Consider the following 461,373-nt stretch of genomic DNA (forward strand, 5'->3'; position numbering starts at 1 on the left):
ATGCGGCTGCTAAGTTGACGGATTCGGAGCTTTGCAGCATAAGTATTATTTCTGAAGGGAAAGTTTTTGTTATTGCTTCCAGTGATGCATCACCTAATCAGGTTTATCAGCAGAATCCTCACTATCTCTCAGACAATAAGACTCCAGTGTATGAATCAGGAAGCACTGACTTTAAATTTCATAGAAGTTATTCTATTCCGTATTCTGATGACAATTTTATTGCTCATCTTAATTTATTTGACAGGGAAAATAAAAATTTTGATAAAGCAGGGAAGGAGACCGTCAGGAAGATTTTAAACCAGGCATCAGATTCGTTTGCAGGAAAAGAAAAAGAACAGCATTTACGTAATTATGATGTACTTTTTGAGACATCAAGTGATTTAATCTGCATTTTGTCTTTAGAAGGTAAATTCATAACACTAAATCCTTCCTTTTCGAAATTGTTGGGATCGAATAATGAGCAGTCTTTGAGTAAAAGTTTTACCGAATTTGTTCATCCCGATGACAGACAAAGTACCTTAGAGGTCATTGAAGATTTAGCATTGGGTAAAACCTTATCTAATTTCACCAACAGATACATCATGAAATCCGGAGAAGTGAAATGGATCCAATGGACGTTTGTTCCTCAACCTGAATCCGGAGTAGTTTATACCATTGGAAGAGATATTACAGAATTTACCACCAGAAAAAAATTACTCAGAAGAAGCGAAGAAAAGTATCGCGGTCTTTTTGAAAAGAATCAGGGAATACTAAGCATTCATGACCTCGATGGAAATTTTCTGGACGTCAATGACGCGGGTTTAAAAGCGTCTGGTTTTTCAAGAGAGGAATTGCTGAGCCTTAATCTGTATGATCTCATCATTCCGGACAAGCATGAAAATGTTAAAATGTACCTTCAGGAAATCAGAACTTCAAATCATGCAGCAGGCGAAATGACCATTCTTAAAAAAAATGGGAAAAAAGCAGTTTGGCATTTTATGAGTGTAAGAGACGAAGATGCAGACGGTAATCTACAGGTAATGGCTAATGCAGTGGACATTACCGAACGAAAAAAAATGGAGAACGAGATCCTGGAAGCGAAGGAGCTTGCAGAAAAAGCTTATGCGCTAAAATCGGAGTTCGTGGCCAACATGAGTCATGAGATCAGAACCCCTTTAAATGGTATTATCGGATTTACCGAACTCCTTATGGAAACCAGCCTTGACGAGACACAGAGGCAGTATTTGGATATTATCAACCAATCCGGTGTGTCACTGTACAGCATCATCAATGATATCCTGGATTTCTCAAAATTAGAGAAACAAAAACTTGAGCTGAATCTGGATAAAGTAGAGATCGAGGAATTGATTTCGGAAGCCTTTAACATTGTATCGTACAACAACAGCAAAAAACAGCTGGAAATGCTGATTGATATTGACGATGCCATTCCTACATACATCTGGACTGATGCCATGCGGCTAAAACAGGTTTTTGTAAATCTTTTGAGCAATTCTTTAAAATTTACCGAAAGAGGAGAGATTGTTTTGTATGCTAGGGTATTGGATGATTTAGAAGAAGGAAAAAAAATAATTCGATTCGGAGTCCGCGATACAGGAATTGGAATTAACAGGGAAAAGCAGGCTGAAATTTTTGAAGCATTTTCCCAGGAAGATGGCAGTATCAGCAAGAGGTATGGGGGCACCGGTCTTGGACTTACCATTTCGAATCAAATCTTAGCATTGCTCAACAGTATTTTACAGGTCGATAGTGAACAGGGAAGGGGTAGTGATTTTTACTTTGACATGCAGTCTGAAACGCAGGAGGAAGAATTTGATCTAAGTCTGAGCGGTATTAAAAAAGTACTGATCGTAGATGATAACGAAAACAACAGGAAAATCCTGAAAAGGATGCTGGAACGAAAAAATATCGAAGTGACGGAATGCGACAGCGGCTTAAAAGCGTTGCTTCTGATTATAGAAAGGTCTGATTACGATGTGATTATTATGGATTATCACATGCCGGTTATGGATGGTCTTGAAACCATCAGAAAAATGAAAAGTATGATTCCGGGCAGTTCTGATGTTGCGCCATACATCGTTTTGTACAGTTCTTCTGACGACAATGAGCTGCAGGATGCATGTGACGAACTGGAAATTGAAAATCGTTTGATAAAACCGATTCGTATGAAGAAGATGTATCAGATTTTATCTGCTCTAAAAACCTCTGAGAAGAAAGGCATTAAAAAAGCAGAAAATAAGGTGACTGAAGTAAATACACAGGAAATAAAAATTTTGATTGCTGAGGATAATGCTGTTAATTTGCTTCTTACTAAAACTTATTTGAAGGATCTTCTACCTCAGGCCTTGATCATTGAAGCAAAAGATGGAGCCGAGGCAGTTGAACAATACAAAAAACAAAGTCCAGGTCTTATTTTAATGGACATACAAATGCCGCAGCTTAATGGTATTGAAGCTACAAAGCAAATAAGATCTTTGGAAAAAAACATTGAAATTCCTATTATTGCATTAACAGCTGGCAGCCTTCCCGGAGAAAAGGAAAAATGTTTGCAAGGCGGAATGTCGGACTTTCTAACTAAGCCCTTGTTAAAACAAACCCTGTCAGATATGATGCGGAAATGGTTAGGTAACGAAATAGATAAAAAGTAAATCCTATATTTAGCTTTTTTAAAAATACTGAAGTGAAAAATTTACCATTATAATTTACTTTATGGATGATCTTATAAAGGAATTAAAGATAAAAATAGAAAAGCTTGAAAACGAAATCTATTTTAAGAACGGACTGATATCGATATTGTCTCATGACTCAAAAGAATTATTTGGGAATTTTCTATGGCTTGTAGAATCCCTGGAGCAAAAAATCGTTAGTGAGCAGGATTTTTATAAGCTCTTACCACAGGTGAAGAGTGATGCCCGCAAGAATCTGCAGACTGTTCAGGACAGTACTGCCTGGTTAAAAACTCAGTACGGAAACTTTAAAATTAAACCTGAGAAAATCTTGGTGACAGATCTTTTTCATCATCTGGAAGAGCAATATGCTGCTAAACTAAGAGAGAAAAGCATCAAATTTTATTTTAAAGGAGATCACAATTCATTTATTATAAGCGATCGCTTACTACTGGAATATATTCTGGATAAAATTTTCAACAATGCATTAAAATACTCATCAACTGGTCAGGATATTTATTTGAGGCAGGTTTCAGAGGGAGATCAGACCAAACTTTCAGTAGTTGATTCCGGAATCGGAATAAATGAAAAATATTTAGCGACGATTTACAGCTACGACAATCCCATATTTCAAGGTACTGCCGGAGAAAAAGGTGCCGGATTAAGTTTGAAGATTGTAAAAAATTTCATATTCTTGCTGCAGGGAAATATTGACATACAGTCATCTGAAAATAAAGGAACTACAGTCTCCCTTTTTTTACCTAATTTTATTGCATGAAGGATGTAAAACTAAATGCCCGCATTGTTGTGGCAGATGATCATGGTATTGTCCGGATGGGTTTGATTCAAACAATAAAACGTCTCAGATCTGATGCTGTGATCTCAGAAGTGGAAGATTACAGATCGCTTTACAAAGTAATTCAGAAAGAAGAGTTGGATCTGGCGATCATGGATGTTAATATGCCTAACGGTACTGTTCAGGAAGCGATAGATTACATCAAAATTCATCAGCCTCAGCTGAAAATCCTTTTATTTTCTTCACAGGATGAAGAAGTGTATGCAATGCGGTATCTAAAAATGGGGGCTGGCGGTTATTTAAGCAAGCAAAGTTCCACTGAAATAATCGAGTCTGCTTTAATTGCGATGCTCACGAAGGGCCGATATGTCAGTGACAACGTAAAAGATGCGATGTTTGCAGAATCATTAACCGGCTCGGGAAAAAATTCTCCTTTCGAAACGCTTTCAGACCGCGAACTGCAAATTGCGACGAAGCTTGCAGAAGGAATTACCCTTAAAGAAATTGCCAATCAATTTAATCTCCACTCATCTACAATCAGTACATATAAAAACAGATTGTTTGACAAGCTTAAAATACGATCTATACCTGAACTGGTAGAAATTCTTAGATTGTATAAGCAGTAATATTTAATGCTGCCCCTTTTATCAATATCGAAAATCGTATGATCTTTTGAAGTAAAACATAACTCTCTGCTGTAGAATACGGATGTTTTTTGTTTCCTACTTTTGGTTTTTTTCGTGATGTGCTGACCGTACTTTGAAGATTTATGATCATAAATTTCTATAAGAGTTCAAATAATTGTATGCATATTTCTTGGTGACTGACTGTGCTATTCAAATTTATCTTTCACAACGGTTTTCAACTACAATAAGGTTATCGGATTTTCCACAACAAATATTCTTGTGTCCCTTTGGGAAAAATCTTTGTATATCAGCATAAAATCAAAATTTTCACTTGCTTAAGCACATTTAATTTTTGATCTTAAATACATTTTATTCTTATCATTTTATTAACCAAATTTTACATTTTCAATTACCGAAGTTACCCCAACTTAAAATCTGTATGATTTTGTACAGAACGTAATAAATCCCGCTCTTGGAATGATGATTTATGTAAATAAAGCCGGCGCAAAAAGACTTGCAGTATTTAACTGTACAAGATGGAGCTTCTGGAAAGCAACACTGTAATTTATGGCTCTGGGATTATGTAAAAAGTCTGAGAGAAAATTAATTCCGTATAAAGATTTAAAAATAGAAACGTTGCTTATACAATTATGGCAGCGTTTTTTTGTGGGTTACGACACTGTAATTTTTACTGTTTACCTTCAGAAGGTTAAATCTCTGCTGTAATAGTAGTGGTCGCGGATAAACCCACAACATTTCTATTAACCAGTGAAATTTTTGGGGGTTTGTCTTCTATCACTTTCATTTGATAAATTTAGCATATTTATTTCTTTCAAGTTCTATCCAGACGGGTGCATGGTCGCTGCTTTTTGTCCAGCCTCTGACTTCTTTGTCAACACCGCCATTGATCAGGCTGGATTTTAAGTACGGACTTAGTAAAATGTGATCCAGTCTGATACCTGCGTTTCTGTCATATGCTTTATATAGATAATCCCAGAAGGTATATATTTTTTCATCAGGGAATAAAGTTCGGATTGAATCTGTCCATCCGTTTTTTAGGAGCTGATTGTATGCTCTTCTGACTTCCGGCTGAAACAATGCGTCATCTTTCCATTTTTCAGGCTTATGAACATCATTTTCTGTTGGAATAATATTAAAGTCGCCTACCAATATGGCTGGAAGATCCATATCAATAAATTGTTTGGATCTTTTTTTCAGTCGCTTGATCCAATCCATTTTGTACTCAAACTTTGGTCCCGGAAATGGGTTTCCATTAGGCAGATACAGGCAGCAGATCACGATCTGATCTATGATTACTTCCAGATAGCGGCTTTGAATATCATTTGCATTGCCGGGCAGAGTGCTCTGAACTTCCGTCATTTCATAACCTTTAGACAAAATAGCTACGCCATTCCACTGTTTTTGGCCGTTCCATATAGCCTGATAGCCTGCCCGATTGATTTCAGCAATCGGAAACTTATCCTGCGTTGCCTTCAATTCCTGAAGACAGACAATATCAGGTTTTGAGCTCTCCAACCATTTGATAAGTACTGGTAAACGGCCATTAATACCATTCACATTATATGTTGCTATCTTCATGATTATATGTTTTAAATAAAAATCAAACTGCAATAGGATATCTAATTCAGAACGAGGGATACAAATTTTACATAATTTTTTAAATCTTCAAGAAAACAGTCAGCAGAATTTCTGAGGACTGTTTTGATTTTCTCTTATGTCTTAGAATATGTTATCAACCAAATCCCTTATAAAAAATTAAAAATATAAAACTCTCTGCCGTAACAAAGTGTAAATATTAGAATACGATCATTCTAAAAAGAACTTGTACAATGTAAAATTTATTTTAATAGGAAAGAGCCCGGTACAATACCGAACTCGTTTCTTAAATAATATTAATTTTGTCTAAACTTCTGGATGTAGTCTAAAATTTTTTATTTTACGAAGGAAAATTTTAAGCTTCAGTTTCACCTAAAAGAGATTCTCCGTCAAATTCGGAACCAATAATCTCATCTTTATTGAGCCAATATTCAGAAGTAATAAAAGAGAAAGTATTATTTCCTTCATCATTTAATTTCCACAGAATATCTTCTGCCTGCTCAAATCTTGTTTCTGTGGTCATCTTTTCTTCAAATAATCTCTTGATGATATTGCTGTCAGAAAGTCCTCTGTTGAATGATTTCAACACAATTTCCTTTGTAATTTCTCCCTTAAAATCATCCGGTTTTTCGATTTCAAAATTAACCAAAGTAGCTTTGCAGTTCAAAAATGTTCCGTTGTAAGCCTTATACAAAAGTTGATTAATAGAAAACAGATCACAGTGCAGTTCTATTTCCGGATATTCTTCGCAGACTTTGTCAATCAGCATATCGTGAGAAATCTGTGCAATCTGCCCTTCATTTAAACTTTCTGATAATTTATATGTTAAGATAGTTGCTGCTGCTTCGTTCGGCTCAAAATCTGTGATTGCCATGAAAAGCATTTCTCTCAGATTTTCCGGTTTAATTGTATTTGCATCGGGAAAATTGAACAGTTCAAGGAGCTTAATGTAATCTTCATTACTCCAGTAATTTTCAATTTCTTCGATGGTTTTTGCGCTGTTTACTTTAATGTGGAATTTCATTATGATATTTTATGTATTTTTGTTTAAGTTGTGAGATATGTGGTAGATAAAATTCTGATTTCTAAAGGATTGTCTTTGTTGATTTTATGTTTAAAAATTTAAAAGTCGTTTGAAATCATTATAGCAGCACAAATCACAGACCAACCTTAAGACTGATTTTAGACTGACCCCAAAAAATTAGAGACTTTTAGGGATCTTTATTTAATGAAGCATCAAAATGTAGTTTAGTATTTAAGTTGAAATGCCTGTATAGAATTACGAAAAATAATCTTCCGACCAAATCTGTTGCACATGAATAGCATCATGAAAACAAAAACGGTAACAAAATTGAGTTAAAGACTTTTACAGGAAAACAGAACTTAATTTTTTTTATATCAATGATTGGATGCATATTTGGGTAGTCATGAAATTTGTACCCAGGACCGGAATCGAACCGGTACTCCATAAAAAAAACCTTTCTCAAGATGAAACAGGTTTTGCGATCCGGACGGGACTCGAACCCGCGACCTCCGCCGTGACAGGGCGGCATTCTAACCAGCTGAACTACCGGATCAATTTTCTTTTAAAGTGAAAAATTGTAAAAACTTTCAGCGATCCGGACGGGACTTTGATCATTTCAACCGATCATCTATTAATAAGATTTTCAGTCACTTGAATGATTATTACCCCTAATTCGTCCCTTAAAATTTATGTAATTTTATAACGTTTTATAGATAACACAAATTTATAAAATTTTTAGATATTATGACGAGAAATTAAAAAAAAATGGGCAATATTTCAAACTAAAAAGAAATAAACGAGTATATTACTAGATGGAAAAAATATTTATAATATTAATATGTATTTTTAGGGTAAAATCTTTCAGGCTAAATAATATTTTATGATAAAAGCTGAATCAGTTTCTAAACATTTTGGCGGAAAGCCAGCCGTTGATCATATTTCCTTTCAGGCAAATGATAAGGAAATTCTGGTGCTTTTAGGAACCAGCGGATGCGGGAAAACGACAACCCTGAAAATGATTAACCGCCTGATAGAAGCCGATTCCGGAAATATTTTGATTGACGGAAAAAATATCCGTGACCAAAAAGCAGAAGATCTGAGGATGGGAATTGGATTTGTGATGCAGAATTCCGGATTATTTCCTCATTATACCGTTAAAGAAAATATTGCAACGGTTCCAAATCTTTTGAAATGGGATAAAAAGAAAACCGAAAGCCGGACTAACGAACTTTTAGCCAAATTAAATCTTTCACCCGATATTCTTTCCCGTTTTCCTCATGAACTAAGTGGCGGCCAGCAGCAGCGGGTAGGAATCGCCAGAGCATTAATAGCTGATTCTCCGATTTTACTGATGGATGAACCTTTCGGAGCTCTCGATAATATTACGAAAGCCGATATTCACTCAGAATTTAAATCTTTGGAAGAACTGAAAAATAAAACAATTATTCTTGTCACCCACGATGTTCAGGAGGCTTTTGAACTCGGTCACAGGATCTGTCTTATGGATAAGGGTAAAATCATTCAAACCGGAACGCCCAAAGAAATGATTTATTACCCAAAAAATGATTTCGTGAAAGACTTTTTCGCAGCAAACCGACTGTTACTGGAGTATAAAGTCACGGTTTTAAAAGATTTATTTCCTGTGCTTTCGGATTTTAATACGGATTTTTCTGAAGATTCAAATGTCTGGAATATTTTGCAGAATCTAAGTTCCGACAGACAAAATACTGCTGCCTACGAAAAAATCACGAAGGCATTCAACGATTACCGAAAACTGCAGACCGTATGAAGCAGCTAAGTCTTTGGCAGTTTGTTTCAGAACAGCACGAAAAATTACTCACCCAAATCACACAGCATTTGGGACTTACATTTTTGTCGCTGCTTTTGGCAGTTATTGTCGGTTTGCCACTGGGAATTCTGATCGCCCGGAAAAGAAAATTATCTGGCTCAGTTTTAGGCGTTGCAGGAATTCTGCAGACTATTCCGAGTATTGCGCTGTTGGGATTTATGATACCGGCATTTGGAATCGGTGCCACTCCGGCCATTGTTGCCCTGTTGATTTACGCACTTTTACCGATTATCAGAAATACTTATACTGGAATTACAGGTGTAAATCCGTCAGTTATAGAAGCAGCAAAAGCAATGGGAATGAACCGGAAACAACTGCTTTTCAAAGTAGAATTGCCTTTGGCTATGCCCGTCATTATTGCCGGAATCAGAACTGCGGCCGTCATCAACGTTGGCGTTGCAACTTTAGCGTCATTTGTTGCAGCAGGCGGTTTGGGTGAATTTATTTTTGGTGGAATTTCCTTAAACAATACCAACATGATTCTCGCCGGCGCAATTCCGGCGGCACTTTTAGCTGTTTTGCTGGATAAAACAATTGCTGTTTTTCAAAAAATAAAATATCAGGATCTTCGAAAATTCCGGTATGTTTTTCCTCTGCTGTTGATGATTATTGGTGCCTGTTACTGGTTTAGTACTAAAACTGATACTGCGCTGAAAGCTGGTTTTACACCCGAGTTTATGGGAAGACAGGATGGTGATCTCGGTTTGCGTTCCGTTTATGGTCTGAATGTAAGTCCAAAAGTTGTGAATGATGCGGTGATGTACAAAGCGGTTTATGAAGGTGAGCTCGATTTAATCAGCGGCTATTCAACTGATGGAAGAATCAAGGCTTTTGATTTGGTTGTTTTGGAAGATGACAGGAAGATATTTCCACCTTATTTTGCTGCGCCTGTTATTAAAAAAGAGACTTTAAGCAAATTCCCTGATCTTGAAAAAACACTGGATTTACTTGCCGGAAAATTTAATGATTCAGTCATGACAGATTTAAATTACCGCTCAGATCATCTCAACCAGACACCTGAAAAAATTGCAAGGGATTTTTTAATTAAAAATAATTTGTTCAAAGATCCACAAAACGGAAATAGGGGAACGGTAAGAATTGGCTCCAAGATTTTTGGCGAACAGTATATTCTCACAGAAATTTACAGGATGCTGATCGAAGGCTACACGAGCTACAAAGTGGAGACAAAAACAGGATTGGGCGGAACGAAAATCTGCTTTGATGCTCTGATGAACGACGCCATCGATTTTTATCCGGAATATACAGGAACCGGACTTTTGGTTTTACTGAAAACTGATGAAAAAACACTTTCTGCCGTTACCAAAAGTGCAGAAGATACATACGATTATGTCAATTCAGAATTTCAGAAACAGTACGGAATTCGATGGCTGAAGCCGCTTGGATTTAATAATTCCTATGCCTTGATGATGCGTAAAAAACAGGCAGATGAACTGAAAATAAAAAGCATTTCTGACCTTAAAAATTATCTTGATTCAAAATAAGGAATTTTAATTTTTCTGTTCAAAATACATTAAAAATACTCTATTTTCATAGAATATTAAATTTAGTTTGCCACAAAAATAACTGTACTGAGGGGACACGAAATTAATAGTTCCTTAATTTTCATTAATCTAAAAGGCAGGAGGATAGGTTTTCTGGTTGTATTTGAGATCTAATTGTTTTAATATTTGCTTTCTTTCTTCAGTCAGTTCCGGGATTTTTAAAAATTCTCCTTGAGCTACCGGCTGACCAATCTCCTTAAATAAATTTTCTAACCCTGCAGGAACCACAGTACAAAGCAGCCTTGCAAATGTGTCTGACTTATTCTTAAAGCAATGAATTGCACCTCCCAAAGGGAGGAATATTGATTAGAAATTTTAAAAAAAATTAAAAAGAACTGATTTAAATTTACTAGATCTCAAATCCCAATTAAAATTTCTAATGTTTAAAGGTCTTTTTAGATCTAATTTTAAACCCAAAAGATCATGCATTCCAAACGCTGTTAAAACATTTCTGTATTGGGAGGCAACAGCCTCGTTTGCTGCTTCAACGATATGGCCAGTAGACTGATCAACAATGGTTCTTAAAGGTCTTTGTCCCTGAGGCGTATTGATGAGTTTCACCACTGCATCGACGACATCCTGCGGATTTGGTTTTCCCTTTTCAAAAATTTCACCAAGAGCAGTGAACATTTTATCAGGAAGGTCTGCGATCGCTTTATAATCATCACTTACAGACGGATCAGCACCCACAGCGAGTTTTTGTGACATCTCAGTAGGAAAAGCTCCCGGCTGAATAATCGCAACATCTACTCCCGATGACCGCAGTTCATAATGCAAACCTTCACTTAAACCTTCCAGAGCAAATTTTGAAGAGGCATAAACTGTCGAAAGAGGAGCTGAAAATCTGCCCCAGCCACTTGAAACATTGATGATCAAACCTTCCGACTGTTTGCGCATAAAAGGCAATGCTAATTTCATTAATCTCCACGGAGCAACCGTATTTACATTCAGCATGTACTGCAGATCAGCTGGAGTAGCAGTTTCAGCTACGCCAAACATAGAATTCCTGCATTGTTGACCAGCACATCAATTGTACCTTCTGCAGCTATAATTTTGTTGAATGCAGTCTTCACACTTTGCTCATCAGTTAATGAAACATCCAGAACGGTGATATTTTCCATCTCTTCCAAAGTCTTTGCTTTCTCAGCATTCTTCCCACTGATATCTCTCATTGTGGCGTATACTTTATGTCCCAATGCGGCTACGCTCTGCGCTGTAAGCCATCCGAATCCACTGTTTGTTCCTGTGATGAGAACTACTTTTCTGTCCATTTTTATTATATTTAAATTAATGATACAAATTTCGGATACTGCTGAATGATAACGTTTACCAAATGGTAAAAAGCGATTTTACCGGATGTTTTTTCTGATTCTGCTCAGCGACTGTTGTGTAATTCCGAGATAGGAAGCGACGTAAGAAAGCGGAATTCTGTTTACCAGAGCCGGAAATTTCTCAATAAATGAAAGGTAACGGGTAGTGGCATCTTCTGAAACCAACGGACTTTTTCTTTCGATCGTTTTCAGGAGACAGTTTTTCAGGATCAGATTGGTAATTGCATGCCAACCGACGATAGTGTTTCCGATCTCGCCCCAGTCTTTCTTTGAAAAAACAAGGAGCCTACAGTCTGCAACGGCTTCGATATAATTGTGTTAGATACGATTGGTGGCGAAAATATTAACAGATCTCTACCTTTGATTAAAAAAGGAGTAATTATAATCAAGATCCCAACCGGGTTGACTAATGATGTATCAGAAAGAAGCACTGAATTTGGAGTTTCAGGGAAAATATTTACCTTTAAATCAAATGGAGAAGATATGGCGGTAATAGCGAAATTATTGAAGAACTCAAATCTAAAATCACACATCTCAAAAGTTTTTGCATTTGAAGAGAAATGAATAACGCACACAATCAAATTAAAAGCGGTCGGACGGTAGGTAAGGTTATTGTTTCGTTTTAAGTAGAGAAAATAATTTTAATTAAAATTACGTTGTTTTGTAAAATCTAATCATCAATAGGGCTAAATAATTTTTGTTTTTAAAATAGATAGAAACTTATTCTATAAGTTAAATTTTGATAGATGATCTAAAGATACTTAAGTTACCTATTGAAAAAATTTACATTAAATACAGTCTCAAAAAACGATCAGATCAGGCATTAATTTCTTAAATTTGACGAATAATTCTTATTTGAAGCCAGATTAAAAACTGTTACAATATAACAAGTAATTCAGAAATATTCAGTGATATCAGTTAAATGACTTTCTGAACTCAATCGGTGAAAGATTAGTTTTAGATTTAAATAATTTACTGAATGACTGTGGATAGTCGAATCCCAGATGATAGGCGATTTCTGTGGCTGTGAGATTCGTGTTCAAAAGAATATTTTTAGCTCTCTGTATTATTTTTTCGTGAATATAAAATTGGGTAGTTTGTCCTGTTGTAACTCTGAGCAGATCGCTTAAATAGTTTGCAGAGACATTTAGTTTTGACGACACATAGGCAACAGTAGGCAGCCCCTGCGTTTGTGGAAGATCCTCTGCAAAATACTGATCCAGTAATTTTTCCAGTTTGACCAGCAAATCGTTGTTTGTCAGTTTTCTGGTAATGAACTGTCGGTTGTAGTAACGGTTAACATAATTGAGAAGCAGTTCAATGTGTGAGACAATTACATCCTGACTGAAATTATCGATAGACGACATATATTCGTTATGAATACTTCTCATAATACCTGCAATCATCATTTCTTCATCTTCTGATAAGTGCAGTGCCTCATTCATTTCGTATTTTAAAAATCCATATTCCAGAATTTTAGAAGCTAAGGGATAAGTCTGTAAAAAATCCGGATGGAAAAGTAGCCACCAACCTTTTGGCTTATTACTTCCTGTATCTTCGACAGAAATTAACTGTCCCGGACTGCAGAAAATCATGACGCCATTATCAAAGTCATAAAACTGTTGTCCGTATCTCATCTTTCCCCCGAAATTTTTTTTGATAAAAATAGAGTAGAATTCATTGACAAAACTACCGGGTACAGCTTGATTTGAATGATTTAACGTACTCAGATCGATAACGCTGACCAAAGGATGTTTGGGAGATGGTATTTCCAGAATGCGATGTACCTGACTGACAGAATTCACATGTTGTGGAGCATTTTTACCTTTCATAAATTGAAATTGAAGAAAAGGAGACAGAAAATTCCGTCTCCCAAAATTAATAATTTTTTATTGATCAATACTTTCCATTCCATGCTCATCGTATCGTGCACCGGTGTCTGCTCCCGGAGGAATGATCTCTTCCAGTCTTTTTATTTCTGAATCACTCAAATGAATGTCGGCCGAAGCATAATTTTTTTCCAGATTCGTTCTCCTGGACGTTCCCGGAATAGGAATAATCCCTTTGGAGATTACCCACGCCAATGCGATTTGGGCAGTTGTCACTTCCTTTTCAGATGCCAACTTTCCTATTTCCTTAACCAGTTCAATATTTTTTTGCAAATATTCTCCCTGAAAACGGGGAATATTTAATCTCCAGTCCCCTTCTGACAGATCTTCTGCACTTTTAATATCACCGGTAAGAAATCCCCGTCCCAATGGTGAATACGATACGAAACCGATACCCATCTCATTGATGGCTTTCAAGATTCCGGCGTTCTCAACTGATCTTTCAAACAGCGAAAATTCACTTTGCAGCGCAGATATCGGATGTACAGCATGAGCTTTTTTAATAGTGTTGACTGAAACTTCTGAAAGTCCCAAATATTTCACCTTACCTTCCTGTACCAGATCTGCCATTGCGCCAACTGTTTCTTCAACTGGAACATTAGGATCCAGTCTGTGAAGATAGTACAGATCAATGCAGTCTGTTTTTAAATTTTTCAGAGAGCGTTCAGCAGCTTTTTTTACATATTGCGGAGTTGCATTGATACCCCACGTTAATTCACCCTTGTCATTAATTTCATGTCCGACCTTTGTGGCAATAACATATTCATCCCGCTTGCCGTGAATTGCTTTGGCAATAAAACGTTCATTTTCCCAAGGCCCATACTGATCTGCAGTGTCCAGAAAATTACCTCCTAATTCTAATGAGCGCTCGATGGTTAATAAAGCTTCTTTTTCGTCTGCTGTTTTATAAACGTCATGGCCGGCAAATTTTGTCATGCCCATGCATCCTAAGCCTATCTGTGAAACCTCCAGACCTTGTGATCCTAATTTTACTTTTTTCATAATACATAAATTTTGATATTACAAAGTTCATCAATACAATATGCACAGTAGTGTTCTAATCTCTTGACTTTGTGTTCTAATATGTTCACCGAAGATTACTTTTGATTTACATGTGAGGCGGTTTTTTGTTTAAAAGTGCACATTCTATGATGGTACTGATTCTTTTGATTCTCGTTTCAGGAAGTTTTGCCATGACCATCCAAAGTAAAATGTTTTTTTTATTGGTTTTACTCAGTGCGCTGTAAAATTCAAAAGCCTTAGGCTCTTTTTCGAAAGCTATTTGTAAATCCGTTGGAATAACTAACGCTTCAACATCATCAAGCAGATTCCATGATCCGTTTTTTTTGCCTTCTGTACAGATTCTAATCCTTTCGAAGTCATCCTGTTTTCCAGTATTAGTTTTTCGATCTTATCTTTATTAATTTTAGACCACGTACCATTTGATTTTCTTTTACTGAAATAGTGATGAGATTTCTGATCATCTATTTTAATTTTCTTGCTGTCAATCCAGCCAAAACATAAAGCTTCATCTACGGCATCACTCCATGAAATACTTGGAATATTACAACCTTTCTTATAAAAGACAACCCAAACAGAATGCTTCATACTACTGTTCTCAAACAGCCATTTTCTCCAGTCATTAAGCGTTTCCGGATAATAGATGTCGATTTGTGAATTCATTATTTATTTCATTAAAACCAATATAAAGCTGACAAGAATGATGCTTAACAAAAAATAACCGCCACTTATTAAACTGTATAGAAATGGTTTTGGGATATTGGGATTGATGGCAATATTGGTCGTGTTTGTCACTAAATAACCAATTCCGACAATCAAAGCGAACTCCAAAGCAGTCCATAAGCTGGTTATGTTCAGAGCATATATTAAAATTGCGCTGGTTAAAATGTATATTATACAGCAGACAGCAGGGCCAATGATATACACAGATTTTTTCGGCAGCTCCTCGTTGTCTTTCCCCAAAGCGGCTTTGTAAGCTTTGACGAACAGAAGTTGATACCATACATATCCTAGCATAAAGAATACGAAAAACGCCACCAGAATTGCAAGCCAGTTGACATTTGAAAGTTGATTTAAGATCATAATTGAGTATTTAAATTAAGTTTTATTGATTAGTTTAGATAATTTAAAGCAAAAAATTACTGTTTTATCAAATGAAGAAGTGTAATTTCTGATGTTGTTCCCAACCTGAAAGGTGGCCCCCAATAACCCGTTCCCGAATTGGTGTATACCCACATTCTATCACATTTTTTCAAACCTTTTGCGAAAGGTTGACTTAGGTTTATAAAAATATTCCAGGGAAAAAACTGTCCTGCGTGAGTGTGCCCGGATAATTGAAGGTCAAAGTGTGTTGAAGCTACTTTCGCAATATTGGGTTGGTGTGCAAGCAATATCTTAAAATCAACCTCATAATTTCCCGCCAATGCTTTTTGAATGTCAGGTCCTGAACTGGGTTTTAACTCTTTCGCAGCAGGATCTATAATTCCGGCAATGAGAATAGATTTTCCTTTAAAATTTACTGTTGTATTTTCATTCAATAAAACTTTGATACCGATGCTTTTAAAATAGGAAATCCAAAGGTCGCTGTCCCGTAAGTACTCATGATTTCCTGTAACATAATAAACCTGAAATCTTTCGGTTATCCTTGACAATGACTGCAGGTTGTGCTGATATTTTTCAAAACTGCCATCTGCTATGTCTCCTGTGAGAACAACGATGTCTGCGTTTAAATTGAGAGCTTTTTCGACAACACGATCAACATATTGCTTGTCAATTCCTGCTCCTGCGTGAAGATCACTGATCTGTAATATTGAGAAATTATGAAGTTCATCTGGAAGAGCTTTTACAGGTACCTGGATATCAACCAACTCGGGACCTTTACTTGCACGTAAAAAACCGATGAATAAAAGGAATGGAGAAAATAATATCAAAAAATACGTTCCATAGTTTGAAAAAGCAAAATCTGACCAGGATGGTTTAAAATAAGAAATAGGAAGGAACAGCAGATCTCTGATAAGTATAAAAGTAATTAATAAACTGAGCATTCCCATATCAATATGGACGATGAATCTGACGATTCTGTCAATCTTTTCAGGTAAAACATCATACCAGACGAGCGGATATAATAAAATCAGACCAATACTGGTCCCGGAATGATCCACGAATAATTACCGATACCGGTTATTCTGTATCCTAAAAAAATTAGTAAGATGATGCAGATTGAAATTGCTGTTACTAAAAACCAGTTCATAATCGTTGTTTGATATAAATGCAAATATCATATAACGCTGATGATCATTTGTATGCTAATCTCTTTTTTTTGTGTTCAGATTATATGATGCGAAATCTGATTTTAAGGCTTTAAAATGAAGTTCTAGATATGTTTTTCGATAATTTCTTCCGGGATTTGAAAAAGAATTACCTTATCTGTTTGTCGCCATTTATAAGTGTAATTTTCAGCAAACCATGCAATAAAACCTTATGTTGTAAGAGGATGTTATTCCCTTCCTTGCACAATTTTTCAACATCTATAAAAGATCAATGATTAATTGTAATAATTTTTTGCTGGAATAAAATTCAGAGTTGTAAAATATGTTTTTGGAGAGAATATATGAATCAAAAAACCATTATCATAATAGAAAGATTCCGAGCATTTGTGCTCGGAATCTCTGTATGATTTAAGTACTAAATAAATCTACCAAATAAAAAATATTATAATATCATTCCACCATCCATAAGGATCTCTGTACCTGTCATAAAACTGGAAATATTATTATCCGATAAATAGACCACAGCTTTGGCAACATCTTTTGCAGTTCCCATTTTCTTCAGAGGAATTGCATTAATCATCCAGTCATTTAATCCTTCCAGGGTTTTTGCGTCCAATCCGGCTTTAGTCATAATCTCTGTCTTGGTTGGTCCTGGACTTACAATGTTCACGCGGATTTTTCTTGGTGCCAATTCCGCAGCCGCAGTTTTTGCAATCGAGTTCAAAGCCGCTTTACTTGCCTGATAAACCGAACCGTTGGCTTTGTAAGTTGTAGCAACATTTGAAGACAGAAAAACAACTGATGCGCCATCGCTTAAGATAGGAATAAATTTACTCAATGTAAAATAAGCACCTCTGAAATTGATGTCCATCACATTGTCAAAATTCTTAGAACTCATATTTTCAATCGAATCTAAAGTTCCTGTAATTCCTGCATTGATAAACAAAATATCAACCTTTCCGAATTGACTTTCCATTTCACTTTTCAACGAATCTATGTCTTCTAATTTTCCTTGGTCCGTTACAAAAGGAATAGCTCCTAATTCCTCTGCTGCTTTTTCGATTGCTTCCTTTCTTCTACCCGTGATGATGACTTTAGCACCTTCCGCAATTAATTCTTTTGCAGTGGCATACCCAATTCCACTGTTCCCGCCTGTTACAATGGCTACTTTGTTATTGAATTTATTCATTTATTTAAAATTTTTGACAAAGTTATTTCAAATTGATATACTTTTGTAACCAGTATCACAGAGTATATCAGTATCATTCGTTATATCATTTAACTTGCAGTTATGGAAAGAGACCAAACCGAAGAATTAAGAGCATTGCAGGACACCCTATATTTCATTGGAGGAAAATGGAGAATTCCTGTCATCAATTCGCTATGCAACGGCAACAGACGTTTCCGAGAAATCGAAAGAAGCATCCTGGGAATTACCACAAGAATGCTTTCTAAAGAACTAAAAGATATGGAGCTGAACAAGCTTGTAAAACGCACAGTTTATCCTGAAACACCTGTTTTAATCGAATATGAGCCGACCGAATATTGCAAAACTTTCGGAAATATTATCGGTGAAATGATAAATTGGGGAAGAGAACACAGAAAAGTGATTATTCTTGATAAAACATCATAGAGTAATTACACATAAAAATTTTTTATAAATATTAGTTGTAAGAATATATTCTATAAAGATTTTTTAATATTTTAAATATTTACAAAACAATAATCACAAATACGATCAAGTGAAAAAGAATGTATAAGATTTTTTATTTCAATGACTTTAGAAGAATCTCAAAAAACGATATAAAATCAATCAATTTTTCACTAATAAACATTTATCACAACATTATATCCCAAAAAAAGCCATTCTATCCCAGAAATTTCAAACCTTAACAATCAGTTTTCATATTTGTAATATAAAATCGCAGTAAACGGAAATGCAACCAGAGAGTAGGCAAAAAAACTTTTTATTTGCCGAAGTCATCATTTCCCTTGCTTTTAGGCTTTATCCGAGACGTTAATTAGAAATCACTAAATCCAAAAAAAAGATAATTCAGCGAAAATACACAGTATTAATATTACGGCAGATAGCCATCAAATTTTTGGTAATTTGAAAACTATTTTGTGGCACATATAAATTAATTATGGGCAAGTTTTGACAAGATAATGGACACGGACAAGCACGAGAAATTTCTTTAAATTAATCGCATGACACCTATACATGCCGACTTGACTTTAAAACAAAATTTAGAAAAACTTAAAAAATAACTATGAAAGAAGTAATAACTATCTCGGCTTTAATGGCTGCTTTGATTGTTTCATCCTGCGGTTCAGGCGAAAATAAAAACGCAGAAACAGCACAACAGACAGTAACTACAACTACTTTTACACCTGGACTATACCTAACTCTACAGAAGAATCTTTTCATGAAAGTTTCGCTGAAGTTGCCCCTAGTCGCAGACCATACATTTCTTAGTTACGTTATAAAAATAGGTATATCTGGCATCTCAACATTGCATCGCCAAATACTGATGAGGATAATATTACGATGTGGCAAGGCTCTATTTCGGACATTCAAGGGATAAAGAAGGTCAGAAGCAAAATTTTGATTAAGATGATATCTCCTTTGGTCTTTCTTATAGATTCCCCCTGATAAAACAAAAGCTGGAAGGAAAAAATAAGATTCTTCCGTAAGCTACATTGCCATGACCACTCGCCTGACAGCTCACCATTCACGGACAATGGCTTCGTTCAAACCTATTTCTCTGAAGATTTATTATTCGACTCGTTTTGCATGTTTTTCATTTTATGAACTGGACTGAAAAAACAAATGCTTAAATGAAATCTATCAGTAGTTAAGTACTCAAATCCATATCATTCCAACTCACTCCGTTTGAAAGCATCCACGTTAAAGCATGTCCCCGTTCATGTATTACTCCGCCGTTTGCAATGGGATCAAAATTTTCAGGAACTGTTTTCCTGCCCATTTGTGCGCTTCTGACAGCATTGTGTATGCAGTAAAACAGATCTTCTTTCTTTCTCAGCTTTTCTTCCGAAATTACATCTCTTTTTTTAATCCAGTCTTCTATATTTTCGTCCAGTGGGCAGGCGTGGTCATTCAGGATTTCCTGCATCTGCACTCCGGTCATCATTTCTCCTGTAAAGTCGGGTTCTTTATAACCAAAGTACCATGCAAGCGGCCATGCGTTTTCAAATTTCCAGCCAATCAGGTTTCTTGCTTCCTCGTCATTTCTGGGTGATTCCAGAATCAGTTTTTCATCCTCAGCGATGTAATCTTCAAGCTGGTTTCGCTCTGCAAAATCCAGAATTTCTTCATCAGGAAGATTTTCCGGCGGTACCATTATCCAAAGCACAATAGCTTTGATAGCATGAAGCCGTTTCGCGATTTCAATGGCAGGACGGATTTGCGTTTCAAGCTCTGTTGGAAGGGAATTGGCAGGTTTAAAACCTGCATAAAGGCAAACTGAAAGATTTTGAAGTCTTATTGCTGTCATCCTCGGTTATTTTCCTGTAAGAGTCGATCAGATTTTCAATCTCAAAACTTTTTTCCTCTTTATGATTTTCAGTATTGCCTAATAATTTTTAAAAAAAGCTCATCATTTCAATTTTTTCTCATAGAGTATATATTCAAATATAAAAATTTTATCCCTTTCACGTGATACTATTTCAGTCGCGTGTATTAATTTTACGTAATTTGCTGACTATATCTCTTTTGGTAGTGATAAATATTTTGGTAAATATTGTTGAATTTTATCATTTTCCACTGTATAAACCTGCTATAACGCATTTTAAAAGCACTAAAAGTAATTTCGGAAATATTTTTTGATAAATTTTAAAATTAAGGTCTGAATTTTGTATTTTTAGTACAGAAATCAGTATGTATGAAAAAATTATTCAGTTCAAAATCTTTAATTTATTTTTTAATTTTCAGTATCGTTTTATATTCATGTAAAGAAGAAAAACCCGACGTTTCAGACCCTAAAGACCAGAAAACTATTTCTAAAGAGATAGCAGAAGTTGCTAAAGATCCAGATTCTGTAGTAGTAAAACCTGTAAAGGAGTCGGTGTCGCCGATGATTCAGGAAAATGGTTTTTACAGTGGAATTATTTTTCCAAAAGACAAAAAACTCAGAGACTCACTTTACGCCGATTTTGAAAAGAAATACAGCGCAAAAGACAGATATACCATTTTAGCCCTGAACAGACTGGATTCCAAATTCAAAAGAAGCGCAGATACTCTGGTCATTCCTGCAACAATTGATTCTACCTTGATGGCTTATTCTCCATTTCCGTTGCAGCTTGATGTGCTGTCCAACGTGAAAAAGTTTGTTATATTTTCTTATCCAATTCAGGCTTACGGAGTTTATTCAAACGGAAATCTTGTGAAATGGGGACCGACAAGTATGGGAAAAAAAGCTGCTCAGACAACGAGAGGATTGACTTTTGCCAACTGGAAGAAAAAGCTCGCCATTTCTACGGTGGACAGCGAGTGGAAACTTCCGTATAATTTCAATATTCACAATTCCGGTGGCATCGGATGGCATCAGTACGAGCTTCCGGGCTATCCAGCATCTCACTCATGTTTAAGATTGCTCATGAAAGATGCTCAGTGGCTGTATTCGTATGCTGACACATGGATTTTAAATCCTGGAGGCGCTACAACCAAAGCTAAAGGTACACCTGTAATGGTTTATGGCGATTACAAATGGGGCGGACAAAAACCGTGGAGAAAACTTTTATCTGATCCCAACGGAAACAATATTTCAGTTCAACAGATGGAAGCTTTGCTGAGTCCTCATGTCGAAAAAATGGTGAAAGAACAGACCAACAGGGAAAAAGTTGCAGATTCTATATCGCAGTCAAAAGCAATGGAAGCTCAGAAAATTCAGGAATCAGGAGAAATTGGCAGCTGATCTTTGTCTTCAAAAGGAAGTGTAGATTCTTCGGCGAATTTTCTGAGTTTCAGCATTTCTTCCTTTCCCTTAAACTGTCCAAATCTTGCAGCCGCATAGGTTAGACCAATAAAAAATAACATAACAAAAGATAAAGTGAGTGCCCACGGGTACTCATTTGTTTTTATCTGCTGCTCTACATAGTACATCGTAAAAAAAGTCATCCAGAAAATTGAAAACAGGAAGTACAGAAACATAAAAAAAGTCCAGACCGCTGAGCTTGGTCCGAAAACGCCTCTCACTACAGTGTTGTCATCTTCAGCTTCAATACGGAGTGCAAGTTGGGGTTTCCAGTAGTTGTCGTCTTCAGTTTTTACGCAGATGGTAGCTACTTCTTTGTTTACGTTTCCCTCAAATTCTTGCGCATGGGAAGCCAGATATTCTTTAAGATTAACCGCATAATCTTCTTTGGAAAGAAGTGTGAACATCTTAAATCTGGGCCTGTTTCTTATTCTGTCTAAAGTAGTTTCTTCTGTATTCATATTATTCCTGATAAGGTATTGGATCTTCTAAAATAAATTTAATTTTCATCGGTTTAAACTTTCTTTCAATTTCCATTTCAATAGTTTTGCCATCCTCAGATTTCATGAGATCTACAATTTTCTGCATCGTCATGTCAGAAGTTTTTTTTCCGTTTATTTTTATTAAAAGATCATCTTTCTGAAGGCCGGCAAGAGCTCCGGGAGAATCTTTTCTTACTCCTGCGATTGAAAAAATCGGTTTTAAAACAAATTTATACTGTAAAGCGTTGTTGATGACTTCGGTACCCTGAAGATTAGTGTTTTTCTTAGTTTCAATGTGCATCAAATCCTGTTCCCATTGCATTCCATCCTGTTTAAAATCGATGCCGCTCATGTTGAAATGAAAAGGATCGTCAAAATTCCGGTTTTTCTTCAGATACAGTTTTTCATTTTTATAATCGAATGCCACCGTAAACCTGCGGAGAATTTCACTTCCAATTGATCCCTTTCTGTCTTTAACCAAATTTAAATTCTGAATTGAATACTCGTCAGGCATTGCAATCAGAGGCTTTTCAAATTTAAATTTACCCAAATATAAATTGTGAATACGGCTTCGCTTTCCAAAAATATCTCCGTTGAAACCCCGTCCAAGATAATCTTCAATATTCGGACGGTTATAAACGAAATCTTTGATCAGTTTGGGAAAAAGCCAGATGGCATCCGTATTTCCAAGATCTAAAAGGAGTTTTGAATCTTTAGGATCATTTGTCATTTCCACATTTGCTATAATATAAGGTTTGTATTTTTCAATGGTAATCGGGAACTCCTCAAATTTTCTGACTTTCGACTGAAAGCTTTTATCGTCCGGAAAAAGCGTCATTTTTTTAGATTCATAATCAATAATTACCTGAAGGTTTTTAAAAAACTGATATCCTATAATGCCGTTTACGGGAATTCCGATGTGGGAAGAAATATTAAATTCAGGATCTGAAATAATATAGAATGCAAAGTCTTTGTTGGTTAAATTTTTACCAATTTTAGCAACATTTCCTTCTGACTTGAAACCGTCAATACTTCCACTGGTTCCCAGACCTGTAAATGTTGTCTTTTCGAGGTTGCTCAGTTGGATATCTTTGTTTTCAAGACTGAAAATTGTAGTTTCATTGACACCTGAATCCACAAAAAAGGTAAGTTCGACGCCATTTACTTCAATCGGAATAAAAATCAGATTGTTAATCAGCTGAAAAGGAATCACCACTTTTTTGGGTTCACTCATCTCAAAAGCATTTTGAGCATTAGAAAAAATGCCCATCAGTAAAAAGAGTAAAATCCAGATCGGTTTCATCAAATGAATTTAGTAAATAAATCACTCAATGTCATAAAAAAACATCTTCAGGATATGAAAATGTTTTTAATTGTATGTATTGTGTTGTCTGTGAGTTATTTAGCGTAAAAATCCATCAGGTCAATGTAGTTTTTCTGGTTTACACCGTGACCATTCATATATTCTCTGAAAGAAAAATAACAGCTGAGGTCATACAGAAGATCTGCCGCTTTTCGTCCCCATTCCAGAGGAATTATGGCATCGTCGGTACCGTGAGAAATAAAAAATCTCAGGTTTTCGAGTTTCTTTTTCTCTTTTACAATATCTGTGAGCAGCTTTTCTTCAGGATAAGTGCTCATTAAAGCAACTTTATTAAATAATTCAGGATGTCTGAGTGCCAGAGCGTAGGCAAGGATTCCACCCTGACTGAAACCGCAGAGATGTGTTTTGCTGTCTGTCAAACCATAATGATTTATGATTGACATTATATTCTGTATCAGCACTTTAACCATTTCATTGGCCTGATCAATATCGATGAAGTTTTCAGGATTGTTAAAGTTGATGTCAAACCATGAAAATCCTTCATATTCTGTGCTTCGCGGAGCTCTGAAACTTATTAAAATCCAGTCTTTCGGAAGATCTTCTCTGAAGCTGAAAAGATCCTGCTCATTGCTTCCGTAACCATGCAGCATGAATAGGATCGGAGTAAAGGAGGTGATCTGTTCGGGTTCTCTTACGATGTAATCTAAATTCATAAAGCAAATATAATCAAATATTCATTTTTAAATGATTTCTGGTGATAGGGTGGAAGGAATTTATGATGTACTTTAATTTTGATGAATTGACATTATTTGAATAGCATTCTTAGAAAATTTTCATAAAAGTTATTTTTATATTGATAAAAATCCTATATTTGAATCATTAAAAATTTATCTGGAGAAATGAAGCATTTTTACACATCAAAAAGTTTACTTAAATTTTCTTTTTTATTCTTATTTGTTTTATCTGTATTTTCTTTAACAACATCTTGTAAAAATGATGATGATGACGAGGAATTTACTGATCACCTGGTACAGTTTCAGGTAAGAGGAGTAAAAGGAGGTGCACCTGCGGGAACAGAAAAAGTAGTAATCAAAACTATAGTTACACAGGTTGGAACGGTTCAGGATACGAAGTTTGATCCGGTACAGCCAGGAGTTCTTAACTGGGCAAGCGAAGAGTTTTTTGTAAACTCAAGCCAGGCACAGTTGAATCTTGACGCCAACGCAATTTTGCCAAACGGTGATTCTGAACTTATTGTTACCATTTTGGTAGATGGCGATGTTGCTGTTACAAAGAAAGTAGTGGGGTCTGGAAGCCAAAGTGTTTCTGTAGATTTCAGCTTTTTAGAATTGTAATTTGAAAGTTTAAAAACTTTAAAGCATAAAAAAACCGCCTGCTGGCGGTTTTTTCGTTTTCATTTAAATTGCTTTTACAATAAAGTAATTTTTCTTTCCTTTTTGCAGTAGGAGAAATTTACCGTCAATCAGATCATTTTCTGATGCGGAATACTGGTCATCAACCTTCTGTTTGTTTACTGAGATCGAATTTCCTTTCAACTCTCTCGCTGCTTCACTTTTAGATTTAAGAAATCCTGATTTTTCTGTTAGGAGTTCAATAATATTAATTCCTAAAACATCTGTTTTTGGAACATCTTTCTGAGGAACACCATCAAAGATTTCCAGGAAAATTTCCTCATCTAAACTTATCAAATCTTCAGCGGTAGATCTTCCGAATAGAATTTCGGAAGCTTTCACAGCTTTTTCAAATTCTTCTCTCCCATGGACCCAAACTGTAACTTCCTCTGCCAGTTTTTTCTGTAGCTTTCTTTCGTGTGGAGCTGTTTTGTGCTCTTCAATTAAAGCATCAATTTCTTCTTTTGGTAGGAAAGTATAGAATTTAATGAACCTTTCAGCATCGGTATCGGTAGCATTTAACCAAAACTGATAGAATTTGTAAGGAGAAGTTTTCTTCTTGTCCAGCCAGTAATTTTCGCCACTTTCAGATTTTCCAAACTTGGAGCCGTCTGCTTTTGTAATTAAAGGAACGGTCAGCGCAAATGCAGTTCCCTGCGCTTTTCTACGGATCAGTTCAGTTCCGGTGGTGATATTTCCCCATTGGTCAGAACCGCCCATCTGAAGTTTCACGTTATTATTCTGGTACAAATGCACGAAGTCGTAACCCTGAATGAGTTGGTATGTAAATTCTGTAAAACTCATTCCGTCTGCACCAGCTTCACCGGAAAATCTTTTCTTCACGGAATCTTTCGCCATCATGTAATTCACAGTTATATTTTTCCCCACATTTTTTGCGAAATCCAGGAAAGAAATATTTTTCATCCAGTCATAATTGTTAACCAATTCTGCTTTGTTCGCTTCCCTTCCTTCAAAATTTAGGAATCTTGAAAGCTGATTTTTCAGACATTCAACATAGTGGAGAAGGGTTTCTTCATCCAGAAGATTTCTTTCGGCAGATTTTCCTGACGGATCACCGATCATTCCTGTAGCGCCTCCTACCAAAGCAATTGGCTTGTGACCGTGTTGCTGGAAGTGAGCCAAAATTTTAATCTGAATCAAACTTCCGATATGCAAAGAATCTGCGGTAGGATCAAAACCGATATAGGCAGTCGTCATTTCCTTATCAAGTTGCTCATCCGTTCCCGGCATCATGTCTGCAAAAAGACCACGCCATTTCAGTTCTTCAATAAAAGAGTTCATTATTTTTCAGTTTAAAATTAAGTCGCAAAGATAAGAAATTTGAGTGAGTTGATTGGTGCGGGTTTTGGGGTTCGGGTTTCGAGTTGCGGGATTCGGGATTCGGGATTCGGGATTCAGGTTTCGGGTTTCGGGTTTTGCGATTCGTGGTTTAGGATCATGAATTAGTAATTTGAGATTTTTGTTTGGAGTGGTCGTTCGATATAGAAGAATTTGACCAACAGGTTTTTAAATATCAGCAGTGAGTAAAGACTTTTGACAAATTAAATCTCTATTTCTCTATTTAAAATCCGTAACCTCCATCTAATATCTCGGATCCCGTATCCCGCATCGCATATTCCGCATCTCACATCCCGCATCCGGAAACCCGTATCTCGCACCCGTTTGTTTTTTAATCAAAATCAATTATATTTGTTAGTAATGAACGACGAACAATTATTTCTGCTCATTTCCAAAGCCAATGATAAGGATCAGAAGGCTCAGACAAGGCTCATCAACATTTTCTGGGTTGATGTTTTTTCTTTTGTGATGAAAAAAGTAAGGGATGAAAACGACGCCGATGAAATCACAGTTAATGTATTCTCTAAGGTTTTGTCTAAACTGGATATGTATGATCCTCATTTTCAGTTTAAAACATGGATTCTGACAATTGCTCAAAATACCATCATCGATTTCTGGCGCAAAAAATCCCGCGAAAATCAGGATCCTACGGAGAATCTGGATGAGGTAAAAAATCAGTTTGCAAAATCTCCGGAAGAACTGATGATTTCTGATGAAGAGCAGAAAAAAATTATAAAAACAATAGAATCTCTCGACAAAAATTATCAGGATATTTTAAGACTAAGATTTTTTGAAGAGAAAAGCATCAAAGAAATTGCCGAAGAGCTTGGAATTTCGGTTGCCAATACCAAAGTCCGTGTAATGCGGGCTAAAAAAGTTTTGGCGGAGTTGCTTAAAAATAATGATTTCGAAGAGTAAATTATTTTTTTAAAATGAATTTAGTACATAAAAAATCTGAAATTTCAGAACTAGGTTTTACTGTGATTGAAAAGGTTTTTTCAGATTCCGAAATTGAAAAAATCAGTCAGGTGATCCAGGACATCGACACTTCAAAAGAAACGTTCAGAAAGTCGGAAGATCTTTTTGCCATACGTCAGTTTTTAAAGGAAATTCCTGGAGTAAGAGATTTGATTTTCAATGAAAATTTAAAGACTATCATTAAAGAAATTTTTGGAGAAAATTATTTTGCCGTTAAAAGCATTTACTTTGATAAACCCGAAAAATCAAACTGGTACGTTGCGTATCATCAGGATTTAACCATCTCTGTTGATAAAAAAGTTGAACTGGAAAACTTCGGACCGTGGACAACGAAACAGAATCAGTTTGCGGTACAGCCCCCTTTAGATATTCTTAAAAATATTTTCACCGTAAGAATTCACTTAGATGACACTGACGAAAATAATGGCGCTCTAAAAATCGTTCCAAAATCCCATGCAAAAGGAATCTACAGACCGGAAACCATTGACTGGAATGTGGAAACCGAAAATATCTGCAACGTTGTAACAGGTGGTGTGATGATTATGAAACCTCTGCTTCTTCACGGATCTAACCGAACGACGAATGGAAAGAAGAGGAGAGTGATTCATATTGAGTTTTCTGATAGGGAATTGCCGGAGGAATTGAATTGGTCGGAGAGGATGAATTGATAGTGCATAAAAATGATAAAAAGAAACTGGCTTTTGATTCCAATGCTGATTCTTGGATTTTATTATAATATGTGGAGAATCCAAAATGCCGATACAGAAATGGTGTTTCAGGAATTTTTCTATGCATTTCTGCTCTTATTATTTCTAATTTTTCTTGGTTTTGCTGTTAATAAAGATTTTAAAAAATATCACATTTCAAAATCATTGAAGAGTTTTATTCCTTCCACAATCGGATTTTTGATCTTAATTTCTTTTGCAGTGAATGCTTTTGTTCTTAGTTTGAGAGATCATTCCTGCGTTATAATGCATGCCGGATATGATGGAGATTTTAATGGTGCATGGTTTGAATTCAGGGAAGATGGAACATATAAATTTGTTGATCACGCCGGAATCGGAGCTGATATTACAAGAGGAAATTATGAAATAAAAGACTCAATTATAACTATTGACAGATGCAAAATTGGAAATGTAATTGTTTCGAATACTTTACTGTTTCGAGAGGAGAATTATGGAGATTCTAAATTTAAAGTTTTATATCAGATTAATAAAAATCATATCATTATAAATACCAATATTAAATTTTTAGTTAAGATGATTTACAAGATTGAAACTATGTGAAAGCATAATAAAAAAACCTCTTCCAAATCGAAAGAGGTTTCATTATTTTAAATTTAAATCGCACATTTCTATTTCACAGAAATCTCATCCACAAAAATATATGCATCACCACCTGCACCCTGATGCCATGCAGGAAGTTTTCCGAAGTGATACGCTTTTACTTTCAGATAACGTGCTTCAGTTGGAAGAACGTCTGTTGCAAAATCTTTCACCTGAACGGTTTCATCCTTCGCATCAATGTTATTTTCCAGCGTTTTCAGAAGAATAAAAGTTTTTCCATCCATTGAAGCGTAATATTCTACTTTTTTCGGCATTAAAATCCATGCACGGCTGTCCTGTAAGTAAGTTGAGGAAATATGATTCATCTGCTGAGGAGATTTAAAATCAATAATTGCTTCCACAGTTTGTCCCTGATAGCCTTGCCATTCGCCTTTGCGCCAGTTCACATCACCGTTGATTCCGTCGATGATTGCCAGTTTTCCACCTGCTGTGTACTGCGGATTCACGTTTGCATTAACCGTTACATCCCAATGATTTGGTCTTTTGTTGAAATTTGCAATTGTAATTCCGCTTTTTTCGCCGTTTCTCTCCGAGTAAGCTGACACCTTTGTTGTCTTATTGATAGTAAGCGGACCTTTGTAAGCTTTAAAAGATTTCTTTGCATTTTTGTCATCTTCATCCAAAGTCATATAATATACTTTGTCTTTTTCATCAACTGCTGTGATTTCTACCTTTGAAGTAACATCGAATAGTCGGTCTGCAGAAATGACTGGTGATGCTGTCTGTTCTTTGTATTTTAATTCTTTAGCCGCTTTTACATTTTCAAAACTTAAATGTTTAAGCTCACTTTTTGGAGTGTTTTTGGTGATGATTTTTGTTGTTCCATCTTCTAAATGAAGTTTAATTTCATCAAAATACGGTGTCACAGTTTCCCATTCAGCTTTTCCGGGAGTTACAGAATAAATTCCCATCGAGCCTAAAATGTACCATGCACTCATTTGTCCGCAATCTTCGTTTCCAATCAAACCATCCGGAGCATTTTTATAAAAATTATCTAAAATATATTTAATTTTTTCTTCTGTTTTCTGAGGCTTATCAACGAAATTATAAAGATAAGCGATGTGGTGACTCGGCTCATTTCCCTGAGCGTATTGTCCCATCAAACCTGTGATATCAACCTGTTCTCTACCTGTTGTTTTGTCGGGAGCTGAAAATATTGCATCAATAAACTGTTCAAATTTCTCCTTTCCTCCATGCGCCTGAATCAATCCCGGAATATCCTGCGGAACAAAGTAAGAATAATGCCACGAATTTCCTTCGGTATAGTTGTTATTCACTTCTCTTGGATCAAACGGTTCGTACCAGTTTCCGTTCTTTCTTGCCTGCATAAAACCGTTTTTAGGATTGTAAAGGTTTTTCCAGTTTTGTGAACGCTTCATGAAGTACGCATAATCTTCCTTTTTATTTAAAATTTTTGCCATTTGAGCGATACACCAGTCGTCGTAAGCATATTCCAATGTTTTTGAAACACTTTCATGCTCATCATCAATGCTGATGTAATTCTTATTTTTGTAAGCATCAAGTCCGAAAATATCAAGCATTGCAGAGTTTTTTGAAGCTTCGAAAGCCTTTTCGTAGTCAAAACCAGTAATTCCTTTTGCCATGGCGTCTGCAATTACAGAAACTCCGTGATAACCGATCATGCATTCTGTTTCATTCGAAGACAGTTCCCACACAGGCAGTTTTCCGCCCTGTTCACGCTGTTTGATGAAAGTATTGACGAAATCTGCGGTTCTTTTTCTGTCGATCAAAGTCATCAAAGGATGTGCCCCTCTGAAAGTGTCCCATAGTGAGAAAACCGAGTAGAAGCTGAAATCTTTAGCATAATAAAACTTATTGTCTCTGCCTCGGTATTTTCCGTCGACATCCATATTGATATTCGGCTGTGTGAAAACATGATACATTGCTGTGTAGAAGATTGTCAGCTTATTTTTATCATCAGATTTTACTTCAATTTTTGCCAACTCTTTGTTCCATTCTGCTTCAGCTTCTTTTTTTACAGCATCAAAATCATCCGACTTGCCTTCTGATAAAAAGTTTTTAGCAGCACCATCGTAATCTGTTGGTGAAAGGGCCACTTTTATATTAATTTTTTCACCTTTTTTTACGTTAGTGCTAAACGCTAAAGCAAGCTGAGTACCAGAGTAAAGATTGCTTTCCTGAGATCCGTTGGCAAGGCTTTTTGAAATTTTCATCGGTTTTGAAAACTCAATTCTGGCGTATACAAACTGATTCGTTGCCCAGGCTTCACTTCTTCTAAAAATTTCGATGGTTTTAGCATCAATAATTCTTATTTCGCCCTGTAAAAGTTTGTCGCGGTGGTTTAAATCTAAAACAATGTTTGCCGCTCCTGCTTTATTAAATTTATATTCGTGATAACCCACTCTTTTTGTCGTAGTTAAGCGAACATCAATATCGTGTTTGTCTAATTTAACCGAATAAAATCCGGCAGTTGCTTTTTCATTTTTATGAGAAAATTTGGATGAATATTCTTTAGAGCTGAAACTGGCTTTCCCCATAGTTGGCATCAGCATAATATCTCCATAATCTGAAACTCCGGTTCCGTTCAAATGCGTATGAGAAAATCCATAAATCACAGAATCGGAATAATGATATCCGCTGCAGCCATCCCAACTTCCGTCAATTCTGGTGTCGGGAGAAAGCTGAACCATCCCGAAAGGTACGGTGGCACCCGGAAAAGTATGCCCGTGACCGCCCGTTCCGATGAAGGGATTGACGTATTGAGAATAGTTTTGTGCGGAGATTTGGGCTATAAAAAATCCCAAAAGTACAGTTATAGTTTTTTTCATTTTAATAGAATAGATCTGGTTTGAAAATTACACAAAAGTAGTGGTTTGTGCCAAAATAAATTTATTTAAATTTGAGTAAACTAATAACCTTAAAAACTTACTGTCATGGATCTTAAACTCCTGGAGATTGCTATAAGTCTCATTTTCATTTATCTGCTGTTAAGCATTTTTGCAATGGTCATTATGGAAATCATTTCTACGTTGTGGCGTATGCGTGGTGAACTTTTGAAAGACAGTATTAAAAAATTGCTGTTTACAATGGATAAAAATAGTAGCGGAATAGAAAATTTTTACCAACAGCCCATTATCAAATTTCTCGGAGATAATGCTACAAGCTGGATCTGGCTTGATAAACTCTTTAATTTAGACCAGAAAAAAATGCCTAGTTATATGAAAGCTGAGGATTTTTATGATAATCTTCTAAGCTATCTCAATAAAAATCAGTTTTCAGATGATCTTAAAAATATTGAAGATACTATCGGGAAAAACCAGTTTTTATCGGATGATGCCAAAAAGCATTTGCAGTTTTTAATACATAAATCAAACGGAGAAATTACACTTTTTAAAGCCAGCATCGAGCGTTGGTTTAATGAAACCATGGAGAGAGCAAACAGTTGGTATTCCCGTCAAGTACAGTATTTTCTTCTTTTGATTGGTTTTGTTTTAGCCGTTTTTGTTAACGGAGATACCATTGCTATTTTCAAAAAACTTGATCAGGATCCAAAACTTCGTTCAGAAATTGTACAGAGGGCGGAGCAATATGTCAGGGATAATAAAACCGTTCCGCCAGGTGGTGTTTCAGCAGAAAACATGAATGAAATCAACGAGAAAGTTCATAGCGAATATATTAAATTGATGAGCGAATCACAGGATATACTTAACTGGAAGGTGAATGAGTTTGAAGACCTCAATAATCTGGAGAAAGTTCTCAAGATTTTAGGCTTTTTAATTACGGCTACCGCCATTAGTTTGGGCTCTAATTTTTGGTTTGATATGCTGAAGAAGGTGATCAATATCCGTACTCTTGGAAAACCAACACAACCAACACAAAAATAAAATCTAAGCCATGAATTTAATTACTATACTTGTGTTTATTACTGCGTTTGTTGTGGTAATGTTAATTATCATTAAAATTTGGGAGGCTAAATTTTTTAAACCTAAACAAATTCAGATTTCTCTTTATAAAGATGAGTTGGATGAGATGATGACTAAGCCTGAGAGAAAGATAAAAAGCATCTATTATTTTATCCCGAGAAAAAGTGTAGAATGGTTTAATCTTCCTGGCCTTCTCAATACTTTCAAAAGAGTGTCACTTTCTACAGATACACTTTCTATCATTGACAAAAGAGAGGTTCAGGACAGTTTCGGAAAAGATTTTAGTGAAGTTCCCTTTCAAAGGCAGTCAGAAAATAAATCAAATGGTGAAAAAGCATTTTGGTTTGATTTTACAGCAGATACCGGAGACAGTTTCGATTCTACAATGAATGTTTTTTATCCTCTCACTCGTGATAGAATTTCTTACCAATACGGAAAAGATTTTATAGAGCTTGACAGGGCAGATATGTTGGTGCTTGGTGGAGATTTGGTTTACCCCGACGCAACAGAATCTAATTATATCGATAGATTTAAAGGACCAATACGGTTATTATTTCCTGGAGAAAATAAGAATCTGAGAGAAGAAGGAGAGCGTTTTGCAAAAAATAATACTTTACTCGTTGCTACTCCTGGTAATCACGATTGGTATGACGGTTTGAATGCTTTTTTCAGAATGATGTGCCAGCAGAAAAAGATAGGATATTATCAGACTATTCAGCAGAGAAGCTATTTTGCATATAAACTTACCGACAAGGTTCATATTTTAGGTATTGATAATCAGCTCATGGGAGATGTAGATATTCCTCAGCTGGAATATTTCGTAACCTACGTAGCAGAATTGTCACAAAAGTTAAAAAAAGCTAAAAGTAAACTTAAGCAGTATTTTATTCTTTTAATTGCTGAACCCAACTGGTATGGCTATGTTGCAGAAGATCGTGGCAAAAGAAGACAACGAATGGACAGCCTGGAATATTTTATAATGGAAATAAAAAAAACTGCCAAATATTCTCATGTATTAAAAGAAAATCCCGATTTTCAAATCGAATTTAAAATGATTTTGTGCGGAGACATACATCATTACGCCCACTATGAATTTTTTCCTGAAAGCGATGAAGAAAAAATAGATATTCAACATTTGGTAACCTCCGGCGGCGGCGGTGCCTTTGGACATTTTACTGATTTTCTCGAGAATAAGATAAAAATTCCTGATTTTACCACACGATTTGGAGACTTCGTTAATTATAAATTAAAAAAAACCTATCCAAGTGTAGAAAATTCTAAAAAATTAAACCATTACAATTTACTTTTCCCATTTTATAATATTTGGTTTACGGTAATGCTTATTGTTATTGCATTTATCAGCAGCTATATTTACGTTCACAATGATGGCTTTTTCCTTCGCAGCCTTGCTTTGCTTATAATACCTGTAATTGTTACATTTATTGTGTATAAAGTGGCCTCGCCGGAACGCTCACGAAAAGAGCTTTGGACAGATATTTTTTTGTACATCGTTATGTTTTTGTCCTCACTTTGCCTGCAGTTTTTGATCATGAGAGATTTATACGACAGCATGACGATACGGGATTTTAGAATTGGAACTTTTTTATGTAATATAAATGAATTTTTATTCAATCATTTCAAGATAGATGAAATCAAAGCTAATGAGTTTTTTAATTTTAATGAAAAAAGAACTGTAGTGTTTTTTTGTTTAGGAATTTTACAGTCGTTTTTCTTTGGGTTTTACCTCTGGTTCAGTTATCGGTTTTTTGGAAAACACGTTACGGAAGCATCCAGCAGCAAAGTACAAAAGGATAAAAGAAATTTTTTAAAGTTTAAAATTACAGATTCGCAAATTACCGTTTACAGCATCGGAATTGAAAAGTGCTATCCGTGGAAATCACTTTTGAAAGGAAAAAAAGCAGTGGATTTACAGAAAGAAATTTACAAATCGCAGGAAAATCCGGATGCTTTTCTCAAAGAGAAATTCGGAGATATGTATGATAAAAGTGACTATAAAATCATTGACGAATTTAGCATTGATTTAAATTAAAGAAAATTTTAAATATTTTCATTTTAAAAAATTGAAAAATAACCTCACAAAAGAATTTATCTATCACCACGTTTATTGATTCTAAATAGCTAAAATTTCCGTAAATTTGTGCTCAATTTATATTTTTATGTTGACTAAAGAAAAAGTTCAGGATTTCCTTAAAGAAATAGAAGTAGATGACTTGGTAACAAACTTTCAGGTAATGGGCAGCGATGTGTACATCGATATGACCGCTCATTCACCGGCAATGCACGAAAAAAAGAAGCTTGAGGCAGCAATGAAACAGGCTTTTGCAAGTGAATTTGGAGAAGAAATTAATTTAAAACTTAAAATAGTTTCTCCTGAGCCAAGTGAAGTTCAGCTAAGTCAGATCAAAGGAAAACAGATCCCTGGAATTCAAAATATTATTGCCATCGCATCCGGAAAAGGAGGTGTTGGTAAGTCTACAGTCGCTGCGAATCTTGCGGTAACTTTAGCGAAAATGGGTTTTAAAGTTGGAATTTTAGATGCCGATATTTACGGACCGTCTGTTCCTACAATGTTTGATACAGAAGGGCAGAAGCCTATTTCTGTTGACGTGAACGGAAAAAGCTTAATGAAACCAATCGAAAATTACGGTGTGAAAATGCTCTCCATCGGATATTTTTCAGGAGCCAATCAGGCAGTAGTCTGGAGAGGTCCAATGGCTTCAAAAGCGTTGAACCAAATGATCAGAGATGCAGCCTGGGGAGAACTTGATTTCTTACTGATCGACCTTCCTCCGGGAACTGGAGATATCCATTTATCTATCATTCAGGAAGTTCCGGTAACGGGAGCGGTGATCGTAAGTACGCCTCAACACGTTGCTTTGGCGGATGTGAGAAAAGGAATTGCCATGTTCAATATGGAAAGTATCAACATTCCGGTTCTTGGACTCATAGAAAATATGGCTTATTTTACGCCGGAAGAATTACCTGACAATAAATATTATATCTTTGGAAATCAGGGAGCGCAATATCTGGCAGATGATTTAAATATTCCTGTGTTGGGAGAAATTCCGTTGATTCAGAGCATCAGAGAAGCTGGAGATGTGGGAAGACCTGCAGCGCTTCAGGAAAATTCAAAAATTGCAGAAATTTATACAGAAACTGCAAGAAAAATGGTAGAGAGCTTAGTAGAAAGAAACAAATTTCTACCGCCTACAGAAGCCGTGAAAATCACGACAATGGCAGGTTGCTCACCCAAAAAATAAATAATGATTTCAAATTAAATTTTGAAAAACCAAATTCGAATATGGAGACAAATATAGCACACGAACAAACTGTAACCAAGGTAATGGAAGCTCTTGAAAGCATTCGTCCGTTTTTGAACAAAGACGGTGGCGATATAGAGCTTTTGGATGTGAAAGATAATACCGTTTTTGTAAAACTTCTGGGAAACTGTTCAGGTTGCTCTCTTAATTTCTCAACTTTGAAATTAGGGGTAGAAAATACCATCAAGCAACACGCTCCCGAAATTGAAAAGGTAGTGAATGTAGAATAAAAAATACAACAATATATTTTTTAAAGACAGACTTTTTGGGTCTGTCTTTTTTTGTTGTAAAACGTTTGATGCGAAACCTTGACAAGGTTAATCTGCAAGGTGATGGTAATCTTGACAAGGTTTATATTGAATGATAGCTGTAAATTTCAATAGGAACGGGCTTTAGCCCGTTTTCCAATTGCACATTTAAATGGCTTTAGCCAAAATTTATTTTTTAGAACTAATGTATGACTCAATCTCAACAAGGCTTTCATGGAATTTTTCCAAACGGTGATTGTCATCCACTTCAATTAATTTTACATTATTTAAATCTTTTTCAAAAAGCCAGTTCTGACCTAAAACCGAATCTTTTTTAGTAGCAATTATCAGAGCATTTTCAGGATTATTAAATTTCTGCAATTGTGGAATCAATGTTTCGGGAAATTCAAAATCAGCAACTCGTTCGTCAATATTCAGAAGCGGACTGCTTAAAATCAAAATTGAATTTTTACCTTTCTTCAATCTTCTTTCACGAAGTTGATAAGCGAAATTTGCTCCGGTAGAATCTCCTACTAAGATTGGATTATCAATATTTTCCAATTTCAATTCGGCTTCATCGAGAAGTTCGGAAATGTTGCTGTCGTTTTTCCACTCAACAAAATCGTAATTGAATTGGTCTTTAAAATGATCTTTTAAATTGATAAATTTTCTGGAGTGCTGGTCTGAACCGAGGCCGTGGATGTAGAGGAGGGTGGGTTTCACGATACGTTATAGATTTTATTGAATTTAAATTTAAAAATACAAATTTTCAGATAGAAAAGATGCTCAATTGTATTTAAAAAACACATAAGATAGTTTTATTCTGACTCCGAAAACCTAGTCAGAGTTTTTCTTTTATGCTTAATTTTCACGTGCTTAATTTTTTGGTTTTTCTCACCTGGTTTTCCAAGATTTATCTCAATAGTAAATTATCCTGACAAGTTTTTTCGGGTAACAAAAAGTGCAGTGTTTAATTTTTTTTAATAGAATTTTGCTTTTTAACGAGCATAGAGCGATCATATAGCGATGATATACCGATCATAGAGACGTAATAGGATTAAAATCTTTTAAATTTAAGAACTGTTTAACTTTTTCTGAGAGCTGAAATTTTTTTAAGATTACCTCGACAAGATTGATTAGCAACGAATCTTAATCAAACAAAAAAGCCCCGGAAAATTCCAGGGCTTCAACAAAATCAAATATGAAATTTTACTTCACAATTACTCTTTTTACTTCACCTTCTGAAGTTTTTATTAAATAAACTCCGGTATTGAGTTTTGAGGTGTCGATGGTTAAGGCAGATTTTTCTTTTCCAAGAAGTTTCCCGCTCATATCGTAGAGTTCATAACCCTGAGCTCTGTTGAAATACAGAGTATTTCCTTTGTTCACAGGATTCGGGAAAATATTGAAAGTTGCTTTTTCAGTTTTTACTTCACCTGTTGATAATGTTGGTGAAAGGGCAACTTCGTACATCGATAATGTCCCACTGATCTCGTTGGCAACGATGACGTAGGCTTTTCCATTGGTCATATTTGCGGCAGGAATGAAAGTGATTCCTTCCGGACCGTTGTCGCCACCAAATGCAGATGTGGATCTTGAATGTTTGTAATCAACAAATGTTACATTGTTCGCATCTGTCACGTTGTAGACCATCACGCCTCCGGTTCTTTCCAGAGTGATGAATGCGAAAGTCTGTCCGTTGATGTTTCCCAAAGTAACGCCTTCCGGTTCAGGACCTTTTGCACGGCTTCGGGTTTTTGCTCCGTTGGCTTCGTTGTCGGCATTGAAAATCAATGGATGGTAGGCTGCGGTGTGTCTTTCAAACTGATCTCCACTGTCGAAAACGATTTGTTTTGTATCTGCGTTAAAAATGGAGAATGATCTCGCTCCCAAAGCATGGATTTCTTCGAAATCGGTGTCTCCATCGGTGTTTCCATTCACATTCGTTACTCTGAATCTTCCTAAATTATGCGAAGCTTTTAGAATCGAAGCATTCGGGAACAGGTTTGAATCTAAGGTATATCCATTTGCTCCAACGGTTGTTCTTTCGCTGAATCCTCCCAGATCTTTTTCGTCACCTTCGTTGGCGGTCACCAGATAATTGGTGTTTCCAATTTTGTATGAAGCCATTGCATCCGGATTATAATATGCTTTTACAGGCCAGTTGGCGATTAAAACTTCACCGTTATTGTCTGAAGCATCGAAACCATTTCCCGGAAGACTCATGTCTTTTTTACCTAATCCCCAAATTCCGGTTAACGCTTTTGTTGTTAAATTAACTTCGATAACCGCATTATTTTCCTGACATGAAACCCATGCTTTCTGGCTGTCCGGACTGATCGCGATATATTCAGGTTCAAGATCCTGAGCCAAAGTGCTGGTCGATTTTGCTTTTCTTCCTCCGGTCGCAGCTAAAGTAGCTTCCTGTCCATTAAACTGAGTGAATCCAAGTGTTGTTACACTCGTCTGCGTCAAAGCCTGGATTCCTGCTACCGTTAAAACAGGTACATCGATAATAGTTATTGAACCTTCCGGATCTACCGTGTAGGCATCGTTCGGTTCGCCTTCGTTGGCGGTCATTACTTTAGTTCCGTCTGGGGTGAAAGTAATCATATCCGGAAGAACGCCCACTTCAAGTTGTTTCAGGAAAACACCGTTGATATCGAAAAACACCACTTTACCGTTCCCCTGAGGATTTGTACCGTTGGGAGAAGCGACTGCAATGATTCCGTTCTTTACAGCAATGCTTGTGATTCCACCGTACGGCAACATATTGACAGTCTGGATAACCGTTGGGGTAGTAGGATTTGAGAAATTTATGATGTCAAAAACGTCTGTTAAAGAACTGATGGTAAAAAGTCTTTGTGTGGCAGCATCATGAACTACAATTTCTGTTGAACTTGTGCTGTTTCCTGAAGGATCAAAACTACCGATGTAATTTAATGAAATTTGATTGGAAGGAACCGGTGCCGCTTTATCGTTATCAATAATATAAATGGTAGCATTTGCGTCGCCTGTGATTGTTGTACCAACCGGATTTTCAAGTCCAACTACAAAATATTCAGCTTGCTGTTCTTCCAAAGTATCGTCGGTAATCGGAATATTAACGGTAACGCTTGTCGTGGAAGGTGTAATATTGATGGTCTGATTAGCCAATGTATAATCACTGCTGCTTGCAGTGTTGAAAGAGGCAGGTTTTACCACTAAATTGACGGTTGCGTTTGAAGGATTGTTAACGTTGATTTTAAAAGCTAACGTTCCCGCATTTTCATTGACTTTAATTAAGTTTTTCTCCAATGCAATGCTCGTTCCTGCCGTAGTAAAAGTACTTGAAGTCGCTGCTGTTACCGCATTGTCGCTAGTATCTTCAACCAGATTTGGTTTTAAAGCTAAATAGTAAGCCTGATTTGGAATCAAACCTGCGGTTGGGATAACCGTAATCGCATTGTTCGCAAAAGTTGTAGTGAAAGGAACTAGAGTTCCGGTTGCGTTGTTCAATCTTAATTCAATCAAACTCTGAGCATTGGCGGCAGTAATCGGAGAATTGTCGATTAATCTTACATTTTCGTTGAATGTAATTGTAGGGTTTGCCGTTGTTGAAGCATTGTTCACGTTGTTTGCCGGCAAATAGGCAACGTTTGGTGGAGTAGTGTCGACAACTCCGGCCGGAGTTGCGTCTACAGTGAAATTGTCAAACCTGTTGTTTCCAACAGCACCTCCTGCACCTTGTGCGAATTCTACTTTCAGTTTGAAATTAGGATTATTTGAAACTCCCGCAACTGCAGAAAAATCAAATGTAATCAACTGTGGATTGGCATCCTGTGAAGTGACCGTCTGATAAGGTACAAAAGTAGTTCCGTCTAAAGAGTAAAACCAGTTCTGATTTCCTGCTCCCGATCCCGAACGTCTCGTTGTAAATTTAACAACAACATTATTGTAACCTGTCGTAGGCAAAAGAAACTGTACATTTCCGTTAATCGGATAATTATATCTTAAATGTGTTCCGGAAGCGTCTCCGTTTCTGGCGTTTAAATTCTCAATATTGAAATTTTGGTTGACACCATTTGCGAAATCAATAAAAGTATCTGTGCTTCCTGTTCCTGTGGAAACTGCTGTGATGGAGCCATTCAGAAGTGATGTAGTGGGAGTGGTGATTGCTGCAACGGATGTACTGTTATTAAAATTCCAGTAATGAACCAAAGTGCTCTGTCCCGAAACTGAACCGTAAAATAATGCGGCAATAGGCAGTAAACCTCTCAAAAGATATTTGTTCTTCATTTTTACAATTTATTATTTGTGCAAAAATGAACGTTATAGGTTGTGAGGGTTTTACGGGAAGGTTATGAAATGGTTAAGATTTTGGTTTTATTGGTAGAAATTTTTTAAGAAATTGTTAATTCTTTACAAGATGTATTATTTAATTAAAAAAAATTAATTGGTACTAAAGAAAGATTCTATTGTCTTTATGTTTTGTAGCTTTTACGGTGTCAATACATTTTTTGAATTCTGTATTCTTATAGAGAATTTTTAACAATTCAACTTTAAAATTAAAAATATCTTTGTCGGAAGCGCTCAGTTTACTTTCTTCATTAACTAAGTATGAAATTGATGTATGTGATTTTTGTTTATTATGCTTCTTTACAACTACTATCTCATGAAAATCTGGCATAGTAATAATCTTTGAATCACTAATGTATCTTTCACCTCCTAAGGTATCAATATATTTTTCAAAAAATAATTTAGAAATTGTATTGGTCTCCTTTCGTGATAAAATGATGGTATCTGCGAAGTCTGAAAAAAGGGTATTGAATTTTCCTGATTTAAGATTGTATTCAAAATTATCATCCGAAAAATTGAGTTCGTAATCGTTAAAATGATTTGGATCGTACTTTCTTACATTACTTTTTTTACAGGTAACCATTAAAAAGCATAAAATTAAAAATGTATATCGCATATTTAGATTTAACAATGCTAGAAAATTTGATAACTAATAGGATGCTATCTTTCCCCCGAAACCCTCTCATAAATATTATGAATCAACCCATCCGCGACAGAAATTTTCGGAACAAAAATCTTGTTGATATCTGCCCAGTGCATTACAAAATTGTAGATTTTAAGGGCGTGAACCAAAACATCCGCTCTGTCTTGTCTGAAGCCGTATTTGGTCATTCTTTCTTCAACCGTTAGATCGTTGAATTCTTTGTAAGCCTTCTTCAGGTAAGCGATGGACATGGGTTTGCCGTCTTTGGTTTTGCTCATCGAGAACACTTTGTTGATGTTTCCGCCGGAACCGATGGCTACAATCTGTTTTTTGCTGCTGATGTTGGCCTTGATTTCCTCTTTCATTTCCTTCCAGTTGTCGTCTGTTACAAGGTTATTGAGAAGTCGGATGGTTCCGATGTTGAAAGATTTTTCATAGACCATTTTGTCATTTTCGTAGAATGTTAATTCGGTAGAACCACCGCCAACGTCTACATAAAGATAGGCGAAGTCTTTGTCGAGACCTTCTGCAACGTGGTTTTCGTACACCAAAGTTGCTTCTTCGTCACCGGAAATAATTTCAATGGAAAGATCAGCGTAATTTTTTACTTTTTCAATAATTTCCTTTCCGTTTTCAGCATCACGCATCGCACTAGTGGCACAGGCTCTGTAATGTTCAACTTTATAGACTTTCATCAGATCACTGAAAATTTTCATAGAATCCAGGACCATTTTTTCACGCTCGTCACCAATTTTCCCAAGGGTAAATACATCCATTCCCAATCGCAGAGGAATTCGCAGGAGATTTAATTTAATAAATTCCGGTTTTCCGTTTTGAATTTTCACCTCGTTGATTAAAAGTCGGGCTGCATTACTTCCTATGTCTATCGCTGCAATGATCATGTTGTTGATTGTGTATTTTATTGAATTTCAGTTATTTAAATTAAAATCAAATTTGTTTTAAAATCCGAATTTACAAAAATTAATTCTTAATGGCTGACTTGACGCATTTAAAATCAATTTCAACCATGTTTTCCAAAATTAAGTTTAATTAAAAATAAAGGCTTCGACAGGCTCAGCCTGACACCGTATAACTTAGCGACGTCACGCTGAACCTGTCGACGCGTTGTGATAATAGTACTGGTGTAGATAAATTTTTCCGGTCATTTTTCCACCCTTTAGGGTTGGGGAAAAGAAAAATGCTCTGAAAATTTGGCTTACAATTTTTCTTAAAAATTATATATGCTTCTACGGCGCAGCTTAATGATTTTCTCTTGTAAATCTAAAAATCGAAAGCCTATTTGTCCTTAAAAATTTAATAATCTTAATCTTTCAAAATTACTTTCCACCCGTTTTTGCTTTCAGATATTTGTAGGTTTCAATCTGTGAACGGCATTCTTTTTCACCGTTACTGATGTATTCGTTGCTTAATTTTTTATCTAAAATTCTTGCTTTTACATTATCGCTCAGCTGAATGTCAAGTATATCTTTCAGTTCTTTCTTGAGGTTTTTGTCTGTGATTTTTGCGGCAGCTTCAATTCGGTAATCCAGGTTTCGGTTCATCCAGTCGGCAGAAGAAATGTAAATGTCCTCAGCGCCTTTGTTGTAGAAATACATCACTCTGGCGTGTTCCAGATATTCGTCTACGATGCTGATGGCTTTTATTTTTTCTTTAAAATCCTTCTGATTAATGGCACAGTAAATTCCACGTACAATGATTTTAATAACCACTCCGGCTGCTGCTGCCTCGTACAGTTTGGTGATCAAGGCACGGTCACTTACTGAATTGGCTTTAATGATCATCTGCGCTTTTCTTCCTGCTTTTGCTTCTTCAATTTCTTTATCGATATGATGTACAATTTTTTCACGCATAAACTGCGGACAAACCATCAGATTTTTGCAGGTTTTCAGTACAGAAAGATAATCGTCTTTAGGTTTCTTCAATACTGTGAAGACTTTGTTGATATCTGCCATAATGCCTCTGTCAGAAGTCATAATCAAATGGTCCCCATAGATTCTGGCTGTTTTTTCATTGAAATTTCCAGTGCTGACAAATCCGTATTGTAATGTTTTATTATGAACACGTTTTTTAATAATACAAAGTTTAGCATGAACTTTTTTATCAGGAATTCCTATTAAAACAGTGATTCCTTCCGGCTCAAACATTTCTTTCCATTTTAAATTGGATTCTTCATCAAATCTTGCCTGAAGCTCGAGCATTACCGTCACTTCTTTGCCGTTTCTCGCAGCATAAATTAAAGCATTGCTAATTTTTGAGTTGCTCGCCAATCGGTAAGCTGTAATTTGAATAGATTTCACATCAGGATCCATCGCAGCCTCACGCAAAAGGTCGATTACGGGCGTATATGTGTGGTATGGGAAACTCAAAAGAACATCGTGTTTCAGAATAACATCCGTCACTCTTTCGCCATGCTCAAAAGCCTGGTGCGTAAATGAAGTCCGCTCAACCGGCTTTTTATAATATTCAAAAACATCAGGAAAATCCATAAAATGTTTAAAATTATGAATCTTTCCTCCAGGAATGATGCTGTCTTTTTTGCTTAAATTTAATTTCCGGATGAGCAATTCGAGCATCGCTTTATCCATATCTTTATCGAAAACAAAACGTGTCGGCTTACCTTTCCGTCTGTTTTTCAGGCCTTTTTCTATTTTTTCGGCAAAATTGGTTTTGATGTCGTTATCAATATCCATTTCTGCATCTTTGGTCACTTTAAAAGAGTTGGCAGAAAACTCATCATATCCAAAGTAAGAGAATATATGTGGAAGATTGAATGTGATGACATCTTCTAAAAGCATGACATTTTTTTCCTCTAAATCTTCCGTTGGCAGAAGCACAAACCTTCCCACAAAACGCGATGGAATTTCAATAATTGCATAATTGCTGCGGTAGTTCCAGTCTTTTTTTCTCATGGCAACACCAAGATACAAACTCTTGTCTCTAAGATAAGGCATCGGCGTGTTTTCATGCAGAAGAATCGGAATCACATTGGATTCCACCACTTCATCAAAATACTGTCTCACAAAATTCTTCTGGATGGCAGTCAGATTTTTTGAAGTTTTAATGAAAACCTTCTGTTCTGCCATTTCAACCTGAATTTTTTTCCAGGTCCTGTCGAAATCTGCCTGTTGGGTAATCACAATCTCATTTATTCTCTGAAGAATTTTTGACGGGGGCTGATAAAATGATTCGGCAATCACTTTTTCCTTGAAATCCATCGCACGTTTCAGTCCGGCAACGCGCACTCTGAAAAACTCATCAAGATTGTTTGAGAAAATCCCTAAAAAACGAATTCTGAGGTGCAGAGGCACGTTTTCGTCCATTGCTTCCTGTAAAACTCTTTCGTTAAATGCTAACCATGTAACATCTCTGGGATTAAAATGTAAAGACATATTTGTGTATAAAATTTCTCAAAAATACTAATAAAACCAGTCTTTTTTTTGATTCTTAAGTTAATTCTTAATTAAATTTTTAGTTGAAGAAAAATGAATCTATGGGTGGAAGTTTTTTATATTTTTTTTGTTGGTTCAGACATGAGGATAGATAAGTTTTTTTTGTATTGTGTTTTAGGGAGACAATGGCATTTCAGTGAGCTGAGAATACGAAGTTTTTTGATTAACTCTTTGTGGAATCGACAGTAAGCAAGCTTTAAAAAAAGAGGCTTCGACAGGCTCAGCCTGACACGTGATAAATGCTTATCTCGATTTATATATTATTTTGATCTACAAACGATAAGAATTAGCGCTGTCACGCTGAGCCCGTCGAAGCGTTTTCGCCAGGCAAAAATTAAGTTTAAATCCAAAAAATTCAGCAGTAATAAAATTTTAGTTTAGATATTATCGAAACTTTAAAGATTTAATAATAAAGTGAAATATCTTGTCTTTCTTGTGCTAAGAAAACAGTTTCATCACTGTCATTTTAAGTCAAATCTATTTAAAAATTGTCTGAATTTAAATTTAAAAAATCCAAAACTGTCAATTTGTCATAAAAATTCCCATGGTACAGATATTGAGAAAGTGAGAGTGTTATTACAATTTTAAAAATTAGAAAAAATATAAATATTATGAGTAAAATAATCGGAATCGATTTAGGTACAACAAACTCTTGTGTTGCCGTAATGGAAGGTAAAGACGCTGTTGTAATCCCTAACGCAGAAGGTAAAAGAACAACGCCATCTATCGTGGCTTTCACAGAAGATGGAGAAAGAAAAGTAGGTGATCCTGCTAAAAGACAGGCGGTAACCAACCCGAAGAAAACTGTTTATTCTATCAAAAGATTTATCGGTACACACTTTAAGGAAGATGCGAAAGAGATTTCAAGAGTTCCTTATGAAGTCGTTGCTGGACCAAACGATACTGTAAAAGTAAAAATCGACGACAGAGAATATACACCACAGGAAATTTCTGCAATGACACTTCAGAAAATGAAGAAAACTGCTGAAGATTACTTAGGTCAGGAAGTAACAAGAGCGGTAATTACTGTTCCTGCTTACTTTAACGATGCTCAGAGACAGGCTACAAAAGAAGCTGGTGAAATCGCCGGTCTTACAGTAGAAAGAATTATCAACGAGCCTACAGCAGCAGCTTTGGCTTACGGTATGGATAAAGCTCACAAAGATCAGAAGATCGCAGTGTACGACTTAGGTGGTGGTACTTTCGATATCTCAATCCTTGATTTGGGAGACGGTGTTTTTGAAGTATTGTCTACAAACGGTGATACGCACTTAGGAGGTGATGACTTTGATGATGTAATTATCAACTGGATGGCTGATGAGTTTAAATCTGAAGAGGGTGTAGATCTTAAAGGTGATGCAATCGCTTTACAAAGATTAAAAGAAGCTGCTGAAAAAGCAAAAATTGAATTGTCAGCTTCTGCTCAAACTGAAATCAATCTTCCTTATATTACAGCTACAGCTACAGGTCCTAAGCACTTGGTGAAGACTTTAACTAAAGCTAAATTCGAGCAGTTATCTGCAGATTTGGTAAGAAGATCTATGGAGCCTGTTGCCAAAGCATTGAAAGATGCAGGTTTATCTACTTCAGATATCGACGAAGTAATTTTGGTAGGTGGTTCTACAAGAATCCCGATCATTCAGGAAGAAGTTGAGAAATTCTTCGGTAAAAAACCATCAAAAGGAGTTAACCCGGATGAGGTTGTTGCAATCGGAGCGGCTATTCAGGGTGGAGTTTTAACCGGAGACGTGACAGACGTACTTTTATTAGACGTTACGCCACTTTCTTTAGGTATTGAAACTATGGGTTCTGTATTTACTAAATTGATTGATGCAAATACAACAATCCCTACCAAGAAATCTGAAGTATTCTCTACAGCTTCTGACAACCAGCCGGCTGTAAGCATCAGAGTAGGACAGGGTGAAAGACCAATGTTTAACGACAACAAAGAAATCGGTAGATTTGATTTAACAGATATTCCACCGGCACAGAGAGGAGTTCCTCAGATTGAAGTAACTTTCGATATTGATGCGAATGGTATCCTTAGCGTTTCTGCTAAAGATAAAGGAACAGGAAAAGAGCAGTCTATTAAAATTCAGGCTTCTTCAGGTCTTTCTGACGAGGAAATCGAAAGAATGAAGAGAGAAGCTCAGGAAAACTCTGCAGAAGATGCAAAAAGAAAAGAAGAAGTTGAAATCTTCAACAAAGCTGACGGATTGATCTTCCAGACTGAAAAGCAACTGAAAGAATTCGGTGAGAAATTATCTGCTGACAAAAAAGCAGCTATCGAAACTGCTCACGCAGAATTGAAAACTGCTTACGAAGCTAAAAACGGAGAAGAAGTAAAAGCTAAAACAGAAGCTTTGGATGCAGCATGGATGGCCGCTTCAGAAGAAATGTATGCTCAAGGTCAGGGTGCTGACGCAGGAGCACAACAGACTCAAAATAATGCAGGTGGATCAGAAGATGTACAGGATGCAGATTTTGAAGAAGTGAAATAAGACTTTAATTGTCAACAATATTTAAATATGAATCCTCAGGTGAAAACCTGGGGATTTTTTTTGTTTACTAATGAAGCATTTCAATGTAAATTATTTTGATTGATCATATTAAATATTTGTTAACTCTGTTAATAATGAGTTAATTAGAAATGTTTCACGTCGTTGAGATCTGGGCAGGTAACCGCAGGATAGCTGAAATTTATGATAAGTATACATTTAGAAAGTTAGAATATGAGAAATATCATGTATTTGGATTCCAAATCATTTCTTGGTTTTAATTTCAATGAAAACTAAAAAGTAAATAATTAATAATCCACCAGACAGAGAATGAAGAAATCAATCGTAGCTTTAGGTATTTTATTTGGTACCACAGGTATTATCTTCGCACAGGAAAAAGACAGCATTTCCAACAACAAAACGAAAGATATTGAGGAAGTTGTTGTAATTGCTTACGGTTCGCAAAAGAAGGGAGAAGTGACCGGTGCCGTAGGAAAAGTGAATGCAGCAAGTTTTAAAGACAGACCAATCGCAAGAGTAGATCAGGCTTTGACTGGTCAGATTGCAGGGGTTAAAACCCGTTCCACTACAGGAAAGCCGGGCGAGCCATTAGAAGTGAGAGTGCGTGGTACTGCATCAATTTCAGCAAATAATTCCCCGGTTTATGTTGTTGACGGAATAGTGGTAGACGATATCGCAAACATTTCACCAGATGATGTGCAATCGATTGACGTGCTTAAGGATGCCGCTTCTACAGCGATGTACGGATCCAGAGGTTCTAATGGTGTGGTGATTGTGACAACGAAAAGAGGAACATCAGGCAAACCATCATTTAGCTTTTCTCAGTATTACGGCGTTCAGACAATTGAGAAAAAACTGGATATCATGACGAGCTCAGAATGGATTGATTTTGCTACAGAAGCCATTAACAAAAGATGGGTAGCTTTGGCTCCCGGAAATTTGGCTTCAGACAGTTATGCGAAAAGAGCACAGTATTTTAATCTTGCGAATGCTACAGATTATAATCTTGCCAATATTAATTTCATGATTGATCCTCGTTGGGGAACTAATCAAGTTGCCAATATCGATTGGCAGGATGCATTTTATCGCCCGGCTGCTATTCAAAATTACCAGCTTGCCGTGAGAGGTGGTGGTAAAGGAGTAAAGTATGCAATCTCTGGGGCATATTTCGATCAGGAAGGTCTGGCAATCAATACAGGATTTAACAGATTTAATTTAAGTGCAGCAGTAGACGTTAACCTTACAGATAAACTGAAAGCAGGAATTTCCTTACGTCCAAGTTATTCTAAGAGTTATGGAGCTACAGTTGACGGAAAAGATAACAATGCCCACAAAATGCTGTCGATGGTTCCTGTAGCAGAGGTGAACGCTGGTCTTTATACCAACTTCTGGAAAAATTTACGATACAGATGGGCTGGTTCTACACAAAGTCCAATTGGCCTGATGGAAAATACAACCAATGATACCAATGAATTCAGATTGCTTTCCAGTTTGTATGTTTCTTATGATATTTTGAAAGGTTTAAATTTTAAATTATCAGGAGGTGCAACCAACAATTTTAACATCAATACCGGCTACAACCCAACTTTTGATTTAATCACCAACATACCGGGACAGGTGAGTACGGCAAGCCGCAGAACCATAAACTACAACAGGTATTTGGGAGAAGCTTTATTAAGCTACAAAAAATCTTTCGGAAGTCATGAACTTGATGCTATCGCAGGTTACAGTGCCGAAAATTACAGAACGACATCTCAGTACAACCGGAACAGAGGGTTTCCTAATGACGATCTGAAAACTTTTAACTTCACTCAGTCGGGATCTGTTTTGAATTCTGAATACACAGCTTCAGAGTGGATGTTGGTTTCTATGTTTGGCCGTGTAAACTATAATTACAAAGGTAAATATATGGCTTCGGCAAGTATTCGTAGAGACGGATCTTCAAGATTTGGGTGGAATAATCTTTGGGGAACTTTTGCCGCATTTGGTGGAGGCTGGAAAATCGACAAGGAAGAATTTCTACAAAATCAAAACTGGTTGAGCAACCTTAAATTAAGATACAGCTGGGGTGAGAACGGAAATAATTCCATCGGGGAGTACAGAGCTTTCGGAACACTTGCCGGAGGAAATTATTCTTTTGGAGGAGCGTTATCGAATGGTTTAATTCCAAATACAATCGAAAACCCTGATCTTACGTGGGAAAAAACCAGGTCATCAGATTTTGGTTTTGAATTGGGTTTATTTAAAAGAATTGATTTTACAGCAGATTATTACATCAAAAATACCAACGATCTTCTCTTGCAGGAGCCCATTCCTTCAGTTACAGGATATACAACAATGTGGAGAAATGTGGGTTCTGTACGAAATACAGGTTTAGAATTAGATTTGAATACAAAAAATTTAGTAGGAGCTTTCACGTGGAACACCTCTGCAAACATTGCTTTTAATAATAATAAAGTAACAAAACTTGGCAATAACAATAAGCCCATTCCATCGGGTTATGACAATCTTACCAATATTATTCAGGTAGGTGAGGAGTTGAATTCTTTCTATTTATATGAAGCCATCGGAGTGCTTTCAACTGCAGATATCAACAATGCAAGTGTTGCCAAAACTGTCGGAGCCATTGCGGGAGATGTTAAATATAAGGATGCAAATGGCGACGGGAAAATTGATGAGAAAGACCGTCATATCATTGGTGGACCTACTCCTGATTACTATTGGGGTCTTACCAATACTTTCTCCTATAAGAATTTCGATCTTTCAGTATTTTTTCAGGGACAGAAAGGTGGATATAGCTACGCTCTGTTAGGCCGTGCAATTGACCGCACAAGTATGGGGACAACAAATAACGTAATGGGCAACTGGGCAAACCGCTGGCGTTCAGATGAAAACCCAGGAGACGGAAAAACGCCTAGATTGGATGGTACAACGGGAGGACTTTTAGATACAAGATGGCTTTATGATGCTACTTATATTCAGCTTAAAAATGTTACTTTAGGATATAATTTTGATCAGGATCTGGTAAGTAAACTGAAAATTTCCAATCTTAGACTTTATGTCAGTTTAGAAAACGTATGGAGAAAAGATCATTACTACGGTGGTTACAATCCGGAATCTGTGCAGTCAGACGGAACAGATTACGGTGCATATCCTAATGCAAAAGTCTATATGATGGGCATAAACTTTAACTTCTAAATTTTTTTAAAATGAAAACAATCAATATTAAAAATAAATCTCTTTTACCTTTAAATTTCAACACTTTAGGTAAAGCCTTACTTTTTGGAGCATTAACGTTTGGAACTGTCAGCTGTGAAAAAGACCTGATGCTTGAGCCCGAAAACAACATTACTCAAACTTCTTTTTATACTACAGAATTACAAATCCAGCAGGCTGTCTCCGGAGTATATTCTGCGATGATCAACTCTTCTTCAAGAGGTGGTTTTGACGTTAATTATTATCTTTTAGCTTCCGAAGTCCGTTCCAATAATTTCAATGCTATTTCGCAAAACGGAAACAGAGATTATTTCGCCATCAACCGTTTTCAGGATACTTCTTCTACCGAAGAAATGGCTATTCTTTGGGATGATGCTTATCAGCTCGTGACTTATGCCAACAATATTTTAGCAAGAATAGATGCTGTTCCTTTTGCTGATCCTACAATAAAAGAACAGTACCGTTCGGAAGTTAAATTTTTAAGAGCTTACGCTTATTTTGAATTGATGCGGGCCTTCGGAAAAGTACCTTTGATAGATAAACCTGTAACCCCGAATGAAGCAGCTGCAATACCAAGAACCGATCTTGCAACTTTGTACAATTTTATCACTTCAGAAATTGAAGCATCTGTTGCAGGTTTGAAAAATACCTACGACGCAAAAAATAAAGGAAGAATTACCAAATCCGCAGCTCATGCGATGTTAGGTAGAATTTACCTTACCGGAAACGGATATCCTTTAAACAACAGCTCTTACCTTACCAAAGCTAAAGATCATCTGTTTGCAGTGATTCAGGCTGAGGGTCAGTTTGTAACTTTCGCACCTACTTATGCAGAACTTTTCAAAAGTGTTAACGACAACAAATACCATCTTTTCGAAATTCAGCACATCAGCGGAGGTCTGTCTCAGGGTAGCTATCTGCCAAGTTTTGTTTCGCCAAATTTTGGAGTTAACGATCCTTTATACAACGCGCAAAGCAGTCTTTACAGTTCAGCAGAACTGGGCGTTTCAACATCGCTACTCAATTCTTATGAAACTGGTGATTTAAGAAAAAATATCACAACAAAAACTTCTTTCATTGCACAGAACGGTCAGACCGATAATGCCAATTATTTTATTAAATTCCGTGAGCCAGGAATCACAATCAGTGGTCGTTACGACTGGCCAATCAATTTTCCAATCATCAGATATGCTGATGTGATTTTGATGTATGCTGAGGTTCTCAATAATCAGGGAAGTACAAGTACTGCAGTTCCTTATCTGAACAGAATTCGTCAGAGAGCAGGCCTTGCTGCACTTCCTACATCAATAAGTGCAGCAGATTTTACTACTGCATTGAGAAGAGAAAGAAGATCCGAATTTGCCGGAGAAGGTGTTTACTGGCACGATTTGGTAAGATGGAATACCGGAGTGAGTGTGATTAATGCTGCGGCTGCTGCAAACAACTATAATTTTACGATCACTACCAATGATTATCTGTATCAGATCCCACTTAATCAGGTTCAGATTGCAGGATACGATCAGAATCCTTAAAATATTTTTTCATACTTAAATTGATGATCCCTTCGTTTTTTAGCGAGGGGATTTTCTATAAATTGATTTCAATTAGAACAAATGATAATATTTATTAAAATCAAAATTTTTAAATTGTAGAATCAAAACCAATCAAAAAAGAGTAAAATGAAAAAAACAAGCGCTATAACTTTAGGAATATTAACCCTTCTTATTTTTTCATGTCAGGAAAAGAGCTTTCAGAACAAAGAAAATCAATTAGCCGAAAAACAGGAAATGCTGTTTCCAAAAGGCGAAAAAGTTCCCAATGATAAATTCACAGGAACTGTTTATCAGTCGATTCTTAGCGATGAAGGAACCCGTGTGAGCAATGTTACTTTTGAACCGAACGGACGTACCAACTGGCACAATCATCCCGGCGGGCAAACGCTTTTAGTAACTGATGGAGTTGGCTATCATCAGGAAGAAGGAAAACCTGTACAAAAAATTAAAAAAGGTGACATCATTAAAATTGGAAAAAACGTGAAACACTGGCACGGAGGAACCGACGTGGAATCAATGACACACATTGCAGTAAGTATCGATCACGAAAAAAATCCGTCGCAGTGGTTTGAAGCCGTGAGTGATGAAGAATTTAAAAATGAAATTTCGAAAAAATAAAGATTTGAAAGTGGTGTAAAACAAAAAAAGATAAGGATCACCGGAAAGATTCTTTTCAAGGACAGCGGGCTTCTCAGAGGCCTGCCAAGATAACTGGAAGTCACCATCCTTTAGATAAAATCTTTTAATGATCCATATCTGTTTTATAGTTTTTATCAACTCAGAGTTTCATAAAAACTTCCGTTATTTTTTGTTGTGACTTTTTTCTGTTGAGTTGAAATTATACTAAATATAATCTCTTTAAAAGTCTGCTGATAGATCTGTATTCTATTGAGTTTTTTTGTGTTTTTAATTTAATTCGAAACAAAAGATCTTTTCAGGTAATCTTATCATATTTAGGATTACATTTTAAATAAACGGACTGGCCTACTTCATGCAAACAAAGTCACAAGATATATAACCAGAAATAAAATTGATTCACTCATTTAACAATTAATATGGTTATTATTTATTATCACAGAAACCTGAACAATTTTTGATTCAAACAAACGTTTCAATAGTTGTATATCTAACTGTTTTTAATTTCTAAAATTATAGCAATTCAGAAATGCCTGAATTAATTTTATGCTAAATTAAAAAGAGTGGTATAACAGTGCAATGTTGTGCAGGTAGGAATATTATATTCTCACGAACGAATTTTTAAATCTTTTACCAATATCTTATTTAAGTAATTGAAAATTAGATTATTAAATGTGGAGTGTTTTTCTGCTATTTTTTTGTGTAACTATTAATTTTAGCTGTAAAAAACAGTATTTTTGTTGAATATTTTTTTGAGAATAAACAATGCTAAGAAAAGTTTTAGGTCTATTTATCTTTTTTTTATTTACTCTATTTCATTCGCAGGCATATTATGCTGAGATCAGAAATAAGTATTGGGAGTTTGAGGAGAATGACGAAAAGGCTTTTACCTATGTTAATATTTACATTAAATCTGCAAAAAAAGAGAAAAATTACAAGGAACTTTTTCAAGCGTATAATGACGCAATAAGATATTCTCCCAATCGAAAATTACAGTATGCAGACAGCTCCGTTACTGCAGCTCATCTCTCGAAAGATCCTGACATCATTGGTAATGCATATCTGGCAAAGGGAAGTGTTTACTATTTTACACACCGAAAATTTAAACCTGCTCTCCACGAATATTTAAAGGCCTATAAATACCTGGAAAATTCTGACGACCAATTTTTAAAAGAAAGAAACTTATATTATATTGGAACTGTGAAAAGCTACCTCGGTTATTACAGTGAGGCAGCAGAAATTTTCAGGAAAAGTATTGCATTTTTTAAACCTAATACAAAGGGAAATATTCATCCAAACCTGATTTTTAATAACAGAAAAGGGTATTTAAATGCCCTTCACCAACTCATCGTTTGCGAGCAGGCAACAGGAGATTACAAAAATGCGGTGCTTCATACAGTGCAGGGCTTAAAAGAAACACCTGCAACCAACGATTTTGAGCAGGAGCGAAGCTATTTTTATAAGACAAAGGGTATCAATGAAATTCATCAGAAGAATTACGACGGGGCCATTAGCGATTTTAATAAATCAATTACGGGTTTAAAGAAAGTGAATGATTTTTCGTGGATTTCTGCAATCAATTATTATTCGGGATTGAGTTATCAGAATAAAGGTGATTTTAAACAGGCGGTAGCAAAATACAAGGCTGTGGATTCCATTTTTGCTAAACATCAGTTTATATTCCCTCAGACAAGAAAAAATTATGAGGAGTTGATTGACTATTATAAAAAGCAAAATGACCCACAACAGGAACTTTTTTATACCAAGCAATTGCTGAAGGTAGACAGCGTCCTCACCAATGATTTTAAATATCTCGCCAATCGCATCCACAGAGAATATGATACCAAAGAGTTGCTTCAGGCTCAGGCGAAACTTGAAAATAAAAATAGTTTCAGCGAAAAGTTGGTTATTATCTTATCAATAACATTATTGATTTTAGGTGGACTGGTATTTTATTGGTTTAAAACGAAAAAAGATCTTCAGAAAAAATACAATCATATTTTAAGTGAACTTGATTCTGTAAGACCGGAGGTTATTCAGGCGGAAGAAAAAAATATTGAAAAAGTTTCAAAATTAGATGCGGCGGTTATTAAAAATTTAAAAGAAAAATTCAAAGAATTTGAAAAGAGCAAAAGATTTCTTGAAAAAGGTCTTACAGCGGGAAGATTAGCCGCAGAATTTGAAACCAACGCAACCTATTTTTCTCAGTTTGTGAGTGAATTTAAAGACAGTAATTTCAATACCTATCTTAATAATCTCAGGATAAAATATGCAGTAGACCAGATTTATAACCATAAGGAGTGGCGTAAATACTCGGTTGAAGATATCGCTTTGGCTTGTGGCTTCAGCAACAGACAGAGTTTCTCAAATTTCTTTTACGAACAAAACGGAATGAGACCCGCAGAGTTTCTCAAAAAACGAAATGAAGAAGTTCAGGCTGAAAGAAAGATTGGTTGAGAATAAAAATCGGTATTTTTTTTGAAAGGAGAGATTTGGTCGGATTTTATTTTTCGATGACAAACGCCTTTAGTTCTGCCATTTTACCATCTTCAAACTTCCAGACATCACAGTAATCGTAATCTTTCCACTGATCATTTTCCCAAAGGCTGATTTTGCCCGTTACTGCGACATGATCTCCATCAGCGATTATCAGTTGCACATCAAATTTTGGAGGTTTTACATAGGCATCAGCGATGTACTTTCGAACTTCCTCTTTTCCGGTAAGCGTTTGATCTCCGAAAAAATTCTATTTTGTATTCTCGCTGAGATACGATAAAAATTCTTCATGATTTCCTTCTGAAATTGCTTTGTTGGCATTTTCTAATACTGTTTTATGATCCATAATAATCTTTTAATATTTCTACAAAAAAATCAAGCCACTCTACTGTGTTATTTTAAGATTAAATTAAAATTTACAAAAGGAATGTGATTTTTTTTTATTAATTTTTTTTAAAAATTGAACATCTCAATATTTTATGATTTAAAACGGATGTTTTTATACTTTTACGAGATAATTTTTTAAATGAATTCCATGAAATTTGTACTGCTTTTTCTTTCGTTATTTTTAGTCAGCTGCAAAAATAAAGCTGAAGATATTCCTAAAATCCCGAAAGGTACAATCAATCAAAACTGGGTGTACAATAATGAAATGCTGAAATTTAAAATGCAGTTGCCACGAAACTGGAACTTTGTAGACAACAGTCAGGGAGCGTCGGCATTCATACCTATGAAAGAGAATATGACTCACAGTATTTTTAAAAATGAAGACATTACAATTAACGAAAATTTCAATTTTGCAGACGAGGCTTCTATCGTACAGCTGTTTGTAATTTCAAAAAATACGCAGGATGAAATTAGGAATGGTAACAGAAAAGGTGATTTAGGTTTTGTTGTCGTTTCATCAGAAAACGGTAATGCTGAGGATGATGTAGAGGATGCTCAGAAAGAAATTCTCAGTCAGTTGAAAGACAATCCTGAAGCATTAAAACTTAACGAAAAAAATCTTAAAACGAGTGGAAATTTGTCTTTTGGTAAGAATGATAAAATTCCATATTTTCATTTCACAGTTGGCGATTATAATGGTAATGCTACGGGAAACAGAATATATGCATTCAAAAATTACGGTACTTATAATTTACTTATTTTAATAACTTACTTTTCTGAAAATGAATTGATTGAGATTAAATCATTGCTAGAGACAATTGAGAATTAAATGACTTTAAGGTCTGAATTATTCAAATTAATTTAAAGAAAATTCAATACTTGTGGATAACTTTTTGTCTCATTTTTTAGATTAAAAATTTAAATTTATCGCATCTTTTTAAGTTCAATTATTTTAATCAAAAAATTATTTCAATCCACAAATGAAAAACCTCTTCAGGCTGGCTTCTGTTGCCGTCGCCTTATTTTTCACATCATGCCAGTCATCAGCTCAACAGAAAGATGAATATTCGGCAAAAATCGACAGTTTAGTAAAAATCACAAACCCCAGATCATTCAACGGCGTTGTCTACATTCAGCAAAACGGAAAACAAAAATATTCCAAAGCATTTGGTTTTTCCAATTTTAATAAAAAGACACCATTGAAAATCTCAGATCATTTTTCAACGATGTCGATTGCCAAGCAAATTACTGCGACTTTGATTTTGCAGGAAGTTGAAAATGGAACAATCGATTTAAAAGTTCCAATTCGTACATATTTACCCGATTTTCAATATTCATGGGCAGACAGCGTTACTGTTCATCAGTTATTAAATCACACCAGCGGTTTGTACAGTGATGCTTTAAAACCAGATCTGAAGTTTCGATCGGGAACAGAATTTAGTTATTCAAATATTGGCTATTCCGTTGCAGGATTGGTTTTGGAAAAACAAAGCGGTAAAAAATTCGAGGATTTGGTAACTGCATTATTCAAAAAATGCAAAATGAGTAACAGTTTTTATCCCAATGAAACCAACAGCAAATTTTTGATAAAAGGTCACACGATCAGAAAAGACGGGACTTTCAGGCTCAATGAAAAATCGGAATTTGGCACGGATTATTATTTTGGAAGCCATCTCATCGTCACTGCTCCCGATTTGGCAAAATGGAACGAAGCGCTTCACAACGGAAAATTACTGAAACCTGCGACTTATAAAATGATGACCAATTATTCCATTACCAATACTCATCAGGTTTTCAGCGAAAACCCTATTGGTTACGGTTATGGTTTAAGAATTAATGACAAAGCACAAATCAATGAAATAGGACACACCGGTTTTCATCCGAGTGAAGGTTTTACAGCACTGAATTTATATTATCCGAAGACCAAAACCAGCGTCATCATTATGGAAAATGTAGGCAATGAGAATTTTGATATTGCATATTATTTTGAGCAGGAAGTGAGAAAGATTGTACAGGAAAGTGTGCTTTTAAAATAATAATCTGTTCTAAAAATTAACAAATAATGAAAGATCTCCTTCAATATTTTCTGACCTTTTTTACAGGTCTAATTTTATTTTCCTGCACCTCGCAGAAAATGAAGTACGGCACAAAAACCGAAATTCAAGACAAAGCAGATTCTGCAAAGTCTTTGTCTAAAATCAAACATATTAAAAGTCTCGATTTTTCAGAGTTCATAGAAGGAAAATTTGAAAATGAAAAAATTGCCGTGAATTACCGTCTTTTAAAACCAAAAAAAATCGAACAAACTCAAAAATATCCCTTGGTTTTGGTGTTCCATGGTTCGGGAGCGATTGGTGTAAATAACACTGCCCAGATGGGAGTTTTGGCGAAAATGTGGTTGCTTCCGGAGAATAGAGAAAAGTATCCGGTTTATGTTTTATCGCCTCAGTTTCCTGAACGGTCATCAAACTATCATTTAGATCAGGATAGGAATGTACTGGCTTCAGAGTCTGGCGAATATCTAAATTTGGTTTTAAATTCACTAGACTTTTTCATTGAAAAAGAAAATATTGACAAAAACAGAGTTTACGTCATGGGTTTTTCGATGGGCGGTTCTACAACTTCCAATGCAATAACCAATCGACCAGATTTATTTGCAGCAGCGGTTAATATTTCTGGAGTTTCGCAGTTTAATAAAATAAATGAGCTTAAAAATCTCCCAATTTGGATGGTTCACGGAAGTTTGGATACAGAAAATTCTATAAAAAGTAATCTTAAATTTTTTGGAGAATTAAAAAACAATGGGAATATTTTATTTTGGGAATTTAAAGACAAATACCACAATAATATTTTGTCTGCAGAACTGGTTGATGAAATTCCAAAATGGTTGATGAAAAAGCATAAAAGCATTAGAAATTAAATATAAAAAATACACAACAACAACAAATGAATTTAGATTTTAAAGAAAATTATATCCTCGAAAATGACTGGGTAAGATTACAGCCTATAGTTGCTTCGGATTTTGATCATCTGCTGGAATTTTCAGAAAACGAACAGGAAATCTGGGAATACAATTCCGGAGGTGCCAACGGAAAAGAAAATCTTGAAAAATACATTGCCAATGCCATTTCTCACAGAGAAAATGAAAAGGAATACGCTTTTATTGTCTTCGATAAAAGAAGTCAAAAATATGTTGGAAGCACAAGATTTTATGGAATTTTTTCTGAAAATAATACCATCGAGATCGGCTATACATGGTATGGTAAACAGTATCAGGGAAGTGGGATCAACAAAAACTGTAAATTTCTCCTGCTTGAATTTGCCTTTGAAAAACTAAATATGTTGCGTGTAGCATTTGCCGCCAACAGCAAAAATAAAAGAAGTCTGAATGCCATGAAGGGCATCGGTTGCGTTGTAGAAGGCGTTTTGAGAAACTGCAGTACAGACGCAAACGGAAACCGTATCGACGTCACGCGACTGAGTATTCTGAAAAATGAATGGGAAGAAAGCGTGAAAGAAAATCTTCAAAAGTCAATCTGATTACTAATTCAAAAGCTTTGCGGGCTTCTGTAAGTTCACGGCTTTGTGAGACTCAAAAACAATAGATTTTTTTTAAAAAAACTCTGTGGACTTTTTGTTAAGATAATCATTCAATTTAAAAACATTTAATCGAAAAAACTCAGAATATTTGAAAGCATTATCATTATTACTCGCAATTTTTCTCTGCTCAAATTTGTGTGGGCAAAATACTTTCGTTTTTCTTGGCTCATTTAATTGGGAAAAAGAAAAAGAAGGGCTATTTGTATACGAATTAGACACTGTCAAAGGAAATTTATCAAAAGTTACGGCTGTTAAGAACGTCAAAAATCCTTCTTTTCTGACGCTTTCTGCCGATGGAAAATACGTTTTTGCGTGTACTGACAGCAAAACCGAAAATGGTGGAAGTGTGAGCAGTTTTAAATTTAACCCAAAAAATAAATCTCTGAGTTTCATCAACAGTCAAAAAAGTGGTGGTGAAAATCCAGTTTACCTGACTGCTCATAACAATGGAAAATGGCTTGTGAATGGGAATTATACAGAAGGAAGTGTTTCTGTTTATCCGGTTTCGGAAGATGGAAAAATTCAGCCATTCGTTCAGAATTTTCAGTTTTCTGAAGGGAGTGTAATTAAGAAAAGACAGGATCGTGCTCATATTCATTCTACAGTATTTTCGCCGGATTTCAATTATATTTTTCTGCCCGATTTGGGAGCTGATAAAATCAGATGTTATCAGTTTAATAAAGAGAAAGACGAGCCGCTGGAAAGTTGTCAGCAACCTTTTATTAAAACCGTTGCGGGAAGCGGACCAAGGCATTTCGCATTTCATCCCAACGGAAATTTTGCTTACGTCATCGAAGAAATGGGAGGAGCGGTAAGTACTTTTCAATATAAAGATGGAGAATTGAAAAATATTCAGAGAATTTTTACGCATTCAGAAAAGCTTAAAGCAGATTTTGAAAGCTCAGACATTCATATTTCTCCCGACGGGAAATTTTTGTATGCTTCAAACCGTGGAGCTGAAAATAATATTGCCATTTTTGCTGTTGAAAATGACGGAACTTTAAAAACAGTAGGTTATCATTCGACAAAAGGAAAGCATCCACGGGTTTTTGGAATGGATGAAACCGGAAAATTTGTTATTGTTGCCAATACAGGAACAGGAAGGGTTGTGGTTTTCAGAAGAAATTCAGAAACCGGAATGCTAAAAAAAGTGGGCAGAAAAATTAAGATAGAAAACGTTTCTGCAGTGCAGATAAGAAAATATTAAAATAATATAGACAAATTGACAACGGCAAGCTTGTCTCAATAAAATAAAATCCCGAAACATACTGCTTCGGGATTTTTTCGTGATATGAATAGTTGATTTAGTGTTTTTTGAATAATATTTCATCCATTTTTGTCTGCTTTACATAAATTTTCTGAAAATTTACGGGCATAAATTGATATAAAATATTCCATTGGTGGAGGTCTGTTTGTTTTTTGAAACTTCTGAACGACCTTACAAAAAGGTTCTCAATGATTTGCTGTACGGTATTTGTCCCGTTTCGGTAGATCCAGTCCATCATTTTGATGTTGTGATTTACGATATTGATTTTTGATTCCTGCAAAAGGCTTTTAAGATGATTTACAGTTGCCTGAATTACTCCGGCGAAGTTATCCTGTGCAGAAAGCTGCACGATCTCGTTTTGTATCGTAGGGTAAAATACTTTTAAATGTTCGATTGCTGCATTTTCATTAATGGTTTTTAACTCCATATTCTTCATAACTAAAATATTTTTAGACATTCTCACTTTATCCAAAACTATACCAATTCCTACTTGTGACAAATATGTTTTTTTAAAAATTTTAAAATGATATTTTCATATTGTATTTTCTTCAAGTTGTTTATTGATGGTAGTCACGGATTGTTTAGTTTTCACTTTTTAATGATTTATATAGTGAATTTTGTTGTTTTTAAATGAATCTTTGTGATTGGTTTTTGTTTTTATGTAATGAAATTATAGAATTATGTAATGAAAATTACTTATGCTTACTACTCATAAGTTTTAATTAAAGTAAAATGATATTTTGTCTTATTTAATTTCAGATTAAATATATTTGCAGTCCATAAAAAATCATTGATGTTTACAAAAATTGTTGTCCACAGAGTCGGAAATAAAATTAACGGAGAATCGCTTCTGCTTTCACAGGAAGAGCTGCAATTGGATGAAGGAACGGTAGAAATGCTGGAAAATTATTTCTTAGGTTCATTCAAGACTGAAGAAACTTATCAGTTTTACAGCGACACTTATTTAGTTAATAATCCTGTTTACAGTGCGGTTTCAGAGATTTTTGAAGATAAAGATAAATTTCTTTGGGAAGCAGAAAACATTGCAAAACATCTTTTTGAAGCAGCAGAAAACCCAAGAGTTCAGGGTGGAGAATTATTCATTGTTTTCTTTGAAGATGAAAAAGAAGGCGACGAAAAAGTACACAAAATCGGAATTTTTAAAACCGAAAAAAGAGACTCTTTCCTGAAAATATTTCCTAAAAATGAAACTTTTGAACTTGAAAAAGATCAGGGAATCAGTCTTTCCAAAATTGATAAAGCAGCGCTGATTTACAATAATGGAAAAGAAAACGGATATGTTCTTTCTGTTGTCGACAACAATAAAAACGGCGATATGTATTACTGGTTTGAAGATTTTCTAAAGGTAAAACAGCGCGACGACGAATATTTCCATACACAGGAGGCGTTGATGGTTTACAAAGATTACATCACAAAACAGCTTCCACAGGAATTTGAGGTTTCAAAGGCAGATCAGGCAGATTTTCTGAATCAGTCCATCAACTTTTTTAAAGAAAAGGAAGAATTTAAACTGGATGATTTTGCAGCTGAAGTTCTGAAAGATGAGCACGTAATTGAAAGTTTTAATAATTTTAAAACCGATTATGAGCAGGAAATGCAGATCAACATTGCAGAAGAATTCCCGATCAGTGAAGCTGCTGTGAAAAAAACGCAGAGACATTTTAAAAGCATCATAAAATTAGATAAAAATTTCCATATCTATATTCATGGCGACCGAAAAATGCTGGAACAGGGTCAGGACGAAAAGGGAAAATTTTATATGTTGTATTTTGATAAAGAAGTGTAGAAAACCTCTCAATTTATATTCGTTTTAAAATGAGTAATTCGTGAAGATTTTTATTTAAAATTGTGAATACTCATTCATAATTTTTTATCATTTGAAATTCGTAATTATTCATAAAATTATATTAGCAAATTTTAATTTATATTAAAATTGTGATATTTTTTGAAAATCGAATCTCAATCATAATCTAAACCAATCATTTATAAGTATATTTGATACTTTAATAATTGCTATGAATTTCGTAGAATGTCACGAAGAGCCCATTCACATACCTGGGCATGTACAAAGTTTTGGATACCTTATTGGCGTTAGTTCAGTATCTGAGACGATTAATTTCTGCAGTGAAAATATCTGTGAAATTTTCAATATTTCCAATGCGGAAGCACTTTTAGGTAAAAAAATTTCAGATTTCCCTGTCATTCACAATCTGCTTTCTGAGTCTGATATATACAGATCTGCAAATGAGTATACAAAAAGGGAAAATGAAACTTACTTCGATAAAATTGAAATAGATCAAAAGAAATACCATTTTTCACTTTTTAGAAATGGTATTAATATTTTTTTGGAATTTGAAGAGGTTGTTGAAAATCCTCACAAGAGAATTACCAATAAGTATGATAACTTTTACATTATAGACAACGATCAGGGAATTTGGGATCAGTTGCTGACTACGGTTTCCAATATCATCAATTATGACCGGATGATGGTTTATAAATTTATGGATGACGGTTCCGGTAAAGTGATTTCAGAAATCAATAATGGCGTTTTGGAAAGTTATGCCGGTTTGCATTATCCCGAGCACGACATCCCAAGGCAGGCAAGAGAACTCTACCTGAAAAAAAGAAAAAGAATTTTCAGCAACGCTTATGCGGAGCCTGTGGCTATCATCAGCAAAATCGATACACCGATCAATCTGACGTATGCCAGCGCAAGAGCAATGTCGCCTATTCATGGGCAGTATGTGAAGAATTCAGGTGCATCTTCGAGCTTCAGTATTTCTATTATTATTGATGATAAACTTTGGGGTTTAGTGACTTGCCAAAATAAGGAAGCTAAGCATGTAGATCTCGAAGATCGTGTGCAGGCTGGGATATTTACTGTTTTGGCATCCAATGCATTTTCATCTTTTAAATCTAAAAAAGATCTGGAATACCGTCTTGATCTCGATATAAAATTATCTTTTCTAAAATCTGAATTTTTAAAATACAATACACTTTTCGAAAGTCTGGCTTCCAACAGGAGAGAACTTAGAAATCTGCCTAAGGCTGATGGTTTTGTGGTCATTTCAGAGGCAGATAAAATTACTGATGGAGTAGTTCCGCCGTATGAAACGATTCAGAAAATTGTTGATTGGGCGTACGATAATACCTCAGAAAGTATTTTTATCAGCAGTAGTTTTTTAAAGGATTACGGAGATGAATTAGGACTTGACAATAGAGCTGCAGGAATTATTATTTACTTTGTTGAAAGAAGTAAAAATGAAATTTTAATATGGTTCAGAAAGGAATTTGACGAACACATCGACTGGGCAGGAAATCCTGAAAAGAAAATAGAAGTTTTATCCATAAACGGAATCGACAGAAAGACAGTTTCACCACGAACCTCATTCCAGGTTTTTACAGAAAACATCAAAGGAAGCTCTAAAAGATGGAGCTCAAAAAGTGATATTGCAGTAAAGTCGATTAGGGATTTGATCTTAGGTACATCTCATAAGCAGTATGTGATGATCAAAAAACTAAATGATCAGCTTAAAAAAGTAAATGAGGAGCTGGACAGTTTCTCATACACGATTTCGCACGATTTGGGTACACCACTTACCGTGATGAAACTGAATGCCCAGATGCTGCTCAAAAGCCTGGTAAATGCCGACGAAAGAGACAGGAAGAAGATTCAGTCTATCATCGGTGAAATCGATAATATGGCAGAAATGATGCAGAATGTTCTACAGCTCAGCCGTGCAAAACACAGTGAAATCCTCCTGGAGAAAATTGAAACCGAAAGTACCATCGAAAAAATCACGGAAAATGCCAAGATGACTTACAATACTCCTCACAGCACAGTTGTTATAAAGCAATGCCCTGAGGTTTTAGCAGATCGCACGATGCTTCATCAGGTGTTTTTGAACATTATAAATAACGCTATAAAATATTCTTCAGGTAATGAAAAGCCTTTCATTGAAATTGAAGGTTCAGACAACGGAGACTATATCATATATCGTATTAAAGACAATGGAATTGGCATTCCGGAGACCGAAAAACATAAAATGTTTAAGATTTTCAACAGGATGGACAATGCCAAAAAATTCAAAGGAAATGGAGTAGGTCTGTCTATTGTTCACAGAATTATGAACAGATTGGGTGGTAATGTGGATTATGAAAGCAACAATGATGGTACTTGTTTTATTTTAACGTTTCAAAAACCTAAATTTGCAGAAATATAAATCTTTTAGCAAATTTAAAAATGGTTTCAGAATACCTTAAAAAAAATACAGCAGATCTTCATGATGCTGCCGAAAAATTATTCAGTTCAGATAAAATTTTCAACAAAACTTTTACTTTTGATGATTACAAGAAAATCATCAGAAATAATTATTTAATGCTTTTAAATTCTGAAAATCAAATAATTGAAAGTTTGTCGACTGATTTTTCAGATAAACTTCAGCTGGACCAGCGTAAAAAATTATCTGTTATCGAAAAGGATTTATCAAGTCTTTCTCTTCAAAATGAAAAGCCGGAACAGGTTGTTGAAATTTCCAACCAAAATGAAGCTCTGGGAATGCTTTACGTTATCGAAGGGTCAACTTTAGGTGGAAACGTGATTGCTAAACAGCTTTCAAAAACGGAAGGTTTCGAAGATGTTACTTTCAATTTCTTCGGATGTTACAAAGAGAATACTGGTGCTATGTGGAAGAATTTCAAGGAAGTTTTAGATACAGAAGTGAAGGAAGAAAGCTATGATGAAGTGCTTGCAGGAGCCAAAAAGCTGTATACGCTTCTATTAAACATTAATTAATTTTTTTTAAATTATAATTAAAATTCCCGAAAGATTGCTCAATTTTTCGGGAATTTGTACATTTGGGAAGCAAAAATTTAAACTGATAAAATAAATAATAAATAATTTAATTATGAAAGTAACCGTAGTAGGTGCAGGTGCTGTAGGAGCAAGTTGTGCAGAATACATCGCAATGAAAGACTTCTGTTCAGAGGTAGTTTTAGTAGATATTAAAGAAGGTTTTGCTGAAGGAAAAGCAATGGACTTGATGCAGACCGCATCTTTAAACGGATTTGATACAAAAATTACTGGTACAACAGGAGATTACAGCAAAACAGCAGGTTCTCATGTTGCAGTTATCACTTCCGGTATTCCAAGAAAACCGGGAATGACTAGAGAAGAATTAATCGGTATCAACGCGGGAATCGTAAAAGAAGTTACTGAAAATTTAGTAAAGAATTCTCCTGAGGTCATCATTATTGTGGTTTCTAACCCAATGGATACAATGGCTTATTTGGTGCACAAAACTTCTGGTCTTCCTAAGCACAAAATCATCGGTATGGGTGGTGCTTTGGATTCTGCAAGATTCAAGTACAGATTGGCAGAAGCTCTAGAAGCTCCAATCTCAGACGTAGACGGTATGGTAATCGCTGCTCACAGTGATACAGGGATGCTTCCATTATTAAGCAAAGCAACTAGAAACGGAGTTCCTGTAACTGAGTTTTTGGATGATGCAAAACAAAAATATGTAATCGAGGAAACTAAAGTTGGTGGAGCTACATTGACTAAATTATTAGGAACTTCAGCTTGGTATGCGCCAGGTGCAGCAGTATCTGTAATGGTTCAGGCAATCGCTTGCGACCAAAAGAAAATGATTCCCTGTTCATTAATGCTAGACGGAGAATATGGCGAAAGCGATATCTGCTTAGGTGTTCCAGCAATCATCGGGAAAAACGGTGTTGAAAGCATCGTGAAGATTTCTTTAACTGAAGAAGAAAAAGCTAAGTTTGCCGAAGCTGCACAGGCTGTAAGAGAAGTAAACGGAGATTTGAAATTCTAATAGGAATTGCAAATTAATATACAATCTGCATATCAAAAAGGTGTGCAGATTTTTTTTCTTTATACGGAGAATATTTACTATATTTATTAAGAATAAGTAATTGTATTTTCCCTATGTACGATGTTACCGATCAGCTTAAGAAAACAGGTTTTAGTATTAATACTGTAAAACGGATTGTTGAACGAAATAATGGCAGTCTGGATATCAATACCCAAGAATATTTTTGTATTCTCGTAGCCATGGATGATTTTGAAATCAACATTCAGGGAAGGTTATTTTCAGTAAAAGACGGTAGTATGCTGTTTGCCGGACCTCATAAGGAAGTTTCTTTAAGCAATATAGAGGGAAAAGAAATTTATAATATTGCATTTTCTGCAGCATTTTATGAACAAAGTTCTATTGATTCTTTATTTCTAAATTCTACACTTTTTTTCAATTACGAATCAGATGTTTTTATAGTTCCGATAAGTCCGAGTAAAGAAATTATACGGAAATTTATTATTGACAGACTCGGAAAATTTTTAGATAAAAGTGAGACGCTCTATATTTCGGCTGCTCACCACACTGTTAAAGCTTTAATTTTAGATGCAATGCTGTTTGCAGATGATCATCAGATTGAGATCACGGATAATCTTGATTATGTGTCTTGCGTCAACAGGTTTCGGGTTCTTTTGCAGAAAGATTTTAAAGAACATAAAATAGTTTCCTACTACGCACAGGCGCTCAATGTAACCTCCAGAAAGCTGACAGAAATGACAGAATTTGTAACGGGAAAAACAGCAAAACAGATTATCACAGAAAAAGTGATCGCAGAATGTTACAGATTATTGAAGTACAGTGGATTTACCATTTCAGAGATTTCTTTCAGACTTGGTTTTTCCAATGAAGGAAATTTTACTCATTTTATAAAGAAGCATACCGGAAAAAATCCTAGTGAGATAAAGGCTATGAGCGATTCTACTTCAATGGTTCAGCTTTTACAGTAAATTTAGTAATCTACATTTAACTCAACTTTTGTGTTATTGTGAAATTTGTTTTATAATAACATTTTTTCTTCAAGATATTTTTGCTTATTTAGTATTTACCATTGGTTTTAAATTTACATAATAATTTATAATTAAGTGATTTGACTAATCTGTTAACGAAAAATTAACATATTATGATTGTTTTTTTTTCCACTTGTATTGATTCCTGTTTTGCGAATTATTTTCAGTCTATTTCATTGATTCGTTGTTTAAATGATTCCTTTTTTTTAATGTACTTTAATATTTTTTACTACTATTTTCATTTAGGATAAAAATGTATTTTGAAGACTTAGAATTGCAACAAAAAAAATTACAATTAATTTATCTTTTTTTACAAAGCCTTATGATTATAGTCACAGTACATTTGCAGTCGACAAAAACACACTCTTTTGATGAAATAATTCTTATTGTTATATAAAATACAATAGAAACAATCTGTCTTTAGAAACATCAGAATTCTTTTCTTCAATTTTTAAAATCGATTTTTTGTTTGATATTTTTTAAACTGAACTTTTTTGGTTTCCTTAACACAAAACCAGACTGCGCAGGTAGCAATAGGTATTTCAATGAATGATACACTTTAAAAAAAAAAAAAAGAAAAAAATGTCACACTACCTTCAAAAAAATTCTGCGTCAAGCAATTCCTGCTGATTCATATTGTAATCACCAGCACCCAAACACTAAGCTATTAAATTTCGATATTGATCCTACACCTGCTTCGGCTTGTTGTATGGCAATTCAGTGATTTTATTTTAAATATTATGTAATTTTTTCTGTTCAGAAAATTTTGCACTAATGTCTATATGACAAAATCCTGATTTTTAACCCCTAAAATGACAGTACTAAAAAGTACTGTTACAGAAAATCTATGCTTATGAACAAACTAAATTTATTACTCTATCTATTTGTACTGATGGTTTCTGGCGCAAATTTTAATGCCCAGACTGTCTTTTTCGAAGACTTCGGAACCGCAACCACCAGACAGACCTCACCTTATATGCCATCGGGAAGTTTTTCTTTTGGCGCGCCTTACAATGCAACTACCAACACCAGTTATGATGTCTACATGATCAATAATAATCGTTATGCTGTGGTTGCTCCAGGTTATATAAAATCCCAGATCAGACCTAATGTAAATGAGTACTATTTCTGGACGGCAGCTTATAATGCTACAGGTGTTGATGCTTTGGGTTTAACACCACAAACTACTGTCGTAAAAGATATGTCTGGTACTACTACTGGTGCTGTAATGGTGGTAAATGCAGGGACTACTCTCAACAGCTTTTATGAAAGAAATGCGACTGTAGAATTGGGACAGACTTACAAAGTTTCATTTTATGCTTATTTGGTAAACAGCCCAATGAGCATCAGCCTTGATGTAAAAGATGTTGTGACCGGAAATGTTTTGGGAACCGTAAATTCAAATTATGTGAACACTCCAAATACAGGTAGCAACTGGGGAAACGCTTATGAACTTTACTTCAAAATGCCTGCAACATCTTCAACATGCGTAGGAAATCAAATTAAAATTTCTTTGAGAAACAATCTTGCCCAAGATGCTAACAATGATTATTACATAGATAATATTTTGCTGGAAAAAGTTTCTAACACGCCCAATAATACTACTACAATAAGCTGTCCGTCAAATTACACTTTGGATTCTGATGGCGACGGTATCGCAGATATTTGTGATCTTGATGATGATAATGACGGAATTTTGGATATTAACGAAAACAGCTGTGTGCTAAATGGTCAGACAGTAAGAATTGGCTATATTCCCAACGCCAGAGATACTGACAGTGATAACGGATATACTTTTGATGGGCAATGGATGAATGACTCTGGCGCTCAAAAGTTAACAAATACTGCCAATTTTGGTACAAACGGAACGGTAAAGGCAAATATTACTTTAGTTCCCATGACAGGTACAATCACAAAGGCTTCTATTATCAGCATGAATCTGAATGCTATTTTTCTTGGTGGCGTAGATAATTCTACAAATTCTTATCTTTCAAATGCTGAGCTTGATGCTATAAAAGATTGGTCAGATGATGCACTTCAAAATTTTGTAGTCGTTACACAAATTCAGGCTAAAGCATGGGGAGCAACCATCACACAGGGAAATGTAAACCCAGATACGCCGACTTCTTACGGAAGTGCATCGCCGATATTTACGGGACCTTTCGGAACAATTACTTCATTTAATCAGGCCGGGACTTATCAGGCTTATTTTAACAGCATCAATTCAGTCTGTTCGCCACAGCCTCTCGCCACAGATGCCAGTAACAGAGCGGTAATGTATATAGACGGGCTTTACAATGATTTAATTATTGCAGATGTCGATATTCTTACAAAATTAGGAAATGCCAATGTTACCACTGGTGGAAACATCACTTCAAATGGAGACCGACTTTTTGCCAACATCTGGGCATTTGTAGTACAACAGTCATTTTGTGGAGATCTGGATTCTGATAATGATGGAATTCCAAACAGATTAGATTTAAATTCTGATAATGATGCTTGCTTTGATGCCATTGAAGGAGATGAGAACGTGATTTACGCTCAGGTGAATTCAACTGGAAGAATTATAGGTTCTGTAGATGCCAACGGAATTCCGGTAATCGTGAATTCTGGTGGCGCTGCTGATATTGGTGGTGATGCCGGACAGGGTATTGGCGTATCTCAAGACAAAAATATTGATGGATGTGGATGCTATAAAAACTCAGTTGTAACAGGGCAGGGACTACCCACAAACTCAGGAATTACTTCTCTGCAAAGAGCAGGAGCTACAAACGGAAACTGGCCAATGGTAAGAAAAGGTGCGTGGACTGTAATGGAATCTAAAACCAAAGGTTTCGTACCCAACAGATTGACAAACCAGCAGATTGCAAATATCCCGACGGCAGATCTTATTGAAGGAATGATGGTTTATAATGTCAACCTGGATTGTCTTCAAATCAACACAGACGGAACTGCAAATGGCTGGAAATGTTTCAAAGATCAAACCTGTCCGGATCTTTATTAAAATAATTTTAATACAAAATAAAAAATAACTGTACACAGAATTACACGTACAAGGAATCTAGACACACAGACATACATTCAAGAAAAAAAAGAAAAAAAAAGAAAAAAATGAGAATTTTATTAACGTTCAGTATTTTACTGATCACACTCTACGCACATGCACAAGTAGCAATTGGTAAAGCAAGTGTTTCAAACAATTCAGTATCTCTGGAGTTTGGAAATAACCAAAACAGAGGCGTCATTTTACCATGGGTAACCAACGTCAACAGTATGACAAACGCAGTAAACGGCACAATAGCATACGATCTTGCTTCATTAAAAGTAAAGGTAAAATACAACACAGGCTGGAAAGATCTTACAATAGATGCAACAGGTAAAACTACAGATCCGGTAAGTGGTGTAAACGGAATCACGATACAAAACACGGCATCAGAAGCTGACGGAGCAAAAGTGAGCATCGGTACACCAACATCTACTCCTGGAATTCTGGTTTTGGAAGACAACAACAAAGCAATGGTTCTGCCAAAAGTTGCCAGTCCGGAAAGAAATATTGTTAACCCTTCGCCGGGGATGATGGTTTATGATACTACCACAAAGTCTTTAGCTATTTTCAACGGAACGGTTTGGTCGTTCTGGAAGGCATAAGATTTTTAAATATGCAAAAAGGGCTGTCAAAATGTATTTGGCAGCCTTTTTTCGAATAGTGATTTTCTTTAAAAGACATTGTATGTTTTACTTCACAGCAGTCGCTTCCATTTCCACTTTCAGCGTTTCAAACAATGTTTTAACTTCGATTACGGTGCTTGCCTGCTGAATTCCGTGTTTTGTAATCCAGCTTTGCCAAATATCAAAGTTTTCAAAAAATGCAGGATGATCTGTTGTGAAAACATTTAACCTCACAATGTTTTTCAGTTCAAAATCTGCTTTTAAAATAACCTTTTCAAGATTTTCCAGAGTTTTGGTGATTTGCGTTCGCATGTCGGCATCGCTCGTCATTCCATTTTCGTCGATTGCTGTTTGTCCTGAAACGTAAAGCGTGCTCTGAACATTTTTGACTTCCACAGCCTGTGCATAATTTCTGTCGTTCTGCCATGTCCACGGGTTGATGATTCTTTTTTCCATTTTGAAAGATTTAAAATTAATTATGGAACAAAGTTCGGAAGAGTACCAAAATGAATACTGTGACTTACATCACTATTTTAAACCAGATTCTGAATACAGTCTGCTCAATGTTTCTCTTGAGACACCGAGATAAGCAGCTAAAGCGGTTTTAGGTAAACGCTGGATAAGAATAGGGTAGTATTTCAGAAACTGTTCGTATCTCTCTTTTGCACTCATCGTCATCAGAGAAAGTATTCTTCTTTGGTTTGAAATATGCCCACCAATGGCTTTTTTCAGGAAAAATTCAGTCATTTTTGGGATTTCTGTCAACAACCGTTGATAATTATCAAATGAAAGTTTCAAAACTAAAGTATCTTCCAGACACTGTAGCGACTGAGTCGCTTTAGTCTGAGTATAAAAAGCAGCGTAGTCGCTTTCCCACCAGTCTTCCATGGAAAACGAGATGATGTGTTCTTTAGCTTCAGTATCAGTATAAAAAAGCTTCAGAAGACCTGAAATAATGAAATACACATGATCAACCTGATCATTTTCACTGATGATCATTTCACGTTTTTTGAAATGCTGTTTTTTGAAAAATGAACATGCTTTTTCCAGTTCTGCGTCTGAGAGATCGACTGTCTTTTGGATGTGTTTTTTAAGAATATCTGTCATTTTTTAGCCTTGAAAATCACCACAGTCATGCTCTTCAAATTTTTCAATCAAATTTTGCGGAGTATAGAATTCTGAGAATCTTTTATTTTTTAATTTAGGTTTTTGGCCTTCAATTTTCAGCTGGTAAACAGGTTCATTTTCAACTTTGGTAAAGATAAAAGTAGTTTCAGAAGTTTTGATTTTTAAAACATCGCCCTTTTTTTCGTAATCGAAATCTTTGAATCTGTGGAAATCATTTTCATCACATAGACTTACCAAATCAAAATTCTTTTTATTTAGTTTAAAAATTGCAAGATCGCAGGCGTAACAGTTTCCGCTGAATTCAATCCCGTATTTTTTATAAACGTCTGTAGTTTTTGAGTTCTTTAGCTCAATGGGCGCAAGGTTGCTGTATTCGGCAAGACTGATTTCATGAATTGGATTATTCAATGTTGCAGGTACTGAATTTTTATTCAAATCATCTGCTTGCGTCGGTGGCTCCTTATAATCTGATTTACAGGAAAATAAGATGAACGACAATGTTAGAAGATATACTGAAGCGCTTTTCATAGTCATTAAAGTTAATGATTAAAAATCATCTGCCACCAATTCCATATTCACCATTGCTCCCGCAACACTTCCGGTCATCACCGCATTAGAAACCGAACGCATCATTGCAGAGTTATCTCCACAGACAAGCAGTCCGGATACATTGGTTTTCTGAAACATATCTGTTTTAATATGCCCCATTTCTGTGAATTCACAACCTAAATCTTTTGGAATTTCAGAATGCTGTCTGAATGGAAAAGCTCCATAAACTGCTTCAAAATCGATTTCATTTCCGTCTTCAAAAACCAGGCTTTTTACATATCCATTTTCATTTTTTAATTCCGAAATTTCAGTTTCGATGATCTCAATTTGATTATTTTTAAGTTTTTCTAACTGTTCGTGCGTGAACTGGGCTTTTCCTCTAGTAAGAATTCTAACCTCCTCCGTTAAGTTTTTTACCAGAGAAGAGATGTGAAAGGCTTTGTCTCCATTGGCAATAATAGCTGTTTTCCTGCCTCTGTATTCATAACCATGGCAATATGGGCAGTGAATCAGTGATATTCCCCAGGATTCTTTGAAACCTTTAATGTCCGGTACTTCATCAATAATTCCGGTAGCAACTATCAGTTTTTTTGAATTAAAGTTTTGACCATTTTCTGCCGTAATTTCAAATCCAAAATCAGTCTTTTGAGCTGAAATAGCTTTTCCATTATAGAACTGCACTGTTTCATATTCCTGAACCTGACTTTTCGCTAATGTTGAAATTTCTTTCGGTGTTTTTCCATCCTGAGTCAGGAAATTTTGAGAATGTGGAGTCTGTTCATTACACGGTTTGCCACTGTCGATCACCAAAACGTTTCGGAGCGAACGACCCAATGCCATTGCTGCAGAAAGTCCGGCATAGCTTCCGCCAATGATAATCACGTCGAATAAATCAGGCTGTTTCATATTTAATAATTATAATTTCTTGCCAAAGTTAGAATAATTATTTATTATTGCAACATAATCGCATTAATAAAGATGAAAAGAAGAAGTACACCCAGCAAAGAAGCCATTCTGAATGTGTTGACAGATTCAAAAAAGGCAATGAGTCAGGATGCTATACTGAAAAAAGTTTCTCTAGATATGGACAGAGCTACAGTTTACCGTGTACTGAACCGGTTTTGCGAAGACGGAATTCTCCACAGAATTGTTGCCGAAGACGGAAAACAGTATTTTGCGGTCTGTATTAAATGTGAAAAAAAGAAGCTGTTAGACCATCATTTTCATTTCAGATGCACAAAATGTGATACAATAGAATGTTTGCCAGTTGCTGTGCAGTTTTCTCTGGAAAAAGGGTATTGTGTTGAAAGTGTTAATTGTGTACTGACGGGAGTTTGTAAAGATTGTGCGTGAAGTTTACTCCAAAATGCTACCTGATTTGCTCAGAGATAAAAACACCTTTTTGATTCATTTCTAAACTGTTTTCCGGCTCAGTATACCAATCGACAAATTTTTTATATTCTGCATTATTTGCGGTTTGCCATGCATCAAATCCCTGCTCATCACCAATTTGAAAGAGATAGTGATTGTAAGCATTAAAGATCTTGTTATCTTCCATCTTTTTTTGATATTCAATCAGAACGTTCGGATAGTTTTTAATATCTCGTACATAATATTCTTTAAGAAATCTCTCTCTGATTTTAGCAAAAGATGCAAGATTAAAGCTATCGTGACCTATGACTGACAGAACTAGATTTTTCTCAAAAATCATGCAGTAAGGTAGCTTCTTGTTATCCAATTCAGATACGTCTACTTGTACTGATTTGCATAGAGCTACCTGTATTTCATTGCTGTTTGTAAATTTTATAGCTGCTTTATATGTATCAAAAAGCATTTTACTAATTTCTCTAGTACGCTCTGTTGTTCTCTCGAGATTTACAAAGATTTCACCATAAATAAGTCCTTTCATTGTGTTTTGAGAATTCATAAAAAGTCTTCCTGCTCTGTAGTAATTTGACGGATAATTCGGCTCCACACGCATTCCATTTTCATAAGATGCGATTGCCTCATCGTATTTTTTTTCAAACTCAAAAACAACACCGCGCTCCAGATAGAGTCTTCCGGCATTCGGAAATTTTTTTAAACCTTCATCATAAGTAGCAATGGCCTTCTCCGGTTTTTCAAGGTAATCATAATTGTTTCCCAGCAGCTGATAGTAATCGGCGCGGAGGTTTTCGTAATTTTTGATTTTAAGGAGTTGATCTATTGCCTTGTCGTATTGTTTATTATAGGTGTAAGCTAACGCAATTTCATATGGATAGGTATATTCTTTTGAGTCAATTTTCTCGCATTCTCTAAGCATGACTATGGCTTCATCATATTTTTGTTCATCAATCAGTTTTACAGCATCATAAACTTTTTCACATTTAAAGGTTTTCTTTTGAGCATGGATGTGACCGAAACTGAAAATCAGAATGCAGTAGATAAGTTCTTTTTTCATGGAAGTAAATAGATTTAGTTTTAAGTAAATATCTAAATTATTCTTTGAACTTTTAATATTTTACTTGAATTTATTCATAATATTTTTTCTTTCAACTGAGGGATTTTTAAATGAAAGAAGGCAATTTAAACATCATGTAAAATTTTCAGCAATGATCATATTGAATTTTCATTAAAAAAATTCATCGGAATTTCACATACCAAAACTTTCAAAACACTTAAATTTGTCAACGTTAAAAAAAGTTATTTAATGTTTAGGAAAATTTCAATTGCTGCAGTTACTCTCATTTCTTTAATGACGGTAAATGCACAGAAAAATAAGAAGTCTCAGTTAGAAAAACCGAAATTAGTAGTCGGTCTGGTGATTGATCAAATGAGGTGGGATTATCTGTGCCGTTTTTATGATAAGTACGGAGAAGATGGTTTTAAAAGAATGCTGAATAAAGGTTTTTCGTTCAATAATGTGATGATTCCTTATGTTCCGACGGTTACTGCGATTGGACATACCACCATTTACACAGGTTCTGTACCTTCAATTCACGGTATTGCCGGAAATGACTGGACAGACAAAGCAACCGGAAAAAATGTTTACTGTACAGCAGATAATGAAGTAAAAGGTGTGGGAACTAATGATAAAATCGGTGGTCATTCCCCGAAAAATCTCTGGAGTACTACGATTACCGATCAGCTCAGAATTGCCAGCAATTTTCAGTCAAAAGTGGTTGGTGTTTCTTTAAAGGACAGAGCTTCCATTCTGCCCGCTGGTCATAATCCTACCGGTGCTTTCTGGTTTGATGAAACCAACGGAAACTTTGTGACAAGTTCTTATTATATGAACAGTTTGCCTGACTGGGTAAATAAATTTAACGATCAGAAATTGGCTGAAAAACTGGTTGCCAACGGATGGAATACGCTGTTGCCAATCAGCGAATACACAGAAAGTACGAGAGATGATGTTCCCTGGGAAAAGCCTGTTGGAACAGCCAAATCTCCAACTTTCCCTTACAACAATCTTGCAGCAGATTATGCTGTAAACAAAGGCGTTTTAAGAACGACACCTTTCGGAAATACCTACACTTTGAAGTTTGCTGAAGCAGCCATCGACGGCTATCAGCTGGGTGCAGATCAGATCACAGATTTTCTTGCCATCAACGTGGCTTCCACTGATTATGTTGGTCATGCTTACGGACCGAACGCGATTGAAGTGGAAGATACGTACCTGAGACTTGATATCGAACTGGCAAATTTCTTTAAAATGCTTGATCAAAAAGTAGGGAAGGGCGAATATCTTGTTTTCCTTTCGGCAGACCACGGTGGCGCTCACGCAGAAGGTTACATGAAAGAAAATAAAATGCTGACCGGCTTTTTTGATGACGGTATGGAAAAAAACTTAGGTGCCGAACTGGAAACCAAATATGCAGCCAGCAAACTTATTTTAGGAATCGATAATTATCAGATTTATCTTGATCATCAGTTGATCAAAGATAAGAAACTGGATGAAGCTGCCATTAAAAAAAGCATCATCGAAAATTTAAACAAAGATCCCCGTGTTTTGTATGCGGTTGATCTGAAAGATGTTGCCAACGCACCGATTCCTGAGCCTATTAAAACAAGAGTGATTAATGGTTACAACTGGCAGCGAAGCGGTGATATTCAGATTGTTTCCCACGACGGAATGCTTCCTAATTATGCTAAAAAAGGAACCACACACAGTGTCTGGAATTCTTACGATGCTCATATTCCTCTAATTTTTATGGGTTGGAAAGTTCCCCACGGAGAGAGCAATGCTTCACATTTTATGACGGATATTGCCCCGACCATTGCACAGTTTTTAAGAATTGAAAACCCAAGTGGAAATGTCGGACAACCATTAACGGAAGTTTTAGGAAAATAGTAAAATTTGTAATCAAAAATTATCCCCGCAAAATCAGTTTTGCGGGGTTTTTTTATGTTCTTGCCAAACCTTCAAGGTTTTCAAAACCTTGAAGGTTTAAGTTCTAACAAAATTTATGAATATTATTCTGCAGTTGCATTTTCAGCGTCAGAATCATTTTCATCATCGTCATATTGCTCCAGATAATACGCAAAGGAAAAATCTTCCACTTCATCTTCAGCGTCTTCTAAAGTCGTCAAAAGATCTTCAAAAATCTCAAGTTGATCGACGCTCATATTGACAAATTCTAAGTGGAGAGGAAGTTTCAGTTCGCCGGAAATAACATCCGAAAGTGCATCCAGATTATCCCCGAAATGTGCAGGAAGTTCTAGCTTTTCTTTAAGCTGAGCATAAAAATCTTCGTAATCTCCAAGATCTGCGAAGTCGATGTATATTGTGTTCATAGTTTAATTTAAATTTAATTGCAAATGTATGGGTTTATCAATTTAATTGAACTTCCAGTTTTTAGTTTTAAGAAAATCCCTGCATTTATTGCAGAAATCAGTTTCCTCATCGGTTGGATTTTTTCCTTCTGCGTCTCTCATAAAGCAGGATTTTTCAGGACAGTGTTTCAGACCCTGTGTATGCCCGATTTCATGGATTGCCACTTTGAAAACTGTTCGTTTTTATTGTCTTTATTTAATCTGAAATTTGATGCCACACAGGATTTCCCCGGTTGATAACCTAATCCCATAACTCCAAAATCTTTCACAGATCCCTTCGTTGTGCTGATATCTTTTATCGTTAAGCCGATTTTTACGAATCCTTTTTCTGTGTTTTGGCTTAAGCTTTTAATGATCGAATCTGCTCTGTACCGATTTCTTTCTTTATAATAGGCTTCCTTCGGTAGATCGATGGGTTCAAGAACTATTACGTGCGGATAAATCTTTGTAATCTGAGTAGTAACAAATTTTGTCGTTTCCGAATTCATATCTTTAAAAGGCTGAACCAAAATAACTGCCTCTCTATTATTTTCAATTAGATTTGCCTTTTTGTCGCTGCATGAAAAGATTAGTAAAAATAATAATCCTGGCAGCAACCAATTATTTCTCCTCAAAACTTTTGTAATGATCTTTCGTTAAATAAACTTCACCGTTTTTAGTGAAAACAATCCGGTCACCGTTTCTGTTTCCGCAGTTGTAATTCACGTCGGCCTCAAAATATTTTTCACCTTTAGGAAGTTTTCCTTCACGGTTTCCAAAGTGATCTCCGCCAATGGCTTTTCCCGGCAGAACGTCACAGAGATTTCCCTTCGACGGATTCCAACCCTGTTTCTTTGCTTCGTTTTTAGTTAAATAATAATCTGGAAGCTGATGATTTTTTTTGACAAAATCAATCACCGTGTTTTCAGCTGTTAATTGATCAATTGTAAGTATGTTTTCAACTTTTCCAGCTGAATTTGGTCCAGCATTTTCAGTTTGAACCGTAACTTTCTTCTCTGCGATAAATGTATTGTAAATGTACATCGCAGACATCCCGAAAAGAAGTCCCATGCAGGCAAAAAGTACCGAGCGTATTTTGGAATTCATAGTTTATAAGTCAATAGTTAATCTAACTTCGCTAATCAATGGTCAAGTAATAGTCCGAATTGCAAAAATTCACAACTGACCATTCACTTGCATAGCAAAATTCACTTTTACATTCTCCATTCTTCCGGAATATCACACACCGGAATCGGGTTGATTTTATGCTGGGCAGCTCGGTTCATTCTGCTGAAAATCTTGAAGACTTCAAGATCCCTTCCGCTGTAGTCAGCCTCCGTTTTCGTTCCCCATTCTTTCTGAATTTTTTCCAGTTCGGGATAAGTTGCACCAATCTGCATTTCGTCGGTTCTTTCAGCATCCCAAAGTCCGTCTGTAGGAATAGCTTCCTGAATGTTTTTTACTAAATTTAAAGCTTTTGCCAATGCATAAACTTCAGTTTTATAAAGGTCAGCGATAGGAGAGATATCGACCCCGCCGTCGCCATATTTTGTATAAAAACCGATTCCGAAATCTTCAACTTTATTTCCTGTTCCGCACACCAAAAGTCCGTTGATTTGACCATAATAATATAAAGTCAGCATTCTCAAACGGGATCTTGTGTTGGCAAAAGCCAGTTTTTCGTTTGGAAATTCATCATCATGCACATCAAAAGTTTTGTACAGTTCCTCAAACGCAGGCGTAAGATTCACAGACATCGCTTCCACATTGGGGAATTTAGATTTTAAATCATTCATGTGTTCCCAGGCACGGTTTACCTGATCTTCTTTCTGACGGATCGGCATTTCGATCAACAGAGTCTTTAAGCCGGTCATTGCCGCCAAAGTAGAAACCACTCCGGAATCTACACCTCCGGAAACTCCCAAAACATAACCTTTTACTCCTGATTTTTCGGCATAATCTTTTAGCCACTGTACAATATGATCAATTACTTGCTGTGTCTGCATATTTATTTTTTAATATTTAAAATTCTCTTTTTTAAGTTCATACCAGAAGCACTGGTCGCCTTCATCGGTGAACGTTTCTTTTTCTTCAAAACCCATCTTTCTCAAGACGTGATTTGAAGCGTCATTTTCAACATCGGCGTATGCAAAAATGGTATTGAGTTTCATTTCATTGAAACCAAAATTCAAAACTGCGATCGAAGTTTCCGTGGCATAACCTTTTCCCCAGTAGTCAGGGGTGAAACGGTAGCCAAGATCGTGAATATTCTGATGATTATTGATTTCTTTAATCAGTTTTAAGCCGCTCCAGCCGACCAGTTTTCCGTCTTCTTTTCTGATGACTGCCCAGCGGCCGATTCCGTTTTCTGTATATTGTTTTCGGATGCTTTCGATCATTTCTGCACTTTGGCTGATGTCGGTAAGAGGTTTTATCCCCACATATTTTACCACTTCAGGATTGCTGTCCATTGCAAAAAACGCTTCGGCATCTTCAGAAATTATTTCTCTGAGGATAAGTCTTTCGGTCTCAATGAATATTTTTGCCATTAATTTTACTTATTTTTGTAAACTTAAATTTCATGTAAAAATAATGAAGATTTTTAGAATTGCGGCAGTTTCATGCCTTTTAGTTTTAGCTTTAAATTCATGTAAAAAAGAACAGGAAGCACAATGGAAGGTAGAAATCACCAAGCCTGCTGAGAAAGTTTCCATGACAGATATTTCAAAGGAATTTTTTGATCCTAAAGTTTCTCTCGAGCAGTTTCAGGCAAAATTCCCTTGGTTTCAGGGAAGTGTTCCCAATGAAGATTTTATTAAAAGAAGAACTGATCCTCAGGAAATTAAACTGTATCAGGAAGCCGCTTCAAAAATCGATCAGGCAAAACTGGAGAAAGATTTTAATGACCTTTTTTCACACATCAAATATTATTTTCCTGAATTTAAAACTCCAAATGTTTTTTTGTTTTCATCTTCACTGCAGATGATTCAGGATCCGATTTTATATGATGAAAAGACTAATTTTCTTTTTATAGACATCACAGGATTTATGGGTTTTAAAAATCCCAATTACAAAGGACTGGAGCTGTATTTTCAAAAATCAATGAACCCGGACAATATCGTTCCGAAAGTTTCAAGAATTTTTGCCGAAAAGATTGTTCCTTTTTCAACTGATCATCAGAAATTTGTCGATTTGATGCTGTACAGCGGAAAAGTGATGATGCTGCAGGATGCTTTCATGCCCGAAACACCGGATTATCTGAAAATGGATTACACGAAAGAGCAGTACGACTGGGCAAAAAACAATGAAGCCAATGTCTACAATTATTTTGTGGAAAGTAATCTTATTTTTGGCGACGATCACCGTTTGGTGGAAAGGTTTATCAACCCAGGACCGTTCTCAAAATTTTATACAGAAATCGACAACGAATCTTCTCCGATGATCGGAGTTTTCACAGGATGGCAAATCTGCAAATCCTATTTCAGCAAAAATTCGGAAACAAAACTTACGGATTTTATTAAAAAAGATGCCACCCAGATTTTTAACGAAGCGGGTTATAAGCCGAAGTTTGAGGAGTAGGGAAGATGGAAGCGGGAGCGGGAAGAACGGAGATGGAAAGGATAATTTAAATTGAAAAATAAATATTAGAAAAATAGAGAAATGAGAAAGACTCAGATTACAATAGATGTTGAGCTGGATGAAAACCACGTCCCTGAAAACATCACATGGAACGCTGAAGATGGCGGAATACAGAAACAGGATACAAAGGCTTTTATGATTTCTGTATGGGATGAAAAAGCAAAAGAAGCTTTAAGAATTGACCTGTGGACAAAAGAAATGCCTGTAGACCAGATGAAAATGTTTATGCACCAGATTTTTGTTTCTATGGGAAGCACGTACCAGAGAGCGACCGGCGAAGATGATGTTGCAGAATGGATCGAGCAGATGGCAGAAGAATTTGCAATCAAATCAGCGATAAAAATGTAAAATCTATTTGAAAATGGGATAATGAGATAATTTGAAAATTATACATAATGCTGACATTTTCAAATTCTCAAATTTTCAAATTCTTAAATTATAAAAAAATGAATTTCAATACAAAAGTTATACACGGAGGACAACACCACGAATCTGCAACGGGTTCTGTGAATGTTCCTGTTTTTTTAACATCCACTTTCGCACAGAAAAGTCCGGGAGTGCATTCAGGATACGAGTATTCAAGAGCGGCAAATCCTACAAGACAGGCTTTGGAAGACTCTTTGGCAAGCATTGAAAACGGAGCGAGAGGTTTGGCTTTCGGTTCAGGATTAGCTGCTATCGACTGTGTTTTAAAATTATTAAATCCTGGCGACGAAGTTGTTGCTGTGGACGATTTATACGGTGGGACTTACAGAATGTTCACCAGACTTTTTGAAAAGTATCAGTTGAAATTTACTTTCGTGAATTTTGATGATGCTTCAAAAATCGCAGATGTAATTACGGATAAAACCAAATTAATCTGGGTGGAAACTCCAACCAACCCATTGATGAAACTGGTTGACATCAAAGCAGTGGTGGAAATTGCAAAAGGAAAAGATATTCTGGTAGCAGTTGACAATACATTCGCAACACCATATCTTCAAAGACCAATCGATTTGGGAGCTGACATCGTAATGCACTCAGCGACAAAATATTTGGGTGGCCACTCCGATGTAATCGCAGGAGCTCTGATCGCTAAAGATGCTGAACTGGGAGAAAAACTTCACTTCATTCAGTTTGCAAGCGGTGGAATTTTGGGCCCTCACGATTCTTATTTGGTTTTAAGAGGAATTAAAACACTGGCATTAAGAGTTCAAAGACATTCAGAAAACGGAATGGCGGTAGCTAAATATCTGGAATCTCATCCGGCAGTTGCGCAGGTAATTTACCCAGGATTGGAATCTCATCCTCAATACGAGCTGGCAAAAGCTCAGATGAAAGATTTCGGAGGAATGGTTTCTTTTACATTCAAATCAGGGAAAAAAGAAGATGCTATCAGATTTTTAGAGAAAGTTAGAGTCTTCACTTTAGCTGAATCTTTAGGTGGAGTAGAATCTTTGGCCAACCATCCGGCATTGATGACTCACGCTTCCATTCCTGCAGAAAAACGTGCAGAGTTGGGAATTACCGACGACCTGGTTCGTTTGAGTGTGGGGATCGAAGATGCAGAAGATTTGATTGCAGATCTTGAGAAAGCATTTTCTTAAAATAATAAATTACAAGCATCCGTTTTTACAGCGGATGTTTGTGTATCTATTTTCATACTGTCTTTTCACTGCAAGGAAAATATGAATTTTAAAAGATCACAATACCCTGTGAACTTTGTGAAAAACCTTTGTGCCCTTTGTGGTAAAATATCATATAAGACAAATGATTTTTAGCTCTATGCAATCAGTTTTTTTTAATTAAATTTTAAAATGAAAAACACAAGAAAGGCTACCCTTCAGGATCTACCTCAATTGGCCGAACTGTTTGATCAGTACAGGATTTTTTATTACAAAGAATCAGATATTTCTGCAGCTGAAATTTTTTTAAAGGAAAGAATAGAGAACAGAGATTCTGAAATTTTTGTTGCTGAAAGTGGAGGTCAGTTAGTTGGCTTTGTACAACTGTATCCATTGTTTTCCTCAACAAGAATGAAACGGTATTGGCTGTTGAATGATCTGTTCGTTAACGAAAATTCTCGTGGAAAAGGTTTTTCAAAAGAATTAATTGAAGAAGCCAAAGAATTGGCAAAATTAACAAACTCTGCAGGTATTCTCCTCGAAACCGGAAAATCAAACGATATCGGAAACAAACTCTACGCATCTTGCGGATTTGAAATCTACGATGAGGTGAATTTTTACGAATGGACAAATAAAGTTTAGTGAATTGTCAATCGTCAATCGTCAATTGTGAATTTACTCATTACCCATTACGCATATTAAGATGACAGATTTCCAAAAATACATTCAAAGATATTTAGATTTAATTCCATCTGAGAATTGGCTGGAAGAATTGAAACTGGTTGGCGAGAAAACCGTTTCCCTGTATTCTTATTTGACTGAAGAACAGTCAAAGTTTGCCTATGCAACAGGAAAATGGACATTGAAGGAAGTGCTTCTGCATCTGTCAGACACAGAAAGAGTTTTTCAATACCGGATTCTGGCATTTGCCAGAGGTGAAAAATCTGAATTGCCTGGTTTTGATGAAGAGAGTTACGCAGCCCATTCTTTTGCGAATGAGAGAAGTTTAGAATCCTTGTTGGAAGAATATCAACTGATAAGAAACTCTACTCTAATTTTAGTACAAACGTTAAGTCTTTTAGTTTTAAATAATATAGGAACAGCCAATGGAAACCAAATTTCTGTAGAAACGATTTGTAAATTAATTGTTGGACATAATATTCATCATTTGAATGTGGTGGAGGAAAGATATTTGCCTGAATTGTAATGCGTTCAAAAACAAATATTGTAATTTTAATTGGTATGGTGATTTTTTTAATATCACTTACTCAAGATTGTATATATTATAAATATTTTGATGAAATACACTATCCATCGTATTTAGCTTTTTTGTTAGGCTGGACTTACTTTGACGGAGTACGTTGGGAAGGTTTTGTTTGGCTTGCAAATCCGCTTTATTTTTTGGGGATAGTTTTGGTGCTCAAAAGAAATTACAGCGCAGTTTTTCCTATTATCATTTCATCATTTTTAGCAAGTGCATTTATGTTTTTTGATAACATAACAATTACAAAAAGTGGAAGAATAGCTCCTATCATTGAATTAGAATTAGGTTATTTTTTGTGGTTATCTTCAATATTATTTACAACTATTTTTTCAATTTTTTTAAAGATTAGACAATGGAAAACATCATCAACATATTAAAATCCGGCGGCACCATCCTTTACCCAACAGACACCATCTGGGGAATCGGTTGTGATGCCACAAACATAGACGCCATCAATAAAATTTTTGACATCAAGAAGCGCGAAAAAAACAAATCCATGATTATTCTGGTGGAAACCGAGAAGAGATTGCAGGATTTGGTTGACGTTCCGGAAATGGCGTGGGAAATTATGGATTTAAGTGAAAAACCGATTACGTTGGTTTATCAAAATCCAAAAGGTTTGCCGAAAGAATTGCTGGCCGAAGACGGTAGCATAGGAATTCGTCTTGTAAAAGATCTGTACTGTAAAAAGCTGATTACAAAACTGAATAAGCCTTTGGTATCCACTTCAGCTAATTTCAGTGGCGAGAAAAGTCCGTTGAAATTTTCAGATATTTCTCCTGAAATTATTGATTTGGTGGATTATGCAGTGGAAGATAACAGAGAAAAAGTTTCAGAATATTCAGGATCATCAGTGATAAAAATCTGGAGTGATAATCGTATAAAAGTCTTGAGAGAATGATGTAATATCGCACAGATTTCACGGATTTTCAAAGATTATTCTAAATTTTACATGTTTAAAAACTTTTAAAATTCCTAAATAATCCTTCCCCAAGTTCGGGATGATATTGTTGGCAAAATATTTATGTTCAACGGTGTCAGGCTGAGCCCGTCGAAGCCTTCAATCTAATATGCTCTAACTGTTTTCCAAGTATTGAACTAAAACTTATCTGACTGATGCATCAAAAAAATCTTTTGTGATTCTATAGCATGGAATGTTTTTCACAGATATAAACAGATTTGGAACGTCCACATTGAAAATCTTTGATTTTCAAACTTATGTGCTCTAAATATTTTCAAAGTATTAAATTCGAACTTATGTGCTCTGATGTGTCAAAAAAATCTTTTGTGACTTTTGTGGTTTAAAAAAATACATTTAATGTAAATATTTATCTTTGCAAATTAATTCATCCAGCATAAAAAAATGTTCATCAACCTCAATCAAAATCATAACCTCAAACTTTTCAAAATTATTTCTGAAGTCGCTGCAGCGAATAGCCAATCGGTGTACATCGTAGGTGGTTACGTGCGTGATCTTTTAATGAAAAGAAAAGCGTCTACCGATATTGATTTTGTGACTGAACAGAGTGGAATTGAGCTTGCTCAAAATGTAGGAAAGGAAATCGATCCCAAAATGAAAGTCTCGGTGTTTAAAACATACGGAACGGCGATGATCAGATACAAAGATCTCGAACTGGAATTTGTAGGCGCAAGAAAAGAAAGCTACACCGAAGACAGCCGTAAACCGGAAGTGGAGGGCGGTACGATTGAAGATGATCAGAAAAGAAGAGATTTCACTATCAATGCGATGGCAATTTCTTTAAATAAAGATAATTTCGGGGAACTGATCGATCCTTTTGACGGAATCGGTGATCTTCAGAAGGAAATACTGAGAACACCTTTAGAACCTGCTCAAACGTATTCTGATGATCCGTTAAGAATGATGAGGGCGGTACGTTTTGCTTCCACTTTAAATTTTACGGTTGAAGAAAATTCGTTAGAAGCTATCAGGCAGGAAGCGGAAAGAATCAAAATTGTTTCTATGGAAAGAATTATGGTTGAGTTTAACAAAATTATGCTTTCTGAAAAGCCTTCTGTCGGTTTGAAATTAATGGAAGAAACAGGTTTGATGAAATTAATTATTCCTGAACTGATTGATTTGAAAGGCGTGGAAGAAGTGGAAGGTCAAACCCACAAAGACAATTTTTACCACACATTGGAAGTAGTCGATAATATTTCTGAAAATACAGATAACCTTTGGCTTCGCTGGGCAGCACTGCTTCACGACATTGGAAAAGCTCCGACAAAGAAATTTGTAGACGGAACGGGTTGGACTTTCCATGGGCACGAGTTTTTAGGTTCAAAAATGGTGAAAACCTTATTTCAGAAGCTGAAATTACCTTTAAATGCTGATATGAAATATGTTCAGAAGATGGTGAAACTGTCTTCACGTCCGATTGCACTGGTAACCGATGATGCTTCAGATTCTGCACTGAGAAGACTTTTGTTTGATGCCGGTGAAGATCTGGAAGATCTGTTTACGCTTTGTAAAGCGGATATCACGACGAAAAACTCAAGAAAGCAGGAAAGATTTAAGAAAAATTTCCAGTATGTTGCAGTAAAAATAAAAGAGGTTGAGGAAAAAGATCAGGTAAGAAATTTCCAGCCACCGATTTCAGGAGAAGAAATTATGGAGATGTTTAATCTGAAACCTGGAAGAGAAATAGGAATTTTAAAGGAAAAAGTAAAGGAAGCCATCTTGGAAGGTGAGATTGGCAATGACAGCGAGGAAGCACGAAACTTCGTGATTGTTGAAGCTGAAAAGCTGGGATTAACTTTAGTTTAAAGCTTAGATATCTAATAAACTAAAAAGCAATATATTTTTATCTGTTGCTTTTTTTTGGCTTAAAATCTAATCATAAAAAATCTTAAAATTTTGTTAAAAAAATTTTAAGAAGATTGATTTTGTTATTACATTTGTGTAATGTTTCAACTCAATTTGTTCAATATTAAAAGTTTTATTGGTGAAAAAAATCCTCTTATTCCTTCCTTTACTTTTTTTGATTTTTTCCTGTGAGAATAACAAAATAGAAAAGGTAGAAAATGCCTTCTATTACTGGAAATCTGATGATTATCCCACAAGCGACAACAATGAAAAAGATATTTTAATCAATCAGAATATCAAAAAATTATATGTTAAATTTTTTGAGGTCGATTATACTGATGCTATGGGAAGTTTTCCTGTCTCTAAAACAGGTTTTTCACTGAATTCATATTGTGATGTAAAATCAAAGGGTTCCTATGAAATTATTCCGACAGTTTATATCAAAAACATCGTTTTTCAGAAAAGCAACGAGAAAGATTTGGATAAATTAGCAGACAATGTCAATTTTTTAGTCAAAAAAATATTCAAACGAAAGTTTAGAATTTTTGAAAGTCTCAGAAATACAGATTGATTGCGACTGGACTGCTTCCACTAAAGATAAATATTTCTATTTTTTAAAGAAATTAAAACCGGTTTCGCAAAAAACAATTTCAGCTACTTTAAGATTATATCCCTACAAGTATCCCGATAAAATGGGAGTTCCGCCAGTTGATAAAGTGACTTTGATGTGTTATAATCTGATCAATCCTTTAGCAGATCAGTCGAAAAATTCTATTCTTGATTTAAAAGAATTAGAAAGCTATCTCAATACACGAAAAAAATATCCGCTGCATTTGGATGTTGCTCTTCCGGTGTATTCCTGGATGCAGGTTTACCAAAACAATCAGTTTACCAGTGTTTTATATGATGTTGACGAAATCAAACCACATTTGAAGGAATTAAAACCACTCTGGTATGAAGTACAGAAAGATACTGCGATTAATCATGAAACGTATCTGAGGGTTGGCGATAAAATAAAATATGAGGAAGTAACAGCAGATAAAATTAATAAAGCAATTGCTTTAATTAAGAAAAATGTAAAGTTTGATAAAGAAATTACCGTAACGCTTTTTCATTTAGACGAGAAACAACTTAACAACTACAGCAATGAAGAAATTAGTCATTTTTACAGCGATTTTACTCAATAGTGCTTTTTCTGCGTGCGGTTTTTATCCTTACGGGGAAGATGTCAGGTTTTATTTTCTCAATCCTGAAAACTTTTCTTATAAGGCATATTCGTCGTTTTATTATTCGTCTTTAAGTTTTGAACAAAATCCGAAAGCTTTAATTTCCAATCAGGATAATGAAAAATTGTGGAGAAAATATTGCAGCAATAAAGTTGCTGTTGAGGATATCTCTTTAGTTTTGGAAAATTACAATTTATCTGGAATTCATGAAAATTCTGCCAATCCGTTTCTACGCTATCTATATTCTAAAAAAGATGTTGAGGCAATCCATTATTTGAAATTTGCTAAAAATTGCGAGTATTTCAATACTTGGAAGGATGATCCTTGGGAAAGAAACGAAAATACAGTGACTGTAAAAAGAAATGATTTACTGAACAAAGCTATTTCTTTGGCTTCAAAAAGCAGAAAAGTTGATTTCAAAAAAAGATATGCTTTTCTGGCGCTTCGTCTTGCTTTTTATAGTAAGGATATGAAAAGTATCGAGAAAATTTACAGGCAACACTTCTCTCCAAATCAGACGAATGATGTGATTGATGTCTGGGCGTTGTACTTTAAAGCAATTTCAGAGAAAAATCCGGCGTTGAAAAATCTTTATTTTGCAAAAGTCTTTGCTGCCAGTCCGGAAAAACGATTTGTTTCATTTCAATATTTTGCATCGAAAGTTCCGGTGACTGATGTTTTAAATGTAGCTGAAAATCAAACAGAAAAAGCGAATGTTTTACTGCTCTACGGTCTTTATAATCCTGGAAAAAATTTAGAAAATATTAAGCAGATCTATGCTGAACAGCCCAATTATGATGGTTTGAGCTTTTTGCTTTACCGTGAATTGGGAAAGCTTGAGGATTGGGTTTTTACACCTTATTATTCTCTTTTTTCAACTGATGATGATTTGGGAAGTGATTCTGAAAACGAAAATGTTCTTAAAATTTTAGAGCGTTCCGGCATTGACAGAGCTTATGCCAAACAGGTTTTGGAATTTATCGATTCGGTTGATTTATCTAAGGTTGAAAATCCGCATTTCTGGAAATATACAAGAGCAGAACTTTTGTTCATGACAAAAAACTATACAGAAAGTTTAAACCAGATTGCTGAACTTGAAAAAGTTTTACCGTCAGAAGATCTTCTGCGAAATAATCTGGAAATCATAAAAACTCTGAATCTTTTTGCGAATCAAACCTATGGAAATGCTAAAATTCCCGACGAAGCGAAAGAAATTATCATCAAAAATAAAGACAATAAGCATTTTATTTTTGCCATGGGCAGAGAGTTAGAATATCTTGGAAACAGCGACGATGCTGCATTTTTGTATGCTTCTCTAATCCGCTCGAAAGATGATTACAACTATGTTTATTACAAGTCTTTGGAAAATTCTAATCATACTTACGGCACTTATTACAACGATTATTTTGATTATTTAGACGCGGTGTATTCGCCTGAAAAGGTTGTAAGTTTTATCAATAAAATTAAAGATTTGGATAAAAATCCAGATTCATTTTACAGAAATTTTTATTCGGTCAATCAGTCAGAAATCAAATCTTTATATGATTTATTGGGTACAAAGTACATCAGACAAAATAAATTAAATTTAGCTTTAAACGCTTTCAATACACTTGGCGAAGATTATTTTAATGAGCAATATTCACTTTGGGAAAAAGACGGCAAAGCTCATTATTTTTCATCAGGGAAAATTTTTGATAAGAATCCGTTTTATCATTTAAAATATACGCCAGATTTTATTCCTGAGAAAGAACATTTTAGAGTAAATAAAATTTCGGTAACCAGAAAGCTGATAGAATATCTTAATAAAGCCAATAATCTGCAGGAAAAAGACAGAGATTACTATTATTTTCTGGTTGCCAACTGTTATCTCAATATGTCTCAATACGGGAATGCATGGATGATGAGAAGGTATTCTGTGAGCTCAGCAGGAAATTATTCTATTAGGGAAGATATTGAGGAATTTAATACAGCAGGTCTTGCAAAATTCTATTACGGAAAAGCCTTGGAAAATGCTCAAACCGACAAATACAAAGCTTTATGTCTGAGAATGCAGGGAAGATGTGAAAATTACAAATACGATTTTATCTCCGAGAATACTTCAAATTCTTATTCCCGGGAAGATGACTACGAAGCTAAAAGATTGGGAAAAAATAAATACTATCAGAATTTTAGAAATAATTATTCCGGTCAGTATGAAGATATGATCAGCGGATGTGAATCTTTCAAATCTTATTTTAAAGCAAGAAGATAATCTCAAATTAAATAAAGAATTTTTTAGGTAAAATTCTAACAAAAAACCTCTTTCAAAATCAATTGAAAGAGGTTTTGTTATTTTAAAAAGATTGGTCACTTTACTTTGAAACAATCAGTTTCAGATTCTGTTTACCGTTTTCAGTTTCAAACTGTACAATATAATTTCCTGTTTTTAATTCAGAAATATTGACCGTTTTATCAACAGTTTTTGCCTGTTTTACTAAAGCTCCGGTGATACTATAGATTTTTACCAAAACTTCTTTGTCTGAATTGATTTTAATGAAGTCAGTTGCAGGATTTGGGTATAGATTGATTTTATTCTCAGGCTTTTTGTTCTCAGCAGTTGCCAAAACAGCAGAATATTCGTTAATCACGCCCACTGCATCCAGATCAAAACCTGAACCTGCTCCCGGAGTCGGAAAAGGATCTACCGCAACATTTCCAAAGCTGTCGAAAGTTTTGTATCCATCAATGTTGGTTCCTATCACGTCTACAATTTTCACGTGGGTAATCTGTGCCTTATTCAAAAGCGGATTATCGGGAATATCGCTCAGGTCAAAAGGAGTTCCGAAGCCACTGGTGTACTTTCCTGCAAAATTATTCAGATATCTCGCATCCATTGTTGCAAAACCAGAGCCTCCCACATCGGTAGAATTTTGAATGTAATTGGAAGGATATTCATTATGAGAAGGAAAACGGAAGAAGTTAACACCGTCTGAACTTACTTCTACGAAAGCCAGTTCTAAAAAAGCTTTACCTGACTGACCTGATATAAATCCGTTCTCGTAAACTGCAAAATCAAATCCTGTATCGTTTGTAATAGGCTTGGCAAAAGTAAGAACTGCTGTTCCGCCGTCTCCCAGAGAAACAATGCTTCCATTGGATGGACCTACTGAATTTGCAGGATCTCCCGCAGACGCATAGGCCGTTTGTGAACCGTTAATCTGCTGCAATCCACGAACAATTGTAGTTCCCGTCGCCCACGATTTAAAAAGCGTACTGTTGGCTGGAATTGCTGTTGTACCCGCCGTTCCTGCTTGTGGTGCATAACTCTGAGCAGTCAGAAAGTGAGCAGAAAGAAATGCAGCAGCTATGAATATATTTTTCATTTTAGTTTAAATATTTGTATTCAGTTATTTAATAATGAATTTCTCAGTTGTCTGGATATTCTTCCCTGAAATCTGAATGATGTAGTTTCCTTTATTTAAACCTGAAACCGTAATTCCGTTTTGATAAACACCGGATTTTACAATTCTTCCTGAAAGATCTACAATTTTAAAGTTTGCATCGTCAGCATTTTTTACATAAAGAACTTCTGAAACCGGATTTGGATAGATTGAAACAATATTATTCACTTTCGTTTCAACTGTAGAAAGACTTCCCGGTACGAATACGTTTTTGTAAAAATTATTAGCCCCAATTGTTGTTGTAAATGTATTAAGCAAAGTTCCTGTAAGATTGTAAACATTTACTGTTGATGAAGGTCCGAAACTATTCGCATTTCCCTGAAAAATTTTACCGTCAATGGCTGCAAAACCGTAGTAATCACCATACGTTGTGCTTGGTGTTGTCGTAAAAATCGGCGTGCTGCTAAACGCTGCCAAATCTGCGTTCAGAGAATAGACACTCGTGGCTCCTGCTATGTAAAGGTTGTTGCCGTCTGATGAAAATTTCAAAGCATCATAAGCTGATGGTGGTACTACAGAACTGTTGGAAACGCTTGCCGCAACAGTATCCGTTGTTGTATTGATTTTATAAACAGTCGAACCCGTTGAACCTGTACACAGAGCAAAAATGTCATTTCCTATTACTGTCATCGACTGCAATCCACTGCTTAGAGTGATGGTTTTAGTAATTGCATTTGTTGCAGGGTTGATGACATCAATACTGTTTCCGGCTCTGTAGGAAGATTTATTCACATATACTTTTCCGTTTACCGTAATAATTTCTTCAGGATCCTGACTTAACGGAATGCTTGTGATGTATGCCAGAGTAGTTGCATCATGCACAGAAACAAATTGTGATGCACTGCCAAAATCACCCACATTGGTAGTGAAAATTTTTCCGTTTGCAATGGTGGTAGATCTTGGCAAATCAAGATTAGTGTTTATAACAGCAGACTTTACAAAACTTGCTCTGTTGGCAATAACTATTTTGTTTGAATTGTTCAAAACCATATAAGATTTGTCACCATTAAAATAAAGCCACTGCAAAATATCTCCCAAAGCTTCACCATTATTAGCTAAACTGTAAACATTATTGGTTAAGTTATTATTGGCATCGATATAAGATATTTCTGCTGTAGGAGAACCGAAATTTCCTTCATTAGCCACGATATATCCGTTAGAATATTGTGCAGACATCAGGGCGAAACCTGCCACTGTAAAGCTCAGTCTTAAAAATTTAGAGTAAAATTGTTTCATTTTTCTTGAATTATTGTTGATTGTAAATTATTTATATAAGAAGGTTAAATGTCCCGGGATATCGCCGGTCTGTACTTTCCATTTCAGTTTTCCGAATTTGTTGTAGCAGAAAAGTTCGCCGGATGAAGTGTAATCTTTGGCATCGCCAATAAAAATATCTCCGTTTTCGGGGTTAGCTGCGATTCCGTAAGGAATTACAATTTGAGACTGAGTTCCGTCTGTGATGAAATTGCTGCTCGTTTGTGCGAAAGTGTCAGTATTGATAATTCCGTAACCGCTGGATGTTCCACTAGATGTATATTCATAACTGAAATAGTACAGCCTGTTTTCAATAATAGAAAAATCACTGATGGGTAGATTTATTTCTTTAACAACCTGATCGTTCTGAGGATTTAAAACATAAGTTTTAGCGGGAATATTTCCGAAATTTCCTCTTGAAGTCACCCAAAGTTTTCCGGTATCGTCTTTTTTAATTTTACTTAAATTGATGGCAACAGGAATTTTTTTAATCTCGGTAAAAGTATTCAGGTCAATGACAGAAATAGTGTTGTCATAATCGGGATAGCTGTAGCCCCCGGAGTTGGCAACGTATAATTTGTCGCCTACCACTTCAAGTTCATCCGGCTGTTTCCCAACGTCAACCTGACCTACGATTTGCAAAGTATTTACATCTACTTTCACCACATAACCAGGCTGCGAGACGCCTACGGCACCTCCATAAGACGTGATATAAGCATAGTTGCCATGAAAATTGATGTACCTGCAGTTTGGAATTTTTATCTCGCCGATGTGTTTTGCTGTTTTGGCATCCATCACTTCAACAAAATTGGAAAGATTGATTACTGCATACAGTTTATCCTTATATACTTTAATGTCATTTCCAACATCTCCAAGGCTGTTGACAACGGTTGGGTTCTGGGCATTGTAATAATTTTTGGTGAAACCTCCGGTAGAATAATCAAAGAAATCTATTGACGCTTTATTGCTGCCCATATTTCCCTCATTTAATACGTAAAGCCCTTTAATATTGATGTTTTCAGGCTCCTGAACTCCCGAAACTGTCGCTCCGTAATTGATATAATCGTAATCTTCTCTACAAGAATGAATGCTGAGAATAAAAAGAAAAGCTAAAAGTATCTGTATATTTTTCATTTTTAAATTCTGCTTTTAAAAGTTAACTCTCAAATTAACCCTGTAATTTCTGCCCGGCATCGGATAATTTTTAATCACGCTGTAGTTTTGGTCTAAAAGATTATTCACCTCAAGGCCAAGTCTGAATTTCCAGTTTTTAAGTTTAAATTCACGTGTTCCGGAAATATCGCTGCTGTACCATGGCTGTTCGTAGTTTTCAGGAATATTTTCGGACATATTGTAGCGCTCGCCAACGTAAATGTAGCTGTAATTCAGCTGCCAGTCTTTGTAGGTGATTCCCAGAAGCATGCTTCCGTTGTGTTTTGCAGTATACGGAATCTGATTTCTGTAATAGGATGTGATGTTGGATTTTGTAATGTTTAAAGCCTCTGTAAAAGTGTAGGTAAATCGGCTGCTGAATAACAGATTTTGCGAAAGAAGCCAGATGGCCTGTGCCGAAACGTCTGCGCCTTTTATTTCAACCTCACCCAGATTCGTCATCGTCCAGCGGAATTGCTGCCCTTTCGGATATGCAATAATTTTGTCCTGAACTCTGTTGTAATAGGCATCAGCGATGATATTGATATTCTGTAAAACGCCTGTTTCAAAATCTTTATTATAGGTAAAACCTACATCATACTGATTGGTAAATTCAGGTCTCAGTTGCGAACTTCCGACTTCTGCATAGTACAAGTCATTAAAAGTCGGCATTCTGAAAATTCTTTTATAGAAACCATGTAATTTAAAATCTGCGGCAAAAGGCTGATAGGATGCGAAAACAGTCGGTGTAAACTCTGAACGGTTTTGAGGAACGGAAAACGTCGTGTTTTCAATTTTTTCCTGAACAAAAGTTCCCAAAACACTTCCCTGAATTTTAAATTTATTAAAATCAAACTGTGTCGCCAATGCAATCAGTTCTGTATGTCGCTGAGGATAGGCAAACTGCCTTAGATTTGAATCTAAAGTATTGTACTGATAATCTGCGGAAAGATTGATCTTCCAGAATTTATACGGTGAATACTGTTGTGCTGTAGAAACATAGAATTCCTGTTGCTTATAAACATTGTCAATAAATAAAGGAGTTCCGCCCGGATTATCATTGTAATATCTTGTATAATCATCAGCAAATTTAGAGTTGATCTGAAACTTGTATCTGGATGAAATTTCTTTTTCAAAACTTCCCTGCACAAAAAAGTTTTTATCCCATTGTCTGCTTGAAGAAATATCCCCATTTCTGATGATGGCACCCGGAACACCTCGCTCAGAATCGTAATAGTAACCTTTGAGTTTCCAAATTCCGTTATTGATTTTCCCGAATACACCAGCTTCTGCACGGAGAGCTTCAATGTCACCGTTTTCTCTGATTCCGCTTCGTTCCCAACCTAAACTACCGTCCGGCAATGCCACTTTTTGATGAAATTTATATCGTCCGTGTCCTGTAAGATATTCCGTATTTAAAGAAATACTGATGTTATCCGTAAGTTTCTGCTCTAATAAAATGGAAGGATTTACCACACCGAAAGATCCTGAACGGTAATTAAAATTAACATTGGTCTTTTTTGAATTGATAAAAACAGGCGTTCTGCTTCGTAAATAAATGGAACCTGAGGAACCGAAGTCTTTCGCCGCCTGAAAAATTTCGCTTTTCTGTCCGTTATATAGTGAAATGGATTCTAAATTATCCAGTGAAAATCTTCCAAGATCAACGGTTCCGTTTTGAGCATTGCCTATAGGGATTCCGTCATAGAAAACCCCCACGTGCTGCGTTCCCATCGCTCGGATGTTGACGGTTTTCATACCACCGATTCCGCCGTAATCCTTAATCTGAATTCCGGAAAAATACCGTACAGCATCTGCCACAGAAGTACTGTTGAGTTTTTCGAGTTCTGCTCCCGAGAGTTTTTGTGAAGAAATAACCCCGGTCTCCTGACGCTTCCGGTTAAAGATAATATCCCGGATTACGGTCGTTTCAATACTGTCTGACGCTGTCTTTTGTGCAAAAACAGATGTAGGTACAGCGAGCATTACCAGCAGGGCAGAAGAGTAAAAATATTTCATTTAGTTTAAATAAAATCCGGAAGATTCGTTCTGAATGAATAGGTAGAAGGTAATAACCTGTTTTGCGTAATGCAAAAAGGGAAAAGGACCGACTGCGCTTCATTCCACGAAAGCTTCATCAAAAAAATGCTTTAGAAAGGTATCTGACTTATATTTTCTGAATTTCTGAAAATACTTACAGTAGCGGGTCTGCTTCGGATTTACACCGAATTCCCTTTTTTAAAACCTTGCAAATTTAAGCTTTTATATAAGAACTGACAATGAGAAATTAATAATTTAAGAATGACTTTTTTACAGAATCTATAAAAAGCTGGAATCAAAATAGAAAGGCAACAGATCTTTTACTGAGCTGACTTTGTAAATTTCATCGGTAAGACTCGCAAAATAGATTTCAATATTCTGGTTCTGTTTCGTTTCGTATTCCATCAGACTCTGACGGCAGTTTCCACATGGTGGGATAGGAGGCGTTTTACTGGAAGATTCCCGTGGACCACCCACTACGAAGATTTTGCTGATTTTCTCATCCGGAAAATTGGCTGCAACCCAATAGACAGCAGTTCGCTCGGCACAAAGTCCGGAAGGAAATGCGGCATTCTCCTGATTGTTGCCTGAAAATATTTCACCATTTTCAAGCAGCACGGCACAGCCAACCAAAAAATCAGAGTACGGAGCGTATGCATTTTCCCGTGCTTTTTTCGCCGTTTTCAAAAGGGAAATTTCGGTTTCTGTCAACTCGTTTTTTGCTGTAAAATGCTCAAAATGGATCTGAAAATCTTTTTTCATTCAAATTTAATAAAGGAAGCTAAAAGTAAAACAATTTACAACGGTGACAAAATTTGTTTTTTCTAACCTTCTTGGTATTTAGATTTAAGTCTTTAATATGACTGATATTCAATCGATTAAAATTGACTTTGGAAACGGAGGCGTTAAAAAATTTAAAAAAATTCCGTTAAGAAATTTCCACTGTTTGAGTGGCGGCAAAAATGTCGTTTAAAAAGATTAGTCTTCTTTCCGCCCGAGTTTTGGAAATTTTAGGAATTTATTTGAAATTTTAGCCGAGTTTGACTTCGTCGAATCAAGGATTTCCAAGTCTTGAACTTTTGGTTCTTTTGCTTCAAGGCAAAAGAACAGATAATTATCAGTTATTTTAGAGGATGATAATATTTCTTTAAGCAGTCTTGTTCTTGGTCTAATCTTTTAATAACCTTCCCCAACTTTCACTCTTATTTCGTACTTTTAAATTTTTAAAACAAAAACTTCATGTTATACACACCGATCAACTTCAGAAATGTAGAACTTAAAAACCGCTGGGTAATGTCGCCAATGTGCATGTACAGCAGCGATAACGGACTTGCCAATGACTTTCATTTTGTGCATTACGTAAGCCGTGCTCAGGGCGGAACAGGTTTAATCTTCGTGGAAGCTACTGCTGTAGAACCAAAAGGACGAATCACCAATCACTGCATGGGAATCTGGAATGATGAACAGGCAAATTCGTTGAAAAGAATCGTTGATTTCGTACATCAGAATACAGAATCCAAAATTGGAATTCAACTGGCACATGCGGGCAGAAAAGGTTCTACATGGGAAAACAAGCAGATTTCTCTTGAAGAAGGCTGGGAAACTCTGGCTCCAAGCCCGATCCCGTATCATCCAACAGAGAGAATTCCACATGTTTTAAGTGTAGAAGAAATAAAAGAGCAGGTTCAGAATTTTAAAGCTGCAGCCAAAAAAGCTGTAGATGCAGGCTTCGATGTCATAGAAATTCATGCTGCTCACGGTTACCTCGTTCATCAGTTCCTGTCGCCGCTATCCAATACCAGAACAGATGAATATGGCGGGAGTTTTGAAAACAGAAGCCGTTTCCTGATTGAAATTGTTGACGCAGTAAATGAAGAACTCAATGAAAATGTAGCACTGTTTGTAAGAATTTCCGGTACAGAATATGCAGAAAGTGGTTGGGATATCAGCGACAGTGTGGCACTTGCAAAAGTTCTGAAAGATCACAGTGTTGATTTAGTTGATGTCTCCAGCGGTGGAAATATCCATGGGGCAAAAATAGAGGTGAAGCCAATGTATCAGGTTCATCTGGCAGGTCAGGTGAAAAAAGAAGCTGATGTAAAAACAGGAACCGTTGGATTAATTACCAGCGCCGAACAGGCAGAATACATCATGCAGCAGAATGATGCAGACCTTATATTTGTGGCGAGAGAGATTCTCAGAAATCCTTTTTTAGCGGTACAAAGCTCGTTTTCAGCTCACAAAGACTGCTTCTTTCCACACCAGTACCTCCGCGCAAAACTGTAATTAAAAAGAATTGCTTCCATCCTTAACCTCAACCTTAACCTCCAAAAATGAAAATAGAAGACTACATGCTCAGCTGCCCAAGCAAGAAATTTCTCGGAATAGAATGTTTCGGATGTGGCACACAGAGGGCGGTTGTGCTGGTTTTTCAGGGGAAGTTTGTGGAAGCATTTCACATGTTTCCCGCGGTGTACACGGTTTTGCTCTTTTTCATCACGGTAATTCTCACATTTGTAGACCGGAAAAGAAACTATGGAAATATCTTAGTTATTTTAGGAATACTTAATGCACTAATCATGGTAATTTCTTATTTTTATAAACGAATTTAAACTATCACAAATAAATTATGGAACAACAAAAATTACCAAACGCTACCACGGTACTTGTTTTAGGCATTGTATCTATCGTAGGAACCTGCTGCTGTTCAGGTCTTGTAGGCATTATCTGTGGATTAATCGGGATGAATTTATACAACAAAGACAAAGTGTTGTATGATCAAAATCCTGCTGTCTACACAGATTTTCAAAATCTTAATACCGGTAGGATTTTATCCATTATCGGCTTAGTTTTAGGAGCTATTCAGGTTCTTTATTTTGTATATATTCTTGCTACAGTTGGCTGGGATGGATACATGGAGCAGATGCGTGGAATCACCAACATGGGAAGAGGCTGAAATTAAATTAACAACTTTACCGAAAGGCCGCGTCATTGCGGTCTTTCTTTTGATATAACAGCAAAGATTTAATATCATCAAAACTTCTGCATATCTGAAACTACAGTTGCAGATACAGCTCAATAAAAAAAATAAACATTAATAAATTATGAATCAACAAAGTTTACCCAATGCTACGGCAGTGCTGGTATTAGGAATTTTATCGCTGGTAGCATGCTTTTGCTACGGAATCCCAGGGATCATCTGTGGCGTAATCGCACTGGTTTTGTACAGCAAGGATAAAAAACTGTACATGGCAAATCCGCAACTGTACAATAACTACAGCAACCTGAATACAGGAAGAATTTTAGCAATTATAGGAGTTGTTTTAGGCGTGCTTTTCCTGGCATTTATGATTTGGTACATTTCGCTGATCGGTTTTGAAGCACTTTCAGATCCGGAATTGATGAAAGAGAGAATGGAAGAATTACAAAACAGATAAAAACCTTTTTACAATTAAAAAGACCGCTCATTCCGAGCGGTCTTGCTTTTTCAGTCAGGCTGTAGCAATACAGTCTTTATCGAATTTTTTATCCTTATCCTGGTATTTTGCTTCCCATTCCTCAAGCTGAAACATAATGGGCAGCAGAGCCAGACCTTTTTCAGTAAGTGAATATTCCACCCTTGGAGGGATCTCTTTAAATTCCTCACGAATCACCAGACCATCGGTTTCCATTTCTCTCAGCTGGTCGGTAAGTACTTTTCTGGAAATCACATTGATTCTTGCCGCCAGTTCACCAAAACGAAGTTTACGGTCTTTAATAACGAGCACAATAATGGGTTTCCACTTGCTTCCCAATGCCGCCATCGCCTTCCCAAGCGGACAGCTGTAAGCCATCAGTTCATTTTTTTTCATAATAATTCGATTTAAGTTTAGTTTTTTAGTTGTTGTATTAGTAGAGCATTTCACTTAATAGTTACAATTTTTCTCAATTAAAAGTATGATAATGAAAAGCTTAAATATGAACTTACAATGTAGAGCTTTTTTATTCATTAATCATTATTTCATACCGATAATTGAGGGTTACCTCAAAGTTACTATCAAATGTTACTGCAAAGTTACCACTATTTTATACTAAAAGATACAAATATGAACTATTATTAGTTACTTTGTGTAACAATTAGATTACAGTAACGAAAATGAGCATACAATCATTATTTAAACCATTTACATACAGAAATTTAGAACTGAAAAACAGAATAGTAATGGCTCCCATGACCAGAGCGCAGTCAGACAAAGGAGTTCCTACACAACAGATCGCTGACTATTATGCGAGAAGGGCAGGAGCTGAGGTAGGACTGATTCTTTCTGAAGGAACAGTAATCGACAGACCGGCTTCAAAAAATATTCAGAACATCCCGGATTTTTACGGAACTGACGCGTTGAACGGCTGGAAAAATGTCATTGATGCCGTACACGAGAATGGTGGAAAAATGGGACCACAAATCTGGCACGTGGGAGATACCAGAAGTTCTGAAGATTATCCTTTAGTAGAAATGGAAAAAGCTTCCACAATGACTTTGGAAGACATTAAAGATACCATCACCAAGTTTGCAGAATCTGCGAAGGCTGCGAAGGATTTGGGCTTTGATGTTTTGGAAATACATGGAGCGCATGGCTACCTGATTGACCAGTTTTTCTGGGAAGGAACCAATACAAGAACTGATGAATACGGCGGAAAAACAATTTCGGAGAGAAGCCGTTTTGCGGTAGATGTTGTAAAAGCGATCAGGGCAGCAGTGGGTGAAGATTTTACCATTATTTTAAGACTTTCTCAGTGGAAGCAGCAGGATTACACAGCAAGAATTGCCAATACGCCTGAAGAGATGGAAGAATGGCTTTTGCCATTACGCGATGCGGGAGTTGATATTTTCCACTGTTCGCAAAGACGTTTTTGGGAAGAGGAATTTGAAGGTTCTGATCTGAATTTTGCAGGCTGGGCAAAGAAAATTACAGGTCAGCCCACGATTACTGTAGGTTCTGTAGGTCTTGACGGTGATTTTATGAAAGCTTTCGCTGGAGAAGGAACTGAAAAGAAAACCGATTTTACTGAACTGACCCGCAGACTGGAAAGGGGCGATTTCGACTTGGTAGCAGTTGGAAGAGCAATACTTCAGGATCCGGAATGGGTTTTAAAAATTAAAGACAATAAAACAGATGAGCTGGAAAATTTCTCGGCAGAAAGTCTTGCTGTTTTATATTAAACAACAGTAAATATTGATTTGTTAGATCAAAAGAACATATAATTTACCTATTTATTTTTTTCTAAACAACGCGGTTTTCATTATCTGAAAGCTGCGTTGTTCTTTTATTAGAGATGATTAAATAATAAAAGTCAGGAATTATAAGTCTTCTTGATATCAGTAAAAACGGACTTTAGCCAGTTTTATACAAAGACAGACAAACTTTTAAAACCAAGTCATTAATAATTACGGACGTTCATTTAAAATTTAATGGATTCCATAATTTGGAACAAAAAATTAAATACGATACGCCTGCTATTATTTAAATCATTCAATAATCACAATTGTCTACATTTGCAGTCATTAATTTTCAAAAAAAATGACAGTTCACGATTTAGTTGGAAGCTACACGATTCAAGGTAGTAATCAGGTAATGGAAGATGATTTTACTTACCAGGGAATTTTAACTTTAAACCTTGACGAGAATAACCGCATCATCGCAGAATGGATGATCGGCGAACATGTTCAGACCGGGAAAGGTTTTTTTAAAAACAATATTCTTGTTATCAATTTCCAGTATGAATCTGAAGAAAATGAGATTTTTAAAGGAGTTGCTGTCTACCGGTGCATGAATGAGAATATTCTGGATGGATTTTGGTCTGAAAAGCACGGCGATCCACGCTATTTAGGAAGTGAATATTGTGTTAGAATCAGCAATTCTAAATATTTAAACTAATCTAAAACATCCATTGAAACTTAATTTCGACTAAAAAAACATTGGCTTTCGATATTCCGAAAGCCAATGTTCTTAGTAAAAAATAATCTGTATCGTTTATCTGTGTCTTACGCCACGCTGATGGTAGTCAACCTGTGGATTGGGAGCATCATGATTTTTAAAATCTGATTTAATTTTTGCCGGATCAAAATGTCCGTGGGTATCTTCTATACTTTGCGCAGGCGTTTGATATTTGATCTCCTTACCGTTTTTAAAATACTGGTTGTCAACAGTACGGTAGATCTGATTTTCAGAGTAAGTGTTTCCGTCCGGTGCTGTAAAAGTTTTCGGAGCCTGTGGCTTCTTTTTCCGGAATCCAAGTACCGTAATTCCACCTACCACTACCGCTGCTGCGATGCCTAGTGCGAATTTCGCTGGTGTTTTCATATTGATTTGATTTTGGGGATAAACACACAAATTGCTTGCCAAGAAAAATTGAAGACAGACTTGACCTAGAACCAATCATTTTTAAGATAGTATTCGACAATGTTCATCAACACATTTTGGAACTCAAAGATTACCCTCAATTCTTTTTAAAATCATCCAAATAGCTGACAGAATTTTAATGTCATATAACTCAAAATTTTAATGTCATCTAAATTAAAAGCATTACCTCCCGATAATTTTCAAATTCAACCCTCACAACGCCAACATCATTGCGAGCGAAGAACCCCGCACCCCGCATCCCGCACCACTCATCCCGCACCCCGCACCTTCCAACACACATACCACATTTACAAATTCATTCCACCCTCGGCAAGATACTTGCATTGAAAAATAAACCAAATCAAATTATTATGAATGCACCTTGCGAACCGGCGACTCTCACTGAGAACTGCACTTCGCAGACTTTCCTGAAAGATGTTATTGAAGGCTTGTCTGCTCATCCCAAAAAACTCTCTTCCAAATATTTTTACGACAAAAACGGTGACCGCCTCTTTCAGCAGATTATGGCTATGCCTGAATATTACCTTACCCAGTGTGAACTGGATATTTTTAAGAATAAAACAGAGAAACTGGTTTCTGCCATTGGTTTTTCCACACCTTTTGATCTGATCGAACTGGGAGCCGGGGATGCAATGAAATCATCATACCTCTTGGAGCATTTGTGTACTCTCGACTGCGATTTCAGCTATATGCCGATTGATATTTCAGGAAATATACTTTCGGTTCTGAAGGAAAATCTGTCTGAAAAAATTCCTTCGCTGAATATTATTCCTCTGGAAGGCGATTATTTTGATATGCTTGATAGAGCGACACGCCTTTCAGACAGAAGAAAAGTCGTTCTTTTTCTCGGTGGAAATATCGGAAATATGCCACCTGAAGAAGCTTTACAGTTTTGCATGGAATTGAGAAAAAGACTCACTCCGGGTGATCTTTTAATTACTGGATTTGATCTTAAGAAAAATCCACACACGGTACTGGCAGCTTATAACGACGAAACCGGAATCACCGCTTCATTCAATTTAAATTTACTTGAAAGAATGAACCGTGAACTGGATGCGGATTTTGATTTGGATAAATTTAAACATTATCAGACCTATGACCCTGTATCAGGAGCCTGCAGAAGTTTTCTGGTCAGTCTTGAGGCACAGAAAATCCATATCGGTAATCACATGATCAGTTTTAAAGAAAACGAACTCATCGATATGGAGATTTCACAGAAATTTTCTCCTGAAGATATTCAGAATCTGGCTAAAGAATCGTGGTTCAGAATTGTAAATGAAATTAAAGATTCTAAAGAATGGTTTGTAGATTCAATCTGGACTGTATAATTTAAAACTAAACGCAATGGAAACGAAAACCGCACCTGAAAACAGAATATTCAACCTTACAGCTTCGGAGCGATTTACTCAAATCAGAAACCGGTCTGTGGAGATCTGCAGACCTTTGGAAACTGAAGATTACGTGGTGCAGCCCGTGGTAGATGTAAGTCCGCCGAAATGGCATTTAGGTCACACCACATGGTTTTTTGAAACCTTTCTGTTGCAGCCCCATTTTCCGGATTATAAAGTTTTTGATGAACAGTACAATTTTGTATTCAACAGCTATTATGAAACAATAGGAGCAAGGGTAATCCGCACCGACAGAGGAAATTTAAGCCGACCATCGGTAGCCGATGTGTTCAGATACCGTGAATATGTAGACCGTCACATGAACGACTTTCTCGACAGCAGCTTTTTTACACCTGAACTGGCTGATTTGGTCGAGTTAGGTTTAAACCACGAAGAGCAGCATCAGGAATTACTGGTAACCGATATCAAATATATTTTAGGACACAATCCGCTTTTCCCTGCCTACACAACCGATCAGGTTTCAGAAAAACGGACTGAAGCGCCCTCAGAAATGATTTCTTTCCCTGAAGGAGTATATGAAATTGGCTATGAAGGCGAAGGTTTCTGCTTCGATAACGAACTGGGCAGACATAAAGTGTATCTGAACGATTTTAAAATTTCCACCGAACCTGTTACCAACCGGGAATATCTCGAATTTATGAACGCTGGCGGTTATGAAGATTTCAGACACTGGCACGCAGAAGGCTGGGATTGGGTAAAAATGACAAACGCTCAGTCACCGCTGTACTGGCACAAAGTAGATGGAGTCTGGATGAATTATACCTTCAACGGTTTACAGGAAATTGACCTGTCTGATCCGGTTTGTCACATCAGTTTCTTTGAAGCTTCAGCATTTGCCTCATGGAAGGGAATGAGACTTCCCACCGAAGCAGAGTGGGAGGTAGCTTCTGACCATTTCGACTGGGGAAGACGTTGGGAATGGACTAATTCTGCTTATCTTCCATACCCGGGATTCAAGAAGGAAGCCGGAGCAGTAGGAGAGTATAATGGTAAATTTATGATTAATCAGATGGTTCTCCGCGGAGCTTCCGAAGCCACCCCGCCCGACCACAGCCGCAAAACCTACCGTAATTTTTTCCCTACCAACCTGAAATGGCAGTTCACCGGAATCAGACTGGCAAAATAATGAACACTCAAAATTCCTACAATATCCTCAACCCCAAATCCATCCACCATCACAGGCAATGCCAATCAACCGCATCTCGTACCCTCAAACTAACCAACATAATATTTTGGCTGCTACAACGGCACCCCGCATCCCGCATCCCGCATCCCGTACCCTAAAACTCTCAAACCCTCAAACCCAACATCGCACCCGCATCCCGCATCTCGTACCCTAAAACCCTCAAACTCTCAAACCCAGTATCGCATCCCGCATCCGCACCCTCAAACTCCTACAATTCCACCCGCATCGTAAAGCAGGTAAAATCATCATCCGAACGTACAGAAAGTACACCGCTGTGTGCTTTGGCTATTTCTGACGAGATGTAAAGTCCCAGTCCCAAACCGTTTTGATTGGAGTCTGTGCCCTCACGGTGGAAAGGATTAAAAAGATTGCCTATCGCTTCTTCATTGATTTTCCGTCCCTGATTGGTGACAGAAATCTCCCAGAATTTTTCTGCAGTCTCAGCGTTGATGAGTACCGGAGTATCAGATGAACCATGAGTTATTGCATTAGCGAGAAGATTGGAAACCAGTTGTGAAATCCGGCCGGGATCACATTCTATGGTTGTACTGATTTTAAAATCAGATTCAATAATTCTGTCCGGTACAGAAACTTTCAGTTCGCTGCTCACTTCATTCAGCAGCTGTTCAAGATCCACGGTGGTTGGGGTAACTGTAATTCCGCCACCCAGCCTGCCACGGGCAAGATCCATAATATTGTTGATCATTTCATACATTCTTCTTGAACTGGAATGTACGATGTTCATCAGCTTTCTGTCACGCTCACTCAGTTCAGATCTTGTAAGAAGCTGTGCAGCACTCATAATTCCACCGAGGGGATTCCGGAGATCATGACCCAGCACAGCAATAAACTGCTCCCGGATAACTGCCTGCTGCTGCTCTGTATCTAAGTTCTTTTCCGCAAGCTTTTTAGCCATCTGAAGATTTTCCTCATACAGACGTCTGTCCGTTGCCTGAAAAAGTGTGAACCGGAAAAAGAGGGGTTTATTATTTTCGTCTTTTCTCTCGTAGCCGTTGATGTAAACGGGAATTCTGCCATTGCCGGTATCTGTGAGTTCTACAGAAACTTCGTCAAAATGTCCCTGTATACGCAGTAAAGGCCAGAGGTGGGTTTCAAAATAGATTCTGCCGCCAACTGCAAGAAGTTCAGAAAAACGTTTTCCCGACAATTGTTCGGGCGTGCTGTTGAGCCATTTGGCTGCACGGGAGTTGATTCTGGTGATTTTCCCATGGGCGTCTGCGATGACAAATCCGCACAGTGAAGATTCAAAAAAGTCTTCAAAATCCTCAGAAAAATTACTTGATGGAATATCAGTCATTTAAAAAATCTCTTATCGCTTTGGTTGTTTCTTCGGGAGCACTGAGGTTGGGGCAATGCCCTATCGCATCCATCACTACCAGAGTACTTCCAATCATTTTTTTATGCATATATTGGCCAACCTCTACCGGTGCGATAACATCGTTGCTGCATTGAAGTATGAGAACAGGAATCTCTGAATCACCGAGCAGATCGCGTTTATCCGTTAAAAATGTTGTGCGGGCAAAGTGTTTTGCTATTTCAGGATCTGTTTTGCAGAAACTGTTGGTCAGTTCCTGTGCGAGTTCTCCTCTCTCAGGATTTCCCATAATCACGGGAGCTATTGTTGCTGACCATCCCAGGTGATTGTCATTCATGGAACCGAGAAGCTCATCAATTTCCGGTCTGCTGAAGCCGCCTACATAATCTTCATCGTTGATGTAGGAAGGAGAGGGGGAAACCATGACCAGTTTTGTAAAAACACCTGGAGCCATTTTTGTGGCTATAAGACCCATAATGGCACTAACGGAATGTCCTACAAATACGGCATCCGAGATTTTAAGCTCCTGTGCAATTTCTACAATATCCTCAGCATAGCCTTCAAGGTGGCTGTATTTTGAAAAAGAATACGAAGAAAGATCTGAGTTTCCTGCACCTACGTGATCAAAAAGCACAGTGGTATATTTTTCCTCAAAAGCAGGTGAAACATAACGCCACATATTCTGGTCACAGCCGAAACCGTGAGCAAAGAAAATTACATTCTCTCCGCTTCCTTTTATTGTGACATTATTTCTTTTGAGAACGCTCATAGAGTATAGTTTCTGCAAATCTACTCAATTAAATCTGAAATATTTATTAATTCTCAGATTCATAAAGATTTAGACGACCACACCCCAGCATCCCATTTTCCCCACCATCCAAACAAAAGATCAATCTACTTGGACACTTATAACAATTTGAAAATTGTCATCCGCACCAAACACCAAACACTAACACCCCGCATCCCGCATCCTAAAACCCTCACACCCTAAAACCCTCAAACTCTCAAACAGAATAACTCACTACATATCACCCATTACCCATTACTCATTACTCATTACTCATTAATCATTACTCATCACTCACCCCGCACCCTACAACTCTCAAACTCTCAAACCCAAACCCTCATACCCACCCGCATCCCCCGTCACTTAAACCTGTGATTGGCATCACTGCTGATAAATATACTGTTTTTCTCCTCTGATATAATATCAATAAACCTTTCGTAATGCTTCAGAACGTCGGAGATCAGTTCGTTTTTTGTAAACAGTTTTACATCATAGCCTTCCCTGTTGTCTCCAAAATAAGACTTCGGAAAATAAACACGGTTTTCTTCAGAATCAGGAAGATTTTCTTCGTTTAAAAGAAATTCAGATATAATTTTCGACTCACTTTTAACACCATAGATGAAATTGTTGATGAGGTCATATTTGATTTCGATTTCAAGTTTTTTAGGCTGTTCTTCGGAATTTATTCTCGCTTCAATTCCGTTGGCTGAAAATTCTGTCAACAGATCTTCAAAAGCTTCTCTTGCTGTGGTTTCGATATAAAGGTCTGCAGAAGCAGAATCATTGAATGACACAATCTGTTTCAGACGTTCTTTCCAGTGTTCACCTGACCATGGAACGGTGGTGCTTGAAAAATTTCTTTCGTAATAATTTTTATCAATCATCAGCGCTTTGATGAGACTTACGATAAAGAGAAGCATAATTACAGAAAAGGGAAGGGCAGTGATGAGAGTCATGCTCTGTAAAGCGGCAAGTCCGCCGGCATTTAAAAGCATGAGTGCGAGAACAGAAAGAAGAATTCCCCATCCTGCAGTCTGCCATTTCGGTGATATTCTTGCGTTTTTGGTAGCGATATTATTCATCACAAATATGCCGCTGTCGGCAGAAGTAACAAAGAAAATCAGAATAATGAGGATTACAAATATGCTCATCACATCTGTAAAAGGCAGGTATTCGAGGAATTTAAACATCAGTCCGTCAGAATCACTGGCCATTTGGCTTAGCTGTCCTTCTGCGGCGTTCATGTCCAGCCAGATGGCACTGTTTCCGAAGACAGACATCCAGATAAAATTAAATAAAGTAGGAATAATCAGTACTGCGGATACAAATTCCCTGATCGTACGGCCTTTGGAAATCCTGGCGATAAACAGACCAACGTATGGCGACCATGAAATCCACCATGCCCAGTACAGAATCGTCCAGTCATAAAACCAGGTCTGGGTATTTTCTTCATAGACGTGGGTATTAAAAGTGAGTGAGAAAAAACTGTTGAGGTAGGTGCCTATGCCTTCTGTAAAACTTCCGATCAGATAGACAGTAGGTCCGGTAATTAACACAAAAAGGAGGAGGATTACCACCGCAATAATGTTGATTTTGCTCAGGAGTTTTACCCCTTTATCCAATCCGCTCACAGCAGAAAGAACAGAGAGTGTGACAAGCACTGCAACAATAACGGCCTGATAAATAAAACCCGTTTCCGGCAGAATACCCATTTTCACCAGTCCTGAATTAATCTGAACCACACCAAATCCGAGCGTGGTAGTAATTCCGAAAAAAGTACTGCACAACGCAAAAATGTCAATTACATTTCCCCATTTTCCTTTAATTTTATCTTTAAGTAACGGATAAAAACAGCTGCGGAGCGACAGAGGCAACCGGTAGCGGTAAGAGAAATAGGCCAGCGCAAGACCTACGACCCCATAAATTGCCCAGGCATGAACGCCCCAGTGAAAAAAGGTGTAGAGCTGTGCATTCTGAGCCCGCTCTATGGGAGGTCTACCTGCGAAAATACCGTTAGAATAATGCTGCATAGGTTCAGCAACGCTGAAATACATCAGTCCAATTCCCATTCCGGCTGCAAAAAGCATAGACAGCCATGAGAAAAATGAATAATCCGGCTTGCTGTCATTTCTGCCAAGACGGATATTTCCGTATTTCCCAGTCATAATGTAAACCAGAAAAATCACGAAAATGGTAACTGCCCAGACATAAATCCAGTTCAGATTTACAAAAATAAATCCTTTCACTACGGTAAGAAGTGCCTCCGTCAGGCGTGGATATATTGCGGAAATAAGGCAGATTCCCACGATAAAGATAAGACTCGGAATGGTAATTCCCTGCTTAAGGGTAGTTCTCAGTTTCATGCTTTTTGGTGTGTTTATGAAATATAAATGTAAGCTAAAAATAGATTCGTGAGTAAAAAAAAAGATGGCTCAGTCCGCCGGAGTGTACATTTGCAAATATTGGACAAAAATATTTTTACGGTAACTTCGCTTTGATATAGAACTGAACAGAGATACAGACTTAATAATTACAGACTGTTTTTTACTGGATGAGGTACAAGATTCTGTAATTGTAATACTAAAAAATGATATTGATCTGAAGATTTAAAATTTAAATATATGCTGTACAATCCCGAAGCCATCACAAAGTATAAAACTAAAACTGACTTTCCGAGTCTAACTAAAAATTATGCAGCAACAGCCATATGTGATTCTAATGTACACATTATATATTCTTATTAAAGCATTTAAATTCTTTCAGAATGACAAAGAAACGGTAAGTAAATTATTGATTTAAATACATGTCCTTTTTTTATTTAAACCAGCAGTCATTTTGTCGTTCCGGAGGAATATCAAAACAGTGAAGATACAGCAGTTCAGATTCATTCAGAATGACCAATATATTAATGAAAATTACTTTATGGCTATAGCCGAATGACAAATTTATGATCATGACAACAGTCCATTTAAATACTCTTTCAGCTTATTTTTAGTCAGTAACAGCAGAATTTAATATGCTGTGAATAATTTTTAGAAAAGCATACCACATTTGTGCAAATTGCCCATTACGGGCACAGTTCTTGATACTTTCACCGCAAACCACTCACAATGTATACTTACGATCAATTTCTTGAACTCGACAGCGAGTCTCAGCTGGCATTTGTGCAGAAAGAAGGCACCATTATTCTTGAACAGAAATGCTCTTACTTCCATTCCATCCTTTACGGACTGGGAAGCTTTGATGTAGAACTTGTCGATGATCTGGCAACCGGAAAGGTGAAGATTAAGCGCACTTATTGCAGTCCGATTCATTACAGTAACCGTCCCGCATTTTACAAATAGACACCAACCCAATATTTTATATGAAAAACAGGCTGCCTGCAAAGGTTGCCTGTTTTGTTTTATACATCACTGCGCAGCATCACGGGTATTGTGCTGGCGTAGGAAACACTCAGCTGCCAAGTAGCGCCACTTCGAGTAGGTTTTTGCAAAAAAAACGTATCGAGAAGTTGTTGTTTTACAAAAGTTTCGTTCGTTCACTGGTTCTCGATACATTTTTCTCCGTTTCACTCCGAAAAACACTTGAACTGACGGATGATTTCGAAGTCGTGAAAAACAGCGTCACTTCGAGTAGGTTTTTGCAAAAAAACCGTATCGAGAAGTTATTGTTTGACAAAAGTTTCGTTTGTCCACTGGTTCTCGATACATTTTTCTACGCTTTGCTACGAAAAACACCCGAACTGACGTAGGAAATACTCAGTCGCCAAGTAGCGTCACTTCGAGTATGTTTTGACAAAAACCATATCTGGAAGTTGTTGTTTTACAAAAGTACCGTTTATTCACTGGTTCTCGATACATTTTTCTCCGCTTTGCTACGAAAAACACTCGAACTGACGTAGGACACACTCAGTCGCCAAATAGCGTCACTTCGAGTAGGTTTTTGCAAAAAAACCGTATCGAGAAGTTGTTGTTTAACAAAGTTTCGTTCGTTCACTGGTTCTCGATACATCCCGATTGCCATCGGGACACTTGAACTGATGTAGGAAACATTCAGTCGCCAAATAGCGTCACTTCGAGCAGGTTTTTGCAAAAAAACCGTATCGAGAAGTTGTTGTTTAAAAAAACAGTCGTTCGTTCACTGGTTCTCGATACATTTTTCTACGCTTTGCTACGAAAAACACTCGAACTGACGGACGATTCCGAAGTCGTGAAAACAGCGTCCTTCGAGTAGGTTTTGACAAAAACCGTATCGAGAAGTTGTTGTTCTACAAAACTGTAGTCTATCCATCGGCAGATAAAATAGTAGAGTAGTAGGAGTAATTGCTGTAGCAGTCAAAAGAAAGGCTCGACAAGCTGCAACACGTTTTCGAAAAAGGTAAAAAACGCACTCACCGCTGATCCGTCAGATGTTCCTTCAAAAGAAAAATAAGAGCCAACTGTACTGCAACTACCAGTACCAGCTTCAGGATAAATGTTTTTTTGGCGTATTTATGTCTGAAAAAAGTCATCCCTATAAGGGCACCAAAAGTACCGCCCAAAAACGTGAGCATCAGCAAAACACTTTCAGCAAGTCTCGGTTTGCCTTTTCTTGCCAGCCTCTTATCCCAGCCAAATGCAACAAAGGTGAGGAGTGTCATGATGAGGAGGAAGTATTTTAAAGCCATGGGATGCTGTTGAGGTTGCAAGATAGGTAATTGAAAGTATTGAAACATTCATAAATGCAAATTTGTTTGACACAAAAAAACCTGAGTTTTTGCTCAGGTTCCTTTGCGTTAATCATTTTTTTATAATTGTCGGTATTCAGGCATTATGCAAAATCAACAGCCATTTTGTCATTCTGAAAGAATCTAAACAGCTTTATTATCAGTGTGTTGAGATTGGTGCGGAAATCTGAGATTCAGCTTAGTCAATGACAAAAAAATTCTTAAAGATTAAATTATTATTCATTAGGGATACTCATCATTTTTTTCTGTTCGGGTTCAGTTGGGCTCCGCGGCTACCCTGATTCTCTGCTTACTGCCTGTTGACACCGTTACTGCCTTTATTGGAATTTGAATGTTCGCATTATTGTTCTGCGGAGTAATTTTGTTTTTCATTATTTTTAGTGATTATATGGTTAATAATAGTATCAGTGATTTCTTCTGCTGTTTGTTTTCCGTCAATTGAAACAATCAGATCATAATGATTCTCAGCAGTATAATCTAAGCGATATGATGTTTGAAATTGGCTTTTAAAACTTTCATTTCGCTGTCCTACAGTTTTGTAACTTTCATTAATCCGATTGGCAGTCTTTAGCCTGTTAACAGCATCTTGTTCAGATATTTTCAGAAATACATGATGGGCATCTGTCACAAATTTAAAACCCATTCTGTAATCTATAACTAAACTATCTTTGGCATTACAGAAATTTGCGAAATATCGGTCAATTTCTAAATCCATTTCAGGATTCTGCTGACATTTTTCCTGAAATTCCAAAATGTGCAGTCCTTCCTTTTCAGCTCTTTCCCTTACAATAGTTCCGAGAGAAATAAAATCATAATTAAGTTTTTTCGCCAATAACTTTCCTACGGTGGTTTTTCCCGAAGCTACTTCTCCGGACAAAGTAATTTTTGTTTTCATATAAAATTTTAAATATTTTTATTCCAGTTATAAAGACCGCCTCGCTGTATAAAATTTTGATAGCTGTAATTGACCTGCTTATAAGCATTTTCAATACCTGAATCCAGTATCGGATTACTATATTCCTGCCTTCCGTTTTTATTGGTATAAAATCTTCCTGCTGGATCTACCATCACGTAACTGTCCTTCATTTCAGCATTGTTTTCACTAACCAATACTCCGCTTATTTTCAATTGTTTGTGACGATCTAAGTAATCAGTAAAAATCCGGTCGCTAATTTCGAATTCCCCGATATGCAGATCATTTTCGCCTTTGATCGGTAGAACCTGAAAAACCTTCCAACGTTCAGGTTGAGCATAATTTATAAATTCCAGCATAGATTCATCGTAATTGATCTGATGAACAACCGTATTAATTTTTAGCTTGTAACCATATTTTTTCACACCGTCAATGATCTGCTGATAGCAATTTTTACTGAGTACTTTTTTTCCTGTGAGTGATCTTCCGGAACTCATATTGCTGTCATCAACAACACTGTCGATACTTAAAATAATCCAATCAAGTATTCCCTGATGATTTTGTAGAAATTCATCATTGATTTTTGTTCCGTTTGTTACAATCATTGTTGTCATTCCTTTTACTTTTGCTTCCTTAATAAGATCAGAAATCCACGGGCAGAGTGTAGGCTCACCTCCAGCAAAAGTGATTTTTTTAAATCCAAATTCTGCAAGCTTCTGTACGAGCTCTAGTGATTTTTCTTTTGGCAGATGGCCTTTCGGAACAATTTTTTTAGCATCGTAAAAAGGAGCAAAACAGAATTTACATCTCATATTACAAGGTTCCCATAGATGGTAATTAACTGAAGGTATAATTCCTTCAAAAGGTGTTTTCATAGTTTGTTTAACAGATTTTTTGTTACCCCAAACAATCATCAAATCAAAATCCGAAAAACAAAAAAATACGCTTCCGGAAACAACAGCGGAAGCGTAATAATAAAAGCGTTTTTTTGAGGAATCAGAGCGGTTAACCAAACATCTTTCTGATGACAGGTTGGTAATTTTCTGACACTTTCAGGTGCTGACATTTTGTCTTCTCAACATCATCAAAAATGCTGATCTCTATACATTCAGTCTTGGAATGATACTTCTTGATGTATCTTCTGTTGACTCTGAAAGACTTGTGAATGGTTACAAACTGGGATTTTAACAGCCCCTTGTCTTCCATCTTTGAGAATGAAAAATCGATTAGATTCGCAGGCTTTCTGTTAATAAAATGAATCTGCTTATTGTTCGATTCCGAACCTGCCATTTTATCAGCACACAGGTAGACAATATCTTCAATGCGAATTTTATTATTTTTCGTTTTGTTGAAATCTAAAAGCACATATTGCGGGGGAGAAAAGTAGCTTACCTCCTGCAGAAATCTTCTGAAGCTTTTTACAAACTGTTCTTCGCTGAATGGTTTGGTAATATGGTCAACGCAGATTTCGGCATCACGCTTCAGATCTTCAATATCCTCCACATATTCAGAAGTATTGACGCTCGCAAAAAATACTGGAATTTTAATTTCCTGAGCAGCTTCCATCCCTGTCATGCTGTCATTTCCCAAATCTAAATCGGCGACCAGAATATCAGGCTGTATAGTCTTTAGCTGTTCAAAAAAATCATTTGAACTTCTGCTTTTGAGAACAATTTCGACAGTAGTAATTTTGCTAAGGTAGGACTCAAGCTTTTCCAGCTGTCTGGGGTTGTCTTCTAAAAGGGCGACGCGGTAAGTGTGGGTCATAATTATTTTAAAATTGGTAAATCAATTCCTATTTTGTAGACTTGGTGATAAGCATTTATTTTATTTTGATCATCAAGTAATTTATCGATTTCTAATTTACTATCACTTATAATTTCAGCAGATTTTGGATAAATAATTAAACAGGGAATTTCCTCACCACTATTTTCTAATCCAACTTCATCTCTTACTTTATTCAATCTTGCATATCCAGCAACCTGCCTGATATCTTCATGAATCTGACTGTAATTATATTTAAGTTTATATTTTGTATCAACAACAATTTTCTCCTTATCTGTACAAATCAAAAAGTCAAGAGAATTTCCATGCGTAGAAAACTGATAATTAAAGTTTTTATGATTTAAGGTAGGATTATCTTCTAGCAATTTTGCATAGACATAGAGCTCAAACATTTTTGGCATATCAATCCAGAAAGGTGGTGTTGCGATCTTTTCGTCTGTTGTTGTTTTAGTAATGTTGTATGAAAATCTTTTTAAAATCTGTTGCCCGATTTTTATTGCCTCTTTGTACTCTTTGAAAAACGGATTATATTTTAAATGTTTAATATCATGAATATCAACGTTGCTACTAATGTGCTCAAAAGATGGGCGAATATAATTCACCATCCATGAAATATCATTTTTACTTTTAAAATAATACGTATTGTTCTCTACGTATTGCGTGCAGAATAAAAACACTTTTTTTAAAAATCTATTCTCTATAGAATCTTCTCCGAAAACCTGATATTCGCAAACGGTATTGGTGAAGCGGTTTTTGAAAACATTCTGCTTAATCTGCTTTCCAACTAAGATTTTACCTTTTATTCTATTGCATAGATTTTCCTGAACTTTGTAATATGATTTTTTCAGGCCTTTTCTTGCAATGTCCTGAAGAAGTTTTAAAAACTTAACCACTAAAAATGGCGTAAGCAAATCCTGTTTTTGCTCGATTTCAATTTCAGGAGCTTCCCAATCTATTAGTAATAACGAATCTGTTTCTTTTGCTACTTCGCTGTATGACATAACTTCCATCAACATTGCAATAATATTGACTTCTTTAAAAGAGTCTTGTGATTCTTCTAATTCTTTTCTAGCTTCATTATCGAAATTTGCAATTTCGTCATCTGAAAAATCTTCTTTTTCTACCTCACTAGCTTCCTTAAAAATCTCTGCAACTCTGAAATTGAGCTTTGGCTCTATGTGAATATATCTATCCGTGGTCAACCAATCTAAGCCTACAAAATAATTGGTATTCAAAAGTAGTTTATCATCTACAACTTTTGTTGTAAAGCAATGGTAATCTTTACCCCTTTCTGTTTTAAAATTTCGATGATTAATTTCATTTAATGATTTACGCAGGAGAAAGTCTTTCCTTTTTTTATCTTCGATTAAGTCAAAGCCATCTTCTAATGTAAGTTCGTAAGTAAAATGTTCTTTAAGAAAAATACCCATCACAAAGATTTAATATAGTCTTCTACTTCCAATTCTCCTATTTTTCCGATAAGAACACCATCCTTTACATATTCTAATAAAATTGGCTTGATTTCATATTCAACTCGCACTGTAAAATCTTCCGGTTCATGTTTGCCATCTTCTAATTTTTTCTGTATAAAATAAGAATGTCCTATCCACACATCTTCTGGTCTGAATTCTTCGGAAAGTGTTTTTGCTTTTTTCAGCGGTGTTTTTTCATCAGCAATATATTCGTCATAATTTGTTATAAATAGTTCACTGACAGTTTTAAACCAGTCTCTTTGAAAAATAATCTTGTCGTCTTTTAACTCTTTTGGTAAAACATCAACAAATGCAAACCTTCTTCTTATCGCATAATCAATATGTCCCACACTTCTGTCTGCAGTATTCATTGTACCGATGATATATAGATTGGATGGAAGAATTAATTTTGTACTTTCACCATCATCATCTTTTATTGCATATGGTGAGTTCACAATTTCATCCCGATATTCTAATGAATAAATTAGCTCGCCTAAAACTGATGAAAGATTTGCCCTATTAATTTCGTCAATAATAAGAACATAATCAGCAAAAGGATTTTCCACTGCTTCATTAGACAATCTGCCTAATATTTTATTTACATTTTTATATTCTAGGCCTTTTCCATTTGATTCCGCTACAATTCCTCGTACAAAATCCTCGTAAGTATAACTTGGGTGAAACTGAATAACCGTTGGCTTCCTGCTGGTAATGTTTTCTGTTGATTTATCATATAAATTCCCATCATTATTTAAATCAAATCTTGAATAAAGAAACTTCATAAAATCAAGATTGGTAATTTCTGAAGGATATTTCATTTTATACTCATTAAATATCTTTTGAATATTTTGATTTAATTCTACAGTTCCTACCTTTTTGAATTCTTTACCAAAAAGTTTCATGAGATTAACTAATGAATCTCTACCATTAATTGGAAAATATTTTTCAGGATAATAGGAGTTTAATATTTTGATAATGAAACTATAGCCAAAATACTTTTCAGCTTCTATAATATTTTCATGTTGTACAAGTTGTTGTAAAGCATTAGTCATTTGCGGAAAAACGTCAGAAATGCTTCCTTCAAATTTTGAAAGTACGTAGTCGTCTTGAGATTTACCATAATATACAACGTAATTTCCAGAGTTGCCGGGTGAGAATTTTCCAAACTTACTTAACCCCACTTCAATCCACCAACAGAAATTTGTATTATTTCCTTTACCAATACAATAGTCATCCAGATCCATGCTTGACAGCTGTTGTTTAGGGAATGCAGTTTCAAATTCTTCAAGTCTTTGTTTAAATTTCAAATTATAATCTGCATCTGTAACTGCGCTTTTAAAAAAAGATTCCACTAATTGCTTTGGGGTTAAATCATTAGGGTTTTCATTCAAGATTCCATCAGCAATCTCTTTTGCTAATCTTGTTTTTCCTGTTCCGGGAGGACCTTGCAGAATGATTTGTTTCTTGTATTGAAGAAGATTTTTCAATTTTAGCATTTTTCCAGCTTTAGTATCGTTAAAAAGTATTCGATATAAATCGTTCGTTTTTGATATTTGTTCAATTTTTTTAAATCCAAATTCTGGTGTAATTCCCTTTACGGTTCCCATCTGTCCAGAACCTGGCAAGGTTTCCCACTGTACCCCATATGACACAACACCTCTTTTAGTATTATTTTGATCAAAAAAGTACCATTGATCAACTGGTGAGGTCAAAGACCATCCATTATCATCTTTGATAATTTTTTTTCCTAAAGACTGTCCATAAGCAATATAGTTAGAATTATATTTTAGTATTAATATATCATTTGGTTTTACCAAATCATATAACCCTTTTTGAGTTGTATCTTCATGCATATAAAATGCTGAATTAGAGATGATACGTTCTAAATTCTCTTCTACATAGTTTTCTCCTGGTTGTCCTACGCTACAAATAAAATATTTCCTCATATTGATTTTATGGCTATTTGTTTTTAAGCTATTTTAAAATTTCAATTTTATTTCCAAAATGCGACTCAAGCATTCTTTCCAATAATTGGAACGCTCTAGAATCTGCAAAATCACTTGTTCCGCCTGAATGAAAAATAAATTCTAAGATTCCCTTAGGATCATCAACATTATATTGAAAATAAAAATGATTTGCATACTGGTCTCCTTTGTGAGAGATAGCATCACATGAATCATCAAGGTCCCAAGACCGAATCTCATTGTTTATAATTTTATCATTAATTTCTTTTTGCAAGCTTTTAGGACTTTTCGTTGAAAGTTTTAAAATTTTCATAATAATACAGTTAAAAAATTTTGTGACAATTATACATATTCCAATTCAAAAAAAATTACGTGAATCCGGAAAGAGGCTTTTTCTTTTGAAATACTTTACGATGCTACCCCATCAATAAACACATCCACAAAATCCTGCACTTTCTGAATAATTCTTCTTCCGATATTATTTCTTTCAGTCAACTTTGGTTTTATCTCAAGCAACTTCAGGGTCTCACTAATTTTCGGTGTTTTAGAAGTAAAAAGAAAATCATCAATCGCATCTCGGAATCTATCCTTATTTAAAGATTCTTCGGTTGCAATTTTTTCAAAAGCAGAGTTTTTCTCTTTATTCCAGTATTTCTCAAACTCTTCGTTGACGTTATCTCCATCAGAAATATGAGGTAGATTTTCATCAATGAATTTCTCAATTAATTCTTTCTTACTCCTCAATTGGACATCTCCGGAAAGAATATCTCTGATCTCTTTCTTTTTCTGTTCGAGCTTGTCGCCTTTCAGATTAGAATTGGTAAGATTGGCTAATAAAGTAAGAATATAACTGACATTAATTTCATCACGGTGTATAAGTTCTAATTCAAAATCTACATCATTCAGTATACTCTCTTTTCCTTGCTTCTTTTCTGGAATTAATTCAGTCCAAATATCCAAATACTTGCTTTTGTAGCCGTCAAATTCAAATTCGGTCATTTCCAGTTTATCAAAATCGAAATCTGCAAATGATTTTAAAACATTCAAAACACGCATCACTTCACGGAATGCAGTGATGAATTCAAACTTTTCCTGTTCGGTTTGATAACTGTTGATAATGTCAATTTCAGGAGCAACAATCTTTAATGTATTTAAAGCAGAGTTGAAAAGCTCAATATAATCTTCAATCGGATGAATGATAATTTCCTGAATCGCTTCTTTGTTGGAAAATAAAGTCACGGCATCATCAGTTGCTGATTTCAGATTACGGAAACAAACAATATTCCCTTGTGATTTTTTCTCTCCTAACAACCTGTTCGTACGGGAAAACGCCTGAATCAATCCGTGATACTTTAGGTTTTTATCAACAAACAATGTGTTTAGCTGTGGACTGTCGAATCCTGTCAGAAACATATTAACGACAATAATTAAATCAACCTCTTTACTGCGGACTCTTTTGGCAACGTCATTATAATAATTGTAAAAAGTCTGAGAATCTTTTGTTGAAAAGTTCGTTCCAAACATTTCATTGTAATGACCAATATATCTTTCTAATACATTTCTGCTATGAGAATCTCCATATTGCGCCTGTGGCTCTGCAACCATTCCAAATTCGGTTTCTTCATAGATTCCATTGGCATCCTTAGATTCTATATTAGATCCATAGCTGAAAATAGTAGCAATCTTTAATTGATGTTTGCCTTCCTCTTTTTTCTTTTGGAAAAGATCATAATATTTCTGTAATACATCAATACTACTAACGCAGAACATGGCATTAAAAGAACTGTTATGAGTTTTTCTGCCATATTCTGCAATGAGATAATCTGCAATTTTTTCAAGTCGCTTAGGACTTTCAAAAAGTTCCTGCGTATTGATTGACTCAACTTCAGTATCAATATAGGTATTACTGCCTTCTTTCTCTTTGTATCGTCCCACGTATTCCACAGAAAATTTCAAAACATTATCATCCCGGATAGCATCTGTAATTACATACTTGTGCAGGCAGTCTTCAAAAAGCCTATTAGTCGTTGCCGGAGCACCGTCAATCTTTCCAATTGAATTGACTTCAGAAATCGGAGTTCCAGTAAAGCCAATCATTTGGGCGTTCTTAAAATATTGTTTGATATTCTGATGCGTATCTCCAAATTGACTTCTGTGACATTCATCGAAAATGAAAACCACCTTCTTGTCTTTCAGTCTTTCAATTTTATTGCCGTGTTTTTCCTTGGTAATAGCAGTATTTAATTTCTGTAAAGTGGTTACTATAAGTTTTGTATTATTGTAAAGTTGCTTTACCAGATGTGCTGTATTTTCAGTAGCATCAACACTTCCTTTTTCGAAAGCATCAAATTCCTTTTGAGTTTGATAATCCAAATCTTTCCTGTCAACCACAAAGACGACTTTCTCAACTTTAGGAATTTCTTTTAAAATCTGACTGGCTTTAAAAGAAGTTAGTGTTTTTCCAGAACCTGTTGTATGCCATATAAACCCGTTCTTATCAGTATTTCTAACACGGTCAACAATTTTCTCAACAGCATAATATTGATAAGGTCGAAGAACCATGAGTATTTTGTTTGTTTCATTCAAAACAATATACTTGGTAATCATTTTGGCGATGTGACAAGGTTCTAAAAATGCAGGAGCAAAATGGTCGAGTTGAGTGATATTATTGTTATGCTCATCCGACCAAAAGAAAGTCTGCTTAAATGTCTGCTTTGCATTGTTGGAATAATATTTTGTATTTACACCATTACTGATAATAAAAAGCTGTACATAATTAAACAAGCCGCTTCCTGCATTAAAAGACTGATGGTGATAACGGTTTATCTGATTGAAAGCCTCTTTCATTTCCAAACCTCGGCGTTTCAGCTCAATTTGCACCAATGGTAAACCATTGATCAGAATGGTTACATCATATCTGTTTTTGTAATTCCCTTCCTGAGCAATTTGGTTTGTTACCTGAAACTGATTCTGGCACCAATGGTCTTTGCTGATAAATTCAATCCATTCTGAAGTACCGTCATCCTTGAAAAAATGAAAACGGTCACGTAGTGTTTTAGCTTTTTCAAAAACATTTCCTTTGGAAAGATGATTGAGGATTTTTTCAAACTCAGTATCTGAGAATGTTTTTTTATTATGAATTTCGAGCTGAGTCTTTAGATTTTTAATAAGATCTGCTTCGTTGCATATCGCCACTTTTTCATGACCCAATTGCAATAACTGTTCTACTAATTTCTGCTCTAAAATATATTCCGGCTGACTTGACATTCAATGTTAGTTTTCGTTAAAAACTTTGTCAGAAACATAAGTTCTGACAAAGTTATTTGTAGTTTTCCCAAATGTAAGAAATAATCAAGAATTACTAAACTATTTAAGTGCTTTAAACATTTGGTCAATCGCTTTTTTCTTCTGTTCCAGATTGGGATGTACATAGAGATTCAAAGTTGTACTGATATTGGAATGACCGAGCAAAACACTTACGGTTTTATAGTCGCAGTTGCTTTCTATACATCGTGTTGCAAAACTATGTCTCAAACCGTGAAATTTGATATCGGGAATTTCCAAAAAGCGCATCAAATTTTTATAATAACTGCGGTAAGTTCTCGGTTCTGTAGGTTTGGAATCGTTGGTCAAAACATAGAAAGCAGGATTTACAATTTTCTTAAAAGGTTTCAGCATTCTCAGCAAGTCTCTGCTTAGCGGAATTTCACGGATAGAATTTTTGGTTTTTGGCGTGTCAATCAACAGTTCCGTTCTGCGTTCTCCATCTTCAATCACATAAATTCTCTGAATTGTTTTTCGGATATTGATAACACCATTATCTGTATCTAAATCTTCCCAAGTCAACGCACAAATTTCTCCGATACGCATTCCAGATGATAGACAAATATAAACGCCCAGATTTCTAAAGGTAAAATGCTCCTGAATATAGCCCATCACCTTTTTCTGATGTGTTCTGCTCAACACTTCAATCGTGTGCGTTTCTCGTACTGTAGGATATTGCACCTCAAAATTGATAAACTCAATCCACTTATTTTTTGCCCCAAACTTCAAGACCATCTTCAAAACAATGAGAATATCTTTAATACTTTTCTGACTTAATCCCTGCTCCAGCTTTTGAAACACAAACTTTTGTACATCTTCGTCCTCAATCTCAGAATAGTCTTTAAATACAGGCAACAAATGATTTTCCAGCAACAACACATAAGCCGAAAAGGTTGATTTTTTCACATACAGCTTTTTGTCATTCTTCCAAAGTTCAGCGATTTCGGCCAATGTCTTCTTTCTTGTCATAATTTTTTTGATTTTATATTAAAATCCTAAAGTTAGAGCCTTTGCAATAAAATCATCAAGACTACGAATTAATGAGATAAAAACTCCCTAATGTACTTGGGGAAAATTGAACTTTGGGTTTCCTAATTTACGATTTAACGATAAAAATGGTATTCATTTTCCAGACTGGAAATTTAAATTAGGTAATGAAGTATTTGAAAATATTTCAAATAAAAGACATAATTCTGATTTGCCAATTCTTGCCATCACTCAAGATTATGGTGCAATTCCTAGGGATTTAATTGATTTTAAAATAACAGTAACTGATAAAAGTGTTGAAAGTTACAAAGTAGTAGAAGTTGGAGATTTTATTATTAGTCTTAGAAGTTTTCAAGGAGGCATTGAATATTCTGAGTACAAGGGCATATGTAGTCCAGCATATATTATACTGAGACCCAGTATATCAATAGATAGAATTTTTTTTAAATATTACCTTAAAACCCCAAAATATATAACACATCTTAACAGAAAGTTAGAAGGAATAAGAGATGGTAAAATGATTAGTTATTCATATTTCTCCGATATTATTCTTCCGCTTCCATCAATCGAAGAACAAAACAAAGTATCAACATTCTTATCACTTATTGAGAATAGAATTCAAACTCAAAGGAAAATAATTGAACAATTAGAAACCTTAATTAAAGGAGTTAGCTATAAATTGTTTAATAAAAAAATTAGATTTAAAAATACTGACTTATCAGAATTTCCTTCTTGGGAGACCAAAAAAGGAAATGAAGTTTTTTCAAATATTTCAAATAAAAATCACAACTCAGAATTACCAATTTTAGCTATAACACAAGAATATGGAGCTATTCCTAGAGAATTAATTGATTTTAAAATTTCAGTGTCTGATAAAAGCGTGGAAAGTTATAAAATTGTTGAGAAAGGAGATTTTATAATTAGTTTAAGGTCATTTCAAGGAGGTATTGAATATTCTGAATATAAAGGTATATGTAGTCCTGCATATATAATTTTAAGAAATAAGATAGAAGTAAATAGTTATTATTATAAGTATTATTTTAAATCTGAATATTATATAAAACAACTCAATAAAAAATTAGAAGGTATAAGAGACGGGAAAATGATTAGTTATACATATTTTTCTGATATAAATTTACCTCTACCTTCTATAAATGAGCAAACTAAAATTGCTAATTTTCTTTCTTCTCTTCAAGAAAAAATAGAAGCAGAAAAACAAATTTTAGAAAAATTAGAACTTCAGCAAAAATTTCTTTTGGCCAATTTGTTTGTTTGATGAAAATTAAGCCTTGTCAAGGTTTGAAACCTTGACAAGGCTTTCTCGAAATCCCAATCTCTTAAAGAAAAAGATTTTGTAATAAATATTTTTTCTGATTTTCGTATTGAGTGAGTAACTCTCTTTCTAGATTGATTTTTTCATCAAGTGTTAACAAGAATTTATAAATTTTCTCTTGTTCTTCTTCGTTCATTGGCAATAAAATACTTGCTCCATTTAAAAATGTTTCATTATTGATATTCATTGTGTTTTTTGCACCTTTTTGAACTAATGGATTTAAATAATTAAAAGTATTGACTGATGAATTAAAATATTCGTGAAGTAGATATCCTAAAGCATACGTTTGAGGTTTAAAAACACAATATAATGGGGAAACCACTCCAATTCTTCCAGTTCTATTTTGCTTAATAATTCCAAAAGGAAAATCAGATGTAGGGCTTTTAGTGTAAACTAAATCACCCGAATAAACCAATTTATAATGCAAAATTTCTTTAGCTGAAAATGACCGTCCCAAATGTTCAATCTGATTAATAACCCCCTTATGTTTCGCTACAGAAAATACTTCATTATATTTATTATTGGGGTTTTTATGTAAATGTTCTTCAGATATTTCAGATAGTTTTTTCCTTTCCCAATTACGAGTTTTGTTATTAGTTTTAAATTTAATTTTGTTTTCAAATAGCTTTTTGACGAGTGAAATCTTTTGTAATGATAAACCCTCAATTATTTTCTTTTGGGTTTGAATTCGAGAATCAATTAAAGATAAAAATCTTGAAACTTTAGTTTGTTCAGAAAAATTAGGAATGGTAAGAGGTAGATTATAGAAATCTTCACTTCTAACATTCATTCTGTCCTCTCTTGCGCCATAATTTGCAATACTTCGCATATAATTATGCCACACTTTTGATTTAAACAAATATTCTAAAAATGAAATATTGATATTCTTATCCTTAATTTTAAAAACAGTATAAAGAGGTGAAACTAAACCAATTAAATTTGTCTTATTAACACTCATTGCACCAACTTCTGCTGTAGAAGAAAGCCTTGGGTTGTAAACAAAATCAAAAGGTTCAACGATGTAATATCCATCTAAATTGTTTTTGTTTGCAATACTTTTATCGAAAAAATCACTTTGTAAAACAATCCCTTGAACTGCTGAATTAGAAAAAACAGTTACAATTCTATTATCGTTATTTTTATTATTTATTTTCTCTGCAATTTCTTTTAAATAATATATTTCCCAATTATTAATAAATTCCGAAAACCTCAATTTCGGTACATTTCTCGAATTAGGAAAATTCTTCACACTTTTATTTTCTTCTATCATCTTGATTGTTTATTTGTTAAAATTCTAAGCATTGAGGATTTTGTTAAACCAAAAAAATTAGCTTACTAATCCCAATTCTTTCAAATAAACTTCAATTTCAGAATCGAGTTGAGAACGCTTGGCTTCAAGTTCCTTAATTTCTGCCATTACCGCCTGAATATCAATTTCCTCTTCTTCTTCAAAAGTATCAACATAACGGGGAATATTTAAATTGTAATCATTATCTGCAACTTCTTGTAAAGTCGCTTTATGACTGAACTTTTCACTTACCGTACGGTTTTGGTAAGTATCAACAATTTTATCAATATGGGTGTGACGAAGAACATTTTGGTTTTTCTGTTTTTCAAATTCTTTGCTTGCATCAACAAACAAAATATCTTCATCAGCTTCGCGACATTTCTTAAAAATTAAAATACAGGTCGGAATGCTTGTTCCAAAGAAAATATTGGAAGGTAAACCAATCACGGCATCAAGATAATTTTTATCCTTAATCAGATATTTCCGGATAACCAATTCGGCTGCGCCACGGAAGAGAACACCGTGAGGCATTACGACTGCCATAATTCCGTTTTCATCTAAATGATGAATCATATGCTGGATAAAAGCAAAGTCAGCTTTCGAAGATGGTGCTAATTTTCCGTATTGCGAAAATCTTTCATCCAACAAAAGAAGTTCATTCGAGCTCCATTTTGCAGAGAAGGGCGGATTGGCGACAATGGCATCAAAAGTTTTATCAAGGTGCTGAGGTTTTTCAAGGGTATCTTCCTGACGGATATCAAAATTGCTGTAATTGACACCGTGAAGAATCATATTCATCCTTGCCAAGTTGTAAGTCGTACGGTTCATTTCCTGACCGTAAAAATCACTTACTTTCGCTTCGCGGGCGACACGTAGTAACAAAGAACCACTTCCGCAAGTAGGATCATAAACGGATTTTAACTGTGATTTTCTGCTGGTAACAATTCTCGCCAAAATAGTAGAAACCTGTTGTGGCGTATAGAATTCTCCTGCTTTTTTTCCGGCACCACTCGCAAACTGTGCAATTAGATATTCATAAGCATCACCCAAAACATCGGCATTGGTATCGGATAAGTTGAAATCAATATCATCCAGATGATACAGAACTTTGGAGATTAATGTATTTTTTTCATCTTCTGTTCGACCTAATTTGGAAGAAGTCAAATCTAAATCATCAAAAAGTCCTTCAAAATCATCTTCACTGTTTGTTCCTAATGTTGATTGCTCAATATTATTTAGGATTTTGGTAAGTTCAGCTAAGATAAAGTTGGACTTTCCTTCTTGTTTCTGATGTCCTTTTTTAGCAATATTACTGAAAAGTTCAGAAGGTTTCAGGAAGTATCCTAAGTCTTCAACCACTTCTTCATAAATGGCTTCAACAATATCTTTTCCAGCCTCAGAATTTTCATCAACATCATTATAATCAACATCCTCACCCGAATCTGCCAAGATTTTATTAGCCGTAAAATGTATTTTTTCTGAAAGATATTTGTAAAAAATAAATCCTAAAATATAATCCCGGAATTCATCCGCATCCATTTTACCACGTAAAGTATTTGCTATATTCCAAAGTTGCTGTTGCAACTGACGTTTCTGTTCTTCTGACATTTTAAATCCTTAATTAAAATTCTTGGTTATTCGATATTTTGCCAAATATAACCAAAAACTACATTGCATACGTACGGTTTTCTGTACGCCTACATAAAATCATATCAATTAATCATCAGAAATGAATACTATATTTAGAATCTGTTGGGTTTAAAATCAATGGGCAATTCGAGGTTGATGACGTAAGCTGTAAACTGGGTCCATATCCCGAGCCATTCCTGATAATGCAGTTCCAGGTCTGTTAGGTCCTCAAAATACTGGGTGATAGAGGCGTTGCTGTAAGATTTGTCTTCAAAGATACGGCTGCCCGCTGTGGTCTCTACACTGCGTATCATATTGTGAAATTCAAAGACAAGTTTGCCGTCATGTCCGTTTATTTCCTTTTTTACTGCTTTCAGATTAAAAAGATTGAGTGCAATACCGCCGTGGTCGTAGATCATAATAGTAGTTTTAAAGTGTGACACGTAAACATTAGTGAACATGGTATTCAATGATCCATCGCTAATCATGTATTGAGAAATGTTTCTGAAGACTTTCATTGAGATGGTCAGTTCTGTAACCGTCAGTTCAGAAGAAATTCAGCCCATACCTGAATCCAGGTGTTGAAGCTGTCCTGCAGCTCCAGCACATCATCATAATACTGGGAAACGGGTTCATTCCTGTAAGAACGCTCCATCAGTTTCCCGTTTTCAAAGTCTTCCTCGTACACGATAGCATTATTAAATTCAAATATAAGATATCCGCCCTCCCCGGCATGCTCCATTCGGAGAGCCTTCAAATCATAGAATGAGATGGCAATACCATTGTGATGATGTATCATAATTCAGATAAATTAGGGAAAATGGAAAAAGACCTGGCAGACGGTGAAGATGCCACGATAAGATAGCGGGAAATATCTGTTTTCATATTTGTGTCATTTACAAAAACCAAAGTCGCAGCGCCACCCTTTAGGGTCGGGGAAAAGCGCAATCACTACAATCAACAAAAAAATGACGTCATCTCTAACTACAGAGACAGCGTCATGTACTGATTAAAATTACATCTGTTAATCGTACAACCTGTAGTATCTCGTGAGTAAATCCAAATACAGAAAGGTTCTCAGGTAAATTACTCTGCCACAAAAATGGAGAGCCTTAATCTCATTTTCTTTTCGATAATTACGGATGGTACGTACATTTACTCCCAGCATGACGGCAAGATCTTCTTCCATAATAATCTCATCCTCGTTAAATCTCAGAAGTATTTTTTCAGGACTGTTTACGAAAACTTGCAGTTGCTCAATCATGTCTCTCAGGAAATCCTGAGAGAGAAATAATTTGTTTTTCATAAAAAGTATTTTTTAGTGTTTGTAGATTAAAATTAATAAAAAAAATATTTCAAAAACAAATTAGTGATTAAAATTTTTCACTTTCAAGAGATGAAAAATAATGCATAGCATATAAATTTTTTGCCAACCCGCATGAATTCTACAATACAGTTAATGTGCTGACTGCTAGACTTAATACGCGCTGTCAGGCTGAGCGGAGTCAAAGCCATATTCTTTAAATAATCGACAGAGTAAAACCTGATTTCCGCTTCTTTCAAAAACACTTCGGCAGACTCAGTGTGACATCACTAATACCATCTTTGATTTGCCGTTGTCAGGCTGAGCCCGTCGAAGCCTCACTGTGTAAATCAATAGAGTAGAATCTGATTTCCGTTTCTTTCAAAAACACTTCAACAGGCTCAGTGTGACATCGCTGGTACTAACTATAGTCTTTCCGCTGTCAGGCTGAGCCTGTCGAAGCCTTATTCTTTAAACAATCAATAGAGTAGAACCTGATTTCCGCTCCTTTCAAAAACACTTCAACAACCTCAGTGTGACATCACTGATACTAGCCTTAGTCATTCCACTGTCAGGCTGAGACAGTCGAAGCCCTCAACGCACTACAGTAATCGAACAGTGCATAACCAAAGGGTAACGGAAGGATAACCAAAGGGTAAAGAAAAGGTAACAAAACGATATAGAAAACAGCAGAAATATTCCTGATAAATATCCCGAAACGGAAAATCCTGGAAAAAAAAGACATAAAACGGAAATACACGGAAGCAATCTCAAACCAATCCGTCTGCGATTTACCTTTACACCATAAACCCATAAAAATAAACACTATGGCTAAATTAGATGACTCACTGCTTTCAGGATCCAGAGGACGTACTGGAAGATTGGTAGTGGCAAACGTAAATGGTATTGAAGTTTTAAAAGTACGTCCAAGAAAATCTACGAAAGCGGTATCCGCAAAACAGGAACTCATTCGCGAAAGGATGAAGAAAGGCTATGAATTTATAGCTTCTTACAAAACCTACGTATCTGAATTCTTCGGTACTAAGGTAGGAATGAAATCTCCGTATAATCAGGCAATGTCTGTTCTTCTCAATGCATTCAAGCTCGATTACGCGCAGATGGAAATCAACATCACCTATCCCGGAATCTCGTTTTCCAGAGGCCCGCTCCCGGCGCCTCAGCCAACGGGAATCAGCTCTGCAGTTGCACAGCAGATCACGGTAGACTGGTACAACAATTCTGGGGGTAATGCTGACCGGGATGCTGACGAATTACAGGTACTCTGTGCAGTAGAAGGCGAGCCCGCAACCCTTTTTTTCCAGAATCAGGGAGTAAGACTGGATGAGCAGGCAATTGTGACCCTGCCGCCAATGGTATCCGGAAAAACGGTACATGTGTACCTGGCTTTCAGGGATGTTGCTTCCTTAACGGCATCGGCATCAGCTTATGTAGGTTCAGTGACCGTACTTTAAAAACTAACCATTTAAAAAATGATAAACATCCTCATCAGCAGGATGTTTATTTTTTTTAAAAGAAAACGTTAATTAAAATCATGAGCAAACGAAAAGTTCACTTTCCATAGACAGCATATAAATGTTACAATTTCAGTAAGCACAGACAAACACCATATCCCACTTTCCGTATCGCTGATAGGATCAATACTTACAAAAAGAATCTGCCGTATCACAACCTTGTCTAGGTCACCAAATTGCTGCTCACTAACCTTGACAAGGTTTTATGAATTTCCCCATCTGTTCCCTTCTCATCTGTTCCACGGCAGTTCCCGCGTCAGTTCGAGTGTCCCGATGTCAATCGGGATGTATCGAGAACCAGTGAACAAACGAAACTTTTGTCACACAACAACTTCTCGATACGGTTTTCTCCAAAAGCTATTCGAAGTGACGCCACCATCAAAACGTCAATTCCCCGCGTCAGTTCGAGTGTTTTTCGCAGCGCAGCGTAGAAAAATGTATCGGGAACCAGTGAATAAACGATACTTTTGTGAAAAAACAACTAACCAAAGGTATCTTCAAAAGCTGGCAGAAAACCATATTAACAAAAAACCATAGTCGAAGCGCCACCCTTTAGGGCCGGGGGAAAGCGCTAGCCAAACGTTCTGTTAAACAAACGAAACTTTAGTAAAACAACAACTTCTCGATACTGTTTTCTCCAAAAACCCACTCGAAGTAGATCACGTGCTGTCTCAAGTAGGCCTTTTTCGAAACAAAAAGTAAATAAAAGATCATATCAATTCACTATCAATCCCATGACTTCTCAGTTCCTTCTGAAGTTCTCTGATGTAACTCAATATCTTACTTTCAGACTCAGAAACAAGAGTCAGTCGAGATGAGAATAGAAAATTCCTGCTTCGTTTTCCATTCTTCTGTACCATCTGCATTTTTCCGCTGTAACCACCAACTCTGGAATTGGTTTTAACACAACTGAAAACCACTTTGTCAATATCTCCGATGGGATATTTTTTGAAGAGCAGATTGTTGATAATCAGGTATCCATCTTTAATAAAGAATGGATGCACTTTTACATTACGGAAAAGAAATGAAATTACATAAACCAAAACCACAGCAACCGGAATCATCCAGTAGGATTGGTACCAGGCATGATCACTCTCCGTTACGGCTTTCAGAATGGTTTCTCCCTCTGGCGCAGTAATTTTGTTGTCTCTGATGAGATTTCTGATGGCGTCTGTACTTAAACTCCCTGCATCCGCCATAAATTTAACCGTAGGCATATCTTTAATCTCATAAACCGCTGAGGGAATCAACTGTGAACTGCCAAGGCCATCGAAATAGAAGTAACGGTTGCCGGCCTGCCATATACTGCCCTTGTAAGAATCAGGATGGCTAATCTTTTTGAAGTCGGAAGCCTGAACGCCTTCCAGTTGCAGGAGTAGGGTAGTTCTGCTTTGTAAGCCTCTGTTTCGGCGCCAGTATTCTTCTGCCTTGAGAAAGTATACTTTGTTGCCACTGGTAAATACGTCAGGAGCGATCTCCTGAAATTGGTTATCTGCAAACGGATTATCGCCTGCACGCTCTGCCTTTTCTGTTTCAGTATTGTAAAAATAAAGACCTTCTTTGGAAACGAACAGAACCTGGTAAGCGTGTTTAAGATTCATTCCCAGCATTCTGTACGGGGCTTTGGAATCATCAAAAGGTATCCCGTTTACATACACCATTCCGTTTTTTGAATCAATCAGAAAAGCACTTCTGGAAGGGATGTCACCTTCAACATCAATCTGTTGAATGGTTTCATTGTACTGAACAGGCAATAGAGAATTTTGAAAATAAACATTTTTGCCGTCTGTAAAATAGATGTCACTTTCCCGCACATCGCCGTCCCGGTAATGGGTCTTGATGGGACGGATTGCCGAAGGATTGGCGTTCTTCATTTCTATGCCCCTGAAAAATGCAGTGCTTTCATTCACGGCCAGAGCAAAACCGGATTTAGACTGATAAATTTTACCTCCGGGCATTTCCACAAATGGATACCAGTAATTCTGAGGTTTGCCGGACAGTCCCAGACTCTGACCCATCTTTCCAATAATAAATCCCACCACACTCAGATTATCATTGTTTTCAGAGTTTCTTGCACAGTGGTAAGTAGTCTCACCATCACTGTAGTAATTGTTTCCCAAAGACTTCAGTTTTTTAGGATCAAGTCCCTTCATGATGATGTTTCCTGCATAAACGTGTCGGTCATCAAAGCCAATATGAGAATCCTGATAGGTATCCTGAAAAGTTTGAAAGCTGTCAGGATTTGCATCGCTCAACTCATAGTAGCCATTACTTGGTACCATTGCATAAATCTTCCCTTCGAATAAGGTGAAAATGCCATTAAGATCTCTTTTATTAGAACCGTAGCTTATCGGATCACCCTTGTCTGAAAATAGGGAGAAAAATAATGCAAACGTCATCAGGAAAATAAAAGCCAGAATGCCATAGAATAAAAACCGGAATCTGTACACCATTTGAGTATTTTATAATTTGTTTTCTAGGTATCAAACGACCCGCCAAATTATCAATAATAAGGGAATTGATTCAAATCAAATTCTCAGATCAGCTCTCATGTATCTTACTCCACAGAAATCCGTGCGTTTTAGAAACTTCTTCGAATAAATTATTCTGTAATTAAATAGACACCCTCGGAACCGAATCATTACCCATTGCTCATCACTCATTACCCATTATCAATTACCCATTTAAAATCCTTGGCTGTACTTTTGCATCAACAACAATAAAACCCTACACTATGAAAAATGTACTGTTCGTTATTTCCCTTGTAAGCAGTTCTTTTGCTTATGGGCAGAAAAAGAAACCTGCCAGAGCAATCCCACCTCCTCCAATTGTACGGAAAGAGATTGCAGAACCGCCACAAAGCCTGTCCATTAATGACGATTCCAAAAAATGTTTTGTGTACGTGAGTGAAGTTGCAAAAGATTCTGTGGTCGCTGTCACCGAAAATCTGTTGGAGTATTTCCCATCGGGAAGGAATGCGAGAATAAACACCACAACCTACCAGTATGATTCCAAACTGAAAAAACAGTCAAACGGCTCAGGCGAAATGCTTGCCCAAACCCAACAGCTGCAGTTTATCGAAGGTAATTACACCATCGAAAAAGAAACATTGACCGTGATACCTGACAAAAAAGATAAATTCGACACCCGCCGGTTTAAGATAGTATACAAGCCTGATACAAATACTGTCATCAACTTAAAAGATGAACAGAACCATCTTTACAAAAAAGGGAAATGTATCGAACCAATGATCAGTTTATAAACATAATGCTGTAATGATTCTGCTCATATCTTAAGTTCAAAATAGACTGACTCATGGGAAAACTGCTTTTAAAATATTGGATCATTAATGTTCTTTTCAGTCTGAGCCTTTTTGTCCTGTACAGAATACTGATTTCTGAAAAGAACTATCCCGACAGCAATGGTCTGGATTTTCTCTTTAATATCTTGGATATCTTAGTGAACCTTGGATTTTCATTTATCTTTCTCATTCTGCTGCCGGTCTGCTCGCTAACTTTTTTCCTGAATTTAACTGTTAAAATAAGAAAACAATTTTACCTCTCACTGCTGACATTCACTGCAATTCCGGCTGGAGTTCTCATCTATGTTCTGACTGCATTTATTGACACATCTGTGTCCGGAACTTCCATACTGACAACTGCATCGATTTTAACCATGGTCTACCTGATTTTTACTTCTATTCAGTTTCGGGTGTTCAGAAAAAGACAGCTTTCATTAGCTGAGAGCGACAAATCTCCAGGGCTTTTTTAAGATCTTAAATAGGAACATTTAAAACTGCAATAACAAAAAAAATGAAGAATCATCAGCAACATTGTGATTAATCGTACTGCATCCATAAGTGTCCCGTCAGTCCAAGTGTTTTTCGCGGCACAGCATATAAAATGTATCGAGAACCAGTGAAAAAACGAAAACTTTGTAAAACAACAACTTCTCAATACGGTTTTCTCTAAAAACCTACCCGAAGTGATGCTAGCATCAAAACATCAATTCACGCATTACTCCAAATGACGCTGCCATCAAACGTCGGTACGTCTAAATACATTACCAAAAAAACAAATCTACATTGCCGAAAGAAATTCACTCAGGTCCTGATCCTTGTCGAGATTCATCTTCATTTTAATCTTCGTTTTGTACACCCTGATGGTTCCCATGGTGGTATTCTCCAGTGTTGAAATCTCCTTTGAATTGAGATTCATTCTGAAATAAACGCAAAGCTTCAGTTCTTTGGCAGTGAGAGAAGGGTAGTCTTCAGAAATTTTTGCAATAAACTTATCGTTTTCCAGATAACTGTCGTGGATGAGGTCAAAATTCCTTTCATCAATCTGCATCAGACTGTTGACCTTAAAAAAGAGATCTTTTAAAAGCTCTTCCGCATCTACAACTTTAATCTTGCGGATTTTCTTCAGGTTTTCAAGAAAAGCTTTCTCAGTTTCTATTTTAAGATGAAGATTCTGATGAAAATTTTTGAGCTTTTCATTCTTTGCATCAATATCCTTTTCAAGGATCTTCTGGTTCTTTTCGAGGATCAGGTTTCTGTTTTCTACCAGCTCGAGCTGTTTTTGGTTGCTGCTCTGAATAATCCTGTAGATCACAGCTGAAACGATCACAGCCGAAAACAAAATAAAGAGAAGGAAGATATTCTTATTGCGCTGCATTTTGACTTCATTTTCATTTTCTGCCGTCAGCTGCGTGATAATATGCTTATTCAGAAGATCTGAAATCCTGGTGATTTTGATCTCATTATCGTGATCGAAAAGATTGTTCAGACGGATCAGTTTCTCTGACGTAATTTTCAATCCTATAACATTCCCGGATTTTGAATAATGATTATTCAGAATTTCATTGGCGGTGATGGCATCGCCGGTTTTCAGACTCGGTTCAATCGCCCGTACCTTATCGGTCAGGGATTCTGCTTCTTTATTCTGTCCTGTTTTCGAGTAGAGTTCATAGAGAGAGCTGTAATTTTTTATAATAAGATGACTGTTGGCATTACTGGTCAGGTAATATTTTTGTTCTTCAATAAAAATTTGCTCTGCCTCACTGTAATCTCCCAGCTCATAACAGTAGAGTGCGAGGTTTCCTTTCATAAAAGCGAGAAAAAGCGATTCTTCTGAAGTAAGCGGTTTTTTACTTTCGAGAATTTTTATACCTGTTTTAACTTCGTTTACAGCGCGCTTGTTGTTTTTCAGCTTATTGTAGGTAAGTCCGAAATTATTGTACATCGATGCGATATATAATTTCTGATCTGAAGGAAGTGTTTTTAAAGATTTTTCAAAGTACTGCAAAGCCTTACTGTAACTGCCCTGATTGTAATAAAAACGTCCTTTCGCATGATACAGATGGGGAAGAAAATTCCTTGACTCTATACTTTCGTTAAGGGTAATAGCCCTGTCTATGAAGGACATCGCCAGTGTTGGTGAGTTTTTTTCAAATTTTAAGGCAAGAGAAAAGTTACAGATCACTGTGATAATATCACTTTTGCCGTTATTGAGACGCATCATTTCGTAGATGGTATTGATCTGTTTTACTTCATCATCAGGATAGATAAAAAGCTCAATGTATTTTGACCCTACCAGAAACTTATCCTCCTTCGTTTTCAAATACCTGTTGTACTCCCGCAAACGCAGGCTTTGCAGATTCTTTGTCTGAGAAATCTCCTCAAGAAGTTTTTCATAATACGCATCTGTACTTTTTTGGGGGCTGCACGTGCTGAGTGAAAGGCACATCAAAAACATAAACAAAAATCTCATCATCTTGTATAAATAGGAATTGCTAATATTGAATTTTTTTTATTACAATCACTTAAAATAAGGGCGTCACTAATGGTGTTTATTGGTAAAATGTTGTTTTATATGTGTTTAGAGTGAAGCAGTTAACGCCTAAAGTTAATTACAGTTAAAAACTAAGCCATCAGAAGGCGCATTATTACCCAGTTATAAGGTATTGTGATGAATTTAACATAAACTGGGATTTCAACTTTAAATTTAACAGCCGAGTGGTAGGGTGACGTTAACAGTATTTAAGCTTAATTGTATTGAAGTTGAGAATTTTAGCTTTTTTAAAATAACCATTTATACTCTGATTCTGCCTTCTGTATAATACTGTTTAACGCAGAAGCGCATCTCTAAATCATCTTCAAATACTAATTTTAGATCACAGTTTATTAACCACTGTTGGTTTTGCCTCCGGTACAAAAACACGATTCCACTTATATAACTAAATAACCGCCGGAGGCATTTTTTCACATATGGATTTAAATTTCGACAGCATTCATATCGGTACACTGATCAGACTCCGCATTGAAGAGTTACAGTTGAGTACGGACAGGGTTACAAAGGTTCTGAACATTCCTGAAAAAGAGCTGCAGGAGATCTTTACTAAAGATGAGATTAGTATCAGCCTGATGCTGAAATTCAGCAGGTTTCTGGAATATGATTTTTTCAGACTCTATTCCCAGTATCTTATAATTTATGCACCGCCATCCAATTTTATAAAGTCTTCGCAACTTCCGCAGTTCAGAAAGAACCTGTACACGAGAGAGATCATAGATTTTGTAGTCGAACTGGTGGAAGCAGGCGAAATAACAAAACAGCAGATCATAGAAGAGTACAGAATACCCAAAGTGACACTTTACAACTGGCTCAGAAAATACAAAAAGCAGAGTCCACCCAATGACACCTGATTACAGAAAAATCTACACAGACCTGATTTCAAAAAAGTATCCTGAAAAAATGAAAGCATGCAGCAGACTTCTGAATAAAAAGAAATTCGGAATGATGGATGTGCTTTCCATCAGCAGTATACTCACCGGAGATCACAGTCGGGATGAAGTCTGTTTAAACCAGCGCCACCGAGCCTATGACGAAAAAGCAGTCAGAGAAATCCTGCATTATCAGAAAGTTAACAGGCTCAACAATATTCAGCTTGCCAGTCACTTTAAGCTCAGCAGAAATACCGTTGCCAAATGGAAAAAACTGTTCACTGAGAAGCCTTAAGGCTGAAATTTAAAATAAAAATACCTTTCCGGTATCCAATCATTTTAAAAAATACCATTTCCTGACCTGGCTTCATTTCAGAAGGACTGATGATCCCGTGGAATTCAGGTATACATTAGCTGAATTGAATAAAAAACCTTCACTACAGCTGTTGACCGCAGTGGATCAACATTTTGCTGTAATGAAGGATGAAACTAATCTGAAAGAGTAGTTAACACATAAGATATTTTCTTTTTGATAATCCGATGCTTTTAATTCACATCCGGACAGCTCTGCTGCTCCGACAGACACTTCCAGCCTGCCGAACTGCAGCCGATGTAGATCTGAAGACAGTCTGCAGAAATATTGTACACCATCATTCCTTCCACAAGATTGGCTGTAGGAATCTGACTGATTTGAGTTTGAGTGAGGCGGTTTGGTACGAATCCTTTAGTTTTGGCTTCAAGAACCGTCCATGCACCTTTTCTCGACATCGGCCAGTTACCGTTATCTGCTCCGGCTCTGTTAAGCGCTGTGATGCCATGCTTTGCATCGAGTACAGGACCTCCTGACGTGAGCCCGGGTTTGTAGCAGACACACATATTAATGCTGCTGTTCCAGGAATCTCCAATTCCCTGTCCGCCAGGCAAAAAGACAGGTACGCCACCAGTATTTACATTTCCTGAGATGCTGGTATTAGGATTAAGATTTGGATAAATGACATTTGCAGAACCTTCTATCGCATCGGGACAGCCGTCAGCATCCGAATCCAGTTCAAGACTGTTGGGAATGCCGTCATTATCACTGTCCTGGCACAGTGCAGGTCGAATCGTAATATCATCAATCGCAAAATCATTATCAGACGCCGAGATGGTGATATTGGAAACTTCAATTCTGAAAGAGGTTTCATTACCGGAATTGAAAGTTCCGGCAGCCTCACGCCAGTATACCGGACTTATCACCGTACCTGCAGGAGCCACCCTCGCATACATATTTCCTGTAGAATAATCTGCCACGACAACATCATCTGAATTTCTGAAAACCCGCACTCTCAGATTAGCAGGCGCGTTATTAAAAGGTGCAGTCACTGTAATTGCATTGATAGCCCACAGGGAAACTCTGTAGAGTGTATTTGCCTGTAGCGGTACGAGATTCTGTCTGTAAAAAGTAGCTGTTGAAGTACTGCCGTTTACGGCAAGATATGCATCTGTACTGCTTCCGGTGGTGTGACCGTACAGATTTTTCCAGTGTTGGCTGTGTATATTGTTTGAATTGGCGGCACTTGTGATTACATATTCACCTTCACCCTCAATTGTACCATCTGAGGCATAGGAATATCCCGTCAGCGGTGGATTGGGCGGTATGGTAAAATCTCTGTATGTAGAAGTTGTTGCAAAACTTCCACCGGTTTCCAGTGTGTTAAGCGCAGGACCGCACTCATCAGCATCCGTAATCCCGTCGTTGTCATCATCCAGATCATAAATATCAATGATGCCGTCTCCGTCGGTGTCCCGGCAGTCATTTACAGAGTTATTAACGGAATTGTTTACACCCTGCCCCTGGTTATTTCCGGTATCGGCAAGCCCGCCGGTATTCACAAGTTGAGGCATACCGTCACTGTCTACCGCCCCCGTAATCCGCCCCTGTGCATTGATCTGACTCTGCTGTACATTCTCACTGCCTTCAATGGCATCAAAACAGCCGTCCCCGTCAGAATCCAGATCCTGGTAATCAGGAACTGTATCTCCGTCCGTATCAGACCAGCACTGTGCATTAAACCCAAAACTGTCAAAATACACTGTCGCTGCACTTCCATATACAAAGACCCTGACGTAATAGGTGTTTCCTTTTTGCAGGCGGTAGGGAGAATTAAGATTAAATTTCTGAAATGCTCCGGTTGTAGAGGCAGGATTTGCTCCTGTAAAAAGAATTACGGGATTGGTAAACGCAGCATTGTCTGCAATTTCTACAGACAGATTCTGCAGATTCACAGCAGTACTATTACCGTAGGTGACCCATTCTTTTAAATCAAACACCTTATTGCCGGCAGAGTTTACAGCAATAGAAAATTGGATATAATCGCTGTTGGCTTTCGCTTCACTTACCGATGCTGAATTAATACTGTTAATCTGCCATCTGGAATTAACCTTTAAAGATCCTGCCAGTCCAGAACCGAAAGTGACACCACTGAGAGAGGTAATCACATTCGGAGACAGCGCATTACTTTCAAGCGTACCGGGAAATGCTGAACTGTTCACATCCCAGAACAGGTGCGGCGCGGTTTGGCTCACTCCCGATCCGGAAGGAAGAGTACAGGTATTTTCTGCCTCATTTAAGATGCCGTCGTTATCTGCGTCAAGATCTGATGTATTGAGAATGCCATCACCATCGCAGTCATTGACTGTTGCAGAGCATTGAGAATAATATATGCCCGAAGAGAGAACGAACAGCAGTAGAAAATATATTTTTTTCATAATTTATATATCTGTGTTAAAAAGATGTTTTTTAAGAAAACATTTGAGCTTGCGAAGGAGTTTTTTAATAATTGATTTCAAGGATTATAAAAGAATTATAAATGAGTTTTTCTAAGGTTTCCAGAAGCTCCAGACACTTCCGTTGAAAACAGCAAAAAGTTTTTTGGCAGAATCGAAGACCATCATGCCCGGTGCGGGATTAATAATGTTCAGATGCGGATTGGAGACCTTGGGCAGAACCATTGCTTTATTCTGATCACCCAACACCAGAATTCCAGATACTGAAGAGTCTGCACCAATGGTTACTTTGGCATCCGTATTTTCTGCAATGGTATTCTGTATTGCAGCGGCATCTGTGCCTGATACAGGATTTACAGTAGTTCCCGCAGCATTGATTGAAAGATCCTTCCATGCCGAATTATATTTTACCCACATTTTGTGATCTTCAAGACTGTACACCATTGTTCCGTTGGCAACATTGGATACTGCAGCTGTGGAAACGACCCAGGGCAACACCATTCCTTTATTGGCAGATCCGAATTCAAGAGAAACAGAGGGAGAGGAAACGGCGGATGTGCCAATCGTAACCTGAGCAGTCATGCAAAATGGAATTGCTACAGCAAGACTGCAAAATAAATTTTTCATTATCATTTTATTTTTTTATTCTCTACAGTACTGTTCAAATGGAAGTTCAGACATTCATTAAAATTATTCCTGAAGCAGTAAAATAAAAATGGAAGAGATCACTGTAAACTGTAATGATAAAAGAAGAAGAAGGATACCGGACGTATACAATTCAAAGTTTCTCCCTCCCATTTGACACAACATATCAAAAATTTTTTCAACCAAATAAATGTTGATCTTTAATATTATTCTACGAAACTACATGAATGCGAAAAAAATGTCATAGTCTTTCCGTTAACAGAGTATTAGGATTAAGGCTTTTCAGAGCTTAACATCGTTATGAATGTTATTGTAATGCTTTGATAATCATACTATATATTAATTTTATACGTTAAGTTTTATGTGAAATGACCTAACAGACCGAAGTTCTTCTCTGCAGCTACTGATGATTACTTTCACTTGAAAGAAATTGTAAATGAATACGTACGTGATAAAGCATTCATCGCAGTTTTTCTCTTAAATTTTAAATCCAAGTAATTCATTCGTTAAAACTAAAGTTGCTGAACAGCAGGAAACCAAAGAAATTAAAATGAAAATCCCCCAGTCTGTTTCCAAACGGAGGGATTTTGCTATAAGAAAGTGATAAAGTGTCGTGTTGTATTTTTCTATCGGGTAGTTTGCAAGTATTATGCCTAAAATAATATTTAAACTAAATTTTTAGATTTAATTTGATAAAGTGGCCGCAAGCTTTTTAATAAAAGTTTATTCTTCCAACAGAAATACTAACTGCTAATCAGAATATGATTTAAAACGGTACGGTTTTAGTTTAAAAAAAATTACTAACCAACACACCAAAATATGCAATCCTTTACAAACTCTGATCAGTCGATCTCAAGCATGACAAAAGAAATTGAACGCCAAAAAGCACTTAAAGTTCTTGAAAAAGCAAAAAGTATAAAGAGAAAAGTGGTATTTCTTCCACGTGGCGCCTCCGGAAGTGTGAATCCCGCCATCTAAAACTTTATTAAAACACCAAAAACTGCATCGCGCAGTTTTTTTTGTTTAAACATATATAACAAAAGAATTGATCAAATCAAATAATACAATCTCTTAGTGATTACTTACAATTTTTTGATTCTTAAATTTTTCAAAGTCGTGTTTAGTTATTTTTGATTAGATAAACTATAATAATCATACGGATTTGACTTTACCCACCACTACGTTTCCGAACGGTTAGCCTCAACCAAAAACCTAAAGATTTTCTATCTCCCATTTAATATTTTCCCGTGCCTTCATTTCATATTTATCTCTCAAATACTCAGTTTTAAATATAAAAGCGAATTCCAAAAAATGCTGCATGGCTTTTTTTCTGCCGGGTTTATACAAAAAATCGGGATAGACCGAATATTCTTTTCGGATATTTTCAATGTAATATTTGTAAACATCTCTTTCAGCACCAAGGATGGAAAGGTCAGCATCAATAAGGTAATTGGTGTCCTCATCTCGTGAGAATTCATGTTTTTTTGTAGCTAAGATCTGTTCGCTTATTTTTTCAAGTTGAGTTTCAGAAAGTTTCATTTTCTTTAAACTTGAAACAGCAAATTCTGCACTTTTTTCCTCATTGTCCTTTGTAGTTGCTTTGTAAATCACATCGTGGTAAAAAACGGAGAAAGCGAGTATGTCAAAATCAATAATCTCAGTTTTAACTTCCTCAAGTTCCGAAAAAATGTTTTCCAGATGCTCCAGATTGTGGTAATGTCTTGATCTTGTAGAATACTGTTTTTTAATTGCTGTCCACAATTCTTCAACCAGTTTCTTATCTGAACAGTATCTTTCTGAAATTTTTAAGAATAAGTTTTTCAAATCCATTGAAGTAACGATGTATTTTAGATCAAACCGTGGAAACCTTGCCAAGTTTAATCATCATACAGTTGATCACCTTGGCAAGGATGATTGAGAAGGAATTTCAACAAAAAAAGGAACCGAGAAGTTCCTTTTAATTTTTTACAAAGCCGATTTCAATTCAGCCCATCCGCCACCGTTGTAGCCTTCTTTCAGACCTTGGGAATTCAGATATTCCAATGCTTTCCCGCTTCTGTTTCCGCTTCTGCAGAAAAGGATTACCGGCTTTTCGATAGAAAGAATTTCATCCTGTCTGTCTTCTACCTCACCCAAAGGGATATTTTTTGCGCCTTCAATGTTTCCGTCCATTTCAAGTTCCATTGGTTCACGAACGTCGATTAACTCGTAGTTTCCGGATTTTATTACTTCTTCTAATGACATAATTTTAGTGTATTTAATGTTTAAATTGATTTTTCCGAGTTCTTTAATTTTATGTAAAATCAAAGTCACACAAATTTATAAAATAATCTTAGTTTTGCAAGGTAAATAATGAATGCCAACGCCGAAAAATACAGCCAGCTCATCAAATCCAAAGCAAAAAGTTTTGGCTTTCAGAATTGTGGCATTTCAAAGTCAGAATTTTTGGAAGAAGAAGCCAGACCACTCGAAAACTGGCTGAAAAACAGCTTCCACGGCGAAATGAAGTACATGGAAAATCATTTCGATAAGAGGCTTGATCCAAGATTATTGGTGGAAGGCTCAAAATCGGTGATTTCACTGTCCTACAATTATTTTCCTGAAGAAAAAATTTCGACTTTAGATAACTTTAAAATCTCAAAATACGCTTACGCTGAAGATTACCATGAAGTCATCAAAGAAATTCTCCGTGACATGGTTTCCGAGTTGCAGAACGAAATTGGTGAATTTTCATTCCGTGTTTTTGTAGATTCTGCTCCTGTTTTGGAAAGGAGCTGGGCAAGAAAATCCGGCATCGGATGGGTAGGGAAAAACGCTAATCTGATTACTAAGCAAAGCGGTTCATTCTATTTTTTAGCCGAAATCATCTGCGATCTTGAGCTGGAAACAGACCATCCAACCACCGATCACTGCGGAAGTTGCAGAAAATGTATCGATGCCTGTCCGACGGACGCTATTATTTCCGATAAACTTATAGACGGGAGCAAGTGTATTTCCTATGCAACGATTGAATTGAAAAACGAAATTCCCGGTTATTTTAAAGATAAAATGGATGACTGGATGTTCGGCTGCGACGTCTGTCAGGATGTTTGTCCGTGGAACCGTTTTGCGGCACCACACAATCAGAATAAATTTAAACCCAATGACTTTCTCAAAAACCTGAAAAAGGGAGAGTGGAAAGAAATTACTCAGGAGTTATTCTCTGAAATTTTTAGAAAATCACCTGTAAAACGTACAAAATTTGCCGGTTTGAAGAGGAATATTGAGTTTTTGGATGGAAATTCAATTTAAAGAAATGAATCTTTTTGAATTTTTGTAAACCTTAAAGCAGCAGTAATTTTGTCGTTCCGTAGTTATCTCTACCAAATAATGTCAGGCAGCTTAGATTCCTTCGGAATGACAAACAAGTCGGCGAAATATTTTAAGGATTGCCTTCGGTCATTTATAAATTGTCTTCGCTTTTAACCTTTAAATTCGACTGCTAAGAAGAGTCAATTTGGGAATTTTAGGATTTAATTTAAATTTTTAGCGGAAGTTTCCAAGTCTTGTCCCGAAGTTTCGGGATTGGTTCTTTTGTTTGACTTCGTCGAATCTTTGATTTCAAGACAAAAGAACAGAAAAAGCTGCCCCGAAAAATCAGGACAGCTAACGAAAAAAAAACAATGATAATGATTATCTTTTGGTAATGTTTGGGTTGGCAACAGGTTGCTGATCCCATCCACCGCCTAAACTTCTGTATAAACTAACGGTAGCTTTCAGTTGCTCCACTTTTGTTTCTACCAATTCAAACTTTGCTTCTAGAGCATCTCTTTGGGTAAGTAAAACTTCCATGTAATCGGCTCTGGCGTATTTGAAAAGGTCGTTGGAAATATCGATAGACTTCGTTAAAGCATCAACTTCCTGAGATTTCAATTCATAATTACTCTGCAGATTTTTGATGTTGGAAAGCTGATTGGTCACTTCCACATACGCATTCAGAATTTTCTGCTCATACTCAAAAGCTGCCTGAATCTGTCTGGCATTGGCATTCGCGTAACCTGCTTTTATCGCATTTCTGTTGATGATAGGAGCAGTAAGATCGCCCACGAGATTAAATACCAAAGATTTGATATCAAAAATATACGCAGGATTATATGCATTAAAACCAACTCCTGCAGTAATATCCAGTGAAGGATAAAATCTTGCTTTGGCAGATTTAACGTCAAATTTTGAAGCGGCAAGCTGGAATTCAGCTTGTTTGATATCGGCTCTGTTTTCAAGCAAATCTGAAGGTACTCCGGCAAAAACAGTTTGCGGTACAAGGCTGTCAAATTGATTTTCTGAACGCTCTACATGCTGCGGAAATCTTCCTACGAGATAGTTGATTTTGTTTTCAGTCTCTGTGATTTTCTGACGGATTTCAAACTGCATGCTTTGCGTTTTTAAAACCTGAGCCTCGAATCTTTTCACGGCCAATTCATTTCCGCTTGCATTTTGCTTTAAAATCTTAACAACACGAAAGGCGTCATTCTGAATTTTAATATTCTGCTCCAGAATTTTCAATTCATTATCTAAAGCCAAAAGCTCATAATAAGAATTGGCGATCTCAGAAATAATATTGGTGACCATGAAATTTCTGCCTTCGACCGTTGAGAGATATTTCTGCACCTGAGCTCTCGTGGCATTGTGAAGTTTTCCCCAGATGTCGGTTTCCCATTGGGCGTACGCTCCGATTCCGAAGTCGAAAAGTGGCTCCGGCATTTCTTTTCCTGGCCTGATTTCAGTATTTGCTTCCAAAGCTCCGATATTGGTGTAACGGCCTACTTTGTCTACACCAGCTCCGGCTTTTCCGCCTACAAAAGGCAAGTATTCTCCTTTTCTTGCACGGATTTCATTTCTCGACATTTCTACTTCCTGAAGGGTAATATTCAGCTCCTGATTATTTTGCAAAGCTGTTTCAATTAAACTCTGCAGTTTTTCATCAGCGAAATATTCTTTCCAGCTTAGTTTTCCAGTGTTGGTGCTGTCGCTCACTGCTGTCCCGAAGTTTTCAGGAACATTTTTGTTTTCTGCATGTTTCGCAACTTCCATTGGTTTGCAGGCAGCTAAACTTAAGATCAGAACTGCAAGACCTGCATATTTATATAATTTTTTCTTATTCATAATGGATCATATCATCTGTTAGAGGTAATGATTCTTCGTTTTTAATCATTTTTCTGCCATCAGCCATTTTTCCGAAAATATAATATAATCCAGGAATGATGACAACGCCGAGCACGGTTCCCAAAACCATTCCGCCCATTGCTGATGCTCCGATGGTGTGATTTCCGATGGCTCCCGCGCCGTGTGCAAAAATCAGCGGAATCAAACCTGCGATAAATGCAAATGAAGTCATTAGAATAGGTCTGAAACGCGCTTTCGATCCTTCAATTGCTGCTTCAAAAATGGAAAGTCCTTCCTGTCTTTTATGGACGGCAAATTCTACAATCAGAACAGCATTTTTACCCAAGAGACCAATCAACATGATGAGCCCGACCTGTGCGTAAATATCGTTCTGAAGTCCCATCGCTTTAAGTAAAAAGAAAGAACCGAAAATTCCGACGGGCAGCGATAAAATCACGGCAAACGGAAGAATAAAACTTTCGTATTGTGCCGCCAAAACAAGATAAACGAAAATCAGAACGACTAAAAAGACGTAGACAGATTCATTCCCTTTTTTAGCTTCGTCAAAAGAAAGCCCTTCCCAAGCTACTTTGTAACCATGAGGTAAATTTTTTGCGGCTACTTCATTAATTGCTTTAATCGCATCTGCAGTAGTGTAACCGTCAGATGGAAGTCCACGAACCGCTGCAGAATTGTACATGTTGTAACGTGTGATTTCATTTGGTCCCTGCGTTTTTTTCATGCTCATGAATGCGGAGTAGGGCACCATTTCGTCTCTGTCATTTTTTACATAGAGATTCAAAATATCTGTAGGAAGTTTTCTGAATTCCGGACCGGACTGTACATATACTTTGAAGAATTGCCCGAATCTGATGAAGCCCTGTTCGTAAGTACTTCCCACTAAAATATTCAGGTTTTCCATAGCTTTTCCGATAGAAACGCCTTTTTGCATCGCGGCATTATTATCGAAAACCAATTCATACTGCGGATAGTTGGCGGCGAAAAAGGTGAAAACCCCGGTCAGTTCTTTTCTCTTTTTAAGTTCTTTAATGAAAGATTTATTTACTTTATCAAAATCCTGATAATCCGTAGTTCTGTTCATGTCTAAAAGTCTCATCGAAAAACCACCAGACGATCCAAAACCGGGAACAGCAGGAGGTTCAAAGAATTCAATGGTGGCACCAAGTCCTTTGGTTTTTTCTTCCATTTCTTCCATTACTTCTTTCACAGAATGCTCACGGTCGCCCCAGGTTTTAAGGTTGATCAGACACGTTCCGGCATTGGAACCACGACCTTCCGTCATAATTTCGTACCCGGCAAGTGAGGAAACGGATTCTACACCGTCAACTTTCATACAGATGGCCTGTAGATCTCTCGATACCTTATTGGTCTGTTCTAAAGTAGAACCCGGCGGCGTCTGGATAATCGCATAAATTGTTCCCTGGTCTTCACTTGGGATAAATCCTCCCGGTAAGGTTTTGTTTTCAATAAAAATTCCAACACAGAAAATAGCAAGAATTCCCCAGGTAAGTCCTTTCCGGCTCACAATTTTTCTCAGGAATGAAGTGTATTTTCCTGTAAGTTTATCAAAACCTCTGTTGAAAGAATCGATAAATCTTGTGAACAGATTCTTTTTCTTTTCCTGACCGTGATTATTCTTTAAAATCATCGCTGCAAGAACCGGAGTCAGCGTTAAAGCAACTACTGCTGAAATTACAATTGCACTCGCCATCGTTATTGAAAACTGACGGTAGAAAGTCCCGACAGGTCCTGTCATAAATGAAATCGGTAAGAATACTGAAACCATTACCGCTGTAATCGCAATAATCGCTCCTGAAATTTCGCCCATTACTTCTTTTACAGCAAGATATGGTGTGAGATGTTTTTCTTCCATCTTGGCATGAACGGCTTCGACGACAACAATGGCGTCATCCACCACAATTCCGATGGCTAAAACCAGTGCAAAAAGTGTTACTAAGTTTATGGATAATCCACACAATTGAATGAAAAAGAATGCTCCGATCAGAGAAACCGGCACGGCGATAATCGGGATAAGTGTTGATCTCCAGTCACCTAAAAAGATGAAAACCACGATTGCCACAAGGATGAAAGCATCTCTCAAAGTATGAACAACCTGCTCGATCGAAGCATCCAAAAACTGAGAAACGTCGTAGGAAACTTTGTAATCAACACCCGGCGGGAAGTTCGGACGCATTTCTTCGAGTTTGGCTTTTACTTCTTTAATGACGTCGTTGGCATTACTTCCATAGTTTTGTTTTAAGACAATGGATGCCGATGGATGCCCGTCAAGATTGGAATAGATATCAAAAAATTCACTTCCCAGCTCAACTTTTCCAACATCTTTTAATTTTACATTTTCACCTTCAGAATTGGCTCTTACAATAATATTTTCGTACTGTTCGGGAGTGTTGTACTGACCTTTATAGGTTAATACATATTCTAAAGACTGCGCAGCAATACCCGAACTTTGTCCGATTCTGCCGGGACGTCCGATGATGCTCTGTTCGCCGATAGCCTTCATCACTTCATCTGTTGAAATATCGTAGGCACGCATTCTGTCCGGGTTCAACCAAATACGCATCGCATATCTCCGGCTACCTAAGATCTGAGATTTTGCAATCCCGTGAATACGGTTTATTTCAGGAATAATATTGACTGTAGCATAGTTGTAAAGGAACTTTTCATCCATGCTTTTGTTTTTGCTGTAAAGGTTTACATACATCAGCATACTTGGCTGAATCGGATTTACAACTACACCTTCTTTCTGAACCAAAATCGGAAGAAGCGGCATCACCTGATCGATTCTTGTTTTTACTAAAACTACCGCCTGATTGGGATCTGTTCCCGGCTCAAAAACAACATTTACTGTAGCTTCACCGGCACTTGTAGCGTCACTCGTTACATATCGCATTCCCTGAACACCGTTGATGGCATTTTCGATGGTAATCAAAGAAGATTTAACCAAAACATCGGCACTTGAGCCTGGATAAGCGATGGTTACAGCAACTGTGGTCGGGGCAATTTGCGGAAACTGTTCAGTGGGAAGCTGTTTTATGGAAAGACCACCTACAAAGAGGATGATCACCGATATTACAATTGCAAATACCGGTCTGTGTATTATTTTTTTAAACATGATTTTCTGATTTGGTTACTCTGCGTACAGATCAAGATTTGACAATACTTTCTGTGGAGCGATGAACTGAGTTTTGATTTTCTGGTTTTCTGAAACCATTCTCAATCCTTCCAATAAGATCTTGTCGTCTTTCTGTAATCCGGATTGTACAACATAAATGTGCGGAAGTTCTGCTGCTACTTTTATTTCGCGGGCTTTCACAACATTGTCCTTCGTGATGACATACACATATTTTTTCTCCAGCTCTTCATAGGTTGCTTTCTGAGGAATCAGCATCGCACTTTTGAATGGAGTGGTGATCATGATGTTTCCGGTCTGTCCGTATCGGAGAAGTTTCTCAGGGTTTAAAAATGTTGCTCTGTAGGCAATATTTCCGGTTTCATTGTCGAAATCTGATTCTATGGTTTCCACGATTCCTTCCTGAGGAAACATCTGACCGTTGGCCATCTGAAGTTTAACGTGAAGTTTTTCTCCATTTTTACTGTTTCCCAACTGGCTTAGATATTCAGTTTCAGGAACATTAAAATAAACCCACATTTTGCTGTTGTCTGAAAGTTCGGTAATCAAATCTCCATCATCAACCAGGCTGCCGATTCTCACATGAAAACGCCCAACGATTCCGCTGAATGGAGCGCGGATTTCTGTGAACTGAAGGTGAGCCTGCATGGTGGCAACTTCGGCCTGAGCTTTTTCATATCTTGCTTTTGCCATTGCTTTTTCCTGAGGAGCAACAATGTCTTTGTCTGCAAGATTTTTGGTGTTCTGATATTCAATTTGCGAATATCTGGCTTCCGCCTGAGCTTTGCTTACATCTGCCTGATACAGATTGGGCTGAATTTTAAAAAGTAGTTGACCTTTCTGTACAAACTGTCCTTCGTCAACAAATACTTTTTGGATATATCCTTTTTCCTGAGCCCTAAGCTCGATATGATTGATAGAACGGATTTGCGCCACGTAGGCTTTGTCAATGAGGGTGTCCTGTACAAGCGGACTTGTAATTTTATAGGTTGCCGCTTCGGTTTTTTCTTCTTTTTCAGAATGACAGCTTGCCAAAACCAAAGACAGACACATGCTTACATACATAAGACTTTTCTTAACCATTATCATGAGTAAGTTTTTTAACGATAAATTATTTGAAATAAAAATTGAAAATTTCAGTGCATCATCAGTTTTGATGTGCATGAACTGTAGTTAAAAAATACTCAGGGTATCACAATCTGAAAACACTGTACTGAATGTACAGCGGATCAGAAGAGGAATTTTTAAGGTCTGAATGTGCAAAGTAAACTGCACTTTTATTGGTGTGAAAAGTATTGACAAACGCAAATACTGCAGTCCAGAGGTCTGCTTTTGCAATTTTTAAAAGTCCGGAATCTGTTTCAGTTTCAGAACTGTCTTCCTCTTCAGGATCTGAGTCGCTCAGTTCTCCCAAAATGTGCTGCTGCTGAGGATAATCTCTCGTGTACTGAGAAGAATTTCTGTGAGAAACAGCAAATTTATTCTGTTGAGAATGAGTGTTTTTCTTTGAAACAGATCTGCTGATCGTAGGAATGGAGACTGTGGAATCTGCCTGAACATCACTGTTACGGCTGTGTAGAGAATCTGCACCTCCGCAAGCCAAAATAACGAGCAGTAAAAAGAAAAAATATTGATAGAGTCTTCTTTTCATTCCGGGTACAAAGGTAAGAAATGATTGGAATCTGGAATTAAAACTGAATATTAAAAAAACATTAAAAATAAAAAAGTGGAATTTTCTTGGGAGACAATTCCCTGAAAACTATTGAGAGACAGTTTTTTGTATAGAAGTTAAAGGGGGCTGAAATACCGGACAATATTTTTTGGTACCGTCATTTTCCTTTAAGAGAACGAAAATAAAGAGTTTATCTGGCCAGATAAAGATTTAAGAAAGAAAAAAATCAGCGTCTGGTCTGTTTTCTTTTCGGAGCAATTTTCACTCTTAACTTAAATTTTTTCTGAGATTTGCTTTTTTTCTGCATATTTGTGGAGATTTGTTTTCTAAAGATAAAAAAATCTCATCTTTTCGCAAAACTTTTCGGGCAAAACTATTTGTGAAATTTTATTAATAATTCAAGATGAAAAAAATGATCTTTATTTTCTTAAAAGTGATCGGTATATTTTTAGGAATTGTGGTTCTCTATGTGCTTGCAGCCTATCTGTTACCGTTTATTGAAACTTCAGAAAAGGAAACTGCCGACACCAAAAATATCCCGATTTACATCTACACCAACGGCGTGCACACCGATATTGTAATGCCTGTGAGAAACAATATCACAGACTGGAGTCAAAAAATCAGTTTTGAAAATGTAAAATCCAGGAAAACAGATTATCAGTATGTTGGAATCGGGTGGGGCGACAAGGGTTTTTATCTTGATACACCAACCTGGGCTGACCTTAAAGCTTCAACTGCATTTAAAGCAGCTTTTTGGCTGAGTGAATCGGCAATGCACTGCAGTTTCTACAATGAAATGAAAGAGGCAGATGACTGTAAAAAAATAATGGTTTCAGAACAGCAATATAGAGATTTGGTTAGTTTTGTTGATGCTAAATTCGATAAAGACGCCCATGGAAATTATATGTTCGTAAAAACCGATGCGGTCTACGATGACAACGATGCTTTCTACGATGCAAAAGGAACTTACAGTTTTTTATATACGTGCAATACCTGGTCTAATGATGCCCTGAAAGCTGCCGGACAGAAAGCTGCATTTTGGACGGCTTCAGATATCGGTATTTTCCAGCATTACAAGTAGTTTTTTAAATTTATAACAGTAATTAATTTAAATTTTTCAGTAAATTTTGGTTTTCGTTTAAATTTTTTATTAAATTTATTCAACTAATCAACAAACATTTATAATGAAAAACTTAAAATTATTTGTAATCGGAATGATCCTTTGCACTGCGGGTTTGCTGATAAACTGCACCGGATCTGAAACGAAATCTCTGGCTGGTACAGAGTGGAAAGGAATGGCTAATGTTCCCGATCCCAATGAAATTGTGTTGAAATTTAACGAAACCAATTGCGAAGCTTATCACCAAAATGAGATGATTGAGAATATGAAATATTCGCAGAAGGGAGGCGAAATACTTTTTGAAAAAGTATCAGGAGGTTCTCCCTGCAAAGTAGGTTCTAAAGGGACTTACACATTTGATATCAAAGATAATAAAATTCATTTTTCAGCTGTAAAAGACAGCTGCGATGCGAGATCAGGCACGTTTAAAGAAGCATATTTTGCAAAACAGAATTAATGCTTAAATGATTGATAAGCGTAAAAGACTTCCGGAAGGAGGTCTTTTTTTTAAAATTCAATTTCAGAATAAAAATATTCATTTTATCAATTTAAATCTGAAAAGTTTTCTGCTTCTTTATTGCACGGTTAGCCTTTCTTGTAGCTTTTCTTACTTTAAAATCAAACCATTTCTCTTTAAATAAATTTCGCATTGCATTATCAAAATGACGGATGAGGACAAGATTTTTAAATCCACGCCACTTTTCGAGCCAGCTGGATGGCAATGCTCTTACCGAAACAGAGTAGCCTTCGGTCTCATACTGGATGTAATGCCACCATCCCGACGGAATGTACAGAGTTTCGCCAGGTTGAATAACTGCTTCATAGCCGTTGACGTATTTCAAACCCGGAAATTCATTGTAATCAGGCTCTTTTACATTGGCTATGCTGTGAAAATTGTAAGGAAGTTTATACAGTAAATCAGATTGATCCCAGGGAAAAAGCCAGATTTTTTTGATGCCCTGAAACTGTGTGATAAAAACATGAGACATATCGATATCGACATGATTTCTCGTAATAGAACCCTCACCGCCGAAAAACATAAACGGAAGCCACTTTAAAATTTTACCTTTGGTTATATCGTTGTAATGGATGTCTTCTTTGAGTTCAGGCTTAACAGTCAGAAGATTAAATAGAAAAAGCCGGTGCTCGGTTGGTTTTGAAACAATTAAATCAAGATATTCGGAAAATGTGCTTTGACCAATCGGTTTGCTGGCAACCCGGTCTAAAGATTCAATCTCGCTTCCGTAAATATTAATTTTCTGCTCGCCGGCAACCTCCTTGAAATAATCGTAATTCCATTTTTGAAATGCAGGGCTTTCAGCATCGACAAAGTCCTCAAGAATAACCGGTTTTGCTGGTTTTAAATGTTGTTTTAAAAAGTCTTCTGATGATATATTTCTAATTTTCTGTACCGCAGATAATCTCATTTTATCAATTTAGAAAGCAAATATAATAAATAGTCTATAATTTTAGTAGACTATTTATTAAAATTAATCATGTATATTCTCACAGAATAGAATGATAAAAGTAAGTAGTTTACCATGATTTTATTAAATTAGCACACCTAAAAATTATCAAAAAAATGATCTCTACAAAGTATCTTGAAAATCTACAGAACGAATTACAGAATATTGAGAATGACGGACTTTTTAAAAAAGAAAGAATCATCACTTCTCAGCAGAGTGCCGAAATAGAAGCCAACGGAAAGAAACTTCTGAATTTCTGTGCCAACAATTACCTTGGTTTATCAAACAATCCCGAAGTGATGAAAGCTTCTCAGGATATGATAGCATCTCATGGTTACGGAATGTCTTCTGTACGTTTTATCTGCGGAACTCAGGATATCCACAAGCAGCTGGAGCAGAAAATCGCTGACTTTTTAGGACTAGAAGATACCATTTTGTATGCAGCGTGTTTTGATGCCAACGGTGGTGTTTTCGAACCATTATTTACAGAAGAAGATGCGATTATTTCGGACGAATTAAACCACGCTTCGATTATTGACGGCGTTCGTCTTTGCAAAGCTGCGAGATACCGCTACAAAAACAATAATATGGAAGATCTTGAAGCGCAATTGATTGCTGCTTCAGAAAAAAATCACAGATTCAAAATCATCGTTACAGACGGTGTATTTTCCATGGACGGAATCGTTGCAGACCTGAAAGGCGTTTGTGATCTTGCTGATAAATACGACGCTTTAGTGATGGTCGACGATTCTCACGCCACCGGTTTCATCGGAAAAACAGGTCGTGGAACACATGAAGCCAACGAAGTGATGGGCAGAGTAGATATTATTACATCCACTTTAGGAAAGGCTTTGGGTGGTGCTTTGGGCGGATTTACTTCAGGAAAAAAGGAAATCATCGATATGTTGAGACAGCGTTCGAGACCATATTTATTTTCAAATTCACTGGCGCCTGGAATCGTTGGGGCAGCTTTGAAAGTTTTGGATATGATTTCAGACGACACTTCACTTCGCGATAAAGTAATGGAAAATGCAGAATATTTCAGAGCTGAAATGAAATCAAAAGGTTTTGATATTCCGGACGGCGATGCTGCAATTGTTCCGGTGATGTTGTATGACGCACCTTTGGCTCAGAAAATGGCTGAAAAGCTGATGGATGAAGGCATTTACGTGATTGGATTCTTCTATCCAGTAGTTCCGAAAGGCAAGGCAAGAATCAGAGTTCAGCTTTCTGCAGCGCATACAAGAGAGCACCTGGACAAGGCGATTGCAGGGTTTGAGAAAGTAGGGAAGGAGCTGGGAGTGATTTCCTAAACTTTTCATTTAAAAATATCTGACGGAGTTTCATTTTTTGAAATTCCGTTTTTTATTGAGTAAATCTGGGGTAAATTAGATTATATTTAGAACTAAATATCGTTTGCTGATATGACGAAAAAAATAATCTTAGTAATACTGTTTTCTTTGTGTAATACTTTGCAGTCGCAAAGGTCTTCTACATGTCAATGCAGTGTAGCGGGCAGGTGTGTAAATCTCCTTTACTCATCAGATAAAAGTTCTGAAAATTTTATTGAAAATACAAACTCTAAGCGAAATGCAATCAAGAAACGGTTTGACTTTATAGAAGTAAAAACTTTGAAAAATCCGGCTTCCAAAGGTGAAATTGTAGATTCTCTGCAGTATAAAACAGAAAATTTCAATAAAGTACCAGATTTTACATCTGGAAATTATAAGATGAAAGATTCAATTTCTAAGCTTGCATTGCAGGATAAATACTATGATATCCCAAAAGCTTCAATTATCAAAATGGGTAAAACGGGTCAGAAAATAGGTATTTTATATTCTTCCGCATCTTCTTTAACTACCAAATATTATTTAAGAATCTCGAATGACTACGGAAAAACATGGAAAAACTATTTTACAGGTCTTTGTAAAAATAACAATTATGTTTTTAAGCCACAGTCAAATTTTTTATTGTGGAAAGATGAGAATCATATTCAGATTGAAGCAGATATTGTCCAAATGACTGAACCATTAACGCTTCCGGGAGGTGGTCCGGTTTATGAAACGGTTAAAAATAATGCTTTAGTCATAATTAATTTAAAGGAAATTTTAAAAGACAGCGATAATGATGGATGGAATGATTTAGACGAAAAAATGAACTATTTCACAAATCCATTTTCAAAAGATTCTGATGGTGACGGGATTTTTGATTCTGAAGATTTAAATCCAAAATATCCTACAATTGAAAACGACTTTACCAAGATTTTTGAAGCAATTATTTATGGAAATTATCCTTTATTGAGAGATGAAAACTCTGTTCAAGAAACTTTCGAAATTAATATAAAAACTTTTCAAGAAGATGTCGGAAAACAGCAGGAAGAATTAGAAAAGGAGTTCCCGCAAAAGCAGAGGGATTTTTTAAGCCAACTTAGAGCAAGAATAATTGTAACAGACGATGAAAATTTAGGAAGAATAAACACTTTTGGCGAACGCGTAATTTTTCTGACTACCAAAGAGTATTACGAATATAAAAAATTAAATCCTTTTTTTACCTATGTACAGAGCTATACCAAAATTTTTAAATGTGATGATTTAGAAGATACTTATATTCTGAAATTTGATACTATCGATTTTGGGAATACTTATCTTATTAAAAAAAGTAAAAATGGATATATTGTTTCCATAGTAGAAAGTTGGATAGTTTAAAATTCTTACGACATTGTTATTTTATAAAGATTTCATATTAAATTCGCTTTTTTTCTGAAATAACTTATCTTTGCCCACAAATTTTTACGATGCTGTATACCATCATCAAGGCGTTGCACATTATTTTTATGGTCTCTTATTTTGCGGGAATTTTTTATCTCGTGAGAATTTTTGTGTACTATAAAGATACCGATGCTTTTGATGAAACAAAAAAAAATATTCTCAGAGAACAATACACCTTTATGGCAAGACGGCTCTGGAATATCATCACCGTTCCGGCTGGTGTAATCATGACGGTATGCGGTTTAGCAATGATTTTTTTGAATTTTAATTTAATGAAAACGCCCTGGTTTCATTTGAAGTTAACTTTCCTTGTCGGATTGGCAGTTTATCATTACTGGTGCTGGAAAAAAGTATTAAAACTAAAAGCACTCGACGGAAATACGCTTGAAACAGCGAATATAAAACTGAGACAGGCTAATGAAGTCGCTACTTTCATTTTATTTTTAGTCGTATTTACGGTAATTTTAAAATCAATGGTTATTGAATACTGGTGGCAATTAATCTGCGGATTTTTCGTTCTGGTATTTCTGATTATGATGACGGTGAAGTTGGTTAATAAAGGAAAAGGAAAAAGAGCCAGGTAAAAAGTAAAAAGAGCCAAGTTGAAAGTCTTGCTGACAATATAAAAACACTTAATGTTGAATGTGAAAGGCTCAAATTTGAGTAAAATAGATTCAGATTTGAATCAAAAACATTCAACGTTCAATGTCAAAGACTCAAATTTTAGTATGAAAGATTCAATTTTGAATCAAAAAGACTCACTAGCGAGTAAAAAAGTATGATTTCCGGTATGAAACGTATCGAAGATGATTTAAAAAGTAAAGAAAATGGTTAAAATTGAGATTGCTTCGTGCCTCGTAATGACGCTCAAATCTCAAATATCAAACCTCAAATATCAAATTAATTTATGTTTGCAATTTTAAAAAAAGAACTTTGGAGTTACTTCGGAAACTGGAGCGCATGGATCATCATTGCGGCTTTCAGTCTGATAACGACGCTGTTTTTGTTTTTTTTCGAGAATGATTCCAATATTTTCGATATCGGTTCTGCTTCGCTTCAGAGCTATTTTGTTTTGGTGCCGTGGCTTTTAATGTTTATTATTCCGGCGCTTTCGATGAAAACTTTTGCGGAGGAGCAACAAACCGGAACATTAAACTGGCTTTTCTCACAGCCTTTAAAAATCTCAGATTTGGTGACTGGGAAATTTCTTTCAGTCTGGGTTGTCGGGATTTTATGTTTAATTCCTTCACTTATTTATCTTTACACAGTCTATGTTTTAGGCGTACCCATCGGTAATATCGATATGGGAATGACGGTGGGAAGTTATTTGGGTTTAATTATTCTTATCGCTGCTTTTGCCGGTGTCGGGATTTTAGCCTCATCCATTTCCCAAAACCAGATTATGGCTTATTTGCTTGGCGTTTTCATGTCGTTCATTATGTACTTTGGAATCGAACAGCTGGCAAGCTATAAATTATTGGGAGGAGCAGATTTTATTCTTCAGAATGTCGGTTTTTACCAGCACTTTTTAGGTTTTACAAGAGGTTTAATTGACTTTAAAGATGTTGCCTATTTTGTTTTAATCATCGGCATTACGCTGTTTTTGTCAAATCATTTCATCACCAAAAAGAAGTAGACCATGAAGAAGATTAATTTTAAATCGCCCCTCGGAATTTTACTTTTTGTAATTCTGCCGCTGGTTATCGTACTGGCATTTTCAGGAATCAGATTAGACCTTACCAAAGAGAAAAGATACACGCTTTCAGACAGTACTGTTAAAGTTTTGGAATCCATCAAAAAACCTGTGATGGTGGAAGTTTACCTTGAAGGAGATTTTCCGGCAAGTTTCAGACAGCTTCAGAATGAAACGAAATTTATGCTTGAAGAGTTCAGAAAAATCAATTCTAACGTAGATTTCAGGTTTACAGATCCGATTAAAAACAGAATTCCTGAAGATACGCTGATGGCAATGGGAATGCAGAAATCTATTCTGCCGGACGAAAAAGAAGGGAAGATTACACAGATTGAAGTTTATCCTTATGCTGTAGTAAAATATCAGGGGAGAGGAATTTCAATTCCGCTGATTGTGCAGCAGAACAATATCAACGCACAGGATCAGTTGAGGAAATCAATTGAAAATCTTGAGTATACGCTTGCTTCAAACATCAAAGCTGTGGCAACAGATGAAAGAAAGAAGATTGGTGTCTTGGTGAATCAGGACGAACTGAGCCCTTCTGAATTTGAAAGTTTCATGCAGATTGCCAATGAAAATTATCAGGCAGGACCGGTGATTCCAAAAAATACGAAAGAACTTTCACTGGAAGATCTCCCGATGCTGAAACAGATGAATGCTCTGGTGATTGCAAAACCCCGAAAAGCTTTTACAGACGGTGAAAAACTCATCCTTGACCAGTACATTATGAACGGCGGAAAAACGCTGTGGATGATTGATGCCGTGAATGCTGAAATGGATACGCTGACGAGGTCAAAAAAATTAATGCCTTTCCCGGTAGACATCAATATGACCGACTTCTTTTTCAATTACGGACTCAGAATAAATCCGGCTTTGGTAAAAGATGTTAAAAAATACGCTTTATTGAAAATTGTAACGGGTGAAATTAACGGAAATCCGCAGTTCAGCAGTCTTCCGTGGCCATATTTTCCTTTGGGAATTGCAGAAAACAATCATCCGATTACGAAAAATATTAATCCGGTAAAATTTGAATTTCCGACATCGATTGATACTTTAGGCGGAAAGAAATTTAAAACCAAAATACTTTTCGAATCCAGTGAAAGAACTTTACTGAAACAGGTTCCGAACTACGTGGAGCTGAAAGAAATTGCAAGTGTTGACAGCCTTGGGCAGATGGAGAGACCAAGTACACCAAAAATTTTCGCAGTAGCCTTGGAGGGAAAATTCAACTCTGCGTATGCTTCGAGAATTGAGAGAAAGGGCTATCCCAACTTTAAATCTGAAAGTCCGGAAAACAAAATGATTGTGATTGCAGACGGCGATCTTGCGAGAAATAAAATCGTAAAAGGACAACCATTACCGCTGGGAATCGACAGGCTGACAGATGAACAGTTCGGAAATGAGCAGTTTTTGAGAAATGCCCTCGACTATCTTTTGGACGACAGCAATCTGATAGAACTGCGAAACAGAAACATCGAAGAGCGTCTTCTCGACAGGTACAGAATCACAGAAGAGAAAGCGAAATGGCAGTGGCTGAATTTGCTTTTACCTTTGGCAATTATCGGTCTTTTAGGAGGATTATTCTTCTGGCTGAGAAAGAAGAAATTTGGATAATGAAATAGAAAAAGAGAAACTTGCGGGTTTCTCTTTTTTGTTTTAGGATGCTAATATTGAATCTAATTTATCAATTACCTTACTTCGATAAGCATCAAGATTTGCAGGTAGTCTTGCTTCATATAAATTATTAGCCGACTTCGCATTTTCACCTCTCATATTACCTTTCCAAAATTCATTTTTTAGTGCCTTGTAAAATTCATCCTGATTGTAGATCAAAAGCTCATTTACTTGATCTTTACTTAGTTTTTTCTGTTGTTCCAAAATCATGTTCTTGCTTTCAAGATAATATTTATTCTGTAAAAGCTGAAGATTAACATTTTTTACATTTCCCGTTTGAAGCCGATAAGTTTCCACAAATTCTTTTTGCTTCTTTATTTCCTTTGATTGTGCCGTGGCAAGTCCTACACTAAAGATAGTAAGCAGAACAATAGTAATTTTTTTCATTTTGTCTAATTATTTACTGAAATAAATATAGTAATTAAATCTGTACTATGTGATTTTTCTTTAAAAAAAATTAAACGATTATTTTTGTGGCTTGGAAAAAGGAAATTTGGATAAAATGAGATTGAAAGAGAGAAACTTTTGGGTTTGTCTTATTTTTATCTAACTATTTAATTTTTATTTTACTTAAAAAAAGAATATCTATGTAATATTGACATCAAATTGTATAGAATTGACAGATCTTGATTCTCGTTTTTAGTTCTAAATTCTAACAAGTTCACAGAGAAATATCCAGAAACTACTTTTCCTTTCTTTCTCACAATTAACAAGTATATATTACTGTGAGTTTCTTTGTTATTGCAAAAATTAACATAAAAATTATTTTTTAACTGAGAAAGGTTTTCATTTACTAATTCAAAATCTTGTTGATGAATAGTTACATAAATTACTTTTGAGGTATCTTTTTTATATCCAAATATTTTATCATTTTTAATTGCAAATACTGTTAATTCCCCCTTGAATCTATCAGGTTTCTTTAATAATATCAGTTCAGTATCGCTGTTCGAATAATTATTGTCCAAGTGACTTCTGTAATCATCTACGTCGATGTTACTGTAAATAGTTTTAAATTCTTTAAAATCTTTGGTTTGTTCTATATTACAATTTATCTCTTGAGCTTTAAAGTTGAAAAAATTGAGAAAAACAATAAATATGCAAATTGTTTTCATAAGATTTTAAGGTTTTCTTTTAAAAAATCAGGTTAAATTTAGGTCAAGACTACTTCCATTGATAGTTTTCAGACCAGGCATAAAATCTCTCTATTTCTTTACTGTTTTCCTGATGATATTTCAAAACATCATCACTTTGCTTCGGATAAGAAATAATGTAAGCAAACGCCTCTATCAATTTCCTCTCTTTCATTTCAATAAAATAAGGTGTTAAAAATTCTCTGTAGAAACCCTTTTTTCCTTTTTGAGATTCTTGCAGTACAGATGTGATTGTGTCTATTTTGTCCTGTAATTTTTGACAGTCGGTTTTGTCTTTATTTTTTTCATCATAATCAAGCGCTACAGCAAGAGGTAAGATAAGTTCAACAACCGAAAAATCGTCGGGAGATTTTTTATTTTTTTCCGACTTTTCTAATGTTTTAGCATCTATTGATACAGAAACGCTTTTGTCACTTTTTTGGTCAACACCTTTTTTAATTTGATTTTGCAAAAATTCCAATTGTCCGGCAGCACGCTGAGATTTATTGTCTATGCTCAAATATCGTAGAGAGCATAACATAGATATTGCTCTATTATTTTCATTTAGTACGGCTAATGCATTCAAAGTTCCGGGATGATCAGGATTAAGTTGAAGAGATCTTTGGAAAGATTCTAATGATTTATCAATCTGTTTGTTATTGACTAAAGTAATACCTTTATTAAAATGGAGTTGGTAAAAATCCGGATATTTTTTTAATCCTTCATCGTATATTTTCAAAGCTTCCAAAGGTCTTTTAGAATGATCCAAACTGTTCCCATAGTTAAGATAAACAGTTTTGATATCTTCATTTTTAAAATTAGCAATTATAAACTGACAGATTTTTATGGCTTCACCGTAGTTTTTTGTAGCTTCAAAAGTCATGGATTTTTCAGTAAGAGCAAGTAAGTTATTCTTGTCCAGGATCAACGCTTCATCATACTTTTTTAACGCTTCATCATATTTTTCTTCGTCATGCAGTGTGATCCCTTCTGCCACTTTTTCTTCCGCACCGGTTTTATTTTGTGAGAATCCGAAAAATGGAATTAGAATTAACAGCAGTTTAATTTTTCGCATAATATTATTTTAGAAATTAGTTTTATTTTTCTAAAGATAATTATTTGCAATGAAAAATTTTAAAAATTATTCAAAAGACATTGATATTTTTAAACATCCTTTATAAAATCCTCATACTCATAATAAAACCTCTCAAAACCATCCATTTTTTCCACAAAAAATTCAAAAGCTTCTCTCCATGTATTTTTATTAAAAACAGAAACGCCTTCTTTTTCTACCCAGATCCGGCTGATGACTTTTCCGTTTTCCAGAGTGTGGAATTCTTCTTTATGAAAGTCACCGATGAAATCTTTCAGAATATCTTCAAGCGACCAGATTTTGTTATAATATGCATCTCTGAAGACTTCGTCTTTCATTTCGATATCCAGAGAAACCTCGGCCTTTTTTTTGTCGGCGTAGAATTTAAATGAAAAATCCTTGATTTTGGTATTGTACAAAACCCATTTTCTTGGAAACGATTTCCCGAATGCCGTCCAAAATTCCTTTTTTAACTGCTGTGCTTCTTCTTTACTGAACATGGGACAAATTTAGATAAAAAAGAGCCAAGTAAAAAGGTAAAAGAGCCAGGTAAAATTAGTCAAGTAAATATGAAAAGAAATAGGTAAAGAGAATTTTAAGCTTTCTAATAAAGTCCCTACAAATTTTCGATGTTGCTGCCACACTTGGCTCTTTTTACTTTTGCCTTGTTTCTTTAAGAAAACTTTTCCTATTTTTGCTGTAATGCTGTCAAAAAAATCTCAATATGCTTTTAAGGCGCTTTCATATCTCGTAGAAAAGAGAAATGAAGGCCCGGTTCTTATTTCGGAAATTGCAGATCATAAGAAAATTCCTTTAAAATTTCTTGAAAATATTCTGCTGGAACTGAAAAAAGCAGACATCCTCGACAGCAAAAAAGGAAAAGGGGGCGGTTATTTTTTTAAAGAAAATCCTCAAAATGTGAATCTGGCAAAAATTATTCGTCTGGTAAATGGTCCCATTGCAATGCTTCCCTGTGTAAGCCTGAACTTCTACGAAAAATGTGCAGACTGTAACGAAGATCACTGCAGTTTACACGATGTTCTGATTGAAGTGAGAGATGCTTCACTTAAAATTTTAGAGGAAAAAACACTTTTAGATTTAATTGACTAAATCTGATTAAATTTAATTTTAGAAGTCTACTTATTTGGTAGGATAATATTTTTGTTGGATATTTGCGCATATCAAACAGAAAATTATGTTTTCAAAAGAGGATATCAAAACTTTGCAGCAACTTAATTTGGAGGATGGATTACAGTTTATTTCATCAAAATTCTCCGAAGGAATTGTTTTCTCTACGTCGCTTGGTCAGGAAGATCAGGTAATCACAGACGCTGTCTTCAGAAATAATTTACCGATAAAAGTTTTCACTTTAGATACCGGACGGCTTTTCTACGAACATTACGATTTACTTTCAAAAAACAATTCACGTTATCAGAAAAAAACCGAAGTTTATTTCCCTGAATCTTCTGACGTTGAAAAGTACATGGTTGAAAAAGGCGTCAATGCGTTCTATCACTCGGTTGAGAACAGAAAAGAATGCTGTTTCATACGGAAGGTAAAACCTTTGAACCGCGCTTTGGAAAATGCTAAGGTCTGGATCACAGGACTTCGTGCAGAACAGTCGGAAAACCGCGAAAATTTGCCGGTTCTGGAATGGGATGAGGAAAGGAATTTATACAAATACAATCCACTGATTACCTGGACGTATCAGGATGTTTTAAATTATCTTGAACATCACAAGGTTCAGGAACTGTCTCTTCATAAAAAAGGTTTTATCAGTGTAGGCTGTCAGCCATGCACAAGAGTTATCGAAGAAGACGAAAACCCACGGGCAGGACGCTGGTGGTGGGAAACTTCACAAAAAGAATGCGGTCTGCATTCAAATTAATTCAAATTTAATCTTTCAAATTATAATGAGTGACCATAAACTAAATTATCTCGAGCAACTTGAGGCGGAAAGCATTTATATCATGCGTGAAATTGCGGCTCAGTTTGAAAAACCTGCTTTGCTTTTCAGCGGCGGAAAAGATTCGATTACATTGGTTCATTTGGCTAAAAAAGCGTTTACCCCAATGAAAATTCCTTTTCCATTTGTACATATTGATACGGGACACAATTTTCCTGAGGCACTGCAGTTCAGAGATTATTTTGCCGAAAGTCTCGGTGCCGAACTGATCGTAAGAAAAGTGGAAGATACCATCAAAGCTAAAAATTTAACTGAACCAAAAGGAAAATTTGCTTCAAGAAACTGGTTGCAGACACATACTTTATTAGATACAATTGAAGAATTTCAGTTCGATGCCTGCATCGGCGGAGCGAGAAGAGATGAAGAAAAAGCCAGAGCAAAAGAACGTTTTTTCTCGGTCCGTGATGAATTCGGACAGTGGGATCCTAAATTACAGCGTCCTGAATTGTGGAATATCTATAACGGAAGAATCAACAAAGGTGAAAACGTAAGAGTTTTCCCAATTTCAAACTGGACAGAGCTCGATGTCTGGAATTACATTAAAAAAGAAAATATCCAGCTGCCATCCATCTATTTTGCTCACGACCGTGATGTGATTGAGTTTGAAGGACAGTTAATTGCCGTCTCAGATTTTATTCAGATTGATGAAAATGATCACATTAAAAATAAAAAAGTACGTTACAGAACCGTCGGAGATATGACCTGTACAGCCGCAGTTGAAAGTTCAGCTGAAACTTTGGATGAAGTGGTAAACGAAATTACCGCTTCCCGAATCTCCGAACGCGGCGAAACCCGAATCGACGACAAAGTAACGGAAGCCGCAATGGAAGACAGAAAAAAAGGAGGATATTTTTAGATGGGTAATGAGCAATGAGTAATAGGCAATGCCAAACTGCGTATTTTACTCGATGCTTTACATTAAAATATTCAAAAGATGAACGGTTTAAAATTACTTATCACCAATTACTCATTACTAATATTATTTACGTGGACATATTAAGATTTATCACCGCAGGGAGTGTAGACGATGGCAAAAGTACGCTGATCGGAAGACTTCTCTACGACAGCAAAAATATACTGATCGACCAGCTTGAAGCGTTGGAGAAACAGTCAAAAAATAAAAACGGAAACGGGGTTGATCTTGCCATTCTTACCGACGGTTTAAGAGCCGAAAGAGAGCAGGGAATAACAATTGATGTTGCTTACCGCTATCTTTCAACGCCAAAAAGGAAATTTATCATCGCCGATGCTCCGGGACATATTCAGTACACCAGAAATATGATTACAGGAGCTTCGAATTCGCAACTGATTGTCATTCTGATTGATGCAAGACAGGGCGTGATAGAGCAGACCCGAAGACATTCTATCATTGCTTCATTACTGAAAATGAAAAATGTGGTGGTTGCCATCAACAAAATGGATTTGGTGGATTATTCTGAAGAGATTTATAATGACATCAAAGCTCAGTATGAACTGGTTGCTAAAAAACTGAAGCTTGAGAATGTGAATTATTTTCCAATTTCAGCTTTTAGCGGAGATAATATTGTCTCTAAATCTGACAAAACAGGTTGGTATCAAGGTTCTACACTTTTAGATTTTCTGGAAAATGTTGAGATTAATCAGAATCAGGAACAGGAAAACCCGAGATTTCAGGTGCAGTACGTGATCCGTCCGCAAACGGATGAATTGCATGATTACAGAGGTTATGCAGGAGAAGTGATTTCGGGAATTTATAGGAAAGGTGATGAGATTACCGTTCTTCCACAAAATATTCAGACCAAAATCTCAAAAATTGAAAATGGCGGAAAAGAAGTAGATTTTGTTTTTACCAATCAGCCTGCGGTGATTCACATTGAAGACGATATTGATATCAGCCGTGGCGATTTTTTAGTAAAAACCAATCAACAGCCAAGAGTTGAAAATGAACTGGAAGCCGTTGTATGCTGGCTCGACAAAAAAGAACTGAACGAGGGAAACAAATATTTTATTCAGCACAAAAGCAAAACCCTAAAAGCAGTTATCAAAGAAATTGAATATAAAATTGATGTCAATACACTTGAACAGATGCCCGTAACAGAAAGCATCAGACTGAATGAAGTTGTAAAAGTGAGATTAAAAACCGCATCACCTTTGGTTTTCGACAGTTTTGAAGAAAGCAGGTCAACAGGAAATGCCATTCTTATTGATGAAACAAGCAATTCAACCGTTGGTGCGGTGATGATTTTATAGTTCTTTTAAACACTTGATGATATGGTAATTTCGCAGAAAATTCAGTTCAGGCTCAATGTCCTTTTGATTACAGTAATTGTCTTGGTCATTGCATTTATTTCAATGTACAGTCTGGGATATTTAGACGAACTTGAAATTATTCTTGCCAAAGACAATCATATTTTTTACTGGATGCTTCTTGTGGGTGTTTTTGCAGAAATTGTCGCCGGATCAATGGGAATGGGCTACGGCGTGATTTGTACGACGACACTGATGTTCCTGGGAATTCCACCTCATATTGTGAGTGCAAGTATTCACTCTGCTGAAAGTTTTACAACGGCAGCCGGAAGTATCAGCCATATTAAACTGAAAAATGTAAGCAAAAGCCTGGTGAAAAAGCTGGCAATTCCGGCCATTATCGGTGCGATTGTTGGCGCACTGTGTTTAACATACGTTGGCGAATATTACTCGAAAATTACCAAAACGGTCATCGCTTTTTATACGCTGTATCTAGGTTTTAAAATTTTGTCTAATGCATTTAAACCAAAACAGAATAAAGCTTTAAAGAAGAAAACTAATCTTACAAGACTTGGCGTAATCGGTGGTTTTATCGATTCATTTGCCGGTGGAGGTTGGGGTCCTTTGGTAACCGGAACTTTAATTAAGAATGCTTTTACGCCGAGATTTGCAGTGGGAAGTTCTACTGTGGCAAAATTTATCCTGACAATTACTGCGGCCATCACCTTCTTTTTTACTTTGGGAATTCAGCACTGGAATATTATTCTGGGACTTCTCATCGGTGGAATTATTACTGCACCATTTTCTGCAATGCTGACTGCCAAACTTCCCGTTAAAAATATGTTTATCATCATCGGAACACTGGTGATTGTAATGAGTTCGGTTACAATTTTTAAATCGGTATTTTAATTCAAAATTCAAGGATTCATATTTAAGAGATTTAAATCTACTCAGTATTCTTAACTGAGTGAAACGCCTTTGTGCACGAAAAACAAACAGACTAATTTTTAAAAAATATCTTTGCAAACCTTGCGCTAAAAATATTTACACTGAATTTTTTTTGTGAAAAATTTAGGAGAATCTGAATTTTATTAAAATCAAAAATAATTTACATTTACAGCCTAAAAATAACACATGAATTTACACATTGTCGCCCTGTTCAAGTTTCAGGAAAACTATCTGATGGAAGCGGTTGAATTATTTCAAAACCTTGTAAAAGAAACCAGAAAAGAAGAGGGTTGCCTGCAATATGATCTCATTGAAGATAACGAAAATAAAGGTACATTTTTCCTTGTTGAACTTTGGGAAACCCGAGAACATCACAACCGACACAACGGGCAGGATCATCTTCTGAATTTCAGACGTGATGCCTCCAAAATTTTATCTGAAACAGCGCAGGTTTACAAAGGATTTAAGATTTACTAAAAGAGCCAGGTAAAAAGTAAAAAGAATAAAGGGAAAAAATTGTAGGAAAAAGTAAAATTGGTTTTTATAAAATAATTTTGATAATCATCAATCATCAATCATCAATCATCAATCATCAATCATCAATCATCAATCATCCAACACCCCACATCCCTCACAAAAACAAAAGGCAGCTTCAGAAATTCTGAGACTGCCTTTTTATTAGAAAAAATAGAAAGTATTATTTTTTGATAAACTTCGACTTCTGAGTCGTGCCATCTTTAGTTTCAATTAGAATGTAATAAACACCTGTCTGAAGAGTGCTAATATTGAATCTATTGTAGTCTACCGTTCCTGCAGCTACTCTTGTTCCTAAAGCAGAATAGATTTCTACAGATTTTGGAGATTCTTTTCCTACAAACTGTAGAGCTGTATTTTCTGCATTTACAGCAAATCTGATATCGCTGTTTGATTTTGTAAGATCTGAAGTTGCTAATGAACCTAACACATCATAGATTACATCATCCACATAAGCTGCAGCGTGATTTGTTGCTCCGCTAAATCTCCATGCAATGTATTGCTTAGTAGAGGTTGGTACATCAAACGTAAGAATTTGAGGTGTAGTTGAACCTGCTGTTAGAGCTATTGGGCTTCCTAATGATGTAAAAGTTGTCATATCTGTGATACTTGAAACCATTCCTACCTCAATTGTTGCATTTCCAAAAGAATTTGAAGAAATGTTGGTTGTAAATCTTATTTTCTTACTTCCGTCTGGAGCTACAATCTTTGGAGAAATAAGATACATGTTCGTGTTAGGAGTAGTGTTCGCATAAAACTGAACTGCATTACTACCGTTGTTCGCAGCAGTATAAACATTGTGAGGAACAGTTGCAATTACTTTATTCCATCCGTTCTGCGGTAGTGAAGCAGGGTTTCCAGGTCCGGTAAATGCATTAAAATTTTCGTTGATTGTTCCTGCTGGCGGTGTATCATATATTACATCATCAACTAAAACAACAGCATGCTCCGCACTTCCGATAAATTTAAAAGCGATGTATTGTTTAGTAGATGAAGGTACAGTAATGGTAACTGTCTGTTCTGTTGTAGAAGTCACGTTGTATACCGGACTAATTGATGTAAACGCAGCAGTTCCTGTAGTTGAGCTTTCAGAAATTAATCCTACCTGTAAAGTTCCTGAACTACCAGTTCCACCTGTTTGAGCGTAAGTAAAGGTTAAAGTCTTTGTACCATCTGGCGCTACGATCTGTGGACTTACAAGATAACCATCAACTCCTGGATAGAAGAAGCTGTAAAATTGTGCGTACTTATCAGTAGTTCCGTCAGCATAAACTCTTGGACCTGCAGTTGATACAACTTTTGACCAATTGTTTTGAGGCCATGGTGCGCCTAATCCTGTAGTAAATGACTCAAAAGTTTCGTTGATTGTTGCAACTTGTGCATTTGCAGATATTGCAGTGAAAACTAAAGCTCCGAAAAGTAGTTTTAATTTCATAACGTTTTATTATTTAGAATTATTCTACAAAAGTAAATATTTATTTTTAAACATTCTAAATAAAAAGATGATATTTGTCTTGTTTTAATATTAAATCATCCTTATTGCTCCAATTAGAATCTTTCCAAAGGTGTGTAAAAACCCCCTGCTGTATAGGCTTTAAAGGTAATCTAAATTCCCCACGTTCAGAATAAAAACTAATCTTCATTAGAAATGATATGGGAAAATGTCATATTTAAATTATCTATTTATTTTTAACTATTCTAAATAAACCATTATATTTGTCAAAATTTTTTTTCCACATGAAGAAGAGAGTACTGTCAATACTGGCATTATCAGCAATTACAAGCATTTACGCTCAAGAGAAAGATTCTGCAAACCAAAAAAACATCAGTGAAGTTGTTATTACCGGACAATACATGCAGCAATCAATCAATAAATCAATATATAAAGTTGAAGTAATTGATGCTGAGATGATCAAAAATATGGCAGTAACTACAGCTGCGGAAGTTCTTAATCAGAATTTAAACATTCAGATTGCACCAGATCCAAACGGTGACGGAAATTCACGCGCAAATATCATGGGATTGGGATATGAATACACCAAAATCTTAATAGATAATATTCCCGTTGTTACAGACAGAGGCAGCGGAAATCAGATGGATTTAAGCAAACTCAATGTCAACAATATTGAACGTATCGAGGTGGTGAAAGGAGCCATGGGTGTGGAATACGGAAGTAATGCAGTTACAGGTGTCATCAATATTATTACCAAGAAAAATTACAGTAAAAAAGTAAATATAAACCTTTCACTTCAGGAAGAAACTGTAGGAAAAGACTACGATTGGTTTAAAAAAGGAAACGGAAGACACATTCAGTCTTTAAATTTAGGATATAAAATAAATAATAACTGGACCGTTACTGCAGATATCAATCACAACGACTTCCAGGGTTATAAAGGCAGACAGAAAGGATACAAGCATTTTTCTGAAGGCAACGACGGTTTGAGAGGTTATGAATGGCTTCCTAAAGATATTCTGACGACCAACGCGGCAATTAGATATGCTAAAAATAATACGACTTTATTTTATAAAGTTAACTTTTTAAGAGAAAATTTAAATTCAAGAAATAAGGTAGTACAGGAATTTCCACTGAGTGGAGGAAACCGTACTTACGTTGCAGATGATACAGATTTCTTTACAAACCGTTGGATTCATCAGTTTAATATTCAGACCAAGCTGGGAAGAATCAATTATTTAGGAGATTTTTCTTATCAGACTCAAAAAAGAGAAAATCAGGATTACAGATTTGATGTTCCCAACAGAACAGAACTTTCCAGAGCAGAAAAAAATACTTTTTATGACTCTAAGGTTTTGTATTCAAGAGGGATGTTCAGTAATTTCTTAGACAGCGAGAAAATTAATTTCCAGCTGGGATATGAATTAGACAGAACAAGTGGCTTTGCTTCTGCAGCGATACTTACAAATAATACCGCAAACGTAGATAATATCAACAGAGCAATCTTCAGCTATGCCAATTTTATTTCTGCAGAATGGAAAGTTTCTGACGACATATCTTTAAGACCGGGATATCGTCTGGCACTAAGCGACAGATTCGATTCTCAGTCTAATTACTCATTAACTGCCCGCTACAGTACTTCCGAAAAATCAGATTTAAGAGCAGTATTCGGATCTTCCAACAGATTTCCAACGTATGAAGAACTCTATTCTTATACAGTAGATTCCAACCATGATATCAGAGGAAACGAAAATTTAAAACCAGAGACAGGATATTCCGTAGGTTTATTTTGGGATTATAAAACCAAAACCGACAGCAACTGGAAGTTTGATGTAAACCTTTCGGGAATGTACCTCGATGTTCAGGACAGAATTCAACAGGCAGTTATAAGCAACAGCCCATTAAGAATCACTTTCTTAAATATCAATAAATATAATTCACTGATTTTCGGAGGTGGTTTTACAGCTAAAAAAGATAATTTCTCTTTCAATGCCGGCGTTTCTGTAATGGGGATTTCTCAGGAGTTAGTTGCCGGAAATGTAACCTCACCGGATGATTACAACTTTTACACTGAAGCGAATCTGGCAGCGAACTATACACTTCCTCAAACAAAAACTTTATTTGCCTTGTATTACAAATACACCGGTGTAATGAAGCAGTTTGTACAGGAGTCTAACAATGATCTTTCCGCACCTGCGAAATTTGTTCTGGGTGAAGCAGGAGATTTTAATATGTTGAATTTTACAGTTTCTCAGCCATTCTTCAACAACCGTTTTGAAGTGGCAGCAGGGATCAAAAATATATTTGATGTAAGTACTTTGAGAAATACTATTGTACAGGGCGATGCTCACAATGCAGCTTTAGGAAATCAAAACCTTTTTTATGGCAGAAGTTATTTCGCCAGATTAAACTATAACTTTTAAAATATTGAAAATGAAAAAAATACTTTTTGGATTATTGGTGGGAACCGCTTTGCTTTCAACATCTTGTATCAATGATAACGAAGATGCCGTTGCAGTAGCGCCAATCGATGGAGCTTTGGTAAATTTAAGTGTTGGCGGAGCTACACAGCCAAATCAAATCTGGTTTGATTTAAGCGAAAACCAATTCATCAAAACAAAAAGAACCGACTGGGATTTTGCTTTCTATTCAGGAAGTTCATTTAAAGTAATTTTAAACTCATCTATTCAGATGGCGGCTACAAAAATTCCTGATGCAACCAATATTGATGCGGTTACTACTGCAAATGTTGCTGCTCTTCAGCCTTTGGTTCAGGTAGCCAGTTTCAGTGCTGCCAACGAAGCTTATATTGATGATGTTGCAGGAAATTTTCCTACAGGTTACACCGCTATCGGTGAAGTGAAATCTTTAGATTCGGACAATGGAATTTATCTTGTAAATATGGGGAAAGACGTTTACCACGGCGCTGTAGCAGTCGGTGCAGTTACATATAACGGTGATCCGAGAGGCTGGATGAAAATCCAGGTGGTAAGATCAGGCGAAGGTTACAAAATAAAATATGCTAAGCTGGATGATACCACACACAAAGAATTTACCGTTGCTAAAAATCAGTTATACAACTACAGCTTTGTTACCTTGAATCATCTTACTGCTCAACCGGCAGCACAGGTTTCTATCCAACCGGAAAAAAAGAAATGGGATCTTTGCTTTTCAGTGGGTCTAAATATCATTCCTGGAACTGGAAGTTATATTTACGCAGATTTTATTCAACATAATAATGTCGGGAATGTAGGTGTTTATGAGGTTAAAGTTACCGCACCGGAAACCGGAGTTAATGCGTACAATAAATTTGAAGCTGCCAATATTGATCAGTCAAAATTCATCTACAATGACCACAGAGTTTTAGGAGCTAACTGGAGATCAACTGCGGGCGTAAACGGTCCTGAAGTGCTTGGAGACCGTTTCTACGTTGTAAAAGATGCAGACGGATATTATTTCAAACTGAGATTCACAAGATTAACAAAAGCAACCACCGACAGCCAGGGAACTGCAGGCGAAAGAGGATACCCGTCATTTGAATTTAAACCTTTGTAATATTTAATTTAAAAAAAAATTTCCTCCCTTTAGGTCGGGCAAAGAAAAATTCTTTTAAAATCTCAATATTTAAACTTCAAGCATCCATCATCCATCACCCAACATTTAAACATCTAATAAATCAAATAAACAATGAAAAAATTCATTCTTGCAGCTTCTGTCCTTATCGCAGTTTATTCCTGCAAAAAAGAAGACTCAAAAGCTACAGAACATAATACCGAAGCAAAATCAGAAGCTCCGAAAACTAACCATAAAATCGTAACCTTGAACGGCGGAATTACAGAAATCGTTGCCGCTTTGGGTCACGAAAAAGAAATTGTTGCAACAGACGTAACAAGTACTTATCCGGAAGGTTTAAAAACTTCAGCGGAAAATTTAGGTCACGTAAGATCAATAACAATTGAACCGATTATGGCTGTTTCTCCAACCCTTATTTTGGCTTCAGATAAAGACATTAACCCGGATTTAATGGGGAAAATCAAATCTTCAGGAATAAAAACAGAAACTTTCAAACAGGAATATACTGTTGAAGGAACCAAAAAATTAATCGCTGACGTTGCAAAAGCCATCGGAAATAATGATTATCAGAAATTAACTGATAAAATTGATACTGATTTAGCACAGGTTCAGACATTGAGTAAGAAACCAAAAGTTCTCTTCATCTACGCAAGAGGGAACATGATGATGGTTTCAGGTAGAAACACACCAATGGCAGCATTGATCGGTATTGCAGGCGGAGAAAATGCAGTGAATGATTTTGAAGATTTCAAACCATTGACTCCGGAAGCCGTTGTAAAAGCAAATCCGGATGTATTATTCCTTTTCACAAGCGGATTGGAAAGCTCAGGAGGAATCGAAGGTGTTCTGAAAGCTCCTGGAGTTGCACAAACCAACGCCGGAAAAAACAAAAAAGTAATCGCTATGGATGGAGGCCTTATTTCAGGTTTCGGACCAAGACTGGGAGAGGCTGCAGTTTCATTAAACAAACTTTTAATTGAAAACGCACAGTAAATTATTTTTTTATATTACACTAAGTGCCATACTGCTTGTTTTAATAGCAGTATGGTCTCTTGGTACAGGAGTTTATGATTTCGGAGGTAAATCTGCTTTTGAAGTTCTGGGAAAAGTAATCAGAGGAGATTCAGATCTTTCCATGAGCGATAAATATGTAGTCTGGGATGTAAGAGCAGCAAGAATTGTAATGGCAATCCTTATCGGAAGTATGCTTTCGGTATCGGGCACCATCCTGCAGGGATTATTCAGAAACCCATTGGCAACAGGAGATTTAATCGGACTTACGGCGGGAGCAACGCTGATGGCAGCAATTACAATTGTTTTAGGAGGATATTTCAGAGAATATCTTCCTGAAGCAGTGCAGTTTTCGCTTGTCGGGATTGCAGCTTTCGTGGGTTCTCTACTCGCCATGCTGTTGGTTTACAGAATTTCCACGAGCGGAGGCAAAACCAATGTTGTCATGATGTTGCTCAGCGGTGTCGCAATTTCAGCTATAGGATTTTCCATTGTCGGATTTCTGATTTATATTTCAAAAGACGATCAGCTGAGAGATTTAACATTCTGGAACATGGGAAGTCTTGCCGGTGCAACCTGGACGAAAAATGCAATTTTAGCTGTAGTTCTTATTTTTTCATTCAGTATTCTGCTTCCGAAAGGTAAAGCTTTAAATGCAATGATGCTGGGCGAAAAAGATGCACAACACTTGGGAATTAATGTTGAAAGACTAAAAAAGCAAATCGTAATAATCGTTTCACTAATGGGGGGAACATGCGTTGCATTTTCAGGAACCATTGGATTTGTAGGTTTAATTGTGCCTTATATTTTAAGGCTTTTATTCAAATCAAATTATGGTTTCATTCTCCCGCTTTCAGCTATTTTCGGAAGTATTTTGCTGCTCACTGCAGATACTTTCAGCAGAAGCATTGTAGAACCGTCTGAATTGCCGATAGGAATTCTTACAGCCATGATGGGAGCACCGATTTTCATCGCCATTTTAATGAAATTCAAAAAGTCAGTTTAATGATAAAGGCACAGCAAATCAATTACAGACACAAAGAATTTCACATTCTCAATAATGTGGATGTGTCCTTAGGCTTTGGCGAATTTTTAGCCATCGTTGGTCCCAACGGAGCGGGAAAATCGAGCCTTCTGAGTGTCTTGGCGAATGAGGTGAAAAGCAGACAGCAGATTTTATTTAAAGATAAAAACATCACCGACTGGAAAATTACTGAACTTTCTAAACATAAAGCGAAATTTTCCCAGCACAATTCAAACGACATTCCTTTGGAAGTGAAAGATGTTGTGATGATGGGACGTTATCCTTATTTTGATGCCCAGCCGAAAGAGGAAGATCTTCAGGCAACAGACGAAATGATGCATCAGACCGACGTTTATCATCTGAAAGGCAGAGAATACAATACTTTGTCTGGCGGTGAAAAGCAGCGGGTGCATTTGTCGAGAGTTTTAGCTCAACTTAAAAATGAAATTACTCAGAAACTTCTTTTTCTGGATGAACCTCTGAATAATCTGGATGTAAAACACCAGTACAAAGCTTTGGAGATCATTAAGAATTTTACTCAGAATGAAAATTCGGCAGTAGTCGTTCTTCACGATCTGAATTTAGCGGCTCAGTACGCCGACAAAATTCTATTGATGAAATCAGGAAAAGTAGCAGCATACGGAACGCCGGAAGAAGTTTTCACTGCAGAAAATATCAGTGAAGCGTACAATTTTCCATGTACGATTTGCGACCACCCAATCACCAACAACCCAATGATTATTTTTGGATAATATGGAAGAAAAAGATTTAAAAATATTAGCTCAGAATCTTGCGAATCCTGAAGGAGAAACAGGATTAAAAGTAGCTGAAATGATGAATGCCACCAACATCGGAATGACACTGGAAAGCATCAAAACCTTATTAATTGAAGACAGTGAGTGCATCCTCGAAATTGGTCACGGAAATGCAGCTCATGTGAAAAGCCTTCTAAATCTGGCAAACGACTTAAAATACGTTGGCATCGATATTTCCGAAACCATGCATAAAGAAGCCCGGAGATTAAATGAAGAATTTAAAGATCAGGCTGAATTTGTACTGTATGAAGGAACGGTATTGCCTTTTGAAGACAAGACTTTCGATAAAATTTTTACCGTCAACACCGCTTATTTCTGGAAACAGCCTGTAGAATATTTAAACGAAATTTACCGCGTTTTAAAAGATAACGGAACCTTCGTTCTTACCTTCGGACAGCGTGATTTTATGGAAACTCTGCCTTTCACGCAGTATGATTTTAAACTCTACAACTCCGATGAAATGGAAGAAACAGTTTCTAAAAGTCATTTCAAAAGAATGAAAATTTCAGAAAAAGAAGAGCAGGTAAAAAGTAAAGCAGACGGCGAAACCGTTACAAGATTATACACAGTTTTAACAATCAAAAAATAAATAGATGAGCACTTTAGTTAACGAATTAAAAGAAAAATGGGAAGCTCTGAAAGCTGAAAACCCACATTTGAGAATAAGAAATGCCGCAGAACAGTTGGGCGTAAGCGAAGCTGAATTGTTGGCAACCAACGTCGGAGAGGGCGTTACTATTTTAAAACCTGAATTTGCCAACATCTTAACCGAAGTTGAGCAGTTAGGAAAAGTAATGGCTCTAACGAGAAACGACGAATGCGTTCACGAAAGAAAAGGCGTTTACAAAAATGGAGATTTCAGCAGTCCACACGCGCAACTCTTTGTAAATGAAGATATCGATTTGAGAATTTTCCAGAATCACTGGAAATCAGCTTTTGGAGTAGTGGAAGGCGACAGAAAAAGCCTTCAGTTCTTCGGAAAAGACGGTTTGGCATTGCACAAAATCTATTTAACGAAGGACAGCAACGCTGAAGCTTTCGATACGATTGTTGAGAAATTTAAGGCTGAAGATCAAAATATTGCTTTAGAAATGGAAACTGTTGCTCCAAAAGCTGAAGAAAAAGCAGATTCTGAAATTGATGTGGAAGGCTTCCAAAAAGCATGGACGGAGTTAAAGGATACTCACGATTTCTTTATGATGACCAGAAAATTCGGTGTCTCCAGAACTCAGGCTTTGAGACTGGCTCCTGAAGGTTATGCCAAGAAAATCGACAGTTCAAAGGTAGTAAATGTGTTGGAAGAAGCTTCTGACAAAGCACTTCCTATCATGATTTTCGTTGGAAACAGAGGAATCATCCAGATCCACACGGGAGAAGTGAAGAAAACAATGTGGCACCAGCAGTGGTTCAACGTGATGGATCCAGATTTTAATTTACACCTTGACGTAACCAAAATCACCGAAGCTTGGATCGTAAAAAAACCAACTGAAGATGGGGAAGTAACGGCAATTGAAGTATTCAACAAAGAAGGAGATTTCATTGTACAGTTCTTCGGAAAAAGAAAACCTGGAATCCCTGAACTGCAGGAGTGGAAAGACCTGGTAGCAGGTTTGGAAAACTAAATAGATAGTTAGATTAATTGATATAAGGCCGTTTTGTATATTACAGGGCGGCCTTTTTTGATTTTAAATGTTAGTTTAATGGTTACAAAGCATAATTGAAACTATTCCACTCAGTTTGTCATCCCGTAGGGATCTATACAGAATTTTTAGAGAAGAGCATTGTCGGTTTTTAAGAATTACTTCACACAAAGTACGCGAATTTTGTCATCCCGTAGGGATCTAAGCGATTTTTTGGCAAAACAATCTTAAAAGTAAATTAATCCTCACCAAAAAATATTGTCGCATTCCAAAAGTATATTCTCGTATCCCAAAAGTATATTCTTGTATCCCAAAGGAATATTCTTGAATCCCAAAAGAATGTTTTTGCTTCCCAAAAATATATTCTTTCGTCCCAAAGGAATATTCCTGCATACCAAAATAGTATTGTTGTAATGTCAAATAATATTTTCGCAATGGTGAACAATATTCTTTCGATGGCAAAGAGTATTTTTGCATTGGCGGACTATATTTTTGCGGTGGTAAACAATATTCTTTCGATGGCGAAGAATATTTTTGCATTGGCGGACTATTTTCTTGCAATGGCAAACTATATTCTTGTGATGGAAAACTCTATTTTTGCATTGTTATTCAATATTCTTCTCATGGTAAACATCATTCATCCAAATGATTTGTGATATTTGTGAAACCCATTATCAATATTTGTATTTAAATTATTAAAAAAGAAAATATGAAAAATATATTAGCATTCCTTTTATTAATTGTTTTGTGCTCGGCAAATGCGCAAAACTTCAAACCTTACCAATTCTACGACAAAAAAGGAAAAGAAATAAAAACCGAAAAGCTGATCAAAGAATTAGCTGAATACGACGTCGTTTTCTTTGGCGAAAACCATAACAGTTCCATCAATCACTGGCTGCAGCTCAAGATTACCGAAGCATTATTTGAAAAGAAAAATGGGCAGATTACTCTCGGTGCAGAAATGTTTGAAAGAGACAACCAGCCGCAGTTAGATCAGTATTTAGATGGAAAATTTGATGCGAAAACATTAAAAGACTCGGCAAGATTGTGGAACAACTACGCCACAGATTACAAACCTCTGGTTGATTTTGCTAAAGATAAAAAACTGAAGTTCATCGCCACCAATGTTCCCAGAAAGTACGCTTCCCAAACCTCAAAAGAAGGTCTGGAATCTTTAAATAAATTATCGGCAAAAGAAAAAACTTACATTGCTCAGCTTCCAATAAAAGTGACGTTGGAAACTCCAGGCTATCCCGAAATGAAAACCATGATGGGCGACCACGCCGATGAAATGAAAGTGATGAATTTCGTCTCCGCACAGGCCATCAAAGACGCCACTATGGCTGAATCTATCCTGAAAAACCTCCAGTCCGGAAAAACCTTCATCCACTACAACGGAAATTACCACAGCAAAGAATACGGCGGAATATACTGGTACATCAAACAGAAAAATCCCAACCTGAAAATGGCGGTCATCTCCGTCTTCGAATCAGAAGATCCTGAATTAAAAGTTCCTCAGAAAGATTATATCCCCACAGATTTTAATCTCATTATTCCGGAGGATATGACGAAAACTTACTGAAAAAAGAGCCAAGGCAAAAGTAAAAAGAGCCAAGTATATCGCATAAAATTAAGCAAATAAGTTTCTGTGAAAATCTGTGTAATCTGTGAGAAATAAAATAATGCACAAAGTTTGTCATTCAGTAGGGATCCCGGTGTTTTACAATATGAAGGATCCAACACAAAAGTAAAAAGTGCTAAGTGGAAATGTCGCACAGATTCCACAGATTTCACAGATTACATCTGCTCAATTTACAAAATCTGCACGGGAAAAAAACACAAAGTTTGTCATTCCGACGGAACCTAGATATGGATCTGAAGTTTAAAAATTGTTTCAGGATGACAAACTCTGTGTTTAAAAAACATGCCCTATCTTTGCTCAACATTCCAATAAATGAAAAAAATATCTCTGCTTTTCGTTCTGCTCATCAGTTTTATCAACGCCCAGAAATTCACTCCTGATGAACTGAAAATCATCAATCAGGGCGACATCACGACTGCTCTACCTATTTTTCAGACGACGGAAAATCATCAGCATCAAACGTTACTAAGCATTTCATCAGACATCAATCCGCTTGATAAAAACACAGCGGTTTTGGTCAGCAGAATGAAAGCGTCGCTTCAGTCAACCGACGGTGGAGTAGGCATTGCCGCACCTCAGGTGGGTATCAACAGAAAAGTAATCTGGGTGCAGCGTTTCGACAAAGAAGGCGAGCCTTTAGAGTACTTCCTCAATCCGCTCATCACATGGAAATCAGAATTACAGAATCTCGGTCCGGAAGGAGATCTCTCCATCCCCGATTTTTACGGTCAGTTTTACCGAAGCAAAGTTATCCAGCTGGAATATGTTGATTTAAAAGGTCAGAAATATACAGAAATAGTCGAAGGTTTCACAGCCGTCATCTTCCAGCACGAAATCGACCATCTTTTCGGGATTTTAATTTCAGATAAAAATGAGAAGGAAAAGAATGTTGAATATTTAAAAGTGGATGCTTTTAAGAGAAGTGATTCGATAAAAAGATAATTTTTCTAACAAATCATTGCTTAAAATATTCCTTAAGAAGGGTTAACCACGATTTTTTATACTTGTCTTTCAGTCTAAATTTTTCACCTTCAATATAATCGACAGGAAATACAGGACTTTTAATGCCAAATGATCCCGTTCCTCGTTTCTTGTAATAAAATTCGTTTTCATCATCCGAATAACGACCGGCACAATCTAAACTGAAAATTGTTTTGTTTTTATGTACACATTGTACAGAAATATCAATCCAAACAGGAACTTTGTTTTTTCTGCACAGAAGGTTCACAACTTGTTTTTCGTCGATCAACCTTATCTTTTTTCCACTATCTTCCGGATATATATCAAATTGTGTTTGTGCCGGATCATCATAGGAATCATTTAAATTTATAGAATACAAAAAAGTAGTTGGAAGATCATTAATCACATAATTCTTTGCAAAATCGTATGAAGAGATTGAACATTTCCGTAATAATTGTAAAAATACATCTTTTGTCATAATACGGTTTTTCAATGAAATATTGTGGGGTTAATTATGACTCAGACGTTTCCGTCTTACTCCCATACAAACTCGTACGATAATTAATCCCCCAATTCGCCACTTCATCAATAATCGGAGCCAAAGTTTTACCGAATTCCGTAATCTCATATTCTACAGTGACAGGCTTGGTATCCAAAACTTCTCTTGTAATTAGATGGTTCATTTCCAGATCCTGAAGTTCTTTTGAAAGCATTTTTGCCCCAATTCCATCAACTTCGCGGAGCAGATCCATAAATCTCATTTTATTGCTCTGAAGAAGCGTCCCCACAATATGGAATTTCCATTTTCCTGAAAGCAGTTCCACAGTATCTTTTATCGCATTCATACGGTGCTTGCAGATGGCGTTATTGTTTACGGTTGATGTTTTTTTCATATTGTTTTTGTTTAGAGTTCAAAGATACAAATTTTCAGATAGGTAGTTTCCTCAAGGAAACCGGTTTCCAAAATGAAACCCATGGTATTTTAAATTCATCAAAGTTTTAGCTTTGCTGAAGAAAGAAAATTTCTCATGAGATTTTATAGAAATTTGATCATCTGCAGCCTGAGTGTTTTATCACTGTCCTGTAGTGGTCAGAATGACAAAAAAAAGAATAAGAAAATGAGTACACAGACCACCAACCCTTTACTTTGTGATCCTGATACAGGAGTTTGCGGAGTTCCGGGAAGTGAAGAAAACGGTTCAGTAACTGTTGATACAACCGAAAAATCTGTGAAAGTAATCTATTTTACAGATCCTATTTGCTCGTCTTGCTGGGGAATCGAACCTCAGTTGAGAAAAATGAAACTCGAATACGGAAAGGAAATCGAAGTAGAGTACCACATGGGTGGACTTTTGCCAGACTGGAGCTACAACAGTGGAGGCATCAGCAAACCGTCTGATGTTGCTCACCATTGGGATGAGGTAAGCGGTTACTACGACATGCCGATTGATGGCGATGTATGGTTGCAGGATCCATTAGATTCTTCGTATCCACCGTCGATAGCGTTCAAAGCTGCACAGTTGCAGAGTGAAGAAAAAGCGATACTTTTTATGAGAGAACTGAGAGAATTGGTTTTCCTTAAAAAGAAAAATATCGCAAAATGGGAAAACATGGCGCTGGCCGCTGAGAAAGTGGGACTTGACGTCAGCCAGCTGAAATCAGATTTCGAAGGTAAAGCAAAAACTTTATTTGAAAATGATCTGAAAATGGCGAGAGAATTGGGGGTAAGAGGATTCCCTACTATTTTCTTTGTGAATAATAAAGGTGAAAAGCAAATGATTTATGGTTCAAAACCTTATCCATTTTACGAAACAGCGATTCTTACAGTAAATCCAAAGGCTGAAAAGTCAGAATTTGCAAAAGACTGGGAATCTTTATTCAAAAAATACAGTTCACTGACGGCAAAAGAATTCACAGAACTCTCCGGAAACGGCAGAAAAGAAAGTGAAAAAATGCTTAACGAATTAGCCTCTCAGGGTAAACTTGAGAAAACAACCACAAAAAATGGCTCTTTGTGGACTAAAAAATAACCAAACATTTTTATATACTTTTTCTAAAGAACATTCATTTCTAGATCGTTGCAGATTTTCTGCAACGATTTTTTTTTATTTAAAAATTTTACAGACCGACCGTTTTGCCATAAAAAAAGGTTTAATTTGGCGAAAATACCTGGGATCAATGCGGCTTGTTTAGTAATAAAAATTCTTTAAAAATTTTGAATTGGTAATTTTAAAAAATCAGATTTTAATTCTTTTTACGTGGTTAAAAGACTGCGATTTGAAGATTTTAAAACCGCTTTTAATTCTCATCAAAAAATCTTACTTTTGCATATCTATAAAAAGTAAAAGTAAAGAATGAATTCCTACAAAAATCCTTTGGAAGAACGCTATTCAAGCGAAGAGATGTTGTTCAATTTTTCTCACAACAACAAATTCCAGAATTGGAGAAAGCTTTGGATCGCGTTGGCTGAGATTGAAAAAGACTTAGGTCTTGACATCACAGACGAGCAAATTGCAGAGTTGAAAGCCAATGTTGACAATATCGATTATGATAAAGCGGCAGAGTATGAGAAAAAATTCCGTCATGATGTGATGGCTCACGTTCACGCTTACGGTGACGTGGCGCCTTCTGCAAAAGGAATTATTCACCTGGGAGCAACTTCGGCGTTTGTAGGAGACAATACAGATTTAATTCAAATCCGTGACGGACTTTTAATTTTAAAGAAAAAGTTGGTGAACGTGATGAAAAATCTTGCTGATTTTTCAATTCAGTATAAAGATCTTCCTACTTTAGGATTTACCCATTTCCAACCGGCTCAGCTGACGACAGTTGGAAAAAGAGCAACACTTTGGTTACAGAGTTTAGTTTTAGATATCGAAGAACTTGATTTCTTCTTAGAAACGCTACGTTTCAGAGGAGTAAAAGGAACAACCGGAACTGCAGCAAGTTTCCTGGAGCTTTTCAACGGAGATTATTCTAAAGTAAAACATTTAGATAAAGAATTGTCAAAAAGATTTGGTTTCGAAAAAGTTTTCGGAGTTTCGGGTCAGACTTATGACAGAAAAATTGATGCAAAAGTGGTGGCTTTATTAGGAAATATCGCACAGTCTGCACATAAATTCACCAACGATTTACGTTTGCTTCAAAATCTGAAAGAAGTTGAAGAACCATTCGAGAAAAACCAAATCGGTTCATCTGCGATGGCTTACAAACGTAACCCGATGAGAAGCGAAAGAATCGGAGCACTGGCAAAATATGTAATGTCATTGACGACAAGTTCTGCAATGGTGGCTTCAACACAGTGGTTTGAAAGAACACTGGATGATTCTGCAAACAAGAGATTAACGATTCCTCAGGCGTTTTTAGCGGTTGATGCAATCCTTTTGATTTGGAATAACATCATGAACGGAATTGTGGTGTATCCGAACAGAATCAACAAACATATTATGGAAGAACTTCCTTTCATGGCGACGGAATACATCATCATGGAAGAAGTGAAAGCTGGTGGCGACCGTCAGGAGATCCACGAAGTCATCAGAGTTCACTCAATGGAAGCTTCAAAACAAGTGAAAGAAGAAGGTAAAGAAAACGATCTGATCGAAAGAATCTTAAACGATGATTCTCTGAAGCTTGATAAATCAAAATTGAAAGAAGTTCTTGATCCTAAAAACTTTATCGGTTTCGCACCAATTCAGACTGAAGAATTCATCGCCAATGAAGTTCAGCCGATTATTGATGCCAATAAAGACCTTATAGGTTTGGAGGCTGATCTTAAAGTATAATCTGTGCAGCTTCGGCTGCATTTTTTTGTTGAATGGTAATTAAATAAATTGAAAAAAAAGTTTTCATATAAACTATTTGCACTAAGCTACTCAGTGACTTTTGTTATAGTTTTTGGAGAACTGTTGTATGCTTTAGTTTCAGATGAAAATTCAGATATTAAAAATACTTTTTTTGAGAGTTTAGATTTTATAATTGCTCCTGTTGTTTTTTTAATTCCTCTGATTCCATTCAGTAATGAGCTTATTGTTTATATAGTTTCTGTTTTATTAATCACATTTTTATACACTTCAATGGTATATCTAATTTTAGGTTTTTTGAAGGAAGCAAAACAAAATAGTTCATCTATAAATAAGTCTAATAATATTTAAATATCCGACATCTAATGTCTCAAAACAAAAGAATTTTCGTAGAAAAAAGAGGAATTTTCGATGTAGAAAGTCCAAAAATTTTTGATGAAGTAAAAGCGGTGGTTCCGTCGATCCAAAGTGTAAAAGTGTACAATGTGTACGATATTTTTGGATTAAATGACGGTGAATTTGAAAAGGTAGTGAACAGCACTTTCGTGGATCCTGTTACCGATATTTTAATCGAAGAAAATCCTGCAGAAGGAGTATATTTCGCACTAGAATTTTTGCCCGGACAATACGATCAGCGTGCAGATTCTGCGCAGCAGTGTATCGCTTTACTGACTGGAAATGAGAAATCAAAAGTAAGAAGCGGTAAGCTTATGCAGTTTGAAGGCATTTCAGAAGCTGATTTGACAAAAATCAAAGACCTTTTGATTAATAAAGTGGAATCTCAGGAAAAAGATTTGTCAACACTGAATATTCCTGCAGAAGAAACGCCTTCAAAGGTTTTGGTTCACGAAAATTTCATCAGTTTTGATGATGCTCAGCTGGAAAAATTCTTTAATTCTCACGGTTTTGCATTGGAATTGGATGATTTGAAATTCATTCAGGAATACTTCAAAACTGAACAGAGAAATCCCACAGAAACTGAACTGAAAGTTTTAGATACATATTGGAGTGACCACTGCCGTCACACAACGTTTGAAACTGAATTGTCAAACATTGAATTTGAAGGTCAGTTTAAACATACATTGGAAACTATTTTCAATGATTATATCGAAAAAAGAAAATTCTTAGGTCGCGAACTGAAACCAATCTCTTTAATGGATTTGGCGACCGTTTGCGGAAGGTATTTCCATAAAACAGGCAATCTGGAGAACTTGGTGGTTTCTGACGAAATCAACGCCTGTACCATTCAGATCGAAGCTGAATACGACGGTAAAAAAGAACCGTGGTATTTATTATTCAAAAACGAAACGCACAATCACCCAACAGAAATTGAACCTTTTGGCGGTGCTTCAACATGTTTAGGAGGTGCGATCAGAGATCCTTTGTCCGGACGTTCATTCGTTTTTCAGGCAATGAGATTGACAGGTGCTGCTGATGTTTTAGAACCTGTAAGTCATACATTACCAGGAAAATTACCTCAAAAAACAATCACTAAACAGGCGGCAAACGGTTATTCTTCTTACGGTAACCAAATCGGTTTAGCGACTACAATGGTTTCTGAAATCTACGATGAAGGCTACAAAGCAAAAAGAATGGAAGTTGGTTTTGTTACCGGCGCCGTTCCTGTGGATTGGGTAAGACGTGAAAAGCCTGAAGCTGGCGATTCAATCATCATTTTAGGTGGTGCGACTGGTCGTGACGGTGTTGGTGGAGCGAGCGGAAGTTCAAAAGAACAGGACGAAACTTCTATCCACACAATGAGTTCAGAAGTTCAGAAAGGAAACGCCGTTGAAGAACGTAAAATCCAGAGATTATTCAGAAATCCTGAAGTGACGAGACTGATTAAAAAATCAAATGATTTCGGAGCGGGTGGAGTTTCTGTAGCCATCGGTGAAATCGCTGATTCTTTGGAGGTTAATCTGGATGTTTTGCCTTTAAAATATGAAGGTTTGAACGGAACTGAGCTTGCTATTTCTGAATCTCAGGAAAGAATGGCGGTTGTGGTTGAACCAAAAGATAAAGAACAGTTCATCAAGTTCTGTGAGGCTGAAAACATTGTGGCTGTAGAAGTTGCAAAGGTGACAGATTCAGGAAGAATGCAGATGTTTTGGAAAGGTGATAAAATTGTTGATCTTTCAAGAGAATTTCTCGATACGAACGGATGTTCTAAAAGTCAGGAAGTTAAGATCACGCATCTTAATGAATTAAAAGAAGAAACTGAGGTTTTCAACGAAGAGAATTTCTTGAAAATTCTTGCAGATAAAAACGTTGCTTCTCAAAAAGGTTTATTGGAGATGTTTGATTCATCAATTGGTGCAACTACAGTTGCGATGCCTTTAGGTGGGAAATATCAGCAGACTTTAATGGAAGGAAGCGCTCAGACGCTGCCGATTTTGGGCGCAAAAGATATTGAAACCGTTTCCTTTGCAAGTTGGGGATTTGATGCTGAAATTTCAAAGCAAAACTCTTTATTGGGAGCTTCTTATGCTGTGGTTGAAAGCGTTGCGAAAATCGTTGCAATGGGTGGCGATTACAAAAATATAAGATTAAGTTTCCAGGAATATTTTGAGAAATTAGGTCAGAATCCTGAAAAATGGGGCAAGCCCTTGGCTTCACTTTTGGGAGCTTACGATGCGCAAATTAACCTTGGTTTGGCTGCTATTGGAGGTAAGGATTCAATGAGTGGAACGTATCAGGATTTGAATGTTCCGCCAACGTTGATTTCATTCGCTTGTGCTAACGGTGAGAAGAAGAATGTGATATCTCCGGAATTTAAACAGGCAGGAAATAAACTGTATTTTTTCAACCATATTCCACAGGAAAATGGACTTCCAAACTATGAAAATCTGAAGACAGTTTTTGAATTGATTTTCGAAAATATTAAGGCTGGAAAAATCGTTTCTGTGAAGACCATCAAAGAAGGTGGCATTGCCGTTGCATTAGCCAAAATGAGTTTTGGTAACAGATTGGGAGCTGAAATTAACATTGCTGATGAGAACGTTTTATTAGCTAAAAATATCGGAAGTCTGATCATTGAATCAACTGAAGAATTAAGTTCTGTTGATCTTCAATTAATTGGTGAAGTTGAAAATTCAATTATTCTAAAAATCAGTGGATTGAATTTTGAAATCGAAAAATTACTTGAAGCGAATACAAATACCTTTGAGAAACTTTTCTCAACAGTTGAAAAAGAAAAAATAACAGTTGAATTAGATTCAAATCTGAACTCAATTAAACCAAGAAATATCGTAATTAAAAAACACGGAATTGCTCAGCCGAGAGTTTTCGCACCGGTTTTCCCGGGAACAAATTGCGAATACGATACGCTGAATGCATTCCAAAAAGAAGGGGCGATTGTAAGCAGTTTACCATTGATAAATATCAATCATCAGTTGCTTGACGAAAGCATCGATGCATGGGTGGAAGAAATTAAACAGTCGCAGATTTTAGCATTCTCTGGAGGTTTCTCTGCGGGTGACGAACCGGATGGTTCTGCTAAATTCATCGTGAATGTTCTGAAGAACGAAAAGATGAAAAACGCCGTTCACGAATTGCTCGACAGAGACGGAATGATCATTGGAATCTGTAACGGTTTCCAGGCCTTGGTGAAGTCAGGATTATTGCCTTACGGTAGAATTAAGGATCTGGATGAAAATTCTCCAACGTTGGCTCACAATGCTATCAGAAGACACATTTCTCAAATGGTGAATGTGAAAGTTCTGAATGACGAATCGCCTTGGTTAAAAGGAATGAAAGATCAGGTGTTCACCATCCCAATTTCTCACGGTGAAGGTCGTTTTATGGCTTCAGAAGCTGAAATTCAGAAGTTGTATGAGAACGGGCAGATTGCGACTCAGTACTTAGATTTAGATGGAAATATCGCTCACGGAATGCCTTTCAATCCTAATAACTCATTATTCGGAATTGAAGGAATCACAAGTCCGTGTGGAAAAATCTACGGAAGAATGGGGCACCCTGAACGTTTTGCAGAAGGTTTGATGAAAAATATTCCGACTGCGAATTACCATAATATCTTCAAAAACGGAGTGGAGTACTTTAAGTAAGCGGATGGCTTTTGGCAATTTGCTTTTGGCTTAAAAATACTGAGTTTAAAATACGACTTTCAACCTAACGGGTTTTCAAAACCCCGTTAGGTTTAGAGAAAACTGTCTGTTGAAATATTTATATCAAATTGGATAATTCAAATAATAATAAAAGAGAATCGGCTGTCATCAATGGCAGCCGTTTTTCTGATTTATCAGGATTCTACGAAGAAGTTTCTCAGGTTTTGATGAAAGATGAAGATTGGAAAGTCGGTACGCTCGATGGATTTGATGACATTTTGTATGGATTTACAGGTGAAATGATCTGGAAAGATTCTCAAAAATCAAAGGAAGATTTAGGATTAGAAGCAACAATGAAATTCTACGAAATTAAAATCAGCCAAGGAAAACCATTCAATATCAATTTGGCCCGGCAAAAACTGGATGATTTGATTTCCGGCAACGGACAGACATTGTACGATATTTTAATTGAAATTATTGAATCGCATAAAAATATAACCTTAGTTTTAGATTAAAATGAAGAAGAAAATGATGTACGGATTATTTTTTGGCGACAGCATAACTTATGGCGAATACGATGGCGTTTTCGGTGGCTGGGTCGATATTCTCAAACGGTACGCTTTGCAGAAGTACAATGAAGGAGGGAATGAATTAATTCTTTTCAATCTTGGTATCGGCGGTGAAACTTCACAAGGTTTGGTTAAAAGAATTCAAAACGAAATGACTGCCAGAAATGCTGAAGATGGAAATATTGTATTCATCGGTTACGGCGCCAATGACTTGGCTGTGAAAGATCAAAAGCAGATGATAAATCCTGAACAATTTAAAGCGAATATTGAAAAGGCAATTCAACAGGCACAGGATTTTTCAAACGAGATTTATCTGGTGAGTATTCTTCCCATTTCAGAAAAAGTAGCGGGTAAAATTTCCGCAACCGGAAAAGTAAGAAGGAATGAAGAAGTTTTGGTTTACAATCAAATTCTGAAAGGTATTGCCATTGAAAATTCTTTAATTTATATTGATTTTCATTCGGCATTTTTAGAAGATAAAGAAGTTTTACTTTCACAAGACGGTGTACATCCCAACGAAAAAGGATATGGAATGATGGCTGAAATTGCAATTCCAATTATTGAAAAATATTTATAAATGCCTAACTTATTTTCATACGGAACTTTGCAGAAAGAGCAGGTTCAGCTCGAAACATTTGGAAGAATTTTAAGAGGTGAAAAAGATATTGTTGTTGGATATCAACTGAAAATGCTTGAAATAAAAGATCCCGAAGTTCTACGGAAAAGCAATCAGAAATACCATCCGATTTTGGAATTTTCAGGAAACAGTGCAGATGAAGTGGAAGGTGTCCTTTTTCAAGTGAGTGATGAGGAAATTCTTCACGCTGATGAATATGAAGTGGACGACTACAAAAGAATTGAAACTGTTTTTAAATCCGAAAAGAAAGGATTTATCTACGTAGGAAAATAGACTTGAAGGTCCATTAGAGAATTACAGCAAAAAAATCTGTGAAATCTGTGGGAACATAAATTAACAAAAAATATATTTCCAGTATACAAAAACACCCACGATGACAGAAGCTGCCGCAATCATAGTCACAGCTCCAGCGGAAATATCTTTAATGAAACCGATTCTTTTATCAAATTCAGGATGAATAATATCGCAAATCTTTTCGATGGCTGTATTGAAAGTTTCAGCGGCTAAAACTCCGATAGAAACTGTTAAGACCAAAACAGTGTCAAGCACAGAAAGTTTCAGATAAAAAATCAAAAAAATATTAATCAGCAGAGCCACCACTTCAATCTGAAAATTTCTTTCAGACTTAAGCATCATCCAAATTCCACGAAAGGAGTTGATAAAGCTTTTGTGAATAGGAGGTTTTTTCATTTTTAAAATTGATGTTTGGCAAAGATAGTTGATTAAATAATTCAGGAAAAAAATAATTCTTTTGATGGTTGTTAATAACTCTCAGTATTATTCTTTTCTATCTGTGTTCTATTTGTTATATTTGTAAAAACTTATTTTTAAATCTATGAAATCGCTTTTGTTTTCTAAAATAAACTTTTGTTTTAGTTTTGCGATTACATGTGACCAATTAAAAACAATAATAATCTACATATGAAATTTATTATTTCAAGTGGTGAACTGCAGAAAGCATTGCAAACTGTAAGTGGCGTAATATCAAGCTCTCAGTCGAGACCGATTTTAGAAAACTATCTTTTTGAGTTAAACGAAAATAACCTTACCATAACCGCCTCTGACGGCGAAACAACTTTGGTAACTTCACTGGATGTAAAGTCTGATGATGCCGGTAAATTTGCGGTTCCTGCCAAAATTTTTCAGGATTTTATAAAAACCTATGGCGAACAGCCGCTGACGCTTGTCGTAAAAGACAACGCTGAAGGTACCGGAAGCCAACTTGAGATTTTAGATGAGAAAGATAATTTTGCGGTGGCATTAGACAATGCAGACGATTATCCTGAACTTCCGGAATTTGAATCTGCGCAAAGCGTGACCATGCCTGCGGGAGTTTTATCTGAAGCTTTAACCAACACACTTTTCGCTACAAGTAACGATTCTCTACGTCCGGTAATGACAGGAGTTCTATTCCAGTTTGGCGAAAACGAAACAAATTTTGTTTCTACCGATTCCCACAGATTGGTAGTGTACAAAAGAACAGATTTGATAAATGCCGAGCCAATGGAATTCATTATGCCTAAAAAACCTCTGAATATTTTCAAAAATATTTTAGCAAGCTCAAACGAAGATCTTACCATCGACTTCAATGAGAATATGGCTAAATTTACTTTCGGAAAACACATCTGGATCTGTAGATTAATCGACGGAAAATATCCAAATTATACTGCTGTAATTCCTAAAGAGAACCCGAATGTATTGACGATTAACAGAAATTTACTGTTGGGAGCGATCAGAAGGGCTTCTATCATGTCAAATAAATCGACAAATCAGGTGAGATTTAAACTCTCTGCCAACATTCTTCACCTTCACGCAGAAGATACAGAATATGCAAACAAAGCCGATATGCAGATACCTTGTGATTACAATGGTGAAGATATCAACATTGGTTTCAGCTCTAAATTTTTAACTGAAATGTTAGGTATTTTGGCAGCAGACGATATCACCATGAAAATGTCGCAACCAAACAGACCCGGAATCATTGAGCCGTTGGATGGTCTGGAAGAAAACGAAAATATTTTAATGTTATCAATGCCGGTAATCGGGTTGTAAGATTAAATTTAATAATACTGAAAGAGGTTTTGATAATTTTCAAAGCCTCTTTTTTGTTTTCTGCAAATTAATTTTCGGGATAAAATGCTTTCGTTTGTCTATACAATTGGCAAGTTCGTCTATTAAATTTGAGATTAAGCTTTAATTGATTTTACTTTGTCTTATAAAACAGGATAAAAGTGATTGATGTAAATATTAACTCAAGGTTTAAAATCACAATATTGATTTGAAAAAAATGTTTCTGATCAGAAAAGATCATTTGGAATAATTGAATTTAATCTTTTTAAATTTAAACTGTTTAAAAAAATAAAAAATTGGAGAATAGTCATCATCATTGGTCACGACGTAAATTTATCGCTGCAATGGGCGGTGCGGGTGCGTTTGTTTTTATAAATCCTTTCTCGTCATGGACTGATTTCAGTGCAAAAGACGATAAGATTGCAAGAATTGTTTCAAAAACTTTCGGTATTGATACACATAATCATGTCGATGTTCCGTTGAATCTCAGCGAACTGCCCGGACCGAAGTTGGATTTGAGAGGTGAAATTAAAAAATCGGGACTCTCTGGAATCGTGATGACTTTTGCAGTAGACTATCAAATACTCACTGAAGAAGGCCAAGCTTATGACAGGTTTTTAAATGGTTTGACTGCGATGGATCAGGTACTTGAAGATAATTCAATGAAAAGAGCTCTCAATCTTGCAGATCTTGAGACGGCGAAGAAAGCAAAAACACCCATCGTAATTCAGTCTGTAGAAGGCGGACATTTTTTAGAAGGAAAAATTGAACGGTTGGAAGTTGCTTACAGTCGCGGTTTAAGACATTTTGGATTGCTTCATGACAACGATGCATCGGTGCCGTTGGGCGACGTATTTACAAATCCTCCACAATGGGGTGGACTGACAGCTTTTGGTGCAGAAGTGATCAGAGAATGTGAACGGCTTGGGATTTTAATTGACCTTTCGCATTGCGATAACAATACCATCAATGCCGCACTCAAAATAGCAAAAAAACCTGTTCTCGTTTCCCATTCCGGCCTCAATACAAGACTTGGAAATAATGAAATGATGTCTAAAATGATGCTTCCGAGACTCATTAGTAAAGAACAGGCAAAAATAGTTGCCGGAAACGGCGGCGTCATTGGAGTATGGACTCACCTTGCTGAGAAACCTTCCGACTTTGCAGAGAATATCAAAGGAATGGTTGATGTGGTCGGAATCGATCATGTCGCGATAGGCACCGATACCAAAATGACACCTGCTTATCATTCACCAAATGATAAATGGGGACAGTCTCAAAATAAACCTAAACAGGATAAAAATACAGATAAAGGTCATCAGTCTGAACAGAATTCTGGTAAGCAGGAACAGAAACACATTCAAAAAACGACCAATACAAATTGGGATGACCAGAAACGTGGTTTTTATTACAGCGTTGTTGAATCTTTATTACACGCTGGTTTCAGTGAAAACGAAATCGGAAAAATTGGTGGAAGAAATTATTGCAGAATTTTTGGTGAAGCAACTAATCATAAAAATTAAATGGTGCTGAGCCATATTACATAAAGAGCAAATAATAAACTGAACTTTTTTGCAAAACCGAAATGCTGAGGAAATGAAAAGGCAATGAAGCAGCAAATGAGAACCGAAAATGAAGAGTAGAGAAGAGGTCGGTTTTGCAAAAAGTTTTTTTTAAAAATAATCATCTGAACAGTTCAGTTTCAGAAATAAAAAGAGAATTGAAAAAGAATGATGCTTGAAAAAATCTTAAATTCACTTCTGGAAAACTTTCACCGGTCCGGTATTTTTAAAGGATTGGACAGATTTAAGTTTTAAAAAAAGATGAAGAGACAGATCTTACTTATCTGATTCTTTAATATCCGTTTACAATAAAAATGATAAACTTAAAAAACAGAAACCTTGAAATCAGCTTACATCTTTTGATATGGCTGGTTTTGTTCTTTTTGCCTACGGCATTTACGATTGGTTCAGAAACTGACTGGAATGGGATTTTCAGACATTTTTGGCTGCAACTGATCTTTCTTGCAGTGATTTTCTACGTCAATTATTTTGTTCTGGTCAAAAGGTTTTTTGATAACAGAAAATTATGGTTTTTTATATTTAATTTTTTGTTGCTGATCATTCTCGTGATTTTAAAAAGTCAGATTTTTGAATGGCTGGAACCACAGAGATTAAAAATGCCTCGAAGACGCCCGCCCGATGGGATTCGTTATTTTTTTGATTTCCTGATTTACCTTATTCCGGTTGCCTTTTCAATTGCCATCAACGCAAGCAAAAGGATGCAGAAAGCGGAAGAAATGAAAATTGAAGCAGACAATATTAAACTGCAGTCTGAACTCAAACATCTGAAATATCAGTTGCAGCCCCATTTTTTCTTTAATTCTCTCAATAATATCTACGCACTGATCGATTTTGATTCTGAGAAAGCAAAACAAAGCGTTCACAGCTTAAGCAAACTGATGCGTCATCTTTTATATAAAACCGATGTCGACAAAATCAGCCTTTCAGAAGAGATCGACTTTCTGAATAAATATATTGATTTAATGTCTGTGAGATTGAATGACAAAACCAAAGTGTACACCAATTTTCCAACGAAGATTCCGAATTTGGAAGTTGCGCCTCTGCTTTTTATCTCAATCGTTGAGAATGCCTTCAAACACGGTGTTTCTGCTACACAGCATTCAGATATCAGTTTTAAAATGGAGATTTTCGATAATGAAATTCAGTTCACAGCCTCCAATTCCAATTTTCCAAAAACGGACACTGACAAAAGCGGTTCGGGAATTGGTGTAGAAAATCTGCAAAAAAGACTGAACCTGCTTTACCCAGAAAAACACGAGTTTCATTCCTGTCTGAACGACGGAATGTATATTGCGGAAGTGAAATTGAAAACGAAGTAAATCCTTAATTTTAAAATTCTTATCTTTGAGTTAGTTGAAATAATGCATAAATCTTCAAAACTTCATCCAGATTTTTCCAAAATCCCAAGATTTCTTTTTTGGGATACAGATTTTGATGGGATTGATTGGGAAAAAAAATATGTTGCAGTTATTAAACGAGTCTTCGAGAGAGGAAGTGATGAAGCAAAATCGGAAATTGAGCAATTTTACGGTAAGGAATTAGTTACGATGGTTCTGAATTCTAAATCAACAAAACCAATGCATCTTCACATCAATAAATAATGTTGTATTATTCTACCATCTCTACGGAATTAAGATCCGCGCTTGAAATTGTTATGGATGCTGATATTCTGAAGCCATTTCGCCTGGTTGGTGGAACTTCTCTTTCTTTGCAGCTCGGACATCGTATTTCCATTGATATAGATCTTTTTACAGAAGCAACTTATGGAAGTCTCAATTTCGAGCACATAGAAACTTATTTAAAGTCAGAATTTCCGCACATCAGTTTTTCTTCAGACATTACTTCATTTGGTAAGTCATATTTTGTTGGAAAAGATCCGGAAAATGCAGTTAAACTTGATATTTTTTATTCTGACCCTTTTATTGAAGATGAGCTTTTAGTTAATAAAATTCGTTTGGCAGGTCTTAAAGATATTTCAGCGATGAAAATTGAGGTAGTACAAAATGGTGGAAGGAAGAAAGACTTTTGGGATCTGCACGAACTCCTGAATCATTTTTCAATTGATCAGATGTTGGAATTTCATAAAAACAGATATCCGTACAACCACGACTACGATTTGATTATTAAAAATTTTACAAATTTTGAAATAGCTGATGAAGATTTTGATGTGTTGTGTCTAAAAGGTAAGCATTGGGAAATTATCAAAACGGACTTTGAGAATATTGTAAAAAATTTCACAGACACGCAATGAAAAAAATATCCTGCCTAATCGCCGACGACGAACCCATGGCCCTCAGTCTGATAGAAACTTATGTCCTAAAAACCCCTTTTCTGGAACTGAAAGCCAGGTGTAACAATGCAATCGAAGCGATGCAGATTCTGGAAGAAGATAAAAATATCGACCTTTTCTTCTTAGATATTCAGATGCCGGATCTTTCAGGGCTGGAATTTTCAAAATTGGTTCCACAAAGCAGCAGGGTAATTTTTACAACTGCTTTTGATCAGTATGCAATTGATGGCTATAAAGTCAACGCACTTGATTACCTGCTGAAGCCATTTGATTACAATGAATTCCTGAACGCAGCCACAAAAGCCAGAAATTATTTTGAATCTCAGCAGCCGGTTTCGGTGTTAAAGCCAGAGAAAAAGCAGGAGTTTTTCTTCGTGAAATCAGAATACAGACAGATTAAAATCAGTTTTTCTGAAATTTTATACATTGAAGGTTTAAAGGATTACGTTAAAATTTATCTGAAAGACAATCCAAAACCGGTTTTAACTTTAATGAGTTTAAAAAAATTAGAGGAAGAATTACCTTCTGAAAATTTCATGAGAATTCACCGTTCCTACATAATTGCTCTGGATAAAATTGAAGCTATTGAAAGAAATCACATCATCATCGGCAAAGAGCAGATTGCAATTGCACCCAACTATAAAGATGCTTTGATGGAGTACATCGGCGGAAAAAGTTTGTAAAATTTCAACTTTCAATTTCTGAAATTTTTCATCATCATAAAAATTGATAAATCTGACATCGTGCATGTTCGGAAATTTCTTTGTTTCTCAAAAAAACACGATATTTGCTAACTTAAAAATCGTTTTGCAATTTCAAATTTCAAAACTCAAATTTCAAATTCAGCATTAATGAAAATATCAAATAACTGGCTTAAAGATTTTATCAAAACAGATATTAAAACCGAGAGAATCGGGGAATTTCTTACCGATATAGGTCTTGAAGTTGAAGGAATAGAAAAATTTGAAAGCATCAAAGGCAGCCTTGAAGGAATCGTCGTGGGAAAAGTTTTGACCTGCGAAAAGCACCCCAATGCTGATAAACTAAACAAAACAACCGTAGATGTTGGTACAGGAAAGATTCTGAATATCGTTTGCGGAGCTCCGAATGTAGCTGAAGGACAGACTGTTCCAGTAGCTGTAGTAGGAACAAAAATTTACGCCAAAGACGGAAGTTTTTTTGAAATCAAGGAAGCCAAAATCCGTGGTGAAGTTTCACAAGGGATGATCTGTGCAGAAGATGAATTGGGTTTGAGCGATGATCACGGCGGAATTATGGTTTTGGATGAGACAAAATATGAAGTAGGAAAGAAGTTTGCAGACTATTTCGAACTTGCGAATGACGAAGTTTTTGAAATCGGTTTAACGCCAAACAGAACTGATGCGATGTCACATTATGGCGTTGCGAGAGACCTTTTTGCTTATCTTTCAACCAATCAGCAAAAGTCAGAATTCAATAAAGTTTCTTCTGAAGTTTTAAATAATGAAGGTTCACATAATTTCAGTCTTGAAGTTGAGAATACAGATCTCACACCGAGATATATTGGTGCTGTAATTGAAAATGTGAAAGTTGCAGAATCTCCGGCATGGCTTAAAGACAGATTGAAAGCCATCGGACTGAGCCCGATTAACAACGTTGTAGATATCACCAATTATATTCTTCATGGCCTCGGTCAGCCGCTTCACGCTTTTGACGCCGATAAAATTGAAGGCAGAAAAGTAAAAGTGGGAACTGTTGCTGAAGGAACAAAATTTAAAACATTAGACGGTGTTGAAAGAACATTAAACGGTTCAGAAATCATCATCAAAGACGGAAATGATCATCCTTTGTGTATTGCAGGAGTTTTCGGTGGTGCCCATTCCGGAGTTTCTACCGAGACGAAAACAATTTTCCTTGAAAGTGCTTACTTCAATCCTGTTGCTGTCCGAAAAGCAGCAAAAGCCCATGGTTTAAATACCGATGCTTCTTTCAGATTTGAAAGAGGAGTGGATCCGAATATTACCAGAACCGCTCTTACGCACGCTGTAAAATTAATCAGCGAACTGGCGGAAGGGAAATTGGTTGGAGAAATTCTTGAAGAATATCCAAATAAAATTAAAGACAACTATGTGATCATCAGATTCTCAAAAATCGAGCAGATTTTAGGAACAAAAATTCACAGAGAAAAAGTAAAAGAGATTTTAAAAGCACTTGATATTCAGGTTTTGAATGAAATTCAGAATGGTTTTGAAGTTTCAGTTCCTGCATACAGAGCCGATGTAACAAGAGAAATCGACATCATCGAAGAACTTTTAAGAATTTACGGTTACAATAAAATTGATGCTCCGCAGAAAATTTCATTTACACCGGTTAAATTAAATGCAAAAGATCAGGACGAACTTGAAAACTCCTGGGCAAGAACGCTTCAGAGTTTAGGTTTCAATGAAGTAATGAATAATTCTTTGACTTCAGTTAAAGATGAAACCGATGCAGTGAAACTTCTGAATCCTTTAAGCAATGATTTGGCATTTATGAGAAAGTCTTTACTGGAAGGTCTTTTACAGAATGCAATCTACAATATCAACAGAAAAAATCAGGACATCAAATTTTTTGAATTCGGAAAAATCTATCATAAAAAAGAGAAGTACGAAGAAAGAAAACAACTTGCAGTTTTGGTTTCAGGAAGAGATGTTGCCGAAAACTGGCTTCAGCCAAAATCTGCGACAGGTTTCTACAATCTGAAAGCGTATGTAAAAGTTCTGCTTGAAAAATTAGCGGTTGATTACAAAGAAATTGCTTCTTCTGACGGGAGATTTTCTGATGCTTTGGAATATGAGATCAATGGTGAAACCGTAGTAATAATCGGTAAAGTAGCTCCTCAAATGCTGAAGGATTTTGATATTGATCAGGATTGTTTCTACGCAGAAATCGAACTTGAACGGGCACAAAAATTAAGATCTGAAAACGAACTTAAATTTAAAGATATTCCTAAATTCAACAAAATAAGAAGAGATCTGGCTTTGCTGATTGATAAAAATGTTCAGTATCAGGATCTTTATCAGACAGCGAAAAAGAATAAGTCTCCGTTCATCAAAAACATCAATCTTTTTGACGTTTATGAAGGGAAAAATCTTCCTGAAGGCAAGAAATCTTATGCCATGAGTTTTGAACTTTTAAATGAAGAAAAAACTCTGGAAGAAAAAGAAATCGCTTCCGTAATGGAATCTCTGATTAAATCTTTCCAGAAAGAATTCAATGCAGAATTAAGATCTTAGCAACAAGATTCATATTTAAATACAGGACTGTTCGCAAGAGCAGTCTTTTTTTATTTGTGTGATAATTTTAAAATTAGCGTACTTACTTAATTTCCATTTTATGTATAATTATGACTTCGGAAACGGAAGCGTTAAGAAATTTTAAAAAAATTCCGTAAAGAAATTTCCACTGTTTGAGTGACGGCAATGAAAGTTATTCAAGAAACTACTTTCTTTCCGTCCGAGTTTGGAAATTTTAGGAATTTATTTAAAATTTTAGCTGAGTTTCCAAGTCTTGAATTTTTGATTCTTTTGTTTCAAGACAAAAGAATAAATAGTGAATTTTACTTTCCAATTTTAATTATATTTACGTTTTACAAAACTAAATGCAGAAAAAACTAAAACTTTGGGATGCCATCATGCTCGTAATGGGTTCAATGATCGGAAGCGGAATTTTTATCGTCAGCTCAGATATCATGAGAAACCTCGGTTCCGGCTGGTGGCTCGTAATCGTGTGGATTATCACAGGTGTGATGACGGTGGCAGCAGCAATCAGCTACGGCGAACTCTCTGCGATATTTCCCAAAGCCGGCGGACAGTATGTCTATTTAAAAGAAATCTTCGGAAGACGGATAGGCTTTCTGTACGGATGGGGACTTTTTTCTGTCATCCAAACCGGTACAATTGCAGCTGTGGCTGTAGCTTTCGGGAAATTTACAGCATATCTTATTCCTGCTTTGAATAACGCCCAACCTATTTTTCAGCAGGGAGAATTTAAAATTACCTACATTCAGATTCTGGCAATTTTTGTCATCATGCTGCTCACCTTCATCAATACAAAAGGTGTAGAAAGCGGTAAATTTTTACAGAACCTCTTTACAGGCTCCAAAATTTTAGCTTTAATCGGAATTATCGTAGCCGGAATTTTCTTTGTAAGCAACAGTTATTTATCGGAAAATTTCAGTGCGGGTTTAAATGCATTTAATAATTTAGAAAAAGATTCTTTAGGGAATTTCCTTCAGACTGGCTGGAAATCAGTTTCAGGGCTAACACTTTTTGGAGGAATCGCTTCAGCAATGGTGGGTGCAGTTTTCAGTTCTGTCGCCTGGGAGAGTGTAACTTTTGTTTCCGGTGAAATTGAAAATCCTAAAAAGAATGTTGTAAGGTCAATGATTTTCGGAACTTCAGCGGTGATGGTACTTTATCTTGCCGTTAACATAGTTTATCTTTCAACATTATCCCGGGACCAAATCGCTTTTGCAGCAGACGACAGGGTAGCGGTTTCTTCAGCTTTGGCAATTTTTGGCAACACCGGAACTCTGATTATCGCTTTGCTTGTAATGATCTCTACATTTGGTTGCAATAACGGTTTGATTTTATCAGGAGCGAGAGTTTTTCAAACCATGTCAAAAGACGGAATGTTCTTTAAATCAGCTTCCGAAAACAATAAAAATCAGGTTCCCGAAAATGCCTTGTGGATGCAGGGAGTCTGGGCAAGCGTTCTTTGCCTCAGCGGACAGTATGGTAATTTACTGGATATGATTTCATTTGTCATCGTTTTATTCTATATGATCACTGTTTTTGGGGTTATTTATTTAAGAATTAAAAAACCTGAACTTGAAAGACCATATAAAACGTGGCTATATCCTGTTACTCCGCTTATTTATCTGGTTATCGGTACAGCATTCTGTGTATTGCTTCTTTTCTTCAAAACACAGTACACGTGGCCGGGATTGCTTTTGGTATTGATTGGTCTTCCTATTTATTACTTCATCAATTCCCACAAAAAGGATGTTTGATTTGTCATAAAAAATGTTTATTTTGGTATAACCAATTCCTTAATAAATATGAAGTCAGTTTATGGATAAAACCAATTACAGAATGCCCTTTTCTCCGGACAGCTTGATGGTAGAGGGCGGAAGTGTGGATACATGCGATGAAGCCGAAAGTATTGCCCACAACATCATGCTTCTGATCACCACAAAAAAAGGTGAAAACCGGTATGATGACAACTACGGAAACGAAGTCTGGAATCTCGAATTTGACAACGGCGTAAGCTCCGGAATGTGGGAAACCATCTTTATCAACAGTCTCAAACAGCAGATCAGAGCCTACGAACCCAGAATTGTAGATGCAAAAGTAGATGCTCACCTCGAATTTGTAGAGCATAATTACGACACCAAAGAGCATACAGAAATCAAAAAAAAGGTAAGAATTGCCGTCAATGCCAGAATGGAGGCAAGTGGCGAACGGTATAGTTTTGTCACCGAAATTTTTCTCAGCCCGATGTCGATTGACTGAGGCTTTTCCATTTAATTATTTTTAATTTTTTTCAAAAACATTTATGAATCTGGATCAGAATATATATTCAAAAGAATCTGTAAAGGCGAGAATGCTGCAGAACGCGACCAAAATCTGGGGTGTGAAAAGTCCCCAGTCGCTGGATCCTTTTGTGAAACTGCTTATTGATGCCTTCAGCACAGAAATATTCAAAACCAATAACGAGGTACAGTCGGTGAACAGCAGGATTCTGGAGAAACTATCCAAACTGCTTACCCCCAATATTTATACACATCCTTTTCCGGCACATGCCATAGCGTTTGTAAACCCGACTGAAATGTCAGAAAAACTTTGGGAGCACACGGAATTTTTTTTCAAGAAAACAATTTCTTCCAGTGTCAAAGGCGAATCTGACCGCCAGGTAAGCATTCCTTTTACGCCGATTGATTCTGTAGTTTTAAACAGATTGCAGACTTCGGTAATGATAGTAGGCAACAACTGCTATGGAATCGATGAAAAACTCAATAAAATTCCTATGGGTAGGTTTCAGGGAAAAATTGATGACTACCGGAAAATTACAATCGGAATTGATGCAAGCCAGCTGAAAGGCGAAAAATTTCCGAAACATCTCAGTATTTATTGCTCAAATCCTTCTTTCGAACATTTGGATTTTGTTTTTAAACTGTTACCATTCACCGAAATTACTTCCAACGGAAACCCTATTGCAGTGCGCGGAGGTCTTTCGTACGAGAAAAACGTTTCCTATCAGGGTTATGAAGAGATTTTCAACGAACAATCCATCAGAACCAAAGTAAAAGCATCTTTAAAGAATGTGTATGATCAGAAATTTATAGAAATCACCGGACTTTCGGATAAACTTTTGCTTGAAAATGTTCTTCCCGAAGAAATTCAGCATCTTGCAGATCAGGAATCTTTAGAGAAGTTTGTTTCCGGTAAAAATATGCTCTGGCTCACCATTAGATTTCCACCACAGTTTACTGCTGAGATTTTAGATAATTTTTCTTTTATTTTAAATGCTTTTCCTGTCTACAACAGAGGCTGGAAAAAAACTGAATACAGTCTCGATGTGATGGGCAACAATATCCCGCTGATTACCGATGTCGGTGAGCATTTTCTCTATGTGGATGAAGTACAGGACGGCGACGGAAATTATTATCAGGAAATTCCTTTTACCCCAAATGACCATCTTAAAAAAGGACTTTATACCGTTCGGAAAGGTGGAATGGAACGATTCAACAACAGAAATGCTGTTGATATGATTGCCAATGTTCTGGAATTGACAAGAGATGAAATTACAGCTTTCTCTCTTTTAAACCGCGATAATGTGAAAACGGTTCTCAATGAAATTTCAGGTCAGATGAAAACCATGATGCAGAAAATTAATAACGTACGACAGAATACCAGACAGGATTTTAACTACGTCATTCTTGAACCCCTGGAAAACTCGCGTCACACTTTTGCGGCTTTTTGGTACACCAACTGTACTTTAGCCAACCAAATGCGACCGGGAACCGAACTTTCAAATCAGAAAAAATCGCAGTTTATGACACTGCTTACGGAAACTTTGGGTGGAGCAGAAGAGCAAACGGGAACAGACAGTATTCAGGCTTTTAAATTTGCTTTGACGTCTACAGATAAAATCATTACCATTCAGGATGTGAAAAATTATTGTGAAATGGTACTGAAAGATGAGCTGAAGGAAATCCGCGTGACACGCGGAACGATGATCAGCAGCAAGCCGAAAGAAGGTTTCATCAGAACGGTTCAGATTCAGATTATCCCGCAAAATTATGCTTTTTATGGGAAAAGATATTGGGATAATATGGCGGGCGTGTTGAAAAATCAAATCATTTCCCGTGCAATCGACGGTCTGGAATACATTTTGGAAGTGAAAGACGAAGATGATTTACTCAACTAAATTTCGGGCAGACAATTTATTTTGCCTAAATTTGAATTATAAAATTTAAAAAATGAAAAATTATATCTTAGGTCTTTTAGGAGCTGCAACAATAGTTTCATGCGGATCGATGGGTGGAAGTTCTGCTTCATCCAAAGTAGGTAAAACTCAGGCTTCTATTGCCAATACAAAATGGGTTTTGGCGGACAAAGTAAAAGGAACTGTGCCAACGTTAAACATTGAAGGCGAGAAAATCAACGGTAACGGAGGCTGCAACAGATTTTTCGGAACTGTGGCTATGGATGCGCAGTCAGGAACATTTACACCATCAGGCGTTGGTTCTACAAAAATGGCCTGCGAAAACATGAGTGTAGAAAACAATTACCTCGGAGCTTTGCAGAAAGTAAATAAATATGTGGTTACTGACTCAAGTCTTGAACTTTACCAAGGGAGTCTGTTGCTTTTAAAATTTAATAAAGCTGACTAAAGAATTTAAATTATAACAGAAAACCTGATCGTCGGTCAGGTTTTTCTTTTTTTATTCTGTTACGATGGCATCGCGCTGGCCGTCTTCCTTTTTGCCCTCTTCAATCATTTCTTCGGCCTCGGCTTTTTCTTCAGCATCCGCAGTATCTATTCTTTCCTCCTGATCATCATTCACATGATCGATTTTAAATTTACAGTACACCGGAAGATGGTCTGAACCAAAGTTTTCCAACGTTTTTAAGGTATCAATGAAAATTTCCTCGCTGTGAAACATCAGATCAATCGGAAATCTGAAAAATCTGTATTTCGCATGGAAAGTCGAAATAAACGCATGCCCAACTCTCGGATCGATCAGTTCACTTGTTTTTCTGAACAGGATGGATGATTTTGACCATGCCACATTATTAAAATCACCAACAACAATTACAGGCTTATCAATTTCCTTCACTCTTTTTGCTGTGCTGAGAAGGTCGCCGTCTCTTTCTTTTGAGGTTTTTTCTTCGGTAGGACTTGGCGGCGGAGGATGAACTCCGAAAAATACAAATTCAAAACCATCTTCCGTTTTCAAATGCGCTTCAATGCTCGGGATATCGTCAGCTACAAAGAAATGCGTTTTAGATTCTGAAATTTCCAGTTTGGAGTAAAAGTGCATTCCGTAAGTATTCTCCAAGGTAACTTTATGCTGAAACGGATAATCTTTTTCAAGAACCGTCAGTGCATTTTCCCAGTCACCATTGCTTTCCATGGTCAGGAAAACGTCTGGTTTGCATTTATTAATCAGATTAATAAACTGATTATAATCGGTATTAAACTGATACACATTTGCAGAAATAAACTGTAAAGGTTTTGAAGCTTTATCTGATGGTTTGTGGTCTTTAACAGGGTAGAGTGGCGTATATTTGATCAGGACAATGCCGTGATAAATAATTAAAAAGGCCAGAATTCCCTGAGCAATTTTCCAGGTTAAATCTTTTTCAAGAAAAAATCCGAACCCAAAAGTAAGTACTGCGATGATAAAAACCTGAATTTTACCGAAGTCCGGAACGCGGAAAACCCAATAAGTACCGGGAATTTTTGGAAGAACGGAAAATAAAACGATTAAAATACTCAGTACAAAATATAGTTCCCACATAGTTCATCAAACGAAAGCACTAATTTAGATATAATTAAAAATCTACCAAAAGAAAATATGTTACATTTAAAATAAAAAAAGCCGCCCATTTCTGAGCGACCTTAGGTATATTACCAAATCTTAATTCTTTCTTCAGGAGCTTTATATAATTTGTCTCCTTTTTTTACGTCGAATGCTTTGTAGAAAGCGTCAACATTCATTAAAGGTGCAAAACTTCTGAAATATCCCGGAGAGTGCGGGTCTGTTTTTACCTGATTGATCATGTATTTTTCGCTTGATAATGTTCTCCAGACAGTCGCCCAGCTCAGGAAAAATCTCTGATCCTGAGTGTAACCACTTATAACACCAGGATTTCCTTTGTCTTTCAGATACATTTGTAATGCATCATAAGCGATATTTACACCACCTAAATCAGCGATATTTTCACCGTTGGTAAACGTTCCGTTAACGAAAGTTCCTTTTACAGGCTCGTATTTATCGTATTGGGCAGCCAGAGCTTTTGTCGCTTTTTCGAAATTGGCTTTATCTTCCGGCGTCCACCAGTCTACTAAGTTTCCGTCAGCATCAAACTGAGCACCGGAATCATCAAATCCGTGAGAAATTTCGTGACCGATTACAGCACCGATTCCTCCAAAATTTACAGCTGCATCAGCTTTAGGATTGAAGAAAGGCGGCTGAAGAATCGCAGCAGGGAAAACAATCTCGTTGTTTACCGGATTGTAGTAAGCGTTTACCGTCTGTGGCGTCATTCCCCATTCAGTTTTATCTACCGGTTTTCCTATTTTCTCCAGGCTTTTTCCGTATTGCCATTCTCCAATGTTCTGAAGGTTGGCATACAGATTTCCTCCCTTAGATTCCGAAGTGATTTTCAGTTTAGAATAATCTTTCCATTTATCAGGATAGGCTACTTTTACAGTGAATTTGTTTAATTTTTCCAAAGCTTTAACCTTCGTTGTAGAAGACATCCAGCTTAATCCGTTGATGTGAACGACGAAACTTTTCTTTAAATAATCGATCAGTTCCACCATCTGAGCTTTTGCTTCAGCAGGGAAATATTTTTCAACATACAGTTTACCGAAAGCTTCACCCAGAGATCCATTGATTAATTCAAAACCTCTTTTGTTTAAAGCTCTCTGCTCCTGCTGACCTCTCAGATTTTTACCGTAGAACGCAAATTTCATATCACCTAATTTCTGACTCAGGTAAGATGCATTTCCGCTGATCATGTGGAATTTCAAATAATCTTTAATTACAGGAAGTGTTTTTGCATTCACCAATTGATCAAAGTTTTTATAATAGCCTAATTCACTGATGATTACTCTGTCTGTGTCTACACCAACTTTTTTAAGATAGGCAGGAAGGTCTACATTTTTCACCAAAGTTTTCAGTTCAGACATCGTTTTAGGATTGTACTGAAGTGTATTGTCACGGCTTTGCTCGTTGGTCAAAAGGTTTTTGGCGATGCTTTTTTCATACTCCACGATTCCTTTTGCAGCAGCATCAGCGTTGGTATAACCCAATTCTTTCAGCATGGAAGCCACATATTTTTCGTAATCGGCAAGAGCTTCGGTATTTTTAGCATCAACTTTCTGGTAGTAATCTCTTCCCATTCCCAAAGAAGCGTCACCAAGGTAAACGGCATTCATATTAGAATTTTTAAGGTCAGAGTAAACGCCCCATCCGTAGAAATTATTTTCACCTTCTTTTGTTACAGAAGCTAAATAATTCTGAAGATCTGTAAGGTTTTTAATGGCATCAATTTTCGAGATATTGGCTTGGATAGGCTTGATACCGTCAGCATTTCTCTTCTCCATGTTCATGTAAGTCGCATAGAGATCCTGAATTTTTTTTCCTTCACTTCCGTCAGCAAATTTGTCCTTCAGAAGAGAATTTAAAATCGTCATCGAGTTGTTGTCTGTATCATCAGCCAATTTGTTGAAACTTCCCCATGTTGGTTTATCAGAAGGAATTTTCGCAGTTTTCATCCAGCTTCCGTTTACATAATTGTAAAAGTCATCCTGTGGACGGACGTTTTTGTCCATATAATTCAGTTCCAAACCGGTTTCTGTAACCGTTTTAGCAGACTTCTGTGCCTGTACGGCAAAAGTTCCGGCTAAAAGAACTAAAGACAAAGTGAGTTTCTTCATTTTTTTATAATTTGTACTATAAGTAGTTTATGATTGAATATTGTTACTGAAAATCGCAATTATTTATTCAGAAATTAACATCGAAACCAGATCCTGAATTACCTTCTGCGCTGTGAAATGCATGAAATCAAGCCTTTCGAGATGTGGCATGTATAATTTCGAATTATGAATTTTGTCGCCGACTTTGATAGAGTAGTACACCAAACCGATGTCTTTTCCGTCTTCACCTTTTCCGGGACCGGCGACTCCCGTTGTAGATAGTGAAATATCAGTTTTAAATAGAATCTGACAACCGGAAGCCATTTCTGAAGCAACCTCCTCACTCACGACAGTGTGTTGATCCACGGTGTCTTTTTTTACATTTAAAATATCAATTTTTTTCTGAGTATCGTAAGGAATGATTCCTCCCAAAAAATATTTTGAACTGCCGGGATTGGATGTGATTAATTTTGCCAGTTCGCCGCCAGTGCAGCTTTCAGCGGTAGATAAAGTCAGTTTTTTTTCTGCTAAAATTTCCGCCAGAATCTTTTCAATTTTATCCTCTGAAGTGGCAATTACATTTGGTTTTATTAAAGGTAAAAGCTTTTGAATCTCCTCCTCAAGTTCCTGCTTGAGATCATTTTCGTTGTTTCCACTTGCTGTGATTCTCAATTTTACACGGGTTCCCACCGGAAGATAAGAAAGTGAGATGTGCTGAGGCAGAGCAAGCTCCCAGTCTTCAATCATATCTGCCAAAATACTTTCAGGAATTCCTACAACAGAAACAATTCTTGTCGTAAGATAATTTAAACTGAATTTTTCCTTTAAGTAAGGAACAATCTGATCTTTAATCAACGGTTTCACTTCGTAAGGAACGCCCGGAAGGCTGAAAACAATCTTTCCGTTTTCTTCCATCATCATGCACGGAGCGGTACCGAAATGGTTTTGGAAAACTGTTGATTTCGTTGGAACAAATGCCTGTTCACGGTTTCTTTCCAGAATTTCTATTCTTCCACGTTTTTCCATGTAGGCTTTGAGATGTTCAAAAGTGGTCTCATCCAGAGCAATTTCATCATCAAAAAAATCAGCGATGGCTTTCTTGGTTTTATCATCTCTTGTAGGTCCCAAACCTCCGGTCGTAATCACCAAATCTCCCAATACAAAAGCAGATTTCAAAATGTTTTTAATGATTTCGATCTCATCTGAAATGGTGAAAATCTGAACGGTTTTGATTCCGATATTTTTAAGTTCGGTAGCTATAAAATTCGAGTTGGTATCGACGGTATTTCCGGAAAGAATTTCGTCACCGATGGTGATAAGAACTGCGTTTTGCATGCTTTTAATTTTGAAAAAAAATTCGTTACAAATGACGTAAAAATCTCGGTAGCGAACAAAAGAAAATGATTTTTTATATCTTTGATTTCTACTGTTGACAACTATAATTATACTATGACAAAATACGATGATGCTTCGTGGCATACCGGCGGAGATTTTCCCGAAGAAATTCCCGGGAAAAACGGAGCAACACACACAGGAATGTTTCTAAACTGGTGTATTAGCCATAATCTGCATTCTGCCGAACTTCAGGAAGACCATGAAAATGAGATTGAAAGCCTTAAAAGGCGCGATATCACGGGAGCAGAATTTGTAATGGAAGCTTTAGACGGAAAATTTTCTGAATCTGATCTGAATGATTTCGGAAATGCTTTTGCAAAAGATTATTACGTTGATGAAACGGATTTTGCTGACAAATTCAGTTCATTTGCGACTGATTACATCAATATTTTCGACAGCATTGCAGAAGAAAGTGATTTTGAATATGAAACTTTTTATCACATCGAAGATAATTATGAAAATTACGATGTAATGAAGCAGGTAATTGATCACCGTTTTGAGGAGTGGAAGGAATATAAAAATCTTAATTAAAATTTTGCGAACAAAACCTCACAGGTTGGCGAAAATCTGTGAGGTTTGAGAGTTGATTTAAACCATTAAGATTTATTAAGTTGTTTAGAATGATTAAGATGAGCTTCGCTTTAAGCTAAGCTTGATAAAACTTAACTCCTTAAATGTTCTTAATGGTTCAAGTTTGTCAATAATTACGAAAAAACTTTCAGAAACTGCTCTTTAAAACTCCCCGAAACTTCAATTTCAGTTTGATCAGCCAATGTTGCTGTGCCGCTTTTGTGATAAGATTTCACAAACCCAGTATTGATGATATGCGAACGGTGAACTCTTACAAAAGGATTTTCCAGCAAGTCATCGAAGTGTTTCAAAAAACGGCAGACCATTTTCTTCGAGCCGTCGATAAGATATACCTGAGTGAAATTTCCATCTGCCTGAAGTCTCACGATATCTTCAGTTTTTACCACGTCAAAGCCCTGCAAAGTCGGAAGAATCAACTGTTGTTTTTCAGGTTTTAATTTTAAATTTTCTAAAAGAATTTTATTCCGGTTGAGTTCTTCTTTATTCTGAATACTTTCTGCCACTTTATTCACAGCTAAAATCAGTTCCTGAATATCGATGGGTTTTAAAATATAATAACTCGCAGATTTATTCAAAGCCTGAAGCGAATATTGTGAAAATGCCGTGATGAAAATTGTTTCGTAGGAAAATGCTTTGGTCGCTTCCAACACATCAAAAGCGTTCCCAAAAGGCATTTCCACATCCAAAAAAACCAGTTGTGGCTGCATTTCAGCAATTAACGGAACGGCTTCTTTAATATTTTCCGCTTCGCCCAAAATCTCGATTTGAGGACAGTATTTGGTAAGGTAGTTTCTGAGAACTTCTCTGGCAATTTTTTCGTCGTCTACGATTACGGATTTTATTTTCATGCTGGAAAATTTAATATTTAAGATTCAATATTTAAAATTAAAATCAGTTGGACAGTTTAAAAGAAATTTCTACAAAAACTCCCTGAGAATCACTTTTATCAGTGATTTTACATTCAATATTTTGTTTGTACAAATCATTCAGCAAAGCTATTCTTTCCAAAGTATTTTTCATGCCGCGGCCTTTTCGGGTTTTCTGATGTTCGGTTTTTTGCTTTTTACTTTCTTCGATCCCGATGCCGTTGTCTTCGATGGTAATTTTCAGATTTTCGGATGATTTTTCAAATTTTAATTTCAAAAATCCTTTTGTAGTGCGATAACGTAAACCATGCCACACGGCATTTTCAAGAAATGGCTGCACCAACATTCCGGGAACTTTTAAACTTTGCGTATTCAAAGTATCATCCACTTCAATTTCATAATCAAACTTATCTGCGAATCGGGTTTTTTCTAAAGCTAAATAGTTTTGGAGCAAATCTAATTCCTGCTGAAACGGAATAAAATCATCTGTAGAATTTTCCATTACGCCCCGCATCAGCTTTGAGAATTTGGTTAAATATTGGTTGGCTTCGAGTTCGTTATTTGTCGCAATAAAATGATTTACAGAGTTTAAGCTGTTGAAAATAAAATGCGGATTCATCTCACGACGCAACGACTGCAAAGCGATTTTTTTGTTTTTAATCTGAACTTTTTTCAAGGTTCTGAAAATAAAAATTATTAAACCTATTAAAATTACCAATGCAGCAATGAGGCTGTAGTTGAAAAGGTTTTTCTTCCTGATGAGTTCATCTTTCAGTTTCTTTTCCTGTTCGAGCTGTGAAATTCTCTGTTCGGTATCCTCAAGAATTTTATTGTCGACCAAACTTCGGTCTTTTGAAACCAAATCTGGTAATTTCCCTAGAAAATCTCTGTACAGTTGTACGGAAGCATCTGTATTTTCAGAGATAGCATATAAACTGTCGAGTCTTTTCACACTTTTCTGTGCTTCTAAAGTATGACCTTTATTTAGAGCAATATCGTACGCATTTTTAAGTAAAAAAATTGCTTCCTCCGGATCATTTTTCCTGATGTAAATATCTGCAAGTTCCTGAATCTGTTCAACTTTTTTCTGAGAATTTTCGTTAACGAAATCTTCCTTCAGAACCTTCTTTTTAACTTCAATCGCCTTGTCAAAATCTTTATTAACAATATATAGATCGGTCAGTTTTTGGTTGATCGCCAAAGCCTGCTGGGGAGATTCGTCTTTTGAAATTTTGTATGCCGTGGTGAGGTTTTCTTCTGCTTTGGGGATATTTTTGACCTCAAGATTAGCCTCAGCCATTTGAGAATATCCGGCCGCAAGATCTTCCTTATTATTTTCCTTCTCGCTGTTTTGGATGTTGTTTTGAATCGCTTCCATCCTTACAACCGGTGAGTTGGAATTCAGCCTGGAAGCATCATTGGAATTCTGTATTTTTTTCGCCCTAGAATAACCGACTTTTGAAGCGACCTCATAATTTCTTGCCGCCGCTGTCAGTTTATTCTGACTTTCCTGAGATTGTGCCAGTTTTCTGGTGACCTTTTCGAGATTCTGTTTGTCATTCAGCTTTTCGTAAATGTTTTTAGATTTTAAAAAGTATTCTTCACTTTTAGAAAAATTGGAAGCATTAAAATAAGATTCACCGATTTTAAAATAGGATTCAGCTTCTGCAGATTCATCTTTTTTGTCGACGGCTTTTCGTAAAATTTTACTTTCGCTGGTGACTTCTTCAACTACTTTATTGCTTTGAGAATACATTTTATTCCCAAGAAAAGTGAAGGCCAGTGCGAAAAAGAAATAATAGAATTTCATAAAACAAAGATATACATATATTTAGTTCGCCAAAAACGATTCACCAAGCGAAAACCTGTTTTTACCAAGTTGAAAATTTTATGAGCAACAACTTTTAATTAAAAAACAGAATTGTGAATGGTGATTTTGATTGTAGTTTTCGCAAAGATTTTAAAGATCGAGCAGATTAAATATTCCAAAATTCAGCATTAAGTAAAATGTTTCTGACAATTAATTTTATTTAAACTGAAAATTCTTCTGAGTTGTCTCTTTTTTAATTCTACCAAGCGAAAACCTCAATTGACCAAGTTGGCTTTAAATTGTTTTTGTGGGGCGATTAAGTTTGCATTATAATTTTAAACTTAATCATTATGAAAAACATTTTATGCCTTGCTTCGGCTGTATTTTTTCAATTCAGTTTTGCACAGGTTTCAGGAAATATTAATTATCAAAATCAGGTACATTATCAGGAAAACAACATGAGCGTCAATGTTCCTTCAGAGAATAATATAGTTATAAGTATCAAGGGAATGGCAAATGTAAAAGCGGATAAGTATGTTGCAATTTTTAGCCTGACACAGGTAGCAGAAACATCGGATGAAGTGAATTCGCTGATGGATAAACGCCTAAAGAACGCATTAGATCTGATCAGTAATAATAAAGGAATTGAAACTTTTGTTGATATGGTTTCTTTTGTTCCTGTTTATCAGTATGCGGTTGAGAAAAAGATTTTCAGCAGAAAAACGTACAATGAAGTTCCTACAGGTTTTGAACTTAAAAAAAATCTGCACATTAAATTCTCAAATCCTTCTCAGCTGAACGAACTCATTACAGTTCTATCAAAAAATGAAATTTATGATCTTGTAAGAGTAGATTATTTTGCAAACAGCCTCGAAACCATTAAAAAAGAATTGATGATTAAAGCAAAAATTGCACTTCAGGAAAAAGTAAAAAACTATGAAACTTTACTTGGAGAAACTTTTGCCAACAGTAGAAAATCGATTAATGATGGCTTTCAAACCAAACTACCGACAGAAATGTATAAATCCTATGAGGCTTACAACAGTTCTTCCTTAGCCTTGACAAAGCTGGCAAATGTAAATCAGACCAATAAATCAACAACCCTGTATTATCAACCGGTTTTAGACAAAGAATTTGATTTTGTTATTAATCCTACAATTATGGAACCCGTTATTCAGGTAATGTACGAAGTAAAATTAGCAATTACTAAAGAGGAAAAGATTGAAAACAAGAACAGCAAATCTTTTATTCTGATCACGCCAAATGGAGAGATGAGAGATTTGAATGTTGGAAAGTAAGTACGTCTAAAATAAATCACCAGCTTCAAAGATATTTTATACAGGTCGTTTATATGTGTTTTGCCTTCCATGGAAAACACCTTTCACATAAATAAGTTTTTGCTCTTCATCAATCTGATAGAAAATTACATATGGATATTTTTTGAATGGCAACCCTCTAAAGTCTTTATAATAAATTTTAAAAAATGGACTGCGCAGGATGGTTTGCAAAGTTAATTCATAATCTTTAACAAAATTCTGAGCAACTTTTAGTGAAGCAACTTTTTTGTAATAGGCAACAGCTTCTCTCACATTAAATTTTGCAACAGGAGATATTATTGCTTTATAGCCCATATTCCTTTTTTAGTTCATCTAAAAATTCATCACTGTCCTGATATTCAGATATATCTAAATTGGATTGGCTGTCAAGTATTTTTTTTTGTTCGTCTGACAGTTCAAAAGAATCTTCATTCTCCTTTGTGTATTTCGCACCAATAAGTTCTAAAAACTCCAGAAAGAAAGAGTTTTTGTCATCTGGTATAGAAACGTTGTAAGTTGTCATAATGCACAAATTGAATTATTAGAGTTGAATATAAACAAAATTAAGAAATAAAATTTAAAACAATTTGAAAGTAAAAGCAGAAGGCGTCTACCAAGCCAAATCCCCATTTCACCAAGTCTGCAGATTTTCAGTTTTAAATTAGCGTAATTTTACTTTAGAAATTTAAAACAACAGGAACATATGAAACTGAAACACCTTTTATTAGTCGGAATTTTTGCAGCAGGAAGTTTGGTGAATGCGCAGGAAATTAAAAAAAATGCAATCGAGGTAACAGGAGTTGCCGAAATGGAAGTGGAACCGGATGAAATCATCTTCAACATCGGAATCAAAGCTGATAACAAGAATCAACTGGCTGATAACGAAAAACTTTTGTTTGAAATCCTGAAGAACGATGGAGTAAAAAATGAAGACATCAAATTCAAATCGATGTATCAGAATTTATACTCAAAAACCACAAAGTTTACGAAGAGTTTTCAGTTTAAAGTCAATGCGAAAACCAATGTGAGTAAGCTTTTTGAAGATTTGAACCAGAAATGGGTCAGCAATCTGAATATTGCGGAAATTAAAAACACAAAAATTGCCGATTTCAGAAAAACCGTAAAGATCAATGCATTGAAAGCAGCAAAAGAAAAAGCAGACTATCTTTTGGAAAGCATCGGTAAAAAGACCGGAACGCCTTTGGAAATCACTGAAATTGAAGATTACATGAGCGATTCTGTAATGCCCGTTGCTTACCGAAGCAAAATGGCAAACGTACAGCTGGAAGCAGCCGACCAAAGTCTGGATTATTCTTTTGATAACATCGAAAATATCAAACTCAAATTCAGCATCAAAACAAGATACGAAATTCTTTAGTGTGTGAAAAGGACGGTCAGAAATGGCTGTCTTTTTTTTGACGTCAAAACTTTCACCAAGTGAGAATATGGTTTCACCAAGTCTGCTGAAAGTCAGTTTAAATTCAGGGTAATTTTACTGTAGAACTTTAAAATAATAAACAATGCGACACTCCATCTTCTTAGTAATGCTCACGTTTTCTTTATTTAAATCTCAGGAAATTAAAAAAGAAATTGAAGTGAAACAGGCAACGGTATTTCTGCAGGGTGCCAAAGTTTTTGGAAGCACTAATGTCAGTCTTCAAAAAGGAAGAAACGTAGTAAAGATCATCAATCTTCCAAACGATCTGGATGAAAATACCTACAAAATCAATCTTGAAAAAAACACAACACTTTTATCCATCACTCCACAAAGTAATTATCTGAAAAATGATGAGATGTCTGAAGGCGAAAAAAAACTGGATGATGAAAAGAAAAAATTTCAGAGAGAGGTTAACTTACTGAATATTAAAATTAAAAATCTGACGGGCGAACAGAATATCATCAATGACAATCTTAAAGTATCTACCAACGATAAATCGACTCCGCAGGAACAGCTGATCAAACTGACGGAATTTTACAGAAAAAGAATGCTGGAAATCGACAATCAGGTTTTTCTTTTGAATGAACAGAAATCTGTTTTGGATGAAAGTATTGCCAAAATCAATAAGCAGTTTTCTGAGGAGCAGACACACAAAAATCAGAATAAAAAAGAACTGTTGCTTGAAATTCTCGCTGAAAATGAGATGAATCTGAATTTAGGCGTGAGCTACATTGTTTCCAATGCTGGATGGGTTCCTTCTTATGATTTGCGGGCATTGTCAACCAAGAAACCGCTGGAAATTGTTTACAAAGGAAAAATTTATCAGAAAACCGGACAGGACTGGAATAATGTGAAACTTTTTGTTTCGACTTACAGGCCTTCTTACAATCAGAACCGACCGATTTTATCGCCACTTTATGTTGCAGAATATACTGCTCACAATTATGATGATGCTAAAATGGGGTACATGAAAAAAGCTGAAATGTCAGCTGTTAATTCTTACCAGATGCGTGAGGAAGTTGCGGCTCCAAGCCAGATTCCTGTGGCAACGGTTTCAGACAGCCAGATGAATGTTTTGTATGAACTGAAATTTAACCAAACCATTGTCAGTCAGGAGAAAGAGCAGTATGTGATTCTGGATAAAAAAGATGTGGATGCAACCTATAAATATCACACGGTTCCGAAGCTGAACAATCAGGTTTTCCTGATGGCTTTCGTGAAAGACTGGCAGAATTTAAATCTGATTTCAGGCGAAGGAAACATTTATTTTGAAGATAATTATATCGGAAAAACCAATATCACAAGCAATTATGTGAAAGAAGAATTCCCAATTTCTTTAGGTGTTGATGAAAGAATTGTAGTAAAACGCATCAAACTTGAAGATAAGACATCACAGAAAACGCTTAACTCAAATAAATGGGAAACTGAATCTTATCAAATAACGGTGAGAAACAACACCAAAGAAAATATCGAGCTGGAAATTCTGGACCAGCTTCCTTTAAGTGAGAATTCAAAAATTACGGTCAAATCTTTAGAAATAGGAAACGGAATTCTGGATGACAAAACCGGCAGTATTCTTTGGAACAGAAACATTTCGAGCGGAGCTTCAGATAAAATCAACTTCTCTTACGAAGTAAAATATCCAAAAGAAATGCAGATTCAGTATTACAGTCGATAATTTAAGATTCAAAATTTAAGGTTCGAGATGCGGGATTCGGGGTGCGGGATTTGGAGATATTTTTACTAAAATCTTTTCAACAAACACCACTTTATAATTCGCATCCGGCAACGTAACCCGAATCCCGTAACCCATAATCCGTAACAAAATCATTAAAAACATACGATATGAACACTTTAAAATTTTTAGCATTAACAACCGGTGCAGTTGCTTTTTTAAGCGCAGGAAAATTATCAGACATCCGTTGCAGCAGCAAAGCCAACGATAGAGAAGTGGTGGAAAGTCATATTTCTCCAGAACCGCAGATTACCGTTTCAAAAGACAATAAAATTCAGGTTGCACTGCTTTTGGACACGTCAAACAGTATGGATGGACTTATTGATCAGGCAAAATCCAGACTTTGGAATATTGTGAATACGCTGACCACTTTGAAGTACAACGGAAAGGCGCCGCAAGTAGAAATTGCCCTTTATGAATACGGAAATGACGGTTTGCAGGATGAAAATTATATAAGACAGGTTACACCGCTCACTCAGGATCTGGATTTGGTTTCAGAAAAACTGTTTGCTTTGAGAACCAACGGTGGAAATGAATATTGTGGTGCAGTCATTCGTGATGCCGCAAGCAATCTGAGTTGGGACGGAAATGAGAAAAGTATGAAGCTGATTTATATTGCCGGAAACGAACCTTTTGATCAGGGAAAAATTAATTATAAAGAAACCATTTCAGGCGCAAAGAAAAAAAATATTTATACGAACACCATTTTCTGCGGAAGCCGTGATGAGGGAATTCAGACATTCTGGCAAAACGGAGCGAGTCTTGGCGACGGAAAGTTTTTTAACATCGACAGCGACCAAAAAGTGATTTACATTGAAACTCCTTACGATGTGAAAATTGCTCAGTACAATTCGCAGTTAAATGACACCTACATTTCTTACGGGCGGAGAGGGAGTGAGATGAAAATGAAACAGTCCACTCAGGATTCCAACGCAGAAATGCAGTCGGCATCAAATGCTGTTGAACGGGCCGTAAGTAAGTCGAAGAAAAATGCCTACAAAAATGATCACTGGGATCTGGTGGATAAAGTTGAAAAAGACAAAAGCTACATCTCATCCATCAGAGAAGAAGAATTACCTTCTGAACTGAAAGGAAAAAGCAAAGCGGAAATCAATAAAATTGTTGCTCAGAAATCTGCAGACCGTGATAAAATTCAGAAAGAAATTGAAGTTTTAGCCAAGCAAAGACAAAGCTTTATCGATTCTGAAATGAAAAAACGCGGAAATGCTGAAGGCGATGATTTGGGAAAGGCGATTGAAAAATCGATAGTTGAATTGGCGAAGAAAAATGGGTATAGTTTTTAATTTGAAATTTGAAGTTTGAGTTTTGAAAATAAGAACTTCATAAATTGAATTGTAATTGTTGCAGAGCTAGTCTCAAAACAGGTTCGCAAATGATTGGAAGATATTAAAATAGACAGGTGAGTGTTAGTATTGTTTATTGAGTTTGGGGCTGCAAATCGATGCCGCCCCAAACGTTTTGTATACCAATGAATTTTTAATAGATTTTCAAGTAAAAATTATAAAATCTTCCCAATCAGCAAAATCTGCATGAGATTTACTGATTATGCTTTACCCAAATCAGATCATCCGTATTATATCCCAGTTTCTGAGCTTTTTCGAGGAAACGGAGTTTTATGCTTTCAGGAATTTCGGTTGTTCTGGAAAGAATCCAGATGTATTTTAAATTGTGACCGACAACCAAGGCATATTGGTAATTTTCATCAATATCAATAACATTATAACCTGCCCAGATCGGCTTGAAAAAAGAAACTTTCAGTCGGGCTTCGTTCGGTGAGTTGACAAATCTTGCTTCACCTACAGACTCTTTCCATTCTTTTTTCACGTAATTGTAACCACGGTTCTGAACTTTGATATTTCCATTTTCATTTAAAGAATAAGTCGCTGTTACATTGTCCATATCCTTCTCAAATTTGTAATCGAATCTTGCAATTTCATACCATTTTCCGAGATATTTGTCGGCATTAAAATTCTGCACGGCTACTGCATTTTCAGGAATTCCCACAGAGCATGAGTTTAAAATTAAAAGTCCCAAAACTCCGGCTGCCACGGGCAATAATATTTTTTGATAGGTTTTCATAAAGAATATTTTGTGAGTTGATTTTATTTAAATTCAAAAATAATGCCTTGGAAATTTTAAAAGACTTTCCCCGTGTTCTCAAATAATTTTTATATTTTTAAAATCATCAAACATTAAAAACCATGAAACGGATTGTTGCGTTGACGTTCATTCTGATGTCATCATTCTTCACAGCTCAGGAAGTTACGTTTACAGAATCTCAAATAAGTCAGAAACTTGATTCAATCACGGCAGAAGGTAATTTGCTGTTTTCACTCGAGAAAAAATGGACGATTGATTTTCCTCAAATTAATGATTAAGAGAAATGAGTAAAGTAAAAGGATTTAGTATATCAATTGTTAGTTTTATCTTAGGATTTATTTTAAATGGTCTGGCCTGGACAATTTTACCAGGGCCAAATTTGAATACATTAGCATTAATAGTTGGCTTACTTCTTGTGCTGATTGGTGGATGTTTTTTTGTAGCAAGTTTTTTCTTTGAAAACTAAAAAAGACTGCTTTCCGGCAGTCTTTCTTAATATATTTTAAAGATCTTAAGCGATCACTCTCACCATGGCTTTTACTTCCACCAACTTCTCCATCAGTTCCTCGCGTGAATCTGCCAAAACATTGATGTGTCCCATCTTTCTGCCGGGTTTGGTTTCTGTTTTTCCGTAAAGATGAACGTAGGTTTCAGGAAGTTTTAAAACTTCTTCCATCCCTTCATAAATTACTTTTCCCGAAAATCCTTCAGCACCGACCAAATTCAGCATGCCGCTGTAAATAATGGCGTCGGTGTCGGCTAACGGTAAATTTTTCACCACACGGTACATCTGCTCAAACTGCGAATTGGCATTTCCCTCCTGACTTTGATGTCCGGAATTGTGCAGTCTCGGAGCAGTTTCGTTCACCCAAACTTTTCCCTCTTTGTCTAAAAACAATTCGATTGCAAACAATCCCGGTGAATTTACAGCATTCAAAAATTTCTCTGTAATAGAATCTATTTGACTTTCAATTTCTTCACTTAAGAAAACCGGACAGATATTAAAATCAAGCAAATTTAATTTCGGGTCGGCAACCATTTCTGTTACTGGGAAAGTCTGTGTTTCTCCGTTTTCGTTTCTGGCTACAATGACAGAAAGTTCCTTATCAATATCAACCAGTTTTTCCAATACAGAATCCTGAGTCCAGAGATTTTTCATGTCTTCTTTGGTGCGGATGACCTGTACACCTTTTCCGTCGTAACCGCCTGTATTCAGTTTTTGTACGAAAGGCAGTGCGATTTTAATTTCATCTTCCGTTCCATCCATAATTTCAAATTCAGGACTTGGAATATTGTGTTCTTCATAGAATTTCTTCTGAAGAATTTTCTGTTGAATTGTTTTAATAATAGCAGAATTCGGAACTACCTTCACCCCTTGATTTTCAAGTTCAGCCAAAGCGTCTGCGTTCACATGTTCGATTTCAATCGTCACCACATCTTTATCTCGTCCAAAATCCAGAACGGTTTCGTAATCATTGAAACTTCCCTGAGTAAAATATGAAATATTGTGACAAGGCGCATCAGCAGCCGGATCTAAAGTGTAAAACTCATCATCATATTTCAACGCTTCCTGAATGAGCATTCTTCCGAGCTGTCCGCCACCTAAAATTCCTATTTTCATTAGTTTACTTTTTTTATTTTTATTTAAATTTAATTTGAGATTTGATGTTTGAAATTTGAGATTCGTTGGAGGAGGCATTTAGCAACATCCCGCATCATCATCCCTACAGCTTATCAATCTTGAAATATCCCAATCCCATTACATTTTCCTGATTTTCCTCCTCAGATTTAACCAAAACAATCGAATATTTTTCTTTCATTTTGTCCGGAAGAATATCATTAACATTAAAAATATCATCGATATCAACCCCGTGTTTATCATCGATATGACTCACTGCACCTTCAAAACCCATTGTTTTATAAAACTTCGTTTGCCTGGCTTTTTTCACAATCTCAGCCATTGAAATTCCCACCATTAGATGTTGCTCGTGAAATTCTTCAAAATATCCTTTTTTGTATCCACCTAAATTAATAAAATACAGCTGGTTTTCTGAAATTTCGGATCCTTTTTCAACGATTTTCACTTCAAAACCATCAGCAAATTTCACTTCCTGATAGGCATCAATGTGAATTTTTCCTTTTGCTTCGGGCCAGAAATCTTTCATAGCAGGAACCAGATCTTTCAGAGTTTCCGCAATTCCGAAAAACACATCATGCTGTTCGATATTCCGGCCTTTAGGTGTGGCGCCTAAAATGATATAGAATAATTTCATTTGTAGATATTTTATTTTTCAAAGTTCTCCCGAATGATTTGGGCAGGTTACGCAAACGCCTGACTTGACAGGTTTCTATCTGAAAAATCCTTTAAAATATTTTCGGATTGTTTTGCATGAGTACAAAAATACGTCAAATTTATCTTTTATTAAATGTTTGAAAAGTGACACCCGAATTGTTTTGGGAATTTTAAGTTTTAAAACTAAATAAAGCTATTACAGAAAGACTAGGATTTAAATAAAATAATTTTCAAATTTAAACAGAACTTTTACGTTAGATGAAAAACTTTTATCAAAACCATGAGATTATCTTTTAAAATTGCTGCTGCAGCGCTGTTTTTCTTTTCCATTAAATGTTTTTCTCAGTCTGACTATTCTTTGGGAATTACTGCAGGAACAGGGATGAATTTTTACAGAAATAATTTATCCGCAGACAAAAATCACTTCAGTGCAAATAAGCCAATATCATTTTATTTTGGAGGCAAACTGCTGAAAAATCTGGATGAAGAAAACAAACTTTTTGCTGATTTTATTATCTCCAGAAAAAAGATAGAGTACGAATACAATCTTAATGAAACCGAAATTCCATTTACGAATAAAGAGATTTTCGGACAGAAATATGACTGTATTTCAATTTTTGTGGGATACAGAAGATTATTTCCGGTGAAAGAAAAGTATATCTACATCGAGGGAAGTGTGGGTGCTGATTACAACAATAATGTGATGATTTACAACGAGGGAAATGGTCAGTCGAACGAAAACCTGTTTGAAACCGTTTATTATGAAAGTTTTTACAACACACATATAGGCGAAAAAAGCTATACTATCAGTTCAAATATCGGTTTTGGGTTAAATTTTGGGTTCAGAAATCAATATGATTTGGGAATATCGCTGAATATACCAATACAGAAAATTCAGACAAAAGAATCCGAATATCAGTCTTCATGGAATTATAAAAATAAAACCTACATACATCAGTTAAAATACATCGGAAATATATATTATCCAGCCTTAAGGTTCACTTATTATTTTTTTTAGGAACTTTTCTGAATTTGATTATTGCCTTAAATCAATTAAATTAATCAACAAAATTTAAATTTTTAAGTGAACAAAAAATCTTTCTAACCTTATGAAATACGGCAAAAAATAATCTCGTACTAATGTTTGCCTGAAAACCCCAAAGGTTTTATATTTGTAGCATGTCTGAAATCATCATTCTCTTCCTTGGAGCAATATCTGCAGGACTTTTGGGTTCTCTCACAGGTTTAGGAGGTGGAGTTATTATTATTCCTTTACTGACGCTGGGTTTCGGCGTTCCTATGCATTACGCAATCGGTGCTTCGCTTATTTCGGTAATCGGAACTTCTTCAGGTGCCGCAGTTGCGTTTGTAAAAGAAGGTTTCACCAATATGAGAATTGGTATGTTTCTGGAGATTGCTACCACGGCTGGAGCCATCGCAGGAGCTTTGGTTTCAGGGATGCTCAATCCCAATACCATCGGAATTATCTTCGCAAGTATTCTTTTGCTGACTGTCATTTTAAATTTAAAAGGTAAACCGGATCATCAGGAACCTAGAATAAAAGGTACTTTAGAAGATAAATTGAAATTATACGGAACTTTTCCGGACAAAGGTGTTCTTAAAAGTTATTCCGCACGAAATACCGTTCCCGGATTTTTTATGATGATGTTTGCTGGTGCGATGTCCGGACTTTTAGGAATCGGTTCCGGTGCTTTGAAAGTTCTGGCAATGGATAATATGATGAGGTTGCCGTTTAAGGTTTCTACAACGACGAGTAATTTTATGATTGGTGTAACTGCCGTTGCGAGTTCATTAATTTATTTCCAGAGAGGTGAAATTATTCCTGTCATCGTTGCTCCGGTTCTGGTTGGAGTAGTTGTTGGAAGTTTTATCGGTTCCAAAACTTTAATGGTTTCAAAAACAAAAAAGTTGAAGACATTTTTCGCAATTGTCATTACAATACTTTCAGTCTACATGATGTATAACGGAATTAGTAAAAACTTCTCATGAGAAAGAACTTCACTGATGTAGACCTGAACCGTTCTGTTGGAAATCTTCTTCGTCTGGGCGTAATTTTATCCGTTGTGACTTCGCTGATTGGCTTTATTAAACTTTTCATGGAAGGTTTCAAAATGCCACGAAAATACAAACTTCTCGATATGGGAACGTCTTCAGAAAAGGTCTGGAGTCATTTCTGGGAAACGCTTTGCAAAGGCGAAGGCATGGCAATCATACAATTGGGAATTCTGATGCTGATTTTCACACCTTTGATGAGAATTATTTTTGCCTTGATTGGGTATTTAAAGGAAAAAGATTACACTTATGTGATTATTTCGTCCATTGTTCTGGCGATTATGGCAGTGAGTTTCTTCACGGGTTATGCGCATTAAAATTTTAGATTAGAAGTTTGAGATTCGAAATTTATGTAGGCTGAAAAGCTCTTTCTTATTTAAGTGGAACGGCTTTGTGAAACAGATGCAGCATCATTGTAGATAAACCTTGTGCACTACGTTCAAAATAGTAAACCTCACTCTTCGTAAAATTCCAGAGGCAATTGATCAGGATCCTGCGTAAAGAAAAATTCTTTTCCGGTAAATTCATCGATCCGGATTTCTTCGCAGTTTAAGCCTTTCTGAATTAATTCTTCTCTTTTTTCATTCACATTTTCAACAGAAAAAGCCAAATGTCTCAAGCCGCAGGATTCCGGTCTGGACGGTCGTTCCGTAGGATTGGGAAATGAAAATAATTCGATCACATAATGTTCTCCGATAGCTAAATCGAGTTTGTAAGATTGCCTTTCTTCACGATATACTTCACGGATAATATTTAAACCTAAAATTTCGGTGTAAAACATTTTCGAGACCTTGTAATCTGAGCAAATTATGGCAATGTGATGAATTTTCATAGTTCAAATGTAAAGTTTTTCTTTTATTGCCGAAAATCCTCGTTTTGATTTAATAAAAGGTTATCTCTCTGTTTTCCACAACAATTTATTATATTTGATTTGCTTTTTAAAATCATAAATTAAAATTTTAATGAAAAAAATAAATATTGCCGTTTTGGCATTTTCAGGTCTTGTTTTTTTGAATTCTTGCGGCTCGAACAAAAAAGTAGCTGTAAACAGAGAACAGCCCGTTACCGCAAAAACAGATTCTGTATTTGTTGGAATGAAGGAAGAAGGAATAAACCTTTCTTACATGGATAAATCTGTGCGGCCTCAGGATGATTTTTTCACCTTCGTCAACGGAAACTGGGTGAAAGAAACCCAAATCCCTTCTGACAAGGCGAGTTGGGGCTCGTTCAATGCTTTAAGAGAAAATGTAGACGATGCTTCTCTAGATATTTTAAATAAAATTTTGAGCGAAACTTATCCTGAAGCTTCAGAAGGTCAGAAAATCCAGAATCTGTATGCAAGTTTTATGGATACGTCAAAACGAAATGCTGAAGGTTTAGCTCCAATTAAATCTGATCTGGCAAAAATTGATGCTATTAAAAATGTCGCAGATCTTCAAAAATATTTACTGGAAGCTACAAAATTAGGTGACAATTCATTCTACGGATGGAGAGTGAGTGCAGATTTGAAAGATTCTAACATGAATGCTGTTTATCTTGGTGGCCCCGACCTTGGTTTAGGAAGAGATTATTACCAAAAAGTAAATGAAGCCAACACCAAAACTCTGGCAGAATATCAAAGTTATATTTCTAAACTTTTCGTGATTTTAGGTTATAAAAATTCTGATGCTGCCGCTAAAAATGTGGTTGATTTTGAGAAAAAAATGGCAAATGACCTTCTTACATTAGAGCAAAACCGTGACGCTAATTTAAGATATAATCCGAAAAAAGTTTCTGAATTGCCTGCTTTGGTAAAAAATGTAAACCTTTCGAAATACCTTAAAGATGCCGGCGTAAATACCGATCGTGTGATTATTGGCGAACTGAAATATTACCAAAACATGGATCAGATTTTCACGCAGAAAAATATTCCTTTGCTGAAAGATTATCTGAAATACCATATCATCAACGGAAATGCTTCCAATCTTGATGAAAATTTAGAGAAAATCCGGTTTGATTTTTATGCTAAATATTTACAGGGCCAGAAAGAGCAGCGGGCTATGAACAAAAGAGGTCTGGCAATGGTAAATTCTATACTGGGTGAGGCTTTCGGGAAATTATATGTTGAAAAGTACTTCACTGCGGAGTCTAAGCAACAGATGGAAACCTACATAGATTACATTGTGAAGGCATTCGATAAACACATCACGGAGATCGACTGGATGTCTCCTGAAACGAAAATTAAAGCGCATGAAAAACTTTCTAAATTCAGCGTGAAAATCGCCTATCCGGATCAGTGGAAAGATTATTCTAAATTGAAAGTGGAAAAAGGAACATCATTATATTCCAATCTTCAAAACGTGTCGGCATGGCAATATGAGAAAAGTCTGGAAAAAGTAGGAAAACCTGTTGACAAAAAAGAATGGGGGATGACACCGCAAACGGTTAACGCTTATTACAGTGGTTCAAACAACGAGATTGTTTTCCCAGCGGCAATTTTGCAACCTCCTTTTTATAATCCAAAAGCTGATGCTGCAGTAAACTTTGGTGGAATTGGTGCCGTGATCGGTCATGAGATTTCCCATGGATTTGACGACAGTGGTTCGAGATTCGATGGTGATGGAAATTTAAATAACTGGTGGACAGCCGAAGACCGCAAAAACTTCGATGCAAAAGTAGCTCAGCTGGCTGCTCAGTACAACGCTTACGAGCCTGTGAAAGGAAGTTTCGTAAACGGTAAATTCACAAGCGGTGAAAATATTGGCGATCTTGGCGGAGTTTCAGTTGCATACGAAGCGTTGCAAATGTATCTCAAAGACAAAGGAAATCCTGGTTTGATCAGTGGTTACAATCAGGATCAGAGGTTTTTCCTAAGCTGGGCAACCGTTTGGCGTACGAAATCTACCGAACAGTACATGATCAATCAGGTAAAAACAGATCCGCATTCACCGGGAGTTTTCAGGGCTTTTGGGCCTTTGGTGAATCAGGATTCGTTTATCAAAGCGTTTGATATAAAGGAAGGTGATAAAATGTACAAAGCACCATCGGAAAGAATAATGATTTGGTAAAATCAACAAGACCTGCAAATTTTGAAGGTCTTGTTTTTATTGTATCTCGCTGATTTTATGGATTTTGCTGATTTTAAAAGTTATTAAATTAAATCCAACAAATCTTAAACTGTTTCCTGAGTTGTGTAAGCTGTAAATGCTTCTTCAAGACTGTTGAATTTTCCTTTGAAATCTTCAATGGCACAATCCTGTAAAATGTTTCCTTTGTGGATCAAAATTACTCTGCTGCACAAAGCCTCAACTTCCTGCATAATGTGTGTAGAAAGGATTACCGTTTTTTTATTGCCGATTTCTTTGATAACGCTTCTTATCTCAAGAATTTGATTCGGGTCTAAACCATTGGTCGGTTCATCTAAAATTAGAAGTTCCGGCTGGTGAATAATCGCCTGCGCAAGGCCAACTCTTTGTTTGTAACCTTTAGAAAGCTGACTGATTTTCTTAGATTTTTCGGGACTTAAACCCACTGTTTCAATCACTTCATCCACTCTCGACATCGGGATTTTGTGGATATTCGCCACAAACTGCAGATATTCTTTTACATACATTTCCAGATATAGCGGATTGTTTTCCGGAAGAAAACCAATTTTCTTTTTAGTTTCGATTTCGTTGTCAACAATATTTTTTCCGTCTAAAAAGATTTCGCCCTTTTCGATTTTCAGAGCACCAACGATAGATTTCATCAGCGTGGATTTTCCTGCACCATTTGGGCCTAAAAGACCGATGATTTCGTTCTTTTCTGTTGAAATATTGATACCGTTCAGTGCAATCTGAGTTCCGAAAGTTTTGGTTAAATTATTTATAATTAATGACATGTTTTGTATTGATATTTTACAAAAATAAAACAAAAAAACTCATCCGTAAAGAATGAGTTTAAATATTGTTGTAACTGTGACTATTTTCTTTTTCTGACAGGCTTTTTTGCCGGTTGCGCTGTCGGAGTACTGGGTTGTGTGTAAGTCTGCTGAGTCTGAGCTGGCTGAGGGTTTACTGCAGGCTGTTGCTTCACAGGTTTGTTATAAAGCGCAGCTTTTGGAGTACCGACACCGAAGATTTTATCCAACTGTTTTTTGTTTAAAAACTGAGATTTACCAACGTATTTTTTGTTTTTGTTGATATACTGAATAAACTGCATCGTCGGCTGACCGTAGTTTTTCTCGAAATGAAGCTCAATAATATCATTCGGAAGTTCAAGAGAAATATTTCCTGAAGGTTCGTCGATGAAACCGTCTGAAATCATCTTATAAAGTCCCATCACATCACCATTCAAATCAATAAAAGAGAATGATCTGAAGGTATTTAGATTTGAATTGTTGATATCCTGATAGTTGAAAGTATATCTGTTATCTTTTTTGTACAGGCCCACAGAATTATCTTTTCCGATTTCTACCAAAGTCTCATTTTTAAGAACTTTAATCTGTGAAAATGCAGTGAAGCCAATCACAATAGCAAATAGTAAAAATATTTTTTTCATGCTTTTTCCTTTTAATATTTTTGATATGGTAACGCTAAGATAGCGATTATAACAAAATTGACATTTTTTTTTCTCCGGCAAAAGTAACATTTTTTTTTCAACAAGATTTTAAACAGAACATGATATTTCTTGTGGTATTTTGTTACCATTACTTTTACATCTTTTCTTTCAGTTTAATTTTTAAGTATTTATAACAAAAATTCATTATGACTGACATAGTGTTAAATTTAGTTTAAATAAAATTTCATCTTAAACTAAAGTTTAAATTATATCACACATTGATAGAAAAATGAACAATCTTTGAGCCAATTTTCTTCAAAATTTAAGAATTTCTAATAACTGATACATTTCTATTATAAATTACTGAATTTTCATCGAAAATTATATATCTGTTTTTGACCAATCGATGGAATTGGCTAAAAACATCAATGTCAGTCAGTACAGATTACGTTTCAAAATGGTGATAAAAGCTAAGATCGGAGAACAAATCTGGGATGATTTCTACAAACAGGATAGATCTTTTTGGTAATCAGTTCGTGGTCTTCCATTCCTTTTAGCTGGATGTTGAGCACACGCCTGGCTGCATCTGAAAGAACAAAGAAAGTGATCAGCGAAGTGCTAATTGCTTATGGAAAACTGGATATTTTGGTAAACAATCTTGGTTCATCATCAACACCGGCAGGTGTTACTTGACTTTAGTTTTCTTCAGCTGTTTTTTAATTTCCTCATAAGATTTTATAAAGATTACAACGAAATTTGGCAGTCACCAACTGATTTTTCATTTACGTCTGAAAGAGAAACGATTTACTTATATTTGCCCGCAAAGCAAATTCAAATGTTCAACAAAGCAATCATTGTATTTATTCTTGGCTTTTTTACGGTTTTTTGTTCGGCCCAACAGATTCGGCCTTCAAAGTCTTCGGTAATTTACCGCGACCTCAAAACTCTGAAAAATATTCCTAAAGTTCTATACCTTGCTGCTCATCCCGATGATGAAAATACAGGATTGCTATCATGGCTGATCAACGAACAGAATGTGGAAACGGGCTATTTGTCTTTAACCAGAGGTGATGGTGGCCAGAATTTATTGGGAACAGAGCAGAATGCTGCATTGGGTTTAATCAGAACGCATGAGCTTCTGGAGGCAAGAAAGTTAGATGGTGCACAACAGTTTTTTACCCGAGCGATTGATTTTGGTTTTTCTAAAAATACGACCGACACTTTTAAACAGTGGGATGAGAACAGTATTACTGCGGATGTCGTTTGGGTCATCCGTCAATTCCGTCCTGATGTAATCATTTGTCGTTTTCCTCCTACTTCTGCGGCAGGTCACGGGCAACACGCAGCTTCGGCGGTCGTTGCTGAAAGAGCTTTTAAACTGGCAGGCGATAAAAAGGCTTTTCCTGATCAATTGAAATATGTGAATGTTTGGCAACCAAAACGTTTGTTGTGGAATACTTTCCGATTTGGGAACAACAATACGACGGCTGAAAACCAACTCAAAATTACCGTTGGACAATATGATGCGCAACTGGGAATGGGCTATGGTGAATTGGCAGGATTAAGCAGAAGTTTACATAAAAGTCAGGGTGCAGGAACTCAGTCTGTAGCTGGTATCAAAACTGAATATTTTTCTCACGTTGCTGGCGAACCTGCAAAAGCAACCCTTTTTGATGGAATCAATAAAACCTGGACAAACGAAGGAAACCCGGAAATCGACCAGTCTCTAGATAAAATTATTTCAACTTTCAATTTCAACCAGCCGGATCAAAGTTTATCAGCTTTATTGGCTTTAAGAAAAAAGGTTATTTCATTAAATGATTCAGATTTAAAAAAAGATAAAATTAAATCACTTGACCAAATCATTCTAAGCTGTGCTGGATTTATGGGCGAAGTGGTTACCAATCAGGCTGAAGCGGTTGCAGGAGAAAGTCATAATTTCAGGTTAAATCTGATTTCTAGAGCTGAAAATACTGTGATTTTAGAAAATGTAAAATGGCTGAATCAGTCTGAAAACTTCAACAGAAAACTTTCAAAAGATTCTTTAATTACTATTCAGCATCAAATTCAGATTCCGGCAGATGCAGCACTCACAGAACCTTACTGGTTGGCAAAACCAGCAAAGGACGCAGCAACATTTTCTGTTCCAAATGAGACTTTAGTCGGTTTGCCTGAAGCAGAATCACCATTAAATGTTTTGCTTGATTTAAAAATCGGTTCTGAAAAATTTGAGGTGAAACTTCCTTTATCATTTAAAAAATTAGATCCGGTACGTGGGGATGTGGTCGAAGGCTTACGCATTGTTCCTGCATTGGAACTTAAATTTACCCAACCTCTTTATATGGTTAAAGAAAATGAAGATTTGAATGTAAGCTTAAATTTTAAGGTGAATTCCAACAAACAATTCAATAATGGAAAAGTAAATATGATGTTTAACGGAGAAAGATTAGGCGGCGGCGATTTAAAATCGATTAACGGAAAAGATTTTACGGTCGATTACATCATTCCAAAAGCTAAATTGACCTCCATAAAATCAAATCAGTTACAATTGGAAGCTAATTTTGTTGCAGATGGAGTCACTTTTAATAAAAAACAGGTATTGATTCAGTATCCGCATTTATCTTCTCTACAATATTTTGCACCTGCTACAGTTGCTGTGATGAAAGGTGATATTCAGATGAAAGTGAAAAAAGTAGGTTATATTCAGGGTGCAGGAGATTTTATTCCTGAGTTCCTGAGAATTACAGGTATTCAGGTTGATGTTTTGAAAGGCGAAGATTTTTATGGGAATCCTGATGAATCAGCCGGAAACAGCAGTCTAAACAGACTTTCGCAATATGACGCCATCGTTCTTGGTGTTCGTGCCAATAATACAGAGAAAAAACTGGGTCGCTGGATGCCTTTTTTATGGTCTTATGTAAAAGCCGGAGGTAATCTGGTGATGCAGTACAACACCAATCAGGATACAACCGTTGATCAATTGGGAATGTACAGTTTCAACATTGCCAATAAGCGTGTTACTGAAGAAAATGCGGCCGTTAAATTTTTAAATCCAAATCATCAATTACTGAATTTTCCAAACAAAATTACTGCGGATGATTTTAAAGGTTGGGTTCAGGAGCGTGGTGCCTATTTCCCGGATAGTTGGGATGAAGCATACGAACCACTTTTTGAAATGCACGATACAAATGAAGAACCTCTAAAAGGATCAACTTTATATGCCAAATACGGAAAGGGTAATTTCATTTACACACCGTTGGCGTTTTTCAGACAGTTGCCTGCGGGAAATGTGGGTGCGGCAAGATTATTTTTAAACTTTTTATCTGCACAGAAAAACTGATGAACAATCAACTTAAAAACTGGAATACTTGGTACATATTACTGGCTGTCGCGCTGGTAGTTCAAATTACATTTTATTACGTGTTTACTAAATTTTGGGCATGAGTACGATAGACTGGACAGTTCTTATTTTTACACTCGTTGCAGTGGTGGTTTACGGCGTATTCATCGGACGTGGACAGAAAAGCAACGAATCTTATCTGAAAGCAGACAACAAAATGCCTTGGTACATCGTGCTTATCGGGATTATGGCTACTCAGGCAAGTGCGATTACATTTCTTTCGGCACCGGGACAGGCTTACACAGACGGGATGCGTTTCGTTCAGTATTATTTTGGTTTGCCGTTGGCGATGATTGTAATTTGTATCACTTTCATCCCGATTTTTCAGCGCTTAAATGTTTACACAGCTTATGAATATTTAGAAAATCGTTTTGATAAGAAAACAAGGGTGCTTACTTCACTGCTTTTTCTTTTTTCCAGAGGTTTATCAACAGGAATCAGTATTTACGCTCCAAGTATTATTTTATCAAGTGTTTTAAATTGGGATATTTATCTGACAAATGTTTTAACAGGTGGAATTTTATTGATTTACACTTACATTGGCGGTGCTAAAGCGATTGCTCACACTCAAAAATTACAGTTTCTAATTATTCTCGGAACAATGGCTTTTGCAGGATATCTTCTTATTGAAAATATGCCGAATGGAATTGGTTTTAAGGATGCGCTTTATCTTGCTGGGAAATCAGGAAAGCTTAATGTAATTACCACAGAATTTGACTGGAAAGATAAATACAACATCTGGAGCGGACTAATTGGCGGTTTTTTTCTGGCACTTTCATATTTCGGTACAGATCAGAGTCAGGTCGGGAGGTATATTACTGCGAAAGACAATACCAATGCAAAAATGGGTTTGCTTCTGAATGGTTTGGTTAAAATACCAATGCAGTTTGCAATTCTTTTAATTGGTGCTCTGCTTTTCGCATTCTTTTCACTTAAGCCGGCTCCGGTTTATTTTAATGAAAGGTCTTATCAGCATTTAAAAGAGACAAAACCTGAACAGGCTGCGGTTTTTGAAAAAGAACATCAGGATTTACAGGAAAAATTTAATTCAGAATCGAAAGAAATTTTAAAATTAAAAGGAACTCAGTCTCCTCAACTTAACAAGACAATTCATGATTTTAAAAAGACACAAACTGAGGTAAAAGATCTACACGGCAGGGTAGAAGAAGCGATCAATAAATCAAATTACAATGCAGAGAAAACAGACACGAATTATATTTTCCTGTATTTTGTAAAAAACACTTTGCCTGTCGGGATGATTGGATTGTTGTTCGCTGTTATTTTTTTGGCAAGCTGGGGTTCAATTTCTGCAGCACTGAATTCTCTTGCAGCCTGTTCATTAAAAGATGTTCATTTAATATTTAAAAAAGAAATTCCTGATGACGCGACCGAATTGAAGTACAGTCGACTGCACACTTTAGCCTGGGGGATTTTCTCCATTGGTGTTGCTATGTTTGCCACTCAGATGGGTTCACTTATTGAAGCGGTCAATGTTTTAGGGTCGCTTTTCTACGGTCCGATTTTAGGGATTTTTCTTGTTGCATTTTACTTTAAAAAAATCAACGGACCCAATGTATTTATCTCTGCAATTTTGTCGGAAATTACGGTTATCGCAGTTTATCAGTTCGACATTGTCTCTTTCCTTTGGCTTAACGTCATTGGAGCAGCGGCGGTGATTATATTTTCTGCAATTGGGTTACTGTTTTATAAGCCAAAAGCAGTAAATTCGTAGAAGATAAATAAATCAAAAATTAAAAAAATATTATGAATACAATTTTTAAATCGGCTACCGCTCTTGTGGCTGCAATGACAATTTCAGTTAATGCATTTGCACAGGAAACTAAAAAACCAGCCAGTCCTGCAATGACGGCTACCGGAAAAGTTAAAGATGCAAATATTACCATTGCCTATGGCAGTCCTTCTTTGAAAGGTCGTACCATCTGGGGTGATTTGGTACCTTACGATAAAATTTGGCGTGCAGGTGCCAATGATGCAACAACTTTCGAAACCAGTAAAGACATTACTGTTCAGGGTAAAAAACTTCCTGCAGGTAAATACAGCTTTTTCTTGGTTCCAAAAACATCCGGAACCTGGACTGCAGTTTTTAACAAAGAAGCAAAACAGTGGGGCGCTTATAAATATGAAGAATCGAAGGATGTTTTGCGTGTTGATGTAAAAACAAAGGCTTTGAAAGCGGCACAGGAAAGTTTGGTTTATAAAGTAAACAGCAGTGGATTCACGATGGATTGGGATAAAATCTCAGTTCCTGTAGAGATCAAATAAATTTAAATCCCGTTCATTCGGGATTTTTTTTTGTTCTATACTTTATGAATGTATGAAAAAATCACCGTGGTAAATTACAGTAATGCTTAGAAAATCGTCTTCTCACAAAAAAGTAAGGTTTAACAGTCAAAAATAGTTGGTTAATTTTTTGCAATGCTGATTATTCTGATTAAATAGATGTGAAGTTCAGAAAATTTTTGAATTAAAACTGGCTCATTTTACAAACCTCAAGATCATCGGTTACAGTGAGATCAGTATTCCCGTAGAATTGGTGATGACGACCTCCATGAAGTGAATGGCTATAAAATTGAAGGGGCAACAGCTAAAATAATTATTGAGTTATTATTTGTTCTGAATAATAATCTATCATTCCAAAAAGATATAATAAACGTTAAAATATAAGATCAGCTTTTATTTAGAGAAGTTTTTTTAGTGATTACTTCTTTAACATATTCTTTCGGATGCGGCTTAAAGTTTCCGGTGAAATTCCTAAGTAAGAAGCAATCATATTTTGCGGAAAACGGCTTAAAAATTCAGGATAAGATTTTATCAAATTATCATAACGCTCTTCTGCGCTTAGGCTGATGGAAGAATGGATGCGTTTTTGGGTGGCAGCAATCCCTTTTTTGTCAATTTCTTTTACCATTACATCAATTGCAGGTATTGCAACTCTAAGTTCCTGCAATTTGTTTTGCCCAATCATCAGAACTTCAGAATCTTCAAGAACTTCAATATTATAAAGAGAAACTGTATGGAAATTATAACTTTCATAATCTCCCAGCCACCAATTTTCAACCGCAAATCTAATAGTGTGTTCCTGACCCTTTTCATTTACAGAATACATCCGTCCGGAACCTTTTACAATGAAAGACATATACTTACAGACATCTCCTTCCTCTAACAGATATTGCTTTTTGCGTAAATGTTTTGATCTAAATGTATTTTGTATAAGAATTTTCTCTTCATCACTCAGTGTAAGTGCTGACTTAGATTCAATGTAAATAAAGAGAGGTTCAAATGGTATGGAAGCCAATGGAAAAAGTATTTAACATTAATAATTACGTGAAAATACAGAATATTTATCAATCCACTTAATAAATGTCAAGAATAAATTACTGCATTTGTCAATGTGTATGTTTTTGCACTGTCGCAACTTTGTCAAGTCAAAAAGTTTAACAAAAATCTAAAAAATGGAGAAAAATAATGAAACCGCAATTGTCAGAATGGGCAGACAAGGTTCGCCTGCAGTTCTCGAATATGGCTTAGAAACAATTGGTACACCAAACGCAGATCAGGTAGTACTTAACCAAAAAGCAATTGCTTTGAATTTTGTAGATGTGATGTTCCAAAACGGAACTTTTCCACTCAATAATTTTCCGGTGACCATTGGGGTGGAAGCGGCAGGTATTGTAGAATCTGTAGGAGAAAATGTGAAAGATATTGCTGCAGGAGATAGGGTAGGATATTTTTTCGCGCTTGGAGCTTATGCAGAACGCAGATTGATAAATGCTTCCGAACTTATAAAACTTCCGGATGATGTTTCTTTTGATGAGGCTACAGCAATTATGGCGAAAGGTCTTACTGCAAGAATGCTCATCAAACAGGCTTATTCTTTGAAAGAGGGTGATACAATTTTAGTTCACGCAGCGGCGGGAGGAGTCGGTTCATTAGTAAGCAGATGGGCGAAAGCTTTAGGTGCAATAGTGATTGGATCAGTGGGAAACAGCAGTAAAAAATCTTATGCTCTTAGCCACGGAATTGACCTTGTCGTTGCTTTGGATACTGAAAATTTAACTGAATCTGTAGACAATTTCACAAAAGGAAAGGGAGTGGATGCTGTTTTTGATGGTGTCGGAAATACAACTTTCAATGATTCTCTTAATGTCCTGAAAACTGGAGGAACATATTTGTTGTTCGGAAACTCTTCCGGAGTTCCAGACATTGATAATAAAATTTTAAATGACAGGGAAATTAATTTCATCCGTCCCAGTTTAGGAAGTTATTTTCCTGACAAAGCAAGCATTCAATCTGCTGCAACAGAAATGTTTGATGCTTTACGAAACGGAATATTAGGAGAAATCAATCCTACAGTTTATTCTTTATCAGATGTGGCAAAAGCTCATCAGGATTTGGAGTCAGGTACTACAAAGGGTTCAATTATATTTCATATTTAATCATAAAAATCATAACTATTATGTCAAAATTAAAAAATAAAACAGCATTTGTAACAGGTGGAAGCCGTGGAATTGGAGCAGGAATCGTGAGACAGCTTGCATTGGAAGGAGCAAATGTTATTTTCACCTATGTAAATTCAAAACAGAAAGCAGAAGATTTGGTTGCAGAGATTGAAGCTTTGGGCGTAAGAATTATGGCAATAAAAGCAGATACCGGAAACTCGGATGAAATAAATAATGCGATTCAACAGGCTTCAGAATGGGGAATTGATATTTTAGTAAACAGCGCAGGATTATTTGTAACGGGAGAAATTGATAATAAAGATAATGATTTATCTGCGTTACAGCAACAATGGGATGTCAATGTTCATGGTGTGGTAAATACAGTGCGGTATGTATTGCCATTTATGAAAAACGGCGGTCGCATTATTTCAATCGGTTCCACCGGAGCTACTCGTTCTCCATATCCCGGAATTGGCGATTATGCCGCTACCAAAGCAGCTTTAGCAGCGTATACAAGAAGCTGGGCAAGGGATTTGGGAAGTAAAAATATTACCGTGAATATTATTCAGCCAGGACTTATTGATACAGATATGAATCCTTCGGACGGGCCTTTCAGTTCACAAATGTTACAAGCCGTTGCGTTGGGACATTACGGTGAACCGAAAGATATAGGAATGGCTGTCTCTTTTTTAGCAAGTGATGAGGCGCGATATATCACTGGTGTAACTCTCAATGTTGATGGCGGACAGACAACTTAATCTTAGATTAATTTCATTATCAAAATTGATATTAAAAACGAAAGCCTTTCAAATTTGAGAGGCTTTAATTTTTTTACTGAAATTATTTTTGCGTCGAAAGATAATCTGCAAACTGTTTATTCAAAATCTCACACTCGTGTTGTAAAATTCCCGATTCAATTTCAGGTCTGTTTCTCCATTTTGGAATACTTTCCGTTTCAAGAATTTTAAAATCAGAAGATTGCCCACCAACAAAAGGAACAGAAACTCCAAAAACTAATTTTGCAATTTGATGATGTCTGATAAGATAAGAACACATAATACAGGGCTCGTGAGTAGAAAACATCACAGATTTTTCAAGAACATCCTTATAACCATTTTTCAAAGCATCTTTTACCGCTAAAATCTCTGCGTGTTGCGTAATATCTCCGCTGGATTTCCCGGATTCTATTCCTCTGCCGATGATTTTATCCTCAAAAACCAATAAAGAACCTACTGGCGGATTTCCCTTTTCCAAAGCCTTTTTTGCAAGTTCAATGCATTCAAGCATATATTTGTTCTTGTCCATTTTTTAAATTTAATTAGATTCTGCACCTCTGTTGAAACCAATGGTATTTCGGTAAATCTGTGGGGAAATATCCGTTTTATTTTTAAAAAGTCTGCTGAAATAATATTCATCCTCATATCCCAACTCGTAGGCAATTTCTTTAATCGTTTTGTCCGTGAGGTACAATTCTCTTTTGGCTTCAATAATAATCCGTTCGGTAATTAAATCAGAAAGTGTTTTATTAAAATGATTTTTCGTAATCCTTGCGAGTGAAGCAGGAGTTTGATTCAGTAAATCCGCATAATCACTGGCTGAATGTTTGGTTCGGAAATTATCCTCAATAGCATTTTTCAGATTCTGAATCATAAATTGTTGCTTAATATTTGCCGTTTCAGAATTTCGGATGGTTTGCTGTTCCAATTTAATTCTTGTCGCCGTAACCAGCAAAATTTTTAAATAAGAAATCAAAACTTCATCTTTTCTGAAAGCATCGTTTTTAAGCTCATTGGCAATTCCATTAATCAAATTTAAAATCGAACTTTTACTATATTCATTTAAACTGATAAATGGCTGTTGATAGACATTATTAAACAAAATTCCATTCGCTGCGATTTCCTTCTGATGCCTGTAAATACAGAAAAAATCGTGATGAAACTGTATCGAAATTCCCATAATTGGTTTTGCAGACTGCAACATAAAAGGCTGATACGGATAAAACGAAAACAAAGTATCCTGCTTGAAAGAATAATCGCAAAGGTCAACCCTTGCCACGCCTTCTCCCGAAGTAATCAGGATCAAAGTAAAATAATTATTCCTCTGAATATGGTCAAAATAACTATTGTTGTCAAACTCAAAAAGCTTGAAAGCCAGATTCCCATTCTGCCCGTTTAGGAGCGTATAGATAGATTGTGATAGCATTATAGCTGCAATTTAATTATTATTTTTAAATCAAAACTGCCCTCTGAAAAATTTCAAAAGGCAGTTTAAAAACAAGATTAGAAAATCAAAATATCATAGCCCTCGTTTCTCAAATTGAGGAAGCTTGGTAAACCGGGCGTTCCCGGAACCTCATTTTCGTTCAATAATTCGTACCCTGAAACTTCCGTTCCGAATACCGCGACGCAACCTTTCGAAAGACCGTGAACGTAATCTTTTACCTCGTTGTAAAGCCCATGAACAGGATGATTAGCTTTTTCCAGTTGTTCCGGCCATCTGATTCCCGTTCCCTGAAAAATGATTTTCACGTCTTCGCCCGCATGCTTGAATTCGTAAGCCGATGCCAAAGCGTTGAACACTCTTCCCAAAGCTTCTTCCGAACCGGATTTTGGGTCCGAAAGAATAATAACTGCTGTTTTTTTCATTGTATAAAAATTTATTTACACTGCAAAGATGTGGGAATAATGATGGCCAAAGAATGGATGATTTTCATTTTGTAATGGAAATTTTCTCAGTTCATCTTTCTTTTTTTGGAGCTTAATCCCGCTTTCCGCTATGTCTTTTTTGTCATTGCGAACAAGGTGAAGCAATCCGTTGAACTTTTTCGCAACCGCGATAAGAAAAAAGGATGCCGCTGAAATGGTTATAACCGTATTCTACGATTAAATATTTTGGTTTCAAATTCCTTTTTTGTATCCGCTTCTAAAAAAAAAAAAACGAACCTTAATAAAAAAGTTCGTCTAAATTTAAACCTTAAATTTCAAACCTCAAATCCTAAGATCCCGGTTTTACAAAAGTCTGCCAACCTCTCATTGTTTCAATAAAACGTTCACTCAGCCCGCCTTCACGGAGAAAATCAGCCGTCACAGGCAATTGCGGACTGTCATACATCGGATTAGCTTTTACCTGAAGCGGAAAATCCCGCTGGAGAATTCCTGCTCTTGCAATCAAAACAAAATCACAACCCTCATCCAGTAATTCTCCAGCACGTTGTGCACTCATTATTTTTCCGGCCGCACCCAAACGAACGCCTTTTCGTGGAAGTTCTGTGAAAACACTCAACATCGTCTTCCCCTGAAAACTTCCTTCCCTCACAAGCTGAGCAGAATCCCAAAGTGCTAAATCCAGATAATCAATTAATTGCTTATCAAAAATTGCGGCAGTAATTTCGCGCAATTCTTCCAGACGAAGTCCGTACCGCTCAATCGATAATCGCCATCCAATTTGAAAGTCAGAACCGCAAGCTTTTCGTATTCCTTCAATCACTTCCATCGTAAAACGTGCTCTGTTTTCTACATTTCCTCCATATTTATCAGTTCTGTCATTCAGATTTGGAGATAGAAATTCAGACAAAATCCAACCAAAAGCACCGTGAACAGAAACGCCGTCAAATCCTGCCAATTTTGCTCTTTTTGCAGCTTCAATAAAACTGTCACGGACTCTTTCCACTCCTTCTGTAGATAGCGCTTTGACATTTTTTAATGTTTTGCCTGATGCAGGAGCCGGAATTCCGCCTAACGACAGAACAGCTCTGTGTCCGGCGTGATGCAGTTGTACAGCCGATAATGCACCGCCTTTCCGAATTGCTGTAGCTATTTTCGTTAATCCGGGTAAATGTTTATCACTGTGGATTCCCAACTGACGTTCAAATGCGATCGCTCCTGCCTCTACAGTTGATGCACTTGTTTGAATTAATCCGTAACCACTCTGCGCCAATTGCTCCATCCAAAATTGGTCATATTGAGAAGCGGTTCCATCAAAATCACTTTGTTGACTTGTTAATGGAGCCATCATAAAACGGTTCCTCATCGGTGATCCGTGAAGAAATGTGAGGGGTTTAAATAAATCAGAAACAGACATTTATTTTATTTTTTAGATTTTACTTTCACTGAGTTTTGTCTGTTGCAAAGTTGGATTTTTAAGAGACTGCTGAAAATGGAGGATTTTTATTTTATGATGGATATTTTAATGATGATTTGGGCTAAAACAAGAAATGATACCATTTAAATAAATGGCATCAGTTGGCTGTTTGTGCCTAAACGAGTTTATCTTAAAACACTTTTTAGAGATTATTTGATTTGTTTAGCCAAATCAAATAATCCAGACAATAATTTTAAGTCAATAAAATAGCACCAACTGTCTGTAGTTGATGCTATTATAAAAAAAGGCTGTCTTAATAATCAATTTGAAATTAAAACAGCCTTTGATAAAAATATATGAAGTGTTTTTACTGCAACATAAACGGAACGATATTATAAACAAAAGATGTTCCTGCAGGATTGGCAAGAGCGAACCAGCCTCTGTCGTCCCATACACTGTAAGACATGGATTGTGCTAAGGTTGTTTTTGCCATTGTGCGGTAATAACCTCTTACAAGATCAGTGTTTCTTTCTGCGGTATTGGTGGTTCTTCCTACGCCAAATTCACCGTAATGAATGGGAACGTTTAGTTTTACAGATTGAATTTTTACATCCTGAATTCCTTTTTCAAAAGTTGCTGATCCGGGAAAAGCTGCGTTGCTTCCTGTTTCTCCACAAAATGCCCACGGTGTGTAAGTGTGAACCTGAAGCGTAACATAATCATCATTTCCGGTACCCGGCAAACTTGCTTTGTTGGGGTAAACATTGGCGATGTAGAGTGCATTTCCCTGACCGTTCATTCCGACCATGATGATTCTTTTATCATTGTTTCCGCCGGTCGTTCTTATGGCATTGTAGCCGACAAGATTTACTCTTCTAGTATATTCTAAGGCCTTTGCATCTGTAGGATCAGGAAACGGACCTGATCCGTCGAGCTCTCCTAAATACCCTTCAGGCTCATTCAAAACTTCAAAAATTAATTTTTTCGGATAATTTTTGAAATAACTGGCAATTCCCGTCCATAGAGTACGGAATTTTGTGTCATAAGCTGCAGAACCGTCGTAATGATCTTTTAGCCAGGACTCATGATGTGTATTAAGAATTACATAGAGGTTCTGACTGAGTGCGTAGTCGATTGTTGCAACAAGTTCTAAAAATCTTGGGTGATTCACATTAAGATTCCCATTTGAGTCTGCCAGATTATCAGGGAATCTGTCCATCCAGGTTGTAGGAATTCTTATATGTTTCATTCCCGCATTTTTATACAAATCTATAATAGGTTTAATGGATGTAAAAGTGGTGGGATTGTTTCCATTATCGAAAGTATTTCCCAGATTAAAGCCGGGTCCCATATCTACAGTCACTTTTTTTGCTGAAAACGGATCAGGATTTTCTGTCTGCGTTGTCTCACCATCGGTAAACTCAACCTTATCTACATGAGTACATGCAAGTACAGAGAAAATCAGAAAAGATCCTGCAATGCTAAATATATTTTTCATTTTGATGATGATTTTTATTTTTTATTTAAATTTTTATTTTTGTAATAATTCTGAAGAATATAATATGCTTTTTTCTTGTAGCCTGTTTCAGAAATCAGACCTTTTCGGTTCCAGAAATTCTGATATTTAGGGTTTTGTCTCCGCGGAGATTTAAAATCAACCAAAATCCATGGGGTCATACCTCGTAAACCGTCAATTTTCTCCAACATATTGAGCTGGTTTTTGTAAAATAATTCCTGATACTCTTCACTCCAGACTGTGTCGTCATCTGCATGAAAACCAGCCAGAGCATCAGCTCCGAATTCTGAAATCACTACGGGTTTATTAAATTTAATTTCAAAATTATACTTTGGCAATTCTTTAGGTTCAGACCAATACCAACCTCCGTATTCGTTGAAACTTGCCAGATCAAGCTTGTCTCCCAGAGGATCTTCTACGGTCACAGCATAGCCATCTCTTTCAATCTCAAGCGCTGCGGCGACAAGTCTGGTGTCATCAATAGCTCTTACTTTATCGATAAGTTTCCCCATAAAAACGTTACGTTCTTTGCTTACAGGTGTTTCATTTCCTACAGACCAGATAATTACTGATGCTCTGTTTTTATCTCTTTCGATGCCTACCGCAAGCTGATTTTCTGCGTTTTTATAAGTTTCTTCATTGTTCCATGAAATCGTCCAGTATACAGGAACTTCTGCCCATACCATAAGACCTATCTCGTCTGCGAGACGGAGCATGGTTTCGTTGTGTGTATAATGTGCTAAACGGATATAGTTACAACCCAGTTCTTTCGCCCAGTTGAGAATCATCCTGATGTCTCCTTCAGATTTCAGACGACCGCCGACCAATGGGTTTTCATCGTGTACAGAAATACCTTTTAGAAAGATTGATTTTCCGTTCAAAATAATGTCTTTGTCAACTGTTTTAATGGTTCTAAAACCTATTTTATCCGAATTTTTATCTGTTTTTGTGCTGATTTTTACATCATATAATTTGGGATTTTCAGGCGACCAGTAATCAATGTTTTTTACAGGGATTTTAATTTTAACAAATCCGTTTTCATCAGCAGTGAAAGAAGATTTTATCTTTAATTCAGGGATTTCAACGGTTACTTTTTCTTTTTCAGTCGCACCTTTTAATTGAATAAAACCTTCGATGACATCTTTTTCATTTTTAGCCAGCTGAATTTTATAATCTTCTATAAATGATTTTGGAGTGGAAACTAATGTGACATCTCGGGTGATTCCGCCATAGTTCCACCAGTCGGTATTAATAGTAGGTACCTCATCTTTTTTTCTGACATTATCAACCATTACAACAACGAAATTTTTACCGTTATTCAGCTTCTCGGTAACATCAAACTGAAAAGGTGTAAAACCTCCTTTGTGTGTTCCTATTTTTTTGCCATTTAAATAAACATGGCACTCATAATTTACTGCAGCGAAATAAAGAAAATAGTTTTTATCCTGTTTTTGATTAACATTAAAATCTTTCCTGTACCAAAGTGTTCCTTCATAAAAAAGCAGTCGGGAATCCTGAGAATTCCAGTCGCCGGGAACCTGAAGTGATGGTTCAAAGTCGAAATTGTATTCTACTCTCGTTTTTTTATCGGGTGTGGTGATATTATCATAAAAACCGCCTTTACCGCCTTTGCTCTGGTCGAAAGGTTTCTGTCTGTAGTCGAGATAACCCATCTGATAAGGATCTATAATGTACTGCCAAGCTCCGTTTAAACTGAGGTTTTCTCTGCCAAAGGCGTTCTGCATTACTTTCTGTGCCTGTATTTCGAATGGAAATATATTGAAAACAAACAGCAGAAGTAATATGATGTTTTTATTTAATGACATAGATTTAAATTAAAATATATAGGAATGTGTTTTTTTAGTATCCGATATTAAACTGCGAAGCACTTGCTCCCATGATATCAATCTGACTTTGCGGAACGGGGCAGTTTACATACCAGGATTTCCAGGGAGTCTGGCTGTTGACTGCATCATTGGCTTCTGTGCTTGAATTGTCTCCGTTTCTGTAATGCAGCATTATTCTTTCGCCTAAGATTCCCAGTCTTTTCAGTAAAAACCACCGTTCGTTTTCAAAAGCGAGTTCTCTTGCAGATTCTTCAAGGTATCTTTCCTGCGTCCATGAAGTAAAATCATAAGTAGATGAAGCGCTTGGATTTAAACCGTAACCTCTTCTTCTTACTCTGTTCATATACTCTAAAGCTAAAGCATCGTTCCCTAACTGATGATTGGCTTCTGAAGCGAGAAGCAGTGTTTCGGCAAATCTGTAGTAGATGTAATTTTTATAGCTGTTTTCTGTACCCACAAGTTTAGTCTGGAAATCTGCATATTTTTTTAAGCTCCAGTGATATCTTCTGTAATTATCTTCAGGCTGAGTAATTGGAAGGCCAAAACGCGGATGACTCGGGTTATTTACCAGATACGACGTGTAATTATCCGGCCAGTAATAGGTTGTAAATCTTTTGTCATTTACCTTGTCATATAAAGATTTCAGATAATTATTAGGAAAAAACCATCCTAATGATTGTCCACCGTAGTTTACATCCAAAATAACTTCATTTCCTGCAGCTGGAGTTGCACCAGATTGCTTCTCATAAAGCCTTTGCGTGAAAACTGAACCGAGCCAGAAACCGCCACCACCTGCTAAATCATCACCCTGTCCCAAACTTTGATTTCTCTGGTAAACAAATAATGCCTCTTTATGATTCACATCTGGACCAAAAACCTGATTGAGATCTACAAGGCCATGCGTACCGTTTGAGATAATGGCACCAAACTCATTTGCAGCTCTCTGATAATCTTTTCTCCACAAGGCAGCTTTCCCTCTGATGTGTCTTGCCACGCCCTGCCCATATCTTCCTGCAGGAACCTGCCAATCGAGATTTTGTACGGCAAAGTCTAAATCTGCATTAATCACTCCAAAAACTGCTTCTTCAGTAGCGGCCTTATAATTTACAGGATCGTTGATGTTATCCGGATTAGTAGCAATGGTGTCCAGCAAAATATTGCCATACATTCTTACCAAATCTAAGTACAGTTCACCTCTGATCACTCTTGCCTGTGCTACCAGTTTTTTCTTGGCAGTTTCATCCATTTTCACTTTTCTGGAACTTGAGATAATGGCAGAAGCTCTGTCTATGATGATGTAGGCATTTACCCATTTTTCTTTAGGAAATCTTGCCGGAGTATGTTCTGTAGCACCGTAAGGAGTAAACCATGTTCTATGAAGTCCCAAATCTGTTGCTGCCAAAAAGAAAACATTGGCCTGAAGATTTGTGTTGTCTCCGGAAGGAGCGTTGTAGTTACGCATTTTGTTGTAAAGAGCATTTACACCAACTTCAAGACCTTCAGGGGTGGTGTAAATGTAATCTACCGACACCTGATCAAGAATCTCCTCTTCCAAAAATTTTTCACAGGAAATGAATGTTATCGAAACTAAAATCATTGAGAATAAGATGTATTTTAATTTTTTCATGATTTTATTATTTTAAATTTTTTTGAATATTATTATTTAGAAACCTAATCTAACTCCAGCCACTACTGTCACCGCTTCAGGATAATCTCCCGGTGTTTTTTCAGGACTGTAAGACTGATAATCTGTGATGGTAAAAAGGTTGCTTCCGGTAAGGAAAATTCTCAGATTGCTCAAACCAATTTTTGAAACCTGATCTTTAGGAAAAGAGTAGCCAAAAGTGATGTTTTGCAGACGTACATAAGAGGCATCCTGTAACCCCAGATTATAAATATTGCTGGGATCGTTTCCTTCACTAGGTCTTGGGAAATTTCCGCCAGGGTTTTCGGGTGTCCAGTAATCCTGTTTGATTCCGTTTTTGATTCCTCTCAAAGATCCACCCTGTGTGTAGCCGTATAAAAACGGGTTGTCTTTTGTAACACCCTGTACCGTGTAGAAATCTGCAGAAAGATCCCAGCCTTTGTATTCCAAACCTAAAGAAACAGTTCCGTACCAATCCGGAGCCTGAGAAGTGATCACTCTGTCTTTGTCATTAATAACTCCGTCTCCATTTACATCTCTGATTTTAATGTCTCCAGGTAATGCAAGAGGCTGTGCAGAATTGGCAATATCTTCACCCTGCTGGAAAATACCGATTGGCTGATATTGATAATACACATTTATAGCTTGCCCAATAAATCTTCTGTTAAGCACATCATCATCTTCAATACCGTCTCCGTTGGCATCTCTTCCGTAAAGACTGATGATTTTATTTCTGTTTCTTGTGTACGAAAGACCAAGTTTAAACTTAAAATCTTTCTTTTTAATAACATCAGCATTAATGGTGGCTTCAAAACCTTTGTTTTCAACTTCCCCAAGATTGCTCCATCTGTTGGTATATCCCGAAGACTGATCAAGCTGTTCCTGTACGAGAAGATCTTTTGTTCTTGTAATATAATATTCCACTGTTGCTGTAATTCTGTCTCTGAATAAACCTAAATCTACAGCAGAATTAAAAGTTGTAGATGTTTCCCATTTCAAATTAGGATTAGGTAGGGTAGGTCCCGGAATGTATCCTGAAACCTGAACGCCACCGATTACATAGTTGCTCTGATTAGCAATACTTTGGCTTAAACCCGGCGAGATTGCTTCATTTCCAACACTTCCGTAGCTGAATCTTAATTTTAAATTATTGATCTGCTTAAGATTCTGCATGAAGTTTTCACGATGCACATTCCAACCTACGTTTGCAGATGGAAAAAATGCCCATTTATTGTTTTTACCAAAAACTGTGGAACCGTCCATTCTTCCGGCGATGGTAAAGTAGTATTTATTGTCATAATCGTATTCCATTCTTCCTACTGCCGAGACGATACCTCTTTTGTACTCAGAAATTGTTGGTGTGTTGATTAATGCTGATTCTAAACCATTGATTCCTAAAATATCATTCGGAATATTCTGTGAAGCATTTTCAAAGCTGTTGTTTCTTGTCTGTGAAATACTTTGAACTACTGTTGCTCCAAAGTGATTCTTTTCTGCAAGATTAAAATTATACGTGAAAATATTTTCGATTTGCCATTCGGTTTCATCCTGAAACTGGATGCTTCCGCTTCCTAAACCATTATTTGCAAGCCCCGAAATTGATTTGGTAGTGCTGTAAGATTTTCTCTTATAATTCCATGATCTTCTGCTGGCATTAAGTCTATATTTAAAACCTTTGAATGGTGTAAAATCTAAAAACATATTCAGAATATCGTTTCTGTTCTGAACGAAATTGGTGGTTTCACTTAAATCAATCAGTGGATTCTTATTTTCGGCAAAACCTCCCGGCAAAAGGCGAAGTGAGCCATCGTCGTTATACACTTTTCCCAAAGGTGAAGTTGTGATTGAATTGAGTATAACACCAGAACTATTAGGGTTATTGGCCTCCGAAAACTGAAAAGAAGTGTTGAAACCGATTTTGATCCAGTCATTAATTTTTTGGTCAACATTGATACGGACTCCTGTTTTGTTGTAATCAGAATTTGGAATTACTCCTTTCGTATTGATATAATTTAAACTGCTGAAAATACTGAATTTATCGTTGCCTGAGGAGATATTCAAAGCGTGGTTCTGGGTTTCTCCGGTTCTTAAAACCAATTTTTCCCAGTCGATGTATCTTCCGCTTTGAAGACTTTCCAGCTCCAGCGCTGAAAATATTTCCGAATCTGGTCTGTAAACTCCACCATTATTGGTACGGAACGCTTCTCTTTTCAACTGAACAAACTCATCCCCGCTGTAGATATCAAAGTTTCTGTTAATCGTCTGAAATCCGGAAAATCCAGTGTAATTCACCCTTGCTTTTCCGTCTTTTCCTCGTTTAGTAGTGATTAAAATAACACCGTTTGATGCTCTCGCTCCATAAATAGATTGTGCTGCAGCATCTTTCAGTACTTCCATAGACTCTATGTCGTTTGCATTAACATCATTAATGCTTCCCACACGTACACCATCTACAATAACAATAGGGTTATTTCCTCCCGAAATCGATCTTTGCCCACGAATCTGAATATTTGAAGAGCTTCCCGGTGCACCGTTGGCAAGGGTAACCTGTACTCCGGCAGCTTTACCTCTCAGCATTTCTCCGATGTCGGAAGTCGCAACTTTTACAAGATCTTCTGCTTTTACTTTTACTACAGAACTTATGACGTCGCTTTTCTTTTTAGATCCGTAACCTACGATTACGACCTGTTCTATTTCTTTTTCGCCCGCAGATCCCGTAGAATCAGTCACTTTACCTGAGTTGTTTTTCTCCTGAGCAGCACCTTCAGCTGAAAAAAGAAAAACGGATAATAGCAGAATAAGTTTTATCTCAGAAGACCTTTTTTTTCTTACGATACACTCATTTATATTTTTCATAATTATTAGACTGGTTTCGTTAGTTTGTTTTAAATCTGTTTTTATAGTCTCTACAATTACAAATATGTTTTATACAGATTATATCATGGTAGAAATATATTCGTTTTGGGGGTGTAAAACGTGTTTTAAAACTTAATTAATTGAAAATCAATTAATTTGATATTAATTAAAAGTTAAATCAAAATGAAAAATACCCTGAAAGATTTCAGAATCAGTTGATTTCGCCTGATTCAGTATCGTTTTTGTATGAAGTGGGAGATACTTTGTACACTTTTTTGAATTCCTTGCTGAAATGTTTTCTGTCATTAAACCCAACCATGAAGGCTACTTCAGAAATAGGATGACTTGTGGTAAGAATTATATTCGCAGCTTTTTTAAGTCTGAGGTTTTTGATGAGGTTTGCTACAGAATGATTGGTCAGCGTATTTACTTTTTTGTACAGAATCGTTCTGCTCATTCCTATTTTATCTACAAGCATGTTGACATCGAAATCAGGATTTTCGAGATTTTCTTCGATGATGCGCATCAGTTTTTTAATGAAAAGTTCTTCCGGGGTTTTAAGTTTGTTTGAGTCGGAATTCAGAATGAAATTACCACTGTATTTTAATCTCAGAATTTCTTTTGAAGATAAAAGATTGGCGATGTTCAGTCTTAGTTCTTTGGTGTTGAAAGGTTTTGTAATATATGCATCTGCACCTGTAGAAAGGCCTTCAATCTTGTTATCCGTCGAGGCTTTTGCAGTAAGTAAAATAACAGGTATGTGATTGGTACCTTCGGTAGTTTTAATATGTCTGCAAAAATCGATTCCGTCCATTTCCGGCATCATAACGTCGCAGATAATCAAATCAGGAATTTCTTTTTCTAGAAAAATGATGGCTTCTTTGGCTTCGGCAAATTCAATCATATGATATTCATCAGACAAAATACTGATGATAAATTTTCGCATCTCTTCATTGTCTTCTACAATCATGATTGTTTTTTTGTCAAGTTCAGACTCATCTTCCTCTTCGTAATTAAAAATTTTAGATTCTTCAGCGGGAGAATATTCTGTATCTATCAGCATTTGTTTAGTATCCTCTGAAGCTGTATTTTCTACAATCTGCTGTTCAGTAAGATGCTTTTTACCCAGCTGAAGTTTAATCTGAAAGACGGTTTTTGCCCATGAACCTTCTTCATCCGGTGTACTAATTTCTCCATGATGAAGCTCCACGATATTTTTCGAAAGTGCAAGACCAACACCGCTTCCCATGTTATGCACTCCTCTGTCATCTACCTGAAAGAATCTGTCGAAAACACTCGTTTTGCTATTCTCAGGAATGCCTATTCCGTTGTCTTTTATTTTAATGAAAACTGCATTTTCGGCAGGCGAGCCTTTTTCCACCGCAAATACTATTTTTCCGTTTTTCTTGGTAAATTTAAATGCGTTGGATAGCAGATTAAAAACCACTTTCTCCATTTGGTTTTTGTCGAAGTATGCAAAAATGGTGTTAGAATTTAAGACAAATTTGTATTCAATATTTTTTTCTTCTGCGAGATTTTTATAAGATTCGAATATTTCGAAGCAAAAAGAAACCACGTCCTGTTTCTGACAGTAGATTTTCATATATCCCTTTTCGGCTTTTCTGAAGTCTAAAAGCTCATTCACAAGCTTCAGTAAACGGTCAGAATTCTGCTTGATCGTTTTCAGTTTATACGTTGTCTTTTCATCATTTTCAGATGATAATAATTCTTCCACCGGACCTTTGATCAGCGTCAAAGGTGTTCTGATCTCATGGGAAATATTGGTAAAAAAATTAATTTGGGTGGTTAAAATTTCCTGCTTCTGTTCATTTTCAATCTGTTCCAGAAATTTCTCTCTTCTCTGCTTTATTCTTTCCTTTATAAAACGGTAAACTGCATAATTCGCCCCCACAAATATGATTACATAACACAAATAAGCCCACCATGTTCTCCACCAAGGTGGTAAAACCTCAATTTTGAGTTCTTTGATGTTGGTATTCCAGTTTCCGTCTCCGTTATTTGATTTTATTGAAAGGGTATAGGTCCCCGGATCCAAATTGGAAAGGCTTATCCTGTTCTGTGATCCTATAAAACGCCAATCGTCTTCAGATGGAGATTTGCTGATTTTATAGGCATATTTGCTTTTTTGAGGATTAATGAAATTAAGATTGCTGAATTCTAACGCGATATAGCCCTGGTCATAGTTTATTTTGATTTCGTCAACTTCTGAAATTGTTTTTTTCAGAACATCATTTTCTCTGCCAGCTTCTATGGATTCATTATTTACAACAAGTTTTGTAAGCACCGTTTTTCCCACGTTGGAAGTTTTCACAATTTTTTCAGGATTACAAAGTAAAATTCCTCTGGATGAACCAAAAACAAGCAGTCGGTCATTCAGCTGTACCCCTGCATTATAAAAGAATTGTTTCACCGAAATACCATCGTCTGAAGAATATCTTGTGATTTGAAAATCTGAGTCTTTTAAAAATCTTCCGTTGTTTTTAATTTTTATTTTGTATAAAAAATCTTCAGCAGCAACCCAAAGATTTCCCTGTGCGTCTTCGGTAATGCTTTTGATGGTAGCGTCTGTAAGGCCTTTGTTTTTATTTAAGACAAAAAATTTGTTATTAGATTCATTCAGGTAATATAATCCATCGTAGTCTGCACCTATCCAGAGTCTTTTTTTAGAATCGGTGAACATGACGGTAAGGCTGTTGTTATCTAAGGGTTTAGAGTTTTTTGCATTGAAAATTTTAGTTACTTTATTAAGCTTTTTATCAAAATAATTAAGTCCGTTTTGTGTGCTAATCCAAATTCCATCGGGTCTGTTTTGCAATGCCATGACGAAGTTATCAGAAAGAGAACCACCTGAATATCCGTTTTTATAATTTAAAATTTTTCCATCGGAGGTTATTTTTTTTAATCCGTTTCCATTGGTTCCCACCCAGATATCGCTTCCATCGACCATTAAAGCGGTAACAGGTCTTTCGTTTTCTTTAGAGTTGCCCCCGTTTAAAGGAATGTGAGAAAAATGTTTCGAATTTTTATCAAATTGAAATAAACCGTTAAAAGTTCCGCAGAGAAGCGTATTTCTGTCTTTTTCAACCAGAGAAGTGATGATGTTTTTTAAATTTTTATCATCATTATTGGCGATGGAGTAGTATTGTGAAATTTTGTTGGTGACGTCCAGATAATTCAGTCCGCCACCATTTGTTCCTACCCAAATCGCATGGTCATTTTCTTTTACAATCCCAGTTGCCGTAGAATTATTTAACCCGAAACTTCCGTTCGAAGCTTCTGAAATTTTTGTGAAATTTAAATTAGCCCTGTTGTAAAAATTTATTCCTCCAATGGCAGTTCCTATCCAGATTGAGCTGCTCTGATCTTTGAGAAAACATTTGAGATCATTATCGCTCAGGCTGAAATTATTTAGCGGATTATGCTTTACTCTCGCAAATATTTTTTTATGATTGTTAAAAATGCTGAGTCCATCTTTTGTGGCAAACCAAATGTAATTATCATCCCATTGAACGATATCACTGATCCAGTTGGATGAAATAGAGGTTGGATCATTAGGATTAAATTTAAATTGTTTCAGCAAATTTTCTTTTGCAGAATAGAGAAAAGCACCTGATGTTTCCGTACCAAACCACAAATCACCGTTTTTGGTTTTCAGAATCTTTTTTATTTTAGATTTTAAAAATTCTGAGTTTGCAGACATCACTTTTGGAAGTAATTTTTGTTTCAGACTTTTAGGATCAAAACATTTCAACCCTGTGGAGCCACCCACAAAAATGCCAAAACTTTTATCATAAAATAAAGATAAAACACGTGTTTTATCTAGCTCACTGTTAATGCTTTCGAGCTTTTTCGTTTTCTTATTTATTTTTTTTAAACCGCCGAAAGTTCCTGCCCAAAGACTTTTCTGCTCATCTTCCACAAAAGAAGTGATGTAATTTCTGCCTCCCTTATCATTAGAAATATCTACTGAATGAAAATTATTGGCGTTTTTATCAAAGAAATTTACGCCGTGGTTGGTTCCTATCCAGAGATTTTTATCACTGTCTTCAAAAATGATGTTGATGTGATTGTTGCTGAGGTTTCCTGTGGTCTGTTTGTCTCTGGCGTATCGGTTAAAATTGTAGCCGTCATAACGGAAGAGTCCATTTTCGGTGCCGATCCAGATAAATCCCTGACTGCTCTGAATCATGCTTGAAATCATGCTGGGCGAAAAATCATCATCATTATTAATCTGATTAAAGTTTAAAACTGTTTCCTGAGCGCTCAAAAAATTAAAGCTCAATACAACAAAAAGACATTGAATAAAATGTTTCCTGAATGTTTTAAAAATGATATTTAGATTAAAATGATTCATGGTTTAGTGGTTTTTAAAATAAACTTCGGGAAATTCCCAATTCCAGACCGCGTAATTCTGCAAGACCTCTCAGACGCCCAATTGCAGAATATCCTGGATTTGTTTTCTTACTTAAATCATCCAGCATCTGATGTCCGTGATCAGGACGCATTGGAATAGAACAATCTTTTCTGCCAAGATTTTTTCTCCTTTTTTCTTCTGTAATGATTTCTTTTACAATGCTGTACATGTCTACATCGCCTTCCAGATGATTAGCCTCATAGAAATTTCCCTGAGCATCTCTCTGCGTGCTTCTGAGATGTAAAAAATGTACTCTGTCTGAAAATCTTCTGAAAATCTTCACCAAATCATTGTCTGATCTCACCCCTAAAGAGCCTGTGCAAAAAGTAATGCCGTTGGAATGATGGGGGACTTCAGAAAACAAATGAGCAAAATCTTCTTCCGTACTCACCACCCTCGGGAGACCAAGAATAGGATATGGAGGATCATCAGGATGAATACACATCAATACTTCATTTTCCGCAGCCACAGGAATAATTTCCTTTAAAAATAAAACTAAATTTTCTCTCAGTTTTTGAGCATCAATAGTGGCATAAGTATTTAAAATTGTTTGAAACTGTTCTAAAGAATATCCTTCTTCAGCACCGGGTAATCCTGCGATGATATTTTTTGTAAGCTTGGTTTTGTCTCCTTCCGAAAGAGTTTCAAGATATCTTTTTGCTTCAGTTTTAATGCATTCAGAATATTCTGATTCAGCACCCGGTCTTTTCAGTAAAAATAATTCAAAGGCTGCAAAAGCAATGGTATCAAAACGCAAAGCTTTTGAGCCGTCTTCAAGAGTATATTCAAGATCAGTTCGCGTCCAGTCTAAAACCGGCATGAAGTTGTAACATATGATACTGATTCCGCACTTTGCCAGATTTCTGATGCTTTCTTTGTAGTTTTCAATATAAATTTCAAAATTTCCGGAGCGGGTTTTTACATTTTCATGTATCGGAATGCTTTCCACAACTTTCCATATTAAACCTGCACTTTCGATGATTCTTTTTCTTAAATTAATTTCTTCAGTTGTCCAGACTTTACCATTTGAAATATGATGAAGGGCAGAGACGACACTCGTTGCTCCTGCCTGTGTGATATCTGATAAACTTACGGGATCATTTGGTCCGTACCAACGCCATGACTGTTCCATTTTTTTTATTTTTTTAAACTCCACTGAATGCACTGAAACCACCGTCAACAGGAATAATAACGCCTGTTAGAAAACCTGAAGCATCAGCATCGCACAGAAATAATGTAGTACCTAATAAATCTTCAGGCTTCCCGAATCTGCTCATAGGTGTTTGATTGATAATATCGTTTCCACGTTTTGTTAAATTGCCGTTTTCGGTCATCAGAAGATTTCTGTTTTGGTTGGTGAGGAAAAATCCAGGCGCAATTGCATTTACCCGAATTCCAACTTTAGAAAAATGTACGGCAAGCCACTGTGTAAAGTTTGAAACTGCAGCTTTTGCTCCACTGTATGCAGGGATTTTTGTTAAAGGTGTAAAAGCATTCATGGAGGAAATATTCAGGATGCTGCAGCCATCTTTTCCGATCATATCTTCGGCAAAAATTTGGGTTGGAAGTAATGTTCCGAGAAAATTTAAATCAAAAACATATTTTATTCCTTCTGCATCGAGATCGAAAAAAGTTTTAAAATTTTCGGTCTCATTATCCAGATCTTCTTCTGAAAAATAAGAATTGGTAGTTGTTCCTGAAGTATGATTTCCGCCTGCTCCGTTGATCAAAATATCACAGCTTCCTAATTTTTGGTTGATTTTTAATCTGGCTTCTTCAAGACTGTACTTTTTCAAAACATCTGCTTTAAATGCAAATGCAACTCCGCCTGAAGCTGTAATTTCTGAAGCCAGTTTTTCTGCTTCATCCATTTTTCTCGCAAGAAGAGCGATTTTATATCCTTTTTCTGCTAATCCGGTAGCAAGTACTCTGCATAGTACACCAAGAGCTCCTGTGATGACAACTACTTTTTCTTTCATATAAATTGTTGATTAAACCAGACAAATATAATTTCACTAAAACTGCCTGACCTGCTTAAATATATTTTTTTAGGGGTAAAAATGTACCGCCTTTGAAAACGATAAATCTGTATTTTATTTTTAATAAACTGAAAATCAACTTATTGTTTTGTATAGTGAGAATTTACATTATTTTTTAATTAAAAACCTTTTAAATATAAAAAAAAATCATTTTAGAATGAATAAATCTCAAAGATATAGTAAAGAAAATGCATTCAATTTTAAAAAGTACATTTATACCCCCAAACAAAAATTTTCAGAACCTTGGTTGTAGCGTTTTATTTAAATATTTGTTTCGGGAAAAAACAATACATTACATAAAAACCAATTAAGCTATGAATTTAAAGATTACTCACTTTTTGAAAGGCATGCTTTTAATTTTATTTGTCGCCATCTCTTTTCAATCATGTGAAAGAGAAGAGCTGAGAGAAGTAGCATTGTACGACAAACCGTATACTGAGGCCACGGCTTCTGCCACAACTGTCAACTTCGGTGGAAGCATAGATTTTACCAGCAAATCTTTTAAAGCAGTTACAACAACGTGGACTTTTGCCGGAGGAAATCCCGCTTCATCGATTAACCCAAATGTTGCGGTATCATACAGTACACCGGGAACTTACGAGGCAAAACTTGTCGTAAAATACATCGATAATTCTGTAGAAACTAAAAAATTCAACATTATAGTAAAAGGAATCGATGCACCGTTGCCTTACGGTGGAACCGCTGTTCTCATCCCCGGAACGATAGAAGCTGAAAACTACAATCTGGGAGGTGAAGGTACTGCCTTTCACGATACCGAAGCGCAAAATCTTGCCGTGCAAAACGGAAGTACGCAATACAGAACCGATGACGGAGTTGATATACAGGTAACATCTGCAGCTACTTTTATCAATTACACACAAAACGGTGAGTGGACAAATTACACAATCAATGTTGCAACTGCCGGAAACTACGATTTTGAATTCAGAGTAGCTTCTGCTGATGCAACAGGAGGGACATCCATTAAACTGCAGCAGATGAATCAGAGTACGGGAGCGACTACAGATATCGGACAGACCGGAACCTTTTCTACGCCTACACCAACAGCTTTCATCAGCAAAACTATTACAGGAGTAAATTTAACTCAGGGCTTACACACTGTACGTTTGCTTTTTACCGGAACCAAAACGCTTCTTGATAAAGTAGATGTAAAAGTAAGTGTTCCGCCGCCGCCAATTAACGGCGTAGGAATTTTTACTGAAAAAAATATTTTAAATACAAATGCAGGAATAGTTCCTCCGGCAAATGGTGGAAATATGGCAATCACACTTCAGTCTACGAATACAAATCATGGTACGAAAAGTCTGTTTTATCATTTTGATCCTACAGGAAACGGAAGTCCTCAGACAGGATTTGCTCTTTCGCACATGGATCTTACCACATCACCTTACAATGCATCTGCATACAACTATCTGAATATTGCAGTGAAATCAAGCACAGCAAGAAACGTCAGAATCAGATTGAATACCAATTCAGGGAATTATTGGGTGACATTAAAGCCAAGCCTTCCCAAATACGGAATGCTTTGGGACGGACAATGGCACGAATTGGTAATTCCGTTTGCTGATCTTTTGAAAGACGGAACAGCAGATGCTCTTTCTACAGTTGCCGCCGCAAAATCGAGTATTAAGCAGTTTACAATAAGAACAGATGACAGCGACTATACAGCTGCTGCAAACTCATTCGATTATTACATAGATGATATTTATTTTACTGTAAACTAACATTATTTTAATATTTAACAAAGCTTGAATTAGCTAAACAGAGAACCTTGAAGATCATTCTTCAGGGTTTTTATTAAACTAAAATTTTAAACATGAAGAAAAACTTAACTTTCTGTATAATATTGCTTAGCACCGCAATTTTCAATTCACAGACCAGGTTGCATTTAGATAAGAAAAAAACGACGGAAGAGCGAATTACATTATTAATGGATCAAATGACTTTAGAAGAAAAAATTGGTCAGATGAATCAGTATAATGGTTTTTGGGAAGTAACAGGTCCTGCACCGAAAGCGGGATCCTCAAAGTTAAAATACGATCATCTCAGCAAAGGCTGGGTTGGGTCTTTATTAAATGTGAGAGGTGTAAAACAAGTGCGTGAAGTGCAGAAAATTGCCGTTGAAAAAACCAGGTTGGGAATTCCGCTTATTATCGGTTTTGATGTTATTCACGGATACAAAACTTTAAGTCCGATTCCTTTAGCAGAAGCAGCGAGCTGGGATATGGACGCCATTAAAAAATCTGCCGCAATCGCTGCAAGTGAAGCTTCAGCAGCAGGTATAAACTGGACCTTTGCTCCCAATGTAGATGTTACACACGATGCAAGATGGGGAAGAGTGATGGAAGGTGCTGGTGAAGATCCTTTTCTAGGAAGTAAAGTCGCAATTGCAAGAGTAAAAGGCTTTCAGGGGGATGATTTGTCAGCAGTAAATACAATTGCAGCCTGTGCGAAACATTTTGCAGGATATGGTTTTGTAGAGTCGGGGAAAGAGTATAACATTGTTGATATGAGCAATTCTAAACTGTACAACATGGTTTTACCTCCTTTTAAAGCAGCAAATGACGCCGGAGCAAGAACTTTTATGAATGCTTTCAATACCCTCAACGGAACTCCCGCAACAGGAAATAAATTTCTTCTGAGAGATATTCTGAAAATCAAATGGAATTTTAAAGGATTTGTTGTTTCCGATTGGGCTTCCATCATAGAAATGATTGCACACGGATACGCAAAAGATGGCTCGGAAGCAGCGGAAAGGGCTGCAATTGCAGGTTCTGATATGGATATGGAATCTTACCTTTATGTACAGGAACTCGCCAAGCTTGTGAATGATAAAAAAGTTGACGCCTCTGTTATTAATGATGCAGTAAGAAGAATTCTCAGAGTGAAATTTGAATTGGGTTTATTTGATGATCCCTATAAATACTGTGACGAAAAAAGAGAGAAAGAGGTTAGCGGAAGCAAATCAAACAATGATGGAGTTTTAGATATGGCTAAAAAATCTATTGTTCTGTTAAAAAATCAAAATAATTTGCTTCCATTAAAGAAATCCGGACAGAAAATAGCCTTAATCGGAGCTTTGGCAAATGACAAAACCAGCCCACTCGGAAGCTGGAGAATTGCTGCAGACGACAATACCGCTGTATCTGTTTTGGAAGGGATGCAACAGTACAAAACCAACAGTCTTATTTACGCAAAAGGAACAGATGTCACCATTGGAAAGACGACTTTTACAAAAGAACTGGAGTTCAATACGACTGATAAAAGTGGTTTTGAAGAAGCCATCAATACAGCAAAAAATGCAGACGTTGTGATTATGGTTTTGGGTGAGCATGGTTTTCAGAGTGGGGAAGGACGCAGCAGAACCAGCCTGGATCTACCCGGAAATCAGCAGGAATTATTGGAAGAAGTTTATAAAGTAAATAAAAATATTGTTTTGGTTCTCAATAACGGCCGTCCGTTGGCGATTCAGTGGGCAAACGATCATATTCCTACGATTGTGGAAGCGTGGCAACTGGGCACACAAAGCGGAAATGCCATCGCACAGGTGCTTTACGGAGATTACAATCCAAGCGGAAAACTGCCCATTTCGTTTCCGAGAAATGTGGGTCAGGTTCCCATTTATTATAACAATTTCAGCACAGGAAGACCAACGAATGTTGATAACAATGTATTCTGGTCGCATTATTCTGATGTAGACAAAACACCGCTTTATCCTTTCGGACATGGTTTGAGCTATACCAAATTTGATTATAAAGATTTAAAATTAAATAAAAATTCATTTCAAGTTGGCGAGCCTGTAAAAGTTTCAGTTTCAATTAAAAATTCCGGAAATTATGACGGAAAAGAAGTGGTGCAGCTTTATATAAGAGATGTTTCTGGAACTTTGGTAAGACCTGTGAAAGAATTAAAAGGATTTGAATTGGTTGATCTGAAAAAAGGCGAACAGAAAATAATAAACTTTATCCTGACCAAAGAGGAACTTGGCTACTTTGATAATGAAGGAAATTATCTTGTTGAGCCGGGAATTTTTAAAATATTTGTAGGAACAAATTCTGATCAGGTTTTGGAAACCGAGTTTGAGTTAAAATAAAACTCGGTAGCTTGAAATAAGGGTTAAAAAACACATATTAACCCTTATTTAAACATATTTAAAACCTTTAAGAATTCAAGATATTCCAAACTTTGAAACATTAATTATAGTGAAATTAGTTATTGTGAAAAGTAAATTAAAAACTCTTGTCAGGACAGGCTTTTTAGCCATAATGTTATTGGAATTTTCAGTTGTAGAAATGCTTCATGCACAAAATGCAGCTCCTGAAAATATTTCAGTTTTTTCTACAGGCGATTATCATGAAGTAATGGCTCGTAAAAATGCAGAAGATTCTGTTTGGAAAGGCTATACAGCAAAAACGATAGATAAAATGAAGGGGTTTCATTCTTCAAAAGATCCGAAACCAAACGCTTACGGATCATGGATTTCTTTTAAAACAAAAGCAACAGGATTTTTCAGAACCGAAAAAATAAACAGTCGCTGGTGGATTATTGATCCCGAAGGTTATCCTTTCATTCACAAAGGGGTAGCGGTTTTAAGTCCGGGAACTTCCAAAAATCAGGAGAAAGCATTTAATTCAAAATATAAAAACCGTGAAAACTGGATTTCAGCAGAATCAAAATTTCTTAAACAAAACGGATTCAACGGTTCCGGAGCATGGTCAAACGTAGATGCGATTCGTGAGAGTAAAAAGCCATTGGTTTATACGGTGATTGTAAGTCCGATGGGAGCATACAAATCTCAGCATTTGAAAAAATTCAGCGGCAGATATGAAGAGGCCGGATGGCAGGGCTTCCGATATGATTTGGCTATGGTTTTCGATCCCGAATTTGATCAGTTTGTAGAAAGAGAAATTTCTAAAATTCAGAAATATAAAGATGATAAATATTTACTGGGATATTTTACAGATAACGAATTACCCTGGGTAGACGATGCTTTAGACCGACATCTGAAAAAATTGGGCAAAGAAGAAGCCGGATATATTGCTGCAAAAAAATGGCTAGACAAAAGAAAAAATAAAAATGCTTCCATAGAAGATATTACAGACGAAGACAGGCAGGAGTTTACAGGTTTTTATTTTGAAACTTACATGAAAAAAGTGACGGCTGCAATCAAAAGATTCGACAGCAATCACATGTATTTGGGCTGTAGATTTAATCAGGCACAGGATGAATTAGATAATCCTAAAATATTTGAGGTGGCAGGAAAATATATGGATGTCATCTCCATCAATCATTACCAAAAGTGGGAACCGGAACAGCCTGTTCTCTCCAACTGGATCAACTGGTCGGGAAAGCCTTTCATTATCACTGAATTTTACACCAAGGGAGAAGATTCAGGATTGCCGAATAAAACCGGCGCTGGCTGGAATGTGCCGACACAAAAAGAAAGGGGGTATTTCTATCAGAATTTCATTATTGAATTGCTGAAAAGCAAGGGCTGTGTCGGTTGGCATTGGTTCAGATATCAGGATAATGATCCCGAAAATTTAGAAACGGATTATTCAAACCGTGATTCAAACAAAGGAATTTTAAGCAGCAGTTACGATTATTACATGCCACTCATGGAAAACATGAAAACCATCAATAATAATGTTTATGGGCTTATACAATTTCTGGATTCCGGCAGGTAATCAAAAATTAAATCTACAAAACTTTTAATTCTGAATCTTCAAATAGATATTGTTCAACATGCTCAATATCAAATATATAATTTAAGTATGAGAAATCTTTTTCATTATACGCTGGCGTTGCTAATTTGTGGAACTTTTTTAAATGCTCAAAATAAAAAGCCTCTTTATAAAGACAAAAATGTTCCCATTGAAGATCGTATCAATAATCTTATAAGTTTGATGACGCTGGATGAAAAAATCATGCAGATGAACCAATGGACCTACGGTAAAAATGCCAATCCGAATAATATCGGCGAACACATGAAAGCCGTAAAACCGGAGATTGGATCCTTGCTTTACAGAAGTACCAATCCTGAATACCGAAACCAGATTCAGAAAAAGGCAATGACAGAATCGCGATTGGGAATCCCAATTATTTTTGGGTTTGATGCGATTCATGGGTATAAAACGGTTTTTCCAATTCCGTTAGCGCAAGCTTGTTCTTTTAATACAGATTTAGTGCAGAAATCATGTTCCATTACCGCGAAAGAAAGCTGGCTTTCCGGTTTAGACTGGACGTTTTCTCCCATGCTCGATGTCGCAAGAGATGCACGCTGGGGAAGAGTTTCCGAAGGTTATGGCGAGGATACTTATGCCAATTCTGCGTTTGCGGTTGCTGCCGTAAAAGGTTATCAGGGTTCAGATTTAAAAGATAAATATACCATTGCTGCCTGTCTGAAACATTACATCGGCTATAGTCTGTCTGAAGGTGGAAGAGATTATCACTTCAGCGATATTTCAAACCAGACTTTATGGGAAACATTTATGCCTCCATTTGAAGCAGGAATTAATGCTGGAGCAGCGACGGTAATGAGCGGTTTTAATGATATTTCAGGCATTCCGGCTTCTGCTAATTATTATACTTTAACAGAAGTGCTGAAAAAAAAATGGAACCATGACGGATTTGTTATTTCTGATTGGGGGTCGGTTAAAAATCTTGTTGAGCAAGGTGTTGCCAAAGACATAAAAGAAGCTGCGAAGAAATCATTTCTTGCAGGAGTCGAAATGGATATGGTTGACAATGCTTATCTCGATTATCTGCCTGAATTGGTGAAAGAAGGAAAAATTCCAATGAAAACGGTAGATGAAGCGGTGCGAAGAATTTTGAGAGTAAAAATGAAATTAGGACTTTTTGAAAATCCTTATGTAGATGTCGTTCCAGAAAAGGATAGATATCTTTTGCCTGAATATCTAAGAACTGCCGAAGAACTCGCTCAGGAATCAATGGTTTTGCTTAAAAATAAAAATAATGTTTTGCCATTAACCTCTAAATATAAAAGTATTGCTGCGATTGGTCCGATGGTAAAAGACTCCGTTCACATCATGGGTTTTTGGGAAGGAATGGGAAATCCTGCTGATGTACAGACAATTTTTAAAGGTTTAAACAATGAATTTAAAGATAAATCCACAATAAATTACGCTCTCGGCTGTGATTTTGATGGAGAAGACAAAAGTGGTTTTGCAGAAGCTTTACAAGTTGCCAAAAAATCTGATGTTGTCATTATATTTTTAGGTGAAAAAAGAAACTGGAGTGGCGAAAATGGCTCACGTTCAACCATTGCATTACCCAAAATTCAGGAAGATCTTGTTGCCGAACTTCAAAAAACAGGAAAACCGATTGTTCTTGTCCTTTCCAGCGGTAGACCTTTAGAATTGCTCAGGCTCAACGAAATGGCAGATTCTGTACTAGAAATATGGCAACCGGGAACTGCGGCAGGCTCATCCGTTGCAGGTATTCTTTCAGGCAGACACAATCCTTCGGGCAAGCTGGCGATTACGTTTCCTCAGACAACGGGGCAGATTCCAATTTATTATAACATGAGAGAATCTGCAAGGCCGCAAGCCGGGCATTATCAGGATATTCCGAGAGATCCTCTTTATTGGTTTGGTCATGGTTTGAGCTACACAACTTTTAAATATGAAACCATCAAATTATCAAAAACAAAAATCAAACGTAACGAAAAACTCATTGCTGAAGTGGAAGTTTCTAATGTAGGAAACAGAGACGGAAAAGAAAGCTTTTTGTGGTTTGTAAAAGATCCTGTGGCTTCGATTTCCAGACCGATGAAAGAGCTGAAGTTTTTCCAGAAAAAGTTAATTAAAGCAGGACAAAAAGAAATTTACCGCTTCGAAATTAATCCGGAAACTGATCTTTCGTATACAGATAGTAACGGAAAAAAGCATTTAGAATCGGGAGATTTCTACATTATTGTAAATGATATGCAGGCAAAATTTGAATTAATAGATTAAACATATCTGATACCCTTTTTCAGTATGAATACATCCCATTGTCAGAAAGTCTTATTATACTTTTCGGTATCATTAATTATATAAACTTTTAAAGTGAAAAAATCTATTTACTTTTTGTTTTTGCTGCTTTCAGCAATCGGCAACGCTCAGACTTTTGGAATTTATACCGAAAATACCAACATCACTTCCGGGGTAAATTCATTACGTTTCAGTAACGGACAGGGATTTTCGGCCTCAGAACCCACAACTGCTCCCTACGAGGGAGCAAAAAATTACCAGTTTTCATACAATGGAACCAGCAGTTATTTCCACGCAATTTTATTTCCCCGAAATGCAGCAAATACTGCAGATACCACTGTAGATTTATCTGCATTTACTTACTACAATGTATCCATAAAAACATCATCGCCACATCCCTTTTACATCCGGATTAGAGGAAATAATGTGATAGCCAAGGTATTAATAAATCCGGCTTCCAACAGCTACAACTTTACCAATGACAATCTGTGGCATCCCATGTCAATTCCAATCTCTGCATTTGTCCCGGAATCTTCGGCTTTCAGTTTAGCAGTGATTTCAGAAATTTTTGTTTTAAGAAGTGAAAACTCTATTCCTACTGTTGCAGGTGCTTCAAATGATTTTCAGGTCGATAATATTTATGCTTCCGCCAATCAGGTTTTAGCCATAAAAGAAGAGGTGAAAACGAGTTTTAAAATTTATCCTAATCCATCTTCTTCAGAAATTACCGTGACTTCAAAAAAAGTAATTAATTCGATTTCTGTACAAAATGCTGCCGGACAAAAAGTAATTGCTTTAAACCCAAAAGAAAAGAGATCAACATTTGATATTTCTTATTTAAATAGTGGTTTATACATCATCGCAATAGAATCGGATGGAAAAACTTCTACCTCTAAATTTATAAAGAAATAATGATAGGTAAAAAATAAAGCGGCTTTACGTTATACGTTTTGCTAACAATTTAATCTCTAAAATTATCTTATAAAAAATGGCGCCAACTGCCTTTAGTTGGTGCCATTTGGCTGTTTGTGAACTTGGTAGGACTTTATTCAAACTATTTATTAGTAAATACAGCTAATATTTTGCAGGTGTTAAATAGTATTCAAATTACATTAATTAATACTATTTAAACTTGAGAAATTCTTAGAGATGGTTCTTTAGGAGTTTTATACAATCTAAAAATAATCAGATATTTATTTTAAACCGAACGGTTTATTATTTACCTTTGCAACATTATGGGACGAAATAAGGAATTTGACTACGAGCAAAAATTGGACATTGCACTGGAACTTTTCTGGAAACAAGGATTTCATTCCACTTCTATCACAGACCTTGAAAATGGTATGAGAATCAACCGAAGCAGTATTTATCCTACTTACGGAGATAAGAAAGCGCTGCTCATTAAGTGCCTGACCAAGTACATGAAGTCTAAAGTTTCAGAGTATGAAAGTGTATTAGATGATTCGCAATCCGATGCCATTGAAACATTAAGAAAGACCTTACGGTTAGCAATTGACCAGAGCATCCGTGAGGAAAGAACTTGCCTGGCTGTTAAAATAGCCTTTGAAGTAGCCTTGACTGATGAAGATGTCAGAATCCTGTTAGCTGGCAATGAGAAAAAGATCGAAAAGGTCTATTTAGAAATTTTAGAGAAAGGGCAGGAGCAAAGTTGTATAAAAGGTGATCTCGATCCAAAATTAACGGCTGCTTTTCTTGCCGGTTCTTCCAGCGCACTTTTCAAAAATTATGCATTGAACAAAAACCGAAAAACCATCTACGATATGATTGAAACTTTAATCCAAATGATCAAAGTCTAATCAATACTTAAATTTAGTAACAAATAACAGACAATATTTTTTTAACCTTTTTTAAACCGTTCAGTTTAATATGAATTTAAGTCTCAACAAAAAGATAGCGTACATGGGATGTCTAGGCGTTATCGGAATCATCAGTACAGAATTTGGTGTCATCGGCATCTTGCCTCAGATCGCTGACTCTTATAAAATAAATATTGTAACAGCAGGCTACTTATTAAGTGCCTTTGCTTTAACAATTGCAATCACAGGACCATTTATGGTCCTATATCTTTCAAAATTTGACAAGAAGAAAATTATGATGTGTGCTCTGGGATTGTTCTTGATCTCAAATTTCTTCTCAAGTTTCAGCCCGCCCTTCTGGTTGCTGATGATACTTAGGATATTGCCAACATTTCTGCATCCGGCTTTCTTTTCAATGGTCATTGCAGCTGCGACCAAAGATGCTTCTCCTCAGATGCAGATGAGATTGACCAGTATTATTATCGGTGGAATTGCACTTGCTCAGGTTACTTTGATTCCTTTTACCACATTTATTGCAAGTATTTATTCCTGGCAGTGGAGCTACATTATTCAAGGGTTATTGATCTTGATAACACTTATCACTATTTATAATTATTTGCCTTCAATGCCCAATAAAGAAGTGAAGTCTTTTAAAAGTCAATTGGGCATTTTGACCAGACCGAAGTTCATTGCTGGAACAGCAGTAAATCTATTTCTCATCACGGCGTGGTTCTGCTCATACAGTTATTTTGCAGACTATTTGTCGAAAGAGAAAGGACTAAGTACACAAGAGATCAGTTATATGCTTTTATTATTTGGTGTAATGGGTGTGATCTCAAACTTTTTAGCAGGTCGCTTATTAGGGAAGTATATGATCTTGACTACTTTGTTTTTCCTAGCCGGTACGTTTCTTCTTCCATTTGCATTTCAATATACCGATGGTTCGATATTCAGCATAGCAATTGTGGTCGGATTTTGGGGAATTATGTACGGACCTTGTTTCCTGATAGGTGTTGGGCATATGGTATCGGCAGCATCGGATGCAAAGGAATTTGCGAATAGTTTGCAGACCTCATTTGGAAATTTAGGAGTTTCATTGGGTACTGCTACAGGAGGTTGGTTTATTTGTCAGTATGGAATATCCGTTACACCTTGGGTGGGTATTGGGTTTGGTCTGCTGGTGCTTATTGTGATTTTTTGGAGATTCTGGCTTGATAGAGCCGTAAGTGAGAATAGTAAGTAACAGCTTTTATGATCCGCAAAACATCAACTCAGCTTAGTAAAACATATGATTGTTAGTTTCCCCCTGTTTCGCTTTATGAATGCCTTGATTCTGTCACTTGTATCATAGATAGTTGGTGCAAATCAGCAGTAACAAAATCAAGATATGAAAATTGTAGTGACATATATCTTCAGGAACATCGGCAGATCATTTTAGAATTCCTATATTTTAAGATTAAAAATTTTTAATAAAGCAAAGAAGAAAAATATTGGAAAATTGATGGGATTTCAATCCGCTTCCAAACACTTTTATCGATGATTTAATCCGTTTGAGCCAAATTAAAAAAATCATAAAGTTCATTTTTTATTTGGCTGTTTTCCTTTAAGATAAAATTTTTGTAAAAAAAATTAAAACTTTTAAAAATAGAATAGCTTGCAGTCAATATTTTTTGTTTGGTAATATTTGTCCTCTACATCAATAAAAAAAGCGAATCAATCGATTCACTTTTTAATTTGTATATACTTTTTATTTAAGCCTCAATAAACTCCAAAAGGTCTTTATTAATAGTCTCATGCTCCGTAGTCGGCATTCCGTGAGGGAAACCTGGATACGTTTTTATCGTTCCGTTTTTCAGTAATTTGATTGACTTTAAAGCAGCATTTTGGTAAGGCACAATCTGGTCATCTTCACCGTGAAGAACCAAAACCGGAATATCCACAGCTTTCAGATCTTCAGTAAAATCAGTCTCAGAAAAAGCTTTGATTCCGTCATAATGAGCGACGATTCCGCCCATCATTCCCTGTCTCCACCAGTTTCTCTGTACGCCTTCTTTCACGTCTGCGCCTTCTCTGTTATAACCGTAGAAAGGGAAAGTTAAATCAATATAAAACTGATTTCTGTTGTTCAAAGTCTGTTCTCTGATGCCATCAAAAACTTCCATTGGAATGCCGTCAGGATTGCTTTCACTTTTTACCATTACTGGAGGAACAGCACTGATTAATACTGCTTTTTTTGCTCTTCCTTCAGAATATTTGTTCACGTAACGGATCACTTCACCACCTCCAGTTGAGTGACCAATGTGAATTACGTCTGTAAGTCCTAAAAAATCTACCAATTCCGCTGCATCTGAAGCATATTGCTCGATGGTGTGGTTGTAAATATTCTGACTGGAACGACCATGACCTCTTCTGTCGTGAGTTACAACTCTGTAACCTCTCTGAAGGAAGAAAATTACCTGGGCATCCCAATCATCTGAAGATAAAGGCCATCCGTGGTGAAACATTAAAACTGGTCCATCTCCTTGGTCTTTATAAAAAATCTCTGTTCCGTCTTTTAATTTTAGTGTGCTCATAATTTAATTTTTTAGAATGTTGTGATTAATTTGTTTTAATATTTTGTTATCTTAATTCTTTAGCAAATGTAGGACGGTTCAATTCGATTCCCGTTAATCTAGTTTAATATCGTAACTTTTTTGATATTTTTTTATTTGGAAAGCTTTATCCGCCTGGAGTTTGTCCTGAACCCGTCGAAGGGTTCCCGCTTTTTTTGTCATTGCAGACTGTTTAGAGTTATGGTCACAAAATCCGTATTTAACTTTGGCTTTCCTACAGAAGTTACAATCATGTTCATCATTTCCATCGAAAATCAGACAATTGCGATGGATGATAGAGTTTTGATATTCAATAAATAAGCAAGGGTGGTGTACAAAATAAGAATTCCGGAAACCAGGTAAAATATCACAAGAATATTCACCAATTAAAATGGAGAGTCTCATTTTGAAGACATCGAAATTCCGTTAATCAATCAAGGCGAAATCGGATTTTTATCCGAGGATATCACCGTCAAAAATCTGCAGTTCAGAAACGGTTTATGTTGATTATGATTACGATTTTCATCGCGCTCCGCAAAGACAATTTATCGTACTTTTGAACGGCGGTGTTGAAATTGAAACTTCACTTGGCGAATCCAGACAATGTTAAACCGGAGAAATTCTTTTGATTGAAGGTTTTTCAGGTATAGTTCATAAAACAAAAAACCTCGAAAAGAGAGAGCGGACGTCAATGTTTATACATTTATAAAATTTAAAAATGAAAACTTTAAACTTTTTAGTGATTGGAAAAAATCAGGAAATTCTCGAAACTTTAAAAAGAATCATCGAAAATAACGAAGGATGGAAAGCCGAAATTCAAAGCGATGAAACAAATTGTCCAAATTATATTGAAGAAAATAAAGTTGATATTGTTTTGTTGAGTTCCGGATTGGATGAAAAATTTGAATACGATATTAAAGTTTTTTGCGAAAATCTGGATAAAGATGTGAAAGTTATCGACCATTATGGCGGCGGTAGTGGGTTGTTGAAGAACGAAGTTTACAGTCTTTTCCCTAATTTGCAGCCGTAAACTTAATTTATGTTTGAAAATATCATTAAGAACGTCACGCGATTTATCAGCCTGAGCAGCGAAGAAGAGAAAATATTCACCGATTTGCTGGTTTGTGAGACCATTCCTAAGAAAACAATTTTACTTCGGGAAGGTGAAATCTGCCAGTTTGAAGGCTTCATTCATAAGGGTTGTTTGAGAGCTTATTACCTTGATGATAATGGTTTTGAAGTGACGATTCTGTTTGCCATCGAAGATTGGTGGATTAGTGATATTGCGTCTTTTCAGGATCAGAAACCTTCGAATTTGTATATTGAAACGATTGAAGATTCAGAGATTTTTATGCTGAATCCTACCACTAAAGAAAAACTGTTGAAGGAAATCCCGAAATTCGAAAGGGTTTTCAGAATGTTGGTTCAGAGAAATCTGTTTACGCTTCAAAACCGTTTGGTGAATACTATTTCAAAAAGCGCATCAGACCGATATTTGGAATTTATAAAAGTTTATCCAACGATTCCGCAACGCGTTGCGCAGTATTATATTGCTTCTTATTTAGGAGTTTCTAAAGAATTTGTGAGTACCATCAGGAAGCGCTTGGCAACAAAGGAGAAATGATTTAATATTTTAAAATATAGAAATGTCAGATATAAAAATGTCCGGCATTTTTTTTTGCTTAAAAGTCATTTATTAAACCAGTTAAATGCGCAGCAATTCTCATCACCATAAATTTGTCCTGTCAATAACGAAATTAAACAACCAACAGATATGGACAGAAAAGATTTTTTAAAGAAAGGATTATTGGGAACAGGAATGTTTGTAGCAACCGCTTCATTGGGAAATACAATGAAAAATGAGATTGACGAAATAGAACCACTGGAGCCGATTGGATATAATCATTTACCAAACACCGATTCAAAAATCAAAGACAATTCTGTGATTCACAAAGCGGATTCCAGAGGTAAAGCAGACCATGGTTGGTTGGTAAGTAACCATACTTTCAGTTTTGCAAATTATCATAATCCGGAGAGAATGCATTTTGGTGTTCTCAGAGTTTTGAATGACGATAAAGTGGAGGCGGGAAGAGGTTTCGGAACGCATCCGCACGACAATATGGAAATCATAAGTATTCCTTTGGAGGGTGATTTGGAGCATAAAGACAATATGGGAAATTCTACGGTTATCAAGAGTGGAGACATTCAGGTGATGAGTGCCGGAACGGGAATTATGCACAGCGAATTCAATAAAAATAACGACAGTTTGGTAAAGTTTCTTCAGATTTGGGTATATCCCAACAAAAGAAATGTGACACCACGATATGACCAGATTACTTTAGACAAATCAAAAGGTCAGAATCAATTCCAGCAGATTCTTTCTCCCAATGCAGATGACGAAGGCGTTTGGATTCATCAGGATGCCTGGTTTCACTTAGGTAACTTCGAAAATCATGTTGAAACCAATTATCAGATTAAGAAAAAAGGAAACGGTGTGTATGCCTTTATTTTAAAAGGAAGTGCAGAAATCGAGGGACAGAAAGTGGAAACGAGAGACGGTTTCGGAGTTTGGGATATTACAGATTTAAATATCAAATCAACAGCAGAAGGGACGGAAATTTTATTGATGGATGTTCCGATGACGATGTAAGAGTTTGATCAAGAATTTTCAATTAATTATTGGGTTTTAATTGATTTTTCAAAAGGTACAGATTAAAAGAAAATTTAACATAATTTTTTTAATAATACCCATTTCCGTAAATTTGAGCTGTAAAAATAAAAATAAATCTTAAGTAAGAATGGAAAAGTATAATTACGGGGTCGTTGGTCTCGGCGTAATGGGGAGAAATCTGCTTTATAATATTGCTGATAACGGTTTTTCTGTAGCAGGATTCGATTTAGATGAAGAAAAAGTTATCGAACTTAAAAATGGAGTGGCTGAAGGTACAAAGGTTATCGGTTCTGTTTCTCTGGAAGAATTTGTAATAGGTCTGGATATTCCGAGAAAAATTATTCTGATGGTTCCTGCAGGTAAGCCGGTAGATGCCGTTCTTGAAAGTATTACACCGTTTCTTACCCCGAAAGATGTCGTAATTGATGCAGGAAATTCTTATTTTAAAGATACCGAAAGACGTATCGCAGATTTGACATCTAAAAATCTGCATTTTATGGGAATGGGCGTTTCAGGAGGAGAGCAGGGCGCAAGAAGAGGACCAAGCATCATGCCAGGAGGTGATTTGGAAGCTTTCAACCTTGTTAAACCGATGCTGGAAGTCATTTCAGCAAAAATAAACGGTGAACCCTGTACGGCTTATATGGGCAAAGGTGCTGCAGGAAATTATGTGAAAATGGTTCACAACGGTATAGAATATGCCATTATGCAGTTGATAAGTGAGGCTTACGATTTGTTGAGAAAGGGAGCAAACCTGAATAACGGTCAGCTGTACGAAGTTTTCAAAAAATGGAATAAAGGAGAGATGAATTCTTTTCTCATTGAAATCACAAGAGATATTTTCAAACAGAAAGATGATTTGACAGACGGCTTTCTCGTTGATCAGATTTTAGATAAAGCAGGAGCAAAAGGAACAGGGAAATGGACTTCTGAGCAGGCAATGGAAATTGGCGTTTCTATCCCGACAATCGATATTGCTGTAACTTCAAGAATTTTATCTGCCTATAAGGAAGAGCGTGTTCAGGCGTCCCAGTTATATACGAAAGATGAAGTTGGAACTACTGAAAACACAGAATTATTTATTAAAGAAGTTGGTGATGCGTTATATCTAGCTACATTAATCAGTTATGCTCAGGGTTTGGCACTGTTAGTAAAAGCTTCGGAAGAATATCAGTTTGAAACTCCTTTGAAAGATGTTGTGAAAATCTGGAGAGGTGGTTGCATTATCCGTTCTGTTCTGTTAGAGAAATTCTACAGTGCTTATACTGAAAATCCAAACCTGACTAATATTTTATTGAATAAAGAAATTTCCGAAATTGTAAAATCTAAAATTAAACCTTTGAGAAATACAGCGTCCTTTGCTGTATCAAATGGAATTCCAAGTTTAGGCATTCAAACTGCTTTGGGGTATTTTGATGCTTACACAACGGAATCTTTGCCAGTGAATCTTCTACAGGCTCAACGCGATTATTTTGGAGCACACACTTATCAAAGAGTTGATAGAGAAGGTGTTTTCCATGCTTTCTGGAATAATGGAAATAATTAAAAATCTGGAAAATGAGCGAATATACAGTTTTGAAACCAACGACTATTGTTATCTTTGGTGCAACAGGAGATTTAGCAAAAAGAAAACTTTTTCCGGCATTTTATAATTTATATATCGATGGAAGAATGCCCAAAGGTTTCAATATCTTAGCTTTGGGAAGAGCAGAAAATACAGATGAAAACTTTAGAAATTATATCAGAGAAAATCTGGAGAACTTCTCAAGAAAAAAAGTAACTTCTGAAGATTGGGCCGGTTTTCAGGCTCATATTACTTATTTTCAACATCAATTGGATGAAGAAAATTCTTACAAAAGCCTTTATCAGAAATTGGAAGATTTGGATAAGGTCTATGGGACAAGAGGTAACAGACTTTTCTACTTGTCTATTGCGCCTAATTTTGTATCGGTTATTTCCGGTCACATGAAAAATGCTTCAATTGCTTCCGACCCTAAAAAAGACCGAATCATCATTGAGAAACCTTTTGGGCACGACAAAGCATCGGCGATTGAACTTAATAATCTTCTTTCTCAAACTTTTGAAGAAGAGCAGATCTATCGTATTGACCACTATTTGGGAAAAGAAACAGTACAGAATATTTTGGCATTCAGATTCGGAAACTCGATTTTTGAACCTTTGTGGAATCACAGACATATAGAATCTGTTCAGATCACTGTTGCAGAAGAAGTTGGCGTGGAAACACGAGCTTCTTTTTATGAGCAGACAGGAGCGCTTCGGGATATGATTCAGAATCATTTGTTACAAATCCTTTGTATGGTTTCTATGGAAGCACCCGCTTCACTGGAATCGGGCGAAATTAGAAATCGTAAAGTAGATGTTCTGAAATCAATTCGTAGAATTACCCCTGAAAAAGTGAATCATTATGCAGTGAGAGGGCAGTATGGTAAAGGAACAATTAATGGAGTTGAAGCCAAAGGTTACAGAGAAGAAGATGGAGTTGCGAGTGATTCTAATACAGAAACTTTCGCTGCGATAAAATTTTATCTTGATAACGAAAGATGGCAAAACGTTCCATTCTACGTTCGTACCGGAAAAAAAATGAAGGAAAAACATTCTTATATTACGATTCAGTTCAGGCCACTTCCTCATTCTACATTTACAGATGGACCTTCACAATTGTCAGCGAATAGATTGGTTATCAATATTCAGCCGTCGATGGATATCAGACTTCAGTTTATGTCAAAGAAACCTGGACTTTCTTTGGATTTAGAGCCGGTAGAAATGGTCTTTAATGATTTTGCCTGTCAGGAAAATAGTCCGGAAGCTTATGAAACATTGTTATTAGAGGCACTGTCAGGAGATTTGACTTTGTTTATGCGTTCAGATCAGGTAGAAGAAGCCTGGGATGTGATGAAAACCATTCAGGAAACCTGGGAAAAAACAAAAGATTCTTCTTTTCCAGATTACGAAGCCGGAAGCTGGGGACCAGAAGACAGTAATGCTTTGGTTGCGAGACAAGGTCATAAATGGGTTTAATTTAAAACGGTAAAAATGAATATTACAGTATTTGATCATTTAGATACATTATATAAAAAAGCGGCAGATACTTTTGTGGAACTGTCAGAAAAGTCTATCCAAAAACATGGCAAATTTACAGTTGCATTAAGTGGTGGTTCTTCTCCAAAAGCCATTTTCAGCTTATTGGCAACTCAGGAATATGCTGAAAAAATAGAGTGGAACAAGCTTTATTTTTTCTGGGTTGATGAAAGATGGGTTCCTCTTGAAGATGAAAAAAGTAATTTTAAAATGACACTGGAAACACTTCTGGATAAAGTTCCCGTAAATAGAAATCAGATTTTTCCAATGTATAAAGATGGAGTTGAACCTGAAGATTATGCAAAGGAATATGAATTGCACATCCGAAATGTTTTGGGCGATGAAGGTATTTTTGATTTTATTCTTTTAGGGATGGGGGATGACGGTCACACAGCTTCTCTATTTCCGGGTGAAAAGATTCTTCATGAAAAAGAAAAATGGGTAGATGCTTATTATCTGAAACCTCAGGAAATGTACAGAATTACTTTGACTGAGCCCATCATCAATAAAGCAGAAAATGTTTTGATTGTCACATTCGGCAAATCTAAAAAACATGCTCTGAATGAAGTTTTACATGGAGCGTATGAACCTGAATTATATCCTCTTCAGTTAATTGAAAAGAAAGAAGGAGTACAGATTTTCACTGACGAAGAAGCGACAAATTAATCTTGCATATTTTTTCGCTAAACTGATTTAATCAAACTCGTTAAATGAACAGTAAACTTTTTCATCATGAATTTGTGCTGTTTTTAATCTTCGAAAAATTAAAAGTATTTTGAGAATTTGATGATCATATTCTAACAAAAAAAATTAAACTGTCATTCATTTTTGAGTGGTGTACTATATTGAATAAGACTTGGGTTTATTATCTGAGTCTTATTTTTTTATACCAGTTTCACAATTAAGTATTTTAAAATCATTTTGATTAAACGATTAACCAAAATTTAATAGTAGAGCAATATCTGGTAAATTTAAATTAATGTTTGAATTTGAATTTATTTTTAATGTATTGATTATTCGATATTTAAGTATAAATTTGTTTTTAAAGAAAAATTTGCCAAATTACACTTTTTTCTGAATTGACGAAAAAAAATCAACTATTGTTTTTTTAATTTATTATTAAATACTTTGCATTGTAAATCAGAACAGTGAAACGTGCATCCATTAAAGATATAGCCAGAATTGCCGGAGTGTCCGTTGCAACCGTTTCTTATGTTCTGAACAGGAAAGAAGGACAGAGAATCAGTGAAGATACCCAAAAAAAAATTTTTGAAATTGCTGAAACGATTAACTACACTCCTAATAAAATTGCCATAAGTCTTCAGAATAATAAAAGTAAATTATTAGGTCTGATTGTAGCTGATATTTCCAATGATTTTTATTCCAGTATTGCCAGAAGTTTAGAAGATCGAGCTCTGAAGCTGGGATACACTTTGATTATCGGAAGTTCTGATGAGAATGCAGAAAAGTTTGAAAAGCTGATTGATCTATTTTCCCAACAGCAGGTTGATGGGATGATTGTCGCGCCAGTTGCCGGTTCGGAAAATATTCTGCAGAAGTTATTGAATAAAAACTATCCTTTGGTCACAATCGACAGATATCTTAAAGGAATCAATGCTCCCGGAGTTATATTGAATAACAGAGAGATTGCGGAAAGTACAACATCTTATCTGCTGGAAAAAGATTTTGACGAGATGATCTATTTAGGTTATGATACAAAATTACCTCATCTTTTGGATAGAAGAGCAGGATTTGAGACAAGTATTGTAGATTCAGGAAAGAAGGTAAATGCCAGATATATAGCTGTGGGTCTGGAGAATATCATGGAAGAAATTCAGTCTAAACTTAAACTGTTTTTAGGTAAAAATCCAAAAAATACCGCTTTATATTTCTCGAGCAACAAACTTGCTGTTGCCGGTCTTGCTTATCTTGTGAAAAATAATATCAAAGTGCCTGAACAGGTTTCTGTGCTTGCTTTTGATGAGACAGAAGCATACAGATTATTTCCTTCAGAAATCACTTTTGTAAAACAACCATTGGAAGAAATGGCAGATGAAGCTATTAAATTGCTTGATATTCAAATCAATCAATACAGTTCTACAGCAAAAAAAATTACGCTTACAGGAGAATTAATCATTAAAAATTCAATAAAATAATTTTTTTACTAAATTACTTAAACGTTTAATCTATATGAATAATAATAAATCTTACGCCGTGTGTTTCGGAGAAGTGCTTTGGGATATTTTTCCCACCGTTTCACGAGCTGGTGGCGCACCGTTCAATGTTGCATACAATCTTGACAAAATGGGAGTAGAGGTTCAGATGATCAGTAAAGTCGGGAATGATACATTGGGAAACGAACTTCTTAATCAGATTAAAAACTGGAATATTTCAACAGATTTTATCCAGATTGATAATGAAAAACCGACCGGAACTGTCGTTGCAAATTTTGATGAACAGGGAGAAGCGCATTACAATATTGTAAATAATGTGGCTTGGGATAATATCCGGATTACTGAGAAACAAAAAGAATTAATTCAAAATTCAAAAGCTTTTGTTTTTGGAAGCTTGATTGCCAGAAACGAAGTGTCAAAAAATACACTTTTGGAATTGATAGAACTCTCCAGATTCAGAGTATTTGATGTCAATTTCCGCCCGCCTTTCATCGATTTTGAATTAATCAAAACATTACTTCACAAAGCAGATTTGGTAAAGATGAACAAAGCAGAATTGAGAACCATAATCGAATTTCTTGGCGAAGAATACATTGATGAAGATAACAGCATCAGGCATATTCAAAAACATTTTGACCTGAACGAGATTGTGCTTACAAAAGGAAGCAAAGGCGCAAGATATTTTGTGGGAGATAAAAGTTACAATTTCCCGGCAGTTGCTATAGAAGTTAACGACACAGTTGGAAGCGGCGATTCTTTTCTTGCCGGCTTTTTATCGAAAAGAATTCAAGGGAAATTACCTGAAGAAATTATGAAACAGGCTGTTTCTCTTGGTGCTTTTATTACTTCAAAATCAGGAGCTTGCCCAGATTACACTTACGGAGAATTCAAATCTTTCCGTGAAGAGCATTACGGTGAAACTATTTAAAATTAACACTATGAATACTGCAAAATTTACAGAAAAAAAATACGTTGTCGTTTTGGCGTTTGTGATTTCACTATTTTTCTTTTGGGCAATCGCTTTGACAATGGGCGACGTGCTTAATAAACATTTCCAGAATGTTTTGAATATCTCCAAATCAAAATCTGGTCTGGTACAGCTTTCAATTTTCGGAGCTTATGCATTGATGGGAATTCCTGCAGGATTGTTTATGAAAAAATTTGGATATAAAATGGGTGTTATCCTGGGATTATCATTGTTCGCGCTTGGTTCTTTCCTTTTCATTCCGGCAGCAAACCAAATGTCATTTGACTTTTTCAGAATTGCGCTTTTCGTTTTGGCAATGGGAATGGCGACCTTAGAAACGGTGGCGCACCCTTTTGTCGCAGCTTTGGGAAATGAAAAAACGAGTGATCAAAGGGTGAATTTCGCGCAGTCTTTTAATGGTTTGGGCGCAATTATAGGCCCGCTTTTGGGAGGTTATTTTATTTTCGGAAAGTCCGGTCTGGATGATAATTCATTAAATTCTGTAAAAGATCTTTACACCTGGATTGGCGTTGTGATTTTGACGATCACGATTGTTTTTTCTTTTATCAAGGTTCCGAGTCTTAAAGATCCACATGCCGAAGATATTACGATTTCAGAGAAAGAAAATCGAGTAGAAGCTTCAGTGTCAGATCCTCACGCGCCACTTTGGAAACAAAGGCATTTTATTTTTGCTGTGATCGCGCAGTTTTTCAACATCGCAGCACAAGGAGGAACGTGGGCCTATTTCATTAATTATGGTGTTGAAAAAATGCATCTTCCGGAGATCCAGGCTTCTTACTATTTTTCATTAAGTATGGCGATGATGATGATTGGTCGTTTTGTAGGAACATTTTTGATGAAATTCATCGCTCCGAATAAACTTCTTGCAATTTTTACAGCTTGCAATATTGTATTATGTTTGATTATTTCGCAAAGTTTCGGTTGGGCGTCTTTCATCAGTTTGATTTTATTAAATCTATTCTTAAGTGTAATGTATCCTACTATTTTCAGCCTTGGACTGAAGCGTTTAGGCAACAAAGTTCCGCAGGCATCTTCTTTCCTTGTGATGGCGATGTTTGGGGGTGCAGTATTTCCTCCTTTGATGGGAAAAATTGCTGAGAAAGATATTGCACACGCTTATCTTCTTCCAATTGTTTGTTACGCTTTAATTCTATTGTTTGCTTTGAAATTCTACAAGCCAAAGACACTTAAATAAGATGAAGAACTTCAACGTCTTTAAATGCAGCTTTTGGTTTATATTGATCATTAGCCAGATTTCCCACGCTCAAATTGTGATAACGAATAAGGATTTTTCTTTCGGAACAACAGGTAGAATCGGCGCAGGATATTCTCCAAATGCAGATGGGAAAACCGGAAGACAGCTGAATCTTAATAATCAGGGTTCCCTCGGCGGAAGAATGGATCAGGGCGATTATGTAGATTTTTTACCAGCTTTTCATTTCACACCGCTTGTTAACGGCGACAGTGTAAAAACGACAAAGATTGATATGCAGGCCAGATTAAGCTTCTATTCCGGTGGAACTTTCCTTGGAAATGTAGATTCAAAATCAAATCAGGGAATGATTATCGCCCTGCCGGAAGCTTTTGTGGAAGCCAGAAATATTATGGGAAGCGATTGGGATGTCTGGGCAGGTTCCCGTTGGCTGAGATATGATGACGTGCATATTGCAGATTATTTTTATTTCGATGATCATTCGGCGACGGGGTGGGGCGTGAGACATAAAAATACCAGATTCTCGATGTTTTTTCCTGCAGTAATTGATACAGCAGCAAGTAATTCGACACCATATTCTTATACAAACGTCATTAGCGGAGGCAAAAATCTGATCTACAGACAACGCGAGGTTTTTGTTTTAGAACAAACAGTTCCATTCAGAAATGATGTTCATAAGCTGAAACTTCTTGCTGAATTTCATAGTTTAGAAAAGTCGGGTAAAAACTCGGTAGAGCAATATAAATCCGATAATGGTTGGATATTGGGAGCGAAACTGAATACCCATTTAAAGACAAAAATTGCAGGTTCTTTTAATCAAATATCATTAAGATACGGAAGCGGAATTGCCAACGGCGGAGATAGCGGAAATACCCAGACCTGGCGGACTTATGGAGCTCCAGATGAAGTTAAGAAAACTTATAGAGGCGCATATTCTTTAACTGCTGTAGAACATATTTTGTTAAACTTTTCCAATAAATGGTCGGCCAATGCGTATGCAGTTTTTACGAGGAGTAAAGGCGGAGCAAATAGTGATAATAAAGCCACAGATTATTATGAGCGTGAAATTTTCAATAAGAAATCTGAGTTTAATACTGGTGTCAGAGCAACCTATTATTTCAACAATTGGTTTCATATCCTTTCAGAATTGCATTTTGCATCAAGGAAAGACGGAAATCAGAATTTAGCGTCGATGACGAAATTGGTGCTGGCGCCAACCCTCGTTCCAACCGCGGAAAGAAGTGTCTGGGCAAGACCGCATATCCGTTTCATTGCAGAAGTTTCAAGGTATAATGATCAGGCAATGTACAGTCTTTATTCACCATTTTTGCAGCAATCTGGATCTAAAAGATTCGGAACTTACTTTGGAGTAAGAACAGAATGGTGGATTTTCTAATTAAAATTAAAATTAAAAAAAATGAAAGTAAAATTTGGAGCGTCATTATTATCATGGATCACACCAAACTGGAATCCGGAAGCGGGAAAATATGCAATTGAAAAAACGGCAAAAGCAGGTTTTGATTTGATTGAAATTCTTTTACCAACATCAATGGAATTTAATTCAAAAGAAGTAAAACAGCAGTTGGAGGATAATGACTTAGATGTTGTCTGCTCACTGAATCTTCCAAAAGAGGCGCATATTGCTTTTTATCCTGAAGTTGCAGAAAAATTAATAAAGCATGCAATCGATAAGACATCAGAACTGGAAACCGATTTTTTAGGTGGCGTTCTTCACGGCGGAATCGGCGTTTTTTCAGGAAATCCATTAACTGAAAATGAGGCTGAAATAATCGTTGAAGTCTGGAGCAAAGTTGCCGGTTATGCCAAAGAAAAAGGCGTTAGTATCGGAATCGAACCTATAAACCGTTATGAATCTTACGTTTGTAATACGGCTGAAAATGTTTTGGATTTAATCAAAAAGACGGATAAAGACAATCTGTTTCTTCATCTCGATACATTTCATATGAATATTGAGGAAAATAATTTTTATGATCCAATCATACTGGCCGGAAAAAAACTGAAACACGTTCACATTACAGAATCTCACCGCGGAATGTTGGGCGAAGGGACTATCAATTGGAACGAACTTTTCAAAGCCTTGAAAGAAATCGATTTTGAAGGAAATCTCGTGTTAGAAAATTTCTCATCCTCAATTCCGGGAATGCAGCGGATGGTTTCGCTTTGGCAGAAATCGCCTTATGATGCGGAGGACCTTGCAGTCAAAAGTTTAGAGTTTTTAAAAAATAATTGTAATTGATGCATTCTAAAAAACCATCAACAATTGAGCACTTCTGGTATGAAGCTTATTATTTTGATTTTATAATTTCAGAGTATTTCGTTTATTAAAAATTCTAATTTAATGATTTTGAAGAAATTCAATTAAGAAATGTTTACTATTTGTAATATTTATTTACATAGTCATTCTGTTAATTGTTATTTTTACACTCAATTAAATTGATCAGAGATTAAAAATGAGTGATTTTTTAATAGGTATAGGTAAGAGATTAAAGGATATCAGGAAGAAAAACAATCTTACCATTAACGATCTTGCTACCAGAGCAAGTGTCAGTAATGGTTTGGTTTCCAGAATTGAGAATGGGAGGACGATTCCTTCATTGCCTGTGTTACTGGAATTAATACAGTCTTTGGATATTGATGCCAGTTATTTTTTTGAAGGCGTTGAAAAAAAGTCCAATGCAAAATTTATTTTTGTTCCGAAGGAAAATCAGCAGGTCATTGAAAAAGAAGTGGAAGCTGAAGGTTTTAAGTACATGCATATTTTCAGCAAAAGCCTACACTCATTAGGATTTGAAGCAGTTTTATTAACCTTGAAACCTAATTCAAAAAGAGATAAAGTAATTACCGACGCCTGGGAATTTAAATACATTTTAAAAGGAAAAGTAAAGTACATCATTGACAATGAGGAAATTGAACTTCAGGAGGGTGACTCACTGTATTTCAACGGTAAATTACCACACGTTCCGGTCAGTATTTCCGACGAAGATTGTGTGATGTTGGTGCTGTACTTTTATTCTGATAAGAACTAAAAAAATCATCGAAATCTCACACTTCGGTTAGGAAAAGTTTACAAATAGTAAAATTAAACAGTTTGAATATTTAAATCTGTTAATCTAAATTCCATTCTGTAATATCATAAGAAATGAACTGTCCCTTGGCAGTTCATTTTGCATTTAAGCAATTAATGCTTTGTTCATCAGTGTTTTACATTCTTTTCAGATGGTATTTGAGAAAGAAATATAATTACAATTCTGTAAGATTGAGTTAACAATCATCCGACATTTATTAAATATAAATTAATATCTAAAATTTACATATATTAAAATTATTAAGTTGTTTTGCAGTAGAAATTTAATATATGTAAACAATGGAAACAATTATAAAAAAATCTTTATTTCCTCTATTTGCCTGTTGTACGATATTTGTCTCAGCACAAAAACAGATTGTCAGCGGAACAGTTTCAGACAGCAACCAGCCACTTCCCGGCGCAACAGTGAAGATAGCCGGCAGCTCAAAGGTGGTTATCACTGATGTTGACGGCAAATTTTCTGTGAATGATCTTCAGCCCGGCCATTACGATCTACAGTTTTCTTATTTGGGGTATGAGTCTCAAAATATGACGATTGATTTACTGGCAGATCAGTCTCTTGATTTGGGAGTAATATCCATGTTTCAGAGACAGAAAAATATTGATGAAGTAGTCGTAACCGGATCTTTGAAAAACAGTGAAGCCCGTGCATTAAATATGCAGAAAAATGCTATTAATATTTCAAATGTCATCGCTTCAGACGGTATCGGAAAACTTCCGGACAGAAATGCTGCAGAAACCGTACAGAGAGTTCAGGGCGTTTCCATTGAGCGTGATCAGGGCGAAGGAAGATTTGTTTCTCTGAGAGGACTTCCGCCATTCTGGGCTTCCACAACGATTAATGGAAACAGACTTCCGACAGCTGAAGAAGAAACCACTTCCAGAGCTACAGCATTTGACTTTTTCCCGACAGAACTGATTTCTTACGTACATGTCAACAAATCTTTCACTCCCGATATGGAAGCAGACGGAATTGGCGGCGGCGTGAACTTCATCACCAAAACTCCTCCCATGAAAACCGAGTTCAGAGGAACTTTAGGAACCGGATACAATGCGAAGTCGGATAAAGGCGTTTACAATCTGGGATTGCTTTACGGAGGAAGAACAAAGGATAAAAAATTCGGATATCTTGTTAACTTTTCGCACTTTATCAGAAACTGGTCAACGGATAATTTTGAAGCCAGAAGAAGTGGTGACGAAGGGGTTTTCAGAATGGAACTCCGTGATTATAATGGGGTAAGAAAAACTACCGGTGCAAACGCCGCATTAGAATATGTGCTATCGCCAAAAAGCACCTTGTATATAAAAGGAATGTACGGAACTCTTTCTGACGATGAAACACATTACAAACACAGAGTGCGATTCGATAAATTCAGTGCGAACAATACGGCGAGAGTTGAACTCCAGAATATTCACAATTTGCTGATTACAGAACTCACTTCAGTTTCTTTAGGCGGAGTTCATCAGTTCAATAAAAGTAAAATTGACTGGGATCTTTCGTATTACAACAACCTTTTCAAATATGGAAATGTTCCCGACAAGCAGAATAATTCCTATTATGTCATCAAATATACTCAAAACGGTGTAGGTATTAATCCGAATTATATTTCAGATAAAGGAAATGGTCCCAGAGCTTACTGGAAGGCAGATGGCGGAAAGTTAGATTTAAAGGATCCTGATGCATTATTTGGTTTTTACAGTGATCCGAACTTTAAAATGGATGCCGGACAAATGAGATTCACCGATTTGGAATTCTACAAAGTCTACGTACAGGAAAAAGATAAAATCGTTGCAGGTTTCAATCATGAAATCACAGCCTCTGATAAATTAACTTTAAAATACGGATTAAAATACCGAGATAAAGAACGCAACGCACGCTTTTCTGATATTTTCTACAATTGGTCAAACGGAACGGCTCCGCTGTTAGCAGATTTTGGTCAGCATATCACCACTCAACCTGGAGGTGCGAATTATCTGAGTGAGATAAATACGAATATTGGAAACACTTTCGGTCCGGTACTTTCCACTGGAGGAATGGATCAGTTCTGGTTTCAGAATCAGGGAAATTTAACCATCAACAAAACCGATTCTGAAGCACTGGAATACAACAAAGCGTTGGGAAGAAATTTCGACGTTTTTGAAAAACATGCGGATGCCTACGGAATGGGAACCTACAAAATCAATGACAGAATAACCATTTTGGGCGGTTTGAGATTATCCAACACGCACACCAAAGTAAAAGGTTATAATGTTATTGAAGATGTTTTAACACCTGTGGAAAATACCAAAAACTATCTTGCGGTGTTACCGATGCTGCATTTGAAATACATGATCAACGACAAAACCAATCTGCGATTTGCTGCCACCCGTACGTTCTCAAGACCAAATTTTGGTGATTTAACTCCTGGCGGAACTTACATTGAAGCGGACAATGAGTTTAAAGGCGGAAATCCAAACCTCAACCCGACATATTCTGTCAACCTTGATTTAATGGGTGAGTATTATTTCTCCAATGTCGGGATTTTGAGTGGTGGTATTTTCTATAAATCGATCACAGACCCAATTTTTCAGGATTCTTTTATCGGAAATTATAATGGAATCAATGGCGTACAGTTCAGTGCTCCCAACAACGGAAAAGCAGCATGGCTCGGCGGAATCGAACTGGGAATCAACAGAAGATTCGACTTTCTTCCAGGCTTCCTGCAGTATTTCGGAACGCAGCTGAATGCAACCTTCATGACTTCTGAAATGGAAAAACCAAGTGGCAGAATGGTAAAACTTCCTTATCAGGCGAAAGAACTTTACAATATCCAGCTGTTCTTCGAGAAAAAAGGGTTCAATGCAAGACTGGCTTACAACCACAAAGGGAAGTTTGCAGTGGAGTATGCTGAAGAGGATCTTTACGATTCCTACTACGGAAAATACAGCAATCTTGACTTTGGAACCTCTTACCAAATCAATAAGCACATCACGGTTTTTGCTGATGTCAACAATATTCTGAACAAACCTTTGATCTACCATTTCGGAAAAGATGAGCAAAGACCGGAGCAGGTAGAATATTACGGTGTGCGAGGAAATATCGGAGTCAAACTTAATTTCTAGACCATGATGACCTCTCCATCAAAAAACAACACAGTGAGTGTAACTCTGAAAGCGGCCATCGCTGCTTTCGGGGTCTACTTCTGCATGTATGCTTTCAGAAAACCTTTTGCGGTGGCCTCTTTCAGCAATCTGGAATTCTTTGGTTTTGATTATAAAATTTTAATCATCATTGCACAGGCAGTAGGATATTTTATTTCAAAATTTATCGGGATTAAATTTATTTCTGAATTGAAGCCTCAGAAAAGAATCCTTTTCCTTTTGGTTTTCATAGGAATTGCTGAGCTTGCATTGTTGGGATTTGCAGTCGTTCCTGCACCCTACAATATTCTGTTCATGTTCATCAACGGAATTCCTCTGGGAATGATCTGGGGAATCGTTTTTTCCTACATTGAAGGAAGAAAAACCACAGAAATTATCGGTTTGTTTCTCTGTTCAAGCTTTGTGGTTTCTTCAGGTGTGGTAAAATCTGCCGGGAAATTTTTAATGGACAGCTTAGGGATTACAGAATTCTGGATGCCGTTTGCCACAGGCTTACTCTTCATCATTCCTTTGATTATTTTTGCAGTTCTGCTAAATAAAATTCCGGCACCGGATGCAGAAGATATTGCCTTAAAAAAAGAAAGAAAACCTTTGAGCGAAGAGGAAAGAAGTTCGTTGGTAAAGAAATTTTTCCTTCCGTTGGTCAGCATTACTGTTCTTTACATCTGTCTGACAGTTTTAAGGGATTTCCGTGATAATTTCAGCCGGGAGATCTGGGATGAAATGAGCGGCACTGCAGACAGTTCGGTTTTCACACTCACTGAAATTCCTATTTCCATTATGGTTTTACTGATCCTTGGATTGATGGTAAAAGTTAAAAACAACAGAAAAGCATTTGCTTACTATCATTACATTCTTTTTGGCGGAATTATTTTAGTGGCGTTTTCCACGATTTTATTTCAGGGCAACATTATTTCACCATTTTTATGGATGACGGCATCGGGTTTCGGGATGTATCTCTGTTATATTCCATTTAACGGAATTTATTTCGACCGGATGATTGCTGCTTTTAAAATTAAAGGAAATGTAGGATTTTTCATCTATTTCGTCGATGCCTTCGGATATTTAGGAAGTGTTTCAGTACTCTTTCTCAAAAACTTAGGTTCACAGGACCGCTCTTGGCTTCAGTTTTACATTCATCTTAATTATATCATCGCTGCGGTTGTTCTCATTTTTTCGGTGATTGCTTTTTTGGCTTTTCAAAAGAAATCAGGATCAAAATCCGGTGCAGACAACGGAGAATCATCACAGCCGATTCGTTTCGATGCTTTTAAAATTTAAAAAATAAATATGAATACTCAATATGATCTTATCGTTGTGGGTGGTGGAATTTTAGGAACATTCCACGCATACCACGCATTACAGAAAAACCTCAAAGTAGCCATTCTGGAAAGAAACTCTGTTCCCCAGGGCGCAACCGTAAGAAATTTCGGACAGGTCGTTCCATCAGGAATGGACATTAAATGGCAGAATTTCGGAAAGGAAAGTTTAAAGATTTATAAAGATCTGCAGTCTGAGACTGATCTTACCGTAAGACAGAACGGCTCAGTCTATATCGCCTCCAACGATGAAGAACTTCAGCTGATCGAAGAACTGGCTCAGATTAACAAAAACAATGATTACGAGTCGGTCATTCTTTCTAAAAGTGAATGTATTCAAAAGTTTGACGGCCTGAGATCTGATTACTGCAAGGGTGGACTGTTTTTCCCCCAGGAAGTCTCAGTAGATTCGAGTGAGATGATTGTTAAGCTTCATCAATACCTGAAAAGTAAGGAAGGTCTTGATATTTTCTACAACACAACGGTGGTAGAGGCTAATGAAAATAATTTGCAGTGTATTGCCATAACTGCTGATGGAAAGAAAATCAATTCTTCAAAGATCATCATCTGTGGCGGACACGAGTTTAAGACTTTGTATCCCGAAGTTTTTAATGAAAGTGATCTGGAAGTCAGCAAACTACAGATGCTTCAGACCAAACCGCAGGGGATTTATTCACTGCCTGGAAATATTCTGACCGGACTTTCCATCAGAAGATACGAGTCTTTCAGTGAATGTGCATCTTTTAAATCCATCAAAGAAAGAGAGGACAAAAATTCTTTCGAGAAGAAATTCGGGATTCATATCTTATTTAAACAGGCTTTGGATGGTTCCGTAATCATCGGTGACTCTCACGAATATGCAGACGCCAAAAATGCTGATGATCTTGGTTACGATCTGAATATGGACATTGACGAATTTATGATCCGCGAAGCCAAAAAGATCATCGATCTGCCCACCTACGAAATTCAGAGAAGATGGTTCGGGATTTATTCTCAGTGCAAAACCAAAGATATTTTCGAGCATAGTGTTTCGCCCAACATTCATATCGTGACGGGCATTGGAGGCAAAGGAATGACCGGAAGCGGTGGTTATTCAAAATTTAATATCAATACAATTTTTTCTTAAAACAAATGAACATACAATTATTGGTTCTGGATATGGCCGGAACAACGGTCGACGAAGATAATGTGGTGTACAAAACACTTACAAAAGCTGTTAATGATTATGGCTACGAAGTGACTTTAGATAAAGTTCTTGAAATCTGTGCCGGAATGGAAAAAGCAGAAGCTATTAAAAACCTTCTCGAAAACATCGGCGGAAATACTGATGATACGGAAGCGATATTCGAAAACTTTTCTGATGATCTGGCTTTGGCTTATGAAAATCTTAATGTAAAACCTATTGCCGGAACAGAAGAATTTTTATTAAAAGTAAAATCCAAGGGTAAGAAAGTGGTTTTAAATACAGGTTATACTCAGAAAATAGCACAGCAATTGCTTACCAAACTCCACTGGAAAAGCGGTGTGCATTATGATGCACTGATCACTGCCGATGATGTTTCGCAAAGCAGACCCAGCCCTGAAATGATAGTCCTGGCAATGAAAAAATTCGGAATTACAGATCCAAAGGAGGTCTTAAAAGCTGGAGATTCCGCCATCGATATTCAGGAAGGAAAAAACGCAGGCTGCGGAATGACCATTGCTGTTCTGAGCGGCGCACAAACCAGAGCGCAACTTGAAGTGGCAATGCCTGATCATATTTTAAATAACCTCTCTGAGGCTGAACATATTCTTTTTTAATTACTTCAAAAACTGATTACCGGAGTTTTCTGTAATCAGTTTTATTTCGGTTTCCAAAAATTAAATCAATAAAATAAATATTATGAAAACAAAACTTTTCTCTCTTCTGGTTCTTGCGTCGGCATTGATGGGCGCACAGACCAAAAAAGTCCTGTTTATCGGGATAGACGGTTGCAGGCCGGATGTGATGATGTCATCCAACACCCCAAACATTCAGGGATTATTGCCGACCTCAATTTATTCTTTGGATGCCATTACTCTGGCACCGACCTGGAGTGGAAATGGCTGGAGTACGATGCTTTCCGGAGTATTTCATAACAAACATAATGTGCAGGACAACAATTTTACGGCTCCCAATTTTACAGCCTATCCCGACTTTCTCTCCAGAATTGAAACGTATAATTCTAATTTGAGAACCATCTCTTTAGCACACTGGGCTCCCATCAATAACAATATTATTCAGAATGCAGATGTGAAAACCAATTTCTCTACTGACCTTGCAGTAAAAAATGCGGCAGTAAATGCGTTGCAGAATGACAATCCCGATGTACTTTTTGTGGACTTTGATGATGTGGATCATGCAGGACATTCCTACGGCTTTTCTTCAGCTGTGCCTCAATACGTGAATTCTATCCAAACCACAGATGTTTATGTAGGTGAAATCCTGACGGCCATGAAAAACAGAAGTACGTATAATAATGAAAACTGGTTGGTAGTCATCACAACAGATCACGGAGCAACTGATACAGCTCATGGTGGAGCAAACCTTACTGAAAGAGATATTTTTTCAATTTATTCCAATCCGTCATTTACTCCTCAGCAGATCAGCAAAACGCAGATTCAGAATACGCCAACGTATAACCGTGTGAATTTTCCTGCAGGAACGTATGCGAAACCATCAGTACAGACCGGTTTTAATTTCGGAACAACACAGGATTTCACCATAGAGTTTTGGGTGAAGCCTAACGCAAATTATACCAGCGATCCGGTATTTATCGGCAATAAAAACTGGAATAACGGCAGCAACAAAGGTTTTGTGATTTCAGGATATTCGGGGCAGACCTTTAAAATGAATATTGGTGACGGCAGCAACAGACTGGATCTAGTAGGCGGAAAATTAGTAACCAATCAATGGAAACACATCGCTGTAACGTTCGACAGAGATAGTCTCGCAACAATGTATGACGATGGAGTTCCGGTAACGGTAGGAAAAATGAACACCATCGGTGACATCACGTCCAATCTACCATTAACCATCAACCAGGACGGCACCAATACTTACGGCGTTAATCTCGCCGCTTCCTACAAAGATGTAAGAATATGGAATGCAAAATTAACGAATGAAGCTATAGTTCAGTGGGCCAATCAGGATATAACGGCTTCGCATCCATTCTATTCTAATCTTTTAGCAAATTACAAAATGACTGAAGCCTCAGGAAGCAGTTTGACCGATTCAGGTCCTTTGGCTAATAATGCTGTCATTACCGGATCGCCGACGAGAAATCTTCAGACTTCAGAAACATTTACCATCCAGAATTATCTGAATACGCCGAGGCAAACCGACCACTTTCCAACAGTGCTCAACTGGCTGTGTATTCCGGTCATGTCTGCATGGGGGATTGATGGAACCAACAGAATTCCTGCCTGCGACCTCGGAAGCCTGGCGGTAAACGAGCAGGTCAAAAACAGTTCGGATCTTACAGTTTATCCTAATCCGGCCAGAAACGAACTGACGGTGAAATTTAAGTCTGCTGAAAGTAAAATCAACCTGCAGGTTATTGATTTTTCAGGTAAAACAGTGTTAACTAAAGATGTACAGTCGTCTACGGGTGATTACATTGAAAAATTAAATATTTCAAATCTTCCCAACGCAACTTATTTTGTTGTGGTAAAAGAAGGCAGCAAAAGAATACAGAAAACCTTTATCAAAAACTAATCGTTAGAATCATTAATTTTTGGAGTACAGACTGAATTTTTGGTCTGTACTTTTTTTTACCAAAAATATAATTTGAATATTGAAACGTTTTCTTTGTAATTTTGAAATTGAATATTTTTTTTGTCTTTTTAACTAGCAATTTAGTCTCACAAAACGATTAAATGATAGGCATTCTCTACACTTTAAAAAAGGAAAAAAAACGAATATATAGATTTTTATCTTAGTATATGCTACAAACTATCAGTATAAAACAATTATTAAAAGTTTTTCATCAACCTCCTTCATTAAAACTAAACTATGGAATTTATTCACTTTATAAATACATCAACTTTAAACAGCATAAAAGATAAAGGACTTCGAAGGGAATTTCACTATCAGGGTTTTGGAATTTTTGTATATCCATTGATTAAAATTGATTTCAAAGCACCTAACCAGGAATTTATTATAGAAGAAAGAGAAATAAATTCCAATTTATCTATTGAAGAATCATGGGAAGTGATCGGTGCGCTACACATTAGGCAAGCAAACGAAAAAGTTTTAGGCGTTGTTTTTAATCTCAGTTCGGAATTTTGGCCAATAGAAATTAAGATTGACGTGGGAAGTCATATATCTAAAAAATTTGCGAGCGAATTTGATAAAATAAAGACAGATGTTTTCTATCAAAGCAATTTGAATTTAACGGAAGTTGTTGAAAGCATCTCAGCGAAAAAGTATATCCTTGAAACGAAATTTAAGGTCATTTCAGAATCTGGCTTAAAATCATTAATTAAATGCTATAAAAAATCTGGTGGCGGAATATGGGAAGCGATGTCAGTTTATTGTTTAATCACAAAAAATATTGAACCGAATATGATAAAACGAATCGTAAAATTTTAAAACAGCTTATCAGCCTCTAGTAGTTAAAATTAGAACTCGTGAGCTGAAATTTTTAGTTTCTCGAAGAACTCTCTATCAAAGTTGGTAAATCCCAGCCTAAAGTGATGCATCATTTTTAAGTCGCATAAAACATTATTGATAATCTCAAAAAACGATTAAATTTTTATGCCGCCGTTGCATTCGGCTTAATAGATAAAAATTTAGATGTTATCATTATCCGAATTCAACAGCTACAGACGCAAATGTTTTAGATTTAGTTTAGATAATGTTTTCCAGGATTTATTATTGAGGCATCTAGAAAATATAAACTTGATATGAATTTCATTGATCCAAAATACGACAAAACTCCTTTTGACTTTAAATTTGATTAAGAAAACTTAAAACGGCGTAAATTAGTTTAATAACAAAAAAGAAATCCAAACTAATTAGGATTTCTTTTTTGTTAGATTGCGCAAATTAATCAGGCAACTCATCTATGCTGATAGGCTCCACGCGTGGAGATGAATTCATATGGTGACGGTATTTGGATGAAGTTTCGTATGCAAGCTTTCTTACCCTCATGATATTGCCGAGAGGTCTATGCTCCGGGAGGCAATGAAATGGATTGAAACTTAAAACATCATCACCATATACGCGCCGGGCAGGGCTGAATGTATTTTGTGGATGAATAGTCAAGCTGGCAATACCCTGAAACGGACTGTCTTCTTCCATCCATTGTACAGAACCATCCTCAACCGGCATTTTCTCAATATCTGTACACAGCTGTGCAGACAGTTCATAAACAGCAGTCTGATTTTCAAAAAAGTTTTTTACAATAGTGGTCAGAAAGCTTTCGGGTTCATTTTTTATTAAATCTTCATCCATATCTTTTCCATGCAATGATGCAACATTCTCTGATTTGGGAGCAATAGAAATTTTAGCTACGTAATCTCCGTACCGGATCGCAGCCATACTGAAATAGCGGTCACCCAAAATATGCGATCCGGGTATGCTGAAATGATTGGGATCATCTTCTTTTCCAATTAAATTTTTAATTTTTCTTCCCGCAACAAGCATTGCACCCTGAACACTCTGGAAAAGCTCAGGAGTATTAATATATTCTTCGACTTTTTTCTGCTGATCAAGATAATCTTTAACTGTTCCTGTTGGGATGATCGGGTAGTTGACTAAAAGAAAATCCTGAGTTAAAGCATCTCTATCTTCGTCTAAAAACTTTTCTCCTTCCACACCGATAATTTTAATGGCCATTCCCCGCTGAGAAGATTTTTTGTCTGGTTCTATCATTCCTGGCGCAGTGGAAAAACGAATGATTACCGGGTATTTCCGCGGTTCTTTAAAAAGACCTTGAGCCAGATGTTCAGGCAGATTGTCATAAATCTCTAATTCACCTCGAAGAATTCCGTGATTTTTGGCATGAGCATCACGCACGGCATGACGATATCTCTCAAACATTATTTTATTAACTCTCGCCATAGATTCTACCACGGCGCGGCTGTCTTCATCTTCGTTGGGTTGCTTTATTTCGATCTCGTCTGAATATCTTACATAATTTTTAATGTCATCTTTTTCTTGCTTATTCATAATATAGATTGATTTGGTAATGTTGAATTATTTGTAATTATCTCTTATTCTAAAAATAAATCCCCAGTTTGAACATGGGGATTTTTATATTTAAAATTTTAAATGCAGTTGTAGTACTATTTAAGAGCTGCTTTCAGTTGTTCAGCAGCATAAGCCTGAGCTTCTTTTGCCTGAGGTACAACTATGGCCATTCCGTAGAATTCGTGAGTTACACCATCGTAGTTTTTGCTGTTTACCTTCACTCCTGCAGCAGAAAGCTTTTCAGCCAACATTGTTCCGTCGTCATGTAGCGGATCGATTTCTGCAGTAATAATCGTCGTTGTAGGAAGTCCTGCCAAATTAGCATTTACCAGAGAAATTCTTGGGTCTTTCGCTTCATTCATATTATTCAGGTAATGTTTTGTGAACCATTCCATCATGGGTTTGTTCAGAGGTTTTGCGCCCGCGTACTTTGTATATGATTTAGTATTCATATCAGACTGTGCAATCGGATAGACAAGAACCTGATGTAAAGGGATCATAATCTTTTTGTCTCTGGCCATTATAGAAACGTTGGCGGCAAGATTTCCTCCGGCACTTTCACCGACCACTGCGATTTTTTTAGCGTCACCTTTAATTGTTGCGGCATTTTTAACTACCCATTCATAAGCAGCAAAAGCATCATTATGTGCGGTAGGAAATTTATTTTCCGGAGCTAAACGGTAAGCAACAGATACCACTACTGACTCTGTTTGTTCTGCCAATCCCTGCGCCGACGCGTTGTATACATCAAGATCTGCAATAACGAAACCTCCGCCATGGTAGTAAACGATAATAGGGTATGATGCTTTGCCGGTTTTCGGTGTATACACACGTGCGTGAATTTTGCCACCTGCAACATTTATATTAATTCCTGTGGTATCAACCTTAGGTGCTGGAACTGCAATATTGTTTTCCTTTACCAGATCCATAACCGCATCGGTAGGTGTATGGTTTTTTCTTGCTTCTTCCGGAGTAAGTGTTTCAATAGGTTTGTCACCATAGCTTGCCAGCTTTTCCATAACAGCCTGCATTTCTGGCTTGATTGTTTTTCCCCATTCGGGTGCGCCTCCTGTCGGTTTCAATGAAGAAACATTTGTAGAATCTGCAGACTTGGGATCAACTGATTGAGTTGATTCATTTTTTTTTGAGCATGATAATGCCACGGTCAACGCACATGCCGCTAATGACCATTTAATCAATTTGTTGTTCATATAAGATAATTTTGTGATTGCACAAAAATTATCTAATTATATGCCAACAATTATTTCATATGTGCCTGTGAGACAAATAAAGTACGATATTGAGTTTTTGACCTTATCTATTGTAGCGAATATAATGACTAAATTGCATTAATAATACATGATCCCAATATTCAGCTTACCAATTCGTTTAAGACCTTAAACTAATCCGGAAAGTTAAATAAATCTCACAAAAGGATTAAAAATTAAATAAATATGATGACATATAGTTGCGAATTAAAGAAAGGTCAGATGGGTATGCCTACTGGATATGGTAAAGTAATTATTCTACTGGCTTTTTTTGTTGGAATCTTTTTTCAAGCTCAAACAAATCGATATATTTACGAGTTGCGTTTAAAAATGGATTCGACAGATCATGACTATCAGAAGTATCACATGATTTTGGATATCGGTAAAGATGAAACCAAATTCTACGGTAGAGATCTTTTAATTTCAGATTCCATTAATAAGAAATTCGGTAATTTGGAATCGAAGCACGTTGATATGACAGGTCAAATAATTAAGAGAAAAACCGGTTCATCTACTAATGAAAACTTTCTTAATATCAAATTTGACTACTACACATATAGTACGACAGATCCTATTCATTGGGAGATTGATAAGGAGACAAAAAAGTTCAACAATTATATTGTTCAAAAAGCTACAGCAGACTTTGGAGGACGACAATGGATTGCATGGTTTAGCACCGAGGTTCCTTTAAATGAAGGTCCATATAAGTTTACGAGACTACCCGGTTTAGTTTTTGAAATTTATGATGATAAAAATAATTTCATTTATAAGCTGGTAAAAAATGAGAAGCTTCTAAAAAATGTTGATACAAATGATTTTTTAGAGTCAAATTTTGGGAATAAGGCAGTAAAAGTTAATGAAGGCCAGAGAAGGAAATTACTTATGGATTTTTACAATGACCCCTTTTCTTTTGAAAGAACTAATCTTGCTAATAAGCAGGATCTTAACATAAACATAGGTGGTAATCAAGTGAAAAATGTTGAAGAACTTAATGCCCAGGTTAAAACAATGCAAGGGATCATCAGTAAATATAACAATCCTGTAGACTTAAATAAAGCTATAAAGTATAAATAAACATTTTTTATAAAAAGTAGATATTATAAATCTCAAAAAACAATAATAAAAAACATTAACTATGGATCACAATACATTAGAAGAACTAAATAATGTAATTTCAAGAATTGTCCGCAACATATTAAACAAGGTTTTTTCAAGGCTGTAAGCAGGTTGGGGTCAGCAATATTAGAAATTCCAATCGCAAAATTGGAAGGATATTCAAGATATTAGAGCAGCCAATGAGTCAAGAGAAAAAATTATTAAAAATGTTGGAGAAAGTGTAAAAGGAAAAATTAGAACATTAAAGAATGTTTCACAATTTAACTTTGCTGCAAAGGTTCAGGAAAAGTTAGGTACGATTACAGCATGGGTCAACAATGCCGGAGTCTATCCGTGGAAAAGTTTTGAAGAGACAGATTGTGATACATTGCGTAAAGTGATCAGCGTTAATTTGGACGGTCCTTTCTTGATAAGCAAAGCTTTTGTGCCTTTTATGAGAGAAAATAAATATGGACGCATCGTCAATGTAGCAAGTACCACTTTCTTCCTGAATGCTCCACAAATGACAGCGTATTTTGAAAGTAAAGGAGGGGTTATGGATTTACCAAGCATTGGCAAGTGAAGTAGGTGCAGATGGAATTACTGTTAATGTGATTGCTCCCGGATTGACGAATACTAAATATGTGAGAAATAAAAACGCAGAAATTTACGAATTTCTTCCAAAATCAGGCAATTCATAGGGATATTGAACCTTAAGACTTGGTAAGTATTGTATCATTTTTGGTTTCTAAAGATTCATCATGTGTAACTGGTCAGACAATCGCAGCAGATGGCGGACAGATTAGAAACTAATTATCCTGATAAGTTGTTAACAGAAAAAAATCCAAATAAGAAATCCTTGCAACAGTCAACTATGCCGTCAACAGTCAAAATAATTTCACGACAAACTACCGGTACACCATCACGGCTGATGGAAAGCTAAATGTACATTACTCCATTCTACCTAATGTAACTGTGCCTTCGGTACCCATCGTTGGTATGCAGATGGAATCTATACCGACACTGAAAAATTTACATTGGTTAGGACTTGGACCATTTGATTCCTATCCCAACAAACGATCTGCTCCAATTTTGGGAATTTGGGGAGGTTCTGCCACAGGTGAGGAAACCAGTGGTAACAAAGCAATCAGATGGGTAGAGCAGAGTGGAACTATTGGTGGAGTACACGTTTCAACTTTAGGATATTTAGAGCATCATGTCTCATCGCCTCAAAAAATTCTGTTATTCTCAGGGGTTTTGGGTAGGCCGGAAAAAAGGCCGTAAAGCTGATGATTCAATCCCACAGCTATCCACAACTATAGGCCAACCTTTTGTAGGTGAATTTACCATTGAATTAAAATAAAGTAGGTTATTGTATTTTTCCTTTATGTTTTAATTACAACAAGAGAATAATTTTACAGTAAAAGCAATTCAATTATAGTCGATACTTAAATAAAGATTCTTAAAGTAGCTGAAAATGGCTCCGTTTTAATTTAAATAGAGCCATTTTGTTTTGTGTAATTACGGATAAGCATTATGATTTTTACTACGTAACCAATGATAAATGTCCACTATGGCTTGGCTGTTGCCAATAATGGCTGAGAAATACCTACAGTGATCAGTTACAAAATTAATTACCATAATGTGAGTTGTTTTTCCGCAAGTTCTTTTCCTAAAAATGGAAAAATCTGTACAACTTCAAATTGTTTTATTGTATCATTTAATTTCCTCAAAGCAATCCTATTGCACTCAAAATTAAGTGTTTCATTAGAAAAAATATTCCGGGATATCTCAATCTGTTGAGGTGAGAGTTTCCGCCCAATACTTATGTGAGCATTGCTTGTAATGTGACCTTTAACTTCTGATCTTAATCTTTTAATAAATTTTTCGAGGTCATTTTTGCTATTAGCATTGGGTGAGAAAAATGCTGTTTGTTCAGAACAGATGACCTTGTCAAATTCGGCAGGGAAACATTTCTGTTCTCGCGCAACTTTAATTAACTTCAAAATTATTTTGTTCAGTTTATTTTCAGTCGCCCAAAATTCTTGAACGGTTATGTGAGCAATTGATTTGCGACTAGAATATTCTTTTCCAGATTCTGTAAATAACTTCCTTTTTAATTCGTCAACCTTCTCATTAACTTCATCCGGTGGTAGAATAACAATTGAATAATGATTAACGTGATTCATACAAATTTCTAAAAGTTGAAGTTAATCTTTTTTTGAAAGAATAGTCTATGATAAATTAGAAATAATGAAGCACCAATATAAGATTGATGCTTTGTGACCAACACGGGCATCTCGTCAAACATTTTAGAGATCAATTGATTCTATAAACCAAGAAAGGAATTAGGAGCTTATTTTATCTTATATTTCTTTCCGTCATATTTTACTGCGATTCAGCTTTCCTTGTTATCTGAGGATTATTTCAAAATTATGAAACAGATATAAAGTTAACAGTTTCCTCAATTTTCATTTAATCTAAAAAGTCAGGAGGATAGGTTTTCTGGTTGTATTTGAGATCTAATTGTTTTAATATTTGCTTTCTTTCTTCAGTCAGTTCCGGGATTTTTAAAAATTCTCCTTGAGCTACCGGCTGACCAATCTCCTTAAATAAATTTTCTAACCCTGCAGGAACCACAGTACAAAGCAGCCTTGCAAATGTGTCTGACTTATTCTTAAAGCAATGAATTGCACCTCCCAAAGGAATATTGACGAATCCGTCTCTGCCAACGGTCTGTTGTCCTGATTCGGTTTTAAATTCTACTTCGCCCTCCAAAACGTAAAACATTTCCTGAGTATCTTCGTGCGAATGTGGTGGCGGTCCTCCATTAGGCGGGACAACCATTTCAATCACGGCATAGTTACCGTTTGTCTGCTCCCCAGATATAATGATCCTGTAATTTCCGCCGGCTATGGCCAAAAACTGACCTTCGGTCTTGTCTGTGATTGTGATATTATTTTCCATGTTAGAAATGTTTTTTTTTCGGGTGAGCTTATTTTTATTAGTCTAAAATAATAAAAAATAAACATTTGGTGAAAGGAAATGTTTATCCATAAAAACTTTGAAAATGGCGGCAACTGAGGACAGCTGACGCCATTTTTATTATTTAAGAACGTAAAAGCAAACTGAAATTTCCAATTTTAAAACTGAAATGGTTTGAGCTATGGTTCTAACCTAAAGGAATATTGATTAGAAATTTTAAAAAAAATTAAAAGGAACTGATTTAAATTTTACTAAATCTCAAATCCCAATGAAAATTTCTAATGTTTAAAGGCATTTTAAATCTGATGTTAAACCAAAAGACCCTGCATTCCAAACGCTGTTAAAACCTTAGTGTATTGGGAGGCAACAGCCTCGTTTGCTGCTTCAACGATATGGCCAGTAGACTGATCAACAACGGTTCTTAAAGGTCTTTGTCCCTGAGGCGTATTGATGAGTTTGACCACTGCATCGGCGACATCCTGCGGATTTGGTTTTCCCTTTTCAAAAATTTCACCAAGAGCAGTGAACATTTTATCAGGAAGGTCTGCAATAGCTTGATAATCATTACTTACAGACGGATCAGCACCCACAGCGAGTTTTTGTGACATCTCAGTAGGAAAAGCTCCCGGCTGAATTATCGCAACATCTACTCCTGATGACCGCAGTTCATAATGCAAACCTTCACTTAAACCTTCCAGAGCAAATTTTGAAGAGGCGTATACCGTTGAAAGAGGAGCTGAAAATCTGCCCCATCCACTTGAAACATTGATGATCAAGCCTTCCGACTGTTTGCGCATAAAAGGCAATGCTAATTTCATTAATCTCCACGGAGCAACCGTATTTACATCCAGCATGTGCTGCAGATCAGCTGGAGTAGCAGTTTCAGCCACGCCAAACATAGAAATTCCTGCATTGTTGACCAGCACATCAATTGTACCTTCTGCAGCTATAATTTTGTTGAATGCAGTATTCACACTTTGCTCATCAGTTAATGAAACATCCAGAACGGTGATATTTTCCATCTGTTCCAAAGTCTTTGCTTTTTCAGCATTCTTCCCACTGGTATCTCTCATTGTGGCGTATACTTTATGTCCCAATGCGGCCACGCTTTGCGCTGTAAGCCATCCGAATCCACTGTTTGTTCCTGTTATAAGAACTACTTTTCTGTCCATTTTTATTATATTTAAATTAATGATACAAATTGCGGATACTGCTGAATGATAACGTTTACCAAATGGTAAAAAGCGATTTTACCGGATGTTTTTTCTGATTCTGCTCAGCGACTGTTGGGTAATTCCGAGATAGGAAGCAACATAAGAAAGCGGAATTCTGTTGACCAGAGCCGGAAATTTCTCAATAAATGAAAGATAACGGGTAGTTGCATCTTCTGAAACCAACGGACTTCTTCTTTCGATCGTTTTCAGAAGACAGTTTTTCAGGATCAGATTGGTAATCTCGTGCCAGCCGACGATGGTGTTTCCGATCTCGTCCCAGTCTTTCTTGGAAAAAACAAGGAGTTTACAGTCTGTAACGGCTTCGATATAGTCGGTGGCGACGATTTGCACCTCAAAATTCTGCTGATCTGAAACAAAATTGTTTTCATCAACAAAATGATGTGTAATTTCCTGTCCTTTATTATTGTAATAGCAGAAACGGACTACGCCTTCTAAAATAAATCCTACCTGTTTTGGGATTTTTCCGGCCTCTGAGAAATATTCGTCTTTACGGAGAGTGATCTCTGTCGTCTTGCTGAGAATAAAGTCAATCTGCTGTTGGTTTAAATTACCAAAATGCAAAATATAATTGGTGAGTTCTTTCATTAACACAAAAATAACAAAAGGCTTTGTCAGTTGATTTACCATATGGTAAAATCGATACGTTTGACAGCTGCAGATGAGGTCAACTATATATTTAACTTAAAAAAGCGGCAAAAAAACCGCTTTTCAATTATCTGTCAATATTCACCTGTATATTTACAACTTTGCTGAAGACTGTAATTCTCTGATCTTCTTAATCCCTGTATCATCCAACCATTCTTCAAAGCTAGTCAATTTGGGTAGCCAGGATGAGATAAGTTCAATATCGATTGAATCATATCCTTCTGTTGCTACCATCTCAACTAATTTGGCAAAGGTTTCACTTTGCTGGTAAAGTATTTCTAAAGGAACCTGAACAAATTCGAGTGGCTGATCCAGTTTTCTTTCCAGCAGTTTAAGAACCTGTTTTGGGGCGAAAAGTTCACCACCAAAGTCAATTGTTTTACCATTGAAATCTTTGTAATTCTGAAATATGATGCGCGCAAATGTTCCGATATCTTTTGTCGTGATCCATGATATGGCTGTTTCTTCAGGTAAAGGGTTAATGAACTTGTTGTCACCTAATCCAAAACTTGGTAAAAGAAGATTTTCCATAAATGAGGCTGGTCTTATAACAGCACCATCTAATCTACTCTGCAGTAAATATTTTTCAATAGTGAACTTGAATCTTGGGCGGAATCTGTCCTGCTTGTCAGAAGCCATAACCGAAGAATACAATATAAATTTAACTCCTTTTTCCTCCGCAAGCTTAATGGTTTGGATCCCTAAATCAGCTTCCTGCTCATCTGTTTCTTTGCTCGAAACCCATACACCGGGAAGTACCAGAAACAGTCCGTCGATTTTTTGAAACACCTCTTACAAAACGTCAGTGTTTTCCAGGTCACCCTTAATTAAAACAGCTCCTGCACTTTTTAATTTCAATGCTTCCTGAGATTGTGGATCTCTCGTCAGCGCAAACACTTCAAAATCATTTTTTAACAGTTCATACACTGTGGCACTTCCTTGATTTCCGGTGGCACCTGTTACTAATATTCTTTTCATTGTAAAAATTTATTTTGAGCAAATTTACCTTCCATGTTTAGTATATTTGTGTTGACTAACCTTTAGGAAAGTATAATGGAAAAGAAGATAAAACCCTGTATAGATAATGAACAGATTTTAAAACAGAGATTTTTGGCACTACGGGACACTTTGGATCTTCTGAGTGGAAAATGGCGTTTTTGTATCTTACTGAATCTGCATTATCATCAAAAGTTGAGATTTAAGGATTTTTTTGAGGTTTCAGAAGGAATTTCCCCTAAAGTGCTTACTTCTGAACTGGCGACGTTAGAAGCACACCAGCTGATTCAAAAGAAAGTCGAATACACGCCTACCAAGGATATCACTTATTATGTCTTAACTACCCATGCTCAGGAAATTTGGACGGTGTTGAATACCTTGATAGAATTTGGACTGTCCAATCGCCAGGAAGTCATCAGATCATTCCATTCAGATAAAAATTAAACGCTGTTAATTGAAGTGAAAATTTCTGTTTAACCGAATGTTCTGCCATTAGCCTACAAACATCTGCGGTTTGCCTACAAATATGAATGACCGTCTTTCTAATTTTGTCGTGTTAAAATTAAATAAAATATTATGACACAGCAAAATAGAGTATGGTTTATTACGGGATCTTCCCGCGGTTTCGGACGTGTATGGACAGAAGCTGCATTGAAACGTGGTGATCAGGTGGTTGCTACAGCAAGAAAGTTGGAAAGCATTTCAGATTTTAAAGAAAACTATGGCGACCAGGTACTGACCCTGGAGCTGGATGTTACAATCCTGATCAGGTCAAAGAAGCTGTCAAGAAAGTCCACGAACATTTCGGAAAACTGGATATTGTTCTCAACAATGCAGGATATTCACTGGTCGGAACTATTGAGGAAGCAACTGCGGATGAGATACGTGCCCTGTACGAGACAAATATCATCGGTCCGACAAGTGTTATTCAGGCAGCATTACCCATCTTGAGAGAACAGGGTTTTGGTCATATCTTGGGAACTTCAAGCAACATTGGCCACTTTACTCTGCCCGTCCTGGGATATTACAGTTCTTCGAAATGGGCATTTGAAGCCATTCACGAAAGTTTATCAGAAGAAGTGAAGCAGTTTGGGATTAAAGTCACCATTATAGAACCGGGAGCATATGCCACAGAATTCGGCAGTCAGGAATCATTAAAATTTTCAGGCAATATCGAAGCTTACACAGATCTAAAAGCAGAATTCTTTAAAAGCCTTTCAACGTTTGAGCAGGGAGATCCTAATGCGACCGCTCAGGCACTTTTCAAAGTTGTAGATTCTGAAAATCCACCATTGCGTTTTCATATGGGAAGTCATAACCTGCCATTGATAAAGGGAATCTATGCAGAACGGATCGCCTTATGGGAATCTTGGGATGAAGTTTCGAGATCAGCTCAAGGCAACTAATAATTTTATATAAAACCGATTATTTTTATAGTCGGTTTTTATTATCTTTAATAAAGAATTATGAAAAAAGACGAACAGACACCTAAAAAATTCAGATCACTCACCGAAGCACATCTCTTTTTTGATCTGCCGGAACCCAAGCATCCGCTGATCAGCCTGATCAACGAGGCTCACAGTTTTATGACAGATGATAAGCTGCACCGTCGTCATGTTTTAGGTTTTTATAAAATATCATATAAACCAAAATTAAGCGGAAAAATAGAATATGGTCAGGATTACTACGACTTTGATCAGGGCGGACTTCTATTTGCGGCACCGGGTCAAATTATGGGAGGTAAAGGGTCAGAAGATTCTGCCTGTTCTCAGTTTTCTTTGTTTATCCATCCTGACTTTTTTTTGGGTTATCCATTAGCCAAAAAGATCAAACAATTTGGTTTCTTCTCGTATTCCATCAAAGAGACCTTACATCTCTCAGAAGAAGAAAAAAATACTGTTCTTTCCCTTTTTAATTTTATAGAAAATGAATTGAATGCGAGGATCGATGATTTCAGCCATGATGTGATCATCTCTCAGCTTGAATTATTATTTAACTATGCCAATCGTTTTTATAAAAGGCAGTTTATTACCCGAAAGGCTGTAGGAAGCAATCTTCTTGAAAAATTCGAGACTTTACTGGATGCATATTTTAAAGATGATCTATCTGCAGAACTCGGATTGCCATCTGTCTCGTACTTTGCAGACCAACTCAATCTGTCGGCGAGTTATCTGACAGATATGCTGCGTTCCCTCACAGGGCAGAGTACTCAGCAGCATATACACGACAGACTGATCGTTGAGGCCAAACTGATCCTTTCCACAACGAACCTTTCTGTTGGAGAGGTAGCATATGCCTTAGGATTTGAGCATTCCCAATCCTTCAGCAATCTGTTTAAAACAAAAACTAAAATTTCTCCTTTAGAATTCAGAAAATCTTTTAACTGAACTAGCTGTAAATTACAGTGCCTCTCATAATTTAAATGATTATCGTATCCAATGACAAGGACATCTTTTAACACTTTTATCGGTGATTTGGTTCACTTGACCTTTGCAAAGCAGGATTTAAAATGTTCAACTGGATTTTTGATGTTCTAAAATACAGCAAATAAATTATTATCTTAGTTGATTATAGAATTCATATAAAAATATCAACATACGTATTTGCTCATGTTTAATAATAATAAGATTAAAGCAATCAGTTTTGGAGAAGTTCTATTTGATGTTTTTGGAGATCATAAAAAGATTGGTGGAGCACCACTCAATCTCGCTCTCAGAACAGCTTCATACGGCTTTCCCGTAACAATAATAAGTGCTGTTGGGAATGATGAAAACGGTGAGGAAATTCTCGATTATATCAGAAAGAAGGATCTTGAAATTTCAGCAATCAACGTTTCTCAGGAATATCAAACGGGCATTGTACAGGTCTCGTTAAACGAAAGTGGTTCTGCAACTTACGAGATCAAATTTCCTTCTGCCTGGGATTTTATTAGTGCAGATCAGAAAATAGTGGATACTGTAAAAGATGCTGAAGTTTTTTTCTACGGCAGTCTTGCATGCAGAAATGAGGTTTCCCAAAATACGCTTTTTTCCTTACTTGATTCAAATACTGCAATGTTTAAAGTATTTGATGTGAATTTAAGAAAACCATTTTACAATATACAGCTTCTGGAAGAACTGATGAACAAAGCTGATTTCATCAAATTTAATGATGAAGAAATACTTGAAATTGCCGGAGAAATGGGATTTCAGTCCGATGATCTGATGTCAAATATTAAATTTTTGGCAGAGAAAACAGACACAAAAGCAATCTGTGTAACCTTGGGTAAGCACGGATCTGTTCTGTTATGGAATGATCATTTTTACAGACATAAGGGATATCGTGTAACAGTAAAAGACACGGTGGGAGCAGGGGATTCTTTCCTGGCAAACCTCATTTCAAAATTACTTACAGATCATAATCCGGAAGAAGCACTCAATTTCGCCAGCGCGGTCGGTGCTCTGGTAGCGGGCTATTCCGGTGCTAATCCTCAGATAGAAAATTCAGAAATAGAAATGTTGATAAGACAGAATGCTGACTGAATTATTAGCATCAGTTGTTTCTAAACTTATAAAAAATTATCTTTAAAATCCATAAACTCATTAATCTTCGTCTTCCGCATCCTGGAAAAATAATGAAAGGGTAACAATATTTTCTTCTTCAATTCTATTCCATATGATTGCATTAACTGTTCCCAGTACAATTTTGTCAATTGAGTTCATATGATCTTCAAACAGTTGTTTTTCATCTTCCATCATATAGTCCTGAATCATGATATAATCTCCGACTCTTGGAATAATTTCAAAATGCGATGCGGGAATTAGGATTTCTAAATCGGAAAGATGATCAGATGTAAATTGTACTTTCATAAAATAAGTTTTTAGTATGCTAATATATTACATCTGCAAGATAAAATGATTACTTCTGGCTTATACTTCAGAACTATTTCAGATTCTAACTGTAGTGGTAAAATTTAAATGTCAGCGAAATTCAGTTTAGTTGTGGTAATATCTGATGAATTCACATTTCAAAATTCTTAATAATTATGAAAATAAAGTTGTCCAAGGTTATTACAGAAGCCTATATTTAGGGATTAATTTTCTACAATCTTTGGTATATCAAGTGGTCATAATCTATAACAAAAACTCGTCTTCCAGCTTATCATAAAGTCTCTGGAATTTTGTGAAATTTTTTAAATACACTGCATGATTTTCTTTACTCGGCTCATAAAATTGTTCAGTGCTGTCTGTTATATCTGCAGTTGTGTATTCTTCAACAGGCTGATTTGGCGTAATTCCTAATGCTTCCATACCTATGAGCGCAGCTCCCCATGCTGAACTTTCCACTGTATCTTTAACGAAAACGGGCTTGTTAAAAATGTCTGCTAACATTTGAATCAGATTCTGTGACCGCGCTAAACCACCACTTACATAGATTTTTTGAATTGGGCCAGTGTTTTCCTCCAACGCAATTCCAACGCTGTAAATTGCGAACAGCATGCCCTCCATCATGGCCCGCGCAAAGTGTGCAGAGGTGTGCTGCAACTGTATTCCAAAATACACTCCTTTTGCATTGGAATTCCAGTGCGGAGCACGCTCACCAGTTAAGTACGGCAAAAAAATTAAACCTTCTGATCCTGGAACGACTGAATCTATCATTTCGTTTAGATGCTGGGTTAAATCCTCATCCTTTATTTTTTTGGTCGATTCGCTTAAGAAGGCACTTCGGAACCAATTGCGCAAAAGACCACCATTATTAACAGCTCCTCCAATTACATATTCATTGGGTCTGAGGAGATAGCTGAATAACCGTTGCTTTTGCTCCGGGTTCGGCAGCGGAGAGATAACCCGTATAGCTCCGCTGGTGCCGATAGTTACAGAAGCCACTCCTGGTTTCACAGCTCCTACTCCCAAATTAGCCAGACAGCCATCGCTGCCTCCAATAACAAATGAAGTACCTTCTGATATGCGCATCGAGGTTGCTGTTTTTCTGTCTTGCAATACCAAAACATGGTCAATCGGGACAGGTGTAGATAGCTGTTCGGCAGAGATTCCTGCCAGATTCAGTGCTAAGTCAGACCACATTAACTTATGTATATCAAATAGTCCCGTAGCCGACGCAATGGAATGATCAACCATATAGGTACCAAAGAGTCGGTAAAAAAGAAATTCCTTAATACCAATAAATTTATGGGATCGTTCAAACACTTTTTCATCATACGATTTTATCCATATTAATTTGCAAAGCAGAGACATGGGATGAATGGGCGTTCCAGTCTGTTGATATAATATTCTACCTTCTTCCTTCGCCTTCAATCCGGTAGCTATATCTTCACTTCTCCGGTCAGCCCAAATAATGCAATTCGTGAGCGGCTTTCCTGATTTGTCAACAGCTATCAGTCCGTGCATGGCACTGCTTACCGAAATACACAAAGGCTGCAACATCTTGTCAATGCCTTGTAATTCGTCCATTAAACGCGCAATCGAATCAGTACACGCGTTATAAATAACCTCAGGATCCTGTTCGTAATGTCCTTCAGAAGGATTCAGTATAGGATAAGAAATGTTTTGTATTGCCAAGACTTTGCCTTTCAGGTCAAATGCAACGGCTTTTGTAGACGACGTACCAATATCTAATCCTATTATCATAATTTTTAATCAAAAGTTTAAGTGATATATTTACGATCTAAATTACATTAGATTTTAACAAAATGCAAAAATTAATAGGTATTGATGGCTGTAAGTTTGGCTGGGTAGCTGTGTCAATGAAAAGTGATACTGCGGACCTTTTCAAAAGTTTGGCAGATCTGATCAATTTTTATCCGGAAGACAGTATGTTCATGATCGATATGCCTGTTGGTCTCCCCAATGTTGATTTGAAAGAAAGAAATTGCGAAACGATAGCCCGAAAAATTTTATCTAAAAAAAGAAAACCGAGTGTGTTTTCGGTGCCGTGTCGGGAGGCAGTTTATGCTTTATCATATGAAGAAGCAAATCAGGTAAATAAAGAAAAAATTAAGAAAGGTATTTCCAAACAATCCTGGGGTATAGTTCAGAAAATCAGAGAAGTCGATCAACTTTTACAAAACAACAGAAGCTTTGTAGATAAAATCAAAGAATCACATCCTGAGGTAGCGTTTCACTTTTTAAACAGTCAGCAATCTATGGAATACAATAAAAAGACCACTGAGGGTCAGCAGGAAAGGTTACAAGTATTGAAGAGTTTTTCCGATAGGGCAGAAGTCATTTTTAATAATTCTATGAGTAATTTTAAAAGAAAACATGTTTCTGCGGATGACATTTTAGATTCTATCTGCCTGGCAGTAACCCTTGAGGAGATCGTAAATTCCGGTAGTTCTTTTGAGTCCGGTAATTTAGACAGTCTTGGAATACCGATGAAAATACATTATTTTACAAAGTGAAATTTAATCATCTCATATTATTTTGTTTTCACAGTAAATATTATCATTTATTTTGTCTTATTGGATAACCTAAATACACAATCAAAAAACTCAGAAAAATATCACTTTTGTAAAGTATTCTCTAGAAAAGATTTGTAAGCTGTCGGGAATAATGAAGCCAAATTTTTTAGTTTCATTTAAATTTCAATTCAATGTAAAATTTAACGCTATGGATCTTATCATGACGCCCGGCGTACTTCTAAGAAGCATTAGCCAAACCTTGAAATTTTTAGTCGAGGATCTCAGAATTGATGAAAACCAACTGAATGCATTGGATACGGAAAAAGCAGCCATTTGATTACAAGATGCCCCAAAAGTTCTTAGAAAAAAATTCCTTTATTATTAAAAAAGAAGAGATCAAAGAATACAATCCTAAAAATAAGGAAGAAGTATATCATAAATTACCAGAAACTATGCAGGGAATTGCAATGGCTGGCTTGTAGCGAGCCGGTTTTAAAAAAAAAAGCGTTTTACAGAGGTAATTTGCTTCGAAATTTGACGGTCTCAACAGATTTTCAGAAGATCTCGATTTTTCTTTAATAGAAATTGACCCTATTTTTCCCTTGAATCCTACTTTTAAGATATCTTCTCCGAGTTAGTTGCTATAGTGATGTAAGCAAGCATTCAGGAAAAGAAAAAATCTATAGGATCTACAGTAGATTCAGCTTTTTTAAAGTCAGGAATGATATAAAAAAATTTTGGAAGGAGCACTTCCACAGATGTGAATTGGCAGTATTAATTACTAATTTTGTGCTGTGAAATTTATTACAATGAATACCATTCTAATCATCGACGACGAAGCAAAAATAAGATCGCTTCTCTCCAGAATCATCAGTCTTGAAGGTTTTGAAGTTTCTGAAGCCAGCAATCTGAAGAGTGGATTAAAAAAACTTGAAACCTTAGAAATTGATATTGTGATCTGCGATGTGAAGCTCCCCGACGGAAATGGAGTGGAGTTTTCTAAAATCATCAAAGAGAAATTTCCGGTGGTAGAAGTGATTCTTCTGACCGCTTTCGGCAATATACCGGACGGTGTGATGGCGATTAAAAACGGTGCGTTTGACTACATTACAAAAGGTGACGACAATACCCGAATTCTACCGCTCATTTATAAAGCTTCTGAAAAGGTAGCATTGAACAAACGCGTTCTGCATCTTGAAAAGCAGCTCAACAGAAAACAGTCTTTTGACAGCATTATCGGAAAATCATCAACTATTACAGGTGTCGTAGAATCTGCCCGAAAAGTCGCCAATACTGATGCTACCGTTCTTCTGACTGGTGAAACTGGTACCGGTAAAGAGGTATTTGCGCAGGCGATTCATCACGCAAGCAAGAGGAATAAAAATAATTTTATCGCTATCAATTGCTCGGCATTCGGGAAAGATTTGCTGGAAAACGAATTGTTCGGTCATAAAGCCGGCGCTTTTACGGGTGCTCTTAAAGACAGCAAAGGTATTTTTGAAGAAGCCAATCAGGGAACTGTTTTTCTGGATGAAATCGGAGAGATGCCACTGGATTTGCAGGCAAAACTGTTGCGTGTTTTGGAATCAGGAGAATTTCTAAAAGTGGGCGACAATAAACCGATTAAAACAAATGTCAGAATTGTAGCGGCAACAAACAGAGATCTTGAAAGTGAAATTGAAAAAGGAAATTTCCGTGAAGACCTTTATTACAGAATCAATATTTTTCAGATTAAACTTCCGTCGCTGAGAGAAAGAACGGAAGATATTGAATTGCTCGTCAGATTTTTCCTGAAAAGTTTTTCACTTAAAACCGGGAAAAATATCACTTCCATATCTCCTGATTATTTGAAAGCATTAAAAAACCATCCCTGGAAAGGCAACATCCGTGAACTTCGAAATGTGATTGAACGCAGCGTGATTCTCACAGATTCTTCGGAGCTGGATGTCGATAGTCTGCCATTGGATATTTCAATCAGCAATGACCAAAATTCATCTCAGATCAAAATAATGTCCGCTTTTTCTATGGCGAGTGCTGAGAAAATGCAGATTCAAAAAGTTCTTAATCATACCAAAGGCAATAAAGCCGAAGCTGCCAGGTTGCTCGAAATCGGCATTGCGACCTTATACAGAAAGGTGGAAGAGTACAAAATTTCATAAAAAATATTTTCATTCTGATAAAGACCCTATCATTTTGATAGGGTTTTTTGTGTTTTGAAATGTTTTAAAATCTATTTAATTTATTGTATTTCAATTATTTGTATTCTTTTTTTATTCGGAGGAACAAATCTTGGCATTAGAGATTCAAAACAAACCAAAATGAATCATACAGAAGCCATCAGGGAAATAGTAGAAGTAATTCCTGAAACGCAGGAAGAATTTGATGAATCTTACAAGACAGCCAGTCCTTACATGGTCATCAATGTTTTCACCAAACAAATCAAAAAACTTATTAAAAACAACGAGCAAAAAATTCTGGAAAAATGTATTCGGAAAATGAATAAACTGTACAACAAAGGCGATCAGAAACTGAAAGGAGCCATCGAAAATGTTTTCGTGTATTCCATAGACAGTTTTACATTTTGTTGCGAACCTGCTTACAAAAAAATGATCTTCGATAAAATGTCAGTAAGTCTGCAAAATAATTATTTACATCAGGTTTACAAATCAGGAATTTAAGTTTAAATAAAATGAAATCAAAAATCAGAAAAATTGGAGACTGGAAACTTCTGAAGTCTACCCGTGAAAAACACGATTTCGAAGTGATCACCATCAATATTGCTGTAATTCTCGGCGTTTTTGTCGCTGCTGCAATTCTGCAGGTTAATTAAAATCAAAAACAAAAATGATAACAATTATTCTATTAATCACTGCAATACTGTTATTCGTATTGTTTTACCGCCTCGTTGAGTATTTTGAAAACATTTAAATTAAAAAAAATGACTCTACTATTTTTTATATCAATAGCCATATTCATTTATATCTGCTATGTGCTCGTAAAGCCGGAAAAATTTTAAAACCAATTAATAAGCAAATGAACCGTAAGATTATACATCAAATAAAAGAGTGGGGGATTCTGATTTTTTGGATCAGCTTCATCATCGCTTTTTTATATCTGTTGATTACCGTGAAAAAATTTGCACTAATTCATTAAACAAACTATGAACACTGAAATTTTAGGCGTTGTTGCGATGTTTGTCATAACATTGCTTTTGGCGATACCTTTTGGAAAGTATATTTCAAAAGTTTACACAGGAGAAAAAACATTTCTGGATCCTGTTTTCAAACCCGTAGAAAGATTTTTCTACAGAATATCAGGAATCGATTCTGATCATGAAATGAACTGGAAACAGCATCTGACCGCACTTTTAACCATCAACTTTTTATGGTTTTTCATCAGTATGCTTGTTCTGATGAATATGAGCTGGCTCCCACTCAATCCCGATTCAAATCCGGATATGTCGCCGGATCTGGCATTTAATACAACCATTTCCTTTTTAGTCAACTGTAATTTACAGCATTATTCAGGCGAAACGGGATTGAGTTATCTTGGTCAAATCTGGCTGATGTTCCTGCAATTTGTTTCTGCTGCAACGGGAATGGCTGCTTCTATCGTTATTTTTAAAGCTTTCAGAGAAAAATCTACCGAAAAGCTCGGAAATTTTTATGACTACCTTCTAAAATCCACTACAAGAATTTTATTGCCGCTCTCACTGTTGATGGGTGCAGTAATGGTATTTCAGGGAATGCCGATGACTTTCAGTGGGAAAGATAAAATGATTACGTTGGAAGATAAAAATGTGGAAGTTTCTACTGGACCGGTCGCTGCGTTTGTTCCTATAAAACACATTGGAACGAACGGTGGAGGTTTTTTTGGAGCGAACGGAGCACATCCGCTGGAAAACCCGAGCTACATTACCAATATGGTTGAGATGTCTGCGCAGTTTATTATTCCGATGGCGATGGTTTTTGCATTCGGACATTTTATCCGCAGAAAGAAATTCGGATATATGATTTTTGGTGTGATGACTGTTGGGTTTCTATTACTTGCAGTACCAACGGTTATTATGGAAATGAACGGCAATCCTGCCATCAGCCAAATGGGAATCGACCAGTCACTGGGAGCAATGGAAGGTAAAGAAATCCGTTTCGGAGCTGCCGCTTCAGGTTTCTGGAGTATTGTAACGACTGTAATTTCTACAGGATCAATTAATTCAATGCATGACAGCGCAATGCCACTTTCCGGAATGACCCAGATGCTTGCCATGATGGTAAATGCTTTCTACGGCGGTGACGGGGCAGGGATTCTGAATATCTTCATCTACATTATTCTCGCCGTTTTCATCAGCGGATTGATGGTCGGCCGTACTCCGGAATTTATGGGTAAAAAAATTGAAGCCCGCGAAATGAAAATTGCCATGATTGTAGCCCTTTTCCATCCGTTTCTTATTCTTGTCGGAACTGCGATTGCCACTTATTTTCCTGAAGTCAGAACTTCTACACTCAATAATCCCGGATTCCACGGTTTCAGCGAAGTGCTTTATGAGTATACTTCTTCGGCTGCCAATAACGGAAGTGGTTTTGAAGGGTTGGGTGACAATAATCTTTTCTGGAATATTTCTACAGGAATTGTTCTGTTGCTCGGCCGTTTCTTACCGATTATCGGACCAGTAGCGATTGCAGGATTATTAGCTCAGAAAAAATACATTCCGGAAGGGGAAGGAACTTTAAAAACAGATACTTCCACATTCGGGCTGATGACTTTTGCAGTAATTGCGATTATTGCAGCGCTGGCTTTCTTTCCGGCACTGGCATTGGGGCCGATCGCAGAATATTTTTCAATGAAATAAAAGTTAGATAAAATTTAAATAACAGAAAATTAAAATGACTCAAAATAAATCTTTGTTTCAAAAAGAATTGGTTCAGGAAGCATTGAAACAGTCTTTTGTGAAACTGAATCCGAAACTGATGTTTAAAAATCCCGTCATGTTTCTCGTATGGCTCGGAACATTGGTGATGTTTTTTGTAAGCCTCTGGACTTTGACAGGAGAAAAATCTCAGGGAAGTTTTGCCTACAATTTTACGGTATTCATCATTCTTTTACTGACCGTTTTGTTTGGGAATTTTGCCGAAGCCATCGCTGAAGCAAGAGGAAAAGCTCAGGCAGACAGTTTGCGTAAAACCAGAGAAGAAACGCCTGCAAAACTCCAGAATGGTGAAACAATTTCTTCATCTAAATTACAGAAAGGTGACATTTTTGTTTGCGAAGCCGGAGATATTATTCCTTCTGACGGAGAAATCATCGAAGGTCTTGCTACGATAGACGAAAGTGCGATTACCGGAGAATCTGCTCCTGTCATTCGTGAAGCAGGTGGCGATAAAAGTTCTGTAACGGGAGGAACAAAAGTTTTGTCGGATAAAATCGTTGTTCAGGTGACCACGCAACCTGGCGAAAGCTTTTTAGATAAGATGATTGCCTTGGTAGAAGGTGCCTCGAGACAGAAAACACCTAATGAAATTGCCCTGACGATTTTGCTGGCTGGTTTTACATTGGTTTTTATCATCGTTTGTGTGACTTTAAAACCGTTCGCAGATTATTCAAATGTAACGATTACCATTGCATCATTCATTTCACTTTTTGTCTGCTTAATTCCAACAACCATCGGTGGATTATTGTCAGCGATAGGAATTGCAGGAATGGACAGAGCTTTGCGTGCCAACGTCATCACAAAAAGTGGTAGAGCAGTAGAAACAGCTGGAGATATTGATGTTTTACTTTTAGATAAAACAGGCACAATTACTATCGGAAACCGTAAGGCAACAGGATTTTATCCGGCTCATCAGATTGATGAAACACAATTGATCAAAGCCGCGGTTTTAAGTTCGATGGCGGATGAAACCCCTGAAGGAAAATCAATCATTGAACTGGCGGGAATCAATCCGTTAAGCTATGAAATCAGTAATCCTCAGTTTATCAAATTTACCGCAGAAACCAGAAGTTCAGGGATTGATTATGATGGAAACCGCATCCGCAAAGGAGCAACTGACGCTATCAGAAAAATATCGGAAGCTGCCGGAAATGCTTTTCCACAAGAAATAGATTTAAAAGTTAAAGAAATTTCTCAGAACGGAGGAACACCATTGGTGGTTTCAGAAAATGAAAAAGTTCTGGGAGTGATTGAACTTCAGGATATTATCAAAACCGGAATCAGCGAACGTTTTGAACGTCTGAGAAAAATGGGAATCAAAACGGTAATGGTTACGGGTGATAATCCTCTGACTGCGAAATTTATCGCCGAAAAAGCAGGTGTTGACGATTTTATTGCCGAAGCAAAACCGGAAGATAAAATGAACTACATCAAAAAAGAACAGCAGGATGGCCGTTTGGTTGCCATGATGGGTGACGGTACCAATGATGCACCGGCATTGGCTCAGGCAGACGTAGGTGTCGCCATGAACAGTGGAACGCAGGCTGCAAAAGAAGCCGGAAACATGGTCGATTTGGATAATGATCCTACCAAATTAATTGAAGTTGTAGAGATTGGTAAACAGTTGCTGATGACAAGAGGAACGCTGACTACATTCAGCATTGCCAATGATGTTGCGAAATATTTTGCCATTATTCCGGCGTTGTTTATCACCGCAATTCCTGCGCTGCAAGGTTTAAATATTATGAATCTTCACAGTCCGGAAAGCGCGATTTTATCCGCGGTCATCTTTAACGCGATCATTATTCCGATACTGATTCCTCTGGCTTTGAAAGGCGTGGCCTATAAACCCATCGGTGCATCGGCGTTGCTGAGAAGGAATTTATTCATCTTCGGTTTAGGCGGCGTCATCATTCCTTTTATCGGAATTAAAATCATCGATATCATCGTATCCTTATTTTTCTAAATATCCAAAAGGCAAAGCAGGAAGAAAGTTTTCATCACATCACTTTTCGTCCAATATCTATCTCAATTCTTCCTGCATTTGTCTTTACTAAATTATTATCAAATGAAAAAACATATTCTACCTGCAATCAAACTTACTGCTTTGTTCATCGTTCTTCTTGCGATTGTTTATCCAATATCCATTTGGGCAATCGCTCAGCTCTCACCTAATCAGGGTAAGGGAGATTTAATTCAACATAAAAATAAAACCTATTACGAAAATATCGGACAGTCTTTCACCAGCGACAAATACTTTTGGTCAAGACCTTCAGCAGTTGATTACAATGCAGCAGGTTCAGCAGGAAGCAATAAAGGTCCATCGAATGAAGAATATTTGAAACAGGTTCAGGCCCGTATCGATACTTTTTTAATGAAAAATCCTGAAATTAGAAAATCAGATATTCCAGCAGATCTCGTTACAGCAAGCGGAAGCGGATTGGATCCAAATTTCTCAGTTCAGGCAGCTAAAATTCAGGTGAAAAGAATTGCAAAAATCAGAAATATAGATGAAGCAAAAATCAATAATCTCATCGTTCAGAATACAGAAAAACCTTTGATAGGGTTGTTTGGACCTGAAAAAATTAATGTTCTGAAATTAAATATCGCGCTCGACCAGTTGAGCGGAAAATAATTTTAAAAAATCAATATTTATCATTGTGAGTTTTGTTTTAAATAAAATTCCATCTTTTTCTTAAATTTAAATTCAATGAAAAAAATACTGTTTGTTTTGTTAGCCGTATGCGGAATTACTGCATCTGCTCAAAACGATTCAATAGCCAAACCTCTTACTGTTAGCGGATACGCTGAGGTTTATTATACTGCGGATTTTAATAATCCAAAAAATAACAACCGCCCCTGTTTTGTTTACAGTCACAACCGAAACAATGAAGTGAACGTCAATTTAGCTTATATAAAAACGGCATACAATACAGAAAAAGTGAGAGCCAATCTGGCTTTGGCAGTCGGAACATATATGAATGCCAATTACGCAGCCGAACAGGGTGTGATGAAAAACATTTACGAAGCCAATGCAGGTTTAAAAATTTCCAAAAAACACAATCTGTGGATTGATGCGGGAATTTTTCCATCCCATTTGGGTTTTGAAAGTGCGGTCGGAAAAGACAATTGGACGCTTACCCGAAGCCTTTTCGCAGACAACTCTCCATATTTCGAGACTGGAGCAAAAATTTCATACAGCTCTGAAAGCGGAAAATGGTTTGTAAGCGGTTTGGTGCTCAACGGTTGGCAGCGTATTCAGAGAGTTGACGGAAATTCTACACCAGCATTCGGACACCAGGTGATCTTTAAACCTAATGAAAAACTGACCATCAACAGCAGTTCATTTATCGGAAATGACAAACCCGACAGCATTCGCCAGATGAGATATTTTCATAATCTTTATGCAGTGTATCAAATTAATAAAAAGTTTGGAGTTACTGCAGGATTTGACATTGGTGCCGAACAAAAAGTAAAAGGTAGTGAGCAGCACAACATTTGGTACACCCCGGTTTTAGTTGCGAAATACAATGCCACAGAAAAACTGAGTTTTACAGCAAGAGGAGAATATTATCAGGATGAAAAAGGAGTGCTCATTGCAACAGGGACGGAAAACGGTTTTAAAACTTTCGGATATTCTTTCAATGCCGATTATCAGATCTTTCCTAATCTTGTCTGGCGCACGGAAATCAGAAATTTAAACAGTAAAGATGCTATCTTTATGAACAGGACAGATGAGTTTAATAACAACAGTCTGACGGCGACGACAGCATTGGCCATTTCATTTTAGTAAAAGCAAATATAACTTTTGGTTAAATTAAGTTAGCTAAAAAAGATTGTGAATTTTCATAAACCATTAAGGGGATTAATTGATTAAAGAATGTTAAGGATCAATAGGTTCATTTAAACGTGTAACTTAATGATTCACCTTCGTGAATCTAAAAAAATGAGAATTATTTTTGTCCTTAAAAACTCAATATTCTTAATGGTTTAAAACATTTTTCTTACCTGAAATAATCAATTCTACAAATGAATGAATCAAGAAAATCCGCGGAAGAATTTCTGCATCTCATCAATAAATCCAAAAGAGGAAAACTCAAAATTTATATTGGGATGAGCGCAGGTGTAGGAAAAACCTACAGAATGCTGCAGGAAGCTCACGTACTTCTCCAAAACGGAATTGATGTAAAAATCGGATATGTAGAAACACATAACCGTAAAGAAACGCACAGTTTGTTGGAAGGTCTTCCTGTTATTCCCAGAAGAAAATTATTTTATAAAGGCAAAGAACTGGAAGAGCTCGATGTTCCTGCAATTATAATCCTCCGTCCTGAGATTGTAATTGTTGACGAATTGGCTCACACCAACATTGAAGGAAGTAAAAATAAAAAGAGATGGCAGGATGTGATGGATATTTTAGACGCTGGAATCAATGTGATCAGCGCTGTAAACATCCAGCATATAGAAAGTTTAAACGAAGAAGTGAAAGCTGTGACCGGCGTGGAAGTCACTGAGAGAATTCCCGATACGGTGCTTGCTGCTGCAGATGAGGTTGTAAATATTGACCTCACTGCCGATGAATTGATTGCACGGCTAAAGGAAGGAAAAATCTATGACAGCGGTAAAATACAGTCAGCACTGAATAATTTCTTCAAAAACGAGCACATATTGCAACTTCGGGAATTGGCTCTGAAAGAAGTTGCTTCACAGGTTACACGAAAAGTAGAATCTGACATTACGATTGGCAAAATTTTAAAAAAGGAAAGATTTCTTGCCTGCATCAGTTCAAATGAAAAAACAGCAAAAAATGTCATCCGGAAAACAGCAAGACTGGCAAATTATTACAACAGTCAGTGGTTTCTGCTGTATGTTCAGATTCCGAAAGAGTCGGCGGACAGGATTAATTTGAGCAAGCAGAGGCATTTAATTAATAATTTCAAACTGGCTACGGAACTTGGGGCAGAAATTATACGGATTGAGAGCAAAAATATCGCCTTATCAATAATGGAGCAGTGTGATGAACGAAGCATCACGACAGTATGCATCGGAAAACCACATCTTGATATCTGGAGAATTATTCTGGCGACAGACACTTTCAATTCTCTGCTCAAAAGACTGTCTAAACAGAATGTAGATTTAGTAATTTTGTCGTAATGAAAATAAAAACAAAGCTTAATGCGGGCGTTGGTCTGCTGTTTTTTATGATAATTATCCTTTCTAGTTTAGGTGGATGGTTTATTTATCAGCTTAAAAAAGATACCCAGAATATTCTTGCGGCCAACTACAATACGCTGCAGTACTCAAGAAATATGCTGCTGTCACTCGAAGAAATTTCTACAGAGCCATTTGCAATGTCAGAATTTCAGAAAAATCTTGACCTCCAGCGTCAGAATATTACAGAAAGCGGAGAAAAGGAAGCGACTCAAAATATCAATGATCATTTTTCGGAACTGAAAGTTGACAGAGGAAATTCAAACATTCATTCAGAGATCCGGAAAGATATTGCCGAACTGATGCAGTTGAATATGAATGCCATCCAGATTAAAAGTGGGATAGCAAACACGACAGCTCAAAATGCGATCGCCGTAATTTCTGTCGCAGGAACCTTGTGTTTTCTGATTGCATTTATTTTAATGGTAAATCTGCCTTCCAATATTTCCAATCCGATTAGGGAGCTGACTTCGAGCATTCATCAGATAGCCAATCGGAATTACAGAGAACGCGTACATTTTGAAAGCAACAGTGAGTTTGGTGAGTTGGCGAGGTCTTTTAATACCATGGCAGAAAAACTTCAGGAATATTCTGAAAGTCGGATTGACAAAATTTTAAAAGGAAAAAAGCGCATTGAAACGCTGATCGACAATATGCACGATGCCGTGATTGGAATTGATGAAGACCGAAAAGTTCTTTTCGTGAATGATGAAGCAATAAAAATTTCAGGTTTAAAAAAAGAAAATTTCGTAGGAAAACTGATTCAGGATGTAGCGGTGAGCAATGATTTGGTCAGAGATTTAATTAAAGAGATTATTGATGTCAACCACTCTAAAAATGAGTCTGAAACCTTGAAAATTTTTGTGGAAGGAAAAGAAAATTATTTTGAAAAAGAAATTTTAGACATCAATGTAATTCCAACTGGAGAAAAAGAAAGCCGTTTTATCGGTCAGGTCATTATGTTGAGAAATATTACGGCTTTCAAGGAACTGGATTTAGCTAAAACACAGTTCATTGGTACCGTTTCACATGAATTTAAAACGCCTATTTCTTCGATTCAAATGGGACTTCAATTATTGGAAAATGAGAAAGTAGGAAAATTGAATACCGAACAGATGAAACTTCTGAAAGGTATTGATGAAGACACGGTAAGATTGCTCAAAATTACACGGGAACTACTGAATCTGGCGCAGCGCGAATCTGGAATGATGCAGCTCAATGTCCATCCGTTTCATATAAGTTCAGTTATTCAGGAAGTGGTTGATACCAATCAGTCTGCTGCCGATGAAAAAAATATTCGTTTTAAAACTTATATTGATCCTCAGGTTGAAAAAATAAATGCAGATGAAGAAAAAATTGTCTGGGTTTTAAACAATTTTGTTTCCAATGGAATCCGTTATTCTCCTGAGAATTCTGCGATAGAAATTTCAATTGATAAGGCGGGAAACAATTCAGTTAAATTTTCAGTTGCAGATCAGGGTGCAGGAATTGAGCCCCAATTTTTAAAGCAGATTTTCACCAGATATTTTCGCATTCCGGGAACTAAAGCTGAAGGTAACGGATTAGGATTAAGCATATGCAAAGATTTTGTGGAAGCACACGGCGGAAGGATATCTGTTGAAAGTAAAACGGGACAGGGAAGTGTTTTCAGTTTTGAATTATCTTCCTAACTCCTAACCACGCAAAAGTCTCGCTTGATCACGATATATAATATTTACAACTGATCTGATGAATGTTCTAAAGTACACACTATGAGACGTTTCTCTCTAAAATCATTTACTTCTTTAATTATTAATGTATAAAATGTAGACGGCGCTACTTGTTTTAAGTGGGCTATTTGGATGTTTGTGACCACGTTTCAATTAACGGTTGTTAGGATATTCAGATTAATGAAGAAATTACAGACACGTGGTATTTTCCTTTTGTAGATGGCGAAAATTAAATTCATGTTAATTAAACGTGAGGACGAAATTTAAAGCATTCTAGTTTAAAAAATGCGAAGGAACCTTTGATGATTGCAGAGCAGGGAAGTTTTGCGGTTGGAGGAATTGTATTGAAAAGTTCAGGAACATTTAATCCACAAAAGCCGACTGCGGAAGGACAGACTTTCAGAGGCACCACGCTTATGTTTTTTATCAGATTCCTGTGAAAGCCAGAAAATATCCATTGGTAATGTGGCACGGAATCGGACAGTTTTCCAAAACCTGGGAGATAACTCCTGACGGAAGAGAGGGTTTTCAGAATATCTTTCTTCCCAGGAATTTCCCGGTTTACATCATGTACCAGCCGGGAAGGGTAAATGCAGGAAGAAGTACCGTAGCTTCTACGATTGAGCCAACTCCCGATGAGCAAAATTGGTTTAATGTTTTCCGTGTTGGATTGTGTCCAAAATATTACGAAGGTGTACAGTTTGCCAAAGATTCTGCCACGCTCAATGGGCTGAAAGGAAAAAAACATTTTACGTTTTCTGATTTAAATAATATTCAAGTCGTTGATTTGATGAGCCACAGGCTATGGCATAAAAATTTGATTTTAGGGAGATCTTACATTAGTGATCAGTTTTTTCGATAATTAATATTTTACTCAATCAGTAATATTGGTAAGCCAATCCGTAATATATATAATCAAAAGACATATTAGTTTCACGATATTTGTATACAGTCAAATTCCAGACGTACATCAATCATATATCTCAACCTCAAAAAAATATAAAATGGCTATAACTACATTAAAGATTAATAGAAAGGATTATACGGTAGATGCAGACGAAAACATGCCGCTTCTTTGGGCAATTCGGGATCTCGCTGGCCTTACAGGTACAAAATTCGGATGTGGAGTAGCTCAGTGTGGCGCTTGTGTGATTCACTTAGATGGCGAAGCCGTGCGGTCCTGTGTGACGAAGGTCAAGCGAGCAGAAGGGAAGAGCATAACCACAATAGAAGGACTGTCTGAAAACAACGATCATCCTGTACAAAAGGCATGGCAGGAAATTGATGTTCCTCAGTGCGGTTACTGTCATTCCGGTCAGATTATGTCTGCTGTAGTTCTGTTGAGAGAAAATCCAAATCCAACTGATTTAGATATCGATAATGCGATGTCAGGAAATATTTGCCGTTGCGGAACTTATCCAAGGATCCGTCATGCAATTAAAATCGCCGCCGAACTTCAACGTGAGAAAGGAAAATAGTAAAAAACTTTTTGTAACTAATTGAATTTTACACCGAAGAAAAATATATAGAAAGATGAATATGTTAAAAAATAAAATACCGGCAGTAATCTTAGTGGTCCTTCTCTGTTCTGTTGGGATCTATGCTTATACCTCGCAGAGAGTGCATAAGCCGATTGCAACATCGCCAGTAGAAAAGAAGGTATTTTCTGCTAAAAAAGACAGCGTAGCATCTGTAAAAGCTTTTGAGAAAGTGTACGCAGTGTTGATGAGTCCGCGGTGTATGAACTGTCATCCGAGTGGCGATATTCCACTGCAGGGAGACGACAGCCATATCCATACCATGCAGCCTAAACGTGGGGTTGACGGAAAAGGTCTTTATGCGATGAAGTGTACCAACTGCCATCAGCCTGAAAACACTCCCGGACCTCACACGCCACCGGGAAATCCTAACTGGCATCTGCCACCTGCCAATATGAAGATGGTGTTTCAGGACAGAACCGCCCACCAGCTTGCAAAACAACTCATTGATCCTAAACAGAATGGCAATAAGGATATAAAAAAACTCATTGAGCATGCGGATGATGGTCTTGTACTCGCAGGATGGAAACCCGCAGAAGGTTTGAAACTTCCTCCAATGAGTCATGCAGAATTTAAAAAAGCCTGGATTACATGGCTTGAAACCGGAGCTTATGCACCTCAACCTAATTAAATTAAATCGATATGTCATTAGATAAAGAAATATCAAGAAAAAGTTTTCTGAAAATTGCCAGTCTGGGTGGTATAGGTTTGTGCCTCGGTCTCTTTGCAGCTGATTCAAAAACGCATATTTTGACGGATGAAGAGATTGAAGCTGCGATTCAGTCGGTTGAGCTCAATGCCTGGGTCATCATCGATACCAACGGTAAAATCACTTTTGTTGATCACCGTGCAGAAATGGGGCAGGGGTCATTCCACAGTGTTCCGCAGATTCTTGCAGAAGAATTGGAGGTCAATTTAAATGACATCCATGTGATCTTCGGAAAAGGTGATAAAAAATATGGCAATCAGGTTACGGGAGGAAGTTCTACCATCCGCTCCAATTATAAAAATTTCCTTAAAATAACGGCAACTGCCCGCGAAATGCTGATCGCAGCGGCAGCGGTAAAATGGTCTGCAGATCACAGTGATTGCTACGCAGAAAACGGGCACGTGATTCACCGTCCGTCAGGCAAAAAAGCACATTACGGAGAGTTGGTTTTGGCAGCATCTAAGATGCCCGTTCCTAAAGATGTAAAACTTAAAAAACGTTCAGATTATAAAGTGATTGGTAAGCCTTCAAGACGTATCGACACAAAATCTAAAACCAATGGAAGTGTAACTTTCGGTCTGGATAAAAAAATTCCGGGAATGCTATATGCAGCGGTGGAAAGAAATCCAAGACTCAGAGGTAAAGTTAAAAGCTTCGATGCTACAGAAGCGCTGAAAGTTCCCGGTGTCAAGAAAGTTTTTAAAATTAAAATGCTCGTATTTAAAACGTATCGTGAAGGAGTAGCAGTTGTTGCTGACAATACGTATGCTGCATTACAGGGCAAAAAAGCATTAAAGGTAGTTTGGGATGACTCTGGATTTGAGCACATCAATACTGCTGATATTTATAAAAGACAGGAAGAAAATGTACGGACCAAAGAAGGTTTATCTTTTAAAAAACAGGGTGATCCGGACAAAATTTTGGCAACTGCCGGAAAGAAAATTGACGTGATGTACCAAACTCCTTATCAGTCACATTATGCAATGGAGCCTCTCAACTGTATCGCACATCATCAGGGAGATAAGTTAGAAATCTGGGGACCGATTCAGGCACCGGATTGGGTGCAGGATGCACTGAGTGAAGAACTTGGACTGAAGCGGGAAAATGTAATTGTAAACATGACCTTTTTGGGAGGTGGTTTCGGCAGAAAAGCTTTTATGGATTATCCTCACGAAGCAGCCGTTATTTCAAAAGAAATCAACGCACCGGTGCAGGTCGTGTGGACCAGAGAAGATGATTCTACACAGGGACCTTACCGTCCAGGTATTACCTACAGATGTGAAGGAGTGATAAAAGACGGAAAAATTGAAGCGTTAAAGTTCAGAATGTCAGGGCAGAACAATGATCACTGGCGCGAAGAATCTGCAAAAATGCAGGCAAACCGAAGCACCAGCGAAGGTTTTCTTGAGCCGTATTTTGAGAATATTAAAAATGTAAGTTTTGCAGAAGTGCCATTTGAAATCCCGATTCCAAGTATGTGGTGGCGGTCTGTTTATGCATCAACCAATGGCTTTGCCTACGAAAGCTTTTTGGATGAATTATCACATGAAGCAGGAAAAGATCCCCTGGCATTCAGAAGAGAATATTTAGATGAACGTACGCATAAACTTATTGATAAACTGGAAGAAGTTTCCGGCTGGAAGAAACGTAAAAAGAATAAAGGTTTTGGCGTTGCCATTACAGAATGTTTCGCATCTACGGTGGGACATGTGGTCAAAGTTTCCAAAAATCCTGACGGCGGCGTAAAAATAGATAAAGTCTGGGCGGTAATAGATTGCGGTTGGTACGTGAATCCGGATATTATTAAAGCTCAGGTGGAAGGTTCTGTTGTAATGGGATTAGGTGCGGCAGCATTTCATGAAATTACTTTCAAAGACGGAAAAACCGAACAGAAGAATTTTTATGCTTACCCGATGCCAAGAATTAATGATATTCCACCTATTGAAGTTTTCGTGATTGATAATGACGAGGATGCAGGCGGAGTGGGTGAACCGGGATTACCGCCTTTGGCTCCTGCATTAACCAACGCAATCTTTGATCTTACCGGAAAAAGAATTCGTAAATTGCCATTTGATTTGAATAAAGTTTAAACTGATCATTATTTAAACCTGATATAACAACTGTTTGATTTAATTCCAATGACAGAAATCGGTAATATTATAGCATCCAACAACACGGCACGTGCTGCAGGAAAAAAAACTGCACTGGCAACGGTCGTGAAAGTGGAAGGATCTTCCTACAGACAGCCGGGCGCAAGAATGCTGGTAACTGAAGATGGAATCCTGACCGGTGCCATCAGCGGAGGATGTCTGGAAGGTGATGCTTTGCGAAAATCGTTGCTTGCCATCAATCAGAAACAGAATAAACTGATCACTTACGATACGAGTGATGAAAGTATTCTGGACTTCAGCGTACAGCTCGGCTGCAATGGAATTGTGCATATTTTATTTGAATATATTGATTCTGATAATCCTCATAATCCATTGGAGTTACTCAAAAAAGTTGAAGAAAACCGCACCGAATCAGTCATTGCAACATTGTTTTCTTTGGAAAGAAACGCAAAACAAATCGGAACGGTCAATGTTTATCAGCAAAACCAAAGTTTTTTTTATAAAAATTATTCTTTAGAGGATGAAAGTTTAAATACTTTAAAAAATAAATCTTCACAAATCATAAATATTCAGGTCGAAAGCAAAGTTCAGAGCGCATTGTTTCAATATATTGCTCCACCCGTTTCGCTGGTGATTGCCGGCGCAGGAAACGACGTTCAGCCTGTGGTTAAGATGGCTGATATTTTGGGATGGGAAGTGACGGTCGGCGAGGGAAGAGTGACTCACGCTACTCAAAAGCGTTTTCCCGAAGCAAAAAATGTTTTGGTTGTAAAACCTGAGGAATTGATACAGGATATAGTGATCGATGACAGAACTTATTTTGTTCTGATGACTCACAATTATAAATATGACCTTAAAGTTTTAAAGCTGGTTTTAAAAACAAACTGTCCTTACATCGGAATATTAGGACCAAAAACGAAACTGCAGAGAATGTTTGATGACCTTCATGCAGATGGTAATATTCTCACTGACGAAGATTATCAGCGCATCTACGGCCCGATTGGTCTGGATATTGGTGCAGAAACGTCGGAAGAAATTGCTTTGTCTGTTATTTCAGAAATTAAAGCAGTGATTGAGGACAGGAAAGGGACTTCTCTTCGCTATAAAATTGATAAAATTCACGGCCAGCCAGCGGCTAAACATACCTAAAACATGATTACAGATACTTTCGGAAGAGTGCATGATTATCTGAGGATTTCCCTTACGGATAATTGCAACCTGCGTTGTTTTTACTGCATGCCGGAAGAAAAATATGCCTTTGCTCCCGCCGCAAAACTGATGCAGGTGGATGAAATTGAAACCATCGCTAAGCTTTTCGTAGAACATGGAGTGAAGAAAATCAGACTGACAGGTGGCGAGCCTTTGGTCAGAAAAGACGCTCCAAAAATCTTAAAATCATTAGGCAAATTAGATATTGAACTTGCAATTACGACTAATGGAATTCGTGTCGACGAGATGTTGAATGAATTGCTGGAAGCCAATATCAAAGCCATCAACATCAGCCTCGATACTTTACAGCCTGAAAAATTTTTAAAAATTACTAGACGCGATCTGTTTCACCGTGTCAGAAACAATATCAATCTACTCCTGAAACACAACATTCGGGTAAAAATCAATGTTGTCGTCATGAAAGGTTTAAATGATGATGAAATTCTTGATTTCATTGCTTTGACGAAACACAATAATATTGAAGTGCGGTTCATTGAGTTTATGCCTTTCAGCGGAAATCAGTGGACGAGCAATCAGGTATTTACGCTGCATGAAATTTTAGTGAAAGTAAGTTCAAAATATGATGTTATTCCGGTTGAACCTGAACCCAATGATACCTCAAGCCGGTACATCATTGATGGTCATATTGGATCATTCGCCGTAATCAGCACGATGAGCCAGCCATTTTGTGATACCTGTAACCGGATGAGGCTGACTGCCGACGGAAAATTAAAAAACTGCCTTTTCAGTAGGGATGAAACCGATTTACTGGGAGCGTTGCGGAATGGTCAGGATATTTTACCGTTAATTGAGCAGACCATGAAAGCTAAAGCCAAAGCTTTAGGCGGACAGTTCAGTGGTGTATTTGAAAATATCGATGCATCAAAATTAGAAAACAGAAGTATGATTACAATCGGTGGTTAATGGAAACAGGAATACTCATTTTAGCAGCAGGAAATTCCTCACGACTCGGACAGCCAAAACAGTTATTGGATTTTAAAGGAAAAAGTCTCCTGCGACATGTTGCTGAAGAATCACTCAAAATAACAAAATCTGTTGTGGTTGTTACAGGATCGAATTCAATTGAAATTTCAAAAGAAATCATTGATCTTAAACTTATTATCACAGAAAATAGAATATGGAACGAAGGAATGGGTTCTTCAATCCACATCGGATTTAATCAGCTTTTAGATTCATTTCCAGCCATTGAAAACTGCATTGTTTCAGTTTGCGATCAGCCTTTTATCGAAGCATCGGTTTTCTCTGAATTAATTCAAATGCAGCAAGATTCACAAAAAGGAATTGTTGCTTCAAAATATGCTGACACTTTGGGAACTCCGGTTTTATTTACTAAAAAATACTTTACAGATCTTTCAAAACTTTCCGGAAAGGAAGGTGCGAAAAAACTTCTCCAGAAATTTAAAGACGATATCGCTGGAATCAATTTTGAAAAAGGCGCTATCGACATCGATACCCAAAACGATTACCAACAACTGATTCAATGAAAATGATTTCCGTCAACGAAGCCAAACAAATCATCCTGCAGTCTGCATTAATGAAAAAAAGCAGTGTCGTTCCGCTTTCAGAAGCTTTTGGATTGGTCACTTCAGAAGATGTAATTGCTTCAATCGACATTCCCAATTTTGCACAGTCGTCGATGGATGGTTATGCCTTTAAATTTTCAGATAAAGATCAGGCACTTTCCGTTATTGGTGAAATGGCTGCTGGTGCATCGAAACAATTGGCAATCGGTGAGAAAGAAGCTACCAGAATTTTTACCGGAGCGCCGCTGCCTGAAAATGCAGATACCGTGGTGATGCAGGAAAAAATCCGTTTGGAAAATGAAAGGCTGATTATCGATGACGCAAATCTTTCTAAAGGACTCAACGTCCGTCCGAAAGGTGCCGAAGTAAAGAAAGGTGAGGTCGCCATGACAGAAGGAACCTATCTTTCTGCAGCTGCCATCGGATTTCTTGCCGGTATCGGTTGTGCAGAGATTTCGGTTTATACACCTCCAAAGGTTGCCATTATTCTTACCGGAAACGAACTTCAGGACCCCGGAAATCCATTGGAATTCGGTCAGGTCTACGAAGCCAATTCTTTTCAGTTGAAAGCAGTTTTAAATCAAACTGGAATTAAAAACATTAAAGTCTTCAGAGCCGAGGACGATCCAAAAGAATTGCACAAAGTACTTGAAAGCGCAATCGAAAACAGTGATGTTGTTTTGCTGAACGGTGGCGTGAGTGTGGGAGATTATGATTTTGTCACTGAGGTTGCGAATACCTGTGGCGTTGAAGAAAAATTTCATAAAATCAGACAGAAACCGGGTAAACCGCTTTTCTTCGGAACAAAAGAAAGCAAATTGGTTTTCGGGCTACCAGGAAATCCATCTTCATCGTTAACCTGTTTTTACGAATATGTTTTACCGGCGCTCGAAAAATTGATGGGACTGCCGTCAGGTGTTACCGAGATAAAAGCAAATGTAACTCATCATTACCCTAAGCCTGCAGGATTAACGCATTTCCTAAAAGCATTTTACAGTAATGGAAAAGTAACGCCGCTTCACGCTCAGGAATCTTTCCGCCTGCATTCTTTTCCACAGGCCAACTGTTTTATTGTGTTGCCTGAAGAGTCATTGGGATGCGAAGAAAATGAAGAAGTTACGGTGCATCTTTTACCAAAATAATTTAAATAAAAAAATAGAAATCCTAACGCATCACGCCTATGTCTGTAGAAATATTTTATGTTATTCTTTTTTTTGTTGCCTTTTTGTACGCCGCAGTCGGTCACGGTGGTGCGAGCGGATATCTGGCACTCATGGCTCTCTACGGCGTGGCTCCGGAAGAGATGAAACCGACCGCTTTGGTGCTTAATCTTTTTGTTTCCTTAACATCTTTCATTCAGTATTACCGTGGCGGATATTTTTCCAAAAAACTTTTTATTCCGATAGCCGCAGCCTCAATTCCCTTGGCATTTATTGGCGGAATGATCACAGTGGAAGAAAATATTTATAAAAGAATCTTGGGAATTTTACTTTTATTTCCGGTGATTCGGTTTTTCTTTTTTAAAAATGTAGACGACAGCGAACTGAAACCTCACAACACGACAATTGCAGTCGTAACGGGCGGAGTGGTAGGTTTACTCTCAGGAATGATTGGCATCGGTGGAGGAATCATTCTTTCTCCGATTTTACTTTTGTTGCACTGGACAAATCAGAAACAGACCGCAGCAATCAGCGCGGCATTTATCTTCGTTAATTCAGTGGCAGGACTTGGAGGCATGGTCACACAGGGAATTTCATTTACCGGAGATATGATGATGTACATTATTGTTGCTTTCACAGGAGGTTTACTGGGCGCTTATTTAGGATCAAAAAAATTCAATCAGAATGTTTTAAAGTATGTCTTGGCGACCGTTTTGTTAATGGCATCGTATAAATTATTACTCACAAAAGCTTAACCATGAAGATTCTTTCAATTCTTATTTTATTTTTCAGTTTGACACTCAATGCTCAGGCTGCCAAATCGATTTCAGTAACCGGAGATATTGCCAAGCCGATAACGATCAGTTTTAATGATCTTATAAATTATCAGAAACATTCGGTCGACAGTCTGGCTATTTATAATCACAAAATGGATTACAAAAGCACTCTTAAAAAATTGAACGGTGTTCTGCTTAAAGATGTTTTGTCGAAAGTGGAGTTTAAAACCGATTCTCCCAAACTGTTAAGTGAATTTTATTTAGTCTGCATCGCCGATGACGGTTATAAAGCAGTCTTTTCTTGGAATGAAATCTTCAACAGCGGAAATGGAGATCTAGCGCTCATCGTAACAGAACTGAATGGATTTGATGCTTTTAAATTAAAAGAAAACATCATGCTGGTAACTCCTACAGATAAAGCAACGGGAAGAAGGTACGTGAAAAATTTATCTAAAATTGTAATTCAACAGGTGAAATAATTATGGAAATAAAAGTCAGTTCATTTGGACAGATCGCAGAGATCACGGGAAAAGAATTCATGGTGAAAGCAGCAGATTTAGATTCGTTGAAGTTGTATTTAATTCAAAAATTTCCCGAACTTTCAGACAGAAAATTTGCTTTTGCGGTCAATAAAAAATTGGTGCAGGAAAATATCATCTTAAATCAAAATGATGTTGTGGCTTTGATGCCACCTTATTCCGGAGGTTAATATGGAAAATTACAATGAAAGATACGCCCGGCATTACGCTTTGTCTGACTTCGGTTTCGAAGGTCAGCAAAAACTTCTACAGGCAAAAGTTCTTGTCATCGGGGCAGGTGGTTTAGGCTGTCCGGTTCTCCAATATCTTGCTGCTGCAGGCGTTGGAACCATTGGAATTGTCGATCATGACCGCATTTCACTGAGCAATCTTCAGCGACAGACACTCTATTCGACCGATGACGTTGGTAAATTGAAAACTGCTGTCGCTTCTTTAAAATTAAAACTTCTAAATCCTGAAATAAACATAAACTCTTATCAGCTTGAGCTGACTTCAGAAAATGCCTGGGATCTTATTTCAGAGTATGAGATGATCGTCGACTGTACCGATAATTTTGCCACACGGTATCTGATCAATGATGCCTGTGTACTTTTAAATAAACCTTTGATTTTCGGGGCGATTTATAAATACGAAGGTCAGGTGGCAGTTTTTAATTTAAATTTAAAAAATAACAAAGCCGTCAACTACAGACATCTTTTTCCAGATCCTCCAAAGCCGGATGAAGTGCAGAATTGCAATGAAGTCGGTGTTCTGGGTGTGCTTCCAGGAATGATCGGAATGATGCAGGCGAACGAAGTGATCAAATTAATTACAGGTGTTGGTGAAGTTTTGGATGGCAGATTATTGACTTTTAATATGCTCAGTTATGAGACTTTCATTATGGATATTTCAAATGAAAATTTAAATGAAAATTTAATTCCTGAGAATAGAAAAGCTTTTGAAGAAACCAATTATAATTTTCTTTGCGGTGTTTTTGAAATAAATATTGAAGATGTAAATCCTGATGATTTTATTCAACAAACCTTCAATGAAAACACACTGACCATCGATGTAAGGGAAATTGATGAACTGCCGAAAGCAGATTTTAAACATATTCAGATTCCTCTTTCTGAATTAAAAAGCAGAGTATCGGAATTGAAGAAAGACAACATTCTTCTATTCTGTCAAAGCGGAAAAAGAAGTCTGAAAGCAACCGGGATTTTACTGGAACATTTCGGAGATCAGAAAAAAATAAGCCATCTTAAAGGTGGAATCACAGCATTACAGGAAAGAAAAAATGAGCAGAGCAATTAAAAATATATTTACAGAAGGAGCGATCAGTCCGCTTTTCATATCTGAAAGCATTGCAAAACATGCGACGAAAAAAGACATTGGGGCACACAGTATTTTTCTGGGTCAGATCAGAGAAGATGTGGTTGATGGCAAAACTGTAGCAGCAATTGAATACACAGCCTACGAGGAAATGGTCCTGGAGAAAATGCACGAAATCAGAGAAGATATTTTTTTGAAATATGATCTGACCTGCATGCATGTTCATCACAGTTTGGGAACCATCAGTGCAGGAGAAATCTGTCTTTTTGTTTTTACTTCTTCAAAGCACAGAATTGCAGCAATGGAAGCCTGTAATGAATTGGTAGAACGCATCAAATCGGAGCTTCAGATTTGGGGCAGAGAAATTTTTAACGACGAATCCCACCAGTGGAAAGTAAATAAATAATATGGTTGACATTACACATAAATCATTCACGCTACGTAAGGCCATTGCGACGGCGACAGTCAAAACTTCTTCCGCAGAAACCATTTCGGCAATCGAAAACCGCACCGTTCCGAAAGGAGATATTTTTGAATTTTCACGGGCTTCTGCATTGTTTGCGGTTAAAAAAACGAGCGATGTCATTCCGGATTGTCATCCCTTGCCCGTTGAATTTACATCGGTAACTTTTAAAATAGAAGATTTGTCGGTAATTATTTCCGTGGAAGTGCATACCATTTATAAAACCGGAGTAGAAGTGGAGGCGATGCACGGCGCATCAGTGGCCGCACTGGTAATGTACGATATGCTGAAACCGATTGACAAACACGTAGAAATTCAGAACATCCGTCTGTTGGAAAAACAAGGCGGTAAATCTGACAGCAATAAATTTATAAATTCAGATATAAAAGCTGCCGTGATCGTTTGCTCAGACTCAGCATTCCGTGGTGAGAAAGAAGATACTTCAGGAAAAGCAATTTGTGCAGCCTTAGAAAAATATCAGATCACAGATGTCAACTATCAGATTATTGAAGATGATTTTAATACCATCCAATCAACTTTGATTAATTTCAAAGAAAATAATTTTGATTTGGTCATTTTTACTGGCGGAACTGGTCTTTCAGCCAGAGATGTCACTCCCGAGGCAGTTGGCCCTCTAATCGACCGCGACATTCCCGGAATTATGGAAACCGCGAGAAATTACGGTCAGCAAAGAATAAAAACCGCGATGCTTTCCAGAGGTGTTGCAGGATTTTCAGGTAAGACGCTGGTGCTAACGTTGCCCGGCTCCAAAAAAGCGGTTGAAGAATCTATGGAAGCACTTTTCCCACAGGTTCTTCATGTTTTTCAGTTGAATGATAATCAGATTCATTAAATCTCATTTAATTTTAATTAAAATCCGGTCTTAAGTACATCGATTATAAATTAGCTTTAATACTACCACATGAGCCGTTATGCAGACATAACGGTTCTTTTTTTGTAATACGTTCACTATACCAAAACTCAAATTTATGTTAAATCGTGAAAAACAATCCATTACGCTTAATGTGAATGGTGAAAATCATCATCTGGAAATTCTGCCCTGGGTTTCCCTTCTCGATGCTCTACGGGAAAGAATTCATCTTACCGGAACAAAAAAAGGCTGTGACCACGGACAGTGTGGCGCCTGTACCGTTTTAATTGACGGAAAACGTGTTTTAAGCTGTCTCAGTCTCGCTGTAATGAAGGAAGGAGCAGAAATAAAAACTATCGAAGGAATTGCAGAAAACGGAAAATTACATCCAATCCAACAGGCTTTTATTGATCACGACGCCTTTCAGTGCGGGTACTGTACACCGGGACAAATCTGCAGTGCGGTTGGATTGCTTAATGAAAATAAAGCCGAGACACGTGAAGAAGTTCAGGACCTGATGAGCGGAAATCTCTGCCGCTGTGGTGCCAACAGAGGAATTATTAATGCTGTCATGTCAGTAAAACAAGCGATGTCTCATGAATAATTTTTCTTATACAAAGGCCACTGACGTTGAAGATGCAGTTTCTTTCATCAACGGTCATGATGGCAATAAAATCATTGCCGGCGGTACCAATATTGTAGATCTGATGAAATATTTCGTCACTCAGGCAGATACTTTAGTTGACATCAACCAAATTTCCGGACTGAGTGATATTAAGGAGATTTCGGATGGAGGAATCACGATTGGTGCGTTGCTTACCAATGCGGAAACTGCATATCATCCGATTATCGAACAGCAATATCCACTGTTGTCAAAAGCAATTTTAGCTGGAGCGTCGGCACAGATCAGAAATATGGCGACCAACGGTGGTAATTTACTGCAAAGAACAAGATGCTATTATTTTTACGATATTAATACTCCGTGCAATAAGCGTGAACCGGGCTCCGGATGTTCTGCGATAACAGGTTACAACAGAATTCATGCAATTTTGGGACACAGCGAAAACTGTATTGCTGTTTTTCCTTCAGATATGTGTGTAGCGCTCGCTGCTTTGGATGCGGTCATTCACATCTCAGGACCTGACGGAGAACGTACATTGGAATTTGCAGACTTCCACAGACTTCCTGGCGATACACCAGAGTTTGATAACAATCTTAAAAATGGCGAACTCATCACAGAAATTGAGCTTCCCGAAAAAGGCTTTGCTGAAAATTATTCTTATTTAAAATTAAGAGACAGAGCGTCGTATTCTTTCGCTTTGGTTTCCGTTGCGACAGGTTTAACTTTAGAAAACGGGAAAATTAAAGAAGCCAGAATTGCTTTAGGCGGTGTTGCTCATAAGCCTTGGCGTGTAAAAGAAGCAGAAGATTTTTTAGTTGACAGAGAAGCGACAAGAGAAAATTTTTCGGCCGCAGCGGATATGATTTTAAATGGTGCAGTTGGTTTTGAACATAACAGTTTTAAAATTGATCTTGCTAAAAAAGCAATTGTAAGAAACTGCATGATGGCATTAGACCCAAAATCACAACGTCCCGGCGCAAAACCTTCTTTATAAAAATCACTTTCAAATACAATTATTTATGGAAAATACACCATCTGTCGGAAAACCCATCAGCCGTCTCGAAGGTCATTTAAAAGTAACCGGAAGTGCAAAATACGCCGGAGAATATCAGGCTGACGATTTACTGTACGGTTATGTAGTCAACAGTACAGTCACAAAAGGTAAAATCAAGTCAATCGATACTTCGGAAGTGAAAAAAATAGCCGGCGTGATTGAAGTTTTCACGCATGAAAACAAACCTTCAACGGCCTGGTTCGATTTTCAGTATGCCGATATGGATGCGCCTCCCGGAACTGTTTTTAAGCCACTTAAAGATAATGATATCAGATACAATGGTCAGCCGATTGCGCTGGTGGTTGCAGATACTTTTGAACTGGCCAGATATGCAGCCACAAAACTCGACATCGTTTACGAGCAGGAAGATTTTGAAACCGATTTAAAGACCAATCTTGAAAAATCCCGTGATCCTAAAAAAGGACTGGCTTCAATGCTCAAACCGCCACCTCCGAAACCGACTGGTGATTTTGATAAGGAATATGAAAATTCATTTATTAGAACAGACAGTCATTTCAGTCACGGCACGGAGCATCACAATCCGATGGAGATGTATGCGTCGACTGTTATTTATGAAGGAAAAGATAAATTAAAAATTTATGATAAGACACAGGGAACGATCAATTCCCAGATGTATGTTGCAAATGTTTTCGGACTGAAAATGAAAAATGTTCAGGTCATTGCCCCTTTTGTGGGTGGCGGTTTCGGTTCGGGTCTTCGTCCTCAGCATCAGCTTTTTATGGCTGTGATGGCATCTTTAGCTTTAAAAAGAAACGTCCGCGTCACTTTGGATCGCGCACAGATGTATATGATCGGACACAGACCACCCACTTTGCAGCAGACAAAATTCGGAGCAGATAAAGACGGTAAAGTCAATGCTATTTATCACAAAGCCACTGGCGAAACTTCAAGATTTGAAGATTATGTCGAAATTGTAGTCAATTGGGCAAATATGCTGTATCCCGCTGACAATACTTTACTGGAACACGAAATTGTTCCGTTGGACGTTTACAGTCCTTTGGACATGAGAGCGCCGGGCGGAAGTACAGGAATGCACGCCATCGAAGTAACCATGGATGAAATTGCTTACCAGTTAAATATTGATCCTGTTGAATTCAGGCTGATTAATTACTCCGAAACCGACAAGAGCAGCGATAAAGAATTTTCGAGCAAAGAACTGAGAAACTGCTATCTGCAGGGAGCCGAAAAATTTGGTTGGAACCAGAGAAATCCCGAACCCAGAAGCATGAAGCGTGGCAACAAATTGGTTGGATATGGAATGGCCACAGGAATGTGGGATGCCAACAGACTTTTGGGTCGTGCAGAAGCCATTATGACACCCGACGGAAAGGTTGAAATTAAAAGTGCGGTTACCGATATCGGAACAGGAACTTTAACCATTATGACCCAAATCGCAGCAGATGAACTTGGACTTCCAATTGAAGATATAACGTTCTCGCATGCTGACAGTAAAATGCCTTTTGCACCGATTCAGGGTGGATCTTTTACAACGGCAACAGTTGGTCCTGCAGTACAGAATGCCTGCCAGGCTCTGAATGAAAAGCTATTTAAGCTCGCCAGAAAACTAAAAGATTCAGTTTTAAGTGATGCTAAATTTAAAGAGGTTCAGTTCAGAAATGGATGGATCAGTTTAAAGAATAATGCTGAAATTAAAATGAGTATCAAGGATGTTTTAGCTTCCAATGAGGGAAAGCCAATTAAGACAACCAATTCTGCGATGCCGAACCCGCTGACGTACGGTAAAAAAGCAAGAGCGGTGCACAGTGCTGTTTTTGTGGAGGTGGAAGTGGATGAAGAACTGGGAATAATTGAAGTGAAAAGAGCCGTGACAGCAGTCGCAGCCGGAAAAATTATCAATCCTAAAACAGCTGAAAGTCAGGTTTTGGGCGGAATGATCTGGGGAATCAGCAAGGCTTTACATGAAGAAACGATTCTCGACCATCAGTTTGGAAAATATATGAATGCAAACTTAGGTGAATACCATATTCCGGTGCATGCAGATATTCATGATCTTGAAGTTTTGTTTGTGGAAGAAAATGATCAGTTTGTGAATGATCTCGGGGTAAAAGGCGTAGGAGAAATTGGTGGAGTAGGAATGCCTCCTGCGATTACCAATGCTATTTTTCACGCGACAGGAAAAAGAATTTACGATTTACCGATTCATTTTGACAGACTTCTCTAAATCATTTTTAGATATAAAACTCAATCCCACTGCAACCGGTGGGATTTTTCATGCTCTTAACTGATGAACCAGTTCGGTTACTTTTCTAATCGTAAAATCGATTTCCTCTGAAGTTGTAAATCTTCCAAGACTGAAACGAATCGAGCTTAAAGCATCTTCATCCGATAATCCAAGTGCTTTCAAAACATGGGATGGCTTCGAGATAACCGATGAACAGGCCGATCCGCTGGAAACTGAAATATTTCCCAGTGCGATAATCAACTGCTCAGACCACACGCCCGGAAAACAAATATTTGTCGTATTGTAGATTCGATTTTTCACTGATCCATTTACAAATGTTCCTTCAATTTTTAACAATTCTGTTTCAAGGTAATCACGAAGTTGGGCAATTCTCGTTTCATCATTCTGCATTTCGGATTTTGCAATTTCACAGGCTTTTCCAAGACCGATAATTCCAGGCACATTTAAAGTTCCACTTCTCAGATTTCTCTGCTGGCCACCACCATGAATCTGTCCGGTAAGTTTAATTTTTGATTTGTTTGAAACGTACAGTGCACCAATTCCTTTCGGACCATAAAATTTATGTGCGGAAATGGTCAGCATGTCTATTCCTAAATCTTCAGCATTAATGTCTGTTTTTCCAATGGTCTGAGTCGTGTCACACAGTAATAAAGAACCGTTAGCATGTGCTATTTCTGAAATTGTTTTGATATCGTGAACCGTTCCTGTTTCATTATTAGACATCATCACAATCACAAGAAGTGTTTCTTCGTTAACGGAATTTTTGAGATCTTCAATGTTGATACTTCCATCAGACTCAACATCAAGATAATCCACATGAAATCCCTGAGTTTCCATATATTCACAGGTATCCAGAACAGCCTTGTGCTCTGTTTCAAAAGTGACTATTTTCTTTTTGGATGAATGGGAAAGTCCTTTTATGGCTAAATTTAAAGCTTCCGTTGCGCCTGATGTGAAAATAATTTCATTCTCCTGTGCACTGATCAAATCCGCAATTTGCCATGCCGCATTTTCCACTGCATCTTTTACAGAAAGTCCTTCGAGATGCGAACTGTTGGCATTGGCGTAAACTTCAGTAAAGTAGGGCAACATCGCCTCAAGAACTCTTGGGTCGGTCTTTGTGGTGGCGTTGTAATCAAGGTAAATAATTTTATCTTTCGGCATGGTTTGTTAGGATCTTTTGTAGTAATGTCCAATATAAGTATAAATATAAAATATGACAAATCGAACGTTACTTTTTGAATTATCAATCTATTGGAAGATTATGGTTTAATATTGGAAGGTTCTCGTTTCATATTTTATAATTAAATCATCTGCTTAATTTTAAATTGCTGTAGTACATCCAGCGAAACTATGACAATAAATATTGTGGAGTTGTAACCGTCATTTCTCCTCCGAAAGATAGTATCAAAGGTATACACAATTTTTTCACTTTGTTCAATAATATTTCAGGTGCTGATTTGTAATAGCTGAAGGAAAACAACAGGCATCAACGACAATGTGGGAGCTGAGGCTTCGCCTATTATTGATGAAAAAAACAAGTATGAAAGAGGCAAAAAGATTTTGGGAGAACTTTCTGGTGCGCGGCAACCTGATAAACTTTCAGGATATTCAGCGTTTGCGCCTACGATTGATACTTTTTTAAAGGAACATCTGTTTGCAGATATTTTTAAAGAGATGTGTTGACTTTTAAACAGAGAGAATTGGTAACCATTTCAATCATCACAGCCATCGGCGATGCAGACCCAATGTTGAAGTCACATTTGGGACTTTCATTAAATGTCGGTTGGTCTCCTGAACGGTTGAATGAATTTGTCAATGTTATCACTTCAACAGTCAGTAAGGAAAAATCAGCCACGGCCGCCACGGTTTTGAAAGAAGTTTTAAAAACAAGAAAATCAAAATAAATTTAAAATTTTACAAATGAAAAAAGCATCATTTCTGATGTTTTTAAGTTTTGTGATTCTTATTTTTTCAAACAGTCAACTGAAGTCTCAAACTCAAAAAAAATGCAGACGGAATCTAAAACCCTGTTTGAAAAAGGCGAAAAAGTAAAGAACGAAAATTTTTCAGGAACCGCTTACCTGAAAATGTTGGTAACGAATGACACTGAAAATCCAATTATCGTCGGCAACGTCACTTTCGAACCGGGCGCAAGAAACCGCTGGCACAGACATCCGGGAGGGCAGATTCTATTGGTAACAGACGGCGTCGGCTATTATCAGGAAAGAGGAAAACCAAAGAAAATTCTACGAAAAGGCGATGTCATCAAATGTCCGCCCAATATAGAACACTGGCATGGAGCGAGTATCGACAGTCATTTTTCGCATCTTGCCATTGGAAACAGTGATAAGGAGTCAGTGGTTTGGCTGTTGCCTGTCACTGATGAGGAGTATTTGAAATAAGAGATTGTCTCGTAAAATTAAAAGAATTAAATAAAAAAAATGGCGCCACTTGTCTTCAAGTAGCGCCATTTGTCTATGTGTGACCTCGACAGGATTCATATTGTTGTTGATTGTCAGTTGTTTATAATTTTATTTTGTCAAATTTGTGTCAGATCTTCATTTTATTGAAGATCTTTTTCATGTCTCGAAGTCCATTTTCAAGGGTCTGAATGCGTTCAGAACTGGACTCTTCAGACTGATCAGTCTTTAAAAACCTTGTCTCTGTATTCTTATCCAGGAGTAGATTAATATCTATATCCGGAAACTTCTCGTGCAATGCCTCGAAGAAATCTTGCGAAAATCGGTTTCTTCCATTCAACATCGCGGAAATAGTCACTCTGCTTATCGCCAGTTTCTCAGCAAAATCTTTCACCTGCATATCCTTAATTTTTAGGTAATGATAAATTTTCTCACTGATTGTCATTGCTTTACGGGTTTTAATATAAATTAATTGCGTTACCTATTGTATCATAAGATATAATATGTAACTTTGTCACATTAAGTAACGAACTGTCACAAAAGTAATGAATAAAACCAAGGTAAAAAAAATTGATTCCAATATTGAAGAATCGTTTAAAATCATCGATGAGTATTTGCCTTCGCGATATACTGCTGAAGTGAAGAAAGAAGTACCTGATGTAACTGAAGAATCAATACGACAGGTTAAAAGTCGCAGAACCGGCGACATTAAAATCATCGCTGCTTTATTAAAAGTTGCACGGAGATACGAAACGATTTTAAAATAAATATTAATGACTACAACTAGGCTTTATCCAGGGATGTGTGACGGCTCCCTTGAAATTTTTTACATTCCTGAAGAGGATCGTCTGATGGCGATTAAGAACGGAAGAGTGCGGGACTACGAAGAACTTCCCGAAAGTGATTTGATTTTTCTCGATGAGATAATTCAGAATGAACCAGAAGTGAGAACTATTCTTGAATCATGGGCTTCTACTTATACAGAGCAAAGAAGAAAACTTGCCGAATGCCGTTTTGGAGGGCTCAATTTTCAACCAGATTTTAAAAATAATATTGCCAGTCCGGATAGTTTCAACTGTCCAGTAAAAGCAACATGCTCAGGATTTGGAATTGTTTGTAAAGCAATTCAATACAATGGCATCAGCCTTAATGACCAAGATACAGAAGCTATAAAGCTTTTGGTTTCAAGTAAGAAGAATACAGTAATAGCAGAGCTGTTGAGTATGCCTACTGGGTCATTTGAGGTATACAGGACGAAATTATACAATTCATTAAATGTATCAACAAAACAAGAACTGGCCAGAGTAGCGTTTGATTTAGGCTTGGTTTGATTTAGTTAACCAATCCCCGTTTCGGCGGGGTTTTTAAAAATGGAAAAGAAAATTGTAATTGTAAAGCTTGATATATCTGGAACGATGGGACAGATAAGACAGCTCAAGACGGAAGATGATCTGTTTTCTTACTCAAGAAAATTGAGAATTTACAGAGATATAGGTTTAATAAAAATTCCTGATGTTATCCGGGACGGTTTGCACCGGCAACTTGACAGGATATATAAAAATTAAAGCACTACAGATCAGGAAGGTCGCCTGTTTTCAAGTTATTGTGATTGGTACTGATCAGAGAGGCGTTCAAAAAGTGCTTTTATCGGAATGGTCCGGTTCGAATCCGGTCCATTTCACAACTAATGTCAGTTTTTATATAGTGTTTGGTTGGACTCGGCCGATCAGTGTCGGTCGGGTCTTTTTAAAAGGGGATGTAGCTCAGTCTGGTTAGAGCAATGGCACGGGGTTCATGGTCGCAGGTTCAACTCCTGTCATCTCCACAACTCATTGTTTAATTTGAGTTTCATGGTTATTAGTTTTTACCCGACCGACAGTCGGTCGGGTTTTTTAAATTTTCGATTATGCCTAAAATAAATAAACAGTTTTTTCTTGAGATATCTCCGGAGCAGTTTCTAAATAACTGTTCACCCTTAGAACTGAAAGAAATCGATCATCTGATTCAAAGCCCGCAATATGCAAAACGAATGGAATCCCAAATATGCAGATCATGTGGTTGTACAGATTATGATTGTACTGAATGTATTGAACGAACCGGTAGACCTTGTTATTGGTTTGAAGAAGATTTATGCAGTGCCTGCGCTGCAAATACCACTAAAGTTATTGATCATGAAACCTGAAGTTAGAGCATTTGTTGAATCATATATTAAAAAGCCAGACTACTCAATTTTAGATCTGATGAAGTCACCAAAAAAGATAACGTTTGAGGAGTTATTGAAAGATCATAATCACGAGATCTGGGAACGATGTAAATGTGGAAATGAAGAAGATCTTCGGAAAACTTGGGAATGCTCAGAATGTGGAGCTGTACTTTTTAAACCTAAAAAATAAAATGGGAAAGGCGTTAAATCCAGAAGTAGAAAAAGCAATAGTAGATAATGCTTTACTGCTAAGTAGTAGAAAAATAGCTTCCAAATTATCTGTGTCACGTGATTCTGTACGAAGGGTTCTTAAGAAAAATAATGTTGTTGTTCCGGAGAGTTTGCGCGCACAATGGAGAAGTGAATCTGCTCAAAGCCAAACTACTTTCACATCTGAAGAAGATGAGATTATCATTAATGAATATTTGACCACGCCGGTTAAATCTTTAGGTAAAATCTTGGGTAGATCATTTTGTGGAATTACAACAAGGATGAAACAACTAGGTTTAGTTATTCCACAAGAATTAAAGGAAAAAAGAAAGTCAACTGGCTTGTTTAAAAAAGGACAGGAACCAAAGAATAAGGGAAAAAAAATGAGTCCTGAAGCTTATGAGAAATATAAACATACTTTCTTTCAAAAAGGTCAAATTCCTGGCAATGCTAAAAAAGATGGGGAGGAAGTGATAAGAATGCACCGTGGAGGGCGCTCATACAAAATGATAAAAGTTCCTGAGTACAGAAGATTGGTGTATAAGCACATTTGGCTTTGGGAAGTCAATAATGGGAGAACACCTGATGATCATGCTATAGTGTTCAAGGATGGAAATTCTTTGAATTGTGAACTGCATAATCTTGAGTGTGTTTCTAAAGTTGAATTGATGAAACGAAATACAATTGGAAGATACCCTGAAGACTTGCAAAAAGCAATGAGGTTACAGGGTGCTATAAAAAGAAGAATTAAACACTTGAAAAAACAACAGTAATGAATTTACAGGATTTAAACACAAACTTAGGAGATGTCTTCCTTCAATTAAAAGAAGGGAAGATGACTCCGGAGACAGCCAATTCTTTGGTAAATGTCTCCAATAGTATAATTAACAATGCTAAAGTTCAGCTACAGGGAATAAAACAGTTCCATGAACTAGGATACGAGCCTTCAGCGTCAGAGAGTGGAACCGTAAAGAAAATAGTAGGTGATGTATTCGACAGGAAATTTCAGTTTGCGCAAAGTATCGGACATAATAATATCTCTGATGCTCACGCAAAAATCGGTAAAGAAAAGTTTGAGGAGTTATTTAATCAATCAATCTATAAGAAATGAAAAAACACCTCACATTCGTAAACAATAGCTATCAGGCGAAGAATAAACTTGATACGGCGATTCTGGAATTTTTACAATCAAATGATCGCCTAATTATTGACTCCAAAGATCTTCCTGCATTCAAAGAAAATGTACTGCAGCACATCCATTTTCTGAACCAAGAGAATAAAAGGTGTACTCCCAAAACTCCCAAATGGTTTACTGGTTTAAAGAAGAATGATTTTCATATAACTGGAGTTGATGTGATCTCATTCTATATCTACGAAATTAAATCTGAATATGAAGTCACAAACTCTAATAACTAAACTACGGCTGTTTCTAAGCTTTAATCGAATCATTAAAAAACATTGGTAATGAGTGGAATTGCAATCAATCTGGATAAATTAAAAAAACAAACTGAAGACCATTATAAGTCTGAAGGTAAAGATCAATACTTCGCTGAAAGAGTGGAGAAATTTAAAGAGGATATTGTCTCCGAGTTTTCAGCATTTCAATCTCAAAACCCGGAGAAACAATTTTCAGATTACAGGGATAGTGCTCTTGCATCTGTTTTCGGAAGTATAACAAATATTAACGAAACATTTCTTCCTATCGGACTATTTCTCATCGCGTTGGATGAAATAGTCTCTGAAAATCTACTATAAAAATAACAACTAATAACAAAGAGTTTGCATGTCATCATTTCCAATTAACCAGGAACAGATATTTGAAGCTACAAACGGTGGCTGGGATTTAATCGAAAGATTTCTTCCGGAAGCCAATATTAATAAACATTTTAAAATCAGAAAAGAGGGCACCGAAAGTGCCAATGTTTCAAAAAACGGAGGCATTTATTTTGTGCGGGATTGGGGTGATTCCGGTGGTTTTTTTTCAAAATCAAAACACGGAATTCATATCTATTCTCACTTTACCGGTAAGACTTATTTTGAATCACTCCTGGATTTGGGAGAGCAGCTTGGGATCATCGACAAAAATAAGACTGCAGTAAAAAATATTTCGTCCTGCAAATTTCACGAATATGAAGGTGAGGAACTCAACGATGATGGTTTTACTTATAAATTAAAAGATTGGACGGATTATGAGCTGGAGACTTTAGGTCCTTTGGTTACTCCGGATATTTGCAAAAGATACAGTCTCTACTCTTTGGAGTCTTATTCCTGGCTTAAGAAATCTGAAAATACACAAAAAGAGTTTTGTGATGTTTACACTGTCACCAGTTCACCAACGTATCCAATCCTGGCTTTTATTATTTCAGATAAGAAAAAACCGAAGCTTTCAATTAAAGGGGCAAATAAAGATGTTGTTGTAGAACCGGCGGATCCAACAAGAGAATGGATGAAGATCTACCAGCCAAAAGCTTCAGATAAAAAATATAGATTCTCTTACCTTGGTAAAAAACCTAAGCAGCATATTTTCGGATTAGATTTGCTTAAAAATAAAACCGAAAAGGAACAAGATGTTAAGGATGATGAAGGATATACAATTGGTACGGATAAATTCATTGAGAAAGTTCAGAAAGTTATAATCTGCTCGGGCGACAGAGATTCAATAAATATGGCATCTACAGGAAAAGCAGATGCGGTAGTATGGTTTAATTCTGAAACTGCAGATATTTCCGAAAGTGAAATAGGTTTACTTTTCAAGCATGCTCACGAGGTTATAAATGTTCCTGATCTTGATCCAACTGGTGTGGAAGCTGGAAAGAAAATTGCCCTTGAGCACATGGATGTAAAAACGGCGTGGCTTCCGGAAGAAATTACTAAACGGAAAGATTTTCGGGGGAATGCGTTAAAAGATTTCACCGACTTTATGAAAATCAACAGCAGCTTTGACGATAAAGATCAGAATGAGCTTAAGAAAAAAGTTGAACGATTCCTGGAACTTGCAAGGCCTGGAAAATTTTGGACAAGTTCTTATAATAAAAGTCGAAATACTACCGATTATAAAGTCAATTATAAAAACGCTTTCAACTTTTTAAAGCTGAATGGATTCTACCGTATTAAGGACGAAAATCATAAAGACGGATATTATTTCGTAAAACAGGACAAACACATTTTAAAGGAGGTTTCTGCTCAGGAGATCAAAGATTTCTTCAACAGCTTCCTGGATGAAAAGCAACGTGAAAAAGGTCTAAGATTTTTCCCGGATGAACTTCTAAATATGTTGATCGGTTCTGAAGCTGTCTCAGATAAAAAGCTTGTTAATCTCGAGGTAAAAGATTTTGATTTTACCGATTACACAGCCAAAGCACAATATTTTTTCTTTGATAAATTCATCTGGAAAATTACTGCAGAAGGAATTGAGGAAATCACGAAAGGCTACAGTCGATATGTGATGGATAAAGACATCCTGAATCATCTGATCAAGAAGCAAACCCGATTCGATTTAAATAGTCGTGAGATTAAACCACTCGGAAATCACATTGATAGTACAGGTAAATTCCAAAATGGCGATCCTTTTTTTAAAGTGAAAAAAGATGATAATGGAAATTGGGATGTAACCATTCTCCGGAAAGACTGCGACTTTATGAATTACATGATCAATGGAAGTCGTGTGCATTGGAAGGAAGAGGTGAAACATTTGCCCGGGCACAAAGTTGATGAGTATTTAGCTGATAATAATTTTATCCTGGATAAATATAAAACTGAAGGTTCTGAGGGTGGATTGGATGATGATCAGGTTTATGAGCAGGAACTTCATTTTTTAAATAAATGTTGGGGCTACGGCTATGCGCTGCATCGGTATAAGAACCCTTCAATGTCGCCATGTCTTTATGTAATGGATAATGAGGTTGTTGATGATAGCGAGTCTCATGGTCGTACCGGTAAATCATTGCTCTCAAATAAGGCAATCCGTCTGTTTATGGATTCTAAATACATGGGAGCACGAAAAAAGAATCTGTTGGAAAATGAATTCTTGTACGATGGTGTCACTGAAAAAACGGATTATATTTTATTTGATGACGCTGATAAGAAATTTCAGTTTAATCAGCTCTACACAGATATCACAGGAGATTTGAATGTCAACCCGAAAAATCAAACTCCATTCTTGATTCCATTCCATGAGTCGCCGAAGTTCTGTATTACTACAAATTATGCTCCTATTGGTTTGGATCCGTCAACGCTTGATAGAATTTTGTTTCTCGCATTTTCGGATTGGTATCATGGCTCTAGCGAACTTTGGGGAAGACGTGAGCCTAAAGATGATTTTAAAAAAATGTTCTTTACGGAGTGGGATGATAAGCAATGGAACCTGTTTTTAAATTTCAGTATGCAATGCCTTCAGCTGCACCTGCAGTTTCCGGAAAAGATTGGAGCGCCTCAGGGGAATATTAAGAAGCGTAATCTGATGAGCGAAATCGGAAAAGTATTCCTGGAATGGGCTGAAGAGTATTTTACTGACGATCGATTGAATAATGATTTTGATAAGAAAGAAGCCCATTCAGCACTCGTTAATTATAACGTTTCGATGAAGAATACTTCTTCCACAGCATTTAAATATAAAGTTAAGCAATTCTGTGAGCTCAAAGGTTGGCATTTAAATCCTGTAGACAAGCTGACAACTGCAGACGGTCGTATCATGAGATCCTATAACGGTTCAACCACTGAAATGCTATATATATCAACTGACACTTATGGCCTACCTGGACTAGGGGTAAATAATTCTCCGGCTGATCAGAGTGGTAAAAGTCCTTACGATGTAAAATAATCTGCTATGAAAAAAACTAATTGTTCAGTTCCTCCAACAAGGCAGGCTCAGAGAGAAGCTTTTGGATATTTAAGTTTTAATGTGTCGCTGATCAATCTTGATATCGTTGGTGTAAAGCTGCGGGAATCCGGAGAATTTGTCGTGCTCATGTATCGCGGCGCTCATAAGGTTGGTTATATCTATGAGGGCGAAAAACTAACGCCTAAGCAAGCCTTTATCACTTATGATGATGCTCCAGACAACTATAATGAATTTGATAAATATATTGAATTTTATCAGGACAGACTGGAGGTGTTAGCACCAATACCGGACAACTATGTGTTTATAAATGACCAGGAAATTGTTCAAACTAAGCACAACGATTTGTAAAAATGTAATACTGTAATAATGAGCAAAGAAATGTTGAGCTTAATAATTGAAAAGTCCGGACTTACTAAAAAGGAATTTGCTGCAGATCTTGGCTTGCATTCACATACCATAGACAAGTGGCTTGCCGGATTGTTTAAACCTTCAGCTGACAACCAGGAAAAGATAAGGCTGAAACATAAAAACATAATTGCAAAACTTTATAAATAATAGCGATGAAAACAATTAAAGATATTGCCAAAATAAAACCGAAGATACTTTCAGATAAGTTGGTTCCTCGGGACTGGTTTATTGCTGAAGACGAATATCTAACTGAAATAGGTGTTAGAACAAAGCTTGGAACTAATTGGAAAGCCCCAAGCATTAATGAACTTAGACTTTACCTGAGCGAATTAGATAAAAAAGAGCAAAGAGAAATCTTAAACGATCTTAAAACAATTAATGTTTATCCGGCTATTAAAAGCAATTCTGGAACAGTGATCTGCATCTATCATGATTCATCTGCCAATATTTTATTTTATTACTGTAGAGGCAGGAAATTAGATTGCCAAGGGCTCCATAGAAAAAATAGTTTAATATCAAAAAATAGATAAAGATGAAAATTAAACCAATATTATTTTCAACTCCGATGGTGCAGGCAAACTCTGCAGGCATAAAAACTCAAACCCGGAGAGTAATTGATGAACATCATTATGGCTTTTTAGAGTAGGCATTCAAAGATAAAAAGAATTTAGCTGAGTGGATTTTTAGAAATGCAAAATATCGGATGGGAGATATTCTATATGTGAGAGAATCATTTTGCGTATCTAATGATATGATGCGAGGGAAATTTCTTTATAAAGCAAAAGTTGAAAAAGAATCTTCTTTGAAATTGAAATATAAGCCATCTATACACATGCCAAGGGAAGCTGCCCGACAGTTTATAAAAATTCTTTCAGTACGATTAGAACGTCTCCAAAATATTTCCAAAACCGATGCTATTGCTGAAGGAATTCTCCCATTAACTATGTCGAAGGCTCAGCTGATAGAAATGGGACAGCAATATTTGGATTATTCGAAACCTCCGGAATTTTTAAATGAGGGATTAGATCCAGTTTCTTCTTTCAAAAGTCTCTGGCAGAAAATTAACGGGAAGAAAATTCCCTGGAATGAAAACCCTTTCGTTTGGGTTTATGAATATGAGCTTTGCGAAAAACCTATAAATTTTTTAACAACATAAATACAATTAAAATGGATTACATTAAATCTTACTACCAATTACCGTTCCTTAAGCCAGGAACAAAATTAGAAATGGACGGCAAAAAATGCACAGCCGTAAAAGAAAAAAACGGACACCTGCAGGTCAAGTTTGAAAATGGATCTGAAGGACCAATTCATCCAACCTGGGAAACTGTTTATTTTGATGAAAATGGGAACATACTGAAAGACTTCCGGAAGAAAAAAACAGTACAAAGCAGTTCAGGTCATGCATTCTCCACAACGCATGCTCAGTCGGAATCAATTGACGGTTCTGATAACGATGATAATTTTGCAAGAGAAGCTGCTAAGTATGATTTTGACAATGCTTCAGAACGTTTCTCCGGATTCGGTTCTGAGGATGGCGGAAGTTTTGGCGGTGGCGGCACTTCCGGTGATTGGGATTCCGGATCCAGTGATTCTAGTTCTTCAGATTCATCTAACTCTGATTAATATGTTTGAATGGCAAGTAGAAGAATCTTGGGGTAAAAACAGTAAATGTTGGTCATACTTTGAGACAGACACTGAAGATGAAACAGTGGTTGCAAAAAAAGCGGTTGAAATAATTCAGCAGAGCTATGAGAGAAAATTAGAATTGGCGAAGCGTAGAGCTTTCACAAATACTCAGCCTGCAAGACCAACACTAATTATAAGGGAGTATCCGAAAAAGAAAGATGGATTAGTTTTGAAAACCAAGTGGCGTTAACCTGAAAAACAACAGAAAAAATTAAATTACGGATCTAATAAGATTGAATAAAGCGAATGCTTTGAATAAAAAGATTAAAGAATATGAAGAAGCTTTGAACTGCTTTGAGCATAGATATGGCGAAAACAATGAATTTGTTTTCGATAGAACTCCAAAGATTTTGCTGGATGTTGACGACTTGGATGATGGTCGGGAACAGATTCCTATACCTATGATACTAAGTGATGAATTAGCAGAGTTTTTAAAAGAGCAGATATTATCAAATCTCAATTTGGCAAAAGAAGAATTTATTAATCTTTAAAATCATAACAAATGTTTACAGTAAAAGACTTTAAAGAAATTTTAGAGAATCTGCCGGAAGACATGCCGGTTGGGTTAATAGATGTTACTACAGATGACACTGACGACATGAACTATCCTTTAGGAAAAGAAAACTTTACTATTGAAGATTATTTTAGAGGTGATCAGACTGATGATAATTACGGAACGCCGTTAGGTAAAATGCTTTTCATCACTTTCGAAAATAAATTAAACGAAAATCCAATTTAAAATGCAAAACGAACAACAGTTCATAGAAGCAGCTGCTCAAGCTTATGCTATTAAGACGGCCGAAAAAGAACACAGAGGAACAGAATCTATCAAAGAAGATTTTATAGCAGGCGTTGTTTTCTGGGGAAATCGCACGGTAGAATTATTAAAAAGCCTCACTCCCGGTATTCAGGAATTAGCCGCAGAGAGACAAAAGCAAATAGATAAACACGGCTTCACTGCAGAACATCATGTTAATCATCCGGAGTGGTATGAGAACAAACAGCTGATTGTGGCTGCCGCTTCTTTACTGTTACAGGATCTTACTCCAGAACAAGCCTCAGGAGACTTTCCCGAAAATTGGGACGAAAAGTGGTTTGCTGATCTTTTAAGTAGATCAGAAGCAGAACGAGTAATAATAGCGGGTGCCTTGTTGGCTGCTGAACTTGATAGAAAAAATGAACTTGATCCGTTTTACTTAATACGATAATCATTTTAATAAAAAACAATAGAATGGAAGAACCAACACTATGTATTCATTGCGATGAATGGTTTGATTTATCAGATGGCTATGGCTCAGAAAAATGGCATGACAACACTATTATATGTAGGAATTGTCATATTAAAGAAGAAGTCGAAATCGAAGCAGATGACAGGTGGGAATCCATCAATATTGATTTGGTAAATGCACTTTACGATTTGGACAAGGAAAAGGAATTGGCCAATAGGTTGCAACCGTGCAATAAGGCTAAAATATTATTATTAGCAGAACTTTTAAAATAAAATTATGGTAACAAAAGAACAATTAGAAGAAATCTACACGCCGGAATTTATTAACAATCCGGGTATATTATTTGACCTGCTGGAAGATCTGCAGGAAGATAATCAAAAGGCCTACGAAAAAGAGACTTATGCTGATCATATGATTTTGAGTCACGAAATTGATTTTGATTTAAATACAGAAGCGATATCAAAAATCATCAAAGACCAAGATAAATATAATTTTCATCAGGAAGACATGTTTGGAGGCACTGCAATGGAAGATGGAAAACTATGGATCGATTTTCTTTCAGATTCGTATGAAACATTATCAAAAACAAGAAATCACATTCACTATGACCGGGAATACGAAGTTTACTATGATCCGGATATTCATGATAAATCAGACTGGAGAAATGAGAGACAACAATAATCTAAAATAAAACAATATGGATTTTAAAAATTTCACGCTTGATAGCTATGAGGCTAGAGTATTACTATTTAGAGACGTGGATGCAGATACATCCTATCCGACTGTAAAAATCTACTGCTATTGGATAGATACCGAAGGCGATGATCGTATGCATGAAGAAACAATCACTTTCGGAAATCAATCTTCCGCACAGTCATTCATTGGGGATTTTAGTAATGTGTCCGCACAACTATGGTTTAAAAACAATGTTCCCTTCGAAATAGAAGCTGCATCTTAAAGCTAATTTCCCAGGATCCAAAATCCCGTCAATTATATTGGCGGGATTTTTTTGTGCGATTCTCAGGGGTTTCAATTGTCGTTGGTCGAAGCTTCACGTTAGGGGGCGCCGGTTGCCACTCCCTTGCATCCCCCTTGCACCCCCTAAAAACAGTTTTAATTTTGTAATATTGTAATTAAGAACCAAAAACCCTGTGTTTGTAAGCCTTACAGTATGTTTTATTTTTTGTAATAAATTTTAAAGTATTACAAAATAATTGTAATAAAATAGAGTATTACAAAATCCTTACAAACCCAAAAACGGGGTATTACAGATGTTTTAAAAATTCAATCACCTGTTAATCAATTACTTATTACAGTATTACAGACTTACAAAAAAATATCCTTATTTTAGACTTTCTTAAAGATATTTATTATATCAAATGATACATTTAGTATCTTTGCTGAAAACTAGTAAATGAAGTCTGAACGTTTATATATCAACGAATTACGATTAGTTCCGAATAAAGATTTGTATGATGGAATTCAGGATGATGAGATCCTCTACAAAGCTCAGAGTATAGAGCCTTATTATTTCACTCCAGGAACTGCCTTCTACTCATGGGAACAGAAAAACACTTCCTCCGGAGTTTACCTCCAAAACGAAATAGTTTTCAGTTTCCCTGGGCCGCTCACTGAAGCCATAGCAGCTGAACTTAACAAGACGGGAGCTGTCGTTGCGTATTCTCAGACTGATCGTAAAATGGTGATGTATCGGAATGATTATTTTGGAAATGTAAAGTTGGTTCCGGAGATCTCCGGCGCTTTAGATAAAACTCAAATTAAATTTAGCCTGAGCAGCTTAGATGTACTGTAACATTATCCGATTAAAACCTATCGAGGTTCCGGGATATTTAATCTCATTCATCCTAAAAGAATGCGATGGCGTTTCCATGCTCAAAAATGGGGGCGAATACAAACAGATCCTGATAGAACCCAAAAGCGTTCTCGGTCACTTCCTCAATTCGCGGCATAAAAAACCTGCAGATCTGGAAGCATTCAAAGAATACTGTCTTACCATCTACAGCAATAGAAAAGGAGAAAAAAAAGTAGTTTCCACCGATATCATCAATCTATATAATTCTTCGGAGTTTTCTGTAGACTGGTCTTTTGATGATATCGAAGCTTTTTACAAAATGCTTGATTCATTCTTCAGGACCTACTTTGTTTTTTTTGTGCGGGGATATTGCAAGGGCAGCTCTTCCCGCAGGAAGATAAAAGAAGCCATCAATGTATTCTGTGATATGTATGATCTCTACGAATTCGGTTATTCTTACAATACAATGCGGATCATGTACTTCAGATATACCAATAATGGTGTAATGTCTCTATTTCAAAATAACAACAGTTTAAATTTCGGATTTTTTGGTGTAACGTAAACTGCAGGCGCAAATAATGATTTTTGTCGAAAAATAAATCATGCCTGAATATCGTCTGAACGCCCGAAAACCTAAAAACTCTGCAGGTCTGCCGACCGCAAAGAGGGGAGAGCTCTATCTGATCCACAGACAGGACATCGCTTCGATGCCGGCAATAGATCCTAAAGGCGTTTTATGTACAGGTGATATTCATCTGAAGCCAGGTCGAAGAGTTCATATTCTATACTTAACTCCAAGTACTCAGAAAAGAAATACTTCGTCAGAAGGCGATGCGGATTCAAGAGGTTTCAAAAAGAAAGTTACCGGAAACTTCCCTGGTGACGACTTAGAAATTCACCAATTCATTGCGAACAACATCAATGAAGCTTTCGTCATCGTCATGAATTCTTATGATCAGGTCTATCAGAGAATGTACGGAACCAAAGATAATCCGCTTTACTTCACTGGAGAGTTTAAAGATGAGAATGATTCAAAAGGCTACGAACTGACCTTCGAACAAAACTTTGCAGATGAACATCCTGTTCTATTTTACAATGGAGCAATCCTGATCGATGAGTCAGCGACTGAAGAACCTGATGTGGAGTTTGACACTTTATACGCAAGGAAAGACGGTTCAAACCTAACCTATGATGATGTTGAGAAATGGACAGATTTGTTTGCAGGTGAATTTTTTAAAGCAGATTTTTTTCCAATTAGTAACCAATGGTAAATTGATATTATATGACAAATTTTTTAGTACCGGTGACGGTGAATGCGCTACCTCAAATATCTGAACTTGATGGGAAGCAAGGCATGTTTATTCTTCCTGATGGATCCATTAACATTAATCGTAAAAACGGAACTTGGTTAACAATTAATAAAAAATCAGATTACGCGGGAATTCTTAATCCTGCGGATGTTCCGGTAATTCAGCAAGGATTCTCTAAGTGGTGGTGGGCTACTGCAGGAACTTATCCTGATGCGGGAGGACTTACGATTGATAATCAAGGTATTTTGTCGTATGATGGCTCAGTATGGAAGGAACTAGAATTGTACATTCCTCAAGCTACACAATCAATTGTACCTTTTTCAACATCTACTTTTCCATTGGTTGCACCAACGCCGCCTGCTCCACCAATTCAGAGAACTCATAACAATTCAATTTTTCAGCTGAAAGATGGTGAAAGTGCAGGAGCAGGAGATGTGCCAGGAAGCTCTACGAAGTGGATTAGTATTTCAGGCAAAAATGAGATTTCAAACGAAACATTCACATCAGTTATAAACTTTGATAAACCTAAAAAATTTTCTAAAATCAATCAAACAGCGGATATTAATTTCACGTATAATTCTTCTGGTGCTATTCCTATGTCTATGATTAGAATTGAAATTGTTTCTGATGGGGTGTCAAACATAACTTTTAGTTCAGATTTCGACGTGATCGGCCAGGTTGACAAAACAAAAAATCAAGTTGTTTTTTTTGCCAATCAAAGTACTGTGGAATTTAAAATATCTGCTGTCATTATGAATGTTGCAAAATCGGGAATAACCCCACCTATTAATTATGCTCAAAATTACATTGATCGACTGACAGCAACAGGAAGCACTGTAAACCCGTCTTTGAGTAATGCGATTAATGTATTTTTTGATTCTGCAATAACAAACGGATACTTGTCTAAATTAAAAGGCCTTTATCTGATTTTAGGAAGCACAACAGCGTCAAGATTAGTAAATGCAGTTTATCAGGGGATAGATGCGACAGTTGCCCAAGGTGTTGTTTCAGCGTCGGGAATTGAAGGAATAATTGACACTAATATAAATCTTTCTACAATTTCGGCGACTGACTACAGTTATGGTATTTTTAATAATTCGGGTTCGGTTACTAATATGCAAATGTCAGCAGGCACTCAATCAGCAAATCAAGCAATAGGTTTTTATCCGAGTTCAGGAAATGGTATAGTTGTTTTGGGTCCGAATGCTTCATCTTATCAGAATTATTTTCATTCGGGAAGTTTTGTAGGCTCATTTATAATTACACGAAACTCAGCCGATTTATCAACTGTATATAAAGATGGCGTTCAGATATTCCAACACACGGAAAATCAAAACGGTTATAATTTGCCAAATGCCAATTTTGTATTAGGTGGCTTTAATTCCGGTGGGTCTTTTAGTGAAGATGGAAGAATTCTAAAATGGGGTTTTTTAGCAAATTATTTGACAGCGGCTCAAATTGTTTCAATATCTAATGATTTAGAAACGTTAATGACAGCAATAGGAAGATAATGGCACAGATAGGCGAAATATACAACAAATCTAACTTTACGAATCTAAATGATTTTGATATTGTTGGAAATTGGTTTTGCGAAAACGGTGTTTTAAAAACATCGGGGGGGTATAGTCAGCTTAGATTTAAGCAGGTTTCAAATCTTGATAGATTGGAGTGGAAAATTAGAACTAATTCACCAGGTTTAAGATTAGAATTTAAAGGAATAGGAACGCTTTACAATGTTACCGTAATTTTAACTATTGAAAGTGGTAAACTTTTTTGGCAATTTCCGACCTCAAATTCAAGCGGGTATTCTTCATCAACGTTAACGATAAACAATGGTGATGTTTTAGAATATAGGGTTTTAAAAAATCAATGGACATATATTTTTTTTGTTAAAAACATTAACACAAATATTGAAATATCAGTGGTTTTGCCCGTTGTTTTTACTACTCATAATTTGATTTTGTCAGCGTCGGGAGCAACTCAAATATTAAGTATGACTAAAAGCTCTACACAATTATATGAACCCGATAATTTAGTAGTTGGGGATTCGATAACTTACGGAGCAAATGCAGACATTGTAAATAATAGGTGGGTTGGGATTGCACAATATGAGGTTTCGGGTTCACATGGAGATACAAGTTCAAATGCAATTCCTTTGTTAGATGAGATTATAAATGTAATTCAACCTAAAAGAGTTGTTTATGCAATGGCCACAAATGATACTGATTTTGATTCGTGGAAAATTAATTTGCAAAGTTTTAAAAATTCTTTAGAATCCGCCAATATATTGTTTATACCAATAACGCCATACGCAAACAGCAATAAAAATATGCAACCATATAAAGATTATATCGTTGCAAATTTTCAAAAGTACTTTGACGTATTCACAGCTACAAAGGCGAGTAATAGCAACGCAATGAATCCGGCCTATGTTACGGACGGAGTGCATCCCAATACTGCGGGTCATATAGCTATTGGTAATTACATTAAAAACTCACCATATTACAGCATAAACCCACCCACGCCACAATTAGGTTATGAATTTATTATTGCGAAAACTTTGGAAAATTGGTTTATTTTAGGAATTGAGCCGCTTCCAAATCCCGTTCCTAAATATAGATATATTAGAGATTTTCTCACCGGAAGCACTGCAAATGGATATAACAACTGGGTAGAAATACAAGCGTTTTCAGGCGGTCAAAATGTAGCATTAAACAAAACAGTTACATGCCCGAACAGTATCGCCGGTTTTCCTACGGATGTAATTACAGACGGATTGTTTAACGATCCAAATAACTTTTTTTCGGATGGAAATGTTGGCATTGAGGTTTATGTCGAGATTGATTTAGGTGCGTTATATAAACTGGATAGTCTCACAATATGGCATTATTATGCTGACGGAAGAACGTATCATAATGTAAAAACACAAGTTTCAACGGATGGGGTAAATTGGAAAACTGTTTTTGATTCCAATATTAATGGTGAATATCCCGAGACTGCTCAAGGTCACGAAATTATAATTACATAGAAAATAACAGACTTGTATAACAAAATTAAATAACTGATTTAACTGATGCATTAATATCAGACAATATAATTTCTGTTTTTACTTTAGACAAAAATTCCATACCTGAACTTAGAGTTACAATTGTGCTCGACCCATCTTGGTTAGGTTCGAATGAAACAATATGATTGATATTTACAATCTTGTATGAACCATCAACGGTAAGAATTTTAATAAACATAAACTGGAAAATTTAGTAATACTTCAAAGATAAATAAAATGAGACAATCCCTAAAAACAATCTACCAAAAGTATTTTCCCGAAATTATTTCGGGAGTACTTCTCGGCGTAGCCTTCAATACAATTCTTCTTGTATTTGGAATTATCTCCAGCCGTAAACAGCGTGCTGAGAATTACGAAAGCCAGACAGCAAAAATCGATAGCACCAATCTTATGATTAAGAATGCGACTAACCTTCAGGAAGTTTTAAAAAAATATAAAAAATGAAATGGCACTACCAGACAGTAAAGAGATCGGTAAGTTTCAGCAGCTTATAATTAAGAATCCCATTGGCTTTGTTGCTGCGGTTTTCTTTGTAATGTTTGGAGTCACTTATTTTATCAATATCAGAAAAAATGACAACTCAGAAGAATATTGGAAGGAGCAATATGAAAAAGAAAAAGAGAACAATGACGCTCTAAAACTTGAACTTCTAATAAATGCCGGAGTGCTTAAAAAGCAGGATGCAGTGATCAAGGAAGCAAATACAACATTAAGAGAGGAAACGGCAGATGCTGCCATTGAAATAATTAAATCGAGAGAAAATGAAAAATAAAATAATCATTATCAGTCTGATCTTCGTGATCGCAGTTCTTGTACTCAACAGCTTTTACAGCTGGGTAAATCTTTCACCTGAAGAAAAATTGGTGGATGAAATAAATAATCCGAAAACGGATACGATTCGTATAGTATATAATTCCGACAGTACCATTGTCAAATATCTGCCAAATGTCGGACAAAACCCTGTCAATAATATTACAAGAAATTATAATACCTATGTATCAGATACTTTGGGGCCGGCTCTTAAAATAGCCAAAGAAGACATTTTCGAGTTGCAGCAGGTGCGGGCAAAACTAGAAGGAACCGTCAAGTCTCAAAAATCTGAGATAGATTTGCAGAAAACAAAGGTTGTCTTTTATCAGGATAAATATTTTTCAGCCAAAACTAAAACGGATACGGTTGGAAATTCTACTATTGACTATAAATACAATGCTCAGATAGATATTGTTACAACTAAGAAAAAGAAGAATCTTTTTGCGAAAGATGTTCAAGAGGTATCCATCACTTCCCCGGATAAAAATTTGAGAATAAACGGTGTAGAGCATTTTAAAAAAGATGTGTCACTTCCTTCCAGACGTTTTGGGATTGGCATACAGGCCGGATATTATTACGTCCCGGAAATTGGTAGAGCTGTTCCTGGTGTCGGTGTTGGTCTTTCATACAATCCAATAAAATTTTAATAAATAATCATGGCAAAAATTCAATTATTAGCGCCGTTTGTCCTAAAATGGGAAGGCGGTTTTGTAAATGATCCGCTAGATCGAGGTGGAGCAACGAATAAAGGAGTGACCATTGCGGTTTGGAAAGCTCAAGGGTATGATAAAGATGGTGACGGCGATATCGACGTCGCAGATCTGAAATTGATTACAGAAGCTGATGCAATTTCAATAATGAAAAAAAACTACTGGGACCGTTGGAAAGCGGATCAGATCAAAGACCAGGCAGTGGCAAACACTTTGGTCGATTGGGTTTGGGGTTCCGGAGTTCATGGAATAAAAAAGCCTCAGGAACTCTTGGGTGTAACTGCTGACGGTGTAGTAGGCCCGAAAACGCTGGAAGCGTTAAATAACGCTCCGGCTGGCTTTTTAGAAAGATTGTATGAGAGACGATATAAATTTTTAAATGATATTGTTAAAAATAATCCATCACAAAAGAGATTCATCAAAGGATGGACGAACAGGATGGACGATCTGAAGAAACATAATTCAAAATTATAATTAGAAACCCGCATGACTAGCGGGTTTTTTAATTTTGTTACAAATTGTATCATAATTAATTTTGTGATTGTTCGGAATTGTGACAATTTTGAAAAATGGAAATTGCAGGATTTGTCAAGTCAAAACATATTGATCATATTAGAATTATTACAAATGAGAAAGCTCAGGAGTTGGATGTGTTCTATTCACAATCATGGAAGGTTGCTGTAAATGAATTATTTGAACGTCAAAACATTATTTTTCGCGTAAAGATAGAATCTGTCGATTATTACGGGTTGAAACTTGGTAAACTTTGGCTTTGTAATATTATAGTTCCTGCACCACCTCCGCCGCCACCTTCCAAAATAAAAAGAAAAGATCAAATCTAAAAAATATCCGGAATAATTTTCCATTCTACGGAAATCCGTAAGGAAATTGTTTCTTGTGGATCTATCTTTGAAAAATGATAGTGACAATGAAAGCAGAAAAAGACCACGATGGAAATGTTTTAAAAAGACATTCGGCCGTTGTCGATAACAAACAGAAGGAAATCCGTTTTCTTATAAACGGAAAGAAATTTAATTTGACTTTTGAGGAGTACGAAATTCTGAAAGAGATTCAAAAAGACATGATTAGATAATTATAATCATTTTTTTAAAATTTATGTTAAGCGAAGCACCTGAACAGACAGGTGCTTTTTTTATTTCCTTATTTCAAAAATTTTAGTGTAACACATTATTTTTTGCCACCAATATAGTTTTGCGATATGAAAATTCTATCGGAAATCACTGGCGGAACCTGGCTGTTCGAAATGACCCGACCTGAGCAATTACAGGCGATGGTCAATACCGTTTTGGCAGGAGGTAAATTAAATGAGTCTACTCCGGAACTTTCTTCCTACATGGGAGAAAGAAAATACGACGAAGCTTCAGGAGAAAGTGTTCTTGTAAATAAAGTCGGATATATTCCAATTGTCGGTACTATGACAAAGTATTCAGGCCTTTGTGTGAACGGAGCGGATAAAGTTTGCATGGAAGCGATGAAAATGGAAAATGATCCTGATTGTATAGGAACTATTTTTCACTGGGATGGTTTCGGCGGAAATGCAGATGCAATTCCATTGTTCCAGGGCATCGCCCCAAAACTTACAAAACCCAGAATCAATTTAATTGACAAAGCACTTTCTGCTCATTTGTGGGCTGCTCTGCTTCTTGGCCAATATAATATGATGTCGAATGATCTTACTGCAGAAATCGGCTCTGTTGGTGCTCAGTACATGTGGGAAAAATCTTCTAATGAAATTATTATCGTTCGTCCTCCGGAATCTTCAGATAAGAATCAGGAATTCATCGATGCGATGGAAGGAAAAACTGAAGGTTTAGCTGCAAAGCTTTCTCCATTGGCTCAAGCATTCCAGCAGGCTGTAAGAACTTTCAGACCGGGGGTCAAAGAAGAGCATATTAAAGGGAAAACCTTTGGAGCAGCGGAAGCTATAGAATTCAAACTTGCAGATTCAATAGGAACTGTTAACGATGCCTACAACTGGGTATTGGCAAAATCAGAACTAAAAAAATTAAATTCTTAATAATTATGAAATGGTTAACCATGTTAGCAGGGCTCTTGGGAGTGACTGCTGTTGCACAGAAAGATAACAAAGTAGAGCTTTCTGATGCTGAAAAATCGAAACTTGACGGTTTGTTAGGAACCGCGGAACTGGCAACAATGATTGAACAGGCTAATTTGGAACTGGCAGGAGTAGCGGATGCTAAAACACAGCTTCATGCAGTGCAGAATCAACTTGCTACTGCTACTCAAGAAAATGCTACGGCTACGGCTCAGGTAGAAGGTCTGACAACGCAGGTAACTCAGCTGCAGCAGACTGTGTCTCAGCAAAACCTGACAATTGAAACTTTAGCTAATGCAGATGAAACTGTTGCAGAGGCTGCAAACATTGTAAAACCTTTGTTTGGTGTTGGTAAAATTGTAGCTGTTGCCGGATTCCTGATGGGAATGCAGGGGAATGCTTTCGCAATGGATCGTCCGTGGAATGCACGTGTGGTTGCGGGAATGTCTGCACCACAAACAAACTTTAAAAATGATTTAGTTCTAAACACTTTGAATGAAGATATCAAAGGTTTTGTGGCTGAATATCCTACGAAGTTTGAATCTATCTTTGAAAAAAGGTATGATCTTCCGGAACTTTGGAAACAACAGACTATCTATGGTGTTGCAGACAAACTGGTTTCTGCAATCATTTCCGTTGAGGAAGTAACTCAGCCTAGAAAAGCGGTTTGGGTTGCCAAAGGTGGTGTTACCATCAAGCCGGAAGTAATGCAGGTTCAGCCTACGCAAATCGATCTTCAGTTTAATTACTGGAAGCTTCAGGCATTGGAAACTTCTTGGATGTATCAGTTCAACAAAGAAGGTTCTCAGGCATACAAAATGTCATTCATTGAATTTTTGATTGTTAAATATCTTGAGAAAGCAAGATCTGAAGATGCTGATGTTTTGGTAAGAGGTGTTTTCTCAGAAAAACCTGCAGATTACGATAAGCCTGTAACTTATCTGATCAGAAACAATGGTGTTTTCAAGCAGTTATTTGATGCGAGAGATATAACAAAAAAATACCGTTCATTCTATCTTGGAGATCTGAATACTTCAAATGTAGTGGACTATGTAGAAAAGGCACTTATGTCGTTGCCTATCGACGTGAGAAATGCAGATCTGCAATTTGTGTGGTCGCCGTATTGGATCAGACAGTATCAGACAAGAGACAGACAAATCAACGGTGGCAATTCAGATTACAAGGAACTCGTAAAAACTCCACGAGATTACAGCAATGTGGAATTCGTTCCATTGAAGCAACTGGAGGGTTCAAAATTCCTTTTCATTACTTTCAAAGATAATGTGAAACCATTGGAATTTAAGCCGGAAGAAAAAGCAAAACTTACCTTCGAAAAGTTCCTGAGAGATGTTTACGCATTTGCTGATTACCGTTTAGGTATTGGGGTGAATCACATTGGTCTGGAGACTGACGAAAATAATCCATTGAAGTATGAGCTTCAGGCGGTTTGGTCTAATAACGAACCGATTTTTGACAAAAACTTCTACATTCCTGTTTTCGATTTTGGCAATGGCGTGATTGAAGCAAACCACAACAGAATTACTCCGACTCCGGATTTTACAACTGATATCACGGCTATCAGAGGCAATGTAGGTAAATATCTTTTTATCAGAGGGAATATTTCTCTTCCTGGCAATGTAAACGTGAAGGATGGGGGTATGTTGGATCTTACTGCAGATTTTAATCTGAAGACCGGTGGAACTCTTACTTTGGTAAAAGTTGGTGAAAACTGGAAAGAGGTTTCTAGAACCACAGCTCCGGAGACTATTACAACTCAGATCGAGTTTGAAGGAACAACGATTGATTACGCAGATTCAGACAGATTTATCTACATGGGTGAAGAAGCTGCGGACCTTGCTGAAATCGATGGTGGTTCTGAAGGAAATACAATCAGAATTTTTGGTGGAGCTGCTGCCGGCTCTGCATTGAGTGTAAAAACTGTTGCCGGAAAAATTAAAGTTAACAGCACGTACGTGATGGACGCTCACACAAAATGGATTGAACTGATCTATTTGGATGGGGTTTGGAACGAAGTCACAAGAGGGTAAGAAATAATAACCAAAAACCTCTCGATGTATAGGTAATCGTAATCTTTCTTATGAGAGCAGATCTAAAAAAATCAAAAAATAATGCCGGTGCTCCGTCTCCTAAAGATGCCAATACTATTGCTGCCTTAAAAAGCGATATCGTATCATGGCCGTCAGTTGACGAAGATGGTGTGACCCTGATCGGAAATTTTATTTTCAAGCCGGAAACGAATTTCTTCAGAATTTATATGACGGCTCCTACACAGGCGGCGACTTTTGAAAGTTCCGGAAATCCTGATGGTAGAGGAGCTATGAACAAATATGTGGGTGAACACCCAGGAACTACCAAAGAAGCAATGTCTTTCATCAAAAAACACATGGGTGATGAGTTTGTTCTCATTTATGGTGCTTGTGAGGATTCTTTGGAAGAAAAAAAGGTAATGGGCTCCAGATGTTTCCCGTTGATCCTTACAGCTTCAGGAAAAGATGATAAAGACGGAAACGTTAATACATTGACTTTTGAGCAGGAAATCATTAACAGGGATTTCATCAAGTTCTATTCTGGTGATGTAAGCTTTGCTCAGCCGAAAGTTGTGGCGGACGAAAATGTAGCATTGGTAAAGGCTGATGGTCCTACTTATCAGTTACCGGCTACAGCTGTAACTGCAGATGTAGAATTTACTGCTTCAAACTTTGAACATGGTCAGATTGTGACTTTGATTGGTGGTGGCGGTGCCGCTCCATTGTTGCTGAAAAATACACCTGCAGGAACTATTCCTGTTCTTCTTCATGAGGCCACCAATTGGATTGGTCTGAAGGATGCTGTGATTAACTTAAAGGTGATCAAAGCCGAAAAGACCTATCTGGTCGAAGCTTCAAGAAAATAATTTTTTTTCATTCAATTGTATTTTTTATGGGAAGCCGTGTCATTATTGATACGGCTTTTTTAGTGTAACAACTTCCACAATCATGCAGGGATATTTTTGCAACATGGAAGAAATTAATGTTTACGATGCTATCAAAGTGATGCGGAGACTTTCTGCCGAAAATTTTCCTTTCAGCTTCAGTTTCATCAGCTGTGATCGTTCTCGGAGATCATCACGCGGATTGGTGAAAATCAGTAACGGTATTTTGACTAAAGGTCTTCCAAAAAGTAAGTCAAAACATGCTATGAACCTCATAGCGTATGAAGATACGGAAACGGGTGAAAGAAAACATTTCTGGCTTCCTCTGTTGATGACTTTTAATAATTATAAAATCAGCCATGATAGAATTCTTAGGAGATGATGCCGTTGTAGGCGGTCAGAGTGCATTTACTTTTGAAGTAATTGACAAAAAAAGACAGGCTAATGAGCCTTATTTTTCCATGGATATGTTTACGCCGTCGCTCTTTCAGGCCGTTCATGGCGACTGGAAGGTTTTCCCATACGGTGAAAATAACGAGCTGCCGATTCAGATCCGAAATATAGTTTACAGCAATTCAATTTCTCCGGGTATTTTAAATAAAAAAACCGGAATGAATTGGGGCAAAGGGCCAAAACTTTACGAAGAGAAATTTGACGAAAAAGGAAAATTATATCGTGAATATAAAAACGATGCAGAAGTTCAGGCTTGGCTCGATACCTGGGATTATGAAGAATACCTTGCAAAAGCAGCTACGGATTTCTCTCATGTTGAGAGTTTTTTCACAAAAGTGATTCAGAACAGAGGCTGGAGAATCGGACGTGCTCCAAAAATTAAAAAGCTGGAGCATATCAGCATGGATAGAAAACCAATCGTTGCCGGAAAACAATATACCCCCACTCATATTCTCCTTTCCCGTGAAAACGAGCCGCAGACTTATGATGCATTTCCTTTCTTTGATAAATTCGAGCCTTTCAAATATCCTCTGAGTGTAAAGTATTCAAATCTCTACACATTTGCTTCATCATTTTTTAGCATACCTCATATCATGGGGTCGATTCCGTGGATAATTCAGAGTACAAACGTGCCTAAATTCCTGGCAGCGCTCAGCAAAAATTCCATTAATATAAAATATCATATTACATCACCAAAAGAATATTGGGATCAGAAAAAACAGGATATAAAGGACGATTGTTCTGAGAAAGGTAAGCCGTATAAAGATTATATGTTTAAGAATTTCAAAAAGAAAATGCTTAAACAGGTGGAAACGGTTCTTTCCGGGTTGGAAAATGCAGGAAAATTCTGGCATTCGGAGCAGATTCTCATGGTAGAAGGTGTCAATGTTATTGAAATGGGATGGGTGATTAAAGTAATTGATCAGAAAATGACAGATACTGTCAATGCTCAGATTTCAATTGCTAATAAAGCAGATAAATCAGCTGCTACCGGTGTGGGTGTTCATAACGCAATCGGAAATATTTCGGAGTCCGGAGGCAATAGTGGTTCAGAGCAATATTACGCTTTGAATAATTATCTTCAGACAGGTATTGATCTTCCGGAAATGGTAATTATGTGGTGTATGAATGCGGCTATCAAAGCAAATTTTCCTCAGAAAAGTTTAAAGATGGGTCTTTATCATGACGAAATGAACCGTCAGGAAGATGTCTCACAGTCACAACGTGGTTTAAAAGTTCCCAGATAATGAAATTATTATTTAAAGAAGAGGGTTTTGGTCCCGATTTTAAAAAGCTGGTCGGAATCATCGATTCTGATCTTCCCTGGTTGAAGTTGAAAGCTTCAATTATTATCGCTACAGATGAGATTATTGATATCATCGGTTTGCCGAATTACGAATCTATTTCTGTTGAAAATATTCCTGATGATCTTCAGCTGTTTTTCGAATATGTTCGCTTTGCTATTGGCTTCAAAGCTTATATGCTTTTCGCTCCTACTGGTGATGTGGCCATGACCGGACAAGGCAGAACCATGAGACGTGATGATCATCAGGTCGGAGCCTTCGAATGGCAGATATCCAATCATGACGAATCTCTGGAGTGTTTTTTTTACAAACACATGAATCTTCTGATGAAGTACATGGTAAAAAAAGAAATGATTGTAGGTCTTGAGAAATATGATCACGCAAAACTGATTGTTCCAAACTTATCAGATTTTGAAAAGCATTACGGACTTAATGATTCGTATTTCCTTTATTTAAATCTTCTTCCAGGGCTTGTGGAATTTGAGGAACTGGAACTGGAGCCAAGGTTGGGAGATCTGTCGCGAGTAAGTCTGAAGCTGAACAAAGTTCTTTACAATTACAGTCAGAAAGCTGCAGTGCATTATGCCATTGAGTGGGGATTGCGACGATTGGATATTCAGATGTTTCCAAAGAAAATGATCCGTTCTACAGAGCAAAGTTCGAAGACATCAAAATCAGCCTCGTTCATTCCTTCGGAATTGGCGTTGGTCTTTGAAAGAGATTCTGCACGATATCTTAAAAAGCTGGAAAGCGAGCTGACTGCCTTGAATGCAGTAAAAACTGACGAAGAAGTGAGACTTCCGGATCTTGATTTTGATGAAGACGATAATTTTGTAAGCACATGATACATCTGGAAATAGTTGAGAAAAATAAGTTTCTCTACATGCCTGAAAATTTGGGTGAGTGTGATAATGATCAGTACGCTAATATGGCAAAATTGATTTGGATGGCCAAAGAGCAGAAAATTAGTAGATTTCAGCTCCGTGATCTAGGTGTTTATTCTTTACTCCGGTTGAGAAAAAAAAATAAAGACTGGGACGAAAAAAGCGAAAATCTTTACAGGTTTTCTTTGATTGTAGATAATTTTTTTGAATTCGATGAAGAAGATAATTTCTTAAATGTAAAATTGGATTACATTAAAAATCATCTTCCTAATTATAAATTATTTCGAAAATATTACGGTCCTGAAGATGGTTTTAATGATGTTAATTTTGGTCAGTATATGGATGGACTTGAAGAATACATTTATTACACAAATACAGGTGATCTGAATTCGCTGAGAATGCTTTTTTCAATATTCTATTTACCCGCAGGTGAAAAGTATAATTTTAGAACATCGAAGAAAAGATCTTTGGGATTATTCCGATTTGTAGATATCCGGCATTTATACGGTTTCTATTTATTTTTTGCATCAATGCAGACTTATGTATTGAGCGGAGTTATCAATGTGATGGGTAACGATATTGATTTGAGTTTAATATTTGAATCTGATCCCAATCCAAAATTCACAAGTGATATCGTCGGAACCGGTATGAGATCCGTTTTATCGGAACTTGCAGAAAGCCAGGTTTTCGGTCCATATGCCGGAGTGGAAGAAACAAATATGTGGCGGGTTTTGAGCCGTCTGTATGAACTGAAGAAAAAAGATTTGGACGAAGAAAAACGAAACAAAAATGACACCCCTAGAGCTTAAAGAATTTTTAGTAGAACTAAAATCAGAACATCAGGAAATTAAAAAAACCATTGTTGTAGCTGACGAAGCTGATCTTTCAAAATTTACCGGTGATATCGGTTCTGAAGATAATATGATTTTGGTGGGCGTGGTCCCGTCCATGTCTCATTCCGGAAACATCGGAGCATATAAAGAAACTCCGGTTTTCCAAATCATGGTTTTTGAAAAAACAGATTACTCGGCAATTGATAACGATGGTTACCTCGAGCTGCTGCAGCGGACTTTTCTAGTCATGAGAAAAATTCGGGATTACATTCTCGGAAAAGTAGAAGAGGGCTGTTATCCGTTTTTTAAGAGTCTGAGCATTGACGGTCTTGAGATCGATACAGCGAAGCATATTTTTAACTTCAATGGTTATAGTATGGATATTTTAACGGAATAAATTATGAGTCTTATTCAACGCAGAAGCCAAAAGCAGGGTATTATCGAAGGTCTTTTTATCAAAAAGACTTTGGAAGAGCAGGCAAAAGGGATTTTGGGAGATTCCAAACGTGCGATGAAGGGTTTTACTTCTGCGAAGTGGAGTAAAAAGAAAATGGTGATTGATGAAGATACGATGACTTATTCCCATTTGGCAGATTTCCGTTTTGTAGATATGAAGACCAGGAGAGCAAAATCCGGATACAATCCTGCTACAAGAAAATTAAAAGCAGGAAAGGTTCGTAAAAAGAAAAGCTTCCCTATTCACAATAAGCCGATTATGCATCATAAGCGGATGCTTATCCGTACAATTTCATTTGGATTCACTGAAGAAGTGAAAGCTCAGTTTGAAGAATTAGCAAAAGTTAATAATTTATTACCCGAAAACGGGTAATATTTACTATATTTGTGTATGGATTACAAAGAAAAACTTAAAGCAGTTTTCGAAGAGATTTATTTTATTAATCTTTCAGATTTGGCGCGATCCATCAATATGGATGCTTCCAATATGAGAAACTATTCCAAGGGAAAGGTTTTGGTAAGCGAATCAAAGTATAATGAGATCATTGCCGGTATAAAAGCTTTTACCGAAAAAATGAAAGAAGTTGAATCCAAATTTTAAAAAAAAATCTGAGAGAATTAAAAACCTGCAAAATAATTGTAGGTTTTTTTTGTGCTTACCAAAAAACGTGTATATTTGCAATGCTAAGTTATCATAGGACACAATCCTACTTTTTTTTAATAGATAGAAATTTATTCTAAATAAATTGCTCTCAAATCGGGGAGACCGAAAGGTCTGTATCATTCTTATGATAACTTAGCAGCCCCTTTTTGGGAGCATTAATTTTTTTTGGATTATTAACTTTTAAATATTTGTCATGCTAAGTACAATCAATTTAGAAGATACTCCAGTGTTGGATATTTTCCGCTTTGCCGGCGCTCAGGCTGTGAAAGGTTTCAATCAGAAATCTTCAAAACTAGATACACCTTGCGAATTCTTCCGCAAAAACAAACTCAGGTCTTTTCGTTGCAAAACTCTCAAGATGGGAGATGTTAGACTATCGGTCATTTTGCCCGATGGATGTGAATTTTACGCAATACAGCGAAATTTCACTTTGGCATATATCAAACTTGTGCGTTCTTACTATTCACGATTAAATGACTTGAACTATGAGAAAAAACAATGCACACACGGGTGATTCAGAGAAAGAAGTAATTCAAACACTTCAGGAATTATTAATCAGTAATTCTCCGGAAGGTTTGGAAGATATGATCTTCCATGTTTTTGAAGATGCAAACCTTTGTTCCGGTGATCTATCTGCAGACGAAAAAAGCCTTCGTCACGAGTTCCACCTGTCTATTAGAAAAATTCTACGGATTCTTAATAAGGATCCTCAACTCCTCAAAAAATTTAAAGATGGATAAATATTATAGAAACATCGAAGATATCACTTCCTCAGAAGGAATATTAGTAGAAGCCGGAAGCCTATGGGAAATTCAGCAAAATGATAAAATTGCAAACATTCAGATTCTTGTTCTCGTTGATGATGACGTATACGCTACACATCACATAGATTTAGAATTGTTTGAAGAAACTGAAATAAATTAATTTTGAATCATGAAATATATTTCAAAACGTAAAAAGAAAAAAGTTTGGAAGGCAATGGAATGCTTACCAAGTAATCATGGTGATATTTGGCTAGTATTAAAGATAATTCCAGATTTGAAACATTTAAATAATAGAATGATCATCGGTCGTGAAACACAAAGATTTCATACTGGTGAACGATGTTTAAATGTTGGAGGTAAGTACTATGGAATTACTGAATTTGATGCATGGGCCGAACTTAAAAAACCTATAAATTTTCATTAAATTAAAACCTGCTTTTTGAAGCAGGTTTTTTTAGTGTAACAAAGCAACTGCCTGCAATTGCCAAAATTTGCTCAAAAAATAATTATGAGCAAAGAAGTACTAAGATTTCTCAAAAATGAGAATCTCAAACCTCAGGAACAGTATAATTTGGGCTTATCGCATTTAATGAATGCCGCCTCCGGAAGTAATCTTGTGAGATCCTACAACAATCGCGGATATTCTCCTGAAAATCTCAAGAATCTGAAATACGATTTAATGAATACGCTTGGTTTGAAAGCAGCTGATCTCAGAAACTTTGTAGATGATGAACCTGAAGCAGTAATCGTTCAGCAAATACAAAACGCTCTTACTCCTTCAGAATTTATTAATGATTTTGTAGAAAAAAATAAGGATAGAAAAGTAATGAAAATCATTACCGGTCTTCCGGACGAAGTAAAAGCAGGAATCAAACTTTACGGGAAATACGATTTTTTAAGATCCAAAGATTGTCCGAACGAATTCAAAATTCTTACTGCAGATGCTATCACAGCATTTGAAAACTACAAAGCCGGGCACAAAGAATTGTTTGATAAAGTAGCAGCACTGGCAGAACCGGTTCTTACGGATGAAGAAATCTTTGCTGTCGCATGTCAGGTTCTTGAAGATTTTGAATTAAATCACGAAATCCATGCTGAACTACAGCATTATCAAGATACTGGTGAAATTTTAGGCAAGCATCCAATTTTTGCTGACCTGATGCTGGAGAGAGAACTGGAGGCTTTAACGCCTGCAGCACTCGCTAAAAAACATACAAATTACAAGACGTATGTTTCCAAAGCTTCAACAGCATTGGAAGCAAATAAAGATCCTCAGAAAGTGGAAGAACTGCAGGCTGATCTTGCTGAAAAAACCAAAGTGAGAGATTTGGCTAAAAAGATTTTGGACAAAAAAGCATAGTGAGAAAAACAAATAAGTTTTTTGATCTTCAACAGCTGAAGGAATCAGAACCTGCATCGAAGGAATTCGGCTCAGGTTCTTTACCTGTTTACTTAAACCATCATTTAGACAGAATTGCAAATGTTGATGAGCTGGTAAGGATGCCGGCAGTTGGTGAAGTTTTTTTTCTTCAGACGGAAAAAGCGTTCAACGCTTTTACTTTTATTCCCTGGATAAGTAAAAGGCTATTCATTGATGAGCTTTTTGCGAGTACATATTCAATAAGCCGCAGAGTAATTGAATCACTGCAGCACCTTCAGCAGAACGGAAGAATCGGAAAGGTTACTTTGTTGATTTCAGATTCTATGATTAAAAGAAATCCTGTAACCATTGACGTGTTAGAAGCTGTAATTAAGCACAATGCGAATTTTAATGTAAAGTATTACTGGAATCATAGCAAAGTCTGTCTGATCAAAGCCGGTGATTCTCATTTGATTCTTGAAGGCTCCGGAAATTGGAGCGAAAACGCTCAGCTTGAGCAATACATAATTACCAATCACGAAGAAGTGTACAACTTCCGGAAACAAATGTTTGAGATATGATGAAGGCAATTCACGTCAGATTAGCTCAAGAACAGCTGGAAGAAATAGAGAATCTTTCCGGTGCTGGTTATGATATCGACAAAATAGCGATGTATCTCGATGTGCCCAAAATGGAACTACGAAAAGAGTTTAATAATCCAGAGTCATTTGTCAGATATCATTATGACCGTGGAATCTTACTTGTAGACGCAGAATCAGGCATTAAACTCGCTGAAAATGCAAAAGTGGGTAACATTACCGCTCATCAGCAATTAATGAAAATACGGTCTTTACAACGATTGGAAAGCCTAAGAAAAAGGATTATGTATGGCGAAGAAATTGACTGACTATAACCTCAATGATCTTTACAAATGGATTGAGTCCGGAATGACAACAACAGCTCCCACAGAGTTGATGGAATATGTCAATTTACTTGAGAAAATCTACAGGATGATGAATCGTGTAGATATTTACGGCTCCCGCGATGCCATAATAAAGCATCTGGTAGATTTTGAACCGGAAGTAAAAACAAGAATCAAGGCACTTGACTTATATAATGAGGCATTCGAATATTTTAATGCTGACACTAAAATCTCCAAAAAAGCCTGGAGAAACTTTTACGCAAATAAAATTGATCAGGATTACGAAATGGCCAGAGCTGTTGCGGAAACTGCTTCTGATTTTGAGAAAGCTTCCAGAATTGCAGACAAAGCTTATAAGTTTCGTCAGTTAGATCAGGAAGATCCTCCGGAACTGCCAAGATCATTATTTGACAAACCAATCAAGGTTTACACAACCGATATGGATCAGTTCGAGATCGGAAACGAAGACCTGAAGGATATAGAAATGTGGATTGATGATAATACGAAAGAATTATCACCTGCTGCAATCGACAGAATTAAGCAGGAGGCGATGTTGATACCAATTAAAATCTTTGATGATGAACAGGCAGACAGTACGAATTGATTCACTTTCTGCGTATGATGATGTAGAAGTTCGGTACTCAACCTGGTTAAAAATGATTACCGACCTTATGGAGCCTCAGAACTTATTTCTGATTCTTGGCAGGGGTACCGGTAAAACGACCGATTATTTATCTGAAAGGCTGATGAATATTTGTTATGAGATGCCTCATAGCTATATTGCTTTAGTTGGAAATACTTACACAAACTTGCTTAAAAATGTTGTTCCTGCTATCATCGAAGGATGGAATCGTAAAGGTTGGATTGAAGGAATACATTACGTGGTGGACGAAGCTCCGCCTGATCATTTTGATAAGCCATATAAGCAGCCTTTCGAGTACAAACACACGATATCTACTTTTACCGGAAATTTCTTCAATTATATTTCGATGGATACTCCCAGTTCCGGAGCGGGTAACTCTTACCAGCATTTGGCAGGTGATGAAACGAAATATCTCGAGAAAACAAGAATTGACAGATTGTTTCCGGCGCTCCGTGGAGATCCTACTATATTCGGGAAATCTCCGTATTATTTAGGTGTAACATTCACGACTGACCACCCTAACATTATTATGCCGGGTGAATACGATTGGATTCTGGATAAGCAGAAAGAAATGAAGCAACAGCAGATTAAATATTTGCTGCAGATTTCTCTTGAACTTAATAAAACTTTAGCCAGTGCAATAAAGGCAGGAAGGAAGCGGAATAAAAAACTGTTGTCTACACTTCAGAATAAGATGAAAAAATTATCTGTTCTGAAACAACGCCTGAGAAAAGGTTCTACATTCTTTTATAAAGCTTCATCTTTTGTCAATGTAAATGTTCTCCGTTTAGATTTCTTTAAGACTGCATTGGCAGCACTTGGAGAGATTGAATTTAATACTGCAGTATTATCGCAGGCTCCGCAGGTTGAAGCCGGTCAGAGATTTTATGTAGCATTTGACAATTCGCATATTTATGAAGACGGAATCATTCGTGAAAATTACTACCGGTACAAAACAGGAGATGATGCGGAAACGTTCTCAACAGATCTGAAATATTGTATTCCAAATAAAACTCTTGAGATCGGTGCTGATTTCGGAAATATGATTTCGATGGTAGTCGGGCAGACTCAGGGAAATCAGATCAGGATTTTGAAAAATATTTTTTCTGTCAGCCAGAAGACTGAAAAAGTTTGTGAAAAATTTTTGAAGTTTTTCGCTCACCATAAACATAAAGTGATTGATTTGTATTTTGACAGATCAGCCAACGCATACGAGGAAGTTGGACGTGACTGGGCTAATGAAATGAGAAAGTTTTTGGAAGAATGGCCGGACGGAACTAAAACCGGATGGACTGTCAATTTGATGTCGCGAGGTCAGGGAAATATCGAACAGGATCTAGAATTTAAATTTATGAAGGCGATCATGAATAGGAATTATCGTGAATTGCCAGAACTTCTTATAGATAAATATCAATGTCGCCAGCTAATTTCATCGATGAACGTGGCGAAGCAGATTGTTAAGAAAAATGCTAAAAACATCACGAAGATTTTTAAAGATAAATCCTCCGAAAAACTGCCAAAAGAAAAGCTTCCAATGTATTCTACGAATATGTGCGATGCTTTGAAATATTTGATCTGTCGTCGTCCTTGGTTAAAGCTTTACAAGGGTAAACAGAAAGATTTTTCGGATCCAGAAGTTTTGGGATAGGATATTTTGTAAATTCGTATCACTTTTAGACTTATAAAAATAATTAGATGGAAAAATTAAATATGGAACTTCGTAATGAAATTTTAGAGATTTCTTTATGGGTTGAAGCTTCTGTGAATAAGTTAATAACTGTCAATTTATCAGTAGAGAACGCTGTAAAATCAAAAAGCTTCAATAACTCACGTGGAATACCTTTCGGCAGTAAAATAGATCTGCTATACGACATAGAAACTATTAATAAGGAGGAACATATTGCTTTGGAACTGATAGCGTTCATCAGAAATAAATTTATGCATCTTGTAATTTATAATACACTTACTGAATTATTTGATGCATCGGATAATAGTTGGAGGAAAAAGCTTGAAAAATTTGCGCACGAAGATAAATTTGAAACTGAAGAAGATTATTTGAATGCGTTCAGAAAACTTCAAATAAATGTTCTAAATTTTTTAAACGAGAAATTCAATAAACGGAAATTGGAGAATGACAAAATAAGTGAATTACTTCTTAATCATCATGAAGAATATATTGATCTGCAAAAAAAAGTGAAAGAATTTATTACTGAAATGTTTGTACTATTAACAGGTGAGCTGGACAAGGATAATGTTACTTTAGAATTCCAAAAAATTTTAACGCAAAAACTGATGTTATTTGCGGAAAATACTCCGGCTGTCAATAATCTTGAAGTGTTTAAGGATAAGGAGTTGTTAAGAAGAATATTTAAATAGATTATATGAATGTTCGAAAATTTGGTATACTAGCTTTAGCTTCAAAATTTTTAAGCGATAACCAAAAAGCCTGTTTGAACCAGGTTAAGCAAAATCAGGATGCATATCAATCTTTGATGGTGGTAGTCGATAAATTACCCGATAAAGAAAAATTTTCTGTTATTATCGTTGGTCTGGAATTTTGGAGGATGCAATTTCAAAGAAGACCAATCCAATATGTTGGTGATGCAATTTATTATGAAATGTTTTCAACTGCTATGCGGAAAGGCTTAAGTCTCGAAGAAGCAGCTTGCGAAGTTGAAAGTATAATTTCCAGAGAGATGTATCGTGGCGACCGGTACAGAGAGTGGCAAAGAAACTATGTTTTTAATTGGAATTTGCAAGACTAAGAATTATTTATGAGCAATAAGAAAAGAATTTCTAAAAAGATTCGGGAAATAGAATCTAAGAGAATTTTAAGATTTAAAATCAGACTTAATATCGCTTGTGTAGGAAGTTCTGAAGCAGTTGCTGTACTGGATAGAGTTAATAAAATTCTTCTTGAAAGTATATTAAAAATGAATAATTTTCAGGATAGGATTGTTCGTGCTTGTTCTGAATATACATATGGCTTTGATGTAGCAGATCAGATCAGAATGAATGGAAAAACTTTAGATTTTTTATATGAAGTAAGAAAGCTGTCCGGAGTGGATGATATGGAATCAAAAAGAATCTTGGCAGATATGCCTGAAGATACAAGAGATCCTCTTTTAAATTTGTTGATCGTAGGATATGAGCTAAGCGAAGCTTATATTTTAGTAAAAGATACTTTCAAATTTTAATGTTTTTCCCGGTAAGGAACTGTTAGGGATAAAACATCCATTTCGGCGAAGCCGAAATTTTTTGTAAACGTTTGTAAACGGTTAAAGATTACGCACAGAAAAACGCCTTTTAACGGGCGTTTTTTGCTTTTAAGTTATTTCGTTCAATACTTCAAAAATGTAATCGGGTTCTACTCCCCATTCTTGAAAAACTTCTTCAACCTCCATAAAATCAAAATCCGGTTGTTCCATCCGTTCCAGAATTTCTGCTTTTATTTCCTCTAGTTTTTCCGCAAGTTCTGGCGGATATCGTTCGCTTATTGGTGTTTTCATAATATTTGTATTTCTAATTTTTGATAAACTTTGTGAGATAATGAAACTTTTAATTCTTTCAGAAGATTTTTAATTTTGTCCTGATGCAGAATGTTTTCTTCAATTTTCCTTATCTGCAGGTAATGTTCATTTATAATTCTGTTTTCGTGAATAGCTTTTTTTAAAATGGGTGAAACTATCTTTTTGTATTCCTCAAGACTTAAAAATGGAATAACAGAACCACGTAAAAAAACGCTCAAGATTTTGCTTTCATATACTATACTTAAAATTTCAAAATCTACGTTTCTATACGTTCTTACCTCCCAACAGTTGGGCATTGGCTGTCTTATTGGTCGCCCTGCTCGGTTTCCTCTGCTCTGAATAAAAAAAACTGTTTCGTTTTCCTGCGGTTCTGCAGTCGTTCCGTTATAAACTTTTATTGTCATTGCTGATAATTAGGATGTTATTTTTAATCTCAATTTGTACATTCTGCCCGATTTCAAAACCTGCATTTTTCAGCCACTCGCCCGAAATATTTAATTTTGGCACTTGCTTTTTGCCTTGCCACAGATAGCAGATTTTAAGCTTTTTAAAATTCATACTCGGCATAATCTGAAATTTCGTTAGATTCTTCTATAAAAAGGTTTGCAATGGCTTCGGCTCGGTGTATTGCCTTTGCTGTCATGCGGATGTAATAATTAAAATCATCCCAGTTAAAAACCTTGTCATATCCTTTGATGAAAAGTAAATCTTTCACTCTTTCGGATAAATTTGTATTTTTGCTGTCAGTTGTAGTCATAATGTTAAAGTTGTGATTATTAAAAAGTGCTCCCGCTCGTCACAGCAGGAGCGCATTTTTTTTTAGATATTGAAGTTTAAGAGAGTTTCCTCGCTGTCGTTTACAAGTTTTTCCAATTTGTCATGACAGATATTTAAAATTTCTTCAATGATCTGCGTGTTATTGATTTCAAACACTGTCTGATTTTCGCCATAAATTAAAACTCTTTCTTTCAGTCCGTCCCTGGACACCATAAACGATGATAAATCATCTTGTTTAGCTTTTAAAAACTCATACTTTTCTATGAGTTTTCCCATCATGTCAAAGTTTTTAATTCTTTGCGTTGCTGTGCTCGGTCCGACAATGGTTGAAAGTTTCTGTTTTGCTTCCTGCAACCCTGCGTTTGTGCTTTTTTCGGGTTTCTCAATTTTTACAACTTCTCCGTTAGTTGCTTTTTTTTCTGTGGCAGATGGTACTGTCTTCGCATCGTTCGCCTTTTTGTCTAATGTGTTCATAATGTGTATGTTTCAACTATATAAATATACGACTTTTTGCAATAGTTACCAAAAAACAGGTAATTAAAAACCAGCATTTTAAGAAAATTTTTATCAATTTTTATCAATTCTAAACAAGAACATTTTTTATCTAAAAACATAAATAATTACAAATTTTTTTCAAACAAAAAAAAGTCAAAACACTGATTATCAACGCTCAAACCCTAAAATCTAAATTTTAGGGTTTGGGTGTTTGATACTCTCCCCGACGCCGCCGAGAATCTTAAAAGCAGTTGCTGACGACGACGGCGCGTGGAAATATGGTTGAAAAGCCCACCAATAGACATGTCGCACCGCTTAAAGGGCGGTTGCGATTCCTCTCTCATTTTTTGCTGTAACAACTGTTGCCAGTGCCTTGAGGTAACATTGCAAAAAAAAACGATGGCCAAAGTAATATCGGATGAGATCCTCAAGCTAAAGATTGTTGTCAATGGTGATGAAGCACAGAAGCGAGTGCTTGATCTCGAGAAGGCAAACAACGTTCTTTCGCTTCGTCTTAAAGATCTCAACGAAAAGCAGAAGGAACTCCGGAAGCACAGAAAAAAAGATTCTGAAGAATACAAACAGAATGAGCGTGAGATAAGGATGCTTACTGCTGCGTTCGATGCAAACAGGGAAAAGATTGATGATGAAATCAGATCGATGAACATCATGAATCTTACGATGGAGCAGTTAACAAGGAGAGCTAATGATCTGCGGTTTGCTATGAATCATATGGCAGACGGGGCGGGGCTTGATGCGGCTCGTGCTGAGTATCAGGCAATGCAGGATAGACTCAGACAACTGCGTAATGGTGCGGATGATTCCTCTTGGTCTATCAGGAACTTATCGGACAGGTTTAATCAGTATTCTGGTATTGCTGTGGCTGTGGCTGCTTCTTTAGCTGGTGTTGCAATCAGCATTCAGCAGACTATCGACATGAACAATAAGATGGCAGATGCTCAGACAGCAGTTGCCAAAACAACTGGCATGACCAAGCAGGAAGTAAATGATCTGGCTGCTGCTTACTCAGACTTTGATACACGTACAAGTAAGATAGATCTACTGAAGATCTCTACTGTAGGTGGGCGTCTGGGCGTGCCTAAGGAAGAAATTAAAGATTTTACACAGGTGGTAGATCAGGCGTATGTAGCGTTAGGCGATTCGTTTGAGGGTGGTGTAGAAAAGGTTGCTGAGAAGATTGGTATGATCAAAGGATTATTTGATGGGACTAAGGAGCTCAACTATGCCGAGGCTATTAATATGATTGGTTCTGCCATGAATGAGTTGGGAGCAGATGGTGCTGCATCCGAACAAAATATAGCTGACTTTACTTTAAGAGTGGGGCAACTACCTGAGAGGCTTAAACCGTCGGTGGCTGAAACTATGGCCTTAGGTGCTGCTTTTGAAGAAAGTGGTGTTGACGCTGAGAGGGCTTCTTCAGGATATTCTAAGTTCGTTAGGGTAGCTGCTAAGGAGACGGCTGCCTTTGCTCAGGTAATGGGTATTTCACAAAAAGAAGTTGAAAAATTAATTAATCAAGATCCTTTACAGTTCTTCTTGAAGTTCAGTGAGGGAGCAAAAGGTTTGGATGCAACTGTCTTGTCTTCTATTCTGGACGGGTTGAAGCTTAACGATAATGAAGTAATCTCCATCATTGGATCTGCTTCTGAAAATACTGATCGTTTCCGTAAATCAATTGAATTATCAAATCAGGCTTTATCCGATGCAACATCATTGCAGTTGGAGTTTGATCAGGTCAATAATAATGCTGCAGGTATTTACGATAAAGTTCGTAAAAAGTTTGTGGCAATGTTCACCAGCGATACAGTTGCTAAGTCTTTAAACTGGACGATATCCACAATAGGTAAGATGCTTGGCGTTGTTGAAGATACTGAAGGAGGTGTAACCAGGTTTCGTGATTCACTATTATTCCTTGTGAAAATTCTAACCATAGTGGTAGTGTCAATTTTCAGTTACAATACGGCATTGAAGCTTTCCGAACTTACAATGATCAGCATTCGTGAAAGGTTGTTAGCTTATACAGCAGTTCAGAAAGTAAGTGAGCTCTTAAATAAGACTGGGGCATTTGCTCAGAATATTTGGAATGCCACCATTGGCTATGGTACGTTGGCGTTGGCGCGATTGACAGGGAGTACAAACCTCCAGACTGCTGCTCAGCAAAGATTGAATTTGGTAACGGCGGCAAATCCATGGGGTGCTGTTCTGGCGGTGGTGACTGCCGTGGTTACTGCTTATATGCTCTTTAGAAAAAGTACTGATGAATTGCGTGAAGCTGAAAAGAAAAGATTTGAAGAATCAATTCGTTACGAAATTGCACAACGGGAGGGTATTCAGAAAGGTAAGACAGCTGTTGAAGAGTATAAAAACAGTGTCGCAAATCTCACCGCTGTTCTGCGTGATGAAAATGTAAGTCAGGATCTTCGTAAAAAGGCTTATGAGGCTTTGATTAAAATGCATCCGGAGTTTATGGGCACCGTTAATAAAGAATACATTGCCACAAAGGAACTTGCGCGAGTATATCAGGAGTTAGCTAGTCAGATCGATTTGTCGGCTCGAATTAGAGCTAGAGCAGCTGCAAAACAAAGTTTGTACGATGACAATGCAAAAATGGAGTTGGAGTATGCCAAAGGAGCTGCAGCAAGGGAGAAGGAACAACGGGAAAGAAATCAATACCGTGAAAAGTACAACTATAGCAAGGAGCGCGGTGATTCAGCTGTAAGGATGTTCGGAAGCTTTGAAGAACACAACAAAGGTGCTGAGTTATTAAATCAGATCAATTCAAATAATAAATTACTTCGTCAATATAATGAGGCGGATAAGCAGCGAATTTTCTATCTGCAGACAGCATTGCAAAGTGTTAAGGGTGCTAAGCGAAAAGAAGTTGAAATGGAGTTGTATGCATTACTGGGAGTCGAAGCTGAAGAAAAACCAGACTTTAAATCAAACTACAAAGCATTACCTGACAAAGAGAAAAAACCTAAGAAAGAAAAGAAATCAGCGGAAGAAAGTGAATATGAGAAAATGCGAAAACGAATTCTTTCGCATAAGGAAGATTATGATCAGAAAGAGGTAGATCTGGAAGCGCAAAAGCAAATTGCTATTTCTGAAAACCAGAAGGAAGGTTATGAGAAGGAACGTGCAATGATAATTGCTGAGGAAGGTAAGAAGCAGGCCGATCTTGACAAAATGAAGTTTAGCGATGGTGATTTTGATGATATCGACAAGATTATAGCCAGAGAAAAAGGAGCCTTGCAAAAACAGTTCATTGAGATAAAGAACCAATGGATAAGAGAAAATGCAATTGTTGATGAGATAAAGGAGCAGGAGAAGGAAAAAACCAATATAAAACTTCTTGCTCTTGATGATAAATATCTCATGTTGGATTATAAACAGCAGGAGGAGGCTCTTCAGAAAAGAGTAAATCTTATTACTCGGGAGCAAAATCAAACATTAGCTGCAGCTCAGTCTGTAGAACAGCAAAAAGCATTTTTAGCTAGCAAGGGTTATTCCGATAGTTCTTTGGCTATGATCACGACCTGGGAAGAAGGGAAGGCTAAAATTGAGAAATATTATCAGCAAAAAGCTTTAGAAGAGCAATTGAATTTCCTGCAGGATCAGATCGCAATGTTTGATATGATGATGGAGGTGACTCCGGCATTTATCACCGATGACCAGATTGAAACTATTCAAGCATATAGGGATAAGATAGCAGCCTTACTCCTTGAAGTTACAAAACTCAAAAAAGGTGAAGAGCAAAAGCTGGGCGGCAAGCTTTCTTCTTTTGGAACTGGCACCACTGATCTATTTGGACTTTCGCCTGATCAGTGGAAAGCGATGTTTACCAACACTGATAATCTTTCTGAGAAAATTCAGAAGATTGGCGCAGCTATACAGGTTGCACAAAGTATGTTTGGTGCATATGCCAATTTCGTTCAGAATAATGAGAAACGCATGCTCACTCAGATGGAAGTTTCTTCCGAGCGCAAAAAGAAGCGATTGAAAAACCAATTGGATTCCGGAGTGATTTCTCAGGAAGAATACAAAAAGCAATCACTTTTAATCGATGCGGAATTAGATAATAAAAAAGCTCAGATTGAGTATCAGGCAGCCAAAAGACAACGAGATATCCAAATAGCTCAGGCAATTGCCGGAGTAGCAATGTCAGTCATTAATGCAGCTCAAACTGCTCCGTTCTTTCCGGTTGGTTTAGCAATGACTGTTGTGGCTGCCGCAATGGGTGCAGTTCAATTAAGCACCATTATGGGTACTCCATTGCCATCTGCTCCGGGTGCGGAAGAAGGATTTTATCCTGTGCTTCGTCAGCAGGACAATAAACTTTTCAATGCGAGAAAACGAAGATCTAAGACAGGTGTATATAATGAACCAACTATGTTGGTCGGCGAAGGTGGTGCATCTATGCCGGAACTCGTGGTTTCCGGAAAAACGTTAAAAAGGATTGATCCTAAAGTAAATCGCATGTATATGAACGAAATTCAAAGAATTGAAGGCTTTGAAAATGGTCTTTATCCTGGAGGAAATCAATCTTCAGGTAATGATGATTTGATGATTAGGATGATTGGTGTACTCGAAGAAAGTAACGCTGTAATGCGGGACCTTCGTGATAAGGGAGTGACTGGACGTTTTGTAAAAAATGCCAGAAACGGAAAAGACCTTGATGAAACTCAAAATATGTATAAAGAATTAAGAAATAAAAGCAAACATTAAATTATGCCACTTCCAAATCAAAACCCGGGGGGAACTCCTTATTTATTTTTAGCTGAAACCGTTACGAGCAATGTAGATTATCAGTATGGCAGCGGAGTAATTCCTCCGGACGTCAAGATCACTTTGAATGGTCGAATGAACGCTTATGCAAATTACAAGATTAAAATATTTGTTAGCATCGCCAATACGAATGTTTCTTTTGTGCAAACGATGATTGCGGGTAATGTAGTTACAGAGCTGACAGGTCCTTCCGGAAATATAAATCGGGATGTATTTGCTAATTTTTTCGATGTTGATCAGTTGGCACCAGGTATCTATGACGTATCAATGAATTTTGAATTGTATGGCGTTAACAATGCCGGAGAGCATATGACTGATTCTGCATTTGCATGGTTCTCATTCAATGTTATAGGGAACGCGAATCCTATCAATACTGATAAGCCGGTTTATAAATTAATTTACAATAGACAGACAAATCAGCTATCGGGAGATACTGTTGTAAACATTACAGGTAACAATGATAATCTTCCATTACGTTTTTTTAATAATCTTGCCATTCTGAAGGCTGTGGATCCAATTAATAACAATTCGTTTGTTTTAGAAGAAAATACACCTTTGTCCGGCAATTCAAATTTGCCACTTGAAGGAATTTATGAGATAAGCTGCAGTATTTTTAAAAAAAATGTTGGTAGTCCTGATGTTAATGTTAAATCATTTCTGATTCAATTGATAGTACTGAATGGCGACATGGTGGTTTTTCCTGCCGATTTCAGTTTTTCTTTGATGCAGTCCTTAAATGAGGTAAAAAGTCAGGCGATATCAATAATTAATCCATACAACAAAGTTTTTACAATCGAAGGTCCTAATTGGTTGAACTTCTCGGCAGCGGGCGGTTCTGGAACCGTCGATATTGTTGCGTCAACATTAAATTCAATGATGATTCCTGTTGGTAATTATTCCGCTAATGTCATTGTGAAGTATGACAATAAAGAAATTTTGGTGCCGGTAACTCTTACTGTTATCAGTTATATTTACCTTACCGGTTTTGAACAGTACAATTTCTGTCTTGACAATAAAAGAATAAATTTTATTAAGAAAAATGCTGCCGCTCGATTTGTAAGATCAACCGTTACGGCATTTTTTTTAAATGAAGATGAAAATTCAACGATTGTAGTTCCTATCACAATTCCATATTTTCATGAGCGCGGAAGTTTTGATATAGGGTATAAAATTCACCAGTACTTTCTTCGCCTGAAGAAGAGTGTACTGTCCGAACTAAAAAAACCAAATTTTGATAACAAGTTTTGGTTTGCTCCTGCTGAAGTTACTATGGTTGTGGAGGAATTGGATGCTGATTATAATGTTTTAAATACGGATAATGTCGGTTTAATTAAACTATATCCAGGAAAAAAACCAAAGGGCTTTCCAATGCTTACTAACAGTCTCTTTAAACAACGATTTGAAGGTTCAAAATATATCTTTAGTTATATTCAGGGGCTGGTAGATACTTCTAAAATTGCAATAGGAACTCCTAATGTATTTGAAGATGGTATTGTAACAAGGGTAAAGATTGAAGATGACGAAAACAAAATCATCTTTCCAAAGAAAAAGATATTTCAGATTACAGATCAGCTGCAGCTGACCTATCTTACTTTGAATTTAAACGGACCGAATATCATAAATATCCAATTTGAGAATCAAAACCTGGTTCCGGACTCGTTCAGCTTCTGTGGTCATTTTAAAAATAACCCGGCATACACACATATTTATGATCAGAATCTTTTGAATTCTGCTCGTGAAAAGTTTGATGTTACAAAGGTTATAAGTAGGACCATTAATACGGGATTTTTAGCAAAAGCATGTGTTCCGGTTATTGATGAAATTATTAAGAGCCGGCTTTGTTTTCTGGAAGTGAATGGCGAAAAATACAGGGGTTTTTGTACGTCAGATAAAATAGTTGACGAAGATAGTGCAGCGGAGTTAATTCAGTTTGATTTAGAATTTTTATTGGAAGATTATGGAAATTAAATTTTATGCAGCAGAAGGGGTTATTGATCTTTCAAACGTTGAATTCAGCACGCAGGAAGAAAACTCGATGCTAAGTGATCAGACTTTCACTAAATTTTTCTTCCCGTTTGATATCCACGTGGATGATGTGTTCTTTCACACCTTTGGCGATTACCTTAGCGATGAAATAAAAGATGTAAAGTCAAAGATCGACGGATATCTGTTTCACGAGAATAAAACACATAAAGCGGTTTTAAATATCGAAAACGTTGAAGATAATGTGATCACAGCTCAGATCGATTACGGTCTTGAAGAAATTCCAAATTTTGATAAAAAATTAAGTGAGTTACCACTGCCAAAATTTACTGTGAATGATATCCATCTTCATGCAGCAGAGATTATGGCTAAAACATGGCCTCAGGTTAATTATAATTTTCCAAAAATATACACTGATCGGTATGATAGGGATTCTGATGTTTGGGACGCTTTTGAGGGTTATTATAACAACACCAAAATCGAAAATGGTGTACTGAAGGTTCCAAATAATTATATTGACGGTGGTGGGAATATTTTCAATGTAAATATCATTCATCCTTGTCCACATCCCATTTATCTTTTAAAATTAGGATTTAAAGATGCAGGATTCGATTTAGTCGGAGATATTTTAGCGGATCCGGATCTGCAGAAGCGTTGGGTTTTCTCAGGTACAGAGTATTTCACAATGAAGGCTCAGACAAAATTATATGCGGAGGCTACTCAGATGGATTTTTATTCTGATGAAGCTACAACACTTTTGCTCAACGGATATTTTTATAAAATGCGAAAGAGAAAGTACAGTCGAACCGTGGATAATCTTAAACCTGGTAATTATAAAGTTCAGGGATCATTTAGAATTAAATCTTTTTATGGAAGAATTACCTGTAGAGTGATTAGTAACGGTAGTGTGTTTTGGGAACATGACGTTTATTATGAACAGGGCTTTCAAGATAAATCTTTCCCGCTAGATCTGACGATTCCGCTTAATCAAACTACAAATTCAGTAAGCTTCTTTGTGGAGTTTATTCCTTTGAATCCGGATGCGAGCGATTATAATGTAATAGGTTTTCAGTTAACCTCAGATGTATTATTAGATTCTAATGCCGGCACTGAAGACACCAAGGCGGTTAACAATCCGAACGAAGTAGATTTGACTAAAGCAGTTCCGGACATGACGTTTGGTGAATTCGTAAACATTATAAAAAACTGGCTCAATTACGACTTTACACCAATCGGTACTAAGATATATATGAATAGGCTTGGCAAAAACGAACCTTCAAATGTTGTAGATTTTTCTAAGTTTGCTGTGAAAAATCCAAAAAAAACATTTTTATCGAAGAGATCTTTTAAATTAAAATTTCCGGATTTTGATGCGCCATATAAGATAAATTCAATGTATTATGATGTGGATGGAAAAAAACTGAATGGACAGGAAAAGGAAGATACGAATGTTATTGAAATCAATGGATATCCGCTCCCACTTGCTAAGCCAAAAGAAAATCTTCCTCTATGTGCTATTGATGTCGCTGAATCGTCTGATGTTGTAGGACTTGTCTACTACGACGGGTTGATTGCTGGGGTTAATGATTCCAAAGATGTTCCAGGTTTAGTCTTTCCGGAACTGTTTGATAAAAATTGGTTGCGCTGGCTTCGTCAGCGGATCAGAGGAATTAAATTTGAATGGAGCAAAGAAGTCAACGCTGAAGAATTTAGTTTGATGAGTATCAAAGATCATATCTTCTGCAATAATAATATTCATTTGTTCGCTACTCTTAATAAAGAAAAAACCGGTGACAATTCGTACATCGTTGATATTGTCACCGAGACTATCTAATCCATGATGAATGATGCCATGTTGGATTCTTTTTCTATAATATGCACGTATATCATTGTTGTCAATATGCTGGAGTGGTTCAAGATCTGTTGTAGATCTCGCACGTTGCCACCTTTTCTGAGGAAATTGGTGGCAAATGTGTGGCGTCCGGTGTGCATCGAAACATTTTTTTTAATATTGATTGTTGGCAGCTTCATTATATTTTTCAGCGTTCTGTTAATATACTCCGGAGTGATTTTTGTGACAAATAATGAAGGATGCCTTTCTATGATTAACTTTGCTGTGTTGTTAAGCACTATGGTGTGAGGCTTATCTGTCTTTTCCGAATGAAAGGTTACCGCATCACCGCGAAAATCTATTCTTTTTAGTCTTTGTATTTCTGAGATTCTTAAGCTTGTGTAACATGCGAAAAGAAAATAGCCTAAAGTCAAAATATGATCAGGATGTGTATTTTCACTGAAATAGTATTGCTTAAGAATTTCTACTTCACGGATTGTTAAATTAGTTTTGGATCCTTTCATTGATCCTACTTTCAGATCATTAACATCAAAATTTATAAAAAGATTATGCTTTTTGGCCAGATTAATAAATTTTTTGATTGTTTTAATGTTTCCGGCAATAGTAGTTGATTTGTTTCCCTTGGTATATAAATAACCTTTATAATCCTCAAAAAAACCTAACGATAGATTACTGAAGGGAATAGGATTTTTATATTCTTCAAGCTTTGCAATAACGCTTCTCGCCATGCGTTTTGTTGTTTCTTTGATGGGAGATGTCTCCAGATGATGTTTTGCAAATGAGATGAAATCATACTTTGGTGTTTTGTTGAAAAATTCATTCCTGAAAGTTTTAATATCTAAGTATGCGGATCTTGATAGTCTGTAATGGGTTCTGATTTCTGTAGTTTTTGACTCCATATTATCTAAGGATAGATTTATATCCTCGGTGTCAAACTTCTTTTTAACACGTCGGACGGTGTTGTCCCACTTATCTGGGCTGATGTAAAGACCGGTTGGGATCCGATCACGTTCTCCATTAATAGAAACGTCATAGAAAATTTGGCACCTGCCATCTTTTCGCTTGTAATTGTTTAAATAGAAGTGTGTGGTGATTGTCATAAATTTAGTGTTTGTGACAAGCTCTGTGACAAGAAATGAAGGTCTGTTTTGGATCATGCTTTTAATGTTTTAAATATTAAAAGAATTGGTCAGAATCGTTGTGACGGCTTTATGACAAAGGGATAAAAGAAAACAGGTTAACCCTTAGATCTCGACACTTCAGACGTTGAAATGAGCTTGATTTAATTGTTAACCTGTTGTAAAAGTGACCTCGACAGGATTCAAACCTGTAACCTTCTGAGCCGTAATCAGATGCGCTATTCAGTTGCGCCACGAGGCCTTGTTTAAAGGTTTGCAAATATACAAATTTTTTGTTTTCTTTGAAATATGAAATCAAAAATTTTAATATTATTCGCGTTTTTAACGCTAATTTCCTGTAAGAGAGAACAGAAAATTACTTCAGCAGACTGGCAGGTTTTATCTGAACGTACCAAATTTAAGGTTGACCAGGAAAATTTCCAGCTTCAGACAGGAAAATTCAGTTATAATTTTCAGAAAAAAGACCTTCCTTTCAAAAAAATAATCATTCTAAATGCAAGTATGATCGGCTATATTTCAGAGCTGCAGGCAGAAAATCAGATCGCAGGAGTTTCGAGTCCGGAATATATTTATTCTCAAAAAGTTCAGGATTTGGTGAAATCGGGAAAGATTCAGAATGTGGGTAACGATCAGAAATATGATGTTGAACAAATTCTTTCGTTAAAACCTGATGCTATTTTCACCAACCATATTCCCAATTTTGAAAACACGTATGAACTTCTGAAAACTAATGGAATTCAGGTCATTTTCCTTGATGAATATTTAGAACAGAAACCCCTTGAAAAATCTTCCTATCTGAAAATTTTTGGAAAACTTTTAGGTAAAGAAGAACTGGCGGAAAAGAAATTCAGAGAAATCGAGAACAATTATAGCAATTATAAAAAGATTGCAGCTTCAGCTAAGTCAAAACCTCATGTTTTAGCCAATGAGATGTATGGAAATGTGTGGTATATGCCGGGCGGCAAAACTTCGGTTGCCAATTTTATTTCTGATGCCAATGCCAACTATATTCTGAACAAAAATACTGAAGACAAGGCTATTACGATGAGTTTTGAAGAGGTTTATGCCAAATCAGATGCAATCAGTATGTGGGTAAATGCAGGAAATCATATTGCGAAAAAAGATTTATTAATGATGAATGCCTTGTACTCGAAACTGAATGTTTTCAATAAAGGGAAAATTTACGCGTACAGTGGAAAGCAAACTGCCACTGCCAACGATTTTTTCGAAAGTGGAGTAGTGCGTTCAGATGTGGTACTGAAGGATTACATTAAAATTTTTCATCCTCAGTTATTTCCGGATTACCAGCTGACATACTTCAGAGAATTGCAGTAACCTCGCAGTATTTGTTTACTTTTGTACCAAGTTTTTAAGCCTATGTGGAAAAAAATAAAGCAACTCCTTTTCATCATACTTCTTTTAAATGTATTTTTCATCATTTGGGGAAGATTCTTTAATCCACCAATTACCATCACTCAGATAGGTGGTTTGATAGAGTTTGGTAAACTCGACAGAGACTACATCTCTTTCGAAGATATGGGTTCTAATGTAAAAAAAGCAGTGATCGCATCAGAAGATCAGAAGTTCTTCAATCACGATGGTTTTGATTACACAGCAATAGAGAAAGCCTATGAAAATAACGAAAAAGGAAGAAAAGTCCGTGGCGGAAGTACCATTTCGCAGCAGACAGCAAAAAATGTTTTCCTATGGCAACAGAGAAGCTGGCTTAGAAAAGGTTTAGAAGCTGTTTACACTTTTGTAATCGAAAAAGTCTGGTCGAAAGATATTATTCTGGAGCGTTATCTCAATTCAATCGAAATGGGGCGCGGCGTTTTTGGTGTTGAAGCCGCTTCAAAATATTATTTCGGGAAATCTTCTAAAGATCTGAATCAGTCGGAAGCGGCTTGGATAGCCGCAGTTTTGCCAAATCCAAAAAAATATGATCCCAAAAATCCGTCAGCGTATCTCAACAAAAAACACAGATGGATCATGAGACAAATGAAAAATGTAAGTTTAAAATAAACTACATCGGCCTTTAAATACTTTGATTTGACCAGTAAAAATTTTAAAACAGTTCTTTCCAAATACTTTTCATTTGAAAATGATACGAAGTCTCTTGATCCTCTTGCAGAGTTTCTGGAAGGCATCCGAAAGTCTGATTTTAAAGATGTTTTGACTTATTTTAGAGCCAATGATGAGCAAAAAAATCATTTTTCTCAATACATCAGAAATATTTTTTCTGAAAGGCCTTTCAATTTATCCCTCACAGAAGCCAATATTCTTTCTGAAAATTCCTTTTTCTCAGAACTGAGAAAGCGGACTCTGAATAAATTTCTGCCGTCCGTAGAGCATGATCAGACGGTTTGGTATCTGATAGACAACATCAGTGCGAGGCCTAAAAAAGATCTTGAATATTTTCACAATATTCCTGAAAATGAATTGGATGAGTTATTACAGCTGCTCGGAATTTCAGATTTTATCAGAAATGAAAAGGTAAAAAGCGAACTTATTTTTTCAATGAATATCCTGTCGTGGCGGGTGACGGGGATGGCTCTGGAGGTCGACGTTGTGAGAATGGCTCCTGAGTACAGGAATTTTGACAATCCTTTTTTAGCACTCCAGAATGAATTGGAAGCGTTGGCTGAGGAATTTAAAATCAATCCCAAACTCCAGCTTTCGTCAAAAGACAGCCGTTACAAACAGATAAAAATCTACACTGAACAATGTCTGGATTTTGTAAATATTTCTTTTAAAAACTCCTCAAAGTATGGGATTTCAGGGAAGATCAATCAGTCACTTTTAAAAATCAGACAGCAGACAACAAGAATTTTTGAAATTGCCAATCTTTTGGTCATAGATTCACAAAAAGATGATTTGTTGAAGTCTAAACAGTTGATATTTAATATTTTATCTTATAAATCTCATAAAAATAATATTGCGGAACTTTTCAATGACAGTACAAGACTGATTTCACATTTAATAACCAATCACACTGCAGAAACAGGAAGTCACTACATCACGGCAAACCGCAAACAGTACATGAGTATGTTCTACAAAGCCAGCGGTGGCGGAATTATCGTAGGTGCACTCTGTGTATTGAAAATGTTGTACGGCTTTATGCCCGGCAGTGATTTTTTTCATGCTTTTCTGTATGCGATGAATTACGCGATGGGTTTTGTGATGATTTATCTGATGAGTTTTACTCTGGCAACCAAACAGCCCGCAATGACGGCTGCTACAATGACTAAAGTGCTTTCTGAACAGGGAAATTCACAGAAAAATTATACCGAATTTGCAGATTTGGTCTCCAGGCTATTCAGAAGTCAGTTTATTGCATTTGTTGGAAATGTTTTGCTGTCTTTCCCGATTGCGCTGGCGATTATTTATGGTTTAGATGTTTTTTTCTCTCAGAATTTAGCAGTGGAAAGATCAGATAAACTTCTGAAGGATTTGGATCCTTTTCAGTCGAAAGCCATTCTTCATGCGAGTATTGCAGGATTTTACCTGTTTATTTCAGGGATTATTTCAGGGAATATTGCCAACAATTCGGTCTTCTATCAAATCCCAGACAGGATTGCCAAAAATCTGACTATCAAGAGATGGTTTGGGGGAAAATTTGCCAGGAGTCTTTCAAAATATTACGCAAAAAACTGGGCTGGAATAATTTCCAATTTCTGGTTTGGTGTTTTTCTGGGAGCAACTGCGCCAATCGGTTTTTTCTTCGGACTTGATCTGGATATCCGTCACATCACATTTGCTGCGGGAAATTTTGCGTTGGGACTTTACGGAAAAGACTTTTCGGTAGACAGTTACACTTTCTGGCTGTCGTTTCTCACCGTTTTTCTGATTGGTTTTTTCAACTTTGCCGTGAGCTTCGGTCTTTCCATGTTTTTGGCGTTCCGTTCCAGAAAACTGAATTTGGGTGAAGTAAGAGATATTTACCGCGAAATTTTCAGGTATTTTTTACGCCGTCCGCTCAGTTTCTTTATTCCGATGCGTTCGGTTTACGACAGGAAATCTGATGCCTTAATAAGCAACAGCATTCCTACAAAATCTGAAGATCATTAAACTTTTCTTCCCCGAATTTCTCCTGAAATTTCTTTAGGAAAAAACTTTTTCTCATCTGAAAATCATGCTTCAGTAGAGGTGAATTTACTTTTATCGAAATAATTTTATCTTCGAGATTGACAGATTTTATTTCACCAAATAAAGCTTCATCAAGATAGTCTTCAAGGAAATCTTTAATCTCAAACGCCACCAGTTTATCTTCAAAACCATGAATTCTGGCAAAAGATTTTACCAGTTCTGAGGATTGAAATTCGCGTTTTCTGTTTTTTCGCATCTGAGTGTTTTTATAGTTGGATCTCGTGAATAAATAAATCTCTGGTCGTTTCATTCCAAAAAAATTCCGAATCTGTTTTTTGATAAACAGTAGAATTTTTATTCGGTCTAAACCATTTTGGTATTTCTATCACTCTTTTATAATCTGGTTTTAATTTTAGCCGGATCTCTTCTGAAAAATTTGATTTATGAGTTTCCAATTCGTTCACCTTTTTGAATTCATTCCACCATTTCTCCGACGGCTTTAGGTGAATATAAACTTCGTATTCTTTAGTAAAATGGCCAGATTCCCAATACTTACCGTTAATCGTTTGTACATCTTTCGGAAGTTCGCCATTAGTCCAAAGGTAAAAAATCTGTTCCTTATCCTCGGTTTCAATTCCACAGCTTATTAATGCGGTTATTAAAAAGAATATTTTCAGAATAATTTTAAATTTTTTCATCTGGTGTTTTTTAGATATTGAGTTTCCAAACCTTTGGCTTTGAAAAATAATTCTAATTCAGGATAAATTTGGTCACAAGTATTCTTCCAATTTAAAAATTTTGATGGATAACTTTCACTATTTTCACATTCAAAACAAATTTCAAAAATTTCAAATACTTTATCATTTTCATCATAAAACAAGATAGCATTTCTTGGAAAGAAACAACCAGATTGTGACCTTATATTGATGATATATTTGTTGCAGGTATTATAAAGTATATGACTTAATTTCGAAACTTCTTCAAAGTTCAAATTTGTAGTTTCAATAATTCCTTTTTCGGATTGAGTACCTATAATTTCTTTAAGTGCTATTGATTGGGGTCTTTTATAAAATTCTTTTAGCTTTATCGAATCTTCTGTCGTTTTGGGTGGAGGCGGTGCAGGTTCGTAAGCGTTACTTTTATTAAACTCTAAGTTATACGAAATGATTTTTACTTTTGTGGTTTTGTTAAAAGGATACTTTTTCATTCTCTGTCCGAATAAAATAGGTTTATAGTTCTTATTCACTACGATATTCGATTCATCACCATTAACTGTTGATAATGTTTTTTGCTTTTGACTAAAAGTGAGAGAATAAGCTAAAAATAATAAAAGAGCGAAATATTTTTTCATATCTCAAAAATTACACTTTCCTCATTAATTCTCTTCACCACATTTTCCGTTCGTTCCCGATGTGTATCTGTAATAAAAATCTGTCCGAAATTCTCCTGATTCACCAATTCTATCAATTGCGAAACTCTATTGTCATCCAGTTTATCAAAAATATCATCTAAAAGAAGAATCGGAGTTTTGCCTGTAAGTTCTTTTACTAAACTCATTTGGGCAAGTTTTAAAGATATTAAAAAAGATTTTTGCTGTCCTTGAGAACCTATTTTTTTAATCAAAACTGAATTCATTTCAAACAGCAGGTCATCTTTGTGAATGCCTTTTGAAGTGTAAGTGAGCATTCTGTCGCGGTCAATATTTTCGTGTAGCAGATCTCTGAAAACCTTTTCAGGCTGGTTGATGTCGTAGCTTTCCAACAAATGAGATTCGTATTTTACAGAAACAGTTTCCCTGCCGCCGGAAATAATCTGATAAAAATTCTGAACAATCGGATTGAGCTGTGAAACAAACTCTTTCCTCTTCTCAAAAATTTTCGTGCCCGATTTTACGATGGGATCATCATAAATCTCCAAAGAATCTTTGTCCCAGGTTCTGTTTTTGGCGAAGTATTTCAGCAAAGCATTTCTCTGTTGAACGGTTTTCTGGTATTGAATTAAATCAAAAAGATAAGAAGAATCGGTCTGCGAAATCATCGAATCCAGAAACTTTCTGCGGCTTTCACCCGAATCTGAAATTAAATTTGAATCGTAAGGCGAAATCATGACACTGGGCAGATAACCCACGTGATCGGCCATTCGTTCGTAGCTTTTGTCGTTTTTCTTAATCACTTTTTTGGACTCTCTGGGCTGAAGAATTTTGATAATATCTTCAGAGTCTTCATTTCGAATTTCAGCTTCTATGGTGAAAAAATCTTCATCATCAAGAATATTATTCAAATCGCTGTTTCCCAGAAAACTTTTTCCAACAGAAAGGTAATGCAGCGCATCGAGAATATTGGTTTTTCCCACGCCGTTGTTGCCTACAAAACAGTTGATTTGCGGGGAAAGAGCGAAGTGCATTTCTGCGTGATTTTTGAAGTTGTAGAGGGTAAGTTTGTTGATGGTCATAATCCTAAAATTTTGTCCAGTTTTTCAGGATTATGATGATTTTCCCAAAAGGATATGATGGAAATAGTGTCTTTTTCTATGTAATAAACTAAGCTGTAATTCTTCAAAATCAAGATTCGGACATTTTCAGTGAGCATTTTTTTTCCTGTAAAAGGAAAAATTTTCAATTGATTTGTCCTTTGTCTGATAAGGTGTTTCAATTTTTTAGAGTAAGATGTACTTTTGTTTCTTCTGTTCCAGTAATCAAAAATTTCGTCTCGCTGTTGCTTGGCAAAATGGGTCCATACGACTTTTATTTTAGCCATTCCTCATCCATTTTGTCGATTTCTTCTTCGGTGTAGACTTTTCCGTTTTTCACATCATCCATTCCTCTTTCAATCATCTTCATTAAATTAGCGGGCAAAACAACCACTTCTTCCTTAAAATATTCATCAACTTCCTCATCGGTCATTGGTCTTTCAGAATCATAAAATGAAACAGGCTCTGAAACTGAAAAATCTGAATTTTCGTCATTCCAGAATTTCCACAAACGAACAATTTTTTCACGGTCAGCGCTTTCTGAGATTGCTCTGAGTAATTTATTCTGAATTGTTTCGAAAGATTCCATCACTACAAATTTTTAGTAAAGGTAAAACATTTCAGACAGAATTAAAAACAAAAGCGGCAGTCCCGAGCAAAGCTCAACCCAAAACGAAAAGTAAGAATCTCTGTTTGAATTTTCAGAAAAGTAGATGAGAATAAAGGTTGAGATCAAGGTTATGAAAAAGCTTGTAGAAAAGTTTAGTTTTAAATAAATAAAACCCAAAATAGTCGCTGCGAAAACTAAAAAGTAAGCTAAATATCTGGTATTTTGAACTCCGATAATCATTGGGAAAGTCTTCACTGTATCACTTTTCATGTCGCGAATATCGAATGGCAAAACCAAAGCGGTAATAAATAAAAAACTGATCAGAAAAATAGGCAGACTGAATTCGGGTAATGTAAGCCAGCAATTCATCAGACCCCAGACCAAACCTACGTAAAATACTTTCAGTAATGGAATTTTTCTAATGTAAGTTTCCAGAAAAAATGAGTTGTAGAGTAAGCCGAGCACGACAATGATAAACCATTTTATCAAGCGTATTTCATTATGGTTTAAAATAATTAAAACTGCTGAAGCGATGCCTGCAAAACAATTCAGGATAAGGATTTTGGGGAAATATTTCGTTTTCTGATATTTTGTGTAAAGATAACCGCTGAAATAAGTGATAAAGATAAGCGCAACGGTCGGCCAGCGAAAGGTTTGCTGTTCCAGCATGAAAAAAACCGCAAAAAAAGTTCCCATCAAAGAGACAAATATTTGGCTGTCGATGATGTATTTTTTCAGTAAATTTAAAGCATTCATTCAGACAAAATTAAGACCTATGAAATCGCCATTAATTATGTTTGCAAACAGGTACCGATGAAAATGTGGCGATAACATATGACAAATTAAAACAATAAAATCTACATATGAAAACCATATCCAAATGTCTTTTACTGTTATTTGTATTTTTCACAACTTTCATCTCTGCTCAGAATTCTTATGAAGAGCAGTGGAAAAAAATTGCCGAAGGTTATAAAAACGGAGAATTCAAATCGTCACTTCCGCTGATTTTCGACATCCAGAAAAGGGCAATCCGGGATAAAAATGCTCCACAGATCATCAAATCTTTAAAGGCAGAATTTGGAATTTATAAGGAAACCCACGACGATACGAAAAATGATTACGCTTCCGCATTCTTTGCAAAAATTAAAGAAACCGAAAATCAACTTAAAAAAGATGATCTTTTGTTCTTTAAAATCCTTGAAATAGAGTTTTTTGAAGAATATTTCAACCGTACCAGATATGAAATTCAGAATCGGACGAATGTGGCGGAAGGAAATATTTCTGAAATTGAAACATGGACGAAGCTCGACTATAAAAATCATTTTACACAAAAGTTTGCCGAACTTTCAGCACTTGATAATCAACTCAAAAAAGTAAGGCTTGAATCTTACAAAGAAGCACTTGGCGAAAATACCGATTACGATTATTATCCAACTCTGTATGACTGGAAATTAAAGAAAAATATAGATTTTCTGAATAATGAAAGTATTTTCACGAAAGATGAAATAAAGGAAAACCATACTTCTATAAGAAATCTTTATCAGAATTTAATCAGTTTCAACAGGGGAAATCCACAGCTTTATTTTCAACATCAGTATTTGATTTTTGAAAACAGTATAAAAACCGACGAGCAGTTTCTGAAAAAACAGATTGACATTGTCAATTCTCCCGAAAAAGGCGAATATAAAATTTTAATCGTTAAAAGAATTGCCGAAGAATTACAGAGAAAATCTGAATTTAAAGAAGCCATCCGCTGGATTGAAAAAATAAAATCAGAATATCCCAATTCGAAACTTGTAAGCAATCTGGATTATTTAGAAAATAACATTAAAAGTCCTTTTGTACAGGTTTTTTATGAAGAACACAATATCCCCGAAAAACCAATTCATCTGGTGGCAACGCATAAAAATGCAGACCGCTTTGAAATAAAAATTTATAAGGTTAACGATTTCAAAAATCAATTGCTCTATCTGCAAAGTCTTGATTATGCAGAATATTACAAAAAAATCGATAAAACTTTAGTAAGAACTGATGTTTTTGAACTTCCCAATCAAAAAGACTATAAAAATTATTCAACCTCACTGGAAATGAAAGGTCTTCCAAAAGGCCTGTATATTGGTGAATATATCAATGGGGGAGATGTTTCAAAATTTCTTTTCATTTCTACTTCTTCAAGGGTAATTTATGATGAAAAGAAAGATTACATTTTGGTTGAAAGAGAAACGGGAAAAAGAAAAATAAATACCCAGCTTCAGAGATATTATTTCAGGGATTACAAAAATGTAAGCGAAACCGAAATACTGATTCAGACTGATAATTTTGCAAAATTTCCATCCATAAAAAGTTATCACGATTATCATCCCTACCTGATTTATGATGCAGTTTCGGGAGATTTTAATATTTTAAATTCTGTTTATGACAGAGATGATGACTACAGAAGTCATGAAGAATTGTATCAGGTTTTTCTTGACAGAGAAATTTACAGACCCGGACAGACCGTTCATTTTAAAGTAATCGCCACAAGGCCTGTTTATGAAATGCGTAAAGATGTTCTCCTTGTTAATAGGGAGCAGGAGGTGGTCATGTTTGATACTAACCATCAAAAAATATCTTCACAAAAATTCACGACCAATGATTTTGGCTCATTCAGTGGAAGTTTTGAAATTCCCAAAGACAGACTGAATGGAAAATTTTCGATTTATGTTTCTGGAAACCGTTATAATCAGAAATACTTTTCAGTAGAAGAATACAAAAGGCCAAAATTTGAAATCACATTTGATACAATTAAAAGTGAATACAAATATGGTCAAACCATTGAACTGAAAGGAAAAGTCACTACATTTTCTGGAGTTCCGTTGAGCAAAACTGCAGTAAATTTTGATATTAAGAGAGAAAATATCCGAAACAGATATTTCTGGTGGTATCCCGCAGAATACAGCAACGAAAATTCAGTTTTAGGAAAGGTTGAAACCAATGAAAAGGGAGAATTTACCATTAAAATTGATCTTAAAAAAGATGAAAACGTAAAAGGAATTCAGGTTCATAATTACAAGGTAAATGCAACCGTTACCGACCTGAACGGCGAAACCCAAAGTGCCGAAACCAATGTGAAAGTAGCTTCGGTATCGCACTATTTAAAAACAAATCCAGTTTCAGAAGCTTCTGCAAATGAAGATCTTAAAGTAAAAGTCGAGAGCTTTAATTACAATGATGTTGCTTTGGACAAGAGTTACAAAGTTAAACTGATGCAACTGAAGCAACCGGAGCGGATTTTAAGAAATAATTTTAAAAACAATATTCAAAATCTTCCGAAAATGGGAAGAGATGAGTTTTTAAACAAATTCCCACATGACCGGTATGACAAAGCTGATGACCAGAAAAACTGGAAGGTTTTAAAAACAATTACCGACGAAACAAAATCCGGAAAAGAACTCAATTTCGGAAAACTGAATGCGGGAACTTACAGACTTTTAATTTATAATATTGAGGGCAAAGATTCAATAAAAACCGAACAGGATTTCAGTGTTTGGGATAAAAACCGTCTTGGGAAAAATCAGTTTCCTTTTCTAAAAATTATCGGGCCTAAAACTGATGTGATCAGAGGTTCGAAAGTAACTATTTATGCTTATTCTGCAATTCCGGATGCTGAAGTTAATATTTATGTTCAGGACGGATTTGGCGCTCCTAAAATGGAAACAAAAAAATTCTCAAACGGAATTCTCTTGTATCCACTCACAATTTCTTTAGATAAAAATATTGAAAAATATAATGTCCAGTTCGTTCTGGCTCAGTACAACGATGTTCAGAACGAATATATTAATCTCAACATTAAAAATGAAGATCCGCCTCTGAAAATCGAATTGACAACCTTCAGAGACAAGCTGGAGCCCAACTCAAAAGAGAAATGGAGTATTAAAATTTTAGGCAGAGAAAAGGAAAAGGTTGTTGCGGAAGTTCTGGCGAATATGTATGATAAATCGCTGGATAAATTTGTTCCCAATAAATATTCATGGACGAAAATTTATCGGCCGAGAAATGTGTTCAAAGATTTTAATGTTGAGATTTATCCATCACAACTGTACTGGTATCAACAGGTTAAATACCTTGAAACCAAGCAAATCAATCTGCCACAACTCAAATGGTTTGATGAAAATGTTTTCTATGAATTATTGGTAAAATATGGTTTAACGACAGATATGGATGGCGACGGAATTGATGATATGAAAGATGCCTGCCCAAATGTTCCGGGATTGGATACTTATAATGGATGTCCTTCACCAAAAAGAATGGTTGCGGAAGAGGTATATGTTTCAGGAAAAATGTCTGATAGTCGTTTTGCAGAGACAGATGGCGATGGAGTTTTAGATAAAGATGATGCGCCCCCGCCACCTGTAAAAGATGAAGATCTGCATAATGTAAATGCAAGACAAAACCTTAACGAAACAGTTTTCTTCTATCCTCATTTAAAAACCGATACCAATGGAAATGTAAGTTTTGAATTTACCACTCCGGAAGCTTTAACCAAATGGAAATTAATGTTTCTCGCTCACACAAAAGACGACAGACAGGCAGTTTTAGAGCAGGATATCATCACTCAGAAAAAACTTTCAGTTACTCCAAATTATCCAAGATTTTTGAGGGAAGGAGATGAGCTTAGTTTCCAAACTAAAATTTCAAACCTTACCGAAAACTCCCTGAATGGAAAGGTTTCACTTCAGATTTTAAATGCTGACACCAACGAAGATATTTCATCTTTATTTGGAATTACGGGTTCAGTTCAGGATTTTCAAGTTCAGAATACAGGAAATGCTGTAGCGAGCTGGAAAATTAAAACGCCTTACAATAGAGTAAATTCTATCATCATTAAAGTGGTGGCAAAAGCAGGCGATTTCTCGGATGGAGAGCAGATTCCCGTGGCCGTTTTATCGAATAGAATGTTGTTGACAGACGCAGTTCCGATTTTCGTGAAAGAAGGTCAGACCAAAACTTTTACTTTGGAAAGTCTCGCTAATTACACCACGGGAACGGCAGAAAACGTGAGAAATACTTTAGAACTGAAAACCAATCCGATTTGGGAAATTATTTTTGCTTTGCCGGATTTGAGTGAAAATTTAAACATCAGTTCGGATGACTGGTTCAATACCTGGTTTGCAGATGTGGTAGGAACCGAAATATTTAAAGCCAATCCGAGAATGAAAGCCGTTTTTGATGAATATAAAACCGCTGATCTGCTGAAAAGTAATCTTGAAAAAAATCAGGAACTGAAACAGGTTTTGTTGGAAGAAACGCCTTGGGTGCTGCAATCTCAGTCTGAAACGGAAACGATGAACAGAGTTGCACGACTTTTCGAGGTCAATCAGATGAAAAACTCTATTGCCAAAGACTGGAATATTTTGCTGCGTTACCAAAATGGTGATGGCGGTTTCCCATGGCTTCCGGGATACGAAAGTTCGTACAGCAATTCTTTATATATTCTTAAAAATTTAGGTAAAATGAATGTTTGGCTGAAGGAAAACATTTCAGAATACCAACCCGGCGGACAAAAATATATGGTCGACAGACTCATCGGATATATAGATTCTCAGCTAGAAAGATATTGGAAAGAAACGGAAGATAATCCTTGGAGCAATTTTGCGTTAGATTATCTGGATACCCGACGTTATTGGGAAAAAGAATATCCCATTACAGGAAAAGGTGAAAGATTAAAACAAATGATTATCGATAGAGCCAACAAATTTAAAGTCACAGATCTAACGTTTTACGGTGTGCATCGTGCGGCACTTATTTATGATAATTATGGTTTGAAAGACACATCCGGAAAATTAATACATTATTTAAAAGAAACCTCAGTTTCATCGGAAACTCAGGGTGCTTACTGGAAGAAAAATCTCAACGACTGGGGCTGGTACGAATCTAAGGCTGTAAATCATGCCGGAGCCATCGAAGCTTTAGCCAAAATAGCACCGAATGATATTGATTTTATCGAAGAATCGAAGATTTGGCTGGCCACACAAAAAGAAACCAATTCGTGGGGGAATTCAAGAACGACGGCGGAAATTATTTACATTATGATGAATTCCGGAAAATCGTGGACAACGCCTGAAGCCGATAAAGCAACGGTAATCTGGGGTGGAAAAGAAGTCGCACCTCAAACTAAAACCACAGGATTTCTGAAACAGACCATCAACTCTGATAAAATAGATCCAAAATTAGGTCAGGTTACGGTAACCAAGCCAGGTCCGGGAATTGTTCAGGGCGGATTGTTCTGGCAATATTATGAAGATATCAATAATGCAAAATCTACCGAGACCTACATTTCGATGACGAGAGAGTTTTACAAAAAAGTTAAAACTACAAATGGCGAAGAATTGCTTAAAATCACAGAAAACAGTCCGTTGAATGTGGGAGACCGCCTTACGGTAAGAATGATTTTGAATTCAGACCGACCGATGCAATATGTACATTTAAAAGACATGAGAGCTGCCGGCCTGGAGCCTGTAGATGTGCTTTCGGGATATCAGTACAAAAACAATTTGGGTTATTATCAGGCAACGAAAGACGCTTCAACCAATTTTTATATTTACTATATGCCGAAAGGAAAATACGTTTTTGAGTACGATCTCGTTTGTAATGCAGCGGGCAGTTTCTCCAGCGGTTTTGCAACCCTTCAGAATTATTATGCACCTCAAATGAATGCCCGCACAAAAGGCGATAAACTTGAAATAAAAAACTAATTATCAAATATGAAAAGCATCAAAATCATCTTAATTCTTCTGTGTTTTGGGATTTTCAGCTCCGTTCAGGCTCAGAATTATTACGACAGTCAATGGAAAAAAGTGAAGCAAAATTCAGACGAAGGAAAGTTTAAGAGCAATCTTCCGATTATTACAGAAATACAAAATAGGGCGATGAAAGAAAGTAAAACGGTTGAACTGATAAAAGCACTAAGATCAGAATATGCAATCATCTTCGAAATCTCACACAGTGAAGAAAACGATTTGGATTCAAAATTTTTTGAAAAAATAAGAGCTACTGAACAGCAGTTGAAAGGAGACGACAGGCTTTTCTTTAAAATTTTAGTTTCAAATTTTTTACACGAATATTACATTCACAATATCTGGAAGATTAACGACCAGACCAATATCAATCAACAGGATGTTTCTTCGATTGAAACATGGTCAAAGCTTGATTTTAAAAACTATATTTCCAAATCGCATCTGGAGTTGGATCAGATGAAATCTGAATTGAAAAAGATTGATTTTTCAAAGTATAATAAAGTCTTTGTTAATACTTCGTCTATCGAATTTTTCCCGAATTTGTACGATTGGTATGCTTTGGAAAAGATTAATTTTCTTAAAAATATCAATTTTTTCACACCAAACGAATTGGCTGAAAATAAAATTGAGATCAGTAAAATTTATGATGAATTGATTGCCTCAAACAGCGGAAATTCAAAACTGTATTTTTCTCATGAAAAAGTAATTTATGATTGTGTAAATACCAACTGCAAAAATAAGGTTGAGCAGCTTTATAAATTAGCAAATTCTTCTGTAGAAGGAGATTACAAAGTTTTGATTTATGAAGATATTGCTCAAACTCTGACTTTGGAAGATAAGGAAAAAGATGCACTTGCGGTAATCGGTAAAGCTAAAAAGGAATTCCCGAAATCGTCATTTCTGAATAACCTTAAGAATATTGAGAACCGAATTGTAAATCCTTCTCTGCAGATAACTTACGAAGATCAGACGCAGCCCAATGTGCCGATCCATTTTTCTGCGGAATTTAAAAATGTAGAAAATTTCAGTATCAATATTTATAAACCTCAAAACGTAAATGAGTTTCTCTCATACAAAAACAAAAATTCATTAGACGGAATCAAAAAGACATTGGTGAGAAAGGATGAGTTTAAACTGAATAATTCTAAAGATTACAAGACTCACAGAACTTCGCTCGAGATAAAACCTCTTCCTGCGGGAATTTATTTTGCAGAATTTGTAGTTGAAAACGATAAAGAAAGTCTTAAATATCAGCATTTTTATTTCTTCGTTTCAGATAACAAAATTCTTTATCAGACAAAATATGATGAGGGAGATTTACAGAATCTTGTGAAATTGGTAAACAGTGAAAATGGTAATGTTGTAGGCGAAGAAAATCTTATAATTTATGAATTCTCAGATGATAAAAAATTATCTGAAACGAAGCTTTTAACTGATAAAAACGGGATTTTTAAATTTCCGTTATCCGAAAATAAAGAATTTTACAGAAATTATTTGATCAACCAGCCAAAAACCAACAGTTTCCAAATAATGAGTGTTTACGGGCACGGCAGAAATCAATATATTCAGGAGAAAAGTGTAAAGAAAGCACAGATTTTTACCGACAGAGCGATCTACAGACCTGGTCAAACGGTTTATTTTAAAGTAATCAACACTCAGATCATTAATGACAAAGAATCTGTAGCTTCAAATACGAAACAGAAAATCAGTCTGATTGATGCAAATAATCAGGAAATAAGTTCTCGGGAATTTACAACAAATGAATTTGGTTCTTATCATGGAAGCTTTATTTTGCCCAAAGGTAAACTCAATGGATCTTTCACTATTAAAACTGAAGGTTTTGCAGAATGGAACAAATATATTCAGGTTGAAGAATACAAAAGACCGAAGTTTGAAGTCACATTCGAACCTGTAAAAACAGAATACAAATACGGAGAAACGCTTGAATTAAAAGGTAGAGCAATGATGTTTTCCGGAGTTGCATTAAGCAACACAACAGTAAATTACGAAATCAAAAAACAAAACATCAGATGGAAATATTTCCCTTGGTTTCCACATGATTATGATAACGAAAATTCAATTTTGGGAGAAGTAAAAACAGATGACAAAGGTGAATTTACTATCAAAGTTGATTTAAAAAAGGATGAAAATACTGATGGAATTCAAATCGATAATTTTGCGGTGAACGCTTCTGTGACTGATGTAAATGGCGAAAGTCAGTCTGTCAATACAAATATAAAAGTAGCTTCGGTTTCTCACTATATCAAAGCAGATGAGATTAAAAATGTTTTCGATGATGAAAGTATAAGACTGAAAGTTGAAACTAAAAATTACAACGAGCAAAATCTTAAAAAAACGTATCAGATAAAACTTTCTAAAGTGAAATCTCCTGAAAGAATTTTCAGAAGTAATTTTGAAGATTATACTCAGAATTTGCCGCAGTATTCCAAGGCAGAATTTATAAGCAAATTTCCGCATGACCGTTTTGATAAAAGTGATGATGAAGAGAGTCCAAAACCTCAGTCGGTTATCTTAAGTAAAACTGTTTCACAAAGCGAAGTTGAAGCTTCACCGGATTTAAATTTAGGCAAACTTGAAACAGGAAATTATGAACTTGAATTATTTAATATTGAAGGCAAAGACACGATAAGAACGAAACAGAATTTTTCTGTTTTCAGTAAAAAATCTGTTGGTAAAGAGCAAAATATTTTCCTTGAAGTGGTGCAGCCAAAAACAGAGTTGAATCGCGGTGAAACTTCGGAAATTTATGTTTATTCTTCGATTCTGGATGCGTCTGTTAATGTGTTTTTTCAGGATGGAGTAAATCCGACTGTAAGTTCGGTTCATCAGTTTAAAAATGGAGTTTTAAAATTCCCCGTTACGGCATCTTCAAATGAGAAAGTTTCAAACTTAGATATTACTTTTCAGCTGGTATCTTTTAATGATGTTCAAACCAAAACTGTTAATTTTAGTGTAGCTGATCAGTCAAGAAATATAACGATTGAAACGGTAACTTTCCGGGATAAAATAGAACCGAACTCTAAAGAAAAATGGACTGTGAAAGTTTCAGGAAAGGATAGGGAAAAAGTAAACGCAGAAGTGCTTGCGAATATGTATGATATGTCGTTGGATCAGTTCAATGTCAATAAATTCGATTGGAATACTTTAAAAATATCTTACGACGATTTTAAAAATTATTCTTTGCAAAATAGTCTTCAGCAGGAATATTATGAAAAAAATTATAAGTATGTAAGGGTAAAAAGCATCGGAATTCCCGAATTGAATTGGTTGAATTATTCTTTGGATGAAGATTTAGATTATCAGGAAGATGAGGCGACTCCTTATCGGGAGTATTTGGAGGGAGCTGGTGGAAGAGATAAAATTGGCTATAATCTAATTCCAGAGCCTAAACCAAATCCTAAAGTTTCTGCTCCGCAAGAGATGCGCTTACAGAGCTTGAGTATGGATGATGCAGCGGTAGAAATTCTCAATTCTGGGAGACAGTTAACAAAAGCTGAAAAAATGGAGTACACAGACGTAATTGATCCATTAAACGCTCAGGAAAGACTTGCCAACACAGTTCCAGTCCGCCAAAATCTAAACGAGACCGCATTTTTCTATCCCGATTTAAAAACCGACAAAGACGGAAATGTCAGTTTCGAATTCACATCTCCCGAAGCTTTAACAAAATGGAAATTAATGTTCCTTGCTCATACCAAAGATGCAAGAGCAACGACTTTGGAGAAACAGGTCGTTACGCAGAAAGAATTTTCAATAACTCCAAATTATCCGAGATTTTTGAGAGAAGGAGATGAATTAAACCTTCAGTCAAAACTCTCAAATCTTACCATTAAAAAATTAAGCGGAACAGCTCAACTTCAAATCTTAGATGCCTTTACAAATGAAGATATTACCGACAAATTCGGATTAATTCGAAATAATTCGAGTGCATTTGAACTAATAGAAAACGGAAATTCAGCTTTAACATGGAAAATTGTTGTTCCGAAAGATATTTCCTCAATTATTCTAAAAGTTGTTGCGAAGGCCGGAAATTATTCTGATGGCGAACAAAAAGCAATCGCTGTTTTACCAAATAGAATGCTTGTAACAGAAGCGGTTCCTGTTTTTGTGAAAGAAGGAGAAACCAAAACTTTTGAGCTTGAAAATCTTAAAAATAACAGTTCAACTACGATATCCAATGTTTCCAATACTTTAGAATTGACGACAAATCCAATCTGGGAAATTATGTTTGCATTGCCAAGCCTTAAAAATGATCAGAACAATTCCGCAGATGTTGTTTTTAATAAATGGTTTGCCGATGTTTTGGCCTCGGAAATTTTTAAAGCGAATCCAAAACTGAAAAAGGTTTTTGAAGAATATCAAAGCAAAGGATTGTTAACTTCAAATCTTGAAAAAAATCAGGAACTGAAACAGCTGTTGCTCGATGAAACACCATGGGTTTTGGAAAGTAAAAATGAAACAGAGCAAATGCAGAAATTAGCGCTGCTTTTTGATGCAAATACGATGAAAAATTCTATAAAAAGCGATTGGGACGAACTTAAAAAATTACAGAATCCTGATGGTGGTTTTTCCTGGTATCAGGGTTATCCAAGTTCTTATTCTACATCACTTTATATCTTAAAAAATTTAGGAAAAATCAATCTTTGGCTGAAAGATAATGTGAAAGACTATCAAAATTCAGAACAGGCAGATTTGGTTAAAAAACTGATTGAATATGTTGATCAGGAAGCAGGCAGGTTTGATGTGAAAAAGGAAAATATCTGGACCAACTGGACTTTGGATTATCTGAATGCAAGAAATTACTGGGAAAAAGAATATCCTCTGACGGGAAAATCTGCAACACTGAAATCTTTAGTAAAAGAAAAAGCCAAAACCGCAAAAATTACTGATTTTACATTCTTCGGACTGCACCGCGCAGCATTACTGATGAATGATTATGGTTTGAAAGAGGTTTCAGAAAAACTAATGACTTATTTAAAGGAAACCTCAGTTGATTCTAAAAATCAAGGCGTTTACTGGAAACAGAATCTGGACGACTGGGGATGGTTCAGCTCAAAAGTGGTGAATCACGCAGGTGCTTTGGAAGCTTTCAGTACACTAAAACCAAACGATCAGAAATTCATTGAAGACATGAAAATCTGGTTAATTACACAGAAAGAAGTCAACTCATGGGGAAGCTCACGAGGAACAGCAGAAGTGATTTTCACGATCTTAAATTCAGGAAAATCATGGACGACAGCAGACAGTGATAAAGCAACAATTATTTGGGGTAGAAAAGAATTAAAACCGGAAACCCAAGCAACAGGTTATGTGAAATCAACCTTGAAAACCGATGTTTTAGATAAAAAATTAGCAACCGTCACCATAACAAAACCAGGCGCAGGAATTGTTCAGGGTGGATTATTCTGGCAGTATTATGAAGATCTGGATAAAATAAAATCTTCAGAAAATTACCTTTCCGTTACAAAAGAACTGTACAAAAAAGTAAAAACGGTTAACGGCGAAGAACTGAAAAAAATCACACCAGAAACTCCGCTGAAAGTGGGCGATAAAGTGACCGTAAGAATGATTCTGAACACCGACCGTGCTATGGAATTTATTCAGATTAAAGATATGAGAGCGGCAGGTTTTGAGCCTTTAAGTGTAATTTCGGGTTATCAGTGGAAAAACAGTTTGGGATATTACCAGTCTACGAAAGATGCTTCAACAAATTTCTACATTCAGTCAATGCCAAAAGGGAAATATGTTTTTGAATACGATTTGATCTGTAATGCTTCCGGAGTTTTCTCCAACGGAATTACAACAATTCAGAATTATTACGCCCCGCAGATGAATTCAAATACGAAAGGTGTAAAAGTGGAAATCAAAGAATAATATTAACTAAGAAATAAAAAAGTGAACAGAATTATTTTGATGAAGGTGATGTTGGCAATAGCTCAGTGAGATATATTATAGATCCAATTAGATATAAATTACATTTCAATTTGAGTTTAAACTAAAAATTAAATCAAAAAAATAATATATTTGTTTGTATACAATTAATCAGACTATGGAAAACGTTTTCGACTCAAAAGATGCTCAGAATTACATCAATAGAATAAATAATCTCGTAGAGGATACACACGGAATGTGGGGAAGAATGACGGTAGACCAGATGTTGGCGCATTGTTGTGTAACTTATGAAATGGTTTACGAGCCCGAAAAACATAAAAAACCAGGCAGCATTGCCAAATTTATTCTAAAACGTTTTGTGAAGCCAAAAGTGGTGAGCGAAAAAGCGTATCCCAGAGATTCGCCTACAGCACCACAATTTGTGATTTCAAACAGAAGAAATTTTCACGACGAGAAAAAAAGACTCATTGGTTTTATTCAGAAAACGCAGCAGTTGGGAGCAGAGGCTTTTGAAGAGAAAGAATCTTTTTCTTTCGGGAAATTAAAGTCTCATGAGTGGAACAATATGTTTGCAAAGCACCTCAATCACCATCTCAGCCAGTTTGGCGTTTAAAATTTTACCATGAAAAAATTATTATTTCTGTTCTTATTCTGCACTGCTTTCTGTTTCGCACAAATGCCGAATATTGCTAAAGTCTGGCTCAACGACAGCAAGCCGTACGTAGGGACGATAGGGAAAGAAGGTGAAGTTTTAAAACTTAAGATCAATATTTCTGAGCAGGATAAAAAAAATGATCAGGAATATTTCGTCTCGGGATATTCTTTGGTAGATAAAGTGTATGCAAAATTTGAAGGTAAAATGAAAATTACCAAATACAAAAATTCGGCAAAGAGAAGTACTGTTTACGGTGAATACGAGCTGGTTGAGGAAAATAAAGGCAAGCACTCCGGTGAGTTTAAAGGAACATTTCTTTATACTTTTACCTGGAACAGAGAAAAAGATCAGATTGAAAATCCTGTTATCAACCTGAAAGGAGACTGGATGAGCTATGATAAAACCATGAATTTTAAAACAAGACTCAAAAACCAATAATGATGTTGAGAAAAATATTTGCAGTGATTGGCGGTATCGTTGTTGCCAATCTGATCATCTTTCTGGTGGAAGCCGTGAATCGTATGATTTATCCGATGCCTGACGGTGTTACTTACGAAAAAGTGGAAGCTTTCAAAAAATATGTTCAGGAACTTCCTGTAGAAGCAAAAGTGATTGTAATTTTTGGATATGCCTTCGCTGCTTTTTCCGCAGGATTTGTGTCTACAAGAATTGCAAAGGATAGAAAACCGTACTGCGCAATTTTCTGTGGGGCAGTACTTTTGTCTGTGATTATTTTGAATTTCACTATGCTTCCTACACCAACCTGGATGTGGATTTGCGGTCTTGCTGCTCCTTTTCTTGTTTTCCCGGGATACAAAATGGCTTTAACTAAAAGTACGGTTTGAAATCAACACGATGACTTTTGTCCCAAACTGAAAATGTACGGGATGATTTAAAAAAATAAAAAACTATCTATGAAATTAGGCGTATTCTCATTAAGTTTGAGTGTAAAAGATTTGGCTAAATCCAAAGAATTTTATGAAAAACTGGGCTTCTCTTCCATGTGTGGAAGCATGGAAAACAATTATCTCATCATGAAAAACGGGAGCACCCTGATCGGTCTCTTTCAGGCGATGTTCGACGGAAATATGCTCACCTTCAATCCCGGCTGGGACGAAAATGCACAGAATCTCGAAGACTTCGATGATGTAAGACTCATTCAGAAAAATCTCATGGAAAGCGGAATCGAACTGGAAAAAACCGCCGATGAAACCACCACCGGCCCGGAGCATATCTTCCTCAAGGATCCCGACGGGAACATGATTCTTATCGATCAACACAGAGCATGAGTAATGTGTGATGAGCAATGAGTAATAAATGATGATTGATAAATGATGAATGATGATTGAATCTCGCATCTCGCTTCTCAAATCCCGAAAATCTTAAACCTTGAATCTTAAATCTTGAATTTTAAATTTTCAATGATATGTGAATCCCGCATCTCAAATCCCGAAACTCATAACCTAAGTCACAAAACTCGCAACCCGAATCCCGTAGCCCGAATCTTAAACCTTGAATCTTAAATCTTAAACCTTGAATTTCAAATCTCAAACATCAAATCTCAAATACCAAATACCATGGCAACAGTAAACGTTTATCTTACCTTCAACGGTAATTGCAGAGAAGCATTCGAATTTTATCAGACCGTTTTCGATACGGAAATTCCTTACATGGGAACTTTTGGTGAAATGCCTCCTCAAGAAGGAACCGAAATGTCTGAAGAAGACAAAAACAAAATTATGCATGTGAGCATGCCGATTTCCAGCGAAACAGTTTTGATGGGAAGCGACGCTGCCGGCGAATACGCAGAACAGGTCACGATGGGAAATAATTTTGCCATCTCAGTAAACGCAGAATCCCGAGAAGAGGCTCAAAGAATCTACGAAAGACTGGGCAGACAGGGCGGCCACATGAAAATGCCAATGACAGACACATTCTGGGGTGCTTACTTCGGAATGCTCACGGATCAGTTTGGCATCAACTGGATGGTCAATTACGACGACCCATCTAAAACTCAGCAGCATCCTTAAGGTATATTAAAATGTAAACCGTCAGTTTCTCTGGCGGTTTTTTGTTTTTCAAAAACGTTTAATTTCAATGACAATTTGACTTTTTTGATTAAATGAGATTATATAATCTGACCATTTACGTCACAAAATTGATCTTCAATCCGACTCTTTGTCTGTTATTGATTTTTAGTATTGATTTTGATTATTTGATAGAGAATATTTATTATCCAACTTTACATGAAACTTCTTAAACCCTTTTCTGCCTTCCTTTTTCTTTTGATAGGATCGTTTTCAATTGCTCAGACCAATGATCTCGGAGCCTGGTATATGTATTTTGGAAACAATAAAATCAGCAATAAGTTTAATTTTCATAATGAAATTCAGTACAGAAGTTTTGATGGAACAGGTGATCTCGAACAGTTGCTGATCCGTACAGGAATTGGTTATGACCTTACCGAAAATAATAACAATGTTTTGCTGGGGTACGGTTTTATCCTCAGTCAACCCTACAGAAACGGTGAAAAAACTGAGAATATCGAGCACCGCATTTTTCAGCAGTTTATTACAAAACAGAAATTCGGAAGGTTTAATCTTCAGCACCGTTACCGTCTGGAAGAACGTTTTTTAGAAGATGATTTCAGGATGAGATTCAGATATTACATCGGTTTAAACATTCCTTTAAATAATAAGGAGATGAGTCCTAAAACTCTGTATTTATCGGCTTACAATGAATTTTTTCTTCATCTGAACAGCTCTGTTTTTGACCGGAACCGTGTGTACGGCGCTTTAGGATTTGTTATCAATAAAAATATGAAAATTGAAGCCGGCTATATGAATCAGATACAGGAAAATAAAAACCGCGGACAGATACAGATCGGGTTTTATAACAACATTCCCTTCACGGGAAACTAAAGTAAAACCAAACCAGATTCGGTCTTTAAAAATACAGAGAAATTTAATTTTAATCTGAACATTTCCGTTTGGTACTGAGATTATTTTTAAATTTAAATTAAATAAAAACTACACTAAAACTCAAAAATAATGATTCACGATTACGTAATTATTTCAATAGCCGTGCTGCTTTCCGTCATGATTCTTGTAATGATTGGTCAGAAGCTGAAAGTTGCCTATCCCATTTTCCTTGTTATTGCCGGTTTGCTGGTAAGTTTCATTCCCGGAATGCCGCAAATTGAGATTGAGCCGGATTTGGTCTTTCTGATTTTTCTTCCTCCGATTTTATTTGAAGCTGCGTGGTTTACCTCATGGCAGGATTTCCACAAATGGAGAAAACAGATTTTTTCCATGGCTTTCGGTCTGGTATTTCTTACCTCAATCGTCGTTGCTTATCTTTCATCCTCAATTATTCCAGGGCTTACGGTGGCGATGGGATTCCTTTTAGGTGGAGTAAATTCTCCTCCCGATGCTGTTGCTGCAACTTCAATTTTAAGGAATATGAAAATTCCGAAAAAAATTACAACTGTTTTGGAAGGGGAGAGTTTAATCAATGATGCTTCGAGTTTAATTGTATTTAAATTTGCTTTGGCGGCAGTTATTTCCGGACAGTTTATTTTCCGCGAAGCCGTTCAGGATTTCTTTACAATGGCGATTGGCGGTGTCGCTGTAGGAGTCGGTGCAGGACTTGTTTTCGGTAAGTTTTTAAGGATGATTCCTTCCAATTCAAATATTGACACAGTGATTACTTTGATTGTTCCCTATGTAATGTATGTTGCGGCAGAACATTTTCATTTTTCAGGTGTTTTGGCGGTTGTAGCAGGAGGATTGTTGATGTCATATAACTCACACTGCTATTTAAGTCACACCTCAAGAATCCAGACAGGAAATGTGTGGAGCGTTGTAATTTTCTTAATGAATACCATTATTTTCATACTGATAGGTTTGGAGCTTCCGGTTGTTATTGAATCCATGAAAGATTACACCATTTCTGAAGGTATTTTTTACAGTATTGTCATCGGTGGAGCCATCATTTTTACACGTTTGGCTTACAGTTATGCAATTGTTTACGTTCCAAGACTTTTTTCAAAAAAAGTAAGGCACGAAAACCCAAAACCCGACTGGAAAGAGCCTTTTATCATCAGTTTTGCGGCGATGAGGGGTGTTGTTTCTCTGGCAGCAGCACTTTCAATACCTGTTTACATCAGTCCGGGCGAACCTTTTCCGCACAGAAATATAATTTTATTCGTAACTTTTGTCATCATTTTAATTACTTTAGTAGGGCAGGGTCTCCTGCTTTCTCCAATATTAAAATGGCTGAAAATAGAAGATGCCGGAAGTGAATTGCCTGAGGAAAAGCAGGAAGCAATCCTGATGCGGAAACTGAAAGAAACAGCTCTGGAAAAATTGACAAGTGATTTTTCTGAACTTTCAGAAAAAAACAAACTCGTAAAACACCAGATTCACAAGCTTGAAAATGAAATGATGATGATGGCTGATAAAGCCCAGTGTATGGCGACAACAGGAGATTATGTTCTGGCAATGAATGAAAATAAAGATGTGCTGAGACAGGTCATTCAGGCACAGCGTAATGAACTTCACCGCATGAAGCGCGAGAAAATTTTCGATGATCACGTGATGAGAACGATAGAAATGCAGCTCGATTTTGATGAGGCAAAAATCACAGGTTTTGCACACACATAAGATTTAAATTTAAAAAATATGGATAATCCGATCGAAATTCAAACCGTTATCAAGGCTTCTGCAGCACAAGTCTGGAAGGCTTTGACAGATAAAACAGAAATGAAAAACTGGTATTTCGATATTCAGGATTTTCAGCCCGTGACAGGAAATGTTTTCGATTTTTATGAGCCGGGAGATCATAAAAAATACCATCACGTAGGTGAAGTTCTGGAAGTAATTCCAGAAAAAAAACTTTCGTATACATGGACGTATCCTGATTTTTCCACAGTAAAAACAACGGTTTTATGGGAAATTAAGGAAATGGAAACTGGGGAAACTTCCGTAAAAGTAACTCACAGAGATACAGAAAAATTCAGTGAACTGGGTGAAAATTTTTCACGCAAAAGCTTTGCAGAAGGATGGCGCGGAATTTTAAACCAAAGTCTGAAACCTTTTTTGGAGAAATAAATTTAATGTCTGTTACATAATTTATGTATTGTAAAAACCTCATCTGTTTATCTGTCTTCATATTGATCTTAAACTGCTCCAGATCCTCAGATTCAAAAGTTTCTGATCAATTTATTGAAAAATCATCAGTCACTGACGATTCTTTACCTTCACCATCTGTGGGGTACAATTTATATTTTAAGACAAATAACGATTCAGTGATTGTAAGTAATGTTAATTCTTTACATGATATTTACAGCGACCATTATCAAACTGAATTTAAAGACTTTCACAGCTTTCTGACAGCATTGTTAAAAAATAATTTTAAAATCAGTGAAGGAGCGGTTTCGAATCATAATTATGGAGCGTTTTTATCAGATGAAAAGATTACAGGTCTTCCGGTAGAATCAATTGTAGAAAAATATTTTGATCAGGATAAGAACAGTAAAAAATACTATTTTTACCCAAAGACTTTATCTTATAATACAAAACAGACAATATTGTACAAAATGTTCTTAAATGGTTATTTAGTAAGCTTTGATGATTACGGCGGCAAATTTATTATTGAGTATAATTCTTCGAAATAATGATTTTATAAGCAAGATGTAAGTTAATCTTTTAAGCATTTTTGAAATTCAAATAAATATTTTTTACATGACAAAATTTAATGCACTCCGTCCAGTACTTTGGACTGACCATTTCGAAGAAACCATATCTTTTTATACCCAAATTTTAGGTTTCAGTTTAAATGAAAAAAACGAAAACTGGCAGTGGGCTTCTTTGCAGAAAGATGACGTGGTTCTGATGATTTCAAAGAAGAATGACCATTCTAAATCTAACAATATCGGCTTTTCGGGATCATTTTATTTTAATATAAATGATGTGGAAATTTTATGGTCAGATCTTAAAGAAAAAGCTGATGTCTGCTACGAAATCGAAACTTTTGAATGGGGAATGCGTGAGTTTGCAATCTACGATAACAACGGTTATATTTTACAATTCGGAGAGAATGTTTCGGAAATTAGCAAAGAGCCGTAATTTTTGTTATTTTTGAGAAATTTTTTAATTAGAATATGAAAAATAAAATCATAGCAGGTTTTTCTGCGCTTCTTATATCTGCAACGCTTTTTACGGTTGTTTCTTGTAAAAATGACGAGAAAACAATGAATAAGCTTGCGGACTACAACAATTCTATGGAGGCGAAAGGATATCATTTCGGAGATAAACTCAATCTGCCACAGGATGTTTTAGATATGGCAGAAACCATTACCATCAGTTTTGGAGATAAAGAGACCAAAGATTTGGTTATTGATTCAAAATATTTCACGCTTGGAGATAATGCGGTTACTTTTAATATCAAAACAAAAGGTGGCGAAATGCTGTATCAGGATGCTACCATCAATGTGTACAGCAAAACTCCAGAGCAAGCGCTGAACTATGAGATTGTAGCTGAATATCCTCACAATCCTGCCAATTTCGTACAGGGTTTCCAGATTGACGGAAACACAATTTACGAAAGCGACGGTCAGTACGGAACCTCAAGACTGATTACCTATAAAATCGGAGATACTATTCCCGCCAAAGAAGTAAAACAGCCGGCAGATGTTTTTTCTGAGGGCAGCACCATTGCAGGAGATAAAATCTACCAGCTTACCTGGGAAAATAAAAAAGGTTTTGTTTATGATAAAAATACCTTAAAACTGCTTTCAGAATTTCCTTATCCGGACATGATGGTGAAAGGTTGGGGACTGACGTATGACGGTAAAAATCTGATTGCATCAGACGGCACAAAAAATCTTTATTTTCTGAACCCAGGTGACCCTTCAAAAATTGTAAGATATATTTCAGTTGCCGGAAACAGTTCGGTCTATGATCAGCTTAATGAGCTTGAATATTACAAAGGTTTTGTATACGCCAACGTTTGGCATCAGCCGATCATTTTAAAAATTGATCCAAAAACCGGTGAAGTTGTAGGTAAATTTGATTTCACAAAAATTGCGAAACCGTTTACCGACGCAGACAGCGAAAATGTACTCAATGGAATTGCCTTCAAAGGTGACAACATGGTCGTTACAGGTAAAAAGTGGTCTAAAATTTATGAAGTTGCTGTAAAATAGTTAAAGTTGAAAGTAATTTCTCTCTTAATAAAATAAAGTATGTAAATTGTCAGCGTTCCTTTCGGGACGCTTTCTTAGTAAAATAGTATTGAGGTTATTTAGTATCATCTGTTTATTTTTATTCTGTACGGTTTCTGCGCAGAAAAGTCTTCCTTTAGACACACTGAAACTGAAGGAAGTGAAAGATTTTTTTGCCGATGATTACGGAAATCTTTACATCTACAAAAGCAAAGATTTCAGCCTGACCAAATACGATTCTCTTGGGAAACAGATCGGGCAGATGATGCTTCCTGTTCCTTACAAAATTCAGAGTGTTCAGAATCCTTTAAGCATTCCGCTTTTTTCGGAAAATGCTCAGGAAATGAAGTTTGTAGATCAGAATCTCAACGATATTCAGAAGATAGATTTCAAACAGAAGTTCAGCTACATTAAACATGCTTATGCCGAAGATTTGCAGCAGATCTGGCTTCTAGATGAAAGTACGAGACGTCTTTTACAATACAATTTCAGGAACGATACAACTATTAATTCTTATCCATACGACGGTGGTTTTGAAGATATTATTGATCTTTTGGTTTTCGAAAATAAGGTGTATGTTTTAAGCAAAAAACTGTTCAGGATTTACAATTTGAAATTTGAAAAACTTTTTGAAGCCGAAATTGTCAATGGAAAACGTTTCAGAAGAGAAAACGAAATGGTTTTGATTATTACCAAAAGCAGCATCCTGAGATTCAGCCCTGACCAGAAAATCACCAAAATATTTGAAGATCCCGACACACAGATTGTGGATAAAAACAGCCTCGCTTTTTTTGAACTGAAAGGCAACAAACTCTATCTTTACACACCCGAAACTATTCGTCTGATGGAAGCTAAAGCTAAGAAGGAAGAGCTTGAAGAGACCATCGAAAAACTTGAAAACGAAAAATCTGAGAAAGGCGACGTTCTGAAGGTTTTGGAGGAAATTGAAAATCTTGGGTATTAAATCTTAATAAGACACAGAGAAATATGCATATTGCGGTTACAGGAAATATCGGAGCAGGAAAAACCACCTTAACGACCATGCTTGCAAAACATTACGGGTGGGATGCACAGTTTGAGGATGTAGATCACAACCCTTATCTCGAAGATTTCTACGCAGATATGAGCAAGTGGAGTTTCGCACTGCAGATTTATTTTCTCGGAAGCCGTTTCAGACAGGTAAAAGAGATCCGTGAAAGCGGTAAAAATATTATTCAGGACAGAACGATCTATGAAGATGCCCACATTTTTGCGGAAAACTTAAATGACATGAAACTCCTGTCCGACAGAGACTACAATAATTATGTATCGGTATTTAATCTGATGAAATCTTTCGTCTCGGCTCCAGATCTTCTGATTTATTTAAAATCAGATGTTCCGAATCTGGTAAAGAAAATTTACAAAAGAGGAAGGGAATACGAAGCCTCGATCAGCATTGAATATCTTTCTAAACTGAATCAGAAGTACGAAAAATGGATATCTGAATACACCGAAGGAAAACTCCTTGTAATAGAAGTGGATGATCTGGATTTTGTTGAAAAGCCTGAAGATTTTGGCTTTATTCTTGAAAAGATTGAAGCAGAGCTGAATGGCCTGTTTTAAATATCAAATATCAAATATCAAATCTCAAATAATCATGGTACTTAAAGTGCTTCACAACGGAAACTGCTCAAAATCAAAAGCAGTTTTAGAATATCTTGACGAAAACGGCGTTGCCTTCGAAATTATAGATTTAATGGAAGATCCGCTTTCGGCATTGGAAATTAAAACACTATTGAAAAAGCTAAGCCAGAGCGTTCACGATCTGATCAGAAAAACAGATCGTCTGTATCTTGAAAACTACGCAGGAAAAGAGCTTTCTGAAGATGAGTGGATTGATGTTTTAGTTGAAAATCCTTCACTGATTCAAAGGCCAATTTTAATTAAAGGTTCAGTGGCAATGCTTGGAAGACCGATTGAAAATGTGAAATTCTTCATTGAATAAATAGAAAAAGTCAGCACTTCGCTGACTTTTATTTTTCCGATTGGTTTCTGATTTACAGAAGAATTACCTCTTCAATTTTACTTACTTCTTTATAAATTCTCACTACCTGATCCGCGTCCAGAACAAAAGCATTGATGTTGCATGCCGTGTATTTTCCGTTTTTGCTTTCGCGGTTTCCTAAAGTAAATTTAATTCCGTCGAAAACCTTATAGATTTCGGTAAGTTTCGCCTGATCGGTAGGGATGATAAATTTAAATAAATAATCTTCCGGAAAATCGTGATTATCTTCTAATTTCTGTTTCAGAGATTCATAAAAATCTTCAGGGCTGGCGTGTTGGTTTCCCTCTATTATATCCATTTTTTAATTTGTCTTAAATTTAATTTACTGTTTTCCTAATGGTCCCAAAAGGCTTTTGGAATTTTCGATTTCGTAATCCTGTATAATGTTGAACATTCCATTTACCAACTGTTCAGAAGCCAAAGTGCTCAGTCCGCCTGAATTAACGGACGTCTTATTACCTCCCAGCAGACTTCCTAAAAGATTACTTCCTGACAGTGCGGTGTTAATGGTTTTCACGATTCCGTATTTGTTTAATTCCTGCTCAACCCTCGGTGCAATAGCCTGTATCAGCTGAGTCTGGGTTTTCTCTTTCAAAATTAAAGTGGCAGTCCCTTTTTCACCCTGAAGAATTCTGGTAACATCCTGTGCATTCAGGCTGTTCACAGCACTTTCTAAAATTGGTTTTGAAATATTGACTGTGTAAGCCGCTGCTTCAGCAATGTATTGTTTTTCTTTCTGAACCAAAGAGGGAGCAATCTTCTCCAAAGTAGCATTGATATCTCTCAGCTCCTTTGGTAACGCTTTATCTATGAGATCATTCTGCATAAATGCATCTTTGTTTCCGTAAATATTTGCGCCCTTATTAATTCCGCCAAGCAAAACACGTTTTATAACCGCCAGTCCAACATCTGATGTTGCAAGCGTAGTGCAGGATTGAACGGAAGTGGTAATTACAATACCGGTTCCCAGAATCAAAGCTGCAGCTATGATATATTTTTTCATAATAAAGTTTAATAGAGATCAGGTTTCAAATATAGCACCAAAAAATCAGAGATGAAAATTTTGGTCCGTTATCGGGTTTTGTGCGACGTAAAAAATGTTAAAATATGTCTGATATTTTTAACATTCTGGCTTTTTAGACGTCTTGTCTCAATATTTTGGGGAATTAAATGCTTCAAAAGGAAAAATTAGGCGTTTTTGAAAGTGTAAAAATGATAATATTTAAGGTTTATATTAACTATATGTTAACGGATATTACTATTATCTTGCTTAATTATAAGATGTTGTGTTAAAATCGTAAATTCTTTAAGTAAAATTAACAGAAATCGATTTTTTTTTTATTTTTGGATTAATGTCTTATTTTGAGATAAGAAACAGAAGAAAACAAACAAGAAAATTGAAACTATATGAAACACAAAAATTTAAAGTATCCCACCCTCATTGCGGTTCTCTACTTCGGTATGAATGCGTACGGGCAGACTACTCCCCAAGACACTATTCCAAAAGAGAATAAAATTGAGGAGGTGGTGATGATTGGGTATGGTACTGCTAAAAAGAGAGATCTTACAGGGTCTATCGCAAAAGTTGATGGAGCAGAGGTTGCGGATAAGCCGGCATCCAATCCCGTAAATTCTTTACAGGGAAAAGTGGCGGGTTTGTCAGTCGTTAACTCGGGACAGCCTGGTTCTCAAGCTGATGTCAGAATCAGAGGTACAGTAACTATCAACGGAGTTAATCCTGTTTACATTGTGGATGGCGTCTTTGCAAACAATATAGACTTTCTTAACCCAGCAGATATTGAATCTATGGAAATTCTGAAAGATCCTTCTTCATTAGCAATTTTCGGTAGCCGGGGAGCAAATGGAGCAATTATCGTTACAACAAAAAGAGGTAAAGCGGGCAGAACATCTGTAAGTCTTTCATCATCTATCGGTATCAAATCGTTGGATAACAGACCGAATATTACGAATGCTGCCGGTTTTAAAACTTTGTTTAATGAGGATTTAGCCAATCAGGGGTTACCTGCTTACAATCAGTTTAATATCTTTAATGCTGACACCAATTGGATAGATGCTATTCGTCAAAAAGGCGGTGCAATCCAACAGCACAATGTAACTATTGCAAATGGAAGTGATAAAAACAGAATGAGTTTTTCATTTGGATACCAGAAGGAAGACGGCTCTATCAAATATGAGGAATATGAAAGATTAACAATGAAATTCAATGATGATCTTAAAATTACTAAAGGTTTGAGAGCAGGATTCGGTTTTACCGGATCTTATGCTAAACTGCCTCAGTTAAGAAGTTTTAGCTCTGCCCTGAATGCCACTCCAATTGTTTCTCCCGTAAATAATAATCCAGGTGAATTTTTTGGATTATACAATTCATTGCCTCAACAAATAGGTGCAGCTCAGATCGGAAACCCACTTGCATTAGTTGAAGGTCATAGATACACGCAGTTGAATAAAGATTTTCAGTTTAACCCTAATGCCTATTTAGAATTTGATTTTGCAAAACATTTTACTTTTAGATCTAATTATTTCCTGACCTACAGAAATGGAACAGGTAGAGGGTATGAGCCTATCTTCGATATTTACATTCCGGAATCAAATACTGTGTCCCCATACTCAGGCAGATTGCTGTCTACAGTAAATCAGTTTGAGAATCGGGATTTGTCATTCCAACAGAACCAGTTATTAACATATAAAAATAAATTTGGTAATCATGATTTGACTTTAATGGCAGGTTTTGAAACCATTAATCGTGAATATTCAAGTATGTCCGGTAATGCAAAGAGCAGTCTTTCTAATCCATTAGGACAAATGCCAAATAATCCAAGATTCTGGTATTTGAATTCCGATTATGTAGATCCCGTTACAAGAGCAGTAAATACAAGCCAATATCGACAGAAGCAAGTATCTTATTTTGGCCGTATGCTGTATAGCTATAACAACAAATATATGTTAAATGCATCTTTACGTAATGATGGTTCATCCATGTTAGCGCCTGGGAACAGGTTTTCATGGTTCTGGTCAGTTGGTGGTGCCTGGGAGGTTTCAAAAGAAAATTTTATGAAGGATAATGGAGTTGTTGATTATCTGAAAATCAAAGGATCATATGGTGATTTGGGTAACCAGTTTACTCCTTACAGTTATTTTGGATATCCTGTATACGTAGAAGGGGGAACAGGAGTTTTTAACGGGAATTTATATCCTGCTTTCGTAAAACAATATGAAGAGGCAGAAGATCTTACATGGGAACATTTAAAGTCATACGAATTCGGTTTCGAGTCGACGTTTTTAAAGAAAAGATTATCTTTAGAAGCTACCTATTACAATAAAAGGACAGAAAATTTATTGAATTACGTAATTGGAAATCCTAATTTCTTTATGAATTCTGGATCTATTGAAGCCAAAGGTTTTGAATTCACCGCTGGATGGAAAGATAATATTGGTGAAAACTTCTCTTATTTTTTCAACGGAAATTTAACTACAACCAAAACCAAGGTTCTGAATACTTTGGAGGATGGATATCAAACATTCTATGGACCTGCAATTTACAAAGCGGGATTACCGGTTGGTGCTTTTTATGGATATGAAGTAGAGGGAATTTATCAGTCTTACGCAGATATTTTAGGATCACCGGCATCTACCATTGGCGACGTGGGTCCAGGAGATTTTAAATACAGGGATTTGAACGGTGATGGGAAAATCACTCCTGATGACAGGACTATGATTGGTAACCCAACACCAGATTTCACATACGGATTTAGTGTTGGAGCAGATTATAAAGGCTTCTTTTTAAATGCTGATTTCTATGGAGTATATGGTAACGAGGTATTTAGAGACTGGGGTAACGGAAGTTCATTTGCACCTTTTAACTATCGGGAGGAAAGACTTGACCGATGGACAGGTCCGGGAACATCAAATTGGGAACCTAGAAGTTTTTCCGGAACAGCATATAACAGAGAAAACTCTACTTACATGATTGAAGATGGAAGTTTCTTTAGAATCAGAAATGTTCAGGTAGGTTATAATTTTGACAGAGAATTGGTTTCCAGATACAAACTGCAAGGTTTAAAACTTTATTTTAATGTTCAGAACCTCAAGACTTGGGATAATGTAAATGGGTTTACACCAGAATTTGGAGGCTCTGCAACCCAGTTTGGTGTTAATACAAGTGGGTATCCAAACCCAAGAATTGTTAGTTTTGGTATAAACGCAACTTTTTAAATTAAATAAAAATGAAATTAAATTATAAAAAACTATTATTAACAGGGTTTTTATCCGCTGCAGCCTTATCATTCAACAGTTGTGGCGACGAATGGCTTGATGAAAGACCATTAGGCAGACCGGTAGGTGATGAAGTTCCAATCGGAGGTTTTGAATCTTTAGCATTTGGTCTGTATGCCAGTCTTAGAACAGAAGGTGGTGTAAGTGATTTTTCTTATGTCTGGACACACTGCATCAGAGCAGATGATAACGAGAAGGGAAGTACGACAATTGATGGTGCAGCTGATGGTACAGTGTTTAATAATTTTGGTTATGTAGCTACAAATGGAAATATTCTAAGTGACTGGAACGGCCACTATAAGATTATTTTTGACTGTAATGAACTTATTAATACGGCGATTGCCTCAGGTGACACATCCGCAGGTACGCTCACAAATATTGCCGAGGCTAAAGCAATCAGAGCCTTTTGCTATTTCGAACTCAGAAGAGATTTTGGTGAAATTCCCATCAATCTGAAAACTATCGATATTCCTCAGGACGAAATTGCACCAAAAAGCACTATTGCTCAGGTAGATGCACAGATTATCAAAGATCTGACAGAAGCCGAGGCTGCTTTGCCGCTTCAGTGGACAAGTGCTTATCTGGGAAGAGTTACCAAAGGAATGGCTAATACTCTTCTGGCTAAACTTTATTTATATCAGGGAAATTGGTCAAAAGCATTGGAGCATTCAGAATTAGTGATAAACTCTGGAACTTACTTATTGAACTCTTCGTATGACGCAGAGTTTACAAAAGCTGGCAACAATTCAAAAGAATCTATTTTCGAAGTCCAAAAAACTTATGATTACCCAACAAAATATTCAAATAACTTTTATGAATCACAAGGAGTCAGAGGTAGTGGAACGTGGGATTTAGGTTGGGGTTTTAATGTGCCTTCAACAGGATTGGTTAGCGCGTATGAAACTGGGGATATCCGTAAGAATACAACAATTCTTACTTCTGGGGGACCAGATATTTATAATTCGCCAGGACTGACTCTGCCTTCAGTTCCTACTGTTGCACAACAATATTGGAACGGAAAAGCATATACTTTACCTGCAGAAAGAATACAGTATGCTCAGACCAAAAACCATTGGGAGAATATTAAAATTCTCCGTTATGCTGATGTTGTATTGATTGCGGCAGAAGCGGCTAATGAACTTGGTCAGATTGGAAAAGCCACAACATATGTAAATATGATTAGAGGTCGAGCCAATTTGGGAGTTACTACAGCATCGAATCAGGGAACAATGCGAACAGCTATAAAACATGAGAGAAGAATAGAGTTTGCAATGGAGTTTGAAAGATTTTACGATTTAGTGAGATGGGGAGATGCGATTACTATTTTATCCACACAAGGTTATGCTGACAGAAATAAACATTTTCCTATTCCTCAGCAGGCAATTGATAAAGCTCAAGGTGTTTTAATTCAGAATCCTAATTATTAATTAAGTATACAATGAAAAATATAATCAAACTTTTTAGCATCTTCTCGATAGGAATGTTAGTTTTTTCTTGTCAGGATTTAGAACGTCCCGAATTGGAAGACAATTTTCCAAAAGATGCAAATGCTCCTGGTGGTTCGTTAAAATTTTATGCAGCATTTGATGGGGCAACCTCTAATCCCTTGATGAACGCAGTAGATAGCATACGTGCTAAGTTTCCTTCAAGTAATCCTTTACAGACTATTGATGGTCCTGCGAGCAAGGCAATTCAAGGTGCAAAATACAAATATGTGAAATATTCAAGTGCAAATGATTTTGCTCAGAATGCAAAAAGTTTCACAGTATCTGTTTGGGTAAAAAAGGGAAATATAGCTACAGATCATATTTTCAGTTTGCCATCTCCGGCAGATTACCACTGGTCTGCTGCTTCAATGTTTCTTCTATCAGAAGGTAGTGTAGCTGCACCTGTACTGAAATTTTTTGTTAAAGATTCGGTAGGAGAAAAGTGGTTTGAATGGGTAGGAGCTAATACTGTGACAGGTCTTTATGATGGAAATTGGCATCATCTGGCATTCGTTTATAATGCAACTTCCTCGCAAATGACAATGTACAAAGATGGTGTAGCTCATCCTAATGCTCCAGTTTGGACAGGACATGGTAATGTAAGTCTTGAAGCATCAAAAATTACTGGCTTAAAGATTGGTGCAGGACCACAGGAATTTACTCAGGCTCAGATTGATACAGGAGGTGATGATTGGTTGAAAAATTCTTGGACTGGAGGGATCGATCAGTTCCGAATGTATACTACCGCTTTAACATCTGCTGAGATTACGAATTTATTTAACAAGAAAAAATAATTGATGTTAAAAAAATCAATTTTAATCACAACAACTGCCATATTTTTATGTGGCAGTTGTTCTTCTGATAATAACGAACAGGAAACAGCAATTGAAACTCCCTCCACACCCACCAACAACTACACCGACACCCAACTCCTTGAGATGGTGCAGAAAGATGCCCTGAAATATTTTTGGGATTACGCGGAAAGCAATTCTAAACTGGCCAGAGAAAGATACCACACCGATAATCCGGGACAAGATGCTAACGTCGTTTCGGCGGGAGGTTCTGGTTTTGGATTAATGACAATTTTGGTTGGTATTAAAAACGGTTATGTAACGAAAGCAGATGCGGTTTCAAGATTATCAACAGCACTCAACTTTCTTCAGAATGCCAACAGATTTCACGGTGCATGGCCACACTGGATGAACGGAACAAACGGACAGGTGATTCCCTTCAGTCCACAGGATAATGGTGGTGACTTAGTAGAAACAGCATTCTTAGCACAGGGACTGATTTGTGTTAGAGAATACTTTAAAAGTTCTACTGATGCTTCAGAACTTGCTCTTTCACAAAAAGCAGACACCCTTTTCAAAGGCATTGAATGGAACTGGTATACAAAAGGAGAAAACACATTGTATTGGCACTGGTCTCCGAATTACAATTTTCAGATGAATATGCAGTTGAAAGGTTTTGATGAAACTTTAATTACTTATGTAATGGCAGCAGCTTCACCTACTTTTACCATAGATAAACCTGTTTACACGCAAGGCTGGGCTCGCAACGGAAGCATTGCCAACGGCGGAAGCGTCTACGGAAATTCTGTCGTAGTTGCTCACAACGGGGCTCCGGGAAGCATCGGACCAATGTTTTGGTCACACTACTCTTTTTTAGGTCTTGACCCGAGAGGATTAACAGATGATTATGTAAATTACGGCACTGCCACGACCAATCATGCAAAAATCATGTATCAGTATTCCGTTGCTAATCCTAAGGGCTGGCAGGGTTATAACTCTAAAAGCTGGGGACTTACCGCAAGTTATTCCCGAAATGCTGACGGTTCTACCGGATATTCTGCACACCAGCCAAATAATGACTTGGGAGTGATTACGCCAACTGCAGCACTGTCAAATATGCCCTATACGCCAACCGAAAGTATGAATATGCTTAGATTTTTATATAACGAAAATTACAGCAAATACGTGGGAGTTGCAGGACCATACGATGCGTACTCCGTGCATTATAACTGGGTAACCCCAAGATATCTGGCAATCGATCAGGGAACTATTGCGCCAATGATTGAAAATCACAAAAACCAGTTTCTGTGGAATTTATTCATGAATGCTCCCGATGTAAGACAGGGGCTTCTTAAGTTAGGTTTCCACTCGTCACAACATGGTTTTTAAAATTGAGAATATCAGGCTGAAATAAATTCAGGCTTACTAACTTTAAAAACGTTGGCAGCTTGTTAAAACACTAAAACGGTTTTACTATAAAGGACTTAGGATCTTATTATTCATATGGAAATAAGAAATTGAACCGGTTAATACAGCTTTGCTAAAGTTTAAAATCTTTAGCAAAGTTTTTAAAAATAAAATTTAAAATGAAAAAATTAGCACTTACAGGAATTGCGGCATTGACCATCATATCCTGCACAACCACATCATCAACCACTCAAAATACTTCTCAAAACAAAACCGTTGGGGATAATATTTCAGACAATCAGTTGATGGATAAAGTTCAGAAAGATGCTTTAAAGTACTTCTGGGATTACTCAGAACCCAATTCAAAACTTGGAAGAGAGCGCTATCACGAAGACAATATTTATCCTGATAACGACAAGCACGTTATAACTACCGGCGGTTCAGGATTTGGATTGGCAACTATTTTAGTCGGAGTGGAAAGAGGTTTCATTCCCAGAAAAGAAGCTGTGAAAAGACTGACCACGATGATGGATTTCCTTGCGAAAGCAGACCGTCACAAAGGCGCATGGTCACATTGGATTAATGGAGAAACCGGTAAAACGGTTCCCTTTGGAAAGAAAGATAACGGTGGAGATTTGGTAGAAACCGCTTTTTTGACCACAGGTATCATTCAGGTTCGCGAATATTTCAAAAACGGAAATGCCGAAGAAAAAGCTTTAGCCAAAAAATGCGACGAACTCTGGAAAGGAATTCAGTGGAACTGGTACACCAAAGGCGGCGAAAAAGTTTTGTACTGGCACTGGTCACCGGAATATCAGTGGGAAATGAATTTTCCGTTGCAGGGATACAATGAATGTCTGATCACCTACATTCTTGCGGCGTCATCACCAACCTATTCCATCGATGCAGAAACGTATGAAAAAGGATGGACGAGAAATGGGACTTATCTTTCAGACAAAGAAAAGTACGGACTTCCGATGTTTGTTAAGCACAACGGAGCCGAAGAATATGGCGGGCCACTTTTTTGGGCACACTATTCCTACATCGGTTTAGATCCTACAAATTTGTCGGATAAATTGATCAAAAACTATTTTGATTTAAATAAAAATCAGGTTTTAATCGACTACAAATACTGCGTCGAAAATCCAAAGCAATGGAAAGGCTACGGTGAAAACTACTGGGGATTAACGGCAGGTTATTCACGAAACAAAGATGGCGGAGTGGGGTATGACGCGCATTTTCCACAAAATGACCACGGTGTCATCACGCCAACGGCTGCATTGAGCAGTTTCCCGTATACGCCAAAAGAATCTATGGACTTTTTGAGATTTATGTATACTCAAAAGCCAGAATTCATCGGCTCTGCAGGTCCTTACGATGCGACGTCCATTCATTATGACAACTGGACAACGCCAAGGTATTTAGCCATCGACCAGGGGACAATTGCCCCGATGATTGAAAACTACCGCACCGGATTTTTATGGAAATTATTTATGAATGCCCCGGAAATTAAGCAGGGATTAAAGAAACTGAATTTCAAATCAGAAAAATATAACATAAAATAGAGGTCAATTATGCTAAATGCTAAAAGCCATCAGCCAATTGCCTTTTAGGAGCTTAATCCATTAGTAGTTTATACCGAGCTTGTCGAAGTGCTGTATCTTTTTTGTCAGAGCCTCCTATTCGTTCCGTCTGCAACAAACAAGGATGCCGCTACTATGGGGCTATTGATAACTGGTCGCCAAAAGTATAGAGCAGGCAGCCTGGTAAAGTTTCAAACCCTTACAGGGCTTACAAATTTCAAATATAAAACCCAGAGGGTTTAATTTGAGTAGCCGTCGGTGAAACCGATGGAAAAAAAGAACAGACAAATTCTGGAGCCTAAAAGGGTTTCAATAATAATTATAATCAAAAAAATGTTTGAAATTTAAAACCTTAGCAGATCGTAAAAAAACATTCGTTGTCATCGTCTTGAAATATAAAACCCGAAGGGTTCAATTTGAATAGCCGTAGGTGAAACCGATGGAAAAAAAGAACAGACAAATTCTGGAGCCTAAAAGGGTTTTAATAATAATTATAATCAAAAAAATGTTTGAAATTTAAAACCATGACAGATCGTAAAAAAAACATTCGTTGTCATCGTCTTGAAATATAAAACCCGAAGGGTTCACTTTGAATAGGCGTCGGTGAAACCGATGGGAAAAAGGACCGGTTAAATTCAGAACCCTGAAAGGGTTCAATATAATACAGCCGATCAAAAGAAAACAAACGGCTTTAGCCAAAACCTAAAGAAATATGAGTTTAAAACTAAAACATCTTCCACTTTTACTCCTTCCATTTTCACTGAACTTAAATGCTCAGGAATTGAAAACCACATTCAGTAAAGACGTAAAACGTGCAGAAAAAATATCCTATATCCTCGATTATCCTAAAAATGCAAAAGGAAAAATACCGTTGGTGGTTTTCCTGCATGGTTCCGGCGAACGGGGAAATGATCTCGAAAAAGTAAAAGCGCACAGTCCGTTTACCTATAAAAATTTAATCAAAGAGCCAGTCGCAATTTTAGCACCTCAATGTCCGGCAGATACTTGGTGGGATACAGTGACGGTGTATCACTTAATCAAAGAAATTCAGTCAAAATACAAGATCGACGATTCCAGAATTTACCTCACCGGACTCTCAATGGGTGGTTGGGGAACTCTGAAATTAGCGATGGAACATCCCGAAATGTTTGCAGCGGTTGTTTCTGTTTGTGCACCGACCGACAGAGTGATGTACGCAAATATTCATCAGTATAAAAATCTCAACATGAAGATTTATCATGGTGGAATGGATGATATCGTTCTGCCTGAAAATGCTTTTAATTTCTACCAAAAACTCCATCCGGTCAATCCATCAGCAGAACTGACGATTTTCCCGAATGATAATCACAACTCCTGGGATTCAACTTACTCAAATCCTGCCTTGTACGAATGGATGTTAAGTAAGAAGAAAGAAAAATAATGTAAGGACTTCATTAAAATCTATTCATAAATGACTCAACAGATAAAAGATACACTTATTTACGAAAATCAGGAATTTTACTTAGATGTTGAATTAATCGAAGGATATTTCCTTAAATTTCCAGAGAAACGTCCTGAATTCGAAATCTCATGTAGTGCGCTTTGGAAAGGATATATTGCACAGTTTGAAGTGAAAAATGATGAGTTGTGTATCAATAAACTGGAATGGTTAACTGACATAGATTTTAATATGAAATCTTTACGAGAAGAAATTTTCCCGGAAAATAAGTTTGAATGGTATTCAGGGCTTATTAGAATAGATGATTTCGGAGGTGAATTTGGAGATGAACCAAAAGATGGGATATTTGAATATTTAGAAATTCTTAATGGAAACTTTAAGCAAAAAAGAATTTTCAATTATTCCGAATTGCAGGAATTTAAAAAAGCGCAATATGAATATTTTTTAATTTCTGAAGAAGTCGAACATGTTTATGATTTTTGGAGAAGAAACAATGAAAATGGAATTGTTAAGAAAGATTTTGTTAACAAGATTATTTTAAAAAATATAATGGAATATACCCGAGAAGTATATGTTTAGTCAAAAATAACTTACCAGCATTTTATTGTGCTATCATTTGGTGAGTGAAACTCCCTTGGGAAAACGTAGCCAAGACGATTTAGAAAAAAATCTTAGCAAACGTTGCGTCGAAAAATTAAAATTAAAAAAAAAGAACTATAATTAAAGAAGAAGATACATGAAAAAGTTAATTGTAATCGCCACTTTGGCATTGGCACCAATGTTCTCGGCACAGGAAATGGTCACGAAGCCCGTTCAGTCTTATCAGACTGCGCAGTATCAGGCAAAGAAAAAAGCTTTTGTCGATGCACTTTTGGCTAAAATGACCTTAGATGAAAAAATCGGACAGCTGAATTTACCGAGTTCAGGAGATTTTACTACTGGTTTGGCAAAAAGTTCAGACATTGGAAAAAAAGTAGAGCAGGGATTAGTCGGTGGACTTTTCAATATAAAAGGTGCGGAAAAAATTAAAGCTGTACAAAAAGTAGCAGTAGAAAACAGCCGCCTGAAAATTCCGTTGATTTTCGGGATGGATGTTATTCACGGTTATGAAACGACTTTCCCAATTCCATTAGGATTGGCAGCTTCATGGGATATGAATCTGGTTCAGCAATCCGCAAGAGTAGCAGCAAGAGAAGCCGCAGCAGACGGAATCAACTGGACATTCTCGCCAATGGTGGATATTTCCCGCGAACCGAGATGGGGAAGGGTTTCCGAAGGTTCTGGTGAAGATCCATATTTAGGAAGTGAAATTTCGAAAAACATGGTGTATGGCTATCAAGGAAAAGATTTAGCGAACGGAACCAATATTTTAGCTTGTGTAAAACACTTTGCACTTTATGGAGCTGGCGAATCGGGTAGAGATTACAACACCGTGGACATGAGCCACGTGCGAATGTTTAACGAATATTTTCCACCTTACAAAGCGGCTGTTGATGCAGGGGTTGCTTCGGTGATGGCTTCTTTTAATGAAGTGGATGGCGTTCCTGCAACAGGAAACAGATGGTTGCAGACTGAAGTTTTAAGAAACCAGTGGAAATTCAAAGGTTTTGTCGTTACAGATTATACCGGAATCAACGAAATGGTGGATCACGGAATGGGAGATCTGCAGCAGGTTTCAGCTTTAGCTTTGAAAGCTGGTGTTGATATGGATATGGTTGGAGAAGGCTTTTTAACCACATTAAAAAAATCTCTGGCTGAAGGAAAAGTGACTCAGGCTGAAATCGATATGGCTGCTAAAAGAATTCTGGAAGCGAAATACGACTTAGGCTTATTTGATAATCCTTACAAACACGGAGATGTAAAACTTGCTGCAAAAGAAGTCTACAATATGGAAAACCGTAACATCGCCAGAAGCGCAGCAGCTCAGTCGATGGTTTTAATGAAAAATGAAAATCAGGTTTTACCATTGAAAAAATCTGGAACGGTCGCGGTAATCGGTCCGTTGGTCAACAACTCAATGAATATGCCCGGAACATGGAGTGTTGCTTCGAAACATGCCAATGCAGTTAATCTGATGCAGGGACTTCAGGCAAACTTCGGAAAAGAAGTGAAATTCCTTTCTGCGAAAGGTGCCAACATCGATTACGATGCTAAACTGGAAGAAATCTACGCAGCGCACGGCAAGAAAACCGACAGAGACAACCGTTCAAAAGAAGCCTTATTAAAAGAAGCTGTTGATATTGCCAACAAAGCTGATGTCATTGTTTTGGCTATTGGAGAATCTGCGGAAATGAGTGGAGAATCTTCTTCAAGAACTGAAATTACCATTCCACAATCTCAGGTTGATTTATTAAATGAATTGAAAAAAACAGGAAAGCCAATCGCAGTCGTTCTTTTTACAGGCCGTCCTTTAGCTTTGACGAATATCAAAGATACTCCTGATGCAATTCTGAACGTATGGTTCCCTGGTTCCGAGGCGGGATCTGCGATTTCTGATGTCCTTTTCGGAAAAGTAAATCCTTCAGGAAAACTTCCAATGACTTTCCCAAGAAGTCTTGGACAGGTTCCAATTTATTATAATGCAAAAAATACAGGCCGGCCTTTAGACCAAAAATTGGTTGATAAATGTGAATATCAAAGATTCCGTTCCAATTATATGGATGAGTGTAATACACCGTTGTATCCGTTCGGTTACGGTTTAAGTTACACGAAATTCAATTATTCTGACGTGACGGTTTCCAATGCCAATCCAAAAGGAAATCAAACGGTTCAGGCTTCGGTAACGGTTACCAATTCAGGAAATTTTGACGGAGCAGAAGTGGTTCAGTTATACATCAGAGATTGGGTGGGAACCATTACAAGACCGGTAAAAGAACTGAAAGGTTTCCAGAAAGTAATGCTGAAGAAAGGAGAATCTAAAAAGGTTACTTTTGACATTACTCCCGAAAATCTGAAATTCTACAACGGAGATTTGAAATACGACTGGGAAGCTGGAGATTTTGAAATCATGATCGGCACGAATTCTGAAGACGTGAAACACTCAAAAATTAACTGGACAAAATAAGTAAAAAAAGCCATTCGAAAGAATGGTTTTTTTTATGGGCAATTTGTAATGAGCAATAGATAATCGGATGCTTAGATAACTGATTTGAAGATATAATATGTAATTTCGACTGCAGCGTCACTTTGGGTAGATTTTTGAAAAAAATTGTAGAGGAAAGTTGTTGTTTTACAAAATTCTCGTTAGTTCACTAGTTCTCGATACATTTTTCTCCGCTTCGCTGCGAAAAACACTCGAACTGACGGAGTGATTTCAAAGTCATAAAAAAACGTCGCTTCGGGTAGATTTTTGAAGAGAATTGTAGCGGGAAGTTGTTGAATTTAAAAGAAAATTTATAGTTAGTTCCTTGGTTATCGGTACATTTTTCTCGTTTCGCTGCGAAAAAAAACCGAATGGACGGAGTAATAACGATTTTAATCTGACATAAAAAAATCTGCCTCCAAAGAAAGCAGATTCATATTTAAAAGAAAAAATCTTAGTTGTTCGTCACCGAAAGTTTCACCTCGATATTATTTCTTGTCGCATTGGAATAAGGACAAATCTGATGCGCCTTTTCTGTCAGTTCCTGAGCTTCTTCAAGAGAAACGCCCGGAATATTCACAGCTAATTCTGCAGCCAGACCAAAACCTCCGTCTTCATTCTGTCCGATACTCACTTTTGCGGCTACCGAAGTTTCTCCGGTTTCAATTTTAGATTTGCTGATGATTAAATTCAGTGCGCTGTCAAAGCAGGCCGCATATCCAGCCGCGAAAAGCATTTCAGGGTTGGTGTAATCGTCGTTGGCTCCGCCCAGTCCTTTTGGCATTCTCACTTCAAGATCCAAAACTCCGTTATCGCTTTTTACCTGCCCGTTTCTTCCGCCTTTTGCGGTAACGTTGGTGGTATATAATGTTTTCATTTTATTTTTGAATTTTATTTAAAATTTTCTGAATGGTTTCTTTAAGTTCAAGTAAATCTTCCGTCGAAAGATTCAGTTTTTCCTGCATTTTTGCCGGAATTTCACAGGCTTTATGTTGTAAATCTTTACCTGCCTGATCCAGAAAAACTTCAACCACCCGTTCATCTTCTTTTTTTCTTTTTCGGATGACGAAACCTTTGGCTTCCAATCTTTTCAGAAGTGGCGTTAACGTTCCGCTGTCGAGATACAGTTTTTCACCCACCTGATTTACGGTCAATCCATCCTTCTCCCAAAGCACCATCATCACAAGATATTGCGGATAGGTAATATCAAGTTCATCAAGAAACGGACGGTACAAACCGGTGATTTCCTTTGCGATGACATAAAGTGGGAAACACAGTTGGCTTCCTAATTGGGGTGGGTTGTGATTTTCCATAATTCAATGTTTTTTGTGAAAATACTATTTTACTGATACTTTGCAGCCCTACTTGATGATGTTTTCTTATTTTTTATTGATGCAGTGAACCACTCCGTTAGGTTGGAGTGGAACTCCTTTTTTTCTGAGTCGATTTTCTTTTTAAAACTTTCTCAGAATCAAAAAAGTGAAGCAGTGTGCTGTGATTCTCCAAAGTTTAGTGATTTTTGACACATAATATTCTGTGGAGACACTGCAGCCCGGCTTGAGCGGAACTCCTTTTTTGCTTAACACAATTTTGTTTTTAAGACTGCCTTTGAAGCAAAAAAGAGTGGGAGCGGAAGACGGAAATAGCTGCCCTAAAAAATATAAACTAGCTATTCGGCAAAGTCAATTAGCTGCCCAGATAAAAGTACTATTTTGTAATGATAAATTCCTCCATCGGAATTCTCACCTTTTTCATGTGCGACAGCCAGTCGTTTTCAGCATCACGGTAACCCAGATACAGAAGTGAAACGCTTTTTAAACCTAATTTTTTAAGTTCAAGAATCTCGTCAACAACTTCATTATTGAAACCTTCTGCTGGTGTAGAATCGATTTTCAATTCTGCTGCCTGAGCCATTGCCAAGCCTAAAGCAATGTAAGTCTGTCTTGCTGTATGCGCAAAATGCTGTTCGGGAGTCTGGGCGTTGTACAGATCTTTAATCATATCGGTATAACTGCTGAAACGACCTTGTGGCAAGTCTCTCACATCGGTATGATGGTCATATACTTTGTCAATTTTTTCATTGGAATAGCTGTCCCAGGCGGCAAAAACCAAAACATGAGAACAGTCTCTCATCACTTCCGGATTAAATGCACCGCTTACCATTTTCTCTTTCAGATCCTGATTTTCTACAACAATTAATCTGAAAGGCTGTAAACCTGATGAGGTGGGAGCCAATCTTGCAGCTTCTAAAATTTTATCTAAATCTTCCTGTGATACTTTTTTTGTTGGGTCATACGCTTTTGCGGCATGTCTCCAGTTTAAATCATCTATTAACGACATTGTTTATTATTTTAAATTAAAATTTTGATTCTTAAATAATCTGAATCAAATAACAATGCAAATTTACAAAACAATTAAATTGCACACAATTTAATTTTGAAAAATTTAATTTAGATGAAATCAATAATGTAAATTATTTGAAACAAAAAAATCCATCGTAATGAACAATGGATTTTTAGCTTAAAATTATATTAAGCTATTTGTGAACTTTCTGCTTTTTGATTAATCAATTCTGCCTCAAAAACATCCGCAAAATGCTTTCTGATTTTGGCCTTGATATCTTCCATTTCCTCAGGAGTCAATTCTCTTTCAAGTTCTCTCTTTAAAGAAGTCACCTGCTTGTCCTTAATTCCGCAGGGAACGATGTACTCAAAATAACGCATATCCGTGTTGATGTTTAAAGCAAAACCGTGAAGGGTAACCCAACGCGAAGCTTTCACTCCCATTGCACAGATTTTTCTTGCATAAGGTTTGCCAACATCCAGCCACACTCCGGTTTCGCCTGGAGATCTTTCGCCCTTCAGACCGTAATCGGAAATGGTTCTGATAATCACTTCCTCCAGATTTCTCATGTATTTGTGAATGTCTGTGAAGAAATTTTCAAGATCTAAAACAGGATAACCAACGATTTGTCCGTAGCCGTGATAGGTAATGTCTCCACCGCGGTTTACTTTCACGAAAGTCGCGTCGATTTCTTTTAATTTGTCAATTCCTGCGAGCATATTTTCTTCGTGTCCACTTTTGCCAAGCGTGTACACGTGAGGATGCTCTACCAAAAGAAAATGATTGGGCGTTGTGATGTGATTTTCAGGAGCTAAATCGCGGTTTTTAATTTTAATATCAATAATATCTTTCATCAGTTTTTCCTGATAATCCCAAGCAGGCTGATATTCTCTGATGCCTAAATCTTCAAATTCTACGACTTTATTTTGATGTGTATTCATGCGGATCTCTGTTTTCACCAAATGGTTCAGCTGAAATTTTTGATCAGCTCCATTTTGAAGATACAAATTTAGTGATTTTTACCCTTTTATGGAATGGACAAAATCTATGGCGTCCTTCCTCCAATCTCTATTTTGTAAAAGGATGTTGACAAAGGCCGTTCCGATGATTCCGCCGTCTGCTTTTTCGGTGACGTTTTCAAAATCTTCTTTGGATTTAATTCCGAAACCGATCATAAAAGGGTTTTGTAAGGGAAGAGCATCAATTCTTGATAAATATTCTTCATTTTTTAGAACAGCATTTTCCTTTCCTGTTGTGGAAGATGAACTTACCGCATACAGAAAGCCCGAACTTAAAGAATCCAGATACAGAATTCTTTCATCTGAAGTTTCCGGTGTAATCAGAAAGGTGAAATTTAAATTATATTTTTCTAAAATTTTCTGATAATTTTTTTCAAATTCAATAGGCGGAAGATCTGGAATAATCAATCCCGAAACTCCACTTGCAGCACATTCTCTACAAAAGTTTTCAAATCCAAAGCTCAAAACCGGATTGATGTAGCCCATCAAAATGACCGGAATTCTGATTTCAGTTTTAATAGATTTTAACTGTGAAAATAATTTCTCAATCGTCATTCCATTTTTCAAGGCGAGTTCATGCGCTTTCTGAATAACCGGTCCGTCAGCAACAGGATCAGAATAGGGCATCCCGATTTCCATCATATCTGCTCCCGAATCCTGAATGATTCGGATTATTTCTGCGGTATCTTCCAACTGCGGAATTCCTGCAGTGAAGTAGATGTTGAGGAGTTTGGGCTGGGTGATGGATGATGGGTGTTGGGTGTTATGTTGGTTCATTTTTGATTTTTTTGGTTTTTAAGGATATTTATTCCTTTGTTTTATAGGATTTCATCCTATCCTTTGCTAAGACGTCACGTTGGGACTTTTGATGGGGGATTATAGTTTGGTTTGAGTCGTTCCGTTTCGTTTATGTTTAATAGGATTATGCCCTATTCTTTAGTAAGTCGTCCATTTGGGGCATAAGAGATAGGTGTTTTTATAGAGACATCAAACATCAAACATCAAACATCAAACACCCAGCATCAGACATCCAGTATCAATCCAGCTCCCTCAAATACGTTTCCATATCTTTATCGCCGCGGCCACTGAGGCAGATAACAACCACATCATTTTCGGTAAATCTCTTTTTATTTAAAACTGCCAACGCGTGGGCACTTTCCAATGCGGGGATAATTCCCTCCAGTTTTGTCAGTTCAAATGCCGAAACCAAAGCCTCATCGTCATTAATGCTGAAAAATTCTGCGCGGTTTTCTTTAAACAAATGCGCATGGAAGGGCCCAATTCCAGGATAATCCAAACCGGCAGAGATGGAATGAGGCTCGATAACCTGACCGTCATTGGTCTGCATAACCAGACTTTTACTTCCGTGCAAAACACCCAGCGTTCCCAAAAAAGTAGTAGCAGCAGATTTTCCTGAGTCAATCCCGAAACCACCTGCCTCTGCGGCAATGATTTTCACATTTTCTTCCTCCACAAAATGGTAGAAGGTCCCTGCCGCATTGCTTCCTCCACCAACACAGGCAATCACATAGTCAGGATTTTCTCTGCCGATCTGTTCATAAAGTTGTTCCTTAATTTCTTTTGAAATCACAGATTGAAATCTCGCCACCAAATCCGGGAAAGGGTGCGGTCCAACGACACTTCCAATCACGTAATGTGTTGTGGTGGAGTTGTTAATCCAATCCCTTAATGCTTCATTCACAGCATCTTTCAGCGTTTTTGAACCAGACGTTGCAGGAATAACGGTTGCTCCCAACATTTTCATTCTTCCGACATTAGGAGCCTGTCTCGCAATATCGACTTCGCCCATGTAGACAATACATTCTAAGTTTAGCAATGCACACGCCGTAGCAGTTGCCACACCGTGCTGTCCCGCACCTGTTTCTGCGATAATTCTACGTTTTCCAAGTCGTTTTGCCAGTAAAACCTGTCCTAAAGCATTATTGATTTTGTGCGCTCCCGTATGATTGAGATCTTCTCTTTTAAGATAGACTTTAGTTTTATATTTTTCACTCAAATTTTTCGCAAAATAGAGTGGAGTAGCACGTCCGACATAATTTTTCAGCAGATCCTGATACTCATTTTGAAATTCTTCGGACTCTATGATTTCAAGATAATTTTTCTGCAGTTCTTCAACATTTGGAAACAGCATTTCGGGGACAAATGCACCGCCGAATTCTCCGTAATATCCGTTTTGGTCTGGGTTTTTATAATTTTTCATATAATTTTTTTATTTTTTCTAAATCTTTCACCCCCGCCTCAATTTCAAATTTTGAATTGATATCCAGTGCAAAAGGTTTTTGTTTTAAATTTTTGATATCATCAACATTTTCCAGGGAAATTCCGCCACTTAGAAAATAGGGAAGTGGGACTTTAATTTCGTTCAGAATGTTCCAGTCAAATGTTTTTCCTGTTCCGCCAAAGGCTTTTGAATCGGTGTCGAACAGAAGATTTGAGATTTGAGATTTGAGGTTTGCGATTTTTTCTACTTCGATTACTGCTTCAGACTTCATATTTCCAACCCGGATTACTTTTATAATTTTTATAGTTTCACTTAAATTCTGCCTCAATCTTAAAACATATTCCTCATTTTCGTCGCCGTGAAGCTGGATGAAATTTAAATCTGCTTTTTCTGAAATTCCAACAATTTTTTCGACAGTTTCATTCACAAAAACTCCAACTTTTCCCTGATGATTTATTTTTGAAATCTCATCTAAACTCAAATGATTCAAAACAAATCTTGACGATTTTTCGTAAAAAATAAAACCTAAAAAATCAATTTTTAATGCCACTAATTCATTGATTTGGTTGAGTTGGGTCAATCCGCAGACTTTAACATGCGGTTGGCGGTTGGCTTCTTGCTGTTGGCTTTCCATTATTGGTAGATTGTTAGATTTTTACACTGCTACATTAGAAATAAATTCCGCGAATTTATTTCCAGGTTTTTCATCTTTCATAAAATATTCGCCCATCAGAAACCCGTCGAAGCCTTTTTCTTTCAGAAAATTAAAATCTTCTTCACTGTAAATGCCGCTTTCCGCGATGGATAAAGTCTTTTCCGGAAGCTGATTTTTCAGATGAACTGAATGTTGTAAATCCACCTTGAAATCTTTTAAATTTCTGTTGTTAATGCCTATGAAATCAACGTTTTTATCAATGTGTAGAAGTTCTTCTAAAGTGTGAATCTCGAGTAAAACTTCCAGATCTAAACTGTGCGCCAATTCAGTAAATTCTGAAACCTGATTCGGCGAAAGACAGGCTGCAATGAGCAAAATTACGTCAGCGCCCATCGATTTTGCTTCGTAAAACTGATATTCATCAATCATAAAATCTTTTCTTAAGATCGGAATGTTGATGTAGTTTCTGACATTGACTATATCTTCAATACTCCCACCGAAAAAATCTGTATCCGTTAAAATCGATACCGCACTCGCTCCAAGTTTTTCATAAGCAGACGCAATTTCCAAAGGAGAGACTTTATTGTTGATGATTCCTTTTGATGGAGATTGCCTTTTAAATTCAGCGATAATTCCGGATTTTGACTGTAATGATTCTTTCAACGATAATGTTTTTCTGTTGAAAAATTCTGAATCCTTTAACTGCTGCAATGAAATTCTGGATTTTGAATCTGCTATTTCCTGCTTTTTTCTTGCAATGATTTTATCTAAGATATTCATGTTGTTTATTTTTTTAACCACTATGGACACACGTTTTTCGCAAGGAACACAAGGTTTTGTGGATGTTGTTACTTTAATTTTTAACTAAATTTTCTACGTATAAAAACTTTGCGACCCGGCTTTAGCGGAAATCCTTTTTTTTGCGGTGTAAAAAGCCTGGCAAAAAAAGATTGGGAGCGGAAGACGGAAATTGTCGCCCTAAAAAATTATAAAATTAACTTTCGGGGAAGTCTATTTGTGGATTAAAAATTAGTTTTTGATCAAATTGTTGAAACTAATCAGGGCTTTTCCACTTTCTAAACTTTCTTGCGCCAACAAACGACAATCAGAATATGAACCCCATTTTTTTGTGTGATACAGCGCAACTGCAGCGTTCGCCACAACAACTGCATTCTGATCTGCCGAACCATTTCCTTCCAGAATATTTTTGAACAGTTCCGCAGATTCCTGAATGGTTGAGCCACCAGCAATATTTTGAGGATCGACAGGGTTGAAACCTAAATCTTTAGATGAATAAATTTCTTCACCATCTTTCGTAATGATCTTGCTGTCACCGATCAGGCTGATTTCGTCGTAACCGTCCAATCCGTGCACCAGAATAAAGTCGCGACTGTCTTTCTGAAGCAGATACTGATAAATTCTTGCAATCTCGAGGTTGTAAACACCAATCACTGAAAACTGTGTATTTGCGGGATTAACCAACGGACCGAGCAGGTTGAAAAACGTACGCAGACCCAAAGATTTTCTCAGAGCGCCCACAGATTGCAATGCCGGATGAAAATAAGGAGCGTGCAGAAAACAGATGTTTGCTTTTTCAAGATCCTGATTGAGTTCTTCAGATGTTTTTTTGAACTGATATCCCAGCGCTTCCAAAACATTTGACGAACCCGTAATGGCTGAGGCTCCGTAATTTCCGTGTTTGGTCACCTTCTGTCCGGCTCCGGCAACCACAAAACTCGCCAAAGTGGATATGTTGATGGTGTTTTTTCCGTCGCCTCCGGTTCCTACGATGTCGATCGTGTTTTCTGCTTCGATGCTTACTTCAACGGCCATGGTAAGTAGAGCCTGTCTGAAACCTTCCAGTTCTTCCAAAGTGATATTCCGCATCAGAAAAATACTGATGAAAGCGGTAACTTCAGTTGCATTGAATTTATTTTGAGCAATTTCAATCATAATCGCTTTTGCTTCCGATTTTGATAAGGTGTGATGATTGAAAAGGTATTCTAATATTTCTTTCATAATGGTTGAATTTTTTTTGAAATTTCACAGACAATCAGATTGTGATCTGATAATTTTCTGTCGGTATCAATCATGTTTGTGGTGTAAATTTTATCCTTCAAAAACTCTTTATTAATGACGGTATGGATGGCGCTGTCCTTATTTTTTTCTGTAATTATTTCTAAATTCTGAGTACTGAAAAATTCTTTAGTTTCTTCAATGACTTTTATACTTGGATATTTCCAGCCTGAGAATGAAATATTAAAGTCTCCTGAAAAACAAATATTTCCTTTTAAATTCTCAATGTCTTTTTTCTGTTTTTCCAAATCATTTTCGAAATGAAAACCTTTTCCTCCGAAACTTCCAATAATGCTCCCGTAAATCACCAATTCTCCAAAATCTGTTTCCACTGAGCCGCAAACAGTTGTGAAGGAATTATAAGTTGAGATCTGATTTCTGAACGGAAATTTTGAGTAAATACTGACTCTGTTTTCACCTTCAAAATAATTTTGATTATCGTAAAAAGAAGGAAGGGAATCGGTGTGAAGTGCGAAATATTCATTTCCAAAATCAATACAACGGTTCGTTTCTGTCACGATGATGATGTCCGCACTTTCATGTTTTACCATATCGTGAATCAGATTTATTTTTGCCAATTGATTTTTCTTCGGCCGTTCCAAATTCCAGGTTAAAATTTTCATTTTTTTAAATTTAATTCAACAGAAAATTCCTGATAATCTGTTCTCCATCCGGTGTCAGAATACTTTCTGGATGAAACTGAACGCCGTGAACATCATAATTTCTGTGTTGCAAGGCCATGATCATTCCGTAGTTATCGGTCGCCGTGATTTCCAGTTCTGATGGGAAATTTTCGGGATTGACTGCCCAGCTGTGGTAGCGCCCAACTTCAATTTCTTCGGGTAAATCTCGGAACAATTTTACATTTTCTCTCACAGTTTTGGAAGATGTTGCTACGCCGTGAAAAATTTCTGTCAGATTGATTAAATTTCCGCCGAAAGCTTCTGCAATTGCCTGTTGACCGAGACAAACTCCGAGAATACTTTTTGTTGGTGCGTATTTTTTAATTAAATCCAATAAAATTCCGGCTTCTTTAGGAATTCCGGGACCTGGTGAAAGGATTATTTTGTCGTATTTTTCGACTTCTTCCAGTGAAATCTCATCGTTTCGGTACACGTCAACTTTTTGATTTGAAATTCGCTCAATCATCTGAACGAGGTTGTAGGTAAAGCTGTCGTAGTTATCGAAGACCAATATTTTGGTTGTTGTTTGATGGTTGTTGTTTGATGGTATATTTGTCATTTTGTTTTATAATAATTAATTAACAACTAATTTCTCCGCCTTCTCTACCGCTTTTTTCAAGGCGTTGAGTTTGTTATTCACCTCCTGAAGTTCGTTTTCGGGAATTGATTTTGCAACCAATCCAGCTCCGGCCTGATAAAATAATGTATTGTTTTTGCTCAGAAACGTTCTGATCATAATCGCCTGATTGCAGTCACCGTTCAAACCGACCATCCCGATGCAGCCACCGTAATAACCGCGGGAATCTTTTTCATATTCGTTGATGAGCTGAAGTGCTTTGTATTTCGGTGCTCCGCTTAAAGTTCCCTGCGGAAAAGTGGCAGAAACAATGTCGAAAGGATTTGTATTTTCTTCAAGTTCCGCCGTCACTTCGCTGACCATGTGAATGACGTGGGAAAAAAGCTGAATTTCTTTCAGTTTGGTCACGGTTACATTTTTCCCCATTTTGCCTAGGTCGTTTCTGGCTAAATCTACCAACATCGTATGTTCGGCATTCTCTTTCGGATCTTTTTTTAAGGCTTCCGCAGACTGCAGATCGGTTTCAAAATCTCCGCTTCTTTTGAATGTTCCGGCAATGGGATGGATAATGGCTTTTCTGCTTTTAATAATCAACTGACTTTCAGGACTTGATCCGAATAATTTATAGTCTCCGTAGTCGAAAAAGAATAAATAGGGAGACGGATTGATATTCCTCAAAGCACGGTAAACATTAAATTCATCGCCTTTAAATTTCTGTTCAAATCTTCTGCTCAAAACCAACTGAAAAACATCACCTCGCATACAGTGTTTCTGCGCTTTTCCCACCAGTTCCAGATATTCTTCATCAGTAAGATTCGAAGTTTCAAAACCATCTTTTTCGAAAGGATAAACAAGAGCGTTTTTATTTTTAATTAAGTCCTGCAGCAGGCGCATTTCAGATTTTACACCGTCGATCTGATTTTCAATAAAGTGCATTTCATCATTAAAGTGGTTGATGGCAATCACGTACTGATACAGTCTGTAACGCAAGATCGGTATTTCGACTTCTTGGCTTTGAGGCTTAAACCTGATGTTTTCAAAAAGCGGAACGGCTTCAAAACTAGTATATCCAAAAAGACTCTGTGCCGTTTCTTCAATAGAATCATTTGTTTTTTCACAGATGAACGTTTTTGAAAATTGATTCAGTAAATCTGTCACTTTGATATTCTCCAAAGGCTTTTTCTCGGGACTTTCATTGGGGAATTTTACTTCAAACTCGTGAAGATTTTTAATTTCAATTCCCGCAATCGCATTGACGGCAATAAAAGAAAAATTGTTGTCGATATTCTTGCTGTCTGAACTTTCCAAAAGAATAGTGTCGCGGAATTTATCTCTGATCTGAAGATAAATATTCATCGGGGTTTGCAGATCTCCCAATGTCTTTTTTGAGGTGGTTTTTATATTGATTTTATTGGTAAACATTTAATAAATTTTTAAATAATTGACATAAAAAAAGACTTTAACGCAATCGTCAAAGTCTCTGTATGTTTTCTATAATATTCCTGCTGTAAAATTAACAACACGACAATAGCATCAGACCCGACGAAGAGTTTGATTGCCACCACCAATTTTTGTTAACTGAATTAATCATAGGACAAATGTAGAACTTTTTTTAATATCAGAAATAAAAAATATGAAAAAGTGAATTTATTTTGCGTTGAATCAGTTTAAATATGATTTAAAAACCTTTAATTCTCGTGTTTCAATAATTATTTTTATATTTTTGTGACCGAAAATAACAACGGATGAAGTCACCAACTGATTTCATTTAAAATTAGAAAAATAAAAAATATTCATATGAAAAAAGTATTAGCAATCGTATTTATCGGAGGTTTAGTAATGGCAAGCTGCTCAAAAAAGACAGATCATTCTTTACAGGACAGCAACACGATGTTGGAAGAACCGGAAGTAAAAACAGCACCTGCTGATTCTACAGCTAAGACCGAAACAGCAGCTGCTGCAGCTATTCCTGCGCCGTCACCATCTACAGATTCTACAGGAACAAACAAATAATGAAAAAACTGTTTTTGGCTGGAATGGCAGGCTTTTTTGTTATTTCATGTTCTAAAAAAGAGACTTCCGAACCGCAGTCTACAGAATCAAAAGACGTGGCGACTTCGGTTGTAAGCAATTCTTCGGGGCAAACCATGATTGAAACGTCTGACTGTCTGTCATGTCACAGCATCGACGAAAGAATGATTGGCCCATCTTACAAAGAAATTGCCGAAAAATATTCTGAAAAAGACATCGAACTGTTGGCCTCAAAAATCATTGAAGGCGGCAGTGGTGTGTGGGGTAGCGTTCCGATGCAGCCTCATCCCCAGTTTTCAAAAGAAGATGCTAAAAAAATGGTGGAGTATATTCTGAAACAGAAAAAATAATTCATGACCACCGAAAAATCAGGCCTGCACACAAGAAATCTGCACCGGAATTCTTACAATTTCGACGAATTGATTTCCTGTGTGCCGGAACTGAAACATTATGTTTTTAAAAATTCGTACGGAAATTTAACAATCAATTTCAGCATTCCGAAAGCGGTAAAGTTGCTTAACAAAGCTTTGTTGCAGCATTTTTATCAGGTGAAAGACTGGGATATTCCCGACGAAAATCTTTGTCCGCCCATTCCGGGACGTGCAGATTACATTCATTACATCGCTGATTTACTGGCAGGAAATTCCAAAGATATTCCTGGAGGTTTATCTGTAAAAGGTCTGGATATTGGAACTGGTGCCAATTTGGTCTATCCGCTGATCGCTCATAGATCTTATGGCTGGGAAATGGTGGGAACAGATATCAGCCAGAAATCTTTAGACAATGCGCAAAAGATTTTAGACGAAAATCCAGATTTTTCTGAAAATATTCAACTGAAATTACAGCCGGAATCCAATTTTATCTTTAAAAATATTCTTACTTCTAAAGATAAATTCACGTTCTCAATGTGCAATCCGCCATTTCATGATTCTGAGGAATCTGCACTAAAAGGCAATCTCAGGAAAACAAAAAATCTTCAAAATTCAAAAGTTCACAAACCCAATCTCAATTTCAGCGGACAAGAGGCTGAATTGTGGTGTGAAGGTGGAGAAATTGCTTTTATTTCAAAAATGATTGAGGAAAGTGTTTTGTATTCTTCACAGATTCTTTGGTTCACTACCCTGGTTTCGAAAAAGGAAAATTTATCTAAATTAAATTCACTTTTGAAGAAATTAGACGCTTTCGAGGTAAAAACAATCGATATGGCGCAGGGTCAAAAGATCAGCAGAATTTTAGCGTGGACTTTTGTTCCTAAAAATAGAAGGAATAGTTTTTAAAAGTGACTTTTTTATTTGGGCAGCAATTTCCGCCTTCCGTTCCCGCTTTTTTGTTCGTCGTTCCTCCTCACAAAAAGAGCTCCACTCAAGTCGGGCTGCGGTTTACTGATACTTAAGAATTTAAGCGTTTTTTTAACTGAGAAATAAATCAGACTTGCAATTAATTTGTATATTTTAAACATAAAAAATATTAAGTAAAATGAATGCAAACAAATATTTTAAAGATGAGTTTTGGGGATTTTTCTTTTTAATGATTTTAATTTTTATGTTTTCTCTTCCGTTTTGTTTAGAAATTGCGGACGATTATGACGGTAGAAATTTATTTGCTGAAATCTGTGCTTTACCAATGTACTATTTTGTTTTTCCATCTATATACTTTAATACTTCATTTTCAAGTCCACCAAGTATTAAAGAATATATATACGTAAGTTTTATAGTTACTAATATTTTATTCAACATTACATTATCTGCAGTTATATTTAGCCAAATTTATATTTATCTTATTAAGCAATTCAAAGCCAAATCTGTAAACTCTTCGGCAAAGGACTAATCACATTCTGTCAAATCGATTAAAGCCTGAAAAATTAACTTCCATACAACCTTAAATTTCCTTATTTTTGCAATTCGAAAAAATTGAATTATAATGCAATTATCAGAACAGGAAATCATTAGAAGAGAAAAGCTGACTAAGCTTGTTGAAATGGGAATCAACGCATTCCCGGCAGAAGAATACACGGTTACAGATACTACAGAATCTATAAAACAGAATTTTTCTGAAAGTAAACAGGTGAAGATTGCGGGCAGACTGATGTCCCGCCGTATTCAGGGGAAGGCTTCTTTTGCTGAATTGCAGGATTCTACAGGGAAAATTCAGGTCTATTTTAACCGTGACGAAATCTGTACGGGAGAAGACAAAACTTTATACAACGACGTTTACAAGCACCTTTTAGACATCGGTGATATCATCGGTATTGAAGGAGAACTTTTCACAACTCAGGTTGGCGAAATGACGGTTTTGGTGAAAAACTTTACGCTTTTAACGAAAACTTTGAGACCACTTCCTCAGGCTAAAACGGATGAAAATGGAGTAGTGCACGATGCTTTCAACGATCCTGAAATGAGATACAGACAGCGTTATGTAGATTTAACGGTGAATCCGCAGGTGAAAGATATTTTCGTTAAAAGAACTAAATTGTTCAATGCAATGAGAACTTTCTTCAATGATGCAGGATATTTTGAAGTTGAAACTCCAATTTTACAGTCGATCCCTGGTGGAGCGGCGGCAAGACCATTTATTACGCATCACAATGCTTTAGACATTCCTTTATATTTAAGAATTGCGAACGAATTATATCTGAAAAGACTGATCGTTGGTGGTTTTGACGGTGTTTATGAATTCTCTAAAAACTTCAGAAATGAAGGGATGGACAGAACACACAATCCTGAATTTACCGCTATGGAAATTTATGTAGCTTACAAAGACTACAATTGGATGATGGATTATACCGAGAAGTTATTGGAATTCTGTGCAACGTCTGTTAATGGAAGTTCAGAATCTGTTTTCGGGGAACATACAATCAGCTGGAAAGCGCCTTACCCAAGAGTTTCTATGACGGAAGCGATTCAAAAATATACAGGTTTTGATATAACGGGTAAAACCGAACAGGAGTTGTTTGATTTTGCAAAATCTATCGGAATTGAAGTGAATGAGACGATGGGGAAAGGAAAATTAATCGACGAAATTTTTGGTGAAAAATGTGAAGGAAACTTCATCCAGCCAACTTTCATCACCGATTACCCAATTGAAATGTCGCCTTTAACCAAAAAACACCGAAGCAAAGAGGGCTTAACCGAACGTTTTGAACTGATGGTTTGTGGTAAAGAGATTGCCAATGCATATTCAGAATTAAACGACCCAATTGACCAAAGAGAACGTTTCGAAGAGCAATTGAAATTAGCTGAAAAAGGTGATGATGAAGCTACAGGATTTATCGATGAGGACTTTTTAAGAGCCTTAGAATACGGGATGCCGCCAACTTCAGGTTTAGGAATTGGAATGGACAGATTGATTATGTTCTTAACGAACAATCCGTCGATTCAGGAAGTATTGTTTTTCCCTCAAATGAGACCGGAGAAAACAGTTCCACAGGTTGAACTGGGAGAAGATGAAAAAGTGATTCTTGAGATTTTAAATTCCCGTGAAGAAGTATTTTCTTTGGCTGAAGTAAAAGAAAGAAGTCAGTTATCAGGAAAAAAATGGGATAAAGCATCTAAAACTTTGACCAAAGGAGGTTTGGTGAAGGTAGAGAAGATTGATGAGAGTGTTTTGATGAAGTTGGTTTAGAATTATATATACCACATATTTATAAAAGCAGGCATTTATTGTCTGCTTTTGTTTTTTTAAGAAAGAATATTAACTATTTTTGATATAACACTTAAAAACCAATATTTTATGAAAAAAATAGTTATCACCTCGCTTGCGTTGGTGGCTTCACTTGCCAATGCACAACTCAGTCTTGTCGCCGATTCAAACTTTGGTAACAACAGCATCGTAGATTTGGGATCCGGCTTGAGCGGATTTTTATCTTATCATTTTTCAGATAATAAAATTATCGTGCAGAATTATGATATGACAAACAATTCTACAGACTCAAGAATTACAATGCTCAGTAATAATGGCTCAGTAGATCAGACCTTCGGAACTGCAGGTTCTTTTTCATGTCCTTTGTCTTACGGCACTTCCTCCAGCGGAGATTTTATTCACAATTTTGGTGATGTGAGCCTGATGATGTTTTCCGGAAAGAAATTTCACTACAACGGAACTTTAGATCAAACTTACGGAACAGCAGGTCAGTCACAGATTCTTCCAAATGAAATCTACCGCAAAGTTTTGCCGAACGGAAAACTTCTTATCAGAACTGCAAACAGTATTTATCAGTTTAATGCTTCCGGACAGCTGGATTCAGCATTTGGTACCAACGGAACGATGGCATGCAACAGCACTCTTTCAAATTTCAGCAGCACAATTTTCAGCAATCATGAGAAATATGTGCCCCTCCACACAGGAAATTCGATAATAGAATATGAATCTAACAGCTCTTCTCTCCGAAAAATGAATTACACCACAGGTAATTACGACATTAATTTTGGTATCAACGGAAACGCACAGTATAAGACAGGACCTTCAGCAACCATTATGAAATTTCACATGATGCCAGATAATTCGTTGGTAAATTATCTGTTTGAAGATAATGACCCTTCTGTAAAATTTCTTACAAAAACCTTATCTACAGGAATGCTTGATACCTCTTTCGGTTCCAGTGGCAGGATCGGATTGCCAGCAGTTATTGACGGTGTCAATTTACTGTACGGTCAGGATTTTACAGTAGTGAATAATCATGTTGTAATTCCTGTTTTGGACGATGGTTTTCCGAGAAAATTATACTTAATGAGTGCCGGCAGTAATAATGTGAGCACAATAAACAGTCAGAACCTTTTAGATACAGGCATTACCACGTCAATGTATAATCCTGACGATAAAATTTTTATCTCTGCAAAAGGTAATTATCTCTATCTGATGATCAATCCGACAATAATTAAAAGATATGTGATTTCAAACAGTATTCTTGCAACTAACGAAGCAGAAAGCGAAACCGACATCAGATTTGTCAACCCTTTTCAGGATGAACTGAATTTGTTTACCAATGAAAAAATTAAATCTGTTGAAATTTATGATCAAAACGGAAGATTAATTTTAAAAAATTCTTCGGCAAAAACTGTAAACACATCCAATCTCACTGAAGCTATTTACATTATTAAAATCACTACAGAATCTGGTAAAGTTGTTACCAAAAAGGGGATGAAACTATAACTAAAATAAAATTAACTTATTACAACCCTTGAATTTCTGTTTGAGGGTTTTTTATTTTTAAGTTTTTTAAACAATAAAACACTATTTTTCCGTTTTTAATAAAATCATTTTGAGATGAAATACTTTGTGTTGTTTTTTGCACTCTTCTATTGTTGTGAAATGGATGCACAAATGCTCACATCAATTTATTTTAAGAATAATTCGTATGATTTAGATTCAGAATCAAAACAGAAACTAGACAGCCTTTCAAAATTAAAATCCAATCTTACTTTCAGAATTTTCGGAAATGCCAGTTCCTTAGGAAGTGAAGATTTAAATAAAAAACTTTCGGATCAGCGGGCAAAAACGGTTGGCGAATATTTGCAAAAGCAAATAGGTAAAAACATAAAACTTTCGGGCTCTGTTGGTTTGGGGATTTCTAAACAGATTAACGACAACAGCACGGAAATTTTACAGGCAAAAAACCGCCGTGTGGATATTTTTATTGAAAAAACTTTCGCTGCCGGAGAAAAGATTTCCAGAAAACCGCATCCCAGTTTTTTTGATATTAAAATTGAAATGATGAAAATAAAGGATACCTTCTCACTTCCCGATGTTAATTTTATCGGCGGCCGTCACAACTGGCTTCCCAAAGCAAAACCAAGACTGTATCAGCTTTTAAAAATTTTACGGGATAATCCAACGCTGGAAGTTGAACTTCAGGGCCATATTTGCTGTGATTACGAGAATTTTGACGGTGAAGATCAGGATTTGGGAACTTTTAATCTTTCTTTTACCAGAGCAGATTTTATCAGGCAGTTTTTGGTGAAAATGGGCGTAAATTCCGAACGCATAAAAGCGGAAGGCCAGGGACATCTCAATCCGGTCGTCTATCCTGAACTTACGGAAGAAGACCGCACTAAAAACAGGCGGGTAGAACTGGTTTTAATTAAAAAATAAATCTATGAACGTCTTTTAGAAGCCTTTGAAAATGAAAACATCAGATAAAACAAAAACGGCAGAATGAAAATTGATCCCAGAATCAATCCCCAGCCCAGCACAGAAATCGTTTTTTCCGCTGCAATGTGTTTCAGTAAAGAAAGGTGTTGTCCGTTTCCTAAAAGAATAATATCCGGATTGTGCTGATAGGTTGCCGCAACCAGAATCATAATGATTTGAAATCCTGCCAAAGCTCTCACCGGAAGTAATTTTCTTTTGTGCATTGCTCTTAAAATTAAACCTAAAGAAACCGTAGCAAAAGAAATTGACATCACGCCTAATGATTTAGAAAAAATCCATTTAGTTAAAGGAATACCGGAAAAATAAGCAGCTGAAAAAACCAATAGTCCTGAAATCACTACAAAAACCATCGTCTGATGTGATTTTTTAATCATCAAAGCCAATTCTAACCTGTCGCTGATTTCGCGTAAAGAAAAAATGGACGCCAGATAAGCACAAAGCGAGACGGTAAACAATCCAACCGACACCCCAAACCAATTGAGCCAGCTGAAAACGTACAGATCTAAAAAGTTTTCAGCATCAGGATTAATTGATTGCGAAACCGTTGCTGCAGCGATTAAGCCTAAGAAAAATGGCGTTAACAGACTTGCATAATAAAAGATCTGCGTATAAATAATCTGCCATCGGTCTTCCACCGCATCGTAGTGTCTGAAGGTAAATGCAGTTCCTCTTGCAATAATTCCCACCAACATCATCACCAGAGGAATGTGAAGGTAAGTGGACATCGTGGTGTAAATTTCCGGGAAACCGACAAACAGAATCACAATTGCAATGATCAGCCACATATGGTTGGCCTCCCATATGGGTGCAATCGATTCGTACATAATTTTTTCGGTGTACTTTCTGTTTTTCTTTTTGGTCATTAATTCCACAATTCCTGCTCCGAAATCAGCGCCGCCCAAAATCACATATAAACATACGGAAAGCCACAGGAAACCAATAACAACGTAGATCATGATTTTTTAGATTTAGAGTTAAACTGCGCGTCTGTAGGATCGTATAGTTTCGGAACCATTTTGATCTGTCTGTTAAGAAGAAAAATAATAATCAATGAGAGCGAAACAAATATCGCTGTAAAAAAGTAAAATGAATACTGAATTCCGGGCATTGGAGTTACCGCGTCTGCCGTTCTCATAATTCCGTAAATAATCCAGGGTTGTCTGCCCACTTCGGTAACTGTCCAGCCTGCTTCCAAAGCAATATATCCAAATGGTGTGGCGAAAAGAAATGTTTTCAGTAACCAGTTTTTATTTAACCAATCTTTTTTGAAAAAGAAAGCGTAGAGATAAACACTTCCGATGGAAATCATCACTACTCCAAAGAAAATCATAATCTGGAAAGCGTAATGTACAACGGCAACGGGCGGCCATTCATCTTTAGGAAAATCGTTAAGACCTGTCACTTCCGCATTAAAATCATTGGTTGCCAGAAAACTTAATACTTTTGGAATTTTTAAAGCATAATTGATTTCACCTTTATCTTCATCAGGAATTCCCCCAATCACAAAAGCTGCGCCTTTTTCAGTTTCAAAATGTGCTTCCATAGCAGCTAATTTTATCGGCTGTCTTTCTGCAACAGATTTTGCGGCAACGTCACCACTCAAAGGTGCGCCAAAAGCTCCAATCAATGCAAAGCCGGCAGCAATTCTGAACGCTTTGGTATGAAATTCAACGTTCTTTTTTCTCATAATTAATAAAGCATGAACTCCTGCAACCGCAAATCCTGTCGCACAAAATGCCGCGACCGTCATATGCAGAGCCTGCGGCAACCAGGCTTCATTGAACATAGCTTTTATAGGATCGATATTGACGTATTCTCCATTAATATAATCAAAACCCGTAGGTGAATTCATCCAGGCATTCGCTGCAACAACCAGAATTCCTGATGCCAAACCGCTTAATCCAACCAAAAATCCGCAGAACCAGTGGAACCATTTGTTGAATTTATCCCAACCGTAAAGAAAAAATCCAATGGCGATAGCTTCAATAAAAAATGCTGTTCCTTCTAGAGAAAACGGCATTCCGAAAATCGGTCCAGCGTGTTTCATAAAACCCGGCCAGAGCAATCCTAATTCGAAAGAAAGCATGGTTCCTGAAACCGCTCCGGTGGCAAATAAAATGGCAACGCCTTTGCTCCAGGCTTTCGTAAGTCCTTTATAAATTTCGTTTCCTGTTTTCAGATATTTCCAGTGGGCAAATGCCATGAGAAAAGGCATTACCATTCCCACGCAGGCGAAAATAATATGAAATCCTAATGAGAGTGCCATTTGGGCCCGTGCAGCTAAGAAATCGTCCATAATTTTAATTTTTCAGTTGAAAGTTACGGATAAAATTATGGTAACATAATATGATTTAAAACATTGCAATTATTTCAGATTTGGGTTGTAACTTTAATGTTTTTTATCTCCGGAAAGGACTCACTTTCTTAGGATAAATTCTGGTATTTTAAGATTCAAAATACTTTCATAAGTCGAAAAAAATCACGATATTTGTAAGAATTTTTATTCAAAACGAAGTGCAAAGAAAACGAAGTGTAAAATTATTAAACAGAAAGGGTGCTATCGCCTTTTTTCTTTTTTCTGCTTCATTTTATTCTGCTCAGTTTATGAATGGGTTGAATCGTATTTATATGCAGGAAGGAGAGAAAATAAATCTTCCCAGAGAATACAACTTTTTTGTAAATGAACAGAAAAAAAATTCACATGAAATTTTTTTTAAAAACCTTCAGCATTCAGATGGAAATGGAGGTAGTTTCAATTCTTTAGATTTAATTTTCTTCGAAAACAAAAAGTACGATTTTTTGAAGACGGGATTTGTGATTGTTCCTGAAATCAACAGCAAATTGATGGGTAAACCGATTTCTACAGTCCCGGTAAGAGCCACAGGTACTTGGAAAGCACCCAAAGGAACCGTAGATTTTGACACCTACAATCCTCGAAATAATACCACGAATTTCTTTTATATGAAGTTTTTTGGTAACATTACTGATGAACAGCTGTTAGCTCACTTTTTTAATATGAAAGTGGCAAATTTTAATAGTAAAATAGATAACTCCGTACAGTTTATCAGGGATATTAATAAAGCAAATAAAATTCAGATTAATGAGAATTTTGATTCAGAATCACCTGGTCTGTTGACTAGGTTATGTAAGGAAATAAATAGTAAGATGCCAGATTCTGATTGTAATTTTGCTCCATACAAAGCCTATCTGGCAAACCCTGATGAGGATAAAACCAGAAAAAACCTTGATGACTTTTATGGGAGTATTTGGAATAATGGAGTGGACGATGTAACCAATGAGTATATTCTTCCGAGAGGAAGTATTGATTTACCGCAGAAAGCTTTGAAACTGGTACTTCCGAATCAGTTCTTTTACGGAAAAAGCAAAAATGATCAATCTGACGTATTTTTTTACATCAACAATATTCAGCATAATTTAACATACGATTTCAAATTAAAAACATATGTTTTTATATTTAAAATAACTCCATTTGCAGACAGTCTTTCTTCCGATTTTAAATTTATTAGCAGCTATCATAATACGCTCAAAGGAAAACAGGAAGTTGGAGAAATTGAGGTGAAAAAAAATGAGATTAAAAATATTGAACTTTTATTATATCCCGACAGAATGGAAGTACAGGTTTATTTTAAGGGAAATGATAATAGATTCGATTACCATTATAAATTGAAAAATATATTTAATATTAAAAAGAACAACCAATAAATATGAGTCAAAAACAATATAATGCAGGAAGTATTCAGGCCCTTGAAGGGATGGAACACGTTCGATTAAGACCGTCCATGTACATCGGTGATGTGGGTGTGAGAGGTCTTCATCACTTGGTTTATGAGGTAGTGGATAACTCTATCGATGAGGCATTGGCCGGACATTGTGACACCATTTTGGTTACGATACATGAAGGAGAGAGTATATCTGTCAAAGATAACGGTAGAGGAATTCCTGTAGATTTTCACGAAAAGGAACAAAAATCAGCTCTCGAGGTTGTAATGACCAAGATCGGAGCGGGTGGTAAATTTGATAAAGATTCCTACAAAGTTTCCGGAGGTCTTCACGGGGTTGGGGTATCTTGTGTGAACGCGCTTTCTACTTTATTAGTTGCGACGGTAAGCCGTGACGGTAAATTATACCAGCAAAAATACTCTGAAGGTAAGGCTCTGGCAGACGTTGCTGAGATTGGTACAACAGACGAAAGAGGAACCGAAGTTTTCTTTCAGCCGGATGGCACCATCTTCCAGGAATTGGTGTACAATTATGATACACTTGCCGCAAGATTAAGAGAATTATCTTTTTTAAATAAAGGAATTACGATTACACTTGTTGACGAAAGAGAAAAAAATGAAGACGGATCTTACGCTTTTGAAGTTTTTCATTCTGAAGGTGGGTTGAAAGAATTTGTAGAGTTCATCGACGGAAACCGTGAATCTATCATGGAAAACGTTATTTTCATGGAAGGGGAAAGAGAAAATATTCCTATCGAAGTGGCAATGCGTTACAACACTTCATTCAGCGAGAATCTTCACTCTTATGTCAACAATATCAATACGCATGAAGGAGGTACTCACCTGGCAGGTTTCAGACGTGCTTTAACGAGAACTCTGAAAAAGTATGCTGATGATTTAGGTATTCCGGCTAAAGAAAAAGTGGAAATTACAGGAGATGACTTCCGTGAAGGTTTAACAGCTGTAGTTTCTGTAAAAGTAATGGAACCTCAGTTTGAAGGTCAGACGAAAACTAAATTGGGTAACTCTGAAGTTTCCGGTGCGGTTGATAAAATCGTTGGCGAAATGTTGAGCAACTTCCTCGAGGAAAATCCTAATGAAGCAAAGCTTATCGTACAGAAAGTTGTTTTGGCTGCAAAGGCAAGACAGGCAGCGAAAAAAGCCCGTGAAATGGTTCAGAGAAAATCTCCGATGGGAGGTTCCGGTCTTCCGGGAAAATTGTCTGACTGTTCTTCAAAAAATCCGGCAGAATCTGAATTATTCTTAGTCGAGGGAGATTCGGCAGGTGGAACTGCCAAGCAGGGGCGTGACAGATTTTTCCAGGCTATTTTACCGTTAAGAGGTAAGATTTTGAATGTTGAAAAGTCAATGCTTCATAAAGTTTACGATAACGAAGAAATTAAAAATATTTACACGGCACTCGGAGTTTCTGTAGGAACTGAGGAAGACAGTAAAGCTTTAAACTTATCTAAATTAAGGTATCACAAAGTTGTGATCATGACCGATGCTGATATCGACGGTTCTCACATTTCAACTTTGATTCTGACGTTTTTCTTCAGATTCATGAAAGAAATGATCGAAAACGGTTATATTTATATCGCTCAGCCACCTTTATATTTATTAAAAAAAGGTAACAAAAAGATTTACGCTTACAACGAAAAAGAGCGTGAAGAATTTACTCTTGAAATGGCTCCTGATGGAAAAGGTGTTGAGGTTCAGCGTTATAAAGGTCTTGGGGAAATGAATCCTGAACAGCTTTGGGAAACTACTCTGAATCCTGAACACAGAATTCTGAAGCAGGTAACGATTGATAATGCAGTAGAAGCTGACTCTGTATTTTCTATGTTGATGGGAGATGAAGTACCACCAAGAAGAGAATTTATTGAGAAAAATGCAAAGTATGCTAAGATTGATGCATAACTGATCACAGAAAATTATATATTAGGGAAGACTTTTTTAAGTCTTCCCTTTTTATTTCTCAGATTATTGAATATTTTTAAATATTTATTTAACATTTAATTAAGATTTTTATATTTTTGGTGAAAACTATATTCACGATGAAAATCATAATTGCAGGAGCTTTATTAGTGGCTTCATTTTATTACTCCCAAACATATCCTGTTTCTTCAATCTCTTCTGAAATTAAAAAAAATGCCAGTGCGGTCATCCGAAGTGAAAGCACTCAGGTTGAAATTAATAAGATCGATGAGATTATTTATAAAAATTATTCTGCGGTAAGCGTTCTCAACAAAGAAGCGGTGAGTTTTGCTGTTCCAAAAATATTTTATCAGAAAGGCGATGTCATCAGCAATGTAAAAGTTGTGGTTTATGACGAAAGCGGAAAGAAAATAAAATCATTTTCCAAAGGTGATTTTCTGGATATCGCAGCGAACAGTCAGGGATCTTTTTATTCAGACAGCAGGGCGTTAATTTTGTCCTACACTCCATCTGTATTTCCTTATACCGTAGAGTTTTCATACGAACAAAAGGATGAAAGCACGGTTTTTATTCCCGATTTTACGCCGTTCGCCAATTTCAATATTTCCCTTGAAAAAAGTACATTTTCGGTGGTAAACAATTCAGGAATTAATCTCAGATCTAAAATTTACCCGTCACCATTCGGTTATGCATCCGTAAATGCCGATGACAAGGGCAATACAAAGACTTATACTTATCAGAATATTCCTGCGCTGGATGAGGAAGTTTTGGTTCCGAATCCTCAGAAAATTCTGCCTAAAGTAAGTTTTTCTCTTGATGAGTTTAATCTTGTCGGGAAAAAAGGAAAAATTACGACTTGGAAAGATTTCGGATTATGGTATCACAACAGCCTGTTAACGCCTGTTTCAGCATCTACTCCACAAATCAAGGCGGAAATTGCAGCTTTAAATCTTACCGGAACCAAAGAAGAAAAAATAAAGAAAATCTACCAGTACATGCAGAGCAAAACAAGATATATTTTTGTTTCTCTTGGGATTGGAGGCTGGCAGCCAATGTTACCTGATGATGTTCAGAAAAAGGGCTACGGAGATTGTAAAGGTCTTACCAATTATATGAAAATATTGCTTGATGAAGCTGGAATAGAATCGCATTACGCAATCATCAATTCAAATCCTTCAGCAATAAGTTTTGATAAAGACTTTCCGAAAATGGGCGGCAATCACGTTATTCTGGTAATTCCAACTGAAAAAGGAAATATCTGGCTGGAAAATACATCGCAGGAAATTGCTTTTAACCATTTGAGCTACAGTACCACAGACAGAAATGTTTTGGCGGTGAAACCATCCGGAATAGAAATTATTGATACTCCGAATTACACAGCACAGCAAAACAGAGAAAAACAGTTGATTAATATCGTTTTGAATGCTGATAAAACCATTAACGGAAAAGCAAAGATGCAGTACACCGGAAATCAGTATGATTTTAATCTCGGATTTGCGGGTTTGTCTCAAAAAGAAAGAAATGACGCTTTAAAGTCACAGATGTCTATGCTGAATTTTGAGAATCTTGAAATGAATGACTTTAAAAATGACCGCGACGTGGCATCCATTAATTATGATCTTAGTTTTAAAGCTTTAAACTACTCAAAACTGGTGGGCAGCAGTCTTATTTTCAGAGCCGTACCTATTTATTCAGAAGGCTTTTTTCATGATAATGAGACACGAAATTTACCGTTCGAAACAAAATTTGCCTACGAAGACGATTACGAAATCGCTTACGAACTTCCCGAAGGCTACTTCATTGAAGAATTGCCACAAAACGGAATCTTAACTTCTGAATTTGGAACATACAGCCTGAGTTTTGAGAAAAAAGAGGCTCAGCTGATTGTAAAAAGAGTTATTCAGATAAAAAAAGGCATTTACAACAAAGAAAAATACAATGATTATGTAAGCTTCAGAAAAAAAATTCTGAATGCAGACAACTCAAAAATAATGATCTCAAAAAAATCATAAACCATGAAAAAAATATTAATAACATTCTGCTGCGTTTCAGCGGCTTTTCTGTATTCCCAAAAGCATGAGTTTCTCAAAATGCCAAAGTTCACGATTGAAGACTTAAAAAAATCTAAATCTGCAATTGATGAAAAGGCTCCGGCAGAAATTCTGTATAGATCTGTTCACTACAGAATTGACGATACTTCCGGAGATCTTCTGAAAAATATTTCCTACAGAATAAAGGTTTATGATAAAGATAAAGTGGAGGATTGGATGAATCTCGAAATCTCGCTCTACGACAATAATTCCGGAAGTAAAGAGGCTTTGAGATCAATGAAAGCTGTAGTGTACAATCTTGAAAACGATAAAATTGCAGAAACAAAAGTTGATAAAAGTTCAAAATTTAAATCAAAAGAAAATAAATACATCACGGTAAATAAATTTGCATTCCCAAACATTAAAAACGGGTCGGTGATAGAGTATAAATATGAGGTTTCCTCACCTTTTGTTTATCAGGTTCCGATGGCTTACATTGAGCTGGATATTCCTTCAGAGTACACAGAATACGTTTTTGAATCTCCTGTAGAAATGTCTTACCATATAGATTTAACTGGCAGTCTTTTTCCCAAACACCGTAAAGTGGAAGAGGCGCAACTTTATGGAAGAACTTCCAAAACCTATCGTTTTGCTTATGAAGATCTGAAAGCATTTAAAACTGAAAAATTTGTAAAAAACGGTGACAATTACCGAACTAAAATACGTGCTGAACTGCATTCAACCTATTTTAACAACAACCTTAAAATATACACTGCAACCTGGGAAGATATTAGAAAAAAGCTTTGGGATGATGAAGATTTTGGAAATCAATATAGAAAAGACCGTGTTGTAAAAGAATTATTATCTGCCGAAATACTGAATGAAAAGGATGAAATGAAAAGAGCAAACCTGATCCATAATTTCGTTAAATCTAATTATACCTGGAATGAAAATAACGGATACTACGCAGAAAATGGATTGAAAGATCTTATAAAAACCAAAACAGGAAACAGCGGAGACATCAATCTTATGCTTTTGAGCATGCTACGGGGTGCGGGTCTGAAAGCTTATCCTATTCTCATCTCAACTGTAAAAAATGGAATTGTAAATGTAAGTTTTCCAAATGTGGGAAATTTTAATTATTTGGTTGTCTGTGCAGAGATTAAAGGAAAATCTCATTTGTTTGATGCCACATCAAGACAGTCATCAGAAGGGATTTTGCCATCCAGAGCTTGGAACAGTACAGGTCTTCTTTTAAAGGATGATAAAGCTGAAGTTATCTCTCTCAACAATATCAAAATGTCTTACAATTATTTGACAACCAAAGCAAAAATTAATGAAAACGGAAGTGTATCTGGAATGTATGAAGATCGAGACGTTGGATTATTTGCTATGAATGCCAAAGAAAATTATGATGAAAATCAGGAAAAATATAAGAAACAGTATAAAGAGAACTTTTCTGTAGATTTCACAGATATAAAATCTAATGTGCTTGAAAACGGAGATTTTGAATCTAAAATGGCATTTACTTCCGAAAATATGATTGATAATGTTGGCAAGAAAAAGATTTTCAATCCGTTATTATTTCTGCATTCTTCCAAAAATGATTTTGATCAGGCTGAAGAGAGAAAGTATATCATCGATTTCGTATCGCCAGTTTCTAAAATTAAAACCGTTGAAATTGAGATTCCGGAAGGATACGAAATTGGAGATTTGCCCAAAAGCAGAAAGATTGTTACTGAAGACAAAGAAATCAGCTATTCCTACGTTGTAGAAAAAACCGATAAAAAAGTAAAGGTCACTTCACAATATAAAATTGAAAGTGCAGATTATCCTAAAGAATATTATCCGGCCTTCAAGCAAATCTGGAAGGTGATTTCTGATAGTGAAAGTCAGGTGATGAGCTTAATAAAAACACATTAATAATGATAAAACAATTAACATCAGGGCTAATCTTATGCTCAAATCTTTATTTTTCACAACACAATTTCTTAGAATACCCAACGATAAGTGAAAATGAGGTGACAAAATCTAAGTCAGTTATAGATCAGTCAGCCCCTGCAGAAATTTTGTATAACAGTGTAAGATATAATATAGAAGGCCTTTCTGCAGAAAAGACATATTTCTCAAAGATAAAAATTTTCGATCGAAAGAGGTCTGAGAGATGGCTCAATATTGAAATACCTGTGATGACAGGTGAACACCTTTCTGCTTTTGTAGTAAATGTTTACAGTTATAAGAATGGAAAGGTTGGAAAAGTAAGCTACAATAAAAAAGAGCAGCTTAAAGAAAATGTTGTAAAAGGACTGCGATTCTATAAAATGGCAATACCCGACGTGGCAGATGGCGACGTGATTGAATATTCCTATAAACTGGACACAGGTATTTTTAATCTGAGCCATTATTTGGAACACGATATCCCTGTGGTGTATCAGGAATATAATCTTGAATATCCTGATGATATTATTTATTCTTTCAACAGTGCCGGAAGTATTGTAAAGCCGCTACATCATGTTTCAAAAACAGACAACCGTTTAGGAAAAAGATATCTGATTGAAAGATTTGCTTTTACGGATATGAAACCGGTAAAGGAGGAAAAATTTGTGAAGAATATCGATAGATTCCGAAAACGTATTAAGCCGGAACTGCAGAAATATACCTTCGGAAATTACAGTTATGAGTTTGCGAGGACTTGGAATAAAATTGCAAAAAATCTTGATGAAAATGATCATTTCGGAGGGTTTTTAAAGTCTTCCGTGAAAGATGTTTTACCTGAAGAAATTAAAAAGACCATTTCAAAAACAGACAGAGCAGACAAAATTTTTAATTATGTTAAAGGTAATTTCAAGTGGACAAATGATAAGGGAGTAATCACCAGTCAAAGTCTTAGACAAGTTGTAAAAACAAAATCCGGAAATGCGGCAGAGATTAATTTACTGCTCGTAAGCCTGCTCCGAAATGCAGGTATAGAAGCTAATCCGTTGCTGATTTCTACTGTTGACAACGGTATTTTAAACATCGTTTTACCAAACATCAATAATCTGAATTTTGTACTGGCATCTGTAAAGATTGACGGTCAGTATTATTTTTATGATGCCACTTCACCAAATTCAAAAGCAAATTTACTTCCTGAAAGAGACTGGAATGACTTTGGAATTTTATTTGAATCCGATAAAGGTACAGATATATCATTTTCAAACACAAACCTCAGTAAAAAAGAACTTCTTGTAAAAGCTAAATTGGATCTGGAAAGCTCACATATTACCGGAGACTTTTCACATATAGAAAACGGAATGTATGCGATAGAATCGTATGATGACTATGAATACAATCCTTTGAAATATAACGAAAGTTTTGAAACAGATTTTAACATCCGTATCAAAAATGTAGAAACTAAAAAAACGACTGATGGTGAAATGCATTCCAAAATGACATTCACAGATAACGGAAATATAGATGTAGTGGGTTCAAAGATCATTTTAAATCCTTTATTATTTTTAAAAGTTCAAAATCACGGGTTTGATCAGACAGATGAACGAATGAATTCTATTGATTTCATATCTCCTTGTCATCATAAAAAATCAATAGAAATTGAAATTCCGGCGGGATACAAGGTTGCCGAAATGCCAAAGCCAAAAACTACCAGAACAGATGATGATGAGCTCTCTTATAAATATACCTGTGAAATTGTAAAAGATAATATCATTCGGGTGACCTCTGAAGTAAAAGTAGCGAGTGGAACTTATCCGAAAGAATACTATCCTTTTTTTAAACACGTTTATAAGCTGATCTCCGATACCGAAAATCAGGTAATAAGTTTAACAAAAAAATAAAAACATCCAAAACCATTCACATTTGAATGGTTTTTGCATTCAAAAGTTAAAATTATTGTATGAAAAAATCTGCCGTAGTACTTGCCATCGGAATTTGCGCATCTTTTGTGTCCTGTAAGGAGGAGAAAAAGGTTGATGTGGCAACCAGCTCAGTTCCGTCGACAGAAAAATTTGTTGTAGATTCAATTTCGGTAAAAGATTCGTTAGTGATGAGCCCAAAACTCTCACTTGAGTACCGTTCGGAAGTTCTGCTGTATCCTTCAGTTAAAAATAAAGCTTTGCTGGACAGTATTTATTTCATCTATAAAGGCATCACAGATTTTTCTAAAAATGGAATGCAGGATTTCCTTCAGAAAGATAAAAATGATTATTTTGACGAGACAAAAAAGCGCAGCAAAGACTGGCTTTCAGATATTACTTACAAGCAAAGCTGGTACACGAGTTTCAAGATGACACAGACCTCGCATAAAAATGATTTTCTGCAGATGGAATATCTTTCTTCAGCCTATGAAGGCGGCGCTCATGATAACTATTGGTTTTCAAACAGGGTTTTTGATTTAAAGAACAGTAAAAAACTGACTCTATCGGATATAACAACGATGCCTGAGGCAAAAATTTCGCAGATCCTGAAGAAAAATATGGATAAAATTCACAGTGGAACTACCGATTCTCGGGGAGATGTGAAAAATTCTGATATGCTTCTGGTAGATGTGATTGAACCGAATGAGAATTTTTATTTTGACGAAAAAAATCTTTATTTCCATTACAGTCCGTATGAAATTGCGGCCTTTGCTGCCGGCGACATTGTAATTCCGGTTTCTTGGGTTGAATTGCAGGGAACATTGAAACCTGAATTTCAACAAAGATTAAATTTAAAGTAGATTAAAAATGATCAGTTCGCAAAAATTTTAAATAAAATTTAGAAAACTTTCCAAATACTGATTTTGGAAAGTTTTTTGCTTTCAGTCTGAAAAAATATTCATGAAAAAAATTGCCCTGGCACTGTCCCTTTTCGCCTTATTTGCATCCTGTAAAAAGAATGTTGCACAGACTCAGGTTACCAAAACTGAAGACAGCATAAAAATTGAAAAACAAAATCCTGAACTTACTATCGACTCACTGCTGGTGCACGATTCCGCAAAAATCTCTAAAAACCTTTCTGCAGAATTTAGACAGAAGTTATTGACTTTTGAAGGTTTAGAAAAAAAGGTCCTTGACAGCCTTTATTTTGGAGAACTTCTTTTAAAAGATCAGCCTATGAAGGATTTTTCAAAAGAAAATATTCTTCAACGGATGAATGACAATATGAAAAATTATTTTGCAGAGACAAAAACGGGAGAGGAAGATTTTGTAAGAGAGTATAAACAGACATGGGATCAGATTTCTGATATGAAAGTTTTCTCGAAGACCAAAGACTATCTCACCATACAGTATAATGGTTACGGCTTCAGTGGGGGAGCTCACGGTTATGGCTATGATCTTTATAAAGTGGTTGACCTTAAAAATCAGTCAATTATTCAATTGTCTGATCTTATTGACAGTTCAAAAATCAATTGGAAACCCATTTTATTGAAACATGTTGACAGAGAAATGCTTTTCGATGAAAATATTACAGCAAACAATAACTTTTATTTCGATTCGGATTCTCTCACATTTATTTACAATCAGTATGAAATTGGTCCTTACGCCGCCGGAATAATTGAAATCAAAGTTCCGTTTTCAGAAATTAAACAGGCTTTAAAACCTGAATTTAAAAAGAGACTCAACATTAACTAATATTAATGCTTCCGTATCAGGAAGCATTTTTTATTTTTACAAAATGGAAAAAGTAGCTTTCATTATCAATCCTTTTTCAGCCAAAAAAAATTACCAGCCTTTTCTTAACGAGCTGAAAGCAAAAGTAGAAAATCCTTTATACTATATATCAGAATCAATTATGGGGACGGATGAGTTTATCAGACAGAACTATGATAATGTGGAAATTTTTGTAGCGATTGGTGGCGACGGAACGATTTCCACTGTGGCGGGAAATATTATCAATTCAGAAAAAATTCTTGCAATATTTCCGGCAGGTTCTGGAAACGGTTTTTCCAACGAAACACAGTTCAGCAAAAATCTGGATGAGCTTTTAGCTAAAATTAAAATTAAAAAATTTCGTAAAATTGATACGTTTACCGTTAATGAAAGGCTTTCCATCAATGTTTCAGGCACAGGTTTCGATGGTAAAGTCGTGAAGGAATTTGAAAAAACCAGCCGTGGATTTAAAAATTACATCACAGTTTCTCTGAAAACATTTTTCAGTTACAAACCTATCAAACTGAAATTTTCTGATGAAAAATACAGTCAGTACAACGGTAAATATCTGATGGTAAACATTGCAAATACACGTCAGTTCGGAAACAACGCTTATATCGCACCAATGGCAAGCAAAAGTGACGGTTTGGTAGATATGGTTTTGGTTAAAAAATTTCCGCTGACCTATTCACCTTTGTTTGCATTCAGGATGTTTACGAAAAAACTTAAAGAAGACGACTACATCACTTATTTGCCGGTCTCAGAAATTGAATTTAAAGTGAATACCAAAAACTGGCATCTGGATGGTGAGTTCAACAGAATAGAATCTCCCATCCGCATCAAAGTGCAGCAGGCAAGTCTGAATATTTTGATCTGAAAATAAAAAGAAAATATTCAAAAGGCTGTTATTTTCTGAAACATCACAGTTCTCAGAACGAAATAACCCTGCCAGCGTTCAAAACGCTGACAGGGTTATGTTTATCGGTTGGATTAACTTAAATTATTTAAACACTAATTTTTAAACTTCCAGTTTCTTTTCAATCTCATTTGGATTTGCAAGACAATATTTCAGCTGCTCTTTATCAAGTTGCTTTTCCCAGTTGGCCACAACAACAGTCGCTACTGAATTCCCAATGACGTTCGTTAAAGCACGGCATTCACTCATAAATTTATCGATTCCCAATATCAATGTCATCCCTGCAATTGGTATTTCGGGAACTACTGCCAATGTTGCAGCCAAGGTGACAAAGCCTGCGCCCGTAACTCCTGCGGCTCCTTTAGAACTCAACATTGCAACTAAAAGAAGCATCAGTTGTTTTTCGAGGGAAAGATCTACATTCAAAGCCTGTGCAATAAAAAGTGAAGCCAATGTCATGTAAATATTTGTTCCGTCAAGATTAAATGAATAACCGGTGGGAACAACCAGACCAACGATGGCTTTCGAACAGCCTGCCTTTTCCATTTTTTCCATAATCCCAGGAAGGGCAGATTCTGAAGAACTCGTACCTAAAACCAGAAGAAGTTCTTCCTTAAGATAATACATCAGTTTAAATATATTAAAACCGTTGTACCAGGCGACAGCTCCCAAAACTACGACAACAAAAAGTGCTGATGTAATATAAAATGTTCCTACCAGAAAAATCAGATTGAGAACAGATGCCAAACCGTATTTCCCTATTGTAAAAGCCATAGCACCGAAAGCTCCTATTGGTGCAAGTTTCATGAGCATGTGAACGATTTTGAAAACCGGAGTAGATAACATCTGAAGAAATTCGGTTATTTTTCCGCTTTTTTCTTTTGTTAAAACAAGGGCAACTCCAAATAAAATGGCAACTAATAAAACCTGCAGAATATTTTCGCCGACTAAAGGACTGAAAAGCGTTTCCGGAATGATATTCATAATAAATCCCGTCAGAGTAGTATCGTGTGCCTTTTGCTGATATTGTGAGACGTCACCGGAAAGACTTGCGGGATCGATATTAAGTCCGGATCCCGGTTGTAAAATATTTCCGACAACCAATCCGATGATCAAAGCTAAAGTGGAGAAAGTGAAAAAGTAGATCATTGCTTTCACTGCAATTCTTCCTACTTTTTTCAGATCGGTCATGTGCGCAATTCCCAGAGTAAGTGTAATGAAAATCACCGGAGCAATAATCATTTTCACCAGTTTGATAAAGCCGTCACCCAGAGGTTTCATTTTTTCGCCGAGTTCTGGATAGAATTTCCCGAGAAGGATTCCCAGAACAATCGCAACAATTACCTGAAAGTACAATTGCTGATAAAACTTTTTTGATTTCAAATTATAAATTTAGCTGGGAAATTAAGAAATTAAATTCAATAGTAAATTTAAATCTCAAATTTCAAATCTCAAATCTTGAATTTTAAATATTGAATCTTGAATCTTGAATCTTGAATCACTCCACCGCAACAGAATCATCTCCACGACCATCGGCAACAGCATGAATATTTCCGTTTTCATCTACTAAGATCATTTCCGTTCTGCCAAGTTGATCCCATCTTTCAGATTTGTAGCCTAAATTTTCAAGGTTTTTGATAGTGGATTCTGGAAAATTCTTTTCGAACGCAACCCATTCAGGCAACCACTGATGATGGAATTTTGGAGTATTTACGGCAAGATTGGCATTCAGTTTAAAATCGATGACATTAACTACAGACTGAAAAACAGAAGTAGGAATGGTAGTTCCACCCGGAGTTCCCACAACCATAAAAGGTTTTCCGTTTTTCATTACGATCGTTGGTGTCATCGACGATAGCATTCTTTTTCCAGGTTGAATTTCATTGGCCTTTCCACCTACGGCACCAAACATATTGGGAACGCCGGGCTTCACAGAAAAATCATCCATTTCATTATTCAGAAAAAATCCTGCTCCGGAAACGACAACTTTGCTGCCGTAAAGACCATTTAATGTTGTTGTCACGGCAGCTGCATTTCCATCTTTATCAATTACCGAAATATGGGTAGTTTCCGTAGATTCTTTAGGTTGCTGAATGATTTTCCCAACCTCTGAACTCGGTGTGGCTTTACTGAAACTGAAAGATTTCCATCTGCTTTTTAAATATTCATCAGAAATTAAATACGAAGTTTTATCATTGATGAAATTCGGATCACCCATATATTCCGCTCTGTCGGCAAAAGCTCTTCTTTCTGCTTCTACCATGATTTGTACAGCCTCAGTCGAATTTTGCTGATAGTTCTGGAGGTTTTCAAAAGAAGACATTTTCAGCATCTGTGCCAAAAGAATTCCTCCGCTTGAAGGTAGAGGCATAGAAATAATGTCACTTTCTTTATATTTAAAATTCAAAGCCTTTCTTTCTGCAACTTTATAATTTTTGAGATCGTTTAAAGTAATGATGCCGGTACCGTTTTTCATTTCTTTTACAATTAAATCGGCAGTTTTACCTTCGTAAAAACCTTTCATTCCGTTTTTCTGAATAAGTCTTAAAGTTTCTGCAAATTCTTTCTGTATCAGAATATCACCTTGCTTCCAGTCTGAGTTTTTAATAAACGCAATTTTGTTTTTGTTGTGCTCTGCAAAAAACTTCCTGCTGTAATTCAGTAAATCCGCTTCCTGACTGGTGATGGCAAAACCTTTTTCAGCAATATCGATGGCAGGCTGAATAAGCTTGTCCATCGGAAGTTTACAGTATTTCAGTGTTGCAAAAAATCCTGCAACGCTTCCGGGAATTCCAACTGCCAATCTTCCGTTTTGAGACAGATCGGTATCAGCATTTCCTTTACTGTCGAGATACATATCTTTGAACGCCTTTGCAGGAGCGGTTTCACGGTAATCCAAACTGAAACTCTCACCATTATTTTTCACACCTACCAAAAAGCCTCCGCCACCAATGTTTCCGGCCTGTGGATAGACTACGGCAAGGGCGTACTGAGTTGCAACAACGGCATCATAGGCATTTCCGCCCATTCTCAGAATTTTTGCGCCTGCTTCACTTGCCAGAGGATGTGCACTTACCACAACACCTTTTTTAGAAACCTTGACTTCTTTTACGATCCTTATATCGGTGTATTGTGCTGATAGAGAACATGCTGCAAAGAGTAAAATACAGATAATATTTTTCATCATTAAAATTTACAGTCTAAATTACACTTTTTGTTTCACGATAGACTTTAAAATTTTATTTTTGCTTTCAGTCAACCAATAAAAATTAAAAATGGAGTCTTTCACGGAAAAAATATTGATAACAGGAGCTTTAGGACAAATAGGAACAGAACTTACCAACCGTCTTGTAGAGATACATGGTGCTGAAAATGTGGTGGCTTCGGGTCTCGACAGGTATCAAAAAGGGCTTACATCTGCCGGTTATTACGAAAGAATGGATGTTACCAATACGCAGTTGGTAAGACAGGTAATCAAAGATTATGAGATCACCACTGTTTATCATTTAGCTTCTTTATTGTCCGGAACATCAGAGAAACAGCCTGTTTTCGCCTGGAAACTGAATCTTGAACCTTTGCTGCATTTTTGTGAAATGGCGAAGGAAGGTTTGCTTAAAAAGATTTTCTGGCCAAGCTCTATCGCTGTTTTTGGAAAAGGAATTCCTAAAGAAAACGTCGGGCAGGATGTTGTTTTAAATCCTACCACTGTTTACGGAATTTCTAAGATGGCAGGTGAAAAATGGTGTGAATATTATTTTGACAAGCATGGAGTCGATGTAAGAAGCATCCGTTATCCAGGTTTAATCTCGTGGAAAACTCCTGCAGGTGGTGGTACAACCGACTATGCTGTTGAGATTTTTTATGAAGCTTTGGAAGAAGGAAAATACACAAGTTTCATTTCTGAAAACACAGGAATGCCGATGCTGTATATGGACGATGCAATTGATGCAACATTGAAGTTAATGGATGCTCCAAAGGAAAGTTTAACAGTCCGTTCGTCTTACAATTTAGGTGGAATGTCTTTTACACCAGCCGAACTTTCAGCTGAAATTAAAAAAGAAATACCTGGATTTGAGATAGATTACAAACCGGATTTCAGACAGGCAATTGCAGATTCATGGCCTGCATCTATCGATGATTCTGTAGCAAAAAAAGATTGGGGACTGTCTTACAATTTCGGAATCTCTGAAATGACAAAAGATATGATCAAGAATCTGAAAGTTAAATTAAATAAATAATTTGACTTAAAGCTTTTATGTAATATTTAAACTTAAATGTCTGTATAAAAGCAGTTTATATATTTTATCTAAAATTAAATTGAATGATTCTCCTGACTTTTAATATTGTAAATTCTGATGCTGATACCAAAAGTTCAGCAGGAATTTCAATGGTTGAAAGGTTAAAAATTACAGAAGAAAATACAAAATCGATTTTACACATTTTAGATGTACATGATATTAAAGCCAGTTTTTTTATTGAAATTTCCATTGTGGAAAAACTGCAGATACTTATAAAAGCAATTTCTGCTCAGGGGCATGAAATTGCTTTTTACAATGAAAATTCCACGCTTGCAAAAATCGAAAGTGTAAAAAAGCAAACCGAGGAATTGCTTTCCAAACAGATTCGTGGAATCCGTCAGAAGGAAGTGAAATATTCTTTAGAAGAGTTGAAATCGCTGGAATTTAATTACGTTTCAAATATCGACAATGCCAATATTCTCTTTCCTTTCAAAAGATTAAAAAGAGATACCGAAATACTTGAAGATAATGGTGTGAGCGTTGTTCCGGAAAGTATTTCTCCCTACAGTCAGCTTCCATACAATGATTTTGTATTTCAGGTTTTGCCGATGCAGTATTATCAAAATATGGTTTTTGAAACACTTAAAAGTGAGGAGTATGTTTTGATTTACGTCAATTCATGGCAGTTTACCGATTTCAAAAAGTACGGCCTGAAAATGCCATTTTACCGCCGTTACAATTCAGGAAAAAAAATGGAGGACAAACTTGTTGCCCTCCTTACTTTTATCAACGGAAAAGAACTTGCGACTTCCCGGATGAAAGATTATATTTTTTAAATGCGGGATACGTGTTTCAAAAATTTTCTAAACCACGTTCAGCCGGATGCCATCTCAAATCTCAAACCTCAAATCTCAAATCTCAAATCAGTTTACGACAATTCAAAAAGCGTAATCTCCGGCAAAACGCCAACCCGTCCCGGATACGCCAGGACTCCGAAACCGCGGTTTACATAAAGCAATTTTCCTTCACTCTCATACAGATCAGCCCATTTCGGATATTTGTATTGTACAGGCGACCATTTTACATTTTTTAAATCCAAACCAAACTGCATACCGTGGGTGTGACCGGAAAGTGTCAGATGAACATTTCCTGGATGTTTTTTCACAATGGCATCGAAGTGGGAAGGGTCATGGCTCATTAAAATCTTTGGAGCAGATTCAGGGATGCCTTTCAAAGCCTTGTCTAAATCTCCGTATTGTGGAAATGGCTTCAAACCCCAGTTTTCTATACCTAAAATGTAGAGCTTTTCACCATTTCTTTCAATGACGCGGTTTTCGTTTCTCAAATTCTCAAAACCGGCTTGCCTTTCATAGTCAATAAGTGTATTCAGATTGTCAATTTTGGCTTGCGGAGATTTCCAGGTAACGTAATCACCGTAGTCGTGGTTTCCTAATGTCGCCAGTTTACCGTCTTTAGATCTAATTTTTGAAAATAGTGGAATGAAGGGCTTGAATTCCTCAGCAACATTATTCACCATATCACCTGTAAAAAGAACAAGATCAGGCTTTTGCTCATTAATCAAATCAATTGCATGCTGCAGTTTTTCAGGGTTTGGGAAACTGCCGCTGTGCACATCCGAAATCTGAATGATTTTGTAGCCTTTGAAACTTTTTCCCAGTCCCGGGATTTTAATTTTTACTTTTCTTACTCTGTGCCTGAACTTTCCAAAAGTAATTCCGTCAATAAACAATGCGGAAAATGCTCCGCCAAGTCCCAAACCGACCAGACTTAAAAATTTTCTTCTTTCAGGAAAGAAATGATTGCCGGGTTTTGTGAAATTGAAAAAGTAAGTTCCTGTACGGAAGATATCATCGACTAATAAAAATAAAACGACAAAAATTTTCGGCAGTATAAAAATCAAAAACAGCGAAACAGTGAGATGAAGTCGGGTAGGGTCTTTGTCTGCACGGGAAATGTTGGTAAGCTCGTAAGCAAACAGTCCGTAAACCGATAATGTGATGGCCCAATATGCAATTCTGATCCAGAAATTATCGGTCAGTGTTCTCACTGCCTGATAGATATAGACTTCCAATAACAGGAAAATTGCGGTGATGATTAAAAAATTCTTCTGCATAACATTTAAAAAAGCACAAAAGAGAATTCCTTTGTGCTTTGTATTTTTAATTTAAAATAAATTTTAAGGGAATCTGTAAACAATAGCGTTGATGTTCATCCCGGCACCTACCGACGTCATCACTACATTGTCTTTTGCTTTAAACGAATGACCCTCCATTTTTCCTTTAATTATTAAATCAAACATAGTAGGAATCGTTGCTACAGATGAATTTCCAAACTCCTGAATGGTCATCGGTGAAATAGCATGATCGTAATCTTTGATATCATAAAGCTTGTGAAGTCTTTCTATCATTGCATAATCCATCTTAGCATTCGCCTGATGAATTAATATTTTACTGATATTCTCAATAGACAGTCCGGCATCATCAATAGTTTCCTTGATGGCAACAGGAACGTTTTTCAGGGCGTATTCGTAAATTTTCCGGCCTTGCATTCTAACGTATAGTCTGTTCTGATCTGAATCTTTATTTAACGAAGATCCGTTGGCAAGATAATTCAATTCCGGACCGTTGTCACAGATAGTGTTGTGAGCAATAATACCTACATTTTCTTCTTCGGTAGCGGTAACTACAACTGCACCGGCACCGTCTGCGAAAATCATTCTGTTTCTGTCGTAAGGATCGGTTACTCTGCTTAAAGTTTCGCTCCCTACCACCAAAATATTTTTTGCAGTTCCTGCTTTGATAAAATGGTCAGCTAAAATCATGGCCTCAACCCATCCAGGGCAACCGAACATCATGTCGTAAGTGATGCATTTTCTGTTTTTAATGCCCAGAAGATTTTTCACTCTGGCAGCCATATTCGGCATGAAATCAGCGTATCCTTTGACGCTTACTTCACCGAAATTACTGGCATAAATTATATAATCTAAGGTTTCGGGATCAATTTTGGCGTCTTCGATGGCGCTTTTTGCTGCTTCGTATCCAATTTTTGAGTTGCTTTGGTCATCTTCTATAAACCTTCGGTTTTCAATCTCTGTAATTTCTACAAATTTTGAAATAGTTTCTTCTGCGGGTTTGTCGATTTTCAAGCCGTCTTCTGCGTAGAATTCAGAATCTAAAAAAAAATCTCTTCCAACAATTCTGCC

The 461,373-nt window shown here is 36.5% G+C and carries 435 protein-coding genes, 3 tRNA genes, 2 pseudogenes and 1 riboswitch (1 of these 441 only partly in view); of the genes and pseudogenes, 288 read left to right on the forward strand and 152 right to left on the reverse strand.

All coding sequences use genetic code 11. From position 1 onward, the window contains the following. From IC610_RS00005 to IC610_RS00015, 3 genes are all read left to right on the forward strand, one after another. Positions 1-2,645, forward strand: a 2,645-nt coding sequence (locus tag IC610_RS00005) for a PAS domain-containing hybrid sensor histidine kinase/response regulator (RefSeq protein WP_228462824.1), incomplete at its 5' end; no start/stop codon positions are given. Positions 2,646-2,706: 61 nt separating this feature from the next. Further along, on the forward strand, positions 2,707-3,441 hold the full coding sequence (locus tag IC610_RS00010; RefSeq protein ID WP_191734649.1) for a sensor histidine kinase: 735 nt from the start codon (positions 2,707-2,709) through the stop codon (positions 3,439-3,441). After that, on the forward strand, positions 3,438-4,085 hold the full coding sequence (locus IC610_RS00015) for a response regulator (protein WP_191734650.1): 648 nt from the start codon (positions 3,438-3,440) through the stop codon (positions 4,083-4,085). The genes IC610_RS00010 and IC610_RS00015 overlap by 4 nt, the downstream gene beginning before the upstream one ends. An 801-nt stretch (positions 4,086-4,886) precedes the next feature. Here the strand turns inward: IC610_RS00015 and xth are convergent. From xth to IC610_RS00030, 3 genes are all read right to left on the reverse strand, one after another. Further along, positions 4,887-5,684: an exodeoxyribonuclease III gene (xth, locus tag IC610_RS00020; RefSeq protein ID WP_191734651.1), complete on the reverse strand. Its 798-nt coding sequence runs from the start codon at positions 5,682-5,684 to the stop codon at positions 4,887-4,889. 373 nt (positions 5,685-6,057) lie between these two features. After that, positions 6,058-6,726: a hypothetical protein gene (locus tag IC610_RS00025; protein WP_191734652.1), complete on the reverse strand. Its 669-nt coding sequence runs from the start codon at positions 6,724-6,726 to the stop codon at positions 6,058-6,060. A 479-nt stretch (positions 6,727-7,205) separates the two neighbouring features. Further along, positions 7,206-7,279: transfer RNA gene (locus IC610_RS00030), tRNA-Asp, on the reverse strand. 327 nt (positions 7,280-7,606) lie between these two features. Between IC610_RS00030 and IC610_RS00035 the strand changes: the two genes are divergently transcribed. Beyond that, positions 7,607-8,515, forward strand: coding sequence for an ABC transporter ATP-binding protein (locus IC610_RS00035; RefSeq protein WP_191734653.1), 909 nt, complete (start codon positions 7,607-7,609; stop codon positions 8,513-8,515). After that, positions 8,512-10,077 carry an ABC transporter permease/substrate-binding protein gene (locus IC610_RS00040; protein ID WP_191734654.1) on the forward strand — a complete coding sequence of 522 codons (1,566 nt, stop codon included), beginning with the start codon at positions 8,512-8,514 and terminating at the stop codon, positions 10,075-10,077. Before IC610_RS00035 ends, IC610_RS00040 begins: the two co-directional genes overlap by 4 nt. A 129-nt stretch (positions 10,078-10,206) precedes the next feature. On the opposite strand, the gene IC610_RS00045 is transcribed toward IC610_RS00040, so the two are convergent. From IC610_RS00045 to IC610_RS20160, 4 genes are all read right to left on the reverse strand, one after another. Continuing rightward, positions 10,207-10,428: a cupin domain-containing protein gene (locus IC610_RS00045; protein ID WP_191734655.1), complete on the reverse strand. Its 222-nt coding sequence runs from the start codon at positions 10,426-10,428 to the stop codon at positions 10,207-10,209. 24 nt (positions 10,429-10,452) lie between these two features. Continuing rightward, positions 10,453-11,136, reverse strand: coding sequence for an SDR family NAD(P)-dependent oxidoreductase (locus IC610_RS00050; RefSeq protein ID WP_262891672.1), 684 nt, complete (start codon positions 11,134-11,136; stop codon positions 10,453-10,455). Further along, on the reverse strand, positions 11,124-11,408 hold the full coding sequence (locus IC610_RS20110; RefSeq protein ID WP_262891673.1) for an SDR family NAD(P)-dependent oxidoreductase: 285 nt from the start codon (positions 11,406-11,408) through the stop codon (positions 11,124-11,126). Before IC610_RS20110 ends, IC610_RS00050 begins: the two co-directional genes overlap by 13 nt. Before the next feature lie 78 nt (positions 11,409-11,486). After that, positions 11,487-11,633: a cyclic nucleotide-binding domain-containing protein gene (locus IC610_RS20160; protein WP_317173319.1), complete on the reverse strand. Its 147-nt coding sequence runs from the start codon at positions 11,631-11,633 to the stop codon at positions 11,487-11,489. 150 nt (positions 11,634-11,783) lie between these two features. Here IC610_RS20160 and IC610_RS00060 point away from each other — a divergent pair, with 150 nt between their 5' ends. Further along, the gene (locus IC610_RS00060) at positions 11,784-12,032 is read left to right on the forward strand and encodes a zinc-binding dehydrogenase (RefSeq protein ID WP_191734656.1); all 249 of its coding nucleotides are present in this window, start codon (positions 11,784-11,786) and stop codon (positions 12,030-12,032) included. A gap of 350 nt (positions 12,033-12,382) precedes the next feature. Here IC610_RS00060 and IC610_RS00065 read toward each other — a convergent pair whose 3' ends face one another. The 7 genes from IC610_RS00065 to IC610_RS00090 all read right to left on the reverse strand — a co-directional run bounded on the left by IC610_RS00065 (position 12,383) and on the right by IC610_RS00090 (position 17,836). After that, complete coding sequence (locus IC610_RS00065) at positions 12,383-13,300, reverse strand: helix-turn-helix domain-containing protein (RefSeq protein ID WP_191734657.1); 918 nt, start codon at positions 13,298-13,300, stop codon at positions 12,383-12,385. Between the two features lie 57 nt (positions 13,301-13,357). Further along, positions 13,358-14,359, reverse strand: a complete 1,002-nt coding sequence (locus tag IC610_RS00070; RefSeq protein ID WP_191734658.1) for an aldo/keto reductase — start codon at positions 14,357-14,359, stop codon at positions 13,358-13,360. 106 nt (positions 14,360-14,465) lie between these two features. Further along, positions 14,466-14,726: a YdeI/OmpD-associated family protein gene (locus IC610_RS19945; RefSeq protein ID WP_317173377.1), complete on the reverse strand. Its 261-nt coding sequence runs from the start codon at positions 14,724-14,726 to the stop codon at positions 14,466-14,468. Further along, on the reverse strand, positions 14,660-15,040 hold the full coding sequence (locus tag IC610_RS00075) for a YdeI/OmpD-associated family protein (protein ID WP_228462825.1): 381 nt from the start codon (positions 15,038-15,040) through the stop codon (positions 14,660-14,662). The genes IC610_RS19945 and IC610_RS00075 overlap by 67 nt, the downstream gene beginning before the upstream one ends. A gap of 3 nt (positions 15,041-15,043) precedes the next feature. Beyond that, positions 15,044-15,460 carry a DUF1761 domain-containing protein gene (locus IC610_RS00080; protein WP_194698875.1) on the reverse strand — a complete coding sequence of 139 codons (417 nt, stop codon included), beginning with the start codon at positions 15,458-15,460 and terminating at the stop codon, positions 15,044-15,046. Between the two features lie 56 nt (positions 15,461-15,516). Next, complete coding sequence (locus IC610_RS00085; protein ID WP_191734659.1) at positions 15,517-16,539, reverse strand: metallophosphoesterase; 1,023 nt, start codon at positions 16,537-16,539, stop codon at positions 15,517-15,519. Positions 16,540-17,089: 550 nt separating this feature from the next. Continuing rightward, entirely contained in the window at positions 17,090-17,836 is a 747-nt protein-coding gene (locus IC610_RS00090) for an SDR family oxidoreductase (RefSeq protein ID WP_191734660.1), read from the reverse strand. 102 nt (positions 17,837-17,938) lie between these two features. Between IC610_RS00090 and IC610_RS00095 the strand changes: the two genes are divergently transcribed. Together IC610_RS00095 and IC610_RS00100 are read left to right on the forward strand one after the other, a co-directional pair. Then, positions 17,939-18,280 carry a winged helix-turn-helix transcriptional regulator gene (locus IC610_RS00095; protein ID WP_191734661.1) on the forward strand — a complete coding sequence of 114 codons (342 nt, stop codon included), beginning with the start codon at positions 17,939-17,941 and terminating at the stop codon, positions 18,278-18,280. A gap of 637 nt (positions 18,281-18,917) precedes the next feature. Continuing rightward, positions 18,918-19,232, forward strand: coding sequence for a hypothetical protein (locus IC610_RS00100; protein WP_191734662.1), 315 nt, complete (start codon positions 18,918-18,920; stop codon positions 19,230-19,232). Between the two features lie 270 nt (positions 19,233-19,502). Here IC610_RS00100 and IC610_RS00105 read toward each other — a convergent pair whose 3' ends face one another. Next, the gene (locus tag IC610_RS00105) at positions 19,503-20,162 is read right to left on the reverse strand and encodes a DUF4272 domain-containing protein (protein ID WP_191734663.1); all 660 of its coding nucleotides are present in this window, start codon (positions 20,160-20,162) and stop codon (positions 19,503-19,505) included. Positions 20,163-20,549: 387 nt separating this feature from the next. On the opposite strand from IC610_RS00105, the gene IC610_RS00110 reads away from it, so the two are divergent. Further along, entirely contained in the window at positions 20,550-21,581 is a 1,032-nt protein-coding gene (locus IC610_RS00110; RefSeq protein ID WP_191734664.1) for a L,D-transpeptidase, read from the forward strand. Here the strand turns inward: IC610_RS00110 and IC610_RS00115 are convergent. From IC610_RS00115 to IC610_RS00125, 3 genes are all read right to left on the reverse strand, one after another. Then, a complete protein-coding gene (locus tag IC610_RS00115) occupies positions 21,554-22,102 on the reverse strand; it encodes a hypothetical protein (RefSeq protein ID WP_056077902.1) in 549 nt (182 codons plus the stop codon). The two genes, IC610_RS00110 and IC610_RS00115, sit on opposite strands and share 28 nt — an antisense overlap. 1 nt (position 22,103) lies before the next feature. Continuing rightward, complete coding sequence (locus IC610_RS00120; protein WP_228462826.1) at positions 22,104-23,357, reverse strand: PDZ domain-containing protein; 1,254 nt, start codon at positions 23,355-23,357, stop codon at positions 22,104-22,106. Between the two features lie 164 nt (positions 23,358-23,521). Next, complete coding sequence (locus IC610_RS00125) at positions 23,522-24,160, reverse strand: alpha/beta hydrolase (RefSeq protein ID WP_191734666.1); 639 nt, start codon at positions 24,158-24,160, stop codon at positions 23,522-23,524. 186 nt (positions 24,161-24,346) lie between these two features. Between IC610_RS00125 and IC610_RS00130 the strand changes: the two genes are divergently transcribed. Beyond that, complete coding sequence (locus tag IC610_RS00130) at positions 24,347-24,802, forward strand: hypothetical protein (RefSeq protein ID WP_191734667.1); 456 nt, start codon at positions 24,347-24,349, stop codon at positions 24,800-24,802. A gap of 63 nt (positions 24,803-24,865) precedes the next feature. Here the strand turns inward: IC610_RS00130 and tyrS are convergent, their stop codons facing one another. Further along, positions 24,866-26,161 (reverse strand): tyrosine--tRNA ligase, encoded by a 1,296-nt coding sequence (gene tyrS, locus IC610_RS00135; protein ID WP_191734668.1) that lies wholly within the window; start codon positions 26,159-26,161, stop codon positions 24,866-24,868. 417 nt (positions 26,162-26,578) lie between these two features. Between tyrS and IC610_RS00140 the strand changes: the two genes are divergently transcribed. Genes IC610_RS00140 through IC610_RS00150 form a run of 3 tightly spaced genes read left to right on the forward strand, consistent with a single transcriptional unit; the run spans position 26,579 to position 28,482 of the window. Further along, a complete protein-coding gene (locus IC610_RS00140; RefSeq protein ID WP_056077913.1) occupies positions 26,579-27,136 on the forward strand; it encodes an RNA polymerase sigma factor in 558 nt (185 codons plus the stop codon). Positions 27,137-27,150: 14 nt separating this feature from the next. After that, entirely contained in the window at positions 27,151-27,864 is a 714-nt protein-coding gene (locus tag IC610_RS00145; protein ID WP_191734669.1) for a phytanoyl-CoA dioxygenase family protein, read from the forward strand. Positions 27,865-27,876: 12 nt separating this feature from the next. After that, the gene (locus IC610_RS00150; protein ID WP_191734670.1) at positions 27,877-28,482 is read left to right on the forward strand and encodes a hypothetical protein; all 606 of its coding nucleotides are present in this window, start codon (positions 27,877-27,879) and stop codon (positions 28,480-28,482) included. A gap of 68 nt (positions 28,483-28,550) precedes the next feature. Here IC610_RS00150 and IC610_RS00155 read toward each other — a convergent pair whose 3' ends face one another. After that, a complete protein-coding gene (locus IC610_RS00155; protein WP_191734671.1) occupies positions 28,551-31,352 on the reverse strand; it encodes a GH92 family glycosyl hydrolase in 2,802 nt (933 codons plus the stop codon). A 105-nt stretch (positions 31,353-31,457) separates the two neighbouring features. On the opposite strand from IC610_RS00155, the gene IC610_RS00160 reads away from it, so the two are divergent. The 4 genes from IC610_RS00160 to IC610_RS00175 all read left to right on the forward strand — a co-directional run bounded on the left by IC610_RS00160 (position 31,458) and on the right by IC610_RS00175 (position 36,018). Continuing rightward, positions 31,458-32,408: a hypothetical protein gene (locus IC610_RS00160; protein ID WP_191734672.1), complete on the forward strand. Its 951-nt coding sequence runs from the start codon at positions 31,458-31,460 to the stop codon at positions 32,406-32,408. A gap of 10 nt (positions 32,409-32,418) precedes the next feature. Beyond that, a complete protein-coding gene (locus IC610_RS00165; RefSeq protein ID WP_191734673.1) occupies positions 32,419-34,497 on the forward strand; it encodes a metallophosphoesterase family protein in 2,079 nt (692 codons plus the stop codon). 127 nt (positions 34,498-34,624) lie between these two features. Further along, a complete protein-coding gene (locus IC610_RS00170) occupies positions 34,625-35,728 on the forward strand; it encodes an Mrp/NBP35 family ATP-binding protein (protein WP_047445419.1) in 1,104 nt (367 codons plus the stop codon). 41 nt (positions 35,729-35,769) lie between these two features. Next, the gene (locus IC610_RS00175; RefSeq protein WP_052188000.1) at positions 35,770-36,018 is read left to right on the forward strand and encodes a NifU family protein; all 249 of its coding nucleotides are present in this window, start codon (positions 35,770-35,772) and stop codon (positions 36,016-36,018) included. 207 nt (positions 36,019-36,225) lie between these two features. Here the strand turns inward: IC610_RS00175 and IC610_RS00180 are convergent, their stop codons facing one another. From IC610_RS00180 to ppk1, 5 genes are all read right to left on the reverse strand, one after another. Further along, a complete protein-coding gene (locus IC610_RS00180; RefSeq protein WP_191734674.1) occupies positions 36,226-36,759 on the reverse strand; it encodes an alpha/beta fold hydrolase in 534 nt (177 codons plus the stop codon). Between the two features lie 486 nt (positions 36,760-37,245). Continuing rightward, positions 37,246-40,314: a choice-of-anchor I family protein gene (locus IC610_RS00185; protein ID WP_191734675.1), complete on the reverse strand. Its 3,069-nt coding sequence runs from the start codon at positions 40,312-40,314 to the stop codon at positions 37,246-37,248. A 163-nt stretch (positions 40,315-40,477) separates the two neighbouring features. Beyond that, positions 40,478-40,957 (reverse strand): hypothetical protein, encoded by a 480-nt coding sequence (locus tag IC610_RS00190; RefSeq protein ID WP_191734676.1) that lies wholly within the window; start codon positions 40,955-40,957, stop codon positions 40,478-40,480. A gap of 77 nt (positions 40,958-41,034) precedes the next feature. Then, entirely contained in the window at positions 41,035-41,919 is an 885-nt protein-coding gene (locus IC610_RS00195; protein WP_191734677.1) for a Ppx/GppA phosphatase family protein, read from the reverse strand. 435 nt (positions 41,920-42,354) lie between these two features. Further along, complete coding sequence (gene ppk1, locus IC610_RS00200; protein WP_056077964.1) at positions 42,355-44,427, reverse strand: polyphosphate kinase 1; 2,073 nt, start codon at positions 44,425-44,427, stop codon at positions 42,355-42,357. Between the two features lie 671 nt (positions 44,428-45,098). Between ppk1 and dnaK the strand changes: the two genes are divergently transcribed. The 5 genes from dnaK to IC610_RS00225 all read left to right on the forward strand — a co-directional run bounded on the left by dnaK (position 45,099) and on the right by IC610_RS00225 (position 54,868). Beyond that, entirely contained in the window at positions 45,099-46,988 is a 1,890-nt protein-coding gene (gene dnaK / locus IC610_RS00205) for a molecular chaperone DnaK (RefSeq protein WP_191734678.1), read from the forward strand. A 327-nt stretch (positions 46,989-47,315) separates the two neighbouring features. Further along, positions 47,316-50,204, forward strand: coding sequence for a SusC/RagA family TonB-linked outer membrane protein (locus IC610_RS00210; RefSeq protein ID WP_191734679.1), 2,889 nt, complete (start codon positions 47,316-47,318; stop codon positions 50,202-50,204). 11 nt (positions 50,205-50,215) lie between these two features. Then, a complete protein-coding gene (locus tag IC610_RS00215; RefSeq protein ID WP_191734680.1) occupies positions 50,216-51,754 on the forward strand; it encodes a RagB/SusD family nutrient uptake outer membrane protein in 1,539 nt (512 codons plus the stop codon). Between the two features lie 147 nt (positions 51,755-51,901). Beyond that, positions 51,902-52,393: a cupin domain-containing protein gene (locus IC610_RS00220; protein ID WP_228462827.1), complete on the forward strand. Its 492-nt coding sequence runs from the start codon at positions 51,902-51,904 to the stop codon at positions 52,391-52,393. Between the two features lie 783 nt (positions 52,394-53,176). Continuing rightward, positions 53,177-54,868: a helix-turn-helix domain-containing protein gene (locus tag IC610_RS00225; RefSeq protein WP_191734681.1), complete on the forward strand. Its 1,692-nt coding sequence runs from the start codon at positions 53,177-53,179 to the stop codon at positions 54,866-54,868. A gap of 46 nt (positions 54,869-54,914) precedes the next feature. Here the strand turns inward: IC610_RS00225 and IC610_RS00230 are convergent. Next, positions 54,915-55,130, reverse strand: a pseudogene (locus IC610_RS00230) (nuclear transport factor 2 family protein); the annotation flags it as partial. Positions 55,131-55,442: 312 nt separating this feature from the next. Here IC610_RS00230 and IC610_RS00235 point away from each other — a divergent pair. The 5 genes from IC610_RS00235 (at position 55,443) to IC610_RS00255 (ending at position 60,101) form a co-directional block, all read left to right on the forward strand. Next, a complete protein-coding gene (locus tag IC610_RS00235) occupies positions 55,443-56,123 on the forward strand; it encodes a hypothetical protein (RefSeq protein ID WP_191734682.1) in 681 nt (226 codons plus the stop codon). A 151-nt stretch (positions 56,124-56,274) separates the two neighbouring features. Beyond that, a complete protein-coding gene (locus IC610_RS00240) occupies positions 56,275-57,330 on the forward strand; it encodes a serine hydrolase domain-containing protein (protein ID WP_191734683.1) in 1,056 nt (351 codons plus the stop codon). A gap of 26 nt (positions 57,331-57,356) precedes the next feature. Then, positions 57,357-58,214, forward strand: coding sequence for a carboxylesterase family protein (locus tag IC610_RS00245; protein ID WP_191734684.1), 858 nt, complete (start codon positions 57,357-57,359; stop codon positions 58,212-58,214). 26 nt (positions 58,215-58,240) lie between these two features. Then, positions 58,241-58,834, forward strand: a complete 594-nt coding sequence (locus IC610_RS00250) for a GNAT family N-acetyltransferase (RefSeq protein ID WP_191734685.1) — start codon at positions 58,241-58,243, stop codon at positions 58,832-58,834. Between the two features lie 148 nt (positions 58,835-58,982). Then, positions 58,983-60,101 carry a lactonase family protein gene (locus tag IC610_RS00255; protein ID WP_191734686.1) on the forward strand — a complete coding sequence of 373 codons (1,119 nt, stop codon included), beginning with the start codon at positions 58,983-58,985 and terminating at the stop codon, positions 60,099-60,101. Positions 60,102-60,198: 97 nt separating this feature from the next. Here the strand turns inward: IC610_RS00255 and IC610_RS00260 are convergent, their stop codons facing one another. Further along, positions 60,199-60,660 carry a DUF7674 family protein gene (locus tag IC610_RS00260; RefSeq protein WP_228462828.1) on the reverse strand — a complete coding sequence of 154 codons (462 nt, stop codon included), beginning with the start codon at positions 60,658-60,660 and terminating at the stop codon, positions 60,199-60,201. 294 nt (positions 60,661-60,954) lie between these two features. Here IC610_RS00260 and IC610_RS00265 point away from each other — a divergent pair, with 294 nt between their 5' ends. From IC610_RS00265 to IC610_RS00295, 7 genes are all read left to right on the forward strand, one after another. Next, entirely contained in the window at positions 60,955-61,968 is a 1,014-nt protein-coding gene (locus tag IC610_RS00265) for a nucleoid-associated protein (protein WP_191734687.1), read from the forward strand. A gap of 229 nt (positions 61,969-62,197) precedes the next feature. Further along, complete coding sequence (locus IC610_RS00270) at positions 62,198-64,405, forward strand: ATP-binding protein (protein ID WP_191734688.1); 2,208 nt, start codon at positions 62,198-62,200, stop codon at positions 64,403-64,405. A 20-nt stretch (positions 64,406-64,425) separates the two neighbouring features. Continuing rightward, complete coding sequence (locus tag IC610_RS00275) at positions 64,426-64,977, forward strand: biliverdin-producing heme oxygenase (RefSeq protein WP_191734689.1); 552 nt, start codon at positions 64,426-64,428, stop codon at positions 64,975-64,977. 112 nt (positions 64,978-65,089) lie between these two features. Further along, positions 65,090-66,016, forward strand: a complete 927-nt coding sequence (locus IC610_RS00280; protein ID WP_191734690.1) for a malate dehydrogenase — start codon at positions 65,090-65,092, stop codon at positions 66,014-66,016. Positions 66,017-66,129: 113 nt separating this feature from the next. Then, on the forward strand, positions 66,130-67,002 hold the full coding sequence (locus tag IC610_RS00285; protein WP_191734691.1) for a helix-turn-helix domain-containing protein: 873 nt from the start codon (positions 66,130-66,132) through the stop codon (positions 67,000-67,002). A 913-nt stretch (positions 67,003-67,915) separates the two neighbouring features. Continuing rightward, complete coding sequence (locus IC610_RS00290; protein ID WP_191736241.1) at positions 67,916-70,066, forward strand: hypothetical protein; 2,151 nt, start codon at positions 67,916-67,918, stop codon at positions 70,064-70,066. A gap of 107 nt (positions 70,067-70,173) precedes the next feature. Beyond that, complete coding sequence (locus tag IC610_RS00295; RefSeq protein WP_191734692.1) at positions 70,174-70,710, forward strand: hypothetical protein; 537 nt, start codon at positions 70,174-70,176, stop codon at positions 70,708-70,710. Between the two features lie 87 nt (positions 70,711-70,797). Here IC610_RS00295 and IC610_RS00300 read toward each other — a convergent pair whose 3' ends face one another. The 4 genes from IC610_RS00300 to IC610_RS00315 all read right to left on the reverse strand — a co-directional run bounded on the left by IC610_RS00300 (position 70,798) and on the right by IC610_RS00315 (position 73,314). Further along, positions 70,798-71,187, reverse strand: coding sequence for a RidA family protein (locus IC610_RS00300; RefSeq protein ID WP_191734693.1), 390 nt, complete (start codon positions 71,185-71,187; stop codon positions 70,798-70,800). A 72-nt stretch (positions 71,188-71,259) separates the two neighbouring features. Further along, positions 71,260-71,838 (reverse strand): Crp/Fnr family transcriptional regulator, encoded by a 579-nt coding sequence (locus IC610_RS00305; protein WP_191734694.1) that lies wholly within the window; start codon positions 71,836-71,838, stop codon positions 71,260-71,262. Between the two features lie 3 nt (positions 71,839-71,841). After that, a complete protein-coding gene (locus tag IC610_RS00310) occupies positions 71,842-72,387 on the reverse strand; it encodes a hypothetical protein (protein WP_191734695.1) in 546 nt (181 codons plus the stop codon). Between the two features lie 18 nt (positions 72,388-72,405). Further along, complete coding sequence (locus IC610_RS00315) at positions 72,406-73,314, reverse strand: NAD(P)/FAD-dependent oxidoreductase (RefSeq protein ID WP_191734696.1); 909 nt, start codon at positions 73,312-73,314, stop codon at positions 72,406-72,408. A gap of 72 nt (positions 73,315-73,386) precedes the next feature. Between IC610_RS00315 and IC610_RS00320 the strand changes: the two genes are divergently transcribed. Beyond that, positions 73,387-73,761 carry a Fur family transcriptional regulator gene (locus tag IC610_RS00320; RefSeq protein WP_191734697.1) on the forward strand — a complete coding sequence of 125 codons (375 nt, stop codon included), beginning with the start codon at positions 73,387-73,389 and terminating at the stop codon, positions 73,759-73,761. A gap of 16 nt (positions 73,762-73,777) precedes the next feature. On the opposite strand, the gene IC610_RS00325 is transcribed toward IC610_RS00320, so the two are convergent. Beyond that, positions 73,778-74,848 (reverse strand): tetratricopeptide repeat protein, encoded by a 1,071-nt coding sequence (locus tag IC610_RS00325; protein ID WP_191734698.1) that lies wholly within the window; start codon positions 74,846-74,848, stop codon positions 73,778-73,780. A gap of 249 nt (positions 74,849-75,097) precedes the next feature. On the opposite strand from IC610_RS00325, the gene pafA reads away from it, so the two are divergent. Beyond that, entirely contained in the window at positions 75,098-76,741 is a 1,644-nt protein-coding gene (gene pafA, locus IC610_RS00330; protein ID WP_191734699.1) for an alkaline phosphatase PafA, read from the forward strand. 122 nt (positions 76,742-76,863) lie between these two features. Here pafA and IC610_RS00335 read toward each other — a convergent pair whose 3' ends face one another. The 6 genes from IC610_RS00335 to IC610_RS00355 form a co-directional block, all read right to left on the reverse strand. Continuing rightward, positions 76,864-77,184, reverse strand: a complete 321-nt coding sequence (locus tag IC610_RS00335) for a barstar family protein (protein WP_191734700.1) — start codon at positions 77,182-77,184, stop codon at positions 76,864-76,866. Positions 77,185-77,226: 42 nt separating this feature from the next. Continuing rightward, positions 77,227-77,388 carry a hypothetical protein gene (locus IC610_RS19950; protein ID WP_317173323.1) on the reverse strand — a complete coding sequence of 54 codons (162 nt, stop codon included), beginning with the start codon at positions 77,386-77,388 and terminating at the stop codon, positions 77,227-77,229. Then, a complete protein-coding gene (locus IC610_RS20165; RefSeq protein ID WP_228462829.1) occupies positions 77,352-77,711 on the reverse strand; it encodes a hypothetical protein in 360 nt (119 codons plus the stop codon). The genes IC610_RS19950 and IC610_RS20165 overlap by 37 nt, the downstream gene beginning before the upstream one ends. Before the next feature lie 112 nt (positions 77,712-77,823). Beyond that, entirely contained in the window at positions 77,824-78,309 is a 486-nt protein-coding gene (locus IC610_RS00345) for a ribonuclease domain-containing protein (protein ID WP_191734701.1), read from the reverse strand. Between the two features lie 107 nt (positions 78,310-78,416). Next, positions 78,417-79,208 (reverse strand): NAD(+) synthase, encoded by a 792-nt coding sequence (gene nadE, locus IC610_RS00350; protein ID WP_191734702.1) that lies wholly within the window; start codon positions 79,206-79,208, stop codon positions 78,417-78,419. Between the two features lie 9 nt (positions 79,209-79,217). Further along, the gene (locus IC610_RS00355; protein ID WP_191734703.1) at positions 79,218-79,751 is read right to left on the reverse strand and encodes a GNAT family N-acetyltransferase; all 534 of its coding nucleotides are present in this window, start codon (positions 79,749-79,751) and stop codon (positions 79,218-79,220) included. Between the two features lie 43 nt (positions 79,752-79,794). Between IC610_RS00355 and gldB the strand changes: the two genes are divergently transcribed. The 11 genes from gldB to IC610_RS00410 all read left to right on the forward strand — a co-directional run bounded on the left by gldB (position 79,795) and on the right by IC610_RS00410 (position 90,010). Further along, complete coding sequence (gldB, locus tag IC610_RS00360) at positions 79,795-80,781, forward strand: gliding motility lipoprotein GldB (RefSeq protein ID WP_191734704.1); 987 nt, start codon at positions 79,795-79,797, stop codon at positions 80,779-80,781. 81 nt (positions 80,782-80,862) lie between these two features. After that, complete coding sequence (gene gldC / locus IC610_RS00365) at positions 80,863-81,189, forward strand: gliding motility protein GldC (RefSeq protein WP_056078094.1); 327 nt, start codon at positions 80,863-80,865, stop codon at positions 81,187-81,189. Positions 81,190-81,287: 98 nt separating this feature from the next. Continuing rightward, positions 81,288-82,427: a cystathionine gamma-synthase gene (locus IC610_RS00370; RefSeq protein ID WP_191734705.1), complete on the forward strand. Its 1,140-nt coding sequence runs from the start codon at positions 81,288-81,290 to the stop codon at positions 82,425-82,427. A 210-nt stretch (positions 82,428-82,637) separates the two neighbouring features. Continuing rightward, complete coding sequence (locus tag IC610_RS00375) at positions 82,638-83,087, forward strand: GNAT family N-acetyltransferase (protein ID WP_191734706.1); 450 nt, start codon at positions 82,638-82,640, stop codon at positions 83,085-83,087. Between the two features lie 61 nt (positions 83,088-83,148). Next, positions 83,149-83,652: a DinB family protein gene (locus IC610_RS00380; protein ID WP_191734707.1), complete on the forward strand. Its 504-nt coding sequence runs from the start codon at positions 83,149-83,151 to the stop codon at positions 83,650-83,652. After that, positions 83,652-84,086, forward strand: coding sequence for a hypothetical protein (locus tag IC610_RS00385; RefSeq protein ID WP_191734708.1), 435 nt, complete (start codon positions 83,652-83,654; stop codon positions 84,084-84,086). Before IC610_RS00380 ends, IC610_RS00385 begins: the two co-directional genes overlap by 1 nt. After that, entirely contained in the window at positions 84,062-84,610 is a 549-nt protein-coding gene (locus IC610_RS00390; protein ID WP_191734709.1) for an L-threonylcarbamoyladenylate synthase, read from the forward strand. The genes IC610_RS00385 and IC610_RS00390 overlap by 25 nt, the downstream gene beginning before the upstream one ends. A gap of 462 nt (positions 84,611-85,072) precedes the next feature. Next, entirely contained in the window at positions 85,073-86,494 is a 1,422-nt protein-coding gene (locus tag IC610_RS00395) for a CCA tRNA nucleotidyltransferase (RefSeq protein WP_191734710.1), read from the forward strand. A 178-nt stretch (positions 86,495-86,672) separates the two neighbouring features. Continuing rightward, complete coding sequence (locus IC610_RS00400; RefSeq protein WP_191734711.1) at positions 86,673-87,104, forward strand: hypothetical protein; 432 nt, start codon at positions 86,673-86,675, stop codon at positions 87,102-87,104. After that, positions 87,079-87,720: a hypothetical protein gene (locus tag IC610_RS00405; RefSeq protein WP_191734712.1), complete on the forward strand. Its 642-nt coding sequence runs from the start codon at positions 87,079-87,081 to the stop codon at positions 87,718-87,720. Before IC610_RS00400 ends, IC610_RS00405 begins: the two co-directional genes overlap by 26 nt. Further along, positions 87,680-90,010 carry a hypothetical protein gene (locus tag IC610_RS00410; RefSeq protein WP_191734713.1) on the forward strand — a complete coding sequence of 777 codons (2,331 nt, stop codon included), beginning with the start codon at positions 87,680-87,682 and terminating at the stop codon, positions 90,008-90,010. Before IC610_RS00405 ends, IC610_RS00410 begins: the two co-directional genes overlap by 41 nt. Before the next feature lie 100 nt (positions 90,011-90,110). Here IC610_RS00410 and IC610_RS00415 read toward each other — a convergent pair whose 3' ends face one another. The 5 genes from IC610_RS00415 to cdd all read right to left on the reverse strand — a co-directional run bounded on the left by IC610_RS00415 (position 90,111) and on the right by cdd (position 96,407). Continuing rightward, entirely contained in the window at positions 90,111-91,121 is a 1,011-nt protein-coding gene (locus IC610_RS00415) for a T9SS type A sorting domain-containing protein (protein WP_191734714.1), read from the reverse strand. A gap of 24 nt (positions 91,122-91,145) precedes the next feature. Continuing rightward, entirely contained in the window at positions 91,146-92,435 is a 1,290-nt protein-coding gene (locus tag IC610_RS00420) for a DUF5074 domain-containing protein (RefSeq protein ID WP_191734715.1), read from the reverse strand. Between the two features lie 27 nt (positions 92,436-92,462). Further along, entirely contained in the window at positions 92,463-93,587 is a 1,125-nt protein-coding gene (locus tag IC610_RS00425) for a YncE family protein (protein ID WP_191734716.1), read from the reverse strand. 15 nt (positions 93,588-93,602) lie between these two features. Beyond that, entirely contained in the window at positions 93,603-95,624 is a 2,022-nt protein-coding gene (locus IC610_RS00430) for a TonB-dependent receptor plug domain-containing protein (RefSeq protein WP_191734717.1), read from the reverse strand. Positions 95,625-95,741: 117 nt separating this feature from the next. Further along, a riboswitch (cobalamin riboswitch) is annotated at positions 95,742-95,888 on the reverse strand. Between the two features lie 36 nt (positions 95,889-95,924). Further along, complete coding sequence (gene cdd, locus IC610_RS00435) at positions 95,925-96,407, reverse strand: cytidine deaminase (protein ID WP_191734718.1); 483 nt, start codon at positions 96,405-96,407, stop codon at positions 95,925-95,927. A gap of 477 nt (positions 96,408-96,884) precedes the next feature. On the opposite strand from cdd, the gene IC610_RS00440 reads away from it, so the two are divergent. The 4 genes from IC610_RS00440 to IC610_RS00455 all read left to right on the forward strand — a co-directional run bounded on the left by IC610_RS00440 (position 96,885) and on the right by IC610_RS00455 (position 99,082). Then, complete coding sequence (locus IC610_RS00440; protein WP_191734719.1) at positions 96,885-97,931, forward strand: NADH:flavin oxidoreductase/NADH oxidase; 1,047 nt, start codon at positions 96,885-96,887, stop codon at positions 97,929-97,931. Positions 97,932-97,978: 47 nt separating this feature from the next. After that, on the forward strand, positions 97,979-98,257 hold the full coding sequence (locus IC610_RS00445) for a DUF2752 domain-containing protein (protein ID WP_191734720.1): 279 nt from the start codon (positions 97,979-97,981) through the stop codon (positions 98,255-98,257). A gap of 17 nt (positions 98,258-98,274) precedes the next feature. Next, positions 98,275-98,601, forward strand: coding sequence for a CCC motif membrane protein (locus tag IC610_RS00450; protein ID WP_056078133.1), 327 nt, complete (start codon positions 98,275-98,277; stop codon positions 98,599-98,601). A 148-nt stretch (positions 98,602-98,749) separates the two neighbouring features. Continuing rightward, positions 98,750-99,082 carry a CCC motif membrane protein gene (locus IC610_RS00455; RefSeq protein WP_191734721.1) on the forward strand — a complete coding sequence of 111 codons (333 nt, stop codon included), beginning with the start codon at positions 98,750-98,752 and terminating at the stop codon, positions 99,080-99,082. A gap of 54 nt (positions 99,083-99,136) precedes the next feature. Here the strand turns inward: IC610_RS00455 and IC610_RS00460 are convergent, their stop codons facing one another. Beyond that, positions 99,137-99,496, reverse strand: coding sequence for a winged helix-turn-helix transcriptional regulator (locus IC610_RS00460; RefSeq protein WP_056078138.1), 360 nt, complete (start codon positions 99,494-99,496; stop codon positions 99,137-99,139). 284 nt (positions 99,497-99,780) lie between these two features. Between IC610_RS00460 and IC610_RS00465 the strand changes: the two genes are divergently transcribed. Beyond that, positions 99,781-100,845 carry an NADH:flavin oxidoreductase gene (locus IC610_RS00465; RefSeq protein ID WP_191734722.1) on the forward strand — a complete coding sequence of 355 codons (1,065 nt, stop codon included), beginning with the start codon at positions 99,781-99,783 and terminating at the stop codon, positions 100,843-100,845. A 358-nt stretch (positions 100,846-101,203) separates the two neighbouring features. After that, positions 101,204-101,560 carry a hypothetical protein gene (locus IC610_RS00470; RefSeq protein ID WP_191734723.1) on the forward strand — a complete coding sequence of 119 codons (357 nt, stop codon included), beginning with the start codon at positions 101,204-101,206 and terminating at the stop codon, positions 101,558-101,560. 96 nt (positions 101,561-101,656) lie between these two features. Here the strand turns inward: IC610_RS00470 and IC610_RS00475 are convergent, their stop codons facing one another. Beyond that, positions 101,657-101,986 (reverse strand): hypothetical protein, encoded by a 330-nt coding sequence (locus IC610_RS00475; protein ID WP_056078149.1) that lies wholly within the window; start codon positions 101,984-101,986, stop codon positions 101,657-101,659. 410 nt (positions 101,987-102,396) lie between these two features. Here IC610_RS00475 and egtD point away from each other — a divergent pair, with 410 nt between their 5' ends. Both egtD and egtB read left to right on the forward strand, forming a co-directional pair. Beyond that, positions 102,397-103,374 carry an L-histidine N(alpha)-methyltransferase gene (gene egtD, locus IC610_RS00480; RefSeq protein ID WP_191734724.1) on the forward strand — a complete coding sequence of 326 codons (978 nt, stop codon included), beginning with the start codon at positions 102,397-102,399 and terminating at the stop codon, positions 103,372-103,374. Positions 103,375-103,390: 16 nt separating this feature from the next. Further along, positions 103,391-104,581, forward strand: a complete 1,191-nt coding sequence (egtB, locus tag IC610_RS00485; RefSeq protein WP_191734725.1) for an ergothioneine biosynthesis protein EgtB — start codon at positions 103,391-103,393, stop codon at positions 104,579-104,581. Positions 104,582-104,849: 268 nt separating this feature from the next. Here the strand turns inward: egtB and IC610_RS00490 are convergent, their stop codons facing one another. The 3 genes from IC610_RS00490 to IC610_RS00500 form a co-directional block, all read right to left on the reverse strand. After that, on the reverse strand, positions 104,850-105,959 hold the full coding sequence (locus IC610_RS00490) for a PAS domain-containing sensor histidine kinase (RefSeq protein WP_191734726.1): 1,110 nt from the start codon (positions 105,957-105,959) through the stop codon (positions 104,850-104,852). Next, complete coding sequence (locus tag IC610_RS00495) at positions 105,952-106,746, reverse strand: alpha/beta fold hydrolase (RefSeq protein ID WP_191734727.1); 795 nt, start codon at positions 106,744-106,746, stop codon at positions 105,952-105,954. The genes IC610_RS00490 and IC610_RS00495 overlap by 8 nt, the downstream gene beginning before the upstream one ends. A gap of 377 nt (positions 106,747-107,123) precedes the next feature. Beyond that, entirely contained in the window at positions 107,124-109,127 is a 2,004-nt protein-coding gene (locus IC610_RS00500; RefSeq protein ID WP_191734728.1) for a BCCT family transporter, read from the reverse strand. Positions 109,128-109,874: 747 nt separating this feature from the next. On the opposite strand from IC610_RS00500, the gene IC610_RS00505 reads away from it, so the two are divergent. Both IC610_RS00505 and IC610_RS00510 read left to right on the forward strand, forming a co-directional pair. After that, positions 109,875-110,108 carry a hypothetical protein gene (locus tag IC610_RS00505; protein WP_191734729.1) on the forward strand — a complete coding sequence of 78 codons (234 nt, stop codon included), beginning with the start codon at positions 109,875-109,877 and terminating at the stop codon, positions 110,106-110,108. A 20-nt stretch (positions 110,109-110,128) separates the two neighbouring features. Beyond that, the gene (locus IC610_RS00510; RefSeq protein ID WP_191734730.1) at positions 110,129-110,515 is read left to right on the forward strand and encodes a hypothetical protein; all 387 of its coding nucleotides are present in this window, start codon (positions 110,129-110,131) and stop codon (positions 110,513-110,515) included. A 639-nt stretch (positions 110,516-111,154) separates the two neighbouring features. Here the strand turns inward: IC610_RS00510 and IC610_RS00515 are convergent. The 9 genes from IC610_RS00515 to IC610_RS00555 all read right to left on the reverse strand — a co-directional run bounded on the left by IC610_RS00515 (position 111,155) and on the right by IC610_RS00555 (position 121,917). Further along, on the reverse strand, positions 111,155-111,430 hold the full coding sequence (locus tag IC610_RS00515) for a DUF1294 domain-containing protein (protein WP_191734731.1): 276 nt from the start codon (positions 111,428-111,430) through the stop codon (positions 111,155-111,157). A 400-nt stretch (positions 111,431-111,830) separates the two neighbouring features. Then, positions 111,831-112,385: a cytidylate kinase family protein gene (locus IC610_RS00520; protein ID WP_191734732.1), complete on the reverse strand. Its 555-nt coding sequence runs from the start codon at positions 112,383-112,385 to the stop codon at positions 111,831-111,833. An 8-nt stretch (positions 112,386-112,393) separates the two neighbouring features. Further along, a complete protein-coding gene (locus IC610_RS00525; RefSeq protein WP_191734733.1) occupies positions 112,394-113,278 on the reverse strand; it encodes a viperin family antiviral radical SAM protein in 885 nt (294 codons plus the stop codon). A gap of 130 nt (positions 113,279-113,408) precedes the next feature. After that, positions 113,409-114,170 (reverse strand): LytR/AlgR family response regulator transcription factor, encoded by a 762-nt coding sequence (locus IC610_RS00530; RefSeq protein WP_191734734.1) that lies wholly within the window; start codon positions 114,168-114,170, stop codon positions 113,409-113,411. Positions 114,171-114,172: 2 nt separating this feature from the next. Continuing rightward, the gene (locus IC610_RS00535; RefSeq protein ID WP_191734735.1) at positions 114,173-115,618 is read right to left on the reverse strand and encodes a 5-methylcytosine restriction system specificity protein McrC; all 1,446 of its coding nucleotides are present in this window, start codon (positions 115,616-115,618) and stop codon (positions 114,173-114,175) included. Then, positions 115,618-117,606 carry an AAA family ATPase gene (locus tag IC610_RS00540; RefSeq protein WP_228462830.1) on the reverse strand — a complete coding sequence of 663 codons (1,989 nt, stop codon included), beginning with the start codon at positions 117,604-117,606 and terminating at the stop codon, positions 115,618-115,620. The genes IC610_RS00535 and IC610_RS00540 overlap by 1 nt, the downstream gene beginning before the upstream one ends. Positions 117,607-117,634: 28 nt before the next feature. Continuing rightward, positions 117,635-117,937 (reverse strand): hypothetical protein, encoded by a 303-nt coding sequence (locus IC610_RS00545; protein WP_191734736.1) that lies wholly within the window; start codon positions 117,935-117,937, stop codon positions 117,635-117,637. A gap of 95 nt (positions 117,938-118,032) precedes the next feature. Continuing rightward, positions 118,033-120,891 (reverse strand): type I restriction endonuclease subunit R, encoded by a 2,859-nt coding sequence (locus IC610_RS00550; RefSeq protein WP_191734737.1) that lies wholly within the window; start codon positions 120,889-120,891, stop codon positions 118,033-118,035. A 99-nt stretch (positions 120,892-120,990) separates the two neighbouring features. Continuing rightward, positions 120,991-121,917 (reverse strand): tyrosine-type recombinase/integrase, encoded by a 927-nt coding sequence (locus IC610_RS00555; protein ID WP_191734738.1) that lies wholly within the window; start codon positions 121,915-121,917, stop codon positions 120,991-120,993. A 106-nt stretch (positions 121,918-122,023) separates the two neighbouring features. Here IC610_RS00555 and IC610_RS00560 point away from each other — a divergent pair, with 106 nt between their 5' ends. Beyond that, the gene (locus IC610_RS00560; protein ID WP_191734739.1) at positions 122,024-123,211 is read left to right on the forward strand and encodes a restriction endonuclease subunit S; all 1,188 of its coding nucleotides are present in this window, start codon (positions 122,024-122,026) and stop codon (positions 123,209-123,211) included. 61 nt (positions 123,212-123,272) lie between these two features. Here the strand turns inward: IC610_RS00560 and IC610_RS00565 are convergent, their stop codons facing one another. The 5 genes from IC610_RS00565 to IC610_RS00585 form a co-directional block, all read right to left on the reverse strand. Then, positions 123,273-124,538: a restriction endonuclease subunit S gene (locus IC610_RS00565; RefSeq protein ID WP_191734740.1), complete on the reverse strand. Its 1,266-nt coding sequence runs from the start codon at positions 124,536-124,538 to the stop codon at positions 123,273-123,275. A 57-nt stretch (positions 124,539-124,595) separates the two neighbouring features. Then, complete coding sequence (locus IC610_RS00570) at positions 124,596-126,164, reverse strand: type I restriction-modification system subunit M (protein WP_191734741.1); 1,569 nt, start codon at positions 126,162-126,164, stop codon at positions 124,596-124,598. 134 nt (positions 126,165-126,298) lie between these two features. Next, on the reverse strand, positions 126,299-126,604 hold the full coding sequence (locus IC610_RS00575) for a hypothetical protein (RefSeq protein WP_191734742.1): 306 nt from the start codon (positions 126,602-126,604) through the stop codon (positions 126,299-126,301). Positions 126,605-126,726: 122 nt separating this feature from the next. Further along, on the reverse strand, positions 126,727-126,984 hold the full coding sequence (locus IC610_RS00580; protein WP_191734743.1) for a hypothetical protein: 258 nt from the start codon (positions 126,982-126,984) through the stop codon (positions 126,727-126,729). Between the two features lie 225 nt (positions 126,985-127,209). Next, on the reverse strand, positions 127,210-127,491 hold the full coding sequence (locus tag IC610_RS00585; protein ID WP_191734744.1) for a MerR family transcriptional regulator: 282 nt from the start codon (positions 127,489-127,491) through the stop codon (positions 127,210-127,212). Between the two features lie 824 nt (positions 127,492-128,315). On the opposite strand from IC610_RS00585, the gene IC610_RS00590 reads away from it, so the two are divergent. Then, a complete protein-coding gene (locus IC610_RS00590; RefSeq protein WP_191734745.1) occupies positions 128,316-128,960 on the forward strand; it encodes a DUF6266 family protein in 645 nt (214 codons plus the stop codon). A 770-nt stretch (positions 128,961-129,730) separates the two neighbouring features. Here IC610_RS00590 and IC610_RS00595 read toward each other — a convergent pair. Beyond that, entirely contained in the window at positions 129,731-131,473 is a 1,743-nt protein-coding gene (locus tag IC610_RS00595; RefSeq protein ID WP_191734746.1) for a DKNYY domain-containing protein, read from the reverse strand. A 281-nt stretch (positions 131,474-131,754) separates the two neighbouring features. On the opposite strand from IC610_RS00595, the gene IC610_RS00600 reads away from it, so the two are divergent. Further along, on the forward strand, positions 131,755-132,282 hold the full coding sequence (locus tag IC610_RS00600; RefSeq protein WP_191734747.1) for a hypothetical protein: 528 nt from the start codon (positions 131,755-131,757) through the stop codon (positions 132,280-132,282). A 53-nt stretch (positions 132,283-132,335) separates the two neighbouring features. After that, positions 132,336-132,791, forward strand: a complete 456-nt coding sequence (locus IC610_RS00605; RefSeq protein ID WP_191734748.1) for a hypothetical protein — start codon at positions 132,336-132,338, stop codon at positions 132,789-132,791. A 308-nt stretch (positions 132,792-133,099) separates the two neighbouring features. Here the strand turns inward: IC610_RS00605 and IC610_RS00610 are convergent, their stop codons facing one another. Continuing rightward, positions 133,100-134,641: a tetratricopeptide repeat protein gene (locus IC610_RS00610; protein WP_191734749.1), complete on the reverse strand. Its 1,542-nt coding sequence runs from the start codon at positions 134,639-134,641 to the stop codon at positions 133,100-133,102. A 647-nt stretch (positions 134,642-135,288) separates the two neighbouring features. Between IC610_RS00610 and IC610_RS00615 the strand changes: the two genes are divergently transcribed. After that, positions 135,289-135,723 carry a transposase gene (locus IC610_RS00615; protein ID WP_191734750.1) on the forward strand — a complete coding sequence of 145 codons (435 nt, stop codon included), beginning with the start codon at positions 135,289-135,291 and terminating at the stop codon, positions 135,721-135,723. Further along, positions 135,713-136,036 (forward strand): helix-turn-helix domain-containing protein, encoded by a 324-nt coding sequence (locus IC610_RS00620; protein ID WP_191734751.1) that lies wholly within the window; start codon positions 135,713-135,715, stop codon positions 136,034-136,036. The genes IC610_RS00615 and IC610_RS00620 overlap by 11 nt, the downstream gene beginning before the upstream one ends. Before the next feature lie 251 nt (positions 136,037-136,287). On the opposite strand, the gene IC610_RS00625 is transcribed toward IC610_RS00620, so the two are convergent. After that, complete coding sequence (locus IC610_RS00625; protein ID WP_191734752.1) at positions 136,288-138,489, reverse strand: hypothetical protein; 2,202 nt, start codon at positions 138,487-138,489, stop codon at positions 136,288-136,290. Positions 138,490-138,600: 111 nt separating this feature from the next. Then, positions 138,601-139,134, reverse strand: coding sequence for a hypothetical protein (locus tag IC610_RS00630; RefSeq protein ID WP_191734753.1), 534 nt, complete (start codon positions 139,132-139,134; stop codon positions 138,601-138,603). A gap of 837 nt (positions 139,135-139,971) precedes the next feature. On the opposite strand from IC610_RS00630, the gene IC610_RS00635 reads away from it, so the two are divergent. Beyond that, positions 139,972-140,130 carry a hypothetical protein gene (locus IC610_RS00635; protein WP_157844525.1) on the forward strand — a complete coding sequence of 53 codons (159 nt, stop codon included), beginning with the start codon at positions 139,972-139,974 and terminating at the stop codon, positions 140,128-140,130. A 234-nt stretch (positions 140,131-140,364) separates the two neighbouring features. Here IC610_RS00635 and IC610_RS00640 read toward each other — a convergent pair whose 3' ends face one another. Together IC610_RS00640 and IC610_RS00645 are read right to left on the reverse strand one after the other, a co-directional pair. Further along, the gene (locus IC610_RS00640; RefSeq protein ID WP_228462831.1) at positions 140,365-141,027 is read right to left on the reverse strand and encodes an HD domain-containing protein; all 663 of its coding nucleotides are present in this window, start codon (positions 141,025-141,027) and stop codon (positions 140,365-140,367) included. Positions 141,028-141,117: 90 nt separating this feature from the next. Continuing rightward, complete coding sequence (locus IC610_RS00645; RefSeq protein WP_056078334.1) at positions 141,118-141,396, reverse strand: rhodanese-like domain-containing protein; 279 nt, start codon at positions 141,394-141,396, stop codon at positions 141,118-141,120. Positions 141,397-141,504: 108 nt separating this feature from the next. Between IC610_RS00645 and queG the strand changes: the two genes are divergently transcribed. Next, positions 141,505-142,443, forward strand: coding sequence for a tRNA epoxyqueuosine(34) reductase QueG (gene queG / locus IC610_RS00650; RefSeq protein WP_191734754.1), 939 nt, complete (start codon positions 141,505-141,507; stop codon positions 142,441-142,443). Between the two features lie 381 nt (positions 142,444-142,824). On the opposite strand, the gene IC610_RS00655 is transcribed toward queG, so the two are convergent. From IC610_RS00655 to IC610_RS00670, 4 genes are all read right to left on the reverse strand, one after another. Then, complete coding sequence (locus IC610_RS00655; protein ID WP_191734755.1) at positions 142,825-144,294, reverse strand: TolC family protein; 1,470 nt, start codon at positions 144,292-144,294, stop codon at positions 142,825-142,827. Then, the gene (locus IC610_RS00660; protein ID WP_191734756.1) at positions 144,287-147,448 is read right to left on the reverse strand and encodes an efflux RND transporter permease subunit; all 3,162 of its coding nucleotides are present in this window, start codon (positions 147,446-147,448) and stop codon (positions 144,287-144,289) included. Before IC610_RS00660 ends, IC610_RS00655 begins: the two co-directional genes overlap by 8 nt. 15 nt (positions 147,449-147,463) lie before the next feature. Continuing rightward, positions 147,464-148,549: an efflux RND transporter periplasmic adaptor subunit gene (locus tag IC610_RS00665; RefSeq protein WP_191734757.1), complete on the reverse strand. Its 1,086-nt coding sequence runs from the start codon at positions 148,547-148,549 to the stop codon at positions 147,464-147,466. 109 nt (positions 148,550-148,658) lie between these two features. Further along, positions 148,659-149,117 carry a hypothetical protein gene (locus IC610_RS00670; protein WP_191734758.1) on the reverse strand — a complete coding sequence of 153 codons (459 nt, stop codon included), beginning with the start codon at positions 149,115-149,117 and terminating at the stop codon, positions 148,659-148,661. Between the two features lie 424 nt (positions 149,118-149,541). Between IC610_RS00670 and IC610_RS00675 the strand changes: the two genes are divergently transcribed. Both IC610_RS00675 and IC610_RS00680 read left to right on the forward strand, forming a co-directional pair. Further along, the gene (locus IC610_RS00675) at positions 149,542-150,219 is read left to right on the forward strand and encodes a TIGR02117 family protein (RefSeq protein ID WP_191734759.1); all 678 of its coding nucleotides are present in this window, start codon (positions 149,542-149,544) and stop codon (positions 150,217-150,219) included. 103 nt (positions 150,220-150,322) lie between these two features. Beyond that, positions 150,323-150,715 carry a hypothetical protein gene (locus IC610_RS00680; protein WP_191734760.1) on the forward strand — a complete coding sequence of 131 codons (393 nt, stop codon included), beginning with the start codon at positions 150,323-150,325 and terminating at the stop codon, positions 150,713-150,715. A 91-nt stretch (positions 150,716-150,806) separates the two neighbouring features. On the opposite strand, the gene IC610_RS00685 is transcribed toward IC610_RS00680, so the two are convergent. Continuing rightward, positions 150,807-151,685 (reverse strand): cupin-like domain-containing protein, encoded by an 879-nt coding sequence (locus IC610_RS00685; RefSeq protein WP_191734761.1) that lies wholly within the window; start codon positions 151,683-151,685, stop codon positions 150,807-150,809. 155 nt (positions 151,686-151,840) lie between these two features. Between IC610_RS00685 and kbl the strand changes: the two genes are divergently transcribed. The 5 genes from kbl to gldG all read left to right on the forward strand — a co-directional run bounded on the left by kbl (position 151,841) and on the right by gldG (position 157,799). After that, positions 151,841-153,037 carry a glycine C-acetyltransferase gene (kbl, locus tag IC610_RS00690; protein ID WP_191734762.1) on the forward strand — a complete coding sequence of 399 codons (1,197 nt, stop codon included), beginning with the start codon at positions 151,841-151,843 and terminating at the stop codon, positions 153,035-153,037. Between the two features lie 318 nt (positions 153,038-153,355). Next, positions 153,356-154,429 carry a hypothetical protein gene (locus IC610_RS00695; protein ID WP_191734763.1) on the forward strand — a complete coding sequence of 358 codons (1,074 nt, stop codon included), beginning with the start codon at positions 153,356-153,358 and terminating at the stop codon, positions 154,427-154,429. Between the two features lie 89 nt (positions 154,430-154,518). Next, positions 154,519-155,076, forward strand: a complete 558-nt coding sequence (locus IC610_RS00700; RefSeq protein WP_191734764.1) for a CopD family protein — start codon at positions 154,519-154,521, stop codon at positions 155,074-155,076. Between the two features lie 323 nt (positions 155,077-155,399). Further along, positions 155,400-156,128 (forward strand): ABC transporter permease, encoded by a 729-nt coding sequence (locus IC610_RS00705; RefSeq protein ID WP_191734765.1) that lies wholly within the window; start codon positions 155,400-155,402, stop codon positions 156,126-156,128. A gap of 3 nt (positions 156,129-156,131) precedes the next feature. Next, positions 156,132-157,799 carry a gliding motility-associated ABC transporter substrate-binding protein GldG gene (gene gldG, locus IC610_RS00710; protein WP_056078370.1) on the forward strand — a complete coding sequence of 556 codons (1,668 nt, stop codon included), beginning with the start codon at positions 156,132-156,134 and terminating at the stop codon, positions 157,797-157,799. 42 nt (positions 157,800-157,841) lie between these two features. Here the strand turns inward: gldG and IC610_RS00715 are convergent, their stop codons facing one another. The 4 genes from IC610_RS00715 to IC610_RS00730 form a co-directional block, all read right to left on the reverse strand. Further along, positions 157,842-158,246 carry a hypothetical protein gene (locus IC610_RS00715; RefSeq protein ID WP_191734766.1) on the reverse strand — a complete coding sequence of 135 codons (405 nt, stop codon included), beginning with the start codon at positions 158,244-158,246 and terminating at the stop codon, positions 157,842-157,844. 179 nt (positions 158,247-158,425) lie between these two features. After that, a complete protein-coding gene (locus tag IC610_RS00720; RefSeq protein ID WP_191734767.1) occupies positions 158,426-158,971 on the reverse strand; it encodes a hypothetical protein in 546 nt (181 codons plus the stop codon). 49 nt (positions 158,972-159,020) lie between these two features. After that, complete coding sequence (locus tag IC610_RS00725) at positions 159,021-160,064, reverse strand: tetratricopeptide repeat protein (protein WP_191734768.1); 1,044 nt, start codon at positions 160,062-160,064, stop codon at positions 159,021-159,023. Positions 160,065-160,153: 89 nt separating this feature from the next. Next, entirely contained in the window at positions 160,154-160,582 is a 429-nt protein-coding gene (locus IC610_RS00730) for a DUF4268 domain-containing protein (RefSeq protein WP_191734769.1), read from the reverse strand. A 202-nt stretch (positions 160,583-160,784) separates the two neighbouring features. On the opposite strand from IC610_RS00730, the gene IC610_RS00735 reads away from it, so the two are divergent. From IC610_RS00735 to IC610_RS00760, 6 genes are all read left to right on the forward strand, one after another. Then, complete coding sequence (locus IC610_RS00735; RefSeq protein WP_191734770.1) at positions 160,785-161,192, forward strand: RrF2 family transcriptional regulator; 408 nt, start codon at positions 160,785-160,787, stop codon at positions 161,190-161,192. An 85-nt stretch (positions 161,193-161,277) separates the two neighbouring features. Continuing rightward, positions 161,278-161,970, forward strand: a complete 693-nt coding sequence (locus IC610_RS00740; protein ID WP_191734771.1) for a phosphoadenylyl-sulfate reductase — start codon at positions 161,278-161,280, stop codon at positions 161,968-161,970. Positions 161,971-161,995: 25 nt separating this feature from the next. Then, a complete protein-coding gene (gene cysD / locus IC610_RS00745; protein ID WP_191734772.1) occupies positions 161,996-162,904 on the forward strand; it encodes a sulfate adenylyltransferase subunit CysD in 909 nt (302 codons plus the stop codon). 131 nt (positions 162,905-163,035) lie between these two features. Then, positions 163,036-164,277: a sulfate adenylyltransferase subunit 1 gene (locus IC610_RS00750; protein WP_191734773.1), complete on the forward strand. Its 1,242-nt coding sequence runs from the start codon at positions 163,036-163,038 to the stop codon at positions 164,275-164,277. A gap of 21 nt (positions 164,278-164,298) precedes the next feature. Beyond that, positions 164,299-165,183, forward strand: coding sequence for a sulfite exporter TauE/SafE family protein (locus IC610_RS00755; RefSeq protein ID WP_191734774.1), 885 nt, complete (start codon positions 164,299-164,301; stop codon positions 165,181-165,183). 225 nt (positions 165,184-165,408) lie between these two features. Further along, entirely contained in the window at positions 165,409-165,699 is a 291-nt protein-coding gene (locus IC610_RS00760; protein ID WP_056078395.1) for a putative quinol monooxygenase, read from the forward strand. Between the two features lie 220 nt (positions 165,700-165,919). Here IC610_RS00760 and IC610_RS00765 read toward each other — a convergent pair whose 3' ends face one another. After that, a complete protein-coding gene (locus IC610_RS00765) occupies positions 165,920-167,191 on the reverse strand; it encodes a T9SS-dependent choice-of-anchor J family protein (protein WP_191734775.1) in 1,272 nt (423 codons plus the stop codon). Positions 167,192-167,493: 302 nt separating this feature from the next. Here IC610_RS00765 and IC610_RS00770 point away from each other — a divergent pair, with 302 nt between their 5' ends. The 10 genes from IC610_RS00770 to IC610_RS00815 all read left to right on the forward strand — a co-directional run bounded on the left by IC610_RS00770 (position 167,494) and on the right by IC610_RS00815 (position 177,856). Then, entirely contained in the window at positions 167,494-169,632 is a 2,139-nt protein-coding gene (locus IC610_RS00770) for a TonB-dependent receptor plug domain-containing protein (protein ID WP_191734776.1), read from the forward strand. A 10-nt stretch (positions 169,633-169,642) separates the two neighbouring features. Next, positions 169,643-170,764 carry an HmuY family protein gene (locus IC610_RS00775; protein ID WP_191734777.1) on the forward strand — a complete coding sequence of 374 codons (1,122 nt, stop codon included), beginning with the start codon at positions 169,643-169,645 and terminating at the stop codon, positions 170,762-170,764. Positions 170,765-170,896: 132 nt separating this feature from the next. Then, positions 170,897-171,775 (forward strand): heme/hemin ABC transporter substrate-binding protein, encoded by an 879-nt coding sequence (locus IC610_RS00780; protein ID WP_191734778.1) that lies wholly within the window; start codon positions 170,897-170,899, stop codon positions 171,773-171,775. After that, positions 171,759-172,799, forward strand: a complete 1,041-nt coding sequence (locus IC610_RS00785; protein ID WP_191734779.1) for a FecCD family ABC transporter permease — start codon at positions 171,759-171,761, stop codon at positions 172,797-172,799. The genes IC610_RS00780 and IC610_RS00785 overlap by 17 nt, the downstream gene beginning before the upstream one ends. After that, positions 172,799-173,569, forward strand: a complete 771-nt coding sequence (locus IC610_RS00790) for a heme ABC transporter ATP-binding protein (protein WP_191734780.1) — start codon at positions 172,799-172,801, stop codon at positions 173,567-173,569. The genes IC610_RS00785 and IC610_RS00790 overlap by 1 nt, the downstream gene beginning before the upstream one ends. Before the next feature lies 1 nt (position 173,570). Beyond that, the gene (locus IC610_RS00795) at positions 173,571-174,221 is read left to right on the forward strand and encodes a class I SAM-dependent methyltransferase (RefSeq protein ID WP_191734781.1); all 651 of its coding nucleotides are present in this window, start codon (positions 173,571-173,573) and stop codon (positions 174,219-174,221) included. Between the two features lie 4 nt (positions 174,222-174,225). Beyond that, positions 174,226-175,254: a hemin-degrading factor gene (locus IC610_RS00800; RefSeq protein WP_191734782.1), complete on the forward strand. Its 1,029-nt coding sequence runs from the start codon at positions 174,226-174,228 to the stop codon at positions 175,252-175,254. Positions 175,255-175,685: 431 nt separating this feature from the next. Further along, positions 175,686-175,928, forward strand: a complete 243-nt coding sequence (locus IC610_RS00805) for a hypothetical protein (RefSeq protein ID WP_191734783.1) — start codon at positions 175,686-175,688, stop codon at positions 175,926-175,928. Between the two features lie 53 nt (positions 175,929-175,981). Continuing rightward, on the forward strand, positions 175,982-176,854 hold the full coding sequence (locus IC610_RS00810; protein ID WP_191734784.1) for a ChaN family lipoprotein: 873 nt from the start codon (positions 175,982-175,984) through the stop codon (positions 176,852-176,854). A gap of 372 nt (positions 176,855-177,226) precedes the next feature. After that, complete coding sequence (locus IC610_RS00815; protein ID WP_191734785.1) at positions 177,227-177,856, forward strand: peptide deformylase; 630 nt, start codon at positions 177,227-177,229, stop codon at positions 177,854-177,856. A 13-nt stretch (positions 177,857-177,869) separates the two neighbouring features. Here IC610_RS00815 and IC610_RS00820 read toward each other — a convergent pair whose 3' ends face one another. Next, positions 177,870-178,352 carry a hypothetical protein gene (locus IC610_RS00820; protein WP_191734786.1) on the reverse strand — a complete coding sequence of 161 codons (483 nt, stop codon included), beginning with the start codon at positions 178,350-178,352 and terminating at the stop codon, positions 177,870-177,872. Positions 178,353-178,386: 34 nt separating this feature from the next. Next, positions 178,387-178,767 (reverse strand): winged helix-turn-helix transcriptional regulator, encoded by a 381-nt coding sequence (locus tag IC610_RS00825; RefSeq protein ID WP_191734787.1) that lies wholly within the window; start codon positions 178,765-178,767, stop codon positions 178,387-178,389. A gap of 225 nt (positions 178,768-178,992) precedes the next feature. On the opposite strand from IC610_RS00825, the gene IC610_RS00830 reads away from it, so the two are divergent. The 7 genes from IC610_RS00830 to IC610_RS00860 all read left to right on the forward strand — a co-directional run bounded on the left by IC610_RS00830 (position 178,993) and on the right by IC610_RS00860 (position 187,217). Beyond that, positions 178,993-179,904, forward strand: coding sequence for a ClpXP adapter SpxH family protein (locus IC610_RS00830; RefSeq protein ID WP_191734788.1), 912 nt, complete (start codon positions 178,993-178,995; stop codon positions 179,902-179,904). A gap of 324 nt (positions 179,905-180,228) precedes the next feature. Next, entirely contained in the window at positions 180,229-181,656 is a 1,428-nt protein-coding gene (purB, locus tag IC610_RS00835) for an adenylosuccinate lyase (RefSeq protein ID WP_191734789.1), read from the forward strand. A 48-nt stretch (positions 181,657-181,704) separates the two neighbouring features. Beyond that, positions 181,705-182,025, forward strand: a complete 321-nt coding sequence (locus IC610_RS00840) for a hypothetical protein (protein WP_191734790.1) — start codon at positions 181,705-181,707, stop codon at positions 182,023-182,025. A 14-nt stretch (positions 182,026-182,039) separates the two neighbouring features. Further along, a complete protein-coding gene (locus IC610_RS00845; protein ID WP_191734791.1) occupies positions 182,040-185,738 on the forward strand; it encodes a phosphoribosylformylglycinamidine synthase in 3,699 nt (1,232 codons plus the stop codon). Positions 185,739-185,866: 128 nt separating this feature from the next. Beyond that, positions 185,867-186,253: a ribonuclease inhibitor gene (locus tag IC610_RS00850; RefSeq protein ID WP_194698877.1), complete on the forward strand. Its 387-nt coding sequence runs from the start codon at positions 185,867-185,869 to the stop codon at positions 186,251-186,253. Position 186,254: 1 nt separating this feature from the next. Next, positions 186,255-186,884 carry an SGNH/GDSL hydrolase family protein gene (locus IC610_RS00855; protein WP_228462832.1) on the forward strand — a complete coding sequence of 210 codons (630 nt, stop codon included), beginning with the start codon at positions 186,255-186,257 and terminating at the stop codon, positions 186,882-186,884. Further along, complete coding sequence (locus IC610_RS00860) at positions 186,885-187,217, forward strand: gamma-glutamylcyclotransferase family protein (RefSeq protein ID WP_191734792.1); 333 nt, start codon at positions 186,885-186,887, stop codon at positions 187,215-187,217. It abuts the gene before it with no gap. A 60-nt stretch (positions 187,218-187,277) separates the two neighbouring features. Here the strand turns inward: IC610_RS00860 and IC610_RS00865 are convergent, their stop codons facing one another. Then, positions 187,278-187,634, reverse strand: a complete 357-nt coding sequence (locus tag IC610_RS00865; RefSeq protein WP_191734793.1) for a diacylglycerol kinase — start codon at positions 187,632-187,634, stop codon at positions 187,278-187,280. A 231-nt stretch (positions 187,635-187,865) separates the two neighbouring features. Here IC610_RS00865 and dnaN point away from each other — a divergent pair, with 231 nt between their 5' ends. From dnaN to IC610_RS00920, 11 genes are all read left to right on the forward strand, one after another. After that, a complete protein-coding gene (dnaN, locus tag IC610_RS00870) occupies positions 187,866-188,996 on the forward strand; it encodes a DNA polymerase III subunit beta (protein ID WP_191734794.1) in 1,131 nt (376 codons plus the stop codon). 314 nt (positions 188,997-189,310) lie between these two features. Then, entirely contained in the window at positions 189,311-190,537 is a 1,227-nt protein-coding gene (locus IC610_RS00875; protein WP_228462833.1) for a dipeptidase, read from the forward strand. A gap of 353 nt (positions 190,538-190,890) precedes the next feature. Continuing rightward, a complete protein-coding gene (locus tag IC610_RS00880) occupies positions 190,891-191,916 on the forward strand; it encodes a sensor histidine kinase (protein WP_228462834.1) in 1,026 nt (341 codons plus the stop codon). Positions 191,917-191,958: 42 nt separating this feature from the next. Beyond that, positions 191,959-192,198: a DUF6922 domain-containing protein gene (locus IC610_RS00885; RefSeq protein WP_191734795.1), complete on the forward strand. Its 240-nt coding sequence runs from the start codon at positions 191,959-191,961 to the stop codon at positions 192,196-192,198. Further along, positions 192,198-192,848, forward strand: a complete 651-nt coding sequence (locus tag IC610_RS00890) for a nucleotidyl transferase AbiEii/AbiGii toxin family protein (RefSeq protein ID WP_191734796.1) — start codon at positions 192,198-192,200, stop codon at positions 192,846-192,848. The genes IC610_RS00885 and IC610_RS00890 overlap by 1 nt, the downstream gene beginning before the upstream one ends. Next, complete coding sequence (locus tag IC610_RS00895) at positions 192,845-193,570, forward strand: LytR/AlgR family response regulator transcription factor (protein ID WP_191734797.1); 726 nt, start codon at positions 192,845-192,847, stop codon at positions 193,568-193,570. The genes IC610_RS00890 and IC610_RS00895 overlap by 4 nt, the downstream gene beginning before the upstream one ends. Before the next feature lie 168 nt (positions 193,571-193,738). Beyond that, positions 193,739-196,141 carry a phenylalanine--tRNA ligase subunit beta gene (gene pheT, locus IC610_RS00900; protein ID WP_191734798.1) on the forward strand — a complete coding sequence of 801 codons (2,403 nt, stop codon included), beginning with the start codon at positions 193,739-193,741 and terminating at the stop codon, positions 196,139-196,141. Between the two features lie 365 nt (positions 196,142-196,506). Further along, positions 196,507-197,919: an APC family permease gene (locus IC610_RS00905; protein ID WP_056078468.1), complete on the forward strand. Its 1,413-nt coding sequence runs from the start codon at positions 196,507-196,509 to the stop codon at positions 197,917-197,919. Between the two features lie 61 nt (positions 197,920-197,980). Further along, complete coding sequence (locus IC610_RS00910; protein WP_056078470.1) at positions 197,981-198,421, forward strand: GPW/gp25 family protein; 441 nt, start codon at positions 197,981-197,983, stop codon at positions 198,419-198,421. 43 nt (positions 198,422-198,464) lie between these two features. Then, complete coding sequence (locus IC610_RS00915) at positions 198,465-200,339, forward strand: type VI secretion system baseplate subunit TssF (RefSeq protein WP_191734799.1); 1,875 nt, start codon at positions 198,465-198,467, stop codon at positions 200,337-200,339. Positions 200,340-200,391: 52 nt separating this feature from the next. Next, positions 200,392-200,805, forward strand: coding sequence for an META domain-containing protein (locus IC610_RS00920; RefSeq protein ID WP_191734800.1), 414 nt, complete (start codon positions 200,392-200,394; stop codon positions 200,803-200,805). A 51-nt stretch (positions 200,806-200,856) separates the two neighbouring features. Here IC610_RS00920 and IC610_RS00925 read toward each other — a convergent pair whose 3' ends face one another. The 3 genes from IC610_RS00925 to IC610_RS00935 all read right to left on the reverse strand — a co-directional run bounded on the left by IC610_RS00925 (position 200,857) and on the right by IC610_RS00935 (position 205,397). Then, positions 200,857-201,936, reverse strand: coding sequence for an endonuclease/exonuclease/phosphatase family protein (locus IC610_RS00925; RefSeq protein WP_191734801.1), 1,080 nt, complete (start codon positions 201,934-201,936; stop codon positions 200,857-200,859). Between the two features lie 110 nt (positions 201,937-202,046). Continuing rightward, positions 202,047-204,083 carry a M13 family metallopeptidase gene (locus IC610_RS00930; RefSeq protein ID WP_191734802.1) on the reverse strand — a complete coding sequence of 679 codons (2,037 nt, stop codon included), beginning with the start codon at positions 204,081-204,083 and terminating at the stop codon, positions 202,047-202,049. A 63-nt stretch (positions 204,084-204,146) separates the two neighbouring features. Further along, complete coding sequence (locus IC610_RS00935; protein WP_191734803.1) at positions 204,147-205,397, reverse strand: CinA family nicotinamide mononucleotide deamidase-related protein; 1,251 nt, start codon at positions 205,395-205,397, stop codon at positions 204,147-204,149. 114 nt (positions 205,398-205,511) lie between these two features. Between IC610_RS00935 and IC610_RS00940 the strand changes: the two genes are divergently transcribed. Beyond that, positions 205,512-205,988: a DUF7832 domain-containing protein gene (locus IC610_RS00940; protein WP_191734804.1), complete on the forward strand. Its 477-nt coding sequence runs from the start codon at positions 205,512-205,514 to the stop codon at positions 205,986-205,988. Positions 205,989-206,161: 173 nt separating this feature from the next. Here IC610_RS00940 and IC610_RS00945 read toward each other — a convergent pair whose 3' ends face one another. Both IC610_RS00945 and IC610_RS00950 read right to left on the reverse strand, forming a co-directional pair. Then, a complete protein-coding gene (locus IC610_RS00945; protein ID WP_191734805.1) occupies positions 206,162-206,896 on the reverse strand; it encodes a LytR/AlgR family response regulator transcription factor in 735 nt (244 codons plus the stop codon). 43 nt (positions 206,897-206,939) lie between these two features. Further along, entirely contained in the window at positions 206,940-208,724 is a 1,785-nt protein-coding gene (locus IC610_RS00950) for a tetratricopeptide repeat-containing sensor histidine kinase (RefSeq protein WP_191734806.1), read from the reverse strand. A gap of 350 nt (positions 208,725-209,074) precedes the next feature. Between IC610_RS00950 and IC610_RS00955 the strand changes: the two genes are divergently transcribed. Continuing rightward, on the forward strand, positions 209,075-210,022 hold the full coding sequence (locus IC610_RS00955; RefSeq protein ID WP_191734807.1) for an SIMPL domain-containing protein: 948 nt from the start codon (positions 209,075-209,077) through the stop codon (positions 210,020-210,022). Positions 210,023-210,058: 36 nt separating this feature from the next. Here the strand turns inward: IC610_RS00955 and IC610_RS00960 are convergent, their stop codons facing one another. Both IC610_RS00960 and IC610_RS00965 read right to left on the reverse strand, forming a co-directional pair. Then, positions 210,059-210,355 (reverse strand): type II toxin-antitoxin system RelE/ParE family toxin, encoded by a 297-nt coding sequence (locus IC610_RS00960; RefSeq protein ID WP_191734808.1) that lies wholly within the window; start codon positions 210,353-210,355, stop codon positions 210,059-210,061. After that, on the reverse strand, positions 210,345-210,563 hold the full coding sequence (locus tag IC610_RS00965; RefSeq protein ID WP_191734809.1) for a hypothetical protein: 219 nt from the start codon (positions 210,561-210,563) through the stop codon (positions 210,345-210,347). The genes IC610_RS00960 and IC610_RS00965 overlap by 11 nt, the downstream gene beginning before the upstream one ends. A gap of 180 nt (positions 210,564-210,743) precedes the next feature. Here IC610_RS00965 and IC610_RS00970 point away from each other — a divergent pair, with 180 nt between their 5' ends. The 3 genes from IC610_RS00970 to IC610_RS00980 all read left to right on the forward strand — a co-directional run bounded on the left by IC610_RS00970 (position 210,744) and on the right by IC610_RS00980 (position 214,517). Further along, the gene (locus tag IC610_RS00970; protein WP_191734810.1) at positions 210,744-211,418 is read left to right on the forward strand and encodes an SIMPL domain-containing protein; all 675 of its coding nucleotides are present in this window, start codon (positions 210,744-210,746) and stop codon (positions 211,416-211,418) included. Positions 211,419-211,560: 142 nt separating this feature from the next. After that, positions 211,561-213,156: a DUF4139 domain-containing protein gene (locus tag IC610_RS00975; RefSeq protein ID WP_191734811.1), complete on the forward strand. Its 1,596-nt coding sequence runs from the start codon at positions 211,561-211,563 to the stop codon at positions 213,154-213,156. 167 nt (positions 213,157-213,323) lie between these two features. Continuing rightward, complete coding sequence (locus tag IC610_RS00980; RefSeq protein WP_191734812.1) at positions 213,324-214,517, forward strand: vWA domain-containing protein; 1,194 nt, start codon at positions 213,324-213,326, stop codon at positions 214,515-214,517. A gap of 253 nt (positions 214,518-214,770) precedes the next feature. Here IC610_RS00980 and IC610_RS00985 read toward each other — a convergent pair whose 3' ends face one another. Further along, positions 214,771-215,313: a lipocalin family protein gene (locus IC610_RS00985; RefSeq protein WP_191734813.1), complete on the reverse strand. Its 543-nt coding sequence runs from the start codon at positions 215,311-215,313 to the stop codon at positions 214,771-214,773. A 122-nt stretch (positions 215,314-215,435) separates the two neighbouring features. On the opposite strand from IC610_RS00985, the gene IC610_RS00990 reads away from it, so the two are divergent. Together IC610_RS00990 and IC610_RS00995 are read left to right on the forward strand one after the other, a co-directional pair. Beyond that, positions 215,436-215,612 (forward strand): hypothetical protein, encoded by a 177-nt coding sequence (locus tag IC610_RS00990; RefSeq protein ID WP_191734814.1) that lies wholly within the window; start codon positions 215,436-215,438, stop codon positions 215,610-215,612. A 5-nt stretch (positions 215,613-215,617) separates the two neighbouring features. Further along, the gene (locus IC610_RS00995; RefSeq protein ID WP_191734815.1) at positions 215,618-215,800 is read left to right on the forward strand and encodes a hypothetical protein; all 183 of its coding nucleotides are present in this window, start codon (positions 215,618-215,620) and stop codon (positions 215,798-215,800) included. Positions 215,801-215,845: 45 nt separating this feature from the next. Here the strand turns inward: IC610_RS00995 and IC610_RS01000 are convergent, their stop codons facing one another. Both IC610_RS01000 and IC610_RS01005 read right to left on the reverse strand, forming a co-directional pair. Further along, positions 215,846-216,955: a 5-(carboxyamino)imidazole ribonucleotide synthase gene (locus IC610_RS01000; RefSeq protein WP_191734816.1), complete on the reverse strand. Its 1,110-nt coding sequence runs from the start codon at positions 216,953-216,955 to the stop codon at positions 215,846-215,848. 103 nt (positions 216,956-217,058) lie between these two features. Beyond that, a complete protein-coding gene (locus tag IC610_RS01005; RefSeq protein ID WP_191734817.1) occupies positions 217,059-217,607 on the reverse strand; it encodes a DUF1543 domain-containing protein in 549 nt (182 codons plus the stop codon). A 300-nt stretch (positions 217,608-217,907) separates the two neighbouring features. On the opposite strand from IC610_RS01005, the gene IC610_RS01010 reads away from it, so the two are divergent. The 3 genes from IC610_RS01010 (at position 217,908) to IC610_RS01020 (ending at position 220,017) form a co-directional block, all read left to right on the forward strand. Beyond that, a complete protein-coding gene (locus IC610_RS01010) occupies positions 217,908-218,645 on the forward strand; it encodes a hypothetical protein (RefSeq protein WP_191734818.1) in 738 nt (245 codons plus the stop codon). Positions 218,646-218,806: 161 nt separating this feature from the next. Continuing rightward, positions 218,807-219,637, forward strand: a complete 831-nt coding sequence (locus IC610_RS01015) for a sulfite exporter TauE/SafE family protein (protein WP_191734819.1) — start codon at positions 218,807-218,809, stop codon at positions 219,635-219,637. Beyond that, a complete protein-coding gene (locus IC610_RS01020; RefSeq protein ID WP_191734820.1) occupies positions 219,634-220,017 on the forward strand; it encodes a DUF1634 domain-containing protein in 384 nt (127 codons plus the stop codon). The genes IC610_RS01015 and IC610_RS01020 overlap by 4 nt, the downstream gene beginning before the upstream one ends. Positions 220,018-220,154: 137 nt before the next feature. Here the strand turns inward: IC610_RS01020 and gloA2 are convergent, their stop codons facing one another. After that, complete coding sequence (gene gloA2, locus IC610_RS01025; protein WP_191734821.1) at positions 220,155-220,532, reverse strand: SMU1112c/YaeR family gloxylase I-like metalloprotein; 378 nt, start codon at positions 220,530-220,532, stop codon at positions 220,155-220,157. A gap of 130 nt (positions 220,533-220,662) precedes the next feature. Between gloA2 and IC610_RS01030 the strand changes: the two genes are divergently transcribed. Further along, positions 220,663-222,747 (forward strand): M13 family metallopeptidase, encoded by a 2,085-nt coding sequence (locus tag IC610_RS01030; protein ID WP_191734822.1) that lies wholly within the window; start codon positions 220,663-220,665, stop codon positions 222,745-222,747. Between the two features lie 104 nt (positions 222,748-222,851). Here the strand turns inward: IC610_RS01030 and IC610_RS01035 are convergent, their stop codons facing one another. Beyond that, positions 222,852-223,559 (reverse strand): ABC transporter ATP-binding protein, encoded by a 708-nt coding sequence (locus IC610_RS01035; RefSeq protein ID WP_191734823.1) that lies wholly within the window; start codon positions 223,557-223,559, stop codon positions 222,852-222,854. Positions 223,560-223,639: 80 nt separating this feature from the next. Beyond that, the gene (locus IC610_RS01040) at positions 223,640-224,218 is read right to left on the reverse strand and encodes a hypothetical protein (RefSeq protein WP_228462835.1); all 579 of its coding nucleotides are present in this window, start codon (positions 224,216-224,218) and stop codon (positions 223,640-223,642) included. A gap of 522 nt (positions 224,219-224,740) precedes the next feature. Here IC610_RS01040 and IC610_RS01045 point away from each other — a divergent pair. The 4 genes from IC610_RS01045 to IC610_RS01060 all read left to right on the forward strand — a co-directional run bounded on the left by IC610_RS01045 (position 224,741) and on the right by IC610_RS01060 (position 229,901). Continuing rightward, entirely contained in the window at positions 224,741-224,911 is a 171-nt protein-coding gene (locus IC610_RS01045) for a hypothetical protein (RefSeq protein ID WP_191734824.1), read from the forward strand. 142 nt (positions 224,912-225,053) lie between these two features. Beyond that, a complete protein-coding gene (locus IC610_RS01050; RefSeq protein WP_191734825.1) occupies positions 225,054-227,558 on the forward strand; it encodes a PIG-L family deacetylase in 2,505 nt (834 codons plus the stop codon). 100 nt (positions 227,559-227,658) lie between these two features. Next, on the forward strand, positions 227,659-229,350 hold the full coding sequence (locus IC610_RS01055; RefSeq protein ID WP_191734826.1) for a sodium:solute symporter family transporter: 1,692 nt from the start codon (positions 227,659-227,661) through the stop codon (positions 229,348-229,350). A 32-nt stretch (positions 229,351-229,382) separates the two neighbouring features. Then, the gene (locus IC610_RS01060; protein WP_191734827.1) at positions 229,383-229,901 is read left to right on the forward strand and encodes a DUF2911 domain-containing protein; all 519 of its coding nucleotides are present in this window, start codon (positions 229,383-229,385) and stop codon (positions 229,899-229,901) included. Positions 229,902-230,337: 436 nt separating this feature from the next. On the opposite strand, the gene IC610_RS01065 is transcribed toward IC610_RS01060, so the two are convergent. Continuing rightward, entirely contained in the window at positions 230,338-230,934 is a 597-nt protein-coding gene (locus IC610_RS01065) for a Crp/Fnr family transcriptional regulator (RefSeq protein ID WP_194698878.1), read from the reverse strand. 157 nt (positions 230,935-231,091) lie between these two features. Between IC610_RS01065 and IC610_RS01070 the strand changes: the two genes are divergently transcribed. Further along, positions 231,092-232,075, forward strand: a complete 984-nt coding sequence (locus IC610_RS01070; protein WP_191734828.1) for a quinone oxidoreductase family protein — start codon at positions 231,092-231,094, stop codon at positions 232,073-232,075. A 20-nt stretch (positions 232,076-232,095) separates the two neighbouring features. Beyond that, positions 232,096-232,836: an SDR family NAD(P)-dependent oxidoreductase gene (locus tag IC610_RS01075; protein ID WP_191734829.1), complete on the forward strand. Its 741-nt coding sequence runs from the start codon at positions 232,096-232,098 to the stop codon at positions 232,834-232,836. Between the two features lie 82 nt (positions 232,837-232,918). Here IC610_RS01075 and IC610_RS01080 read toward each other — a convergent pair whose 3' ends face one another. The 11 genes from IC610_RS01080 to IC610_RS01130 all read right to left on the reverse strand — a co-directional run bounded on the left by IC610_RS01080 (position 232,919) and on the right by IC610_RS01130 (position 250,436). Next, a complete protein-coding gene (locus IC610_RS01080; RefSeq protein ID WP_191734830.1) occupies positions 232,919-233,383 on the reverse strand; it encodes a nucleoside deaminase in 465 nt (154 codons plus the stop codon). 9 nt (positions 233,384-233,392) lie between these two features. Then, complete coding sequence (locus IC610_RS01085; RefSeq protein ID WP_191734831.1) at positions 233,393-234,280, reverse strand: helix-turn-helix domain-containing protein; 888 nt, start codon at positions 234,278-234,280, stop codon at positions 233,393-233,395. 77 nt (positions 234,281-234,357) lie between these two features. Further along, positions 234,358-234,723: a DsrE family protein gene (locus tag IC610_RS01090; protein ID WP_191734832.1), complete on the reverse strand. Its 366-nt coding sequence runs from the start codon at positions 234,721-234,723 to the stop codon at positions 234,358-234,360. A gap of 349 nt (positions 234,724-235,072) precedes the next feature. Continuing rightward, entirely contained in the window at positions 235,073-236,158 is a 1,086-nt protein-coding gene (locus tag IC610_RS01095; protein WP_191734833.1) for an NADH:flavin oxidoreductase, read from the reverse strand. 367 nt (positions 236,159-236,525) lie between these two features. After that, positions 236,526-237,656, reverse strand: a complete 1,131-nt coding sequence (locus IC610_RS01100) for a glycoside hydrolase family 5 protein (protein WP_191734834.1) — start codon at positions 237,654-237,656, stop codon at positions 236,526-236,528. 14 nt (positions 237,657-237,670) lie between these two features. Further along, complete coding sequence (locus tag IC610_RS01105) at positions 237,671-239,500, reverse strand: glycoside hydrolase family 2 protein (protein WP_191734835.1); 1,830 nt, start codon at positions 239,498-239,500, stop codon at positions 237,671-237,673. Between the two features lie 34 nt (positions 239,501-239,534). Continuing rightward, a complete protein-coding gene (locus IC610_RS01110; RefSeq protein WP_191734836.1) occupies positions 239,535-241,148 on the reverse strand; it encodes a RagB/SusD family nutrient uptake outer membrane protein in 1,614 nt (537 codons plus the stop codon). A 36-nt stretch (positions 241,149-241,184) separates the two neighbouring features. Continuing rightward, positions 241,185-244,022 carry a SusC/RagA family TonB-linked outer membrane protein gene (locus IC610_RS01115; RefSeq protein ID WP_191734837.1) on the reverse strand — a complete coding sequence of 946 codons (2,838 nt, stop codon included), beginning with the start codon at positions 244,020-244,022 and terminating at the stop codon, positions 241,185-241,187. A 211-nt stretch (positions 244,023-244,233) separates the two neighbouring features. Further along, positions 244,234-248,397, reverse strand: coding sequence for a hybrid sensor histidine kinase/response regulator (locus IC610_RS01120; protein WP_191734838.1), 4,164 nt, complete (start codon positions 248,395-248,397; stop codon positions 244,234-244,236). Between the two features lie 13 nt (positions 248,398-248,410). After that, positions 248,411-249,589, reverse strand: coding sequence for a mannonate dehydratase (uxuA, locus tag IC610_RS01125; protein WP_191734839.1), 1,179 nt, complete (start codon positions 249,587-249,589; stop codon positions 248,411-248,413). A gap of 13 nt (positions 249,590-249,602) precedes the next feature. Next, positions 249,603-250,436: an SDR family oxidoreductase gene (locus IC610_RS01130; protein ID WP_191734840.1), complete on the reverse strand. Its 834-nt coding sequence runs from the start codon at positions 250,434-250,436 to the stop codon at positions 249,603-249,605. 374 nt (positions 250,437-250,810) lie between these two features. Here IC610_RS01130 and IC610_RS01135 point away from each other — a divergent pair, with 374 nt between their 5' ends. From IC610_RS01135 to IC610_RS01165, 7 genes are all read left to right on the forward strand, one after another. Further along, entirely contained in the window at positions 250,811-252,238 is a 1,428-nt protein-coding gene (locus IC610_RS01135) for a carbohydrate-binding protein (RefSeq protein WP_191734841.1), read from the forward strand. A gap of 92 nt (positions 252,239-252,330) precedes the next feature. Beyond that, complete coding sequence (bglX, locus tag IC610_RS01140; protein WP_191734842.1) at positions 252,331-254,607, forward strand: beta-glucosidase BglX; 2,277 nt, start codon at positions 252,331-252,333, stop codon at positions 254,605-254,607. Positions 254,608-254,731: 124 nt separating this feature from the next. After that, entirely contained in the window at positions 254,732-256,201 is a 1,470-nt protein-coding gene (locus IC610_RS01145; protein ID WP_317173332.1) for a hypothetical protein, read from the forward strand. 87 nt (positions 256,202-256,288) lie between these two features. Then, positions 256,289-258,490, forward strand: a complete 2,202-nt coding sequence (locus IC610_RS01150) for a glycoside hydrolase family 3 N-terminal domain-containing protein (RefSeq protein WP_191734843.1) — start codon at positions 256,289-256,291, stop codon at positions 258,488-258,490. Between the two features lie 93 nt (positions 258,491-258,583). Continuing rightward, positions 258,584-259,420 (forward strand): T9SS type A sorting domain-containing protein, encoded by an 837-nt coding sequence (locus IC610_RS20170; RefSeq protein WP_191734844.1) that lies wholly within the window; start codon positions 258,584-258,586, stop codon positions 259,418-259,420. A 323-nt stretch (positions 259,421-259,743) separates the two neighbouring features. Continuing rightward, positions 259,744-260,325, forward strand: coding sequence for a TetR/AcrR family transcriptional regulator (locus tag IC610_RS01160; protein ID WP_191734845.1), 582 nt, complete (start codon positions 259,744-259,746; stop codon positions 260,323-260,325). Between the two features lie 103 nt (positions 260,326-260,428). After that, positions 260,429-261,568, forward strand: a complete 1,140-nt coding sequence (locus IC610_RS01165; protein ID WP_228462836.1) for an MFS transporter — start codon at positions 260,429-260,431, stop codon at positions 261,566-261,568. Between the two features lie 508 nt (positions 261,569-262,076). Here the strand turns inward: IC610_RS01165 and IC610_RS01170 are convergent. After that, entirely contained in the window at positions 262,077-262,898 is an 822-nt protein-coding gene (locus IC610_RS01170; RefSeq protein ID WP_191734847.1) for an alpha/beta fold hydrolase, read from the reverse strand. 736 nt (positions 262,899-263,634) lie between these two features. Between IC610_RS01170 and IC610_RS01175 the strand changes: the two genes are divergently transcribed. From IC610_RS01175 to IC610_RS01260, 18 genes are all read left to right on the forward strand, one after another. Then, positions 263,635-263,946 (forward strand): hypothetical protein, encoded by a 312-nt coding sequence (locus tag IC610_RS01175; protein ID WP_191734848.1) that lies wholly within the window; start codon positions 263,635-263,637, stop codon positions 263,944-263,946. Positions 263,947-263,955: 9 nt separating this feature from the next. Continuing rightward, entirely contained in the window at positions 263,956-264,540 is a 585-nt protein-coding gene (locus IC610_RS01180) for a Crp/Fnr family transcriptional regulator (protein WP_191734849.1), read from the forward strand. Between the two features lie 150 nt (positions 264,541-264,690). Further along, positions 264,691-265,566 carry a pirin family protein gene (locus IC610_RS01185; protein WP_191734850.1) on the forward strand — a complete coding sequence of 292 codons (876 nt, stop codon included), beginning with the start codon at positions 264,691-264,693 and terminating at the stop codon, positions 265,564-265,566. Positions 265,567-265,714: 148 nt separating this feature from the next. Further along, positions 265,715-267,133, forward strand: a complete 1,419-nt coding sequence (gene gndA, locus IC610_RS01190; protein WP_191734851.1) for an NADP-dependent phosphogluconate dehydrogenase — start codon at positions 265,715-265,717, stop codon at positions 267,131-267,133. A gap of 11 nt (positions 267,134-267,144) precedes the next feature. Next, positions 267,145-268,626 (forward strand): glucose-6-phosphate dehydrogenase, encoded by a 1,482-nt coding sequence (zwf, locus tag IC610_RS01195; protein ID WP_191734852.1) that lies wholly within the window; start codon positions 267,145-267,147, stop codon positions 268,624-268,626. A gap of 15 nt (positions 268,627-268,641) precedes the next feature. Then, a complete protein-coding gene (pgl, locus tag IC610_RS01200) occupies positions 268,642-269,352 on the forward strand; it encodes a 6-phosphogluconolactonase (protein ID WP_191734853.1) in 711 nt (236 codons plus the stop codon). Positions 269,353-269,834: 482 nt separating this feature from the next. Next, on the forward strand, positions 269,835-270,842 hold the full coding sequence (locus tag IC610_RS01205) for a LacI family DNA-binding transcriptional regulator (RefSeq protein WP_191734854.1): 1,008 nt from the start codon (positions 269,835-269,837) through the stop codon (positions 270,840-270,842). A 34-nt stretch (positions 270,843-270,876) separates the two neighbouring features. Further along, positions 270,877-271,788, forward strand: coding sequence for a carbohydrate kinase family protein (locus IC610_RS01210; RefSeq protein ID WP_191734855.1), 912 nt, complete (start codon positions 270,877-270,879; stop codon positions 271,786-271,788). Between the two features lie 10 nt (positions 271,789-271,798). Then, positions 271,799-273,043, forward strand: a complete 1,245-nt coding sequence (locus IC610_RS01215; RefSeq protein WP_191734856.1) for a sugar MFS transporter — start codon at positions 271,799-271,801, stop codon at positions 273,041-273,043. A gap of 1 nt (position 273,044) precedes the next feature. Continuing rightward, positions 273,045-274,457, forward strand: a complete 1,413-nt coding sequence (locus IC610_RS01220; protein ID WP_191734857.1) for a carbohydrate porin — start codon at positions 273,045-273,047, stop codon at positions 274,455-274,457. A gap of 21 nt (positions 274,458-274,478) precedes the next feature. Next, positions 274,479-275,318, forward strand: coding sequence for a sugar phosphate isomerase/epimerase family protein (locus IC610_RS01225; protein ID WP_191734858.1), 840 nt, complete (start codon positions 274,479-274,481; stop codon positions 275,316-275,318). A gap of 214 nt (positions 275,319-275,532) precedes the next feature. Next, positions 275,533-276,108 (forward strand): helix-turn-helix domain-containing protein, encoded by a 576-nt coding sequence (locus tag IC610_RS01230; protein ID WP_056084982.1) that lies wholly within the window; start codon positions 275,533-275,535, stop codon positions 276,106-276,108. 338 nt (positions 276,109-276,446) lie between these two features. Further along, positions 276,447-279,269, forward strand: a complete 2,823-nt coding sequence (locus IC610_RS01235; protein ID WP_191734859.1) for a TonB-dependent receptor — start codon at positions 276,447-276,449, stop codon at positions 279,267-279,269. 6 nt (positions 279,270-279,275) lie between these two features. Beyond that, a complete protein-coding gene (locus IC610_RS01240; RefSeq protein WP_191736173.1) occupies positions 279,276-280,589 on the forward strand; it encodes a DUF5690 family protein in 1,314 nt (437 codons plus the stop codon). Between the two features lie 9 nt (positions 280,590-280,598). Further along, positions 280,599-281,753, forward strand: coding sequence for a TIGR03364 family FAD-dependent oxidoreductase (locus IC610_RS01245; RefSeq protein ID WP_191734860.1), 1,155 nt, complete (start codon positions 280,599-280,601; stop codon positions 281,751-281,753). Positions 281,754-281,758: 5 nt separating this feature from the next. Continuing rightward, positions 281,759-282,427 carry a phosphonatase-like hydrolase gene (locus IC610_RS01250; RefSeq protein WP_191734861.1) on the forward strand — a complete coding sequence of 223 codons (669 nt, stop codon included), beginning with the start codon at positions 281,759-281,761 and terminating at the stop codon, positions 282,425-282,427. Between the two features lie 82 nt (positions 282,428-282,509). After that, positions 282,510-284,363, forward strand: a complete 1,854-nt coding sequence (locus tag IC610_RS01255) for a LamG-like jellyroll fold domain-containing protein (RefSeq protein ID WP_191734862.1) — start codon at positions 282,510-282,512, stop codon at positions 284,361-284,363. Positions 284,364-284,660: 297 nt separating this feature from the next. Next, positions 284,661-285,239 carry a hypothetical protein gene (locus IC610_RS01260; protein ID WP_191734863.1) on the forward strand — a complete coding sequence of 193 codons (579 nt, stop codon included), beginning with the start codon at positions 284,661-284,663 and terminating at the stop codon, positions 285,237-285,239. Between the two features lie 456 nt (positions 285,240-285,695). Here the strand turns inward: IC610_RS01260 and IC610_RS01265 are convergent, their stop codons facing one another. Beyond that, the gene (locus IC610_RS01265; RefSeq protein WP_191734864.1) at positions 285,696-286,820 is read right to left on the reverse strand and encodes a catalase family protein; all 1,125 of its coding nucleotides are present in this window, start codon (positions 286,818-286,820) and stop codon (positions 285,696-285,698) included. 116 nt (positions 286,821-286,936) lie between these two features. Further along, the gene (locus IC610_RS01270) at positions 286,937-288,052 is read right to left on the reverse strand and encodes an alpha/beta hydrolase (RefSeq protein ID WP_191734865.1); all 1,116 of its coding nucleotides are present in this window, start codon (positions 288,050-288,052) and stop codon (positions 286,937-286,939) included. A gap of 243 nt (positions 288,053-288,295) precedes the next feature. Here IC610_RS01270 and IC610_RS01275 point away from each other — a divergent pair, with 243 nt between their 5' ends. The 4 genes from IC610_RS01275 to IC610_RS01285 all read left to right on the forward strand — a co-directional run bounded on the left by IC610_RS01275 (position 288,296) and on the right by IC610_RS01285 (position 290,488). After that, entirely contained in the window at positions 288,296-289,183 is an 888-nt protein-coding gene (locus IC610_RS01275) for a GLPGLI family protein (protein WP_228462838.1), read from the forward strand. Between the two features lie 340 nt (positions 289,184-289,523). Further along, positions 289,524-289,787: an SDR family NAD(P)-dependent oxidoreductase gene (locus IC610_RS20210; protein ID WP_394368292.1), complete on the forward strand. Its 264-nt coding sequence runs from the start codon at positions 289,524-289,526 to the stop codon at positions 289,785-289,787. Continuing rightward, entirely contained in the window at positions 289,741-289,905 is a 165-nt protein-coding gene (locus IC610_RS19960) for a hypothetical protein (protein ID WP_228462839.1), read from the forward strand. The genes IC610_RS20210 and IC610_RS19960 overlap by 47 nt, the downstream gene beginning before the upstream one ends. A gap of 154 nt (positions 289,906-290,059) precedes the next feature. Next, positions 290,060-290,488: a beta-galactosidase small subunit-related protein gene (locus IC610_RS01285; RefSeq protein ID WP_191736178.1), complete on the forward strand. Its 429-nt coding sequence runs from the start codon at positions 290,060-290,062 to the stop codon at positions 290,486-290,488. 350 nt (positions 290,489-290,838) lie between these two features. Here IC610_RS01285 and IC610_RS01290 read toward each other — a convergent pair whose 3' ends face one another. The 5 genes and pseudogenes from IC610_RS01290 to IC610_RS01310 form a co-directional block, all read right to left on the reverse strand. Next, entirely contained in the window at positions 290,839-291,393 is a 555-nt protein-coding gene (locus IC610_RS01290) for a 2'-5' RNA ligase family protein (protein WP_191734866.1), read from the reverse strand. Positions 291,394-291,679: 286 nt separating this feature from the next. Beyond that, positions 291,680-292,171 carry a cupin domain-containing protein gene (locus IC610_RS01295; RefSeq protein WP_191734867.1) on the reverse strand — a complete coding sequence of 164 codons (492 nt, stop codon included), beginning with the start codon at positions 292,169-292,171 and terminating at the stop codon, positions 291,680-291,682. 326 nt (positions 292,172-292,497) lie between these two features. Next, complete coding sequence (locus tag IC610_RS01300; protein WP_191734868.1) at positions 292,498-293,361, reverse strand: SDR family oxidoreductase; 864 nt, start codon at positions 293,359-293,361, stop codon at positions 292,498-292,500. Positions 293,362-293,439: 78 nt separating this feature from the next. Beyond that, positions 293,440-294,009, reverse strand: coding sequence for a Crp/Fnr family transcriptional regulator (locus tag IC610_RS01305; protein WP_191734869.1), 570 nt, complete (start codon positions 294,007-294,009; stop codon positions 293,440-293,442). A 153-nt stretch (positions 294,010-294,162) separates the two neighbouring features. Beyond that, positions 294,163-295,047, reverse strand: a pseudogene (locus IC610_RS01310) (NmrA family NAD(P)-binding protein). A 75-nt stretch (positions 295,048-295,122) separates the two neighbouring features. On the opposite strand from IC610_RS01310, the gene IC610_RS01320 reads away from it, so the two are divergent. The 4 genes from IC610_RS01320 (at position 295,123) to IC610_RS01335 (ending at position 298,586) form a co-directional block, all read left to right on the forward strand. Then, complete coding sequence (locus tag IC610_RS01320; RefSeq protein WP_191734872.1) at positions 295,123-295,509, forward strand: winged helix-turn-helix transcriptional regulator; 387 nt, start codon at positions 295,123-295,125, stop codon at positions 295,507-295,509. Between the two features lie 374 nt (positions 295,510-295,883). Continuing rightward, entirely contained in the window at positions 295,884-296,471 is a 588-nt protein-coding gene (locus IC610_RS01325; protein ID WP_317173378.1) for an SDR family NAD(P)-dependent oxidoreductase, read from the forward strand. A 60-nt stretch (positions 296,472-296,531) separates the two neighbouring features. Further along, entirely contained in the window at positions 296,532-297,452 is a 921-nt protein-coding gene (locus tag IC610_RS01330; RefSeq protein WP_191734873.1) for a helix-turn-helix domain-containing protein, read from the forward strand. Positions 297,453-297,674: 222 nt separating this feature from the next. Then, on the forward strand, positions 297,675-298,586 hold the full coding sequence (locus IC610_RS01335) for a carbohydrate kinase family protein (RefSeq protein WP_191734874.1): 912 nt from the start codon (positions 297,675-297,677) through the stop codon (positions 298,584-298,586). A 60-nt stretch (positions 298,587-298,646) separates the two neighbouring features. On the opposite strand, the gene IC610_RS01340 is transcribed toward IC610_RS01335, so the two are convergent. Next, positions 298,647-298,913, reverse strand: a complete 267-nt coding sequence (locus IC610_RS01340; RefSeq protein ID WP_191734875.1) for a hypothetical protein — start codon at positions 298,911-298,913, stop codon at positions 298,647-298,649. 264 nt (positions 298,914-299,177) lie between these two features. Then, positions 299,178-300,692, reverse strand: coding sequence for a gluconokinase (locus tag IC610_RS01345; protein ID WP_191734876.1), 1,515 nt, complete (start codon positions 300,690-300,692; stop codon positions 299,178-299,180). Between the two features lie 62 nt (positions 300,693-300,754). On the opposite strand from IC610_RS01345, the gene IC610_RS01350 reads away from it, so the two are divergent. From IC610_RS01350 to IC610_RS01490, 29 genes are all read left to right on the forward strand, one after another. Next, positions 300,755-301,465 carry a DUF429 domain-containing protein gene (locus tag IC610_RS01350; RefSeq protein WP_191734877.1) on the forward strand — a complete coding sequence of 237 codons (711 nt, stop codon included), beginning with the start codon at positions 300,755-300,757 and terminating at the stop codon, positions 301,463-301,465. 305 nt (positions 301,466-301,770) lie between these two features. Continuing rightward, a complete protein-coding gene (locus tag IC610_RS01355; RefSeq protein ID WP_191734878.1) occupies positions 301,771-301,947 on the forward strand; it encodes a hypothetical protein in 177 nt (58 codons plus the stop codon). Positions 301,948-302,274: 327 nt separating this feature from the next. Continuing rightward, complete coding sequence (locus IC610_RS01360; RefSeq protein ID WP_191734879.1) at positions 302,275-303,624, forward strand: sigma-54-dependent transcriptional regulator; 1,350 nt, start codon at positions 302,275-302,277, stop codon at positions 303,622-303,624. 159 nt (positions 303,625-303,783) lie between these two features. Next, complete coding sequence (locus tag IC610_RS01365) at positions 303,784-304,143, forward strand: DUF7674 family protein (protein WP_191734880.1); 360 nt, start codon at positions 303,784-303,786, stop codon at positions 304,141-304,143. A gap of 11 nt (positions 304,144-304,154) precedes the next feature. Continuing rightward, complete coding sequence (locus IC610_RS01370; protein WP_191734881.1) at positions 304,155-304,295, forward strand: hypothetical protein; 141 nt, start codon at positions 304,155-304,157, stop codon at positions 304,293-304,295. A 330-nt stretch (positions 304,296-304,625) separates the two neighbouring features. Continuing rightward, positions 304,626-306,314 (forward strand): potassium-transporting ATPase subunit KdpA, encoded by a 1,689-nt coding sequence (kdpA, locus tag IC610_RS01375; protein ID WP_191734882.1) that lies wholly within the window; start codon positions 304,626-304,628, stop codon positions 306,312-306,314. Positions 306,315-306,348: 34 nt separating this feature from the next. Further along, complete coding sequence (gene kdpB, locus IC610_RS01380) at positions 306,349-308,358, forward strand: potassium-transporting ATPase subunit KdpB (RefSeq protein ID WP_191734883.1); 2,010 nt, start codon at positions 306,349-306,351, stop codon at positions 308,356-308,358. A 102-nt stretch (positions 308,359-308,460) separates the two neighbouring features. Beyond that, positions 308,461-309,027: a K(+)-transporting ATPase subunit C gene (locus IC610_RS01385; RefSeq protein WP_191734884.1), complete on the forward strand. Its 567-nt coding sequence runs from the start codon at positions 308,461-308,463 to the stop codon at positions 309,025-309,027. A 75-nt stretch (positions 309,028-309,102) separates the two neighbouring features. After that, a complete protein-coding gene (locus tag IC610_RS01390; RefSeq protein ID WP_191734885.1) occupies positions 309,103-310,182 on the forward strand; it encodes a porin in 1,080 nt (359 codons plus the stop codon). Positions 310,183-310,421: 239 nt separating this feature from the next. Further along, on the forward strand, positions 310,422-311,546 hold the full coding sequence (locus tag IC610_RS01395; protein ID WP_191734886.1) for a sensor protein KdpD: 1,125 nt from the start codon (positions 310,422-310,424) through the stop codon (positions 311,544-311,546). Continuing rightward, positions 311,546-313,273 carry a sensor histidine kinase gene (locus tag IC610_RS01400; protein WP_191734887.1) on the forward strand — a complete coding sequence of 576 codons (1,728 nt, stop codon included), beginning with the start codon at positions 311,546-311,548 and terminating at the stop codon, positions 313,271-313,273. Before IC610_RS01395 ends, IC610_RS01400 begins: the two co-directional genes overlap by 1 nt. A gap of 338 nt (positions 313,274-313,611) precedes the next feature. Continuing rightward, positions 313,612-313,752, forward strand: coding sequence for a hypothetical protein (locus IC610_RS01405; protein ID WP_191734888.1), 141 nt, complete (start codon positions 313,612-313,614; stop codon positions 313,750-313,752). After that, on the forward strand, positions 313,749-314,174 hold the full coding sequence (locus IC610_RS01410) for an alpha/beta hydrolase family protein (RefSeq protein WP_191734889.1): 426 nt from the start codon (positions 313,749-313,751) through the stop codon (positions 314,172-314,174). The genes IC610_RS01405 and IC610_RS01410 overlap by 4 nt, the downstream gene beginning before the upstream one ends. A gap of 142 nt (positions 314,175-314,316) precedes the next feature. Continuing rightward, positions 314,317-314,790, forward strand: coding sequence for a (2Fe-2S)-binding protein (locus IC610_RS01415; RefSeq protein WP_191734890.1), 474 nt, complete (start codon positions 314,317-314,319; stop codon positions 314,788-314,790). A 61-nt stretch (positions 314,791-314,851) separates the two neighbouring features. Next, entirely contained in the window at positions 314,852-315,481 is a 630-nt protein-coding gene (locus IC610_RS01420) for a cytochrome c (protein ID WP_228462840.1), read from the forward strand. A gap of 11 nt (positions 315,482-315,492) precedes the next feature. Then, complete coding sequence (locus tag IC610_RS01425; RefSeq protein ID WP_191734892.1) at positions 315,493-317,649, forward strand: xanthine dehydrogenase family protein molybdopterin-binding subunit; 2,157 nt, start codon at positions 315,493-315,495, stop codon at positions 317,647-317,649. 48 nt (positions 317,650-317,697) lie between these two features. Further along, the gene (locus IC610_RS01430) at positions 317,698-318,819 is read left to right on the forward strand and encodes an XdhC family protein (protein WP_191734893.1); all 1,122 of its coding nucleotides are present in this window, start codon (positions 317,698-317,700) and stop codon (positions 318,817-318,819) included. Between the two features lie 3 nt (positions 318,820-318,822). After that, positions 318,823-319,803: a GTP 3',8-cyclase MoaA gene (gene moaA / locus IC610_RS01435; protein ID WP_191734894.1), complete on the forward strand. Its 981-nt coding sequence runs from the start codon at positions 318,823-318,825 to the stop codon at positions 319,801-319,803. Next, positions 319,803-320,384 (forward strand): nucleotidyltransferase family protein, encoded by a 582-nt coding sequence (locus tag IC610_RS01440; RefSeq protein WP_191734895.1) that lies wholly within the window; start codon positions 319,803-319,805, stop codon positions 320,382-320,384. Before moaA ends, IC610_RS01440 begins: the two co-directional genes overlap by 1 nt. Continuing rightward, complete coding sequence (locus IC610_RS01445) at positions 320,381-321,565, forward strand: molybdopterin molybdotransferase MoeA (RefSeq protein ID WP_228462841.1); 1,185 nt, start codon at positions 320,381-320,383, stop codon at positions 321,563-321,565. The genes IC610_RS01440 and IC610_RS01445 overlap by 4 nt, the downstream gene beginning before the upstream one ends. Before the next feature lie 38 nt (positions 321,566-321,603). Then, complete coding sequence (locus IC610_RS01450) at positions 321,604-322,338, forward strand: sulfite exporter TauE/SafE family protein (protein WP_191734896.1); 735 nt, start codon at positions 321,604-321,606, stop codon at positions 322,336-322,338. A 2-nt stretch (positions 322,339-322,340) separates the two neighbouring features. Beyond that, positions 322,341-322,838: a molybdopterin-binding protein gene (locus tag IC610_RS01455; RefSeq protein WP_191734897.1), complete on the forward strand. Its 498-nt coding sequence runs from the start codon at positions 322,341-322,343 to the stop codon at positions 322,836-322,838. Positions 322,839-322,840: 2 nt separating this feature from the next. Next, on the forward strand, positions 322,841-323,068 hold the full coding sequence (locus IC610_RS01460) for a MoaD/ThiS family protein (protein ID WP_191734898.1): 228 nt from the start codon (positions 322,841-322,843) through the stop codon (positions 323,066-323,068). A gap of 1 nt (position 323,069) precedes the next feature. Further along, positions 323,070-324,191 (forward strand): HesA/MoeB/ThiF family protein, encoded by a 1,122-nt coding sequence (locus IC610_RS01465; protein WP_191734899.1) that lies wholly within the window; start codon positions 323,070-323,072, stop codon positions 324,189-324,191. Then, positions 324,175-324,615 carry a molybdenum cofactor biosynthesis protein MoaE gene (locus IC610_RS01470; RefSeq protein WP_191734900.1) on the forward strand — a complete coding sequence of 147 codons (441 nt, stop codon included), beginning with the start codon at positions 324,175-324,177 and terminating at the stop codon, positions 324,613-324,615. The genes IC610_RS01465 and IC610_RS01470 overlap by 17 nt, the downstream gene beginning before the upstream one ends. Position 324,616: 1 nt before the next feature. Then, a complete protein-coding gene (gene moaCB, locus IC610_RS01475; protein ID WP_191734901.1) occupies positions 324,617-325,525 on the forward strand; it encodes a bifunctional molybdenum cofactor biosynthesis protein MoaC/MoaB in 909 nt (302 codons plus the stop codon). A 136-nt stretch (positions 325,526-325,661) separates the two neighbouring features. Further along, a complete protein-coding gene (locus IC610_RS01480) occupies positions 325,662-326,147 on the forward strand; it encodes a (2Fe-2S)-binding protein (RefSeq protein WP_191734902.1) in 486 nt (161 codons plus the stop codon). Further along, the gene (locus IC610_RS01485; protein ID WP_191734903.1) at positions 326,140-327,159 is read left to right on the forward strand and encodes an FAD binding domain-containing protein; all 1,020 of its coding nucleotides are present in this window, start codon (positions 326,140-326,142) and stop codon (positions 327,157-327,159) included. Before IC610_RS01480 ends, IC610_RS01485 begins: the two co-directional genes overlap by 8 nt. 25 nt (positions 327,160-327,184) lie before the next feature. Beyond that, on the forward strand, positions 327,185-329,422 hold the full coding sequence (locus tag IC610_RS01490; RefSeq protein ID WP_191734904.1) for a xanthine dehydrogenase family protein molybdopterin-binding subunit: 2,238 nt from the start codon (positions 327,185-327,187) through the stop codon (positions 329,420-329,422). Between the two features lie 48 nt (positions 329,423-329,470). On the opposite strand, the gene IC610_RS01495 is transcribed toward IC610_RS01490, so the two are convergent. Next, entirely contained in the window at positions 329,471-330,607 is a 1,137-nt protein-coding gene (locus IC610_RS01495; RefSeq protein WP_191734905.1) for a cysteine desulfurase family protein, read from the reverse strand. Between the two features lie 518 nt (positions 330,608-331,125). On the opposite strand from IC610_RS01495, the gene IC610_RS01500 reads away from it, so the two are divergent. Together IC610_RS01500 and IC610_RS01505 are read left to right on the forward strand one after the other, a co-directional pair. Further along, a complete protein-coding gene (locus IC610_RS01500) occupies positions 331,126-331,350 on the forward strand; it encodes a carboxymuconolactone decarboxylase family protein (RefSeq protein ID WP_191734906.1) in 225 nt (74 codons plus the stop codon). Between the two features lie 102 nt (positions 331,351-331,452). Next, a complete protein-coding gene (locus tag IC610_RS01505) occupies positions 331,453-331,848 on the forward strand; it encodes a cupin domain-containing protein (protein WP_191734907.1) in 396 nt (131 codons plus the stop codon). Positions 331,849-331,996: 148 nt separating this feature from the next. On the opposite strand, the gene IC610_RS01510 is transcribed toward IC610_RS01505, so the two are convergent. Then, the gene (locus IC610_RS01510) at positions 331,997-332,311 is read right to left on the reverse strand and encodes a helix-turn-helix domain-containing protein (RefSeq protein WP_191734908.1); all 315 of its coding nucleotides are present in this window, start codon (positions 332,309-332,311) and stop codon (positions 331,997-331,999) included. 100 nt (positions 332,312-332,411) lie between these two features. Here IC610_RS01510 and IC610_RS01515 point away from each other — a divergent pair, with 100 nt between their 5' ends. From IC610_RS01515 to IC610_RS01780, 54 genes are all read left to right on the forward strand, one after another. Then, positions 332,412-332,633: a hypothetical protein gene (locus IC610_RS01515; protein ID WP_191734909.1), complete on the forward strand. Its 222-nt coding sequence runs from the start codon at positions 332,412-332,414 to the stop codon at positions 332,631-332,633. Between the two features lie 6 nt (positions 332,634-332,639). Beyond that, a complete protein-coding gene (locus IC610_RS01520; RefSeq protein ID WP_191734910.1) occupies positions 332,640-333,197 on the forward strand; it encodes a response regulator transcription factor in 558 nt (185 codons plus the stop codon). Between the two features lie 39 nt (positions 333,198-333,236). Next, positions 333,237-333,431, forward strand: a complete 195-nt coding sequence (locus tag IC610_RS01525) for a hypothetical protein (protein ID WP_191734911.1) — start codon at positions 333,237-333,239, stop codon at positions 333,429-333,431. A gap of 187 nt (positions 333,432-333,618) precedes the next feature. Beyond that, a tRNA-OTHER gene (locus IC610_RS01530) sits at positions 333,619-333,691 on the forward strand. 193 nt (positions 333,692-333,884) lie between these two features. After that, on the forward strand, positions 333,885-334,259 hold the full coding sequence (locus IC610_RS01535; protein ID WP_191734912.1) for a hypothetical protein: 375 nt from the start codon (positions 333,885-333,887) through the stop codon (positions 334,257-334,259). A 1-nt stretch (position 334,260) separates the two neighbouring features. Next, positions 334,261-335,052, forward strand: a complete 792-nt coding sequence (locus tag IC610_RS01540; RefSeq protein WP_191734913.1) for an HNH endonuclease signature motif containing protein — start codon at positions 334,261-334,263, stop codon at positions 335,050-335,052. Further along, positions 335,052-335,390: a hypothetical protein gene (locus IC610_RS01545; protein WP_191734914.1), complete on the forward strand. Its 339-nt coding sequence runs from the start codon at positions 335,052-335,054 to the stop codon at positions 335,388-335,390. Before IC610_RS01540 ends, IC610_RS01545 begins: the two co-directional genes overlap by 1 nt. Beyond that, positions 335,387-335,695 carry a hypothetical protein gene (locus IC610_RS01550; RefSeq protein ID WP_191734915.1) on the forward strand — a complete coding sequence of 103 codons (309 nt, stop codon included), beginning with the start codon at positions 335,387-335,389 and terminating at the stop codon, positions 335,693-335,695. The genes IC610_RS01545 and IC610_RS01550 overlap by 4 nt, the downstream gene beginning before the upstream one ends. A gap of 48 nt (positions 335,696-335,743) precedes the next feature. Beyond that, positions 335,744-336,034, forward strand: coding sequence for a hypothetical protein (locus tag IC610_RS01555; RefSeq protein WP_191734916.1), 291 nt, complete (start codon positions 335,744-335,746; stop codon positions 336,032-336,034). 28 nt (positions 336,035-336,062) lie between these two features. Further along, on the forward strand, positions 336,063-339,098 hold the full coding sequence (locus tag IC610_RS01560; protein WP_191734917.1) for a primase-helicase family protein: 3,036 nt from the start codon (positions 336,063-336,065) through the stop codon (positions 339,096-339,098). A 6-nt stretch (positions 339,099-339,104) separates the two neighbouring features. Further along, positions 339,105-339,467 carry a hypothetical protein gene (locus IC610_RS01565; RefSeq protein ID WP_191734918.1) on the forward strand — a complete coding sequence of 121 codons (363 nt, stop codon included), beginning with the start codon at positions 339,105-339,107 and terminating at the stop codon, positions 339,465-339,467. A gap of 30 nt (positions 339,468-339,497) precedes the next feature. After that, on the forward strand, positions 339,498-339,674 hold the full coding sequence (locus IC610_RS01570) for a helix-turn-helix domain-containing protein (protein ID WP_191734919.1): 177 nt from the start codon (positions 339,498-339,500) through the stop codon (positions 339,672-339,674). 5 nt (positions 339,675-339,679) lie between these two features. Beyond that, positions 339,680-340,057, forward strand: coding sequence for a hypothetical protein (locus IC610_RS01575; RefSeq protein ID WP_191734920.1), 378 nt, complete (start codon positions 339,680-339,682; stop codon positions 340,055-340,057). A gap of 173 nt (positions 340,058-340,230) precedes the next feature. Beyond that, positions 340,231-340,683 carry a hypothetical protein gene (locus tag IC610_RS01580; RefSeq protein WP_191734921.1) on the forward strand — a complete coding sequence of 151 codons (453 nt, stop codon included), beginning with the start codon at positions 340,231-340,233 and terminating at the stop codon, positions 340,681-340,683. 11 nt (positions 340,684-340,694) lie between these two features. After that, positions 340,695-341,153, forward strand: a complete 459-nt coding sequence (locus IC610_RS01585; protein ID WP_191734922.1) for a hypothetical protein — start codon at positions 340,695-340,697, stop codon at positions 341,151-341,153. Position 341,154: 1 nt separating this feature from the next. Further along, positions 341,155-341,406 (forward strand): hypothetical protein, encoded by a 252-nt coding sequence (locus IC610_RS01590; RefSeq protein ID WP_191734923.1) that lies wholly within the window; start codon positions 341,155-341,157, stop codon positions 341,404-341,406. Between the two features lie 43 nt (positions 341,407-341,449). Then, positions 341,450-341,707, forward strand: a complete 258-nt coding sequence (locus IC610_RS01595) for a hypothetical protein (protein ID WP_191734924.1) — start codon at positions 341,450-341,452, stop codon at positions 341,705-341,707. 11 nt (positions 341,708-341,718) lie between these two features. Beyond that, the gene (locus IC610_RS01600) at positions 341,719-341,955 is read left to right on the forward strand and encodes a hypothetical protein (protein WP_191734925.1); all 237 of its coding nucleotides are present in this window, start codon (positions 341,719-341,721) and stop codon (positions 341,953-341,955) included. 1 nt (position 341,956) lies between these two features. Next, positions 341,957-342,424, forward strand: coding sequence for a hypothetical protein (locus IC610_RS01605; protein ID WP_191734926.1), 468 nt, complete (start codon positions 341,957-341,959; stop codon positions 342,422-342,424). A 23-nt stretch (positions 342,425-342,447) separates the two neighbouring features. Next, the gene (locus IC610_RS01610) at positions 342,448-342,717 is read left to right on the forward strand and encodes a hypothetical protein (protein ID WP_191734927.1); all 270 of its coding nucleotides are present in this window, start codon (positions 342,448-342,450) and stop codon (positions 342,715-342,717) included. Between the two features lie 4 nt (positions 342,718-342,721). After that, a complete protein-coding gene (locus IC610_RS01615) occupies positions 342,722-343,126 on the forward strand; it encodes a hypothetical protein (protein ID WP_191734928.1) in 405 nt (134 codons plus the stop codon). Positions 343,127-343,142: 16 nt separating this feature from the next. Continuing rightward, positions 343,143-343,403 carry a hypothetical protein gene (locus IC610_RS01620; RefSeq protein ID WP_191734929.1) on the forward strand — a complete coding sequence of 87 codons (261 nt, stop codon included), beginning with the start codon at positions 343,143-343,145 and terminating at the stop codon, positions 343,401-343,403. A 456-nt stretch (positions 343,404-343,859) separates the two neighbouring features. Then, positions 343,860-344,258, forward strand: coding sequence for a hypothetical protein (locus IC610_RS01625; RefSeq protein WP_191734930.1), 399 nt, complete (start codon positions 343,860-343,862; stop codon positions 344,256-344,258). After that, a complete protein-coding gene (locus tag IC610_RS01630; protein ID WP_191734931.1) occupies positions 344,248-344,820 on the forward strand; it encodes a hypothetical protein in 573 nt (190 codons plus the stop codon). The genes IC610_RS01625 and IC610_RS01630 overlap by 11 nt, the downstream gene beginning before the upstream one ends. Before the next feature lie 40 nt (positions 344,821-344,860). Beyond that, entirely contained in the window at positions 344,861-345,529 is a 669-nt protein-coding gene (locus IC610_RS01635; protein WP_191734932.1) for a hypothetical protein, read from the forward strand. Between the two features lie 11 nt (positions 345,530-345,540). Beyond that, positions 345,541-347,079, forward strand: coding sequence for a hypothetical protein (locus tag IC610_RS01640; protein WP_191734933.1), 1,539 nt, complete (start codon positions 345,541-345,543; stop codon positions 347,077-347,079). After that, positions 347,079-348,596 (forward strand): galactose-binding domain-containing protein, encoded by a 1,518-nt coding sequence (locus IC610_RS01645; RefSeq protein WP_191734934.1) that lies wholly within the window; start codon positions 347,079-347,081, stop codon positions 348,594-348,596. The genes IC610_RS01640 and IC610_RS01645 overlap by 1 nt, the downstream gene beginning before the upstream one ends. Positions 348,597-348,851: 255 nt before the next feature. Beyond that, positions 348,852-349,079 carry a hypothetical protein gene (locus tag IC610_RS01650; RefSeq protein ID WP_191734935.1) on the forward strand — a complete coding sequence of 76 codons (228 nt, stop codon included), beginning with the start codon at positions 348,852-348,854 and terminating at the stop codon, positions 349,077-349,079. A gap of 1 nt (position 349,080) precedes the next feature. Then, on the forward strand, positions 349,081-349,407 hold the full coding sequence (locus IC610_RS01655) for a hypothetical protein (protein ID WP_191734936.1): 327 nt from the start codon (positions 349,081-349,083) through the stop codon (positions 349,405-349,407). Continuing rightward, entirely contained in the window at positions 349,397-350,092 is a 696-nt protein-coding gene (locus IC610_RS01660) for a hypothetical protein (protein ID WP_191734937.1), read from the forward strand. Before IC610_RS01655 ends, IC610_RS01660 begins: the two co-directional genes overlap by 11 nt. 9 nt (positions 350,093-350,101) lie before the next feature. Then, on the forward strand, positions 350,102-350,629 hold the full coding sequence (locus tag IC610_RS01665; protein WP_191734938.1) for a glycoside hydrolase family 108 protein: 528 nt from the start codon (positions 350,102-350,104) through the stop codon (positions 350,627-350,629). Between the two features lie 95 nt (positions 350,630-350,724). Next, positions 350,725-350,997 carry a hypothetical protein gene (locus IC610_RS01670; RefSeq protein WP_191734939.1) on the forward strand — a complete coding sequence of 91 codons (273 nt, stop codon included), beginning with the start codon at positions 350,725-350,727 and terminating at the stop codon, positions 350,995-350,997. Between the two features lie 86 nt (positions 350,998-351,083). Beyond that, complete coding sequence (locus IC610_RS01675) at positions 351,084-351,248, forward strand: hypothetical protein (protein WP_191734940.1); 165 nt, start codon at positions 351,084-351,086, stop codon at positions 351,246-351,248. 126 nt (positions 351,249-351,374) lie between these two features. Beyond that, positions 351,375-352,193 carry a Clp protease/crotonase-like domain-containing protein gene (locus IC610_RS01680; RefSeq protein ID WP_191734941.1) on the forward strand — a complete coding sequence of 273 codons (819 nt, stop codon included), beginning with the start codon at positions 351,375-351,377 and terminating at the stop codon, positions 352,191-352,193. Between the two features lie 5 nt (positions 352,194-352,198). Then, on the forward strand, positions 352,199-354,280 hold the full coding sequence (locus IC610_RS01685) for a hypothetical protein (protein WP_191734942.1): 2,082 nt from the start codon (positions 352,199-352,201) through the stop codon (positions 354,278-354,280). Between the two features lie 50 nt (positions 354,281-354,330). Beyond that, a complete protein-coding gene (locus IC610_RS01690; protein ID WP_191734943.1) occupies positions 354,331-355,146 on the forward strand; it encodes a hypothetical protein in 816 nt (271 codons plus the stop codon). A 103-nt stretch (positions 355,147-355,249) separates the two neighbouring features. Further along, the gene (locus IC610_RS01695; protein WP_191734944.1) at positions 355,250-355,546 is read left to right on the forward strand and encodes a hypothetical protein; all 297 of its coding nucleotides are present in this window, start codon (positions 355,250-355,252) and stop codon (positions 355,544-355,546) included. Then, positions 355,524-356,864, forward strand: a complete 1,341-nt coding sequence (locus IC610_RS01700) for a hypothetical protein (protein ID WP_191734945.1) — start codon at positions 355,524-355,526, stop codon at positions 356,862-356,864. Before IC610_RS01695 ends, IC610_RS01700 begins: the two co-directional genes overlap by 23 nt. Further along, positions 356,864-357,766, forward strand: coding sequence for a hypothetical protein (locus IC610_RS01705; protein ID WP_191734946.1), 903 nt, complete (start codon positions 356,864-356,866; stop codon positions 357,764-357,766). The genes IC610_RS01700 and IC610_RS01705 overlap by 1 nt, the downstream gene beginning before the upstream one ends. Further along, entirely contained in the window at positions 357,763-358,614 is an 852-nt protein-coding gene (locus IC610_RS01710) for a hypothetical protein (RefSeq protein ID WP_191734947.1), read from the forward strand. Before IC610_RS01705 ends, IC610_RS01710 begins: the two co-directional genes overlap by 4 nt. Then, the gene (locus IC610_RS01715) at positions 358,595-359,035 is read left to right on the forward strand and encodes a hypothetical protein (protein ID WP_191734948.1); all 441 of its coding nucleotides are present in this window, start codon (positions 358,595-358,597) and stop codon (positions 359,033-359,035) included. Before IC610_RS01710 ends, IC610_RS01715 begins: the two co-directional genes overlap by 20 nt. A gap of 3 nt (positions 359,036-359,038) precedes the next feature. Further along, a complete protein-coding gene (locus IC610_RS01720; RefSeq protein WP_191734949.1) occupies positions 359,039-359,467 on the forward strand; it encodes a hypothetical protein in 429 nt (142 codons plus the stop codon). Positions 359,468-359,485: 18 nt separating this feature from the next. Further along, positions 359,486-359,695 carry a hypothetical protein gene (locus tag IC610_RS01725; protein ID WP_191734950.1) on the forward strand — a complete coding sequence of 70 codons (210 nt, stop codon included), beginning with the start codon at positions 359,486-359,488 and terminating at the stop codon, positions 359,693-359,695. 548 nt (positions 359,696-360,243) lie between these two features. Then, entirely contained in the window at positions 360,244-360,498 is a 255-nt protein-coding gene (locus tag IC610_RS01730; RefSeq protein WP_191734951.1) for a hypothetical protein, read from the forward strand. Next, on the forward strand, positions 360,491-360,682 hold the full coding sequence (locus IC610_RS01735; RefSeq protein WP_191734952.1) for a hypothetical protein: 192 nt from the start codon (positions 360,491-360,493) through the stop codon (positions 360,680-360,682). Before IC610_RS01730 ends, IC610_RS01735 begins: the two co-directional genes overlap by 8 nt. Positions 360,683-360,691: 9 nt before the next feature. Then, positions 360,692-360,946, forward strand: a complete 255-nt coding sequence (locus IC610_RS01740; RefSeq protein ID WP_191734953.1) for a hypothetical protein — start codon at positions 360,692-360,694, stop codon at positions 360,944-360,946. Between the two features lie 84 nt (positions 360,947-361,030). Beyond that, complete coding sequence (locus IC610_RS01745) at positions 361,031-361,882, forward strand: hypothetical protein (protein WP_191734954.1); 852 nt, start codon at positions 361,031-361,033, stop codon at positions 361,880-361,882. After that, positions 361,882-362,463 (forward strand): hypothetical protein, encoded by a 582-nt coding sequence (locus IC610_RS01750; protein WP_317173335.1) that lies wholly within the window; start codon positions 361,882-361,884, stop codon positions 362,461-362,463. The genes IC610_RS01745 and IC610_RS01750 overlap by 1 nt, the downstream gene beginning before the upstream one ends. Continuing rightward, the gene (locus IC610_RS01755; RefSeq protein ID WP_228462842.1) at positions 362,460-362,789 is read left to right on the forward strand and encodes a hypothetical protein; all 330 of its coding nucleotides are present in this window, start codon (positions 362,460-362,462) and stop codon (positions 362,787-362,789) included. The genes IC610_RS01750 and IC610_RS01755 overlap by 4 nt, the downstream gene beginning before the upstream one ends. Beyond that, a complete protein-coding gene (locus IC610_RS01760; RefSeq protein ID WP_191734955.1) occupies positions 362,770-363,408 on the forward strand; it encodes a hypothetical protein in 639 nt (212 codons plus the stop codon). Before IC610_RS01755 ends, IC610_RS01760 begins: the two co-directional genes overlap by 20 nt. Next, the gene (locus IC610_RS01765) at positions 363,383-365,095 is read left to right on the forward strand and encodes a hypothetical protein (protein ID WP_191734956.1); all 1,713 of its coding nucleotides are present in this window, start codon (positions 363,383-363,385) and stop codon (positions 365,093-365,095) included. Before IC610_RS01760 ends, IC610_RS01765 begins: the two co-directional genes overlap by 26 nt. A 47-nt stretch (positions 365,096-365,142) precedes the next feature. Beyond that, the gene (locus tag IC610_RS01770) at positions 365,143-365,823 is read left to right on the forward strand and encodes a hypothetical protein (protein ID WP_191734957.1); all 681 of its coding nucleotides are present in this window, start codon (positions 365,143-365,145) and stop codon (positions 365,821-365,823) included. Between the two features lie 5 nt (positions 365,824-365,828). Then, positions 365,829-366,212 carry a hypothetical protein gene (locus IC610_RS01775; RefSeq protein WP_191734958.1) on the forward strand — a complete coding sequence of 128 codons (384 nt, stop codon included), beginning with the start codon at positions 365,829-365,831 and terminating at the stop codon, positions 366,210-366,212. A gap of 9 nt (positions 366,213-366,221) precedes the next feature. Further along, on the forward strand, positions 366,222-366,644 hold the full coding sequence (locus tag IC610_RS01780; RefSeq protein WP_191734959.1) for a hypothetical protein: 423 nt from the start codon (positions 366,222-366,224) through the stop codon (positions 366,642-366,644). 129 nt (positions 366,645-366,773) lie between these two features. Here the strand turns inward: IC610_RS01780 and IC610_RS01785 are convergent, their stop codons facing one another. The 5 genes from IC610_RS01785 to IC610_RS01805 form a co-directional block, all read right to left on the reverse strand. Then, complete coding sequence (locus IC610_RS01785; protein WP_191734960.1) at positions 366,774-366,956, reverse strand: hypothetical protein; 183 nt, start codon at positions 366,954-366,956, stop codon at positions 366,774-366,776. Further along, the gene (locus IC610_RS01790) at positions 366,953-367,381 is read right to left on the reverse strand and encodes a DUF6943 family protein (RefSeq protein ID WP_191734961.1); all 429 of its coding nucleotides are present in this window, start codon (positions 367,379-367,381) and stop codon (positions 366,953-366,955) included. Before IC610_RS01790 ends, IC610_RS01785 begins: the two co-directional genes overlap by 4 nt. Next, positions 367,362-367,544, reverse strand: a complete 183-nt coding sequence (locus IC610_RS20215) for a SymE family type I addiction module toxin (protein ID WP_394368288.1) — start codon at positions 367,542-367,544, stop codon at positions 367,362-367,364. The genes IC610_RS01790 and IC610_RS20215 overlap by 20 nt, the downstream gene beginning before the upstream one ends. Next, entirely contained in the window at positions 367,525-367,734 is a 210-nt protein-coding gene (locus IC610_RS01800; RefSeq protein WP_191734963.1) for a hypothetical protein, read from the reverse strand. The genes IC610_RS20215 and IC610_RS01800 overlap by 20 nt, the downstream gene beginning before the upstream one ends. 62 nt (positions 367,735-367,796) lie before the next feature. Next, positions 367,797-368,228 carry a hypothetical protein gene (locus IC610_RS01805; RefSeq protein ID WP_191734964.1) on the reverse strand — a complete coding sequence of 144 codons (432 nt, stop codon included), beginning with the start codon at positions 368,226-368,228 and terminating at the stop codon, positions 367,797-367,799. 420 nt (positions 368,229-368,648) lie between these two features. Here IC610_RS01805 and IC610_RS01810 point away from each other — a divergent pair, with 420 nt between their 5' ends. The 3 genes from IC610_RS01810 to IC610_RS01820 are packed head-to-tail and all read left to right on the forward strand — an operon-like array spanning position 368,649 to position 376,872. Next, positions 368,649-372,995, forward strand: coding sequence for a phage tail tape measure protein (locus IC610_RS01810; protein ID WP_191734965.1), 4,347 nt, complete (start codon positions 368,649-368,651; stop codon positions 372,993-372,995). Between the two features lie 3 nt (positions 372,996-372,998). Further along, complete coding sequence (locus tag IC610_RS01815; RefSeq protein WP_191734966.1) at positions 372,999-375,023, forward strand: hypothetical protein; 2,025 nt, start codon at positions 372,999-373,001, stop codon at positions 375,021-375,023. Next, positions 375,013-376,872: a hypothetical protein gene (locus tag IC610_RS01820; protein ID WP_191734967.1), complete on the forward strand. Its 1,860-nt coding sequence runs from the start codon at positions 375,013-375,015 to the stop codon at positions 376,870-376,872. Before IC610_RS01815 ends, IC610_RS01820 begins: the two co-directional genes overlap by 11 nt. Here the strand turns inward: IC610_RS01820 and IC610_RS01825 are convergent. Beyond that, the gene (locus IC610_RS01825) at positions 376,869-378,047 is read right to left on the reverse strand and encodes a tyrosine-type recombinase/integrase (protein WP_317173336.1); all 1,179 of its coding nucleotides are present in this window, start codon (positions 378,045-378,047) and stop codon (positions 376,869-376,871) included. The genes IC610_RS01820 and IC610_RS01825 overlap by 4 nt on opposite strands. A 149-nt stretch (positions 378,048-378,196) precedes the next feature. Continuing rightward, a tRNA-Arg gene (locus IC610_RS01830) sits at positions 378,197-378,270 on the reverse strand. Positions 378,271-378,317: 47 nt separating this feature from the next. Here IC610_RS01830 and IC610_RS01835 point away from each other — a divergent pair. From IC610_RS01835 to IC610_RS01845, 3 genes are read left to right on the forward strand one after another with little or no spacing between them, the layout of a single operon-like run. Continuing rightward, on the forward strand, positions 378,318-379,364 hold the full coding sequence (locus IC610_RS01835; RefSeq protein ID WP_191734969.1) for an ABC transporter substrate-binding protein: 1,047 nt from the start codon (positions 378,318-378,320) through the stop codon (positions 379,362-379,364). Between the two features lie 42 nt (positions 379,365-379,406). Then, complete coding sequence (gene mtgA / locus IC610_RS01840; protein ID WP_191734970.1) at positions 379,407-380,051, forward strand: monofunctional biosynthetic peptidoglycan transglycosylase; 645 nt, start codon at positions 379,407-379,409, stop codon at positions 380,049-380,051. Between the two features lie 27 nt (positions 380,052-380,078). Then, positions 380,079-382,097 carry a recombinase gene (locus IC610_RS01845; RefSeq protein ID WP_191734971.1) on the forward strand — a complete coding sequence of 673 codons (2,019 nt, stop codon included), beginning with the start codon at positions 380,079-380,081 and terminating at the stop codon, positions 382,095-382,097. On the opposite strand, the gene IC610_RS01850 is transcribed toward IC610_RS01845, so the two are convergent. Genes IC610_RS01850 through IC610_RS01880 form a run of 7 tightly spaced genes read right to left on the reverse strand, consistent with a single transcriptional unit; the run spans position 382,075 to position 385,950 of the window. Beyond that, positions 382,075-382,371, reverse strand: a complete 297-nt coding sequence (locus IC610_RS01850; RefSeq protein ID WP_191734972.1) for a hypothetical protein — start codon at positions 382,369-382,371, stop codon at positions 382,075-382,077. The two genes, IC610_RS01845 and IC610_RS01850, sit on opposite strands and share 23 nt — an antisense overlap. A gap of 10 nt (positions 382,372-382,381) precedes the next feature. Further along, complete coding sequence (locus IC610_RS01855) at positions 382,382-382,813, reverse strand: hypothetical protein (protein ID WP_191734973.1); 432 nt, start codon at positions 382,811-382,813, stop codon at positions 382,382-382,384. Beyond that, entirely contained in the window at positions 382,810-383,466 is a 657-nt protein-coding gene (locus IC610_RS01860) for a hypothetical protein (RefSeq protein WP_191734974.1), read from the reverse strand. Before IC610_RS01860 ends, IC610_RS01855 begins: the two co-directional genes overlap by 4 nt. Further along, a complete protein-coding gene (recF, locus tag IC610_RS01865; protein WP_191734975.1) occupies positions 383,463-384,566 on the reverse strand; it encodes a DNA replication/repair protein RecF in 1,104 nt (367 codons plus the stop codon). Before recF ends, IC610_RS01860 begins: the two co-directional genes overlap by 4 nt. After that, on the reverse strand, positions 384,563-384,871 hold the full coding sequence (locus IC610_RS01870; protein WP_191734976.1) for a type II toxin-antitoxin system RelE/ParE family toxin: 309 nt from the start codon (positions 384,869-384,871) through the stop codon (positions 384,563-384,565). The genes recF and IC610_RS01870 overlap by 4 nt, the downstream gene beginning before the upstream one ends. Beyond that, positions 384,859-385,173 (reverse strand): hypothetical protein, encoded by a 315-nt coding sequence (locus IC610_RS01875; protein WP_191734977.1) that lies wholly within the window; start codon positions 385,171-385,173, stop codon positions 384,859-384,861. The genes IC610_RS01870 and IC610_RS01875 overlap by 13 nt, the downstream gene beginning before the upstream one ends. Before the next feature lie 12 nt (positions 385,174-385,185). Then, positions 385,186-385,950, reverse strand: coding sequence for a UbiA prenyltransferase family protein (locus tag IC610_RS01880; protein WP_191734978.1), 765 nt, complete (start codon positions 385,948-385,950; stop codon positions 385,186-385,188). Between the two features lie 107 nt (positions 385,951-386,057). Between IC610_RS01880 and IC610_RS01885 the strand changes: the two genes are divergently transcribed. The 16 genes from IC610_RS01885 (at position 386,058) to IC610_RS01960 (ending at position 407,747) form a co-directional block, all read left to right on the forward strand. Continuing rightward, entirely contained in the window at positions 386,058-391,928 is a 5,871-nt protein-coding gene (locus IC610_RS01885; protein ID WP_191734979.1) for an alpha-2-macroglobulin family protein, read from the forward strand. Positions 391,929-391,937: 9 nt separating this feature from the next. Next, on the forward strand, positions 391,938-397,865 hold the full coding sequence (locus IC610_RS01890) for an alpha-2-macroglobulin family protein (protein WP_191734980.1): 5,928 nt from the start codon (positions 391,938-391,940) through the stop codon (positions 397,863-397,865). Positions 397,866-398,040: 175 nt separating this feature from the next. Next, positions 398,041-398,496: a DUF1569 domain-containing protein gene (locus IC610_RS01895; RefSeq protein ID WP_056078760.1), complete on the forward strand. Its 456-nt coding sequence runs from the start codon at positions 398,041-398,043 to the stop codon at positions 398,494-398,496. A gap of 9 nt (positions 398,497-398,505) precedes the next feature. Then, complete coding sequence (locus IC610_RS01900; protein ID WP_191734981.1) at positions 398,506-398,976, forward strand: hypothetical protein; 471 nt, start codon at positions 398,506-398,508, stop codon at positions 398,974-398,976. A 2-nt stretch (positions 398,977-398,978) separates the two neighbouring features. Further along, positions 398,979-399,383: a hypothetical protein gene (locus tag IC610_RS01905; RefSeq protein WP_191734982.1), complete on the forward strand. Its 405-nt coding sequence runs from the start codon at positions 398,979-398,981 to the stop codon at positions 399,381-399,383. Between the two features lie 69 nt (positions 399,384-399,452). Next, positions 399,453-399,827, forward strand: coding sequence for a VOC family protein (locus IC610_RS01910; RefSeq protein WP_191734983.1), 375 nt, complete (start codon positions 399,453-399,455; stop codon positions 399,825-399,827). Positions 399,828-400,115: 288 nt separating this feature from the next. Then, complete coding sequence (locus IC610_RS01915) at positions 400,116-400,568, forward strand: VOC family protein (RefSeq protein WP_191734984.1); 453 nt, start codon at positions 400,116-400,118, stop codon at positions 400,566-400,568. A 216-nt stretch (positions 400,569-400,784) separates the two neighbouring features. After that, positions 400,785-401,459, forward strand: a complete 675-nt coding sequence (locus IC610_RS01920) for a DUF2490 domain-containing protein (protein ID WP_191734985.1) — start codon at positions 400,785-400,787, stop codon at positions 401,457-401,459. Between the two features lie 129 nt (positions 401,460-401,588). Next, positions 401,589-403,202: a Na+/H+ antiporter gene (locus IC610_RS01925; RefSeq protein WP_056078778.1), complete on the forward strand. Its 1,614-nt coding sequence runs from the start codon at positions 401,589-401,591 to the stop codon at positions 403,200-403,202. 18 nt (positions 403,203-403,220) lie between these two features. Then, a complete protein-coding gene (locus tag IC610_RS01930) occupies positions 403,221-403,649 on the forward strand; it encodes an SRPBCC family protein (RefSeq protein ID WP_191734986.1) in 429 nt (142 codons plus the stop codon). 197 nt (positions 403,650-403,846) lie between these two features. Continuing rightward, complete coding sequence (locus tag IC610_RS01935; RefSeq protein ID WP_191734987.1) at positions 403,847-404,215, forward strand: hypothetical protein; 369 nt, start codon at positions 403,847-403,849, stop codon at positions 404,213-404,215. Positions 404,216-404,282: 67 nt separating this feature from the next. Then, the gene (locus IC610_RS01940) at positions 404,283-404,666 is read left to right on the forward strand and encodes a VOC family protein (protein WP_056078785.1); all 384 of its coding nucleotides are present in this window, start codon (positions 404,283-404,285) and stop codon (positions 404,664-404,666) included. A 35-nt stretch (positions 404,667-404,701) separates the two neighbouring features. Next, a complete protein-coding gene (locus IC610_RS01945) occupies positions 404,702-405,745 on the forward strand; it encodes a glutaminyl-peptide cyclotransferase (protein WP_191734988.1) in 1,044 nt (347 codons plus the stop codon). Positions 405,746-405,833: 88 nt separating this feature from the next. Then, entirely contained in the window at positions 405,834-406,727 is an 894-nt protein-coding gene (locus IC610_RS01950; protein ID WP_191734989.1) for a hypothetical protein, read from the forward strand. Between the two features lie 23 nt (positions 406,728-406,750). Further along, a complete protein-coding gene (locus IC610_RS01955; protein ID WP_056078792.1) occupies positions 406,751-407,365 on the forward strand; it encodes a deoxynucleoside kinase in 615 nt (204 codons plus the stop codon). Positions 407,366-407,399: 34 nt separating this feature from the next. After that, complete coding sequence (locus IC610_RS01960; protein WP_191734990.1) at positions 407,400-407,747, forward strand: ArsC/Spx/MgsR family protein; 348 nt, start codon at positions 407,400-407,402, stop codon at positions 407,745-407,747. A 52-nt stretch (positions 407,748-407,799) separates the two neighbouring features. Here the strand turns inward: IC610_RS01960 and IC610_RS01965 are convergent, their stop codons facing one another. Then, the gene (locus tag IC610_RS01965) at positions 407,800-408,105 is read right to left on the reverse strand and encodes a DUF493 family protein (protein ID WP_056078799.1); all 306 of its coding nucleotides are present in this window, start codon (positions 408,103-408,105) and stop codon (positions 407,800-407,802) included. A 24-nt stretch (positions 408,106-408,129) separates the two neighbouring features. Continuing rightward, a complete protein-coding gene (locus IC610_RS01970) occupies positions 408,130-408,810 on the reverse strand; it encodes a DUF4197 family protein (RefSeq protein WP_191734991.1) in 681 nt (226 codons plus the stop codon). A 404-nt stretch (positions 408,811-409,214) separates the two neighbouring features. On the opposite strand from IC610_RS01970, the gene IC610_RS01975 reads away from it, so the two are divergent. The 8 genes from IC610_RS01975 to bglX (IC610_RS02010) all read left to right on the forward strand — a co-directional run bounded on the left by IC610_RS01975 (position 409,215) and on the right by bglX (IC610_RS02010) (position 421,870). Next, positions 409,215-412,040 (forward strand): SusC/RagA family TonB-linked outer membrane protein, encoded by a 2,826-nt coding sequence (locus IC610_RS01975; RefSeq protein WP_191734992.1) that lies wholly within the window; start codon positions 409,215-409,217, stop codon positions 412,038-412,040. Between the two features lie 11 nt (positions 412,041-412,051). Further along, the gene (locus IC610_RS01980) at positions 412,052-413,527 is read left to right on the forward strand and encodes a RagB/SusD family nutrient uptake outer membrane protein (protein ID WP_191734993.1); all 1,476 of its coding nucleotides are present in this window, start codon (positions 412,052-412,054) and stop codon (positions 413,525-413,527) included. A 53-nt stretch (positions 413,528-413,580) separates the two neighbouring features. Next, a complete protein-coding gene (locus IC610_RS01985) occupies positions 413,581-414,381 on the forward strand; it encodes a LamG domain-containing protein (RefSeq protein ID WP_191734994.1) in 801 nt (266 codons plus the stop codon). Positions 414,382-414,384: 3 nt separating this feature from the next. Then, positions 414,385-415,767 carry a glucoamylase family protein gene (locus IC610_RS01990; RefSeq protein WP_191734995.1) on the forward strand — a complete coding sequence of 461 codons (1,383 nt, stop codon included), beginning with the start codon at positions 414,385-414,387 and terminating at the stop codon, positions 415,765-415,767. Positions 415,768-415,964: 197 nt separating this feature from the next. Further along, on the forward strand, positions 415,965-417,350 hold the full coding sequence (locus IC610_RS01995) for a glucoamylase family protein (RefSeq protein ID WP_191734996.1): 1,386 nt from the start codon (positions 415,965-415,967) through the stop codon (positions 417,348-417,350). 730 nt (positions 417,351-418,080) lie between these two features. Then, the gene (locus IC610_RS02000) at positions 418,081-418,788 is read left to right on the forward strand and encodes a carboxylesterase family protein (protein ID WP_191734997.1); all 708 of its coding nucleotides are present in this window, start codon (positions 418,081-418,083) and stop codon (positions 418,786-418,788) included. A 30-nt stretch (positions 418,789-418,818) separates the two neighbouring features. Next, positions 418,819-419,385, forward strand: coding sequence for a hypothetical protein (locus IC610_RS02005; protein ID WP_191734998.1), 567 nt, complete (start codon positions 418,819-418,821; stop codon positions 419,383-419,385). A gap of 157 nt (positions 419,386-419,542) precedes the next feature. Then, positions 419,543-421,870: a beta-glucosidase BglX gene (gene bglX / locus IC610_RS02010; protein WP_191734999.1), complete on the forward strand. Its 2,328-nt coding sequence runs from the start codon at positions 419,543-419,545 to the stop codon at positions 421,868-421,870. 472 nt (positions 421,871-422,342) lie between these two features. On the opposite strand, the gene IC610_RS02015 is transcribed toward bglX (IC610_RS02010), so the two are convergent. From IC610_RS02015 to IC610_RS02070, 12 genes are all read right to left on the reverse strand, one after another. Beyond that, positions 422,343-422,765: an organic hydroperoxide resistance protein gene (locus tag IC610_RS02015; RefSeq protein ID WP_191735000.1), complete on the reverse strand. Its 423-nt coding sequence runs from the start codon at positions 422,763-422,765 to the stop codon at positions 422,343-422,345. A gap of 1 nt (position 422,766) precedes the next feature. Continuing rightward, complete coding sequence (locus tag IC610_RS02020) at positions 422,767-423,201, reverse strand: MarR family winged helix-turn-helix transcriptional regulator (protein WP_056078832.1); 435 nt, start codon at positions 423,199-423,201, stop codon at positions 422,767-422,769. Between the two features lie 394 nt (positions 423,202-423,595). After that, positions 423,596-424,228 carry an NAD(P)H-dependent oxidoreductase gene (locus IC610_RS02025; protein ID WP_191735001.1) on the reverse strand — a complete coding sequence of 211 codons (633 nt, stop codon included), beginning with the start codon at positions 424,226-424,228 and terminating at the stop codon, positions 423,596-423,598. Between the two features lie 191 nt (positions 424,229-424,419). Beyond that, positions 424,420-425,172 (reverse strand): lipoyl(octanoyl) transferase LipB, encoded by a 753-nt coding sequence (gene lipB / locus IC610_RS02030; RefSeq protein WP_191735002.1) that lies wholly within the window; start codon positions 425,170-425,172, stop codon positions 424,420-424,422. Positions 425,173-425,250: 78 nt separating this feature from the next. Then, positions 425,251-426,027 (reverse strand): tryptophan synthase subunit alpha, encoded by a 777-nt coding sequence (gene trpA / locus IC610_RS02035; protein ID WP_191735003.1) that lies wholly within the window; start codon positions 426,025-426,027, stop codon positions 425,251-425,253. A 259-nt stretch (positions 426,028-426,286) separates the two neighbouring features. Then, the gene (gene trpB / locus IC610_RS02040; protein WP_191735004.1) at positions 426,287-427,471 is read right to left on the reverse strand and encodes a tryptophan synthase subunit beta; all 1,185 of its coding nucleotides are present in this window, start codon (positions 427,469-427,471) and stop codon (positions 426,287-426,289) included. Next, positions 427,458-428,126, reverse strand: coding sequence for a phosphoribosylanthranilate isomerase (locus tag IC610_RS02045; protein WP_191735005.1), 669 nt, complete (start codon positions 428,124-428,126; stop codon positions 427,458-427,460). Before IC610_RS02045 ends, trpB begins: the two co-directional genes overlap by 14 nt. Positions 428,127-428,147: 21 nt before the next feature. Continuing rightward, positions 428,148-428,927: an indole-3-glycerol phosphate synthase TrpC gene (trpC, locus tag IC610_RS02050; RefSeq protein ID WP_191735006.1), complete on the reverse strand. Its 780-nt coding sequence runs from the start codon at positions 428,925-428,927 to the stop codon at positions 428,148-428,150. A gap of 249 nt (positions 428,928-429,176) precedes the next feature. Then, positions 429,177-430,166, reverse strand: a complete 990-nt coding sequence (gene trpD / locus IC610_RS02055; RefSeq protein ID WP_191735007.1) for an anthranilate phosphoribosyltransferase — start codon at positions 430,164-430,166, stop codon at positions 429,177-429,179. Next, positions 430,163-430,846, reverse strand: coding sequence for an endonuclease/exonuclease/phosphatase family protein (locus IC610_RS02060; protein WP_191735008.1), 684 nt, complete (start codon positions 430,844-430,846; stop codon positions 430,163-430,165). Before IC610_RS02060 ends, trpD begins: the two co-directional genes overlap by 4 nt. Positions 430,847-430,856: 10 nt before the next feature. Then, positions 430,857-431,465 carry an anthranilate synthase component II gene (locus IC610_RS02065; protein WP_191735009.1) on the reverse strand — a complete coding sequence of 203 codons (609 nt, stop codon included), beginning with the start codon at positions 431,463-431,465 and terminating at the stop codon, positions 430,857-430,859. A 15-nt stretch (positions 431,466-431,480) separates the two neighbouring features. After that, a complete protein-coding gene (locus IC610_RS02070) occupies positions 431,481-432,905 on the reverse strand; it encodes an anthranilate synthase component I family protein (RefSeq protein ID WP_191735010.1) in 1,425 nt (474 codons plus the stop codon). Between the two features lie 375 nt (positions 432,906-433,280). On the opposite strand from IC610_RS02070, the gene IC610_RS02075 reads away from it, so the two are divergent. The 7 genes from IC610_RS02075 (at position 433,281) to IC610_RS02105 (ending at position 439,601) form a co-directional block, all read left to right on the forward strand. After that, positions 433,281-433,496 carry a hypothetical protein gene (locus IC610_RS02075; protein WP_191735011.1) on the forward strand — a complete coding sequence of 72 codons (216 nt, stop codon included), beginning with the start codon at positions 433,281-433,283 and terminating at the stop codon, positions 433,494-433,496. Next, a complete protein-coding gene (locus tag IC610_RS02080) occupies positions 433,496-433,864 on the forward strand; it encodes a c-type cytochrome (protein ID WP_191735012.1) in 369 nt (122 codons plus the stop codon). Before IC610_RS02075 ends, IC610_RS02080 begins: the two co-directional genes overlap by 1 nt. A gap of 3 nt (positions 433,865-433,867) precedes the next feature. Continuing rightward, positions 433,868-434,791, forward strand: coding sequence for a 23S rRNA (adenine(1618)-N(6))-methyltransferase RlmF (gene rlmF / locus IC610_RS02085; protein ID WP_191735013.1), 924 nt, complete (start codon positions 433,868-433,870; stop codon positions 434,789-434,791). 199 nt (positions 434,792-434,990) lie between these two features. After that, positions 434,991-435,341 (forward strand): hypothetical protein, encoded by a 351-nt coding sequence (locus IC610_RS02090; protein ID WP_191735014.1) that lies wholly within the window; start codon positions 434,991-434,993, stop codon positions 435,339-435,341. 93 nt (positions 435,342-435,434) lie between these two features. Continuing rightward, entirely contained in the window at positions 435,435-437,135 is a 1,701-nt protein-coding gene (gene lysS / locus IC610_RS02095; protein WP_191735015.1) for a lysine--tRNA ligase, read from the forward strand. A gap of 108 nt (positions 437,136-437,243) precedes the next feature. Next, positions 437,244-438,662 (forward strand): T9SS type A sorting domain-containing protein, encoded by a 1,419-nt coding sequence (locus tag IC610_RS02100; protein ID WP_191735016.1) that lies wholly within the window; start codon positions 437,244-437,246, stop codon positions 438,660-438,662. A gap of 171 nt (positions 438,663-438,833) precedes the next feature. Continuing rightward, complete coding sequence (locus IC610_RS02105; RefSeq protein WP_191735017.1) at positions 438,834-439,601, forward strand: OmpA family protein; 768 nt, start codon at positions 438,834-438,836, stop codon at positions 439,599-439,601. A 2-nt stretch (positions 439,602-439,603) separates the two neighbouring features. Here the strand turns inward: IC610_RS02105 and IC610_RS02110 are convergent, their stop codons facing one another. Next, positions 439,604-440,617, reverse strand: a complete 1,014-nt coding sequence (locus tag IC610_RS02110; protein ID WP_191735018.1) for a cytochrome d ubiquinol oxidase subunit II — start codon at positions 440,615-440,617, stop codon at positions 439,604-439,606. Next, positions 440,614-441,957, reverse strand: coding sequence for a cytochrome ubiquinol oxidase subunit I (locus IC610_RS02115; RefSeq protein ID WP_191735019.1), 1,344 nt, complete (start codon positions 441,955-441,957; stop codon positions 440,614-440,616). Before IC610_RS02115 ends, IC610_RS02110 begins: the two co-directional genes overlap by 4 nt. A 218-nt stretch (positions 441,958-442,175) precedes the next feature. Between IC610_RS02115 and IC610_RS02120 the strand changes: the two genes are divergently transcribed. From IC610_RS02120 to IC610_RS02155, 8 genes are all read left to right on the forward strand, one after another. Beyond that, a complete protein-coding gene (locus IC610_RS02120) occupies positions 442,176-443,384 on the forward strand; it encodes a hypothetical protein (protein ID WP_191735020.1) in 1,209 nt (402 codons plus the stop codon). 2 nt (positions 443,385-443,386) lie between these two features. Continuing rightward, on the forward strand, positions 443,387-445,321 hold the full coding sequence (gyrB, locus tag IC610_RS02125; RefSeq protein WP_191735021.1) for a DNA topoisomerase (ATP-hydrolyzing) subunit B: 1,935 nt from the start codon (positions 443,387-443,389) through the stop codon (positions 445,319-445,321). Positions 445,322-445,458: 137 nt separating this feature from the next. Further along, complete coding sequence (locus IC610_RS02130; RefSeq protein WP_191735022.1) at positions 445,459-447,351, forward strand: DUF3857 domain-containing protein; 1,893 nt, start codon at positions 445,459-445,461, stop codon at positions 447,349-447,351. 3 nt (positions 447,352-447,354) lie between these two features. Then, the gene (locus tag IC610_RS02135; RefSeq protein ID WP_191735023.1) at positions 447,355-449,292 is read left to right on the forward strand and encodes a transglutaminase domain-containing protein; all 1,938 of its coding nucleotides are present in this window, start codon (positions 447,355-447,357) and stop codon (positions 449,290-449,292) included. Positions 449,293-449,294: 2 nt separating this feature from the next. Beyond that, positions 449,295-451,202 (forward strand): transglutaminase domain-containing protein, encoded by a 1,908-nt coding sequence (locus tag IC610_RS02140; protein ID WP_191735024.1) that lies wholly within the window; start codon positions 449,295-449,297, stop codon positions 451,200-451,202. A 59-nt stretch (positions 451,203-451,261) separates the two neighbouring features. Next, entirely contained in the window at positions 451,262-452,083 is an 822-nt protein-coding gene (locus IC610_RS02145) for an RsiV family protein (RefSeq protein WP_191735025.1), read from the forward strand. Between the two features lie 100 nt (positions 452,084-452,183). Further along, a complete protein-coding gene (locus IC610_RS02150; RefSeq protein WP_191735026.1) occupies positions 452,184-452,978 on the forward strand; it encodes a DUF3298 and DUF4163 domain-containing protein in 795 nt (264 codons plus the stop codon). Positions 452,979-453,021: 43 nt separating this feature from the next. Further along, positions 453,022-453,873 (forward strand): diacylglycerol/lipid kinase family protein, encoded by an 852-nt coding sequence (locus IC610_RS02155; RefSeq protein WP_191735027.1) that lies wholly within the window; start codon positions 453,022-453,024, stop codon positions 453,871-453,873. Between the two features lie 141 nt (positions 453,874-454,014). Here the strand turns inward: IC610_RS02155 and IC610_RS02160 are convergent, their stop codons facing one another. Next, complete coding sequence (locus IC610_RS02160; protein ID WP_191735028.1) at positions 454,015-455,295, reverse strand: dicarboxylate/amino acid:cation symporter; 1,281 nt, start codon at positions 455,293-455,295, stop codon at positions 454,015-454,017. 115 nt (positions 455,296-455,410) lie between these two features. Beyond that, positions 455,411-457,096 carry a gamma-glutamyltransferase gene (gene ggt / locus IC610_RS02165; protein WP_394368289.1) on the reverse strand — a complete coding sequence of 562 codons (1,686 nt, stop codon included), beginning with the start codon at positions 457,094-457,096 and terminating at the stop codon, positions 455,411-455,413. A gap of 91 nt (positions 457,097-457,187) precedes the next feature. Here ggt and IC610_RS02170 point away from each other — a divergent pair, with 91 nt between their 5' ends. Then, positions 457,188-458,150: an NAD-dependent epimerase/dehydratase family protein gene (locus IC610_RS02170; RefSeq protein WP_191735030.1), complete on the forward strand. Its 963-nt coding sequence runs from the start codon at positions 457,188-457,190 to the stop codon at positions 458,148-458,150. An 83-nt stretch (positions 458,151-458,233) separates the two neighbouring features. Beyond that, positions 458,234-458,986: a polysaccharide deacetylase family protein gene (locus IC610_RS02175; RefSeq protein ID WP_191735031.1), complete on the forward strand. Its 753-nt coding sequence runs from the start codon at positions 458,234-458,236 to the stop codon at positions 458,984-458,986. Positions 458,987-459,078: 92 nt separating this feature from the next. Here IC610_RS02175 and IC610_RS02180 read toward each other — a convergent pair whose 3' ends face one another. Together IC610_RS02180 and IC610_RS02185 are read right to left on the reverse strand one after the other, a co-directional pair. Further along, the gene (locus IC610_RS02180) at positions 459,079-460,284 is read right to left on the reverse strand and encodes a metallophosphoesterase (protein WP_191735032.1); all 1,206 of its coding nucleotides are present in this window, start codon (positions 460,282-460,284) and stop codon (positions 459,079-459,081) included. Positions 460,285-460,347: 63 nt separating this feature from the next. Then, positions 460,348-461,373: the 3' portion of a 3-oxoacyl-ACP synthase III family protein gene (locus IC610_RS02185; RefSeq protein WP_191735033.1), read on the reverse strand. Its footprint extends 42 nt past the window's final position; only the last 1,026 of its 1,068 coding nucleotides appear in the window; its start codon lies off the right edge, out of view; its stop codon occupies positions 460,348-460,350.

Source organism: Chryseobacterium caseinilyticum (assembly GCF_014837145.1).
Classification (GTDB): domain Bacteria; phylum Bacteroidota; class Bacteroidia; order Flavobacteriales; family Weeksellaceae; genus Chryseobacterium; species Chryseobacterium caseinilyticum.

Excerpts from the sequence above, each read along its gene's own strand:
- IC610_RS00010 (WP_191734649.1), top strand. The coding sequence starts at position 2,707 with ATGGATGATCTTATAAAGGAATTAAAGATAAAAATAGAAAAGCTTGAA.
- IC610_RS00015 (WP_191734650.1), top strand. The coding sequence starts at position 3,438 with ATGAAGGATGTAAAACTAAATGCCCGCATTGTTGTGGCAGATGATCAT.
- xth (WP_191734651.1), bottom strand. The coding sequence starts at position 5,684 with ATGAAGATAGCAACATATAATGTGAATGGTATTAATGGCCGTTTACCA.
- IC610_RS00025 (WP_191734652.1), bottom strand. The coding sequence starts at position 6,726 with ATGAAATTCCACATTAAAGTAAACAGCGCAAAAACCATCGAAGAAATT.
- IC610_RS00035 (WP_191734653.1), top strand. The coding sequence starts at position 7,607 with ATGATAAAAGCTGAATCAGTTTCTAAACATTTTGGCGGAAAGCCAGCC.
- IC610_RS00040 (WP_191734654.1), top strand. The coding sequence starts at position 8,512 with ATGAAGCAGCTAAGTCTTTGGCAGTTTGTTTCAGAACAGCACGAAAAA.
- IC610_RS00050 (WP_262891672.1), bottom strand. The coding sequence starts at position 11,136 with ATGTTTGGCGTAGCTGAAACTGCTACTCCAGCTGATCTGCAGTACATG.
- IC610_RS20110 (WP_262891673.1), bottom strand. The coding sequence starts at position 11,408 with ATGGACAGAAAAGTAGTTCTCATCACAGGAACAAACAGTGGATTCGGA.
- IC610_RS00065 (WP_191734657.1), bottom strand. The coding sequence starts at position 13,300 with ATGAAAGGTAAAAATGCTCCACAACATGTGAATTCTGTCAGTCAGGTA.
- IC610_RS00070 (WP_191734658.1), bottom strand. The coding sequence starts at position 14,359 with ATGAAAAAAGTAAAATTAGGATCACAAGGTCTGGAGGTTTCACAGATA.
- IC610_RS00075 (WP_228462825.1), bottom strand. The coding sequence starts at position 15,040 with ATGAATTCACAAATCGACATCTATTATCCGGAAACGCTTAATGACTGG.
- IC610_RS00080 (WP_194698875.1), bottom strand. The coding sequence starts at position 15,460 with ATGATCTTAAATCAACTTTCAAATGTCAACTGGCTTGCAATTCTGGTG.
- IC610_RS00090 (WP_191734660.1), bottom strand. The coding sequence starts at position 17,836 with ATGAATAAATTCAATAACAAAGTAGCCATTGTAACAGGCGGGAACAGT.
- IC610_RS00095 (WP_191734661.1), top strand. The coding sequence starts at position 17,939 with ATGGAAAGAGACCAAACCGAAGAATTAAGAGCATTGCAGGACACCCTA.
- IC610_RS00100 (WP_191734662.1), top strand. The coding sequence starts at position 18,918 with ATGAAAGAAGTAATAACTATCTCGGCTTTAATGGCTGCTTTGATTGTT.
- IC610_RS00105 (WP_191734663.1), bottom strand. The coding sequence starts at position 20,162 with ATGACAGCAATAAGACTTCAAAATCTTTCAGTTTGCCTTTATGCAGGT.
- IC610_RS00110 (WP_191734664.1), top strand. The coding sequence starts at position 20,550 with ATGAAAAAATTATTCAGTTCAAAATCTTTAATTTATTTTTTAATTTTC.
- IC610_RS00115 (WP_056077902.1), bottom strand. The coding sequence starts at position 22,102 with ATGAATACAGAAGAAACTACTTTAGACAGAATAAGAAACAGGCCCAGA.
- IC610_RS00120 (WP_228462826.1), bottom strand. The coding sequence starts at position 23,357 with ATGAGTGAACCCAAAAAAGTGGTGATTCCTTTTCAGCTGATTAACAAT.
- IC610_RS00125 (WP_191734666.1), bottom strand. The coding sequence starts at position 24,160 with ATGAATTTAGATTACATCGTAAGAGAACCCGAACAGATCACCTCCTTT.
- IC610_RS00130 (WP_191734667.1), top strand. The coding sequence starts at position 24,347 with ATGAAGCATTTTTACACATCAAAAAGTTTACTTAAATTTTCTTTTTTA.
- tyrS (WP_191734668.1), bottom strand. The coding sequence starts at position 26,161 with ATGAACTCTTTTATTGAAGAACTGAAATGGCGTGGTCTTTTTGCAGAC.
- IC610_RS00140 (WP_056077913.1), top strand. The coding sequence starts at position 26,579 with ATGAACGACGAACAATTATTTCTGCTCATTTCCAAAGCCAATGATAAG.
- IC610_RS00145 (WP_191734669.1), top strand. The coding sequence starts at position 27,151 with ATGAATTTAGTACATAAAAAATCTGAAATTTCAGAACTAGGTTTTACT.
- IC610_RS00150 (WP_191734670.1), top strand. The coding sequence starts at position 27,877 with ATGATAAAAAGAAACTGGCTTTTGATTCCAATGCTGATTCTTGGATTT.
- IC610_RS00155 (WP_191734671.1), bottom strand. The coding sequence starts at position 31,352 with ATGAAAAAAACTATAACTGTACTTTTGGGATTTTTTATAGCCCAAATC.
- IC610_RS00160 (WP_191734672.1), top strand. The coding sequence starts at position 31,458 with ATGGATCTTAAACTCCTGGAGATTGCTATAAGTCTCATTTTCATTTAT.
- IC610_RS00165 (WP_191734673.1), top strand. The coding sequence starts at position 32,419 with ATGAATTTAATTACTATACTTGTGTTTATTACTGCGTTTGTTGTGGTA.
- IC610_RS00170 (WP_047445419.1), top strand. The coding sequence starts at position 34,625 with ATGTTGACTAAAGAAAAAGTTCAGGATTTCCTTAAAGAAATAGAAGTA.
- IC610_RS00175 (WP_052188000.1), top strand. The coding sequence starts at position 35,770 with ATGGAGACAAATATAGCACACGAACAAACTGTAACCAAGGTAATGGAA.
- IC610_RS00185 (WP_191734675.1), bottom strand. The coding sequence starts at position 40,314 with ATGAAGAACAAATATCTTTTGAGAGGTTTACTGCCTATTGCCGCATTA.
- IC610_RS00190 (WP_191734676.1), bottom strand. The coding sequence starts at position 40,957 with ATGGTTACCTGTAAAAAAAGTAATGTAAGAAAGTACGATCCAAATCAT.
- IC610_RS00195 (WP_191734677.1), bottom strand. The coding sequence starts at position 41,919 with ATGATCATTGCAGCGATAGACATAGGAAGTAATGCAGCCCGACTTTTA.
- ppk1 (WP_056077964.1), bottom strand. The coding sequence starts at position 44,427 with ATGTCTTTACATTTTAATCCCAGAGATGTTACATGGTTAGCATTTAAC.
- dnaK (WP_191734678.1), top strand. The coding sequence starts at position 45,099 with ATGAGTAAAATAATCGGAATCGATTTAGGTACAACAAACTCTTGTGTT.
- IC610_RS00210 (WP_191734679.1), top strand. The coding sequence starts at position 47,316 with ATGAAGAAATCAATCGTAGCTTTAGGTATTTTATTTGGTACCACAGGT.
- IC610_RS00215 (WP_191734680.1), top strand. The coding sequence starts at position 50,216 with ATGAAAACAATCAATATTAAAAATAAATCTCTTTTACCTTTAAATTTC.
- IC610_RS00220 (WP_228462827.1), top strand. The coding sequence starts at position 51,902 with ATGAAAAAAACAAGCGCTATAACTTTAGGAATATTAACCCTTCTTATT.
- IC610_RS00225 (WP_191734681.1), top strand. The coding sequence starts at position 53,177 with ATGCTAAGAAAAGTTTTAGGTCTATTTATCTTTTTTTTATTTACTCTA.
- IC610_RS00235 (WP_191734682.1), top strand. The coding sequence starts at position 55,443 with ATGAAATTTGTACTGCTTTTTCTTTCGTTATTTTTAGTCAGCTGCAAA.
- IC610_RS00240 (WP_191734683.1), top strand. The coding sequence starts at position 56,275 with ATGAAAAACCTCTTCAGGCTGGCTTCTGTTGCCGTCGCCTTATTTTTC.
- IC610_RS00245 (WP_191734684.1), top strand. The coding sequence starts at position 57,357 with ATGAAAGATCTCCTTCAATATTTTCTGACCTTTTTTACAGGTCTAATT.
- IC610_RS00250 (WP_191734685.1), top strand. The coding sequence starts at position 58,241 with ATGAATTTAGATTTTAAAGAAAATTATATCCTCGAAAATGACTGGGTA.
- IC610_RS00265 (WP_191734687.1), top strand. The coding sequence starts at position 60,955 with ATGTTTACAAAAATTGTTGTCCACAGAGTCGGAAATAAAATTAACGGA.
- IC610_RS00270 (WP_191734688.1), top strand. The coding sequence starts at position 62,198 with ATGAATTTCGTAGAATGTCACGAAGAGCCCATTCACATACCTGGGCAT.
- IC610_RS00275 (WP_191734689.1), top strand. The coding sequence starts at position 64,426 with ATGGTTTCAGAATACCTTAAAAAAAATACAGCAGATCTTCATGATGCT.
- IC610_RS00280 (WP_191734690.1), top strand. The coding sequence starts at position 65,090 with ATGAAAGTAACCGTAGTAGGTGCAGGTGCTGTAGGAGCAAGTTGTGCA.
- IC610_RS00285 (WP_191734691.1), top strand. The coding sequence starts at position 66,130 with ATGTACGATGTTACCGATCAGCTTAAGAAAACAGGTTTTAGTATTAAT.
- IC610_RS00290 (WP_191736241.1), top strand. The coding sequence starts at position 67,916 with ATGAACAAACTAAATTTATTACTCTATCTATTTGTACTGATGGTTTCT.
- IC610_RS00295 (WP_191734692.1), top strand. The coding sequence starts at position 70,174 with ATGAGAATTTTATTAACGTTCAGTATTTTACTGATCACACTCTACGCA.
- IC610_RS00300 (WP_191734693.1), bottom strand. The coding sequence starts at position 71,187 with ATGGAAAAAAGAATCATCAACCCGTGGACATGGCAGAACGACAGAAAT.
- IC610_RS00305 (WP_191734694.1), bottom strand. The coding sequence starts at position 71,838 with ATGACAGATATTCTTAAAAAACACATCCAAAAGACAGTCGATCTCTCA.
- IC610_RS00310 (WP_191734695.1), bottom strand. The coding sequence starts at position 72,387 with ATGAAAAGCGCTTCAGTATATCTTCTAACATTGTCGTTCATCTTATTT.
- IC610_RS00315 (WP_191734696.1), bottom strand. The coding sequence starts at position 73,314 with ATGAAACAGCCTGATTTATTCGACGTGATTATCATTGGCGGAAGCTAT.
- IC610_RS00320 (WP_191734697.1), top strand. The coding sequence starts at position 73,387 with ATGAAAAGAAGAAGTACACCCAGCAAAGAAGCCATTCTGAATGTGTTG.
- IC610_RS00325 (WP_191734698.1), bottom strand. The coding sequence starts at position 74,848 with ATGAAAAAAGAACTTATCTACTGCATTCTGATTTTCAGTTTCGGTCAC.
- pafA (WP_191734699.1), top strand. The coding sequence starts at position 75,098 with ATGTTTAGGAAAATTTCAATTGCTGCAGTTACTCTCATTTCTTTAATG.
- IC610_RS00335 (WP_191734700.1), bottom strand. The coding sequence starts at position 77,184 with ATGAACACAATATACATCGACTTCGCAGATCTTGGAGATTACGAAGAT.
- IC610_RS20165 (WP_228462829.1), bottom strand. The coding sequence starts at position 77,711 with ATGAATTCGGAAACGACAAAATTTGTTACTACTCAGATTACAAAGATT.
- IC610_RS00345 (WP_191734701.1), bottom strand. The coding sequence starts at position 78,309 with ATGAATTCCAAAATACGCTCGGTACTTTTTGCCTGCATGGGACTTCTT.
- nadE (WP_191734702.1), bottom strand. The coding sequence starts at position 79,208 with ATGCAGACACAGCAAGTAATTGATCATATTGTACAGTGGCTAAAAGAT.
- IC610_RS00355 (WP_191734703.1), bottom strand. The coding sequence starts at position 79,751 with ATGGCAAAAATATTCATTGAGACCGAAAGACTTATCCTCAGAGAAATA.
- gldB (WP_191734704.1), top strand. The coding sequence starts at position 79,795 with ATGAAGATTTTTAGAATTGCGGCAGTTTCATGCCTTTTAGTTTTAGCT.
- gldC (WP_056078094.1), top strand. The coding sequence starts at position 80,863 with ATGAGAAAGACTCAGATTACAATAGATGTTGAGCTGGATGAAAACCAC.
- IC610_RS00370 (WP_191734705.1), top strand. The coding sequence starts at position 81,288 with ATGAATTTCAATACAAAAGTTATACACGGAGGACAACACCACGAATCT.
- IC610_RS00375 (WP_191734706.1), top strand. The coding sequence starts at position 82,638 with ATGAAAAACACAAGAAAGGCTACCCTTCAGGATCTACCTCAATTGGCC.
- IC610_RS00380 (WP_191734707.1), top strand. The coding sequence starts at position 83,149 with ATGACAGATTTCCAAAAATACATTCAAAGATATTTAGATTTAATTCCA.
- IC610_RS00385 (WP_191734708.1), top strand. The coding sequence starts at position 83,652 with ATGCGTTCAAAAACAAATATTGTAATTTTAATTGGTATGGTGATTTTT.
- IC610_RS00390 (WP_191734709.1), top strand. The coding sequence starts at position 84,062 with ATGGAAAACATCATCAACATATTAAAATCCGGCGGCACCATCCTTTAC.
- IC610_RS00395 (WP_191734710.1), top strand. The coding sequence starts at position 85,073 with ATGTTCATCAACCTCAATCAAAATCATAACCTCAAACTTTTCAAAATT.
- IC610_RS00410 (WP_191734713.1), top strand. The coding sequence starts at position 87,680 with ATGAAGAAATTAGTCATTTTTACAGCGATTTTACTCAATAGTGCTTTT.
- IC610_RS00415 (WP_191734714.1), bottom strand. The coding sequence starts at position 91,121 with ATGAAAAATATATTCATAGCTGCTGCATTTCTTTCTGCTCACTTTCTG.
- IC610_RS00420 (WP_191734715.1), bottom strand. The coding sequence starts at position 92,435 with ATGAAACAATTTTACTCTAAATTTTTAAGACTGAGCTTTACAGTGGCA.
- IC610_RS00425 (WP_191734716.1), bottom strand. The coding sequence starts at position 93,587 with ATGAAAAATATACAGATACTTTTAGCTTTTCTTTTTATTCTCAGCATT.
- IC610_RS00430 (WP_191734717.1), bottom strand. The coding sequence starts at position 95,624 with ATGAAATATTTTTACTCTTCTGCCCTGCTGGTAATGCTCGCTGTACCT.
- cdd (WP_191734718.1), bottom strand. The coding sequence starts at position 96,407 with ATGAAAAAAGATTTTCAGATCCATTTTGAGCATTTTACAGCAAAAAAC.
- IC610_RS00440 (WP_191734719.1), top strand. The coding sequence starts at position 96,885 with ATGTTATACACACCGATCAACTTCAGAAATGTAGAACTTAAAAACCGC.
- IC610_RS00445 (WP_191734720.1), top strand. The coding sequence starts at position 97,979 with ATGAAAATAGAAGACTACATGCTCAGCTGCCCAAGCAAGAAATTTCTC.
- IC610_RS00450 (WP_056078133.1), top strand. The coding sequence starts at position 98,275 with ATGGAACAACAAAAATTACCAAACGCTACCACGGTACTTGTTTTAGGC.
- IC610_RS00455 (WP_191734721.1), top strand. The coding sequence starts at position 98,750 with ATGAATCAACAAAGTTTACCCAATGCTACGGCAGTGCTGGTATTAGGA.
- IC610_RS00460 (WP_056078138.1), bottom strand. The coding sequence starts at position 99,496 with ATGAAAAAAAATGAACTGATGGCTTACAGCTGTCCGCTTGGGAAGGCG.
- IC610_RS00465 (WP_191734722.1), top strand. The coding sequence starts at position 99,781 with ATGAGCATACAATCATTATTTAAACCATTTACATACAGAAATTTAGAA.
- IC610_RS00470 (WP_191734723.1), top strand. The coding sequence starts at position 101,204 with ATGACAGTTCACGATTTAGTTGGAAGCTACACGATTCAAGGTAGTAAT.
- IC610_RS00475 (WP_056078149.1), bottom strand. The coding sequence starts at position 101,986 with ATGAAAACACCAGCGAAATTCGCACTAGGCATCGCAGCAGCGGTAGTG.
- egtD (WP_191734724.1), top strand. The coding sequence starts at position 102,397 with ATGAATGCACCTTGCGAACCGGCGACTCTCACTGAGAACTGCACTTCG.
- egtB (WP_191734725.1), top strand. The coding sequence starts at position 103,391 with ATGGAAACGAAAACCGCACCTGAAAACAGAATATTCAACCTTACAGCT.
- IC610_RS00490 (WP_191734726.1), bottom strand. The coding sequence starts at position 105,959 with ATGACTGATATTCCATCAAGTAATTTTTCTGAGGATTTTGAAGACTTT.
- IC610_RS00495 (WP_191734727.1), bottom strand. The coding sequence starts at position 106,746 with ATGAGCGTTCTCAAAAGAAATAATGTCACAATAAAAGGAAGCGGAGAG.
- IC610_RS00500 (WP_191734728.1), bottom strand. The coding sequence starts at position 109,127 with ATGAAACTGAGAACTACCCTTAAGCAGGGAATTACCATTCCGAGTCTT.
- IC610_RS00505 (WP_191734729.1), top strand. The coding sequence starts at position 109,875 with ATGTATACTTACGATCAATTTCTTGAACTCGACAGCGAGTCTCAGCTG.
- IC610_RS00510 (WP_191734730.1), top strand. The coding sequence starts at position 110,129 with ATGAAAAACAGGCTGCCTGCAAAGGTTGCCTGTTTTGTTTTATACATC.
- IC610_RS00515 (WP_191734731.1), bottom strand. The coding sequence starts at position 111,430 with ATGGCTTTAAAATACTTCCTCCTCATCATGACACTCCTCACCTTTGTT.
- IC610_RS00520 (WP_191734732.1), bottom strand. The coding sequence starts at position 112,385 with ATGAAAACAAAAATTACTTTGTCCGGAGAAGTAGCTTCGGGAAAAACC.
- IC610_RS00525 (WP_191734733.1), bottom strand. The coding sequence starts at position 113,278 with ATGAAAACACCTTTTGAAGGAATTATACCTTCAGTTAATTACCATCTA.
- IC610_RS00530 (WP_191734734.1), bottom strand. The coding sequence starts at position 114,170 with ATGACCCACACTTACCGCGTCGCCCTTTTAGAAGACAACCCCAGACAG.
- IC610_RS00535 (WP_191734735.1), bottom strand. The coding sequence starts at position 115,618 with ATGGGTATTTTTCTTAAAGAACATTTTACTTACGAACTTACATTAGAA.
- IC610_RS00540 (WP_228462830.1), bottom strand. The coding sequence starts at position 117,606 with ATGAGGAAATATTTTATTTGTAGCGTAGGACAACCAGGAGAAAACTAT.
- IC610_RS00545 (WP_191734736.1), bottom strand. The coding sequence starts at position 117,937 with ATGAAAATTTTAAAACTTTCAACGAAAAGTCCTAAAAGCTTGCAAAAA.
- IC610_RS00550 (WP_191734737.1), bottom strand. The coding sequence starts at position 120,891 with ATGTCAAGTCAGCCGGAATATATTTTAGAGCAGAAATTAGTAGAACAG.
- IC610_RS00555 (WP_191734738.1), bottom strand. The coding sequence starts at position 121,917 with ATGACAAGAAAGAAGACATTGGCCGAAATCGCTGAACTTTGGAAGAAT.
- IC610_RS00565 (WP_191734740.1), bottom strand. The coding sequence starts at position 124,538 with ATGATAGAAGAAAATAAAAGTGTGAAGAATTTTCCTAATTCGAGAAAT.
- IC610_RS00570 (WP_191734741.1), bottom strand. The coding sequence starts at position 126,164 with ATGTCAGAAGAACAGAAACGTCAGTTGCAACAGCAACTTTGGAATATA.
- IC610_RS00575 (WP_191734742.1), bottom strand. The coding sequence starts at position 126,604 with ATGATCTACGACCACGGCGGTATTGCACTCAATCTTTTTAATCTGAAA.
- IC610_RS00580 (WP_191734743.1), bottom strand. The coding sequence starts at position 126,984 with ATGATACATCATCACAATGGTATTGCCATCTCATTCTATGATTTGAAG.
- IC610_RS00585 (WP_191734744.1), bottom strand. The coding sequence starts at position 127,491 with ATGAAAAACAAATTATTTCTCTCTCAGGATTTCCTGAGAGACATGATT.
- IC610_RS00590 (WP_191734745.1), top strand. The coding sequence starts at position 128,316 with ATGGCTAAATTAGATGACTCACTGCTTTCAGGATCCAGAGGACGTACT.
- IC610_RS00595 (WP_191734746.1), bottom strand. The coding sequence starts at position 131,473 with ATGGTGTACAGATTCCGGTTTTTATTCTATGGCATTCTGGCTTTTATT.
- IC610_RS00600 (WP_191734747.1), top strand. The coding sequence starts at position 131,755 with ATGAAAAATGTACTGTTCGTTATTTCCCTTGTAAGCAGTTCTTTTGCT.
- IC610_RS00605 (WP_191734748.1), top strand. The coding sequence starts at position 132,336 with ATGGGAAAACTGCTTTTAAAATATTGGATCATTAATGTTCTTTTCAGT.
- IC610_RS00615 (WP_191734750.1), top strand. The coding sequence starts at position 135,289 with ATGGATTTAAATTTCGACAGCATTCATATCGGTACACTGATCAGACTC.
- IC610_RS00620 (WP_191734751.1), top strand. The coding sequence starts at position 135,713 with ATGACACCTGATTACAGAAAAATCTACACAGACCTGATTTCAAAAAAG.
- IC610_RS00625 (WP_191734752.1), bottom strand. The coding sequence starts at position 138,489 with ATGAAAAAAATATATTTTCTACTGCTGTTCGTTCTCTCTTCGGGCATA.
- IC610_RS00630 (WP_191734753.1), bottom strand. The coding sequence starts at position 139,134 with ATGAAAAATTTATTTTGCAGTCTTGCTGTAGCAATTCCATTTTGCATG.
- IC610_RS00635 (WP_157844525.1), top strand. The coding sequence starts at position 139,972 with ATGCAATCCTTTACAAACTCTGATCAGTCGATCTCAAGCATGACAAAA.
- IC610_RS00645 (WP_056078334.1), bottom strand. The coding sequence starts at position 141,396 with ATGTCATTAGAAGAAGTAATAAAATCCGGAAACTACGAGTTAATCGAC.
- queG (WP_191734754.1), top strand. The coding sequence starts at position 141,505 with ATGAATGCCAACGCCGAAAAATACAGCCAGCTCATCAAATCCAAAGCA.
- IC610_RS00655 (WP_191734755.1), bottom strand. The coding sequence starts at position 144,294 with ATGAATAAGAAAAAATTATATAAATATGCAGGTCTTGCAGTTCTGATC.
- IC610_RS00660 (WP_191734756.1), bottom strand. The coding sequence starts at position 147,448 with ATGTTTAAAAAAATAATACACAGACCGGTATTTGCAATTGTAATATCG.
- IC610_RS00665 (WP_191734757.1), bottom strand. The coding sequence starts at position 148,549 with ATGGTTAAGAAAAGTCTTATGTATGTAAGCATGTGTCTGTCTTTGGTT.
- IC610_RS00670 (WP_191734758.1), bottom strand. The coding sequence starts at position 149,117 with ATGAAAAGAAGACTCTATCAATATTTTTTCTTTTTACTGCTCGTTATT.
- IC610_RS00675 (WP_191734759.1), top strand. The coding sequence starts at position 149,542 with ATGAAAAAAATGATCTTTATTTTCTTAAAAGTGATCGGTATATTTTTA.
- IC610_RS00680 (WP_191734760.1), top strand. The coding sequence starts at position 150,323 with ATGAAAAACTTAAAATTATTTGTAATCGGAATGATCCTTTGCACTGCG.
- IC610_RS00685 (WP_191734761.1), bottom strand. The coding sequence starts at position 151,685 with ATGAGATTATCTGCGGTACAGAAAATTAGAAATATATCATCAGAAGAC.
- kbl (WP_191734762.1), top strand. The coding sequence starts at position 151,841 with ATGATCTCTACAAAGTATCTTGAAAATCTACAGAACGAATTACAGAAT.
- IC610_RS00700 (WP_191734764.1), top strand. The coding sequence starts at position 154,519 with ATGCTGTATACCATCATCAAGGCGTTGCACATTATTTTTATGGTCTCT.
- IC610_RS00705 (WP_191734765.1), top strand. The coding sequence starts at position 155,400 with ATGTTTGCAATTTTAAAAAAAGAACTTTGGAGTTACTTCGGAAACTGG.
- gldG (WP_056078370.1), top strand. The coding sequence starts at position 156,132 with ATGAAGAAGATTAATTTTAAATCGCCCCTCGGAATTTTACTTTTTGTA.
- IC610_RS00715 (WP_191734766.1), bottom strand. The coding sequence starts at position 158,246 with ATGAAAAAAATTACTATTGTTCTGCTTACTATCTTTAGTGTAGGACTT.
- IC610_RS00720 (WP_191734767.1), bottom strand. The coding sequence starts at position 158,971 with ATGAAAACAATTTGCATATTTATTGTTTTTCTCAATTTTTTCAACTTT.
- IC610_RS00725 (WP_191734768.1), bottom strand. The coding sequence starts at position 160,064 with ATGCGAAAAATTAAACTGCTGTTAATTCTAATTCCATTTTTCGGATTC.
- IC610_RS00730 (WP_191734769.1), bottom strand. The coding sequence starts at position 160,582 with ATGTTCAGTAAAGAAGAAGCACAGCAGTTAAAAAAGGAATTTTGGACG.
- IC610_RS00735 (WP_191734770.1), top strand. The coding sequence starts at position 160,785 with ATGCTGTCAAAAAAATCTCAATATGCTTTTAAGGCGCTTTCATATCTC.
- IC610_RS00740 (WP_191734771.1), top strand. The coding sequence starts at position 161,278 with ATGTTTTCAAAAGAGGATATCAAAACTTTGCAGCAACTTAATTTGGAG.
- cysD (WP_191734772.1), top strand. The coding sequence starts at position 161,996 with ATGAGTGACCATAAACTAAATTATCTCGAGCAACTTGAGGCGGAAAGC.
- IC610_RS00755 (WP_191734774.1), top strand. The coding sequence starts at position 164,299 with ATGGTAATTTCGCAGAAAATTCAGTTCAGGCTCAATGTCCTTTTGATT.
- IC610_RS00760 (WP_056078395.1), top strand. The coding sequence starts at position 165,409 with ATGAATTTACACATTGTCGCCCTGTTCAAGTTTCAGGAAAACTATCTG.
- IC610_RS00765 (WP_191734775.1), bottom strand. The coding sequence starts at position 167,191 with ATGAAATTAAAACTACTTTTCGGAGCTTTAGTTTTCACTGCAATATCT.
- IC610_RS00770 (WP_191734776.1), top strand. The coding sequence starts at position 167,494 with ATGAAGAAGAGAGTACTGTCAATACTGGCATTATCAGCAATTACAAGC.
- IC610_RS00775 (WP_191734777.1), top strand. The coding sequence starts at position 169,643 with ATGAAAAAAATACTTTTTGGATTATTGGTGGGAACCGCTTTGCTTTCA.
- IC610_RS00780 (WP_191734778.1), top strand. The coding sequence starts at position 170,897 with ATGAAAAAATTCATTCTTGCAGCTTCTGTCCTTATCGCAGTTTATTCC.
- IC610_RS00790 (WP_191734780.1), top strand. The coding sequence starts at position 172,799 with ATGATAAAGGCACAGCAAATCAATTACAGACACAAAGAATTTCACATT.
- IC610_RS00795 (WP_191734781.1), top strand. The coding sequence starts at position 173,571 with ATGGAAGAAAAAGATTTAAAAATATTAGCTCAGAATCTTGCGAATCCT.
- IC610_RS00800 (WP_191734782.1), top strand. The coding sequence starts at position 174,226 with ATGAGCACTTTAGTTAACGAATTAAAAGAAAAATGGGAAGCTCTGAAA.
- IC610_RS00805 (WP_191734783.1), top strand. The coding sequence starts at position 175,686 with ATGTCAAATAATATTTTCGCAATGGTGAACAATATTCTTTCGATGGCA.
- IC610_RS00810 (WP_191734784.1), top strand. The coding sequence starts at position 175,982 with ATGAAAAATATATTAGCATTCCTTTTATTAATTGTTTTGTGCTCGGCA.
- IC610_RS00815 (WP_191734785.1), top strand. The coding sequence starts at position 177,227 with ATGAAAAAAATATCTCTGCTTTTCGTTCTGCTCATCAGTTTTATCAAC.
- IC610_RS00820 (WP_191734786.1), bottom strand. The coding sequence starts at position 178,352 with ATGACAAAAGATGTATTTTTACAATTATTACGGAAATGTTCAATCTCT.
- IC610_RS00825 (WP_191734787.1), bottom strand. The coding sequence starts at position 178,767 with ATGAAAAAAACATCAACCGTAAACAATAACGCCATCTGCAAGCACCGT.
- IC610_RS00830 (WP_191734788.1), top strand. The coding sequence starts at position 178,993 with ATGAGTACACAGACCACCAACCCTTTACTTTGTGATCCTGATACAGGA.
- purB (WP_191734789.1), top strand. The coding sequence starts at position 180,229 with ATGAATTCCTACAAAAATCCTTTGGAAGAACGCTATTCAAGCGAAGAG.
- IC610_RS00845 (WP_191734791.1), top strand. The coding sequence starts at position 182,040 with ATGTCTCAAAACAAAAGAATTTTCGTAGAAAAAAGAGGAATTTTCGAT.
- IC610_RS00855 (WP_228462832.1), top strand. The coding sequence starts at position 186,255 with ATGAAGAAGAAAATGATGTACGGATTATTTTTTGGCGACAGCATAACT.
- IC610_RS00860 (WP_191734792.1), top strand. The coding sequence starts at position 186,885 with ATGCCTAACTTATTTTCATACGGAACTTTGCAGAAAGAGCAGGTTCAG.
- IC610_RS00865 (WP_191734793.1), bottom strand. The coding sequence starts at position 187,634 with ATGAAAAAACCTCCTATTCACAAAAGCTTTATCAACTCCTTTCGTGGA.
- dnaN (WP_191734794.1), top strand. The coding sequence starts at position 187,866 with ATGAAATTTATTATTTCAAGTGGTGAACTGCAGAAAGCATTGCAAACT.
- IC610_RS00880 (WP_228462834.1), top strand. The coding sequence starts at position 190,891 with ATGATAAACTTAAAAAACAGAAACCTTGAAATCAGCTTACATCTTTTG.
- IC610_RS00885 (WP_191734795.1), top strand. The coding sequence starts at position 191,959 with ATGCATAAATCTTCAAAACTTCATCCAGATTTTTCCAAAATCCCAAGA.
- IC610_RS00890 (WP_191734796.1), top strand. The coding sequence starts at position 192,198 with ATGTTGTATTATTCTACCATCTCTACGGAATTAAGATCCGCGCTTGAA.
- IC610_RS00895 (WP_191734797.1), top strand. The coding sequence starts at position 192,845 with ATGAAAAAAATATCCTGCCTAATCGCCGACGACGAACCCATGGCCCTC.
- pheT (WP_191734798.1), top strand. The coding sequence starts at position 193,739 with ATGAAAATATCAAATAACTGGCTTAAAGATTTTATCAAAACAGATATT.
- IC610_RS00905 (WP_056078468.1), top strand. The coding sequence starts at position 196,507 with ATGCAGAAAAAACTAAAACTTTGGGATGCCATCATGCTCGTAATGGGT.
- IC610_RS00910 (WP_056078470.1), top strand. The coding sequence starts at position 197,981 with ATGGATAAAACCAATTACAGAATGCCCTTTTCTCCGGACAGCTTGATG.
- IC610_RS00915 (WP_191734799.1), top strand. The coding sequence starts at position 198,465 with ATGAATCTGGATCAGAATATATATTCAAAAGAATCTGTAAAGGCGAGA.
- IC610_RS00920 (WP_191734800.1), top strand. The coding sequence starts at position 200,392 with ATGAAAAATTATATCTTAGGTCTTTTAGGAGCTGCAACAATAGTTTCA.
- IC610_RS00925 (WP_191734801.1), bottom strand. The coding sequence starts at position 201,936 with ATGTGGGAACTATATTTTGTACTGAGTATTTTAATCGTTTTATTTTCC.
- IC610_RS00930 (WP_191734802.1), bottom strand. The coding sequence starts at position 204,083 with ATGAAGAAACTCACTTTGTCTTTAGTTCTTTTAGCCGGAACTTTTGCC.
- IC610_RS00935 (WP_191734803.1), bottom strand. The coding sequence starts at position 205,397 with ATGCAAAACGCAGTTCTTATCACCATCGGTGACGAAATTCTTTCCGGA.
- IC610_RS00940 (WP_191734804.1), top strand. The coding sequence starts at position 205,512 with ATGACAAAATACGATGATGCTTCGTGGCATACCGGCGGAGATTTTCCC.
- IC610_RS00945 (WP_191734805.1), bottom strand. The coding sequence starts at position 206,896 with ATGAAAATAAAATCCGTAATCGTAGACGACGAAAAAATTGCCAGAGAA.
- IC610_RS00950 (WP_191734806.1), bottom strand. The coding sequence starts at position 208,724 with ATGAAATTCTATTATTTCTTTTTCGCACTGGCCTTCACTTTTCTTGGG.
- IC610_RS00955 (WP_191734807.1), top strand. The coding sequence starts at position 209,075 with ATGAAAAACATTTTATGCCTTGCTTCGGCTGTATTTTTTCAATTCAGT.
- IC610_RS00960 (WP_191734808.1), bottom strand. The coding sequence starts at position 210,355 with ATGGGCTATAAAGCAATAATATCTCCTGTTGCAAAATTTAATGTGAGA.
- IC610_RS00965 (WP_191734809.1), bottom strand. The coding sequence starts at position 210,563 with ATGACAACTTACAACGTTTCTATACCAGATGACAAAAACTCTTTCTTT.
- IC610_RS00970 (WP_191734810.1), top strand. The coding sequence starts at position 210,744 with ATGAAACTGAAACACCTTTTATTAGTCGGAATTTTTGCAGCAGGAAGT.
- IC610_RS00975 (WP_191734811.1), top strand. The coding sequence starts at position 211,561 with ATGCGACACTCCATCTTCTTAGTAATGCTCACGTTTTCTTTATTTAAA.
- IC610_RS00980 (WP_191734812.1), top strand. The coding sequence starts at position 213,324 with ATGAACACTTTAAAATTTTTAGCATTAACAACCGGTGCAGTTGCTTTT.
- IC610_RS00985 (WP_191734813.1), bottom strand. The coding sequence starts at position 215,313 with ATGAAAACCTATCAAAAAATATTATTGCCCGTGGCAGCCGGAGTTTTG.
- IC610_RS00990 (WP_191734814.1), top strand. The coding sequence starts at position 215,436 with ATGAAACGGATTGTTGCGTTGACGTTCATTCTGATGTCATCATTCTTC.
- IC610_RS00995 (WP_191734815.1), top strand. The coding sequence starts at position 215,618 with ATGAGTAAAGTAAAAGGATTTAGTATATCAATTGTTAGTTTTATCTTA.
- IC610_RS01000 (WP_191734816.1), bottom strand. The coding sequence starts at position 216,955 with ATGAAAATAGGAATTTTAGGTGGCGGACAGCTCGGAAGAATGCTCATT.
- IC610_RS01005 (WP_191734817.1), bottom strand. The coding sequence starts at position 217,607 with ATGAAATTATTCTATATCATTTTAGGCGCCACACCTAAAGGCCGGAAT.
- IC610_RS01010 (WP_191734818.1), top strand. The coding sequence starts at position 217,908 with ATGAGATTATCTTTTAAAATTGCTGCTGCAGCGCTGTTTTTCTTTTCC.
- IC610_RS01015 (WP_191734819.1), top strand. The coding sequence starts at position 218,807 with ATGTCTGAAATCATCATTCTCTTCCTTGGAGCAATATCTGCAGGACTT.
- IC610_RS01020 (WP_191734820.1), top strand. The coding sequence starts at position 219,634 with ATGAGAAAGAACTTCACTGATGTAGACCTGAACCGTTCTGTTGGAAAT.
- gloA2 (WP_191734821.1), bottom strand. The coding sequence starts at position 220,532 with ATGAAAATTCATCACATTGCCATAATTTGCTCAGATTACAAGGTCTCG.
- IC610_RS01030 (WP_191734822.1), top strand. The coding sequence starts at position 220,663 with ATGAAAAAAATAAATATTGCCGTTTTGGCATTTTCAGGTCTTGTTTTT.
- IC610_RS01035 (WP_191734823.1), bottom strand. The coding sequence starts at position 223,559 with ATGTCATTAATTATAAATAATTTAACCAAAACTTTCGGAACTCAGATT.
- IC610_RS01040 (WP_228462835.1), bottom strand. The coding sequence starts at position 224,218 with ATGAAAAAAATATTTTTACTATTTGCTATTGTGATTGGCTTCACTGCA.
- IC610_RS01050 (WP_191734825.1), top strand. The coding sequence starts at position 225,054 with ATGTTCAACAAAGCAATCATTGTATTTATTCTTGGCTTTTTTACGGTT.
- IC610_RS01055 (WP_191734826.1), top strand. The coding sequence starts at position 227,659 with ATGAGTACGATAGACTGGACAGTTCTTATTTTTACACTCGTTGCAGTG.
- IC610_RS01060 (WP_191734827.1), top strand. The coding sequence starts at position 229,383 with ATGAATACAATTTTTAAATCGGCTACCGCTCTTGTGGCTGCAATGACA.
- IC610_RS01070 (WP_191734828.1), top strand. The coding sequence starts at position 231,092 with ATGGAGAAAAATAATGAAACCGCAATTGTCAGAATGGGCAGACAAGGT.
- IC610_RS01075 (WP_191734829.1), top strand. The coding sequence starts at position 232,096 with ATGTCAAAATTAAAAAATAAAACAGCATTTGTAACAGGTGGAAGCCGT.
- IC610_RS01080 (WP_191734830.1), bottom strand. The coding sequence starts at position 233,383 with ATGGACAAGAACAAATATATGCTTGAATGCATTGAACTTGCAAAAAAG.
- IC610_RS01085 (WP_191734831.1), bottom strand. The coding sequence starts at position 234,280 with ATGCTATCACAATCTATCTATACGCTCCTAAACGGGCAGAATGGGAAT.
- IC610_RS01090 (WP_191734832.1), bottom strand. The coding sequence starts at position 234,723 with ATGAAAAAAACAGCAGTTATTATTCTTTCGGACCCAAAATCCGGTTCG.
- IC610_RS01095 (WP_191734833.1), bottom strand. The coding sequence starts at position 236,158 with ATGTCTGTTTCTGATTTATTTAAACCCCTCACATTTCTTCACGGATCA.
- IC610_RS01100 (WP_191734834.1), bottom strand. The coding sequence starts at position 237,656 with ATGAAAAATATATTTAGCATTGCAGGATCTTTTCTGATTTTCTCTGTA.
- IC610_RS01105 (WP_191734835.1), bottom strand. The coding sequence starts at position 239,500 with ATGTCATTAAATAAAAACATCATATTACTTCTGCTGTTTGTTTTCAAT.
- IC610_RS01110 (WP_191734836.1), bottom strand. The coding sequence starts at position 241,148 with ATGAAAAAATTAAAATACATCTTATTCTCAATGATTTTAGTTTCGATA.
- IC610_RS01115 (WP_191734837.1), bottom strand. The coding sequence starts at position 244,022 with ATGAAAAATATAAATGAGTGTATCGTAAGAAAAAAAAGGTCTTCTGAG.
- IC610_RS01120 (WP_191734838.1), bottom strand. The coding sequence starts at position 248,397 with ATGAATCATTTTAATCTAAATATCATTTTTAAAACATTCAGGAAACAT.
- uxuA (WP_191734839.1), bottom strand. The coding sequence starts at position 249,589 with ATGGAACAGTCATGGCGTTGGTACGGACCAAATGATCCCGTAAGTTTA.
- IC610_RS01130 (WP_191734840.1), bottom strand. The coding sequence starts at position 250,436 with ATGAAAGAAAAAGTAGTTGTCATCACAGGAGCTCTTGGTGTACTATGC.
- IC610_RS01135 (WP_191734841.1), top strand. The coding sequence starts at position 250,811 with ATGAATTTAAAGATTACTCACTTTTTGAAAGGCATGCTTTTAATTTTA.
- bglX (WP_191734842.1), top strand. The coding sequence starts at position 252,331 with ATGAAGAAAAACTTAACTTTCTGTATAATATTGCTTAGCACCGCAATT.
- IC610_RS01150 (WP_191734843.1), top strand. The coding sequence starts at position 256,289 with ATGAGAAATCTTTTTCATTATACGCTGGCGTTGCTAATTTGTGGAACT.
- IC610_RS01160 (WP_191734845.1), top strand. The coding sequence starts at position 259,744 with ATGGGACGAAATAAGGAATTTGACTACGAGCAAAAATTGGACATTGCA.
- IC610_RS01165 (WP_228462836.1), top strand. The coding sequence starts at position 260,429 with ATGGGATGTCTAGGCGTTATCGGAATCATCAGTACAGAATTTGGTGTC.
- IC610_RS01170 (WP_191734847.1), bottom strand. The coding sequence starts at position 262,898 with ATGAGCACACTAAAATTAAAAGACGGAACAGAGATTTTTTATAAAGAC.
- IC610_RS01175 (WP_191734848.1), top strand. The coding sequence starts at position 263,635 with ATGAAAACTTTAAACTTTTTAGTGATTGGAAAAAATCAGGAAATTCTC.
- IC610_RS01180 (WP_191734849.1), top strand. The coding sequence starts at position 263,956 with ATGTTTGAAAATATCATTAAGAACGTCACGCGATTTATCAGCCTGAGC.
- IC610_RS01185 (WP_191734850.1), top strand. The coding sequence starts at position 264,691 with ATGGACAGAAAAGATTTTTTAAAGAAAGGATTATTGGGAACAGGAATG.
- gndA (WP_191734851.1), top strand. The coding sequence starts at position 265,715 with ATGGAAAAGTATAATTACGGGGTCGTTGGTCTCGGCGTAATGGGGAGA.
- zwf (WP_191734852.1), top strand. The coding sequence starts at position 267,145 with ATGAGCGAATATACAGTTTTGAAACCAACGACTATTGTTATCTTTGGT.
- pgl (WP_191734853.1), top strand. The coding sequence starts at position 268,642 with ATGAATATTACAGTATTTGATCATTTAGATACATTATATAAAAAAGCG.
- IC610_RS01210 (WP_191734855.1), top strand. The coding sequence starts at position 270,877 with ATGAATAATAATAAATCTTACGCCGTGTGTTTCGGAGAAGTGCTTTGG.
- IC610_RS01215 (WP_191734856.1), top strand. The coding sequence starts at position 271,799 with ATGAATACTGCAAAATTTACAGAAAAAAAATACGTTGTCGTTTTGGCG.
- IC610_RS01220 (WP_191734857.1), top strand. The coding sequence starts at position 273,045 with ATGAAGAACTTCAACGTCTTTAAATGCAGCTTTTGGTTTATATTGATC.
- IC610_RS01225 (WP_191734858.1), top strand. The coding sequence starts at position 274,479 with ATGAAAGTAAAATTTGGAGCGTCATTATTATCATGGATCACACCAAAC.
- IC610_RS01230 (WP_056084982.1), top strand. The coding sequence starts at position 275,533 with ATGAGTGATTTTTTAATAGGTATAGGTAAGAGATTAAAGGATATCAGG.
- IC610_RS01235 (WP_191734859.1), top strand. The coding sequence starts at position 276,447 with ATGGAAACAATTATAAAAAAATCTTTATTTCCTCTATTTGCCTGTTGT.
- IC610_RS01240 (WP_191736173.1), top strand. The coding sequence starts at position 279,276 with ATGACCTCTCCATCAAAAAACAACACAGTGAGTGTAACTCTGAAAGCG.
- IC610_RS01245 (WP_191734860.1), top strand. The coding sequence starts at position 280,599 with ATGAATACTCAATATGATCTTATCGTTGTGGGTGGTGGAATTTTAGGA.
- IC610_RS01250 (WP_191734861.1), top strand. The coding sequence starts at position 281,759 with ATGAACATACAATTATTGGTTCTGGATATGGCCGGAACAACGGTCGAC.
- IC610_RS01255 (WP_191734862.1), top strand. The coding sequence starts at position 282,510 with ATGAAAACAAAACTTTTCTCTCTTCTGGTTCTTGCGTCGGCATTGATG.
- IC610_RS01260 (WP_191734863.1), top strand. The coding sequence starts at position 284,661 with ATGGAATTTATTCACTTTATAAATACATCAACTTTAAACAGCATAAAA.
- IC610_RS01265 (WP_191734864.1), bottom strand. The coding sequence starts at position 286,820 with ATGAATAAGCAAGAAAAAGATGACATTAAAAATTATGTAAGATATTCA.
- IC610_RS01270 (WP_191734865.1), bottom strand. The coding sequence starts at position 288,052 with ATGAACAACAAATTGATTAAATGGTCATTAGCGGCATGTGCGTTGACC.
- IC610_RS01275 (WP_228462838.1), top strand. The coding sequence starts at position 288,296 with ATGATGACATATAGTTGCGAATTAAAGAAAGGTCAGATGGGTATGCCT.
- IC610_RS01290 (WP_191734866.1), bottom strand. The coding sequence starts at position 291,393 with ATGAATCACGTTAATCATTATTCAATTGTTATTCTACCACCGGATGAA.
- IC610_RS01295 (WP_191734867.1), bottom strand. The coding sequence starts at position 292,171 with ATGGAAAATAATATCACAATCACAGACAAGACCGAAGGTCAGTTTTTG.
- IC610_RS01300 (WP_191734868.1), bottom strand. The coding sequence starts at position 293,361 with ATGGACAGAAAAGTAGTTCTTATAACAGGAACAAACAGTGGATTCGGA.
- IC610_RS01305 (WP_191734869.1), bottom strand. The coding sequence starts at position 294,009 with ATGAAAGAACTCACCAATTATATTTTGCATTTTGGTAATTTAAACCAA.
- IC610_RS01320 (WP_191734872.1), top strand. The coding sequence starts at position 295,123 with ATGGAAAAGAAGATAAAACCCTGTATAGATAATGAACAGATTTTAAAA.
- IC610_RS01330 (WP_191734873.1), top strand. The coding sequence starts at position 296,532 with ATGAAAAAAGACGAACAGACACCTAAAAAATTCAGATCACTCACCGAA.
- IC610_RS01335 (WP_191734874.1), top strand. The coding sequence starts at position 297,675 with ATGTTTAATAATAATAAGATTAAAGCAATCAGTTTTGGAGAAGTTCTA.
- IC610_RS01340 (WP_191734875.1), bottom strand. The coding sequence starts at position 298,913 with ATGAAAGTACAATTTACATCTGATCATCTTTCCGATTTAGAAATCCTA.
- IC610_RS01345 (WP_191734876.1), bottom strand. The coding sequence starts at position 300,692 with ATGATAATAGGATTAGATATTGGTACGTCGTCTACAAAAGCCGTTGCA.
- IC610_RS01350 (WP_191734877.1), top strand. The coding sequence starts at position 300,755 with ATGCAAAAATTAATAGGTATTGATGGCTGTAAGTTTGGCTGGGTAGCT.
- IC610_RS01355 (WP_191734878.1), top strand. The coding sequence starts at position 301,771 with ATGCATTGGATACGGAAAAAGCAGCCATTTGATTACAAGATGCCCCAA.
- IC610_RS01360 (WP_191734879.1), top strand. The coding sequence starts at position 302,275 with ATGAATACCATTCTAATCATCGACGACGAAGCAAAAATAAGATCGCTT.
- IC610_RS01365 (WP_191734880.1), top strand. The coding sequence starts at position 303,784 with ATGAATCATACAGAAGCCATCAGGGAAATAGTAGAAGTAATTCCTGAA.
- IC610_RS01370 (WP_191734881.1), top strand. The coding sequence starts at position 304,155 with ATGAAATCAAAAATCAGAAAAATTGGAGACTGGAAACTTCTGAAGTCT.
- kdpA (WP_191734882.1), top strand. The coding sequence starts at position 304,626 with ATGAACACTGAAATTTTAGGCGTTGTTGCGATGTTTGTCATAACATTG.
- kdpB (WP_191734883.1), top strand. The coding sequence starts at position 306,349 with ATGACTCAAAATAAATCTTTGTTTCAAAAAGAATTGGTTCAGGAAGCA.
- IC610_RS01385 (WP_191734884.1), top strand. The coding sequence starts at position 308,461 with ATGAAAAAACATATTCTACCTGCAATCAAACTTACTGCTTTGTTCATC.
- IC610_RS01390 (WP_191734885.1), top strand. The coding sequence starts at position 309,103 with ATGAAAAAAATACTGTTTGTTTTGTTAGCCGTATGCGGAATTACTGCA.
- IC610_RS01395 (WP_191734886.1), top strand. The coding sequence starts at position 310,422 with ATGAATGAATCAAGAAAATCCGCGGAAGAATTTCTGCATCTCATCAAT.
- IC610_RS01400 (WP_191734887.1), top strand. The coding sequence starts at position 311,546 with ATGAAAATAAAAACAAAGCTTAATGCGGGCGTTGGTCTGCTGTTTTTT.
- IC610_RS01415 (WP_191734890.1), top strand. The coding sequence starts at position 314,317 with ATGGCTATAACTACATTAAAGATTAATAGAAAGGATTATACGGTAGAT.
- IC610_RS01420 (WP_228462840.1), top strand. The coding sequence starts at position 314,852 with ATGTTAAAAAATAAAATACCGGCAGTAATCTTAGTGGTCCTTCTCTGT.
- IC610_RS01425 (WP_191734892.1), top strand. The coding sequence starts at position 315,493 with ATGTCATTAGATAAAGAAATATCAAGAAAAAGTTTTCTGAAAATTGCC.
- IC610_RS01430 (WP_191734893.1), top strand. The coding sequence starts at position 317,698 with ATGACAGAAATCGGTAATATTATAGCATCCAACAACACGGCACGTGCT.
- moaA (WP_191734894.1), top strand. The coding sequence starts at position 318,823 with ATGATTACAGATACTTTCGGAAGAGTGCATGATTATCTGAGGATTTCC.
- IC610_RS01440 (WP_191734895.1), top strand. The coding sequence starts at position 319,803 with ATGGAAACAGGAATACTCATTTTAGCAGCAGGAAATTCCTCACGACTC.
- IC610_RS01445 (WP_228462841.1), top strand. The coding sequence starts at position 320,381 with ATGAAAATGATTTCCGTCAACGAAGCCAAACAAATCATCCTGCAGTCT.
- IC610_RS01450 (WP_191734896.1), top strand. The coding sequence starts at position 321,604 with ATGTCTGTAGAAATATTTTATGTTATTCTTTTTTTTGTTGCCTTTTTG.
- IC610_RS01455 (WP_191734897.1), top strand. The coding sequence starts at position 322,341 with ATGAAGATTCTTTCAATTCTTATTTTATTTTTCAGTTTGACACTCAAT.
- IC610_RS01460 (WP_191734898.1), top strand. The coding sequence starts at position 322,841 with ATGGAAATAAAAGTCAGTTCATTTGGACAGATCGCAGAGATCACGGGA.
- IC610_RS01465 (WP_191734899.1), top strand. The coding sequence starts at position 323,070 with ATGGAAAATTACAATGAAAGATACGCCCGGCATTACGCTTTGTCTGAC.
- IC610_RS01470 (WP_191734900.1), top strand. The coding sequence starts at position 324,175 with ATGAGCAGAGCAATTAAAAATATATTTACAGAAGGAGCGATCAGTCCG.
- moaCB (WP_191734901.1), top strand. The coding sequence starts at position 324,617 with ATGGTTGACATTACACATAAATCATTCACGCTACGTAAGGCCATTGCG.
- IC610_RS01480 (WP_191734902.1), top strand. The coding sequence starts at position 325,662 with ATGTTAAATCGTGAAAAACAATCCATTACGCTTAATGTGAATGGTGAA.
- IC610_RS01485 (WP_191734903.1), top strand. The coding sequence starts at position 326,140 with ATGAATAATTTTTCTTATACAAAGGCCACTGACGTTGAAGATGCAGTT.
- IC610_RS01490 (WP_191734904.1), top strand. The coding sequence starts at position 327,185 with ATGGAAAATACACCATCTGTCGGAAAACCCATCAGCCGTCTCGAAGGT.
- IC610_RS01495 (WP_191734905.1), bottom strand. The coding sequence starts at position 330,607 with ATGCCGAAAGATAAAATTATTTACCTTGATTACAACGCCACCACAAAG.
- IC610_RS01505 (WP_191734907.1), top strand. The coding sequence starts at position 331,453 with ATGCAGACGGAATCTAAAACCCTGTTTGAAAAAGGCGAAAAAGTAAAG.
- IC610_RS01510 (WP_191734908.1), bottom strand. The coding sequence starts at position 332,311 with ATGACAATCAGTGAGAAAATTTATCATTACCTAAAAATTAAGGATATG.
- IC610_RS01515 (WP_191734909.1), top strand. The coding sequence starts at position 332,412 with ATGAATAAAACCAAGGTAAAAAAAATTGATTCCAATATTGAAGAATCG.
- IC610_RS01520 (WP_191734910.1), top strand. The coding sequence starts at position 332,640 with ATGACTACAACTAGGCTTTATCCAGGGATGTGTGACGGCTCCCTTGAA.
- IC610_RS01525 (WP_191734911.1), top strand. The coding sequence starts at position 333,237 with ATGGAAAAGAAAATTGTAATTGTAAAGCTTGATATATCTGGAACGATG.
- IC610_RS01535 (WP_191734912.1), top strand. The coding sequence starts at position 333,885 with ATGCAAAACGAATGGAATCCCAAATATGCAGATCATGTGGTTGTACAG.
- IC610_RS01540 (WP_191734913.1), top strand. The coding sequence starts at position 334,261 with ATGGGAAAGGCGTTAAATCCAGAAGTAGAAAAAGCAATAGTAGATAAT.
- IC610_RS01545 (WP_191734914.1), top strand. The coding sequence starts at position 335,052 with ATGAATTTACAGGATTTAAACACAAACTTAGGAGATGTCTTCCTTCAA.
- IC610_RS01550 (WP_191734915.1), top strand. The coding sequence starts at position 335,387 with ATGAAAAAACACCTCACATTCGTAAACAATAGCTATCAGGCGAAGAAT.
- IC610_RS01555 (WP_191734916.1), top strand. The coding sequence starts at position 335,744 with ATGAGTGGAATTGCAATCAATCTGGATAAATTAAAAAAACAAACTGAA.
- IC610_RS01560 (WP_191734917.1), top strand. The coding sequence starts at position 336,063 with ATGTCATCATTTCCAATTAACCAGGAACAGATATTTGAAGCTACAAAC.
- IC610_RS01565 (WP_191734918.1), top strand. The coding sequence starts at position 339,105 with ATGAAAAAAACTAATTGTTCAGTTCCTCCAACAAGGCAGGCTCAGAGA.
- IC610_RS01570 (WP_191734919.1), top strand. The coding sequence starts at position 339,498 with ATGTTGAGCTTAATAATTGAAAAGTCCGGACTTACTAAAAAGGAATTT.
- IC610_RS01575 (WP_191734920.1), top strand. The coding sequence starts at position 339,680 with ATGAAAACAATTAAAGATATTGCCAAAATAAAACCGAAGATACTTTCA.
- IC610_RS01580 (WP_191734921.1), top strand. The coding sequence starts at position 340,231 with ATGGGAGATATTCTATATGTGAGAGAATCATTTTGCGTATCTAATGAT.
- IC610_RS01585 (WP_191734922.1), top strand. The coding sequence starts at position 340,695 with ATGGATTACATTAAATCTTACTACCAATTACCGTTCCTTAAGCCAGGA.
- IC610_RS01590 (WP_191734923.1), top strand. The coding sequence starts at position 341,155 with ATGTTTGAATGGCAAGTAGAAGAATCTTGGGGTAAAAACAGTAAATGT.
- IC610_RS01600 (WP_191734925.1), top strand. The coding sequence starts at position 341,719 with ATGTTTACAGTAAAAGACTTTAAAGAAATTTTAGAGAATCTGCCGGAA.
- IC610_RS01605 (WP_191734926.1), top strand. The coding sequence starts at position 341,957 with ATGCAAAACGAACAACAGTTCATAGAAGCAGCTGCTCAAGCTTATGCT.
- IC610_RS01610 (WP_191734927.1), top strand. The coding sequence starts at position 342,448 with ATGGAAGAACCAACACTATGTATTCATTGCGATGAATGGTTTGATTTA.
- IC610_RS01615 (WP_191734928.1), top strand. The coding sequence starts at position 342,722 with ATGGTAACAAAAGAACAATTAGAAGAAATCTACACGCCGGAATTTATT.
- IC610_RS01620 (WP_191734929.1), top strand. The coding sequence starts at position 343,143 with ATGGATTTTAAAAATTTCACGCTTGATAGCTATGAGGCTAGAGTATTA.
- IC610_RS01625 (WP_191734930.1), top strand. The coding sequence starts at position 343,860 with ATGAAGTCTGAACGTTTATATATCAACGAATTACGATTAGTTCCGAAT.
- IC610_RS01630 (WP_191734931.1), top strand. The coding sequence starts at position 344,248 with ATGTACTGTAACATTATCCGATTAAAACCTATCGAGGTTCCGGGATAT.
- IC610_RS01635 (WP_191734932.1), top strand. The coding sequence starts at position 344,861 with ATGCCTGAATATCGTCTGAACGCCCGAAAACCTAAAAACTCTGCAGGT.
- IC610_RS01640 (WP_191734933.1), top strand. The coding sequence starts at position 345,541 with ATGACAAATTTTTTAGTACCGGTGACGGTGAATGCGCTACCTCAAATA.
- IC610_RS01645 (WP_191734934.1), top strand. The coding sequence starts at position 347,079 with ATGGCACAGATAGGCGAAATATACAACAAATCTAACTTTACGAATCTA.
- IC610_RS01650 (WP_191734935.1), top strand. The coding sequence starts at position 348,852 with ATGAGACAATCCCTAAAAACAATCTACCAAAAGTATTTTCCCGAAATT.
- IC610_RS01655 (WP_191734936.1), top strand. The coding sequence starts at position 349,081 with ATGGCACTACCAGACAGTAAAGAGATCGGTAAGTTTCAGCAGCTTATA.
- IC610_RS01660 (WP_191734937.1), top strand. The coding sequence starts at position 349,397 with ATGAAAAATAAAATAATCATTATCAGTCTGATCTTCGTGATCGCAGTT.
- IC610_RS01665 (WP_191734938.1), top strand. The coding sequence starts at position 350,102 with ATGGCAAAAATTCAATTATTAGCGCCGTTTGTCCTAAAATGGGAAGGC.
- IC610_RS01670 (WP_191734939.1), top strand. The coding sequence starts at position 350,725 with ATGGAAATTGCAGGATTTGTCAAGTCAAAACATATTGATCATATTAGA.
- IC610_RS01675 (WP_191734940.1), top strand. The coding sequence starts at position 351,084 with ATGAAAGCAGAAAAAGACCACGATGGAAATGTTTTAAAAAGACATTCG.
- IC610_RS01680 (WP_191734941.1), top strand. The coding sequence starts at position 351,375 with ATGAAAATTCTATCGGAAATCACTGGCGGAACCTGGCTGTTCGAAATG.
- IC610_RS01685 (WP_191734942.1), top strand. The coding sequence starts at position 352,199 with ATGAAATGGTTAACCATGTTAGCAGGGCTCTTGGGAGTGACTGCTGTT.
- IC610_RS01690 (WP_191734943.1), top strand. The coding sequence starts at position 354,331 with ATGAGAGCAGATCTAAAAAAATCAAAAAATAATGCCGGTGCTCCGTCT.
- IC610_RS01695 (WP_191734944.1), top strand. The coding sequence starts at position 355,250 with ATGGAAGAAATTAATGTTTACGATGCTATCAAAGTGATGCGGAGACTT.
- IC610_RS01700 (WP_191734945.1), top strand. The coding sequence starts at position 355,524 with ATGATAGAATTCTTAGGAGATGATGCCGTTGTAGGCGGTCAGAGTGCA.
- IC610_RS01705 (WP_191734946.1), top strand. The coding sequence starts at position 356,864 with ATGAAATTATTATTTAAAGAAGAGGGTTTTGGTCCCGATTTTAAAAAG.
- IC610_RS01710 (WP_191734947.1), top strand. The coding sequence starts at position 357,763 with ATGATACATCTGGAAATAGTTGAGAAAAATAAGTTTCTCTACATGCCT.
- IC610_RS01715 (WP_191734948.1), top strand. The coding sequence starts at position 358,595 with ATGACACCCCTAGAGCTTAAAGAATTTTTAGTAGAACTAAAATCAGAA.
- IC610_RS01720 (WP_191734949.1), top strand. The coding sequence starts at position 359,039 with ATGAGTCTTATTCAACGCAGAAGCCAAAAGCAGGGTATTATCGAAGGT.
- IC610_RS01725 (WP_191734950.1), top strand. The coding sequence starts at position 359,486 with ATGGATTACAAAGAAAAACTTAAAGCAGTTTTCGAAGAGATTTATTTT.
- IC610_RS01730 (WP_191734951.1), top strand. The coding sequence starts at position 360,244 with ATGAGAAAAAACAATGCACACACGGGTGATTCAGAGAAAGAAGTAATT.
- IC610_RS01735 (WP_191734952.1), top strand. The coding sequence starts at position 360,491 with ATGGATAAATATTATAGAAACATCGAAGATATCACTTCCTCAGAAGGA.
- IC610_RS01740 (WP_191734953.1), top strand. The coding sequence starts at position 360,692 with ATGAAATATATTTCAAAACGTAAAAAGAAAAAAGTTTGGAAGGCAATG.
- IC610_RS01745 (WP_191734954.1), top strand. The coding sequence starts at position 361,031 with ATGAGCAAAGAAGTACTAAGATTTCTCAAAAATGAGAATCTCAAACCT.
- IC610_RS01755 (WP_228462842.1), top strand. The coding sequence starts at position 362,460 with ATGATGAAGGCAATTCACGTCAGATTAGCTCAAGAACAGCTGGAAGAA.
- IC610_RS01760 (WP_191734955.1), top strand. The coding sequence starts at position 362,770 with ATGGCGAAGAAATTGACTGACTATAACCTCAATGATCTTTACAAATGG.
- IC610_RS01765 (WP_191734956.1), top strand. The coding sequence starts at position 363,383 with ATGAACAGGCAGACAGTACGAATTGATTCACTTTCTGCGTATGATGAT.
- IC610_RS01770 (WP_191734957.1), top strand. The coding sequence starts at position 365,143 with ATGGAAAAATTAAATATGGAACTTCGTAATGAAATTTTAGAGATTTCT.
- IC610_RS01775 (WP_191734958.1), top strand. The coding sequence starts at position 365,829 with ATGAATGTTCGAAAATTTGGTATACTAGCTTTAGCTTCAAAATTTTTA.
- IC610_RS01780 (WP_191734959.1), top strand. The coding sequence starts at position 366,222 with ATGAGCAATAAGAAAAGAATTTCTAAAAAGATTCGGGAAATAGAATCT.
- IC610_RS01785 (WP_191734960.1), bottom strand. The coding sequence starts at position 366,956 with ATGAAAACACCAATAAGCGAACGATATCCGCCAGAACTTGCGGAAAAA.
- IC610_RS01790 (WP_191734961.1), bottom strand. The coding sequence starts at position 367,381 with ATGACAATAAAAGTTTATAACGGAACGACTGCAGAACCGCAGGAAAAC.
- IC610_RS20215 (WP_394368288.1), bottom strand. The coding sequence starts at position 367,544 with ATGCCGAGTATGAATTTTAAAAAGCTTAAAATCTGCTATCTGTGGCAA.
- IC610_RS01800 (WP_191734963.1), bottom strand. The coding sequence starts at position 367,734 with ATGACTACAACTGACAGCAAAAATACAAATTTATCCGAAAGAGTGAAA.
- IC610_RS01805 (WP_191734964.1), bottom strand. The coding sequence starts at position 368,228 with ATGAACACATTAGACAAAAAGGCGAACGATGCGAAGACAGTACCATCT.
- IC610_RS01810 (WP_191734965.1), top strand. The coding sequence starts at position 368,649 with ATGGCCAAAGTAATATCGGATGAGATCCTCAAGCTAAAGATTGTTGTC.
- IC610_RS01815 (WP_191734966.1), top strand. The coding sequence starts at position 372,999 with ATGCCACTTCCAAATCAAAACCCGGGGGGAACTCCTTATTTATTTTTA.
- IC610_RS01820 (WP_191734967.1), top strand. The coding sequence starts at position 375,013 with ATGGAAATTAAATTTTATGCAGCAGAAGGGGTTATTGATCTTTCAAAC.
- IC610_RS01825 (WP_317173336.1), bottom strand. The coding sequence starts at position 378,047 with ATGATCCAAAACAGACCTTCATTTCTTGTCACAGAGCTTGTCACAAAC.
- IC610_RS01835 (WP_191734969.1), top strand. The coding sequence starts at position 378,318 with ATGAAATCAAAAATTTTAATATTATTCGCGTTTTTAACGCTAATTTCC.
- mtgA (WP_191734970.1), top strand. The coding sequence starts at position 379,407 with ATGTGGAAAAAAATAAAGCAACTCCTTTTCATCATACTTCTTTTAAAT.
- IC610_RS01850 (WP_191734972.1), bottom strand. The coding sequence starts at position 382,371 with ATGCGAAAAAACAGAAAACGCGAATTTCAATCCTCAGAACTGGTAAAA.
- IC610_RS01855 (WP_191734973.1), bottom strand. The coding sequence starts at position 382,813 with ATGAAAAAATTTAAAATTATTCTGAAAATATTCTTTTTAATAACCGCA.
- IC610_RS01860 (WP_191734974.1), bottom strand. The coding sequence starts at position 383,466 with ATGAAAAAATATTTCGCTCTTTTATTATTTTTAGCTTATTCTCTCACT.
- recF (WP_191734975.1), bottom strand. The coding sequence starts at position 384,566 with ATGACCATCAACAAACTTACCCTCTACAACTTCAAAAATCACGCAGAA.
- IC610_RS01870 (WP_191734976.1), bottom strand. The coding sequence starts at position 384,871 with ATGGCTAAAATAAAAGTCGTATGGACCCATTTTGCCAAGCAACAGCGA.
- IC610_RS01875 (WP_191734977.1), bottom strand. The coding sequence starts at position 385,173 with ATGGAATCTTTCGAAACAATTCAGAATAAATTACTCAGAGCAATCTCA.
- IC610_RS01880 (WP_191734978.1), bottom strand. The coding sequence starts at position 385,950 with ATGAATGCTTTAAATTTACTGAAAAAATACATCATCGACAGCCAAATA.
- IC610_RS01885 (WP_191734979.1), top strand. The coding sequence starts at position 386,058 with ATGAAAACCATATCCAAATGTCTTTTACTGTTATTTGTATTTTTCACA.
- IC610_RS01890 (WP_191734980.1), top strand. The coding sequence starts at position 391,938 with ATGAAAAGCATCAAAATCATCTTAATTCTTCTGTGTTTTGGGATTTTC.
- IC610_RS01895 (WP_056078760.1), top strand. The coding sequence starts at position 398,041 with ATGGAAAACGTTTTCGACTCAAAAGATGCTCAGAATTACATCAATAGA.
- IC610_RS01900 (WP_191734981.1), top strand. The coding sequence starts at position 398,506 with ATGAAAAAATTATTATTTCTGTTCTTATTCTGCACTGCTTTCTGTTTC.
- IC610_RS01905 (WP_191734982.1), top strand. The coding sequence starts at position 398,979 with ATGTTGAGAAAAATATTTGCAGTGATTGGCGGTATCGTTGTTGCCAAT.
- IC610_RS01910 (WP_191734983.1), top strand. The coding sequence starts at position 399,453 with ATGAAATTAGGCGTATTCTCATTAAGTTTGAGTGTAAAAGATTTGGCT.
- IC610_RS01915 (WP_191734984.1), top strand. The coding sequence starts at position 400,116 with ATGGCAACAGTAAACGTTTATCTTACCTTCAACGGTAATTGCAGAGAA.
- IC610_RS01920 (WP_191734985.1), top strand. The coding sequence starts at position 400,785 with ATGAAACTTCTTAAACCCTTTTCTGCCTTCCTTTTTCTTTTGATAGGA.
- IC610_RS01925 (WP_056078778.1), top strand. The coding sequence starts at position 401,589 with ATGATTCACGATTACGTAATTATTTCAATAGCCGTGCTGCTTTCCGTC.
- IC610_RS01930 (WP_191734986.1), top strand. The coding sequence starts at position 403,221 with ATGGATAATCCGATCGAAATTCAAACCGTTATCAAGGCTTCTGCAGCA.
- IC610_RS01940 (WP_056078785.1), top strand. The coding sequence starts at position 404,283 with ATGACAAAATTTAATGCACTCCGTCCAGTACTTTGGACTGACCATTTC.
- IC610_RS01945 (WP_191734988.1), top strand. The coding sequence starts at position 404,702 with ATGAAAAATAAAATCATAGCAGGTTTTTCTGCGCTTCTTATATCTGCA.
- IC610_RS01955 (WP_056078792.1), top strand. The coding sequence starts at position 406,751 with ATGCATATTGCGGTTACAGGAAATATCGGAGCAGGAAAAACCACCTTA.
- IC610_RS01960 (WP_191734990.1), top strand. The coding sequence starts at position 407,400 with ATGGTACTTAAAGTGCTTCACAACGGAAACTGCTCAAAATCAAAAGCA.
- IC610_RS01965 (WP_056078799.1), bottom strand. The coding sequence starts at position 408,105 with ATGGATATAATAGAGGGAAACCAACACGCCAGCCCTGAAGATTTTTAT.
- IC610_RS01970 (WP_191734991.1), bottom strand. The coding sequence starts at position 408,810 with ATGAAAAAATATATCATAGCTGCAGCTTTGATTCTGGGAACCGGTATT.
- IC610_RS01975 (WP_191734992.1), top strand. The coding sequence starts at position 409,215 with ATGAAACACAAAAATTTAAAGTATCCCACCCTCATTGCGGTTCTCTAC.
- IC610_RS01980 (WP_191734993.1), top strand. The coding sequence starts at position 412,052 with ATGAAATTAAATTATAAAAAACTATTATTAACAGGGTTTTTATCCGCT.
- IC610_RS01985 (WP_191734994.1), top strand. The coding sequence starts at position 413,581 with ATGTTAGTTTTTTCTTGTCAGGATTTAGAACGTCCCGAATTGGAAGAC.
- IC610_RS01990 (WP_191734995.1), top strand. The coding sequence starts at position 414,385 with ATGTTAAAAAAATCAATTTTAATCACAACAACTGCCATATTTTTATGT.
- IC610_RS01995 (WP_191734996.1), top strand. The coding sequence starts at position 415,965 with ATGAAAAAATTAGCACTTACAGGAATTGCGGCATTGACCATCATATCC.
- IC610_RS02000 (WP_191734997.1), top strand. The coding sequence starts at position 418,081 with ATGAGTTTAAAACTAAAACATCTTCCACTTTTACTCCTTCCATTTTCA.
- IC610_RS02005 (WP_191734998.1), top strand. The coding sequence starts at position 418,819 with ATGACTCAACAGATAAAAGATACACTTATTTACGAAAATCAGGAATTT.
- bglX (WP_191734999.1), top strand. The coding sequence starts at position 419,543 with ATGAAAAAGTTAATTGTAATCGCCACTTTGGCATTGGCACCAATGTTC.
- IC610_RS02015 (WP_191735000.1), bottom strand. The coding sequence starts at position 422,765 with ATGAAAACATTATATACCACCAACGTTACCGCAAAAGGCGGAAGAAAC.
- IC610_RS02020 (WP_056078832.1), bottom strand. The coding sequence starts at position 423,201 with ATGGAAAATCACAACCCACCCCAATTAGGAAGCCAACTGTGTTTCCCA.
- IC610_RS02025 (WP_191735001.1), bottom strand. The coding sequence starts at position 424,228 with ATGTCGTTAATAGATGATTTAAACTGGAGACATGCCGCAAAAGCGTAT.
- lipB (WP_191735002.1), bottom strand. The coding sequence starts at position 425,172 with ATGAATACACATCAAAATAAAGTCGTAGAATTTGAAGATTTAGGCATC.
- trpA (WP_191735003.1), bottom strand. The coding sequence starts at position 426,027 with ATGAACCAACATAACACCCAACACCCATCATCCATCACCCAGCCCAAA.
- trpB (WP_191735004.1), bottom strand. The coding sequence starts at position 427,471 with ATGAAAAATTATAAAAACCCAGACCAAAACGGATATTACGGAGAATTC.
- IC610_RS02045 (WP_191735005.1), bottom strand. The coding sequence starts at position 428,126 with ATGGAAAGCCAACAGCAAGAAGCCAACCGCCAACCGCATGTTAAAGTC.
- trpC (WP_191735006.1), bottom strand. The coding sequence starts at position 428,927 with ATGAATATCTTAGATAAAATCATTGCAAGAAAAAAGCAGGAAATAGCA.
- trpD (WP_191735007.1), bottom strand. The coding sequence starts at position 430,166 with ATGAAAGAAATATTAGAATACCTTTTCAATCATCACACCTTATCAAAA.
- IC610_RS02060 (WP_191735008.1), bottom strand. The coding sequence starts at position 430,846 with ATGAAAATTTTAACCTGGAATTTGGAACGGCCGAAGAAAAATCAATTG.
- IC610_RS02065 (WP_191735009.1), bottom strand. The coding sequence starts at position 431,465 with ATGACAAATATACCATCAAACAACAACCATCAAACAACAACCAAAATA.
- IC610_RS02070 (WP_191735010.1), bottom strand. The coding sequence starts at position 432,905 with ATGTTTACCAATAAAATCAATATAAAAACCACCTCAAAAAAGACATTG.
- IC610_RS02075 (WP_191735011.1), top strand. The coding sequence starts at position 433,281 with ATGAAAAAAGTATTAGCAATCGTATTTATCGGAGGTTTAGTAATGGCA.
- IC610_RS02080 (WP_191735012.1), top strand. The coding sequence starts at position 433,496 with ATGAAAAAACTGTTTTTGGCTGGAATGGCAGGCTTTTTTGTTATTTCA.
- rlmF (WP_191735013.1), top strand. The coding sequence starts at position 433,868 with ATGACCACCGAAAAATCAGGCCTGCACACAAGAAATCTGCACCGGAAT.
- IC610_RS02090 (WP_191735014.1), top strand. The coding sequence starts at position 434,991 with ATGAATGCAAACAAATATTTTAAAGATGAGTTTTGGGGATTTTTCTTT.
- lysS (WP_191735015.1), top strand. The coding sequence starts at position 435,435 with ATGCAATTATCAGAACAGGAAATCATTAGAAGAGAAAAGCTGACTAAG.
- IC610_RS02100 (WP_191735016.1), top strand. The coding sequence starts at position 437,244 with ATGAAAAAAATAGTTATCACCTCGCTTGCGTTGGTGGCTTCACTTGCC.
- IC610_RS02105 (WP_191735017.1), top strand. The coding sequence starts at position 438,834 with ATGCTCACATCAATTTATTTTAAGAATAATTCGTATGATTTAGATTCA.
- IC610_RS02110 (WP_191735018.1), bottom strand. The coding sequence starts at position 440,617 with ATGATCTACGTTGTTATTGGTTTCCTGTGGCTTTCCGTATGTTTATAT.
- IC610_RS02115 (WP_191735019.1), bottom strand. The coding sequence starts at position 441,957 with ATGGACGATTTCTTAGCTGCACGGGCCCAAATGGCACTCTCATTAGGA.
- gyrB (WP_191735021.1), top strand. The coding sequence starts at position 443,387 with ATGAGTCAAAAACAATATAATGCAGGAAGTATTCAGGCCCTTGAAGGG.
- IC610_RS02130 (WP_191735022.1), top strand. The coding sequence starts at position 445,459 with ATGAAAATCATAATTGCAGGAGCTTTATTAGTGGCTTCATTTTATTAC.
- IC610_RS02135 (WP_191735023.1), top strand. The coding sequence starts at position 447,355 with ATGAAAAAAATATTAATAACATTCTGCTGCGTTTCAGCGGCTTTTCTG.
- IC610_RS02140 (WP_191735024.1), top strand. The coding sequence starts at position 449,295 with ATGATAAAACAATTAACATCAGGGCTAATCTTATGCTCAAATCTTTAT.
- IC610_RS02145 (WP_191735025.1), top strand. The coding sequence starts at position 451,262 with ATGAAAAAATCTGCCGTAGTACTTGCCATCGGAATTTGCGCATCTTTT.
- IC610_RS02150 (WP_191735026.1), top strand. The coding sequence starts at position 452,184 with ATGAAAAAAATTGCCCTGGCACTGTCCCTTTTCGCCTTATTTGCATCC.
- IC610_RS02155 (WP_191735027.1), top strand. The coding sequence starts at position 453,022 with ATGGAAAAAGTAGCTTTCATTATCAATCCTTTTTCAGCCAAAAAAAAT.
- ggt (WP_394368289.1), bottom strand. The coding sequence starts at position 457,096 with ATGAAAAATATTATCTGTATTTTACTCTTTGCAGCATGTTCTCTATCA.
- IC610_RS02170 (WP_191735030.1), top strand. The coding sequence starts at position 457,188 with ATGGAGTCTTTCACGGAAAAAATATTGATAACAGGAGCTTTAGGACAA.
- IC610_RS02175 (WP_191735031.1), top strand. The coding sequence starts at position 458,234 with ATGATTCTCCTGACTTTTAATATTGTAAATTCTGATGCTGATACCAAA.
- IC610_RS02180 (WP_191735032.1), bottom strand. The coding sequence starts at position 460,284 with ATGCAGAAGAATTTTTTAATCATCACCGCAATTTTCCTGTTATTGGAA.